Raw genomic sequence first — 461,373 nt, forward strand, 5'->3', positions numbered from 1 at the left:
GCCTTTCAGCCTAGAAAAATATAAAAATGCTTTAAATATTGCCGATGTTTACGGTGAAAAAGGATATGTAACCAACGAAAGAAACTCAATTCGTCCGACTTTAGACGTAAACGGAATCTGGGGCGGTTACACTGGCGAAGGTGCTAAAACAGTTATTGCGAGCAAAGCTTTCGCTAAAATCTCAATGCGTTTAGTTCCAAATCAGGAATGGGAAGAAATTACAGAACTTTTCACGAAACATTTTATAAGTCTTGCTCCAGCCGGAGTTACGGTAAAAGTAACGCCTCACCACGGTGGTCAAGGTTATGTAACGCCAATTGACAGCATCGGATATCAGGCAGCAAATAAAGCATATACAGAAACGTTTGGAGTTCCTGCAATTCCAGTTCGTTCAGGAGGAAGTATTCCGATTGTGGCTTTGTTCGAAAAAGAATTAAAAAGTAAAACAATCTTAATGGGATTTGGTTTGGATAGCGATGCTATTCACTCGCCAAATGAGCACTTCGGAATCTTTAATTACTTGAAAGGAATTGAGACTATTCCGTTGTTTTACAAGTATTTTGTGGAATTAAGTAAATAAGTTTTTTAACCGCAAAGAGCGCAAAGGTTTACGCAAAGTTCGCAAAGTTTAATCATATAGCTTTGCGAACTTTGCGTTTATAAGTGTAACCTTGAAATAAAATCCTTGCGTTCTTTGCGGTTAGGCTTTTTTTAACCGCAAAGAGCGCAAAGGTTTACGCAATCCCGATAGCTATCGGGAGCTAAGATTTTTAAGTAAGATTTATAAAAGTTCGCAAAACTTAATCATATAGCTTTGCGAACTTTGCGTTTATAAGCGTAACCTTGAAATAAAATCCTTGCGCTCTTTGCGGTTAAATTTTTCAGCAGCATTTTAAGATATAAATCCGTTCAGAAATGAGCGGATTTTTTTGTTTCCCATGTTTTAAGATTCAAAAGAAAAACCTTTATCACTTTGCACCTCTGAACCTTTGCTTCTAAAAAAGAAACTTTTTTCTTGCATATTTAAAATTTAACTCTACATTTGTAGAAACGAATCTATAATTGTAGAGCAATGATAAATTTGAAAAATATCTTTTTAGTATTTCTTTTGGGTTCAATGCTTTTGAGCTGTAAAAGCCAGCCGATTAATCAGAAAATTGACAAGAAAAAAGAAGGTGTTTGGATAGATAATTATACTCAAGATGGTACAAATTATAAATCGTATGAATATTATAAAAATGATCTTCCGGTAAAAAAGTGGAAATCATATATTAACGGAAAAATCTACAAAACAGAGAAATATAAAAACGGAATCTGTGTCGTGAAAAGTTATTACGAAAACGGAAAATTGGAATCGAAAGGGAAAACTAAATTTGAGACTGATTCGGTTCAGTCGCATTGGTTTTATTTTGGAGAATGGAAGTTTTATTCGGATAAAGGAAAATTAAAAGGAATCAAAAATTACGATAAAGGAGAATTGATTTCAGAACAAAATATTAAATAAACCAACTAACCTCTAAACCATGAAAAAAATAATCACGCTTTCTTTTCTTTTAATGAACTGCTTTTTACTACAAGCCCAAACGTATAAAGAATGGACTCAAAAAGCAGATTCTTGCTACCGAGCACAAAACTATAAATTGTCTGTTGATTTTTACGAAAAAGCCTTTAAAGTAGAAAACAAAGATTCTGGTGATTTTTACAATGCGGGATGTTCTGCTGCTTTGGCTCAGGAAAATAAAAAAGCATTGAATTGGCTGAATTTAGCAATTGATAATGGATTTGAAGATATTGCTCGTATGAAAAAAGATAACGATTTAAAATCTTTGCATGAAGATAAGGACTGGAAAAAAATGATCGCTAGATTTCAAAAGAAAAGAGATATTATTGAAGTTAACTACGATAAAGCTTTGCAAAAAGAACTTTTGGATATTTATGCAGAAGATCAAGATATTCGCGGTGTAGCCATGAAAATTTATAGAACAGCTGGTCCGGGAAGCAAAGCTTTGGATAGTATTGGTGAAATCATGAATTATAAAGACAGTATAACTTTAATTAGGGTTATCAAAATATTAGATGAAAAGGGTTGGGTAGGAAAAGACGTTGTTGGATCTCAGGCTAATAAGGCCTTGTTTTTAGTGATACAGCATGCCGATTTAAAATATCAGCAAAAGTATTTGCCCATGATGAGAGATGCCGTTAAAAAAGGCAATGCAAAAGCAAGTTCTTTGGCTTTATTAGAAGACAGAGTTGCTTTGCGTGAAGGAGGAAAACAAATTTATGGAAGCCAGGTAATGAATCATCCGATTACGAAGAAACCCTTTGTTTCTCCGCTTGAAGATCCCGATAATGTAGATAAAAGAAGAGCATCAGTAGGACTAGGAACTTTATCAGATTATCTTAAATATTGGAATGCAACTTGGGATGTTGAAGCTTATAAAAAAGAACTTCCTGAACTAGAGGAAATAATTCGTCAAAAAAAAGGTTAAGTAAGAATGGTTATTATAAATGAGTTGCTGAGAAACGAGATAATGAAAATAAATTCGTGACAAAAGAAAATTAATTTGAGAACATATTAATTTAATAAAAGGCTAAATTTAACCTATGAAAAAATCGATTGTTTTTATTTTACTTGTAATCAATTTTGGCTTTTTAAATGCTCAAACGTATAAAAACTGGGTTCATAAGGCAGATTCGTGCTATACGGCAAAAAACTATGAGTTGTCTGTTTCGTACTACGAAAAAGCTTTTAAAATAGAGCAGAAATCATGGTCAGATTTATACAACGCGGGCTGTTCTGCTTCTATGGCAAGACAACATAAAAAAGCATTTAAATGGCTAAATCTTTCGATCGATAACGGATACGAGAATATGGCGCATATTAAAATTGACAATGATTTAAAACCTTTGCACTCGGAAAAAGAATGGAGTAAAACAATTGATAAACTGCAGAAGAAGCTAGATATTATTGGAGCTAATTACGATAAAGTGCTAGAAAAACAACTTGCAGAAATTTATACCGAAGATCAGGAAATTCGCGGGGAATTTATGAATGTTTATAGAGCCGCCAAACCTGATAAAAAGAAAATTGACAGCATTGGTAAAATCATGCAGAGAAAAGACAGTATTAATCTCATTAAGGTGACGAAAATACTGGACGAAAAAGGCTGGTTAGGAAAAAATGTGGTGGGGACGCAGGGAAATCAGACTTTATTTCTGGTGATTCAACATGCCGATTTAAAATACCAGCAAAAATATCTGCCTATGATGAGAGAGGCGGTTAAAAACGGAAATGCCAATCCAGGAAATCTAGCGTATTTAGAAGATAGAGTGGCTTTGAGAGAAGGAAAAAAACAAATTTATGGCAGTCAGAGTTCAAAGAATAAAAAGACTGGTAAAATTTGTATTGCACCAATGATAGATCCTGATAATGTTGATAAAAGGCGTGCAGAAGTCGGACTTGGAACTATGGCCGAATATGCAACGAAATTGAATATTGACTGGAATTTGGAGGAATATAAAAAGGAATTGGCTGAAACAGAAAAACTTGAAAATACAAAACCATGATACAATTATCAAATGCAGAAGAACAGTTAATGGAGCATTTATGGAAGCTTGAAAAGGCTTTTATGAAAGATTTGCTCGAAGCGTATCCGGAACCAAAACCGGCAACAACAACCGTAGCGACGCTTTTAAAACGAATGATCGATAAGAAGTTTGTGGCGTATAATGAATTTGGGAATTCTCGGGAATATTATCCCCTGGTAAAGAAAACAGACTATTTTGCAAAACACGTAAAAGGACTGATTAGTAATTTCTTTAATAATTCGGCTTCACAATTTGCTTCGTTTTTTACAACCGAAACCAATTTATCGTCTTCAGAATTGGAAGATCTTAAAAAAATAATCGATTCAGAAATTCAAAAAAAGAAAAAATGATAACGTATCTTTTAAAATCGGGTTTACTGCTTGCTGTTTTTTATGCAGTGTATAAATTGTTGTTAGAAAACGAAAGGATGTTTCGTTTTAATCGTGCTTATCTTCTCGGAAGTTTGATTTTTAGCCTAGTTATTCCGCTGCAATTGTTTTCGATTGCATCATTTTTTCCGTCAAAAATTAAAACAATTCAGCTGGACGAAATAATGATTGTGGCTAATAAATCAATCTTAAATGAAGTTTCGTACAATCAAATCGTATATTTCTTTTTAGGTGCAATTTATGTTCTAATTGCAGCAATTTTATTGATTCGATTTGCTGTAAATGTGTCTTCCTTTTTCTTCAAAATGAAAAAGAATTCGGTACAATTTATAGACAATCAGAAACTTGTTTTAATGAAAGAATCGATTTTGCCGCACTCTTTCTGGAATGCTATTTTTATTAGTAAAGAAGATTTTGCAAATGGAAAAATTCCATCAGAATTAATCGCTCATGAAAAAGCACATTTAGAGCAAAAACATACATTGGATATTCTTTTTGTTGAGGTTTTACAAATCGTATTTTGGTTTAATCCGATGTTTGTTTTGTTTGAAAAAGCCATAAAGCTCAATCATGAATTTTTGGCCGATGAAGCCGTAAATAGACAATTTGGTGAGATAAAAAATTACCAGAATCTGCTGTTAGATTTTGCTTCAAATAAACAGACTGTTGCTTTGGCTAGTACTATCAATTATTTAATAACTAAAAAACGCTTGCTTATGATGACCAAAAAAGAATCGGTAGTAAAAGAAATCGGCAAAGTATTTATTGTTGGAGTTGTTTGCAGTTTGTTATTGTTTGCTTTTAATGCAGAGGCAGCTGTACAGACCAGTTTTAATGGAAAAAATAATATTGATGTTAATGAAAAGGCAGATGTTGCTCAACCACAATTTCCTGGCGGAATAGAAAAGTTCTATATGTTTGTGGGACAAAACTTTAAAATGCCAGAAGAGTTTTCGAAACAAAAAAAGGATGGCAAGCTTTTTATTGAATTTATGGTTGAAAAAGACGGGAGTTTGTCTGAATTTAAAATTGTAAAAGATTTAGGATATGGAGCAGGAGAGGAAGCAATAAGAGTTTTGAAACTTTCGCCAAAATGGATTCCAGCAACTGAAAATGGTCAGGCCGTTCAAGTAAGTTACAGTCTGCCCATTACCCTTCAGTCAGCAAAATAGTTTTTTTCAAAGTGAAAAAAAGGAACATTAATTCTGGGATAAGAAATAAAATAAACAAATCAGAAATAATCGCAATTTTTTAATGTTTGAAAAGACTACATTTGAAATTGAAATATTAAAGTGTGTAAAACTTCAACATGATGTCAAAAAAAATAGTCAAAATTATTATATCGGGTTTATTCGTTTTAACTTTTTCTGTCACAGTTTATAGTCAGGAAAAAAAACAAACAAAAGAAATTGACCCTTCAGAATTGCAAAAAGACTTTGATACACAAGCTGAATTTCCAGGAGGAATGAATTTGTTTTATAAGTTTGTATATAATTCTATTAAAATTCCGAAAGAAGCGTCTGAAAATAAAGTTTCAGGAACGCTCTTTTTGCGATTTTATATTGAAGCGGACGGTTCATTATCTGATATTAAAATAATAAAAGATTTAGGATACGGACTTGGAGAAGAGATTACTCGTGTTTTAAATCGTTCTGTAAAATGGAAACCTGCTACTTTGAATGGAGCTCCGGTTCGTGCCATGTATGCTTTGCCATTTAAGATTTCTACTGTTTATTAAATAAAAAAATCCGCTTCTTGATGGGAGAAGCGGATAAAATTAAAAACTAATTAAAAAAAAATTCTAAAAATAAACATGCAATCTAGACTAAAACAAGTCTGGATTGTATCCAAAATAAGGTACATTTTGTTCGTTAAAAATGACCCCGTATTCTTCTAACTCCTTTAAAATAGGTTCGTAAACTTCTTTTTTAATTGGAAGCTGAACGCCTGGAGTTGTAATTTTTCCGTTTAAAATCAATAATGTAGCAATAGCAACCGGAAGTCCGACTGTTTTTGCCATTGCGGTATAAGTTTGGTCATCGCCAATACAAACCATTTTAGAATCGATTTGTTTCTTTTCTCCATTTAGTTCATAACCAAATTTGTGATACATCACAATCATATCTTTATCTTCTGGTTCAAGAGCCCAGCTGTCGGTTAAGATTTTTTCTAAAATCTGAGCTGGAGTGGCTTTAGGAAGATTTACTTTTTTGTTTGGGTTAAATAAATCCAATTCCAGAAGTTTATCCCACATAATATCGTCTTGATCGATTTTTAAGATCAGACGTGTTTTAATTTCAGCTGAATCTGTTGGATGATAAGGTAGAAAAGAATTGATAAACTGACGATAGCTCATGTTTTCAGAATCTTCTATAATATAGCTGTCATCTGTCATGCCGAGCTGTACAAACATGTTCCAAGCTCTAGAAAAACCAACTCTTCTAATAGTTCCTCTATATAAGGTAAGAATATCATCTAAACCATAAACCGAACGGTATTTAAGCGAATCGCGATTAGAATAAGCTTCAAATTTCCCGTAGCCTTCTACTTCCAGAAATTCAGTTCTTCTAAACAAAGCGCTGTACGGAATGTATTTATAAGTGCCTTCCTGAATAAACTTCGCTGCACCGCCCTGACCAGCCAAAACTACATTTCTTGGTGCCCAAGTAAATTTGTAGTTCCATAAATTATTGTCAGATTCTGGAGCTACTAAACCTCCGCAGAAAGATTCAAACAAAATCATTTTACCGCCTTTAGATCTGATTTCGTCAATGACTTTCATGGCGCTCATATGATCGATGCCTGGATCGAGGCCGATTTCGTTCATAAAAATCAGATTGTTTTTGATGGCTTCTTCATTTAAAGCCTGCATGGCATCGCTTATGTAGGAAGCTGTAACAAGATGTTTTTTGAATTCAAGGCAGTCTTTTGCAATTTCGATATGCAGATGTGCAGGAAGCATTGAAATTACGATTGACGCATTTGCAATAGCTTTCTTTCTTTCGTCGGCATTAAAAATATCTAAGGCAAGCGGAGTGGCATTTGGGTGATTTTGTGTTTTTGCTTTGGCAAGATTCAATGAAAGGTCAGCTACCGTTAAATGCAGCTTTTCTTCATTAGATTTTGATAGTAAATATCGAATCAAAGAAGATGCAGATCTTCCCGCTCCAAATATTAAAATGTTTCTCATGTCTTAAATATTTAACACAAATATATTTAATTGTTATAAATATAACAATTAAAATTAAAGAAAATCAAATTATTTTTTTCGCAAAACCCCAAAAATAATTTGATTTTGTTCTAAATAATCTAGGAACAAAGGCGGTTTTTCAGTTCGTTTGAAGTATTTTTGTTTGAAATTTCAAAAGAGATATATTATGAAAAGAAGAATCATTTTAACTGGAGCTTTTATTGGTATGTTAGCTATTATTTTGGGCGCTTTTGGTGCTCATTTATTGAAAAAATATCTTTCGGTTGATCAGTTAAATACTTTTGAAGTTGGTGTTCGCTACCAAATGTATCATGCTCTTTTTCTTCTATTTTTATCTACCCAAAAAGATATCGCAGAGAAGACCTTAAAAACGATCTATAATTTAGTTGTGGCAGGCGTTTTGCTTTTTAGTGGTTCAATCTATTTATTGGCAACAAAAGACTACACTTTGTTCGAATCTAAAATTATCGTATTCGCAACACCTTTGGGTGGTTTCTTATTAATTATTGCTTGGGCGCTATTATTCTTTACGATTTTGAAGAGAAAATCATAAAATCCCGAAAAAAAAATTCTGTCTAAGAATTAATCTTTAATTTTGTCACATAAATAACATATAACTTTATTTGTGTGACTTTTTTGTATTTTCTGTTGTCAAACAAAAATAATATAACAAATTCACGTATAAGGTTGTAAATAAACAAATTAGAGGCGGTTATTTTTTTCTTTTTATAATTTTTAAAGTGAAATTTCTCTTTTTTCATATAAATTAAAGTGAAATTTAAGTATTTTAAAAGAAATAAAAATAAATCTGTAATTTTGCTTTAAACAAAAAATCACACACAACTTAAAAACTTATGGACACTAATACAGTTTTCGCGCAATCGATTTCGTTAAAAGAGTTAGGAATTGAAAATGCAAAAGTTCGTTATCAACTATCTGCAGATGAATTACATGCGATTACTTTGCAGTCAGGTCAAGGTGTTGAAAATTCTACTGGAGCGTTAGCAATTAATACAGGTGAATTTACAGGCCGTTCTCCACAAGATCGTTTTATCGTAAAAGATGATATCACTAAAGATCAAGTTTGGTGGGGAAATGTAAATATCCCTTTTGAGCCCCAAGCTTTTGAAAAGCTTTATAATAAGGTAACAGCATTTTTATCAGACAAAGAAGTTTTTGTTCGCGATTCTTATGTGTGTTCCGATCCAAATTATAGATTAAATGTTCGTGTTGTAACAGAAACTGCTTGGTCAAACTTGTTTTGCTACAATATGTTCTTAAGACCAGAAGATTCAGAACTGGCTAATTTTACTCCAGAATGGACAGTAGTTTGCGCTCCAAGTTTTATGGCAGATCCTGCTGTAGACGGAACACGCCAGTCTAATTTTGCTATTTTAGATTTTACTAAAAAAATTGCTTTAATTGGTGGAACAGGTTATACAGGAGAAATGAAGAAAGGAATTTTCTCTGCATTAAACTTTATTCTTCCAGTTTTCAAAAATACACTTCCAATGCACTGCAGCGCCAATGTTGGTGAGGCAGGAGATACAGCAATCTTCTTCGGATTGTCTGGTACTGGTAAAACAACTTTATCTGCAGATCCAGAGCGTAAATTAATTGGAGACGACGAGCACGGCTGGACAAACGAAAACACTGTTTTCAATTTTGAAGGTGGATGCTACGCAAAAGTGATTAATTTAACAGAAGAAAATGAACCAGACATTTTTAGAGCAATCAAAAAAGGAGCGCTTTTAGAAAATGTGGTTTTCAAAGCAGGAACAAACGTAGTTGATTTTGACGATGTTTCTATTACACAAAATACTCGTGTAAGTTACCCAATTACACATATTGATAATGTTCAGCCAGGTTTGGTTGGACACAATCCAAAAAATATATTTTTCTTAACAGCAGATTCTTTCGGAATTTTGCCTCCAATCTCAAGATTGACTCCAGGTCAGGCAGCGTACCACTTTATTTCTGGATATACAGCAAAAGTTGCTGGAACAGAAGCGGGTGTAACAGAGCCTCAGCCTAATTTCTCTGCTTGTTTTGGAGCGCCATTTATGCCTTTGCACCCAACGCGTTATGCTGAAATGTTGAGCAAAAAAATGAAAGATGCGGGCGTAAAAGTGTGGTTAATCAATACAGGATGGACTGGAGGAGCTTACGGAACAGGAAGCCGTATGAAGCTTAAATATACTCGTGCTATGATTACTGCTGCATTAAAAGGAGAATTAAACGATTTAGCGTTTAAAAATCATGAAGTATTTGGAATTGAAATTCCTCAAGATTGTCCAAATGTTCCAGTGGAAATTTTAAATCCTAGAAACACTTGGGAAGACAAAGATTTATACGATAAAAAAGCGTTGGAATTAGCACATAAATTCAAAGCTAATTTCGCCAAATTTGAAGAGTTTGCAAATGCTGAAATCTTAGCAGGTGCACCGATTACAGAATAAAAGGAATTATTTAATTCAAAATAAAAAAGCTGTTCAGAAATGAACAGCTTTTTTTTGTTTTTTGTGTCTGTCTGATACTGTTTGCTTGTCTCCTTGAGCGAAGTCGAAGGGCGTTCCAATTGGAAACTGGGCTTCGACTTCGCTCAGCCTGACAATGAGTACTTTTTAAAGACATTGAAACGCAGTTTTCAGCACAGTTTAAAGGAAAGTACTGAAAAACTGCAATTTCAAATCAACACTGAATCTTTATTTCTTCGTTTCGTCTATACGTTTTTGGATTAAATCCCAAGTATAATAGTGGAAAGTCATTCCGTTGCTCATCGCTACGAAAAGTCCGTTTTTGAATTTTGGCCCTAAGTTTACGTTTGTCACATCTGCACCATCACATTCAATCGTCGAAGTTGGAACTTCTGCCAATAATGGATGATTGTTTGGATTTCCGTTGGCACCTTCTCTCGGGTAAACCATAAAAGAGTTTGCCTGTTGGTTGGATACTAAAATATATCCTGTAGAATCTGTTTTTTTGTAAATCGCGATTCCTTCATGGTCTGCTTTGAAATCTTTCTGACCAAAGAAAGCCAATTCTTTATTATCGTTTAAAGCTGGATCTGCTTTGTATTTTCTTATTCCAGCCTGTTCATCGCAATAGTACACAAAGCCTAATTCGTTGTCTACTGCAATAGCCTCAATTTCTTTTTTACCGCTATATGTTCCGAATTTGCGAACCACTTTTGCTGTCGCGAATTTTCCGTTTCCAGAAAGTTCATATTGCCATAAATAACTTCCAGAAGGACCCGTTTTTCTTCCTACAATAGCAAAAATCTTCCCATCGCTTGGGCGAGTGTATAATGAAACTCCCATTGGATCGCGTTGTGCTTCTCCTTCAAAAACAGGAATTCCGCCGTTATCAATTGGCTCTAAATCAGGTAAACTAAAAATTCTGATTTTGTTTTCTTCACGTTCAGTTGTTACGGCAACATCTACTTTTTTTCCGTCAATAATTAATCCGTAAGCGATATCCACATTGTTAGGACGTTTTAGCGGAATTGATTTTTTAAGGATTTTTCCATTCAAATCAAAAGCATACAAACCTCCGTCTGTGTCTTTATCTGTTCCAACAATAATACTTTTTGAAGCATCTGTAGGGTTTATCCAAATAGAAGGATCGTCTGTATCGTGAGGTAGTGCTTCTGTAACGGCTGTTGGTTTTACAGCGTTTGGCTGAACTGGCGCTAATTTATCGTTTTTGCAAGCTGTAAAAGCTAAGCTTAAAAGTAAAAAAGCGACTAAAGATTTATTTTTCATTTGTATAGTATATTTTAATGCAATTAGACAGAGCATTAAACTCTGTCTAATTTAAGAATTTTATAAAAGTGCAGAATTACAAGTCTAATTTCAATCCGAAATTGTAACGTGGCTGGTAGTATTCTGCTTGTTTAGTATGAGCAGCAACTCCTTGGTAGTAACGTAACGGCTGGTTTGTTAAATTATTTGCCTCAGCAAAAACACGTAATTGCTTTGTGATCTTATAAGAAGCATTTGCATCTAAGAAAAACTGCTTGTCATAGTAACTGTCTTTGTAAGACTCAGAACCTAATTCATCTAAATAATCAGATGTAAAGTTGGTTGAGATTCTAGCAGAGAAACGTTTGTTTTCCCAAGATAAAGATCCGTTAAACATGTGAGGCGTTGTTCCAGGAAGACTAATGTCGTTTCTTTCGTTTCCATCTTCATCAGCAATTCCGCTTGCTTTAGATTTTGTATAAGTATAATTTAAATAGATACCAAAACCTTTTAAGAACTTACCAGGCAAGAAATCTAATTGACGCTGAATAGCAACTTCAAAACCGTAAACGTCAACATTTTCTCCGTTTCTTGATTGTAAAAATGACCAGTTTTCTCCTGCTGGAATTGGATTTGCCTGATTTGGAAAATCGGCAGCAAATTTTTCGGCAGTATATTGGTTGTCACTATAGTTGTAAATGAAATCATTTAATCTTTTGTAGAAAACACCTCCAGAAATTAAACCAACAGATTTGAAATAGTTCTCTGCCATAAAATCATAGTTGTATGAATATGTAGCATTAAGATCTGGATTTCCAGCTGTGATTTCTTTATCGGCCGCAATGTTATTTACATAAGGAGCCAATGCGTAATAGTTTGGTCTAGCTAATGCTGTTGTAGCAGCAGCTCTTAAAACTAGATCTTTTGTTGCGTTGTATTGTAATGAAATACTTGGCAATAAATTAGTGTAAGAGTTGGTATTGTTGATTTTGCTTTCTAATTCTTCTTCATCTAATACACGGTTTCCTGTATAATCGATATGCGTATTTTCAACACGGAAACCTAAAACCATAGAAAGTTTATCGTTAAAATCCTGATCCCATCTTACGTAAGCAGCAGTAATTCTTTCTTTAGCATTGTAGTTTACCGCTAAATATTCTGCTGGATCTGCTTCTTTTTCAAATAGAGAAGCATTGTTCAAATCTAAACTTCCTAAGAAAGAAGCCGAAGCGAAAGTTCCCGGCACATATTTATTTCCTGGATTAAAATCTTTTCCGTCATAATAACTTGTTGGAACTTGAGATAATAATTCCATATCGTCGTTTAGCGGAGTATAAGAATAGAACATATTGTTTCTTTCTTTTTCTTTTAAACGAAGTCTAAGACCAGTTCTCAATCTTCCTTTTTCTCCAGCAATTACAGAGAAAGGGAAACGGATATTTACTTTAGCACCAAACTCGCTTTCGCTAGTTTCGTCTGTGTTTTCAGTAACAGAATCAAATTTAAATTCGTCAACAGATTCGCCAACAGTTGTCATTAAAGGAAATCTGATATCAGATAAATCTTCGAACATTTCTAAACCTTTCTGACGGTATTCGATATAACGCTCACCTGGACGGTATTCTCTAGCTTTTGCATAGTTAGCAGACCAGTCTAAGTCTAATGCAGAATTGATTAAGTGCTCTCCACGAATAGAATAGTTTTGTACTCTTTGGTCTTCTAATCTTCTGTTTTTGTTTCTATTATTGTCTAAACCACCTTTTGTCTGACGTTTTACACGACCTTCAAAACCAACAATTTCTTCACCATTATAAAGTGGCTCAATATCATCGTAAGTAGTTCTAAAGCGGTTTTCTCTATCATCTCTCCAGTTGTAGATTGCATTTGCAAAAATGGTATTGTTGTCATTGAATTTATAATCTAAAGCAACAGATGCACTACGACGGATACGCTGTACATCATATTTTCTAATTTCAGATGCTTGTAAGTACTCATTTCCAAAATCATCTTTTACCCATTCGTTTTCGATGTTATCAGAACCGTAATCTACATTATTGTATGATCCGCTAAAAACGACTCCTAATTTATCGTTTGCAAAACGGTTACCATAAACTAAACCAGCAGTGTAAGAAGCGTGATCGCGAATTGGTAAATATCCTCCAGCTAGAGTTGCAGAAATTCTTTCTCCGTTTGGAGTTGCTCTTGTAATTAAGTTTACAGAACCTCCAATTGCGTCAGCATCCATATCAGATGTAAGCGTTTTGTTTACTTCGATTGTAGAAATCATATCAGACGGAATTAAGTCCATTTGTACGTTTCTATTATCTCCTTCAGCAGATGGAATTCTGTCGCCATTTAAAGTTACAGAGTTCAAAGACGGAGCCAAACCTCTAATAATAATGTTACGTGCTTCACCTTGGTCATTTTGCATGGTAATACCAGGAACGCGCTTTAAAGCGTCTCCCACGTTAGCATCTGGGAAACGACCCATTTGATCAGAAGAGATTACGTTTCCGATATTTTTATTGTTTTTCTGCTGATTAAGTGCTTTTGCCTGACCTTTTAAGATGTCTCCAACAACAACTTCTTTCAGCTCATTTTCGGAAGCTTTAAGTGCAAAGTCGATTACATTATTTCTTCCTTGCTCTACTTTTATTTCTTGTGTTAAAGTAGTGTATCCAATATATTTTACTTCAACTTTGTAAGTTCCTTCATTAATATTTAATAATTCGAAACGACCGTTATAATCAGAAACGGTGTATTTTTTCTCGCCTACAATTTGAACCATAGCTCCAGGAAGAGGCAGTTTGTCATCAGCATCCAATATCTTTCCAGAGATAATGGCCTTCTGTGCAAAACCTGTAAAGGCGAATAAAAAGAATGCGGTTAATAGATAAAATTTTTTCATTGTGTGTGTTTAGTTTGATTTTCGATTGCGAAACTAAGGCCTGCGTATTACTAAAGCCTTGAAAAAAAATTAACATAGTGTTATGATTCCTAGTCAACATTAGAAATAGATTAATGTTAAAATAACATTTAAGAAAAAAAGGAATTTTATAGAGTCAAGTAAAAACAAATCAACTATTTGCCTGAGAATTAAATTTTTGGCGTTAAATTTGCCGTATCAATCACAATCAAAAATCATCAATCATGTTAAAACAATTTTTTATCCTATGTTCAGGAGCCGACCGTGATCTCTTGAAAGACTGCTCAGAAGGCGAACAAACCAAATATGTTGGTATTGGCGCCACAGTATTCTTTACAGCAGTAATGGCTTTTCTAGCCAGTGCTTATGCGCTTTTTACTGTTTTCGATTCTATTTATCCTGCTTTAATTTTCGGATTTGTTTGGAGTTTACTGATCTTCAATTTAGACCGATTTATCGTTTCTACTATTAAAAAAAGAGATCGTTTCTTAGACGAATTTCTGCAGGCAACTCCGCGTATTGCTTTGGCTATTATTATTGCTATTGTAATTTCGAAACCTTTGGAGATTAAAATCTTCGAAAAAGAAATCAATACCGTTTTGTTGAAAGAGAAAAACGAAATGGAATTGGCCAACAAAAAACAAATCGGAACATATTTCAAAACAGACTTAGATAAGAATAAAGCAGAAATAGCTGCTTTAAAAGCTGATATTGTAAAGAAAGAAAAAGAAGTAAACGATTTGTATTCGGTTTATATTACCGAAGCCGAAGGAACTGCTGGAACTAAAAAGCTAGGCAAAGGGCCAGTTTATAAAGAGAAACGCGAAAAGCACGATGCTGCTTTAAAAGAATTCGAAACGCTGAAAAAGACCAACGAAGCTAAAATTGCCGAAAAAGAAAAAGCAGGCGTACAGCTTCAAGCCGATTTAGACAAAAAGGTTTCGCAAACACAGCCAATCATTGAAGGTTTCGACGGACTAATGGCGCGTATTAATGCATTGAACAAACTGCCTTGGCTGCCGTCATTTTTCATTATGCTGTTGTTTTTAGCTATTGAAACATCTCCGATTATCGCTAAATTATTAGCACCAAAAGGAGAATTCGATTTCAAGCAAGAAGAAGCCGAAACAGCCATGAAAGCGACTTTGGCACAAAACAAATACCAACGTGAATTATTAGTTAAAACTAGTGCCGAAATGCATGATAAAGTCTACGCTGATATTGCAGAAGATAAAGGTTTATTTGATCTGCAGCGAAAAAATGCAAAAGAGTTACTAGAACTGCAATCGCATAAATTTGTAGAAAAACAAAAAGCTACGCTTTAGTCTTAAAGTCAAAAGTCGAAAGTCTCAAAGTCGAATTGCAGATTTAAAAAGAACAAGCCAGAAATAGAAATTCTATTTCTGGCTTTTATTATTTAGACAAAGTCAAAAACTTTAAGACTTTCGACTTTTGACTTTAAGACTAACCTACATATAGCTTAATATCTCTTTTTTGTAAGCGTCATATTCTCCTTGCATGATTAAACCATTGTCAAGAAGTTTTTTATAATTCTGTAATTTATCAAAAAGTTCTTCTTTAGATAAATCGCTTAATTTGCGTTCTCCTGTTGGTTGAGCTGGCTGAGTTGGAAGCGGTTCGTAAGTTTCTGTAACAGCAGGAGCAGCTGGTAAAATTTCAGCAAAGCTTGTTACTTCTTCTGTTTCTACTTCTTCGATTTCTTCCTCTGCTTCTTCTTCAAAAGCAGGTTCAGCAGTTTCTTGAATTGGAGCTGTCGTTTGAACAGGATTTTTCAATAAATCCAATTGTTCTTTAGCGTAAGTATAAATTTTTCTAGCCTGAATTTTTGGAATATAATCAATAGAAACGGCTAAATCTGTTTTAGTGCCAAATGAAAATTCAGAACCTAAAATGTTTTCTTTTACAAAAGTACTTGCAATATCATCCCAAGTATAATCTGTAAAATCCATAGAAAGACCTAGATTTTTAGGCTTGCAGATAATGATACGTTTGTTTGTTAATACAATACTATCAGGAAAAACAGTGATTGCAGGTTTTTTTTGCACTGCAATGTATCCAACTTCTTCGCCTTTCATCAATAAATCTGTGAGTTTCGAAGTGATTTTTTCAATCGCTTTTGGATCTTGTTCTTCGTTTAGAAATTTTTTAAATTGTTCTTTCATGATGCTATAAAATGCTAATTTGCAAACTGATTCGGGTTGTTAAGTTTTGATCTCACCCTGCAAATGTAATGCCTAATTTTTTAATTAGATAATTTCGTTCTGAATTTTCTTTGTCAAACTTTTGAAAACCAAATCATACGAATGGTCTATCAATTCTTTGACGAATCTGTCTGGAAGATTTCCGTTTAAAGCGATCGTATTCCAATGGACTTTGCTCATATGATAACCTGGCTGAATTTCGTCATATTCGGCTCTGAGTTCTTGTGCTCGGTCTGGATCGCATTTTAAATTGACAGACGCTTCGTTTTTTTCCCACTGGGATAAAGAAGATAAAGCAAACATTTTTCCACCTACTTTAAAAACCAGCGTATCTTCATCAAAAGGAAAGTGCTCGCTTACACCTTTTTTCGACAAACAATATTCGTAAAACGTTTCTAAATTCATAATTGCTTATTTACCAATTTCACCTAAATGTGTGTATTTAAAACCTTTTTCATATTTCAGTCCATAACCAAAAACACGATCCATTGCTGAATGCGAAAATAGAATAATTCCTGTTAATTGAATGCTCTCAATACTTAAATAACATCCTAAACCATAAATTAAAAGCGCAATTCCTTTATGATGGAAAATATTGTATAGTAGTGCACCCGTTTTATTGCCAAAAGCATATCCAATCATAGATAAATCTGGACTTAAAATTAAAGCCAAAAACCACCACCATTCATAGTTTAAACGGTTAAAAAGGAAAATTCCGAGAATAAATAATGCGACTTCTTCTAGTTTTAAGACTGTTTTCATTTTACTATTTTTTCCATCATCTTTTCGGGATGATTCAGTTTTGTAAATCCGAATTTTTCATATAAAAAGTGAGCGTCAGTTGTTGCCAATCGCCAGATTTTAACTTCTTGCAATTGAGGTTCATTCATCATGGCATCAATTAAAATCGATGAATAGCCTTTTCCACGATGTGCTTCATCAATAAAAACATCCATTAAATAAGCAAAAACCACATAATCTGTTATTACGCGTGCAAAACCAATTTGCTTGTCATCTAAATAAATTCCAAAACAAACCGAAGCATCAATCGTGCGTTGCACTTCTTCCATTGTTCTTCCTGCTGCCCAATAAATATCTTTCAGGAAGTTTTGTATAAACGGAACGTCGAGTTTAGTTTTGTCAGTTGAAACACTAATCATTTTAATTTTAGATTTTAGATTTTTTTGCCACAGATTAAAAAGATTCACACAGATTTAATCATTTTAATCCTTTAATCTGTGACAAAAAATTAATTCGTGAAAATTCGTGTAATTAGTGGCGACCTTTTAAATTTTATATAAAATTGGTTTGCTTGGACTTGCATCATTTTCAAACGAAGCAATTTGAAGATTTAATATATAATTTCCATCTTCGATTTTGTCTGAAACATAAATCATTTCGGTAATTGTAGCATTAAATCTTGCGTCTGGATTTACATTATGCGTGTCTTTTACATTCCAAAACGCTTTATGGGCCAATAATTTTCCTTCATCATGTTCTTTGTCAACACTTGGTAAATCGATCAATAAATGCTGAATTTCGCTTTCGCGGATGTAAACTGCAGCATCTTCAGACAAATACGGCGGATTTGTATTGGAATATTTTCTTGATTTTTTTTCCTTTTGATTTGGAAGCGTTCTAATGATTAAAGCCTCATTTGTCACGCTGAGCGAAGTCGAAGCGCTCTCATGCGATGTCACATTGAGCGAAGTCGAAATGCTTTCTTTCGTAATCACAAAATCATCTCCAATCTTTTCAGGTTCAACTGTAATCAATTTAGCAGAAAAGAAAAACTGTTTTAAAGATTGATTAATGCTATAAAAATCATTCGTAATATGACCTAAACATTCCGTATGCGTTCCATGCCCATGCGGATTGAAGAAAATATTATTGAAATTGGTAGATGATTTTCCTTCTGAAACTTTCCCAATCCAGTCGCCAAAAACTACTGGTTCAATGACTGGTTTTTCAATATACCAAGCAATCGGATTTTCATCTGTATTGGTTAAAGGAATAGAAATATCAATGGGTTTTGATAAGTCGATTTCGAAGTTGTTGATTTTTGCTATCATGTTGATTTAACCGCAAGGTTCGCTAAGGTTTACGCAAAGGTCGCTAGGATTTTATTAAAGATTGTTTGCTATTCTTTTAATACCATGTTTTAGTAATGCAACATTAAAATTTATTAATAAGCCTAGTTTGCAATTTGTTAATTTTAAGTAAGTCAATAGTTGAGCAAAATGAACTTCATTTAAGCAATCTACAGACTTTATTTCCAAAATTAGTTTATTTTCTACTAAAATATCTAATCGATAACCAACATCTAATTTTACATCTTCGTAAATTAATGGTAGAGCCTTTTGTTTTTCAACTGTCAAGTTAAATTTTTTCAACTCATAAAATAGACATTCTTCATAAGCACTTTCTAAAAGTCCAGGTCCTAAAGTTTGATGAACCTTCAAAGCTGAATGAAATACAATTCGTGATAAATCATTTTCTGACATAAAATCAATATTTAAAGCTCAAATATAATACTTGCGTCTTGAAAATATAGATTTATTCCTACAAAAAAACAGATAGCGTTCTTTGCGTAACCCTTAGCGAACCTTGCGGTTAAACTTAGCTTTCAACATAAAACAAATCTGAAGCAATTCCATCCGTTAAAAATTTTCCTTTTGGAGTTGGTTTTAAAATGTTGTTTTCGACAGATAACAAATCGTCTTTTAAGAACTTTTGAGATTGTTCCAGTAAATAATTTAAATATTCTGACCCGAATTCCTTTTCAATTCTCTCTAAAGAAACGCCCCAAATTGTTCGCAATCCTGTCATAATATATTCATTATAACGATCTGAAATAGTCAGGATTTCTGTTTCTATTGGAAGTTCGTCGTTTTGAATCGCTTTTAAATACAAAGAATTATTCGCAATATTCCAGCCTCTTTTTTCGCCATCATAACTATGAGCCGAAGGACCGATTCCGATATATTTTTTACCCAGCCAATAAGCCGAATTGTTTTTGGAGAAATAATTCTCTTTCCCGAAATTGGATAATTCGTAATGAATAAAACCATTTTTTTGAAGCATTTCGACCAAAATCGCAAAATGATTAGACGCCACTTCGTCTTGAGGTTCAGCAATTTTTCCAGTTTGAATTAATTTGCTCAAAGCTGTTTTTGGCTCAACCGTCAAAGCATAGCTAGAAATATGTGGAATGCTGAAATCTAAAGCAGTCTGAATATTCTGTTTCCACATTTCGTCACTCATTCCTGGAATTCCGTAAATTAAATCCAATGAAATATTATCAAAGTATTTCGTTGCTTCTTCCAAACATTTTTTGGCTTCCGCCGAATTATGAGCGCGATTCATCATCTTCAAATCTTCTTCGTAAAAAGACTGAATTCCGATGCTTAAACGATTTATCGGACTTTTAGATAATTCCAGAATTCGTTGCGCTGACAAATCATCTGGATTGGCTTCAAGCGTAATTTCAGGGTTTTCTACAACTTTATAGTTTTTATAAACTTCAGAAATTAAAAAATTGATTTCATCATTCGATAAAACCGAAGGAGTTCCACCGCCAAAGTAAATAGTTTCAATTTCACCATCACTTTCGGTTTTGCGCATAGCAATTTCTTTAGCCAAAGCCAAAACCATATCGTCTTTCTTTTTCATCGAAGTCGAGAAATGAAAGTCGCAGTAATGGCAAGCCTGCTTGCAGAATGGTATGTGAATATAAATGCCGCTCATTTTTAATTAGATAATTAGAGAATGTGTCAATTAGATAATTTATGGTTGTCTATAGAATTATCTAATTATCAAATTGGCACATTGACTCATTTCTTAACTCGATCCTCGTTTTGTTTCACAAAAGCATCCCAACCAGAATAACTTTTTCCAGCCACAACTTTTCCCGAATTAAAATGATGGCAAACCGCTGCAGCCAAACCATCTGTTGAGTCAAGATTTTTTGGTAATTCTTTTAGACCCAAAAGCTGTTGCAGCATTTTGGCAACTTGTTCTTTGCTGGCATTTCCATTTCCGGTAATCGCCATTTTTATCTTTTTAGGTTCGTATTCTGTAATCGGAATTCCTCTCGAAAGCCCTGCTGCCATTGCAACACCTTGCGCGCGTCCTAGTTTCAGCATCGATTGCACGTTTTTGCCGAAGAAAGGCGCTTCAATTGCAATTTCGTCTGGACAATGCGTTTCAATTAATTCGATGGTTCGTTCAAAAATGATTCTTAGTTTTTGGTAATGATTGTCGTATTTGGAAAGTTGCAATTCGTTTAATTGCAGAAATTCCATTTTTTTATTGATTACTTTAATCAATCCAAAACCCATAATCGTGGTTCCAGGGTCAATACCTAATATGATGCGTTCTTGTATCAAGAGATTGTGGTTTCAAGTTTAAGGTTTCAAGTTTAGAAAATTGACTCATTTTCTCACTTCCTAATTGCCACATTTGATTACTTTTGCGGCATGATTTCAATTCCTCACAAAGCTAAGCAATTCCTAGTTCTTCTGGCCAAACTTTTAATTGTTGGCGGCGCATTTTATTTTATTTATAATCAGCTGGCTAACAATGACAAATTGGACTGGCAGAAGTTTATTGTTTTGTTCAAGAAAAACCAGTCGGTTTTAGGAATTTCGTTTATTTTGCTTTTGAGTGTATTGAACCGTTATTTTGAGATTTTGAAGTGGCAGAATCTTGCGCAAGTAATTCATAAAATATCGGTTTATGAAGCTACAAAACAGGTTTTAGCTGCTTTGACAGCAGGAATTTTTACGCCAAATGGAGTGGGAGAGTATGCTGGAAAAGCATTGTATTACCCAAAATCGGAAACCAAAAGAGTTGTTTTCTTAAACTTAATCTGCAACGGAATCCAGATGATTTTAACCATCATTTTTGGGATCTTCGGATTGTTGTATTTTAACGCTGAATTTAATGTAATAACAACTAAAACAGTTCTGATTCTTTTTGGCGGATTTGCACTAATTTTAATTCTATTATTCTCCATTAAAAAGATAAAAGTAAAAGGCTATTCGATTGAGAAACTGATTCATAAAATCAATGAAATTCCGAAATCTATTCACCAGAAAAATTTCTTTTTAGGAATCTGCCGTTACTTGGTTTTCTCGCATCAATATTACTTTTTGTTTTTAGGTTTTGATGTCGATCTGCCTTATTTAACTTTAATGGCGGCGATAACATCGGTTTACTTTTTGGCTTCTTCGCTACCGACATTTCAGTTTTTGGATTTTGCGGTAAAAGGAAGTGTTGCGATATATTTCTTCGGAATTTTAGGTGTAAACGAATGGATTGTAATTTTTATCAGTACTTTAATGTGGTTTCTGAATGTCGTTTTACCAGTTGTTTTAGGAAGTTATTTTGTGCTGAATTTTAAAACCAAAACAGCATCATGATTTTCGGATTGTTTGCCATATTAGCCATTTATATCGTTAGCATTTTTTTGCTGATTTATGGTTTTTTCAAAGTGCAGCAATATCAGAAAAGAGATTTAAAGCCGAAGACTAGTTTTACGATTATAGTTCCGTTTCGGAATGAAGAAGAAAACTTGCCAAATCTTTTAAACAGCATTTCGAACTTAAATTATCCGACAGATTTATTTGAAGTGATTTTAGTTGATGACGCTTCAATTGAAAAGTTTCAGGTTTCAATTTTCAGGTTCCAAGTTTCAATAATTGATAACATTAGAATTTCCAGTTCTCCCAAAAAGGACGCCATTACAACGGCAATGCAGCATGTAAAAACCGATTGGGTTATTACAACCGATGCCGATTGTATTGTTCCTGAAAACTGGCTTTTAACGTTTGATAATTATATTCAGGAAAAGAAAGTTTCTATGTTGGCAGGAGCAGTAACTTATCAATGCGAAAACTCATTTTTAGATCATTTCCAGCAATTAGATTTAACAAGTCTTCAAGGCGCGACTATTGGAAGTTTTGGGATAAAGAAAGGTTTTATGTGCAACGGAGCCAATTTTGCCTACACAAAATCATTGTTTGAAAGCTTAAACGGCTTTGATGGAAACGACAAAATTGCCAGCGGAGATGATGTGTTTTTACTTCAGAAAGCAATTGAAAAGTTCCCTGACGAAGTTCATTATTTAAAAGGCACAGATGCAATTGTGATTACTAAGCCAACAGAGAATTGGAAAGCTCTTTTTTATCAACGAGTGCGTTGGGCGGCTAAAACTAGTTCATATAGAAGCACTTTTGGTAAACTCTTGGGCTTGATTGTTTTCTTTGGAAATCTGAGTTTTGTTATTGGCTTTTTCTCTGTGATTTTAGGAATTTGGTCTTATGCCATTTTTGTGCTTTTTGCTTTTTCTAAGTTTGCAATCGATTATGTTTTGCTTTTTATAACGAATCAATTTTTGACAAAAACTAGAATAAAAAGCCTTTTATTGAGTAGTTTGCTGTATCCGTTTTTTAGTTCGATAGTGGCTTTGTATAGTTTGGTTGGTTCTTATGAATGGAAAGATCGCCAGTTTAAAAAATAGCTACTTATAAAACTACTTCTCATCTTTTGCTTTTATGATAACAGGCAGAATAAATTGCGTTTTTACAGGAATTCCACGTTTTATAGCTGGATTTACTTTCGGGAAATTGACTAGACGCGCATGCAAAATGCTGTCTATTTTTATGGTGTCGTAAGCTACAGAATCTTTAGGAAACTGAGGCTCAAACTTCATGGTAGAATTTGGAAAAACGGTTACTTTGACTTCGATTGTGTCCAACTCTGGATACATTATAGACAAAGTATCGATGTTTAGTTTTTCTTGAATAAGACCCGACATGACTTCAAAAAAACACTGTTGGCGTAGTTTTTTATCGGCAATTTTGTCGCAGTTAGGAACAGAAGGATATTCGTCTACTTCTTTCCAGTTGATCGATTTTAACTCTTTTTGAAGTAACTCTTTTTCAGAAGGAACCTGCTTCTCAAAATATTGACAAGAATTAAAAAGAATACATATAAAAAAAGGGAAAAACTGCCTCAAAGTTTTAAAATTGAATGAATGAACAAAAATACGGATTATTTTTTTGTGAAGCTTTTAGAAGCTTACGAAACTTCATATTTTAAAGATACATATTTTAACGTTTGTATGAAAAAAAATAAAGTAGTAATTTGTAAAAACAAATTTACAAAATGATATGGATTTACTTTTGGTATTGCTGGGACTTATATGTGTAATTGTTGGTGTTTTTGGGAGTTTTCTTCCTGTTTTGCCGGGATTATCAAGCTGTTGGGTAGGATTGTTATTGCTCTATCTGACCAAGGCGGTAGAAAACAATTATTGGGTTCTCGGGATTACTTTTCTTGTAATGGTAATTATCACAATTTTAGACTATGTAATTCCATCAAAAGGGACTAAAAAATTTGGTGGAAGTTCTTACGGAGTCTGGGGAACGAATATTGGTTTAATTGTTGGAATTCTTGCGCCAATTCCGTTTGGAGTTATTATTGGACCGTTTGCCGGGGCGTTAATTGGTGAGCTATTATACGATTCTCAAAATCACAAACGCGCTTTGAAAGCGGCTACTGGCTCTGTACTCGGATTCTTAGCTTCGAGTTTTGTTAACTTCTTTTTCTCAGTAATTTATCTAGGTATTTTTCTGACTATCCTTTGGCAAAATAGACACTTGATTTTCTAAATGGTAATTTTGACTTTAAGCTTTTTCTTATATTTTTGATTTTTTGAAAAAAACTCTTAAAATTTTGAATATAATTTTCGTATCTTATAACTACGCCAAGCTTTATATTTACTCATTTCCTTATTTTTTAGGGCTAAATGCTTGAAAATCGACTGTCTAAATTTTTAACTTAATTTTTGGAAATGTTAAAATATTTTATATTTTTATCACGATAATCGATGAAAAGCCTCACTTTATCGGTTATTTTAAATAAGTATAAATAATCATTTTTTTAAGTTATGAGTATGACCCCAAACCTACAAATTGAACTTAGACGCTTTATTTCTTCTAATGTTGTCTCCAAGTTAAACAAGTTTTATTTTGAGAATGATGCACTTTTAATCAAGGGAATAGACGTCTCGATCGGCACAATTTTGATGGGACTCTACAACAAAGCCGAAGAATCTGATTTTTACTCCGAAATTGTTTCTCTTATCCAAGAAGATTCCACTTTTTACCAAGAAGTAGATTTTAATGCAGGCAGAATTTTATCAGTCGACGACTGTTACCGTTTAGAAGGAAATGTATTGCTGAAAGAATTGTTTTCTAACAAAAAAGGCAGAATTTCAGAAATGGTTTCTAACGAAGTTGGCATCAAAAGCGAAACAGCCAGAGAAATACTTAACTTTTCGGCATTACTTGTAATGTCTTATTTAAGATACAATCTTCAATTAATAGAAAGTTTAAAACTCCTTTTAGAAGATCAAAAAAGAGATATTTTAAACAGCATTCCGCCCGGAATCAAAATCATCCTAGGTTTTTCAAATTACGAAACAGTAGAAGATAAAAACCAATCTATCGGAAGATCTATTTTTACCCTTTTCGGACATAATTTCTTTAGTTTTTAAAAATAAAAAATCCCATTTTCAATAAGAAAACAGGATTCATTTATGACTTAAATTTGAAAAATGCTTATACGTTTTTCAAATTGATAACTTCTTGATCGGTCAAAAAGCGCCAGTTTCCGCGAGGAAGATTCTTTTTGGTCAATCCAGCAAACGAAACACGGTCAATTCTTAAAACATTATATTCGAAAGATTCAAAAATAGAACGCACCACTTTTACGTTAGCCGTACGTAGTTTAAGACCAACTTCGCTTTTTGGTTCATTATCAATATAGCTTACTTCTTCAACAAAAACGCGGTGTCCGTCAAGAACTAAACCTTTGCTGATTTTTTCTAAATCTTCAAATTTTAAGTTTTTGTCTAAAGAAACCTGATATATTTTAGATGATTTCTGATTCGGCAATGTAAATTTACGAATCATATCGGTGTCGTTTGTAAACAAAAGCAAACCAGTTGTATTCTTGTCCATTCTTCCGACAGCAGCAATTTTTGCATTTGTAGCACCACGAACAAGTTCTAGAACGTTACGATATTCCTGGCCTTCATCAAAGGCAGTTGTAAAGTTTTTAGGTTTATTCAATAAAATATATTCTTTCTTTTCAGGAGTTAATGTCACACCGTCAAAGTTTACAACATCATTCAGTTTTACCAAATAACCCATTTCTGTAACTACAGTACCGTTCACTTTAACGTTTCCAGACTGAATATAAATGTCGGCGTCACGACGAGAACAAACACCAGAATTAGAGATGTATTTGTTCAGACGAATTTCATCTGAAGCTTTTTGTCTCTTCGCTGGCTGATTTTGTTTTCTAAATTTTTCAGCAGCAGCTTCCTGAGCAGCTTTAACTTCAGGTTTTACTTTTTTAGGCCCTTGCGCGCGCTTAGCCATAGGAGGTTTTGGCTTGTTAGAGTTTGGTCGTGAGCTATTTGGTCTCGATCCGCCTCTTTTATTGTTGCCTTCCTTGTTGTTCATAGAATCATTAATTTGTGCAAAGATAGTTTTTTCCTGCTAATAAATCTTAAGTTCAATGTTCTTAGATTAATAGCGTTTTATTTTAAGATGTTCAGAAGCAATGTAATTGGCTTTTTTGTAATAGATTATTACGCAAAGATTCACAAAGAATTTCATGGAGTTGCACAAAAATACTCTGCGAATCTCTGTGAAATTCTTTGTGTATCTCTGTGGAAGAAAAAACTTAGTAATTAGAAATCAATTCGCGACCATGCCATAAGACGCTTGGATTAATGAGAACAATGCAGCAAACGCCAGATACAATCAGGAACTTAAGAACATTATGAAGTTTTAGATATTGTTCTTTAGAATCAGATTTCCATAAATAAATTAGGAAGAAAAGCAAAACTCCAAAACAGACGTAAAAATAAATATCCATATAGCCCACGTCATAAATATTAACCAAAACATAAACAGGTAAGATGGTAGACAAAGTCAAAACTGTTATAATTTGCTTAGAAATTTTTTCTCCGTATAAAACCGGAATTGTTCTATACTCACTTACCAAGTCACCTTTCAGGTTTTCAAGATCTTTTATCATTTCGCGAATCAACAAAAGCAGAAACAGGAAAACCGCATGTGCCGAAATCACCACAAAATGACTCATGTGATTCTCAATTTCTTCAAACGAAATCTTATTATAGAAATAAAGTAAAATGGCAAAAAAAGGTGTCACAGCAAGCAATGCAGACATTAAATTCCCAATAATTGGATACTTTTTAATTTTATGCGAATAAAACCAAATCATAAAAATATAGCCTGAAAAGAACAAAAAAGCTCTCCACGAAACTATAAAAGCCATTAGAACCGCAAGAAAATTCAAACTGAAATAAACGTTTAATTTAGTTTTCTGACTTACCAAACGATCGAGCATTGATTTATTCGGACGATTAATCAGATCTTTCTGGCTATCGTAAAAATTATTGATAATATAACCAGAAGCAATTGTAATAGCTGAAGCAAAAACAATTAAAAACAAAGGAAAATCAAGCAAGATATCCAGTGCTCTAATTTCTGGTGCCAGTATAAAAATTGCCGATAAGTATTGTGCTAAAACAATAATAGGAATATTGTAACCTCGAACTACAGAGAACAGACTAACAATTTTCATTACTAAAAGTTTGTGTTGTCTGCTTAACATAAATGATATAGTGGGATTGATTTGATTTAGGGAAGTTAAAGTATATTTTTCGATTCTGAAAACTAGAGCTTGTTTTTTAACAATTCTTCAGATCCATAACCTAATTTTCGAATGCACGCCAAAGCTTGTTTTTGTGTAATGTCGATTTCTGTAATGTCTTTTTTGTCTACAAAAACTACTGATCCGCTCCACGGATTTGGAGCATCTGGTATAAAGACGGTGAATTTCTCATCACTGACTTGCTCTATTAAAAAAGCAAATTGCAAACCCGCATCTGTAGGGACTAAAATTACTTTTAAATCGTCTTTAGATTCTAAACCCAATATATTTTCATTCATGCTTTTCATAAATGAATAGCCAGGAACAAAACTTAAAATTCCGTCTTCTAATTTCTGAACTAATTTTTCTGCGGCTGCAGTTTTTGCCAATAATCCAGCAATAAAACAAATTAGAACTATGATTAATATTCCAACAAGCTCCTGAATTGCAAGACCTAAAACGCTTACTTTTGGTAAAGTGCTTACAAGTGGCAGTGTAGTCTTTTGTACAAGACCATATCCTTTTTCCAAAACGATTAATAGTACAACCAGCGGTACTAAGAACAGAATTCCTCCTAAAAAAGTTGCTTTGAGAATCTTTAAAATACTTTTCATAGGCAATAATTTTTTAAGATTAAATGTTTAGGAAATGGTATTCAATAGCAATATTTTAAGAGGTTTAACTTTAAAACTGATAAACTACTTCTAATTTATAGTCTTTCAAGGACGCTTTGGCTCTTTCTAAATCTTCCGTAAAACCTAGAATATAACCTCCACCACCAGAACCGCAAAGTTTTAGGTAATAATCGTTTGTATCAATTCCGTGTTGCCAGATTCCGTGAAATTGTTCTGGAATCATTGGTTTAAAATGATTTAAAACAACTTTAGAAAGCTTTTTAGTATTGGTAAACAAAGATTTCATGTCACCATGTAAAAAGTTTTCTACACAAGCATCGGTATATTTTACAAACTGGTTTTTAAGCATGGCACGGAAACCTTTATCTTTTAAGTTTTCCATAAAAATGCTAACCATTGGAGCAGTTTCGCCCACAATTCCTGAATCTAACAAAAAGACCGCACCTTTTCCGTCAAAACTTTGAGTCGGAATTCCAGTAGCTTCAATATTATCTTTAGAATTAATCAGGATTGGAATACTCAAATAGCTGTTTAAAGGGTCTAAACCAGAACTTTTTCCGTGGAAAAAGCTTTCCATTTGAGAAAATATATTTTTTAAGTGTAATAATTTTTCACGAGTCAGATTCTCCAGAACAGTGATTTTGTTGGTAGCATATTTATCATAAATAGCTGCAACAAGCGCACCGCTACTTCCAACGCCATATCCTTGCGGAATACTAGAATCGAAGTACATTCCAGTTTCAACATCATTTTTTAAAGTTTCTAAATCGAAAGTAACCAATTCTGGTTGCTGTGTATGCAACACTTCAAGATAAGAAGCAAAACTTCTTAAACTTCTGTTTGATGAAATTGCTTCTTCTGTAGGCTCTTCAGATTTTTTTAAAGCGCCATTGTAAAAGTTATAAGGAATAGAAAGTCCTTTAGAGTCGCGGATAATTCCGTATTCTCCAAAGAGTAATATTTTTGAGTAAAATAGTGGTCCTTTCATGATTTATTTTATGTCTTTCTAATAAAAAATTTAATTAAAGATACGGAAAATTATAATGCAATTGCACCGCTCCCAATTTTGTCGCAAATGTACTGACCATTCTGACAAAAAACAACTAATTCATCCTGAATAAATTGTAATACTTTTTCGCTAACGTTTTCAGGATAAAGTACATGAACATTTGCTCCAGCATCAAGCGTAAAACATACTGGAATCTTGGTTTCATTTCTGAATTTCCAGATTGCATTTATGATTTGTAATGTATTAGGTTTCATTAAAATAAAATACGGCATCGAAGTCATCATCATGGCATGCAAAGTCAAAGCTTCACTTTCTACAACTTTGATGAATTCGTCTAAGTTTCCACTTTCAAAAATGGCAATCAATTTATCTAGATTTTCGTGTGCTTGTGCAAAACGTCTTTCGGCATACGGATGATTGTGCATTAGATCGTGTCCAACGGTACTCGAAACTTGTTTTTCGCCTTTGTCAACCAATAAAATAGTATCTTGATAATTCTTGAAGTTCTGGTGAATTGTATATGGAAATTCAACTCCAAATAAGTCGGTGCTTCCTTCAATATTAGCCTGATTCCCCCAAACTACTACATTTCCTTTTACGCTTCGGCAAGCACTTCCAGAACCTAAACGAGCTAGAAATGAAGCTTTTTGAAAGAAATAATCATCCGCCATCTCAGGATTTAGTTTCCTTTCTAAACTCATAAAATTCATTGCCAATGCAGCCATTCCAGACGCTGAAGAAGCAATTCCTGAGCTGTGTGGAAAAGTGTTCTGAGTGTCAATCGTAAAATGATAGTCTTTCAAAAACGGCAAATAAACCTCAACTCTTTCTAAAAACTTCTGAATCTTTGGTTTAAAGTCTTCTTTTGGTTTTCCTTCAAAAAGCAAATCAAAAGAAAAACCATTTGTCTCGCTGAGCGGAGTCGAAGCGTCTTTTTTAGAGAACGCAAGTTTGGTGATCGTTTTACAATTATTCAAAGTAAAACTTACAGAAGGATTTGCAGGAATCTGGTTGTCTTTTTTCCCCCAGTATTTCACCAATGCAATGTTGCTTGGAGCGCTCCATTCAAAATTTCCGTTTTCGATTGTTGAAGTATATGGATTTGGTATAAAATCGGCTGCTGTAAACATGAAAGTATAAATTTTGGCAAAGATAACTTTTTCATTTTTCCACCATATAAGTTATATAAGAAATTATAAGCATGGTTTACTAAAAATGAACTGTGACATGATTGTCATCCTGAGCGGAGTCGAAGGCTTATGAATTGGAAAGGGCTTCGACTCCGCTCAGCCTGACACAGAATTAAATCCTTCAAATGAACTTATATAACTTATATGGTTTAAACTTTTCTTTTGACTATTTTTGAATTCAAAATTTGATACAATGAATAAGTTCGTAAAAATCGCTATAGCTTTAGTAATTTGTTTAACAGTAGGATATTCTGCCGGAGTAGTTACAAAACCCAGCATTGAAACTTGGTATGTCATGCTGGAAAAGCCAGTTTTTAATCCACCGAACTGGATTTTTATGCCAGTTTGGACTGTGATTTATATTTTAATGGCAATTGCAGCGGCGTTGGTTTGGGATAGAATAAAAGAAAATACAGAAGAGGTTAAAAAAGCATTGCTGTTCTTTATCATTCAATTGATTTTAAACTCAATTTGGTCTTATTTATTTTTTGGATTAAAAAATCCGATGTTGGCTTTAATCGAAATTGTTCTTTTATGGCTAATGATTTATGAAACGTATTTGAAATTCATCAAAATCAATAAAATTTCAGGTTATTTATTAATTCCATATTTGGCTTGGGTTGGATTTGCGACAGTTTTGAATGCTAGTATTTGGTGGTTGAATAAGTAAAATTTAGTTTCAAGTTTCAGGTTTTTCTTTGTTTCAAGTTTAATTAGTGCGTTAATACTTTATGAATAGATTTAAAATCTTCGTGGCTATTTTGGTTTTGATATCATTTAAAGCTTTTGCTTGTTTGAATGGTGAAACTAAAATTTTAAAAAATGGAGCTTATGCTTATCAAGATTATGATGGAATTAATCCTCAAGGGCATTATTTTTTCAAGGGAGATTTTCCAAGATTGATTATTGAACTTGACAGCTTATATAAGAAGACCAAAGATTTAGATTATCTATCTGATAAAGGATATCTTTTAATTGTTCTAGGAAAATATGATGAAGCTCTAAAATTATATCTGAACATTGAAAAAATTAAACCTAATAGATATTCCACGGCATCTAACTTAGGAACACTTTACGAATTAATGGGTGAAAACCAAAAAGCCTATGATTGGATTAAAAAGTCTATTGCTATAAATCCAAAATCTCATGAAGGATCAGAATGGCTTCACTTGAAAATATTAGAAGCAAAAATCAAGAATTTAAAGGATGTTTCAGGTCAGTTTTTAATAAATACAAATTTTGGAACTTCACGTGAGCCTAAAACAAAATTGTCTCAAAAAGAGATTGAGGAATTGGCACAATCAATTTATTTTCAGGTAAATGAAAGAATGTCTTTTATAGAACCAAAAGATAAAATTATTGCTATTCTACTCTTTGAACTTGGCAATCTTGCAGAATTGTTAGGAAAAAATAACAGTGCGCTTGAGACTTACAGAACTGCAAGAAATTATGGTTATGAGGGAGATTTGATTGTAGAAAGAATGATCAATAGCGCTCAAGGTGAAATTGATTACTATCGTGAAAGAGCAGTAAGTTATGGTTCTCAACTTCGTGAATTAAGAGAAAGCAAAGGGAATATATATTCAGATTATATATCTCAAATTGAAATAATTATTATTATCCTTTCGGGAATAATGCTAATTTTATTAATTGTTTTTGTTGTGTTTTTTTTAAAATGGAAGAAATTAAAAAAAACTACTTCAACTTCTTAAACTCTTCATTTTTAGAATATAGAAAGTCTATTAATTCTAAATCATTTGATTTTTCTAAAAGGGTTTTAGATTTTGGGTCTTCAATACAAAATTTTAAGAAAATTTCTTTCTCTTCGGGTTTTATCTTCAAATTTTTGATGAAAAAATCAGGAGAGCAAGAAGCAATGACAAGTTTCTTAAAACGGTCATCACGTGGCTCAATTTTTTTCTTCGGTTTATCAAAAATGGGGTAACTAAAATCTAGTCCATTTTTGATCCTCCCGTCATAAACATTCAATTTTGAAGCCACTTCGTCAAATTGTTTACGATTTTTAATCTCCTTTATTTTTTCCTTATTATTGGCGATTTTTTTAATTTCAGCTTTATTAAAAACGGATCTAGAAACCGTAACATTCTCCAATTCTTCAGCTTTTGGAGTCATTTCAACAATGAGATAGCTTTTTTCTAAATCTTTCGCGGTTAGTTTCAATCTTGTAAATAAGTAATTATTGGAAAAAAACAATATACTGTCTTGCTCTTTAACTAAAATTGAAAATTCTCCAAATTCATTTGTTCTCGTGCTGATTTTGGCTGTTTTATTAATGACTTCTACATTTTGAAGTGCACTTTCCTGAGAAACAACTTTTCCATGGAGTAATTTTTCGGTTTGAGAAATACTAAGCTGATAGGTTAAAAAAGAAATTGTAGTAAGTAATTTTACTTTCATGTAATGACTTTTAGTTTTTAATTCCTGAATTTAATTTTTGAAACTCTTTGTTTTTAGTATGCAGGAAATCCATTGTGTAAAGTAAATTTTTCTGCTGTACAAGAATTTTAGCCTGCGGATCAGCATCACAAAATTGTAAAAACAGTTCTTTTTCTTCTGGCTTTATTTTCAAATCATTTGTAAAGAAATCTAATGGAACAGTCGCTTCGGCTAATTTTTTAAAATCCAATTCCTTGAACTTAAATTGCTCTTTTTTTCTTTTTCCTCTAAACAAATTGAAAATAGCGACTAAATCCATTCCATTTGCTATAGTCCCGTTGTATACACCTGTAGATATTGGCCCCACTGGCACAACAGTAGAATTCTCGTCTGCTGGACCGACTTTTGGAAATTTTATGTTTGTAATTAAGACTTCATCTAGTTCTTCAGGCTTTAGAATCATATTTACAACCATGTTGTTTTGATCTATGTTTTCCTGAGAAATTTTAAATCTTTTAAAGAAATAGTCTTTGGAGTAAAAAAGCAGACTGTCTTGTGGACGGACTAAAATTGAAAACTCGCCTAGCTCATTTGTTCTCGTACTTGTTCGAGCTGTTTTATTAATCACCTCTACTTTATTAAGCGGAATGTTTTGCGCAAGAACTTTTCCGTTTAATAGTTTTTCTGTTTGAGAAACGCTGAGCTGATAAGTGAAAATAGAAATTGTGGTAAGTAATTTTACTCTCATATAGGATTAATTAGTTGAGAGTAAAATTATTAGAATAGTCTTAATGAAAACTTACGGAATATGTAAATTCTTGTTAATTAAACTAAATTGAGTTTTTGAACTTCTCCAATTCTCGATTGTTAAATAAAATAGGGCCGTGACCAAAACACAATATTTTGGGTTGTAATGAAGCTAATTTTTGTATCGATTTTCTATTGGTTTCTTTATCAGCGGTAAATAAATGGGGAGGTTCATGCAGACCAACTTTTGTAGTCAATAAATTCATATTAGTCATCACATCACCTACAATCAAAACGCCATCTTTTTCTCTAAAAAAGGACAAATGACCTCGTGAATGTCCAGGAGTTTCAATGACCCTAAATCCGCCAATTTGATCTCCTTCTTTTAAAGTTTGAGAAACCGGATGCCCTTTTCCTGCCCAAAAATTTTTCTGAAATTTCGAAATAATATGATTCGGATTTGGGTATTCTGTAATCACATTTCCGTTTTCTGCAAATGCTTTTTCAGGTTCGCTGCAAAAAAAAGGAATGTTCAAGGTTTCGCAGATTATTTTACTGCTTCCTTGATGATCGGCGTGGGCATGCGTCAAGGCGTGTTTGGCAATGGATTTGCCTTTTATCGACTTTAATATTTTATTTGAAGAAGTTCTAATTCCAGCGTCAATTAAAACATCCTCGATTAAATAACAATTGATAGCATTTCTTGGAAATAACGGAATTTGGTAAACATCTTTGGCAATATTCTTCATCTTTTTTCAAATTTTATTTTGACAAAGATTCGAATTCCGTTTTTCAATCCACTTGATAAATGTTAAGAAATGTCCTGACGGATTCTGCTCAACGATTCTGGCGTAATTCCGAGAAAAGAAGCGATGTAAATTAAAGGTGTTCGCTGCATTATTTTGGCTGGAGCCGAAGCTAAAAAAGTCTGGTATTTTTCTTTTGCCGGAATCATTTGCAGTTTTAAAACACGATCAGCCATACATAGGTAGTTCTGTTCGGCAAGAATTCTTCCGACACGTTCCCAATTTGGAATTTCGTTATACAAAAACTGCATTTTTTCGAAAGTAATCGAAAGCACTTCACAATCTTCAATAGATTGAATATTTTCAAAAGAAGGAGATTGATTTATGAAGCTAGAATATGAAGCAATAAAACCCTCATCACAGCTTAAATAAGTAGTAATTTCTTTTCCGTCTTTGAGGTAATAAACTCGTGCTAAACCTTCAACAATAAAGAAAATCTTGTTGCTGATTTTTCCCATTGATGAAAGATATTTTTTGGCTGTAAAATTTTCATATTCAAAACAAGAATCGATCTTTTCGATTTCATTTTCAGAAAACGAAGCGATCGATAGTATTTGTTTTTTTAATGAAGGATGCATTTATAAAATTTCGATTAATTCTGAAGCAGTATTAATAACCACTTTTGCCCCGCTAGATTTCAATTCATCTTCTGTTCTGTAACCCCAAGTTACACCAACAGGAAACATGTTAGCGTTTACAGCTGTTTTCATATCAATATCAGAATCGCCTACAAAAAGGATTTCTTCTGGTTTTAAATTCCATTTTTTACTGATTTCAATCGCTTCAAACGGATTTGGTTTTTTAAGTTCTTCTGTGCTTAAACCAATTGCAGTATCAAAATGATTTGGAAATATTTCTGTTGCTATTTTCTTGGTCAATTCATCGGCTTTGTTGGAGAAAACCGCCATTTTGATATTTTGTGAAGTCAGGTTTTCTAATAACTCTACAATTCCGTCATATGGTTTCGTTTTCAGCGTACAGATTTTAGTATATTCATCGACCATACATTCAAAACAACTTTCGATTTCATCATCAGAATTGTTTGTGGCTGGCAATGCTTTGCTTACCAAATTTCGTAAACCACTTCCGATAAAATATTGGTAAGTATCGTAATCATGCGTTGGGTAACTTAGAGCGGTAAGTACTTTGTTCATTGCATCTGAAATATCGTGTAATGAATCTACTAGCGTTCCGTCTAAATCAAAAATAATTCCTTTAAATTTCATTTTGTATTAAATATTTTGAGCCAGAATAAACCCGCTTGTCCAGGCATTCTGAAAATTAAATCCGCCTGTAATAGCGTCGATATTAACAATTTCGCCGGCAAAATAAAGGTTTTCGTGAATTTTGCTTTCCATGGTTTTGAAGTTGATTTCTTTTAAATCGATTCCGCCAGCGGTAACAAATTCTTCTTTAAAAGTACTTTTTCCGTTTACTTTAAATTCGGCTTTTGTTAATTGTGAAGTTAAATTCTGTAATTGAATTTTAGATAAATCTGCCCATTTCGTTTCAACTTCAATTCCCGAAGCGAGAACCAAACTTTCCCATAAACGGTTTGGAAAATCAAAAGGAGATTTTTTAGAAACGGCTTTTTTAGCGTGTTCTTGTTTTAAATCTTTTAAGATTTTTTCGGCATCTTCAAAATCAACATCATTTAGCCAATTCACGAAAATAGTAAATTGATAATTTTTGTCGTGCAAAATGCGTGCGCCCCAAGCTGAAAGCTTCAAAATTGCAGGTCCACTCATTCCCCAATGCGTGATTAATAAAGGGCCTGTAGATTCTAATTTCGTATCTTTTACATTTACAGTAACTTGTGCAGCAACGCCTGGTAGTTCTTTAATTCGAGAATCTTTGATGTTGAAAGTAAATAGGGAAGGAACGGGACTTACAACAGCATGTCCATGTTCCTGAAGCATTTCCCAGATTTTGGGATTACTTCCCGTTGCCATTACTAATTTTTCGGCAGCATAATTATCAGTTTGTGTATCAATTTTCCAATGATTTTCTTTTTTGAAAATAGATTGTACACTTTGTCCTGTCAAAACTTTTATACCTAATTTTTCGGTTGCTTTTAAGAAACAATCAATAATGGTTTGTGATGAATTCGAAACTGGAAACATTCTGCCATCTTCTTCAATTTTTAATTCGACACCATGTTTTTCAAACCATTCAATGGTATCGCCCGAACAAAATTGATGAAAAGGTCCTCGAAGTTCTTTTTCTCCTCGAGGATAAAATTTTACTAATTCGTTTGGTTCAAAACAAGCATGCGTAACATTGCATCGTCCACCTCCGGAAACACGGACTTTAGAAAGAACTTCTTTACCCCTTTCTAAAATGGCAATTTTCAGTTTCGGATTTTTCTCTGCAATATTAATTGCGGTAAAAAAACCTGCAGCGCCTCCGCCAACGATTATTATGTCGAAATTTTTGATCATATTTTTTTGGGTTGCCACGAATAACACCAATTGGCACTAATTTTTTTTCTGCCACAGATTAAAGTGATTAACACAGATTTCTCAAATTTAAATACGAATAAATTAATTCGTGGAAATTCGTGTTATTTGTAGCAAAAGAAAAAATCCTTTTAATCCTAATAATCTGTGGCTAAAAATTTTATACTTTATATTTTATCTGGATTATCAGAGATAATCCCGTTTACGTTGTAACTTTTTACTTTTTGAATGTCTTTTTCTGAGTTTACTGTCCATGGTAAAACTAAGAATCCTTTGTCTTGCATTTGATGAACATTTTCTTTATTCAATAAATTAAAATCAGGATTAATAGCTTTTGCTTTTATTTTTTCGGCGAAAGCCAAAGCTTTATCTAAATCTTCTTCTGTTAAGATACCTATTGGAATATTCGGATTTAGGTTTGATGTTTCTTCTAACATATTCCAATCAAAACTTGAAATGATGAAATGATCGTATTTCCAGTTTTTCTCTGAGATATATTTCTCAATTAATGCAACAGCTTTCGGTGCAGTTCCTAAGCCTTTTAATTCGATATTGATTAGACATTTTTTGTTAACCAAATCAAAAACCTCGTTTAAAGTTGGGATTTGGTATTTTCCATCAATTAAAAATGATTTTAATTCTGCTAAAGTAAAACTGCTTACTAAACCTTTTCCGTTAGTGGTTCGGTCGATGGTTTCGTCATGAATTACGATAATATGTTCATCGGAACTCAAGTGAACATCGAGTTCAATTCCGTCTGAATTTAAGTCTAGGGCTTTTTGAAAAGCTTGTAAAGTATTTTCAGGTTCGTAGGCTTTGGCGCCTCTGTGAGCTATTTTTAGCATTCTACAGTTTTTTTCTTAACCGCAAAGGTCGCAAAGTTTTACGCAAGGTTCGCAAAGTTTTTTATAATCTTTGCGAACCTTGCGATTTACCCTTGCGACCTTTGCGGTTAAACTTTTAGATCAGTTCGAGTAAAACTATATCAAAATCATTGTCGATAATCACTTTTCCATCTATTACTTCGACTTCTTGATTTGAATAAGCATCTTTTAGTTTTGTCCCGTTTGAGAAGATATCACCAACTGGAAGTTCTTTTCTGCCTTTTGGTAAATCTACTCCCATCACTACTTTATCTATAAAAGAGCCTCTTGTAAATGTTCTGGAAAAAGTATAAGGATACGGATTAATTAGTTTGTGAACCCCAGCTCCAACGGCAGGATGATTTCGTCTAAACTGGCCTAATTTCTGCCAGTGCAAAAGTGTTTTTTGTGTTTCAGGATTGTTCTGAATATCTTCCCAATTCATATTAGAACGTAATGTTGCATCGCCTTGAGTGCCTTCGACAACTAAAGATCTTGCCGATTCATCTCCATAATAAACCTGTGACATTCCAGGAGAAAGCAATAGTTTATTGGCGGTTTCGATGCTTTTGGTTCTGTTGGCATCAAAAGGCTGTCCATCGTCATGAGAAGACATATAATTAAGGACAGAATATCCTTTTAATTCATTGTTAAGTGCATTCGAATATTTAGAAAATAAACCTTCATAATCGTTTTGAGCAGCATTCCATTTAAATTCAAAATTGATCATGCTGTTGAAACCATTTTGAAAATAATTGACTTTTCGATCTCCAAAATCATAATCCTGACCTCCGCTGATTCCGTAACCGTAAACTTCAGCAATGGTGTAAAACGGATTTTGATCTAAAACTTGCATTGGATGATGTTTTTTCCAAGTTTCAAAAGCGTACTCACATTCTTTTTTGAAATCTGCCCAAACGTTTTCATCAGTATGTTTTACAGTATCTCCTCTGTAGCCGTCAATTCCGAATTCCAGAATGTAATCTGTAAGCCATTTTATGATGTAATACTTTGGACTTCTTGGATAACCTGTCCTTTTGAAGAATTCGTCTAATGAAGCGATTTCTTTTTCGTAACGACCTTCTTTTTTCCATTTTTCAATTAAAAAAGGAGGGAGCGCTACTTCCTGAGTACTTTCAGTTCTAATATCTGGAAGATTATCAACCAAAGTACACATCGTTGTATTTTCGAACGATTTGTAATCGCAGACAACGCCAGTTCTAACCCAGTCTGAAGGCCAAACAGGATCTTCTGGAGTTACAGGTCCAGTATGATTTATTACCCCGTCAAGAATTATTCTGATGCCTTTTTCGTGCGCTTTTTTTACCAAATTGGCCAAATCTTCTTTGGTTCCAAAGTTTGGATCAAGAGCTGTCCAATCTTTTGCCCAATAGCCATGGAAGCCGTAAGTAAGCCCAGTTCCTTCGTCAACACCATCGTGAATCTGCTCTACAATCGGCGTAAGCCAAATGGCACTAATTCCTAATTTCTCAAAATAACCTGATTCGATTTTTTTAGTGATTCCGATAATATCACCGCCTTCAAATCCGCGTAGTTTTCCGGGAGTTTTGGTTCGGTTAAAGTTGACGTCGTTTGAAGTGTCTCCGTTGTAAAAACGATCTGTAAGTAAAAAATAAACATTTGCTCCTTCCCAAACGAAAGGTGTTTTCGAAGTATTATTCATTGTAACTGATTTTGAGCCAGAACAACTCATTATTAAGAATACTAAAGGTAAAAAAAGGAAAGGGTATTTTTTCATTTATTTCAAATTTAACGAAGATTTATAATAAAAAAGTTCCGCCACGAATTCACGAATTTTATTCTCAAAGATTGTCAAAAATAATTCGTGAATTCGTGGCGGAAAAACTTTGCGTAGACGCACTGCTGTGCGCCTCTACGATACATACTGTGGCAAAAAAACATTGCGAACTTTGCGCTTGTCCTTGCGAACTTTGCGGTTAGGTCTATTCCAATTCTAAAACCAAAGCCGATTTTGGTTCTAAAGTAATTTCAGAAGCTAAATCGAATGTTTTTCCTGTAATAATATCTTTACCTGATTTAAAGTTTTTGATATTTTCTTTAAAACGATTTGTTTTTACAACCTGCTCTTTTGCATTGTTATTGAAAACAACCATAACCGTTTTAGCATCAGTATATCTGAAATATACATAAGTGTTATTCTCAGGAATATAATGCGTCATTTTCCCGAAATGAACCGCTTCGTTTGTTTTTCTCCAGTTGAATAATTTTGAAGAGAAATCAAAATAAGTAGCTTGTTCTGCGGTTCTTCCTTCTTTAATGAAAGCATTGTTTTTATCCCCAGCCCATCCGCCCGGGAAATCCTGACGAATATCGGCATCTCCGCCTTTGCCTTTGTCACCACCCATTCCGATCTCTGAACCGTAATAGATTTGCGGAATTCCGCGAACTGTTGCCAATAAAGTCATCGCCAGTTTGTATTTTGGTAAATCATATTTGAATTTTTCATTCATACGATCCGTGTCATGATTTTCGGCAAAAACTAAGATATTATTCGTGTTTGGATATAAAAAATCCATAGCAAAATTGTTGTAGAATTTAATCAATCCGCTGTCCCAGTTTGGTTCATCTTCACTGAAAGCAGAAGTAATCTGGCTTTGAAGCGTAAAATCCATTACACTTGGAAGGTTTGAATTGTAATTTTCAATAGCACCAATTTTACTGTCTTTTTGCCAAAAAGCTAAATTCGCCTGATTGTGCATCCAGATTTCACCCACAATATTAAAATTAGGATATTCATCTGTAATAGATTTTGCCCAATTTGCCATGGCAGTTTTATCTGAATAGTTATAAGTATCAACTCTAAATCCGTCAAGGTTTGCAAATTCAATCCACCAAATCGCATTTTGCGTTAAGTATTTTGCAACAAGAGGATTTCTTAAATTCAAATCCGGCATAGAAGGTACAAACCAGCCGTCAACACAAACTTCCTGATCTGTTTTTGAAGCGTGAATATCTGTAATTACTTCACGACGGTGATGCGTTTGTGTGAAAGTTTCAAATTGATTGAACCATGTTTTGGTTGGAATATCTTTCATCATCCAATGCATAATTCCCCAGTGATTGGTTACATAATCCATAACCAACTTCATGTTCTTTTTGTGCATTTCTGCCGATAAACGAGCATAATCGTCATTCGTTCCGTAACGTGGATCAATTTTGTAAACATCAGATTGTCCGTAAGTATGGTATGAATGCTGTTTGTCATTGTCTTCACATAAAGGCGTGCTCCAAATTGTAGTTGCACCAAGAGATGAAATATAATCTAAGTTTTTGATGATTCCTTCGATATCTCCGCCGTGACGTCCGCTTGGATCTTGACGGTTTCCTTTTTCAGTTAAAGAAGCATCGCTGTCGTTTTTCGGATTTCCATTAGCAAAACGATCTGGCATGATTAAGTAAATCAAATCCGATGCGTCGTAACTTTTTCTGTCGGCCGAATTTGCTCTTCTTTCTTTAAGAGCATATTTTTGTTTAAAAGCAACTTTTTTATTGTTTTTAAAAGAGAAAACTAATTCAGAAGATTTTACGTCTTTTGTATCGATTGTTACGAAAAGATAGTTTGGGTTTTCAGTTTTTTCTACATTTTTAATCACAACATTGTTTGAAACTGAAGCTTCATATTGTGCAATGTTTTTTCCGTAGAACATAATCTGCAGTTCCGAATTTTTCATTCCGGCGTACCAAAACGGCGGTTCTACTTTTTGGATTTGCGCTTTCGCGGAAGCGGAAAACAACAAAACCATTAAAACTATTTTATAGAATGTGTGGTTAATTTTTAGGTTATTCATAGTAAAGATGAATTTAAACCATATAAGAAATGTAAGAACATTTAAGACAAAAACTGGGGAGATTTCTATTTAAATGGACTTACATTTCTTATATGATTAATTAAAATTATTTTGTTTCAATAACGCTTATCGCATAACCTCCTCCAGGAGCAGAAAACTGAGATAATTTTGATTTATTAGTTACAGCAATTTTCTTGATTGTATAAGCTTGCGGATTCGTTTTGTAATGCGCATCTTTTGCATCAGCATAAATTGTTGCTGTATATTTTTTTCCTTTTTCAAGGAAACTGAAATCGATGTTTGAGGTACGTGGAGTTTCTCCGTTTACGTTTCCAACAAACCAGTTGTTTGTTCCTTTTGCTTTACGAGCTACTGTAATGAAATCTCCTGGTTCAGCCTCGATATATTTACTTTCTGACCAATCTACAGCTACATCTTTAATGAACTGGAAAGCATCCAGAAAACGGTTATAGTTTTCAGGAGTATCTGCCGCCATTTGTAGTGGACTGTACATCGTAACGTATAAAGCTAATTGATTACAAATAGTACTGTTTACGTGTGATTTGTTGTCCGGATTCATTTTACTGATATCCATTTCGAAGATTCCTGGAGTGTAATCCATTGGACCTCCAATTAAACGTGTAAATGGTAAAACGGTAACGTGATTTGGTTTAGAACCACCAAAAGCCTGGTATTCTGTTCCTCTTGCAGCTTCGTTTCCAATTAAGTTAGGATACGTTCTGCAAATTCCTGTTGGACGAACTGCTTCGTGAGCGTTCACCATAATTTTATATTCTGCTGCTTTTTCGATAGCATATTGATAATGGTTTACAATCCATTGATCGTAATGATTTTCGCCACGAGGCAAAATATCTCCAACATAACCACTTTTTACAGCATCGTATCCGTTGTCTTTCATGAATTTATAAGCAGCATCCATATGGCGCTCGTAATTACGAACAGAACCTGAAGTTTCGTGGTGCATGATAATTTTGATTCCTTTAGATTTTGCGTATTCGTGCAAACCTTTTACATCAAAATCCGGGTAAGGCGTCAGGAAATCAAAAACATAATCTTTTGAATGTCCAAACCAGTCTTCCCAGCCTTCGTTCCATCCTTCAACTAAAACAGCGTCGAAACCATTTGCAGCTGCAAAATCAATGTATTTTTTTACGTTTGCATTATTTGCACCGTGCGTTCCGCTTGGTTTTGCTTTTGAAAAATCAGAAACGCCCAATTGAACGGTTGGAAAATCATTTGTATATGACCACGAGCTTTTTCCTGTAATCATTTCCCACCAAACACCAACGTATTTTACTGGTTTGATCCAAGAAGTATCATCAATTTTTGATGGATCGTTTAAGTTTAAAGTCATTTTTGAAGCTAAGATTTCTCTAGCGTCATCACTAACCATAATCGTTCTCCAAGGCGAGTGGCTTGGTGCCTGAATGTAACCTTTATCACCTTTTGCATCTGGTGTTAACCAAGATTCGAAAACTAAGTTTTTATCATCTAAATTCAAGTGCATACAAGAATAGTTGATCAAAGCCGCCTCGTGTAAGTTGATGTAGATTCCGTCAGCCGTTTTTAACATCAAAGAAGTCTGAACTCCTGTTGGCGAAAAGTTTTTCTGAGAAACATTTGCTGTGTACGCTTTTTGAGATAAACCTCTAATTTCAGATAATTTCGATTTTGTATAATCGTATTCTTGCGTGTCATAATCTCCCGGAATCCAGAAAGCAGTGTGATCGCCAGTCATAGCAAATTGAGATCTTTCTTCTTTAATTACAAAATAAGTAAGATTCTTTTGCGCAGGGAATTCATATCTAAATCCAAGTCCGTCTTCAAACAAACGAAAACGGATAATGATTTGTCTGTCAGTTCCTTTTTGGTTTAAAGTTACCGCCAATTCATTATAATGATTTCTGATGTTGTCAACTTCTCCCCAAACTGGTTTCCAGGTTTCATCAAAAGTGGAAGTTTTAGTATCAACAACCGTAAAGTCATTCAATAAAGATTTTTTGTCATCTTTAAGTTCAAGACCTAATTTACTGGTTTTTACAACTTCTTTGTTTTTGTATTTTAAATTGTACGTTGGAGTTCCGTCGTTTTGAAGAGAAAATTCCATTACGAACTTGCCTTCGGGTGATTTTAATTGTTGTGCTTCAGCAATTGAGCTAAAAGCAAACAAGATTAAACTTGCGAAAAATAAGTTTTTCATGTTTTTAGTTTTATGTAATTTAATTTATTTGTACAAATTTACTTGCAATAATAGGATTTTCGTTAACAATAATTGTTAAATCCTGATCACCGTCTACGGTAAAAGTTGTTTCGTTATGATTTACAGCTACTTTTAAAATTTGGTTTCTGAAATTGATTTTAAAAGAATATCCTTTCCATTCTTTCGGAATTTTTGGAGAAAAATGAAGCTGATCATTTTTAACACGCATTCCGCCAAAACCTTCCACAATACTCATCCAGGTTCCAGCCATTGATGTGATATGACAACCTTCTTCCACTTCCTTATTGTAATCGTCTAAATCCAGACGAGAAGTTCTTAAGTAGAAAGTATACGCCATTTCCATTTTGTCTAAAGCGGCAGCCTGAATCGAGTGTACGCAAGGCGAAAGCGAACTTTCATGAACGGTAAATGATTCATAAAATTCGAAATTGCGTTTTAATTCTTCTTTAGAGAAATGATCTTCGAAGAAATAAAAGCCTTGTAAAACATCGGCTTGTTTTATATAAGGCGAACGTAATACGCGATCCCAAGACCATTTTTGGTTGATTGGACGCTGAGAACGATCTAAATCTTTTACCGGAACTAAATCTTTGTCTAAGAAACCGTCTTGCTGTAAATAAATGCCCAATTCCTTAGAGATAGGGAAGTACATATCATCAGCTACTTTTTTCCATTCCTGAATTTCATTCGCCGAAAGGCTTACTTTTTCTAAAATGCGTTTGTGATCCGAAGGATATTCTAAAGCGACTTTATTAATTTGTTCCGATGCAAAATCAATACACCATTTAGCAATATAATTGGTGTAGAAATTATTGTTGATGTTGTTTTCGTATTCATTCGGACCTGTAACTCCAAGAATTACATATTGATTTTTCTCTTTTGAAAAAGAAGCTCTCTGATGCCAGAAACGCGCAATTCCGATTAAAACTTCTAAACCTTTTTCAGGAATATAAGAGTAATCGCCAGTGTAACGGTAATAGTTATAAATCGCAAAAGCAATCGCACCATTTCTGTGAATTTCTTCGTGCGTGATTTCCCATTCGTTGTGACATTCTTCACCATTCATGGTCACCATTGGATACAAAGCTGCACCGTTTTTGAAACCTAAATTATCTTTAGCATTTTCAATCGCTTTGTCTAATTGATTGAAACGGTATGTCAATAAATTACGTGCAACCTGTTGGTCTTTTGTCGCCATGTAAAACGGAATACAATACGCCTCAGTGTCCCAATAAGTAGATCCGCCGTATTTTTCTCCTGTGAAACCTTTTGGTCCAATATTCAAACGAGAATCTTTTCCTAAATACGTTTGGTTTAATTGGAAGATGTTAAAACGAATTCCTTGTTGTGCTTTTACATCGCCTTCGATTGTAATATCTGACATTTCCCAGATTTTTGCCCAAGCGTCAATTTGATTTTGAAGCAAAGCATTATATCCTAAAGCAACAGCAGATTTTATTACTTTTTCGGCTCCAGCCAAAGTGTTTTCATGGTTTAGAGAAACCGTATAACCACCAATTTTTTGGATTGATGAGGTGTGTCCTTTTGCAATAATAGTTCCGTATGTGTACTGAACTTTATCTGTTGTTGAATCGATTGTTGATGGCGAAATATTGATGTTTTCTCCATTTGCCAAAATCGTATTGTGCATGAAAGTCGTAACTTTAAAATGCGTTTTAAAAGTTTGAGCCGTTACAAAAGCTTCATTTGTACCTTTTTTAACTTCAAGCGGTTCCCAGAATTTCTCTTCCCAGTTGGCATCTTCATTGGTTACACCAGCGTCAACGTAAGGTTTGTAAACAATTTTAGCATCTTTATTTAAAGGTGTAATATCGTATTTAATGATTCCGGCTTCGTCTAAATCTAATGAAAGAAAACGACGAACGTTTACGGCGATTTCTGTGCCGTTTTTCAGAATTGCTTCAAAAGAACGGTTGTACCATCCTTCTTTCATATTCAATTCTCTGCGGAAGTTTCTAACTTCGGTACACGTATTTAAATCAAGATTTTCTTCGTTGATTTCAACATCAATTCCAATCCAGTTTGGAGCGTTAAGTACTTTGGCAAAATATTTTGGGTAACCGTTTTTCCACCATCCCACTTTTGTTTTATCTGGATAATAAATTCCAGCAATATAACTTCCTTGAAAAGTTTCAGCTGAATACGTTTCTTCAAAATTGGCGCGTTGTCCCATAGCGCCGTTCCCGATACTAAAAAGACTTTCAGAAGATTTTACTCTCTCCGCATCAAATCCTTCTTCTATAATAGACCAATTGTCTGGTTTTATATAATCTTGGTTCATCTCTTTTTAATTAGATAATTCGGCAATTTGATAATTAGATAATTGCCTTGGTTTTTAATAACTTTTTACATTCATTTGAGTAATTGTAGCATTAGAAAATTTGTCGGTGAGATTAATTATCTCATTGACACATTTTCTAATTAACCAATTAATTTCTCAATAAAGCTTGTTTCGATTTGGGTAAAATCTTTAAAAATGTGATCAGCTTCATGTAAAATTGTTTCCTCACCAATTCCCACACTTACCATTTCTGCGATGTTTGCTGCCTGAATTCCGGCAACAGAATCTTCAAATACAATTGAATTTTTTGGATCAATGTTTAATAATTGAGCCGCTTTTAAGAATACTTCAGGATCTGGTTTTGCATTGCTGACATCGTTTCCGTCAACAATAACATCGAAGTAAGATAGAACTCCTGTTTTTTCTAAAATTGGTCTTGCATTTTTACTGGCAGAGCCTAATGCAATTCCTTGGTTTTTATCTTTTAATAGTTTTAGAATTTTTAAAACTCCTGGAAGAACCTCACTTTCATCCATGTCAACTAAATAAGATAAATAATCTTCGTTTTTTTGAATTAACCATTTGTCTTTTTGTTCTTGAGTGGCCTGAACATTCCCTAACCCAAGTATAATGTCTAGCGAGCGAACGCGACTAACACCTTTTAGAAGTTCGTTGTCTTCATGTGTAAAATTGATATTTAACGATTTGGCAATTTTTTGCCAAGCCAAAAAGTGGTATTTAGCGGTATCAACGATCACTCCGTCAAGATCGAATATGAATGCTTTTTTGCTCATTGTATGGAAAATTCTTTATTATGATTTTTGAGTAAAGTCGTCTACATCTTTTACTTTAGAAACTAAAGCAGCAGCAATTAGAAAACTAACTCCGCTTGTAACTAAGGCATAAATTGCATCTCCATTGTAAAGGTATTTTACAATTGGACCACCGATTAGAGCATTTACAATTTGTGGAATAACAACAAAGAAGTTGAAGATTCCCATGTAAACCCCCATTTTTTTAGGTGTAATTGAACCTGCAAGAATAGCGTATGGCATTGCTAGGATACTCGCCCAAGCAACTCCGATTAAGATCATTGGCAATACTACCCAGTCTTCGTTTGGCATGAAATAAATAGATATTAAACCTATTCCTCCAATTATAAGTGAAAGGGAGTGTGTTGCTTTTCGGCCAATTTTTTTAGCGATGTACGGAAGGAAAAACAATGCAACAATAGCAGAAACTAAGTTGTAAACACCAAATAGAATTCCGACCCAGTCTCCAGCATCTTGATATTGTTGGCTAGAAGTGTCTTCTAATGGCAGACCATAAATGTGGTGCGCAATCGCAGGAGTTGTAAAAACCCACATTCCGAATAATCCAAACCAAGAGAAAAACTGGACCCAGCTAAGCTGACGCATGGTAGTTGGCATTTTTGCAAAATCGGTAAAGATGTCTGTGATTTTTGATTTCTCTTCTGAATCAGAAATTGCATCATTTTGCGGATCCTCAAATTTTGCTAATTCTTCTGGCGAATATTCTTTGGTTGTAAATAAAGTTACTAAGATGGAACCGATTAAAACCGCCGCGCCAATGATGAATGACAAGGTTAAATTTAACGGTACACTTCCTGGAACTGTGCTATTTGGTACACCAAAATACTTGGTTAAAATGTATGGCAATGCAGAACCAATTACGGCTCCAAAACCAATTAAAGAAGTTTGAATGCTAAATCCAGCAGTACGCTGATCTGTTCTTAAATTGTCTCCAACAAGCGCTCTGAAAGGTTCCATTGCAATATTGAAAGAGGCATCCATAATCATTAGCATTCCTGCTCCAACCCATAAAGCGGGTAATACAGAAATGAAAATGTTAGCTTGTGGCATTAAAATTAATCCCACAGAAGCTAGAACGGCTCCCACTAAAAAGAAAGGTTTTCGTCTGCCGAATTTCCCCCAAGTTTTGTCGCTGTAGTGACCAATGATTGGCTGTACTATTAATCCCATTAGAGGAGCAATAATCCAGAACCACGAAAGTTCATGTACGTCGGCACCAAAGATTTGAAGAATTCTGCTGGCATTTGCATTTTGAAGTGCAAACCCCATTTGGATTCCTAAGAAACCGAAACTCATATTCCAGATTTCCCAGAAACTTAATTTACGCTTTTCCATTATCGTAATTTGTAAAAAATTATACGATAAGCGCTTTGCTTATCAAAACTTACTGTTTTTTCGAAGTAAAAGTAAAAGCCTTGACGGGCGTAAAATTATAAATTATTTTTTTATATATGCTAATAAAAAAGCCATAAATATTTTTTATGGCTTTAGAAAGTATTGATTTTAAGAAAATTAGTCAGTAGATTCTCGTTCTATTAGGTGGGTTTCGATAACTTCTGTGGTGTAATTTTCGGTATGTTCTTCGTCGTCATCTTCTTCGGCTTCAAGTCTTTCAATAAGCATTTTAGCTGCTTTATTGCCCATTTTTTCGCCGCTCTGGCTTACTGTTGTAATGGTTGGAGTAGAATATTTAGAAATAATTCCGTCAGTAAATGCAATAACAGCTAAATCTTCTGGGACTTTTAATCCCATTTTGTTTGCTGTTTTAATAATTGTCACGGCAAAAAGCTCATTTACAGCAAAAACAGCATCGAAAGCTCTGGCGTGTAGAAGCTCAGAAATAGTTATTTCGCAAGTATCTACATCTTCAATTTTTATGATTAAATCTTCATTAAACGGTAATCCGTTATCTAATAAAGCTTTTTCGTAGCCGTCTGTTCTCAGTTTTCCGACACTTACATAATCGACTGTAGTAACTAGAGCAATCTTTTTGCGGCCATTATCAATCAAGCTCTGAACAGCTTCATAAGCAGCCGCTTTATCATCAATAATTACTTTATCGCAAAGAATATCATTAGTTACGCGGTCAAACATAACTACAGGCATTCCTTGGTTGATCACTTCTGTAATATGATGGAAGTCACCTTTAAACTGAGTTTCTTTAGAAAGCGACATGATAAAGCCATCGATGCTACCGTTGGCTAACATTTCCATGTTTAATACCTCTTTGTCAAAAGAATCGTCAGATACACAGATTACTACGCTGTATCCGTATTCGTTTGCAACCTGTTCCACCCCGTTGATGACAGTGGAGAAAAAATAGTGTACGATTTCTGGAATAATGATGCCTATACTCTTGGTTTTTCGGTTTTTTAAACTAAGGGCAATATTGTTGGGTTTGTAGTTGTAAAACTTTGCAAAAGCCTGCACTTTTAGACGTGTTTCTTCTCCAATTTCGAGACTGTTTCTGAGTGATTTTGAGACAGTTGAAATCGATACGTCAAGTTCCTTTGCAATCTGTTTGAGGGTTATTTTGCGTTTCATGTAGTTAATCGAAAAAAATCTAATTAATAATAAAGGTGTATAATATTTTTGGTATTTGCAATTTTAACACTGAAAGATTACAAAAAATAGAAAGTTTTCAACACTACCACGTTTTCGTAAAGCAATAAAAAGTGCCTGCTGTCGAGCATGTTAATAAATTCATAATTTTGAAATTCGAAGTAAAATTAAAAACTTAACTAACGTTCAAAAACTCAAAACTAATTTAAACAAAAAGTATGAAAACAATTTACAAAAAGTTGTTATTTTTATTCCTATTGTTGCCTTTTACAGTGTTGGCTCAGAACACTTTAAAAGGAACTGTCGTTGATAAAACAACAGGGCAGCCAATACCAGGAGTAAATGTAAATGTACAAGGTGCTCCAAACGGTGCATCAACTGGATTTGATGGAAATTACCAGCTATCAAATGTTAAAAATGGTAACAAGATTGTTGTTTCTTTTATTGGCTACAAAACAGAAACAATTGAGTACACCGGTCAAAAAACACTTAACGTTACTTTAGAAGAAGACACTAATCAGCTTAAAGAAGTTGTGGTGCAAGTTGGTTACGGTACTGTGAAGAAAAAAGACGCAACAGGATCTGTTTCTCAAATTGCTGCAAAAGACTTTAATAAAGGAATTAACGTAACTCCTGAAACATTAATCAGCGGACGTATTGCTGGTGTAAATGTTGTTGGAGGCGGTGCTCCTGGAGCAAAGGCAGATATTAGAATTCGTGGAGGATCTTCTTTAAGTGCTTCTAATGAACCATTAATTGTTATTGACGGACTTCCAATGAGTAATTCAGTTCCTGATGGTGCAACTAGTATTTTGTCTACAATTGATCCTAATGACATTGAATCTTTTACTGTTCTTAAAGATGCTTCTGCAGCTGCAATTTATGGTTCTCGTGCTGCAAATGGTGTAATTGTTATTACAACTAAAAAAGGTACAAAAAGCGGTGTAAAAGTTAACTTTAGCTCTCAGGTTGGTATTAATACTGTTGCTAATACTGTTGACGTATTAAGTGCAGATCAATATCGTGCTTTAGTAAATGAAAAAGGTACTGCGGCTCAAAAAGCTTTATTAGGTACGGCAAATACTGATTGGCAAGATGAAATTTTCCATACTGCTTTAACAACAAACAATAATATTTCTGTAAGTGGTTCTTTATTCAATAAATTACCAGCACGTTTATCTATTGGAAATGTTGATAATCCTGGAATATTAAGAAACACTTCTTTTGAAAGAACTACGACATCGTTATCGTTGAATCCAGTTCTTTTTGACAATCACTTAAAAATTGACATTACTGGAAATTTAGCTTTTGGAAAGAATCAATTTCAAAATGAAGGAGCGGTAATTAGTAGTGCAATCATATTCGATCCAACACAGCCAGTTTATCAGGCAGGTTCTCGTTATGGAGGATACTTTGAATGGCTTGAGCCAAATGGAAATGTACCATTATTGCCAGCAAGAAACCCTGTGGCAAGATTAAATCAAGAAGACAGAAGAGCAACTTCTACAAGAAAATGGGGTAATATTAGATTAGATTATAAATTCCATTTCTTTGAAGATTTGAGAATCGTTGCAGAAGCAGGTATCGATGCATTTGATAGTGATGGTTATAATGCTATAAGTACTGAGAGTATTTTAGGATATCAGCCTACAACATTTGATAAAGGGAACTGGACTAATTTAGGAGGATATACGCATTATACAGATCACCGTCAGAATAAAAACTTAAATACTTACTTTAATTATACTAAAGATTTAGGAAAGTTTAAAATTGATGCTACTGCAGGATACAACTATCAGTTGTTCCAGCGTGAAGGATTTAATTCAGGAGATATTAAACAGCCAAATCCGCCTGCAGATGTTACTACAGATCCAGACGTTAACTTGCAATCGTATTTTGGACGTTTGAATTTAGGATACGATAGTAGATATTTATTAACTGTAAACTACAGAAGAGACGGAACTTCTCGTTTTTCTAAAGAAAACAGATGGGGTAATTTTGCGGGAGGAGCTTTTGCATGGAACGTTGCAGAAGAAGCTTTCTTAAAAGATAATGAGACTTTGTCTAGTTTGAAATTAAGAGTAGGTTATGGTACTACAGGACAACAAGATATTCCGCCTGCATACGATTACTTACGTCGTGTGACTTTAGGGACACTTAATACGCAATACGTTTTTAACGGAGTTATTTACAGAGCTGCGAGACCTGAAGGATATAATGAAGATATAAAATGGGAAGATCTTGCTGAGATGAACTTAGGAGTTGATTTTGGATTTTTTAATGAAAGATTGACTGGTTCGGTTAACTATTTTGATAAAAAATCAAGCGATTTATTAGCAAATATTCCTGTGCCAGATGGAGCAAATATTAGAAATCAAGGTTATAGTAACATTGGTAGTGTAAGAACAAAAGGGGTGGAATTCAGCCTTCAGTCTGATATTATTAAAAATGATAAATTAACATGGAATGTTGCAGTTAATGCAACTTACATTGACCAGAAAATCTCTGATTTAGGAAATACAATTCCTGGATTCCAAGGATATTTGACAGGAGATAATATTGCTGGAGGAACTGGAAACCAAATTTTAATACATTCAGAAGGATATGCGCCAAATTCATTCTTTGTATTTGAGCAATTATATGATGCAAACAAAAGACCAATTCAAGGTGCTTATGCAGATAGAAATGGTGACGGAGTTATTACAGATGCTGACCGTTACAAATTTCACAAGCCAACAGCAGATTATACTTTTGGATTGTACTCTACTTTGAATTACAAAAATTTCGATTTTTCAATGAACTGGAGAGCTAGTTTAGGAAATTATATTTTCGATAACGTAAGCTCTGATAAAGGATATTTAGAAGCAGGATTAAGAAGACAATCTGATTTAGCTAACATAACTACAGATTACTTTAATACTGGCTTTACTACTGAAAGTAACTCTAATGGAACACAGCGTAATTATTCAAATTACTTTATAAAAGACGCTTCTTTCATTAAGTTGGATAACATTGTATTAGGATATACTTTTAATAAAACGTTATTAAAAGCAGCGTCACTAAGATTTACAGCGGGAGTTCAAAATGTTTTTGTTCTTACAAAATACAATGGCTTGGATCCTGAAAAATTCAACGGAATAGACAATAACGTTTACCCAAGAGCTAGAACATTCTTGTTTGGAGTAAATGCAAATTTCTAATAGTACATTGAAAAATAAAATTTTAAAAATCAATAAAATGAAAATATCATTTAAATATATATCTTATTTTTTCCTATTAATTTTAGGATTAAATATGACGCTTACTTCGTGTACGAACGATTTAGATGTGAAGCCAACAGATGATGATGAGTTTCTTTCTGATGACTTTTTTAAAGATCCTGCATCTTACAAGCAAGTATTGGCAAAATTATATGCAGGTTTGTATGTAGGAGGAAATGATGGTGACGGGCAACCTGATATTTCAGGTCTTGGGGGTGATTTTAGCAGTTATTTGCGTTTGCTTTTTGTTACTCAGGAGTTTCCTACTGATGAAGCTATTGTTGCTTGGTCTGATGATGGTTTGCCAGCGATAAATGGACAAAAATGGAGTCCAAGTAACCAGTTTTTATATGGGATTTTCTCAAGAGCATTTTATGAAATTAGCGTTGCTAATGAGTTCTTGAGACAAACGACAGATGAAAAATTAACTGAGCGTGGTGTTGATACAGCAACAAAAGCAGAAGTTGAGAGATTTAGAGCAGAAGTTCGTTTTTTAAGAGCATTTTCGTATTATAATTTAATGGATTTGTTCGGGAATGTGCCAATTACTACTGAAAAAGACCCTGTTGGTTTCTTCTACCCAGAACAAAAAACCAGAGCAGAAGTTTTTGCTTTTATAGAATCTGAATTGAAGGATATCGATAATACTTTAGCGCCTTCTAAAGCAAATGAATATGGAAGAGTTGATAAAACTGCAGCTAAATTTTTGTTAGCACAAATTTATTTAAATGCTAAAGTTTATATTGGAACAGAAAGATATAGTGAAGCTGCTACAGTTTGTAATGAAATTATAACAGGTTCTTCGTACGCTTTTGCAAATGTACCATATAACTATTTGTTTGCTGCGGATAATGATAGAAATGGAGCTCAAAATGAAGTTATCTTCCCAGTAGTTGGAGATGGTAATGCTATTAGAGCAACAGGAGGAGGAATGAGTTTTATTCTTCACGCATCTATTGGAGGAAGCATGGTGGCAGCTGATCAAGGTATGGACGGAGGCTGGTCTGGTATAAGAACAAGACCTGAATTTGTTCGACTATTCCCTGATGTAAATGCAGCTTTGGATAAAAGAGGAACTTTTTATACCAATGGACAGACTTTAGATGTTACCGATTATGGAGTGTTTACAAATGGTTATGCAGTTACAAAATATTCAAACATAAATTCTGACGGATCTGCAGCACAAAGAAATAATATTCCTGATACAGATTTCCCTATGTTCAGATTGTCGGATGTGTATTTAATGTATGCTGAAGCAACTCTTAGAGGAGCATCTACAGGTAATATTGCATTAGCATTAGAATATGTAAATAAAATTAGATTAAGAGCTAGTGCAGGTATTATTACGACTACAGATTTAACTTTGGATTTTATTTTAGACGAGAGAGCTCGCGAATTATTTTGGGAGTGTCATAGAAGAACAGATTTGATTCGTTTTGGTAAATTCACGGGATCGTCTAAAATCTGGCAATGGAAAGGTGGCGTTAAAAATGGTAGTGGTACAGACTCATTCAGAGATTTGATGCCTATTCCGTCACGAGCTATTCAAGCTAACCCAACTTTAAAACAAAATCCAGGATACTAACTAACCTTTATAAAAAAATAGACAAAATGAAAAATATATATAAAATTTTAATCGCATTTATTGGTGTATTAGCGGTGTCATGTAATGCAGACGATGTAGAAGAAAGACCAGTAATTACACCAGAGTCAGCACCAGTTTTGCTTAGCCCTCAAAATGATTTCAACATTGTTCTTACAAAAGAAAATGAAAATGAGATTGCTACAACAGTAATTTGGGATTATGCAAAGTATGATGGTACAGCAACGGTTATCAATTATACTATCGAGATTGCAAAAGCGGGAACAAAATTTGCGACACCAGTTACTGTTACTACTACGACAGCGCGTTATAAAGCTTTAACTGTTGCAGAATTAAACTCTGCTTTGGTTAATGGAGGTTTTATTGAGAAAGAAGAAAACAATGTTGATATTCGTATCAAAGCTACAGTTGGTACTGGAGCAGAAGCGCAATATTCTAATTTCTATACTTTTAAAGCAACTCCTTATCACACACCATTAGCAACTTCTCACTGGTTAGTTGGTGCTGCTACTCCAGGAGGATGGTCTTGGGATGGTGATGCTGAAACTGAATTCCCATTAGTAGTTGGTAAAACAGATGTTTATCAAGTAACAGTTGTTCTTAAAAGCGGAGAAGCGTTTAGAGAATTCTTAGGAAATAACTTTACAAGTAATGGTAACTGGGATGCAAGCCACAACTATACTTACTACTCTGGATTAGGTTATACTATTGATGACGAATTAGTAAACGCTGGTGACGGTGACAGTAATTTTAAATATACTGGACCAACTGGACCAAGAGTTTTAACTATTGACAATGGTGCGAAAAAAATAACATTAGACTAGTTTTTAATGTGTTATACAAAAAGGGCTATCTTCAGATAGCCCTTTTTTAATCGACTAACTAGATAACCACGAGATTATGAAAAAAACTTTACTATCAATATTTTTATTGATGGCAGTGACCGTTTTTGCCCAGCCTCAAACAGTTACTTACTCAATAAATCCTTCTACTTTTGAAGATACGATGCCTATTACCATTACAATTAATGGCAATAGTGTTAATGAAACTTCATGGGGAATCAGTACCACTAATGCATTATATCTTTGGTCATGGTCTTTTGATGTAAATGATATTAATCAATCAGATAGTCCTTCTAATGGAACTTGGACTTCATCCAATGAAGCAAGTAAATTTACTTATAATGCAGTAACCGATACTTATACTAAAACAATTACCCCTTCTACTTATTTCGCAAGAAACGGAATAGGAAGAATTGGTTTTTTGGTTAAAACGAAAGACGGAACGGGCGATAAAAAGTCACAAGACATTATAGTTGAAGTCGGATCTTTTCAAGTAACATTAACTTCGCCAGCCGAAAACAGTACAACGATTATTAACTCTGGTTCAAGTTTTAATATTACAGCAACAAATACAGGTGGAGCTGGAAGCTACACTTTGAAATCCAACGGAGTAACAATCAATACAAACGCAAGTACTTCAAGTTATTCTTATACTCATACTAATGTTACAGGAAATCAGACTTATGAATTGATCGCAACTCAAGGAGCTACAGCCGTTTCTAAGAAATTTGCGGTGGTCGTAAATCCAAACACAGTTTCTGAAGCTATGCCAGCAGGTCTTGAGGACGGAATTAATTACAATTCTGTAGATCCTACAAAAGCAACTTTGGTTCTGGATGCACCATTAAAAGACTTTGTTTATGTTGCAGGAAGTTTCAATAATTGGCAGCCAACATCGGCATATGCAATGAAAAAGGATCCTACTTCGGGTAAGTTTTGGCTGGAATTAACTGGATTAGTTTCTGGTGTCAACAATACCTATCAATATTGGGTTTTAGACACTACGCCAATTGCCAATTCGCCATCAATGGTAAAAATTGCTGATCCATATTCTACATTAGTATTGTCTCCTTATGATGATTCTTCAATTCCTGCTTCAAAATATCCAAATATGCCCGTTTATCCAGCGGGACAAAATTTTGAAGTGACAGTTTTAAAAACAGGACAGACTCTATACAATTGGCAAGTAACCAATTTTGAAAAACCTGAAAAAGAGAAACTAGTAGTTTATGAAGTTTTGGTTCGTGATTTTGATGCGTCTAGAAGCTATCAAAGTTTAATTGATCGAATAGATTATTTTAAAAATCTAAAAATAAATGCAATCGAGTTAATGCCGGTAATGGAATTCGAAGGCAATGAAAGCTGGGGTTATAATACTTCATTCCATATGGCTTTGGATAAGTTCTACGGAACTTCGGATAAACTAAAAGAGTTTATTGATTTGTGCCATCAAAACGGAATTGCAGTAATTCTTGACGTTGCATTAAATCATGCCTTCGGAAGAAATCCGATGGTGAGAATGTGGATGAATGATCCTGATGGAGACGGTTTTGGATCGCCAACTGCCGAGAATCCTTATTTTAATACAGTAGCAAAACATAGTTATAGTGTAGGAGAAGATTTCAATCATCAATCACCAAAAACGCAGTATTATGTAAATCGAGTGATCAAACAATGGATTCAAGAGTATAAAATTGATGGTTTCCGTTGGGACTTAACAAAGGGATTTACACAATTATGTACAGCGGGCGATAATGCTTGCACCGATGCTTACAAACAAGATCGTGTTGATATTCTGAAAAAATATGCTGATTTTTCTTGGGCAATAGATCCAACGCATTATACCATTTTTGAACATTTAGGAACAGACACAGAAGAAAAAGAGTGGGCTAATTACAGAGTAACAGAAACACCAAGTAAAGGTGTTATGATGTGGGGAAAAATGACAAAAGAGTATAATCAATTGTCGATGGGATATGCTTCTGAAAGCAATATTTATAGAATGAATAGTGCAAATCGTGGTTTTGCTGCCAATCGTTTAATGGGTTATGCTGAAAGTCATGACGAAGAACGTTTGATGTATAAAAATGTACAGTATGGAGCTGTAAATGGTGCTTATAATGTAAAAACATTAAATACAGCTTTGTCTAGAATGTCGGCAATTGGTGCAGTTTCTTTATTGATTCCTGGCCCAAAAATGATCTGGCATTTTGGAGAATTGGGTATGGACGATTCTATATTTAGCTGTAATAACGGAACTGTAAATGATGAAACACCAACTATTTCTGGCGATTGTAAATTAGATACAAAACCACAACCGCAATGGACAGAAAACTGGTTAGGAGATTCTAATCGTAATAAAATTTATAACGATTGGGCTAAGATGATTACGCTTAAAAAAGCTGAGCCTGTTTTCTCTGGAACATCAACAATTCCAAATACTAATTCGTTAACAATAAATATCAAAATTACAAACAGCAATTTGACTTCTTCGCAACTAAAAGATGTTTTGATTTTAGCCAATTTTGATACTACAGCTCAAAATGTTGCAACTGGTTTTCCGTATGTAGGGACTTGGTATAATTTAATGGATAATACTACTATTACAGTAACAGATGTAAATGCTGGTATAAATCTTCCAGCAGGAGAATATAGAATTTACGGTAACAAAGTCGCAAATTTAGCTATAGAAGATTTTGAAAAGGGGAATTCTGTTAATCTCTATCCAAATCCAGTTGCAGATTATTTTACTTTAAATGCTGGTTTTGTAAAGGTTCAAATTTATTCTGTTTCAGGCCAGCTGGTCAAAAGTTTTAATTCTAAAGGCGTTCCAGATTCTCAATTTGGCGTAAGTGAATTGCAATCAGGATTGTACATTGTAAAAGCTTCTGACGAAAACAACAAAACTCAGGTGATGAAGTTTATTAAAAGATAAACTTAAAAATAAATCTTAACAGATTAAAAATTTGGTTAGGTTAGTAATGAGAAAGGGCTGTTCTGCACATTGCAGACAGCCCTTTTCGATTTTTTTTAAGATAGGTTTTATTTGTTTTTTCTTTTCGTATCGTTGTATTCTCCAATTAGAGAATAATATCCAAATGTTCCTAAACCCATAACAATAAGCGGTGTAAGTATAAATAAAATAATGGCACCAAATACCAGATCGTCTTGTTGGTCCGAAAGCAGTTTAGGCAAACCAAATTCAAAGACACAGAAATAAGCCGCTGCAGCCGCTAAAGCAATCCATAAAGCCCCTAAAACTTGTTTAATCGCATTCATTTTTTAAATTTTAAAGGTGAGTAGTTTTGTTTTTGTTGTCAATATAAATCATTCCAATTACAAAGCAGATTCCTGCAATAATAATCGGATACCATAATCCATCGAGATAAAAATCGGTTTTGCCAGCTGTTTTGGCGTGAGATACAAAATAAGTAGAAATAGCTGGAAGTAAACCTCCGAAAATTCCGTTTCCAACATGATAAGGCAATGACATAGAAGTATATCTAATTTTGGTTGGAAACATTTCGACTAAGAAAGCTGCAATAGGGCCATAAACCATTGTTACAAATAGTACTTGAATAAAAACTAAGAAGGTTAACGTCCATTTATCGCTTGAATTAATTGTTACTGAAATGCTAGTTTGAGCATCTTTTTTGTGCATGTACGTTTTTTTCTCCACCACGGATGTTCCGTCTGTATATTTTTTTTCTGTAATTGTGATCGAACTTCCATCGGCATTGTTTTCAGTTTTTATTCTTGGAGTTTCAAGAATCTCTGTTTTCTTGCTTACATCAGTAGTATCGTACATCATCTTGTAAATAGGTCTGTATGATAGTATAGCAATCAACATTCCGAACATCATTATATATTTACGGCCAATCTTATCGCTAAGCCATCCAAAAACAATAAAAAATGGGGTTCCAATTAAAAGAGCAATTCCTAGTAGTTCATCAACTTGCGAAGAATCGACATTCATTACTGTTTTCATAAAGCTCATCGCATAAAATTGTCCCGTATACCAGACAACACCTTGACCCATTGTGGCTCCAAACAATGCTAAAAGCACAAATTTTAAATTGTATCGGTTTCCAAAACTTTCCTTTAACGGATTAGCACTTGTAGTTCCCTCTTTTTTAGCCTTTGCAAAAACAGGAGATTCATCCATATTTTTTCTAATCAGATATGAAACTCCAACCATAGCAATTGAAACCCAAAAAGGAACGCGCCATCCCCAAAGATCAAAAGCTTCAGGAGAAAGTATATTTTTGGTAGCTAGAATAACCATCAGAGAAATAAATAAACCAACAGTAGCAGTAGTCTGAATCCATGAAGTCCAATATCCTTTTTCTCCCGGTGGAGCATGCTCGGCAACATACGTGGCGGCGCCGCCATATTCTCCTCCAAGAGCAAGACCTTGAAGTAAGCGTAAAATCAAAACCAATAAAGGAGCTAGAAAACCAATTGTTTCATAGCTTGGAATACAGCCTATTAAAAAGGTTGAACCGCCCATTAATAATAAGGTAGCCATAAAAGTATATTTTCGGCCAATAATATCTCCAAGCCTTCCAAAAAATAAAGCTCCAAATGGCCGAACTACAAATCCAGCGGCAAATGTGGCTAAAGTAGATAAAAATGCTGCGGTTGGATTGTCGCTAGGAAAAAATTTTGTTGAAATTACGACAGCCAAACTGCCAAAAATGTAAAAGTCGTACCATTCGATCATGGTGCCCATTGAAGAGGCCGAAATTACTTTCCAAATGCCTTTAGTAGAAGTTTTGCTCATAAAACTGCTTTGAGATCTTGTTAATGAATGAAAAAGAAAAATACAGTTTTACGAATATAGAAGATATTTTTTTATTCAGTCAATACTTTTTTAACAAAAACTATTAATTTGTTGACATTTTGGATTTAAGAACTAAAGTAAATTTGAAGAGGTTTTTAACCGCAAAGAGCGCAAAGATTTACGCAAAGGTTCGCAAAGTTATTTTTAAACTTTGCGAACCTTGCGCTTTTTTTCTTTGTGTACTTTGCGGTTAAATAAAACAGAAAAGTATAAAAAACAAAAAACCCGAATATTTCTATTCGGGTTTTGTGGTACCTCCAGGGATCGAACCAGGGACACATGGATTTTCAGTCCATTGCTCTACCATCTGAGCTAAGGTACCGTGCTTGTTGCGGGTGCAAATATATAATCATTTTTGGTTTGTGCAAAACATTTTTTAGAAAAAATCAATTCGTATCTTCGCAAAAGCAAAAAAGGAAATATGATTTTAACGGTTGATGTCGGAAATACTAGAATTAAAGCGTCTGTCTTTGAGGATAATACTGCACTCGAAAGTTTTGTTTTTGAAAAAAAAGAGCTTGAAAAAAAAATTGAAAAAATTTTAGAAAAATATCCAAAATGCTCCGATTTAGTTGTTGCTTCGGTAGGAAGTATCGAAAAACAATCATTTTTGTCTTTCGAAAATAGACTCAAAGTTCATTTTTTTACCCACGAAGATATTTTTCCTTTCCATAATAAGTATGCAACTCCAAAAACTTTAGGAATAGACCGAATGATTTTGGCTGCAGGAGCAACGCTTCAATTTCCAAAACAAAACCGTTTGGTTATAGATGCTGGAACGTGCATTACCTACGATTTTATCGACGAAAAAGACAATTATCTGGGAGGAGCCATTTCTCCAGGTCTTCGTTTACGATACGAATCATTGCATAATTTTACGGCCAGACTACCGTTATTAACCTTAGAAGAACCTGATTCTTATGTGGGAAACTCTACGGCACAAGCCATACATTCTGGTGTTGTCAACGGTTTCGTCTATGAGATTGACGGTTTTATCGATGAATATCGCAAAGAGTTTTCAAATTTTATCATAATTTTAACGGGAGGCGATGCAGATTTTTTGGCTAAACGATTAAAAAATACCATATTTGCCAATTCAAATTTCCTTTTAGAAAGTTTGAGCCAAACATATCAATATAAAATCGACAATGATTAAAAAAGTAATACTAAGCGCTTGTTTGCTTATATCGTTCGTTTCATTCGCTCAACAAGGTACTGCTTCGCCTTATTCTTTTTTCGGAATAGGAGATGTGAGATTCAAGGGAACTCTTGAAAACAGATCTATGGCAGGAGTTGCAGTAGAGCAGGATACGATTCACTTAAATTTAGAAAATCCGGCAAGTTATGCCAGCTTAATTCAGACAACTTTTACAGTTGGAGGAACATTTGCTACTTCAAATTTAAAAACGGATTCTGCATCAGAAAAAGCACAGCGTTCTACTTTTGATTATTTAGCATTAGGAATCCCGATGGGGAAATTTGGTGCTTCATTTGGTTTGATACCAGTAACTTCGGTAGGGTATAAAATCCGTAACGACAATTCTGCAACAGAAGGAGCAACAAGTTCACAGCTTGATGGAAAAGGTGGTGTAAACAAGGTGTATTTTGGTTTGTCATACAAAATAATGAAAAACTGGAATATTGGAGTAGATGCACAGTATAACTTTGGAAAAATTACTACAACAAGTGTCGAAGCTATTACAGGAGTTCAAAATGGAACAGCAGAAGTAAATACTTCTGAACTTTCAGGTATGGCATTTAGTTTCGGGACTATGTATCAGAAAAAGATCTATAAAAAGATGAGCATATTCTCTAGTTTGAGTTATTCTTTTGCAAGTAATTTAAATTCAGATAATACGCGAGTTATTTCAGTTCAAGGAGATCCAGAGGCTTATGGCGTTCCTACAGAATCAACAAAGCTAAAACTTCCAAACAAATTAAGTATCGGAGTAGGAGTTGGTGAAGCTAGAAAATGGCTTGTGGGAGCAAATATGACTTTTCAAGGAGATGGGCAGCTAGAGAATTATTACAATGCCGCAAACAATGTAAGATACGAAAGCTATTCTAAATATGCTGTTGGAGGATATTACCTTCCAAACTACGCATCTTTTACTAGCTATATGAGCAGAATTACCTATAGAGCTGGTTTGAAATACGAAAAAATCGGTTTGATTGTAAATAACGAATCAATTAAAGATATCGGAATGTCATTAGGTGTAGGAGTTCCAATTCCACAATCTTATTCAAATGTAAATTTCGGAATAGAGTTTGGTAAGCGTGGTACAACAGCTGCAGATTTAGTGCAGGAAAATTATGTGAATTTTAGCGTAAGTTTCTCTTTCAACGATAAATGGTTTGTGAAGAGCAAATACCAATAATCAAAACATATTATCTTTTCGAAGCTCATTACAATTTACTACATTTGGCAAATGAATTTACCAAAAAGATATAGTCTCATAGCTGTCACAGTTTTTGCTGTGACACTATTTTTTGGATGCGAAAGTAATTTTAAAGAAGTTCAGAAAATTAACTTCTCAGAATTTGTTCCTGCCAGCGATGCTGATACTGTAAATATTAAATATACAGATTCTGGACGCATTACGGGAGTTTTGATAAGTCCAAAAATGTTAGACTATTCAAATCTCGATTTTCCTTTTACAGAATTTCCTAAAGGAATCGATGTTACATTATATGATAAAAAGCAAAAACGTACCTTTATAAGAGGTAATTACGCGGTTTCTTATAAGAATACTGGAATTATTGATTTAATAGGAAAGGTAAAAATCACTTCAGAAGCGGGACAAGTTTTGGAAACAGAACAGTTGTATTTCGATCAGAAAAACGAATGGTTTTATACGGAAAGAAAATTTAAATTGACCGATACAAAAGGGGTTTCCTATGGTCAGGGAATAGATTTTAGCAAAGATTTTAAAGTGATCAATTCGCAGCGAATAAGCGGTGAAATTGAATCGAACGAAGAATTATAATATTATGGGTTATTTAAAATATACACAATACGTTTACATCCTTTTTGCAGTTTTCTTTACTTATGACGGTATTGTAAAACTAAATGAGGGTGATGAGAGCTATCCTTTCTATTTTGTGATTGCGGGGATGGCTATTTTTATGTTTTTCTTCAGAAGAAGATTTCTTAACAGGCACAACGACCGAAACAAAAAACAATAAAAAATGGAAATTAGTATTATAATAATATGTTTAATACTAGCTGCCTTTTTTTCTGGGATGGAAATTGCTTTTACATCCGCCAACAAAATTTATCTTGAAATCGAAAAGAAACAAGATGATTTCCTGTCTCGAATCTTAACCAAGCTAACCGAAAATCCATCCAAATTTATTGCTGCCATGCTTATTGGCAACAATGTAGCTTTGGTGATTTACGGCTTTTTTATGGGCGATCTTATTTTAAGCTGGATGGCTTATTTTGGATTGGTTTTTTCTGATTGGTGGAATATACTTATTCAGACACTTCTTGCCACATTTGTGGTTTTGCTTACTTCGGAGTTTTTTCCAAAGGTGTTTTTTCAAATTTATGCCAATTCTTTAATTAAAATTCTGGCGCTTCCAGCTTATCTGTTCTATCGATTATTCTATTATATCTCTACTTTCTTTATTTGGATTGCAGATTTTGTGTTAAGCAAATTCTTTAAAACAGAAGGAAATCAAATCCATTTGTTTAGCCGTATAGAGTTAGGGAATTATATAACAGAACAAATGAGTACTGTTGAAGAAGATGAAGAGGTAGATTCTGAAATTCAGATTTTTCAAAATGCATTAGAATTCTCGGGTGTAAAGGCGCGTGATATTATGACGCCTCGCACAGAAATTGTAGATATAGATCTTTTTGATACTGTTGATGATCTTAGAGCTTTGTTTATTGAAACGGGATATTCAAAGATTATTATAAGCCAGAATTCACTAGATGATATTGTTGGATATGTTCATTCGTTTGATTTGTTTAAAAAGCCAGCGACTATAAAATCGGTTTTAATGACCGTTGAATTTGTGCCGGAAACAATTCTGATTAAAGACGTCTTGAATCTATTGATCAAAAAACGAAAAAATATTGCTGTTGTTTTAGATGAATATGGAGGAACTTCTGGAATTATTACAATTGAAGATATTGTCGAGGAGCTTTTTGGAGAGATTGAAGATGAGCACGATTTGGATGAAGAATTAATCGAAGAAGAATTAGGAGAAGGAAAGTATTTGTTTTCTACCAGATTAGATGTTGAGTATTTGAATGAAACTTATAAATTATTGATTCCAGAAGAAGATTCTTATGGCACATTAGGAGGTTTTATTGTAAATCATACTAAAGAAATCCCACAAAAAGGAGACAAAATTGTAATAGATAAGTTTCATTTTTCTATTGAAGAGGCTTCAAATAAGAAAATAGAACTAGTCAAATTGACAATTAAAGAGTGATTTTTTAAATTAATGAAAAAAAATGTTGAAAATAAAACGCTAGTTGTATTGTTATTAACTAGATAATTGTATTTTCGCAAACTGAATATAAAATTAACGATAATAAAATGGCAGTTTTAGCAAAAATTAGACAGCGTTCCGCTTTATTGATAGGAGTTATTGCACTTGCATTATTTGCATTTATAATACAAGATCTATTTACAAGAGGAACATTCGGTCAAAGTTCAAAAGATGTAGGAAGCATCGATGGAAAAGATATTTCATTTGAAGACTTTAGAGTTAAAGTTAGTAATGTTGAAAAAAGTGGGCAAGGAATAACTTCCACTGAAGCTGCAAACAGAGTTTGGGATCAAGAAGTTTCAATCGCTTTATTATCATCACAGTTTGATAAATTAGGATTGAGAGTTGGTGAAAAACACATTTTAGAGGTTTTAAAATCAGATCCAAATATTGGTAAAAACCCAATGTTCTTAAACGCAGCAGGAATGTTTGATGTTGTTAAGTTCAAAGATTATTTTAAATCAAACCCAGAAGCGGCACAATACATTTCTCAAAAAGAGAAAGATGCTGAATTGAATGCAAAATTTCAAATCTATAATACTTTAATTAAATCAGGTCTTTACACAACTGCTAGTGAAGGAAAATTAAAGTATGAAATGGAAGCTAATAAAGTAAGTTTTGCTTTTGCAGCAGCTCCTTATTCTTCTATTAAAGATAGTGAAGTAAAAATCTCTGATGATGAGATCGTAGCTTACATGAAGAAAAACGAGAAAAAATTCAAAGCAGATGCAACTCGCGAAATTCAATACGTTTTAGTTGAAGATAAAGCATCTAAAGAAGATGAGGCTGAAATTAAAGCTAAATTAACTGCGCTATTATCAGGAAGTGTTGTATACAATGCAAAAACTGGTAAAAATGATACATTGCCAGGATTTAAAAATGCTACAAACATTGCTGAATTCGTAAACGCAAATTCTGATGTTCCTTACGATTCTACTTATGTTCCTAAAAATGCATTGCCAGCAGTTGATGCTGACAAATTATTCAGCTTACCTGCTGGAGCAATCTACGGACCATATGTTTACGGAAGATACTATGCAATTTCTAAATCTCAAGGATTTAAAGCTGGAGTTAATGCAAAAGCTAGTCATATCTTAATTGGTTACGAAGGATCTCAAACTCCAAACCAAAAAGAAAAAAGAACTAAAGAAGAAGCTAAAGCTAAAGCTGAAGAAATTTTAGCACAAGTTCAAGCTAATCCAGATAGTTTTATGATGTTAGCTTTTACAAGTTCTGATGATTCATCTGCACAGCAAGGTGGAGACTTAGGATATTTTGGGCCAAACCAAATGGTAAAACCTTTCAACGATTTTGTATTCAGCAACGGAATTGGCAAAGTTGGTTTAGTAGAAACTCCTTTCGGATTTCACGTAATCAAAATTACAGACAAACAAGACGGAATTCGTTTAGCTACAATTGCTCAAAAAATTGAGCCATCTGAAGCTACTTCTGATAAAGTATTCACATTAGCAACTAAATTTGAAATGGATGCTGCTGATAAAGACTTCAATGCTGCAGCAAAAGAATTAGGATTAAAAGTTGCTCCAGCTGTTAATGCAAAAGCTATGGATGAAGCGTTTGGACCATTAGGAAACCAACGTAACATTGTAAGATGGGCTTTTGATAAAGAAACAAGTAAAGGTGACGTAAAACGTTTCGAAATTGCAAACATCGGACACGTTATCGCACAATATAAAGGTGAAAACAAATCAGGTTTAGTTTCTGTTGATATGGCAAGACCTTATGTAGAGCCAATCTTGAAAAACAAGAAAAAAGCAGAATTGTTAAAAGCAAAAATGCAAGGTTCAAGTCTTGAAGCTATTGCTAAAGCTGCAGGAGTTGCTGTTCAACAAGCTGCAGATGTAACTCTTGATAATCCAGTTTTACCTGGTGGAGTTGGACAAGAGCCGAGAGTAGTAGGTAATGCATTTGCATTAGCAGCAAATAAAATCTCTGCTCCAATTGAAGGAAATACTGGTGTTTATGTAGTTAAAAACATTAAGACAGTAAAAGCTCCAGCAATTGCTAATCACGCAGCTTACGTAGAGAAAGTAAAAGCTCAAAGCGCATCTGATGCAAACAGAGTATTGCCAGCGTTAAAAAACAATGCTAAAATTGAAGATAACAGATTACAATTTAATTACTAATTAAAAGTAATTTATCATAAAAAGAGACCCGAAACATTAATATGTTTCGGGTTTCTTTTTTTTTATAAAATTAAGAAAATCTACTTTGTGTTAATTTTCTTAAAGTATATAGGGATTATCGAAATTTAATTTAAAAAACTTGTGATTTTCAAATTATTACAGTTAATTTGCTCGATTTTTACTTTAACATATTTTTAGCTTTTGCGAGGAAATAGAGTTAAGAAGAATAATGAGCTAATAAACAAATCGCCTATTTAATGTTTTTTACTTTTAAAATTTTTAAAAAGAAGCCGAGAGTATATACCAAAATAGAGAGCCACATCTATGGTATTATTACAGAGCTTTTAAAAGTGAGCAGCACCGACATCAATGTTGATGAATTGGGTGGAAAATATTATTTGAGTAATGAAGAGCAACATTTTAAAGTAACCATTTTAAGCAATGACTATGTGATCAGATTGACAAATACACATGATTCTGTTGCTGAAAAATATGATAAAGTTTTTGTCGAAGATGTTTTGAAAGCAGTAAAAGAAGAGAAACACCGACGGATGGAGGTTGTTTATGACTCTATTACAAATAGCATCGAAAAAATGGCGGAACGCTTGCACAATAGACTTATAGAGTCAAATGAACAAGACAAATCGGTTCGTCGTTTGGAGACAAAAGAAGTTAAAAACAATAAAAAAGCAAACTTATAGCTTTTTTGAAATGAATTATAAAATCATTTCTTCATAAGTTAAAATTGTCTCGTAGCCTTTATTGGAGAAATATTCTTTCGGATTTTCTTTAGAAACTACCAGAATAAAGTCGCCTCCCCAAGCTCCCAAACTTTTTATTACACCATTAAAATCAGGAAAAACAGCCTCTTTTATGGTCTGCATTTCCAAAACTTTACTTAAATGAATTTCGTGTTTCTGAATCGCCGACGCAAATTCTTTTAATGTTTTGGCGTGAAGAATTTCATTTGTGATTTTATTGTTTTCTGCAACACTAGCTGCTAAATGATTGCCTTTGTGGTTGTTGTAGGAGAATATGGCAGATTTGCTGTTTTGTTTTTTATTCAAATACACAAAATAAAGATGTTGTGTAAAATCTGGATTAAATTCAACTTGTTTTACGAAATTATCTTTTATGCGGTATAAAATAGGCGTGTTGTTTTGTGCGCATGCAATATCGTAACCACTTCCGCCGAAACTGTTTTTTAGTAGGGTGAAAGCATTAATTTCGGTCCACTGTGCAATATTATTGATAAGAGTTGAAGAAGTTCCTAGTCCCCAATTTTTTGGAAAACTCAAATGTGTGCTTACTTTATATCCGTTAGCATTATCGATAAATTTTGGATTTAAAATATAAGCTTCGTATAAAATATTGACTAAAGTTGATTTTACAGTGTCAATGTGAGAGTCTGAACCTTTTACAACTTCGTCAAATGAAATAGTTTCTTCAAACCACAAGTGTTTATCGTAATCGTAACTTTTCCATTCAATTTGTTTGTTTTCTGAGTCTTCAATTACTAAATCCTGACCAAATTTTGTTGGTAGCGCAAATGCATCTGCTCCATCCAAAACTAGATATTCTCCAGCAATAAAAAGTTTTCCGTTACTGTAAAAGGTATTCTTCATGCTTTATTTTTTAGCCCCGATAGCAGTGGAAATCCTTTTGCTTTTTTTCTTTAAAAAAGCAAAAGATTGAAACGGATAGCGGGATTAGCTTCTAATTATTTTCTTAAATTCTCAATAAATTCTACCACAGCACTGTGAGAAACGGCTGTTTTTTTGAAGTGCGCTTTAATTAAATGACGTTCTTCATCGGTAGCTTCAAATTGATTGATAATATTGTTAAGGTGCATTTTCATGTGGCCTTCCTGAATTCCTGTTGTGGTTAAGGAACGCAATGCAGCGAAATTTTGCGCTAAACCAGCAACAGCAACAATTTCCATTAATTCTGGAGCAGATGGTTTTTCTAAAATGTCTAAGCACAATTTCACTAAAGGATGCAAAGAGGTTAAACCGCCAACGGTACCAACTGCAAGCGGAATTTCAAGCCAAAAAGTAAAAATTCCATCTTCTATTTTCGCATGCGATAAACTTGCGTACTGGCCATTTTTAGCTGCATAAGCATGTACACCAGCTTCTACAGCTCTAAAATCATTTCCGGTTGCTAGAATGACAGCATCTACGCCATTCATGATACCTTTGTTATGTGTAACCGCTCTAAAAGGTTCTATTTCTGCAATTTGAACAGCTTGAACAAAACGTTCTGCAAATTCTTGCGGACTTGTAATATGTTTTTCTGCTAAATCTTGAATTGGGCAAGAAACTTCAGCCCTAACAAGACAATGTGGAACATAGTTAGAAAGAATGCTCATGATAACTTCTAACTTTTCTCCATTTTGGCATAAATCAGAATTTTGAGCTTCTTCTTTTAAAGTTGTAGCAAATTGCTCCAGACAAGAATTGATGAAATTGGCGCCCATACTATCTTTAGTTTCAAAAGTAGCATGAAGCTGGTAGTAATTTTCTAGTAAACTTCTTTTGTCTTTTAGTTTGATGTCTAAAATTCCTCCGCCACGTTGTTGCATATTTTTGGTAATGCTTTGCGTTTCTGAGAATAATTTTGGTTTTATCTGGTCAAAAAAGTTATTTAATTTTTCGGCATCTCCGTTGTAAGTAAAATGAACCTGTCCGATTTTTTCAGTATTAATAATTGTAGCTTTAAAACCGCCTCTTGTTGACCAGTATTTTGCTGCTTTTGAAGCTGCTGCTACTACAGAACTTTCTTCAATTGCCATCGGAATGGTTTTGTATTTTCCGTTGATCAAAAAGTTAGGTGCAACTCCAAGTGGGATATAAAGGTTTGTAATGGTGTTTTCTATAAATTCATCATGAAGCTGCTGAAGCTTTTCGTCTGAATTCCAGTAATTTCTTATAATATTTTGTGCCTCTTCAGGATTTGAAAAATATTCATTTGCAATCCAATTAATTTTTTCTTTTTTGGATAATTTAGAAAATCCGGCAACAGCGTTGTTCATTCTCAATGTATTAAATAATAATGTTGCGGCAAAGATACTATTTTAAGAGTTTTGATTGCAATCTATTTCAGACATGAAAGTACGCAATCGTTATTTTTTTTAACATTTAACACTTAAAATGTGTATTATGTTTATTTTTTTTACTAAAATTGGGCTCTTTTTATATTTAAAATAATTCTAATGAATACAAGCAAATTTACTGCAGTACTTTTATTCTTAACTGCGGTTGTTTTTGGACAGCAGAAAATAACTGTCGAAAATGTTTTTAGCGGTACTTTCCGGGCAAAAGGAATGGATGAACTACAATCGCTGAAAAATACAAATCAATATACTGTTTTAAATGTTGATCAGGCGAGCAGAAGTATGCAGATTGATTTATACGACTTTGCTACCCTGAAAAAAGTATCTAATCTTATCGATACTAAAAACTTCAAAGAACTTGCAGACGGAATTGATAGCTACACTTTTGATGCTGCTGAAAAAAAGATCTTAATTGCTTGTAATTCTTCTAAAATCTTCCGTCACTCTTTTACTGCTGATTATTTCCTTTATGATATTGCAGCAAAATCTCTGATTAAACTTGTTGATTTTCAAATTCAAGAACCAACATTTTCACCTGACGGAACAAAAATCGCTTACGCAAAAGAAAATAACTTATATGTGTACGACGTAGCATCAAAAAAATCTACGGCTATTACAACAGACGGGAAGAAAAATGCTGTTATAAATGGTATTACTGACTGGGTTTACGAAGAAGAGTTTGCATTTGTTCGTGCTTTCGACTGGAGTAAAGACAGTAAAAAAGTAGCTTACATTCGTTTTGACGAAAGCCAGGTTCCTGAGTTTTCAATGTCAATCTTCCATAAAGATCTATATCCTAAAATTGAGACTTTTAAATATCCTAAAGCTGGAGAAAAAAATTCTGAAGTTTCGTTACATATTTACGATGTAGCTGCAGGTGCAACAAAAAAAGTAGATTTAGGAAAATATAATGATTTCTATATTGCAAGAATGCAATGGACAAATGATGCAAATGTACTTTCGGCACAGGTTTTAAACCGTCACCAAGACAATTTAGATTTATTGTTTGTTGATGGTAATACGGCAACTGCAAAAGTAGTTTTAAATGAAAAAGATAAAGCGTATGTAGATATCAATGATAATTTGACGTTCTTAAAAGATAACAGTTTTATCTGGACAAGCGAAAAAGACGGGTTTAATCATATTTATGTATATGATAAAAACGGAAAACTTAAAAATCAAATTACAAAAGGAAACTGGGAAGTGGTTTCATACTACGGTTTCGACGAAAAAACTAAAACTATTTTCTATCAGTCTACAGAAAATGGCTCTATCAACAGAGATCTTTACAGAATTGGTTTAGACGGAAAAAATAAAGTGCGTTTGTCTTCAAAAACAGGAACAAGTGCAGCGACTTTTAGTCCAAACTTCCAATACTTTATTACAACTTTCTCAAGTAATACACAGCCTACAACGTATACTTTAAACGAGGCTAAAACTGGAAAAGAAATTCAGGTTATCGAAAATAATCAGGCTCTTGCAGATAAATTGAAAGCGTATAATCTTCCTTCAAAAGAGTATTTTGTTTTAAAAACAGCAAAAGGAAACGAATTAAATGCATGGATTTTAAAACCAAAAGATTTTGATCCTTCAAAAAAATATCCTGTTTTCATGTTCCAATATTCAGGGCCAGGATCTCAGCAGGTGGCAAATCAGTGGAATAATTCTAATGATTACTGGTTTCTTTCTTTAACACAACAAGGTTATATCGTAGCTTGTGTTGACGGACGAGGTACTGGTTTTAAAGGAGCTGATTTCAAAAAAGTTACACAAAAAGAATTAGGAAAATACGAGGTTGAAGACCAAATCGATGCAGCAAAAGTAATTGGTGCTTATCCTTACGTTGATGCTTCAAGAATTGGAATCTTCGGATGGAGCTACGGTGGATTTATGGCTTCTAACTGTATTTTCCAAGGAAATGATGTGTTTAAAATGGCAATTGCTGTTGCACCAGTTACAAACTGGAGATTTTATGACAGTGTTTATACAGAAAGATATATGCAGACTCCGCAAGAAAATGCAAGCGGATATGATCAAAACTCTCCTATAAATCATGTTGATAAATTGAAAGGGAAGTTCTTGTTGATTCATGGTTCTGGAGATGATAATGTTCATGTTCAAAACACAATGCAGATGATGGAAGCTTTAATTCAGGCTAATAAACAATTTGATTCTCAAATTTATCCAGATAAAGATCATGGTATTTATGGCGGAAAAACAAGAGTTCAGCTTTATACTAAAATGACCAACTTTATTAAAGAAAATTTATAATCTAAAAATAATTTAACCTAATTAAATAAACGAATAATATGGGAGAAAATCAAGTGAAAACTGCGCATCCAAAAGGACTTTGGGTATTGTTTGGAACTGAGATGTGGGAGCGGTTCAATTTTTATGGAATGCGAGCTTTATTGACTTTATTTCTTGTGAATTCATTATTGATGAAAGAAGAGGAAGCGTCATTAATTTATGGAGGTTTTCTTGGACTTTGTTATTTGACACCAATGTTAGGTGGTTTTGTTGCTGACCGATATTTAGGAAACAGAAATTGTATCTTATTAGGAGGATTATTGATGGCAATAGGACAATTGCTTTTGTTTACGAGCGGGAGCGTTTTTGGATCTAATTTAGGTTTAGCAAAAATCATCATGTACTCTGCGTTAGGAGTAATTGTTTTTGGTAATGGATTCTTCAAACCAAACATTTCTAGTATGGTTGGAAGTTTATATCCAAAACAAGAAAAAACCAAATTAGATAGTGCTTTTACTATTTTCTATATGGGAATTAACATCGGAGCATTTTTAGGCCAGTCTATCTGTCCTTTATTAGGAGATGTTAAAGACGCAGGAGGAATTAGAGATATTCATGCTTTTAGATGGGGATTCTTGGCAGCTTCTGTTGCAATGTTGTTAGGGACAGTTCTTTTCTATTTCCTGAAAAATAAATATGTAGTTTCTCCAGAAGGAAAACCATTAGGAGGACTTCCTTCTAAAAATGATGCTTCAGATTTTGAAGAAGGAGAAGCGCAAAAAGCAAACTTTTCTAATAAGGCTTTGGCAGTTGCAGGAATTGCGTTTATCGCTTTAGGATTCTTTTTTCATTATGTTGTAGGTCAGAACTTAATTTATACTTTAATTTATTCAAGTGGTTTAGCTTTGGCAGGATTAATTATATCTGATACTTCTTTGACTAAAGTTGAAAGAGATAGAATTATTGTAATTTACATCGTGTCGTTCTTTATTATTTTCTTCTGGGCGGCGTTTGAGCAAGCAGGTTCATCTTTAACTTTTATTGCAGATAACCAAACAGACAGGCATTTCTTTGGTTGGGCAATGCCTCCATCGATGGTTCAGATTTTTAACGGAATGTTTGTTGTGGTTTTAGCAGTTCCTTTTAGTATTCTTTGGGATACTTTAAGAGCTAAAGGAAAAGAGCCGATCTCTCCTGTAAAATTAGCAGCTGGTTTAGTGATAATTTCTGTGAGTTTCTTTATGATTGCAACTCAAGTTTCTTATATCGGAACTTCTGGTTTATTGCTAGTTAAATGGTTAATCTTATTGTATTTCTTAAATACATGTGCTGAATTGTGTTTATCTCCAATTGGTTTGTCTTTGGTTGGTAAATTATCTCCAAAACGTTTTGCATCATTATTATACGGAGTATTCTTTTTATCTAATGCATCAGGATATGCTTTAGGAGGAACTTTGGGTTCTATCTTGCCTGCAACTGGTGATAAATTTGCAAAAGCAAAAGAATTAGGAATCGATCTTCAAGCGGTTTTAGATAAAAAAGTAACATTATCGGCAGAGCAAATATCTTTATTGGATCACCATCAAATTAGTGCACAAAATCCAATTTTTGCAGGATTTGAAATCCATAATTTATATGAATTCTTTATGGTATTTGTTGTACTTACAGGTATTGCTGCAATCTTATTATTTGCTTTAACACCACTATTGAAAAAATTAATGCACGGTGTTAGATAAAAAAATGGAAAACAATATTACTTTAGAAGAAATTCAAAATTTTAAAGGCAAGTACCCAAAACAATTGTGGTACTTGTTTTTGGTTGAAATGTGGGAACGTTTTTGTTTCTACGGAATGCGTGGGGTTCTGGCTTTTTTTATGGTAGACCAATTAGGTCTAGTGGAAGGAAAAGCAAATTTGCAATATGGAGCAATTCAGGCTTTTGTATATGCATTTACTTTTATTGGTGGAATTTTTGCTGATAAAATTTTAGGGTTTAAGAAATCACTTCTTTTTGGAGGAATTGTCATGATTCTTGGAAACTTGCTTATTGCGGCTTCTCCCCATGATTTCTTTTATTACGGAATAACACTTTCTATTATTGGAACAGGTTTTTTTAAACCAAACGTTTCTTCGATGGTAGGAGAGTTGTATCATGAAAACGACGGCCGTCGTGATGCTGGTTACGGATTGTTTTATGCAGGAATTAATATAGGTGGAATGCTTGGTGGAGCAATTCCTATTTATTTAGGAAAGAACTATTCTTGGAGTCTTTGCTTTCTTTCTGCAGCAATTGTTATGGTAATTGGAGTTATTACTTTTCTTTTAACGAAAAAACATTTAGCGCCAATTGGAAATTCTCCATTAGAAAATCAAGCGCCGAAAAAACGTAATCTTTATGAAATAGCGGTTTATGTTGGTTCTTTTGTTGTAATACCATTAGTTTATATAATGGTTATCAATTCTGATTTTACAGAGTACTTTATGTATACTATGGGAATAGTGGCATTAGGGTACTTTGCATATGAATTGATAATGCTAAAGGATGGAAAACAACAACGAAAACTTTTAGCTGCATTTGTGTTTATTTTTGGATACTTTATGTTTATGGCAATTTCGGAGCAATCTGGAGGGTCATTGTCTTTGTTTGCAAAAGATAATTTATCTAACAAGTTATTGTTTTTTAATATTGATCCAAACGTAGTAAATAATAGTATCAACTCATTGTATGTTGTTATTTTTAGTCCGTTGGTAGGATTGTTATGGATATTTATGGCTAAACGAAAAATTGAACCTAATACTGTTATTAAGTTCGGTTTATCATTTGTTTTGCTTGCGGCAGGTTTCTTCATTTTTTACTCTGCTAGATTTTTTGTTGATGCAGACGGATTAAGTTCTCTAGATGTTTTTGCTTTAGGATATCTTGTGTATACGCTTGGAGAGTTGTGTATTGGTCCAATCGGAATGTCGGTAATTACAAAATTATCGCCTAAAAGATTGTTTGGAATGATGATGGGATTATGGTTCCTGTCAAGTGCATTTGGTCAGTTTGCTGCTGGGAAATTGGGAGCTGAAATATCTGATGCCAACACTGGAACTACATTAATGTCTAAACTTATTGCTTATACAGACGGATATTATCAATTAGCGCTATATTCTTTAATTGCTGGAGTTGTTTTAATTGTTTTTACCCCGTTAATTAGAAAATTAATGCAAGAAGTTAAATAATTATGTTGTAATAACTTTTTGCATAAATTTGTGAAAAATTTCCCATTATGAAAAAAATAGTACTTATTGCTTTGTTTTTAATCGGTGCTGCTAATCTACAGGCACAAGAATTAAAATGGTATACAGATGTTAGAGAAGCAATTACTGTTAGTAACAAAGAACAGAAGCCTATGCTGATGTTTTTTACAGGCAGTGATTGGTGCGGATGGTGTATTCGTTTACAAAATGAAGTTTTAAAGACTGCTGAGTTTAAAAAATGGGCAACAGATAATGTGGTTTTAGTTGAGTTAGATTATCCTAGATCCGTTCCTCAGACACCAGAGCTTAAAAGTCAGAATAACGAATTGCAGCAAGCTTTTGGAATTCAAGGGTTTCCGACGGTTTTCTTTACTAGTGCAGAAACAAAAGATGGTAGGGTAAACTTTAAAGGTCTTGGTAAAACAGGATATGTTGCCGGCGGGCCGTCAGCATGGTTAACTGTTGCGGAAGAAATTGTGCATCCGAAGAAATTGTAGTTTTTAATTAAAAAAGATAAATGAAAAAGCCTCTTACTCAGTAAGAGGCTTTTTTTGTTTAGTAAGAAAAACTCTTTGCAAATTTGTGGTTGATTGAGTATTTTTTATTTTATTATATTTAAAAAAACACATAATGTATTTTTTGTGCTAATAAAATTTGGATAACTAAAATATAATGTTAATTTCGTCTTGCTAATCTAACCAAAACCAATTTATATGACTAAAAAATTACTTATCCTACTGTTTTTTTTAGGTTCATTTATGATGCAAGCACAAAACTTAGCATGGAGAACAAACATGACAGATGCTATTGCTATAAGTAATGACCAGAAAAAACCAATGTTGATTTTATTCACTGCCTCAGGTGTACCAGAAAATCTTCAAAATGAAATCTTTAAAACACCCGATTTTGCCGTATGGTCGCGTGACAACGTGGTCTTGGTAAAATTAGATTTATCTGATATGAATGCTTCAGATAGTGATCGCGAGCAAAACGTAAAATTGAAAAATGCATTTGGAGTTCAAGATCTTCCAGAAGTATGTTTTGCAATGGCATCAGTACGAAAAAACAAAACTACATTTAGTGCTTTAGGAAAAATAGCCTACAAACCTGGAGGAGCAAAAGCGTGGATTGCAGAATCAAATGCAATTTTGCACCCAGCAGAATAGTAAACGATTTCATTCGACTTTTATTTTAATTTTTTTTAGTCCCTTTCTGTTTCATGCAGAGAGGGATTTTTTTTGATCTAAAAATAAGAGGTAAAGAATTTGATTATTTCGAAGAGTGTTTATTTTACATTTGTTAAAAAACAGCTTATTTATTATCAATTTCATTTTAATGCTTAAAGGTTGATTTTTAATAGCTTAAATTTTTTATTGGATTGTGTTTTTGTATTAATTTAGTTGTATTAACCTACCAAAACCCAAATTATATGCCTAAAAAATTACTTATCCTATTGCTGTTTTTAAGTCCGTTTTACATGAATTCTCAAAATGTAATATGGAAAACAGACATTAATGATGCTGTGGCTGTGAGCGCTGAGAAAAGAAAACCTCTATTGATTTTTTTTACTGCTCAAGGTGTTAATCCTCAGTTGCAGAATGAAATATTTTCTACTCGAGATTTTGAAGAATGGGCACGTAAAAACGTTATTTTGTTAAAACTTGACCTTTCTGATCCTACCGCATCTGAAACGGTTAAAGAGCAAAATTTAAGATTAAAGAATGCTTTTGGTATAGAAGATATTCCGCAAGTATGTTTTTCTGAAGTCGCGGTCAGGAAAGGAAAAACCAATTTTAATAAACTAGGGCTTATTGCTTATAAAGCTTCTGGAGTTAAGAATTGGATTTCTGAATCTAATTCGATTTTAAATCCGGAATAAAAAATTATAGTTGATAATATCCCTTTTCTTTTGTTGAATGAAAAGGGATGTTTTTTTTAAGACAGCTTTTTTTCCAGTATTTCTGAATCGAATTAGAATTTGAACCATCTGCAATAACAACTTTTGGATGAATATCTTCCAGCACTCGATCTAGATTTATTTTTGAAGTTTGAGTAAGGATTAAAATGTCTGGGTGAATTTTTTCTGGAACAACTTTAGCGCTGTCAATTATTAGAATTTTGTTGTGTTTAAAGTAAAGCACGTTTTTAATCTCTTTGATTTTAGACAGAGCGATTGAATTTCCAATGAGATAAGAATTTATAGTTCTTGTATTGATGTTCTTCTGAATTGTATCTCGGGTATAAAGTGTAATGTTTCTTCCTAAACGTTCAGAAATAATTGTATTGCTTTTTTCATTATAAACAATTAATTCGTTTTTGTTTTCGGTTTCGATTTTAGTCAGAATAAAAGAAATTTGAATCAAAATAATTGTGGTAAATACTAATGTCAATTTATTAAAGCTGGGTTTTTTAATCCAGATTATTGAGCCAATTGTAAAGAGGGAGAATGTCCATAAATGATAGAGGTTGAAACGGATATCTCTAATGACAAATGAATCGACAGATGCTACAGCATGAATCATTAAGTTTAAAAGATAAATGCTTTTTTCAAAAATCAATGTTATGAATAATGGTGGACTTGTAAAAATGGCGATAATCATAATTACTATTCCTGCAATCATAATAAAAGATAAAACAGGTAGGATAATGATGTTTGTGACAAAAAACAGACCTGGAAATTGGTGAAAATAGTAAAGGCATAAAGGCAAAGTACCAATTTGTGCAGCAAAAGAAACGGTCAAAGCTTCCCAAATATAAACGGTCAATTTGTTCTTTGGTTTATAAAGGTTCTTTAAAATAGGATGTAACCAAAGAATAAAGAATAAGGCGATATAACTTAATTGAAAACCAACATCAAATAAAAAAAAGGGTTCAAAAAGTAATATCAATAAAATAGAAACTAATAAAGTGTGATAGATATTACCATTTCTGCGTAAATGACTTCCGATTGCAACAAATGAGAACATAACTACAGATCTTAAAACCGAAGGAGATAAACCAGAAATTATAGCAAAACCGACCAATGAAATTAAGATTGATGCCAATTTAAAGAGAGAACCTTTTCTTGTGTTTGGAATTGGTTTAAGGATAAAAGTGATAAAAAGCATTATAAAGCCTACATGCAGCCCTGAAACAGATAATATATGCGTTGCTCCAGAATATTGATAATCTTGAATTATATCTTGTGAAATCTCCTGTTGCTGTCCTAAAATTAGAGCCAAAGCAACATTCATTTCAGCTTTATTGAATTTTGATTTTTCGAGATTGGAAATTATTCTGGAATGCAATTTTGCACAGTAATACCAAATGTCTTTTTGAATCGTTTTGCTAACCAGAATTTCTTTCTTCTGGCAATAAATCTGCGCGTAGATTTGTTTGTCTGCCAAATACCTGCTATAATCAAACTGGTTTGGATTTTTGTTTGGTTTATTTTGCTGAAGTACAGTTTCAAGTTTAATGCTATTTCCTATCAATAAAGTATTTTGACTGCTATCTTTTTGAACATTTACAATTACTTTTCCTGAATACGCTTTTCCTGAGATTGTTTTTATGAGGCCAATGTATCGATCGCTAAAATCGTTGCTTTTTAATTTTTCTCTTAAGATTAATGTTATGGCTTGAGAATTTTTGAAAGCGGTCTGACAATTTATATAATTATTTTTCTGAAGACTTTGTGTATGGCATAAAAGTGTTAATGCTCCAATGTAGAAAGATAAAATGTAACTCAAAATTCCGAATAATGTCGATTTCTTATTGCGTTTTAAATTCCAAAAGAAAACTCCGGAAAATGCTATAAAACTAATCGAGACGAAAATGGAAACTACCGAGATGGAAAAATGAAGATAATACGAAGCAATTATGCCAATTATAAAGGCTGACGTAATTTTTACTAACGGAAAATCTAATACTTTCATGGCATAAAAGTATTAAATATTTGTAAGAAAAATAATAAAAAAAAATACTCTTTTTAAGGAATTACTCTGTTAACCTGTTCAAAAGAGTTTTTGTAATAAGGTTCTTTAGTGGAGGAAATAATTACTCCTTTTGAAGTCGAGGAATGAACAAATTTTATTTCATCAGAATTGACTTCTGTAATTAATCCAACATGATTAATTTGTCTGCTTTTGTTGGTTTTAAAGAAAATTAGATCACCTTTTTTGGCATCATTTAACGGAATCACTTTTCCAATTTTTGCCTGCTCATAAGAACTTCTCGGAAGATTGATGCTTTCGCTTTCAAAAGTAGTGTAAACCAATCCAGAACAATCAAATCCGCTTTTTGTGGTTCCTCCTGCTTTATATCGAACACCAATATTGTCAGTAGCTTTTTCAACTAGATTATTTACTAAAGTTCTGTTTTCTCTTTTAGATTCGTTTTTGTTTGCAACAGAAGAAGTCGATTTACAAGAAGTAAAAGCAACTGCCAAAAGCAGAAAAAGGAGTATTCTTTTCAAAATAGATTAATAAGTTTGTTTTAAATCGGCAACAATGAGTCTTGCTGTGTTTTTACTCGCTCCAACTCCGCCAAGTTTTTGTTCTAATATATCGTAATTTTGTAGCACTTTATTGCGATAGCTAGGCTCTAATAATTTTTGAAGCTCTTCTTTAATTCGTTTTTTGTTGCAATCTCCTTGAATCAATTCTGTTACCACTTCTTGATCCATAATTAAATTGACAAGAGAAATATATTTTAAGGTGATAATACGTTTTGCAATCTGATAAGAAACTTCACTTCCTTTATAGCAAACCACTTCTGGCACTTTAAAAAGCGCTGTTTCAAGAGTTGCAGTTCCAGAAGTTACTAAAGCTGCGGTTGAAGAGCGAAGCAAATCGTACGTTTTATTTGAAACAAACGCGATGTTTTTGTTTTTTAAGAATTGCTGATAGAACTCATATTCTTGACTTGGAGCACCTGCAATAACAAATTCGTAATCCTGAAAATCATCTACAACGCTCAGCATCACACTTAGCATTTTGGTGATTTCCTGTTTACGACTTCCTGGTAGGACAGCAATGATTGGTTTTTCGCCTAGATTATTTTCTTTTCTAAATAAAGCTTCATCAAAAGCAGGCTGATTCTGAATGGCGTCAATAAGCGGATGTCCAACAAAATCTACAGGAAAATGATGTTTGTCTTCGTAAAAACTTTTCTCAAAAGGCAAAATCACAAACATCTTATCGACATCTTGTTTGATGGCTTTAATTCTGTTTTCTTTCCAAGCCCAAATTTGAGGAGAAATATAATAGTGTGTTTTATAGCCTAATTCTTTTGCCCATTTTGCAATTCGCATATTAAAACCAGGATAATCAATAAAAATAATCACGTCTGGTTTAAATTCTGTGATGTCTTTTTTACAGATTTTGATATTGTTTAAAATAGTTTTTAAATTGAAAACCACTTCAATAAAGCCCATAAATGCTAGGTCGCGATAGTGTTTTACCAGAGTTCCGCCTGCTTTCTGCATTAAGTCTCCGCCCCAAAATCTAATTTCTGCTTCTGGATCTTCAACATATAATGCTTTCATTAAATTTGAACCGTGTAAATCTCCAGAGGCTTCTCCTGCAATTATGTAATATTTCATGTTGGTTTTTTTGTAAATGTGCTAAAGTTGTAACCGTTAAAGGGAACTTAGCAAAGATAAGATTTAAATAACTAATGTAGAAATTGCCAATAGAATCACGGCTAAAATTACGCCTCGAGCCATATATTCTTTGTTCCTCTTTAAAAGAATAGCAAATACGCCAAGATCTAAAAGTGTTCCTATGGTAATTATTTTTCCAAGATATCCGTATTCTCGTATCATTTGAAATCCTTGTGAAATGTCAAATGTGGTAAAAAAAGTGATGAAGAGATAACTTCCTAAAAGAGCCGTAAAAATTCCGATTATAAAACCGATCAGTATTTCTTTAGTCATTTAATTTCCAAGTATTAAGTTGCTGAATAGAGTGGTGAGCGGTCAAGTCAAATTGTACAGGAACAACCGAAATGTATCCGTTTGCCAAAGCCCATTCATCGGTATCTTCGCCTTTATCTTCGTTTACAAATTTGCCCGCAAGCCAGTAATAATCTTTCCCAAATGGAGTTTGTCTTTTGTCAAACTTTTGTGCGTAATACGCTTTCGCTTGACGGCAAACTTTAATGCCTTTAATTTCAGATTCTTTTAGTTTTGGAAAGTTGACGTTTAAAACTACTCCAGGAGGAAGTTTATTGGCCAAAGTTTCTAAAGTGATTTTTTTCACAAAAGACTTGATCGGTTCAAAATCAGCATTCCAATCAAAATCTAAAAGAGAAAAACCGATTGCCTGAATACCTTCAATTCCAGCTTCAACGGCCGCGCTCATGGTTCCAGAATAAATAACATTGATAGAAGAATTCGATCCGTGGTTGATTCCCGAAACGCATAAGTCAGGTTTGCGTTTCAAGATTTCATTTACTGCCAATTTTACACAATCTACAGGGGTTCCAGAGCAGCTGTACTCTGCAATTGTGTCATCGTCTTTTGAAATTTTATCTATAAATAAAGTATTGTTGACTGTGATTGCGTGTCCCATGGCGCTTTGAGGTTTGTCTGGTGCAACAACAATGACATCGCCTATCGTTTCCATAATGCTAATAAGGGCTCTAATTCCAGGAGCCAAAATACCATCATCGTTAGTTACTAATATAAGTGGTTTCTCAGCTTTCATTTAATAAATATTTATGTGTAGTTTTAACAATTGTAAGATTTTAAGAACAAAATTAATCACAATTATTTGCGATAAGTCACAAATACTGTAAAATTTGTCAACTAAGGTAAAGAACTTTTTTACGAATTAAACATTTTTATATCTTTAACAAAAAATTATCGAAGCGTTAGCTCTCGTGGCATAGTTTTTAACGTAACTTAGATAAAAAAATTGATGAATGCTATTATAAAGTTTATGAAAAGAAATTATAAGATACTCATAGCCGTATTGTGCTTATCGCTTACATTATTTGCATTTAAGATGAATGCCGATAGGACAATCGACCCAGATCCGAACAGAGACAAGACACTTTTAGAATTATTAGCATTTGTTATTGAAAAAGGACATTATAGTCCAGCAGAAATAAATGATGAGTTTTCAAAAGGTATTTTTAAGGATTATATTGATGCTTTAGACCCTTCAAAAAGGTTCTTTCTTCAGTCTGATATTGATGAGTTCAAACAGTATGAATTAATGTTGGATGATCAGTTTTTGAATAAAGATATTACGTTTTTTAACCTTACTTATACAAGGTTAATGAAGCGTATGGAAGAAAGTAAAAAACGTTACAAAACGATTTTAAGTCAGCCATTTAACTATAATGTAGATGAGACTTTTGATGCGGATTATGAGAAAATCCCGTATGCAAAGAACTTAAATGAGATTAATGAAAGATGGAGAAAACAGATTAAATTATCTACTCTTTCTTCTTTAGTTACAAAACAAAAAATTGAAGAAGAAAAGAAGAAAAAAGATCCAGCTTACAAAGAAAAATCTTTTGAAACTTTAGAAAAAGAAACTCGTGAAAGTTCTTTAAAATCTCTAGATGATAATTTTAGCGTAATTAAAGATTTGAATAGAGACTACTGGTTTTCTGTGTATTTGAACTCTATCATGGCTCGTTTTGATCCACACACAAGTTATTTTGCACCAGAAGAAAAAGATCGTTTTGATGTAAATATCAGTGGAAAACTTGAAGGTATCGGAGCTCGTTTGACTAAGAAAAACGATTTTACTCAAATTGATGAATTAATTTCTGGAGGTCCAGCTTGGAAAGGAAAACAGCTTGAAGCTGGAGATTTAATCTTAAAAGTAGCTCAAGGAAACGAAGAGCCGGTTGATGTTGTTGGAATGCGCTTGGATGATGTTGTGAAAAAAATTAAAGGTCACAAAGGAACCGAAGTAAAACTGACAGTTAAAAAAGTAGATGGTTCTATCAAAGTAATTTCTATCATTCGTGATGTTGTAGAAATTGAAGAAACATACGCTAAATCTAGTGTTGTTGAGAAAAATGGCTTGAAATACGGAGTAATTTATCTTCCTAAGTTCTATATCGATTTTGAAAATAAAGACGGACGTGATGCAGGAAAAGATATTGCTCGCGAAGTAGAAAGATTGAAACAAGCAAACGTTAACGGTATTGTTTTGGACGTTCGTGATGATGGTGGAGGATCTCTTTCTACAGTGGTTGATATTGCAGGTTTATTTATCGAAGACGGACCAATCGTTCAGGTAAAATCTGCTGGTAAAAAGAAAGAAGTTTTATACGATAAAGACAAAAAAATCGAGTGGGATGGTCCATTGGTTATTATGGTAAACAGTTTTTCTGCTTCGGCATCTGAGATTTTAGCAGCGGCAATTCAGGATTACAAACGTGGTGTAATTATCGGAAGTAAACAGACTTACGGAAAAGGAACTGTTCAAAATGTATTAGATTTAAATCAATTTGTGCGTAACGCAAATTATGGAGATCTTGGTGCATTGAAAATTACAGGACAGAAGTTTTACAGAATAAACGGTGGTTCTACTCAGCTTGAAGGAGTTCATAGTGATGTTGTAATGCCAGATCGTTATGCTTACCTTAAAATGGGCGAGAGAGATATTGATAATGCAATGCCTTGGGATAAAATTGATCCAGCCGATTACAGCACATGGACGTCTAATGAAAATTTTTCTAAAGCAATCAATAACAGTAGAAACAGAATTGCACAAAATCCTCAGTTTAAATTAATTGATGATAATGCAAAATGGATTGATGTTAAAAATAAAGAAAACGTTTATAGCTTGAATATTAAGAGTTTCAAAGAGACTCAGGAACAAGTTGAAAACGAAGGAAAAAAATATAAGCCAATTTCTGATTACAAAAACGATCTGATTTTTACATCACTTCCTTATGAAGAAGAAGAAATGAAAGCTGATGCTTCTTTAAAAGAAAAAAGAGACGCATGGCACCAAGCATTATCTAAAGATGTTTATGTAGAAGAAGCTTTAAATGTATTAGATGATTTGCAAACAAAAAGTTTGGTAAAAACTACAGTTAATCCTAAAATGAAAAAGGATAAACTAGTGAAGTCTTAAGTTCGAGAAGAATTTAATTTGTTAAAAACGCTCTATAAATTTTGAATTTATGGAGCGTTTTTTTGTAAGTTCGCTTTTAAAAATAGAAATATGAAAGGTTGTGTAGGTTTGATTTTGCTAAGTTTTGCATTGTTATCATGTAAAAAAGAAAATACGCAAATTAAGGAAGAGATAAATGGTAATGAAGTGGTTTCTTTTAAAGGAAATTCTACTCACAAAGATTCTTTGTACACAGTTGCTTATCTCCCGATTTCGACAACCAAACAGATTGTAAAGCACCAATATTACACGCTTTCTTATAATGAAAAATTTGAACAGGCAGAATGGGTGGCTTACGAATTGAAAAAGGAGTATTTAAAAAACAGTGATTACAAAAGACCTTATTTTATAGAAGATCCAAAAGTAACAACAGGTTCGGCTGATTGGAGAAATTATAAAAAATCAGGCTACGATAAAGGCCATCTTTGTCCTGCTGGTGATATGGAGTTCAATAAAGATGCATATAATGATACTTTTTATACGTCGAATATTTCTCCACAGAAAAAAGAATTTAATGCAGGAATTTGGAATAGAATCGAGCAGAAAACTCGCTATTGGGCAGGAAAATATGATGATATTTATGTCGTAACTGGCGGAATTGCTAAAGATTCGGATAAAAAAATTGGAACAGAGAAAGTTGCGGTTCCTAAATATTTTTATAAAATTGTTTTAGCTAAATCAGGAAAAGACCATAAGGCAATTGCTTTCTTAGTGCCAAATGAAAAAAGTGATAAATCCATTTATGATTTTGTTGTTCCAATCGAAACTTTAGAAAAAATGACTGGAATTGATTTCTTTCCAAATCTTAAAAACTTAAAAAGCAGTATAGATTTTTAATTAAATACTGTTTACCTATAATTAATCTAGAATAGAAATAAGAATGCCTTTTTTTAAAATGAACAAGCAATTGATTTTTGCTGGTTTAATGATTGCTTTTATCATAAACCACGGCTATAGCCAAACAATACTGAATAAACAAAATATAGAAAATACGCTTAACGACGCCTTTAATAAATTTAAAGATTTAAAAGAAGGAAAAAATGCTGATTATATTAAAGAATTAGCTAATGTTGATCCTAATATTTTTGGTATTGCAATTGTTACTGCAGAGGGAGTCGTATATACAAAAGGGGATATAACATCGATGGTTTCAATTCAAAGTATATCGAAAGTATTTACGATGGCAAAAGTAATTGAACAAGAAGGTCCACAGTTTTTGCAAGACAAAGTAGGCGTAAATGCCACTGGATTGCCATTTAATTCTATTGTTGCAGTAGAAATGCATAAAGGCGATAAAATAAATCCTCTCGTAAATCCTGGAGCGATTGCAACTACAAGTCTTATTCGAGGTAATGATTCTGTAGCAAAATGGAAAGAAATCCAGAAAGTTCAGAGCGACTTTGCTGGAAGGCAGCTTTCTATGAATCGTCCTGTTTATATAAGTGAAGCTGGTGATAATTTGAGAAATCAAGCTATTGCACATTTGTTATTGGCTTATAATAGAATGTATTTTGATCCAGTACAAGCAACAGACATTTATACTAAACAATGTGCATTGAATGTAAATGTAAAAGATCTTGCTACAATGGCGGCCACATTGGCAAATGGAGGCGTTAATCCTGTTACAAAGAATAAGGTGGTTAGTCAGGCAACTGTAATGTATACTTTACCTGTAATGGCAACTGCAGGTCTTTATGATAATTCTGGAATTTGGCTTTTTAATTCGGGACTTCCAGCAAAAAGTGGTGTAGGAGGAGGAATGCTGGCGATATGTCCTGGTAAATTTGGAATTGCTGTTATTTCGCCGCCATTAGATGAATCTGGAAATAGTTTGAAAGCTCAGAAAGTGATCCAATATGTTGTGGAAAAACTTAAAGTGAATCCTTATTGGATTGAACCTAAGTAGGTTTTATATAATAAAAAAAAGTCCAAAAATTATTTTGGACTTTTTTTTGCTTTATAAAATTTAAAAAGTAGTAAGGCTTTTTAAATCTGCTATGGTTTCTGTTGGATTTTCAGCTTTAAAAACAAAACTTCCAGCAACTAAAACATCTGCTCCAGCTTCGACTAATTGTTTTGCATTTTTGCTGGTTACACCGCCGTCAATTTCGATTAATGTTGAAGCGTTTTTACGAGTAATAAGTGCTTTTAGTTTCTTTACCTTATCATAAGTGTTTTCGATGAACGATTGTCCTCCAAATCCTGGATTTACGCTCATTATGCAAACCACATCGATGTCGTTGATGATATCCTCTAATAAGTCAACATTTGTATGCGGATTCATAGCTACACCTGCTTTCATTCCTTCAGCTTTAATTGCTTGTAGTGTTCTGTGTAAGTGCGTGCATGCTTCATAATGTACAGTCAATCCATTTGCTCCTAAATCAGCAAAAGTTTTAATGTATCGGTCTGGATCGACAATCATTAAATGTACATCGATATATTTTTTGGCATGTTTTGAAATTGCTTCTAAAACTGGCATTCCGAATGAGATGTTTGGAACGAAAACGCCATCCATAATATCGATATGAAACCAATCTGCCTGACTGTTGTTAAGCATTTCTGAATCGCGCTGTAAATTACCAAAATCGGCAGCAAGAACTGAAGGAGCAATAAGTGTATTTTTCATTGTGTGTTGTTTTATTGCAAAGATAAAGTTTTTTATACTGTTGATTATAATTTAACCGCAAAGCACGCTAAGAATTACGCAAAGTGCACTAAGTTTTTTTGCCACAGATGAAAGGGATTAAAATGATTTTATAATCTGTGTAAATCCTTTAATCTGTGGCTATTTCTTTTTTTCTTTGTGAACTTTGCGTAATTCTTAGCGTGCTTTGCGGTAAAAAAACTTTAAAAATAAAAAACTCCGGTAATCAGCCGGAGTTTCAATCATCAATCAAAAAACGAACAGTCAATCAAACTGTTGTTTGCGGTACAAAGGTTTCAAGTTTTATGTTTCAAGTTACAAAAGCAACCTGAAACTTTAAACCTGAAACAAATATTGTCTTATCCTAAGTAAGTTTTAAGGATTTTACTTCTAGAAGTGTGTTTCAATCTACGGATTGCTTTTTCTTTAATCTGACGAACACGCTCACGAGTAAGGTCGAAAGTTTCTCCAATTTCTTCAAGAGTCATTGGGTGCTGATCGCCAAGTCCAAAATACAAACGAACAACATCTGCCTCTCTTGGAGTTAATGTTTCTAAAGAACGTTCGATTTCAGTACGAAGAGATTCGTGAATTAATTCTCTATCAGGATTTGGAGATTCACCAGAACGTAATACGTCATAAAGGTTAGAATCTTCTCCTTCAACAAGAGGAGCATCCATAGATAGGTGACGTCCAGAGTTTTTCATAGACTCTTTTACGTCGTTTACAGTCATGTCAAGTTCTTTTGCAATTTCTTCAGCAGAAGGTGGACGCTCGTTAGATTGCTCTAATAAAGCATACATTTTGTTGATTTTATTGATAGAACCAATTTTATTTAATGGCAAACGTACAATACGAGACTGTTCAGCTAGAGCTTGAAGAATCGATTGACGAATCCACCATACAGCGTAAGAAATGAATTTGAAACCACGAGTTTCATCAAAACGTTGAGCCGCTTTAATTAAACCTAAGTTTCCCTCATTAATTAAGTCAGGAAGAGTTAATCCTTGGTTTTGATATTGTTTAGCCACAGATACTACGAAACGTAGGTTGGCTTTTGTTAGTTTTTCTAAAGCTCTTTGATCACCAGCCTTTATTCTTTGTGCTAATTCTACCTCTTCATCAGCGGTAATTAGGTCAACTTTTCCAATTTCTTGTAGATATTTATCTAACGATGCAGTTTCACGATTAGTTACCTGCTTGGTGATTTTAAGTTGTCTCATGTTGTTGTCTCCCTATTTTTTAAGTGTACAAATGGTTATACGTAAGGAGTATCGAAAAAGTTACAAAAAAATTATCTTATTTTTTTTAAAATTAAAAATTTTAATTGTCTGAAATTACAAAAGCCTTGATTTACAATGCAATCAAGGCTTTTATTTATTTGTTTTTTTACGGTAATTATTTTACTGTAATATTTTTAGAAACGTAAACTGGGTGTCCATTTTCAGTAAAACCTTCTAGAACGACCTCAAAATTTCCTTTAATATCAGAAGTGTAAAATGACAAATTTTCTTCTTTTGTATTTAGATTAATATCTGGCTTCCATAATAATTGATATCTGTAATCAGGAATTCTCTGTAATTTATTTCCTGATGAATAGTCAGGATTATTATAAACTTTTTCAGGATTAGGACGCTGAAGTTCCATTGTTTTTAGATACTTCTTCGCATAATTCTCTGAAAATTCATTGTTTTTGGTTTCGAAACTAATTAATCCGCCATATAAATTTGGACCATATACATAAGGTTCTGTAATTAAACTAACCTTATTGACATTTGCCATGTTGTACTCAAAAAGATCACTTGGATCTTGAATTAAAAGCCCGTCAACAAGTACCAATGGTGGTCCAAAAATTTGTAAATCTTTTTGATTGTTTCTTATAAAGAGCTGATATTTTCCGTTGTTTTTTCTATAATAAAGTTCTACAATAATCTCTACTATGTTTTCTTTTAAAGTTGGAAATCGGGTATAATCATCTAAAACATATGATTTTTCGATTGTAGTAAAAAAAGGATTCATAACAGCCTCTGTAACCAAACTGTCTTTCTTGATTTGATAATAGGCATTTTGAATTTGACTTGCTGTTGATCTTTCTTCAATGTCATTTTTTAATTCTGGCGATAAATTTAGTTTTGATGAAAACTGTAATGAAGAAGCGTCAAATTTTGGAAACGGATCTAGATTGATAGTATAATCGTTTCGGTTTTCATCAAGTACCTGTAAAATTGCATTTGGAAAATTAGGAAATTGATCCAGTAAAAATGCAAATTTTCCCTGAGCATTTGTTTTTACAATTTTTAAAACATATTCCTTACCTGGCAGCGATAACGCAATCGATTTGTTGGCTACGTTTTGATTAGTACTTGAAGTTAGATTTCCAGTAATTAATTCTGATCTAATTTCTGGAATATAATTAAAACTGTTTGGAGTATTAACATAGTTTTCAGCAGTTTTTTTTGCAAACTCTGATGGACTTAATTGTTTTAATGTCGGAATTTGGTCTGTTTTTCTTATCGAAACAGAATAATTCCCTTTTTCAATTGTTTCAGTTAGATGCTTTAATTTTAAGTCTACCTTTTCTCTTGTATAATAGCTTTCTTTGTCAAATAATAAATCGATTCTTTTATCATTTTCAGAGTTTGAATTTGTGGTTTGGATTACTGTATTCGATTTTCCAGGATTGGCTATGTCAAATGTAATATTGTCATTTGGTTCTTGAGTTTGAAATGGGTTAATAATAAAAATATCAATTTCATATTTTTGAGAATTAACATTATTGAGCATCCATTTTGTATATGCTACAATTTTATAATTCCCTGTTTTTAAGGTTGTAGGTATAAAATAATCTCCAGTTCCAATTCCTTTATCAAGGTATATTTTGTTTTTTTGGAGTGGTTTTTTTTCACTGTCAATCAATTCAACATAAGCAATTTTGCTTATTTGGCTAGTTTTATTATTTAATGGATTTAGACAGTATAACTTGAAATATAATGTCTCGCCAGTCAAAAAAGTTGTTGTATTTGAATGGATAAAAATAGTTTCCTGATCGGTAATATTTGGTAATGAATTTTTGTTTTGCAAACTCTGGGCGCAAGCAAATTCGATTTGAATAAACAAAAACATCAAAAACAGTAATTGTTTGATTCTAATTGAAAAATTATTCGGGTTATGTATAGAAAAGTGTTTCATGAGATTTTAAAATTGTATTAATCTACCCAAAAAGGAGGAATGATATTAGAAGAAAATGAAGTACAGTCTCCACATGGAGTATTTACCATAAAATAAAGATTTTCAGCTTCGCTTGAAGAAAAGTATGCTAGTGTGAAAGTATTAATTCGTGAGCGTAAGATAGCACCGTTACATTCAGGGTTCGTTGCATCATCACAATTTTTAAATTTCTGCATTAGACAATTGCTTTCATAATATGGCGGTAATGGCTCTTTAGGAAATAAATCAGCATAATTAAAATAAATTCTTTCAGACGAAACTGCAGAAACTTCAAAAAAACCAATAACTTTCTCATCCGAATTTTCATCTGATTTTATATTTCCATAAAAGAAGCCTGGTTGTTTTGGGGAAAGGATATTTCCTGAAGTTGAGGATATATCCCTCATCGTTTTGTAAAAACTATAAGAGGCTAAAGTTTGGATATATTGCTTTACGAAAATTGTATATCGATGTGATATAATATAGTTTTGGTCACTAATGAAACGAACAGGGAAATGAACTCTGTCTTCACTGAGATTATTTGTACTATTCAAGATAATTTCTTCAGATTTTTTACTAGAATAGCATGTTCTTGTTTCTTTTGTTCTCGGACTTATGATGATAGAAGTTCCCTCTGTTGTTGCTTTCCGAGAATCCCACATCGGAGCTATAATTTTATAAGTTTCTGTGTATTCGTACCTATAATATTTTGAGGTGTTAGTAGGGTCATAACTATTTACATTTATTTGAACACCTCTTTGTCCGTTAACCGTTTCTACGGTTGCGGTTACATTATCAATTTTTGTTTCTGTCGTTAAAGTTTGTTGATCCGAAGAATAATTTTTGGCTTCTTTTGTTCTAATTTTTAATTGATATTTTCTTCCTGGTTCTGCTTTGAATGGAGTTATAGATGCATAAACAGTGTCTTTTTCTTCAAATTGATATTCTGTCCCCTGATCATCTAAGATATAGACGTTTGCGCCAGTTTCAAATTTCGGCCCTGTTTCTTCCAGTTGATAAACTTTAGAAATTTTAATGGTTTGATTTTTAAGCTCATTCGTAATTGTGCCTTCAACGACTAATGCACTTTCAAAATCACCATTCTTAAAAGCATATTGTTCTGTGCAGCTATTAAAAATAAGTGACAGAAAAAATAGGACTAATATTTTATATTTAATATAATATTTCATGTTTTTTGAAATTTATTCTACCCAAAAAGGAGGAACAATATTAGATGAAAACGTTGTACAATCGCCACATGGAGCTTTAACCATAGAATAATCAAGTCCAGTAGAAGATAAATAGGATAGATAGCGACTGCTTATACCAGAACGTAATTGAGCACCGCTACATGGCGGGTCTCCTATACAATCTCTGAATTCTCTAACTGCACAATCACTTTCGTAGTAAGGAGGAAGTGGTTCTCTTGGAAATAAATCCGCGTAATTAAAGAAAATCCTCTCTGAAGACACAGATGACACTTCAAAAAAGCCAATTACTTTTTCAGATGGATTCTCTACAGACTTAATATTTCCATAGAAAAATCCAGGTTGTTTTGGAGAAAGGATACCTCCTGAACTCGATAAATTTTTTAAAGTTTCATAGTAAGTGTACGCTGCTAAATTTTGAACATATTGTTTTACGAAAATACTGTAGCGATAGGTGATTATGTAGTTTTGATTGCTAATAAATCGTACAGGGAAATTGACTCTGTCTTCACCAAGATTATTTGTGCTATTCAAAATGATCTCATTAGATTTTTTTGTAGAATAACAAGTTCTGGTTTCTTTTTTTCTAAGGCTTATTACAATGTCTTCTCTTGCTGGGGAACCAGGAAAATCTTCAGCAGGGTTTGCAGGAACTGCAGGAACATTTAGTATAGATGTTTCAAAAGGGCTCCATAATGGGGCTTCTATTTTGTACGTTTCAGCATATTCGTATCTGTAGTATTTTGAAGTATTGCTCGGATCGTAACTTTTTACATTAATCTGTGCACCTCTTTGTCCATTCACAGTTGTTGCAATTGCAGTGACATTGTCAATTTTGGTTTCGGTAGTTAGAACCTGTTCGTCAGAGGTATAGTTTTTACCCGCACTTGTTCTAATTTTTAATTGGTATTTTCTTCCCGGTTCTGCTTTAAAAGGAGTTATAGATACGTATATAGTATCTTTTTCTTCAAACTGATATTCATTACCCTGATCATCAGAAATAAAAACATTTGCCCCTTTTTCCATTTTTGGGCCACTTTCTTCAAGTTGATACACTTGAGAAAGTCTTATAGTTTGATTTTTAACTTCATTTGTAATAGTTCCTTCGACAACAAGAGCACTTTCAAAATCATTGTTCTGAAAAACATACTGTTCTGTACAACTGCTGGCCACAAGTACAAGAAGGAATAAAAGACTAATTTTATATATGAAACTTTTCATGATTTTAGAACTTGAAATTGTAAGTAATACTAGGAATTGGAATAGAAAAAATAGATGTTTTGTAAGCTTTAATCTGTCCTTTATCAGTAACAAAAAATACCGAGTAAGGATTGTTTCTTCCTAAAACATTATACACTGAAATATTCCAAAAACTATGAGCTAACTTTTTAATTTTATGGTTTCCTTCGATATTTAGACCAACGTCAAGTCTGAAATAATCTGGGATTCTAAATTTGTTGCGATCACTATATAAGGTGTATTGCTCATTACCATAATCATATTTTCCAATAGGATATGTAATTGGTCTTCCGGTTTGATATGTAAAATTACTTGAAAAACTATAACGTTTAGTAATTTTATAGTTTAAAACGGCACTGAAATCGTGCGGTTTATCAAAGTTTGAAGGAAAGTATTTTCCGTTGTTTACCTTTTCCTGCTGAAATTGACTGTCAAGTTTTATCAATGATCTTGAATACGTATAGCCAAGCCATCCATTTAACTTTCCAACTTGTTTCTTTAACAAAACTTCGACACCATAAGCTTTTCCTTCACCTTGTAAAAGTTCAGTTTCAATATTTTCATTCAATAATAATTCAGCTCCAACCTTGTAATCCAAGATGTTTTTAGATCTTTTATAATATCCTTCTAAACTAAGTTCAACATCACCGTCTTTTAAATTTTTGTAGAAACCTAAAGAAACTTGCTGTGCACTTTCTGGTTTAACGTTTAAATCTGAAAGCTTCCAAATATCAGTTGGCGATTGTGTGGTGTTGTTAGATAGTAAATGAATATATTGATATGTTTTGTCATAACTTGCTCTTACAGAAAAATCATCTGTAATAAAATATCTTGCAGCGACTCTCGGTTCAAGTCCGCCATACCTTTTAATCACTTCATTGTTGCCATAAGTTTTGGTGTCAATTACAGTAGCATCGCTTATAGGCTGATTATCCTCGTAAATTCTCTGAGTAGATTTTCCTAAAGCAGCAAAAGTGGAATAGCGCAAACCGAAATCAAGAAGAAATTTATCGCTTATTTTGAAATTATCACCAATATATGCGGCAGATTCTAAGCCTTTTTCTGTTTCTACATCAATAGGAACCAAAATACTTTCAGGATTTTTCGGATTTAAATATCCAGGATCAACAGAATATAATTTTGTTGAAATACCATAACTAAATTTGTGCTTTTGGTTGTACAAATAGTTCATTTTGATCATTGCCTGAGTTTCGTTGATTTTATAGCCAAAATCAAAATTGTTTACTCCTTCAGACTCATAATCAATATTGAATTTATATTCACTATTAGTAACAATCAGAGAGCCTTTATTTTTTTCATTAAAAGTATGATTCCATTTTAAAGACGCTAATCTGTTGCTGTATTTGTATAAAGAATCTGAAGAAACGCTAAATTTATCGTGACTGTAATATAAGGTAGACTCAATATCGTTACTTGCATTTATTTTATGATTGTATTTTAGAATTAAATCATAAAATGAAGCTTGGCTGTTTTTTAAATTTTCATCGTCAAGACTTTTTAAAATATAATCTGAATAAGTTGCTCTTCCTCCCGCAACTAGGCTTGATTTTCCTTTTACAATTGGGGTTGAAACCATTAAATTGCTGGTCACAGGTCCAATACCGCCTTCACCTTGAAATTCGTTGACATTGCCACTTTTGGATGAAATATCAAAAACAGATGATAATCTTCCTCCAAATTCCGCAGGAATACTTCCTTTATAAATGTCTACTTTTTTAGTTGTATAAGGATTTAGCGCTGTAAAAAAGCCAAAGAAATGTGACGGATTATATAAAGTAGCGTGGTCTAATAAGAATAGATTTTGATCTTCTTTACCACCTCTAACGTTAAATCCTGCTGAACCTTCGCCAGCAGTTTTTATTCCAGGCATAGTTAAAGCAACTTTAAGGATATCACGCTCTCCAAGCACCAAAGGAACGTTTTTAATTCCTTCAGAATCAATTGTTGTTACTCCTGTTATAGCAGATTTTGCGCTTTTACTTTTATTGGTTTTAATAAGTACTTCATCCAGTTGGTTTATATTGTCCGTTAAAGAAAAACTTAATGAACCATCATTATAAACCATTATATTTTTAGTGACCTTATTATAGGAGAAACTTTCGGTTTCTACTACATTTAATCCTCCTGGGACTTGCAAGCTGTAGAACCCTTTTTTGTCTGTTACAGCAGAAAATTCGGAATTTGGTACTTTTACTACAATATTGGCAAGGCCAGAATTGTTTTTTCCGCCTTTTATAAATCCAGATAGTGTATAAGTAGATTTCTTTTTTTGATTTTTTACTTCTTTACCAATAAGAACAAGATCTCGAATGTTTTTATTAGGATTTCGAGAGTTTGTCTTTTTTATCGAGTCGTATTGCTGATAAAATATTGGAGTTATTTGTCCGTTTTCATCTCTTTCTAGCGGAATTCCAAAATAATCATCTGGCAATTGACTGTAGATAATACTGTTATTAGTTACTATAACCTTGTTTTCAGAAATATAAAAATTAAAGCTCGTATTTTGAAAAACGTCTTCAAGAACTTCACCAATTTTAACCTCTTTATATTGTTTGGTTATCGATGTGCTATCATTTTGAAACCATTTTTCATCAAAATAAAATTTATAATAAGACACTTTTTCAATGTCTTGAATAGCAGTTTTTATATTGGCATTTTTAAAATCAACAGATATTTTGTCACTGATTACTTGAGAATATATGATTTGTTGAAAGGCAATTAGAAATAGAATAAGAGTAATTTTTTTCATTTAATTAGAACTTTTTTTTAAAAGACCATTGATTTGTTTCGTTAGATTTTCCATGAATTGGGGCTTGTTGGAACGTTCTAAATTTTTATCGGTATTATAAATATTGTTTATTTCTTTCTTAAAATTTGGAAAAATTTTCTTGAAATCCTTTTCTGTTTCGACCTTATAGAAATAGTTGTTGTATTTTAAGATATAGCCTATTTTATAAATGAAATTATAGTAGATGATATCTGCTTGAAAAGACTTTACTTTTTCTTTGGTATGCTTGATATAAAGAGAGACATTGTCTCCAATGTATGTCTCCTCATAAATACCTTTTATTATAGAAGGAAATTTTACCGATTCTTCTTTTAGGTTGACAAATTTTTTGTTTTTAATAAAGAAGTAATCGACCTTATCGGTAATTAGGTTAATAGGTACATTTTCTGAAGAGCCATTCTGTTTGTAAATGACTTGATCGACAAGAATATCGTATTTAAGATTAACATTTGAATAAATCTGACCTTCGAAACTTATGTCTCCAAGATTGAACTCATCAATGTAATATCTGTTTTTACCTTCTAAGGGGCGGAAAGATTCACTATGAATGATTCCGTTATTGATGTTTAGATTGTCTTTTCCAACCGCCTCATCGAAGTAATCGTAAAGTGAGGATTTTTCAGTGGTTTGGGAGTGTGCGTACGATATGTTTAACAGGCTTGCAAATATCGAAAGATAAATGATTTTTTTCTTGTAATTTTTCAAAGGAAACGTAATTTTTGTTTTTGGATTGGTGAATTTCAAAAGTATTAAAAAAATGTTATAAAAATCACGTAATATTGTTAAAATGTAATAAAAATTTTATGAATTGATTTGAAAGTATATTTATAGTATATTTTAGAAGAAAAGTTAGGAATTGGGTTGAAAAGCCGACAACAGTGATCTTTAATTTTCGAATCAACTTAAATTTAAAAAATAATGTTTTCTTCTATAAGCTGAAACCCCCAATTCTTTGCCGAATTGGGGGTTTCTATAATAGACCTTCAGCACAGTGAGATCTGAGAACTTATTCAGTTTTGAATGTTTTATAAAAATGAACATACTTCCCTGTTTCGGTAATTCCTTCTAAACTGATCTGATAATCTCCAGAAATATCAGATGTATAAAAAGGAATTGTCATGTCGCTATTTTTAAAAACAATATTGGGTTTCCAAACTAATTGATATCTATAATCAGGAATTCGGCTAAGATTACTTGATGTATCGTATTTTGGTTCAAAATATACTTTTGCAGGTTCGGGTCTTAAAATCGTTGTTTTAAAGACATTTTTGTCGTTATAAATAGTGGCAAAATCCTTGTTTTTTGTAATGACACTGACTATTCCATTAAATATTTTAGGCCCATAACAATATGGTCTATCTACAACGCTAATACTTTCAATTTGATAAGTGTTGTAATTTAATAGTGCATTTATATCCTGAATTTGTAGTCCGTCAACCAAAACAAGACATGGTTCGGGAGATTGTGTGATATTGTATCTGATGTCTCTTAAATACAGCGAAGGCACTTGATTATAATCTTTAAAGTTAAGTTCGATAACAATTTCTATTATTGTTTCTTTAAACGTTCTAAATCTTTCAAAATCATCAAGATTATATTTTTTTTCGGTAGGTTGAAAAAAGAAATCGGTATTATCAGTTTCAATAAGACTGTCTTTTTTCTGTGAAAAATAAACGTTTTCGACCTGCGTTGCTAGAGAACGCTCCTGAATCGCTTTTAAATATTTAGCTGAAATAAAGGTCTTTTTGGAGAAAACTAAATTTGATAAATCTGGACTTGGATTTTTATCTATTATAATAGTGTAATTTTCTTTATCAAGTTCTGATAACTGCACATAACAGTCCGATGTATTGGTTTGTTTATCTATTAAAAAAATGAATTTTCCGTTGCGATCTGTTTTGCTTGTTTTGAAAATGAAATTTTTTCCAGATACAGATAATGTAACTATTTTAGAATCTAAATTAGAATTTGCAGCTTTTGCAATTATATATCCAGTTATAACTTCGCCTCTTGTTTCTGGAAGTACCTTTATTTCTTGGTTTAAATTTATATTAGCACTACTTGTTTCGCCATTTGTGTCTGTAGACATATGATCTATTTTCCTAATATTTAGAAAGTAATTTCCTCGATCTAATGTTTTTGGTATTATAAGAGAAGCTTTTTCTCTTTTAGAATATTTTTCTTTATCAAGACTTAAAACAATATTTTCAGATGTGTTTTTGGCTACATCTTGAGAAACATCAACTTTGTTATAAGAACTATCAATGACCATATTAATGTTTTCTTGAAATGGATTTATAATGGTAAAATCTTTTTCAAAAAAGTTATTTGTACTATTGTTTAGCATCCAGTTTGTATAAGCAATAAGTTTATAGTTTCCGGTTTTTAATATGGTTGGAATAAAATAATCGCCAGATCCGATTCCGTTTTTCAGGCTAATTTTATTTTTAAAGACACTTTCTTTCTTGTCATTAATTACTTCTACATATGCAATTTCACTAATGTCAGAAAAAACATTCTTCTTACTTAAACAGTATAATTGGTAATATAGAGTTTCACCGGTTAGAATTACTGAGGTATTCGTTTTAACTAATAATGATTCTGCACGCAAAACAGTATTGTTTTGTGCACTGCTTTTAAAAGTAAAATTTACTAGTAGCAGTAGAAAAGCTAATTTGATGTTTAATTTTCCCAAAATGAAGGTATTACGTTAGACGAAAATGTTGTGCAATCGCCACACTTTTTTTCAACCATTATGAAACTGGTGGGAATAATTCCTCCAGGACCATCTGCTATATAAACATGTGTGCTAAGTAAGAGATAATTTTGTCGTTCTATTTCAGCAAAACCATATGGTCTGGCATCGCAAGTTTGAAAATATTTAACAGGCTTTTCTAAGGGGAAAATGTCGTTGAAATTAAAAAAGATTCTTTTTTTAGAGACAGATGCAACTTCAAAATAGCCCACAACTTTTTCATGTAAATCTGTTGTTGATTTTATATTTCCAGTAACATATCCTGGCTGATTTGGAGATAGTAATTCTCCAGAATCAATCATTTTTTTTGATTTGTAATAATAATCATAAGCAGATTGATTTTGCGTGTATTGAGAAACCATTATGCTATAACGATTTGTTAGCATATAATCTGTGTTGTTAATAAAACGGACAGGATATTTTACACGATCTTCAGTTAAATTCACGGTATTGGTTTGCCTTATTCCTGTAGAGTGCTTAGTTGTATAGCAAATTTGAGTGTTTGGCTCAGCAGGAACTTTTTCGAAGCTATAAGAATAGTCGCTTTTTTGGACTAATTTGAGACGTGTTTGAATATTATAAGGAGTTATTATTTTGTACGTCTCTTCATATTCATATCGATAATATTTGGAAGTATTGGTGGGATCAAAACTTTTAACGTTAACCTGAACCCCTCGAGCTCCATCTTTGTCTGCAATCTCTGTTTCTAGATCAATACTATTTTCTGTAGGCAAAATTTCTGTTGAAGAGACATACGATTTTCCAGAACTGGTTGTTATTTTTAATTGATAGTTTTTATTTGGTTCTGCTTTAAATTCATTTACAGAAATATATTTTCCATCTTTTTCGTCAAAATTAAATACATTTCCATCGCTATCAACAACAATAACGTTAGCTCCAGATTCTGGTTTTTTTATTGTATCGTTAACCAGTCTTGTTCGTGAAATGTTTATTTCCTGATGTTTTAATTCGTTTGTTAATGTGGCTTCAACACTCATTGCATCTTCAAAATCTTGATTTTGATATACATATTGTTCTGTGCAACTTGATAAAAAAGCAAATGCAAAAATGGCCAACGATTTTTTTTTGATTATTGATAAATTCATATGCATGAGATAAATGAATTAAAACTTGATATTGTAAGTGATTGTTGGAATTGGAACAGAAAAAATAGAGGTTTTATAAGCCTTGATTTTTTTATCTTCAGTAACAAAATAAACATTGTAAGGGTTGTTTCGCCCAAGAACATTATAAACTGAAAGGTTCCAAAAGCTATGAGCGAGTTTTTTTATTTTGTGATTTCCTTCAAAATTAAGACCTATATCTAGCCTATAATAATCTGGAATTCTATATTGGTTGCGATTGCTGTATAAAGTAAATTGCTCTCCTGTTAAGTCATAAGATCCAATAGGGAAGGTGACAGGCCTGCCGGTTTGGTAAACAAAATTAGTTGACAAACTATACCTTTTTGTGAATTTGTAGTTTAGAATAGCGCTAAAATCATGTGGTTTATCATAATTCGTAGGAAAATAATCTCCATTGTTTATTTTTTCAGCGTCAAATCTGCTATCCAGTTTTATTAAAGCTCTCGAATAAGTATAGCTTAACCATCCGTTAAAATTTCCTTTTTCTTTTTTGATTAAAAATTCAACTCCATAAGCTTTTCCTTCTCCTTGCAGAAGTTCAGTTTCTATGTTTTGGTTCAAAAATAATTCAGCACCGACTTTGTAATCCAGAATGTTTTTAGAACGTTTATAATAACCTTCGACGCTTAGTTCTAATGATTTTTCAATTATATTTTTGAAAACTCCTAATGAGAATTGATTAGAAGATTGTGGCTCAGTATTTAAATCTGAAAGTTTCCACACATCCATTGGAGATTGAGTAGTGTTTGTAGACAGTAAATGCATATATTGATATGTTCTGTCAAAACTCGCTTTTATAGATAGATCTGGAAGTATAAAATATCGAGCTGAAACTCTAGGTTCAAAGCCTCCATAAGTTTTTACGGACTCATTATTAGAATAGGTCTTGGTATCAACAACGGTTCTGTCAGATTTAGGCTGGTCATCTTGGTAGATGTTTTGAGTGGCAGGGCCAAGTGCAGAATAAAAAGAATAACGTAAACCTAAATTAATTAAAAACTTATCGCTGACTTTATAATTTTCTGTAAAGAATAAAGCCGACTCTAACGCTTTTTCTTTTTCAAGTGTGATATCTTTAATTAGAGAGTTGTCTGTTGTTGGTTTAAGAAAGCCAGGCTCAATATTGTATAATTTACTGCTAATGCCATAATTAAATAAGTGTTTTTCATTAAGATTGGACTTCATTTTAAAAACAAACTGAGTTTCATTGACTTTATAGCCGTAATCAAATGATTTTTCTGGTTGAGAATCGTAATTGATGTTGAATTTATATTGGCTATTTGTAACAATTAATGAAGATTTGTTTTTTAGATTGAAATCATGATCCCATTTTACTGTTGCTAATAAATTGCTGTATTTGTAGATAGAATCTGAATTAATACTGTATTTGTCATGACTATAATATAAGGAAGTTTCCAGATCATCTTTTTTTGAGATTTGGTGATTGTATTTTAAAAGCAAATCATAAAATGAAGCTTGACTATTGTCTAATTCAGGTTCTTTAATGGTTTTTAGAATCCAATCAGAATAACTCGCTCTGCCGCCAAATAACAAGCTTGATTTTCCTTTTACTATCGGAAGTTCGAGTGTTACATTACTCATTACAGGGCCAATTCCCGCTTCACCAGAAACTTTTTCGGTATTTCCGCTTTTAGATTTGATATCAAAAACAGAAGAAAGGCGTCCTCCAAATTCAGCAGGAATACTTCCTTTGTAGATATCGGCTGTTTTGGTTGTAAATGGATTTACAGAAGAAAAGAAACCCAAAAAGTGAGATGGATTGTAGAGAGAAGCGTTGTCAAGTAAAAACAAGTTTTGATCATCTTTTCCTCCACGCACATTAAATCCTGCAGAACCTTCTCCTGCCGTTTTTATCCCTGGAAGTGTTGTCGCAACTTTAAAAATATCTCTTTCACCCAGAATTAAAGGTACATTTTTGATGTTTTCAACATTAATGCTTGTAAGACCAGCAACTGCCGAAGCTGTATTTTTTGTTCTTTTATTTTCAATAACAACTTCTTTAAGTGCATTTACATTTTCATCTAAATTAAAATCAACCTTTCCATTATTATAAAGCACAATCTTTTTGGTCTTTGATTGATGATTTAATGATTGTGTCTCAATTATATTGATTCCTGCAGGAACTCTAAAGCTATAATAGCCATTTGCATCAGTTGTGGTGCTTATGTCTTTATCTTTTACTTTGATGGTGATATTGTATTCTGGTTTTCCTGAAATTCTGTCTTTAATGTAGCCTGATAAGGTATAAGTTTGAGATGTGTTTATTAAAGACTGTTTTCCTAAAGAAATTATAGAGTCTGAATCTTTCTTAGAATCATTTAGATACTGTTTATTATAAATTGGAACAACTTGCAAAGCACTTATTTTGCTAACAGTTTTATTTTCAGTGTTTTTGAAATAATTTTCAGTAATCGGGTTTGATATTAAAAGGCCATTGCTCAGAATTATATTATTGTTGTCAATAATATAATTTATGGTTGTGTTATTAAAAACAGCATCTAGAATTACTGTAATAGATGTATTCTTAAATTCGCCCGAAATAAGTTCATCTTTAGATAGCCATTGGTCTTCGAAATAGAAATGAAAAGATGTGTTTTTTTCAATTATTTCGATAGCTTTTTTTCGTGTTACATTTGAATATGCTACAGAAACATTTTTTTCCTGAGAAAAAAGAAAGAGTGGCAGTAACAAAAATAAACAGAAGAGAAAGTGTTTTTTCATTTAGATTTAGAAATAGAGCTTATAAATTGTTATCAATAAATTTTAGTAAATCTGCTTTAAATAGGTTTGGGGCTGTCTCTTCTAAAAGTTTATTTTTTTTGTAATAATCTTTTATTTCTTTTTTTAGGTCAGGAAATATTGCGAGGATTTCTTTTTTGTGTATTTACAGGCGTAAATTTTGAATTATAAAGAAGCTGATAATCGCTCACTTCTTTGAATTCTGTATACAAAGTAGTTTCAACTATAATTTCTTTTGCAGTTTTAAAGTGCTTAATGTATAAGGAGATTTTTTTGCCTAAATACTTTTCTTCAAAAAATCCAGTGATGACTTTGGGGAATTTATATTTAGTGTCAATATTGATAAACTTTTTATCTTCAATGAAAAAGTAATCTGTTTTTTCATTTATCAGAGTTATGCCGAATGCGGTATTATTTGCAAACGATTTAACAAGTTGATCCTTGTATATGTCATACTTTATGAGGACATTTTCATAAAACTGGTTGTCATAAAAAACAGAACCTTTAACAAAGTTTTTATTTAAATAATAATTATGGCTGTTTTTTAAATTATAAGGATCAATATGAATTTTGCCATTATTGATGTTTAAAATCTCTTCGCCAGCAATTTTGTCAAAATAATTGGAGACTTCTTTTTTTTCATTGGTTTGAGAAAAACCGTTGATTGAAAGCAATAAAAGGATGAAAACTATTGTTGAGTGGTTTATGATTTTAGATGATTGGTTTTTACAATATAGTTTGAATTTAAAAGAGATAGTAATAAATAATGTTGGGTTATTAATTCTTGACCTTGCAATACCTTTTTTCATCAAAATTTTAGTTTTTGTGTAGCTATTTTCTATATAAAACTATGTTAATGACAATCCTTTAAAAAATAAATTAAACCAACAACATTGATTTTTAAACCAACAACATTATTTAATCTATAATGTGTTTCCTGAAAACGTTGTAGTTTAGTGTTTTAACCTTGTGATTTTAGATTGGAAAATAGCTGTAAAACTTAAAAACCCCAATTCAAATAAATGAATTGGGGTTTTTTATAAATAAACCTTTAGTAAACTAAGATCTGATTACTCTTTTTTCTCCTCGCGCGGAGGTCTTGGAACAAGTGCTTTTTTAGACACTTTCTCTTTTTTAGTTTTAGGGTCAACTCCTAAGTATTTCACTTGGAAAACATCTCCCATTTTAACTACGTCAGCAACGTTTTCAGTACGTTCCCAAGCAAGCTCAGATACGTGAAGCAATACTTCGTTTCCTGGTGCAGCAGTATATTCAACTACAGCTCCAAAATCTAGCATTTTGATAACTTTCACTTCGTAAGCTTCTCCTAATACTGGTTTGAAAGTGATAGAAGCAATTTTTGCTAATACTGCTTCAATTCCAGCAGGATCTGTACCTAAAATTTCGATAACACCTTGCTCATCAACTTCGTTAATTACAATAGTTGTTCCAGTAGCTTTTTGTAATTCTTGAATTACTTTTCCACCAGGGCCAATTAATGCTCCAATAAAGTTTCCAGGAATAGTTCTGGTAATGATTTTTGGTGCATGAGCTTTTACGTCAGCTCTTGGTGCAGCGATAGTTTCAGTTAATTTTCCTAAAATGTGTAAACGTCCATCACGAGCTTGAGCCAAAGCTTGCTCCATAATGTCATAACGTAAACCATCAATTTTGATGTCCATTTGACAAGCTGTAATACCGTCAGCAGTTCCAGTTACTTTAAAGTCCATATCTCCTAAGTGATCTTCGTCTCCTAAGATATCAGACAATACAGCAAATTTCTCTCCGTCAGTAATCAATCCCATAGCAATTCCAGAAACTGGTTTTACCATTTGAACTCCAGCATCCATCAAAGCCATTGTACCAGCACATACTGTTGCCATAGAAGAAGAACCGTTAGATTCTAAAACCTCAGAAACAACACGAATTGTATAAGGACAATCTGCAGGAATCATATTTTTTAAAGCTCTTTGAGCTAAGTTACCGTGACCAACTTCTCTTCTTGAAGTTCCTCTTAATGGTTTTGCTTCACCAGTAGAGAAAGGAGGGAAGTTATAGTGTAAGTAGAATTTCTCTTCACCTTGTTCAGATGGAGAATCGATTTGGTTTGCTTCTCTAGAAGTTCCTAAAGTTACAGTTGCCAAAGCTTGAGTTTCTCCACGTGTAAATAAAGAAGAACCGTGTACTCTTGGTAAATAATCAGTTTCACACCAGATTGGTCTGATATCTGTAGTTTTTCTACCATCTAAACGAACACCTAATTCTAAAACTACATTACGAACAGCTTCTTTGTTTGTTTTGTAGAAATATTTTGAAACTAAATCACCGTCAGCAGCTAATTCTTCTTCAGTAAACAAAGCTTTTACTTCTTCTTTTACTTCAGCAAATGCAGCGCCTCTTTCGTGTTTAGCTGAACCAACTTTTGCAATAGCATAGATTTTATCGTATGCTGCAGCTTTTACTTTTTTGTAAATTTCTTCGTTTTCTTTCTCACCTTCGTAAGTACGGATTTCTTTTTTACCAAAAGCTTCCTGTAAACGATATTGAGCCTGAATTTGAACTTTGATAGCTTCGTGAGCAAACTTAATTGCTTCGATCATTTCAGCTTCTGAGATTTCTTTCATCTCACCTTCAACCATTGCTACAGAATCCATAGAAGCTCCAATCATCATATCGATGTCTGATTTTTCTAATTCTTCTCTGCTTGGGTTGATTACTAATTTTCCGTCGATACGTGCTACACGAACTTCAGAAATTAAGTTGTAAAATGGAATATCTGAAACTGCTAATGCTGCAGAAGCTGCTAAACCAGCTAATGCATCTGGCATAACTTCTTCGTCGTGAGACATTAACTGAATCATAACTTGTGTTTCAGCATGGTAATCGTCTGGGAAAAGCGGACGCAATACACGGTCAACTAATCTCATTGTCAATACTTCGCTGTCGCTTGGGCGTGCTTCTCTTTTAAAGAAACCTCCTGGGAAACGACCTGCTGCTGCAAATTTTTCGCGGTAATCTACCGTTAACGGTAAAAAATCAACGCCTGGGTTTGATGTGCGAGCTGAAACTGCAGTTGCAAGAATCATAGTGTCGCCCATTCTAACTACTACAGAACCATCAGCTTGTTTAGCTAAACGTCCTGTCTCGATTGTGATGCTTCTGCCATCACCTAAATCGATCTTTTCTACAAATAATTGTGGAATCATAAATTTTTTCCTTATTGATTATACAATGGGTTTTAGTTGTGTTGTAGTTGTTGTTGTGAGTAGTTGTTGTTATCTAAAACCCAATGAAAAACCAAACTTTTTTTCTTGTAATATGCTTATTATAAACAGCAGTAATGTAAAAACAAAAAGAGGCACTTTCGCACCTCTTTTCTATATTGATTATTTTCTGATATTCAATACTTTGATAATCTCACGATATCTGTTAATTTCTTTCTTTTTCAAGTAATCAAGTAACGCTCTTCTTTTACCTACTAATAGTACAAGAGAACGCTCAGTGTTGTAATCGTGACGATTTTTTTTCAAGTGTTCAGTTAAGTGAGAAATTCTGTAAGTGAACAATGCGATTTGACCTTCTGCGCTTCCTGTGTTTGTTGCACCACCGTGTTGTGCGAAGATTTCTTCTTTCTTTTCTTTAGTTAAATACATTCCAATATTATTTAATGATTTTTATGTATGTCATACAACTTTTGTAAGACGGGTGCAAAATTAGATTAAAAAATCAAAAGAATCAAACAAAAATAAAAGAATCTTAAAATAATGGGTAATAAATTCTTTTTTAAGGATATAGATGCTTTCAAATCTACATTATTTACCTCTTATTGTTATAGGTATAGAGAAAAGGGTGGATCTTTTTATTCCCCTAATTTTTCCAGGGATCCAGTTTCCAGCAGAATATAAAGCTTTTACAGCTTCTTCACCTGTTCCGTAGCCTAAATCTTTTATTATTATTGGTTTTGTAATTTTCCCCATTACGTCAACAACAAAAGTAACATAGATTTGACCTTGCACCTTATTTTTAAAGGCTTCATCTGGAGTTTTGTAGTAAACAGAAATGTTTTTGTAGAAATTATCCATGCCTACTTCAGGAGTTGGTTTTTCAAATATTTTTGAATAGGAATATTTTAAGCTGTCTTTGTCAGTGCTTATTCCAGAAACCAGATTTCCTTTGTTGTAAGTCTCAGTATATCTAACTTTGTTTTTTAAATCCTTGCCATACCAAACGTCTTGTTTTAATCCGTCTTTTATTTTTCCTTTTTCCTGAAAATCTTCATCATTATCATCACATTCTCCGTTTCCATCAATTACAGTGAGTTGATTTTCTTTATTCCAAAATCTTATAAGGAGTGTTTTTAAAGTTTTGGCTTTAGGGTCATAAATGTTTTCCTTTTCAAATTTAGAATTCCCATTGTCATACCATTTATACTCTTTGCCCGTTTTCCAGCCATCAGAATAAGTTATAATAGCTTCTTTAGTGCCATTTTCGTAAAAGTAAACAAAGGTGCCATCTTTTTTAATGATATCTTTATTTAAGGTTGTTCCTACCATTTTTTTTGCCCCAGACTTGTATAGTTCTATTACCTTATAGCTGTCTTTGTTTAAAAAATAATCCTCTATTACTCTTTTATATTTATGATTTTCTTCTAATGTTTCACGATACAAAGAGTCTAGATAAACAGCTCTTGATGAATTTTTCTGTGCAGAAATAGTAAGCGAGGTTAAAGAAATAAGAATTAAGAAGAAGTTTTTTTTCATCAGCTTTTTTGTAGTAAAAATAATATTTGATAATTCATGAGCAACTATTATTATTTTATTTTCTGAACTTTTTTACCTGCTTGTTTTTCGCTTAAAGAAGAATAAGAAAATTTGATATTGCTTTCATCTATACTTACGCCAGAAATTAGAACTCCACGATCATAATTATCAACAAATGTAATTTTTCGCAGACTATCGCTTCCTTCCCAAATGCCTTGTTTCAATCCATCTTTGATATTGCCTTTTTGTGTGATAAATTTATCAGTTTCTTCAAACTCACCATTTCCGTCCGTTACAATCTGATTTTTATTTTGATCCCAACAGTTCAGAACTAAGGTTTGCTGTTTTTTTGTTTTAGAATCCCAGATATTTTGTTTTTCGCACTTTTTGCTTTGATTTTCATACCAACTAATCTCTTTGCCATTTTTATGATCATCAGTATAATTTACAACAGTTTCTTTGGTTCCGTTTTTATAATAATAGATAAACTCTCCGTCTTTTTTTAAAACATCACGATCCAGAGTATTGCCGGTCATTTTCTTTCTTCCATTTTTATAGAAATCTGTTACCACGTAGCGAATGCTTTTTTGAGAATAATTTGTAATTACTCTTGTGTAACTATAATTGTCGGGCGTGCATTCCTGATTTAACGAGTCTAAAAAGATTTTTTTAGAAACCATGTTAATTTGCGCAGAAAGTTGAACTGAAATAATCAGAAGCAAAAAGAGTAAGCTGTTTCCTTTCATTCAGTTCTATTTTTTATTCTTAAAGATAATTTTTTTAGAATAATTTAGCAACCTCTTGATTTACAAATTCTAAAAATCTTTCGTCGGCTTCTGTAAACGGATCAATAACATGACTGTCAATATCAATTTGGCCAATATTTACTCCATTTACAAAAAGCGGAACTACGATTTCAGATTTAACTGTTAAACTGCAGGCAATATAATTGTCTTGTGCTTTAACGTCAGGGACTACAAAATTGGCATTGCTTTCGGCAACTTGACCGCAGATTCCTTTACCAAACGGAATAACTGTATGATCTGTTTCTGCACCAACATATGGGCCTAGATGCAAAGTTTTAGTATCGTGATTGGCAAAATAAAAGCCAACCCAATTGTAATATTCTATATTCTCGTTTAATAGCTTGCAAACTGCTAATAATTTTTCGTCTCTATTTGTTTCATTGTCAGCGACAATTGCACTTATTTTTGGTTGTAATTCTTGAAATGTCATGATATTAAATTTTATACAAAAGTATTTAAAGCTAAACTCAAAAAATATATAAATTTGAAAAAAAAATCTCTTGAAAAAATATTTAGTCCAGTTTAGGCCATTTCTAATTTTTATAAGCATCTTTTTTCTGACTTATATTGTTTTTACACTGCTTTATAAATTTTATTTAAACAGCTATCAAGCAGAAGATCTTGATGCTATAACGATGATTTCTGGCAAAAACTCAGAACAATTGCTAAAGCTTTTTGGTTACGATGTATTAATTCAGAAAAATTCACAAAATCCTTGGCAAGACATTATTTTAAATGGCAGATTTATAGCGCACATAACCGAAGGCTGTAATGCTGTAAGCGTGATGATACTTTTTGTGTCGTTTGTAGCCGCTTTTTCAGGAAATTTAAAAAAGACGCTATTATTTATAATCTTTGGACTTATATCTATTTATATTTTAAATATTGTTAGAATTTCACTTCTAATTGTACTTGTGTACCACTTTTCGCAATATACCAGTTTTCTGCATGGAACTTTTTTTCCTTTGATGATTTACGGATATGTTTTTATTTTATGGATTTTCTGGATCAATAGATTTTCAAAGTATGCTAAATAATTTAAAAGAGAATAGATTTAAAATCTTTACTGCAATTGTTGTTGTAATAGGTTTGGCTTTAATTAGAACATTTGAAAGGAAATTGTTTTATGATCCATTTCTGATATATTTTAATGCCGATTTTCATTCCATTCCACATCCTCCAGTAGAAGACCTAAAACTTTTCGCGGGACTTTTTTTTCGTTATTGTTTAAATTCGGCTCTATCTCTTTGGCTAATTTTTGCCTTATTTCAAGATCGTGATATTTTTAAGTTTAGTCTATTGGTGTACGGTTTATTTTTAGCCTTGTTTTTAATCGCATTTTATATTATTCTCGAATATTTTCCAGACTGCAATTGGCTTCTTTTTTATGTGCGTCGATTTTTAATTCAGCCCATTTTAGTGCTATTATTTATTCCTGGATTTTACTATCAGCTTCAAAAAACTAAAAAATAACATTTGTTTAGGTTTTTTTTATGCGGTTTTTAAATAGCTTTGCAGTATGAATTTGAAAAAGTGTACAGGTCTGTTTTTAGCGCTCCTTTTATTGGTTTCCAATATTGGGTTTGCTTTTGATGTGCACTATTGTGGCGGAGAAATTGCTTCAGTTTCTTTAAAAACTACGGCAGAACCAGTTGTTGAAAAGAAATGTTGCGGTTCTAAAGAAAAAGAAAATTCTTGCTGTAAAGATAAAGTTGTTCATTTCGAAAAGAAATCAGACAACGCGACCATTAAATTCTTCTTTTTTCAATTTGCTTTTCCGGCTGTTGTACAAGATTATAAACCTCTAGTCTTTTTAGAAATTCCAACTTTTAAAAAGAAAGAAGTTCTCTCGTATTATGCTGATGCAAATGCACCCCCCTTATTTAAATTATACCATCAGTATATTTTCTATTCCTGATTTTAATGTTAAGATGAAATGCAGGTCTTGATTAAGACTTTGTGTTTTACATTTTGATTGTTTTTGTTCTTGTAAAAACATCAAAAATGTAATTCTATTTAAACATTAAAATCATTTTTTATGCAAAAAAATATAATGCTTTTTGCAGCGTTTTTACTTTCTATTTCTGCCTTTTCACAAGAAGATCTGCAAGAAGTAAAAATTACTAAAAAGCAAAAAGGGATTAAAAAATCCTTTACAGTAACAGCCAATACATCTGTAATTACCAGTAAGGAACTGCTTAAGGCAGCTTGCTGTAATTTGGCAGAAAGTTTTGAGACTAATCCGTCAATCGATGTTAATTTTTCTGATGCTTTAACAGGAACCAAGCAAATCAAAATGCTTGGATTAACGAGTCCATACTTAATGATTACAGAAGAAAATATTCCTTCTGTTCGCGGAGCTTCTCAAGCTTACGGTTTATCATTTACACCAGGAACATGGATTGAAAGTGTTCAAATTACAAAAGGTGCGGGGAGTGTTATAAATGGTTATGAGAGTATTTCAGGGCAGATTAATACAGAACTTTTAAAACCGTTAAATGATATTCCTTTCTTTCTGAACGCTTATGGTTCAACCGATTCTCGTTTTGAATTAAATACTCATTTTAATAAAAAATTATCAGATAAATGGGCTACTAGTTTGTTTGTTCATGGAAATGCCCGTGTAGCAAAAAACGATATGAACAAAGATGGTTTTCTAGATAATCCGTTAGGGAAACAAATTAATGTTTTAAATCGTTATCAATATTATAATCCAGAAAGTGGTTTGGTAAGTTTTATCAATTTCAGATATATGAATGATAAAAAGCAAACTGGAGAAGTTAATTTTGATAAAGATCGTGATCGCGGCACAACTAATTATTGGGGTTCAGAAATCAATACAGAGCGTTTTGATGTTTCTACAAAAATCGGATATGTATTTAAAGACATGCCATTCCAAAGTATTGGTTTTCAAAATGCATTTAATAGTCATAAACAGGATTCTTATTATGGTTTGAATCAATATGATATCAAGCAAAATAGTTTTTATTCTAATTTGATTTTCAATTCGATCATCAATAATACGATGCATAAGTTTTCAACGGGTCTGAATTTTACTTACGACCAATATCAGGAATTTGTAAACGTAACCGATGTAAGCAGAATTGATAACTCTGTTGGGGCTTTCTTTGAATATACTTACGATAATACAGACAATTTCAGTTTGATTTTAGGAGGAAGAGTTGACAATCATAACCGATTGGGACTTTTTGTTACGCCAAGATTGCACATGAGATATAATCCTTGGAAGAATGGAGTAGTTCGCTTTTCTGCAGGAAGAGGAAAACGTTCTGCTAATATCTTTGCCGAGAATCAGCAGCTTTTCGCTAGTTCAAGAACTTTTTCGATTTTAGATTCTAGTGGAAAAGTGTACGGATTAAATCCAGAAATTGCATGGAATTATGGTGTGAGTTTTTCGCAGAAATTCCGTCTTTTCAACAGAAATGCCGACGCAGGTTTTGATCTTTATAGAACCGATTTTCAAAATCAGGCAGTTGTAGATGTGATGCAAAGTCCGCAACAAGTATTGTTTTACGATTTGAAAGGAAGTTCTTTTGCAAACAGTCTTCAACTCGAGTTTAATTACGAATTGATTCGTAACTTAAATTTAAGAACAGCTTACAAATATTACGATATTCAGACCGATTATTTGAGAGGAACATTTCAGCGTCCGTTACAGGCAAAACATCGTTTCTTAGGAAATCTAGAATACGAAACTACGATGAATAACGACAAACAATGGAGATTTGATTTTACCTATAATTGGTCAGGAAAACAGCAGTTGCCTTATACTGCCACAAATCCTGCGGGAGATCAGTTTCCTGATTTTTCACCATCGTATGCGGTAATGAATGCGCAAGTTACCCGCGTATTTTCGCCAGTTTTTGAAGTATATATAGGAGGAGAAAATATTGGAAATTACAAACAAGAAAAAGCAATTTTAGGAGCAAATGATCCTTTTGGGCCTAATTTTGATGCATCGATTGCATACGCGCCAATTTTTGGACAAATGTATTATGCAGGACTTAGATTTAAAATTAAATAACAATATCAAAAATCAATTTCAATAACAATAAAATTAAATACAATGAATAAAATAGTTTTAATCGCAATGATGGTTTTTCTGGGTTTTTCAGCTCAGGCTCAAACTAAAAAAAATAAGAATTTAAAATACACTACAGAAGTAAACGGAAACTGTGAACAATGCAAGAAGCGAATTGAAAAAGCAGCTTACGGCGTTCCGGGAGTAAAAACGGCAACTTGGGATGTTGGTTCGCACCAGCTTTCGGTTATTTTAAACGAAGAGAAATGTTCTCCTTCAGATTTAAATAAAGCAATAGCAAAGGCAGGTCATGATACTAAGGAAGTTAAATCGACTACTGAAGATTATGACAACTTACACAGCTGTTGCAAGTATGTAAGAGAATAATAATTAGAGAAGCCCGAGCAACTAGTTTGGGCTTTTTTTAATAGTTAATTTATGTTTAAAATACTGCATTTTATTGTGGTTAAGGTAAATTATTGTTACTTTCACGAACTATAAAAAATAACCAATCACATTTATGAATAATTTTGAATGGACTCAGTTACTAAACCCTGAATTTTATATTACTTTAAGCGTCGGAGGTTTTCAGATTGGGTTGTTTATTGTTCTGTTTATAGTTTTTGCTGAGACAGGACTTTTTGCAGGTTTTTTTCTGCCTGGAGATAGTTTGCTTTTCTTAGCGGGTATTTACAGTCGTGATCTAATTGAAAATGTTGCCTATATTCCGAATGACTTTCTAAATGTATTTCTGCTTGCAACTGCTGTTGCTATAATGGGTGTTTTAGGTAATATGACTGGTTATTGGTTTGGTGCAAAAAGCGGTTATTATTTGTTTAAAAAAGAAGATACTTTCTGGTTTAAGAAAAAGTACCTGCTTCAATCAAAAGACTTTTTTGAAAAATATGGAGGAAAAGCAATCATTTATGCGCGTTTCCTACCAATTTTTAGAACTTTTGCTCCAATCGTTGCTGGAATCGTTTCGATGGACAAAAAGAAGTTTATGTTTTATAATGTTTTGAGTTCTTTCCTTTGGTCGTTTATATTGATCTTCGCAGGACATTATTTATACGGCGTATTCTTAAAACAAGGAATAGATTTAAAGAAACATATTGAATATATTATTATCATTATCATCATTATTTCAACGTTTCCTGTTCTATTAAAATTACTTAAAAAGACACCAAACGAACAGATATAATCAATAAAAAGAATAATAAAAATCCGAAGCTACAACTTCGGATTTTTTTATGCTTGTTGTTTAGTTATTATTGAGATTTCCATTATATGATACATATCTTACTTGGCAAATAAAATGGAAGTTAATGAAGTAAGTGTAAAATCAAAAAAGCTGTAATTAGTTTTTAAAACGTAATTACAGCTTTAGGTTAAATTATTTAGTTGTATAAAAGTAATTTCTAATTGAAATTTGCGATTTAGAAATTGAATATTTTAAACATTACCATTCATTCACTTTATTGGCATCCATTTTAAGGAAAATAAACAGCAAAATAGTAAATCCCCAGAGTCCAGAACCTCCATACGAAAAGAAGGGCAGAGGAACCCCGATTGTTGGGAAAATTCCAATTACCATGGCGATGTTTACAAAGAAATGTATAAAGAGAATTGCGGCAACACAATATCCGTAAACTCGGCTGAATTTTGTCTTCTGTCTTTCTGCTAAGTAAATTACTCTAAGTAATAAACTAACAAAAAGTAGAATAACAACAAAAGAACCTGCAAAACCCCATTCTTCACCAACAGTTGTAAAAATATAATCGGTATGTTGCTCAGGAACAAATCCTCCTTTGGTTTGTGTACCTTCAAGAAAGCCTTTTCCGATCCATCCTCCGGATCCAATGGCAATTTCAGATTGGTTGGTATTGTATCCAATCCCTTTCATATCTACAGTTTTACCTAGTAAAATATTGAAACGATCTCTGTGGTGTTGTTTAAAAACATTGTCAAATACGTAATCAACAGAGAAAACAAATCCAGAAATTAAGACCAATAAAATACCGCTTAAAATAATATTTCTGTCAACTACTCTGCCTTTAAAATGTATAATGGCCAACACGATAAAAGCCATTCCAATAACAGCATATGGTTCTAAAATTAAAGTAAGAACGAAAAGAACAATAGTTATAAATGCTGTCCAAACATACCAAGAAGGCAAACCTTCTCTATATAAAACAAGGATGAACGCGCTATAAATTAAAGCACTTCCAGGGTCTGGCTGTGGTAAAATCAATATTACAGGCAAAAGCATAATAGCCAAAGCTTGGATTTGTCTATTGGTTTCTTTTAAGTTGATTTGTGTATCACTTAAGTATTTTGCCAACGCCAAAGAAGTTGCTGCTTTTGCAAACTCAGATGGCTGTAAAGTGAAGCTTCCTATGGCATACCAGCATCGCTGTCCTGCAATGGTTTTTCCAAAGAGAAATAATCCAGCGAGAGACAATAAGGAAACTCCAAATATAATACTGGCATATTTTTCATAAAATTTACCATCAACAAAAAGCACAACAAATATCAATGGAATAGTACAGCAGATAAAAATCAGCTGTTTTTGATAGGTTCCATCGGTTGATAATAAAGAAGACGAATAAATATTAAGCCAACCTAAAGTTACCAGCGCAATGTAGATAAAGACACTTATCCAATCAATATTATTTTTTACACTTTGATTTTTCATTTGAAATAATCTTTCTTAGTTTTTCTTAGTTGTGTCTACCGCTGTTTTTTTAACTTCAGTTTTTGGTGCCGTTGTAGCTGGTGCTTTTGGCTTTATAATTTTAGCTTGTAATACAGAATCTTTTGGCACAGATTCAATTTTAAGAGCATCACTTATTCCGCCTACTTTAGCATATTCCGAAAGTAAGCTTTTATTTAATACTCTTACTTCTAGATCTGTTCTTGTGATTTTTTTTCTTAGATATTTTTCAATCATTAAACTCGCAATCGGACCTGCTACTGTTGCTCCAAAACCTCCGTTTTCAATCATAACTGCAATAGCAATTTTCGGATTGTCTTTTGGGGCAAAAGCAACAAATATAGAGTGGTCTTTAAGTTTTTCTCTCTTGCCGTTTATTTTAGCATAATTTTCTGCTGTTCCTGTTTTTCCGCAAATATCGATTCCTTCTACTCTAAGAGCATAAGCGGTACCTTTGTTGTAAACATCAAATAATCCGCTAATAACAGGCGGGAAATATTTTTGATCAATCGTGGTGACGTGTTTTTTCGTAAACTTTTCGTCTATTTTTTCCCCCTCAATTTTTCTAATGATATGAGGAGTGTAATAGTAGCCTTGATTTGCGACAGTGGCCATCATGTTGGCCAATTGAATAGGTGTCATCAAAACCTCTCCCTGACCAATTGCATTAGATACAATAGTTGAGCTTCTCCATCCTCCATTAGGATAAATTCTTTTATAGGTTTTAGAAGTGGGAATATTTCCTCGTCTTCCAGTAGGCAAATCATATCCCATGAATTGGCCTAATCCAAAACTTTTTACGTGATTGCTCCAAACATCTACAGCTTTTCCAGGATCCTTGTACTTATTGATTGTCAGCATGTAGGCTTGGCCAAAATAAGTGTTGCAAGAATTGTAAATTCCGTTATGCAATTGATGCGGACCAAAACCGTGGCATTTCATGAATCGGCCTCCACCATAACTAAATCCATGATGACACATAAAAGTAGTTTGTTCATTTACAACACCTTCTTGAAGTGCAACCAAACCAGTTAGGATTTTGAATGGAGAGCCTGGAGGGTACTCTGCTAAAAGCCCTCTGTCATATAAAGGTTTTGCAATAGAATCGTGATATAAAAGTGTATAATTTTTAGATCTCTGGCGCCCTACTAAAATACCTGGATCATAAGAAGGGGCAGTAACCAATGCTAGAATTTCTCCAGATTTAGGTTCAATGGCAACAATTCCTCCTCGCTTATTAATCATCAATTCCTCGCCATATTTTTGAAGTTCAGCATCAATAGTTAAATTGATGTCTTCTCCAGCTACAGCGATGGTGTCGTATTTTCCTTCTTTATAAGCGCCAATTTCTCGATTATATTTGTCTTTTTGAATGTATTTTACACCTTTTATTCCGCGTAAAATTTCTTCGTAGCTTTCTTCTACACCTTGTTTTCCAATTAAATCACCACTATTGTAGTAGGGATTTTTTTCGATCTGTTTTTCGTTCACCTGTGTAATAAAACCAAATATATTGGCTCCGTAATCTACTTCGTAATCGCGAAGTGATCTTTTCTGGAAGTAAAAACCATCATATTTTCTGATTTTTTCCTGAAAAGCGGCAAATTCATTTTTATTCAGCTGTGATAAAAATACAGAAGGAAGTCTTGGGCTGTAGACTTTTGCTTTTTCAATACGTTTATGATATTCTTCTTCAGTGATATTTAAAAGGGCGCAAAATTCGGCAATATTTAAGTCCTTTTTTATATCTCTTGGAATAACCATGATGTCATAAGAAGCCTGATTCGCAACAAGAAGTTTTCCGTTACGATCATAAATATAACCTCTTTCAGGATAGTCATATACTTTTTTTATCGCATTATTTTCCGATTTCAGTTTAAAAGAATCATCAATAATCTGCAAGTAAAAAATCCTAATCACTAGCAAAGACGCTGCAATAATAATTATAGTGGGCAGCAAGACTTTTCTCATCGTTTATTGGGCTTAATAAGATAAATTATTATTATTGAGGTGATTATAGTAAAGATAGAACTAAATAATGTTCGGAGCAAAATGTCCCAGATGAATTTGAACTGAAATGCTTCCAAAACAAATAATACAATATGGTGCATTAAAACCGAGACCAGTATAAATGAAAATCGTTCAGGTGTTAGAGAATCATTCAGTTTAATGGTTTGATACTCGTAACTTAAACCAAAAGAAAATTTAAAAATGTAAGGCCTGTAATAGGCTAAAATAACACAGGCAGTTGCATGTATTCCGCCAGAATTACAGAACATATCCATTATTAGTCCCAAGAAAAAGCTAGAAATAATTAATCCTGCTTTATTGCTGTTTACAGGGTAAAGAATGATATACAAGATATACGGAAAGGGACTTATATATCCTAAGAAATTCATATTGTTGAAAATAACAATCTGAATTGCCAGTAACATAATAAATCGAAAAATATTGACTAACAGAGCGCTATTCATTTTTTTCTTTGTTTTCTAAATTAATAAGTTCCTCTCTGTCCTTACTCTTGATAATATAGACGTGTCCTAAGTTTGTCATATCGTTAAATAGCTTAACTTTTATAACATAAAAACTTGTTTGGGTTTCTTTGTAAATTGTTTCAACAGTTCCGATATTAATCCCTTCAGGGAAAATTACAGACTGTCCTCCTGTTACAATTGTATCTCCTTTTCTAACTGAAGCTAATCTTGGAACGTCTCTTAGCTGTACAAATCCTGTACTTTTTCCATCCCATGTCAAAGAACCAAAATGATTTGATTTTTTCAACTTGGCATTAATCTGAGATTTCATGTTCAAAATACTCACAACGGTAGAATATCTTGGTGATGTGTCATCTACGATACCAACAATTCCTAAACTGTTTATTACTCCCATGTCTGGTTTTACGCCATCATTGGATCCAGAATTTAAAGTAAGAAAGTTTTCGTGTGTGCTGTACGTGTTATGAATTACTTTTGATACAATAATATCAGCAGGTTTTACACCTTTAATGGTATCTGGTAAAGGTAATTTGGATGTGTCTTCTTTATTAAATAAAAGACTTTTTAATCTTGCGTTCTCAAGTACAAGTTCGTCGTTTTCGGCTCTTAAATTCATGTACTCATTAACACGATTGATTTTTTCATAAACACCTCCGCTTAAGAAATTTGCCGAGCTGATTATTTTGCTTCTGTGATAAGAATGAGATTGAATCGTGAGTCCTAACGATATACCTAAAAGCAGCAAAAACAGCAATCGATTACTGTTTCTTATAATGAAATTAAATATTTGCTGCATTTCTTGTCTGGTTATTTTGTTTCAGGATATGCTTAAAAGTTTCAGTTTTTACAAGGGTCAAAAAGTATAAATTTGACCCTTATAAAAGTAAATTGATTGTTATTTTTTGATCTTATTTAATTAAGATGCTTTTAAATTTAGCAATGTTTTTAAGGGCCATTCCTGTACCACGAACAACAGCTCTTAAAGGATCTTCGGCAATGTAAACAGGTAAATCTGTTTTTTGAGAAATACGTTTGTCAAGACCTCTCAACATAGATCCACCACCAGCTAAATAGATACCAGTATTGTAGATATCTGCTGCTAATTCAGGCGGAGTCTGAGATAATGTTTCCATTACCGCATCTTCAATACGCTGAATAGATTTGTCTAAAGCTTTTGCAATTTCACGGTAAGAAACATCTACTTGTTTTGGTTTACCAGTAAGCAAATCTCTACCTTGAACTGACATATCTTCTGGTGGGCCATCTAAATCTTCGATTGCCGCTCCAATTTGAATTTTAATTTTTTCAGCAGTACTTTCTCCAACAAATAAGTTGTGTTGTGTACGCATATAATAAACGATATCGTTTGTGAAAACGTCACCTGCAATTTTTACAGATTTGTCACATACAATTCCGCCTAATGCGATAACAGCAATTTCTGTTGTACCACCTCCAATATCCACAATCATGTTTCCTTTTGGTTGCATAATGTCAATACCAATACCAATTGCCGCTGCCATTGGCTCATGAATCAAGTAAACTTCTTTTCCATTTACTCTCTCACAAGATTCCTTCACCGCTCTCATCTCCACTTCAGTAATACCAGAAGGAATACATACAACCATACGTAAAGCTGGGGTAAACATTCTTTTTTTCAATGCAGGAATACTTTTAATGAACATATTGATCATTTTTTCCGAAGCATCAAAATCGGCGATTACACCATCTTTCAAAGGCCTTATAGTTTTGATGTTTTCATGTGTTTTACCTTGCATCATATTGGCTTCCTTACCAACAGCAATGATTTTGCCTGATACTCTATCACGTGCAACGATAGATGGACTATCAATGACAACTTTATCATTATGAATGATTAAAGTGTTTGCGGTTCCAAGGTCTATCGCAATATCCTCGGTCATGAAATCAAAAAATCCCATAAGTTTTTTAGGGGTTTAAAATGTTATAAATTATTTATCGAACAAAGTTAAACAAATTAATGTTTAAAATGACGAGTTCCTGTAAATACCATTGCAAGATTATTTTCATTGCAATAATTTATACTTAATTCGTCTTTAATCGAACCTCCTGGCTGAATTACAGCAGTTATTCCTGCTTTTTTAGCTAATTCTACACAATCCGGAAATGGGAAAAATGCATCACTTGCCATCGAAGCTCCATTTAAATCAAATCCAAAAGCTTTTGCTTTGTCAACAGCTTGAATTAAAGCGTCAACTCTTGAAGTCTGACCTGTACCTGATGAAATCAATGTTCCGTTTTTAGCAAATACAATAGTGTTTGATTTTGTATTCTTGCAGATTTTAGAAGCAAAGATCAAATCTTCGATTTCTTGAGCAGTAGGTTCTGTAATTGTAACGGTTTTTAAATGCTCTTTATTATCCGTAATATTATTTCTGTCCTGAATTAACAAACCATTAAGACAAGTTCTTACTTGACGCGCTGGTAATTCAACTTCATTTTGAACTAATATAATTCTGTTTTTCTTCTCTTGTAACACCGTAACAGCCTCGTCATCATACGCTGGAGCAATTACAACTTCGCAGAATAGTTTGTTGATTTCCTGTGCAGTTTCTAAATCAATTTTAGTGTTAGAAATTAACACTCCTCCAAAAGCTGAAGTAGGATCACAAGCTAAAGCAGCTAAATAAGCCTCGCTAATTGTTTTTCTTGAAGCCAATCCGCAAGCATTGTTGTGTTTTAAAATCGCGAATGTTGGTCCGTCAGTTTTAAACTCAGCAATTAAATTAACCGCGGCATCAACATCTAGTAAATTGTTGTATGATAATTCTTTTCCGTGAAGTTTTTTGAACATTGCATCAAAATCTCCAAAGAAGAATCCTTTTTGGTGAGGGTTTTCACCGTATCTTAAAACTTGACCATTTGCAATACTTTCTTTGTAAATAGTCTCGTCTGTATTGAAATAATTAAAAATAGCTCCATCGTAGTGAGATGAAACGTGGAATGCTTTAGTAGCCAACAATCTTCTGTTCTCTAAAGTTGTTGCTCCATCTTGCTCTGTAATCAAATCTAAAAGTAAACTGTACTCGTTTACAGAAGCCACAATTACAGTGTCTTTGAAATTCTTCGCACCAGCACGAATTAATGAAATTCCGCCAATATCGATTTTTTCAATAATATCTTGTTCGCTTGCTCCAGAAGCAACTGTTTTTTCAAAAGGATATAAATCAACAATTACCAAATCAATCTGAGGAATGTCAAATTCCTTCATTTGCTGAACATCGCTTTCATTATCCTGACGATTTAAAATACCTCCAAAAATTTTCGGGTGTAAAGTTTTTACTCTTCCTCCAAGAATTTCAGGGAAAGAAGTAATATCTTCAACAGGAACTACTGGAATACCAAGGTTTTTGATGAAATCTTCAGTTCCGCCAGTTGAATAAAGTGTTACATTTTGTTCGTGTAATTTTCTAACAATTGGTTCTAATCCATCTTTAGAAAAAACAGAAATTAATGCCGATTGTATTTTTTTTGTTGTGCTCATTGTGTAGTTATGATTTTGAGACTGCAAAAGTAGTTTTTTTATATATTATATTAAAAAAAATTAGTGTAACAAAATGCTAAAAAAATCTACTGATGAGTAAGTTAACTTTTATTAGGTTTTTGAATTTAAATTATTGAATTTTACTTTATTGAAAAATACAAAAATATGATCGTTTATCTGAGATTATTAAAGGAAAGTCTGAGCTTTGCCATCAATGCTTTGCGAAATAATAAATTACGCACATTATTATCGCTATTAGGTGTGACAATCGGTATTTTTTCGATTATCGCTGTTTTGGCTGCTGTTGACTCTTTAGACAAAAAAATCTCAAAAGATTTGAGCAGTTTAGATAAAAATACGATTTATTTAATGAAATACTGCTTTGGACCGTCTGAAATTCCACAATGGAAGAGAGAACAGTTTCCAAATGTGAAATACGACGAGTATATCGGATTGAAGAACTCAATGAATAATACCGATCAAGTAGCATATCAGCTTTTTGTAAATAGAGAAAGTTTAAAATACGATTCTAAAACAGTCAGCGATGTAAATATTATTCCATCGTCAAGCGAAATGGTCGATATTGACGGATTGAGTTTTGATAAAGGAAGATTTTACAATGAATCTGAGTCAAATTCGGGAACTCCCGTTATTGTTTTAGGATATGATATAGCCGAAGGGCTTTTTGGTTCAAGCGATCCAATCGGAAAAAATATTCGTTTGTACGGACAACGATTTACTGTTATTGGCGTAATGGCAAAACAAGGAGCCGGTTTTTTTGGAGATAGTAATGATACTTCGGTTTATCTTCCAGCAAATTTCTTAAGAAGAATGTATGGAGACAGTGATTCGATGACTCCAGTTATAGTTTTAAAGCCAGAAAAAGGAGTAGACATGGATGCATACAAAGCAGAAATTGCCCAAAAGCTGCGAGCAATCCGTGGAATGAAAGCGGGAGAAATGGATAATTTCTTTATTAATGTACTTTCTGGATTTACTGATTTTATTGATGGAATTTTAGGTCAGATGAATTTTGTGGGCTGGATCATCAGTGGATTTTCTCTTCTTGTTGGTGGTTTCGGAATTGCGAATATTATGTTTGTTTCTGTTAAAGAAAGAACCAATCTTATCGGAATTCAGAAATCTTTAGGTGCAAAAAATAAATTTATCTTATTCCAATTTTTGTTTGAAGCCGTTATTTTGTCTGTTATTGGTGGAATAATTGGTCTTTTGATGGTTTGGGGAATTGCTTTAGCTTTGACAAAACTGCTAGATTTTGAATTTGTTTTAAGTTTAGGAAATATTCTTTTAGGAACCGGTTTGGCTGCTTTTATTGGTCTGGTTTCTGGAATTCTTCCTGCGATTTCGGCAGCAAATCTAGATCCTGTCGAAGCTATTCGAACAGGAATGTAAAACGTTGTTTTTGTGTTATTTAATTGTAAATTTTGTTGAGTGGAAATAATTAGATACATTTGATAGACAACAAATTAAAACGCCACATAAATGAGCTTTAATCTTAAATCTGTTGATACTGTTGAGTCGATTTCCAAGGAAGATTTTAAAAAGAATTACCTAGATAAAAGAAAACCTTTAATCATAAAGGGACTTACAAAAGATTGGCCAGCAAGAGAAAAATGGTCAACAGAGTATTTCAAGCAGATTGCTGGAGATATAGAGGTTAAACTTGTGGATAATTCAAAGGCAGATCCAAAAAAAGTGATCAATGCTTCAATTGCGAGTATGAAATTTGGGGAATATCTGGATTTGATAAAACGCGAACCAACCCAATTGCGTATTTTTTTCTTCAATCTTTTCAAACACAGACCCGAATTAATTGATGATGTAAAAGTTCCGAAAGAATTAATGGGCGGTTTTATAGAAAGTATGCCAGCCATGTTTTTTGGTGGTTCTAAGGCAATTACTTTTCTTCATTATGATATCGATTTGCCGCATCTTTTTCATACTCATTTCGGCGGAAGAAAACACATTATACTATTTGATAACAAATGGAAGAAAAGACTTTACTGTCTTCCAAATACGACTTATGCATTAGAAGATTATGACGTTGCCAATCCTGATTTTGAAAAATTTCCAGCTTTGAAAGGAGTAGAAGGCTATGAAGTTTTTCTGGAACACGGAGATACTTTATTCATGCCAACCGGAATGTGGCATTGGATGCGTTATATAGACGGTTCTTTTTCTTTAACACTTCGTGCTTGGGATTCATCGATTTCCCGTAAAGTGGCTAGTGTATGGAGTTTATTTATGCACGGTGCAGTTGACAGCGGCATAAAAGTAATTTTTAGGGAGCGTTATGCTGTATGGCGAGAAAAACTAGCTTATAAAATTGCTGAGAAAGAATTAAAGAAGGATTTGAGAAAGGCAAGTTAAGCGTTATGCAATTGAGAAAAATTCCGCAGGAATTAAATATCGGTATCAACGGAATTTATTCCGTTGATCGTCCGTAAAGTTTGTCATTTCGACGAAGGAGAAATCTCCACGAGTAGCTCCGTACGGAATGTCGCCAATCTTTGCAGAGTTGCTTACGAAGATTTCTCCTTCGTCGAAATGACAATTGTGTGTAATATGACTTTCAGTTCTTTATTAAATCTATCAAATATCTATATAGAGGCTTTGCTGAAAAACTTATAGGGTTTAAAACAAAAAATCCCAAGAAGCAATTTCTTGAGATTTTGTATTGAATTTGTATGTTTTTAGAAAGATTATTTCTCTTTCATTAATTTTTCCAAATATTCATTTTTTTCTTTTTCTGCCAAAACCAAACGTTCGTAAAGTTCAACTACTTTATCTAACGGATTAAATGTGCAATGAGTTGGATTGAACATTCCATTTATTCCAGTACTTGTGCTATTATCGTAAAAATTATTGAAATAATTTATCATGTTTTCTTCTGTAAAGTTTTTAATTGCTTCGGCACTTACTCCAAGAGCTTTTGCTACTTCTGCAAGTTTTGCGTCGTCAATAGTTTCGCTATTTTCTATTGCTGATACAGATTGTTGAGATATTCCTAAAGCTTGTGCCAACGCTTCTTGTTTCATATCTTTAAGTTCGCGAATACGGCTTATTTGACGTCCTATGTGTTTTGGTTTTGTTGCTGTGCTCATAATTCAAAGATATTTATATTACTTTAGAAAAAATAGATTTCCGTAAAAAACAGGTTTGCATTAGTATGATACGCTATTATCATTTATGCAAAAACAAAAATACAATTTTTCAGACAAGTTATTAATTGAACTTATAAAACTTATATGGTTTAAAAACAAAAAATCCCAAGAAGCAATTTTCTTGGGATTTCTATTTTAAGTAGTTTTAAAACTATCTAATATCATTGTTTTGAATCAAATCGATATATAAGTTAATCTTATCTTTCAATTCTTTTCTTGGCGTGATAAAGTCTAAGAAACCGTGCTCTAATAAGAACTCAGCAGTTTGGAAACCTTCTGGTAAATCTTTTCCTGTAGTATCGCGAACAACACGAGGACCAGCAAAACCAATCAAAGCACCTGGCTCAGAGATGTTGATATCTCCTAACATTGCGTAAGATGCAGTCGTTCCTCCAGTTGTTGGATCTGTACAAAGAGAGATATAAGGTAATTTAGCTTCAGCTAATTGAGCTAGTTTTACAGAAGTTTTTGCTAATTGCATTAAAGAATAAGCAGCTTCCATCATACGAGCTCCACCAGATTTAGAAATCATTACAAAAGGAAGTTTGTTTTTGATAGCGTGATCAATACCTCTTGCGATTTTCTCACCAACAACCGCTCCCATAGATCCACCGATAAAAGCAAAATCCATACAGCAGATTACAAGTTCTTTTCCTTTAGATTTTCCTACTCCCGTACGTACAGCGTCTTTAAGATGAGTTTTCTCCATTACATCTTTCAATCTGTCTGCATATTTCTTTGTGTCAACAAAGTGCAAAGGATCTTTAGAAGTCATGTTTTTGTCTAACTCAACAAATTCGTTGTTGTCGAATAAAATTTCAAAATAGGTTGCGCTTCCAATTCGAACGTGAAAATCATCTTCAGGGCTTACGAATAAATTTCTCGCTAATTCGTCAGCATCAATAATTTTTCCAGTAGGAGATTTGTACCACAATCCTTTCGGAACGTCCATCTTATCTTCTGTCGCGGTCGTAATCCCTTTTTCTTGTCTTTTAAACCAAGCCATTTTTCTAGTATTCAGTGTTCAGTAATAAAAATTTCAGTGTTCAGTGGTATTCAGTTTTAAGTACTCAGATACTGAATACTTAAAACTGTAAACTGAATACTTTTTTATAACGTGTTTACGTTATTTAAATCAGCAAAAGCTTGTTCAAGTCTTGCATTGAATGTTACTTCGCTTTCACGAACCCATCTTCTTGGATCGTAATATTTTTTGTTTGGAGCATCTGGACCTTCTGGGTTTCCAATTTGAGATTTCAAATAATCAAGGTTTTTAACCATATAATCACGGATTCCTTCAGTGTATGCAAACTGTAAATCAGTATCAATGTTCATTTTGATCACTCCGTAGCTAATTCCTTCTCTGATTTCTTCAAGTGTAGAACCTGAACCTCCGTGGAAAACGAAATCAACTGGGTTGTGTCCTGTGTTGAATTTGTTTTGTACGAAATCTTGAGAATTTTTTAAGATTTTTGGAGTTAATTTTACGTTTCCTGGTTTGTAAACACCGTGAACGTTTCCGAAAGCAGCAGCAATAGTAAATTTAGGACTTACTTTAGATAATTCTTCGTAAGCGTAAGCTACTTCTTCTGGCTGAGTGTATAATTTTGAGCTGTCAACATCAGAGTTATCAACACCATCTTCTTCACCACCTGTAATACCAAGCTCGATTTCTAATGTCATACCCATTTTGCTCATTCTAGCTAAGTATTCTTTGCAGATCTCAATGTTTTCTTCGATTGGCTCCTCAGACAAATCGATCATGTGAGAACTGAATAATGGTTTTCCTGTTTCTGCAAAATGTTTTTCAGAAGCATCTAATAAACCATCAATCCAAGGTAAAAGTTTTTTTGCACAGTGGTCAGTGTGTAAGATTACAGTTGCACCGTAAGCTTCTGCCAAAGTATGAATATGTTTTGCTCCTGCGATTCCTCCCGCGATTGCTGCTTTTTCACCTGCATTAGATAATCCTTTTCCAGCGTTGAATTGAGCTCCTCCGTTAGAAAATTGAATGATAACTGGCGCGTTAAGTTTCGCTGCAGTTTCAAGAACTCCATTAATTGTGCTTGATCCAGTAACGTTTACTGCTGGAAGAGCAAAACCCTTCTCTTTCGCATAATTAAAGATCTCTTGTACTTGATCTCCTGTAGCTACTCCTGGTTTAATGTTGTGTGCCATTTTAATTTTTTTTATAGTTGTTTTTAGTTTTTAGGTTGCAAAAATAAGAATTAATTAGCATTAGAAAGGATAATTTATACCAAAATTTAAAACCGAGTGTCCAAAATTGTATTCTTTAAACCATCGGTCTCCCTTCTCATGTGCTGGATTATAAGTCTTAAAGCCTAAATCTAAACGAATCACAAAAAAGCTTAAATCGTATCTTAAACCGAATCCTGTACCTAAAGCAATTTCAGCTAAATCGTTTAAGTTGTCGAATCTTGCTTTCGGATCTATGACATTATCGAGCACATTCCAGATATTTCCGGCGTCTGCAAAGAATGCTCCTTTAACATCTCCGAAAATTTTGAATCGAAATTCGGCACTCGCTGCAATTTTCATATTTGCCTCATTAAAGTCGTTTACGGCATTAGTGCTTCCTGGTCCTAAAGCGTAAGGCTGCCAAGCACGGTTGTCATTGGAACCTCCGCCATAATAACTTCGTGAAAACGGAATGTAATTTGAATTTCCAAACGGAATTGCAATTCCAAAGAAGCTTCTAACTGCTAAAACTTTCTCTTTTCCAAAATCCCAGTGTTTAATATAGTCAAATTCAGTTTTTATATACTCTGAATATTCCAGATTAAAAATCTCGTAATTTCCTTTTGCGTTTTTTTGAAGATTTCCAACTTCAGAAATTAATGATAATAATGTTCCAGCAGACTCAATTTTGGTTCTAAATTGATAGAAATTATTGTCTGCTAGATCTTTTTTGGTTGTTTTGGTAAAAGAAAAACTTGTTGCAAGAATAAAATCATTCTCGGTCAAACGAACTCTTCTTTCCTCAATGCTTTCAACTTCTTGATATTGCGAGTTGTCTGGAGTTAAAGCTGTTTTTCCTGTCAACACATCATTTGTAAAACCTGTAGTCCCTTTTGGAATCGTAAGGTCTTTTCTAGCTTGTTCCTCAGGTGTAGTTCCCCAGTTATTGACATCAGTATTATAATCTTTACCAATAAAATTCAGATCATCGTAAGAAGAAGTATATACATTAAAGTAATTGTCAGGATTTAAATTACGAACAAACTGTGCGTTTAGCAATTCAAATTTTGCTGTGTTATGACGTTTTGGTGTCCAGTTATACGAAATACCTCCTGTAAAATTTTCTTTGTCCAAACCAATATTTCGCTGCTTCGAAAAACCAGACGTTATAGAGGTGTAGGGGATCATACTTTTTGGGATAATCTTTTCTGTTCCAAACGGGAGAAGAATTCTCGGAAAATTCAATTTCATATCCAAACCATATTCAGAGACATTAAAGAAATTATTGTTCGGATTTGCCATATCTCTGGATGATCCAACGTTTAAACGCGCTGAAATTTCTAAAGTTTCTGCACGGTTAAATACATTTCGAATAGTTTCAGAAACACTGGCTCCAATCCCGAAATCCTGAATGTTAGAATGCGTTACGTCAAGAGTGGCTCCAAAACTGTATTTTTTTCTCGGAGTCAAATAAACATTGGCAATAAGAGATTGCGCTGTAGAATCTCTTTTGTCTACTTCGTATTGAATTGATGGATAGTTGAAAATCCTTAAATTATTTAAATATCGAGAAGAAAGGGTAGTTCTGAAATCGGCAAAAGTACTTCCTTTCGTAATGAAAATAGCATCGGTAATAGCGCGTGGTTTGTATTTTAAAGTCTTGTAACTGTATAAATTAAAATTATTATACGTTACACTATCTGTTGGTTTTTTCTTGGCATTTGCAGCAGAATAATCTGTGTAAATGTTTACGTCGCTAATTTTATACAATTTAAAAGGTTCTGTGCGGCTAGAATCTCTTTCTTGAATTGTATTGTTATTTATAATCAAAGTTACATCGGCTTTGGCTTTTTTACCAATCGTGTCAATATCAAATGTTACATAAGTAGGCTGAAAATAGTAGGCGCCGTGATTTCTAAAGTATGTTGTAATACGATTTTTTTCTTCTTCAAAATCTGTGGTTTTGTATTGATTGCCAGATTTTAATAGCGAAGGCTCATTATTAGTTCTGTATAATGAGTCCAGTGCGGGAGTCATTATTTTAGTTGTAATAGTGTCTAATTTGTAAGCTGGTCCTGTAGTGATATTATAATTAATTGTGGCTCTCTTTATTCCCACTGTATCAATAGTGTAATCTGTTTTAACATTAAAATAACCACTATTAAAATAATAGTATTTTAAGCGCAGTAATGATTTTTTAGTTTTTGAAGTGTCAATTATTACTGGTGGTTCTCCAGTGTTTTTTAGAAATTCATGAATTCCTTTATAATAGAAAGATTGTCCAAGGCGATCTACTTGTTTTGCTGAGAATATTTTTGACATACGCTCATACTTTCCAGGATTGTTTTTAAATTTGGCCTGATAAGTAGAATCTGGATTTAAATTGGCTAAATTGTACAGGTTTAATCGAAGCTTGTAACCTAATAATTTACCATTTGGTTTTTGGTACATCTGATTAGAAGCTGTCTCATCGTTTGTCGATTTTCCGTTAACTAGAATATTATTTTTTACAAGAAGGTTTTTTCCATCGGGAACTCTTTTTACGGCATTACAAGCGCAAATTAATATTGCAATTAGAAGAAATGCTATTATTTTTGTGGAATTCTTTTTCAAGTGTTTTTTAATATTTAATTCAAAAGTACATTATTTTATGGTTAGTAAAAACCAAATAAAGCTTATCTCAGGCTTACATCAAAAAAAGCAGCGTTTTGCCAATCAATTATTCTTTGCTGAAGGAGTAAAAGTAATTCAAGAATTGCTGCAATCCAATTTTGAATTAGAACATTTATACACCACATTGAATGATTTTGAAACAGTTCACGCTTCAAAACGTACTCTTATTAATGATCAAGAACTGAAAAAAATAAGTGCTTTGTCGACTCCAAATTCTTGTTTGGCGGTTTTTAAAATTCCAGCCGAAAAGAAAATAGTCGATTCGGGTTTAATTTTAGCCTTAGACGATATTAGGGACCCTGGAAATCTAGGGACTATTTTACGTCTTTGTGATTGGTTTGGTATTAAGCAGATTGTCTGTTCTAAAGAAACAGTAGATATTTATAATCCGAAAGTTGTACAAGCTACAATGGGATCTATTACTAGAGTAAATGTAAGCTATGTTGATTTAAAACTTTTTCTTGCTCAAACTAAACTGCCAGTTTTTGGAACTTTTATGGACGGAGAAAATATTTATCAATCCAAATTACCTCAGAGTGGCATCATTATTATGGGTAATGAAGCTAATGGTATTTCAGAAGAAATTGAAAAAATCATAACCAACCGTCTCACAATTCCTAGATTTGGAGAGCTTCAAAAAACCGAAAGTTTAAATGTAGCTACTGCAACCGCAATTATTCTTAGTGAATTTAAACGAAATAGTTGATATTTTGTTTTAATGAAAAGTGAAATTTATTAAAATCGCTCTAGATTTCATTGAATCAATGTTTCCTGTCCAAGGACTGTCTGGAGTATTGTCTCTAATAAGTTCGTCGGTTATGCCAAACATTCCTCTAACAGAAGGAGAGAAGATAAAGTATTCAGTGAAAATATCAATTCCTAAACCTAATTCATAAGCCGCTGTCCATTGTTTTACTCTAAATTTCTGCTCAAAGTTATCGTCTTGAGATTTTGCGTTACTTGATAAATTTAAAGTTGTAGACATACCGCCAACTAAGTACGGGCGTATGTTTCCTGTACGTTTTGCAGAAAACTTCAATAATAACGGGAAGTGAATGTATGTACTATTCACTTCTCTTAAATAATCACTTTCGGTGTTTCCAATACCAGGAAAAAAAAGATCACGTTTAGTATAGTACAAACCTGGTTCAAAACGAAGATTGATATATTCCTGAAGTCTTAAATCGGCTACAACGCCCACATTAAACCCAGTAGTTTTTTTAACCTGAATATAGTTTTCTCCCGGAGGAGTTTTGTAATCAAATTTAAAGTCAAAACTATTAAAGCCTAAATAATAGCCAAAGTAAATACGCTGTTTCTGCCAGTTTTCAAGATTAATGATAGGATCTTTGCTAAACATATTTTTAGCAAATTGCGAATGTCCTTTTGTCGTTAAGACCAATAAAAATAAGATTACAATTTTTTTCATACTATTTTTTAGATGCAGAATAAATTGTTGCGACACCAAAAGTTTGAGGCATTGCCACAACATCTATAAACCCAGTTTTTCTCAAAATATTGTTTAAGGCTTCTCCATAAGGAAAAGCGGCGGCCGATTCAGATAAATAGCCATACGCATCATTATCTTTAGAGAATAATTTTCCGATTAACGGAAGTATATTTTTGCTGTAAAAATTGTATCCTTGTTTATAAGGAAATTTATCTGGAACAGAAGTTTCTAAAATAACAAAAATTCCGTTTGGTTTTAAAACTCTTAAGATTTCTCCAAAACCTTTTTCTAGGTTTTCAAAATTTCTTACACCAAAACCAACTGTAATAGCATCAAAATAATTGTCTTCAAAAGGCATGTTTTCAGAATCTCCTAAAACGAGTTCAATAACATTCGAAAGTTTTTTTTCTTCTACTTTCTTTTTTCCTACTTCCAGCATTCCGGCAGAAATATCAAGACCAATAATTTTTTCGGCATTAGTTTGTGAAAGTAAAATGGCTAAATCACCAGTTCCTGTTGCAATATCAAGAATAACTTTTGGTTTTTTGTCTGATACTAATTTTAATACTTTTTTACGCCATTTAATGTCAATTCCAAAAGAGATTACGCGATTCAAATTATCGTAATTCCCAGAAATGGTGTCGAACATTTGGGTTACTTGCTCTTTTTTACCTAAAGAAGAGTCTTTATACGGAGTTATTTTTTCAGACATTTTTTTTATTTAGGCAAATATAAACAATCTAGTTTAACTGTAATTGAGTTTTTTAATTTGTAAAATAAATGTTTAGCCAGATTTATTTTAAAGCAGATTTTGCCATCCCTAAATCTAGGTATTTTGGTAAAATCCCTAAATCTTGGTATTGTCTAATAGCGCTATTATGAGCAACTTTGTTTAAGTAAAAATGATTAAAGTTTTAATGATTGATAATGTCGCTATGACTTAAACAAATGATTGCTTTTTTTGCGCTGGCAACTCATTTGTTCATGAAAGAGTCTTGTAAAGTATTGTTCTTGGGGGGAAATACTAATATTAAGTGCAAAATACGTTCTTAGGATTAAATTTGTTTTTGGAAATTTTAATTTTCTGCCTTTAATATCTTAGTGGTATTTGTTATTAAAGGCGTTTGAGATTTAGGTCTCAAATAACATTAAATGTTATTCAGTTCTACAAATGTTTCTCGACATTTGTTATTTTTTAAACAAAATTCTTCTTGAGCGAGTTAGGCTTCAAAAATCAATTATTTAAAAACATCCTCCCTAAAAAGAGGATGTTTTTTATTTATTTTCTAATGTAAGTTTCATAAGTATAGTCATAAAGATGTTTCTCATCTTTGTGATTTTCTTCAGATTCTACCAAAATCCACTCGTTTTTATTGATTTTAGGAAAAAAAGCATCTGCTTCAAAAGAATGATGAACTTTGGTTAATTCTATAATATCAGTAAATGGAAGGGCAAGATTGTAAATTTCGCCACCGCCAATAACATAACTATCATCGTTTTCTGGGCATAAGGCAATTGCTTTTTCAATGCTATCTACCACAATGCATCCTTCTGGTTTATAATTTTCTTGGCGAGAAATTACAATATGGACACGATCTGGCAACGGTTTTGGAAAGCTTTCAAAAGTTTTCCTTCCCATAATAATATGATGACCAGTTGTAAGCGATTTAAATCTTTTAAAATCATTTGGAAGATGCCAAACTAATTCGTTGTTTTTTCCAAGCGCATTATTTTCGGCCGCAGCCGCTATCATTATAATCATGGTATGCTTAACTAAATTTTATTTTCATTTTCTTCATTAATAGAAGATTCAAGCTGACTGATTCTTTTTTGCTGTAAAGCAACTAATCGGTCAATTTGCTCTCTTTCCCATTTTTTATTCATAAAACGGTCAGTTATGTACACTTTTATAAAATGTAGAATAAAAAGGAAAAGCCAGATTGTAATTCCCCAAATGCACCAGTTTTGGGTTGTGCCCTCGCCAAAACCAAAAAACTTGTTAGCAATAAATAAAAATAAACTTCCTAGCAGGAAAAGAACAAAATGAAAATATAGGATTTTTTTTTGTCTTAATCGTCGTCTAGCGTATTCGTATTGTTCGTGCACTTCTTTTTCCATAAGATAAAAATGAGATTATAAAGTTAAAATTTATTTTGGAAAGACAATATTTTGGTTGTGGAATATTTGTTTTTTAATGATCTAAGAATTTGAATAACAAAATTTTAACCGCTTTAAATTGCCGATAAAGCGAAAAAAATATACTGTTTTTAATATTATCATAAATCGGTTCTGGTAGTAGTAAGTGTTTCGTTGAATTTAATTAATTTTAGATGTATAAATCTAAAAACGAAATAGTTATGTCTTTGAAAAAACAATTTATCAAAACGAAGCCGGTTGTTAAAGTTACATTTTCAATAGATGCCAAAGATGCTGATTCGGCAGCGGTGGTTGGTGATTTTAATAACTGGAATGCCTCAGAAGGAGCTTTGAGCAAGTTGAAAAACGGAACGTTTAAAGCAACTTACGATTTGGTGAAAGATGCGATTTACGAATTTAAGTATGTAATTGACGGAATTTATGTTAACGATCCTGAAGCTGATTTTTACAAATGGAATGACTATGCTGGAAGTGAAAATGGAGTTTTAGTTGTATAAAAAAATCCGCTTAAATTTTTAAGCGGATTTTTTTATAATTATACAGCAACACTTCCTTTTATGGCTGGATGTGGATCGTAATCTACTAGTGTAAAATCATTAAAATCAAAATCAAAAATGTTTTTAATCTCCGGATTTAAAATCATTTTTGGTAATGGTTTTGGTTCACGTGTCAATTGCAATTCTAATTGCTCAAAATGATTATTGTAAATATGTGCGTCGCCAAAAGTGTGAATAAATTCGCCTGGTTCTAAGTCGCATACTTGTGCGATCATCATGGTCAGTAAAGCATAAGAAGCGATGTTAAAAGGAACTCCTAAAAAGATATCGGCACTTCGCTGATACAATTGGCAAGAAAGTTTTCCTTTTGTTTCTCCTTTTTCAGGATCTGGACTTGCTACATAAAATTGGAAAAAAGCGTGGCAAGGAGGTAATGCTGCTTTGTTATTAGCCACATTTTCCTCAAAAGACTTTTTAGTATCTGGCAAAACCGATGGGTTCCATGCAGAAACAAGCATTCTTCGGCTATTTGGATTTGTTTTTAATTCTTTAATTAATTCAGAAATTTGATCAATTTCTTCACTATTCCAATTCCTCCATTGGTGGCCATAAACAGGTCCTAAATCGCCATTAGAATCTGCCCATTCATCCCAAATTTTAACTCCATTTTCTTGAAGGTATTGTACGTTTGTATCTCCTTTTAAAAACCAAAGCAATTCGTAAATGATCGATTTCAAATGAAGTTTTTTTGTTGTAACCATTGGGAAGCCCTCACTTAAATCAAAACGCATTTGGTAACCAAAAACACTTTTTGTTCCAGTTCCAGTTCGGTCTCCTTTTTGATTTCCGTTTTCTAAAACGTGTTTTACTAAGTCTAAGTATTGCTTCATCTTTGTTTAATCGTTTAATCGTGGATCTGTTTAATTGTAAATTTGTTTAATCGATTTAACGAATAAACGGTTTAACGATTAAACATCAAAATTTATCTTCTAGAGATTTCGTCTCTAATTTTTGCTGCTTTTTCGTAATCTTCCTGAGAAACGGCTTGATCTAAAAGCTCATTTAGTTCTTGTAAACTATGTTTTGCGTAAACATCTCCAGATTGGTTGCTTTCTTCTTCATGTCCAAAAGTTTCAGGATTAGAAAGAACATCATCAATTTCTTGAGCGCCAGAATCTGTTTCTGCAGTATTCGATTTTAGATAAATTCCTGCTTTGTCTAAAATGTTTTTGTAAGTAAAAATAGGAGCATTGAAACGTAATGCTAAGGCAATAGCATCAGAAGTTCTAGCATCTATAATCTCTTCGATTTTATCTCTTTCGCAGATTAAGCTAGAATAAAAAACACCATCAACTAATTTGTGGATAATGACTTGTTTTACCACAATGTCAAATCTTTCAGCAAAATTTTTGAATAAATCATGTGTTAACGGACGTGGCGGTTTTATTTCTTTCTCTAAAGCAATAGCGATTGACTGGGCTTCAAAAGCACCAATAACAATAGGTAATTTTCTTTCGCCATCCACTTCATTCAAAATTAAGGCATAGGCGCCATTTTGAGTTTGACTGTATGAAATTCCTTTTATGGATAATTTTACTAGACTCATATATGTTTGTAAAAAAGGCACTTAGCACCTTATTTTAATACTGTTTTGGTTTAAAAAATAAAGCTGCAATTTTAATCAAAAAATATGGAACAAAAAAGCTGCCTATAAACAAAGATACAACATCTTGTTTTTAGGCAGCAATATTTTTAAAGAGAATTCTTTGTGTTAAGAGTGCTGAGCTTTAAAAGCTTTTAATTTCTCTGTTAATTGTGGTACGATTTCAAAAGCATCCCCAACTACACCATAATCAGCCACTTTAAAGAAAGGAGCTTCAGGATCGTTATTGATCACTACTTTTACTTTAGAAGAGTTAATACCTGCAATGTGTTGGATAGCTCCAGAAATACCGATAGCAATATATAAGTTTGTTGCAACTGGTTTTCCTGTTTGTCCAACGTGCTCGCTATGAGGTCTCCATCCTAAATCTGAAACTGGTTTAGAACAAGCCGTTGCAGCACCAAGAACAGCAGCAAGATCTTCTACTAATCCCCAATTTTCTGGACCTTTTAGTCCGCGTCCGCCAGAAACTACAATATCAGCGTCAGCGATAGAAACTTTTCCAGATACTTTTTCTACAGATTCTACTTTTACACCAAAATCATTGTCTCCAATTGTTGGATTGAAATCTTCTGCTGCAGCCGCTCCTGCGCTTTCAAAAAGACCATAAGAGTTTTTAGCCAAACCAAGAACTTTTACGTCTGTGCTGATTTCTGTAATATTGAAAGCTTTGTTTGAGAAAGCATTTCTTTTTACTTGGAAAGGAGAAGTGCTAACTGGCAACCCAACTACATTTGAAGCGAAACCAGCATTTAAAGCTACCGCAACTAGTGGAGAAAGGTAAATACTGTCTGTTGTAGAAGAAAGCAATACTACTTTTGTTCCTTCTTTCTCAGCAGCTTGTTTGATAATATCAGCGTAAGCTTTTGCATTAAAACCAGCTAATTTATCATTGCTTACTTTTAAAACTTTATCAACTCCGTATTTGCCTAATTCGCTCACATCGCTGATGTTTACAGTTAAAGCTGTAACAGTTGTTCCTAATGATTCAGCTACTTTTTTAGCATAAGAAGCTAATTCGAAAGCAACTTTTTTAAATTTTCCTTCTGCAGATTCTGCATATATTAATATTGACATAATAATTTTTTGTTTAAAAGTTTAAAGTGTCAGGTTTCAAGTTCATAAACTGAGACTGAAAACCGAGACTGAATACTTGATTACTAGATTACCTTCGCTTCGTTGTGTAATAAATTGATTAACTCATCTAAATTATCTGCAGAAACTAATTTCACTGCTGATTTTGGAGCTGGTTTTTCAAATTTCACTGCTTTTGTATTTACAGCTGCATCAACTGGCTCAAGGATAGTTAAAGCTTTTGTTCTTGCAGTCATAATTCCTCTCATGTTCGGGATACGTAAATCTTTTTCCTCAACAAGACCTTTTTGACCTCCAATGATTAATGGAAGAGTAGTGCTTACAGTCTCTTTTCCACCGTCAATTTCACGTACTGCTTTTACATTGTTTCCATCAACTGTTAAAGCTGTACAAGAGTTTAAGAAGTTAGAACCTAAAATTCCTGCGATCATTCCAGGAACCATTCCTCCGTTATAATCCAAAGATTCTTTTCCAGCTATTACAAGATCATAACCTCCGTTTTTAATAACTTCCGCTAATTGCTTAGCAACAAAAAATCCATCAGTTGGATTTGCATTCACACGAATTGCTTCGTTTGCACCAATTGCTAATGCTTTACGCAAAGTTGGTTCAGTATCAGGACCTCCAACGTTTACAACCGTTACATTTGCACCTTGCTGCTCTTGAAACCAGATAGCGCGTGTAAGACCGAATTCGTCATTAGGGTTAATTACATATTGTACTCCATTAGTGTCAAATTCTGAGTCACCGTTGGTAAAGTTAATTTTTGAAGTAGTATCAGGCACATGGCTGATGCAAACTAGTATTTTCATAAGTATATATTTTGAATTTATAATATGCTTTTACAAATTTAGAATTTAATTTGGAATAATTATACTATGCATGCATAATATTTTTTAAAACTATTACGATTTCGCAGATTGTTCAGTTTTGAATGATTTTCATCGGAATCTAAAAATAAAATAATACTCATTTTGTCTGATTGTTAGGAATTTTGCAATAACGGACAGTTGATGAGCAGATTAATTTTTGTCTGAGAAATACTAATTTTTGGTTTTTTCCGTTATGATGGATGAATTTGAAGAAAATAAGAATTAAACAAATGAATAAAAGTTTGTCTAAAAAAATCTGGAATAGATTAAGTGTGAATTGTACGTTATTATATCGATTTCGTTAATATCACAATAAAGTTTAAAAAGTTAAAACCAGAGAACAGATAGAAGTTCATGCGATTTTAAATTCAATTTTTGCATTTAAGTTATTTAAAATATTTATTTTTGCTTTTCAGAAAATTCAACATACAATATAAAATATGAGAACAATACAATTTAGAGAGGCCATTTGTGAAGCAATGAGCGAAGAAATGCGTCGCGATGAATCCATATATTTAATGGGAGAAGAGGTTGCAGAATACAATGGAGCTTACAAAGCTTCTAAAGGAATGCTTGCTGAGTTTGGTGAAAAAAGAGTAATCGATACTCCAATTGCTGAGCTTGGATTTTCAGGAATTGCAGTAGGTTCTGCAATGAACGGAAACCGCCCTATTGTAGAATATATGACATTCAACTTCTGTTTAGTTGGTATTGATCAAATTATAAATAACGCTGCTAAAATGCGTCAAATGACAGGAGGACAATTTAATGTGCCTATCGTTTTCCGCGGACCAACAGCTTCTGCTGGTCAATTAGGAGCTACTCACTCACAAGCTTTAGAAAACTGGTTTGCTAATACTCCAGGTCTTAAAGTTGTTGTTCCTTCAACTCCTTACGATGCAAAAGGATTATTAAAATCTGCTATTCGTGATAACGATCCAGTTATTTTCATGGAATCTGAGCAAATGTACGGAGACAAAGGTGAAGTGCCAGACGGAGAATACACAATTCCTCTAGGTGTTGCTGATGTTAAACGTGAAGGAACAGATGTAACTATCGTTTCATTCGGAAAAATCATCAAAGAAGCTTTTATCGCTGCTGATGAATTAGCAAAAGAAGGTATTTCTTGTGAGATCATCGATTTAAGAACAGTTCGTCCAATGGACAAAGATGCGATCTTAAAATCGGTTAAAAAAACAAACCGTTTAGTAATTCTTGAAGAAGCTTGGCCAGTTGCCAGCCTTTCTTCTGAAATCTCTTATATCGTTCAAGAACAAGCATTCGACTTCCTTGATGCGCCAATTCAACGTATTACAACTGCAGATACTCCTGCACCGTATTCTCCAGTACTGCTTAAAGACTGGTTGCCAAATGCAGGTGATGTAGTAAAAGCAGTTAAAAAAGTATTATATAAATAATACAAATACAAAATACTCATAAAACTTCATCAGACAAACATGGATTGGTGAAGTTTTTTTTTACTTTATAATGAACAAATTAACTCTACTTCTCTTATATATTGTATTTGCATTTGCGAATGTTGTTACTGCACAAACCAAAGTGAGTGGAGTTGTTTTGGACAAATCGAATCAGCCAATACCTTTTGCAAATGTAGTTTTTAAAGGTTCTAATATTGGGATTGTTTCAAATGAAGACGGTCGTTTTTATTTAGAATCACCAAATACTTATACCGCACTTTTGGTTACTTCAGCAGGTTTTTCAGATAAAGAAGTTCCTTTAGATAAAGCAGTTAATTATAATTTCAAAATTGTTTTGTTCGAAGAGCAAGTGCTTAACGAAGTTGTAATTTATACTGGAAAAACTTCTAAGAAGAATAATCCGGCATTGGATATTTTGAGAAAAATCTGGGAAAGAAAACGTAAAAACGGATTATACCTGTTTAATCAATATCAAATGCAGAAGTATGAAAAAGTGGAATTTGACATGAATACTATTGATAGTGCCTTCATGAAGAATAAGCTTTTTAAAGGAATGGAGTTTATCTTTAATCACATTGATACTTCCGATGTTACTGGAAAAACCTATTTGCCGATTTTTATCAACGAATCGGTTTATGATGTTTACGGAGATAATAAATTAAAAAAGGTAAAAGAAAATCTTACTGGAAATAAAATGTCTGGTTTCAATGGAAATCAGCAGATTTTATCTTTCGTTAAAGACCTTTATTCTGACTATAATATTTACGACAATCACCTGAAATTCTTTGATAAGAGTTTTACGAGTCCGCTTTCAAGAACAGGAATCGATGTTTACAATTATGTTTTAAAAGACAGTGCTTATATCGATAAGAAATGGTGTTATAATATTGTTTTTTATCCTAGACGTAAAAACGAGTTGACTTTTAAAGGAGACTTTTGGGTAAATGATACCACTTTTGCGATCAAGAAAATTAATATGGGTGTGACGAAAAGCGCCAATATTAACTGGGTAAAAGATATTTATATTGAACAGGAATTTGAAGTAGAAAACGACTCAGTTTTCCTTTTGACACGTGATTATATGATGTCTGATTTTGCTTTAAATAAAAAAGAAAAATCAAAAGGAGTTTATGGTAAAAGAACCACTTTATACCGTAATCATAAATTCAACATTCAGAAACCAGAGAAGTTTTATAAAGAAGAAGTAAATTTTATTGATAATGCCGTTTACGAACGACCGCCTGAGTTTTGGGAAGAAAATCGTTTTGAAAAACTAAATAAAGATGAGCAGGGTATTTATAAAATGCTTGATACACTGCAGACGGTCAAGCGATTTAAGCAGCTGTATAATCTGGTCTCTATCTTAGGAAGTGGTTACATCGAATTTAAAAACTTCGATTACGGACCAATATTTTCAACTTTTGGATATAACGAAGTCGAAGGTTTGAGATTGAGAGTAGGAGGAAGAACCTATTTTGGACCGAATGATCCATGGCGTATTCAGGCCTATACAGCTTACGGATTTGATGATAATAAATTCAAATACGGGGTTTCTGGAAAATGGATGGTTGACAAGAAAAACCGAGTTATTATTTCTGGAGGAAACAGGCGTGACATCGAGCAAATTGGTGCCAGTTTAACCACTACAAATGACGTTCTAGGACGAAGTTTTGCCTCTTCGGCCTTATTTACTACTGGAAGTAATGGGAAATTGACCAATATTAATTTGAGTAACATTTCTGTAGAAATGGAGCCTAAAAAGAATTTTATTGTCTCGGCAGGACTTTCATATCGAACATTAGAATCGGCATCGAAGACCTTTAGTTTGGATTATTATACAACTTTACCAACTGCAGCAAATCCAGCAGGAGTTGTCGAAAGCATGGTAAAACAATCTGAGGCTAATATTCAGTTTGAGTTTATGCCAAACAGAAAAACGATCGGTTATGGTGTAGAAAGGAGTCTGGTTGATAGTCCTTTTAGCCATTTCTTCGTGAATTTCAGTTACGGATTAAAAGGAGTTTTTGATAGTGATTTTGCGTATGAAAAAATTCAAGTTTTCTATAGACAACCAATTATTATCGGGCCTTTAGGAAGAACAAATATCACAATTGAAACAGGAAAAACGTTTGGTACAATTCCGTTAGGTTTGATGAGCGTAATTCCGGGTAACCAGACTTATTTTACAATCGAAAATACATTCAGTAATTTGAATTTCTATGAATTCGTTACAGATCAATATACAACCCTGCAGTGGAATCATGATTTTGGTGGAAGATTGTTTGCTAGAATTCCATTCATGAGAAAACTGAACTGGAGAGAGTTTATAGGAATTAGAGCTGTTCACGGAACTATTTCTGATGCCAATCGTGCCATCAATGCTTCAGGATTGCCTTATAACGCTCCTGAAAAAGTATACTGGGAATATAATGCAGGAATTGGAAATATTTTTAAAGTATTCCGTCTCGATTTTTCTTGGAGAGGAAATTATCTAGATATGCCAGACGCGCACAAATTTGCAATTAAAGGATCTTTCGGGTTTTATTTCTAGTTTTGTAAAGGTGCAAAGGCTCAAAGTTACAAAGTCGCAAAGGTTTAAAATCTTTGCGACTTTTTTGTGTTTAAATATTTTGTCTCGCGCAGATAAGGCAGACTTAATATTCTTTAAAAATTTTAATTTATCTGTTAGATCTACGTGAAAAAAACTTAGCGACTTCGCGTCTTTGCGAGAACTAATTTCATTTTCTTATTTTTGATTTACTTTCGAAATCCAAAACCATGCAAGAAGCCATCGATTTTTTAACCAATAAAAATCCAATATTTCTAGAAATTATTGAAAAATACGGATTGCCTCCAATTCCGAGACGTCCTCCTGGATTTGAAACTTTAGTTTTATTAATACTTGAACAGCAAGTTTCTATCGATTCGGCGAAAGCCACATTTTTAAAAATCAAAGCTTACAAAACTTGCAATCCCGAAAATATGGCTGTTTTGACTGATGAGGAATTTAGAAATTTGGGGGTAAGTCGCCAGAAAACAAAATACATTAAGATTTTAGCGGAAGCGATTTTAAACAAAGAATTAGATATTGAAAGTTTAGCTTCAAAACCAGCAAAACAAGTTCGTGAAGAACTCATTAAACTAAAAGGAATCGGCAATTGGACAATTGATATTTATCTGATGTTTTGTTTGGAAGAACCCGATTTAATTCCGCTTGGCGATATAGCAGTGATAAATACGATCAAAGAATTGCTGGATATTCATGACAAACAAGAAATGGAAATTCACGCAGAACAGTGGAGTCCGTATCGATCTTATGCGACCTATTTGCTATGGCATTATTACCTGAAGAAAAGAAATCGAACAATTACCTATTAAATGCTTGTTTTTTAAACTTTAATGCACATAATTTAACCTTGTTTTTTATTGTAAAACTAGATTCTTTAGTTATTTTTGCAACCGAAATTATAGAAACAATAAAAAACGAAAATGACCGCAGACAAATTAACGACTTTCGATGTGTTAATCGAAATACCACGAGGAAGCAGAAATAAATACGAGTACGATTTTGAAATTAAAAGAATGCGTTTTGACAGAATGTTATTCTCTTCAATGATGTACCCAGCAGATTACGGATTTATTCCAGAAACTTTAGCTTTAGATGGTGATCCTCTTGACGTATTAGTTTTGGTAAACGAACCAACTTTCCCTGGATGTGTTATGGAAGTGAAGCCAATTGGTGTATTCCACATGGCAGATGATAAAGGACCAGACGAGAAAATTATTTGCGTACCAGTTTCAGATCCAATCTGGAATTCATTAAACGATCTTTCTGATATTAATCCTCACTTAGTAAAAGAAATCGAGCACTTTTTCCAAGTTTACAAAGATCTTGAAAACAAAAAAGTAGATGTAGAAGGATGGGGAGACGTAAAAGAGGCTTACGACATTATCGCTGAGTGTACAAAACGTTTTGATGACATTGAAAATAAACCAGAGGGATTATTTAGCATTAAATAATTTTAACCTTATTCTATTATAAAAAAAGCAATACTACCGTCAGGAGTATTGCTTTTTTGTTTAAATTCGTTTCAGTTAGATTGTTGACTATTAACCAAAACCATTAATATATTATGAATGCATTTATGATTTACCTGCCAATTATAATGGCAGTTTTAGGATTACTTTTCATGGGAATAAAAAGGACTTGGGTTTTAAAACAAGACGCTGGAGACGGTAAGATGAAAGAGATTTCAGATTACATCTACGAAGGGGCCTTAGCCTTTCTAAAAGCCGAATATAAACTATTAACCATCTTTGTAATTATTGCCAGTTTAGCTTTGGCAGGAATTACTTTTATTCCAGGAGTAAAGACACATTTATTAATCGTAATAGCATTTATTTTTGGTGCATTCTTTTCTGCTTTAGCAGGAAATATGGGAATGAAAATCGCAACAAAAACAAACGTTAGAACTACACAGGCGGCTCGTACAAGTTTACCGCAAGCTCTAAAAGTTTCTTTTGGCGGTGGAACTGTAATGGGATTAGGCGTTGCCGGATTAGCCGTTTTAGGGTTAACATCATTTTTTATAATTTTCTTTCATTTATTCTCTGGCGGAGTTTGGAAAGATACCGATACAATGACAGTTGTTTTAGAGACATTAGCGGGATTTTCACTTGGTGCAGAATCAATCGCTTTGTTTGCTAGAGTTGGAGGTGGAATCTACACAAAAGCAGCCGATGTTGGAGCTGATTTAGTTGGTAAAGTTGAAGCTGGAATTCCAGAAGATGATCCACGTAATCCTGCTACAATTGCAGATAACGTAGGAGATAACGTAGGAGACGTTGCAGGTATGGGTGCCGATTTATTTGGTTCTTATGTAGCAACTGTGTTGGCTGCGATGGTTCTTGGAAACTATGTAATAAAAGATATGGGGGGAAGTATCAATGACGCTTTTGGCGGAATTGGACCAATTTTACTTCCAATGGCAATTGCCGGATTTGGAATCTTATTTTCTATCATCGGAACAACTTTAGTAAAAATATCAGATGACAATGCTAAAGAAGCACAAGTGCAGAAAGCATTAAATATAGGGAACTGGGTTTCTATTGTTTTAACAGCTGTGGCTTGTTTCTTCTTAGTACAGCACATGCTTCCAGAAACAATGCAAATGACTTTCTTTGGAGAAGGTTCTAAAGCGATTTCATCAATGCGTGTTTTCTATGCTACATTGGTCGGATTAGTTGTAGGTGGTGCTATTTCATCAGTAACAGAATATTACACAGGATTAGGAACAAAACCAGTTATGGCAATTGTTCAAAAATCATCTACAGGAGCGGGAACAAACGTAATTGCAGGTTTGGCAACCGGAATGATTTCCACTTTTCCAACCGTATTATTGTTCGCGGTTGCAATTTGGATTTCGTATGCTTTAGCAGGATTTTATGGAGTAGCTTTAGCAGCTTCTGCAATGATGGCTACAACAGCAATGCAATTGGCAATTGACGCTTTTGGACCTATCTCTGATAACGCTGGTGGAATCGCCGAAATGAGCGAATTGCCAAAAGAAGTTCGTACTAGAACTGATATTTTAGATTCAGTTGGAAATACAACTGCTGCAACTGGAAAAGGATTTGCAATTGCTTCTGCAGCCTTAACTTCATTGGCTTTATTTGCTGCGTATGTAACTTTTACAGGAATCGACGGAATTAATATTTTTAAAGCGCCAGTTTTAGCGATGTTATTTGTCGGCGGAATGATTCCGGTAGTTTTCTCTGCTTTGGCAATGAATTCTGTTGGAAAAGCAGCAATGGATATGGTATACGAAGTTCGTCGTCAGTTCAAAGAAATTCCTGGAATTATGGAAGGAACAGGAAAACCAGAATACGGAAAATGTGTTGAGATCTCTACAAAAGCTGCCTTAAGAGAAATGATGCTTCCAGGGATTTTAACGATTGGTTTTCCAATTTTAATTGTTCTTTTAGGAAAACTAGTTTACTCAGACAACAATCAGTTAATTGCTGAAATGTTAGGTGGATATATGGCAGGAGTTACTGTTTCTGGAGTTCTTTGGGCAGTTTTTCAAAACAATGCTGGAGGTGCTTGGGATAATGCTAAGAAATCTTTTGAGGCAGGAGTTATGATCAATGGAGAAATGACTTATAAAGGTTCTGATGCGCACAAAGCAGCAGTTACTGGAGATACAGTTGGAGATCCGTTTAAAGATACTTCTGGACCATCAATGAATATTTTAATCAAATTAACTTGCTTGATTGGATTGGTAATCGCGCCAATTTTAGGAGAAGGTCACGCGCCATCAGACATTGCAGGAAAAGCTTCTTGCTGTGCTAAAACAGAAATGCATGCAGGAATGTCTAAATGTGGCGATATGTCTGGAATGACAAAAGAAGAATGTATTAAAATGTGTAAAGAAAAAGGTTGTTCTGAGGAAGAAACGGCAAAATGTTTAGCGCACTTTGATAAAACTGGAAAATATCAAAAAACAGATTGTTTTGATACTAGCAAATATGAGAAACAATCGGTTCGTGTTGAAGTAAAAAATATAAACGGTAAAACCACTGGAACTGTTACTAAAACAGTAGATGGAAAAACAACAACCGAAGTTTTTGAAGGAACTGAAGAAGAAGTTCTGGCAAAAGTTGAAGCTGCGAAATAACAACTTTGACAAGTTTCTTAAAATAGAAAAAGCCTCTAAAAATATTTTTAGAGGCTTTTTTATATTCTGTAACAATTTGTTTTTAGAACAATCCGTTCAATTCTGCATCAATTCTATTAATGATGTCTCCTAAATCTTCAGGATTATCAACAAAATTAATATTGTCAACATCGATAATTAGTAACTTTCCTTTTGTGTAAGTCTGAATCCAAGCTTCGTATCTTTCGTTCAAACGGCTCAAATAATCTATAGAAATAGAATTTTCATACTCGCGTCCGCGTTTGTGGATTTGACCAACAAGATTAGGAATTGAACTTCTCAAATAAATCAACAAATCGGGAGCTTTAACCAAAGATTCCATCAATTCGAACAAAGATGTGTAATTTTCAAAATCACGACTTGTCATTAATCCCATTGCGTATAAGTTGGGAGCAAAAATATGTGCATCTTCGTAAATCGTTCTGTCCTGAATAATCTTTTTTCCGCTTTCGCGAATTTGCTGCACTTGACGAAAACGGCTATTAAGGAAATAAATCTGAAGATTAAATGACCAACGTTCCATCTGATGGTAAAAATCATCCAGATACGGATTGTCGACTACATCTTCATAATGAGGTTCCCATTTGAAATGTTTTGCCAATAATTTGGTCAGAGTAGTCTTTCCTGCGCCTATGTTTCCTGCTATTGCTATGTGCATTACGGTATTACGATTTTATAATTTGATATATCTGTAGCTGTAAAAATAGATAAAATTTGGTCTTTGTAATAAAAATTGTCAAAGGTTTTTTCCAAAACTTTGATTTCTGAAATTACTTCGGGATTCAATTTATTCATTCCTTTAAAATACAATAAATTATCTTTACAGAAAAGATATTGCGAAGAATTGACAATAGTGATTCTATCAAAATCAGTTATCTTTCCTAGCGATGTGATCTTCCCAAAAATATCAGAAGAATACCAGTTGTTTTTCTTATCAATCCAATAGAAAGTATTAAAATCAGTTTGGTAATACTGAATTGATTCAGTAAGTGGAATTGAAACCGTTTTGTATTCATTTTTTAAATAATCAAAAAGACCAATCTGTTGGTTTAAAGTGTTATAAATCCATAACTGATTTTGCGTAGACATTCCGATGGCGCTTACTACAATTGGAGTTGCGTTTTGAGAAAAATTAATTTCTGTCATTTTATTTAGTTGATTGTCTAATAAAACAACACTATTGAAGTCTTCATAAAAAAGTACAATTTTTAACGGATTTTGAAGATCGACTTTCGTGATTTTTCCCAAAGAAACATTCTTATACTCGAAGATTTCTTTGCCTTTCGTTTTACTAAAAACATTATTCGTAATCTGATAAGAATATCCAAACGAATCATATCCTAAAAATATATCAGAAGTATTTTTATACTGTGAAATTAAAGTTGGAGTTATGATCAAATCCTGAGCTGAAAGCGCCTGAAAAGTGCAGAAAAGAAATAAGAAGAATAAAGTTTTTTGCACCGTTTTACACATTAGCGTTTATTTTACAAGAGTACCAAATTACAAAAAACTCTCCTTAGAAATTCAATTTTAAGTTTTAAACCTTTTTAAAATCTAATAGTCTAAAAAATAAGCGGTTCTGTCTATGCCTTAATACCATTAATATATTTAGTTTTTCGAATTTTAAAATAAATAATACATTTGAATGTAAGTTTTATCGGATTTGCTCACTTTAAAGAAAATGAAATGAAAAAGATATTTTTTTATGCGATTGTAATGCTTGTTTCTACTCAAATTCAGGCGCAAAAAGATTTTCAGGGAATGGCCGTTTACGAGTCAAAAACACAAACGCCAAAGTTTGAAGGAATGCGTGGAAATAGAGATATTACGCCAGAAATGCAGAAAAACATGGAGGAACGTATGAAAAAAATGCTCGAAAAAACATTCATTTTGAATTTCGATAAAGCAGCATCAATTTACAAAGAAGAAGAAAAACTAGAAACACCAGGCCAGCAAGGTGGTTTTCGCATGATGTTTGGCTCGCTTACAGGCGGAGGAGGCACATTTTATAAAGATGTAAAAGCAAAAACGTATACTGTTGATAAAGAATTTATGGGCAAAGAATTTCTTGTTGTCGATTCGCTGCCAAAGCTAAACTGGAAATTAGAACAAGAAACCAAACAAATTGGCGGGTACAATTGTTATAAGGCGACAGCAGTAAAACAAGCAAGTAAAACCGATTTTAGAAACTTTAGGCCTAAAAACAACGGCGAAAAGAAAGAAGAAGTTAAAAAGACTTCGGACGGTACGAAAACCAATTTTGCCGATAATTTTGAAATACCAAAAGAAATTGTCGTAACAGCTTGGTATACAACAGAAATTCCAATAAATCAAGGGCCAGAAAACTATTGGGGACTTCCAGGATTAATCTTGGAAATCAATGATGGAACTACGACAATTTTATGTTCAAAAATTGTTTTGAACTCAAAAGATAAAGTAGAAATTAAACCTTCTAAAAAAGGAAAAGTAATTTCTCAGAAAGAATATGATGAAACGGTAATAAAAAAAATGGAAGAATTTAGAGAGATGAATCGTGGCAGAGCTGGCGGACCACCACCTCCAATGGGAAGGTAATGTTTGTAAAACACCAATTCTTTAAAATCCAAAACACAAACTTTCAATATTCTTATCATGAATAAGATCCTTTTTGTATTCGCCTTGCTTTTTACTTCTATTTCCTTTTCGCAAAGTATCCGTTTTGATGGTTTGATTCAGGATGAAAAAAAGAACCCGTTAGAAATGGCCAATATTATGGCTATTAATAATGGCACAAAAGCAATGGATTCTTACGGAATAACCAATGATAAAGGAAAGTTTCAGCTGACGTTAAAACCAAATACGGCTTATACTATAAAAGTGAGTTATTTGGGAATGAAATCTAAAGAAATTGCAGTATCGACTAAAACTGAAAATATGAGTCAGAATATTGTTTTAGATGGTGCTGGAATAGAATTGGAAGGTGTCGAAATTGTTCGCGAAATGCCCGTTTCCATAAAGGGAGACACAATTGTTTACAATGCAGATTCTTTTAAATCGGGAACAGAAAAAAAGCTTGAAGATGTCTTAAAGAAGCTGCCAGGAGTTGAGGTAAATGCTGACGGAGAAATTGAAGTAGAAGGAAAAAAAGTCAGCAAATTGATGGTGGAAGGAAAAGATTTTTTTGACGGAGATACCAAATTAGGCGTTAAAAATATTCCAGCCGATGCTATCGATAAGGTTCAGGTTTTAAGAAATTACAATGAAGTAAGCGCACTTAAAGGTCTAGAAAACGATCAAGATAATGTGGCGATGAATATCAAATTAAAAGAAGGAAAAAAGAACTTTTGGTTTGGAGATGTTACCGCAGGAATTGGCGTCGCAGAATTGGATAGTCGCTATATTATTAATCCGAAACTATTTTATTACAGTCCAAAATACAGTATTAATTTAATCACCAATTTTAATAATATTGGAGAATTACCACTTACTGCACAAGATTATTTTAAGTTCACGGGCGGATTTAAAAATATGATGAAAAAAGGCGGAAGCAATTTTAATGTTTCTTCAAATGATTTAGGAATTTCACTGCTTCGAAATAATCGCGCTAAAGAAATCGAAACCAAATTTGGGGCAACAAACTTCGCTTATTCTGTAAATAAAGCTTGGAACTTAAGTGGTTTCGGAATTCTTTCAACTTCAAAAACAGATTTAGAGACTAAATCTCAAACTACGATTTTGGATTCTGGAGATCAGCAGAAACGCGATGAAATGACGCATCAAAAGAATAATTTGGGACTTTTTAAATTAAGTTCAACTTACAAACCAAATGATAAATTTCAGTTTGATTATGATATCTTAACCAAATTATCAAAACAGAATGAAGATACAGATTTGCTTCGTGAATCTATTGTTAGTGATGTTTCTGCGGTAGAAACTATTTTAACTCAAAAAAAGCAAGATCCAACTTCTATAAATCAGAATCTAAGTTTATATTATACACAGAGCAGTAAAAATATTTTTGCTTTTGAAATGCAGCATCTATATCAAGATGAAAATCCGTTTTATAATGCCAATTTAAGAACACAGCCGTTTGATTTATCGGGTTATATTTCAGGACAAAATCGTAATGATTTAAATCAGGATCGTTTTGTAAAAACCAATAAAATCGATGCAAAACTGGATTACTATTATATGGTAACACCAAAAAGCAATATTAATGTTACTTTTGGAAATACCTATTCGTATCAGAATTTCAATTCTCACATTTTCCAAATGCTAGATAATGGGGATCGAAATGATCTTAATGATACGGAAAACAATAATGATGTAGATTATAGATTTAATGATGCCTTTTTAGGTTTTCATTATAAAATTCTAACAGGAAAATTTACGTTTACGCCAGGAGTAAGCCTTCATACGTATCAAATGACAAATGGGCAATTGGGGAGCGATTATTCTCAGAATTTTGTAAAGGTGCTTCCAGATTTCTTTGCTTTATATCAAATCAAAAAATCAGAAACTTTGACTTATAATTTCTCTCTGACTAATGATTTTACCGATATCAATCAGCTGGCAGCGGGTTATGTTTTGTCAGATTACAGTAGTTTATTCCGCGGAAACCGTTTTTTAGAAAATGCTACTTCACAAGTGCATTCGTTGCGCTACTTTAAGTATAATATGTTCAATTTTGAGAATATATTTGCCAACGCAACATACACGAAAAAGGTAGACGCCATTAAAACAAAAGCCGATTTTGACGGAATTAATCAGTCTTCGGTTCCTTATAATTCCAATTTGGCAGACGAAACTTTTTCGGGAATGGGAACTTATGGACGTTCTTTCTTGAAAAACTACAAAGCATCAGCAAGTGCAAGTCTTAATTGGTCAAAATTCAACAACATTCAAAACGAAAAATTAGCAACTACAGAGAGTTTTGTGCAAAGCTATACGGTTAAAGCTTCAACAAATTATAAAAAACTGCCTAATATAGAGTTTGGCTATAATCTCTTGGTTAACAAGTATAGCGGCTCTACTTTTTATACCGATAAACCATTTGCAAGATTAGACTATTATTTCTTAGACAGTTTTTCTTTTGTTTCAGAGTACGAATTCTATCATTATTATAATGGAAACAAAACAGTAGACAACGAATATGATTTTTTGAACGCCAGTTTAATTTATCAAAAAAAGAACAGTAAATGGGAATATAAAGTCTCGGCAACCAATTTGTTAAATACTAAATATCTTAACGATGACAGTTTTTCGCAATTCTCTACAAGAGTTTCCCAGTACACCGTACAGCCTCGTTACATTATATTTTCGATGAAATATAATTTGTAGTATTTTAACTGCAAAATTATGATTTTTTATGATTTGTTTAAAGATGAATCAGATATCTTTGCGCAATATTACTAACAACAAAACATGTAGTTATGCGCAATTTTATTTGGAGCTTATCACTCCTTTTTGCTGGAATTTCTACCTCTTTCGGCCAAACAAATGGGATAGAAAAAGGAACTTATTTATCTACAAATAAGGGAGGGAAAATCAAATTAAATTTATTGGATAATAATAAGTACGAATTGGTTTTTTATTCAGGAGATTACAAAATTGAAGGTGATTCTCTTATCTTCTTAAAAAATACTAAAACAGTCAATAGATTTGATCTTTCTTTTGCTAAAGATAAAAAAGCAAAAAAGATTAAAATTAAGTTTTTGAATCCTTCTTATTACTCATTTTTTATAGGAACTCAAAATGGTTCTGAAGCAGTTCAGTATCAAAGAGTAGCCGATATTAAAACAAAAGTAGATCCAGATTGGAAAACTACAGATTTAGATTTTGAAATAGAAAAAACTGATTTTCTGTACTTGGTTTATGAAGATTACAACGGTAAAAGTGACGTAAGCAAATATGCCTTACCGAAAGATGTTTCGGAGGTAACAATAAACTATGATCTGGCGGTTTTGAATGATTTAAATCTTGGCGGATTTTTTGATAAAAAAACAAATGAATTACGAATTTCTGAATCATACGGGAAAGATCCTTTGGTATTTGTAAATGAAAAAGATGAAAAGCCAGCTAAGACTCCAGCAGTCGTTCCAATACAAACTGAAAGTATTTCAAACTGGACGTATCCAGGGAAAGACTCTTATTATGGAGAGAGTTACGGAGGAGCTGTAGTCGATAGCATATATAATAGTCTGCCAGTTGATACTACTGCAGTACCAGCAGCAGATTATCCTCTTGATCCTCCTTCTTCCTATACTAAATACGATTTTAAACTAAAAATAGAAGACAATCTAAAAAAGGCAATAGAATCTACCAAAACAGCTAGTAACAAATTTTTGGTAGTTGTGGTTGATGACAAGAATAAAAAGGCAAAAGAAGATTTTGATGCTTTTATAAAAAATCAGGAAACACAAGCTGGATATAGTATGTATGATTCCTATAATGCTCAATATGATATTTATAACTATTATCTGGCTGGAATCAATGATAAAAAATGGCTGAAAAGCAATAAAATTACAAACGATCCAATTGTTATTGTTTTAAACGATAATGGGGATATATTAGCAACAGCAAAAGCTAATTTGTCAAATAAGGAGGAAGCGTTTAATTATTATGGAAATTTTTATCCCAAATTATTGCGTACAAATGCTCTTGTTTCTTTAGGAAAAAATCTGAAAAACCAAAAAGCGTCAGATGATGATCTGATTCAAGCTTTTAATAAAGCGGCATTACTTGCAATATCATACAGTTACGATTCAGATTACATTTCATCAGATCCTACAGAATTAGTTTTTGCAAAAACAGTATTGGATCAAAAAGAAGTGGCACAAAGTTGGAAAAAATTGATTGAGGCTCATCAAAAAGATAAAACAGTAAATATGTATTTGGTGGAAACAATTTTGAAAGAAATCAAAAATGAAGGATTTACAAAACAGCTCTTTAACGAAGATAGAATTCTTAACGACACAGATTTCTTAGCAATTGATTATATATTAAAGCATTCTGACGAAATTGAAAAAGAACTAGGTACATTCAACAATTTGAAAAGAAATGACATGTATGGACAAGTGCCTTTAATGAATAACCCGATTTCTGAAGTTACGAATGCATTACAGCAAAATCTTTACGCTTCTCAGGACGGACTTACAGGCGAAATGAACAAAGAGAAAATAAATTCTGTCTATAAAAAAATTATCACATCTGGAAAAGGCAATTTTGATGCCTACAGAAATTATTTTTATTATTTAAGTCAGCTTGTAGATCGGGATGATTCTAATACAACTTACTTAAGAGAGTTTAATACCTATTTTGATGCAACATTGGCAGGAACAAGTCCAATAGAAAAATTAGATGCTATATTTTCTGGATTAGATTCAAGTTCAAGTTATTCTTATGATGGATGGAACTCATTTAAAGAGTACCATTCAGACATTTCCAATAATGCGGCTTGGGCAGTGGTGACAAATCCTCAGAATTCTAACTTTATTAAAGATGCGATAAAGTGGTCTGAATACAGTTTAGTGTTAACTAAAAACAATCCATATTATTTAGATACTTTGGCGCAGTTGTATTATAAAGATGGACAGAAAGATAAAGCTATTGCAACTCAGACTTTGGCGGTAAAATATTTAAGTGATACTGTTGAAGAAGAAACTGCAAGCGAAATAAAAGAAGTATTAGCTAAAATGCAGAATGGAACTTATTAATAAAACTATCGTATAAAATAAAAGCCGATTTCTAATTTTTAGAAATCGGCTTTTTTATGTTTACCAACTAAGATGTCTAACAATCTAAGCTAGTCTATAAATCTAGATTTACAATCCAAATGCAGCTTTTACTTGGTCAACAAAATCAAGTTTTTCCCATGTAAACAACTCAACAGTAACTGTTTTTTCTTGTCCTCCTGGAGCAGAGAAAGTTTTAGTAACCGTTTCTGGTTTACGTCCCATGTGTCCGTAAGCAGCAGTTTCGCTATAAATTGGGTTTCTTAATTTTAATCTTTGCTCAATAAAGTAAGGACGCATATCAAAGATAGCTTCTACTTTTTTAGCGATTTCACCGTTAGTTAAGTTTACTTTAGAAGTTCCGTAAGTTTCAATGAAGATTCCCATTGGCTCAGCAACTCCAATTGCGTAAGAAACTTGAACTAAGATTTCGTCAGCAACACCGGCAGCAACTAAGTTTTTAGCGATATGACGTGTGGCATAAGCAGCACTTCTGTCTACTTTACTTGGATCTTTTCCAGAGAATGCACCACCACCGTGAGCACCTTTTCCACCGTAAGTATCCACGATAATTTTTCTTCCTGTTAAACCAGTATCTCCGTGAGGTCCTCCAATAACGAATTTTCCTGTTGGGTTAATATGGTAGTTGATTTTATCGTTGAATAAATGAGCGTGCTCTGGGTTTTTAGCGATAATTCTTGGAATCAAGATTTCGATAATATCTTTTTTGATTTTAGCCAACATTGCAGCTTCTTCATCAAAATCATCATGCTGAGTTGAGATAACAATCGCATCAATACGAGTTGGTTTGTTATCGTCGCTATATTCTAAAGTAACTTGAGATTTAGCATCTGGACGTAAATACGTGATTGCTGCGTTCTCACGTCTTAAAATAGCTAATTCTTGCAATAATTTATGAGATAAATCTAATGCCAATGGCATGTAGTTTTCAGTTTCGTTTGTAGCGTAACCAAACATCATTCCTTGGTCACCTGCACCTTGTTCTTCTGGCTTAGCTCTGTCAACACCTTGATTAATGTCTGCAGACTGCTCGTGAATAGCTGATAAAATTCCACAAGAATTTGCTTCAAACATATATTCACTTTTAGTATATCCAATTTTACGGATTACCTCACGTGCAATTTGCTGAACATCAAGATAAGTATTCGATTTTACTTCACCTGCTAAAATAACCTGACCAGTTGTAACTAAAGTTTCGCAAGCTACTTTTGAGTCAGCGTCAAATGCCAAAAAGTTGTCAATTAATGCATCCGAAATTTGATCTGCAACTTTGTCTGGATGCCCTTCACTAACAGATTCTGACGTAAATAAATAAGCCATAATAATGTAATAAAAATGTATTAGTTTTAAATTTAAGCGAGGAAAATAATTGCTAAAAAGGGCTAAAGGAGAGTTTCTGCTTTAGCATTTTTTACTGCTGAAATGAATCTTTCAGCATTCACAATGAAACCATTTCATTATGAAGAGGTTGCAATCAGTTCAAATTTTTCCTCTGTTTCGGGTGCAAAGGTATGAAACCATTTTGATTTGCAAATTAAAGTTCAACTTTTTTTATTTTTTCTAGCAGAAATTTAACAATAACATACTATTTTGATAGGGTAATAGAAAATATTTTGCTTTTTGTTTGGCTGATTAAAAAATAGTTTGCAACTTTGCCCCGTTAAAACAAAAGAAACAAATGAAATTTACAGTTTGCAATATGATGTCTTGTAAGATGCCGGAGTTATCCGCAGAGACACTATTGTAGTTATTTTTCAATAAAATATAAATAGAACCTCTGCCGAATCGCAGAGGTTTTTTTTATGTCAAAAATAAATCTGTAAGATTTTTTTTAAGCCAAATACAATAATTAATCAGTAAAAAAAAGAAATGAAGAAAAATGTACTAATCGTTTTAGGTCTTGTGACTTTTTCAGGACTTTATGCTCAAGACAATAAAAAAGAGCAGGATAGTTTAAAAAACAACGAACTGTCTGAAGTTACTATTATTGGATCAAGAAGTAAAAACAGAGTTAAAACAGATGTGCCTGTTCCAGTTGATGTTTTCAATGTGTCAGAAATAACAAAAGGAGCACCTCAAACCAGTGTAACTCAAATTTTAAATTATGTTGCTCCTTCGTTTACGAGTAACCCAACATCTACGGCAGATGCAACAGACCACGTCGACCCTGCGCAATTAAGAGGATTAGGACCAGATCAGGTTCTGATTTTAGTAAACGGAAAAAGAAGACATACAAGTGCTTTGGTAAACATTAACGGATCGCCAGGAAGAGGATCTGTTGGAACAGACCTAAATGCCATTCCGTCTTTTGCCATAGAAAGAATAGAAGTTTTAAGAGATGGAGCTGCCGCACAATACGGTTCTGATGCGATTGCGGGAGTTATTAATATTGTTCTAAAGAAAAACGCTAATTATCTAACAGGAGGAATTCAATATGGAGCAAATTTATCTTCGGGGTCAAATAATTTTGAAGGAGGAGCAGACGGACAAACTGCCCAAATCGATTTAAATTACGGAACTTCATTGGGCAAACCTGGAAGTTTCTTAAATATCACAGGAACTGCGGTAACGAGACAAGCAACAAGCAGAGCAGGAATTAGAAGCAATGCTATTTTTAATGCTTACAATGCAGTAGAAAATAGAGCGGCACAAGATGGTGTAGAAATTAACTCTTTGTTTAGCAACATTAATACGACTACAAATTCAGCTCAGATTTTGTCTTCTTTAAAACAATATGCGCCGCAAGTAAGTTATTTTACAACAGCACAGCAAAACGCCATAGCATCAGCTTCAACAATTGCGCAGATGCAGACCGCTTTAAATTTTGATGTTACTAATAATGAATTGGCTTATAGAGGACAGCAGAGAAGTGATTATAATATGAGTGTTGGTCAGTCAGAATTGGCTTCTGGACAAGCATATTACAATGCAAAATATCCATTAACAGAAATAACTTCTTTGTATTCTTTTGGTGGAATATCGTACAGAAGCGGAAAATCGTATGCATTTAATAGATTGCCAAATGGTTCTGGAACTTTCACGCAAGTGTATCAAAACGGATTCTTGCCAGAAATTGAATCAAAAATTTTAGATGCTTCTGCAGCAGTTGGTGTAACTACAGAATTGTTCGGATTTGATACCGATTTGAGTACCACTTTAGGAACAAACTCTTTTAATTATGATGTAAATAATTCCATCAATGCAACTTTAGGAACAAATTCTCCTTTTAGTTTTGATGCAGGAAAAGTTTCGTTTTTACAAAGCACAACTAATTTGGATTTTAGTAAAAAACTAGATGTTCTTTCTGGACTGAATGTTGCTTTTGGAGGTGAATTCAGATATGAAAACTACGAAATTAAAGCAGGAGAAGAAGCTTCTTACGGATTGTATGATGTAAACGGAAATTTAGTTTCAGGAATTCTGCCAAGCAATTCACCATTGATTGTAACTGACTTCTTTGGAAACAAACGTGGAGCAGGAGCTCAAGGATTTTCAGGATTTCAGCCTTCGGATGCTAAAGAAAAAAACAGAAAAAGTGGCGCCGCTTACATAGATTTAGAATTGAATGCCACTGAGAAATGGCTCATAAATGGAGCTGCACGTTATGAAAACTATTCAGATTTTGGAAATACGGTTACGTTTAAACTGGCTTCTCTTTTAAAATTAAATGATAATATCAATTGGAGAATTTCTGGACAGACTGGTTTTAGAGCGCCTTCTTTACAGCAAAGATATTTTGAGTCAAGTTCTACTCAATTTATAAACGGTTCTCCATATCAAGTTGGTTATTTTACAAACGATTCGCAAGCAGCAAAAAGCATTGGAATTGAAAGTTTAAAACCAGAAAAATCAAAAAGCATCAGTACAGGATTTACATTTAAAATTCCTGAAGCTAACATAACCATTGCTACTGATGCTTATTTTACAAGAATCAATGACAGAATTGTACTGTCTGGACAATATTCTAGACCAACAGATGCGCAGATTGCAGCGGCAACTTCGCCAGAACAGGCAGAGGCGTTGACTTTATTTCAGCAGGCATTTGATTTGAAAGGTGTAGAAAGAGCTTCATTCTGGACAAACGGAATCGATTCTGAAACAAAAGGTATTGATTTGGTAATTTCTCAGAAATATGATGTAATTCAGGATTTCACAATTAGAAACGATTTTGCATTAAGTTTCAACGAAACCAAAAGAGTAGGAGATCTGCATATTCCGCAGTCTATCGTTAATGCTGGAGGAGAACCTTACATCTATTCTTTCTTTCCAGAATCAAGCCGAGTATATTTGGAAGAAGCGATTCCAAAATTGAAAGCCAATTTCATGACTACTTTCAATATTAAAAAACTGGATATTTATTTAAGAAATAGCTATTTCGGAAAAGTTACAGACCCAGGAGCAACAGATGTGAATTTAGACGGATTTTCTTCTGTGTATGAACACCCGGAATACAGCGCAAAATTGGTTACCGATTTATCTTTAGGATATCAGATCAACGAGCATTTGAGAGCAACAATTGGGGTTAATAATATAGGAGATGTTTATCCAGACCGAAATAATCCTGCAACTCCAGCCTTTACAAACACAACGCCAACTTTGTCGCCTGCACCAAGTACAGATTTGACAAATGCGAATCAGTTTGCGTATTCAAGAGCAGTTTCTCAATTCGGATTAAACGGAAGATTTGGTTTTGCCCGTTTGAGCTTTAAATTTTAATTAAATAAATTTCTTTCAAGTCTTTATTTGAAAGGCTTGAAAGAAATTTCAAAAAAAAATAGTACAAAATTTCAATTTTAATTTGGTCGTTAAAAAAATACTTATTACATTTACTCTATCGAATTAGTCGAATTTAAAAATTAGTCGAATTCAAATTTTAAATAAAAATGAAAACAATAGCAAAAGGAAATATGATGTGTTGTAAAATGATGCAAATGTGCATCCAAATTTGCTGTTGCCAAAAGTGAAAGAGACAATCTTTGTTATAGTTAAACTATAAGCCCTTTTGGTCGCCATCCGAAAGGGCTTTTTTATTTCCAACATTTTAAATTTTAAATCATGAATACACTAGATATAAATACAATCGCATTTCAATACTTATTAAGAAATAATAATTCGGAAGAGACATCAACTGAAACGCTAAAGTATGATCCTGCACAGCAGACAAAAACACAAAAATCATTACTATTTCATTTATATGATCTTGAAGAAGAAGCCGAAGATATTTTAGCTTAAATCAATTTTAAAAATCAATATCAATTACAATATAAAACGTATTAACAATACCTAAAAACTTAAAAATCATGAGCACACAAAAATTTGCAACAAACGCATTACACGCAGGACACGACGTAGCTAAAAACGCAGGAACTAGAGCCGTGCCTATTTACCAGACATCATCATATGTGTTTAATAACGCCGATCATGCAGCCAATTTATTTGGTCTTGCCGAAGCCGGATTTATTTATACCAGATTAAATAATCCAACAAATGACATTTTAGAACAGCGTCTGGCAGCACTCGAAGGCGGGATTGGAGCTGTTGTTACGGCTTCTGGAGCATCGGCGATTTCTACAACTTTGTTGACTTTGCTAAAAGCGGGAGATCATATCGTAGCTTCAAACAGTTTATACGGAGGGACTTATAATCTTCTAAAAGTTACCTTGCCAAGATTAGGAATTACTACCACATTTGTAGATCCTTCAAAACCTGAAAACTTTACAAAAGCAGCAAAAGAAAATACAAGAGCTTTCTTTGTTGAGTCTCTAGGAAATCCAAAATTAGATGTATTAGACTTAAAAGCAATTTCGGCAGAAGCCAAAGCATTCAAAGTACCATTTATAGTAGACAATACAGTTGCGACACCTTATTTATTAAACCCAATTAAATATGGTGCCGATATTGTAATTCATTCCTTAACAAAATATATCGCAGGAAACGGAACTTCATTAGGAGGCGTTATCATTGATGCTGGAAACTTTGATTGGGCAAACGGAAAATTCCCAGAATTTACCGAGCCATCTGCAGGATACCACGGATTAGTATATCATGAAGCCTTAGGAAATGCAGCTTTTATTGCAAAAGCTCGAATTGAAGGACTGCGTGATTTTGGTTCTGCTTTGAGTCCATTTAATGCTTTTCAGATTATTCAAGGATTAGAAACGCTTCCAATCCGAATCAAGAAACATAGTGAAAATGCTTTGGCGCTAGCCGAATGGTTAGAGAAACAAGATGAGGTAGTTTGGGTAAATTATCCAGGTTTAAAATCTAACAAATATCATGATCTGGCTAAAGAATATTTGCCAGAAGGCCAAAGCGGCATTATCACTTTCGGATTAAAAGGTGGTTTTGATGCGGCCAAAAAAGTGGTAGATGATACAAAACTATTCTCTCTGCTGGCTAATATTGGTGACACAAAATCACTGATTATTCACCCTGCAAGTACGACACACCAGCAATTAACAGAATCAGAGCAAATAGAAACTGGAGTTTCTAAAGATTTGATTCGTCTGTCTGTCGGAATTGAAGATATTGAAGATTTAATTGCTGATTTGCAAACTGTTTTTGAGAGCGTTTCGCTTTCTCAATTCAGCATCAATAAAAATTAGGTTTTTTTGTTTTTTGTTTGAAAAATTGCCTTTAGCGAGTGGTTTTGCTAAAGGTGATTTTTTATGAAAAACACCATTATAAAATTTAAATCATATAAGGAATATAAGTGCATTTTAGAAGAAGCGTAATGTAAAGACGCACCACAGTGCATCTAGTTTTGTGATGCAAAAAATATTAAATGAACTTACATCACTTATATGGTTTTAAAAAATTAAAAATGTTAGAAATTATGTCAAAGCTTAAAATAAACATTATCCTTTTCGGAATTGGTAATATCGGAAGCACTTTGATTAATCAAATTGTAGAAAGTCAGGAGTTTTTTCTGGAAAGTAAAAATGTCGATTTTCATTTTCCAATTATAACCAATTCTACGGTTGCTTTTTTTGAGAAAGAAGGCGTTGGATATGCTTGGGAAACCAATTTTAGACAATTGGCTGTTCCTTTTAAAGTAGAAGATATTGTCGAATTTGCACAAGAAAATGAATTCGAAAACTTGATTGCTGTAGACGCAACAGCCAGCGATGAATTGGTGAAGCATTACAATACGTTAATCAAAAATGGATTTAATATTGTAGCGGTAAACAAAAAAGCCAATACGCTCCCGATTGACTTATATAAAGAGCTACGAGCAGATCTTAAAAAGTATGACAAGGAGTTTTTTTATGAAACATCTGTTGAGGCTGGAATTCCTGTTTTGCAAACCTTAAGAGATTTGTATTACTCGGGAGAAAAAATCACTAAGATTCGAGGGGTTTTCTCTGATAATTTGAGTTATGTCTTTAATCGATTTTCATCGGAAGATGTTTCGTTTTCGTCTGTTTTAAAAGATGCAAGCCTTTTAGGTTTAATGAAATCAAACTTCAAAGAAGATTTATCAGGAAATGATACAGCAAGAAAGCTTCTGATATTGGCTAGAGAAATTGGAAAAGATTTTGAGCTTTCAGATATTAAAATTAAGCCGTTTATAACCGAAGAACATTTGGAAAAAAATGGTGTGTTAAATAAAGACGCAGTCGATAAATCTTTTAAGATTGCCAAAATTACTCAGGCAGAAAATCATGTGCTTCGATATGTAGGAGAATTTGATGTTGAAAAAGGCACTTTGGAAGCCAAATTAATTTCTGAACCAGTCGATTCTCCAATCGGACAATTAAAAGGTTCTGATGCCATTTTTGAAATTTATACCAAATCGTACGCCGATATTCCAATCGTAATTCAGAGTGCTCCGCCATGTAAACAGGCAATTTCAAGAGGAATTATAACGGATATTCTGAAAATTGCAGAACGAATTAGGATTAAAGAAGCCGTTTGGCTATAAATTTTTAGAAAAAAAGAAAAAAAGTTCTTTGATAAATTGATTTGTCAAATGGAATTGTTAAGGAAAATATGTTGTTTTTGTAAGTTTTTTACCTTTATTATTTCGTTTTCGTTTTTGTAAGATGTTTTTTGTCGTTAAAAAACTGATTTTTAACGATTTTTGTAATTAAATTCTTGAATTTAATTTGTGTAATAAAAAAAATATTTGCATATTTGTTATACCCAAAAACTACTAGAAATCAAATGAACTTAAAAGTCAACAAAATGTTTTGTGCCATTTCGGTTAAGACCGAGGCTGGGGTGTCTATTGCTTAAAAAAATTGTAAGAATACAATAATAATATAGTAAAAGCCTCCCAAGAAATTTTGGGAGGCTTTTTAATTTACAACAAATGCAGAATTTAAATAAAATACAATATAAATCACAGATGAATAAATCCTTACAGATGAACAAGATGTTTACTGTCGCGCTTATTTGCGCATACGTCTGTTGATACTAAAAGTATAAATGAGTTTAAAAACTTAAACCCTTTTGGTATCTAGAAAATCCAAAAGGGTTTTTTTATTCCCGAAAGGGGCTTAACACAAACATAAAAGAGAAATAAAGATTATAAAACGCAACTTAACTAAAACTTAATATCATGAGCACATTGAACTACTTAGCAGAAAAAATTTCAGATTTGAAAAACAGAAGGACTAGAAAAAACAATCCGCCACCACCAATAAACGAATTGGCTCACCCAAGATTCGGAATAACAGAGGCTGAAATCACAGAGGGAGGTAAAGCAGCTGAGAAAAAAGCACCTAACTCTTTATTGTTTTTGATGTATTCAAAAGAAAATGAAACGCTTTTTATCTAAACGTAAAAGCATCATAAACTAGGGTAAAACCTGCTTAATTTTACTGGGCATTTTTGTTCGGTAAATTTTTGCGTATAATAGTTTTTGCTAAAATAAGTCTCAGAAATTTAACAAACACTTTTAGATAAAATTTGTTTGTTAGAGAAAATAGTAGTTAATTTGCACCGTTAAGTTCAAAAACGTATTGAAATGTTATAAAGAAAGGACGAGGGATTAGACCCGATGAAGCCTTAGCAACCCTTCGGTAAAACGAAGAAGGTGCTACATTCTACCACGCCAAACGTGGAAAGATAACAACAAGATTTTTTCTAGTTAAACCTAGTTTTTCTTTTTAATATTTCCATATACAAATCAATAATACAACAGATTTGAAATTGGAAAATATACCAAATCCCATTATAATTCAAGATTTCATCACAGAAAGTGGTGCAACTTATCATTCTATACCATTAAGTTTTACGCTGGCAGGACAACCTTTGCACAGCGCACCGATTGTTTTAGTAAACCATGCTTTAACTGGAAATTCGCAAGTTACTGGCGAAAATGGCTGGTGGAATGACTTGATTGGTGAAGGTAAAACCATCGATACTGCTGTTTATACCATTTTGTCTTTTGATGTTCCAGGAAACGGAAACGATTCTTTCTTAATCGATAACTATTTAGATTTTACAGCAAGAGACATTGCAAGAATTTTTATCGAAGGCGTAAAAACTTTACATATCGAAAAGCTTTTTGCGGTTATTGGAGGTTCTGTTGGTGGCGGAATTGCTTGGGAAATCTTAGCATTAGCGCCAAATATCACAGAAAACCTTATTCCGATTGCGAGCGACTGGAAATCGACAGATTGGCTTATCGCAAATTGCTTTTTACAAGAGCAAATTCTCAATAATTCGTCGAAACCAATTGAAGACGCCAGAATACATGCCATGCTTTGTTACCGATCGCCAGAATCATTCAAAGAAAAATTTCAGCGCACAATCAATCAAGATCTTTTGATTTTTAATATAGAAAGCTGGTTGGCACATCATGGAAAAAAATTGCAGAAAAGATTCCAATTGTCTTCTTATAAATTGATGAATCAGTTGCTTAAAACAATTGATATTACTAGAAATAGTGAAAGTTTTGAAAACTTATTGGCTAAAACAAAAGCTTCAATTCATATCATCGGGATCAATTCAGATTTGTTTTTTACAGCAAAAGAAAATGTTGAAACCTATGAGGAATTGAAGAAGTTTAAAGACAATGTTTTCTATAGCGAAATTGATTCGGTTCACGGACATGACGCTTTTTTAATCGAGTACAAACAATTAGATCATTTACTTGCCGACATTTTTAAGGCAGAAACAATAAAGAAATAAAATGAAAGTATTAAAATTTGGAGGTAAATCGTTAGCAAACGGAGAAGGGCTTAACAAAGTTGTTTCAATCATTTCTGATAAAGTAAGTCAAGGTGAAAAAATTGCCGTTGTGGTTTCTGCACGCGGAAACGCTACTGACGAATTAGAGTTTATCTTAAGCATTGCAGCTAAAAATGGCAGTTACAAAGAATTATTAGAAAATTTCAAAAAATATCAAATATCAGATTATCCACAGGTTGATTTATCTGAAGAATTTAATGTCTTAGACAAACTTTTTGAAGGAGTAAGCTTGATTGGTGATTACAGCAAAAAAATCAAAGATCAGATTTTGTCTAAAGGTGAATTGCTTTCGGCTAAATTGTTGACAGCAATTTTATTGGAAAAAGGAATTCCTGCCAATTTTGTAGATACAAGAGATTTGCTGAAAACAGATTCTAAATTTGGCGATGCGCAGCCTTTAGAACAGCTTTCAAAGAAAAACGTAGTAAATTATTTTAAAGAACATAACGGCGAAACGGTTAATATAGTTACAGGCTTCATTGGCTCAAACAACAACAACGACACAACTACTTTAGGTAGAAATGGCAGTAACTATACCGCTTCGTTAATCGCAAATTATTTAAATGCAGAAGAATTACAAAACTTCACGCATGTAGACGGAATCTATACGGCAAACCCAGATTTGGTTGCCGATGCCAAGAAAATTGAATATTTATCTTTCAATGAAGCAAATGAGCTGGCAAATTTTGGTGCAACAATTCTTCATGCTAAGACGATTATTCCTTTGTTGGAAAAGAATATTCCGTTACGAATTTTAAATACTTTCAATCATGAAAATCGCGGAACTTTAATTACATCGGATTCTTCTAAAGAAGGAATTAAAACACTTTCTGTTTTAGAAAATGTCTCTCTTGTAAATCTTGAAGGACGTGGATTACTTGGAAAAGCGGGAGTAGATGCCCGAATTTTTAAAGTGATGGGTGATCACAATATCAGTGTGAGCATCATTTCGCAAGGTTCTTCAGAAAGAGGAATCGGATTGGTTGTAGCAACTGAAAAAGCTACTCTTGCGATGGTTGAATTAGAAAAAGAGTTTGAAAATGACTTTTATTCTAAAGATGTAAATCAGATTACAGTAACAGATAATGTATCTGTAATTTCGATTATTGGTCAAGATTTAAGTACTTTCCATAAACCATACACCGCTTTAATCAAAAATAAAATTGTTCCGATTTTATTCAACAACACAGTAACAGGTAAAAACGTGAGTTTGGTTGTTAAGAAAGAGGAATTAAATAAAGCTTTAAACGTAATTCACGGAGAGATTTTTGGAGTTTCAAAGAAAATCAACATTGCGATTTTTGGTCACGGATTAGTTGGTGGAACTTTAATCAATCAGATTTTAGAATCGGCTGCGGCAATTGAAAAACGTAAAGACATTAAGCTGAATGTTTTCGCTATAGCAAATTCTAAAAAACTGCTTTTAAATAAATACGGTGTTAACAGCAATTGGAAAAGCGAAATTGAAACCAAAGGCGAAGCTTACACCATAAAAGATATTATTGCTTACGCGAATGAACATCACTTAGAGAACTTAATTGCGATTGATAACACCGCAAGCGCAACTTTTGTTGAGAATTATATTCCGCTTGTAGAAAGCAGTTTCGATTTGATTTCTTCAAATAAAGTAGCTAATACTTTGAGTTATGGTTTCTACAAGGAATTGCGTAAAGCATTGGCAGAAAGCCAAAAGAATTATTTATATGAAACCAATGTTGGTGCAGGATTGCCATTAATTGATACGATTAAATTATTGCATCTTTCAGGAGAAAATATCACGAAAATTAAAGGAGTTTTCTCTGGAACATTAAGTTATTTATTTAATAATTTCTCTGCTAAAGATGCGCCTTTCAGCGAAATCTTGCAAGAAGCAATAGATAACGGATATACTGAACCAGATCCGCGTGAGGATTTATGCGGAAATGATGTTGGTAGAAAATTATTAATTTTAGCTAGAGAATTAGATTTGCAAAATGAGTTTGAAGAAATTTCAATTCAGAATTTAATTCCAGAGCACTTACGTGAAGGAAGCGCTACCGATTTCTTGACGAAATTAAAAGAATTCGATCCAATTTATGCTAAAATAAAAGCAGAACAACAGCCAAACCATGTTTTAAGATACATTGGTGAATTGTCTGGAGATTTGCAGAATGACAAAGGAAATCTAGAAGTAAAATTAGTTTCGGTGCCAAAAGATACTGCACTAGGCGGATTAAAAGGTTCTGATTCTTTCTTCGAAATTTACACAGAATCTTATGGAGATCGTCCAATAGTTATTCAGGGAGCCGGTGCGGGTTCTGCGGTAACAGCAAGAGGAGTTTTCGGAGATATTTTGAGATTGTCTGATAAAGGATAATAATGCAATAGCAATAAAAGAAAGAAAAATCTTAAATTCGGGACTTAATTAAATAGTTTTAAAAGTATGAAAAAGATTTTTATCTTATTGTTGATTTCAAATAGTATCATGGCTCAGGTTTCTAATGTTATTAGGAACAAAGACAGTTATACTCAGGATGTTTTTCCGTACAAAGGAGTAAGAATAATTCAGGTTGATGAGGTAAGCTCTCCAGGGAATGAAGAAAATGTTTTTATTTTTTCTAAGATTGAAAAAAATGTTATTCCTGACAAAATGTATTTCCAAAGGTTTACGAAAGTAAATGATAAATGGGTTTTAAAATCGATTTTGGAAGTAAACCACAACGGAATTATTTCATCTTGGGGAAGCCGAAAAGCATTTGGAGATTATAATAAAGACAAAAGTGTAGATGCTCTTTTTATTTACGGATTATACAATACTGATTTTAAGCAACAGTCAGTTCATCTTGTATTTTCCCAAAAAGATAAATTTTACAGCATAGAGTCAAGTGTTTCAGATAATTTTGGAACAGACAAGTTTTCAGATAATTTTAAATCTTTAGATGCAGAATCTAAAAAACAGGTTTTAGAGTATTGGAATAAATTAGATAAAAAAGACAAATAACTTAGGAATAAATACCATGAAAGTAACTTTAAACAGAGTAAATGATGCATTTCATTTCAAAGTGAAAAATGAACGCGGTCACATAGTTGACGTTGACAGCAGAGCCGAATTTGGCGGAAGCGATTTAGGTGCAAGCCCAATGGAATTGGTATTAATGGGAGTTGCAGGATGCAGTGCTATTGATATGATTTCGATCTTAAAAAAACAACGTCAGGAAATCACTTCTTTCAACGCTGAGGTTGAAGGAACTAGAGTTCAAATCGAAGAAGCAAAACCTTTTAAAGAAATCGATGTGGTTTTTTATTTAGAAGGAGAAATCAATCCTGATAAAGCAAAAAAAGCGGCTCAACTTTCTTTTGAGAAATACTGTTCGGTAGCTAAAACGGTTGAACCAACAGCGACAATTAAATACAAAGTTGTCTTGAACAACGAAGCTTTATAAATTAGATAATTTGTCAATTAGATAATTAGAAAACGCTCAGATTGCGCATAAATAATTGACTTGTTTTTGGTTTAGATTTCAGTATTAAAACGTAAAACGTGAAACCTGAAACTTGAAACAAAAAAAACAAAAAAACAAAAAACAACACACAATGAATACAGAAGAATTTGGTTTTGAAACACAAGCCATTAGAACACAATTAGAAAGATCTCAATATTTAGAACATTCGGTGCCTTTGTACCTTTCATCAAGCTTTGTTTTTGAAGATGCTGAAGATATGAGAGCTTCTTTTACAGAAGAAAAAGAAAGAAATATTTACAGCCGTTTTAGCAATCCAAACACATCAGAATTTGTAGACAAGATCTGCAAAATGGAAGGAGCCGATTCTGGTTATGCATTTGCAACAGGAATGGCAGCAGTATATTCTACTTTTGCCGCTTTGTTAAACTCTGGAGATCATATTGTTTCTGCGAGCAGTGTTTTTGGTTCAACTCACGCTTTGTTCATGACTTATTTCCCAAAATGGAATATCGAAACTTCTTATTTCGAAATCAATAAGCCGGAAACAATCGAAAGTTTCATTAAGCCAAATACCAAAATATTATACGCCGAATCTCCAACAAACCCTGGAGTTGATGTAATCGATTTAGAATTGTTAGGAAATATTGCTAAAAAGCACAACTTGATTTTAATAATCGACAACTGTTTTGCAACGCCTTATTTACAGCAACCAATTAAATTTGGAGCGCATTTGGTTATCCATTCAGCTACTAAATTGATTGATGGTCAAGGACGCGTTTTAGGCGGAGTAACAGTTGGAGATGCAGAATTAATCAGACAGATTTATTTGTTTTCTAGAAATACAGGACCAGCTTTATCACCGTTTAATGCTTGGGTTCTTTCAAAAAGTTTAGAGACTTTAGCTGTTCGTGTAGACAGACATTGCGAAAATGCATTAAAAGTTGCTGAGTTTTTAGAAAGTCACCCGAATGTAAACAGCGTAAAATATCCGTTCTTGAAATCGCATCCGCAATACGAAATTGCTAAAAAACAGATGAAAGCTGGTGGAAATATCATTGCATTTGAAATCAAAGGAGGAATCGAAGCGGGAAGAAAATTCTTGAATTCAATTCAACTTTGCTCATTATCTGCAAATATTGGAGATACAAGAACGATCGTTACGCATCCAGCTTCTACAACACACAGCAAATTATCTGAAGAAGATCAATTAGCAGTTGGAATCACACAAGGTCTTGTTCGTGTTTCTGTTGGTTTAGAAACTGTTGAAGATGTAATTACAGATTTGAAGCAAGCATTGGCTTAAACATAAAATATAATAACTTGAGGGGCTATTTTTTAAATAGCCCTTTTTTGTATATTGAAATTTCTAATTCACAAAATAGCATTTTAAGAGGAAAATATGAAATCAAGATTACTGATTTTGTCAGATTTGTTTGGAGGCAATCCTGAATGGATTCAGACTTATATCGAAACTTTAGGACTTAGATTTGATGTTCAATATTATGATGTTTTAAAATTAGCTCAGATTGATTCTTCAAGTGATGAAAAGGAAATCCATAATCAATTTTTGAATGGCGGAATTGAAAAAGCAGTAAATAACTTATTGGATTTGGAGAGCGGAAATGCTTCAGTTTTAGGTTTTAGCATTGGTGGAACAATTGCTTGGAAAGCTTGTTTAAGAGGTTTAAAAGTTACAGAGTTAGTAGCTGTCTCTTCGACAAGATTGCGTTTTGAAAATGAAGTTCCCAATTGTAAAATCAAACTTTATTTTGGAAAGAGGGATTCAAATATCCCAAAATATGAATGGTTTTCAGAGCTCGGAATTTCAAATTTAATTTTTGAAAATCAGGATCATCTTTTGTATCAAGAAAAAGAAAATGCATTTCTAATTTGTGATGATTTTTTGTAGTTTTTTGCTTGAAAATTATATTTTTGTTGCAACTAAAATTATAGCCAAAAGTTTAACTAACAATTAATTGCACATGAGTAATTCTACTTACGTTTTAGATGGCAAATTATTAGTGTCTGCTGGGGCACGTTTTTTAAATTACATAATTGATCTTTTTATATTTTTTATAATCCTGATTGCAATTGGTGCAATGATAGGTATTCTTTCTGCATTATTTGGGCTTACAGGATTAGCAGCGTGGATGGATGGTTTAGGCGATTTAGGGTGGAATGTCATTGCTATTATAGTTTCTCTGGTTTATTATATTACTATGGAAGCTTTATTTGGAAGAACGGTAGGGAAATTTGTTACAGGTTGTATTGTTGTAGATGAAAACGGTAAGAAACCAGATTTTGGAACAATTGTTAAAAGAAGCTTATGCCGTTGTATTCCTTTTGACGCTCTAACTTTTTTGGGAGGCTCTAGAGGTTGGCATGATTCGATATCAGAGACCTATGTTGTAAGTAAGAAGGCTTTGGATGAAGAAATAAAAACGTTTCATGAATTCAATTTAATAGGTGTAGAAGAGGCAAATTAATTAAACTATACTAATTTAGTAGAATATAAGTTTGGATCTGTTATATTCTCATTTAAAAAGATTATTTTTGTTGCAGAAAATATACGTATTGTTTGTTTTAGTTCATTTTGGTAATTATCGGAACTAGAATTTGCAGTTACAATCTAAAACTTAAAAATGCTTTCAAAAAAGACAAAATACGGAATTAAAGCTCTTACATATTTAGCCAGAAGAGAAAATAATGAACCTGTGCAAATTGCCGAAATTGCTAAAAGCGAGCATATTTCGATAAAATTTCTGGAAAGTATTTTGTTGTTGCTTAGAAATTCAGGTTTTCTTGGTGCAAAAAAAGGAAAAGGTGGGGGGTATTATCTGATAAAAGATCCCAAAGATATTAGTATGGCTAAAGTATACAGAATTCTTGAGGGACCCATAGCATTATTGCCTTGCGCGAGTCATAATTTTTATGAAAGATGTGATGATTGCGATGATGAATCAACTTGTGCAGCACGACGTTTAATGACCGAAGTTCGTGATAATACACTTAAGATATTAGAAAGTAATTCTCTGGCAGATATTGCATTTTAAGAAATACTATTATTTATAAAACAAAAGACCATTTCTGAATTTGAAATGGTCTTTTTCTATATATGATGTATTAGAAAATCAATTTATACCCAGCTAAGAAAAGCATTACTGCGATTGCATTTCTAAGAAACTGATCAGGCACTTTTCCGCTTAGCATACTTCCCATATAGATTCCAGGAAGCGATCCCATTAATAATTGACCCAATAAACCTAAATCTAAATTTCCCATAGAAGCATGCCCAAGACCTGCAACTAGAGTTAATGGGACAGCGTGCGCAATTTCAGTTCCTACTAAACGAGGAGTTGGTAAAAGCGGATAAAGGAAAAATAAAGTTACTGTTCCTAAAGCTCCTGCTCCAATGGAGGTTAGAGTTACAGTTGCGCCTAGTAAAACTCCAATTGCAATCGTAAGCATATTTTGAGTGGTACTTTCGCTATGAAATTTATCTCCAGCATGTTTTTGAGAAAAAACTAAAAGTTTCTTTTTGAATATAATCGCTACCGAAGTAAACAATAAAGCCCAGCCTAAACTATATTTAATAACGCCATTTATAGTTTCAATATCAGTTTTAATACTGTTTAAAATCCATAATGTGATTAAAGAAGCGGGAACACTGCCAAGAGTGAGCCAGCCCGTAATTTTCCAGTTGATATTGCCTTTTTTATTGTGAACAAAAACACCACCTGCTTTAGTAAACGCAGCGTACAATAAATCGGTTCCTACTGCGGTTGTTGGCGGAATATTAAAATATAATAAAATAGGAGTCATTAATGAGCCTCCACCAACACCTGTTAATCCGACAATAAAACCAACTGCTAAACCTGCAATTACAAGACCGATCTGAAAATCCATGAAAAAATATTTGCCGCTAAAATAATAACAATTTTATAATTATCCTATAGATTTTGTAGAGATTAAATATGTATTTTTGCGGATCACAAAATTGAAGCGTGTTGTTAAAATAACAAGAGACGGCATTTAATTTGTTAAAATAATCACTAATTCCTTTTTAAATCTCTTTTAACTTGGTTTATAAGACTATAGCTAATGTAAAAAAGTAAATATATTGTTTTGATATTTCGAAATATATAGTACTTTTGCAAAGTAATCTACTAAGCCGATAGGGTAATGGATTTTTAAGAGTAAAAAAACAATTCTTAAAATATGGAAAATGAACTTAAGTTAAACAACGCTATAGTAAAGTCTGATTCTTTATTAAAGGAAAAATTGTGGGTTGTAATACCTGTTGTTTTGTTGTTAGGTTTGGCAGTTACATTAATTTATAATCATCACGCCGAATTTTCGTGGGATGGTTTTGTTCAGGGATTTGATGAAAATCTTTTAGCGTTTTTCTTAATTGGTATTTTTGCACAATTAGTAGATGGCGCTTTAGGAATGGGGTATGGAGCTACTTCTACATCATTTTTATTGGCTTATGGAGTTTCGCCAGTTTTGAGCAGTACGGCAGTTCACGTTTCAGAGATGTTTACCACAGGAGCATCGGCGCTTTCGCACCACCGCTTTGGAAACATCAATAAAAAATTGGTTAAACATTTATTGATTCCAGGAGTTTTAGGATCAATTACAGGAGCTTATTTATTATCAGATGTTATTGACGGAGATATTATTAAACCATTTATTGCGGTTTACATGATTGTTCTGGCAGTTGTAATTATCAGAAAGGCTCTTAGAAAAAGTGTTGTAAAAAAGAAAACTAAGAAATTAGGAGTTTTGGCAGTGTTTGGTGGTTTTATGGATTCTGTTGGAGGAGGCGGTTGGGGGCCAATTGTGACTTCAACGTTATTAGGAAGAGGAAGAAACCCGAAATATACCATTGGGTCTGTAAATGCGGCTGAGTTTGCGATTTCATTTGCAAGCGGAATTACTTTCATGCTTTTTGGTGGAATTCACGGCTGGCAGATAATTATCGGATTGATTTTAGGAGGAGTTATTTCAGCGCCAATAGCAGCTTATTTGGTAAATAGAATCAAAAGAAAACCAATGATGGTTGCGGTTGGTGTTCTAATTATAATATTGAGTTTAAAAACATTATCTAAATTATTGTAAAAGATAATTTTAGAAAGGAGAGATTATGAGTGCGATTATTGTACAAGAATTATTAGAGAAAACTAAAGATTTTTCGCTTGACGAAACCTTAGTTTTTTTAGCAAAAGAGTTTCCAGGAAAAGTAATTTTCTCAACATCTTTTGGTCAGGAAGATCAGGTAATTACCGATTTTATTGCAAAAAGTGACACAGATATTACGGTGTTTACTTTAGATACAGGAAGATTGTTTCAGGAAACGTATGATGTTTTTCACAAAACATTAAAAAAATATAAAAGACCAATCGAAGTGTATTTTCCTGAAGCAACAGCGGTAGAAAATCTTCTGAAAACAAAAGGACCAAACAGCTTTTACGATTCGGTTGAAAATAGAAAAGAATGCTGTTTTATTCGAAAAGTAGTTCCGTTACGAAAAGCTTTGGCAGGAAATTCGGTTTGGATAACAGGTTTAAGAGCTGAACAATCGGAGAACAGACATGATTTAAGTTTGTTTGAATACGACGGAAATTTCGAAATCATCAAATTCAATCCGTTACTAAAATGGACTTTAGAAGAAGTTGAAACGTATCTTTCGGAAAATAATGTTCCTCAAAATGTTTTACACAAACAAGGTTTCGTAAGTATTGGATGCGCGCCGTGTACGAGAGCGATTTTTCCAGGTGAAGATATCAGAGCCGGAAGATGGTGGTGGGAATCAAGCCATAAAGAGTGTGGGCTTCACAGTGCTAAGAAAGAGTAGACTTTTTAGAAGAAAGAAGCAAAAGGCAAGACTTTTTTAGAGGATAGAAAATAGATTATAGAATAAAGAGTGGAGATTTTTAGATCAGGGAACTTGAAACTTTAAACCTGAAACAAAATTTTCACAACAAAAATATCAAACAAAAAAACAATGAGTTCAGTATTAAAAACAAACGCTTTAGAGAGTGAAGCGATATACATTTTCAGAGAAGTAATTTCACAGTTTGACAAACCGGTTTTACTTTTCTCAGGAGGAAAAGATTCTATTACATTAGTGCGTTTGGCGCAAAAAGCATTTTTCCCTGCTAAGATTCCGTTTCCTCTTTTGCACGTTGATACGGGACACAATTTCCCTGAGACGATTGCTTTCAGAGATAAATTGGTAGAAGAATTAGGTTTAGAGCTAATCGTACGTAATGTTCAGGATGCTATTGATGAAGGAAAAGTGGTGGAAGAAACTGGGAAATATTCTAGTAGAAACAGCTTGCAGACTACAACACTTTTAGATGCAATTGAAGAATTTAAGTTTGATGCTTGTATTGGTGGTGCACGTCGTGATGAAGAAAAAGCAAGAGCTAAAGAACGTATTTTCTCTGTTCGTGATGATTTCGGACAATGGGATGAAAAAAATCAGAGACCTGAATTGTTTGATATCTTGAATGGAAAAATAGAAAACGGACAAAACGTTCGTGTTTTCCCAATTTCAAACTGGACAGAATTAGATGTTTGGAGCTATATCGAGAAAGAAAAAATCGAGATTCCGTCAATCTATTTCTCACATAAAAGAAAAGTTTTTTTGAGAGACGGTTTAATCTGGTCGCATTCTCCTTTTGTGTACCAAGAAGAAGACGAACAAATCGAAGAACGAATTGTTCGCTTCAGAACCGTTGGAGATATGAGTTGTACAGCAGCTGTTGAATCTTATGCAGCAACAATCGAAGAAGTTGTAGGCGAAATCAGATCATCAACTATTTCTGAAAGAGGAGCCAGAATCGATGACAAACGTTCTGAAGCTGCAATGGAGAAAAGAAAACAACAAGGTTATTTTTAATTGATAATTAATAATTAACAATTGATAATTAAAAAGTAGAATCAAAAAAACAAAAACATACAGATTTATAAGTTTCGAAAGAACGTGAAACCTGAAACTTTAAACCTGAAACAATATATAAGATGGACGTTTTAAAAATAGCAACAGCAGGAAGTGTAGATGACGGAAAAAGTACTTTGATCGGGAGATTGTTGTACGATACAAAATCATTGACGACTGACAAAATAGAAGCAATCGAAAAAAGCAGTAAACAAAAAGGATACGATTACCTTGATTTTTCTTTGGCAACTGATGGTTTAGTGGCAGAAAGAGAACAAGGAATCACGATTGATGTTGCACACATTTATTTTTCGACTGCAAAGAAAAGTTACATTATTGCCGATACTCCTGGTCACGTAGAATATACAAGAAACATGGTTACAGGAGCTTCGACTTCTCAGGTTTCTATCATTTTGATTGATGCCAGAAAAGGAGTTATCGAGCAGACTTACCGTCACTTTTTCATCAATAATTTATTGAGAGTAAAAGAAGTAATCGTTGCCATCAACAAAATGGACTTAGTAGATTACTCAGAAGAAGTTTTCAATAAAATCAAAGCCGATTTTGAAGCTTTGAATGCAAAAAGTACTTTCAAAGAACAAAACGTAAGCTACATTCCGTTAAGCGCAATCAACGGCGGAAACGTTGTTGACAAATCAGAAAACATGCCTTGGTACGATGGACAAACGGTTTTGGAACATTTAGAAGGATTACATGCTTCTGATGTTTACGAAGCAGGAAAAGCACGTTTCCCAGTTCAGACAGTTATTCGTCCGAAAACAGAAGAATACCACGATTTTAGAGGTTATGCTGGAAAATTATACGGAAACTCAATTAAAGTTGGAGATGCTGTAACAGTTCTTCCTTCTTTAACAGAATCAAAAGTATCAAAAATTCATTTTTTCGATAAAACATTTGACGAAGCTACAGCTGGTTCTTCAATTACAATCGAATTAGAAAATGATATCAATGTAACAAGAGGCGATATGATTGTAAAATCAGATGAGCTTCCAAAAATTGAAAAAGACATTACGACAACAGTTTGCTGGATGGACAGTAAAAAACTGGTTCCAGGAACTAAATATTTGGTACAGCACAATACAAACAGAGTTTTAGCAAAAGTAGAAAGCATTAAAAACACAATTGCTACAGATTACTCTGGAACGACAGAAGCTTCACAATTAGCTATTAACGAAATTGGAGAAGTAACGATCAAATTAAGCAAACCGTTATATTTTGATTCATACAACGAAAACAAATCAAACGGAGCTTTCATCTTAATTGATACAGCAACAAACACAACAGCAGGAGTAGGATTCATTCGCTAGTTGATAGTTGATGGTTTTTGGTTGATAGTTATCTGCCAGCAAACCAACAACCAACAACTGACAACCAACAACTAAAGAGAAATGGAAAGTTTTAGAACAGAAATAGAAAATCCGGTAGTTCAGAAGGAGATTATCGAATTAGAAAAAAAGATTCACTTATTCCGTGGAGGAAAAATTGATGATGAGCGTTTTCGTAGTCTTCGTTTAGCGCGTGGAATCTACGGTCAGCGTCAGGAAGGAGTTCAGATGATTCGTATCAAATTGCCTTATGGTAAAGTAACCAGCGAGCAATTAGTGCGTATCACACAAGTTTCTGATGAATATTCTACAGGACGTCTGCATATTACAACGCGTCAGGATATCCAGATTCACTACGTGAGTTTAGACAGAACGCCAGAACTTTGGGCAGATTTGGCTAAAGACGATATCACACTTCGTGAAGCTTGTGGAAACACCGTTAGAAATATTACAGGAAGCGAATTGGCTGGAGTTGATGTAAACGAACCATTTGATGTTTCGCCTTATGCACACGGACTTTTTCAATATTTGTTGAGAAACCCAATCTGTCAGGAAATGGGACGTAAATTCAAAATTTCGTTCTCGTCTTCAGACGAAGATACAGCTTTGAGTTACTTACACGATTTAGGATTTATTCCGAAAATTAAAGACGGACAACGCGGATTCAAAATCATGTTTGGAGGAGGTTTAGGATCTCAGCCAGCACATGCAGAATTGCTTTCAGAGTTTGTTCCAGTAAACGAAATCATTCCAACAGCAGAAGGGATCATCCGTATTTTTGATAGATACGGAGAACGTGCTAAAAGAATGAAAGCTCGTATGAAATTCTTAATCAAAGAAATGGGGAAAGATGTTTTCCTTGATTTGGTTGAAAAAGAGAAAAAAGCGATCGCTTTTGAAACATACGAAATTGATACAACCGCTTTTGATGGTCCAATTCCAGAACCAGTATTAGAAGTTCCGCAAGTTACAATCGAAGATACAGAAGCTTATGAAGCATGGAAAAAATCGAATGTTATCAAACAGAAACAAGACGGTTATTATGCTATTGGAATTAAAGTTCTATTAGGAGATTTTTATACTGATAAAGCAAGATTATTGGCCGCTTTAATTAAAAATTACGGAGCAAATGAATTACGTTTTTCATTGCGTCAAAATATTGTAATACGTCACATAAAAGAAGAGAATCTTCCTTTCTTTTATCAAGAATTAGCCAAACTTGACTTTGTTCAATTAGGATATAATTCAGTTGGAGATATTACGGCATGTCCGGGTACTGATACTTGCAACTTGGGGATTGCAAGTAGTACCGGTATTGCAGAAGAATTAGAAAGAGTTTTAAGTGCTGAATATCCTCAGTATTTAAACAACCGCGAAATCGAAATTAAAATTTCAGGCTGTATGAATGCCTGCGGACAACACAATATGTCTGCAATTGGATTCCAAGGAATGTCTATCAACTCAGGAAAATTGGTTGCTCCGGCTTTACAAGTTTTATTGGGTGGAGGAAGATTAGGTAATGGAGCAGGACGTTTTGCTGATAAAGTAATCAAAGTACCGAGTCGTAGAGGTCCAGATGCGTTGCGTACCATTTTAAATGATTTTGATGCTAACGGAAGCGGACAAAAATTCCTTGATTATTATGATACAAAAGGAGAAAAATATTTCTACGAAATCTTAAAACCTTTCGCAGATGTAACCAATTTAACAGAAGCCGATTTCGTGGATTGGGGTAATGCAGACAATTACGTAAAAGCAGTTGGAGTTGGAGAATGTGCCGGAGTGGTGATCGATTTAGTAGCGACATTATTGTTTGAAGCTAAAGAAAAATTGATTTTGGCTCAGGAGTCTTTCGACGAGAAAAAATGGTCAGATGCAATTTACCATGCATATGCAGGATTTGTAAACGGTGCAAAAGCATTGTTATTGGCAGAAAACCAAAAAACAAACCACCACGCAGGAATTGTAGATTTGTTTGACACTGTTTTTATCGACACTAATAAAATAGAATTAAACTCAACTTTTAAAGATTTGGTTTACCAAATCAATAAAAATGAACCATCTGAAGCTTTTGCTAAAGATTACATTGCACAAGCGACTGTTTTCTTTGATAAAATCGAAACTTTCAGAGCACAGGAATTAGCAAATGCATAATATAAAACCCAAAATAACTTTAGTCGGTGCAGGTCCGGGCGATCCCGATTTACTGACGCTGAAAGCTGTAAAAGCATTGGCTGAAGCTAATGTGGTTTTATACGACGCTTTGGCTAATGAAGAAATTCTGGATTACGCACCAAAAAATGCTATTAGGATTTTTGTTGGAAAAAGAATCGGAAATCATGCTTACACTCAGGATCAAATCAATCAGCTGATTGTAGATAATGCTTTGACTTACGGAAATGTAGTTCGATTAAAAGGAGGAGATCCTTTTATTTTCGGAAGAGGTGGAGAAGAAGTAGAATTCGCAGAGAGTTTCGGAATAGAAACCATCGTAGTTCCCGGAATTTCATCGGTAGTTGCCGTTCCTGCAAGTCAGGGGATTTCAATTACTAAAAGAGGCGTTTCGGAAAGCTTTTGGGCGATTACCGGAACAACTTCTGACAGAAAATTATCTTCAGATGTAGCTTTGGCAGCACAATCTTCTGCAACTGTTGTGATTTTGATGGGAATGCACAAATTGCCTCAAATCATCGATTTGTTTCAAAAAGAAGACAAAGGAAATTTACCCGTTGCAATCATCCAAAACGGAACAACAGCAGAAGAAAAAGTAGGCGTAGGAACTGTTGATTCGATTTTAGAAGTTGTAAAAGAAAAGAAATTAGGTTCACCAGCAATTATCGTTTTAGGCGAAGTTGTCCGAGAAAGCAACAAATTAAAAGGTTTTTACGAAGAATTTCTATCAAAAGAAACCATTCATTAGAATTATATGTTCCGTTTGGAACAATTCGTTGGTAAATCATCTAATTTTGTTTAGATGAAATTAAATTAAAATGGAACAAAACGAATTATATCCAATATTTCTAAAGCTTCACAATTTAAATGTCTTGATTGTAGGTGGAGGAAATGTAGGTCTGGAAAAGCTTTCTTTCTTGCTAAAATCAAGTCCGAATGCTAATGTTGAGGTAGTTGCACCTGATTTTCATTTAGAAATTAAGGTTTTAGCAGAAAAACATCCTTCAATTAAATTGACGGAAAAAAAGTTCAAAAAGAAAATGCTCAAAAAACGTCACATGGTAATTGCCTGTACAGACGATTTGAAAGTAAATAAAAAGGTTTACGATTTAGCAAGAAAACGTTATCTGATTTGCAATATTGCTGATACGCCAGATTTATGTGATTATTATTTAGGTGGAATCGTAACAAAAGGAAATGTAAAAATTGCCATTTCAACAAACGGAAAATCACCAACAACGGCTAAAAGGTTAAGGGAGTTTTTTGAAGAAGTAATTCCGGAAGATATTAACCAAATGGTTGAAAATCTGAATGAATATCGAAAAACGCTAAAAGGCAATTTTGAAGAAAAGGTTAAAAGAATGAATGAGATTACCTCTTCATTAAAAAATAAAGAGTAAAAAGGTTTCGGAAAGAAATTAATGATAAAAATCATTGAAAGTACAAGGATTTATTCGTTTCTTTGCGTTATTAAGAATGATTATAAACAACAACATAATGATTAAAACAGATATACTTATAATTGGAGCAGGCCCAACAGGTTTATTTGCCGTATTTGAGGCAGGATTGTTAAAATTAAAATGCCACATTTTAGATGCTCTTCCACAACCAGGAGGACAGCTATCAGAGTTATATCCAAAAAAACCAATTTATGATATTCCTGGATTCCCAGAAGTATTAGCTGGAGATTTAGTTGACGGACTAATGGAGCAAATCAAACAATTTGAGCCAGGATTTACTTTAGGAGAACGTGCTGAAACAGTTGAAAAGCAAGAAGACGGAACTTTCATTGTAACATCAAACAAAGGAACTAAATTTCATGCACCAGTTATTGCAATCGCAGGAGGTTTAGGAAGTTTTGAGCCTCGTAAACCACTTATCGAAGATATCGAGTTTTATGAAGATAAAGGAGTAAAATACTTCATTAAAAATCCTGAGAAATTCAGAGATAAAAGAGTTGTTATTGCAGGAGGAGGAGATTCAGCTTTGGACTGGAGCATCTTCTTAGCAAATGTAGCTTCAGAAGTAACTTTAATCCACAGAAGAAACGAATTCAGAGGAGCTTTAGATTCTGTAGAAAAAGTACAGGAATTAAAATCAGCTGGAAAAATCAAATTAATCACTCCGGCAGAAGTTATCGGAATCAATGGTGCTGAACACGTAGAATCTTTGGATATTGAAGAAAACGGAGCACACCGTAAAATCGAATGTGACTATTTCATCCCACTTTTCGGATTAACACCAAAATTAGGTCCAATTGGAGACTGGGGATTAGAAATCGAGAAAAATGCAATTAAAGTAAACAACGCATTAGATTACCAAACTAACATTCCGGGAATCTTCGCAATTGGAGACGTAAATACATACCCAGGAAAATTAAAGTTGATCCTTTGCGGTTTCCACGAAGCAACTTTAATGTGCCAAGCTGCGTATTCAATCATCAACCCAGGTAAAAAATATGTATTAAAATATACAACAGTTTCAGGTGTAGATGGTTTTGATGGAACTCGTAAAGAAGCACCAAAAGCAGTTGTAAAAGCGATTGTTTAATCTGAGGTGCCGAGGTTCTAAGGGACTAAGGCGTTAAGGTTTTTAAATATTGTAAAGCCCAAACTTTTTAAAGTTTGGGCTTTTTTAATTACTATGAATAATTCCAGAGGGATGACATATTTATAGAAAATAAATTATTCGTTTGCAAAAGCTCCAGCGGAGCGAAATATATGTCGCTCCGCTGGAGCTGTTGCGTTGTGTAAATTGTTTTCTATAAATATTATGCTCCTCCGGAGCTAAATCAAGCAAAAGATAAAACCTAAGAACCTTAGCACCTAAGTACCTCAGAACCTTAGAAAAAAAACATTTGCAAATCGAAACCCTATTTCATACCTTTGCACTGTTCTTAAAATTATTGTCAGTTATCACGAAAGGCGGAGGGATAGACCCGATGAAACCTTAGCAACCCTTTATCATAAAGAAGGTGCTAAATTCTACTTTTTACTAATTTTCCAGTATTAAAGATAGATAACACAAATACATACTCGTATTTCTCAAAACTTTTCCAGACAACATACAATATTTACTGAAACAGATTCTGTATCAGGAGCGAATCATTGGGGCATTTTTGCAGTCAATAGTTCCCGCTTTTCGTTGCAATCATTTTGTTTTTTAAAGAAAAAAGCAAAATGATTTCCACTTCAATCGGGGCTAATGAGCCAGCAATAGTGCACTTTTGGAATTAATGTGAAAAAATATCCGAAGTAAAAACCGATAGGTTTAAACTTCACAATCATAATAAAAAAACTTAGCATCTTAGAACCTTAGCGTCTTAGCAGCTAAAACAAAAAAACATGGCAATAACAATTCAAGAAGCAATAAAAAAAAATATCCTAATCCTTGATGGAGCAATGGGAACGATGTTGCAACGCTATAATTTCTCGGAAGAAGATTTTAGAGGAGAGCGTTTCAAAGATTTTCCGCATCCGTTAAAAGGAAACAACGATTTACTATCCCTAACACAACCACAAGCGATTCGCGATGTACACGCCGCGTATTATGAAGCTGGTGCTGACATCGTAGAAACCAACACTTTTTCAGGAACGACAATCGGTATGGCTGATTATCACATGGAAGATTTGGTTTATGAATTAAACTACGAATCGGCAAAACTCGCACGCGAGGTTGCCGATGAGTTTACCGCAAAAAATCCGGAAAAACCACGTTTCGTAGCGGGGTCAATTGGACCGACAAACCGTACAGCAAGTATGTCGCCAGACGTAAACGATCCAGGTTACAGAGCCGTAACGTTTGACGATTTACGAATTGCATACAAACAGCAAGCTGAGGCGTTAATAGATGGTGGATGTGATTTGCTTTTAGTAGAAACAATTTTCGATACATTAAATGCAAAAGCAGCACTTTTTGCAATCGAAGAAGTAAAAGAAGAACGCAATCTTGATATTCCAATCATGGTTTCAGGAACAATTACCGATGCTTCAGGAAGAACACTTTCTGGACAAACTGTAGAGGCATTTTTGATTTCAGTTTCGCATATTCCGTTATTGAGTGTAGGTTTCAATTGCGCCCTTGGAGCCGATTTGCTGAAACCGTATTTAAAGACATTAGCGCACAACACAAGTTTTAATGTTTCTGCACATCCAAATGCAGGACTGCCAAATGCTTTCGGACAATATGATGAAACGCCAGAACAGACACAGGCCTTCATCAAAGAATATTTAGAGGATAATTTAATTAATATCATCGGAGGTTGTTGCGGAACAACTCCAGATCATATTCGATTAATGGCTGAGGTTGCAAAGGATTATAAACCGAGAGTTGCACCGGTAACAGTATAGTTTAATTTTTTGAAATATTATATGAAATTTAAATATCTGGTTTTATTAGTTCTTCTTTCAACTTTACTTGCACAATGCGCTTCGTCAGCGACCATTGAAGGAATGACAGTTAAAGATTATAAAGCGGAAAAGAAAATTGGAGATAAGATTTTCATTAGATCTGTTACAGGTGGAAAAAAAACAAATCCATTATGGACGTCTAAGATTTCTAATGAAAATTTTGGAGAGGCATTTAAAAAATCTGTTATTGAGTCGGAAGTGTTTTCTAAAATAGATTCTATTACAAATAATGAGGATTGGGTTCTTGAAATTAATTTAATTTCTGTTGATCAGCCTTTTTTTGGTGCGACTTTTACAGTCAAAACTGCAATAGAATATAAGTTGTATAACAAAAATGAATTAAAATTTAGTAAGAACATTAAACAATCGGGTAGCGCTAAAATATCAGATGCTCTTATTGGGACAAAGAGACTCCGATTAGCTAATGAAGTTTCAGCAAAAAATAATATAAAAGAGTTACTTCGATCATTAAACGAAATTTCTCTATAGTAAGTAATTGAGATAAAAATATTACTGTTTAACATTATAAAAATGCAACCTTACTCGCGTGAGGGATAGAAGTGAAAAGCCCGCAGAACAATGCAGTGAAACGGAATTGGTCGAGGACTTGTAACGGATAGCCCGGCCGAAGGACACGCCCAAAATAATAAACATAAATGCCTACAAGGTTTTAAAAACCTCGCAGGAAAGAAAATAGAATAAAAAACTTAGAACCTTAGAATCTCAGGATCTTAGTAACTTAAAAAGAAATGACAGAAAAAAGAAGAGACCTTGTATTATCAGGATTAGAACCGTTGATTATTACGCCCGAAAGTGTTTTCGTGAATGTTGGTGAGCGTACAAACGTAACAGGTTCAAGAAAATTCTTGAGATTAATCAAGGAAGAGAAATATGACGAGGCGCTTGATATTGCAAGACAGCAGGTAGAAGGTGGAGCACAAATCATCGATATTAATATGGATGAAGGAATGCTTGACGGTGTTACTGCGATGACTAAATTTTTGAATTTAATTGCGGCAGAACCAGATATTTCGAGAGTGCCAATTATGATCGACAGTTCGAAATGGGAAATCATCGAAGCCGGTCTGAAAGTAGTACAAGGAAAAAGCGTTGTTAACTCGATTTCGTTAAAAGAAGGCGAAGAAGCTTTTATTCACCATGCTAAATTAATTAAACGTTACGGAGCAGCGGCAATTATTATGGCTTTTGACGAAGTTGGTCAAGCTGATAATTACGATCGTCGTGTGGAGATTTGTCAGCGTTCGTATGATATTTTGGTGAACAAAGTAGGATTTCCTCCGCAGGATATTATTTTCGATTTGAATATTTTCCCGGTTGCAACGGGAATGGAAGAGCATAGATTAAACGCTTTGGACTTCTTTAGAGGAACAAAATGGGTTCGCGAGAATCTTCCTCATGCACATATAAGCGGTGGTGTGAGCAACGTTTCGTTTTCTTTTAGAGGAAACGATACGGTTCGTGAAGCGATGCACTCGGTATTTTTATACCACGCAATTAAAAACGGAATGACGATGGGAATCGTAAATCCGGAAATGTTGACGATTTACGATGATATTCCGAAAGATTTATTAGAACACGTTGAAGACGTAATTTTAGATAGACGCGACGATGCGACAGAACGACTTTTGGATTTTGCAGAAAATGTAAAGGGCGAAGCAAAGAGCGATGAAAAAGTGGTTCAGGAATGGCGTTTTGGAACGGTTCAGGAGCGTATTACACATTCATTGGTAAAAGGAATTGACGCTTTTATTGAAGAAGATGTTGAAGAAGCACGTTTGGCAGCAACAAAACCAATTGAGGTTATCGAAATTAATTTGATGACGGGAATGAATGTGGTTGGAGATTTATTCGGAAGCGGAAAAATGTTCTTGCCTCAGGTTGTAAAATCGGCTCGTGTAATGAAAAAAGCCGTTGCTTATTTATTGCCTTTTATTGAAGCGAGCAAACAAGCGGGAGACAAACAAGGAAACGGAAAAATCCTAATGGCAACTGTAAAAGGTGATGTTCACGACATTGGTAAAAATATCGTTTCAGTGGTTTTGGCTTGTAACAATTACGAGATTGTCGATCTTGGTGTTATGGTGCCTCCGGAAAAAATCATTGCAGCGGCGATTGAACATGAAGTTGATATTATTGGATTAAGCGGATTGATCACGCCTTCGCTTGATGAAATGGTTTATTTAGCCAAAGAATTAGACAAACAAGATATTAAAATCCCGATTATGATTGGTGGGGCAACGACTTCGCGTGCGCATACAGCCGTGAAAATTGCGCCTCAATACAGAGAAACTGTAATTCACGTTAACGATGCTTCAAGAGCTGTTACCGTTGCAGGAAATCTGTTAGATCATAACCGAAAAATATATGCGGCAGATATTCGTGCAGAATATGATTCGTTTAGAGAAACGTTTTTAAATCGTTCGAGAGACAAGAATTTCTTAACGATTGAAGATGCTCGCAAAAATAAATTACCATTGGATTGGTCGGAATATACTCCGACGAAACCAAAAGTAATTGGTGCACAAACCATTGAAATAGAATTAGATGTTTTGGTTCCGTATATCGACTGGACGCCGTTTTTCCAGACTTGGGAATTGTACGGGAAATATCCTGCAATTTTAACGGATGAGGTTGTGGGTGAACAAGCGACATCTGTTTTTAACGATGCTCAGGCAATGCTGAAAGTGATTTTGGAAGAGAAAAAACTAAAAGCAAAAGGTATTTACGGAATTTTTCCTGCGAATCAGGTTAATGACGATGATATTGAATTGCGTGATGAAAACGGAAAAGTTTTGGAGAAATTCTTAACGCTTCGTCAGCAGTCGCAAAAAACAAAAGGTGCTCCAAATATCGCTTTAGCCGATTTTATTCTGCCAAAAGAAAGCGGAATAGAAGATTACATTGGAGCTTTTTGCGTAACAACAGGTTTTGGTGTAGACGAATGGGCTGCGGAATATGAAAAGAATTTAGACGATTACAATTCGATTATGGTGAAAGCACTTGCCGATCGTTTTGCTGAGGCTTTTGCCGAATATCTTCACGAGAGAGTGCGTAAAGATTTCTGGGGTTATGATAGCGAAGAATCTTTAACCAACGAAGAATTGATTAAAGAAAATTATAAAGGAATTCGTCCAGCTCCTGGTTATCCGGCTTGTCCAGATCACTTAGAAAAACCAACAATCTGGAAGCTTTTAGATGTTGAAAAACAAATTGGAGTGAAGCTAACAGAAAGTATGGCAATGTGGCCAGCTTCATCGGTTTCAGGATATTATTTCGGAAATCCAAAAAGCCGTTATTTCGGCCTCGGAAAAATAAAAGAAGATCAGGTCACAGATTACGCCAAACGCCGAAATGTACCGCTTGATTACGCAATGAAATGGTTAAACCCTAATATAGCAGATTAACGAAAAGTTATTTTTGTTTCAGGTTTCAAGTTTCAAGTTCTTACAGCAACTTGAAACTTGAAACCTGAAACTTGAAACAAAAAATAAAAAATGAAAGTAACAGAACATATAGAAAACGCCAAAGGAAAAACATTATTCTCATTTGAAATTATTCCGCCTCAAAAGGGTAAAAGCATTCAGGAATTATACGATAATATTGATCCGTTGATGGAGTTTAATCCGCCGTTTATTGATGTAACGACTTCACGTGAGGAGTATATTTACATTGATAAAGGTAACGGACTTTTGGATAAAAAATTGACTCGTATGCGTCCGGGAACGCTTGGAATTTGCGCTTCTATAAAACATAAATACAATGTTGACACTGTTCCGCATTTGCTTTGTGGTGGTTTCACTAAAGAAGAAACTGAGTATATGCTGGTTGACTGTCATTATTTGGGAATCAATAATGTAATGGCGCTTCGAGGTGACGCAATGAAAGACGAACAATCTTTTGTGCCTAAAGCAGGTGGTAATCATTATGCAATTGATTTGGTAAAACAAATCAACGATTTGAACTGCGGAAAATATCTTCACGAAGTTATGGATGCTGATAATAAAGCCGATTTCTGCATTGGAGTTGCGGGTTATCCAGAAAAACATTTAGAATCACCATCTTTACAATCAGATTTAAAAAGATTAAAAGAAAAAGTTGATGCAGGAGCAGATTATGTGGTAACACAAATGTTTTTTGACAACTCAAAATATTTTGCCTTTGTAGAAAAAGCAAGAGAAATGGGAATCACAATTCCGATTATTCCTGGAATTAAACCAATCGCTGTTCAAAGACATTTACAAGTTTTACCACAGATTTTCAGAATCGATTTGCCAGAAGATTTAATTGATGCTGTGGACAAATGCAAAAATAACGCTGAAATCAAACAAGTCGGAATCGAATGGGCGATTCAGCAATCATTAGAATTAAAAGCCGCTGGAGTTCCGTTTTTACACTATTATTCAATGGGTAAATCTGAGAATATCCGCCAGATTGCAAGTCAGGTTTTTTAAGATCTTTGCGAGGAACTTTGTCAAAGTTTTAAACTTTGACAAAGTTTTTTCGAGTCATGTTTGTCATTCCGAGGAGCGAGGACACGAGCGATAGTTGGGATGCGAGCCTAGTAATAACAAATTGCTGAAGGATTTTGTTTAATTTAGAAGTTTAAATTTTCGAGTCATGAAACAAGAAGAACTACAAGCCATAGCATCTCAATTAAAACATCCAACAGGAGAAAAAGGAATCGAAATGGCCAATATGATGAACGAAACGAACATCAATATGACCAAACATTCGATTCAAAATCTGAATATTTCCAAAGAAAATAGAATTCTAGAATTAGGTCACGGAAACGCTGGGCACGTAGAATTTCTATTCGAACAAGCAGAAAAAATTAAATACTACGGACTGGAAATGTCGGAACTGATGTTTCAGGAAGCGCGCCAGATCAACCGAAATTTTGTTTCTCAAAAACAAGCTTTCTTTTCTCTTTATGATGGGAATACAATTCCGTTTGAGGATGGATTATTCGATAAAATATTTACTGTAAATACAATCTATTTTTGGCAGAAACCCGAAGAATTGCTTTCAGAGATTTACAGAGTTTTAAAACCAAATGGAAATTTCTGTTTGACATTTGCAGAAGAAGATTTTATGAAAAAACTGCCATTTACGCAATTCGATTTTGAATTGTATAGTACGGAAAAAGCGCAGGAGTTGATCAAAAAATCAGATTTTAAGATTGTCTATACAGAAACACAAACTGAAAAAGTAAAAAGCAAAACCGGCGAGTTGGTTGATAGAGCTTTTACAACTATTGTTCTGGAGAAGTAGTTGAAATTTTAAACACATAGAAACATAGATTTTTCTTAATTTTAGTTGAGAAGAATTAAAAGAAAAATACATTTTTCACACATAGCTATGTTTGTTTAAATAATTGAAACGCCTTTATAGACAAAGAGAACTATGTTTCTATGTGTTAAAAAATAAAGGTTGCTGAATTCTAAACCCTAGTATCATTATGGAAGTTAAGAAAATCAATTTTTTACAGAGTTACAGCAGCATTTTATGGCTTCTTGGCGGAATTATAATTGGAAGTATTTTTGGATTGGTTTTCGGAGAGAAAGTTTTGATCATAAAGCCTCTTGGTGATATATTCCTGAATTTACTTTTTACAGCCATTATTCCGCTTATCTTTTTTACGATCGGTTCTTCGGTAGCCAATCTGGAAAGAACAGAAAAATTGGGAAAACTTTTTGTCATAATGTTATTGGTTTTTCTGGCTACAATTTTGATTTCGGCAATTGTAATGATTTGCGCCGTTTATCTTTTTCCAATTCATGAAGATATCGCTATTGCTAAAGTTCCGTTTGAAGAAGTAGCATCAGGATCAGCAGGAGATCAGATTGCAAAACTGCTTACAGCAAATGATTTCTTTGAATTATTATCTCGAAAAAGCATGCTGGCCTTGATTATTTTCTCCTTTTTAGTCGGTTTTGCCACTTTACAGTCAGGAGAAAAAGGAAATGCTTTCAAAAGTTTTCTAGATTCAGGAAACGAGGTAATGAAACAGCTTTTGAACATTATAATGAAATTTGCACCAATTGGTTTAGGAGCTTATTTTGCTTACCAAGTTGGAGTTTTTGGACCGCAATTGTTGGGAGTTTATGCAAAACCGATGGCAGTTTATTATGCAGCTTGTGTTTTCTATTTCTTTGTGTTCTTTAGCTTATATGCTTTTGTCTCTGGTGAGAAAAGAGCTTTTAAAGTTTTCTGGAGTAATAATATAGCACCGTCATTAACAGCAGTAGGAACTTGCAGCAGTATTGCGACTATTCCAGCCAATTTAGCAGCAGCAGAAAAAATGGGAATTCCGGCTCACGTCCGGAATTTGGTAATTCCGCTTGGAGCACCTTTGCATAAAGATGGATCGAGTATGTCATCGATTTTAAAAATAACTTTTTTGTTTGCCATGTTTGGTAAAGATTTTTCAGATCCGATGACGATTCTTTTAGCACTCGGGATTACAGTGGTAGTTTCAATTGTCGAAGGAGGAATTCCAAACGGAGGTTATATTGGAGAAATCTTAGCCATTACCGTTTATGGTTTTCCAATGGAACAAGCTTTGCCAGTCGCCATGATCTTAGGGACATTGGTTGACCCAATTGCTACTTTATTAAATGCAAACGGAGATGTAATCTGTTCGATGATGGTTTCGAGATTCTCTGAAAAGACGAAGTGGTAGCTATTCTTTAAAACAATCAAAATTTTTATTAATCTTCCTTATCCGCGCAATCTGCGCGACATAACTAATACAACAAACTTATGAATTCAAAATTACAGCATGATCTCAATAATTTTGAGAATATCTTAGAAAAAACAAAACAGCACGGAATTGATTTTCTGAATAATATCGAAAATATTCCAACGTCTAATACCTACTCAATAGATCCTAAAACGGAGCTAAACGAATTAGGTTTAGGATCTATCGAAGCTTTAAAGGAATTTAATGAAAGATTGGCTCCATTGATGGTTTCTTCGCCAGGGCCGAGATATTGGGGATTTGTTACTGGCGGCTCAACACCTGCGTCTATTGTAGGCGATTGGCTAGCGACTGTGTATGATCAGAATACTCAAGCTGTAAAGGCACAAGGAGGAGCATCGGCATTAATAGAGTTTGAAACCATCAATTTATTATTGCAATTATTAGAACTCCCTGATTCGTTTTTAGGCGGATTCGTTACTGGTGCTACAATGTCAAATTTTACTTCTCTTGGCGTTGCTAGACAATGGTTTGGGAAGCAGTTTGGAAAAGATTTTGCTAAAAACGGAATTTCAGAACCAATTAATATTCTAACAGCAACACCACATTCTTCTACTATAAAATGTCTATCGCTTTTAGGAATTGGAAGTCAAAATTATACAGCAATAAAAGCTGTCGAGGGAAATCGCGAAGCTCTTGATATTGTTGATTTGGAAGAAAATATAAAGAAATTAGATGGAAAACCATTTATCTTGATTTCTAGTGCAGGAACAGTAAATACAGCCGATTTTGATGATTTTGAAGTAATTTCAAAACTAAAAGAAAAATACAATTTCTGGTGGCACATTGATGCCGCTTTTGGTGGTTTTGCTGCAGTTTCTGAGAAATACAACCATCTTGTAAAAGGTTGGGAAGGAGCAGACAGTATTACTATCGATTGTCATAAATGGCTGAACGTACCTTATGAAAGTGCTTTTTATTTAGTTAAAAAAGACCATATAAATCTGCAGATTGAAACATTCCAAAATTCTAATGCACCATATTTAGCTAATCCGCTGGAGAATTTTAATTATTTGAATGTTCTTCCTGAAAATTCACGTCGTTTGCGTGCGTTGCCTGTATGGTTTTCGCTTAAAGCTTATGGGAAAGAAGGCTTTAGAGATATTATCGAAAATAGTACAGCATTGGCTTTGCATTTTGGAAATGCTCTAATAGAAAATGATTTTGAGCTGTTGGCACCAATTCGTTTAAATAATGTCTGCTTTACGCTGAAAGGAGAACACAATCAAGAAAAAGTAAGTCAGTTTTTATCTGCTTTAAATGATACAGGAAAAGTCTTTATGACACCAACGATTTATCAAGGTAAAAAAGGAATTAGGGCTTCTTTTGTGAATTGGAGAACTACAGAAGATGATGTTAAACTTGTAATTGAGGAAATGCGAGAAGTCCTTTCAGAATTATAAACTTTATAAAAGTAGAAGAGCCTGTTTGAAGGAACAGGCTCTTGACTAACACAAAAAAAAACAAAAAACAAGGTATTTAAAGAACGAAATTTTAAATTCGGTATGTAAATGCAATTGTCGCAATACGATTATCTAACTCATATCTTTTATCAATAGTAGTTTGAGCAACTGGAGATTTAATAGTAAAATTGTTGGTATTGAAAACATCGGTAAAATTGAGTTTGATGTTTCCTTTTTTGGCTAATATTTGTTTTGAAATCCCAATGCTGAAATCAAAGAAGCCATCTCTCTGATAAATTCCAAGATTTGATTTGGACTGATATTGTGCATTTCCTTCCGCTTTCAGGGTTTCAGTTATAGCAAAAGAATTTTGCACGCTTACATTCAAAGTCGTAATAGGATCGATTGTATTGCTGTTTAAAATGTCTCCCATAAATTTATTTTCAAAAACATTGAATAAAGTGTTTACAGACCACCATTTGTTTAGCTCAGAGGTATTGGTAATATTGATTCCATAATTGTATGATTTATCAACATTTATTTGCGTTGTAACGGTGGTGTTAGTGTCAGGATTGTAATTGTACACTTCCGTGAAAACGTCTTTGGTGCTATTAAAATAAAGAGAAGCCATAAAATTGCTTTTCCAGGCATAACCAATTTCCATGGCATGAGTAATCTCTGGAATCAAATTCGGATTTCCTTGTGAATAGTTGAACGAGTCATCGTAAAAACGAAATGGATTCAAATCAAATTGGCTTGGTCTATTGATTCTTTTGCTATATGATGCATGTGCAGAATGATTACTCGTGAATTCATACTTCAAGGAAAGACTAGGGAACCATTTCAAATAATCATCTTTGTGTTCTTCATTCAATGTTTTCTGATCAATATTGATTGCGGTGTATTCACTTCTTAAACCCGCTTGAATGTTTAATTTTTCTAACTGATATTTGTAGTTGACGTATGCGGCGTAAATTTGTTCATTATATTCAAAATGATTGGTTGAATTAAAATCGATAAGCCATTCCTTATTTTCATAATATTCGTAAACAGATGGATTATCATTATTTTTAATGCTGGCTTTGAAGCCCCATTCAATAGATTGTTTTTCCTTGAATGGATTTACAAAATCAACTTTTCCAGTAAAAACTTTTAACTGAGAAGGAATGTAACCGCGACGATCATTTACAACAGTCGCATTTGCGGTATTATCTGCGCTTTGAAATTGATTGGATCTAAACTTTGATGTTTCGTATTCAAAGTCAAAAGACATGTTTTTTCCTTCTGTATTAAATTTATGAACTCCAGAAAAAGCATACGTATAATCATTCCATTTTTCTTTGCTGTCGTTATAAGTCAAAGCATCAAAAATGGGCTGGTTTGAAGTATTAAATACCGTATTTGTACCATCAGCCATATTTTCATATCGACCGATTTTGGCATCTACATAAAATTCCAAATTTGTTTTAGGAGAAACCTCATATTGTGTTCCAATCTTGAAATTATTAGAAGTTAAAGGTTCATCTGTAATTGATGTTTGGTGGTTTTTAGATATAATTTCCTGATGCGTAAGATCTGTATATTGAGTCTGATCGAATTTTTTATGTTCTTCTTCGCCTCTAAAAGTATAGCTGTAATTTCCGAAAACGCCCCATTTGTCCTTATTATAATTTAAGTTGAAGCCAGAATTGGTTCTGTTTTTTCGCCCTCTTCCATAACTCGCAAAGGCCGTGCCTTTTAAGCCCGAAGCATTTGGTTTTTTGAGGATAATATTAATGATGCCTGCTTTTCCTGCTGCATCATATTTAGAAGAAGGATTGGTAATTACTTCAATTTGTTTGATGTTGGAAGAGGTTGTAGCCTTTAGATAATTCGCCAATTCTTTTTGAGAAAGCTGTGTCAGTTTACCGTTTATCATTACAGCAACACCTTGCTGTCCGCGAATAGACAAATCGCCATCCTGAGACACGACAACGCCTGGCGCACGAGATAAGACGTCAAGCGCGGTCCCGCCTTCAGAAACGATGCTGTTTTCTACATTGAAAACAAGACGATCAGATTTTTGAGTATAAAGCACCTTCTTTTTAGTAATCACAATTTCATCTAAAGCATTTATAGCTGTTTCAACAATACTATCTGTTTCTTTTTCTTCTGTTTGTGAATATCCATATACCGAAAAAGCAAGCATCATGGAGGTTATAATTTTTTTCATGCTGTTTTAATTTGACCGATTCTAATCTTGTTTTTTTATCAGATTTATTGAAGAACAATTCGTTCCAATTCTTCTGAAAACTTTTTTTGAAGATTTAACGCTTGATTTAAAACAACTGAAATACGTTTTTTAAGGGTATGGAGTATATGTAACATATTGTGGCATTTAAAATTTGATATGCCAAATATATAACTATTTATAATAAGTCTAAATAAAAATACAATTAATTTTTCTAATTTTAACGTAATTTCTTGATTATAAGAAGTGCATAAATAAAAAAAGCGGTTTGTTTTTAAATAAAACAAACCGCTTTTCTAACTGAAAACCGTGACTGCGACTGAAAACTTACTTAGTAATTTCTCTAAAAACAGCTTCTAGATTTTTATTTTTCTGATTCAATTGTAATGTTTTTAATCCATTTTCGTTGGCAAAGTCAAAAATAGCTGGGCGCATATCTTTATCTGTAACAAAAGTCAACTCCCATGTCATGTCATGCGTATTAATGTAAGAAGAGATGTTTTCAAGTCTAGCCAAAAGCTGTTCTTCAACTTTGTAATCAAACTCTACTTCAATAATTTGCTCTTTATCTGCAGTAACTAAATGATCTAATTTATTGTCTGCAACAATTTGTCCTTTATCAATAATTATGACACGATCGCAAATTGCTTCAACTTCCTGCATAATATGTGTAGATAAAAAAACAGTTTTATTTTTCCCCGCATTTTTAATCACGTTACGAATTTCCATTAACTGATTCGGATCCAGTCCGGTAGTTGGTTCATCTAAAATTAACACTTCTGGATCATGAAGTAGAGCGTTTGCCAAACCAACGCGTTGGCGATATCCTTTAGAAAGCTGCCCAATCTTTTTATGGCTTTCTGGTGTCAGTCCTGTCAGTTGAATAACCTCTTCGATTCTTGATTTTGGCACGTTATAAACATCAGCATTAAATGCCAAATATTCACGAACATACAAATCCAAATACAAAGGATTATGCTCTGGCAAGTACCCAATTGAGCGTTGCACCTCTTTTGTGTTTGTCATGACATCGTGACCATTTACAAGGGCTGAGCCACTATCGGCAAGTAAATAAGTGGTCAAAATTTTCATCAAAGTAGATTTTCCAGCTCCGTTAGGACCAAGAAATCCCACGATTTCCCCTTTTTCAATTTTAAAAGAAATTTCATTTAAAGCTTTTTGCTCTCCGTAACTTTTTGATATACTGTTTACTTCTATCGACATGACTTTTTATTTGTTACAAAAGTAAACAGAAATAGTCTCTATTGCTAAAAATTTATCTCCTAAAGTGATTATAAAAAAATCAGCAGCACCAGTATTCACGGCATCGTTATTGTTAAAGGAATGCTAAAATTAAAATAAAACCCAAATCATGAAAAAATTTTTAGTGATGGCTGCTTTAGCTATCTGCAGTTTTGCAAACGCACAAAAAGGAACAGTATTAGTTGGTGGAAACATCTCTTATTCTTCTGAAACAAGAGATTACGGTAATGCTGAAAGAAAATCAAACGAATTTGCTTTTTCTCCAAAAGTAGGTTACCAATTTCACGAAAACTGGACAGTTGGAGGTGAGTTTACAGTTGCATCTTCAAAAGATGATCAAGGTGTAAATGAATACAAAACTAATACATCTAGATTTGGTGCATTTGTTCGTTACACTATGCCATTAAGCCAAACTTTCTCAGTATTCGCAGATTTAGGAGCTGGTTTCCAAAATCAAACTGAAAAAGATTACATTGGATCAAACTACACAAAATATAAAGGAGATGGAATGTATATTGGTGTAGTTCCAGCTCTTTTCATTAACATGAAAAAAGGTTTTGGTCTTAACTTTAGCATTGGAGGTTTAGGATACGAAACATTAAATTATGACAACAACGGTCCAGATGTAAGCAAATTTAATTTCAACTTTGGTAAAACAGCAAGTATTGGAATTTCTAAAAACTTCTAATCTTTAGTTTTATATTCAATTTCAGAGAGCGCTCCAAACGGAGCGCTTTTTTTATAACCATTTCTTGTTGTTATTTTAATTTCTAAGCTATTTAAATTGAGTTGTTTTTAATTAATCGTTAAGAAAATAACTACAGTTATGTATTGGTATTTTAATTGTTTGTTGTATGTGAAATCTTAATAAATATCACAAATGAAAAAAATGCTACTTATTCTTGCATTAGCTATGTTTAGCTTTGCAAATGCCCAAAAGGGAACAATTTTAGTTGGAGGAAATATTGGTTATACTTCTTCAAATAGAGATTTTCTAACATCAAATGAAAAATACCGTGATTTTGGTCTTTCTCCTAAAGTAGGTTATCAGTTTCATGATAATTGGACTGTCGGAGGAGAATTCTCGATTGGTTCTTCGAGAACTGAAATTGAAGGTAAAATGACTGGAAAAGCAAATAATTTTAAAGCGGGTGCTTTTTTACGTTATTCTGTTCCTTTGACTGAAACTTTTTCGGTATTTGCTGATTTAGGTGCTGGTTTTCAAAATCAAAAAAGAACTGTTACTTCAGTAGACGCAGAGAACGAATTCAAAGGAGATGGTTTTTACACAGCTATTACTCCGGCTCTTTTTATTAATATGAAAAAAGGTTTTGGATTAAATTTTAGTATTGGAGGTATTGGTTATCAAACTTGGAGTTTTGATAATGAAGGACAAAAAAATAAGGAGTTTAATTTCAATTTTGGAAAAACAGTAAACATCGGAATTTCTAAAAACTTCTAGGTTTAAGTTTTAGCTAAACATGAAAAAGCGCTCCAATTGGGGCGCTTTTTTTGCTAAAGTTCTTCTGAAAATTAAACTTGAGGTTTAGCCCCGATAGAAGCTGTTTTGAAAACTAAATTTTTCTGCTTCTAAAAAATAATACCAGCAAAATGAAGCCGAACCGAATCATAACTAATATTCGGCCTCATTTGCTGGCATAAAAAACAAAAATATATTCTAGGTAAAACTATTAAGTAACAGGATTTTCTACTGCAGCTCTCATTTCCTGAGCTGCATTTACCATTTCGATTAAAGCTTTTTTAGTTTCATCCCAATGACGGGTTTTTAAACCGCAATCTGGATTTACCCAAAGCTGGTCAACAGGAATTACAGCAGAAGCTTTTTCTAATAAACGAACCATTTCTGCGCTTGATGGAACACGTGGTGAGTGAATGTCATAAACTCCAGGACCAATTTCGTTTGGATATTTAAAGTTTGCAAAAGCGTCTAAAAGTTCCATTTGCGAACGAGAACATTCAATCGTAATAACGTCGGCATCCATATCGGCGATGTTCTGGATAATATCGTTAAATTCGCTATAACACATATGGGTATGAATTTGAGTATCGTCGTTTACGCCACTTGCAGAAATTCGGAATGCTTTTACAGCCCAATCTAAATATTTTGCCCATTCTTCTTTTCTTAACGGAAGACCTTCACGAATGGCTGGTTCATCGATTTGAATGATTTTGATTCCTGCTTTTTCTAAATCGACAACTTCATCGCGAATTGCCAAAGCGATTTGCGTACAAGTTTCAGAACGAGGCTGATCATTTCTCACGAATGACCATTGTAAAATTGTTACAGGACCCGTCAGCATTCCTTTTACCCATTTAGAGGTTAAAGATTGTGCATATTGAGACCATTTTACAGTCATAGGGTTTGGTCTTGAAACATCGCCGTAAATAACAGGAGGTTTCACGCAACGGCTTCCGTAGCTCTGAACCCAACCGTTTTTTGTAAAAGTGAATCCGTCCAATTGCTCACCGAAATACTCAACCATATCGTTACGCTCAAACTCACCATGGACTAAAACGTCGATTCCAGTCTCTTCCTGAAAACGAATAGTTGCTTCGGTTTCCTTTTCGATTAAATCATTGTATTCTTGAGCTGTTAATTCTCCTTTTTTGAATCTCGCTCTCCAGCTTCTTACTTCTGCTGTTTGAGGGAAAGATCCAATTGTTGTAGTTGGAAATAATGGCAGTTTTAAGGCCTCAATCTGACTTTTTCTTCTAATAGCAAACGCGCTATTGCGTTTGTCGTCTGAAGCTGTGATTCCGGCTACTCGAGCTTTAACTTCATTATTATGAATTAATTTTGAAGTTTTACGGTTTTCGTTTGCCTGAACATTTTCTTTATAATCGACTGAGTTTTCTAGGTTCACTTCGTTTGAAGCAAATTGTTTTAAAAGTACAATTTCGTTGATTTTCTGCTTAGCAAAAGCCAGCCATTGTTTGATTTCGGGAGTTAAGGTCTTATCGTTTGTTTCTAAATCTAAATCGCACGGGCTATGAATTAAAGAACAAGATGGCGCAACCAAGATTCGGCTTTCGCCCAAAGCATCAGTTGCTCTTTTGATTAATTCTAAAGATTTTTTAAAATCATTTTTCCAGATGTTTCTTCCGTCAACAACTCCTAAAGAAAGATTTACGTTTGGAGCCAGTTTTCCTGATTCTAAAATATCATCTAACTGAAGCGGACAGCGAACTAAATCTAAATGCAAAGTATCAACTGGCAGAGCCAGAGCTGTTTCTAGATTTTCTCCAAAACAATCAAAATAGTTTGCTAAAATGATTTTAAGTTTTGGGAAACGAGTATTAATTTCGTTATACACTTTCGTGAAAGCACTTCTTTCCTTATCGGTTAAATTTAAAGCTAAGAAAGGTTCGTCAATCTGAACGTATTCTGCCTTTTCTGCTTGTAATTTTTCAAGAATTTCAAAGTATACAGGAAGTAAATTATCAAGAAGATCAATTCGGTTAAAGCCTTCTTCTTTTTCTTTTCCTAACAAAAGATAAGAAACGGGCCCAATTAAAACAGGTTTTGTCTTAATTCCTAGAGCATTTGCTTCTTTAAACTCGTTGATTATCTTTTCTGAAAACAATTCGAACTTTTGGTTTTTTGTGAATTCAGGAACTATATAATGGTAATTGGTATCAAACCATTTTGTCATTTCCATCGCCACAACATCTTGTCCGTTCTTTTGAGATCCTCTTGCCATCGCAAAATACAAATCCAGAGCCGAATTGTTTTTTGCTAATTCGTGATAACGAGCAGGAATTGCTCCAAGAGTCAACGTAAGGTCTAAAACCTGATCATAAAAAGAAAAATCATTAGACGGAATTAAATCTACTCCTGCTTCAGCTTGTAATTTCCAGTTTTTAAGACGGATTTCTTTTCCTGTTTCAATAAGTTCGTCAGCAGAAATTTTTTCCGCCCAATACAATTCAGATGCTTTTTTGAGCTCTCTGTTGCTTCCAATTCGTGGATAACCTAAGTTGTTTGTTTTCATTTTTGATTCAGTATTTTTTACTGAACAAATTTACGTTCTTGGTTTTTATAACTTATATTTGGCTTTTATTTTAGTAAAATGCGTTTTTAAAATACCATTTTAAAGATTATTTTTCTGTATAGATGTCTGAAATTAACTTTTGGCAGTAAAAAAAACTATGGAAAATCTAGACAAAACCGATTTGCTGATCTTGAAATACCTTCAAGAAGACTGCAATATCAATACAAAAGACCTTGCGAGTAAATTATTTCTAACCGTTACGCCCGTTTATGAGAGAATTAAAAGATTAGAAAGAGACGGTTATATTACTAAATATGTTGCTCTTTTGGACAAGCAGAAAATGAACCGAGGTATGACGGTTTTCTGTAATGTGAGATTAAAAGAACACGCCAAAAATGTTGGAAGCAATTTTGTGAAAGATATTGTGGCACTTCCAGAAATTATAGAATGTTATAACATAGCTGGAGATTACGATTTTATGCTCAAGATTTTGGTGCAAGATATGGCTAGTTATCAGGATTTTGTAATGAATAAATTGTCAACGATTGAGAATATCGGGAATACAAACAGTATTTTTGTGATGGGAGAAATCAAGCACAGTACTGCTTTAGAATTTTAAAGGAGAAGAAAATCCTAAAATAAAATGTATTTTTGAAGTCTTAAATCAAGATTTAGATCATCAATCTAAAATCTTTAATCATCAATCTAAAATCAAATGAACTGGGAACAGCTATTATCATTAAAACGTCAAGGCGATACAAGCAAAAGATTACGTGTAGAACAAGATGATACTCGTTTGGGATTTGAAGTAGATTATGATCGAATTATTTTTTCTGCTGCTTTTAGAAGTTTACAAGATAAAACACAGGTTATTCCGCTTTCTAAGACAGATTTCGTTCATACACGCTTAACGCACAGTTTGGAAGTTTCGGTTGTTGGGCGCTCGCTAGGGCGTTTGGTTGGAAAAAAAATCATTGAAAAATATCCTTACCTGAAAGAAGTTCACGGTTATCACATGAACGATTTTGGAGCTATTGTAGCCGCGGCTTCGTTGGCGCATGATATTGGAAATCCGCCTTTTGGGCATTCTGGTGAAAAAGCAATTGGAGAATATTTTTCTATCGGAAATGGACAAAAATATAGAAATCAGCTTACAGATAAACAATGGCAGGATTTGATAGATTTTGAAGGAAATGCCAACGGATTTTCAGTTCTTACAGCAAGCCGTCCGGGAATTGAAGGTGGACTTCGTATTTCGTATGCAACCTTGGGAGCTTTTATGAAATACCCAAAAGAAAGTCTTCCGAAAAAGCCAACCAATAATATTTCTGATAAAAAATATGGATTCTTTCAGTCTGATAAATTATTCTTTGAGGAAGTAGCCAAAGACATGGGAATGATAGCCAATAAATCTGGTGAAGATATTGGTTTCGAAAGACATCCTTTGGCTTATTTAGTCGAGGCTGCAGATGATATTTGCTACACCATTATCGACTTTGAAGACGGAATTAATTTAGGTTTAGTTTCTGAAGATTTTGCTTTAGAATATTTGATTAATCTCGTAAAAGACAATATTGGGGTTTCTAAATACAAATCATTAACCACAAAAGAAGACCGTATTAGTTATTTACGAGCTTTGGCTATCGGAACTTTAATTAATGATGCTGTAAATGTCTTTGTTGAAAATGAAGAAGCAATTCTTGCAGGAAACTTTCCGTATGCTTTAACAGACAAAAGCAAATACAAAGCACAGATGAATGATATCATTAAACTAAGTGTTGAGAAAATCTACCAAAGCCGTGAAGTGATAGAAAAAGAAATTGTAGGTTATCAAATCATTCAAACATTATTGGATAAGTTCATCACAGCATTCAATAATAAATATGAAGGAACGGCTTCAAATTATGACAAATTGATTTTGAAAATGCTGCCAGAGAAACACCATTTAGATAAAACTAATTTATACGAACGTTTATTGCATATTTGTCACTACGTTTCGCTTCTAACAGACGGAAACGCACTTGAATTATACGAAACAATTCAAGGACAGAAAAAGCGTTAAATCTATTCTTCTGCAATAAAAAATGCCTCTTTCAAAATTAACGAAAGAGGCATTTTTTATTATTCTTATTTTATTTATTTGAAAGCATAAACCAGACCAACTCCTAGAACTTGTCTTAATTGCATTCTTGGGCCGTCATTTACCTGAGTTGTTGTTCCTGTAGTTGGATCAACAACATCTTTTTTGGTTTTAATATCATCATCATAAATTAGGTGAACACCGATATTAGCCTTTACGTAAGCATTAACAACAAGATCAAGACGCGTATCATAATCAATATCGACATTTCCGAATTTGTTTAAGTAATCGGTATATAAACTTAATCTGTTTTCGTAAAAAACGTTTTTATAGATTTCGTTTTTCATATAAGCTGTAAAAAGAATACCAAATTCGGCTTTTACCTTTTGGCCATTTTCAATCAATATTTGCTGAGTAGGGTCTAACGGGTCTGGTGCGTAAACCGCTTTTTTAACCCCGAAAGAACCTTGGTCTGCAAGATATTGATCAAGTACTAAAGTGGTTTTTAATGTAATAGGAGAGAAGTAAAATACTCTGTTTTTTTCTTTGTTTGAATTCTCTGCTCCGGCTCCTAGAAAGATATATGCTGGTGCGAAAGGTTTAGAAATGGCAACATCACGGTTTGGATAATTATAACCATCTGTAAATTGTGTGTTGAAATTTAATTTAGAAGAGTAGTACCAGTCTGAAGCAGTATCTTTTCTGAAACCATAAGTAGAGTTAAACTGAAAGGCGTCGTCTGTTTTTCTTAACTCAATTCCGTCTTGTTTATTTAAGCCATATTTTACAATAAGCTCGTTTACCCATTTATGGTTTTTCTTGGTGTAGGTTCTTCCAAATTCACCTTTAAATAATCCTGAAATAGAACTTGTTCCCCCCGCGCTCCAGTTTACAAAAGCAATTTCGGAAATGTCAAAACCAACCTGATTCTTTCTGCTCCAGTTGGATGGCGGTTTAGGTGCTTGATTCGGGCTTAAAGTGGTTTGTATAATCTGGGCAAAGTTATTAGAAGTACACAAAAGCAATAATAGCAAAAGGGTAGAACGCAATAATTTCATTAGGTAATTTTTTTTTGGTGTCGCAAAATAATTATTTTGAACCGTTAGAAAAAAGATTTATTAAACTTTTAACGTCAATTTTACACAATTGTTGCAGTTGGTTTACCGTTCCATGTTCGATAAACTCGTCTGGAACACCCATAATTTCAATAGAATTTCTAAAATTATTTGATGCTGCAAACTCCAAAATTGCACTTCCAAAACCGCCATTTTTAACCCCTTCTTCGATTGTAATAATACGTTCAAAAGTTGAAAAAACAGAATTTAATGTGTTGTAATCTAGTGGTTTAATAAAACTAAAGTTATAATGCGCAATCTCTTCAGAATTTATTGATTCTTTAAGTGCTTCTATAACATTATTTCCAATTGTTCCGGCCGATAGCACAGCAACTTTCGTACCATCTTTCAGGCATTTTGCCTCGCCCCAGTTTATTTTTTCGTAATGTCCGAAATTTTCTATTTCCCAATTTGGCAAAACTCCGCGACCTCTTGGATATCGAATTGCGATGGGATGATCAATCCCTAATTGAACGGTATACAAAATATTTTGAAGTTCAATTTCGTTCAGTGGAGCATAGATAACCATATTCGGAATCGAACGCAGATACGCGATATCAAAAACACCATGATGCGTTGCGCCATCTTCGCCAACTAAACCTGCGCGGTCCAAACAAAAAATTACAGGTAAATTTTGCAATGCCACATCATGAATCACCTGATCGTAGGCACGTTGTAAAAATGTGGAGTAAATGTTGCAATACACAATCATGCCCTGAGTTGCCATTCCTGCTGCCAGCGTTACGGCGTGTTGCTCAGCAATTCCAACATCAAAAGCGCGTTTTGGGAATTCATCCATCATAAATTTTAAGGAACTTCCAGATGGCATGGCAGGAGTGATTCCGATTATTTTTTCATTCTTTTTGGCTAAATCTAAAATAGTCAAGCCAAAAACATCCTGATATTTAGGCGGAAGATTTTCTTCCGATTTTAAATGAATTTCTCCAGTTGAAGCGTCAAATTTTCCAGGCGCATGATATTTTACCTGATTTTCCTCAGCCTGCTGCAATCCTTTTCCTTTTGTAGTTACAATATGAAGGAATTTTGGACCTTTTATCTTTTTAAGACGATTTAATTCTTTGATTAATTTAGGAAGGTCATGACCGTCTATTGGCCCTGAGTAATCAAAATTCAAAGATTTAATGATATTATTCTGGCGCGGATTTTTGCCGTTTTTAACCGAAGTAAGGTATTTTTTTAAAGCACCAACGCTCGGATCAATTCCGATGGCATTATCGTTTAGAATCACCAAAATATTGGCATCAGTTACTCCGGCATGATTTAAACCTTCAAAAGCCATTCCGCTGGCAATAGAGGCGTCTCCAATAACTGCAATATGTTCTTTGTCGAAATTACCTTGTAGTTTGGAAGCAATCGCCATTCCAAGTGCGGCAGAAATAGAAGTGGAAGAATGCCCAACGCCAAAAGTATCGTAAATACTTTCGCTTCTTTTCGGAAATCCGGAAATTCCTCCGATCTGTCTGTTGGTATGAAAAATTTCTCTTCTTTCGGTCAATATTTTATGGCCGTATGCCTGATGCCCAACATCCCAAACCAATAAATCATCTGGAGTATTAAAAACGTAGTGTAAAGCAATGGTGAGTTCTACAACGCCCAAACTTGCGCCTAAATGACCTTCCTTTACAGAAACGATATCAATAATAAACTGACGAAGTTCTTGAGCAACTTGAGTAAGCTGTTCTTCTTTTAAAAGACGCAAATCGGCAGGATTGTATATGTTGGAAAGTAAATCGCTTTTCATTGTAAGGTAAAAAGCAAATTTACGGTTTTAAATTTAATTTTCTTGCGGAGTCTTATTTCAATAAAATAGGTACAGAATATTGCATTCTAACTTTTTTTCCATTTGACTCTCCAGGTTGCCATTTCGGACATAAACTTAAGACTCTGATAATTTCTTTTTGCAGTGGCTCTTCAACGGCTGGAGAACATTCAAGAAAAGATACCGAACCGTTTTTTTCTACTGCGAATGCGAGAGTGAAATTGAGTTTCCAATAGCTTACGTCTTCTGGTTTTTTATATTCTTTCATGAAGAAGTTATGAAATTGTTCAATACCACCAGGGAACTCAGCATTTGTATTTGAGATGGGTTTTAGAGTTGATGAAGAATCATCTTTTTTTACTGTATTCTGTTCAGAGATTTTATCCTTAGTAGATTCTCCAGATACTGTTGGTATAGTTTTCTTTAATTCAACTTGTTCAACTTTTAGCGCAGACGATTGTGTTTGTTCTAATGTCTTTCTGCTTATAGTCGTATCTAAAGAATGTGATTTTGCTGCTGTCGTATCAGTGACAACTTCAAAATTGTCAATTTTCGATTTTTTATCTTCTTTGTTTTGGCAGCCGAAAAAAAGTACAGTTATAACCGCAAACAGCATTGGCAGAATCAATTTGTAGTTTGTTTGAACAGTTATTCTATGTTTTCTTTCCATATTCTATTATCACGATTTAAAAGTAATAAAAAATAAGTTCTAAAATCCTATTTTTGCAAGTATGATAAATCCTTTCACCGACGAGTATTTTATGAAAAAAGCTTTGCAGGAAGCAGAAATCGCTTACGAAAAAGGCGAAATTCCTGTTGGAGCTATAATTGTTGTGGCTGATAAAGTAATTGCAAGAAGTCATAACTTGACAGAATTATTAAATGATGTTACAGCTCATGCCGAAATGCAGTCTATAACCGCAGCGGCAAACTTTCTGGGTGGGAAATATTTAAAAGACTGTACACTTTATGTAACGCTTGAGCCTTGCCAAATGTGTGCGGGTGCTTTATATTGGAGCCAGATTTCCAAAATTGTTTTCGGTGCACGCGACGAACAGCGCGGATTTTTGAATATGGGAACAAAATTGCATCCAAAAACTACGGTTGTTTCTGGTGTAATGGCAAATGAAGCTGCAGATTTAATGAAACGTTTTTTCTTGGAAAGACGTAAATAATCGTTGAGTATCTCTACAGTAGTCTGTATCCTTCAACAAAAGTTAAATATTTTTATTTCGGAATTTTCTTCTTAAAATAAGAGGAAAATAATTTACTTTTATCGTAATTTAATTTGTATTTTGGTGTTAAGGCTTTTAGCGCTAAATCGCATTAAATTCTCAATTTGTTAACCATTAACTCTAGATAAAAGTGAAGGCAAAAGGATTATTTCTCGTATTTTTTGTGTTTTTTATTTTTCAATCCTGCGGGCGCAAATCAGCGGCCGATTTTAATTCCGATTTTTCATTATTCAAAGACTACATTACTAGTTTTACTGGCGGTATCGTTTCTGCAGATTCTGATATTCGAGTGGTTTTGGCATTCGATAAAAACGATTGGAAACCTAATCAAGAATTGGACGACGATTTGTTTGATATTTCGCCGAGTGTTCACGGAAAAGTCATAGCACTTTCGACAAATACCTTAGCTTTTATTCCAGAGAAAAAACTCAAAATGGGAACAGAATATCAAGTTACTTTAAACTTAGATAAGCTGACAGCCATTCCTAAAGAGAAAGAAAAAGAACTTTCTAAATTCAACTTTACAGTTAAAACCGTTAAGCAGGATTTTACCATCAATACAGGTGACATTCAATCATACAGTAAAGAATACCAATATTTAAATTGTGTTTTAAAAACAGCAGATAATATTGATCTTGAAACAGCTCAAAAACTTGTTGAAGCCAAACATAATGGAAATAACCTTAAACTTAAATTTGAGAAAACAAACGGCCCTGCTAAAGAATTTCGTTTTATAATTGACAGCATTCAGCGTCAATCAGAAGCTTCTAATTTGGAAATTATTTACGACGGAAATGATTTTGATATTGATCAAAAAGGACAAATCGATTTTCCGATTACGAGTATCAACGAATTTAAAGTTATAAAAGTTGAAGTTCCAGACGGAAATAATCAGCAGGTTTTGATTAATTTCTCTGAACCATTAGAAAAAGGTCAGGATTTTGCAGGATTGGTTTCGATTCAGAATACCAATAATTTGAAATTTTCCACACAAGGTAATTTACTTAAAGTATATTTTACAAACCAAAATACCTCTAAAAAGCAAGAACCTGTAGCAGTAGCTGTGCAAGAGCCAGTTGCAGTAACTGTAGATTCCGCAGCAGTTGTAGTCGATTCTGCTGCAGTAGCAGTTGATTCTGCCGCCGCAGTTGTAGAAGATGCTGTTGAATATGTGCCAGACGAAGAACCAGAACAAGTTGTTACGGGCGAATTATTATTGGAAGTTTTTCAAGGGATAGAAAGCCAATATGGCAAAAAACTAGAAAACAATTATTCTGAGAAAATTTCTTTTGATCAGATAAAACCAAATGTTCGTTTTATTAAAAACGGAACAATTCTTCCAAGTTCTAACAACTTAAAACTGAATTTTGAAGCTGTAAATCTAAGTGCAGTCGATGTAAAGGTTTATAAAATCTATAAAAACAATATTCTGCAATTTCTTCAATACAATGAATTAAACGGCGGACAAAATCTCAAGAAAGTCGCCCAGCCAATTGCCAAAACAACCCTGAATTTAAAAGAAAGCACGCTCGTAAATCTGGCAAAATGGAATACGTACGCTTTAGATTTATCTAAAATTATCAAACCAGAACCAGGAGCGATTTACAGAGTTGAATTTGTTTATAAAAAGAAATACTCGCTTTACAAATGTGAAACTTCGGAAGGAAATGACGACGAAACCGAGGAAGAAGAAGTAGATGAAAATGACGTGAACTATAGTGGCAACTCTTACGACGATTATTATTACGATGATTACGATTGGAGAGAAAGCCAAGATCCTTGTACAGGATCTTATTATTACAATGCCAGAATTGCGACTAATATTTTAGCATCAGATTTAGGAGTTATTGCCAAAAGAGGCGAAAACAAATCGTACTTATTTGCTGTAAATAATATTGTTACAACAGAACCAGTTTCGAATGCAAGAGTAGATTTGTATAATTTCCAACAGCAAAAAATAGCGACCGAAGCAACAAGCAGTGAAGGTATTGCTTCTTTCCAGCTGGACAAATTCGCTTATTTTGCTATTGTAACTTTAGGAGACCAGTCTACTTATGTAAAGTTGGACGATGGGCTTTCATTGTCTGTAAGTAATTTTGATGTTGCTGGAGAGACTTTACAAAAAGGCTTAAAAGGATTTATTTACGGAGAAAGAGGTGTTTGGCGTCCTGGAGATAATTTGTATCTGTCATTTATTTTAAATGATGCAGCAAATAAACTTCCGAAATCACATCCAATTAAATTCAGATTAAACGACCCGAATGGTAAAACAGTTTATCAGACCGTTCAAAAAACAAATGATCTAAACCATTACGCTTTTATAGTGCCAACAAATCAAGATGCTCCAACAGGGAATTGGGAAGCAATGGTGAGCGTTGGTGGAGCTAAATTCTATAAGAGCATTAAGATTGAAACCATCAAACCAAATCGTTTAAAAATAAAAAATACCTTTAGCAGAAAAACACTTTCGGCTTCTTATCCAAATACGGATAATCTTGAAGTAACGTGGCTTCACGGTGCAATTGCTAAGAATTTGAATGTAGAGATGCAGGCTAAATTCTCTCAACAAAGCACAACATTTAAAGGTTATGAAAAATATACTTTTGATGATTTGGCTCGTCAATTCAGCACAGAAGAAATCAATATTTTCTCTGGGAAATTGAATGAAAATGGAAAAGCTTCAGTAAACATCCAGCCAAGATTGCAAGGTCAAGCACCAGGAATGCTTCGTGCTTCATTCATTACAAAAGTGTATGAAGAAGGAGGAGATTTTAGTACCGATGTGATGTCGATAACTTATTCTCCGTACAAAACGTATGTTGGACTTAAAACGCCAGAATTGAATAAGTATAGCATGCTTGAAACGAGAACAAACAATCGTTTTGAAGTGGCTACGGTTGATGAAAACGGAAGACCAAAATCAGTTCGCAATCTCGAAGTAAGAGTTTACAAAGTAGACTGGAGATGGTGGTGGGATTCTTCAAGCGATAATTTATCAAATTACAACTCTTCAAATGCAACGACTTCATACAAGACTTTTGTCATCAATACGGATTTTAACGGAAAAGGAAGTTTCCAATTTGCTTTGACTGACGAAGAATGGGGACGTTATTTAATTCGTGTGGAAGATGGAGAAAGTGGCCATGCAACTTCTTTGACCGTAAATATCGACTGGCCAATCTGGTCTGGAAAAACAAGAAATAGAGATGCATCTACAGCTAATATGTTAGTTTTTTCTACCGATAAGAAAAATTATGCAGTGGGAGAAAAAGCACAGATTTCTTTCCCTTCAAGTGAAGGCGGACGTGCTTTAATTTCGATCGAAAATGGTTCAAGAGTTGTACAGACTATTTGGGCTGAAACGAAAAACGGAGAAACAAAAGTTGAAGTTCCGATTACAGGAGCAATGGCACCCAATGTATATTTTAATATTACATTATTACAGCCACATGCTTCAACCAAAAATGATTCGCCAATTCGTATGTATGGAATTGTGCCGATTGAAGTGGTAGATAAAAACACCATTTTGGCACCGACTCTTAATATGCCAGACGTATTAAGACCAGAACAGCCATTCACGGTAAAAGTAGGCGAGAAATCGGGTAAAGAAATGACGTATACAATTGCAGTTGTAGATGAAGGTCTTTTGGATTTAACTCGTTTTAAAACGCCAAATGCGTGGGATAGTTTCTATGTTCGTGAAGCTTTAGGTGTAAAAACGTGGGACATTTACGATGATGTAATTGGAGCTTACGGGGGAAAAATAAATCAGATTTTCAGTATTGGTGGTGACCAGGATTTAGGAGGCGGAAAAGCTAAAAAAGCCAATCGTTTTAAACCTGTAGTATTATATTACGGACCATTTAAATTAGGAAAAGGAGAAACAAAATCGCACGAATTAAAACTGCCAAAATATATTGGTTCAGTTCGAACAATGGTTGTAGCGGGAGATGCAAATACAAGCGCTTACGGAAGTGTTGAAAAAGCAACTCAGGTTAAGAGTCCGTTGATGGTGTTGGCCTCGTTGCCAAGAAAAATTTCACCTTCTGAAAAAGTAACGTTGCCAGTAACTGTTTTTGCAACTGAAAATAAAATCAAAAATGTTTCAATTCAGGTAAAAACCAGCAACGGATTGAAAGTAATGGGAAGCGCGGTTCAAAAACTAAGTTTTGCACAGCCAGATGAGAAAATGGCTTATTTTAATTTGGTTGTAGGTTCTGCGACTGGAATTGCAAAAGTTCAGGTAATTGCGACATCTGGAAGCGAAAAATCAACTTATGATGTCGAAATCGATATGACGAATCCAAATCCGGTTACGAGCACTTTTACAGATGTTGTTTTAACGCCAAACAGTACAAAAACTATTTCTTGGAAAACATTTGGAATCGCTGGAAGCAATAAAGCAAGATTGGAAGTTTCGTCAATGCCGTCAATGAATTTGAATGGAAGATTACAATTCTTAATTCAATATCCGCATGGTTGCGTGGAACAGACAACTTCGTCAGTATTCCCGCAATTATATTTAGGCGATGTTGCTGATATTGATGCGAAACGTAAAGATTTAATTCAAAAAAATATTGCAGCCGGAATTCAGAGATTAGGTAATTTCCAATTATCAAATGGAGGAATGCCTTACTGGCAAGGAAATGCAATTGCAGACGATTGGGGAACTTCATACGCTGGACATTTCTTAATTGAAGCAGAGAAAAAAGGGTATGTATTGCCAATAAACTTCAAATCAAAATGGTTAGGTTATCAGCAGAAAGAAGCGAAACAATGGCGATTTGAGCCTAAATATGGAAATGATCTAGCTCAGGCGTATCGTTTATACACTTTAGCTTTAGCTGGAAATGCCGATTTATCATCAATGAACAGATTGCGTGAAACAAAAGGTATTTCGAATGAAAGTATGCTTCGTTTGGCAGCGGCTTATGTTTTAGCAGGTCAGAAATCAGCAGGACAAAGTTTGTTCTTAAGAACTAGTATTGATGGAAGTTCAGATGAATACAGTTATTACTATTATGGTTCAAACGAAAGAAACAGAGCAATGGCTCTTGAAACGATGCTTCTTTTAGACCAGAAACAAAAAGCATTCGTAACTGCGACAAAATTAGCCAAAGAAATGTCAGCCAATCAATGGATGAGTACGCAAACAACGGCTTACTGTTTATACGCAATGTCGAAATTTGCAGTAAGCAATGGTCCAAAAGGAATCAACATTCAGTTTAGTAAAAACGGTAAAGGCGAGACCATAAACACAGGTAAATCAGTTGCAGATCGCAGTTTATCTGTTGCTTCAGGTTCAAACAGTATTACGTTGAAAAACAATAAAGCCAATACGGTTTATGTTCGTGTGTTAAACACAGGAATTTTGCCAATCGGACAAGAAAATGCGGTTCAAAGTGATGTTATCGCTTCTATAGTTTTCAAAAACAGAAAAGGAAGCGTAATCAATGTTTCAAGAATTAATCAAGGAACTGAATTTGTGGCTGAGGTTACAATTAAAAACCAAAGAGGAGAAAGTGTTCAAAACGTGGCATTATCACAAATTCTGCCTTCAGGATTCGAAATTGTAAATACTCGTTTTACAGATTACGGAGATGCTGTAAACAACATTGCAGATTATATTGACATTCGTGATGACAGAACTAATTTCTATTTTGGAATGAAGGCCAGAGAAACCAAAGTTTTCAGAATTCTGCTAAATGCATCGTATTTAGGAAACTATTATTTACCTGGATTGCAATGCGAAGCAATGTATGATAATACTTTCCTAGCCCGAACAAAAGGATTTTGGGTTGAGGTTGTGAAGTAATTTTTTTTTGCCACAGATTATACAGATTAGCACAGATTTTAAAATCTTTTTTAATTCTTTAATCTGTGGCAAAAAACTTTGAGAACTTAGCAAAAAAAAGTCTCCCGCAGATTTTGCAGATCAAGTAGATAATATAAGATTTCCTGAATCTGCGAGAAAAAACTTTGTGTCCCGATAGCTATCGGGATTGCGTAAATCTTAGCGTCTTTGCGGTTAAAAAAATAAGGATTGAAAAATAAATTAAAAGCGTTTTTCCAGCGCATAATAAATTGGATAAAAAGAAACAAAATAAAATCAGCAATTGCATTTCTGCTCTTGCTGATTTACTATTTTTCAATACCTCGAACTTTGTTCAAAGAACCATATTCTACCGTTATAGAAAGCAAAGAAGGAGAACTTCTCGGGGCTAAAATTGCCCGAGATGGACAATGGCGTTTCCCTGCGCAAGACAGCGTTCCTGATAAATTCAAGAAATGTATTGTTTATTTTGAAGACGAATATTTTTATAAACATCCCGGTTTTAATCCCGGTGCAATGATTAATGCTTTTAAACAAAACAGAAAAGCAGGAAAAGTTGTCAGAGGCGGAAGTACGCTGACTCAGCAAGTCATTCGATTATCCCGAAAAGGAAAAAACAGAACCTATTTCGAAAAAATAATAGAAATTATTCTAGCAACTAGATTGGAGTTAGGATATTCTAAAAATGAAATTCTCGAAATGTATGCAGCGCATGCGCCATTTGGAGGAAATGTCGTAGGATTAGAAATGGCTTCATGGCGTTATTTCGGAGTGCAGTCTAATCAGTTGTCTTGGGCAGAAAATGCAGTTTTAGCAGTTTTGCCGAATGCACCAAGTCTAATTTATCCTGGAAAAAATCAAATCAAATTATTCAACAAACGAAACCGACTTTTATTAAAACTGTATCAGGAAGGTATTATCGATAAACAGACGTACGAACTTTCGATAGAAGAACCTTTGCCTCAAAAGCCATATGATCTTCCTCAAATTGCACCTCATTTGTTGCAAAGAGTAGCTAAAAACGAAGAGGGAACGAGAGTAAAAACGACGATTGATTATGCTTTGCAAAATAGGGTCAATCAAATCGCGAGATATTATTACAATCAGTACAAGCAGAATGAAGTTCATAATTTAGCTATTTTAGTAATCGATGTTCATAATAGAAACGTAATGAGCTATGTTGGGAATTCTCCGGCAGATTCGAATCATCAAAAAGATGTTGATATTATTGATGCGCCAAGAAGTACTGGAAGTATCTTAAAACCGCTTTTATATGGCGCAATGCTCGATGATGGCGAATTGTTGCCGAATACTTTAGTTGCTGACATTCCAACACAAATTTCAGGATATACACCTCAGAATTTTAATTTAACTTTTGATGGAGCTGTGCCTGCACATCGCGCTTTATCACGTTCGTTGAATATTCCTGCGGTTTTGATGCTTCAGGAATTTACTGTAAACAAGTTTTATGAAGAATTACAGAAATTCAAATTAAAAAACATCAATAAAACTCCTGATCATTATGGTTTGTCGCTGATTTTGGGAGGTGCTGAAAGTAATTTGTGGGATTTATGTCGAACATATGCAAATCTTTCATCAACGATCAATTATTATACTAAAAATAAGAACAAGTATCGAACTAATGAATTTACCAAACTTAACTATAAAAACGATTTTAAGCCCGATTTTGGATCAGAAACCTATCAGAAGAATATTTTGGGCGCTGGATCAATTTGGTTAACGTATAATGCAATGGAAGAAGTCAATAGACCAGAAGGAGATGAAGCTTGGAAGTTTTATGACAGTTCTCTTAAAATTGCATGGAAAACAGGAACGAGCTTTGGGAATCGTGACGCTTGGGCTATTGGAACCAATTCAAAATATGTGGTCGGAATTTGGGTGGGAAATGCGACGGGAGAAGGAAGACCAACCTTAACAGGAGTAACCAGCGCAGCACCAATTTTATTTGACGTTTTTAATTTACTGCCAAGACAACGATGGTTTGATACGCCGTATAATGATTTAGCTGAAGTTGAGGTTTGCCGTCTAAGCGGTTATTTGGCAAAAGACAACTGTCCGAAAATCAAACAATGGGTTACTAAAAAAGGTAAATCGACCAAGGTCTGCCCATATCACAGAACAATTCATTTAGATAAAACAGAGCAGTTTCAGGTAAATAGCAGCTGCGAGAGTATCGATAATATTGTAACTAAAAACTGGTTTGTACTGCCTCCTGTTATGGCTTGGTATTATAAAAGCCAGCATATTGAATATTTGTCGTTACCGCCATTTAAAGAAGGATGCGAAGGAACACAAGCCACTACAATGGACTTTATTTATCCGAAAGCGAATAGTAAAATCTATTTGACAAAGGACTTTAACAGCAACGTACAGCCCGTAATTTTGAAAGTAGCGTATTCTGAAAGGGATAAAGAATTGTTTTGGTATGTTGATGATGTTTATAAAGCCACAACCAAAACATTTCACGAATTGCCTATTACACCCACAACAGGAACGCATTACATTACGGTTGTGGATGCTTCTGGGAATGAAATAAGAAGGAGAATTGAAATTGTGAGGGAGTAGAATTTATTACATGATTTTGAATTTGCCATATACATTTTTATTGTTTGTAAATCGGAACGTAATTGAAGTGGTAAATCCCTGATAAGTTGGAATTTTTTCTTTGTTATAGGGAAGTGAATAACCTAAGCCTAAATCTATCATCTTTAAAAAGGTTACGCCTCCCATTGCATATGCATATTTAGTAGAGCTCCCAGCTTTTAAAAATAGAAAATATTCTGTATTAAATGATAAATGAAGATCTGGAAGGCCATAATATTTGTCATTGTAGCTATTTGTAATTCCGTACCCAGCACCTATGAAGAGTTTGTTGTCAGTATGGCAATCTAAACAAAATTCCATACCCGCAGTTAAAAGACTTTTGTTGGCAATTGAATAATTTAAATAAAGTATAGGCCAATCTGGGATCCTAAATTTTGGTGTAGTATTGTTTTCTCTGTAGTTAAATTCTTTTGTTTCAATTGTGTCGTCGTTTTCATTATACCATTTTGCTTTCCCAACTAAATAGTTGCCATTGTAATCTTTAGAATAGCCTTGAAATTGTATTTTATTACTATTTAAATAGTAGTCTTTAATTGTAAAAAGAGAGTCAGTATTCTTTATTTTATATCCTACAGCATCTTTTGTTTTTATTTTTAAAGGCTTAATTCTGTAATAAAAAGCGACTTCTTTGGTAGATATTTTCCATTGTTTATCAAAAAAGAGAGTATCGTTTTGCGCAGTCACTTTCGAAGAAAGCAAAAAAAAGATTGTTATAAGAGGGTAAATGGCATATTTTTTTTTCTCATAACTATAAGTCGTAACAATTTTCATTTATTATCTTTTAAAGATTATATAAACTTACTTTAAATATAAATATTTTGTAAACGCATAAGCTTTTTTTATGTTAGTATACGACATAAAAGATGTTATAAAAAAGCACAAAAAAACCGCCAATCTCACGAAAGGCGGTTTTTGATTTATTCTGAAATAACATTTCCTTTTTTATCATAGAAATGGTATTCTAAGTACGTGTAAGCGTCACGAGGTATGATTTTCACCCATTTCTTATGTTCAAAAAACCATTTTGAACGTAATGATGGAAAACCTTTGCTGAGGTATGCAGCCACAAACGGATGTGTATTTAACACAACTTTATTGTGGGTTTTTAAAAGTCTTTCTAAATCAGCGGTGATCTTATCAATGATTAAAATTGGAGCTTCAATTTCACCATTATGTTTGTTAGGATCTTCCTCTCTGGTTTTGATATTCACTTCTGGTCTTACGCGCTGTCTTGTAATCTGGACCAAACCAAATTTACTCGGCGGTAATATTTTATGTTTTGCTTTATCGTCGCTCATTTCTTCTCGCAAGAAGTCGAACAAAACTTTCCTATTTTCAGGATTAGACATATCGATAAAATCAACTACGATTATACCACCCATATCACGAAGACGAAGTTGTCTTGCGATTTCTGCAGCGGCAATCATATTAACTTCCATGGCTGTGTCTTCTTGGTTGGTTGCTTTGTTGGAACGGTTTCCGCTATTTACGTCTATAACGTGAAGAGCTTCAGTGTGTTCTATAATAAGATAAGCACCTTTACTCATGGAAACAGTTCGCCCAAAAGAAGTTTTGATTTGTCTCTCTATATTGTATTTCTCGAAAATTGGAGTGTCATTTGATTGATAAAACTTAACAATCGATTGTTTTGAAGGTGCAATTTCTTGCAGATATTCCTTCGTTTGATGGTACAACTCTTCATCATCTATTTGAATACCGCTGAAGGTATCATTGAATACATCTCTTAATATCGAAGAAGCTCTGTTAAGCTCTCCTAATACTTTTGATGGATGATGAGCAGTTGGTAATTTTTTACACATTGCAGACCATCTGCCTAGCAGGTTCTGCAAATCTTTTTCTAATTCGGCTACGTTTTTGCCTTCGGCTACTGTGCGAACAATAACACCAAATCCTTTAGGTTTGATCGATAGAACAAGTTTTTTTAGACGATCCTTTTCTTTTTTGTCTTCTATTTTTTGAGAAATAGAAACACGATCAGAAAAAGGAACTAGAACGATAAATCTTCCGGCAAGAGAAAGCTCAGCACTTATCCTTGGACCTTTGGTCGATATCGGCTCTTTAACTACTTGAACTAAGACAGATTGATTGGCACTTAAAATATCAGTAATGATGCCATCTTTGTCAATCTCTTTTTCAAACTGAAAGGTTTTTAGGGAGAAATCTTTTAATTTACCTGCGCTTACAAGTTTTATGAATTTCAGTTGAGAAGCTAGATTTGGACCCAAATCATGATAATGTAAAAAGGCATCTTTTTCGAAACCTACATTTACAAAAGCAGCATTAAGTCCAGCAACTGGTTTTCTGATTTTGGCAATAAAAATATCACCAACCTGAAAGTTGCTTTTTTCTTCTTCTTTGTGTAATTCAATTAGTTTTCCATCTTTTAATAAGGCAAAATCTACTGCATCAGAACTAGATCTAATGATTAATTCTTTATTCACACTGTAAATTTTTATCTGTTTTTTCAGAAAATAGAGAAAAGAGAAAAGAATATAGACTTAGTAAAAAATCTAAAATCTGAAATCTAAAATCTAAAATCTTATCTACAGATGGATTAAACAATATTTTTAACAGGTATTGAACCCGGGGAAAATCAGCAGGCAGTTTGCAGTTCTAAGTAATCAGTAAACTGAATACTAAAATCTGATGACTGAACACTAATCTTCAATTTCAATGAACGTTTAAAAAGAAAAAAGTAGTTTAAAACTACTTTTTCTTTTTGTGGCGGTTAGCTCTCGCTCTTTTTTTACGTTTGTGAGTAGCTACCTTATGTCTCTTTCTTTTTTTACCACTTGGCATATTGTGTCGATTTATGTTAATTAATATTATTTTGCTTCGTTGTTTGTTTTAACCCCTTCTACAAAAACTTTTGCAGGTTTAAACGCAGGAATGTTGTGTGCTGGAATTTTAATAGTAGTGTTTTTAGAAATGTTTCTTCCAGTTTTTTCAGCTCTAGTTTTAACGATAAAACTACCGAAACCTCTAAGGTATACATTGTCTCCAGTTTCTAAAGAAGTCTTAACTTCTTCCATAAAAGTTTCTACTGTTGCTTGAACGTCTCCTTTTTCAAGACCTAGTTTCTCTGAAATCTTCGCTACGATATCTGCTTTCGTCATTTTCTTTCCTATTTTATTTTATAAATGGTGTACTATTTTTTTGAGTTTGCAAATATAGGAATTAAAAAAATAATTAATCAAGCTAATTCGTTAAATTTTAATTACATAAACATTTACTTTTGCAATCTAAGTATTTTGCAATGGATTTTCATAACATATTGATAAAATGGTATTTACAGAACAAGCGTGATTTACCGTGGCGAAAAACGGTCGATCCGTACCAAATTTGGCTCTCAGAAATTATGCTTCAGCAGACACGAGTTGCGCAAGGAATGCCCTATTTTTTTTCGTTTACTAAAGAATTTCCTACAGTAAAAGATTTAGCAGATGCTTCAGAAGAGAAAGTTTTGAAGCTTTGGCAAGGTTTGGGATATTATTCTCGTGCTCGAAATCTTCATAAAACGGCTCAATATATAAGTGATGAGTTAAATGGTATTTTTCCTGATTCTTATAAAGAACTTTTAAAACTAAAAGGAGTTGGAGAATACACAGCAGCAGCAATTGCTTCTTTTTCTTATAACGAATCGGTTCCTGTGGTAGATGGAAATGTGTTTCGAGTATTGTCGCGTTATTTTGATATTGAGTCTGATATAGCGCTTCCGGCAACCAAAAAAGAGTTTGCTGCCTTGGCTGAGGAATTAATGCCTAAAGATAATCCTGCAATTTTTAATCAGGCGATAATGGAGTTTGGTGCGTTGCAATGCGTGCCCAAAAGTCCTGATTGTTCTATTTGTGTTTTTAACGAAAGCTGCGCCGCATTGCAAAAAGGAAAAGTAAATATGCTTCCTGTAAAATCTAAAAAACTTAAAGTAACCAATCGTTACTTTAATTATTTGATTTTAGAAGATGTTTTAGGAAATACGCTAATTCAAAAAAGAACGGCAAAAGGAATCTGGCATAATTTATATGAGTTTCCTTTGTTAGAAACAGAAGCTATTGCCGATTTTGATTTGGTTTCTAAAAAAGCTAAGAGCGAAATTTTTTCAGGTTATACCATTATAAGTATAGAGGATTACAGCGAATCGACCTTGATACATAAACTTTCGCATCAGCACCTGCACATACAATTCTGGAAAATTAAAGTAAAAGAGGAAATTAAAAACGGAGTGGATTCTCAAAAATTGAAAACTTTTCCTTTTCCTATTGCGATATATAATTTTATAGAAAAGCAATAATTTCATTTAAAAAAGTATCCGTTTCTTGTCTCATATGCGTATAGAAGCATCTTTAAAAATATAAAAAAGAAAAAACCACCAATAGCCATTTCGCAAGCCGAGGACGCTGCTTTATGTTGTGCATTTCTTTTTTTTAAATAAATTAAAATGCCTAATAAGGGAATTAAAAATGATAGTATTTTTAAAATAGGATGTAGATCTTTTTCGGATTGATGGCTGTTAAATTCGTAATTCATAAATAAAATTTTAATAAAAATATAGTCCTGTAAAAGTAAGAAAAATACTAAAATATAATTAATTGAATTTGATAAGTTTTAGAAGATTTGTACATAAATGGACGGAATAATTTATCAAAAGTAAATTATTAGTTAATTAGGCCAGGAAATATAGAGTATATAGTAAAATAAAAATCTGGATATATAAATTAAGAAAAGCAAGAAATAAATTGCTAAAAAAATGTATCTTTGGGAGAAATACCACCAAAAACTATGAACGGAACATTAAATAAAGTGATGCTTATTGGCCATTTAGGCGATGATGTAAAGATGCATTATTTTGATGGAGGAAACTGCATCGGACGTTTTCAATTGGCTACCAATGAGGTGTATATCAATAAAACGACCAATGAAAAGATTACTTCGACAGAATGGCATAATTTGGTTGTGCGTAATAAAGCCGCAGAAATTTGCGAAAAATATCTTTCTAAAGGAGATAAAATTTATGTCGAAGGAAGAATAAAATCTCGTCAGTGGCAGACGGAAGATGGAACGACAAAATATACTACAGAAATTCAGGTTACAGAGTTTACTTTTCTGACTACCAAAAAAGAAACTGCATATACAAAACAAAACCAAGATGTGGAGTCAGCAAAAAATACTAACTTTGATGCTGCTAATGAAGGGCTTCCGATTAATGATCTGCCTTTCTAATAGATGTCTAACTAATTTTATGCAATTTGGACCCAGAGCCCAGTTTACTTTTTTCTACCAATCTTGACGCCAATCTAATTATTGGTTTCGTCGGAATTTTTATATTGTTATTTCTTTCAGCAATTGTTTCAGGAGCTGAAGTTGCTCTTTTTTCGTTATCACAGCAAGACATCGATGAGACTTTAAACGATAATCTTGCAAAAGGAAAAATTATTTCAAATTTATTAGAAAAGCCTAAAAAGCTTCTCGCGACTTTATTGGTAGCCAATAACTTCTTTAATATTGGTGTAGTAATTCTATTTGCTTATTTAGGACAGAATATTTTTTCCAATGTTAGTTCTCCAGCTTTTAAATTTACGCTCGAAGTAATCTTGGTCACTTTCCTTATTTTACTATTTGGCGAAGTGCTTCCTAAAGTTTATGCAAGCAGAAATAGTGTTCGTTTTGCCAAACGTGTTGCTTATCCATTGGCTTTTTTAGATAAAGTGCTTACTCCGATCAGTTTGCCAATGCGTGCTGTTACAATATATTTTCAAAATAAATTAGGAAAGCAAAAAAGCAATTTTTCTGTCAATCAACTTTCTCAGGCATTGGAGCTTACAGATTCGGAAGGAACTTCAACAGAAGAGCAAAAGATTTTGGAAGGAATTGTTTCTTTTGGAAATACAGATACAAAGCAGGTAATGAGTCCAAGAATTGATATTTTTGCATTGGAAATATCAGAAACATTTCAAGAAATTTATCCTAAAATAATAGAAACAGGTTTTTCGAGAATTCCGGTTTATCGAGATAATATTGATCAGATTGAAGGTGTGCTTTTCGTAAAAGATTTATTGCCTTATATTGATAAAGAAGAATTTGATTGGACTTCTTTAATTAGAGAAGCTTTCTTTGTTCCTGAGAATAAAAAGTTAGATAATCTATTAAAGGATTTTCAAAGTTTAAAAAGCCATTTAGCAATTGTGGTTGATGAATACGGAGGAACTTCTGGATTGGTTTCTTTAGAAGATGTTATCGAGGAAATCGTTGGTGATATTAGTGATGAATTTGATGATGAAAATCTGAACTTCTCGCAAATAGATGAAAATAATTTTCTTTTTGAAGGAAAAATAAACTTGAAAGATTTCTACAGAATTGTAGATGTTGACGAAGATGTTTTTGAAGCCCACAAAGGTGAAGCCGAAACATTAGCTGGATTTATTCTGGAGATTTTAGGTAATTTCCCTAAAAAAGATCAAAAAATACCTTTCGAAAACTGTATTTTCACCGTAGAAACAGTTGATAAAAAGCGTGTAAAACAAATAAAAGTAACCATAAATTAAAATGCTTAATAAAATACTTTCAATATCAGCAATTTTGCTTGCGCTAACGGTTATAAGCTGTAAAAATGATGTTTTGCCAAAACCAGCAAGTTATCTGCGATTAGATTATCCAGAAGCAAAATATGTGAATTTTGAAAACACTTGTCCGTTTACTTTTCAAATGAATGAGGATGCTATTATAAAAGGAGAAAAAGAATGTGGTTTTGCAATTACCTATCCAAAGATGAAAGCGACCATTTATTTGACTTATAAGCCTGTAAATGGCAATATTGATAAATTGCTACGTGACGCTCAAAAACTCACTTACGAGCACGTTATTAAAGCCGATGATATCTTGGAACAGCCGTACTTAAATCCACAAAAAAAAGTATATGGAATGTTTTACCAAGTAGACGGAAATGCAGCGACAAATTCTCAGTTCTACGTTACAGACAGTACAAAACACTTTTTAATTGGTTCGGTGTATTTTTATGCAAAACCAAATTTTGATTCGATTATGCCTGCGGCGAGTTATGTTAAAAACGATATGCAGCGTTTGATGGAAACATTAAAATGGAAATAAAAATATAGAAGGATTCAATTTGAATCCTTTTTTTGTTTTAAATGTAAGAAAAATTATATTTTTGTTTAAAGTTGATAGGCTGGATCTGTAACATACCAAAATAAGGATGTTTTTTACGGATTGCTTTATTTTTTATTCCTAATCATTACCTTTGAATTATGAGCACATTAACGAAACCAAGTCATATAGGGCGAAAAATAAGCCGTATTCGTGAACTGAAAGATATGAAGCAGGAAGCATTGGCTCAGGCTTTAGGAACTAATCAACAAGCAATATCTGCTATGGAAAACAGTGAAACTATTGATGATGATAAACTCAAAGAAGTAGCAAAAGCGCTTGGCGTAACTGTGGAAGCAATTAAGAATTTTTCTGAAGAAAATATGATAAATTACTTTAATACTTTTACTGATCAAAGTGCAGGAACTTTCAATAATCATTGTACTTTCAATCCGCTAGATAAAATGATAGAGCTTGTAGATGAAAATAGAAAACTATATGAGCGTCTGTTAGAATCGGAAAAAGAGAAAAATGCTTATTTAGAAAAAGTACTTAAAGAGAAGTAATCTATAAGTTGAAATATTAAATGAATTAAAAAAGGCGCTCAAATTTGAACGCCTTTTTAAGTTTATTAATTTCGAATTTAAGATTTAAAATTCGAAACTTTATATGTTTTTCCGTCTCCAGTTTCTTGAACTACTTTTGTTAAAGATTCTGAATTTTGGATTGTTTTATCAAAACTTACCTTTGCTGTTTTTTTGTCAAAATCAACCGTTGCTTTTTCAACTCCATCAAGGTTTGCTAATTCTTCTTCGATAGTTTTAGCGCATCCAACAGCGCAAGTCATTCCGTCAATTGTAAAGCTTGCCGTTTGAAGGTTTTCAGCTGCGATTGGTTTGTGTTCTTTTGGAGCACTTTTTTCTTTATTTACCACTTCAAGACTTTTGTCTTCTGCTTTTTTACAGCCAACAAATACTAAACCAGCGATTGCTGCAGCGAATAAGATTTTTGAAATTTTCATTATATATAAATTTAAAAATTGCGAATAAGATTCTTGCAAAATTAATAAAAAGAGAATGCTTAGTTCGTAAAATAATTACAAATTTGCAGTAAAATGCAATTTATGGAAACAAAACAGTTAAAGTGGATTTACTTGACTATTCTTTCTCTTATTTGGGGAAGCTCTTTTATTCTGATAAAAAAAGGATTGATAGGTTTAAGCGCTGTTCAGGTGGGATCGTTCCGAATTATTTTTGCTGCTTTTTTTTTGCTGATTGTAGGTTTTAATAGTCTAAAGAAGATTTCGCGCCGTCAATGGAAATTTGTTGCCATAACTTCGCTTTTTGGGACTTTTATGCCGGCCTATCTTTTTGCTATTGCAGAAACTCAGGTAAATAGCTCAATTGTAGCAATTTTAAATTCGCTTACACCTTTAAATACTTTAGTTTTAGGAATTATAGCTTTTAGAATTCAGTTTCAAAAACGACAAGTTTTAGGGGTTTTTGTCGGACTTGTAGGCTGTCTGCTTTTAGTTTTAAGCGGCGATTCTGCAAGCGGAACTCAAAATTATCTTTATGTTTTATTGGTGGTTATAGCAACACTTAGTTATGCGATCAACGTAAATCTGATTAAAAAATATCTTCACGATTTAAATTCTGTAAGTATCACAACAGGAAATTTTGCGGTTTTGCTTTTGCCAGCATTAATCATTTTAAGTACAACCGATATTAGTCAGAAAATACATTTTGCAGAAACGCAACATTCTATACTTTTTGTTGCTATTCTAGGAATTTTAGGAACCGGAATAGCCAATATTCTTTTCTTTAAACTGATTCAAATGTCGTCACCAGTTTTTGCAACATCAGTAACATATTTAATTCCGATCGTAGCATTTTTCTGGGGATTGTTAGATAACGAATTCCTGACACCAATTCAATCTGTGGGCGCTTTTATTATTTTGATTGGGGTTTATTTGTCGGCGAAGAAGTAGTTTCTTAAATGTAAAATGTTGCTTGTAATAAGATGAAATGTAATTTGATGCGTATGTCTCCCTGAGCGGAGTCGAAGGGTGCGCTAATTGGAACAGGGCTTCGACTTCGCTCAGCCTGACAAAAGAGAGGCTTTTTCCTTAATAGTACCAAATCATTGAGTCTAACAAAACTTAGTAAATAAAAAAAGCTTTGTCAAAGTTTTGAACTTTGACAAAGCCTTAAAATTTTAAATCCTTAGCAACTTAGAAGCTTAGTATCTCAGAACCTTAGCATCTTAAAGAAAATCTTTCTCAGAAACTCCTTCGTTAATTTTAATATCAGACATTTTAATATCCAATTCAAAACCAACATTCTGTACTAAGTTAAAAGGAACTTTAACACCTTTTACTTCTTTGTAATCATTGAAATTAGTGATTTGCTCCACTGATTTTCCGCCTTGCTCGCGAACTTTAGATTCGGCAGTTTTTAGGCCTGATTTAACATCGTAATAATATTTTGTTTTACCATCTTTAATTACATAAGCATCGTTTCCATTGATTGGTTCGATTCCTTCTACTTTAAGATCAGTTCTTTTTACAAGTTGCAGTTCTTCAAATGGAGCTGCGTTAGCTTTCATTTCGGCTAAATCTTCGCCTTCAAGGTTTTTTCTCTGACCTTGTTGTTCAACATATGCGCCTTTTTCATTAACTACCTGTTTCATTAAATTCATTGTTCCCATAGAAAGTGAAACCATCATTTTTCCTTTTGAATCTAATTTAGAAGTAAAAGTTAATGGAGTAGGAGCCTGCGGAATTGTTGTTGAGCCATTCATGTATAATGTTTTTACGGCTGAAACTGCTTTTTCTCCGCCAATGGCATTGATGTAGTTTTCGAAAACTGTTTTTGCACTAATATCTTTTGGTGCTTCTTTTTTTGTAGAAGGTTTTTCAACTGGATTTCCATATTTGTCGAAATATGAAATCGGAATCTGCAGTTTTTCTAATCCAGGAAGTACATCAGAACCTTTTCCGACAATTACAATACGCATATTGTCCAATAAAAAGTATTTGTTGGCAACGCGATAAATATCGTCAGCAGTAACATTATTGATGGTTTGAATGTATTTTTCGTAGAAATCTGCAGGAAGTTTTTCTGTTTCAATGTTTAGTGCATAACGTGCAACAGCTTGAGGTTTTTCAACCTGCATTACAAATCTTCCTATATAACCTGCTTTTACGTTTCTTAAGACTTCTGGATCAACTCTTTCGGTTCTAATTCGTTTAATTTCTTTTACAAACTGAACAACTGCACTATCAGTAACTGTATTTCTAACAGCCGAAGAAGCTTTAAATTTAGTTACATATTTACCGCTTCCAATACTCGAGTTAGCTCCGTATGTCCATGCGTGCTGCTCACGAAGATTCATGTTTAAATAACTGTTGAAATCACCTCCAAGAATTTGATTAGCAATAACCGCTGGAAAAAAATCTGGATCGCTCATTTTTAAATTTAAAGTATTTACCAATGAGATTTCAGATTGAACCGCGTTTGGAACATCTACAAAATCAATCTGCAAATTTGAAGGATTTGTAGGGTTCGGATAAGTGTTTTTTGGAGCACTTTGTTTTTTCCATCCGCTGAAAAGTTTTTCAACAGCCGTTTTTACGTCTTTAAATTTGACGTCGCCAATAACTACCAAATAGGCATTTTCTGGAACAAAATAAGTGTTGTAATTGTTTTGAACATCAGTTAGCGTAACATTTTTTACAGTCTCTTCAGAAAGATATTCGCCGTTAGGATGGTTTTTTCCAAATGCTAAAACATCAACCACTCTGTTTGAAATGGCAGGAACGCTTTTTTCATCGGCTTTTAAACCTTCTAAAAGTTTTGCTTTTTCTTTATCGAATTCTGTTTGAGTGAAATTTGGCTGTAAAGCACCTTCTGCCAAAAGTTCTAAAACACGTCCAGAATATTTTGATAATGTACTAGCATAAGCACCTTGAGAAGTAAAATTGATATTAGCTCCGTAAAAATCAATTTCTTCGTTAAAAGCTTCTTTAGTTGTTTTTTTTGTTCCATTTCCAATCAGACTGCTGGTCAATTCGTCAACCCCTTTTTTATTGCCTTCAGTAAATGGAGCATTATCCAAAGTAAGTGTGTAGCTCACTCTAGGCAATTTGTGGTTTTCAACAACCAAAACTTTCATTCCGTTTGATAAAACAAAGGTCTGCGGTTTTTTGATGTTGACTACTGGGGCATTTCCTGGTTTGGGTTGTGGACGATCTTGTGCTTGCATAATTCCAGTTAGGAAAATAAGGATTAAAAAAGTATATATTTTTTTCATGATTCGATATTCTTAGTTTTGAGATTTGGCTGTCGGAATATAATCTAAAATCAAACGCTGATTCGGGTTCAAATACTTCTTAGCAACTTCTCTGATTTCTTCTCTTGTAATAGAATGATAGATGTCAATTTCAGTATTGATTAAATTGACATCGCCATATAGAAGGTAATATGAAGCCAGATTTTCTGCAATTCCCTCTACGCTTGCATTGGCATTTACGTAATTGTTATCGAATTTGTTTTGTAATTTTTCATAATCTTTTTCAGAAATAAGATCAGTTTGAATTTTTACAATTTCTTCATCTATTTCTTTTAAAATATCATCAATGGTGTATGGAGCCATTGGCAGACCGTAAAGAATATACGTTCCGTAATCTTCTTGGCTAAATCCTACAGCGCCAATTTGTAGCGCCATTTTTTTGTCGTCAACTATTTTTTTGTAAAGCTTAGAGCTTTTTCCATCACTTAAATAAGATGAAATTAGGTCTAAAACTCTGGCGTCTCTAGTTTTCATTGAAGGTGTTCTGTATGAAGCAACGATCATTGGAATCTGAATGTTCGGATCTTCATAAGTAGCTTTAATGGTTTGTGTGATTGGCTCTTCTGTAAAAGTTTGTTTTTTAACTTCTTCACCTTTTGGAATTGGTCCAAAATATTTCTGAATCCATTCTTTTGTTTTTGCTTTTTCGAAATCCCCAGCAACAACCAGAACAGCATTGTTTGGTGTATAGAATTTTTTATTGAATGCCTGAAATTCTTCAAGAGTTGCGGCGTCCAAATCTTTCATAGAACCAATAGTTGTCCATCTGTAAGGGTGGTTTTTGAACATGTTTTTCTTAACCTCTGCCAGAATATTTCCGTACGGCTGATTATCGTAACGCATTCTTTTCTCTTCTTTTACAACTTCGTTTTGTGTGTCGACACCCACCTTATTAATAATAGGATGCATTAATCTTTCAGATTCCATCCATAAACCAAGCTCTAGACTGTTAGAAGGAAAAACTTCATAATAATACGTTCTGTCATCAGATGTGTTTGCATTGTTAACTCCTCCATTTGCAGTAACGATTTTCATCCATTCCCCACGTTTTATATTTTGGGTTCCTTCAAATAATAAATGCTCAAAGAAGTGTGCAAAACCTGTTCGGTCGGGGCGTTCATCTTTTGATCCAACATGGTACATTACTGAAGTGATAACAACTGGAGCAGATGGATCATTGTGTAAAATGACATGCAGTCCGTTGTCTAAATCGTATTCTTCAAAAGCTACTTTTTGGGCATGAGCCACTCCGCCAAGCATTAATGCAGCACTTAACATCATTATTGATTTTTTCATAAAGATTAATAATTTTAAAATATCAACAAGAGTAGGTCGACAAGAGTTGATTTTGGTTACATCAAAAATAGTTTTTTTTAGTTATGTATTACAGAATTGTTTTTAAATAAACACTATTTTAACAATCTTTTACTTTAAATTAATTTTGTTTTATATGCAGAACTGCTTGAAAAACAACGTTTTTTCAGGTAGAAATATTTTTGCTTTTATAGGTTGCATAGTAAATTATTAGTTGTATATTTGCAACCTTAAAATTCAATAAATCAATTTGATATGTATGCAATCGTAGAGATAGCAGGGCAACAATTTAAAGTAAGCAAAGACTTAAAGGTTTATGTTCACCGTTTAGCTAATGAAGAAGGTTCAAAAGTTTCTTTTGACAAAGTTCTTTTATTAGATGATAATGGAAATGTAACTTTAGGCGCCCCAGCTATAGAAGGTGCTTCAGTAGAAGCTAAAGTGTTACAACACTTAAAAGGAGATAAAGTTATCGTTTTCAAAAAGAAAAGAAGAAAAGGATACAAAAAAAGAAATGGTCACAGACAATATCTTACTCAAATTGTAATTGAAGGTATTACTGCAGCAGGAGGAACAAAAAAAGCAGCAGCTAAAAAAGCGGTTGTAGCAGAAGATGCAGCAGCTACTGAAGAAGTAGAAGCAGCTCCAAAAGCAAAAAAAGCAGCTCCAAAAGCAAAAAAAGAGACTACTAAAGAATAATAACAATATTTAAACTCATACGTCATGGCTCACAAGAAAGGTGTCGGTAGTTCGAAGAATGGTAGAGAATCAGAATCAAAACGTTTAGGCGTTAAGATTTATGGTGGTCAAGCTGCTATTGCTGGAAACATCATCGTTAGACAAAGAGGTTCAAAACACAATCCAGGTGAAAACGTTTACATTAGTAAAGATCACACTCTTCACGCAAGAGTTGCTGGAGTTGTTAAGTTCCAAAAGAAAAGAGATAACAAATCTTATGTATCTATTATTCCATTCGAGGCATAATAATCATAGATTACTTTTTATAAAAAACCCGTTCTGAAAAGATCGGGTTTTTTGTTTTTAGCTTAAGACGGTTTAGTTAAAATTTGTATTTGCAAGACTGAGGATAATTAGATATCTTCAATTCTTTAAATCTTATAAGTTGAAAAAAATAGTCTTATTTGCCCTTTTGTTCTGTATAAGCACTTATGGTAAAGTTGTGTCAGATAGTATTGCCATTCATTTGAGTGTACTAAATGGTAAGCAGAAAAATGTTTTGTATGAATTTGAAGTTATAAAAAATAATGGTTTCAATACAGATCAGTTTTGGAATGCGCATAATAATGAATTTCCTAGTTTAAGTGATAATCTGAGAGACGAATTAGCAAAGGAAGTTTTTCTAAATTCAGATATTGTATATGCACCGCAAAAAGATTCTACGGTGCAATTGTGGATGCAAACAAAATTGCTGACCAATTGGATGTTTTATCTTTCTGCATTTATAGCTATATGTGCTATTGTTGCTCTGTTTAAAAGGTATTGGAGTCTGCTCATTCAGTTTTTAATTCGTCATATTGCTCCGGTATTAAAGATTTTGTTTTCGCCAGTTTTACTGACTATTGAATTGCTTTTAGTTGGAATAGCTTGTGTAATTTGTGGCTGTATTATTGAGGAATTTGTGCTACGAACTGTAGTAATACATTTAGGCTTGTTTTTATTATGGAGCCAGTCTACGGCTTTATTTACAAAAGAATATTGGATTAAGAGATATGTTTATGAAATAGAAAATAACTTTTGGGGTAAAGATTCTTGGGAAACCGTAAAAACAATTTGTTTTCCAGCTTTTGTAGTTACGATTGCTATTTTATATGTATTGTATAAAGTTCCTACCGATGCTTTTTATAACTACGAAGTGGTTTTGTCAGGAATCGCAGCGGTTTATGCTTTGCCTTTCTGGCGTTCATTAGAAAAGTATATTTATCCTGTTTTATTTCCTTTTTATAAAGAAAATAATAGAGAGAGAAGCGTTAATTCTCTGGCTGCATGCACTGTTGTTGCGATTGTTGTCACAATACTATTTGTACTGCAAGAAAATCTTATTTTTAGTAATATTATCTCGGCCCTACTAAGTTTATTGATTCTGTCATTTTTAATTTTGTCATTAAAAATGAATCATAAACACAGTTTAAGAAACTATTATTTTATACAATTTGTAACGTTTCTTTTTCTTAGCGCAGTTTTTATGTATGGGTTTTATTTTCAGTTAAACGAAGTTATTTGGTTTGCGATTATAGGATCAACCTTATTTGTAATAGTAAAGTATATGGAAGCTTTTTCTTTTTTCTCAGATTGGAAAAGAGGAAAAGGCTGGGCTTGGAAATTGCTCGGTTTAGCCTTGCTGTTATGGATTATGGGTAAAGGAATTTTATATGTTTCGAAACAAATATTTATGCTTTAATTTTCTGTAAAGGAAAAAACCTTTGTCAAAGTTTAAATCTTTAACAAAGGCCTATAGTGAAAATTGGAATTTGGAATTTCCAGAATTAGAGTTTTATTTATTCGGTATCTTTGGTTTCTTCCAAATCTTCCGTTTTCTTGCCTACTTTAACTTTAGGGTTATCTTGTGTTCCCGTAACAGTTAATGGAATTCCGAAAATACCAAAAGGAGGAAGTCCTAAACGCATTTTTAGGTTTAATTTTCCATCTAGGCTTGTTGTTCCTTCAATTCTTGGTCTAAAGCCTGCAAACTTAAATTTAAAGCGCTCTACAGTTATGATATTGTTTTTAACGGTTGTTTTAATGTCTACTTTCGAAAGATCTGGGTTTTTCATCGATTCAGAATTGGTTTGTTTGCTTACAGCATTAAACATTTTCAGACCTCTCACTTTTACATCTTTTACAGAAAGTGTTCCGCCTCCAATAAGCGAAGGATAAACAGGATCCATATTTCCGTTTAAACGGCCTTTTAATTGATAATCTAAAGAAACAATTCCTTGTGCTTTCTCTGCGGCGCTTGCCATTTTTCTGAAAACTTCAATCTCATTATAAGCTCTCTTAATGTCAAAATCTGTAGCTTTTATAGTGTAATCAAAATTAGCTTTTTGTGGCGTTACAGCTTGGTAATTGGCATTCATGGAAACGTTGCATCCAATTAAATTAAAACCAGTATTTTGCATGGTTAATTTGCCATTTTTCATAGATAAATTTCCAGTTGCATTTTGAAGATTTAATTTGTCAAAATATACTTTTTGAGCGTTGGCAAATAATTGTAAATTTAAATTGGTTGGAATAATTATAACACCAGTCTGAGTGTTTTCAGATGGTTTCGTTTCGGTTTTAGGAGCAGAACTCTGCGTTACTGGTGTGTTTGGATCAACGCTTGACATGAATTCGTCTACATTGATATATCGAGAAGTAACTTTAAAAGAGCCTTTTAAAACGCCTGTATTTGTGGTAACATAATTGATGACATTCTGTAAATATCCATTCATTTTAAAATCAGACTGTCCGTATGCGGCTAGGAAATTATTGAAAGACATTTTATCCTGATTGATTTTAAAAATTCCTTCCTTAATGATGAATTTTTTCGGAAGATATTCAGAAGCTATTCCAATATTTCTTAACTCAAGCGTTCCTTTGTTATTTAGTTTGCTGTAATTTCCTTTTTCGGCATCACTTTGTTTTCCTTTTAAGACTAAATCGGCTTTTACAAAACCATCTAAATCAAGACCTTTTTGTGAAAAGACTTTATAAATTCTGCTAATATCCAATTCGCCTTTAGCCTTTACGTCATAACTCAAATCGTCAAAATTGCTTAAATCGGCTTGTACAAAAACAGGTTTTCCTTCAAAAGTAAATTGCGTTGGCTGTAAATTTACTTTCAGGTCAGCAAATGTTCCTTTCTGGTTTTCGATTTTCGATTTAATCGTAATGTCAGTAATCGGATTTGGATAATATGGAGTTTTTAAATATCCATTTTCCAAATTAAGAACTCCGTTTGTAACAGGAAAACGCTTGTTCTTTTGGTCAAATATTCCGTTTGTTTTTACGTCGCCAGTCAAAGTTCCTTTCAGTTCAATATCCGGAATTCCAAGCGCTTTAAGTAGTTTCTCAAGATCGATTTTGGCCTTGAAATCAGCATTAATATCTGGTGTGTTTACACCTTTGACCAAAAATTTCGATTTTAAATAATCCTGATTGATATTTAGCGATAAGTTTTTTGCGTCAACAATTACCAAATCTGGGTTTAGAGAAGGAACAGTTGTTTTAACATCTAAATTTAAGTTTGAAACCGGAAATGCGCTTTTGTTATAATTGACAAAACCATCAGTTACTTTTACATCCAAATCTAGATCGGGTGCTATATTTTCAGAAGTAATATACTTTCCTTTTAAAGTCAGCAGCAGATTTGTGTTTCCTTTTAATTCGGTTTTAGAGAGCCAAGTAATATATTTTGGAGGTAACGCTGTAAAAACATCATACAGCTTACTGTTTTCAGATTTAATGACAAAATCCATATTATAGCCATCTTTCAAAAAATCAAATTTCCCTTTAAAATCGACTAGTAGCTGGTTGATTTTTAGATTGTTCTGCTGGAAAAAGAAAGAAAGTGAATTGATGTTTACTTTTGTAATTAAATCTGCATCAACCTTTTTATTCATTAAATAAGGTTCATCTTCATAAACAATATTTAATTTTTCGATGTTTGCTTTAGAATATAAATCAAAAACGGCTTTGTTTAAATCTCCTTTTCCTAAATAGTTAAATCCGTATGCGTCAAAATGGACTTTAGTAGACTTATCATCATAAACAATTTTGCTGTTTAAAATTTCAATTCGTTCCAGTTTAAGCGCGGTATCACTGCTGTCTTTGGCTTTAGAAGCTTGTTCTTGCGATTTGTAAATGTTGTAATTCGCTTCTCCGTTTGCATTAACTTTTACATTTATAAAAGAATCCGATAAATAAATCTGATCAATTTTTACCGATTTGCTGAAAATTAGACTCGCCACATTTATTCCAAAAGAAACCTCTTTTGCGGTTATGAATTTTTCTTTTGTATATGGAGCTGAGCCATTAAGGCTTAAGTTGTCTAAGGTTAAAGTGAGTGAGGGGAAATGGTGGAAGAATGATACCGAAACATCAGAATAATTCAGTTCTGCGCTTAATCTTTCGTTGGCTGTTTTCTTTATTTGTTCTTTAATCTGGTCCTCAAAGACGATAGGCGTTAAAAATAGTAATGCTATAATAACTGTGAAAGTTATTCCGGTATACTTCGCAATTTTAAAAACGATTGATCTCGATTTACTTTTTTGCATAACGAATTTTGGTTTTTTAAATAAAAAAAATAGAGTTGAAAAAAGAGCGTAATTTATCCGTGAACGGTTTCATTTTTACCATAATTGGTAATAATAGAACCTTCATATTCAATCCATTCTTTCCAGCGTTTATCAATGTCGATGTTATCTTGATATTTTCTGGCAAATCCTAAAAAAGTAGTATAATGTCCTGCTTCAGAAATCATTAAATCTCGGTAGAATTTAGCTAATTCTTCATCTTTAATATTCTCCGAAAGCACTTTAAAACGTTCGCAGCTTCTGGCCTCAATCATTGCAGAGAATAATAATCGGTCGCACAGAGCATCTCTTCGGCTTCCGTCTTTTTTCATGAATTTAAAAAGCTCATTTACATAATGATCTTTTCGTTCACGTCCTAAAGTAAGTCCGCGCTGCTTTATAATGTTGTGAACCATCTGAAAATGTTCCAGTTCTTCTCTGGCAATTTCTAGCATTTCGGTTACCAATTCTTCAATTTCAGAATTGTAAGTAACGATACTAATCGCATTTGAAGCCGCTTTTTGTTCGCACCAAGCGTGATCCGTTAAAATTTCTTCGATATTTGACTCAACGATATTTACCCAGCGAGGGTCTGTAGCTAATTTTAATCCCAACATAATTTCCCAGCATTTAGATTTTGCAAAATTAGTGATTTTTTACGTCCGAATATCTGGAAGTTGGGTGCAAATCCGCGGAAAAAAACATTATTTTGTAATATGAAACAAAGATTATGAATCAAATCAAAAAACTTTTAATTATTGGGTTTGTTTGGCCCGAGCCAAAGTCTTCTGCAGCAGGCGGAAGAATGATGCAATTGATTTCTATTTTCAAAGAAAATGGATTTGAAATTACATTTGCAAGTGCGGCTCAGGACAGCAATTTTATGGTTGATTTGTCTGAATTTGGAGTAATGAAAAAAAGCGTCGAACTTAATTCTTCAAGTTTTGATGATTTTGTAGCCGAACTAAATCCAGATGTTGTCTTGTTTGATCGCTTTATGGTCGAAGAACAATTTGGATGGAGAGTAATTGAAAAGTGTCCGCAAGCAATTAGGATTCTAGATACTGAAGATTTGCATTGCTTGAGAACTGCAAGACAAAAAGCCTTTAAAGAAAAACGAAATTTTGAAATTCATGATTTGTTGTCTGAGGAAGTGGCAAAACGTGAAATTGCCAGTATTTTAAGATGTGATTTATCTTTGATTATTTCAGAGTTTGAAATGAATATTCTGAAAGATATTTTTAAAATTAATCAAGATTTACTTTTTTATCTTCCCTTTTTGGTTGATGAAATGAAAGAAGAAGATTTGTTAGAATTGCCTTCTTTTGAAAACCGAAGTGATTTTGTTTTTATTGGAAATTTTCTTCATGAACCAAATTGGAATACCGTTCAATATTTGAAAGAAGCAATTTGGCCTTCTATAAAAAAAGATTTTCCAGAAGCGGTTTTGAAGGTTTATGGTGCTTATCCTTCGCAGAAAGTATTGCAGTTGCATCAGCCTAAAAATGGTTTTTACATTATGGGAAGGGCAGAAGATGCCAACGAAATAGTAAAAAATACAAAAGTGGTTTTAGCGCCAATTCGGTTTGGAGCAGGATTAAAAGGAAAATTATTAGAAGCTATGCAGTGCGGAACGCCAAGTATAACCACTTCAATAGGTTCCGAAGCCATGCATGAAAATTTGCCTTGGAATGGTTTTATTGAAGATGATCCAGCTGAATTTGCTAAACAAGCGATTGAGCTTTACCAGAATGAAAATCTTTGGAAACAATCACAAAAAAACGGAATCGAGATCATTAATAAATGTTATCAAAAAAGTGATTATTCAGATAAATTGATTTCATTGATAAATTCACTTTTGGTTGATTCAAAAAGCCATCGTCTTCATAATTTTATGGGGAATTTGTTGCAGCATCATGCTTTTAAAAGCACAATGTACATGTCAAAATGGATTGAAGCGAAGAATAAAAATTAAGCTTCCGCTTTACCGAATCCCACAGTTTCGCGATAAATTTGGGGTGAAACATCAGCATTAGTTTTAAAGAAACGGCTGAAATAATGTTCGTCGTCATAACCTAACTCGTAGGCAATTTCTTTTACAGTTTTGTTGGTCAGGTACAATTCTCTTTTAGCTTCAATAATGATTCTTTCCGAAATTAAATCGGTTAAGGTTTTGTTGAAATAATTCTTAGACAATTTTGCCAATGCTTTCGGAGAAATATTTAATAATTCGGCATAATTTCCAGCTGAGTGTTTAGTTTTAAAATTCAATTCAATCGCATCTTTCAAATTTTGTAGAATTATAGGTTCTTTTGAATCTGGAACTGATTTCATTTCTTCTAATTGTTCTGTTTTTAATCTTGAAGCGGTAATCAGAAATATTTTCAAATACGAAATTAGCAATTCAAATTGTGCCAATTCAGCATTTTGAATTTCTGCTTTCATCTGATCAATAACCATATTAAAAGTTTGCGAAGCTTGTTCCGTAACCTGAACATACGGAGGCTGGTAAATATTATTGAATAAAACGCCATTGCAGGAGACTTCTTTTTGATGCATGTGAATGCAGTAAAAGTCAGGATGAAAATGAATGGCTATTCCTTCAATTGGTTCGTTTACGCAAAGCATGAAAGGCTGATACGGAGAAAAGGCGAGTAGTGAGTTTTCTTCAAAATGATGTTCAGCAAAATCTGCTTTTACTTTGCCTTTTCCTTTGTTTACCCAAATTAAAGAGTAATAATTGTTTCGCTGCAAATGATCAAAATGGCTGTTGTCGCTAAATGGAAGAATTTTAAAAGCCAAATTCCCATTCTGCGGATTGATTAAAGTAAAAACATTTTGAGAACTCATAAATTGTTTTGTTTTTTGAAAGTATAAAGATAGCCATGAAATAAATCCGCAGCTATCTTTATAAATTGTTTTTTGTTATAGTGAATATGTAGATTTTGATTAAACTGTAGGGAAGTCAATTTCCGTATTTGCTACATTATTAAAGTAGTTTGTTAAAACGTTTAATGCTACATGACCAATAGTTTCTGCAATTTCAGCGTCAGATACTCCCGCATTTTTGGCTTTATTTACATCTTCATCATTTACCAATCCGCCTTTGCTGATTAATGTTTTTGCCAATTGTAAAATCGCTTCTGTTTTCGCGTCAGCAGAATTTCCTGATCTTGCTGCTTTTAAAACTGTTGGATCTGCTTTTACTAATTTCTCTCCAATAAAAGTATGCGCTGCTAAACAGTAATCGCAAGAGTTGCTTTCTGAAACTGCTAAAGCAATTAATTCGCCTGTTTTTGCGCTTAATTTTCCATGGCTCAAAGCTCCGCTTAAGTTTAAATATCCTTCAAGAACTGCTGGAGAATTTCCCATTGTTCTCATCATGTTTGGTACAACGCCTAATTTTGCCTGAACTGCGTTGAATAAATCTTTAGTTTTTCCTGTTACTTCTTCTGGGTTTAAAGCTGTTAATCGTGTCATTTTATTTAATTTTTAAAGTTGTTATTTGTTGTTGTCTTTTGACATTACAAAGTTGCGACGATTGCGGATTTTAAAACATGGAGAATGTACGCTATGTGATGGATAATTTTCCCCGCTGTTTTTTTTAGGAGCTATTTCCCGCTATCCGTTCCAATCTTTTGTGCCGAACCCCGGCACAAAAGGATTTCCACTTCTATCGGGGCTAGGGCTCTCGTTTTTATAAGATTGTTTTTCAATAGTTTGCCATCCTGGCGAAGGAAGGATCGCACTTAGAAATTCTGGAAACAATTAACACAATCTTGTCATTTCGACGAAGGAGAAATCTTCGCAAGTAACTCCGCAATGAGAATCCGATCTTTGTCGAGCTTCTTGTGAAGATTTCTCCTTCGTAGAAATGACAAATAAGGCGTAAAAAAAAGAGGCTGTTCCAAAAGAACAGCCTCTTTTTAGAGTTATAATCTTGAAAAAACTATTTCAAAACACTTGCAGCATCTTGAATAGTTGTTGCGTGATAACCAGATTTTGCTTTATCAAAAACTTTTTTAGCCCAAACTTTTCCTTCTGGAGTTTTGACCATTTCTTTATAAAGCATCATGATAGAGCCAGTTCTGCTACTTCCAATTAAAAATTGTTCAATTGCAGGATCAGCAGCTTTATATTGATGACGAATTGCCTGAACAAACCATTGGCGTTTAATGATGAAATTACCGCCCTTAGTAAAGTTGAATTCTTTATCGATCGCTTCCATTTCTTTTACAGTAATATCAGCAGGAAGATGGTCAATAAAATGCTGTTTTTCTGCAGTAGTTGTGATTTTTTTGCTTAAACCTGCAACGCCAGTTTCTCTCCAGCTTTTTTGGATTGCGTCAATAGCGTCAAATTCTGCTGAGCTAACAGGAACAATGTTTGATGGAATTCCTGGTTTGTAAATCCAGTTGTCTAATTGGATTTTATCTGCTAAAGCTTTATCTCCTTTAATAAGATTTTCGTTTAAATACTTTACAAAATCTTCTGTTGTGATAGATTGGAAAGCATGAGAATCGAAATAATTTTTAATAAACGGATCGAATTTATCGCGTCCAACTGCATTTTCAATAACTCTTAAAAAAGAATATCCTTTTACATAAGGAATCATGCTGATTCCGTCATCAGGATTTCTTCCTGTCAAACTAACTTTTAATCTTGTGTCTGGATTTGTATCTCCATATTCAGCAACATTATCAACCAATTCTTTGTTGGTAATAACGTTTTGCATATCAAATTCTTTTTTGCCAAAAATTGCTTCTCCAATTCTGTGCTCAACGTAAGTAGTAAAACCTTCGTTTAGCCAAATATCATCCCAAGTAGCATTTGTAACTAAGTTTCCGCTCCAGCTATGGCCTAATTCGTGTGCTAGCAAACTTGTAAGCGAACGATCCCCAGCAAGTACTCCTGGAGTTAAAAAAGTCAAGTTTGGATTCTCCATTCCGCCATAAGGGAAACTTGGAGGTAAGACCAAAACATCATAACGTCCCCATCTGTATGGTCCGTATAATTTTTCAGCAGCATTTACCATTTTTCCTAATTCAGCAAATTCATAAGCGGCGCTTTTTAGAACAGATGGTTCTGCATAAACTCCGGTTCTATTGTCGATTGCTTTAAATTCGATATCCCCAACTGCGATTGCCATTAAGTAAGAAGGGATTGCTTTGTCTTGTTTGAAAGTATATACTCCGGTATCATTTTTCTTCTGCGGATTTACAGCACTCATAACTGCCAATAAATCTTTAGGAACAGTAACTTTTGCATTATAAGTAAAACGAATTCCAGGTGAATCCTGGCATGGGATCCAAGTTCTAGACCAAACACTTTCGCCTTGAGAGAAAACAAAAGGTTTCTTTTTGTCTGCAGTTTGCTCTGGTTTAAGCCATTGTAACGCAACGCCATCTTTAGTTGTGTTGTAGTAAATGTTTACTTTAGTTGTGTTTGGCTCGATTGTAATGTGAAGTGGTTTTCCGTGAAACTCAGTGGATGCTCCAAGCTCGAATTTGGTTTCTTTTTCATCGTCACCTAAAGTGACTTTTGTAATATCTAAAGTGTTTTCGTCGAAAATAATTTCGTTTCCTTTACTGATGTTGTCAATTGTCCAAGATGCTTTTCCTGAAATAGTTTGCGTGTCAAAATCAACTTTGATATCAAGATCAAGATGTTTTGCAACAGCAAGTTCTGGTTTAGAGTAACTGTGTTCGTCTGTAACAGTAGCTGTTTTTTCTGTTTGCTCTTTTTTCTGGCAAGCAATTGCTGTCAGAAATAAAGCGACAAGAATTAGTTTCTTCATTTTATGAGGTTTTGAATTTGAGGATGAAAATTAAACAAAAAATCCCGTTTTGAATAAACAAAACGGGATTTAATTATAAAATTAACAACGATTACGCCAACATTGTAACTGGGCTTTCGATGTATTGTTTTAATGTTTGTAAGAACTGAGCTCCAGTTGCACCGTCAATTGTTCTGTGGTCGCAAGCTAATGATAACATCATTGTGTTTCCAACTACGATTTGACCGTTTTTAACTACTGGTTTCTCAACAATTGCACCTACAGAAAGGATAGCAGAGTTTGGCTGGTTGATAATTGAATTGAATTCAGTGATACCAAACATACCAAGGTTAGATACTGTAAAAGTACTTCCTTCCATTTCTTGTGGCCCTAATTTTTTGTTTTTAGCTCTTCCGGCAAGATCTCTTACTGAACCGCCAATTTGAGATAAACTCATAGCGTCAGTAAATTTCAACACAGGAACTACTAATCCGTCTTCAACAGCTACAGCAACACCAATGTTTACGTGGTGGTTGATGATAATTGCATCTTCTTTCCAAGTAGAGTTGATTTTTGGGTGTTTTTTCAATGCTAAAGCACAAGCTTTGATCACCATATCGTTGAAAGATACTTTTGTATCAGGAACGCTGTTGATAGCAGCTCTAGCTTGCATTGCTTCGTCCATGCTTACCTCGATCACTAAGTTGTAGTGAGGAGCAGTAAATAAAGATTCTGCCAAACGTTTAGCGATGATTTTACGCATTTGAGAATTTTTGATCTCTTCTGTGTAAACTTCTCCAGCAGGAACAAAAACTTTTGGTGCAGCAGGAGCAGACGCTTCTTGTTTAGCAGCTGGTGCAGAAGCAGTAGTTTGAGCTTGAGCGGATGGAGTGAAGTTTTCGATGTCGCTTTTCACGATACGTCCGTTTTCTCCAGATCCTTTAACTTGGCTTAATTGGATTCCTTTGTCAGAAGCGATTTTTTTAGCTAAAGGTGAAGCTAAAATTCGTCCTCCGTTTGAAGTTTCAACAGCAGCTTCTGATGCTTTTTCAGCAGCAGGAGCAGCTTTTTCTTCAGCAGCAGGAGCACTTGCAGTTGCAGCGCCTCCAGCAGTAAAGTTATCAGCAACTCCAGAAATATCAGTTCCTGCAGGTCCGATGATAGCTAATAAGCTGTCAACAGGAGCAGTGCTTCCTTCTTGAATTCCGATGTATAATAAAGTTCCAGCATTGAAAGACTCAAACTCCATAGTAGCTTTGTCTGTTTCAATTTCTGCTAAAATATCTCCTTCAGCTACAGTATCGCCAACTTTTTTCAACCAAGTTGCTACAGTACCTTCAGTCATTGTATCACTCAAACGAGGCATAGTTACAACTATAACACCTTTTGGTAATTCAGCAGCAGCTTTTGCAGGAGCAGCAGTTTCCGTTTTTGCTTCAGCAGCAGGAGCATCCGCTTTTGGAGCTTCGGCAGCAGGAGCATCACCACCAGCTAAAAGAGCAGAAATGTCTTCTCCTTCTTTACCAATGATAGCTAATAATGAATCAACAGGAGCAGTTTCTCCTTCTTGAATTCCGATATGTAAAAGAGTTCCTTCGTTAAAAGATTCGAACTCCATTGTTGCTTTGTCTGTTTCGATTTCAGCTAAGATATCACCTTCGCTTACTTTGTCGCCTACTTTTTTAAGCCAAGTTGCTACCGTTCCTTCAGTCATAGTATCGCTCAAACGAGGCATTGTTACTTTAATCGCCATGATATTATAATTTATGAGGTGTAAATGGATAGTCTTCTTGTGCGTATACTACATCGTATAATTGTTGTAAGTCTGGGTATGGAGATTCTTCAGCGAATTTCGCACACTCTTCAACTAAGTCTTTAACTCTTTGGTCAATTACTTCGATTTCTGCTTCTGTAGCATATTTTTGATCCAAGATTACGTCAAGAACTTGCGTAATTGGGTCGATTTTTTTGTACTCTTCAACCTCTTCTTTAGAACGGTATAATTGTGCATCAGACATAGAGTGTCCTCTGTAACGGTACGTTTTCATTTCAAGGAAAGTTGGTCCGTCTCCACGACGCGCTCTTTCGATAGCTTCGTGCATTGCTTCAGCAACTTTTACAGGGTTCATTCCGTCAACAGGCCCACAAGGCATTTCGTAACCTAAACCTAATTTCCAGATGTCAGTGTGGTTTGCAGTTCTTTCTACAGAAGTACCCATTGCATAACCATTGTTTTCAACGATAAATACAACTGGAAGTTTCCATAACATAGCCATGTTGAAAGCTTCGTGAAGAGAACCTTGTCTAGCAGCACCATCACCAAAGTAAGTCATAGTAACACCGCCAGTGTTGAAATATTTGTCTGCAAAAGCAATACCAGCTCCTACAGGAATTTGAGCACCTACAATTCCGTGTCCACCGTAAAAACCGTGTTCTTTAGAGAAAATGTGCATAGAACCTCCCATACCTTTAGAAGTTCCGGTTGCTTTTCCTAAAAGTTCTGCCATTACGTTTCTAGGATCAACTCCCATACCAATTGGCTGAACGTGGTTTCTGTAAGCAGTAATCATTTTATCTTTGGTCAAATCCATAGCGTGCAGTGCGCCAGCTAATACAGCTTCTTGACCATTATATAGGTGTAGAAAACCTCTAACTTTTTGTTGAATGTATAATGCTGCAAGTTTGTCTTCAAACTTTCTCCAAAGTAGCATGTCCTCATACCACTTTAAATATACCTCTTTTGTAACTTCTTTCATCTGAATTCTTTCTTTTGCTAAAGTTGTTTGTGTTATCGATTATTGTGCCTGTAACGCAAAATAGTTTCCTCCCACAAATTTGCGCCCGAAAGGTCGGGATGCAAAAATAAGACATTACATTTAAGAACTAAAATTAAAACGATACTTTTTGGCTTTTTTTTACAAGAACTTTTTGTCGAACATCAATGGGAGCAAATTTTTTAGGGATGATGATTTGTAAATTTCACCAATTTCTCCCATAAAATAGATTTCAATAGGGGTGTCTTGTTTTATCTCGTATTCGGCTATTGATTGTCGGCACGATCCACATGGCGGAATAGGGGCAGTAGTTTGATTGGTGTCTGACGCAGCTGTAATTGCCATTTTTAAGATTTTAGCTTCTGGATATGCACTTCCAGCATAAAAAATTGCAGTTCGTTCAGCACAAAGTCCAGACGGATAAGCGGCATTTTCTTGGTTAGAGCCTAAGATCACTTTTCCATTATCTAAAAGTAAAGCAGCGCCAACTTTAAACTTTGAATAAGGTGCGTAAGCTTTTTTTCTGATTTCGACAGCTTGATTCATTAAGTCCTGAATTTCGGCTGGAAGTTCATTTAAATTATCAAATATTGTAAATGAAGCGGTTATATTGATTTCTTTCATTTGTTTATAAGGGAAAAAAAATCCAAATTCCTAAAATGCCGGAATTTGGATTGAATTATTTTTATTTTAAACGTTCTCTTTAATAAGTTTCGTATTTGTCTCCAAAGTTAAACGTTAAAGAGAAACGAAGCGTGTTTTCTAAAGGATTTTTTATTTTAGAAGCTGAGAATAGGTACGAAACATCAATTTTCATGATATTGTATTTAAATCCTGCTCCTAAAGAGAAAAATTGTTTAGCACCTTTTTCTGGACTTTCATGATAATATCCTAAACGGAACGCAAAGGCATCTTGGTACATGTATTCTCCGGCAATGCTATAAGTTACCTCTTTCATTTCTTCTTTAAATCCGCCTGGAGCGTCTCCAAAAGATTTAAAGATTCCCTGAAACCATCCGATATCATTATAGTTTCTGTACGCGGCGTCTGTAGCTTGTTGTTGTGTAATATCTTCAGGGTCATCATAATCTCCGTCACCATTTGCATCAACAGGAGCTTGAACGCCTGGAGGAGTAGGGACTAAAAGTTTAGTAAGCTCTGCGCTTAAAGTAAGTTTGTTGTAATCGTCAAAGATAAAATCAAATCCTCCACCTAATCTTAAATTGGCAGGCAGGAAGTTTGAGCTTATATCGTCATTATCGTAACTAATTTTTGGCCCCATGTTCTGAAAGTTGACACCTGCTCTCCATCTACCATTGAAATCTTGATAAGCAATTTCTTCTGATTGATAAAAAGCAGCCACATCAACAGCAAAAGATCTTGCAGATGTAGCATCAATTTCTTCTGAAGCGACTTTTAAGTTTGAGCTGATAAAACGACCAGCAACAGCCATAGAGAACTTTTCGCTTAATTTAAGGGAATAAGAACCATCTAGGGCAAATTCATTTGGTGAAACTGTTCTTGTGGCTTCAGTTGGGTCTCCTGTAGTTCTTAATTCGATATCTCCGAAACCAAAATAACGAAAACTTCCTGCAAAAGCACTTTTTTCGTTGATTTTGTTGTAATACGTAATCTGTCCTAATGAAATATCATTGGCTAGATCTGTTAAATAAGGGGTGTAACTGATGGAAAGGCCTTGTGCATCTTCAGAAAATGCATACTTAGCAGGATTCCATTGTTGTGAGAAAACGTCGGCAGAAGTAGCGACACCTTGGTCTGCCAAACCAGCTGCTCTAGCATCGGCAGCGACTAATAAAAAAGGTACTCCGGTAACAATAGGTCTTGATTCCTGAGCCCTAGAATTGTAAATACTAAAAATACAAATTAATAAAAGTGATAGTTTTTTCATTTATGGGACTAGTGTTTTGGTAGTGCAAATATATATAATATTATAGGATGACAAGCTTTTCGTATTTTTCTGCTTTTTTATTTGTTAAATTAGATTTTACAGTCAGTTTGTAAATGTACACTCCTTTTCCGATTCTGTCACCAAAATCATCTCTTCCGTCCCATGTTATTTCTCTAGATAAAAAGCCTTCTGTTGTAACGGTTTGGTTTTTTGTCCAGACAACTTTTCCTGTAATAGTCATTACCTGTACTTGTACATCTAGTGGTTCGTATGGTCTGTTGTGCGAAAACCAAAATTGTGTATAAGTCGAAAAAGGATTTGGATAATTAAGAACGTGTGATAGTGTCAGAGAATCGTCTCCTACAACTGTAAACTGAATTTCGCTTGTAACAGGATTGTTGTAAACATCCCAAGCGGTAAAACTTATGGTGTGCAGTCCAGGAGCTAAATTTCGAAAAGGAAAACGTAGATTTCCGTTGGTGTAATCGTCCAATTTTGTTTGATAATAATCATTCAAAATGTAAGGATTGCTTACGTCTCCATCTAAAATAGCGACAATATCGTGTCCGATTCCGCTTGCTGTATTAATTCCATTTTCATCTTCTAAGAAAGCCAAAAGAAATGGCGATTCATTAGTAATTCCTCCCGATACAAAAGTTTCATCGTTCATATATAACTTCACTTTTGGACTAATATTGTCCTGAGGTGCATTTTCGTTAATTCCTCCAATTTTAATGGTGTTATTGTATCCGGTTTGGTTTTCTGCAACCTCATTTTTTTTCGAATAGAAACTAATTCTACCGTAGTCAACAGGAATTCGGATGTCTCTAGGGACTACAAAACTGAATTCAAATTGTCCATTGGTAACCGAGGCATTTCCTCTAAAAATAGTTTCTCCTAAAGTTTTAAATTGCATTGGAGGGCTAAAACCATCATTGTTTAAGGTCGTGTTTGTAATTAATTTGTCGAAAATGGCTGTAGCTAATTCTCCGTTATAATTGCTTAAAAGCGTATTGTTTTCGTCTGTGATTTCACCGGAAATTTTAATTTTTGATAATGATTTTAAATCAGGAATTGTCTGGGAAATCACAATGTCATTTACTTTTGTTAAATTAATTCGCGGTTTCGGAATAGCTAGCATTAAAGCTGGATCTCCAATACAAAAAACAACATTGCTGGAAGAACTTGGGTTTTCGTTTTTAGATATTCTTAATGACTCTGCAATAGTGTTGTATTGATTTGAGCCATAAGAAAGAAGGTTTTTGCTGATTGTTTTGTTGAACTCTTCTGCATTTGTTTGTCCAATTTCACGAACTGTAGTCAGCATTGAAATTGCGCCGCCTTTAGGGTTCCAATACACATATTCTCCAGCTGTAGGTCTTGTTGGGTCGTCAAAACGAGAAAATTCGCATGTAATGGTAATGAATAGCGGATATTTATATTGATTAGTAAGATTTTGCCCATCTGATTTTTCCCAGATTCTTTCGCTGGCTAATCCGTCCTCACCGCCGTGTCCTAAATAATTAAATATTAGAGCACCTTTTTCAAAAGCATTAAAAAAATCGGCTCTTGCTTTTGGATATCGCGATCCGCCTGCTGAAGCTTCTTGTGTGTAAGCATCTAGAAAAATTTTGTCAATATTAAAAAAAGGTTTTTCGGTTGCTATAAGATCTGCAAGCGCATTTTGATTTGCTTGTAAGGTCTGGTCGCCAGCTTTGTCAGAATCATCACTAATTAAAACAACATTGTTTCTCCAGTTTCCGTACGATTTTGTGTCATAGTATTCAAAAACTTTGTTGACCATTTCCTGTGCTTGAGAGTTGTCTGAAACCAACATTCTTCCAACTGCAATATCAATTCCGGCAAGTGATGGAATAATAACGCCTTCGTTGGCATCCATAAGTCCGTAAAAATCATCTGAAGCAAATGAAGCTTCGCCGACAGTATTACTTATTAGAGATTGATATATAGGTACAATATTAGTGTTGTTTGAAATTAGATCTTTATAGTCAAAAGAAGCATCTCCAAATAAGTTTAAGTAACGTACTCTTTTTTCTGATGATGATGCGTTGTCATAAATATATTTAACGCAATTTCTAATAGCGGCAATATCTTGTTTGCCAGAAGAAAATTCTTGATAGATATTCTCTAATGCAATTACTTTTACATTTAAATTGGATTTTGTTCGATGAAAACTCGCCAATCTTTCGGCTTGAGAGACTAATGTTTTTGGAGTTACAATAACATAATCGATATCCTGAAAAGCATTTTGACTGTTTCTGAAAAGTATTCCTTTTAAATTTTGATTGGCAATTTTTGACTGATTCTCTTTTAATGGAACATAATAATCGGAAGGGTCAAGGGTAATGTATTTTCTAACTTCGCCAAGATTAGCTTTAAAGCTAAAAGCATTCTGATTGGCATTCTCTATTTTAGATATATTATATAGGTCTGTAATATCCCAAATTTGAGTTATTGCCGATGCGTTTCCAATATTATAATTTACAATTCCGACTGTTGAACCAGCGGCGTTGTATTGAAACTGAAATTGTTTACCTGTTCCCAAAAGTTTTCGTTTTGCAGTTAGATTGATATAATCTAAGTAGCCTTTCGAGCCAGGAACACCGCTATTATTATAGATAAGTTTTATTTTGATATTGTCTGCTCCAGTAAATCCAGTATTTGAAAGTTTTCCTGTTGTGTATTTAGTGTCAGAATTCGCGATTAAAGAAGGGAAATTTATAGTTCCTATATTTTGTCCGTTTGCTGCTATTGCAAAAGAAGTAGTGGTGAACGATGCTGCCGCTGCACTTATCTCTATCTTTACGGGAACAGAAGTGTCTAGGTTTGGAAAACTAAAGGAGAATTCTTGCTCTTGATTAATGTCAAAAGATTCTCCAAGCCATTGACGACCTAGATGAACTATGTTGGTTTGGTCGATTTCGTGATATTGATAGTCATCAAACGTGTTCAACTCTAAAGTACTGTTTCCTGTTGGTTGATTTAAGTTTTGAATCCTCTTTCCGTCGCCTCCAGATGTTGTAATATAATAATAGGATTTGGTGTCGTATAAATTTAAATTGGTCTGGCTTTCTGAGTTCCAATTATCGGTGCCTTCAGCATAAAAAAGAATGTAGTCTTCGTTGTTGAAAACGCCGTCGTTTTCTCCGCTTATTTGTATTGCATTTTCTGTTAAATCGTCAGGATAATAAGTGCTGTTGGCCAAAGGAAGCATTCTTCCGCCATTTCCGTAGATTTTTATTCTTCGAGGATCAGATTTAGAAGCATCGAAACCTAAGCTTTGTAAAAAAGACCTATCTATTTTGTAAACACCTGATTTTTGGATGTAAAAGCGATACCAGTCTCCAGAAGCTAAAACAGAATTTACAATTGCTGCCGATTTTTGAAATGAAGAAGTAGATGCAGTTCGAGCTGTAGTATTGCTGATAAAGTAAGAAAAAGATTTTATGCGTTTGTAGCTGTTTCCTTCCTTAATTATAGGAGACAAAGACAAGAAAGAATATCTCAGATCCCTTGCATTTGTCACTATTATCGATTCATTAAGCTTTTCGGGGATATTTTCGGGTGTTAAATCTCCTAAATCAGCTCTGGAAATAGGTTCGTAAGAGATATTGTTAATTTGTACAGCGCTTCCGTTTGAGACGCTAGGAAGGTTAAGATTTTGCAGTAATGTTATGCTTTTTTTTGTAATGTCGAAGCGAAAACTGTTTCCTGAGAAGTATGGAATTGTGATTTTATTTTCGCCATAATTTACCTCTTTTTTGTTTTGCCAATCTATCGTTATCGTCCCATTTGACTGGGAAAACAGGAGAATTGGAACTAAAAAAATGCAGGTAAGAAATGCTTGTTTCATCGTTTAAAAAGGCGAAATTTAATTAAAAAATAATTAGTAAGTAAAAATATAGTATTTCATGTTATAGTAATAATAAAAAGTATATTTTTGCGTTCGTAACTAAAGGTTATTTTCTGGTAAAAAACAGCTAAATAAAATTATTAGAACAGATGTTGCCAATTAAATGTTAATTATTATATTGCAGCACCTAAATTTATCACCTAAGAATGAGTATGAAAGTAAACAAAATTGTAGTCTTGCAGTTAATGATGTCAATGGTATTGATGTTGGGCACGGCTAGTTGTAGCAAAAAATCGAGTTCCACTCACGCTTCTAGAGCTACTGGCTGGGATGTAGATAGTCAGAATGGAACTGCTGCCAGAAATGCAGGAAAAAAACAACAGGCTGGTCCTGGTTTAGTTTTTGTTGAAGGAGGTACGTTTACTATGGGTAAAGTACAGGATGATGTTATGCACGATTGGAATAACACACCAACTCAACAACACGTTCAATCATTCTATATGGATGAAACCGAAGTTACGAACGGTATGTACTTAGAATACCTAGAGTGGTTAAAGAAAGTTTTCCCACCAACAGAAGAAAATTACAAAAATATTTACGAAGGAGCATCTCCTGATACATTAGTTTGGAGAAATCGTTTAGGATACAACGAAACGATGACTAACAACTATTTAAGACATCCTTCTTATGCTAATTACCCTGTAGTTGGTGTTAACTGGATTCAAGCAGTTGAATTTAGTAAATGGAGAACAGATCGTGTAAATGAGGCTGTTTTAGAGAAAAACGGATATCTTAAAAAAGGAGCTAAAACAAACGATGTTAATGCTGAAAATGCATTTAATACTGAAGGATATTTAATGTCTCCAAGCACATCACGTGGTGCAAGCGAAGAAATTGTAATAAAGAAAAATCCTGACGGAAGAAGACCTAAAGCAGGTAAAGATGGTGTAGTGCCAGAAGAAAAAAATGTTTACGCACAACGTTCTTCAGGAATTATCTTGCCAGAATATAGACTTCCTACTGAAGCAGAATGGGAATATGCAGCTGCTGCTGATGTTGGACAAAGAGAATATAACATCTACAAAGGACAAAAGAAATATCCTTGGTCTGGAGATTACACTCGTTCTAACAAACGTAAAAACAGAGGTGATCAATTGGCTAACTTTAAACAAGGAAACGGTGATTACGGTGGAATTGCAGGTTGGTCAGATGACGGAGCAGATATTACAAATGCTGTGAAAAGTTATGCACCAAACGATTTCGGTCTTTATGATATGGCAGGAAACGTTGCAGAATGGGTTGCCGATGTTTACAGACCTATTATCGATAACGAAGCAAATGATTTCAACTACTACAGAGGAAACCAATATGCTAAGAACAAAATTGGTAAAGATGGTAAAGTTGAAATCGTTACAACTGCTACTATTAAGTATGATACTTTAAGTAATGGTAAAGTGATTGCAAGAAACCTTCCTGGAGAAATTGCTCAAGTGCCAGTTGATGAACAAGAAACTTATTTGAGACAAAACTTTAGCACAAGCGACAATATCAACTACAGAGATGGTGATAAACAATCTTCAAGATATTTTGATTTTGGTGATTCAGAGTCTGGATCTAAAGCAGATCAGGCAATGTACAACTCTCCTAAACACAATGTTACAACTGACAGTTTAGGAAAAATGATCAGAAAGTATGATAACTCTAGTAAACGTACTACTTTAATCGATGATAAAGTAAGAGTTTACAAAGGAGGTTCTTGGAGAGACAGAGCTTACTGGTTAGACCCAGCTCAAAGAAGATATTTCCCTCAAGATATGGCAACTGATTACATTGGTTTCAGATGTGCAATGTCTAGAGTAGGATCAAAATCTGAAAAAAGAAAATCTCCTAGAAACTAAGATTTAGGAATTCTAATAATAAAAATTCCAAATTCCAAAAGCTGAATATTCAGTCTGGAATTTGGAATTTTTTTATTGTTTTTTTTTCTACTTTTATGACTTATTAAAAAATATATAAATGAATATTAAAGACATTCATAACTTGTTTTTACAGTGTAGTTCTCTATCTATAGATACCAGAAAAATCGAGAAGAATTCGATGTTTTTTGCCATTAAAGGAGAGAATTTTGACGCTAATACATTTGCCAAAGAAGCCTTAGATTTGGGAGCTTTATTTGTTGTTATAGACAATGAATCTTATTTTATTGATGACAGGACTATTTTGGTAGAAAACAGCTTGCAAACGCTTCAGGAATTGGCAAAATTTCATAGAAGTTATTTAGGACTTCCAATTGTTGCTTTAACAGGAAGTAACGGAAAAACGACGACAAAAGAATTGATTAATGTTGTGCTTTCTAAAAAGTTCAAAACAAAAGCGACCATTGGTAATTTAAATAATCATATTGGTGTACCGTTGACTTTGCTTTCTTTTACAAAAGAAACAGAAATCGGAATTGTTGAAATGGGTGCCAATCATCAAAAAGAAATCGAGTTTTTGTGTCAGATTGCACAGCCTGATTTTGGATATATAACCAATTTCGGGAAGGCGCATTTGGAAGGTTTTGGAGGAGTTGAAGGTGTGATTGCTGGTAAAAGTGAAATGTACCAGTATCTTTCAGCAAATCAGAAAACAGTTTTTGTAAATCTAGAAGATCCTATTCAAATAGAAAAATCAAAAGGAATTAAGGCATTTACTTTTGGAGTTAAAAAAGAAAATGCAGATTTAAATATTCAAAATATTACAGCAAATCCATTTGTTGCTATTGAATATAATGATTTTGCAATAGAATCTCATTTAATTGGACTTTACAACGCCAACAATATAAATGCAGCTGTAGCCATTGGAAAATATTTTGATGTAAAAGAAAGCGATATAAAAGACGCTATTGAAAACTATATTCCGGCAAACAATAGATCTCAAATGATGCAAAAAGGTTCAAATGAGATTATTCTAGATGCTTACAATGCCAATCCGAGTAGTATGGCGGTAGCTATTGCTAATTTTCTTCAATTAGATAACAAAAATAAAATCATGATTTTGGGAGATATGTTCGAACTTGGAGATGAAAGTCTTTACGAGCATAAGGTTATTATTGACTCTTTAGCAGATCAGAAAGAGGCTCAATGTTTCTTACTAGGAAAATCTTTTTATGCTAATAAGATTTCGAATGAAAATATTCAGTTTTTTGAAACATTTGATGCTTTTGCTGAATTTCTAAAAACATTTACATTTGATTCTAATTCAATATTAATAAAAGGTTCACGAGGCATGGCCTTAGAACGAACATTAGATTATATTTAAAAAGAAAGCCACTCAAAATATAGATTGCCTACAAAAGTTTAGACAAATTTATAGTTAAGTTTTATAATAATGAGTTCGATATTTGTCGGACTCATTTTGTTTAAATTTGAAAATTACTAGTTTATTGCCTGCGTAGCTTAAAAGTTTTTTTTAACTTTTTTCTTACAAAACAAAATGATTTTTCGCTACATTTGCGGTGAACTTCATTTTTGAGAGGCGAGTTTGCTCGTCAATTTCGTTTCGGGCATTTTTTATGTTCGTGAGTATAGATACGCGGTTTTGGTACCTCCGTGTGGTGCGTTAATGCGCCCACTGCCTCTCAAGGGTGAAGTTCAACGGGAAAGGCTAAAACCGTATTTTTTTGGCCTACTTAATTTTTCTTCAAATGAACTTCAAAGAAAAAACAAGCAGTAAAGAGGTAAAGATTAAACGCTCTACAATCAAAAAACCTTCAAAAGTATTATCAATTCGGAGAATGAAAGCTTATGCATTTTACAGGCTTTCGCGCTCTATAGGTATGTATAAAAATCAGCCCATAATCGTACCGCAAATACGATTGTGCGGTAATTGGCTCAAAGATGCTGGATTTTTAATCGATGAACCTGTTGCCGTAACGGTAATGAAAGGAAAGCTTATTATACAGCCTGTACAAAAAGGATAATTTAAAAAAGAAATCCATTCAGTTACGAATGGATTTCTTTTTTTAAATACTCATTAAAAACCCGATTAGATTTTCTTTCTTATTTAGGCCTAATTTCTTTCTTAGACGATAACGTGCCAATTCGACTCCTCCTGTCGAAATGTTCATAATTTCAGCTATTTCTTTCGTTGACATATTCATTAACAAATAAGTAGACAAATCTAATTCTCTAGGAGAAATGGTAGGATATTGCCCTTTTAATCGCTTTAAAAACTCAAAATGTACGTTTTTAATGTGTTTTTCTAAGTCTTTCCAGCTCTTGTCTGTATTTACTTCTTTTACAATGCTTTTATGCAATTTGCTAAATTCTGCTTTAGTAGTATCATCTAATATGGCGGTATCTATATCTTTCAGTTTGTGAATAATTCCGTTTAAGACTTTATTCTTTTTAACAACCTGCAAAGAGTTGTTTACTAGTTCTTTATCTTTTGCTAGGATTTTAATTTGAAGCTTATCATTTTTCAGCTTTTCAATTTCTTTTTCCAAATCATGCTGTTCATGTCTAATTTTGGATTCTTTTTCAAGATACAATCTTCTTTGTTCGATAGTTTCATAATACCTGTTTTTTCTAATCTTAAGTTTGATTCTAACAGAGATTAGATACGCGCCGAGCAAAATGAGTATCAGGTAAAATAAATAAGCCAAAAAGTGTCTGTACCAAGGTGGAGATACTGTAAATTCAACTTCAGTAATGTTTGATTCTATGCCATAACTATTTCTGGCTTTTAATTTCATTACATAGTTGCCCTCTCTTAAATTGGTGTATTCTTTTATTGCGGTTGATGACCAGCCACGCCAGTTCTCTTCAAAAGGCTCTAGTTTATAAGAGTACATTACATTTTCCTGATTTTCATATGTTGGTGATGCAAAAGTAAATTTGACACGATTGTATTTATAAGGTATGCTGTATGATTCTAGCTTACTCGTCAGATTTCCAGTTAAAATGGTATCTCCAGGATTTGTAAAACTTTCAATAAAAGCTTTCGGTTTTGTCATAAACGTGTTCGGAATAGTCGAGTTGTAATGCGCCAAACGATCTGTTAATCCGATAAAAATGTTTTGAGGATCTATCGCGTTTACCGAGATATAATTGTTTACCAAATTCCCGGTTAAATTGGAAAATATGGCTTGTTTCTTAGTGAAAGTTCCGTTTTTATTTTTAACTAATACACCAAGGGACTCGTTGAATGCGTACCATAAGTTTCCTGTAGAATCTTCAATTAAGGTATTAATAGTTGGTATTCCGTTGAATAGATTTGTGATTTTTTTATCCTCAAAAAATGTTTCTTGCTCTACAGAATATCTGTAAAAATGATTTTTTACTTGAAAATAGACTTTGTTATTTATGCTTTGAAGGCTATTTATTCCTTTGAATTTATCTGAAATGTTTACGTGTTTTTTAATGAAGTCAAACCTTTGTAAATCTTCTGATAACTTTACTTGATATAAGAAAGGGTTTTTCTTTAGCCATAAATAATTGGCATCTATTTCTATAGAAAAATTATTGGTGGTTTCATCAAATCCTTTTACTTGATGCAGATAATCATATCCACTGGCAGATCGTTTAAAAACTGAGAATCCGTTGTAACTTTCACCTATTATATAGTTTTCATGGTCAGGTATTTTTTTGAATCCAAAATACCCTTTGTTATCTAGGATTTTTGATACTCTATTGTTTTCAATAATCAATGCGCCGCTGTTACTGGCACAAATTAATACGTTACTTATAACTTGAATATTCCAAACTTGCGAGATCGTCCCTTCGACTCTTGTAAACGGACTGTCTTTAAAGGAACTTCCCCACGGATGATAAAATAATCCCTGATTTGTAGCTACATAAAGATTTCCATTATGAGTTGTCGAAGCATAGACCGTTCCTATATTGTAGCTGTAGTCAAAATAAGAGAAAGGCGAATTTTCATTAATAAAAGTTATACCGTTATCCAGTCCAAGCCAGATATTGTTTTTTTTGTCAACAAATGAAGCTAAGATTGTATTGTTCTGAATCCCTTTTTGTCGGTTCAGATGTTGGATTATTTTTCCGTTTAAATCACAGATAATTGCTCCATCTAATACAGAATTAAGTATTATAAATTTGTTTTTGATGATTGACCCACCTAGAGATGTGTTTTTCTTGATAAATTCATTGGCTTCTGTTGCCCATGGTTTGATAATATCATTTTCAGAGACAAAAAGACCCTTTTCTAAAGTGGCATACAATAATCTGTTGTTAGATAATGGAAAAAGGGACCAGATTTCCTTGTCATTAAAGACAGTAGTACCTTTTATTGCTGTAAGTTTTCTGTTTTTGTATTCAAGAAGACCAAGAGTTTTGTCCTGAAAATACAAGCGGTTATTTACCAAAAATGAAAACTGAAATTTATGAGGAGCAGTAAGAGTTGTAACTTTTTCATTTTTTAGAAAAAATACTTTGCTGAAAGATTGAAATATAACCTCTCCTTTAAAAATATGGATTCTCCAAATAAGATTGATGTTTTCTTTATCTATTGGGCTTAATAGATTGTAGAGAGAATGATATTTTAAAATTCCTTTTTCATCATTTTTGAAATACCCAAATTCATTATTTCCGCCTACAAATATTCTTCCTAAAGCATCAATTTTTAAGCTTCTAATCTCAGATTTGTTTGGTAATGAATATTTATGCCAGTTTGAACCGTCAAATTGAATTAAACCACTATTGTTTGCAAAATAAATGTTTCCATTTTTATCTTGATCAATACTCCAGTTTTGAGTTCCACCTTTATACTCTGATCTTTTGTAATTTTTTATATCTGGAATTCCAATATTTTTTACCTGCGAAAAACTTTTAAATTGTAAGAAAAATAATAAAATTAGTACAAAAGGTCTAACTATGGATTTCATAAAATTTTAAATATATTTTTAATATAAATGGGTTATTTTGATTTTCTATTGTTGATTTATCAATCAGGATATATCCAGTTTTTTAAATTATTTCTAATTTATAACGCAATAGTTGCTGTTAAACTAATGTAATATACGTTTTTTTTAATTAACATTTTTGTAACATTTTTTTTTCAAAACTAAATCGCTGAAAATTAATTAATTGTAAAATAAATGTTATGTTTTTGTAGTGTGTTAATATTTAGTTTGAGGTGTTTTTGTAAAGAAATTTAATATAATACTTATTAAAATTTAACATTATAATTGCATCAAATTACTAATTAATTAACCAAAATTTTTAGAAAAATGAAATTAACAAAATTATTTATTTTTTGTGTTTCGTCTTTACTGTTTTCTGTAGTCGCATTTGCTCAGGATGTGACCATAAATGGAATCATTAATGACGAAAGTGGATTACCCGTCCCAGGTGCGACGGTTTTAGTAAAGGGAACGAATAAGGCAACTGCATCTGACTTTGATGGGAAATTTCAGATCAGTGCTCCCTCTAACGGAACGTTGATAATCAGTTTCGTTGGTTTTGAAACTGTAAATGAGGTAATTGGTGGCAAAACTAAGCTCACGATTGTACTTAAGGCAGTGTCTCAAAGTTTAAATGAAGTTGTGGTAATCGGGTACGGTACACAAAAGAAAGCTTTGATTACCGGTGCTTCTACAAACTTAAAAGGAGAAACGTTACAAGAATTGAACACTGGATCTGCGATGGAAGCACTTCAAGGTATTGCGCCAGGTATTAGTATCACAAGAAATAGTGGTTCACCAGGAGCTGGTACTAAAGTTGTCATCCGTGGTATCGGTACAATCGGAAATTCTAATCCATTGTATATTGTAGATGGAGTTGCTGTAGGAGATATAGATTACTTGAGCCCTTCAGATATCGAATCTATAGACGTTCTTAAAGATGCGGCTTCTGCAGCAATCTATGGTTCTAGAGCAGCAAATGGAGTTGTTTTGGTAACTACAGTGAAAGGACGTAAAGGAAAACCAGCTAGAATTTCGTATGATTCTTATTTCGGAATTCAAAACATCTACAAAAATCTGGATCCTTTAAACGCACAAGAGTATATGTATATCCAAGACGAAGGAAGGGTTAACGACGGACTTGCGCCAAATGACTGGAAAGCAATGTTAACTAGTAACGATTGGCTGGAGCGAAATTATCCTGGAGCAGGAACTCAACTTGGAAACGAGATATGGGATAAATTGCAAAAAGGATGGACAGGTACTAATTGGATCAACGAAATGTCTAAAAAGGATGCTCCTGTTGTAAATCATTCTATTAATATTACAGGAGGAAGTGAAGATATTACCTATTCATTGGGGGTTTCGTACTTTGATCAAGATGGTATATTGGGAGGTAATATTGTAGACGCAGGATTTAAAAGATTAACTACAAGGTTGAATACGCAAATGGTTTTGAAAAAGAATGAAAGCCACAATATTATTACTGTTGGAGAAAATGTAACATATACCAATATTCAAAAACGTGACGTTTCTAATGGAAATATTTATGGTAATGATCTACACAATGCGCTAACTCAAAACCCATTACAGCCTGCATATTGGCAGACAGCAATTGATAGAAATATTAATGAATACGGATTTACACCTACATTAGACGGTTTAAATACAAATCAGACAAATCCTTTGGCGGTAATGTACTATAGAAGTAATTATAATTACCCGAAAGACCATAAAATCATAGGTAATGTATTTTTAGAAGTTGAGCCAATTTCGAATCTAAGATTTAAAACGGTATACGGAATTGATTCATGGTTTGGATATAACAGAACAATGAATCCAACATACCATTTAGGAGTGCTTTATGATGATGCAGTTGATGGAGCTACGCAATCTCAATATTTTGGTGCAAACTCAACTTGGACAAATACTCTTGCATATCAAAAACAAATTGGAAATCATAATATTAACGCTGTAATTGGTACAGAGCTATGGAAAAGAATTGTTGAAAATAATATTTACGGTTCAAGAAATGGTTTGTCGTTCCCTAATGATCCAAAATATGCTTATTTAGACAATACGAAAAGCCCAAGTTCTATAGCAGATATTAATACCACAGGTTTTGATAAAGCTGCTGGTGGAGGTGCAATTATGTCTTATTTTGCACGTGCACAGTATGATTATAAAGAAAAGTATCTTCTTTCAGCCGTTATACGTCGTGACGGATCTTCCAATTTTGCAAAAGGCTATCAGTATGGTAACTTCCCATCAGTGGCTGCTGGATGGGTTTTAACTAAGGAAGATTTTATGGCAGGTACTTCAAAATACCTTGATTTCTTGAAGTTGAGAGCAAGCTGGGGACAAAATGGTAACCAATATACAGATTATGCTTTCTATTATACATCTAGTATTAAATATGCTTTCCCTGGTTACTTCTTTGGAGATACCAAACCGGTTTCTGGCCAGACTGCATATCCTGCGTCAGTACCTAATCCAACAGTTAGCTGGGAAACATCTGAGCAATTAGATTTAGGATTAGATGCAAGTTTTTTCAGATCAAGATTAGGGGTAACATTTGATTGGTATAAGAAAACAACTAGAGACTGGTTGGTTAAAGCGCAGTTGCCAGGAACTGCTGGTGCCGATGATCCTTATAAAAATGGAGGGGATATTGAAAACAAAGGTTATGAACTTTCTTTATCTTGGAAAGATAAAGCAGGAGATTTTAAATATGGTATAACTGTAAGCGGTGCTTTTAACAAAAATGAAGTTACAAGGATTGACAATGGAAACGGTATAATTAATGGTTTGGCTCACGTTTTATCACAAGGGACATCAGAAATTTCTAGAGCGCAAGTAGGTTATCCAATTGGGTCTTTCTACGGTTTTAAAACAGCAGGAATTTTACAGAACCAAAAAGAAGTAGATGCTTATGTAGGACCTACAGGTCAGCCGTATTTTAGTGACCAACGTCCTGGAGATGTTCGTTTTGTTGATCAGAATAATGATGGTGTTATTGATGAAAAAGATAAAGTAATTCTTGGAGATCCAAATGCAAATTTCCAATTAGGAATCCAATTAAACTTTGAGTATAAAAATATTTATTTGAACACTACAATGGCTGGGAAATATGGTATGCAAGTAATGCAGTCGTATAGATCATTTGCTGATAGTCCAAAACAAAACTATACTTCAGATGTATTTGATCGTTGGCATGGAGAGGGAACTTCAAACAAAATGCCTCGTTTAAGTTCTGTGTCAAATAGAAATACAAATTACATTTCGGATATCTACATGCACAATGCTGATTATTTAAGAATTAACAATTTAACAGTGGGTTATAATTTTAATGAGTTATTGAAAGACATTAAATTTATTTCAAATCTTAAATTCTACGTTGCTGTAAATAACTTATACACATTTACAAAGTATGATGGTATGGATCCAGAAGTGCGTTGGGGAGGAGATAATACAAACTATTCATGGGCTTCTGGAGTGGATTTAGGTTTATATCCACAATCTAGAACAGTAATGTTTGGATTAAGTGCAGATTTCTAATAATTAAAACATTGAAAATGAAAAAACTAAGATATATAGTGGCAATTTCAGCAATTTTTGCAGTGTATGGCTGTAATGATGAACTGGATACGGAGAACCTTTCAGAAAAGAGTTTAACTAGTTTTTATAAATCTCCTACTGATATAGACGAAGCAATGGCAGGTATTTACAATGCTATCTATACAGCAAATGTGCATAGTGAAGAACAAGTAGCTGCAAACTTGATGGATAATATGATGCTTGGTGGGGGAGGTCCTGATGATAAATCGGCAAAATGGGTAGATAATTTTGAAGATCCTGCTGAAGATACCTATCGCGATATGTGGAGACAATCATATAACGGAATTTCGAGAGCAAATGCCATTATTGAAAAAGTTCCAGATGCAGATTTTTCTAAGTATTTTGATACGCCACAACTAGCAGAGGAATTTAAAAAGCAAGCTCTTGGGGAAGCTTTGTTTATGCGAGCTTTCTTTTACTTCAGATTAGCAAAATTCTTTGGAGGAGTGCCATTGGTTATAAAATATGATGGAGATAGATTAGTTGCTAGATCGACTTATAGTGAGACATTCGCACAAATTGCGTCTGATTTAAAACTAGCTATTGAAACCATGCCTTCTACACCGTTTCCAAGCATTCCGACTGCAAGATACGGTCATGCTAATAAATGGGTTGCAGAAGCATATATGGGACGTGTGTTTTTGTTTTATACAGGTTATATGAGTAATATCGAAAAGCAAGCAACAGCAGATTTACCTCTTGCTGAAGGCGGTGCTTTAACAGCAACACAAGTTGCAGCTTATTTAGACGATTGTATCAATAATAGTGGTTACAAGTTAGCGTCTGATTTTAGAAATCTTTGGCCTTATTCTTATGTAAATAAAAGTGCAAAAAATGACAATGTACTGCCTTGGGCTGCAGCAGAAGGTTTGTCATGGGTAGGTCAAGATGGTGCTGCACCAACATTTGGAACAGGAAACTTTGAAACGATGTTTATGCAAAGATATTCTTTTGGTAACTGGGATTGGACAAATGGTCAGAGTTATACCAATAGACTTGCCCTATTTAATTCATTGCGTGGTAATTCATTAGTGCCTTTTGGAGAAGGTTGGGGATGGTGTACTGTAAATCCAAAATTATTTGCAGGATGGGATGATGCCGACCCAAGAAAAAGAGGATCTATACTTGAAGTGGGTAAAGCAGAACAAGGAACGGGTAATTATGCGGCAGATAAAGGAGATCATGAAACAGGTTATTTTAATAAAAAATATGTTTCATTACAGCACGATAATGGTAAAGGATCAAATGTTGGTATGTTTGTTCAAATGTATGATTGGAAAATTACAGATATGCAGTTAATGCATGCTCAAGACTTTATTTTTATGCGTTTTGCAGACGTATTATTAATGCATTCTGAAATTACCAAAACGCCAGAGGGTATGAATGCGGTAAGGTTGAGAGCGCATTTAGGACCACTTGGATATTCTCTTGATAATATCAAAGCAGAGCGTTTGCACGAATTAGCTTTCGAAGGATTGCATTGGTTTGACTTAGTTCGTTGGGGAGATGTTGACACAGCATTTAATGATGTGATTCAGGTTAGAAACTCTGGAGTTACAGCTAATTATAGTGTAAAATACAGATCTGAAACCAAAGGTTTAGTTCCGATTCCTGAAACTGAAATAAGACTACTAAATGGAGTTTATAATCAGAACCCGGGTTGGTAATATTTAATAACTATTAATACTTAGAAAGATGAAAATTCATAATATAAAATATTTACTAATTGCTGCCTTTACGCTGGTCTTTTCGGCGTGCGACCCAATTGTAGATGAACAGCATTTACAGAATTCGACAGACGTTGCTGGAGTTGAATTAACTTCTTCGCAAAATTCTGTAAAAGGTAATACAATTACCTTAAGTATGAATACACCTGGTGTTACGGGGTACTGGGATTATAATTTAGGAAAAGCTCTTACAAATGAAACAACTATTGTGTATCCGATTCCTGGTAAATCAACTTTTACATTCGTAGGAACTTTAGGAGGCGAATTTTTTACAAAAACGATAGATGTGCAAGTTGATAAACTTGATACCCCATTAGATCAAGATTGGTATGACCTAGTTAGTACCAACACTGTAGCAGGTAAGACATGGATATTTGATGGTGTTGCAGGTACAGGTGATCAGTACTGGTTTATGTCTCCTCCAGATAATCCAGATTCAGCTATGAGCGCGTGGTGGAATGCGGGCGACTGCTGTCCTCCGTTGGATGTAAGTGGTAAAATGCACTTCGACTTAAATGGTGCAGCAAACTATAATCACTATGAAACGGCTTCTGCAACCGCTGAAAAGGGAAGTTTTGTTATGGATATTTCTAATAAAAAGTTATTCATCAATAATTCGAAAATTTTAGGATACGAAGCTGGAAATGCGGCTAATGAGTATACTATTATTACACTTACAGAAGACAAATTAATATTGTATGTACCAAGAAGTTTAAAAGACAAAACAACAGGTTGGACTTTTGTTTATAAACCTGAATAATATTTTTTGTGTTAGTTATTTCGAAAAAGGAAGACTAAAAGATTCCTTTTTCGAATTTCAAACCTCCTATGCTTCGTTATAAATAAACGCAAGCGTATTTTAAGATTTAAACTATGGTTAGTTTAAGTTAAGTTTATTGCCTGGGTAGCCCATAATTTCGATTATGGGCTATTTTTTTGCTATTACAGAGCAGTTCATTTCCTATAACTAATATGTTATTAAATAGGCTTAAAAAACATTAAGAAGTTCGATGTTGGTTAATTTTTCAGCTAGTTTTCTGTAAATTCTTTTTTAGTTTCAATTATAGCGTTTTTTTTGGAGTTTTAAAACTTGAAATCAAACTCTTTGGCTGGTTTTAAGATTCTCTTTGATTCTGTCTTAATAATCCTTTTGTTAATTTTAGAAGTACTTCCTGTGATAAAACCACGTTTCAAGTTTTGAATGTTTCACTCTAAAATGGGTTAATTCGCCAATTTTCATAAAAAGGCACCTTTTTTTCAATTTTACAAGGTAAAATGTAGGCTTTAATATGCTTAATAACACATTGGTTTGTAAGTTATTTCTTGTAACAATATAAAAAATAAGATTTTTCTTCTGTTAAAAATTATTGTTAATAATGTAAAAAAAGTAGGGTAAAAATATCATATTCTCTATTTTCCAGATTTTGTATAAAAAGGAGTTTTTTAGCTTGTAATTATTTGTAAAATAGCTGTTTATATGATGTTTGTTGCTACTACCACGTTGTAGTTTTAATAATTTTTAATAAGATATCGAGGCAAAACAATAGTGTAGTGTTATTTTTTAATATTAACTTTTCTTTAGTACTATTTTTTATTTTTTTAAAACATTGTTAATTAATGTTTTATATAATTTTTGATGTGTTTTTATAATATTAATTTTTTCTTTTTGATGTGTTTTTGTAATGATTTTTAGATATGAAAAGTGAAAATTTAGTTTTAGTATTGCATCAAATTACTAATTAATTAACCAAAATTTTTAGAAAAATGAAATTAACAAAATTACTTGTTTTTTGTATTTCATCTTTATTATTCTCGGTTATAGCTGTGGCTCAGGATGTCACAGTAAATGGAATAATCAATGATGAAAATGGTTTGCCTGTTCCAGGTGCAACAGTTTTATTAAAAGGTACTACTAAATCTACTGCGTCAGACTTTGACGGAAAATTCCAGATTCAGGCACCTTCAAACGGATCATTAACAATTACTTTTATTGGTTACTCTACAGTAACAGAAGCAGTAAACGGAAGAACAAAAATTACAATTCAATTAAAACCAGAATCACAATCTTTAAATGAGGTTGTAGTTGTTGGATATGGAACTCAAAAGAAATCTGTTGTAACAGGTGCAATCTCAAGTGTCAAATCAGCTGATCTTGAAAAAGTACCAAACGGAAGAGTTGAGCAAGCTTTACAGGGTAGAGTAGCAGGGGTTTCTGTTGCTGCAACTTCTGGAAGTCCTGGTGCAGCGTCTAAAGTTCGTATTAGAGGTATAACTACTTTTAGAGAAGGGGGAAATGATCCTTTATGGGTAGTTGATGGAATTGCTGTAGATGCTGGTGCAGTTGGTTTTATTAATCAATCTGACATTGAGTCTATCGAGGTGCTTAAAGATGCTGCTTCTGCGGCAATCTATGGTACTCGTGCTGCAACTGGGGTTATTTTAGTAACTACTAAAAAAGGAAAATCAGGAAAAATTTCTGTAAACTATAATGGTTTTGCAGGTATTTCAGCTCCAGCTAAAAAATTAGATATGTTGAATGCGACTCAGTATGCAACTCTTATGAATGAAAAATCTTTGAATGATGGTGGTGCTATTAAATATCCAAATCCAGCTGCTTTCGGTAAAGGAACAAATTGGCAAGATGCAATTTTTAACGATTCTGCATTCAGATACACTCATGAATTAAGCATTAGCGGTGGTGGCGAAAAATCTACTTTCTATGCTTCTTTTGGAATTCAAGATCAGCAAGGTATTGTTGTGACAGATATTTCTAACTATACAAAGAAGAATTTCCGATTAAACTCAACACACAAAATTTCTGATTACTTTACTTTCGGACAGACTTTTGGATATACACACCAAAAAACAAAAGGAATTGGTAACGTAAATAATGAGTTTGGTGGACCTTTAAGCTCTGCAATTAACTTAGATCCGCTTACTCCACTTGTAGTTACTGATCCTGCTGTAGCAAACTCAGGTTATTACACAAACCCAAATGTTGTTAGAGATGCAAATGGAAATCCTTACGGAATCTCTTCTCTAGTACAACAAGAGATGACAAATCCTCTAGCTTATACTCAAACTAGATTAGGAGGATTTGACTGGTCAGACGATTTTGTTGGTAATGCTTATTTAGAGGCTAACATCACTAGTCATTTAAAATTTAGAACAACACTTGGTGGTAAGTTAGCTTATTGGGGGAATGAAATGTTTACTCCGGTTAACTTCTTAAATCCAAACATGAAAGCTGACAGAAACAACTACAACCAAAATAATGAGAAAGCACTTTCTTGGACTTTGGAAAATACGTTGTCTTATGCTAACAAATTTGGAGATCATAATGTAAGTGTTTTAGCTGGACAAGGTGCTTATGTAGAAAATATTGGTAGTACTATCGGAACAACAATGTTTGGTCTTCCAATTACAAGCTACAAAGATGCTTCTTGGAATTTTGATATTCCTCAAACTGATAGAACAACAAGAACAAGCGATAAAGTAGAACACAAATTAGCTTCATTGTTCTTACGTGCCAACTACGATTACATGGAGAAATATCTTTTTACTGGTATCGTTCGTCGTGATGGATCAACTCGTTTTGGTGAAAACAATAAATTTGGAGTTTTCCCTTCATTCTCTTTAGGATGGGTAGTTTCTAAAGAAGGTTTTTGGAAAGAAAACAATGTGGTAAACACTTTGAAATTCCGTGGAGGTTACGGAGTGGTAGGTAATGATAACATTGAAGAATTTAAATATAGAGCTACGGTTGTAGGAGGTTACAATTATGCTATTGGAAATTCAGGAAGTATTACAACTGGATACGGAAACTCTACTTTGCCAAATGCAAACTTAGGATGGGAAGAAACATCTCAAACTACTGTAGGCCTTGACGCAAAATTATTCAATGATTTTTCTCTTACACTTGATTATTACAAAAAATCAACAAAAGGAATCTTAAGAAACGTTGTAATTCCTGGATATGTTGGAGCAACTGATGCACCTTCTGCTAACATTGCAGATATGGACAATAGCGGTTTGGAGGTTGAATTAGGGTACAAGAAAAGACTTGGAGACTTTAATTTAGGAGTTAATGCAAACTTTGCTTACTTGAAAAACGAAATTACTTATGTAGGATCATCTACTAATTTCATTGTTGGAGATGCTACATTCCAATCTATGGGACCTGTAACAAGAACACAAGTTGGACATTCATTTAACGAATTCTACGGATTTAAAACAGCTGGAATTTTCCAAAATGAAGCTGAAGTTGCAGCATACAAAAATGCAAGTGGAGGTTTAATTCAGCCAAATGCTAGACCTGGAGATTTCCGTTGGGTAGATTCTAATGGGGATGGAGCTATTACTGAAGATGATAAACAATTCTTAGGAACAAATATTCCTAAATATACTTTTGGTTTCACAGTAAACTTAGACTACAAAAACTTCGATTTTATGGCATTTACTCAAGGAGCTGCGGGAAGCAAAATTTTCCAAGGTTTAAGAAGATTAGATGTACTTAATGCAAACTACCAAACTAAAGCTTTAGAGCGTTGGGTTGGAGAAGGAACTTCTAACGATTACCCAAGATTGACAAACAATGACCCAAATAAAAACTACACAAACATGTCTGATTTTTACTTGGAAAATGGAAACTACTTACGTTTAAAAGTGGTAACTCTTGGATACACAATGCCAGTTAGTTTATCATCTAAAATTGGAGCAGATAAATTACGTTTTTACCTAACAGGAGAGAACTTAATCACTTTTACAAAATATACTGGATTTGATCCAGAAATTGGAGGCCAAGTTTTTGGTATAGATAAAGGAGTTTATCCGCAAGCAAGATCTATTCTGTTTGGAGCTAACGTTCAATTTTAAAAAAATTAAAGAATCATGAAAACGATAAAATTTAAATATATTTATATAGCTGTGGCACTGGCAGTTCTAGGATCTTGTTCTGAAGATTTTGTGACCACTAATCCGGAAGGAAAATTTGATACAAGTACTTATTTTTCTAACGAGCAGCAATGTTATGCTGCTTTAGTGGGGGTTTACGATCCATTGAGAAAAAATACAGGTGGTTTCGAAAACTTAGTAGCAATGCTAAATGCTGGCTCTGATGATTTTTATGCTGGTGGAGGTAGTTCTACAGATGGAACTGGGATTCAAAATTTCTCTACACACTCACTTTCTTCAATTACTATTCCAGCAAGTTACTGGAACGATCATTACCAAGGTATTTCTAGAGCAAATCTTTTGTTATTTAAATTGCCAGCAGCTAATATGAACGATGGAGTTAGAAAGAGATTTGCTGCAGAAGCTAAAACATTACGTGCGTTTTACTATTTTAATTTAGTAAGAATGTTCAAAAACCTTGCTTTAGTTTTAGAGCCGTTAACTACAGAAACGATCTATAATCCAGAGCAAGTTGCACCAGAAGTAATTTATGCTCAAATCGAAAAAGATTTAACAGAAGCTATTGCAGATTTACCAAATACTGTAGTGGCAGATACTGAATCAGGAAGATTTAACAAAGGAGCAGCTCAGGCGCTTTTAGGAAAAGTGCTTTTGTTTGAAGGTAAAAAACCTCAAGCAGCAGCAATTTTAGCAGAAGTAAATGGTACTCCAGGAGGGACAAACCAATATGGTAATAAATTACTAGATAAGTTTAGCGATTTATGGGTAACATCAAACAAATTTAATGCTGAGTCATTAATCGAAGTATCTCACAGTAGTGCAGGAAACTCTGATTGGACTTTCTGGGGGAATGGTAGAGACGAAGGGAACTCTTTAAACATTATGGTTGGACCTAGAGGATATTCTAGACCAAAAGGCTCAGATGCACCAGATCTTCCAGCAGGATGGGCTTTTAACGTTGCAACTCAAAAATTATATGATGCAATGCAAGGCGATCCACGTAAGGATGCTACAATTCTTGACTTAAAAGCATTAAAAGCAGCAGGAAAAGCAGATTATATTCCAGCTTATCAAGACACAGGATATTTCTTGAACAAATATCTTCCAAGACAATCAGATGTTAGTACAGGTGGTGGTAACTCAGAGTTGAACTACAAACAAAACTCTTATGTAATCAGACTTGCAGATACTTATTTGATGGAAGCAGAAGCTTTAGGATCAGGCCCAAGAGCTCAAGCATTACTTGACGCAGTTAGAGAAAGAGTTGGATTACCTTCAGTTCCTGTAACATTAGCTGCTATCAAGAATGAAAGAAGAATGGAATTAGCAGGTGAAGGACACAGATTCTTTGATTTAGTAAGATGGGGAGATGCAGCGGCTGCATTATCTGATAGAGGTTTTGATGCTGGAACAGATGAGATTTTCCCAATTCCGTACACAGAACTTAATGGTACTAAATTGAAACAAAATCCTAACTATCAATAGTCTTACTAATTAACCAAAACAAAGAGAAATGAACCTAAATATATATTTAAGAAAAAGTGTATACCTAATGCTAGCTTTAGCATTAGGAACACTAAACAGCTGTAGCGAAGAAGTTAATGAAAACCCTCTTGTAGCTACAAATGTAGATCCTTCGTTTACAATTACACCAGTTGCAGGTGCTATGAATACTTATCTTCTTACGGCACAGCCTAAAGGAGTAATTCTTTCGCAATGGGATCTAGGCGATGGTGCGAGTAATGGAAAAATGAATCAAGTGATTTCTTTGCCTGATGCAGGAACATATACTATTACACACACAGCCGTAGGAGCAGGAGCTGCAATGGCATCTTCTTCTCAACAGATTGTTGTTGCACAAACAGATCCAGCAAAAGGAAACTTGGTGCAAGGTGGAAATTTTGCAACAGCTGCTGATGTAGCTAAATGGACTAGTGCACAATTAAGCCCATCAGGCGCAGCTTTTTGGTCTTATGGTACTAATGGTGCTACCATTCATTTACCAGGCGGAGGAGCTCAAGAAGGTATTTATCAAGCAATCGACGTTGTAAAAGACAGAGAGTATACTATTGATATGACAATTTCTTGCCCTAGCGGTTTAGATGAGACTTGGTTTGAAGTATATGCTGGTACATCAGCGCCAAAACCAGGTGTTGAATACAATGATAACGTAGTAATGGGAATAAGTACTTGGGATGGCTGTGGGACATCTAAATTTGCGGGAAGATTGTCTGCAATCGGCTGTAAGAAAAATAAAGTAACAGGAACAGTTACCAATGTTGTCAAATTCTCTGAAAGCGGAAAAATATATCTTTTAATTAGATCAGGAAGTAATAAAAGCACTAATGAGCCAATTACAATCAAAAAAGTTGAGTTCAGAGGAAAATAAAAAGTTAAGTTAAGTTTAAGTTTAAGTTTAAGTTTGGTTGTAAATAGCCCATAATCATTATGAGTATGGGCTATTTTTTAAATCCTTCAATGGTAGAACTCGATTTTGATTTCTTCTAAACTTCAATTTAAAATCATAATAATTGGAAGCGAATGAAAAAAAATAGCCTAAAAATTTTATGCCTTTTGTTTTCAGCTGCTGCTTTTGCACAACAGCCAAAAACAAAAAAAGAGTTTACAACCAACGGAAAAAAAATAACCGTTTATACTACTGCAGAAAACTCTAAATTGCGATTAACCACTACAGATAATTTGACTTTTTCTGCCGCAAAGCAGCCTTTAGAAACAGAAACTTCTGTTTTTGTACAGCCAGCTAAAAAATTTCAGACTTTTATGGGAATCGGCGGAGCTATTACAGATGCGAGTGCCGAAATATTTGCAAAACTTTCAAAAGAAAAACAAGCAGAATTCTTAGACGCTTACTACGATCAGCAAAAAGGAATTGGCTATTCTTTGCTAAGAACAACAATTCAAAGTTCTGATTTTAGCAGTGGAAGCTATTCTTATATCGAAGAAGGAGATAAAGATCTGAAGACTTTTTCTATTGATCATGATAGACAATATCGTATTCCTTTAATAAAGCAAGCGATACAGAAAGCTGGAGGGAAATTGACAACATACGTTGCTCCTTGGTCTCCAAATGCTTTTATGAAAAGCAATAAAAATGTATTAAAAGGCGGTACGCTGCTTCCTGAATACTATCAGACTTGGGCAAATTTTTATGTAAAGTTTATTAAAGCTTATGAAAAAGAAGGTATTCCAATTTGGGGAACTTCTACGCAAAATGAGCCAATGGCAGTACAGACTTGGGAATCTTGTATTTACACAGCTGAAGCTGAAAGAGATTTCATCAAAAATTATCTTGGACCAACGTTGAAAAAAGAAAACCTTGGCAATAAAAAAATTATTGTTTGGGATCACAACCGTGATTTGATGAATTATCGTGCCAACGTAATTTATTCTGATCCTGAAGCATCAAAATATGTTTGGGGAATGGGATTTCACTGGTACGAAACTTGGTCGGGCGGTGCACCAATGTTTGATAATGTTGGAAAAGTAAATGAAGCTTATCCAGATAAAAAATTGATGTTTACCGAAGGCTGCATCGAAAAATTTGACGCATCAAAGTATCAGTTTTGGGGTAATGCAGAACGTTACGGAACGAACATGATTCATGATTTTAATAACGGAACAGTTGCTTGGACAGACTGGAATATTCTTTTAGACCAGTTCGGAGGACCTAATCATGTTGGAAATTTCTGTTTTGCACCAATTCATGCAGATACGACGACAGGAGAATTAATCTACACACCATCTTATTATTACATCGGGCACTTTTCAAAGTTTATCCGTTTAGATGCTGTGCGAGTAAGTACTGCTGTAAGCAAAAGCGCTTTATTGAGCACCTCTTTTTTAAATGCTGACGGAACCATGGCAACTATTGTCATGAACCAATCAGCAAACGATCTTACTTATAATTTGATTATTGGAGATCAAAAGGCAGAAGTAAAAATTCCGCCGCACGCTATACAAACACTTGTTTATTAATATTTTGTAGTAAAGTAATGAAGAGGACTAATTTGAATCATCCATCTTAGTCTTCTCTTGCTTTTAATTTTAAAACGATTATTTAAGCAACATGAAAGTTACCTCTCAAATATTTTTATCAGCCTTTATCTTAATGCAATTAAGCTGTTTTACCTCAAAAATGACAGCTCAAAAAAATAATAAAATAAAGGTTTATACTACTGCCGAAAATACCAATTTGAAATTGTCTCTATCAAATGATTTAATTTCAAAGAACAACACTACACAACAAAAAACATCAACAGTATCTATTTTAGTAAATACTGAAAAAACAGACCAAACTTTCCTCGGAATTGGAGGCGCAATTACAGATGCAAGCGCAGAAGTTTTTGCAAAATTATCGCCTAAAAAACAGCAGGAATTCTTAACTGCTTATTACGATAAAAATAAAGGTATTGGTTATACTTTGGCAAGAACAAACATTCACAGCTGTGATTTCAGCAGTGACAGCTATACTTATGTTTCTGAAGGAGACAAAGACCTAAAGACTTTCAATATTGACCACGATCGTAAATATAGAATTCCATTAATCAAAAAAGCAATTAAAACAGCCGGCGGGAAACTAACTTTATTTGTCAGCCCTTGGAGTCCCCCAGCTTTCATGAAAGACAATAACGATATTTTGCACGGCGGCGTTTTGTTGCCTGAATTTGCTCCTGCTTGGGCATTGTATTATACCAAATTCATAAAAGAATACGAAAAAGAAGGAATTCCAATCTGGGGATTAACGGTTCAGAACGAACCAATGGCAAAACAAAGATGGGAATCTTGTATTTATACCCCAGAGGCAGAAAGAGATTTTCTTAAAAATCATCTTGGACCAACTTTAGAAAAAGAGGGACTGGGTTCTAAAAATGTAATTATTTGGGATCATAATAGAGGTGATATGTTGGAAAAGAGAGCAAATCTTGTTTTCTCAGATCCTGAAGTTTCAAAATATGCTTGGGGAATTGGATTTCACTGGTATGAAACTTGGAATGGTGGGCCACCTCAATTCGAGTCTGTGGCAAAAGTTCACGAAGCATTTCCAAATAAAAATCTGCTTTTTACAGAAGGCTGCATCGAAAAATTTGATGCTTCAAAATATCAGTTTTGGGGAAATGCAGAACGTTACGGAATCAATATGATTCATGATTTTAATAACGGAACTGTCGGCTGGACAGACTGGAATATTCTTTTAGACCAAAATGGAGGACCTAATCATGTGGGTAATTTCTGTTTTGCTCCAATTCATGCCGATACTAGAAAAGATGAATTAATCTATACTCCAATGTATTATTATATTGGGCATTTCTCAAAATTCATCAGACCAAATGCAAAAAGAGTACTAGAAACCGTAAACGGAGAATCTTTATTAAGTACTTCTTTTAAAAATTCTGACGGACAATTGATTACAATCGTAATGAATCAATCTGAAAATGCAGTTGTTTATTCTTTAGAAAATCAGAAAGAAAAAACAACCATTACAATTCCGGCACATGCTATACAAACCATTGTATATTAATTGCCATACTAACTAAAAAACCACATAAAATGAAATTTAATCTAAAGAATACCATAAAAGCGTTTTTCTTTTTGGCAGCTGTATTGGCTCAAGTAAAATGCTCTTCTTCAAGTGATCCGGTAGAAAACCCACCCGTAGATCCACCCGTGGTAAATCCGCCAGTAGTGGTTACAAACGATGTTGATTTCTGGTTGACCAAAGGAAATCAGAGCGTTTTATTGGCAAAACAATCGGGAACTTTAGGATTTGGCACAACGACAAATGCCTATGCTAATATTGAAGTTAATGCTACTCAAAAATATCAGACTATTGATGGTTTTGGATATACCTTAACAGGAGGAAGTGTAGACGTTATAAACCAATTAAACCCAACAAAAAGAACTGCTCTTTTACAGGAATTATTTGGAAATGGAGACAACTCAATTGGAGTAAGTTATATTAGAATCAGTATCGGTGCTTCAGATTTAAATGCAACTCCTTTTACTTATAATGATCTTGCGGCTGGAGAAACAGATTTAAATCTAGATAAATTTAGTTTAGAAAAAGATAAAAATCTAATTGCTATGCTAAAAGAAATTCTAGCAATTAATCCTAAAATTTTAATCTTGGCAACTCCTTGGTCTGCGCCTATTTGGATGAAAGATGTCGCTAGCTTTAAAGGAGGAAAACTGAAAACAGAGTATTACGATGTTTACGCTAAATATTTTGTAAAATATATTCAGAAGATGAAAGCTGAAGGAATTACAATCGATGCAGTAACTCCTCAAAACGAGCCTTTGCATGACGGAAACAACCCGAGTATGTATATGTCTGCAACAGATCAGGCCAATTTTATTAAAAGTAGTTTAGGACCTGCATTTAAAAATGCAAATCTAAGTGTAAAGATTATTGCTTACGATCACAATTGCGATAATCCAAATTATCCAAAAGCAATCTTGGCAGATGCAGATGCTTTTTCTTTTGTAGACGGATCGGCGTTCCATTTATATGCTGGAGATATTAGTGCGCTAACCAACGTTTTCAATTCTTACCCAACCAAAAATGTATATTTTACAGAGCAATGGACTTCTTCTGATGGGAAATTTGAAGGCGATCTAAAATGGCATCTTCGAAATGTAATTATCGGATCGATGAGAAATTACAGCAAAAATGCCTTAGAATGGAATGTCGCAAACAATGCAAATTTTGGACCTCACACAGATGGAGGCTGCAACATGTGTAAAGGGGCTATTACTATAACGTCGGGTGATAGTTTTGAGCGTAATGTAGCATATTACATTATTGCACATGCTTCAAAATTTGTTCCGATGGGATCTATAAGAATTGAAAGCAATTCTGGTGGTAGTTTGCAAAACGTGGCGTTTATTACACCTTCAGGTTCTAAAGTGTTGATTGTTGAAAATGATGGTTCTGCAACAGAAACTTTCAATATTAAATTTAACGGGAAATGGGTAACAACTTCGCTAGAAGCGGGATCAGTTGGAACTTATACTTGGAAATAAATTTAGAGACAATTCGATATGAAAAAAATAATTTTAACACTACAGCTTCTAGTTTCGATAGCTTCTTTTGGACAAGGTTTCTTGCACAGAGATGGACAAAAAATTGTTGATGGTAATGGCAAAAATGTTCTTTTAAGAGGTTTAGGCCTTGGCGGATGGATGGTGCAGGAAGGTTATATGTTAAAGACACAGCCATTTGCAAGTCCGCAATATCAAATTAAACAGAAAATTCAAGATGTAATTGGCGAAGAAGGAACAAAAGAATTCTACGCAGCCTATAAAGCAAACGGAATTACAAAACGAGATATAGATTCTCTAGCAAAATGGGGATTTAATTCTATTCGTCTTCCAATGCATTATAATCTTTATACGCCGCCAATCGAGCAGGAAAAAAATGGTGAAATCACTTGGATAGAAGAAGGTTTTACCATGACCGATAATCTACTGAAATGGTGTGCAGAAAATAAAATATATCTGATTTTAGATTTGCACGCAGCCCCAGGCGGACAAGGAAATGATGCTGCAATTTCGGATTTTGACACAACAAAACCAGCACTTTGGCAGAGCGAAGCCAATCAGAAAAAAATGATTGCGTTGTGGAAAAAACTGGCTTCGCGTTACCGTGATAATCCATGGATTGGGGCTTATGATATTATCAATGAACCGAATTGGAATTTTACAGGATCAAACAAAAATGGTTGTGATGAAAACTCAAACGGACCTTTAAGAGATTTAATGGTTGCTGTTACAAAAGCCATTCGTGAAGTCGATACCAATCATTTAATTTTTATAGAAGGAAACTGCTGGGGAAATAACTACAACGGAATTTTTCCTTTATGGGATGATAATCTGGCTTTAAGTTTTCATAAATATTGGAACTATAATGACAAGGCTTCTATCGAAAAGATGCTTGAGTACAGAGAAAAATACAATGTGCCAATCTGGATGGGAGAAAGCGGAGAGAATTCTAATGTCTGGTTTAAGGATGTTTTAACTTTGGTTGAAAGCCATAATATTGGTTGGGCATTTTGGCCAATGAAAAAAATAGACAATATCGCAGGAGTAGCTTCTGTTGCCAAAATTCCTGAATATGATGTTCTGTTGAAATATTGGAAAGACGGCGGACAGAAACCATCTCCAGAATTTGCAAAAAAGACCTTGATGAAAATGGCAGACAATTACAAAATGGAAAACGTAACTGTTAAGCCAGATGTGGTAGATGCCATGTTCAGACAAGTACAGACAGATGATACAAAACCTTATAAGAAGAATGCAGTTCCTGGTAAAATTGCGGCAACTCATTACGATTTAGGAACCAACGGAAAAGCATATTCAGATACTGATTTTGTAAATTATAGATCGGTAACTGGAAAAGACGATCAATGGAATCGTGGCAACAGCATGAGAAATGATGGAGTTGATATTTTGCCATGCAAAGACAAAGATTCAAATGGTTACCAAGTTTCATTTATCGAAGATGGAGAATGGACTCAATATACTGTTGATGCAAAAGAAGGAACTTACAATGTTGCGATTCGTTATTCTAGCGAAAAAGCAGGAGGGAAATTACACTTAGAAATAGATGGAGTAAAATCAAAAGAAATTACTCTTCCTGCTACGGGAGGAAATGATAAGTGGAAAACAATTGTTTTATCGAATGTTGCATTGAAATCAGGTTCAAATAAAGTGAAAGCTGTATTTGAAAAAGGAGGTTTTAATTTGAACTATTTTGACTTTGTTTTGAACAAAACAAAAAAATAGCAGAAAATAATATTTATCTTGATATTCAATTTATTAACTAAACCATTTAAATAATAAAAAGATGAAAATAATCAATCTCGCAAATAGAGCAGGAGTATTTACTTTATTACTATTATTTGTATTTCAGTCTTGCAGTAGCAATAATGATAGAGGAGAAACTCCTGTAGAGGTAACTCCCGATAAAATTTCTGTTCAAGTTGATGTAGTTGGAAAAACTGCCGAAATGCCAAATGGAGACGGAAGCGGAAAAATTAATTTAAAGATCGACGCTCTTAATGCAAAGTCATATAAAGTTGTGGTAAACAATGAAACAAAAGAGCTTACAACCAACAATTTTTCATATGAGTTTACACAGCCAGGAACAAAAAGCTATACGATTGATGTTACGGCATTTAATGGAATAAAATACACTAATACTTCTACAACCGTAAATATTTTCGTAGCCAGAAAATTAATCTGGTCAGACGAATTTAATACAGATGGAGCGCCAGATACTTCAAAATGGGGTTATGATTTAGGAAATGGAAACGGTTTTGGGAATAACGAATTACAGTATTACACAAACCGCTCTGAAAATGTAAAAATCGAAAATGGACTTTTAAAGATTACAGCAATCAAAGAAAGTTATCAAGGAAGCCAATATACTTCTACAAGAATGCTGACAAAAGGAAAATTTTCTTTTAAGTATGGAAGAGCAGAAGTTCGTGCAAAACTGCCGGTTGGCGGTGGGACATGGCCAGCTTTCTGGTTATTGGGAGATAATATAGAAACAGCAGGATGGCCTTTGTGTGGAGAAATTGATATTTTAGAATCAGTTGGAAATAATCCAAATGTGATTCACTCATCATTGCATTCTCCGGGACGTTCAGGTAATACGCCAGACACCAAAACAACAACAGCTCCAAACTCAACAACCGAGTTTCATATTTATGCTGCCGAATGGGATGCCGAAAGCATCAAATTTTTTGTAGACGATAATTTATTTTACACTTATATAAACTCAAGTACAACTCCATTTAATGCCAAATTCTTTGTGATTCTAAATTTAGCAATGGGAGGAAATTTTGGAGGAACAGTAGATCCAAATTTCAAAAATGCAACCTATGAAATTGATTATGTAAGAGTATATAATTAACATAACTTTTTAATAGATTTTTTTCTTTAAAGTCATGTAAACACTAGCTTTACAAGATTAAAATTTTTTAACATGAAAAAGATAAACAAACTTGTTTTTGCAGTAATGCTGCTTTTAACCGTGAACTCATTTTTTGGTCAAAATTTAAAAATAATGACCTATAACATTCGTCTGGATGTTGCCTCAGATGGAGAAAATGCATGGCCAAAACGAAAGGACTATTTTACATCTCAAATCGGGTTTTATAGTCCAGATATTTTTGGAGTTCAGGAAGCAACACCAAACCAAGTTTTAGATATTGCATCGGCTCTGCCAAATTATAACAGATTTGGAGTAGGAAGAGACGCAGGAGGACTAGGAGAGGCTTGTACGATTTACTATAAAAAAGATCGTTTTAAAGTAGAACAGTCTAATACGTTCTGGTTATCTGAAACTCCAAACGTAGTTTCAAAAGGATGGGATGCAGCCTATAACAGGGTTTGCACTTACGGACTTTTTAAAGATTTAAAAACTAAAAAATTATTCTGGGTTTTCAATCTGCACTTAGATCATATTGGTGAAGAAGCAAGAGTAAAAGGCGTACAGCTTGTGCTTTCTAAAATAGCGGCACTTAATACTAAAAATTATCCAGCTTTTTTAATGGGTGATTTTAACTCAGAACCAGATACAAAACAGATTGCCGAAATCAAAAAAGTAATGAATGATACTAGAGATGTTTCAAAAGAAAAACCTTTCGGGCCTTCAGGAACTTTCAACGATTTCAAACATAACGAACCCGTAACATTATTATTAGACTACATTTTTATCTCAAAAAATAGTGGTTTAACTGTTCAAAAACACGCAGTGTTAAGTGATTCTAAAGATTTAAAATATCCGTCGGATCATTTGCCTGTCTTAATAGAAATAGATTAAAAATGAAAAACATCAACAAAAAACTTCAAATCCTAGTTTTACTGCCTTTAATTGCGATGCAGTTCAATTGCGGATCTTCAAAAAGTGTTACTTCCAATTCTGGAAAAGTAGAATCTTGGATTACTACTACAGATGAAACTTCAAAACTTAAAAAACAAACTGATTTAGTTTTTGGTTCAGAAACAAATTCAAATCAGACAATCGAGATTAATCCAGCTGAGAAATTTCAAACCATCGAAGGTTTCGGATTTTCATTAACGGGCGGAAGTGCTCAGGCCATTAAAAAACTGGATAAATCAAAAAGAGAGGCCTTGCTTCAGGAATTGTTTTCTAGAAAAAATGACGCAATCGGTTTAAGTTATTTAAGAATCAGCATTGGAGCATCAGATTTGAATGAAAAAGTTTTTTCGTATGATGATATGCCAGAAGGACAAACAGATATGAATTTGGAGCACTTTAATCTTGGCCCAGATTTAGACGATGTAATTCCGGTTTTAAAAGAGATTTTAGCCATAAATCCTAAAATTAAAATAATGGGTTCTCCATGGTCTCCTCCAGTTTGGATGAAAGATAACGGAAGCTCAAAAGGCGGAAGCTTACAGCCAAAATACTATGGAGTTTATGCACAGTATTTTGTAAAATACATTCAAGCAATGAAATCTCACGGAATTGTTATTGATGCCATTACGCCTCAAAACGAACCATTGCACCCAGGAAACAATCCAAGTTTGTTAATGTTGGCAGAACAGCAAGCTGACTTTATTGGAAATCATTTAGGTCCCGCTTTCGCGAAAGCAGGAATCAAAACCAAAATTATTGTTTACGATCACAACTGTAACAAACCAGAATATCCTTTGACGATTTTAAGAGATCCAAAAGCAAATCCGTTTGTGGCAGGATCAGCTTTTCACTTATACGAAGGAGATATTAGCGCTTTGACTACTGTTCATAATGAATTTCCAAATAAAGATTTGTATTTTACAGAACAATATACAGGATCGGGAACTAATTTTGAAACAGACTTAAAATGGAGTGTGAAAAATGTAGTAATTGGTTCTATGAGAAACTGGAGTAAAAATGCACTTTCTTGGGGATTGGCAAATGATGAATTCTATAAGCCTTTTACGCCAGGAGGATGTTCAACTTGCAAAGGAGCTTTGATGATCGATCAGAACCAAAATATCAAAAGAGAAGTAGGATATTATATTATCGGACATGCTTCTAAATTTGTTCCAGAAGGGTCGGTAAGAATTGCAAGTAATATTGCAGGAAACTTATACAATGTAGCTTTCAAAACTCCATCTGGACAGACCGTTTTAATTGTAGAAAATGACGGAGCTTCGGCTGCAACATTTAATATTAAATACAACCAAAAACAAACCACAACCACTTTAAACGCGGGTGCAGTAGCAACTTACGTTTGGTAAACAACTTAAACACATGAAAAAAACAACAACAATTATGCTGTTTATGCTTTCGCTTTTAGCGTCGGCACAACAGCAGACAATAGATCAGAAAGTCAATGATCTGTTGAAGAAAATGACAATCGAAGAAAAAATTGGTCAGTTAAATCAATATACTGGCGATAATCAGGCAACGGGTCCAATTACAATAAACCCAAACAAACAAGCTGAAATAAAAGCAGGTTTAATTGGTTCGATGCTAAACGTAATCGGAACAAAATATACCAGAGGATATCAGGAATTGGCGATGCAGTCAAGACTTAAAATTCCGTTGTTATTTGGTCAGGATGTTATTCATGGTTACAAAACTACTTTTCCACTTCCGTTAGCTGAAGCGGCAAGTTGGGATTTGCAAGCAATTGAATTAGCAGCAAGAGTTGCAGCAACAGAAGCTGCGGCAAGCGGAATTCACTGGACATTTGCACCAATGGTCGATATTAGCCGCGATCCTCGTTGGGGACGTGTAATGGAAGGAGCAGGAGAAGATACTTATCTAGGTTCTAAAATTGCTTATGCAAGAGTAAAAGGTTTTCAAGGAAATAAACTAGGCGATTTAAACTCAGTTATGGCCTGCGTTAAACACTTTGCAGCTTATGGAGCCGGAGTTGGAGGAAGAGATTATAACTCTGTAGATATGAGCGAAAGAATGTTATGGGAAACCTATTTGCCACCATTTAAAGCGGCTTTAGACGCTGGTGCAGCAACATTTATGAATTCATTTAATGATATTAACGGAATTCCAGCAACTGGAAATGCGCATTTGCAGAGAGATATCTTAAAAGGAAAATGGAACTTTCAAGGTTTCGTAGTTTCAGACTGGGGATCAATTGGAGAAATGGTGGCACACGGTTACTCTAAAGATCTTAAAGAAGCTGCTTATTCGGCCATTACTGCAGGAAGCGATATGGATATGGAAAGTAATGCATACCGTAAGAATTTAGCAGAGTTAGTAAAAGAAGGCAGAGTTTCTATTGATTTGGTTGATGATGCCGTAAGACGTATTCTTCGCAAGAAATTCGAATTAGGATTATTTGATGATCCTTACAGATATTCTGATGAAAAACGTGCAGAAAAAGCATTAAACAATCCTGAACATAGAAAAGCGGCTCTTGAAGTTGCGGAGAAAAGTATTGTTTTATTAAAGAATGAAAATCAGACTTTGCCAATTTCTAAAAATGTAAAAACAATTGCATTTATTGGACCAATGGTTAAAGAATACAAAGAAAATATGGGCTTTTGGTCTGTAGAACTTCCAGAAGTTGATTACAATAAATGGATCGTTTCGCAATGGGATGGTTTACAAAATAAAGTGGGTAAAAACACTAAATTATTGTACGCAAAAGGTTGTGAGATCGAAGGGACAAACAAAGATGGTTTTGCAGAAGCTGTTGCAACAGCGAAACAAGCAGATGTTGTAATCTTGAGTATTGGAGAAAGACGCGACATGAGTGGTGAAGCAAAAAGTAGAAGCGACTTGCATTTGCCAGGTGTTCAAGAAGATTTAGTAAAAGCAATTCAAGCAACAGGAAAACCAGTTGTAGTTTTAATAAATGCTGGAAGACCTTTAGTTTTTAACTGGACAGCAGATAACGTTCCTGCAATTGTTTACACTTGGTGGTTAGGAACTGAAGCTGGAAATGCAATTGCAAATGTTTTATTTGGAGATTACAATCCATCAGGAAAACTGCCAATGACTTTCCCTAGAGAAGTAGGACAGGTGCCAATCTATTACAATCATTTTAGTACAGGAAGACCAGCTAAAGATGAAAACTCAACAAACTATGTTTCAGCTTACATCGATTTGAAAAACTCTCCAAAATATCCTTTTGGATATGGTTTAAGCTATACAACGTTTGATTATTCTGGTTTGAAATTATCTTCGACTAAAATAAAAAGCAATGAAACAATTAAAGTTTCTTTCCAATTGAAAAACAACGGAAAAGTAGCTGGAGAAGAAGTGGTGCAATTGTATTTGAAAGATAAATTTGGTTCTGTAGTAAGACCAGTTTTAGAATTGAAAGATTTCCAAAAAGTGAAATTAAATGCAGGAGAATCTAAAACAATCGAATTCACAATCGATAAGGAAAAGCTTTCTTTCTATAATGATAAAGTAGAATGGGTTGCTGAACCAGGAGATTTCGAAGTTATGATTGGAGCTTCATCAGCAGATATTAAATTAAAATCTGATTTTGAATTAGTAAATTAAATTAAAAACGGGGCTTCTTTTTGAGCCCCGTTTTTTTTATCAAAATTATTTTAGTCGTTTCTTAAAACTATATTTTAGCATATTCATTAAACCTTGTTCGATAATATCGATTCCAATTCCATAATTGCTGTCGGCGATTTCATGATGTGCATTTCTAAAATCTTCAAAATCTTCACTTGGTATTTCTAAATTGATCAATGGTTTAAAATCGACATAAATAGACGCGCCATTTTTGTTTACTTTTTTGCGGCTTGTATAATCAAAATAAGGATTTGCAATAGTACTTTCTTGAATAGTATATTTTTCTTGAGTATCTATTTTCTGATCTGTCGATAAGTTGATTTCGTATTTTTCGTTGTCAAAATTATGCCAGAACGAAAGATCGCTGTGTATAAAATCGCGTGCCGAGTTTTTAACCACATTTCGATCAAAATACATTAAGAAACGGTTCTTCTCAGCATCAGTAAAATATGGATTTTCAATTGACGTGTTGTACATAATCGTAAATTCATTTAGCTTTTTATCATCGCTTACAATTTCAATAGACGCATCTTTAAAAATAGTTCTGACATCAGTTCCGTTTCTGTCGTTAGAATAATTTAAGGCATAGAACAAGAAATTATTCCAGCTGTCAATGATTTCTCTTTTATTCGTGTTTTTAAAATATTTGCGCATATAATTGGCACGATTTCCTTTGTAGGTCGAAACCAATTTTAACTGACCTATATTATTTTGAGCACTGAAATCTGCTTTTTCAGTTATTCCATAATAAGGAAATTTATACGGTTCTTTAATCGCTAATTCCTGATTTGGTTTTACTTCCAAATAATGCAGAAAGTAGATATAACCGCGGTTTTCAATAAATCCAAATTCATCTCTAGAAGTAGCATCAACAAAATAAGTTTGGCCTTTGTAATTGATTTTTACAATAACGTGATTAAAAGTCAATAATGAAGGAAGATAATATTTAATGTAATGATCCGAATTAAAGTTTACCAATACTACAGAAGAATCAACATTAATATAATCCAAAACCACTTTCAGTAAAACCGATTTTGCCTTACAGTCACCCTGTTTATTTTCATAAGTTACTGATGGTTCTTGCGGTTTGTGGCCGTTCATTTCATCAGCATTAAAAACATAATACACATGATTTTGTACATAATCAATCGCAAATTGTAACTTCTCGTCTTGATCTGCAATAGCATCGAGTTTTTCAACAAGGTTTGGAGCAAATTCTTTTAAAGAGGCTTTACTGTATATTTCTTCATAAAGCGGAGAAATGTAATTAGACAAATCAATCCAGTTACGATCTGTCGCAAAATCTATAAAAGGAGCAATTTCTCTATTAACGTCAAACGAGTTAATGTAATTTACTTTGTCAATAACAAAACGCTCTCCTTTTTTCAGGTGATTGATTTCGGGTTCCAAAACATTTCCTTCTTCATCTCTATAGAATGTCTTTTTGTAGGCGATTGTTTCTTTTCTATCATTGATAAAAGAAAATTTATACTTTCCGTAAGCCCAATAAGTACTTGGCGTTACATACACATACTTAAGAAATTCTTTTCGCATAAAATCACGATCTGTAAAAACCTTTGTACGAGAATCTTCGGTAATTAAAACATCATAAAGACGTAAATCTTTAATCGTAATATTTACTTTTTTGTTACTGCTCAAAATACCGCCTTCACTTTGATTTTCGCTGTCCAAAACTTTAATTTTGGTATCTGCAATTTTATCAATCAAAACACCATCTCTCAAAACACTGATTCTGTGTATAACATAAGTTTCGTTTTCTTCTACAACAACATCTCTTACTGATGCACTTTCAAGATTTCCTGGTTCGTTAAGTGTATAGGCTACGCAGGCATACTCGCTGTTTTCAGTATCGCTTGTATAATAAACTTTGTCTAAAAAATAGCAGAAATCACGTCCTTCGTCAACTTGTTTATTTGAGAAATCGGATTCTTTTATATATTCAATAAGCTGATCGTCATTAATTGTGGGAGCCCAGTTTTCTGGTTTTTGGATTTTGTAACTTTCTGATTCAATGATATTTTCCATGATTCTTTTTATAGGGGATATTCTTACTTTTAAAAAAGGCTAAAATAACTAATAAATAACCATTTTTATTATAATCGTGTGAAATTTATGATAAAAAAAAGCCTCACTAAAAGTGAGGCCGCATTATAAATTATAAACAGGGACAAGGTTATTTTATAACAGTATTTACAAAATCCATGGCGCCAATTCCTTTATAAGAAGCATACAAAGCTTTGTCAAATGCTTCTTGTTTTGCTTTTTTATTTTTTGCATCAGTTTCAACAATCATCTCGTTGAAAATTCTTTCTTGTTCTGCACTATATTTTAACGAAGCTTCTAAAAGATATGTTTTAGAAACAAATCCAAAAGAATTTAGAATTTTACTTCTAATCTTTTGATTAAAATTTTTTAAAGGACTGGCATTCATAATTTTCTACATTTAATTTCTACACTCACTTTGAAGATAAATGGTAGTTTTTGTATTATTTTTCTTTGTTTTTTGTATGAATTATAACAGTTAAAATCATTAATGTGTTATTATGACGCAATGTACTTATTTTTTTTAAATTTGATTTTAAATTTTCGTTAAAATTGTGGTTTGAACACTTCTATTTTGATTGAAAATCATCTCTTTAGAAAAACACTTGAGTTTTATAAAAATGAAGTAAATTGCAGCGTTATTAAAAAGAAAGAATTTATAAAGATTTTTGATGTTAAAAGACATTATAGATAATAACGAAAACTACCAGCCTGGGCTTTCTATAGATTGTGTCATTTTTGGTTTTCATGATAATCAGTTAAAAGTTTTATTGATTAAAGTGGAAAGAGTCAATAAATGGGCGTTACCCGGCGGATTTATTCCTGTTGATCAGGATATAGATACGGCTGCCATCACGGTATTGAATAACAGAACTGGTGTTGATGGAGTTTTTTTAAGACAATTTGCAACTTTTGGAAAGGTAGATCGCAACAAACAGCACTTTGATAAAAAAACGTTGAAATACTTGAAAATTGAAGAAGCAAAAGGGAAATGGCTCATGCGTCGTTTTGTTACGATTGGATATTATGCTTTGGTCGATTTTTCGAAAATTCTTCCAAATCCAGCAAACAGACACGAAATTGTAGAATGGATTGACCATAAAGAAGTTCCTGAACTTATTTTAGATCATCGTGAAATTCTAGATAAAGCCCTAAATACTCTAAGAATCGAATTGAATTTAATGCCAATAGGTTATAATTTATTGCCAGAGAAATTTACAATTCCAGAATTACAAAAATTATACGAAACGATTTTGGATAAAAAACTCGACCGCCGAAATTTTTTACGAAAAATAACCAATATCGGAATCCTTACGAAACTCGATGAAAAGAAAAGCAATGTAGCGCATAAAGCCCCAAACTTATATTCTTTTGATAAAGAAAAATACGATGAGGTTCTTAAAAACGGACTGAATCAAGGCTGGTAAGAAATAATAATTTAAAATGCACGGTTATGATTTCAATTGAAACCTTTAGAAAATTAGCGTTATCATTTCCAAATGCAACAGAGGAACCTCATTTTGAGAAGACTTCTTTTCGAATCAAAAAGAAGATTTTTGCCACTTTTGACGAAAAAAATAATCATGCCGTTTTAAAATTAACCGAAATAGACCAGTCGGTTTTTTGTGCGTCAAGCGAAAAGATTTTCTATCCAATTCCAAATAAATGGGGAAAACAAGGTTGGACAATCGTCGAACTTTCAAGAGTAAGGCCCGAAATGTTTGAAGATGCCTTGATACGATCTTATGAAACTGTGGCTTCACAAAAGAGATAAAATTGCTATCTCACAATCGTTCTAAAAGTCAAATTAACCCTCGGTTTTTGTGTAGTTTTTGTTGGAGGAAGTCTGTGAAGCCAATACGTTTGCGTTTCATCTTTCATGACCAATAAACTTCCGTGTTCCAGAATCATAGAAACCGTTTCTTTTGACTCTTTATGTTTGAAAGCAAATTTACGTTCGGCACCAAAACTGACAGATCCGATTGCGCCATTTTTCTTTAAATCTTTTTCGGCATCGCTGTGCCAAGCCATTCCTTCTTCTCCAGAATGATAAAGATTAAGCAAGCAAGAATTGAAAGTTTCTCCTGTTTTTTCTTCAATGATTTTTTTTAGTTTCAAAAGCTCGGGCGTCCAAGGCAAAGCTTTTTTTGTTGTATTCGAATACGTATATTCAAATTCCTGATCGCCGTACCATGCCACTTTTCTTTTGGTCAAAATTAATTTTCCAAAGATTATCGCTTCATCATTTTTCCATTCAATTGTATTTAATAAAATATCACGGTAGAAGTCGGCTTCTGTTCTCGAAAATAATTTTCCATAATAATTCACCGTTCCATCTTTTGGAAGCAGATTCGTTGTTTCGTCTGTTTGAGGATTAAATAAGTCCATTTTTCCATTTTTGATATTCTGATTTCATGCAGTGACCGCAAGGTCTGAAACCATTTTGGATGGCATCTTTTTCAGAAGAAAAGAAAACCCGATTCTCCCGTTTCATTCTTTTTCCCGAAGAACATTTTAGTGTTCCGTAGATCTTTAATTTCTGGTTGCCACCGAAACAAATTTCGCCTTTTTTAATTTTATTTCGAAGGTCTGAATCTGAAATTTTACTATGCTTGATCATAATTAAATTGTTAAAGATTTATTTCTCGCAAAGTCGCAGAATCGCAAAATTTTTTCTCATTTTATGTCATTTCGACGAAGGAGAAATCTTCGCAAATAACTCCGCAACAATAGTCCAATCTTTGTAGAGCTTCTCGCGAAGATTTCTCCTTCGTCGAAATGACAAACTCTTTAGGAACTTTGTCAAAAAACTTTGCGACTTCGCGACTTCGCGAGCAAAAATCACGAAAGCGCATCATGAAAAATAATTCCCAACGTATATCTTTCACCCGAATGTACTTCGCTTACACCATGTTTCATATTTACACGATAATACCCTTTTGTACCTTTTACAGGCCTGAAATTGGTTGTAAAAACCAGAATATCTCCTTTTTTAGGTTTCAAAACAATCGCTTTAGATTGTGCTCTTGGAGTTTGCTGCGTTAGAATAAATTCACCGCCAGTAAAATCTTCATCAGGTTCATTTAGAAAAAGTACAATTTGAATGGGGAAATAAACATCGCCATACAAATCCTGGTGTAAAGTATTAAAGCCGCTTTTGCCGTATTTTAAAATTAAAACTGTAGCCTTCAGCTGATTATTGTCATGACATTGTTTTAACAAATCTTCATGTTTTGCTGGAAAAACAGTATCAATATTTAAAGCTTTCATCCAAGCATTTGCAATTGGAGCTAATTTTGGATAAATCGAAGAACGTATATTTTGAATTAAATCGGGTAGTGGATAATTGAAATATTTGTATTCACCTAAACCAAACCGATAGCGTTCCATTATAACTGTTTTTCGATATATGGATGGATTGTCATAATCGAATTTTAGATCTTCGCATTGTTCGTTATTAAGCACTTTTGGAATAATTGCAAATCCATTTTCGTGCATAGATTCGGTAATGCTTTCCCAGTCTTGAGAAGCAATTTTGGATTGTATATTTTGCATAAAGAAGTTTTAGATTGAGGTTTTTTTCGCCACGAATTCACGAATTTTCTTTTTTAAATATTTTATCTAATATTATTTGAATTAATTCGAATAAATAATCGCAAAGATTTTAAAAAGAAAATTCGTGAACTGCTTCGCCTGTTCGCTATCGCTCGAGTCGTGGCAGAAAAACTTATAGATTTATTTGCGCACCTTCCCAGCCAATAATAGCTGTTTTTCGGGTTTTTCCCCACATATAGCCACCAAATGTTCCCGAAGATTGGATAACACGATGACACGGAATAAGAAACGCAACAGGATTACTGCCAATTGCTGTTCCAACTGCTCTCGATGCATTTGGTTTGTGAATCTGTTGGGCAATAGAACCGTAAGTAGAAAGTTGTCCCATTGGAATTTTTAGTAAAGTTTCCCATACTTTCAGCTGAAAATCGGTTCCTTTTAAATGCAGTTTGATTTCTGATAATTTGCTCCAATCATTCTGAAAAATAAATAGCGCATTTTGCTGTGCTAAGTCTAGTTTTTGGGTAAAAGAAGCATTTGGAAATTTATCTTTTAAGGCAGCAAGTCCTGTGATTTCATCTTCGGCGAAAGCCATAAAACAAACGCCTTTTGAGGTCGATGCAACAATGATATTCCCAAACGGACTTTCGGCAAAACTGTAGTTAATAGCCAGATTTTTTCCGCCATTTTTATATTCTGCAGGCGTCATTCCTTCAATATTAACAAATAGATCATGCAGTCGGCTAGTGCCAGAGAGTCCAGTTTCGTAAGCCGTTTCAGAAATTGTTGCCTGATTTTCTTTGAGTAATTTTTTGGCGTGTTCGATACTTGTAAATTGCAAAAATTTCTTCGGACTCGTTCCTGCCCATTCACTAAAAAGTCTCTGAAAGTGAAACGGACTTAAATGTACTTTTTCTGCAACTTCATCAAGATTGGGCTGATCTTTAAAATTTGCTTTGATGTAATCGATCGCTTCTGCAATGCGGTTATAATTAATGGTTTCTTGTGTGTTCATTTTTCTTCCATTTTATAAGGCAAAGATCGATTGGTTTTGGCAGGTATAAAATCCGAAACTTGCTTTGTTTTTTTGTTTCGGGTTTCAAGTTTCAGGTTCCAACTTAACTTGGAACCTGAAACTTGAAACAAAATTTTACAGTTCTTTTTCCATCTTAAAGTTAATTAATTCAACGCCCAAGCGAATATTTTTCTGTTCGGCTTTTACAACAAATCCTTTCTTTTCAAAAAATGGTTTTGCTGTTATGCTGATATCTGAAGTTATTATTTTTGAATGATGTTTTCTAGCTTCGGTTTCTAATTCGTTTAGAATTTTGTCTGCAATTCCTTGTCGCTGAAAATCTTTATGAATGTAGAAGAAATCAATATAATTATCGTCTTTTAAGGTTCCAAAACCCGCAATTTTGTTTTCAATAATGGCTAATAAAACAAATTGTTTTTCAATAACTTCAATCCAGCGTTCTTTATTTTTTACGCCAGAAATCCAGGCTTCTATTTGAGCTGTATTATAATCGTTTTTGCAGACAGATTGTATGGTTTCGATATACAATTGCTGCATTTCTTCTAAATCTGAAATTACTGCTTGCCTGAAAGTCATTTTCTGAAATTTAAAAATTAGTGTGCTGTAGTTTTAGAAAAAACATTGATTACAATTACGCCAATTATAATTAAACTCAATCCAATTATAGCGGGTAAATCTGGGATTTCTTTGAAGAAAATGGCGCCAATTGCTGTAATTAATACAATTCCGACTCCAGACCAGATGGCATAAGCAAATCCGACGGGAATGGTTCTGATGGCAAAACTCAAACAATAAAAGGCACCACAATAGCCAATAATTGTTATGATACTTGGAATAAGTTTGGTAAATTCTTCAGACTTTTTTAATGCCGATGTTGCAATGATTTCAAAAACTATAGCGATAAATAAAAATAAAAAATTCATCATGATTGTCGTTTTTTACAAAGTTAAGCTTTGTTTGAAACGGACAGGAATTTATTTATCGAATATGAATTTCTGTTTCATTATTTTTTACTTCGTCAAAACAATCAATGCATAGCATTTTAAAATCTGCTCTGGCTTGAAAAACTTCTGTCCATTCTTCGCCATTATCAAGAAGCCATTGTTCACAATCTCCGCACCAAGCAATTTGAGGAAGATCTTCCTTGGCTTCTGAATAGTAGAAACCAATTTTTTCTTTAGAGTCTGTTGCCATTGCAATATGAATGCAGCCAAAAGTCATTTCTTTTGTGCCATGTATTTCGCATAAAACTTTTTCGATCATAATTTTTTTGCTTTATTATGAGTTCTGGAGCTTCAAAATTAAACTTTAAATTTTAGAGTTGTGAATAGTATGGTAATATTTATGGTTCTTGGTTTACGTTTGCGTGAGGGATAGGAGCTAGCTACCAAAGTAGCGCGGATAGCCCGACATAATTTAAGAAAAGGCCCAATGTACGCAAAGCATATTGGGCCTTTTTTAAAATTATGGCACGCCCTGATTAATTTTAGATTTTAGATATCTCTTTTAAGGATTGAATGATAATCCTACGCTGAAAAATAATCTTACTTTGTCGATATTGTTTATCCATGAAGTATCAAAATGAATTGGGCCTAAAATGGATTGATAGGAAATCGCTGCACCTCCTGATATTACTAGGCTGGTATCGATGTTGTTATCCCAATTTCCTTTTGGATTGAAGGCATGCTTTATATAATCGTTGAAGGTGTCAAAACCAACAGAAGCGATATTGAAGTGGGGAGTCAGGTAAATTTTTCCGATTAAGTTTATTTGAGACCCAAGTTTGAGGCCCATATATTGTGTAACATTAAGTTCGTCTTCATGAAGTCCTGCAAACGAGAAGCGATTGCTTCCTGAACTTGGAATAATACCGCCTATGAAATATTTTGCCGCGTAACCAAATCCTGAAAACGGAATATCATCATGTTTGAGTTTATCCTGAAAAATAAAATAAGAGTCAAATCCTATGATTCCTGTAATTTTCTTTTTTATAGCTAATCTCTTCTCGTAAGTTAAACCAAATTTGGTGTAGCCATTTGTTGAGCCAGAAACGCGTGTTTGGTCTGGATCAGAAAAAGCAGCGTCGATATCGGTAAGAAATGATCGTGCTACATTCGATTTTATAATTGTCCCTTCTGTGGCAAAGAAAACTCGATCCATGTCATTATAAGAATAATGCAGGTTGAATTCTATATTATTGAAGTTGTAATTGTTGATGCTTACAGAGTTTGGATTGTATTCTCGATCATATTTAGGTTTTAGATTGGTGTAGCTATAATTTAAACCAAAGCCTAAATAACTTTTTAAAGAATTTATATTTCTGTTTACCTCATTGTTGAGTTCAAAAGCGTTGTAAAGTATGTTGTCTGATGCTTTTCCGTTTATATAGATTTCTTGGCGAAGAAAGGCTCCGTAAGCTTCAGATATCCACCACCATTCTCTATGCTTTCCAAAATTTTTCTGATAATTGATTCTTGCTTTTGGCTGTTCGGCAATATCTACCGTTAAAAGAAGACGAGAGGCATCGGCAAGAACATTTCTTCCTGTGTAGTTAAAAATTATTCCGACACCTCTGTAAGTGTCATAATGCACTGATGTGTTTAGCTGGTTTTTTGCACGTTCAAATCCGAACAATGTAATGCCTAGTTTATCTTCGTCTTTAATGAAATAACTATACGTAATCTCGTCAAAAAGATTGGTTCCCATTGCTCTGTTGATGCCCGCTATTAAATCTTTGGTAGTGTATTTTACATGGGTTTTTAGATTTGCCCTTCCGACAACCAACGGCATATTTTCGGGACTTATTTTTTTGTAAACAATTGTGTCTAGAATAAACTCATTTGGCATATCGGGCAATTTATGAGTTCGCTGCTGAAATCCTTTTAGCTTTTCTGACAGAGCAATTAAGGCCGGAAGATTTTGATTTGTGGCAATTTTTCCATCTTTGTAGATTTCATTGCTATCTGCAAAATCTGCAGTAGAGAAACGAAGATTGGGTAGGTGATCAACCAATATGTTGCATAAATCGCGGTTTGCAGGATTTTTAATGTTGCTCGGGAACATACTGGTCTGCATTAATATGGTCATAAGATTATTTAGCTTATCGGCAGGTTCCATTCCGCCTCCGACATCACTTCCAATAATAATATCGGCACCCATTTGTTTGGCAACATCAGTAGGGAAATTATTTAATACTCCACCGTCTACCAAAACCGTTTTTCCGTAAGGCATTGGTTTGAAGATAGCAGGTAACGACATACTGGCTCGCATAGCATAAGATAAACTTCCTTTGCTTAAAATAACTTCTTTTCCTTCAACCAAGTCTGTGGCCATAGCTCTGAAAGGAATCGGGAGACTGTCAAAATCTTTGACATTGTATACAGGGAAAGTTAATTCAGAAAGGTATTCTCTTAGATTTTGATCATTTAACAGAGAACCAATGCTGTTAAGTTTTCCGTCTTTAACACCTATTCCGACTAAATATCGTTGAAATTCTCTTTTTTCTTCGGCACTTACAGCTCGTAATGATTGACCTCCGCCTAAGAGTTTATCCCAATAAATATCTTTCGTGATTTTTTCTATGCTATCACCCGAATATCCCATTGCATATAACCCACCAATAATGCTTCCCATACTGTTTCCAACAATAAGATCTGGAACGATGTGAAGTGAATCTAATTTTTGCAAAAGCGGAATATGTGCAATTCCTTTTGCACCGCCACCGCTTAGTACTAACACAACTTTAGGCTTTTTTTCCTGAGAAAAAATAATTTGCGGGAGACTTAGTAAAAATAAGAAGACGAGTAAATAAGATGTTTTTTTCAATTTTTTACTATTTAAGTATTTGATAAATAGATTCTTATTCTGGTTGTTAAAAGTAAGCAGATATTTATAAAAGTACAATTTTTTGATAGAAATGTTTTACCTGAAACATAAAAACAGAAAACCCGACAGATTTTTAAAACCTGTCGGGTTTGAATATATACATAAAGAAATCTAATCCCGATAGCTATCGGGACTAAAATCAATTAATATCTGTAGTACTCTGGTTTGAATGGACCTTGAACTTCAACACCAATGTAAGCAGCTTGATCTTCTCTTAAAACTTCAAGTTCAACGCCTAATTTAGCTAAGTGTAAAGCAGCAACTTTTTCATCTAAATGTTTTGGTAACATGTAAACTTCATTTTTGTAAGCTGCGCTGTTGTTCCATAATTCGATTTGAGCTAAAGTTTGGTTTGTAAATGAGTTACTCATTACAAAACTTGGGTGACCTGTAGCACAACCAAGGTTTACTAAACGACCTTCAGCCAAGATAATGATATCTTTACCGTTGATGTTGTATTTGTCAACCTGAGGTTTGATTTCGATTTTAGATGCACCGTGGTTTTTGTTTAACCAAGCCATGTCAATTTCGTTATCGAAGTGACCAATGTTACAAACAACAGTTTTGTCTTTCATTTGCTCGAAGTGCTCTCCAAGAACGATATCTTTATTTCCTGTAGTTGTAATGATGATATCAGCATTAGCAATTACAGTGTTTAATTTTTTAACTTCATAACCGTCCATTGCAGCTTGTAAAGCACAAATTGGATCGATTTCAGTAACAGTTACAATAGAACCAGCACCTCTGAAAGAAGCAGCAGTTCCTTTTCCAACGTCACCATATCCACAAACAACAACTCTTTTTCCAGCTAACATTAAGTCGGTTGCACGACGTACAGCATCTACAGCAGATTCTTTACATCCGTATTTGTTATCAAATTTAGATTTAGTAACAGAATCGTTAATGTTGATTGCAGGCATTGGAAGAGTTCCAGCTTTTACTCTTTCGTAAAGTCTGTGAACACCAGTTGTAGTTTCTTCAGAAAGACCTTTAATTCCAGCAACTAATTCTGGGTAACGATCGATAACCATATTAGTTAAATCTCCACCATCATCTAAGATCATGTTCAATGGTTTTCTGTCTTCACCAAAGAATAAAGTTTGCTCAATACACCAGTCAAATGATTCTTCGTCAAGACCTTTCCAAGCGTAAACTGAAATTCCTGCAGCAGCAATCGCAGCAGCAGCCTGATCCTGAGTAGAGAAAATGTTACAAGAAGACCAAGTAACTTCTGCACCAAGAGCAATTAAAGTTTCGATCAAAACAGCAGTTTGAATCGTCATGTGTAAACATCCAGCAATACGAGCTCCTTTTAATGGTTGTTCGTCTTTATATTCAGCGCGAAGTGCCATTAAACCTGGCATTTCAGCTTCAGCTAGTTCAATTTCTTTTCTTCCCCAAGCCGCTAGAGAAATGTCTTTTACTTTGAAAGCCACATAAGGCGTAGTCGATGTACTCATTTATATTATATTTGTATAATTGTAAAATTTTTGCAAATTTAAGGAATAGCTTTTGAATTTTACTAATTTCTGTCAGATTTGTGAAATCTTTAATTTCTTAATCTTTAGAACATTAGTTTATAAAACGATTTAAACCATATAAGTGATATAAGTTCATTTAAAAAAGATTCTGAAACTATTACCTTTGTCGCGAATTGCTTATATTTACTAATGCATTCTTTAAACCAACAGTTATGTTTTCTTAAATGACTTATATGGTTTAAAATTTACCACCAAAAATTTATAATTAATCATTTACAATTTATAATTAAAAAGTAATGCCTTTATTTCAGACCATACAATTCAATGAAACGACTAAAATTTTAATTTGGGAAATAACCGAATCTTTTGATGAATTGTACAGCAGAGTAACGTTGAAAGAAAAAACACAGCGCAGACTGGAGGGAATGAAATCACAAATGCATCAGCGTGCTTTTTTAAGTGTTCGAATGCTGATTCAGGAAATGGGTTTTACAGATAAAGATCTGCATTATGATGAATTTGGAAAACCATATTTTGATTGTGATCATCATATCTCAATTACACATTCTTACCATTTTGCAGCCATCATTATAAGCAAAGAAAAGGTTGGAATTGACATGGAATTGCAACGTGAGAAAATTCAAAGAATAGCAGATAAATTTACCGATTATGAATGCAGGTATTTAGAACCGAATTCTATAGAAGAATACATAAAAAAACTTACCGTTATTTGGGGAGCCAAAGAGGCGATCTTTAAAATAAGAAATGAAAAAGGTATAAGTTTTAAAGATCATATTAATGTAAACAACTTCTCTTTAGGAGAAACCCAAACGCAGGCAAGTCTTCATTTTGATGATCTCATAAAGGATTTTGATGTGCACTACGAAGAAATCAAATCAGATAATTTTGAGGGAACCTTTACTTTGGTTTATGCTTTTGAGAAATAAAATGTCAATTTAAAAATTCTAAGATTTAGATATTTAAACTTCGCTTTCTTTTTGTCTATGCTGAAATATACTCATATATAAAAAAGTACTCATTTTTCGGGCGCGTCTTTTTAATGTTTCGGCGTTTTCGCCTTCAAAATGTTCATCAATGGTTTGAGACCAATGATTGAGCCAGATTCCGAATTCGTTTATAGTGATTTTTTCATCAAAATGGGCATCAACTTCATTGTGTACAGCGTGAGGATTTCCTTTGTATTTGCGAACGCCAAATAGGTTTGTTTCCCAAAAATCAGTCAGCTTTTCGAGGTGTGCATCCCAATCAGAAATCATTTCATTAAAATAAAAGCCGATTTCTCGATCGGCTCTTATTTTAACATAAAATTGATGTACTAAAAATGATACATCAGCTCTATTTTCTATTTGTTTTTTCATAGAATAAAACTATTCAAGAATATAAAAAATACGCTTAAAAGTGTGCTTACCATAATCAGGTTGAAAACTACTTTATGTTTCATTTGTGCTAAGATAGATGTATTTGCGAAAACACAAGCTAAAACAATAATTCCTAGCTGAATCATCTGTGGAATTGAAGTTCCGTTTGATAAAACGTACATAGCTGCAGCGCCTCCTAAACAGCTTTGTCCAATTACTGCCATTGCAGCAGAACCCATATAGTTTCTATTGAAAATGTCGAATGTTGTTTGATATAGTGTCATGGTATTCAGTTTTTTATATCAACAAAATTACATCCACAATGGCGCTCAATTTTATGATTAAAATCATAAAACGAGATTTTTTTTATCTGTATACTTTTCGGTTGATAATCTTCAATTCACCTTTTTTTTCCAATGCTTTTATTGTTCTAATTACAGTTTCTACCCGTAAACCAGTTAAATCTCCAATCTGCTGTCTGGTAAAATTAATGAGATAACCGTTTTTATCTTTCTGAAAATTGAAATAAGCAATTCCGTGATCTATTAATTTCAACACACGATGTTCTGGTTCATGTGTAGAAATTTCGGCAGCCATAACCGATTTGTAATACAATCTCTGCGCTAGATTTTCGATTATTTGAATACTCACTTTTGGATTTTCTTCTAAAAGCCTCATGAAGTTTTCTTTTGGAAGAGTAAAAAGCTCGGTATTTTCTACAGCAATAGCATTTGCTGGATATTTTTGGTTTAAAAATAGTGGTGGTTCGCCAAAAGATTGTCCGTTATAAAAAATACCTTGAATAAATTCACGGCCATCATCATTATAATTGCTCATCTTTACTTCACCAGAAATAATCTGATAATAGTGTGATGGCAGATTTCCTTCTTCAAAAATAATATCATTTTTATCAAATGATTTTTTTACGACACCGTACTTTTCTAGTAATTCTACTGTAATCATAATGTATTGTTTACGTTACCAAAAGACATTGAACAAATATAATTTATTCAAAATAGTTCTTCTACATTAAAAATCTTTTACTTTTACACCCCGTATGCAAGAACAAATACTTACTATTAAACAACAGATTTTAGAAGCTAAAAGCAATGGCCAAAAATTACTGGCAGTGCTTTTGGATCCTGATAAAATTGTATTGGAAAATGTCAATCATTTAATTGAAAAAATTAATGGTTCGCCTGCAACTCACATTTTTGTAGGAGGAAGTATTGTTCAGAATAACATTTTGGAAGAATTGATTTCGGAGTTAAAGCAAAAAACAAATTTACCTGTTATTTTGTTTCCTGGCGATCCTTCGCAGATTTCGCCGCAAGCCGATGCAATTCTGTTCCTATCGTTATTGTCTGGCCGAAATCCCGATTATTTGATAGAATATCAAGTTCAGGCTGCTCCAATTCTTAAAAAAACAAATTTAGAAGTTATTTCTACAGGATATATTTTAATTGAAAGCGGTAATGAAACTGCCGTTGCTCGTGTAAGTAAAACAAAACCTCTAAGCCGCGAAAATCTTGATTTGGTTTTGGCGACGGCTCAAGCAGGTGAAATGTTAGGAAATCAACTTATTTATTTAGAAGCGGGAAGTGGTGCTAAACAACCTGTTCCAGCAGAAATGATTGAACTGATTTCTCAAAATATTGAAATTCCTGTTATTGTTGGCGGAGGAATTGTAGATTTGCACGGAATTCAAAAAGCCTATCAAGCTGGTGCAGATTTGGTTGTTATTGGAACTGCCTTTGAAAATAACAGTCGTTTTTTTGAATTATAAATGTCAAATACCACATTTTCATGATAGATTTTTTTTTAGAAAGTTATAAAAATGCACCGCTTTGGCACATTGCTTTGGAGTTTCTGGTATTTGTCTGCGGAATTTTAAGTGTGTGGTTTGCTAAAAAAGAAAACATCTGGGTATATCCAACAGGATTAATCGCTACTGCAATATCGGTTTACCTGCTTTATATTGCGGGTTATATGGGAGATATGATCATAAATGCTTATTTTTCAGTTATGAGTATTTATGGATGGTACGTCTGGGCAAAAGGAGGAACTGCAGAAGATAATCTGCCAATTACCCGTACAAGTTTTAATGAAAAAATAATCGGAATCTTACTGTTTATTGTGACTGTTTTTGTAGTTTTCGGGATTTATAAATATTTTGGATACGAAATTCATAAAGACAATTATGTCGATATGATTTCGTCTGGAATATTTTTCGCAGGAATGTGGTATATGGCCAGAAAAAAAATAGAAAACTGGACACTTTGGATTATTGGTGATATTATTGTTGTGCCTCTCTATGCTTATCGTGGCTTAGGAATGTTGTCGCTTCAATACATAATTTTTACAATTTTGGCTATTTCAGCTTATTTAGAATGGAGAAAGATCTTAAACAGCAAAAAACAAATATCATAAAAATTGCTTTGTTTGGACCTGAAAGTACAGGAAAAACAACCTTAGCAAAACAGCTTGCAGATTACTATGAAACCGAATGGGTTCCTGAATTTGCACGTGATTATTTGCAAGAAAAATGGGAAGAGAATAAGCATATTTGTGTAGCTGATGATATGATGCCAATTGCTTATGGTCAGACTGCATTGGAAAATGAAAAATTGGCTAGTGCAAATAAATACTTGTTTTGCGATACCAATTTGATGGTAACCAAAGTGTTTTCTGAAATGTATTATGGTTTTTGTGATCCGCTTTTAAACGAAGCGGCGCTAAAACATGAATACGATTTGTTTTTCCTGACCGATATTGATGTTCCTTGGGAAAAGGACGATATTCGTGATACTCCAGAAGGAAGAGAAACGGTATTTTCTGTTTTTAAGCAGACATTAATAGATACAAAAAAGCCTTTTATAACATTATCAGGAGACAAAGAAACACGTTTGGCAAAAGCAACAGGTATTATTCATGATTTGACTTTGGCTAAAGAAAATGATTTTTCGTCTAATGATTTTGTGCAGATATATAATAGAGGAATTTCTTTTGAAACTATTTTAAAACAATTAAAAAGCTTTAAAAAAGGAATCGCAAAAAGTAATTTAATTAGACCCGCTACAATCAATGATGGGATTTTAAATTTATCAGAAAACGAATTTCACCAAAAAGCTTTGTTTTTTGACCAAGAGAAGGATAAATTTAAAATTAAAAAGTTTGTTCCAGCATCTGGTGCGGCGACAAGAATGTACAAATTCTTAATAGCATTTCTGAATGATTTTGATATTGAAAAGGAAACGATAAATGCCTATATCAACAGGAAAAACGATAAAGAACTGGCTATTTTTATTGTTGGTATGGAGAAGTTTCCCTTCTTTGAAACTGTCGATAAAAAGTTAAGAGAAATTTATCCTGAATTTGAGTCTTTAGAAAGAGATTATAAAAATTATTATTTTATAAAATTACTGTTGTCTCCAGACTATTTTAATTCAGCAAACAAACCAAAAGCTGTTTTACCATTTCATCAATATGATACGCATATTGCCAATCCGATTGAAGAACATTTGAATGAATGTGTACATTATGCGTCATCAAAAAATGTATCTAATTTGCATTTTACAGTTTCAGAAATACACCAAAATTTATTTGAAATAGCGGTTGATGAAATTAAAGGGAAGATTGAAAAACCTTCAGGTATTAAGATTGATATTGGATATTCCTATCAAAGCAAACGTACTGATTCGATTACATTAGATGGAAAAAATAAGCTGGTAAAAGATAAAGATGATAATTTAATTTTCAGACCAGGCGGACATGGGGCTTTGATTGAAAATTTAAATAATCTGGATGCAGATGTAATTTTTATTAAAAATATAGACAATGTAATTCAGAATCATATTGATCAAATTACATTATATAAAAAAGCTTTAGCAGGTATTTTAGTGGAGATGCAGCAGAAAGTTTTTGAATATTTAAGACTAATTGACCAAGAGAAAATAAAAGAAGATAATATTAAAGAAATCCTTCTTTTTTTAGAGAATGGCTTTAATGTTGAAATGACTGCTGATTTCAATAAATTTACTTTTGAAAATAAAATAAGTAAGCTTAAAGAACTTTTAGATAGACCAACTCGTGTTTGCGGAATGGTTAAGAATGAAGGAGAACCAGGAGGCGGACCTTTTTGGGTTATGAACAAAAAAGGAATAAAATCACTTCAAATTGTAGAAACTTCGCAAGTTGATTTAGAAGACAAAAAACAAGAAAGAATTTTAGCTGAGGCAACACATTTTAATCCAGTAGATTTAGTTTGCGGTATAAAAAACTATAAAAACGAAAAGTTTGATCTGTTGCAATATGTAGATCAAAAAGCGGGATTTATTGTAGAAAAAAGCGTTGAAGGAAAATCGGTTAAAAATTACGAATTGCCAGGTTTATGGAATGGATCAATGGCCAATTGGCTAACTGTTTTTGTTGCTGTTCCTTTGATTACTTTTAATCCAGTAAAAACAGTAAACGATTTGTTGAAAGCGGCTCATCAGCCACAATAATATGGATGCAGACAAAATCATATCAGAGTTAAATTTCAAAGCTGTTCGAAGCAGTGGAGCAGGTGGACAAAACGTGAATAAAGTTTCATCTAAAGTAGTTTTGAGTTTTGATCTGAATACTTCGCAAGCTTTATCTGAAGACGAAAAATTACTTTTACAGGAAAATATAGCAGCAAGATTAACTTCTGAAAACATCTTGATTTTAAATTGCGATGAAGACCGAAGTCAGCTTAAAAACAAAGAAATTGTAACCAAACGATTTTTGGAAATTATTAAAAAAGGACTTTATGTTCCTAAAATTAGAAAAGCTACGAAAGTTCCAAAAGCAGTAATTAAGAAAAGAATCAAAGACAAAAAGAATATTTCTGATCTAAAACAATCTAGAAGAAAACCTAACTTAGATTAAATATCAATTTTTAAAGTTCCAAATTCCAGTAAACTAATTAAAAATAAGTTTTTGGAATTTGGAATTTCTTTTTTGGAGTTTTAAATATTTTAACACTAAATTTGCACTGTCTCAAAGGGGTGCTCCAAATAACGAGCTGAGATCATACCCAAAGAACCTGAGCGAGTAATGTTGCTAAGGGAAAACGACACTATCGAGCGTGCACACTTTATTTTGTCGTGAAACACATTTATTAATTTAACAAAAGAATAATTCCCCCTTTTATTCGTAATTCTTTACGAATGAAAACTATTTTTGAAGGTACTAAGGTGCTAAGATACAAAGGTTCTGAGGTTCAAAAAATGAGCAGAACCAAATCTATTTTCTTTCTTCTATTTTCTTTCTTCTATTCTCTAATTTCTTTTGCACAACAGCAAGATTCTTCCAAAGTGAATCAGCTTGATGATGTATTGGTTTCAGCGGTTCGTGTTACTTCAAAAACTCCCGTGAGTTTCAGTAATATGGATAAAAAGGAAATTAAGTATAGAAATCTAGGTCAGGACATTCCTGTTTTAATGAATTATCTTCCTTCGGTTGTAACAACTTCAGATGCAGGAAATGGTGTTGGTTACACTGGAATTCGAGTTCGTGGAAGTGACGCAACACGTGTTAACGTAACCATAAACGGAATTCCGTACAATGATGCTGAAAGCCAAGGAACGTTTTGGGTTAATATGCCCGATTTTGCTTCTTCTGTAGAAAGTCTTCAATTACAGCGCGGAGTTGGAACATCAACAAATGGAGCAGGTGCTTTTGGTGCCAGTTTAAATATGCTTACAGATAGTTATGCAAGAAAAGCGACAGGTGAGATTTCAAGTTCTGCAGGATCATTCAATACAATTAAAAATACTGTTAAGTTTAGTACAGGTTTATTAAATGATCATTTTGAAATTGCTGGACGTTTGTCTACAATAAAAACACACGGATATATTGATCGCGGAAGCGCCGATTTAAAATCATATTTCTTGCAAGGGACTTATGTTGGCAAAACAACTTTGATTAAAGCATTAGTTTTTGGAGGAACTCAAAAAACATATCAATCTTGGAACGGAATCGATGCAGAAACTCTTAATACAGATCGTACTTTTAATTCTGCCGGAATGTATACAGACGATGCTGGAAATGTACACTTCTATGATAACGAAACCGATAATTACAATCAGGATCATTATCAATTGCATTGGAGTGAATCGATTTCTGATAAATGGAGCACAAATCTGGCATTTCATTATACAAAAGGAAAGGGGTATTACGAAAATTATAAAGAAGATGAACCTGTTGAAGGCTATGGACCAATTAAGCCAACAAAAACAGTTGAAGACGACAATGGAAATTTAGTTCCAGTAACCGATTTGATTCGTCAAAAATGGTTGGATAATGATTTCTACGGAACTACTTTTTCTGCTAAATATGTAACAGAAAAACTAAATGTTATTTTAGGTGGCGGTTGGAATAAATACGAAGGTGACCATTTTGGAAAAGTAATCTGGGCGCAATATTCAGATCAGTCAGCGTTAGGAGCTCATTATTACGATGATTATTCGTCAAAAACGGATGGTAATGTTTTCGCGAAAGCAAATTATCAATTCACAGAAAAATTAAGTTTCTACGGAGATTTGCAATACAGAAATGTGAAATATAAAGCAAATAGTAAAGAAACTGGTTTGGTAGATGATAATTTTAATTTCTTTAATCCGAAAGCTGGTTTGAACTATGCTTTTAATGAAAAAAACACTTTGTATTTTTCTTATGCTCGAGCAAATCGTGAGCCAAATAGAACAGATTACGAAGGCGGAAATGTAAAACCGGAAAAACTGAATGATTTTGAGTTAGGATGGAGATTCAATTCAGAGAAATTTCAATTGAATTCGAATCTTTATTATATGGGATATAGAGATCAATTGATTTTAACGGGAAGATTAGACGATGTTGGAAACCCGATTCGTGCCAATACAGAGAAAAGCTACCGTTTAGGATTTGAGTTCGATGCCACAATTGCACTTTCTGAAAAATTTACTTTAAGACCAAACTTTACGTTGAGCAGCAATAAAAACGTAGATTTGGCTGTTGATGGTGAATTTTACGGAACAACAAAAATTGCCTATTCTCCAGAAGTAATTGCAGGAAACGTTATTGTGTATAAACCTATGGAGAGATTGTATCTTTCGTTACTGCAAAAATATGTTGGAGAACAATACATGAACAATATTGAACTTCCAGCAGCTAAACTGGCAGATTACTTCGTAAACGATTTTAATGCATCTTACGAAATAAAGCCAAAAACGATTTTCCAATCGATAACGATTACAGCTTTGGTAAATAATATTTTCGACAAGAAATATGTTTCAAACGGAGCAATGTGGGACGTTTACCCATACTATTATCCGCAAGCGGGAACAAACTTCTTAATTGGTTTGAGTTTGAAATTCTAATGAAGTTAAGACACAAAAAAAGCCTGAAAATATTTTCAGGCTTTTTTGTTTTTAATTGTATACGTGAATTACAGTCCCAGAAGATTCGACACGATATTGTTTCATCGGATATTCTTTTCCGCCAAGTCCTGTAAATAAATTATATTGAGTTTTATCGCAAGAACATACAGCATAAATTCCGTCAATTGTCATTGCAGTGCACGAAGTTAAGGCTTGATTCGGACAAGCTGCATCAAAAGCGGTGTAAGTTCCTTCTCCAGTTTTCATTACAATGATACCTTTTGCACCAAAATTGGCAACGTAAACTGGATTACTCGGATATATTAATTTATTATAAGTTGGAAGATTAGTGTCCAGATACGCGTTTATCGAATAGTTAGGAATGTACGGATTGTTATTACTTCTATTATTGTCACTGCAAGAGAATAAAACAGCTGTAAACGCTATAAAGAACCAGATTTTTTTCATTATTTGAATAAGAATTAGTTAAAACAAAAATAATTTATTTAGATTTGAAATCTATATGATTAACATATAATTATGTACTATTAAAAATTATAGTATATTTGTGGTAAGAAAATCCCGTCGCGATGGGATTTTTTGTATTTATATAAACGATGAAGTTATGAGTAAAGTATCTTATTATACAGCAGAAGGATTAAAAAAATTAAAAGATGAATTGGAGCATTTAAAAAGTGTAATGCGTCCAAAAGCATCTCAAGATATTGCAGATGCAAGAGATAAAGGTGACTTGTCTGAAAATGCAGAATATGATGCAGCAAAAGAAGCGCAAGGTTTATTAGAAATGAGAATTTCTAAACTTGAAGAAGTTTATGCAAATGCAAGATTAATAGACGAATCTCAATTAGATGTTTCTAAAGTTTTGGTTTTATCGAATGTAAAAATCAAAAACCAAAGTAACGGAATGGAGATGAAATATACTCTTGTTGCAGAAAGTGAGGCAGATTTAAAAACAGGAAAAATCTCTGTAACTTCTCCTATCGGAAAAGGATTGTTAGGGAAATCTGTTGGAGAAGTAGCTGAAATTACAGTTCCTAATGGGGTTTTAAAATTTGAAATTCTAGAAATCTCAAGAGACTAAATCTTAGTTTAACTGGTTAATCGTTTATTCGTTTAACCGATTACACAAATAAACAATGGCATCAATATTCACTAAAATAGTAAACGGAGAAATTCCGGCATACAAAATCGCTGAAGACGAAAACTATTTAGCATTTTTGGATGTAAATCCTAATGCTAAAGGACACACGCTTTGTATTCCGAAACAAGAAATCGATAAGATTTTTGATATGGACGAAGAACTGTATTTAGGTTTAATGAAATTTTCTAAAAAAGTGGCAGCAGCTTTAGAAAAAACAGTTCCATGCAAAAGAATCGGAATAGCAGTTGTTGGACTTGAAGTGCCTCATGCACACGTACATTTGATTCCGTTAAAACACATGGACGAAATGCGTTTTATTGATAAAGTTTCACTTTCAAAAGAAGAATTTGAAGCTTTGGCAAAAGATATTCAATCAAATTTATAAGACTTCGACTTCGATCAGTCTAACAAAAAAGATGACTAAAGTGCAGTAAAAATTATTATTGCACTTTTTTATTTAATGAAATCTGAAAAGTAGTTCCTTTCCCAATTTCAGAATTCAGTACTTTTATTTTTCCGTTGTGATATTCCTCGACAATTCTTTTAGTTAAAGAAAGTCCAAGTCCCCAACCGCGTTTTTTAGTCGTAAAACCAGTTTCAAAAATGGTTTTAAATTGTTTTTTTGGAATTCCAGTTCCAGAATCTTTAATGTTAATCTTTACATGATTTGCATCCTGTTCGATATAAAGATCTAAGGTTCCTTTTCCTTTCATGGCATCAATGGCATTTTTAACTAAATTTTCGATAGTCCAGCTATGCAGCGTTGGATTTATCATAGCTAGAATAGGTTCGTTTGGAGCTTGAAACGAAAACGCGACCTGCTTGGAAAAACGAGATTGCAAATACTCATAAGCCGTTTTTGTTTCTTCTACAATATCATGAAGTTCTAAAACGGGTACAGAACCAATTTTAGAAAAACGATCAGTAATAGTTTGCAAACGTTCAATATCTTTTTCGATTTCAGTACTAATTGATGGATCAATATCTTCGGTTTTTAATATTTCGACCCAGCCAATTAATGAAGATAGCGGTGTTCCAATCTGATGTGCTGTTTCTTTTGCCATTCCTGCCCAAAGTTTGTTTTGGGTTGCCATTTTGGTACTTTTATAGAAGTTGTAAATTAAAGCAATGCATAAAAATATAATCAGAAGCAGCGCAATCGGGTAGTATTTAAGTTTGTTTAGTAATGAAGAGTTTCCGTAATATAACGTCTGATATTTCCCTGGAGCATATTCAAAAGTAATAGGCTCGTTTTCATTTTTTAACTTATTCAAGAAAGCAGTTAGTTTTTTCTTATCATTAAGAATTTCATCAGGAACATTTACTGCACTTACTACTTTATCATACAACATTATTATACCTGGAATCGAAGTATTATTGTTGAAAATCTGGAGAGGAAGTTCTACATCAGTATTCTCATCGGCGTTAACGATTGTAATTTGTGCCTTCACAAAAAGGTTCATTTTCAAACGTTCCTCGTTTTTAAAAATTTGGAAGAAAGTGTAAGTGTTCCAAAGAATTAGAGAAATGATTATAAAACATACCGAAATAATAATCCAGCGGGTTGTATTTGTTCTTTCAGAAAAAGACATATCAGTTTTTTTTGAGGTATAAATATAACGAAATATACACATTTTATATTTTGCCGATATAGAAAGATTTTTTCGTTTTTATCTGCAAAACTATTTCTTCGAATTAAACCATTTCAATACTTTTGTAGCTGCTAAAATGAGATTCTGTCTAAATTTTAAAGTATGATCAGCGTTAACCCAAAAGAGATTCCAACAGCCAAATTGCAAGGCTATCTGCAGAGTTCAATCGGACCTAGACCTATTGCTTTTGCAAGCACAATTAGCGAAGCTGGAGTTCCAAATTTATCTCCGTTTAGTTTCTTTAATGTGTTTAGTGCCAATCCGCCAATTTTGGTTTTTTCGCCATCAAGGCGTGTTCGTGATAATACCATTAAACATACTTTAATCAACGCTGAAGCAACACGAGAAGTGGTAATAAATGTCGTTAACTACGATATTGTGCAGCAAACTTCTTTAGCAAGTACAGAATATGGAGACGGAGTAAACGAATTTATTAAAGCTGGATTAACTCAAATTCCTTCTGATTTAGTAAAACCATATCGCGTAAAAGAATCTCCAGTTCAGTTTGAATGCAAGATTACGCAGATTATTCCGTTAGGAACAGAAGGAGGAGCAGGAAATTTGATTTTATGTGAAGTTGTCAAAATTCATATTGACGAATCGATTTTAGATGAAAATGGAGCGATTGATCAGCATAAAATTGACTTGGTTTCAAGACTTGGAAATAATTGGTATTCAAGATCTAATCAAGGGCTTTTTGAAGTAGCAAAACCCCTGACAACATTGGGAGTAGGCGTAGATGCGATACCAGATTTTGTAAAAGAAAGCCCTGTTTTTGATGGGAATGATTTAGGAAAATTAGGAAATGTTGAAACCTTGCCTACAAAAGAAGAAGTTAGTATATTTGTGAAAGCAAATTTTGCAGTCAAAGGAGTTTTAAGCTCAGACGACCAGAAAAAAGTACATTTAGAAGCCAAAAAATACTTGGATAGTGGCGATGTAGAATCGGCTTGGAAAGTGCTTTTAGCTAAAAAATAAAAAAATAGAAACAATAATTAATATAGACGAAGATGGAAGTTACAGGAAAAGTAAAAGTGGTTAACCCAGAGCAGCAAGTTAGTGCCTCATTCAAAAAAAGAGAGTTAGTTGTTACTACTGAGGAGCAGTATCCACAACATATTTTAATCGAATTTACACAAGATAAATGCGATTTGTTGAGTAGCTATAAACAAGGAGATGCAGTAAAAGTTTCTATCAATTTAAGAGGAAGAGAATGGGTTAATCCGCAAGGAGAAACTAGATATTTCAATAGTATTCAAGGTTGGAGAATCGAAAGATTAGCAGCAGAAGGACCTGCACAAGGAGCTCCAATGCCAGCAGCAGAAACTTTTGCTCCAGCAACAAATTTAAACGAAGACGAACCAGACGATTTACCGTTCTAAGCGTTTAAAATTCAATTTACTAAATTCCAAATTCCAATTCATTCTCGTGAATTTGGAATTTGGAATTTTATTTTTGATTAAAGAATAAAAAAAACTTACTCATAGTTTTGTCATTTCGACGAAGGAGAAATCTTCGCAAGTAACTCCACAAAGATTTGTTTTTCATACGGAAATAATAAGATTATGAAACATTGGTATTTGGAATTTTATTATTGGAATTCAAAAATTGATTATTTTTAAAAATGTACTATTTATTCAACGATTTATTTTTTCCGCCAGTTACAGAAGCAGATGAAGAAGGTGTTTTGGCAATTGGAGGCGATCTGAGTTCAGAACGTTTGCTATTAGCTTACAAAAGCGGTATTTTTCCTTGGTTTAATGAGGGAGAACCAATTCTTTGGTGGGCACCAGATCCTAGAATGGTATTGTTTTTTGATGAATTGGTGATATCCAAAAGCATGAAAAAGATTCTCAACAAAAAAATGTTTAAGGTCACTTATAACAAAAATTTCAGAGAAGTAATTTCAAATTGCCAGCAGATAAAACGTGAAGGCCAAAATGGGACTTGGATTTCTGATGAAATGATAAATGCGTACTGCAAATTGAATGAGGAAGGAGTCGCTAAATCTGTTGAGGTCTGGCAAGATGATGTTTTGGTTGGCGGTTTGTATGGAATTGATTTGGGAGATGTTTTTTGTGGAGAAAGTATGTTCTCTAAAGTTTCAAATGCTTCAAAAACAGCTTTTATTGCTTTAGCTTTATATTTGAAGAAAGAAAATTATAAATTATTGGATTGCCAGGTTTACAATCCGCATTTGGAGAGCTTAGGCTGCCGAGAAATTGATCGTGAAGAGTTTATGTCTATTTTAAAAAGTAAATAGAAAATGAGTGCAATTTACAGTGTAAAAGAAATTTATATTTATCCGATAAAAAGTTTGGCAGGAATTAGTCTTGAATCTGCAAAAGCTGAAGAAATGGGATTTGAAAACGATCGCCGCTGGATGCTCATTGATGCAGAAAATCAAATGCTTACACAAAGAGAACATCGCATTATGAGTCAGTTTTATCCGCAGATCTCACAAGGAAGAATTAGCATTACTTTTCAGGATCAAAGGCATGAATTTTCTGTTGCTGAGCATTTAGAAAATGTAATAGAAGTTAATGTTTGGGATGATAAAAGTGAAGTGGTTGAGGTGAATCTTGAAACTTCAAAATGGTTTAGTCAGCATTTAGGTTTTGATTGTAAATTGGTTAAAATACTTAAAAATGGAGCTCGTAAACATGAAAGTTCCAAATTAAAAGAAACATTCAATGTGAGCTTGGCAGATGGTTATCCATACTTATTAATTGGATCCAAAAGTTTGGATTTTTTGAATGACAAATTGGATGAAAAAATTACCATCAAAAGATTTCGCCCAAACATTGTCGTAAGTACCGAAAATCCTCATGAAGAAGATGATTTTAAGACTTTTGCGATAGGAGATGTTCAATTTAAAAACATAAAACCCTGCGGAAGATGTGTTATGGTAAACAATGATCCGGAGAATGGACGTTTGAAAAAAGAACCTTTAAAAACTTTAAGCAAATACAGAAATGTAGATAATTCTGTTTTATTTGGAACCAATATTGTGAGTTTGAATTCTGGAATTATCAGAGTAGGCGATGAGGTTGTTTTCTAGAAATTCAGTTTTATAAAGTTCCAGTTTAAGGTATTAAAAATAACCAATTCATTTTTTAAAGTTGGTAATTCTAAAATCAATTTTAAGGTTTCGTGCGCCATCATGTTGCCTATAATTCCTGGCAGAGTTCCCAAAACACCATTCAAATTGCAGTTCGGAACATCTTTTGGATCGGGCATTTCAGGAAATAAATCTCTAAGATTTTTACTTCCGTTATGATTAAAAACTGCAATCTGACCTTCAAATTTTAAAATGCTTCCGTAAACTAAAGGTTTATTAAGCTGAACACAAGTATCATTGACTAAATAACGAGTAGAAAAATTATCGGAACCATCGACAACAATATCATATTGCTGAATGATTTCCGATGCATTTTCAGCAGTTAATTTTTCATTAATCGCAACAGCTTCAATAAGCGGATTTAGTTTTGAAACCACATCTTTTGCGACAATTGATTTGTGCTGACCAATTTCATTTTCGGTATACAAAATCTGTCTGTGAAGATTGTGAATTTCAATCGTATCAAAATCCATGATTCCGATAAAACCAACTCCTGCAGTTGCAATATATTGTAAAATTGGACAGCCCAAACCGCCTGCGCCAATTACTAAAACTCTAGCTTTTTTTAATTTTTCTTGCCCTTCATCGCCAATTTCAGGCAGAATAGTTTGTCTGTTGTAACGTAAAAATTCTTGTATAACACTCATTTTTTTAATTGTGAATTGTGAATTGTAAAATGTTAAATTTTCAAACTTGAAACTTGAAACTTGAAACATTTCAACTATAAGCCTTGTTCCAATCTTTCCAAACTGGTTCATAACCTGCATTTTTTATAATTTTTGAAATTTCTTCTGCAGAACGTTCATCGCTGATTTCGAATTGTTCCAAAGATTGCGGATCGACAACATAACCACCAGGATTTGTTTTAGAACCAGCACTCATACTTGTAACGCCAATCGGAATAATATGGTTTCTAAATTTTTCATTTTCGCGAGTAGAAATCGAAATTTCTAAATCTTCATTCCATAAACGATAAGCGCAGATTAATTGTGTCAAATCCTTATCATCCATAATAAAATTTGGTTCGATAATACCTTCAGCAGGACGCAGACGCGGAAAGGAAACAGAATATTTTGTCTGCCAATATTTCTTCTGAAGATAATCTAAATGCAGAGCATTAAAAAAACTATCTGTTCGCCAGTCTTCCAAACCTAATAAAACGCCTAAACCAATTTTATGAATACCCGCAGTTCCAATTCTATCAGGAGTTTCCAGTCGATAATCGAAGTTTGACTTTTTACCTTTGGTATGATACTTTTTATAAACTTCCTGATGATATGTTTCCTGATAAACTAAAACCGAATAGACTCCCGCATCATGCAAACGCTGATAATCTTCTGTAGAAAGTGGCTGTACTTCGACAGAAATAATAGAAAAATCTTTTCTAATTAAATCAATTGCATTTAGAAAATAATTAATGTTTACCGTATAATTTGCTTCGCCTGTAACCAATAAAACATGATCAAAACCAGTTTTTTTTAAGGCTTCAACTTCTAGTTTTATTTCAGCATCAGAAAGGGTTTTTCTTTTGATTTTATTGTCTAAGCTAAATCCGCAATAGGTGCAAATATTTTGGCATTCGTTGCTTAGATATAATGGAGCGTACATTTGGATCGTTTTTCCGAAACGTTTCTTGGTAATTTCATGGCATTTTTGGGCCATTTGCTCTAAATAATTTTGAGCAATAGGAGAAATTAGAATCAAAAAATCATCGAGGTTGTATTTGGTTTTTGCCAAAGTGCGTTCGACATCTTTTGATGTAGTTTTATATATTCTAGATTGGATTTTATCCCAATTGTATTGCTCAAAAATAGATTTAAATGTTTTCATGGTTATTAACCGCAAAGTGCGCGGAGATTTACGCAAGGTTCGCAAAGCTTTGCGTTCTTAGCGCTTTTCTTTGCGAACTTTGCGGTTAAATTTTTATTCATAAAGAAAAGAAGTCAAAGGACTAGAAGCCGAAGCATAATTCTGCTGATTAGCAATCTTCGCCTCAAAAGCTTTTCTTCCTGCAATTACAGCTTCTCTAAAAGCCTCAGCCATTAATTTCGGATTTCCAGCAACGGCAATTGCGGTATTCACCAAAACTGCATCAGCACCAATTTCCATTGCTTTTGCAGCATCAGAAGGTGCTCCAATTCCAGCATCTACAATAACAGGAACAGTACTTTGTTCAATGATAATTTCTAGGAAATCTATTGTTTTTAGACCTTTATTGCTTCCAATTGGTGAACCCAAAGGCATTACTGCAGCAGTTCCCACGCTTTCTAAATGTTTGCACAAAACAGGATCGGCGTGAATGTACGGAAGTACAATAAAACCGAGTTTAGCCAATTCTTCTGTTGCTTTTAAAGTTTCAATCGGATCTGGCATTAAATATTTCGGATCAGGATGAATTTCTAGTTTTACCCAATTGGTTTCTAGAGCTTCACGTGCCAGTTGTGCAGCGAAAACAGCTTCTTTGGCATTTCTTGCTCCCGAAGTATTGGGTAACAAATTGATATTTGAATGATTTAAATGTGATAAAATAGCATCTGTGTCGGTTTCAAGATCGATACGTTTTAATGCTACAGTAACCAATTCGCTTTCTGAAGCTAAAACAGCATCTTCCATTTCCTCATTAGAACCAAATTTCCCAGTTCCGAGGAACAAGCGGGATTTAAAGGTTTTATCTCCTATATTAAACAATGATGTCTGCATATAATTTTTCGTTTAATTGTTGAATTAATTTTTCCTTTTCATCACTTTCAGTAATGATTCCAGACACGGCAATTCCGAAAATTCCAGTTTCCATTAACGGATTTACATCACGTAGTGTAATGCCCCCAATGGCATAAACAGGAATATCGATTTTATTTTTTTTTAGTTTTTGAAGAATCTCATAGTAACCTGATAAACCCAAAATCGGACTCAGTTTTTCTTTTGTTGCGGTAAATCTAAAAGGCCCCAATCCAATATAATCACAACCGTTTTTTACATGATTTTCAATATCTTCAAAAGTATTGGCAGTTCCTCCGATAATTTTGGTTGAACCTAAAATTGCTCTTGCTTCGTCGATTTTTGTATCGGTTAATCCTAAGTGGACTCCGTCAGCGGCAATTTGTTTTGCGAGATGCAAATCGTCGTTTACAATAAAATTCGCAAGATATTCTTCGCACAAAGGTTTTACCGCTTCCGCTAAAGTGAAAACATCTTTTTGGTTTTGGTTTTTAAATCGCATTTGTACCCATCTGCAACCAGTGTCAAGTGCTTGCTGAATGTTGTACAATTGTTTTTCGACTGTTTCGCCTTGAGAGATATATTGTAATTTGTTATACATAATGATATCCAATTAAAGTTGTAGTTGAGCTTAGATAGTTTTCAATATAGATTTTAGCGTTTTTGCAGGCTTCAAATAAGGGTTGATTTAGAGCTAAGTTTGATGCAATTGCAGATGAAAGAACACAGCCTGAACCATGTTTTTCGAAGCAATTTTTATTTGACGGAGTTAATTCTAAGATTTCATTTTCTAGAAATAAAAGATCAGTTCCCAATGCTGTTTTGTTGTGACCTCCTTTAAGTAGAATACGAGTTGGGATTTGGTTTTCTTTCCAATAACTTTTCAAATCAGTATAAGGGAATAATATTGCCATTTCATCATAATTTGGTGTGATCAAATCGATTTTTGAAAGTATGTTATGTAAATTCATATGGCTTTCGATATTCATAAATTCAAATTTAGTAGTCGATTTTAAAACTGGATCCCAAACGATTTTTGTTGAAGGAGAAAGCTTTTTTATTGTCGAAAGAATCTGATTTAAGTCAAACAAAGAAGCAACAATTCCTATTTTTACCGCACTGATTTTATAGTTTGCAAATAGTGTTTCAATTGAACGAATTACAAAACTCAGATCGGTCCATTGAATTTCATAAAACTGATTTTCAGTCTGAATTGTATTGGCTGTCGAAATAGCGAAACCAGTCACTTTATGCTGTTCAAATGTCTTGATATCAGCCAAAATTCCAGCACCTCCAGATGGATCTAAACCTGCGATTGTGAGTACGAAAGGGCGATCTGCTGACATAATTTAAATTGTTTTAACGGATTTTTGTTATTCCAAATGCTTCCTAAAAGTGCCACATCGTCAAAACCATTTTCTAGGGTTTTTTGAATGTTTTCTGCATCAATTCCGCCTAAAGCAATGATTTTTGTATGTTGATTTCTGCGTGATTTTAATTCTTCAAAAAGATCTTTTTCAGGATAATAATTTTCTTTAGAAATACTTTTGAAAACGGGACTTAAAAACGCGTAATCAAAATTTTCAAGAGAATTAAAATCTTCAATTGAATGTGTTGAAGTTGAAAATGATTCTGATTTAATCCTGCAAGGTTTTGGAAACTTTGCAGGAAATTCTTTTCTCTCTTTCTCAGAAAAATGAAATCGGTCAATACCAAGATCTTCGGCTAACCGATGGTGATTGTGCAAAATAAGATTCGACCGAAATTCTAATTTTATCTGATCAATAAACTGAGCCATTTCTAATTCTGAAAAATCAGGTTTTCGAATATGAAGCAAAGACAATCCTTCTTCCAATAAAGAATTCAGCATTTGAATTTCATCTTCAATAAAAAAAGGATTTGTGATCACAATCATCTCTTTCTTCTTGATTCTATTATCTTTTCACTTAAATATAAATCTCTTTCCCTTGCTCAATAAATTCCTCTGATTTCTCCTGCATTCCTTTTTCTGCAGCAGCGACATCCCTAATTTCCTGAGATATTTTCATAGAACAGAATTTCGGTCCGCACATCGAACAGAAGTGTGCGACTTTTGCACCATCAGCAGGAAGTGTTTCATCGTGAAATTCTCGTGCTGTATCTGGATCAAGTGCCAAATTAAATTGATCTTCCCAACGGAATTCAAAACGAGCTTTACTTAAAGCATTGTCTCTATATTGCGCTCCTGGATGACCTTTTGCCAAATCGGCAGCATGAGCAGAAATTTTATAGGTAATCACACCATCTTTTACGTCTTTTTTATTCGGTAACCCTAAATGCTCTTTTGGTGTTACATAACACAACATTGCACAGCCATACCAGCCAATCATAGCAGCTCCAATTGCCGATGTGATGTGATCGTAACCTGGCGCAATATCAGTTGTTAAAGGGCCTAAAGTGTAAAATGGCGCTTCATGACAGTGCTCCAATTGCTTGTCCATGTTTTCTTTAATCATGTGCATTGGTACGTGTCCTGGCCCTTCAATAAAAACCTGAACATCGTGTTTCCAAGCAATTTTTGTCAGTTCGCCTAAAGTTTCTAATTCAGCAAATTGAGCTGCGTCATTGGCATCTGCAATCGAGCCAGGACGTAAACCATCTCCAAGAGAAAATGCAACATCATATTGTTTCATGATTTCGCAGATTTCTTCAAAATGCGTGTACAAGAAGTTTTCTTTATGATGAAATAAGCACCATTTTGCCATAATTGATCCCCCTCGAGATACAATTCCTGTAACGCGATTGGCTGTTAAATGAATATAGCGAAGCAAAACTCCAGCATGAATTGTGAAGTATGAAACACCTTGCTCTGCTTGTTCAATTAAAGTATCGCGGAAAATTTCCCAAGTCAAATCTTCTGCAATTCCTTTTACTTTTTCTAATGCCTGATAAATCGGAACGGTTCCGATTGGAACAGGAGAATTACGGATAATCCATTCTCTGGTTTCATGAATATTTTTTCCCGTTGATAAATCCATAATCGTATCAGCCCCCCAACGACAAGCCCAAACGGCTTTTTCAACTTCTTCTTCAATGCTTGAAGTCACAGCACTGTTTCCAATATTAGCATTAATTTTCACCAAGAAATTACGGCCTACAATCATAGGTTCGCTTTCTGGATGATTGATATTGTTTGGAATAATAGCTCTTCCGCAAGCAACTTCAGAGCGCACAAATTCTGGAGTGATTTTATTTTTTGGAGTATTGGCGCCAAAACTATGACCACTGTGTTGGCATTGCATGGCTTTAGTTTGTTCGTTTAAAAGTTCAATACGTTGATTTTCGCGAATAGCGATATATTCCATTTCTGGAGTAATAATGCCTTGTTTAGCGTAGTATAACTGTGTTACATTTGCGCCTTGTTTAGCACGTTTTGGCTGATGCAAATATTCAAAACGAAGGTGATTCAGACTTTCATCTTTTAATCGGCTTAAGCCATAATCTGAGGTGATTTCATTTAAAACTTCGACATCATTTCGGTCAAGGATCCAACTTTCGCGTAAGCGTGGTAATCCTTTTCTAATATCAATTTCGATATTTGGATCTGTATAAGCTCCAGAAGTGTCATAAACCGTTACAGGAGGATTTTTTTCTATTCCGCCATTCGAAAGTTTAGTGTCGCTTAAAGTTATCTCACGCATTGCTACTTTTATAGGATGAATTTCTCCATCGATATAAACTTTTTTAGAATTCGGAAATGGGGTTCTTGATATTTGTTCTTCGTTTGTCATAGCTTGTATATTGTAAAATGTAAGATGTGAATTGTAGAGACGCACTGCAGTGCGTCTACGCCCGGTATATAATTGGAATTTTATTCTATCCTCCCTGCGTAGCAGAAATAATCAGAATTTCGTCAGTTTCTTGTACGAAGAATTCGTTCCATTTGAGTTTTGGAACAACGGTATTGTTAACAGCAACAGCAATTCCGTTTTGTTTGTGCGGAATTTCGAGATCGAGCAATGATTGAACGCTTAGCGATTCAGCATTGAATTGTTTGGTTTGTTGATTGATTTTTAGTTCCATTCCTTTTGAGTTTAGTGTATAGATACACCTTAGGAATGGCTACAATGACGCATAGAAATGCGTTCAAGAAGTCATCTTACTTTTCCCTACGCTAGTATGAACTAGATCAGGTTCAGAGGGTAAAATCTCAGCCTGCGCGATGCAGACACCCCTAAAGTGTGAAGCAAATGTAATAAAATTTTGTTTGAAAGTTCCAAGTTTCAGGTTTCAAGTTCAAAAAAACTGAAAACTGTGACTGAAAACTGCTGTTATTTGCCTTTTCGAGTAAAGCAATCTTCTACATGATCATTGACCATTCCGGTTGCTTGCATGTGAGCATAAATAACAGTTGAGCCAACAAATTTGAATCCGCGTTTTTTTAAATCTTTGCTAATGGCGTCAGAAATTGGAGTGGTTGCTGGAACGTCTTTCAAAGTCTTTGGATTATTGTCAATTGGTTTTCCGTCGGTAAATTTCCAGATATAATCAGAAAATGTTCCAAATTCTTCCTGGATTTTCATAAAAGCCTGAGCGTTTGTGACAGCAGAGTTGATTTTAAGTTTATTGCGAATAATTCCTGTATCCTGCATTAATTCTTCGATTTTATCCTCAGAATAATTGGCAATCTTTTTATAATCAAAATTATCAAAAGCTGTTTTAAAGTTTTCTCTTTTGTTTAAAATGGTAATCCAGCTTAATCCAGCTTGAAAAGTTTCTAGAATTAAAAATTCAAAAATAGTTGGGTCGTCGTAAACAGGAGTTCCCCATTCTTCATCATGATATTTTTTATATAAATCGCTGGCAGAACACCAGCCGCATCTTATTGGTTCCATTTTTTGTAATTCTAATTTATCTTCCAATTTGCCAGCTATATCCTTTTACACTCGGAATGTAAGCCGAACGTCCAATTATAACTAGGTTGTTGTACACTTTTTTGTTGTATTTAATACCAATTGCATTGCCAGAAGTGTACATTTTATTGGCCTTAAAAACCACTCTCATTTTACCGTCTTCAAGTTCTGCGTCAGATACTTTTTCGACAAACCAAGTAGACTGCCATTTTACGGCCAATTCGTTTTCGGCTGTTCTTGTGACGCTTTTTACGAGTTTAACAGCTTCTTTCGGGATTTCAAAATTTTCGGTCAATTGCTTTTGGCTTAAGGTTTGGCCTAGTTTGCATTTGTCGAATATCTTGCGAAGGTTAACAAAATTAACTAGTTTATCATTTGCCTCTTTTTTTATATCAACAGGTTTTTCTGTTTTGTTTAATAATTCTGGTGAAGCAGTTTTAATTTCAATTTTGTTTTTCACAGCAAAAGTATTTTGTAAACTGTTTTTTTGAGATTCAATCTCTCTTGAAGCAGTAATGCTTTTGGATGAAATTTTAGGATTCTTTTTTATAGGTGCAGGTGTTAATTTATTAACAGATTGAATGGCTTTTTTAGGCTGTTTTTTTTCGTCATTACCACAGCTTAAAAAGAAATAGGTAACAGAGAATAAAATAAGCAAGTAATTTTTTTTCATGACCTAAATATGTTATTGTTTTTTATCCTTTGTGTGCAGGATCTTCGTCCAAATATTTTTTAATCAGATGATGTCCTAAATAAATTGCTGGAGTTAATAAAATAGCAATTGCTAATTTAAAAGTATATCCTATTAATCCCGAAGATATAAATGTGTCAAAATCAATTTTTCCTGGAAGCCAAAAAGCAATTCCTAGAACAATAAACGAATCAAACAATTGCGAAATAACAGTAGAACCAGTAGTTCTTAGCCATATTTTTTTCTCGCCAGTTCTGTTTTTAAAAAACCAAAAAATCCATACATCAATCAGCTGAGAAGCCATGAAGGCAATTAAACTTCCGATGATAATCCACATACTTTGGCCAAAAACAGCTTCAAACTGACTGTCGTTTACTGGGCTGATTCCTTTTGCGGCGGGAATAACAATTGCCATAAAAAGTATCAGAAAAGCATAAGCAATCAAACAAGCTGTAATGAAAGAAAGTTTTTTTACACCTTTTTCGCCAAAATATTCATTAATCAAATCGGTAGTTAGAAATACAACTGGCCAAGGCAAAATTCCGATACTCATTACAAAAGGACCAATTTGAATTAGCTTTCCTCCAATTAACTCAGCCACAACGGCATTGGTAATAAATATTCCTGCTAAAATTACAAAAACAATTTCTTTTCTGGTTTTAAACATGTTATTTTTAAATTGGTATTTCAAAAATAAACTATTTCTTTTTAAATCTTAGAAGCAGATTAATTTTTATAATCTATTGGCGTATGAAGTTTGCTTTCGATTGGTTAATTTTGAGATTCTGTTGCTCTTTTTCTGATTGAAATTTTGCACAAATTTAATTAATGTATTTTTTATGAAAACACCAATAGAGTTAGATAATTCATTGCTAAAAGATTGGTCTGGTCCATATGGAGGTATTCCAGATTTTACGGCATATAAAATTTCAGATTTTAAACCCGCAATAGAATTTGCGATCAAAGAAAAATTAGAAGAGATTGATGCAATTGCGAATAATCCACAAAAGCCTACATTTGAAAACACCATTGAAGCTTTAGAGCTTTCGGGTACAAAATTAGATCGAATTCATGCGGTTTATGGTATTTATAGATCTAATCTAAGTACTTCAGAATTTAATGTTGTTGATACTGAAATGTCGCCAAAATTGGCAGAGATTAATGATAAACTATATCAAAATAACAAACTATTTTCTAGAATTGAAGCCTTGTATAAATCGGATGAAAAGAAGGATTTAACTAAGGAACAGCAACGCGTGCTTTGGCTTTATTACAGGGACTTTGTTAGAGAAGGAGCGGAGCTAGAAGAAAAGGATAAAGATAAAGTGGCTAAGATCAATCAGGAATTAGCAACGCTTTTTACCGCTTTTAGTCAAAAGTTATTGGCAGAAGAAAACGATCAATATATAGAGTTAGAGACAGAAGCTGATTTTGATGGTTTGCCGGAGGAATTTAAGAATGCAGCAATTGCAGAAGCGAAAGAAAGAAATCTAAAGATTTTAGGATGTATTGGAAATACAAGATCTTCAATTGAGCCTTTTCTGACTTTCTCGAACAGAAGAAATTTAAGAGAAAAAGCTTTTGATATTTTCGTAAAACGTGGCGATAATAAGAACGAAAATGACACCAATGAAACACTTGTGTCGATTCTGAGATTAAGATCCGAAAAAGCGAAGATTTTAGGCTTTAAAAACTTTGCTGAGTGGAGTTTGTCAAACAAAATGGCTAAAGATCCTCAGAAAACATTAGATCTGATGCATTCGGTATGGAAGCCTGCAGTAGAGAAAGTAAAAAACGATGTTTCGGATATGCAGGAAATGGCGAATAGAGAAGGGGGGAATTTTAAAATTCAGCCTTGGGATTACCGCTATTATGCAGAAAAAGTACGAAAAGCAAAATATGATTTAGATCAAAATGAAATCAAGCAATATTTGCAACTGGAAAATTTACGAGAAGGAATGTTCTGGACAGCTAGCGAATTGTTCGATTTAGGTTTTAAACAATTATTTGACCTTCCTGTTTATCATCCAGATGTTCGTGTTTGGGAAGTGAATAATAAAAATACGGAAGAACCAATTGGCTTATGGTATTTTGATCCTTATGCTCGTACTGGAAAACGTTCAGGGGCGTGGATGAATTCGCATAGAGACCAGCAGAAAATAAAAGGTAACGTGCTTCCTATTGTGTCAAACAATTGCAATTTTATTAGAGGAAACAGTGATGAACCCGTTTTAATCTCGTGGGATGATGCAACTACTTTATTTCATGAATTTGGACATGCTTTACACGGATTATGTTCGAATGTAACTTATCCGAGCCTTTCTGGGACTTCAGTTGCGAGAGATTATGTAGAGTTTCCTTCGCAATTATTAGAACATTGGTTAGCAACGCCTGAGGTTTTGAATAAATTTGCGCTTCATTATAAAACTAAAGAGCCTTTATCGCAATCATTGGTAGAAAGAATAGGAAAGGCGGCCAATTTTAACGAAGGTTTCGCAACAGTTGAGACAATTTCAAGTTCGTTTGTGGACATGGAACTGCATTTAACAACCGAAACAGTCGATCCGCATGCTTTTGAGAAGAAAATCTTAAGTGAAATTAGTATGCCGTCAGAAATTGTAATGAGGCACAGAATTCCGCAGTTTGCTCATATTTTTTCGAGCGATGGGTATGCAGCGGGATATTACAGTTATTTATGGGCAGATGTGATTAATGCAGATGCATATGAGGCATTTTTGGAAGGAAACGGTCCTTTTGACAAAGTGATTTCTAAACGTCTTTACAAAACCGTTTTAAGCGTTGGAAATACTATTGATAATGAAGAAATGTATGAAAATTTCAGGGGTCATGCGCCACAATCTGATGCATTGATGAGAGCAAGGAATTTTCCAATTGAAAGCTAAAAATAAAAAAGCCCGAATAAATAGATATTCGGGCTTTTTAATATTGAAAATAATATATTAACCTAAAGTAACTCTTTTGAAACCTGTAATTTCAACATTGAATCCTTTTACGTAATCACCAACTTTTTTACTGTCATCTTTGATGAAGTTTTGATCTAAAAGAGCTTTCTCTTGATCTAAAGTAGTGTTGTCAGAGATAAAACGTTGAACTTTACCTGGAAGAATTTTATCCCAGATTTGCTCTGGTTTACCTTCAGCTTTTAATTCAGCTTTTGCATCTTCTTCAGCTTGTTTGATAACCTCAGGAGTTAATTGAGAGAAAGAGATGTATTTAGGAACATTTTTTAAAGTTTTTCCTAAACGTGCAGCTTCTTCATTGTCCTTTTCGATTACAGCAATACGAGCAGCAAGTTCAGATTCAACGAAAGCAGGATCAAAATCTTTGTAAGATAATGTATCAGCTCCCATAGAAGCAACTTGCATAGAAACGTCTTTTGTTAAAGCTTCAGCGTTAGCAACTGGAGCAGAAATTGCAGTTAAAGCAGCAATTTTATTAACGTGAACATAAGATCCAACGTAAGCACCTTCTAAAATTTCGAAACCACCGATTTCGATTTTCTCACCGATAACACCAGTTTGCTCGATTAATTTTTCAGCAACAGTGATTCCGTTGAAATCAGAAGCTAAAAATTCTTCTTTATTAGAGAAGTTGATAGCTCTTTCAACTAAATCTTTAGCTAAAGTTACGAAAGCTTCATTTTTACCTACGAAGTCAGTTTCGCAGTTTAAAGTGATGATAGCTCCTTTAGTTTGGTCAGCATTGATAAAAGAAACAGCAGCTCCTTCAGAAGACTCACGGTCAGAACGGTTAGCAGCAACTTTTTGTCCTTTTTCTCTAAGGATTTGGATAGCTTTATCGAAATCACCTTCAGCTTCAACTAAAGCCTTTTTACAGTCCATCATTCCGGCACCTGTAGATTGTCTTAATTTATTTACGTCTGCAGCAGTAATTGTTGCCATAATATTTTAAGTTTTAATATGTTTTTAAAAGTAAAAAATTCCAGCTTTTAAATCCCAAACTCCAATTTTAATAAATTATCAACATAACGTTTTTAATTCTGGTTGGATTTTGGAATTTAAAATTTGGAATTTAAATTTTGATTTATTCTTCAGTTGCAGGAGCAGCAGCTTCAGCCTCAACAGCAGGAGCTTCTTCAGTAGCTTCAACTTCTTTTTCAGCACCTCTGTCAGAAAGACCTTCGATTACTGCAGTAGTTACTAAAGATAAAATTTTGTCAATTGATTTAGAAGCATCATCATTTGCAGGAATCACGTAATCAACCTCTCTTGGGTCAGAATTCGTATCAACCATTGCGAAAACTGGAATGTTTAATTTTTGAGCTTCTTTTATTGCGATGTGTTCAGCTTTGATATCTACTACGAACAATGCTGCAGGTAATCTAGACATATCAGCAATTGAACCTAAGTTTTTCTCTAATTTAGCACGTAGACGATCAACTTGTAAACGCTCTTTTTTAGATAAAGTGTTGAAAGTACCATCTTTCTTCATTTTATCAATAGAAGACATTTTTTTAACTGCCTTTCTGATAGTTACGAAGTTAGTCAACATTCCACCTGGCCATCTTTCAGTGATGTAAGGCATGTTTGCAGCTTTTGCTTTATCAGCAACGATGTCTTTTGCTTGTTTTTTGGTAGCTACGAATAAGATTTTTCTACCTGATGCAGCGATTTTTTTCAAAGCTTCGTTAGCCTCTTCAATTTTAGCTGCAGTTTTATATAGATTGATAATGTGAATACCATTACGCTCCATATAAATGTAAGGAGCCATATTTGGATCCCATTTTCTAGTCATGTGTCCGAAGTGAACACCTGCTTCTAGTAATTCTTTTACTTCTATTTTGTTTGCCATTTTTGTACTAGTTTACGTTCTGTTGATTAGCAATGTATAAATGGCGATTTCTCTGGCTTTATACATTTAGATGCTAAACTATATCCTACCTCGATAGGAGAGCAACAATAACTGTGTTTTTTAATTTCAATAAATAATTGATAATGTCTTGTCCCATTTGAACAAGACAGGTAATATTAACGTTTAGAGAACTGGAATCTCTTACGAGCTTTCTTCTGACCGAATTTCTTACGTTCAACCATTCTTGGGTCTCTTGTTAATAAACCTTCTGGTTTAAGGATTCCTCTGTTTTCAGCGTTAACTTCACACATTACGCGTGCTAATGCCATTCTTACAGCTTCTGCCTGACCAGTTGTACCACCTCCGTAAACGTTTACTTTAACGTCAAAGTTACCAGCGTTTTCTGTCATAGAAAGCGGCTGTAAAACTTTGTATTGTAAAGTTGCAGTTGGAAAGTAAGTTGCGAATTCTTTTTTGTTTACAGTGATGTTTCCAGTTCCTTCAGAAACATATACACGTGCAACAGCGGTTTTTCTTCTACCGATTTTGTGAATAACTCCCATTACTTAAGATCATTTAGGTTAACAGTTCTAGGTTTTTGAGCTCCATGTTTGTGCTCAGCTCCTACAACAACATTTAGATTTCTAAAAAGTTCAGCTCCTAATTTGTTCTTAGGTAACATACCTTTTACAGCTTTTTCTACTAATGCAGCTGGATTTTTAGCTTGCAATACTTTAGCAGTTAAAGTTCTTTGTCCTCCTGGGTAACCTGTATGACGCATGTAAATTTTGTCATTCATTTTTGTACCTGTAAGGTTAATTTTTTCTGAGTTGATAACAATTACGTTATCTCCACAGTCAACGTGCGGTGTGTAACTAGGCTTGTACTTACCTCTTAAAATCATTGCAACTTTAGAAGCAAGACGTCCTAAGTTATGACCTTCAGCGTCAACAACAATCCACTCTTTAGTTACAGTGGCTTTGCTAGCTGAAACTGTTTTGTAGCTTAATGCGTCCATAATATTATTTTAATTAAACATTCCATCCCCAATAAAGGGGATGCAAAAGTACAATTAATTATTTTAAAACCAAATACCTGAAAAGAATATTTTATATCCTGAAAATCAGGGGTTCAGTTTTTTAATTAATTAATGAATAAAAAAACCGTCTCTACAATAATGTCAAGACGGTTAAATATTTAGAGAAAAAAGTAATTATACGATAAATATATTAGCGATGTCTACAACCTGCTGAGTTGTAAGTGGCTCATCATAAGCTTCTGAGCCTGCTGCAGGTCCAAAAGCAGTTGCTGTATTAAATCCTGCTTGCATGGTTACGCCTTCGCCATCATAAACTGCTTGTGTTGCTGCAGGCATGCCAGCACCTCGTTCGGCATTAGAGATCCATCCTTTTAAACCTCTTAGTCGTCTAACTTCAGAAGCATGACGTGCTTCAACAGAATGAATCTGCAATGCTGCAGTCAATAAATCGGGTGTAGTAATTAAGTTAGCAGCTTGTCCTTTGTAGGCTCGAACTCCAGTATCTTCAAATGCTTGTGCTAAAGCCAAAAATGTTGGGTAATCATGAAAAGGATCAAAAGCACCGCCAACCGTAAAGTCAAAAGTAGGTTTAGGAACGAAATTGGCACTTGCTGTACCGCCTAAACCTGCAATTAAAAATTTAACATGATCAGATTCGTGTGCCGCTATTTGCTGAAATACTTTTAAATCACGCCCGCCATTTTCAGAAGCCGGAATTACGCCAGAATCTAAAGCCATGGCGTAAAATTCGTTTTCAAGATATTCTAAGGTCAGCGCAAATTGCAAAGCTCCAATAGGTGTTGCCGGTGTTGCTGTAATGTCTTTTGCGAAAGCTTTATTGGTGAGAGCTGACAATCCGAATGGAATTGATGCTAAAGCTAAATTTTTTCCAATATTCCCAAACTGTGTAAAACTGTCTCTTCGAGAACCAGTGCTATTCATCAAATTATCATCAGTAAAGGATTCTATAAATTTTAAAATGTTCATAATTTCTAAGTTTTAGCGGTTAAGATTAAGGCAAGTATTTAGCTGTAAATTTTGTGGTAATAAAACCAGCAGCAATCGGTAGGATTTTAGATGGATCTTTTGCGTCATCTAAACCTGTTGACATATTTACAATATCGTCTCCGGCAAAATCTTTCGAATTCGGATTGATTAAACTTCTTATTGCGGCCGCGTGTCTGGCTTCAACTGAAACAATTTTTCCGGCTAATAATAAGTAGTCTGCTGTTTTAATTAATCTTCCTGCTCCGTTATAAGCAGCAACGCCAGTATCTTCTAGTGCTTTTGCAGTAGCTAGAACTTCGGTGCGGCTGTTGAAATTTAAAGAACCATAATTAAAGGCTAAAGAAGGAAGTAATTGTGAACTTGGATCGGGAAGTGCTCCATTTAATGCAGCTTTGAAGAAATCTCTGTGAACCACTTCGTGATGGTATAAATCAGTCAAAACTTCGCGTTCAAGACTGCTAAATACAGTGTTAAAACTACTTGCATTAACAACTTTAGTATAAAAGTCGGCTTCTAATTGTTCTAGAGCATAAGCATACGATAATACTCCAAAATCTCCGGAGCCTAAATCAAAAACACCATTTCTTACTCCTGGCAAAGAAGTGTCTGGCATATCATTGTTGTTATCATTATCGCTACAGCCAGCCAAAACCAGACCTGTGGTCATTAATGTTAATCCGCTGAGCTTAAGAAAGCTCCTTCTGCTATTCAGTGAAGGGTTAACTTTATGAATTTTAACTTCGTTTTTCATAATCAAGTTTTTTATTAGGTTAACAACATTGGTTTTTCAGTTAACTGGTATTTAGTTATTAACGAAATTTTAGTAAGAGCGGTTTTAAAATCTCGGTTTAATTAAATATTATTTCGAAATGACTTATATTTTTAAATACTAATAGCTTGTTTTTGTTTTATTTTAGGTAATTCTACTATATTTGTATTAATTACATAAAATTCAATTGGATGAAAGCTAAAGCAACTCTAAAACAAATTGCGAAAGAACTTGGTGTTTCTGTTTCGACTGTATCTAAAGCGTTGAATGACAGTCCAGAAATTAGTGAACAAACGAAGGTGAAGATTAAGGAGTATGCCAAACTCAAAAACTATAAGCCGAATGTCATTGGTTTGAATCTAAAGAATCGTAAAACAAAAACGATTGGAGTAATTATTCCAAATATTCTAAATTCTTTCTTTGCGAAAGTTTTTAGCGGTATTGAGAAAGTTGCCGATAAAAAAGGATATAATGTAATTACCTGTATCTCTAACGAATCTTTAGAAAAAGAAATCCACACGCTTGAAATGTTAAGCAACGGAACTATTGACGGATTTATTCTTTCGGTTTCTGAAGAAGCTCAAAAGCTTCAGGATTACAATCACTTTTCGGAAATTATTAATGATGGGACGCCAATTGTGATGTTTGACCGTATTGCTGATGAAGTAGACTGTGATAAGGTTGTTGTAGATGATTTCGATTCAGCATTAAATTCGACACAGCATTTAATTAATCTTGGATGTAAAAATATCGCTTTAATATCTTCTGTAGATAATTTAAGTGTTGGAAAATTAAGAGCCGACGGATATTTGAAAGCTTTAAAAGACAATAATATTCCGGTTAATGAAAAAATCATTCTTCGTACCGATTCTGAAGATGATATGAAAAGTAAAATTGATGCAATTTTTGACAATAAAATTGACGGAATTTTTGCCTTGGATGAAAATGATTCAGTTGCAGCTTTGCGAGTAAGTTTGAAAAAAGGATATAGAGTTCCAGAAGATATTTCGATTATTGGTTTTGCAGATGGTATTTTGGCTTCAAGACGTTTATCGCCAAGTTTGACTACGGTAAGTCAGCATGGTGTTGAAATTGGAGAAGTTGCCGCAAAAAGATTAATTGAAAGATTGGAAGAGCCGGAAGGAACAGTTTCTGAATATGAAACGATTGTCATCAAAACAAAATTGAAAGAAAGAGAATCTACAAGAAAAGTATAAAATAATAAAAGCCATCCGCAACGGATGGCTTTTTTATTATAATGAATAAGGAAATTTTGGGTTCTTATACTTTTTTAATTTCTCAAAAGGAACTAAAAAAGATTCTTCACAAGATCTTGCTGCTCTATAAAAAATAGGAGTAAATTCAATTCCTTTTTCTGTGTAATTCCAAGAAGGAAAATCCCAATATTCTTCGTTGGTATAATCACAATAATCATCTTCATTTTTTGGTTTTTCAAAATGTTCCTGAGAATTAATTACAGCAAGTAATTTCGGTGCAAAATAATCATTTCGATATTTTGAAAAAGCATCAAAATTATTCTCTTTGTCGCCAGTTACGCTTTTGTCAAAAGCTAGAATATCATCAATTCCATATTGTTTTCCGTTGTTTAAATCAATAAGATAACCGCTACTTCCAAAATCGGGATGAGCGCCTCCGCAGTCCCAAAACATCGAAACTTGGAAACCTAATAAATCATTATTCAGAAAGTTGATTGTCGTATTTCCTTCAATGCCTTTTCCTTGGCTGTATTCAAAACTAGAAGCGCAATTAAGCTGAGATAATGTATTTTCAATATGTATGCTTTCTAAGATCGGATTAATCAAAGCCTTGTTTTTCTCCGAAAAATTAGCTCCTAATCTAAAAAAATCAGAATCACAATGTTTTTCAGTATACCAGACAAATTCTTTATTGTTGTAAGTTGTGGTTTTCTGTTTTTTAAATTCAAGAAATTTATATTTCACGAGATTAAGACGTTCGTCGTCAAACCTAATTTTGAGATTTGATTTGTAATTATCAAAATTTACTGGTTCAAGATGAACAGCCAATTGTTTTTCTTTAGCATCATACCAGAATCCATCAAAATTATTACCCGATTTTTTTAGGTAGAATTTTTCAGTAACATTATCGCCAGGTTTAAAATAGAACGTAAAATTATTATTGTCCTTTAATTTTCCTTCGAGCTTAATATCTTTTAATGAACTTTTATAGAAATATACAGCATTGAGATTATTCTCGTTATCTGAGTTGTAGACTTGAACAGTCATGAAAATAGTGCTTTTGCCTAAAGTTCCTTCTAGATAATAAATTTTGCTCTGACAAATTGCAATTGTTGAATAAAGCAGAAATAGGTATAAGAAATATTTCTTCATTTTACTTTCTTTTAAATCTTTAAAGGTTGTTATAAAAGTTGTAAATGTAGTAAAAGTAAAATTCTTACAATGTTGTTTTTAATGAATAAAAAAACCGTTCAATTTTGAACGGTTTTTTAAGTATGAAGAATAATTTTTTTAGTGCGCTTCTAGCCAATCTTTACCCATTCCGAGTTCAACTTCTAAAGGGACTGACAATTTGAAAGCATTTTCCATTTCGTGTTTAATCATAGGCTGAATTTTTTCGAGTTCGTCGTTGTGAACATCGAACACAAGCTCATCATGTACTTGTAGTAACATTTTTGATTTCCAGTTTTCGTCACGAAGTTTTTTGTGAATATTAATCATTGCAATTTTAATCACATCGGCTGCGCTTCCTTGAATTGGTGCATTTACAGCATTTCGTTCTGCAGCGCTTCTTACAACGGCGTTGGCCGAATTAATATCTTTTAAATAACGGCGACGACCTAAAATGGTTTGTACATAACCTTTTTCACGTGCAAATTCGACTTGTTCTGAGATATAAGATTTAAGACGAGGATATGTTTTATAATAAGCATCAATCAATGCAGCGCTTTCGCTTCTTGATAGCGAAGTTTGATTACTCAAACCAAAAGCAGAAACACCATAAATAATTCCGAAGTTTACGGTTTTGGCATTGCTTCTTTGTTCGCGAGAAACTTCTTCAAGAGCAACATCAAAAACTTTTGCTGCGGTAGCTCTGTGAATGTCTTCTCCGTTTTGGAAAGCTTTAATCATATTTTCTTCACCACTCAAAGCGGCAATAATTCTCAATTCGATTTGAGAGTAATCGGCAGAGATTAAAGTATGGTTTTCATCGCGTGCCACGAAAGCTTTACGAATCTGACGGCCTCTTTCGGTACGAATCGGAATATTTTGCAAGTTCGGATTATTAGAGCTCAAACGTCCAGTTGCCGCAACAGTCTGCATATAATCGGTATGAACGCGTAACGTTTTTTTGTCTACCTGTTCTGGTAAAGCTAGAATGTATGTACTCTGTAATTTTACCATTTGACGCCAATCCAAAATTTGTTTTACAATTGGGTTGTCATTGGCCAAATCAGTCAAAACTTCTTCGCCAGTTGCATACTGTCCCGTTTTGGTTTTCTTTTGCTTAGCGCCGCCAATTTTTAGTTTGTCAAACAAAATATCTCCTAATTGTTTTGGAGAAGCCAAGTTGAATTTTTCACCAGCGGTTTCATATATTTTTTCTTCTAAAGCTTTGATTTCAACTTCCATTTCAGAAGACATTGCTTTTAAGAAATCTACATCCAAACGAATTCCTTCCGTTTCCATATCGGCCAATACGCTTACTAATGGAATTTCGATTTCGTCAAATAACTTTTTAGTTTCTGTTTTATCTAATTCTGTTGTAAAGATTTCTTTTAATTGTAATGTAATATCGGCATCTTCTGCAGCATATTCTTTAATGTCTTCTAAAGGAACATCGCGCATGTTAAGCTGATTTTTCCCTTTTTTTCCAATTAAAGTTTCAATAGATTTTGGAGAATATTTTAAATATGTTTCGGCTAAAATATCCATATTATGACGCATATCTGGATTAATCAAATAATGCGCAATCATGGTGTCAAAAAGTTTTCCTTTTACAGTAACGCCGTAATTAGCAAGAATTTTTAAATCGTATTTTAAGTTTTGTCCAATTTTCTCGATGTTTTCATTTTCAAAAAACGGAACAAATTTATCTACCAAAGTTTTTGCTTCTTCCTGACTTTCTGGAAACGGCACATAAAATGCTTTTCCTTTTTCGTAAGAGAAAGACATTCCAACCAATTCTGCATGTAAAGCATCGATTCCTGTGGTTTCAGTATCAAAACAAACTGAAGTCTGTTTTTGTAAATTCTGCAAAAGCATTTTAATGCCTAAATCGCCTTGAATGGTTTGGTAAAAATGCTCTGTGTTTTCTAAAGTATTATAAAACGAAGTTCTTTCGATTTCAGCATTTTCCCCATTCGTATTTCCGCCTCCAAAAAGATCAAATTGGTCTTCGTTTTTAGGTTGTGCTTTTTTGTACAATTTGGCATCAGGAGCTGGAGCAGCAGTTTGCGCGCCATCAGTTTTAAACAAATTGTCAAACTGCTCTGCCATTCTTCTAAACTCTAATTCTTGAAAAATAGCATCTGTTTTTTCGATATCTGGGCGAGAAAGTTCGTAATCTTCTTCATTAAAAGCCACATCACAATCTGTGATAATTGCGGCCAGTTTTTTAGAAAGAATACCTTTTTCTTTATTCGCTTCGATATTTTCTTTCATTTTACCTTTTAGTAAATGTGTATTTTCTAAAAGGTTTTCCATTGTTCCAAATTCTTTTAGGAACTTTTTAGCCGTCACTTCTCCAACACCTGGTAATCCTGGAATGTTATCAATTGCATCACCCATCATTCCAAGAAAATCGATTACCTGTTCAGGCCTTTCGATTTCAAATTTTGCCAAAACTTCAGGAACTCCCCAAATTTCGATTCCGTTACCCATACGGGCAGGTTTATACATAAAAATGTTTTCAGAAACTAATTGGGCAAAATCCTTATCTGGAGTTACCATGTAGACTTTGTAGTTTTGTTTTTCTGCCTGTTTCGCAATTGTTCCAATTAAATCATCGGCTTCACAACCTTCAAGTTCAATAATTGGAATGTGCATAGCTTTTAATAATTCCTGAATATATGGAACAGCAATTTTAATTGCTTCTGGAGTTGCATCTCGATTGGCTTTGTAATCAACAAACATTTCAGTTCTTACATGACTTCCGCCTTTATCAAAAGCAACAGCCAAGTGATCTGGTTTTTCTCTTTTAATAACATCCAAAAGTGAGTTCATAAAACCCATAATTGCAGATGTATCCATTCCTTTTGAGTTGATTCTCGGGTTTTTAATAAAAGCGTAATAACCACGAAAAATTAGTGCATAAGCATCTAGAAGAAAAAGGCGTTTTTGAGTTGACATATTAAAAATATTAGTCTGTAAAAATAAACAATTGGGTTTTAAAAAACGATTCAGTTCTTGAAAATTAATTTTGTTTCACCATATAAGTAATATAAGTCTATTTTAGTAGAGACGCACCGCAGTGCGTCTCCTCGGTGACTTGAATAAAGCTGAAAACGATTATTTAAATGACCCCATATGGCTCATGGAAAAAAAAAAGTTACCAAGCGTTAATATCAAGTTAAATTTTTTTATTCAGTGATTTCTTCATTTTCTCTTCATGTTGCGAAAGTAATTTTGATCTGTAAAATAAAAGGTTATTAATTCTTAAATCTTAGAAATCATGAGAAATTTATTAATGTTACTAGTAGCAGTTTTAGGAACAAGTGCAATGGTTCACGCATTTCCTGCAAAAGATGGAAAAGAAGCTCCGGCGAAAGAAGTAAAAGCAACAAAACATCCTAAAAAAAGCAAATCAGATCAAAAAACAAAATCAGTGAAAAGTGAAGCACCAAAAACAGAGGCGGCTAAACCAGAAACTGCAAAAATGAAAAAATAACAAATAATTAAAAAAATAGAAATCATGAAAAATTTATTTATTGTATTGGCAGCAGTTTTAGGAACAAGTGTAATGGTAAGCGCTCAAACAACTCCATCTCAAGCAGCACCAACGAAAGAGGTAAAAGCTACAAAACATCATCACAAAGGAAATAAAAAAGCAAAAGCTGAAGCTCCAAAAGAAGAAGTAACGCCTGCAAAATAAGAATTGCTCTCGTTTTGTTTTCGAAGCATTGTAATGAACGAAGGCAAAACAGGAATAATGATTATGAGAATGCGATTGAAGAAGCTGATGAAGAAATTTATCAGCTTTTTTCATTAGTTAATTTTTTAATAATGTGTAGCTGAACTTTTGAGAATTGATTAATTTTAGTAATGCTTAAATGCCATGTGTATGAATATTTTAATTGTTGAAGATAATAAAGAACTTGCTGTAGAAGTTTACGATTTTTTGTGCAATGCAGGTTATATCTGTAAAATTGCAAATAACTGTGCTGAAGCTTTGGAAGAATTTGGAAGCAATGATTACGATGCCATGCTATTGGATTTGGGTTTGCCTGATGGAGACGGTTTTGAGGTTTTACAGACGATTCGAAAAACAAAATCAAAGATTGCGGTAATTGTACTTACAGCACGCGGAGAATTGGATGACAGGATTAATGGACTTCATCTTGGAGCCGACGATTATTTGACAAAACCTTTTGCTTTGACAGAATTGGCTGCAAGGCTGTTTGCTGTAATTCGCAGGATTCATGGTTTTACTTTAAACAATTTAAGCATTCATGGTTTTCTGCTGCAGCTTCAGGATTATAAAGTGAGCTTTAATGAAACTCCGTTAAGTCTTACCAAAAAAGAATTTGATATTTTTCAGTATCTAGTTCTCAATAAAAATCGAGTTATTACAAGGTTACAATTGACCGAACATATTTGGGGCGATATTCTGGAAGTGAATTCAGATTCTAATTTTATAGATGTTCATGTTCGAAATCTGAGAAAGAAATTAGATAAACATACGACTATAGATTGGTTTGAGACCGTTCGTAATGTGGGTTATCGTATAAACGAATAAAATTATTCTTGTGAAAATAAAACATCAATTAGCCATTTTTAATGCTATGACCAGGTTGCTGGTCATTTTGATTTTATGGCTGATGCTTCCTATTTTGGTAGAAAATGTGGTGTATCATCATATTAATAATAGTCTGCTGGAGAAAAAGAAAAAGTTTATTGAGCATCTTAATCAAGAGGAAATCAATGATTTTATAGAGAATCCAGATGATACGACAGAGACCTTTTCTGAATTTTCGACACTTCATAGCGAGTTTTTAGTGCTTTCCAGAATGCCGATAAAACAGCATCAGAAGAAAACAACTTTTACCAATGAATATCGCAAGATTGAAAATGAAGAAAGCGAATACAGAATATTACAGCATCATTTTACATACGAAGGGCAAGATTATCAGCTTGAAATTGGAAGTAGTTTAAGCGAGGTAAACGATTTGACTTTTGTAATAAAGCTTTTTATTATCATTGTTTTTGTTATCATTCTATTTATTACTTTTTTGGCTGATACTTTTTACATTGAATATCTTTTAAAACCATTCTATAAAATTATTGATACCAAGATTAGGCGTGTAAACGAACCTGAAATGTTTGATCATACTCCGATAAAAGCGGCTTCAAGAGACTTTAGGGAATTGGATTTTGTTTTGAATCAAATGATGGATCGTATTGCCGAAGTTTTTAAAAAAGAAAAGCAGTTTATTTCGAATGTTTCGCACGAGCTTTTAACTCCGATCGCATTGCTTAAAAATAAACTTGAAAACTTGCTACAGAATGAATCTTTAGATGATAATGCGGTTGATAAAATTGCGGGATCTCTAAAGACGCTGGATATGCTGAAAAAAATTATCAATAATTTATTGCTGATTTCCAGAATAGATAATAACCAATATGAGTTGAATGAAGAGATTAATCTTCGCGAAATCGTTTCTGATTTACAGGAAGACCTTCAAGATCGTATCGATTATAAAGAAATTCAGTTTCAAAATAGGATGCAAAACACTTTTGTTTTCATTGGAAACAAAACTTTAATTCATATTCTGATTTATAATTTAGTAACCAATGCCATAAAATATAATAAACCACAAGGAAAGATTGTCATTGAAGACGGTTATGATGATAATCACTATTTTATTTTGGTAAAAGATTCTGGCATTGGAATGGATGAATCGCAACTAGAAAAAATATTCAGCCGTTTTACCAGAATAAGTTATGATCAGGAAGGGCAGGGCTTAGGTCTTGCAATTGCTAAGAGTATTGCCTCTTTTCATCATATAGAAGTTACTGTAGAATCTCAATTGGAGCAGGGTACTTCTTTTAAATTATGGTTTCAAAAACACAATTAAAAGTTAAAATTCTCTATAAGACTTTTTCTTCATTTTTTCTTCATTTTGTGGTTATACCTTTGACTTATAAATAATGAAAATAACAATCAAAAAATTTAAAGTCATGAAAAAATTAGCAATTTTAGCAGTAGCAGTTTTAGGAACAGTTGCAATGGCAAGTGCACAAACAACTCCAGCACCAGCAAAAACAAAAGAGGTGAAAACTGAAAAGCAAGATAAAAAAGCAAACAAAAAAGCTAAAGGAGAGAAAAAAGCAGAAGCTGCAAAAACAGAAACTCCAAAAGCAAAATAATATAAGATTCTTAAGTCTTAAGATTAAATAGTTTTAAAGGTTGGTAGGTTAAAGCTGGAAGAGACATCTTTCAGCTTTTTTATGTTTTGCAGCGTTAAATTTTTTATAATAAAAAGAAATAGAATTTTCATTCTTTGTTACTTTGTTTAAAACTATATATTAAATGATCTTTCGTTTTGTAATTCTATGCGCTCTTTTATTATTTATTGAGTTCTATTCATATCAGGCTTTTCGAACTTTAATCAAAACACGTTGGATTTTGATTAGCTATCAAGTTATAAGTTTACTGGTCTTAGTCTTTATTATCTATTCTTTTTCACAAGTTGATCGCTCTGTTGGTCAGACTAGGCAATTTATGTTTACCACAGGTTTGATGCTGACGGTATATGTGCCTAAAATTGTGCTTACATTAATAATGTTTGGTGAGGATATTTTTAGGATAGGAGCAAGCATCTTAAATTATTTTGTTTATAATACTCCTCGAAAAGAAATGATGCCCGACAGGCGAAAGTTTGTTAGCCAGATTGCATTAGGGTTGGCTGCAATTCCGTTTCTATCTATTATTTACGGAATTTTTGAAGGGAAGTACAATTTCAAAGTAATCAAACAAACTGTGTTTTTTCCTGATCTTCCAGATGCTTTTGACGGTTTTAAAATCACACAGATTTCTGATGTTCACAGCGGAAGTTTTGATAATCCAGAGAAAATAAATTATGCCATTGATCTGATCAATGCACAAGAATCAGACTTGATTTTGTTTACTGGAGATATTGTCAATACGCATGCTAAAGAAATGCACCCTTGGCTGGAAACTTTTAGCCGTATTAAAGATTATAAATATGGGAAGTTTGCAGTTTTAGGAAATCACGATTACGGCGAATATGTGACTTGGCCTTCTGAAAAAGAAAAAGACGAAAATTTTAAGGCAATTAAAAATTTATATGGCCAAATTGGTTTTAAATTAATGCTGAACGAACATACTTATATTCAAAAAGGCGATGATAAAATCGCTTTGATTGGAGTAGAAAATTGGGGAGTGAATTTTAAGAAAGCAGGTGATTTAAATAAAGCTTCAAAAGATGTGCATCAGGACGATTTTAAAGTTTTAATGAGCCATGATCCAAGCCATTGGGATGCCGAAATTAAAGATCATCCAAAGAATTTTCATTTGACTTTCGCAGGCCACACGCACGGTATGCAATTTGGAATTGAGATTCCAGGCTATTTTAAATGGAGTCTAGCGCAATACATTTATAAACAATGGGCGGGATTGTACGAAAACGTCGGAAGATACGTTTATGTTAACCGTGGATTTGGTTTTCACGCCTATCCAGGACGAGTTGGAATTATGCCTGAAATAACAGTAATTGAACTAAAAAAAGGCCGTAATGTCGGTTAATTCGTTAAAAATGCTACATTTGTATAATATTTATTTCTTTTAAGAGATTTAAAAAACTTAATTTTTTGGTTTTATGTCAAAATTTGGAGAACTAATAAATGCTCAAGTTCCAGTGTTAATTGATTTTTACACAGATTGGAATGAATCTTCAGTTTCTATGCATCCTGTTATTAAGGACGTAGCCGCTGCGCTTGGCGATAAGGCCAAAGTAATCAAAATTGATGTAGATAAAAATCAGGAACTAGCAGAAGCACTTCGTATTAAAGGGCTTCCAACTTTAATGATTTACAAAGAAGGGCAAATGATCTGGAGGCAATCTGGAGAACTTGATGCCAATACTATAATTGGAATTGTTCAGGAACAATTTAACGTCTAAATAACTTCTCTTTTTTGATGTTATTTAGTGAATAATGTCAAACTTATATCCATTTTCTTTTAAAAAATGCAGTGTTCGAGGCAAAGCAAATCTTAGATTTGGAGAAGCTTTAATACTGTCATGAAAAACAATTACGCTGCCAGATTTTACATTTTTAGTTACATTTTCAAGGCATTTTTCTGGGGTGATGCTTTGATCAAAGTCTGCGCTTAAAACATCCCACATTACTATTTTATAGCCTAAACTTCTTAGGATTTTAGATTGTGCTTTTTTGATCTTTCCATAAGGTGGACGGAACAATAAGCGATGAGGAGCTTTCTCTTGCTCATCTAAAACAGCAGCACAGTTTTTTACATTTTCAATATAATCATTCGTATGGATTTTCCATCCATTCACATGATTCATGGTGTGATTGCCAATTGAATGTCCGTCGGTAATTAACTTTTCAAATAAAGCCAGATTCGCTTTAATATTTTTTCCGATGCAGAAAAAGGTAGCTTTTGCATCAAATTTTCTTAATTCAGATAAAACCCAGTCTGTAATTTCTGGAGTTGGGCCATCATCAAAAGTGAGGTATATTTTCTTTTCGTTGTTAGGAATGTCCCAGCAATATTTAGAAAACACCTTTTTTATAAATGCGTTAGTTTTTACCCAATAGAAGCTCATTTTGAATTAAAATTGTATTAGTATGTATAAAATTAAAAAATGCAGCGCTATTTATCAAACAGCGCTGCATTTTTTTAATAAGTAAGATTTTCGTATATTATTTATTCTTTTTCACGTCCAAAGCGCTCAAAAACATTTACGTAAGTGTTAAATGTAGTTTTGTGTTGGTTGTAAAAAGCAGTGTCTTTATTATTATCCATTACATGCAGCAAGCTTCTGTAACGCTCAATATCTGTAATAATATCTACAGCTAAATCAGTTTGGTCAGAAGGAGTCAATGTACTGTAATAGTTTAGATTCTCTTTGTATTTCTGAACTAATTTATTTAAAAGATCTTGTGCTTTGACTTTTTCTCCAACTTTGTAATAGCCATCAGCAAAAGCTTCAACTAATGAATAATACCCATATTTGTCCAAAGGCATTTTAGTCATCGCTAAATTGATTACATTTTTAGCCTTGTCAATTTTGCCTTCTTCAATAAGCTGATTCATTAATCTCGAAAGATTAGTACGGTAAGTAATACTGTTTCTTCTAGTTTCAGGATCATGATAAATGTTTCCATTGCTATTTCCCCAATCCCATTTCATTACAATATCGTACATTTTATCTGCATCAATTTGTCCCATATCTAATGGTCCGCCATCTTTAGAAGGAGTATTTTTTACTGGAACTAATTTATAAACCATTCCGTCCAATTGCAGATAATCTTTTAACCATAAATAATCTTCATCATCAAAAGCTCCACCACTAAAGTAAATAGGTCTCTTCCAGTTGTTATTTGCTAAAATATCAAACATCATTAAACGGTTTTTGTATAATGCGCTTCCTTTGATATCAATGTCTAAGTAAGGAACAATAGAATCGTAATATTTAGGATTAACTACTTTGTTCTGAATAATAGTGTTTTTATCCACATTAACTCTAATCTTATTTGTTGGATAGAAATGGATAGTTTGTCCATTTTGTAAACCAACAGTCGATTTAGGGTTTTTGATGAAATCGATAAAATCTTTAATGTTCCAACGTGTATCAATTTTCTGGATATACGCCGTGTAATCTAAATTATCCCCTACATATTGACTATGTACAAAAGAAATTGGCAACGGATTTGATTCATAAGACTTCGCTTTCATTTGATCAATGTACCAGTCTGTCATAAATAAACTCGTGTTTACAATTTTAACATCGGTTCTAAAATGCTCGATTTCTTGAGCATACCAAAGTGGGAAAGTGTCGTTATCTCCAATCGTAAATAAAATAGCATCTTTATCGCAAGAACTTAAATAAGCTTTTGCCATTGCAACTGCTGTATATCTTCCAGATCTATCGTGATCATCCCAGTTTTGAGAAGCCATTAAAATTGGTGCAGCCAATAAACTTCCGGCAATGACTACTGGTCCAGCAATTTTTGGAGCCAGATATTTGTATAAGCTTTCATAAAGCGAATAAACACCAAATCCGATCCAGATGGCAAAGACATAGAAGGAGCCTACAAGAGCATAATCTCTTTCACGAGGCTCAAATGGTCTTTCATTTAAATATATTTTTAGTGCAATTCCTGTGAATAAAAACAAAGCTAAAAGAACGTAGAAGCTCTTTAAATCTTTGTTAGCATGGTACATGATACCAATTAAACCTAAGATAAACGGAAGGAAATAATAAGCATTACGTCCTTTGTTGTTTAAAACATCTGTTGGCAGATTGTCTTGAGAACCTAAATGAACAGAGTCTAAAGCTTTGATTCCGCTGATCCAGTTTCCATCCAAATTATCATATTTACCTTGCTGATCATTTTGGCGCCCAACGAAATTCCACATTAAATACCTCCAATACATGTATCCAAATTGATACTCAAACATAAAACTGAAGTTGTCTGCTGTAGATGGTTTTTCGATAAGTAAATATTCGCCGTAGCTTCTTAAGAATTTTACGTAACCTTCGTTATCAATTTGTTTTTGAGCGTAAGCTTTTCTAAACTCAGAAACTGTTTTTTCAACTTCATTACGCAATTGAGCTGTAGCCTTATTGTATTCGTCTTCGCTTAATTGGCTTGCATCGATTCCATATTTTGCCAAATCTTCATCATAATTATAATTAGGATTGATTCGGAACTTTGGAGGATTTGTAAAGTTGATATAATTTTGAATATGACCTGTTTCTGTACTCCACATTCTAGGCAGAATTGCTTTCTGATTGTCATCAGAATTTTGTTCAGCATTTTTATAATTATTGGTAATAATGTATTTACCTGTTTTATAATCTCTTTCGTAGTTTGGTTTTTTATCTAAATAAGGGGTTTTAGCATCAAGACCAGCGAAAAGTTCAGTGTATTGAGGTCCGTAAAACAAAGGATTCACTCCATATTGCTCACGATTATAATAAGCTAAAACCTCAGTAGCATCAGATGGTTTATTTTCGTTAATAACTGTGTTAGCGTTTGCACGAACAGGCAACATCAACCAAGTTGAGAAACCAATTAGGATGAATAAAACACACAATATAATAGTGTTGTAGAATATTAAGCCTTTTTGTCTGGTGTATTTTAATCCAAAATAGAAAAACGCAATAAATACTAATGCAACAAAGATAGTTCCTGAATTGAATGGAAGTCCCATACTATTTACCATGAAGATTTCGGTTTTTCCGAAAAATGCCATAGTCAATGGAAGCAATAACTTGAAAATGAATAATAAAATTCCAATAACAACTACATTGGCAATAAGGAAATTCTTAATCGTAACTTTTTCGTAGTGTTTGAAATAGTATAAGAATCCAATAGAAGGAATAGTTAAAAGTGCCATAAAGTGAACTCCAAATGAAAGACCAATAACCAACGAAATAATTAAAAGCCATTTGTTTCCTTTTGGTTTGTCCATGTCTTGCTCCCAACGTAAACCAAGCCAGAAAAGCAATGCAATTAATAAAGAAGCCATTGCGTAAACTTCGGCTTCTACAGCATTAAACCAAAAACTGTCAGAAAATGTATATGCTAAGGCGCCTACAAAAGAACTTCCTAAAATAACAATCGAATTGTTTTGGTCAATCTCAGCAAAACGAGCTACAATCTTTTTCAAAATCATAGACGATGACCAGAACATAAATAATATGGTAAATGCACTAGAGAAAACAGACATCATGTTAACCATAAGAGCCACATGCTGAGCATCTATTGCAAACATGGCAAAAAATGCACCCATCATCTGGAAAAGCGGAGCTCCCGGCGGGTGACCTACTTCAAGTTTAGCTGCGGTAGCAATATATTCTCCGCAATCCCAAAAGCTCATTGTAGGTTCTACTGTTAAGGTGTAAGTTATTAAAGCGATTGCAAATGCAAACCAACCAATAATTGTATTCCATTTATTGAAATTGAATTGTGCCATATTTAGGTGTTAAAAATTTGAATGTTTTTCTATCCTACAAAGAAAATGTTTTTTTACTTAAAGAAACGAGCATTAACAAAAAATTCTATAATTCTATAAGTGTAAAGTAATATGTTGGCTGTGAGGAGTTTTTGAAGTTGAAGCGTTTTTTAATGTAAAAAAAATCAAAAAAAATGATTTTTTTTGATCAAAAAGTTTGCACAAACTAAATAAAGACTTAAATTTGCACTCGCTTTACAGCACTGCTGGTCTATGGTGTAATGGTAACACTACGGTTTTTGGTGCCGTCTTTCTAGGTTCGAGTCCTAGTAGACCAACAGAAAAGTCTCTCAGAAATGAGAGACTTTTTTTTATTTAAAAAAGTTTGCTTTAAAATTTGCATAAATTAAATAAAGTTTTAATTTTGCACCCGCTTAACCGCACTGCTGGTCTATGGTGTAATGGTAACACTACGGTTTTTGGTGCCGTCTTTCTAGGTTCGAGTCCTAGTAGACCAACAGAAAAGCCTCTCAGAAATGAGAGGCTTTTTTTATGCTTTAAATTCTGGCTGTTTTTTAACCGCAAAGTGCGCTAAGATATACGCAAAGTATACAAAGATGTTTTTAGGGTATGCAAAATCCGTAAAGCGTTATAATTTGTAAAGCCTTCTTTTGTTTTAAATATAGCCCGTGGTTTTAACCACGGGAGATTTATTGCGAAAGATGTATTCTGGGAGGTCTATTGTGGAAGGGTCTATTTATGATTTAAAGAAGAAGGAACGATTCCGAATTTCTTTTTAAATGAAAAAGAAAAATGCGAGAGATCTTCAAAGCCAACGCCAATATAGACTTCAGATGGTGGATTTCCTTGGCTGATTAAATAATAAGCTTCTTGAAGTCTTTTGTTTAAAAGCCATTTTCCAGGAGTTTGCTGAAAAACTTTTTGAAAATCTCTTTTAAATGTGGCTAAACTTCTTCCTGTGAGATAGGCAAACCGCTGCATTTGAACATTAAAGTGGAAGTTTTTATTCATAAAGGCTTCTAGGTCAATTTTTCCAGGCTCGTTAAAATCAAATAATATGTCTTTTAATTCAGGATTTACTTTTAATAAAAGATGAATAGCTTCTTTGATTTTTAAATTGAATAAAGCTTCGTTGTTTTCTTCCTCGACTTCTAGATAGGATATCAGTGATTCCATAAAAGATTTGTAGAGTGGGTTAGGGGCTAATGAAAACATGGCATCTGTTTCTGCTTTTTTATCCGCTTTTAAATTATATTCTTTGCTGATCTCTCTTAAAATTTCTTGATCGAGAAAAAGAGAAATCGTTTTGAATTCTCCTCCTGCTGGTGGAATTTTAGTAAACTTAGCCAAGTGGTTTCGTCTGCTGAAACGGAAGTCTCCAGGTTTTGAATGAAAAGTATTTTGATTGTCTATAACAATCATTTCGCCAGAAATCTGATAGCTAAAAACATGTTCGGGTATAAAATGTTCGCCCTCTCGACTGCGAGAGTAATAGCAGGAGTAGAGTATTTTTGGCTTTGTATGCGGTTTTGTGCTCATATTGTAAAAATACTAAAATCTGGAAATCTTTAGATGTAAAGACTTCCAGATTGATGAAGATTATTTTGACTGAATTAGTGCTCTTGGTTCTAAGTAGGCTTCTAGGCCAAGCGTTCCGAATTCACGTCCAATTCCAGATTGTTTAAATCCGCCAAAAGGAGCCATTGGATCGTGACCGATTCCGTTGATCTGAACACGTCCTGCATTAATTTGAGAAGCAACTCGATGGGCTCTTTCGGTATTTGAAGAGCTTACGTAAGCTTGCAAGCCGTATGTTGTATCATTGGCAATTTCGACGGCTTCTTCTTCTGTTTTATAGGTAATGATAGATAAAACAGGGCCAAATATTTCTTCTCTTGCAATTCGCATTTGATTAGTTACATTGATAAAGACTGTTGGTTTAACAAAATTTCCGTTTTCTAATCCTTCTGGTTTTCCTAATCCACCTATCAGTATTTCTGCGCCTTCGTTGATTCCAATTTGAATATAGTCTTGAACGCGGTTAAACTGTTTTTTGCTAACCATTGGCCCGACTGCGGTATTTGGATTTTTAGGATTGCCAACAATGAAGTTTGGGATTGTTTCTTTTATAAGAGATTTTACTTCGTCTAATTTGTCTTCTGGAATTAATAATCTAGTTCCGGCAATACAAGCCTGTCCGCTATTCATAAATGCTGCTCCAAGTGCAAGCGGAATGGCTTTTGAGAAATCGGCGTCATCTAGAATGATATTTGGAGATTTTCCGCCAAGTTCTAGAGTTACTCTTTTCATGGTGTTGACAGCTTCCTTTGCTATTATTTTTCCAACATTGGTTGATCCTGTAAAAGATATTTTAGCAATATTTGGGTTTCTGCTTATTTCGGCACCAACAACTTCGCCCAATCCATTTACGATATTAAATACGCCTTTCGGAAGATTTGCTTCGTGAAGGCACTCGGTAATTAATTGTGTTTGTTGGGCGCTCATTTCGCTTGGTTTGATTACGGTTGTGCATCCCGCTGCAATTGCTGTAGATAATTTGCTGCTGATAAAGCCATTGCTTGAGTTCCAGGGAATTATGATTCCCACAACGCCGATAGGTGCCATTTGAACCTCGGATTCTCCCATTGTTTTAATAAAATCGTATGAATTAAGGAGGTTTATTGATGAATCAAAGCCTTTTAGCATGTAATCGTAGCTTACGCTTGCGAATTGAAATGTACCACCGTATTCTTCTATCATTACATTGATAAAATCGTCTTTTCTTTTTTCGATAGAAGATTTAATGTTTTTGAGGTATAGAATTCTTTCTGAAACTGTTGTTTTTGAGAAAGTTTTGAAGGCGTTTTTTGCTGCTTCAATTGCTTTTTGGGTGTCTTCTATGTTGCCTAAAAGGACTTTTCCTAATTTTTCGTTTGTTGTCGGGCTGATAAGGTCAAAATATTCTGTTCCTTGTGGAGTAACAAATTCTCCATTAATGTAAATTTTGTCTATTGTTTTCATTTTGTTCTTTTTTTAATGAATTTTTATTTGACAAAGTTCTGTATTAAATGTACTTATGGTTTTGTTGTGAGGCTCAGATGAACTTTGTTGAAAAGCTCATTTTTTTTGTATTTTTATAAAAAAAAAGCTTCCCGTTTGAGAAGCTTTGAAAAGTAAGGTGAATTATGTTAGATTAGATTTTTAATGTTATAATAGGTTTGATGGCATGATTAACCAAGCCTTCGCTTATGCTTCCATTAAAGAAGTGTGCGAAACCAGTTCTTCCATGTGTGCACATTCCGATAACATCGGCATTTATTCTATTGGAGAAATTTATAATTCCTTTTTCAATATTGGTGTCGTTGTAGATTTGAGTGGTGTAATTAGTGATGTCAAATTCTGCAACAAAATCATTCATTGCTTTTTCGCTTACGTGAGTTGGCTTGAAGCTGTTGGGTGTGCAAATGGTAACTAAGTGTAATTTTGAATCAAATAGCTTGGTGAAATTTAAAAGTTTTTCAAATGGTTTTTTAGCTTCTTCAGAGAAATCAGAGGCAAAAACAATATTAGAAGCATTAAAATTTGGAATGTTTTTCTTGATGACTAAAACAGGAATTTCGGAATTTCTTACTACTTTTTCGGTATTAGAACCTATTAATAATTCTTCGACTCCAGAAGAGCCATGAGATCCCATGATAATTAGGTCAATATTATAATCTTTGCTTATTTGTGTAATGCCATGTATAGGTTTGTCTATTTTTACAATCTCGGTTACAGGAATTCCTTTTAGGTATTCTCTAGAAGCAACTTCATCGAGAGTTTCGTTTGCTTTCTTCATAAAAAGCATCGTTTCAGGAATGCTTGTTCCGCCTACTATCGCATCGTTTGATTGCTGTGGCAATTCAAGCATGTGAAGAAGAATGATTTCGGAATTGTTCTTTTTTGCGATTTGAGAGGCGACTCTTAAGGCGTCTTCTGCGTGTTCGGAGAAGTCGGTAGGTACTAAAATTCGTTTCATGATTTTGAGGGTTAAAATGGGAATAATTCTGTGTTTTTAATACTCTTATAAAGATATGGAATTATTTTAGAGCAATCAATTTATTTGATTTATAAAAAAAACACTATATTTGCACTGTTATTTATTAAAATCTAAATAATGAGGGGACTAAGTGTCCCCTCTTTTTATAAAATTATGACATTTAAAGAAAAAGTAAACGGATTAATTACAGAAGCTCTTCTGGAAAAACCATCAGTCTTTTTGGTTGATTTGGCAGTTTCGGATTCTTTTAAAATTAGTGTTGGTTTAGACGGAGATAATGGAGTGGCGCTGCAAGACTGTATTGATATTAGTCGTGCAATCGAGAATAATCTGGATCGTGAAGAACAGGATTTTTCGCTTGAAGTAGCATCGGTTGGAGTAGGAACTCCTTTGAAAATGATAAGACAATACAAAAAAAATGTTGGTAGAACGTTGATTGTTACCACAAATACAGAAAAAATTGAAGCAGAATTAGTAGAAGCTAATGATGTTTTTATAATTTTGTCTTGGAAAGCAAGAGAACCGAAAAAAGTAGGAAAAGGAAAAGAAACAGTTCAAAAAGAGCAACAAATACCTTATACAGAAATTAAAGAGGCAGTTGTTACGGTAACATTTTAATTTTAATTAAAAAATTCGCATGGAAAATTTAGCATTAATCGATTCATTCTCAGAGTTTAAAGATAATAAACTTATTGATCGTGTAACGCTTATGGCAATTTTAGAGGACGTATTTAGAAATGCATTAAAGAAAAAATACGGTTCAGATGAAAATTTCGATATCATTATTAATCCTGATAAAGGGGATATGGAAATTTGGAGAAGAAGAGTAATTGTTGCCGATGAGGATCTTGATTTTGAAAATGAGGAAATTACATTGACTGAAGCAAGAAAGATTGAAGCGGATTTTGAAATTGGTGAAGAGGTTTCTGAAGAAGTAAAGTTGATTGATTTAGGAAGAAGAGCTATCTTAGCGCTTCGTCAGAATCTTATATCTAAAATTCACGAACACGATAATACAAATTTATACAAACAGTTTAAAGATATTATCGGGGATATTTATACAGCAGAAGTACATCACGTGCGTCCAAGAGTAGTTATCTTGGTTGATGATGAAGGAAATGAAATTGTGCTTCCAAAAGAAAAACAAATTCCATCTGACTTTTTCCGTAAAGGAGATAATGTTCGTGGAATCATTGAAAGCGTTGAGTTAAAAGGGAATAAACCTCAAATTATTATGTCTAGAACTTCAGAAAAGTTCTTAGAAAAATTATTTGAGCAAGAAATTCCAGAAGTTTTTGACGGATTAATTACTGTGAAAAACGTAGTTCGTATTCCAGGTGAAAAAGCAAAAGTAGCTGTTGATTCTTATGATGATAGAATTGATCCAGTTGGAGCTTGTGTGGGAATGAAAGGTTCTCGTATTCATGGAATTGTTCGCGAATTAGGAAATGAAAATATTGATGTAATCAATTATACAAACAATATTCAATTATTTATAACAAGAGCTTTAAGTCCTGCTAAAGTTTCTTCTATCAAAATTGATGAAGATAACAAAAGAGCTGAAGTGTTCTTGAAATTAGAAGAGGTTTCTAAAGCAATTGGTAGAGGTGGTCACAATATCAAATTAGCTGGTCAATTGACAGGTTACGAGCTAGATGTTATTCGTGAAGGAGATGTTGCCGGTACTGTTGCAGATGAAGACGATGTTGAATTAACAGAGTTCTCAGATGAGATCGAAGAGTGGGTAATTGAAGAGTTTGCAAAAATCGGTTTGGATACTGCAAAAAGTATCTTGAAACACGACGTAGAAGATTTAGTAAGAAGAACAGACTTAGAAGAGGAAACTATTCTAGATGTTATGAAGATACTAAAAGAAGAGTTTGATAATTAAGCAATAGCTTACATCTGCTCTAACAACACAACGAAAAAGGTAATAATAAAAAGGTTATATGTCTGAAGAGAGAGTAATAAGAATAAACAAGGTTTTAAGGGAATTAAATATTTCGTTAGAAAGAGCTGTAGATTATCTAAAAGATAAGGGAATTGCTATTGATGCAAATCCAAATGCAAAAATTTCTGACAGTGAATTTAATATCCTTCAAAGCCAATTTGCGGGCGATAAGGGGAACAAGGAGGCTTCTAAAGAGGTTGGAGAAGAAAAAAGAAAGGAAAAAGAAGCATTGCGTGTAGAGCGTGAGAAAGAAATTGAAGACAAACGCAGACAAGAAGAAGAGCGTCAAAAACAGCAAGAAATAATCAAAGCAAGAGCAGTTGTTTCTGGTCCTGTACAAGTTGGTAAAATTGACTTGAATCCAAAAAAACCTGCGATTACTCCTTCTGAGGAAACAGCTAAGGCCGAAGAGCCTAAAGTTGTTGCTGCGCCTGTGCAGCCAGAAAAACCTGTTCAAAATGAAACAGTGAAATCTGAACCAGTTGTTTCAACTCCTGTTTCTGAAACAAAAAAAGAAGAACCTATTATTACTGAGAAAAAAGAAGTTAAAGCAGAATCTAAAGTTGCTCAGGAGCCAATCGTGTCTACTGATCCAACAACTTCAGAGGAGACTATTACAACTCAATATCAAAAGCTTACAGGAACAACTCTTACAGGGCAGACAATTGATTTATCTCAATTTAATAAGCCTAAGAAGAAGAAAGAAGATCCTAAAGCGGCTCAGAATAAACCTGGGACTCCTGGAGTTGGTAATAATAACAACGCAAATAAAAATAAGCGTAAAAGAATTGGTCCAAAACCGGGTACACCTGGTGCGCCAAAGCCTGCTACAGGTAATGCGCCTGGTACTCCAAATCAAAATAAGCCGGGTCAAAATAACAATGGTGGAGGTTTTAATGCTAATAGAAGCCAAAGACCAGGTTTTGTAAAAGGAAACCGTCCTGCAATTGTAGCTAAAGTTGAGCCTACAGAAGAAGAAGTAAAAAACCAAATTAGAGAAACTCTTGAAAAACTTCAAGGTAAAGGAGGAAAATCTAAAGCGGCAAAATATAGAAGAGATAAAAGAGAAACGCACCGTCAGAAATCTGATGATGAGCAAAGAGCGCTTGACGAAGGAAGTAAAACAATCAAAGTTACTGAGTTTGTTACTGTAGGTGAAATTGCAATTATGATGGATGTGCCGATTACTAAAGTAATTGGAACTTGTATGTCTCTTGGAATCATGGTTACCATGAACCAGCGTCTAGATGCTGAAACATTAACTATTGTAGCAGATGAATTTGGTTACGATGTTGAATTTATTACAGTTGATATTGAGGAAGCAATAGAAGTTGTAGAAGATAGAGAAGAAGATTTAGTAACAAGAGCGCCAATTGTGACAGTAATGGGTCACGTTGACCACGGTAAAACATCTTTACTGGATTATATCCGTAAAGAAAATGTAATTGCTGGTGAATCAGGAGGTATTACACAGCACATTGGAGCGTATGGAGTTACTTTAGATAATGGTCAAAAAATCGCATTCTTAGATACTCCAGGTCACGAGGCGTTTACTGCAATGCGTGCACGTGGAGCTCAGGTTACCGATATCGCTATTATCGTGGTGGCAGCAGATGATGATATCATGCCACAGACAAAAGAAGCAATTTCTCACGCACAAGCTGCGGGAGTGCCAATTATATTTGCAATTAATAAAATTGATAAACCAAACGCGAATGTTGATAAAATTAAAGAGCGTTTGGCTGGTATGAATTTACTTGTTGAAGATTGGGGTGGAAAAATTCAGTCACATGATATTTCTGCAAAAGTTGGAACAGGAGTAAAAGAATTATTAGAGAAAGTTTTATTGGAAGCTGAAATTTTAGATCTAAAAGCAAATCCAAATAAGGCAGCTCAAGGAACTGTTGTTGAGGCTTATTTAGATAAAGGAAAAGGATATGTATCTACGATTTTAGTGCAACAAGGTACTTTGAAAATTGGAGATTATATGCTTGCTGGTAAGCATCATGGTAAAGTTAAAGCAATGCATGATGAAAGAGGACATACGATATTAAGTGCTGGTCCTTCAACTCCTGTATCTGTTTTAGGTTTGGATGGAGCAGCAACTGCAGGTGATAAGTTCAATGTTTTTGAAGATGAAAAAGAAGCAAAACAAATTGCATCTAAGCGTTCTCAATTAATGCGTGAACAATCTGTACGTACTCAAAGACATATCACGCTTGATGAAATTGGACGTCGTATTGCTCTTGGTCAGTTTAAAGAATTGAATGTTATTCTTAAAGGAGACGTTGATGGATCTGTTGAAGCTTTATCAGACTCGTTCTCTAAACTTTCTACAGAAGAAGTTCAAATCAACATTATTCATAAAGGAGTTGGAGCAATTACAGAAACCGATGTTAACTTGGCTTCTGCATCAGATGCAATCATTATCGGATTTAATGTTCGTCCTGCTGGAAATGCTAGACAGCTTGCTGATAAAGAAGAAATCGACATTCGTTACTATTCTATCATTTATGCTGCTATCGATGACTTGAAAGATGCGATGGAAGGAATGTTGGCGCCAGAAATGAAAGAAGAAGTTTTAGGAACAGCTGAAATTCGTGAGATTTTCAAAATTTCTAAAGTTGGATCAATTGCCGGCTGTATGGTAACTGATGGTAAAATCTTGAGAGCTGCTAAAATTAGAGTTATTAGAGATGGAGTTGTAGTTCATACAGGTGAGTTAGTCGCTTTAAAACGTTTCAAAGACGACGTGAAAGAAGTAACTAAAGGTTATGATTGTGGTATCCAGATAAAAGGATTTAATGATATCGAAATTAATGATGTTATTGAGTCTTATCATGAAGTAGCAATCAAAAAGAAATTGAAATAAGATTCAATTAATATATTTAAAAGTCCCAATGTGAATTGGGACTTTTTTTTTGTGTTTATAAATTTGAGTTGTGATGCTTTAGAATGTTTTGAGGCAAGTGTGTATTTTTAGTTTGTGTGAATTTTAGTAAGTTGAATAAAAATTAACATAATATGAAAAATAGATTCTACTAGATAATTGTGTTTATTTGCTTTTCTGCTTTGTTTTTTGCTCAAGAAGCTATAGAAAAAAAGCAGTTTCGCCTGCTGTTAATACCTTAGTAAAGGATTGTTGCGGAGAAGAGGTTTCAAGTGCTTTTGTTAATAGTGTGATTACTGTAGCAGAATCAGAAAAGATTTAAAAGCTACAAATAAAATGGAAAAAGTTGTTGTTAGGGGAGGTAATAGATGTTTGTCCTAAAAAAGGATGCTGGATAAGTATAAAGGTGGCAGACGGAGTGTCTTTCTTTGTTAAATGAAGTGTTATTCGTTTTTTGTTTCTACTGCATTAAAGGGTAAAAATTTGGTTTTAGAGGCTGGTGCAGAACGAAAAATAACATCTGTTGAAGAGTTGAAGCATTATGCAAAAGATGCTAAAAAATAAAGCAGGAATAAATGCTGTTAAAACTCCTAGAGAAGAAAATCGTTTTTTGGCGAGCGGAATTAAAGTTGTAGATTAGGTTAGGAGATTGTAGTGTGAAGTTTTTAGAATTCTTGAAATCTATAGCGGATTGATCTTTGATTGATATGTGGAGATGTGGTATTTTAAAGGCAATAAAAAAGCGAGAAATAAATCTCGCTTTTTTTATTTTTCTACGTTTTACTTTCCGGGCTTAAGTAGGAAAACGCTTTTGTATCTTTTTTTAATTTCTGCCAAATTTCTCTCGGCTTCTATTCTGGTTTTAAAATTTCCAACAATTACTTTGTAATTGGGTGTGCTGAAAATAATCGTTCCGTCAATATTTGAATTTTCTCTTTTAAAATCAGATAACGTTTTTTTTGCCTCGTCGCTTTTACCGCTAAATATTTGAATTCTATAAGTATCGTTTGTATTTATTGACGTGTTAATTTTGCGCTTCTCGTTAAGTAACTGCTCAAATTTAGGATCTTGGTTCAGTGTTAAATTTTGGTCTTGAGCATTAATATTGTGTGCGAAAGCAATCGTTGTAATTGTTAATAAAAGGTTTTTTGAAGGACTTAAAATTCTCATAATGTGATGGTTTTTATGCAAAAATACTATTTAAAGTTTGAGTGTGAAATTTTAATATTATTTAGAATTGATATAAATTGATAATTAAGACTATTTTAAGGTTTTGAGAATAGTTCATAAGTCGTATTTTTGTGCAAGTTTTAAAAGAGGGTATACGTTTTTACTGGATTTAGTACAGAAAAAATCATACCAAAAATTAGTAGACAATTATTTATACTATATGAAAAAGGTGGGTAACCATAATTCGATCTCAAGAAAATTGCTGTTTGGCTTATCGCTAACGTTAATTTTCTCCCTAACTTCATTTGCTCAAGATGCTGCTGCTCCGGCGGCGCCTGAGGCTGCTGCGGCTGCTCCAGCTGCAGGAGGCGGTGATCCAGTAAAAGGGAAGGAACTTTTTAATGCAAATTGCGCTGCATGTCACAAATTAGATGCTAAATCAACTGGTCCTGCTTTAAGGGGAGTTGCTGCTAAGCATGATATGGCTTGGATTTACAAGTGGGTGCATAACAGTTCTGACATGATTAAGTCAGGTGATGCTGTTGCTGTTAAACTTTTTGAGGAAAATAACAAAGCTGTTATGACTTCGTTTCCTCAATTGTCTGAAGGAGATATTGATAATATTATAGCTTATACTTCTGAGCCTAAGGCTGAGCCAGCTGCGGCTGCGGGAGGTGCTGCAACTCCTCCTGGTACAAATGTTCAGGACGGTGCTATTTCAAATAACATTATTTTAGGGGCTCTTGCTCTTGTAATGGCTATTTTAGTTGTGATGTTGTTTATGGTAAACAAGGTTTTAACTAAAGTTGCAAATAAAAATGGTATTGAGGTTGCTCCAAAAGAAGCAAGGCTTCCAATTTGGAAAGCTTTCGCTAAAAATCAATTCTTGGTTTTAGTAACTTCAATCTTTTTGCTTTTGGCTAGTGGTTATTTTGTTTATGGCTACTTAATGCAAGTAGGTGTAGATCAGAATTATGAGCCAATTCAGCCAATTCACTACTCTCACAAAATTCACGCTGGTGATAATGAAATCAATTGTAAGTATTGCCACTCTGCTGCTCGTGTAAGTAAAACAGCTGGTATTCCTTCTTTAAATGTTTGTATGAACTGTCATAAAAACATTTCAGAGGTTGCGGAATCAACTGCTACTCCAGAGTACAGCAAAGCTTTCTACGATGCTCAGATTCAAAAATTATATGATGCTGTTGGATGGGATAAGACGAAACAAGCTTATACTGGAAAAACACAGCCTGTAAAATGGGTTCGTATTCACAACTTGCCTGACTTTGTTTACTTCAACCACTCTCAACACGTTTCTGTTGCAGGTATTGAATGTCAAACTTGTCACGGACCAGTGCAAGAATTTGAAATCATGAAGCAGTACTCTAAATTAACAATGGGATGGTGTGTTGATTGCCATAGAAAAACTGATGTTAAGATGGAAGGTAACGCTTACTATGACAAAATTCATGCTGAACTTTCTAAAAAATACGGTGTAGAGAAATTAACTGCAGCGCAAATGGGAGGTTTAGAGTGTGGTAAATGCCACTATTAATCGATTTATTAAGATTTTAATATATATATACAATGTCATCAAACAAAAAATACTGGAAAAGTGTTGAAGAGCTAGAAAATAGCTCTATTGTTGAGGCGCTTAGAAATAACGAATTTGTTGAAGAGATTCCTACTGATGAGTTTTTAGGTAATGCAGAAGCTTTAGCTACATCAGGAACTTCACGTCGTGACTTTTTAAAGTACGTAGGGTTTAGTACAGCGGCTGTAACATTAGCTGCTTGCGAAGGTCCTGTTCACAAGTCTATCCCTTATGTATTACAACCAGAACAAATCATTCCTGGTGTTGCAGATTATTATGCAACTACAGTTTTTGATGGATTTGATTTTGCTAATCTTTTGGTGAAAACTCGTGAGGGTCGTCCAATTAAAATTGAAAACAATACAATTGCAGGAGCTAAGTTTTCTGCAAATGCTAGAATTCATGCCTCTATCTTAGGTTTGTATGATAGTACTCGTTTAAAAGAGCCAAAGGTAGATGGTCAAAATTCTTCTTGGTCAGCTGTTGATTTGAAAATCAAATCTAGTTTAGCAGATGCAAAAGCTAAAGGCGGACAAGTAGTGTTATTAACTAATACTTTAGCAAGTCCATCTACAGAAAAATTAATTGCTGAGTTTATTGCAAAAAATCCAAACGCTAAGCACGTTGTATATGATGCAGTTTCATCATCTGAGGCTTTAGATGCTTTTGAATCTGTTTATGGTCAAAGAGCTTTAGTTGATTACGATTTTTCAAAAGCTTCTTTAATTGTATCTGTTGGAGCTGATTTCTTAGGAGATTGGCAAGGTGGAGGATATGATACTGGATATGCACAAGGACGTATTCCTCAAAACGGAAAAATGTCTCGTCACTTTCAGTTTGAGTCAAACATGACATTATCTGGAGCTGCTGCTGATAAGCGTGTTCCAATGACTGTAGCTGCTCAAAAGCAAGCTTTAGTTCAAATTTATAATATTGTTGTAGGTGCTTCTGTTCCTGTAGCTTTAGAAGGAAACTTTAAAGCTGAAGTAGTAAAAGCTGCACAACAGCTTAAAGCTGCTGGTTCAAAAGGAGTTTTAGTATCTGGAATTGAAGATAAAAATGCTCAATTATTAGTTTTAGCTATCAATCAAGTATTGGCTAGTGAAGCTTTTAGCACTGCTGGAGCTAGACAAATTAGAAAAGGTTCTAATGCTGTAGTTGCACAGTTAATTAAAGATTTGAATGCAGGCAGTGTTCATACTTTAATTATGAGTGGAATTAATCCTGTTTACACTTTAGCTGATTCAGCTTCTTTTGTATCTGGATTGAAAAAAGTTAAAACGTCAGTTGCTTTTTCATTAAAAGAAGACGAAACTGCATCAATTGTTTCAGTTGCTGCGCCAGCTCCTCACTACTTAGAATCATGGGGAGATCTTGAACTTACAAGCGGAACATATAGCTTAACTCAGCCTACAATCCGTCCTATTTTCAACACAAAACAATTTCAAGATGTTTTATTGTCAGTAAACGGTGCTGCTGGTACTTATTATGACTATTTAAAAGCAAATTCTGGGGCTTATACTGCAGGTGCTTCTTGGAATAAAGTATTACATGATGGTGTAGCTGTTCTTGGAGCTACAGCATTATCTGGAGGCGCTATTGATGCTGCTACAGCTGCAAATGCTGTTGCAAAATCTAAATCTGCTGGTGAGTTTGAATTAGTATTATATACTAAAACAGGACTAGGAGATGGACAACACGCTAACAACCCTTGGTTACAAGAGTTTCCAGATCCAATTACAAGAGTTTCTTGGGATAACTACGTTACAGTTTCTAATGCAGATGCTAAAAAACTAGGTTTATCAAACGAAATTGTTGCAAATGGAGGTTTGAACGGTAGTTATGCTACAATTACTGTTGATGGAGCTAAATTGGAGAATGTTCCAGTTATCGTTCAGCCAGGTCAAGCAGTTGGAACTATCGGTCTTGCTCTTGGTTATGGACGTAAAGCGGCTCTAAAAGAAGAAATGCAAGTAGGTTTAAATGCTTACGCTTTATATAAAGGTTTCAATAATGTTCAATCTGTATCTATTGCTAAAGCTGGTGGTGTACATGAGTTTGCTTGTGTTCAAGGTCAGAAAACTTTAATGGGTAGAGGAGATATTATTAAAGAAACTACTTTAGAAATATTCAATACTAAAGATGCTGAACATTGGAATGAAAAACCAATGGTATCTTTAGATCACCAAGAAGTTGAGGCTACTACTGTAGATCTTTGGGAATCATTCGATCGTACAACAGGGCACCACTTCAATCTTTCAATTGACTTAAATGCTTGTACTGGATGTGGGGCTTGTGTTATTGCTTGTCACGCAGAAAACAACGTTCCAGTTGTTGGTAAAGCAGAGGTAAGAAGAAGCCGTGATATGCACTGGTTGCGTATCGATAGATATTATTCTTCTGAAAGCACTTTTGAAGGTGATAACGAAAGAAAAGAGGGAATCGCAGGTTTATCTAGTTCATTATCTACATTTAATGAAATGGAAAAAGCTGGAGATAATCCACAAGTTGCATTCCAACCTGTAATGTGTCAACACTGTAACCACGCACCTTGTGAAACAGTTTGTCCTGTTGCAGCGACTTCTCACGGTCGTGAAGGTCAAAACCATATGGCTTACAACAGATGTGTTGGTACTCGTTACTGTGCAAACAACTGTCCATATAAAGTACGTCGTTTTAACTGGTTCTTATACAACAAAAACAGCGAGTTCGATTATCATATGAACGATGATTTAGGCCGTATGGTGTTAAATCCTGACGTTAACGTACGTTCTCGTGGTGTTATGGAGAAATGTTCTATGTGTATCCAAATGACACAAGCAACTAAATTGAAAGCTAAAAACGAAGGTCGTCCAGTTAGAGATGGTGAATTCCAAACAGCTTGTTCTAGTGCTTGTTCTTCAGGAGCGATGATATTTGGTGATGTAAATGATAAAGAAAGTAAAGTTGCTAAATTAGCGGCTGACGAAAGATCATACCACTTATTAGAGCATGTAGGTACAAAACCTAATGTGGTTTACCATGTTAAAGTTAGAAATACTTAGTAAAATTATTAATTAAGAAACAATATAAAGGATTATGTCGTCTCACTACGAAGCACCCATTAGAAAACCTTTAGTTATAGGTGATAAATCTTATCACGATGTAACTGTAGATGTAGCAGCACCTGTTGAGGGACCTGCAAACAAGCAATGGTGGATTGTATTTTCAATCGCATTAATAGCCTTCCTTTGGGGGTTAGGTTGTATAATTTACACCGTATCTACCGGTATCGGAACATGGGGATTAAATAAAACAGTTGGCTGGGCTTGGGATATTACTAACTTCGTTTGGTGGGTTGGTATTGGTCACGCCGGAACATTAATTTCTGCGGTATTATTACTTTTCCGTCAACGTTGGAGAATGGCCATCAACCGTTCTGCTGAAGCAATGACTATTTTCTCAGTAGTACAAGCGGGTCTTTTCCCAATCATTCACATGGGACGTCCATGGTTAGCATATTGGGTATTGCCTATTCCAAACCAATTTGGATCTTTATGGGTAAACTTTAACTCACCTTTACTTTGGGACGTATTCGCGATTTCAACGTATCTTTCAGTATCATTAGTTTTCTGGTGGACTGGTTTGTTACCTGACTTTGCAATGCTTCGTGATAGAGCTATTACTCCTTTTAACAAAAGAGTTTATTCTATCTTAAGTTTTGGATGGAGCGGTAGAGCAAAAGACTGGCAGCGTTTTGAAGAAGTATCTTTAGTATTAGCTGGTTTAGCTACTCCACTTGTACTTTCTGTACACACGATTGTATCTATGGACTTTGCTACTTCTGTAATTCCTGGATGGCATACAACAATTTTCCCTCCATACTTTGTTGCTGGAGCGGTTTTCTCTGGATTCGCGATGGTAAACACATTGTTGATCGTTATGAGAAAAGTATCTAACCTTGAGGCATACATCACATTACAGCATATCGAGTTAATGAACATCATTATTATGATTACTGGATCTATTGTAGGTGTAGCTTACATCACTGAGTTATTTGTAGCTTGGTATTCAGGTGTAGAATATGAGCAATATGCATTCTTAAACAGAGCTACTGGACCTTACTGGTGGGCATATTGGTCAATGATGACATGTAACGTGTTCTCTCCTCAGTTTATGTGGTTCAAAAAATTAAGAACTAGTATCATGTTCTCATTCATTATTTCGATTGTAGTTAACATCGGTATGTGGTTTGAAAGATTCGTAATTATTGTTACTTCTTTACATAGAGATTACCTTCCATCTTCTTGGACAATGTTTTCACCAACATTTGTTGATATTGGAATTTTCATTGGAACAATTGGTTTCTTCTTCGTATTGTTTTTATTATACTCTAGAACATTCCCTGTAATTGCTCAGGCAGAGGTTAAAACAATTTTGAAAGGAACAGGAGATAATTACATTAGAGAAAGAGCAAACAGTAAAGATTCACATCATGAGTAATAAAGTTATATACGCCATTTATAATGACGATGACGTTTTGATGAGTGCAGTAAAGAAAACTAGAGCTGCTCATCATCATATTGAAGAGGTTTTTACCCCATTCCCGGTTCACGGTTTGGATAAAGCCATGGGATTAGCACCAACAAGATTAGCAATATGTGCTTTTTTATATGGATGTGTTGGTATTTCTGTTGCAACAACTATGATGGGGTACATCATGATTCATGACTGGCCACAGGATATTGGAGGTAAGCCAAGTTTTAGCTTCATCCAGAATATGCCATCTTTTGTGCCAATTATGTTTGAGATGACTGTGTTCTTTGCAGCTCACTTAATGGTAATTACTTTTTATATGAGAAGTAGATTATGGCCTTTTAAAGAAGCTGAAAATCCAGATGTAAGAACAACTGATGACCACTTTTTAATGGAGGTTGCTGTAAATGATAACGAAGCTGAATTGGTTTCTTTCTTTGAAGGAACTGGAGCTGTGGAAGTTAAAGTAATAGAAAAGAATTAATTGTAGCTATGAAAAGGATATATAAAATAACACTTTTAGTTGGTATAACTATTTTAGTTTCATCTTGCCACAATAATTCGGCACCGAACTATCAGTATTTCCCAAATATGTATGAGTCTGTTGCTTACGAGCCATATTCAGAAGCAAAAATATTTAAGGGAGGAAAAGAAGGACAGCTTCCTGTTGCAGGAACTATCAATAGAGGTTTTGAACCTTATGAATATGAAAATTCAACTGCTGGTTATGAATTAGCAAAAGCTAATTTAAAATCACCTTTGACAGAAGAAGAGAGAAACTCTGGAAAAGGGAAAGAACTTTTCGAAATTTACTGTATTAGCTGCCATGGTGCTGCTGGTAACGGTAAAGGTAAATTGGTTGAAAGAGAGAAATTTCTTGGAGTACCTAGCTATAAAGACAGAGAGATCACTGAAGGAAGTATCTTTCATGTTGAGACTTATGGTTTAAATGCAATGGGTTCACATGCAAATCAATTAAGTGCTCACGAACGTTGGTTAGTTGCTGACTATGTTCTGAAACTAAAAAGCCAATTATAATTGTTGAACAAACTGATCGTAATAGATATGTATACATTTTCAAGTAAATTAAAAACTTTTTCTATCATCTTAATGGCTGTTGGTCTATTAGGAATTGGGTATGGTTTTTTAAGTGCACCAAAGGATATTCAAGAAGTTGAAAAAATACTTGCGGCAGATGAACATGGTTCTCATGGCGCTGCGCATGAAGAAAAAGCGGAGGCATCTCATAAAGAAGCAGGTCATCATGAGGCTGCTGAAGTTGCACATGACTCTCACAAAGGAGCTGAGCATGCAGAAGTTTCTGGTGCAAATGAGCACGAAAAACATTTAGAACACGTATTGCACCAATTGCAAAATAAGCCTTGGTCTGCTGTATATGTAGCTTGTATTTTCTTTTTACTGCTTTCAATGGGAGTTTTAGCTTTCTATGCTATTCAACAAGTTGCGCAAGCAGGTTGGTCTCCAGTTTTATTTAGAGTTATGCAAGGTATAACAGCTTATTTGCCAGCTGGTTCTATAATCTTCTTTATACTTTTAGTATTATGTGGATTGCATTTTAATCACATCTTCGTATGGTTAGGAGAAGGCGTAACTGATCCTAAAAGCCCAAACTATGATGCTATCATTGCTGGGAAATCTGGATATTTAAACTTTCCTTTCTGGATCGCTAGAGCTTTTATCTTTTTATTAGGATGGAATATCTACCGTCATTTTTCTAGAAAAAACTGTTTGGCACAAGATGAAGCTAATGATGATCTTTACTACAAAAAGAACTTCAAAGCATCTGCAGGATTTTTAGTATTCTTTATCGTTTCTGAGTCTATTATGTCTTGGGATTGGATTATGTCTTTTGATCCACACTGGTTTAGTACTTTATTTGGATGGTATGTATTTGCTTCTTTCTTTGTAAGCGGTATTACATCTATTGCATTAGTAACAATTTATTTAAAGTCAAAAGGATATTTGGAGTATGTAAATACAAGCCATATCCATGATTTAGCTAAGTTCATGTTTGGTATTAGTGTATTCTGGACTTATTTATGGTTCTCTCAATTTATGTTGATTTGGTACGCTAACATTCCAGAAGAGGTAACTTATTTTGTGACAAGAATTCAATTATATAACCTTCCTTTCTTTGGAGCGGTTGTTATGAACTTTGTTTTCCCATTATTAATATTAATCAATACTGACTTCAAACGTCTTAACTGGGTTGTTGTTATGGCTGGTATTGTAATATTATTAGGTCATTATGTTGATTTCTTTAATATGATTATGCCTGGTACTGTAGGAGACAAATGGTTTATTGGAGTTCCTGAAATTGCATCGATTCTTTTCTTCTTAGGTCTATTTATATTTGTTGTATTTACTGCATTAACTAAATCTCCTTTGCTTGCAAAAAGAAATCCTTTCATCGAGGAAAGTAAACATTTTCATTATTAATATTTAAAGAAGTAAACAGATGACAAGTTTGTTGGTAATTATAGTTTTAGTTTTATTAGCAGTTGCACTATGGCAATTGACGAAGATATTTGATCTTACTCAGGTAGGAACTTCTTCGGATGATTCACAAGTTGCATCTGATAATGATAATAATATTCAGGGATATATTATGTTTGGCTTTTTGGCTTTCATTTATATATTTACTATTTATGGTTTACTAAAATGGGGTAATTTGGCACTTCATACTCCTGCTTCTGAGCATGGACTTTTAGTAGATAATTTAATGAATATTACTTGGGTTTTAATCTTTATAGTTCAAGTTATTACACAAGGTTTGCTTTACTGGTTTTCTTTTAAAAATAGAGGAAATAAAGATAAAAAAGCATTATTTTTTGCAGATAGTAATAAATTAGAAGCAATCTGGAGTATCATTCCATCTGTGGTTTTAGCTTGTTTAATTCTTTATGGATTATATGCTTGGAATAACATTATGTTCGTTGATAAAGATGAAGATGTAATCGAGATTGAATTATATGCTCAACAGTTTAAATGGACAGCAAGATACGCTGGGCAAGATAATGTATTAGGGAAAGCAAACGTACGTTTAATTGAAGGAGTAAATACATTAGGAGTTGATATGTCAGATCCAAATGCTCAAGATGATATCGTAGTTTCAGAATTGCATATTCCTAAAGGTAAAAAAGTTCACTTTAAAATGCGTTCTCAGGATGTATTGCACTCTGCTTACTTTCCTCACTTTAGAGCACAAATGAACTGTGTTCCTGGTATGGTTACTGAATTTGCTTTCGTTCCAACTTATACAACTTCAGAGTACAGAGAGTTACCATTTATGGTAGAGAAAGTAGCGCACATCAATAAACTTAGAGCTGAAAAAAGTGCTGAGTTAGTTGCAAAAGGAGGTACAGCTTTAGATCCTTATACATTTGATTATTTATTATTATGTAATAAAATCTGTGGAGCTTCTCACTATAACATGCAGATGAAAGTTGTAGTTGATACACCAGAGGATTACAAAAAATGGTTAAGTGAAAAAACTACTTTAGCTCAGGATATTAAAGCTGCAAAGGCTGCTGAAAAACCAGCTGAAGGAGCTGCACCAACTACAGATACTGCTGCAAAAGTAATTGACACTGTTAAAACTGTTGTTGATACTGTTAAAGCGGCTGTAGCTAAAGTTGCGATGAAATAATATTATTAAGAAAATTTAAAGTACAAATATATGTCAGCAGAAGCGCACGGTCACGATCACGGACACGATCACGAGCACGAACATCATCATAAAGACACGTTCATTACTAAATATATTTTTAGTATTGATCACAAAATGATTGCTAAACAATACTTGATTACTGGTATTGTTATGGGAGTAATTGGGATTGCAATGTCCTTGCTTTTTAGAATGCAATTAGCGTGGCCAGAAGAGTCTTTCAAAATATTTAATGTTTTATTAGGAGATAAATTTGCACCTGATGGTGTAATGGCAAATGATATTTATCTGGCTTTAGTTACAATTCACGGTACCATCATGGTATTCTTTGTACTGACGGCAGGTTTAAGTGGAACGTTTAGTAACTTATTGATTCCGCTTCAAATTGGAGCACGAGATATGGCATCTGGATTTATGAATATGATTTCATACTGGTTGTTTTTCTTATCTGCAGTTGTAATGTTATGTTCATTATTTGTTGAGGCTGGACCAGCATCTGCAGGATGGACGATTTACCCTCCTTTAAGTGCATTGCCGCAAGCAATTCCAGGATCAGGAACAGGTATGACATTATGGTTAGTGTCTATGGCGATTTTCATCGCATCTTCTTTGATGGGATCTTTAAATTACATTGTTACTGTACTTAACTTAAGAACTAAAGGAATGTCTATGACTAGACTTCCTCTTACAATCTGGACATTTTTTGTAACAGCTATCATTGGTGTTATTTCGTTTCCAGTTTTATTATCTGCAGCGTTATTATTGATTTTTGATAGAAGTTTTGGTACTTCATTCTTCTTATCTGATATCTATATTGCAGGAGAGGTTTTACACTACCAAGGAGGTTCTCCAGTATTGTTTGAGCACTTATTCTGGTTCTTAGGTCACCCTGAGGTTTACATCGTAATCTTACCAGCGATGGGTCTTGTTTCAGAAATTATGGCTACAAATGCTCGTAAACCAATTTTTGGTTATAGAGCGATGATTATGTCAGTTCTTGCAATTGCATTTTTATCTACAATTGTTTGGGGTCACCACATGTTTATTTCAGGTATGAATCCTTTCTTAGGATCTGTATTTACTTTTACAACTTTATTGATTGCAATTCCTTCTGCTGTAAAAGCATTCAACTGGATTACGACTTTATGGAAAGGTAACTTACAATTTAATCCTGCAATGTTATTCTCTATCGGAATGGTTTCTACTTTCATCACTGGAGGTTTAACAGGGATCATTTTAGGAGATAGTACTCTAGATATTAACGTTCACGATACATACTTTGTTATTGCTCACTTTCACTTAGTAATGGGTATCTCTGCACTTTACGGAATGTTTGCTGGTATTTACCACTGGTTCCCTAAAATGTACGGAAGAATGTTAAATAAAAACTTAGGTTATATCCACTTCTGGGTAACTGCGGTTTGTGCTTATGGGGTTTTCTTCCCAATGCACTTTATCGGATTAGCTGGTTTACCAAGACGTTACTATACAAATACTAACTTCCCATTATTTGATGATTTGCAAAATGTGAATGTTTTAATTACAACATTTGCTCTTGTAGGAGGTGCATTCCAGTTAGTATTCTTATATAACTTCTTTAGCAGTATTTTCTACGGTAAAAAAGCAGTTCAGAACCCTTGGAAATCTACAACTTTAGAGTGGACAACTCCAGTTGAGCATATCCACGGAAACTGGCCAGGAGAAATTCCTCACGTATATCGTTGGCCATATGACTATAGTAACCCAAATCATGATGTAGATTTTGTTCCTCAAAATGTACCAATGAAAGAAGGTGAAGAAGTTTTACACCACTAAAAATAATCAAAGGCTGTCAGAAATGACAGCCTTTTTTGTTTAGTTAAAGTTTTAATCGTTCAGTATTGCTATTTTACAAACTGATTAGTTTATATATCTTTGTAGGATGAATGAAAATCTAGATCCTACTACCAAAGGATATAACTCAGAAGAGTTAGATCTTGAAAAAAGATTGCGTCCGCTGTCATTTGATGATTTTGCCGGACAAGATCAAGTTTTGGAAAATTTAAAAGTCTTTGTTGCCGCTGCTAATCAGCGTGGTGAGGCGCTTGATCATGCGCTTTTTCATGGACCTCCTGGTTTAGGAAAAACTACTTTGGCAAATATATTGGCCAACGAACTGCAAGTTGGCATTAAAATTACTTCTGGTCCAGTATTGGACAAGCCTGGTGATTTGGCTGGTTTGCTAACAAACTTAGACGAAAGAGATGTTTTGTTCATTGATGAGATCCATCGCTTAAGTCCTGTTGTTGAAGAATATTTATACTCAGCAATGGAAGATTTCAAGATTGATATTATGATTGAATCGGGACCAAATGCTAGAACGGTGCAAATCAATTTGAATCCTTTTACTTTGATCGGAGCAACAACACGATCAGGATTGTTAACCGCTCCAATGCGTGCCCGCTTTGGAATATCTTCACGATTACAATATTATACTACTGAACTTTTAACCACTATTGTTGAGAGAAGTGCTTCTATCTTAAAAACGCCTATTGATCTAGAAGCTGCAATTGAAATTGCGGGCAGAAGCCGTGGTACTCCTCGTATTGCAAACGCGTTACTAAGACGAGTTCGTGATTTTGCTCAAATTAAAGGAAATGGAAGGATAGATATAGAAATTTCGAGATATGCCTTAAAAGCACTTAACGTAGATGCTCATGGCCTTGATGAAATGGATAATAAAATATTACTTACTATAATAAATAAGTTTAAAGGCGGTCCTGTTGGGCTTTCGACTTTGGCAACTGCGGTTAGTGAAAGCAGTGAAACTATTGAAGAAGTTTATGAGCCTTTCTTAATTCAGGAAGGATTTATCATGAGAACACCTCGAGGGAGGGAAGTTACAGATAAAGCCTATAAACATCTTGGAAAAATAAACACAAATATACAAGGAGGTTTATTTTAGTTTTATGTCCGATAAGTTAAAATATACTTACCCTCAGAATTTATCTTTACTAAGATTTTTCAAAGATGCCGAAGGTGTTCGTAGAAATCCGATTCCTTTTCATAGAAGATATTTTGAAAAATTCGGAGATTCTTTTTCTATTAGAATTGGTCTTTCTAAGTATATAATCTTGTCGCGAGATAATGAAATCGCGCAGCATATTTTGGTTAAGAACCAAAAGAATTATAATAAATCTAAATTTCAGTCGGTTTATCTTTCCAAATATTTAGGTAAAGGACTTTTAACCAGTGATGGTGATTTTTGGTTAAAACAGAGACGGCTTATTCAACCAGCTTTTCATAAACAAAAAATGAATCAGCTTGTTGATAATATGAATCTGACCATAGCTTCAGAATTAAATAATTTAGTTGAAGAAAGACCTATAGATCTTTTTCCGGTTATGAGTAATCTTGCATTTAATGTTGTCGCAAAATCTTTATTTCAGCTTTCGAATGCCGAGAATAAATTTAATCGCATTAAATTTATTATAGAAGAAGTGCAAAACTTCTTGATTAAAGAAATTAGACTTCCACATAAAGCTTGGTGGTTTTCAGTGAGTGGACAGGTCAAGAAACACCTTAAGTTGGCGGAGGAAAATAATACTATTATTAAGGAAATCATCGAAGAAAGAAAAGCTTCGAATGAAGAAATTAATGATTTATTGAACATGCTCCTAGAAACCCGATATGAAGATACGGGTGAAAGTATGTCTATTGAACAATTGATTGATGAAATTAAAGTGCTCTTTATTGCAGGTCATGAAACTACAGCAAACGCATTAACTTTTACACTTTATCTTTTGGGGAGAAATCCTGAAGTTCAACAAAAGGTGTTCGAGGAAATTATTGAGGTTGAATCGCAAACAAGTAATAGTATTGAACAGCTTCAAAAAATGGTCTATACAAATGCCGTTTTGAACGAGTCTATGCGTTTATATCCGCCAGCTTGGATTACTGACAGACAAAATCTAGAGGATGATTCTTTGGCTCAATTTAAAATTAAAAAAGATACTTTGATTGGAGTTTCTTTTTATGAATTGCACCGTAATCCAAAATATTGGAATAATCCTGATGAATTCATTCCAGAACGATTTCTTGGGGAACAAAAAAAGGTATCAATGCAATATTTTTATCCTTTTGGGGCAGGTCCAAGAATGTGCATTGGAACCGGATTTGCCATTTATGAAATGTGTTTAACGATATCTCAGATTGTTAAAAAGTATAGTATTAAATCTGATAATGATACCGTTCAGTTTAACCCATTAATCACTTTAAAACCTATTAACGTTGAAGTTTCATTTTTTAAACGATGAGTATCAATTCAAAAGAAACATATTCAAAATTTATAAAAGAAGAAGCCAAAAGACTTGGGTTTATTTCTTGCGGAATTTCTAAGGCTGGTTTTCTGGAACAGGAAGCGCCAAGACTTGAAAAGTGGTTGAACAATAATCATAATGGCCAAATGGCCTATATGGAAAACCATTTTGATAAACGTTTAGATCCAACATTATTGGTTGATGATGGTAAAAGTGTTGTATCACTTTTACTTAATTATTATCCAGATTCAATACAAAATGACGAAAGTTTTAAGATATCGAAATATGCTTATGGACAAGATTACCATTTTGTAATTAAAGATAAACTAAAAGAGTTTCTACATTCTATTCAAGAAAACATCGGTGAAGTTTCCGGTCGAGCATTTGTCGATTCAGCACCAGTTTTAGATAAAGCCTGGGCAGCGAAAAGCGGGTTGGGCTGGATTGGAAAAAATAGTAATTTGATTACTCAAAAAGTTGGCTCTTTTTACTTTATTGCCGAACTTATCATTGATTTAGAACTAGAATATGACCATGCTGTTACAGATCATTGCGGTTCTTGTACTGCCTGTATTGATGCCTGTCCCACACAGGCAATTGTAGCTCCCTACATTGTTGATGGGAGTAAATGCATTTCTTATTACACTATCGAACTAAAAGAAAATCTTCCAGAAGAAATGAAAGGAAAATTTGATGAATGGATGTTTGGCTGTGACACTTGCCAAGATGTTTGCCCATGGAATCGATTTTCTAAACCTCACTCTGAACCTTTGTTTAATCCTAATCAAGATCTGCTTTCCTTTACTAAAAAGGACTGGATTGAAATAACAGAGGAAACCTTTCGGACAGTCTTTAAAAACTCACCTATCAAAAGAACAAAATTCGACGGCTTAAAACGTAATATTAATTTTTTAAAATAGAAATATTGTGTCTGGAGTGCTTGTTGTAATCATCTTATTTTTAGATTGTTATAATTTTTTGTGTAAATAAAAACTTATTTTTAATAGTTGTGGTTTCTTACAATTTTATCAGTATTTTTTGTAAGAATTAGATTTATTCGTAAAATTTTAAGATTTTTTTAGTACTTCATAATCAAATTGTTACAATTTTAGCATATTTAGCGAGTTGAACATTTGTTAAAAATTGTTGTTTAACGACTTTATACGCATTTTGTCGGTATAATGATGCTCGATTTCATTCCGCGATATACTTTCGCGCTTTCCAAATCTACTTAATTTAAAACCAGAGAGACTTTTATAGTCTTTATTTTACTATATGGCAATGGTCTACATAATGTCTTTTTTATGTGTAAGTCTTGAAAAAACTGTTTTAAGTTTTTTTAAATCCATTTTATATTTTTTCACGTATCTCAACAATATGCTAAAAATGATCATCCGTTTTTTAGCATCCAAAATTTCTGTTCCACAAACACAAGTCGTCTATGCGTAACTTTACTTTTAAAAAGTTTAATTTATTTAAACAGCTTTTTATTTTAGTATTATTTTTTGTCTCATCTGAAATTAGAGCTCAATTTCCTTATTCACAATCATTTAAAAATTCAACAGCCCCAGGAGTCTTATTTGGAGGTTCACCAAAAGCTTTTTTAACAGGAGGAGCTGGTTCAAAAGATGGCTATAATGATGCAAATGGTTCGGGCTATCTGAGATTAACTAACAAAGAAGGGAATCAAAAAGGAATCGTTTATTCTGATATGTATTCATTTCCATCTGCTTATGGAATGACAATTAGCTTTGAATACTACACTCATAGTGGAAATGGTGCTGATGGTATAGCTTTTATTCTGTTTGATGCAACGGCTTCTCCTGTAGCCGCAGGAGCTTTTGGAGGTTCTTTAGGTTACGCCCAAAGAAACTCTGAAACAGGTTTTTCTAAAGGTTATTTAGGTGTTGGAATTGATGAGTTTGGAAATTTTTCTGCTGCTAATGAGGGGAAAAATGGTGGAGTAGGATTTTTAGAGAGTAATGTTACTTTAAGGGGGGCAGGAAGCGAATTAAGTGGTTACCCACATTTAATTTCTGTACAAACTACTTCTTTAGCAAGTAATTTTACGATTGCAGGTGGTAGCCGAACAGCAACAGATAATTCTAAATCTGGTTTTAGAAAGATGGAAGTTGTTTTAAAACCACGCTCTGGAGGAGGTTTTTTTATTGATGTTTATTTGACTCATGGTAGTTTAAGAGAGTTAATAATTAATAATTATGAATATAAAACTGTAGCACCTTCTAACTTGAAGTTTGCAATTTCTTCTTCAACAGGAGGTTCAAACAATTTTCACGAAATTCGTAATTTGAATATTACAGTTGATAAATCAACATTGCTGACTCCAATAGCTAATCCAGATACATTTACTGGATGTATTGGATTAAGCGCAACTTCTGGCGATATAACGGCAAATGATAATGGAGCTGTAAATACTTTAGGCTCAATTAATAAGTCAACAGTTGATTTGGATCCAATTGAAGCAGGAATTCAAACGACAAAAACTATTTCTGACAAAGGAACGTTTACTTATAACTCTTCTACAGGGGCAGTAACTTTTGTTCCCCTAAATAATGCAATTGTCGGTCCAGTGCAAATAAATTATACTTTTAATGACAATTATGATAAAACATCTAGCACATCTACAATAACGTATAATACTTATACTGCTATTTCCAATAATACAATTACAGCACCAACAGAATCTACTTTCTGTACAGCTCCAAAAAATCCTGATTTGATAACGGGGCTTGCAGCTACAGGAGGATCAACTAGTACAGGCAGTGCTTCTGCATTAACTTATCAATGGGAAAGTAGTACAAATAATATTGATTTTTACCCTATTTCTAAGGCCACAGACCAAAATTATGATCCACCTAGTACAAGCACTACAACTTATTACAGAAGAGTGGTTTCTTCAGCAACTTGTAAAGATCTAAGTAATGTAGTGGCTATTGTTTTTGGCGGGGCAAGTGCGCCAACACCAACAGCAACAACCAATATTACATGTAATAGTTTTACAGCAAATTGGAATACTGTTCCAAATGCTACATCTTATGGCTTAGAAATTTCTAAAAAAAGTGATTTTTCTGAACATTTACTTAATTATGATGGACGTAGTTTAACTGCTTCTAATTCATATAATGTTACAGATTTAATTTCAGGAGAGACTTATTATTTTAAAGTTTGGTCCCACAATTCCTGTGGAGCTGGTGCAACTTCTTCGAATGTAATTACAGTAAAGGTTGGTAATGGCTCAGTGGCAGGAACAATTTCTTCATCTCAAACAATTTGTTCTGGTACATCTCCTGCAGATTTAACTTTATCTGGGTATACAGGAACAATTCAATGGCAATCATCAATAAATAATAGTGCCTTTTCTGATATTACTGGTGCAACGGGTGATGTTTTAACAAGTGCTCAGATGGGGACGCTTACTACAAATACATATTATAGAGCAGTTGTAAAAAGTGGATTATGTACCTCAGCTAATACAGCTTCAGTTTTAATTACAATTAGCTCTATTCCTCGTTTAACATCAGTTTCGCAATTTGCAACAACTTGTACGGGATCTACGGTAAGAATGAACTTAAAAGGATTGTTGCCTAACACGACCTCTACTATTGCATATACGATAGATGGTGTTGCGCAAAATCCTGTAACAGGTGTCATTGCAGACACATCAGGAGATGGATTCTTTGAATCTGCTGTTTTAACGACAGCAAATAATGGTAAAACATTAAGAGTAACAACTGTCACAACAACCAGTGCTACACCAAGTTGTACAGCGATTGTTAATATAGATACTACTTTAAATGTAAATGCTGCTTCAGTTGGGGGGGCAATTGCATCAGCACAAACAATTTGTTCAGGAACCTCGCCAGCTAATTTGATATTAAGCGGAAATGTTGGTTCGGTTTTAAAATGGCAAAAATCTACAGATTCAGGTTTTTCAAGTCGTAATGATATCAATGTTGCTTCAACAACATTGGCAAGTTCTGATATAGGAAATTTAACAACAAATACTTATTTTAGAGCTGTGGTTCAAAATGGGGTTTGTTCTGCTGTTTTTTCAGATGTTATTTTAATAACAGTAAATAATACATTGCCAGCTGCTTTATCTATAACTGGAAGTACAATTTGTGCTTTACCAGGAGGAAATGGGACTATTTCTTCTTCATCTTCTGTAAGCGGAGTTAGCTATCAATTATACAATTCAAGTAATGTTGCTATTCAGTCTTCAAAGACAGGAACTGGTTCGGCTTTAAGCTGGTCAGGACTTAATGCGGGGACAGGATATTATGTTGTTTCATCGGCAGGAACATCTTCAACATGTACAGCGACAAGTAGCACAGTAAGCATAACAACTACTCCTAATCCAGTTGCTCTTGTTTTGAATGGAAGTACAATTTGTGTTTCACCAGGAGGGAACGGAACAATTTCTTCTTCAACTTCGGTAAGCGGGGTTAATTATCAGTTGTATGATTCTAGTAATACAGCGATTCAATCAGTAAAAGCTGGAAATGGATCTGCATTAGAATGGACCGATCTATCTGCTGGAAATGGATATTATGTGATTGCTACCAATGCATCGAACTGTACTTCAAAAAGTAATATAGTTAACATAACAACTAACCCTAACCCAACTATTTCAATTGGAGGTACATTAACAGCCTGTTTGACGACTACATTAACTGCAACAACTGATGCAATTTCACCAACTTTTGTATGGTATCAAGGTGATGTTGCAATTTCTGGTCAAACTTCTTCTACGTTAGTTGTAAATTCTAATGGAGATTATAAAGTAAAAGTTAGGAATTCTTCTGGATGTGAATCAACTTCTGCTACTTCTACAGTAAAAGTTAGTGATACAGAAAAACCTATAAAACCTGTTTTAGCGGATATTAAAGGAGAATGTTCTGCAACAGTAACTGTTCCTACAACGACGGACAACTGTGCAGGAACAGTTACAGGAACAACCGCAGATCCGTTGACATATAATGGTGAGGGTACATATACGATTAATTGGAGTTTTAGCGATGGAAACGGAAACGTAGAAATTGCGACTCAAAAAGTAATTATTCATGACACCCAAAAACCGTCAATCACATGCCCATCGGCAGTTTCAGTTTCGGCAGATGCGGATTCATGCGCTGCTACCGGAGTTGCTTTAGGCACTCCAACGGTATCGGACAACTGCACGGGAGCTGTAACGGTGACGAATGATGCTCCGCCAAGTTTCCCAATCGGAAACACGACAGTAACTTGGACGGCAAAAGATGCGGCAGGAAATACGAAGACCTGCACTCAGATAGTGACGGTTAATGACACCCAAAAACCTTCAATCACATGCCCAACGGCAGTTTCAGTTTCGGCAGATGCGGATTCATGTGCTGCTACCGGAGTTGCTTTAGGCACTCCAACGGTATCGGACAACTGCACGGGAACTGTAACGGTGACGAATGATGCTCCGCCAAGTTTCCCAATCGGAAACACGACAGTAACTTGGACGGCAAAAGATGCGGCAGGAAATACGAAGACCTGCACTCAGATAGTGACGGTTAATGACACCCAAAAACCTTCAATCACATGCCCAACGGCAGTTTCAGTTTCGGCAGATGCGGATTCATGCGCTGCTACCGGAGTTGCTTTAGGCACTCCAACGGTATGGGACAACTGCACGGGAACTGTAACGGTGACGAATGATGCTCCGCCAAGTTTCCCAATCGGAAACACGACAGTAACTTGGACGGCAAAAGATGCGGCAGGAAATACGCAGACCTGCACTCAGATAGTGACGGTTAATGACACCCAAAAACCGTCAATCACATGTCCAACGGCAGTTTCAGTTTCTGCAGACGCGAATTCATGCGCTGCTACCGGAGTTGCTTTAGGCACTCCAACGGTATCGGACAACTGCACGGGAGCTGTAACGGTGACGAATGATGCGCCATCAAGTTTCCCAATCGGAAACACGACAGTAACTTGGACGGCAAAAGATGCGGCAGGAAATACGAAGACCTGCACTCAGATAGTGACGGTTAATGACACCCAAAAACCGTCAATCACATGCCCATCGGCAGTTTCAGTTTCGGCAGATGCGGATTCATGCGCTGCTACCGGAGTTGCTTTAGGCACTCCAACGGTATCGGACAACTGCACGGGAGCTGTAACGGTGACGAATGATGCGCCATCAAGTTTCCCAATCGGAAACACGACAGTAACTTGGACGGCAAAAGATGCGGCAGGAAATACGAAGACCTGCACTCAGATAGTGACGGTTAATGACACCCAAAAACCTTCAATCACATGCCCAACGGCAGTTTCAGTTTCGGCAGATGCGGATTCATGCGCTGCTACCGGAGTTGCTTTAGGCACTCCAACGGTATCGGACAACTGCACGGGAACTGTAACGGTGACGAATGATGCTCCGCCAAGTTTCCCAATCGGAAACACGACAGTAACTTGGACGGCAAAAGATGCGGCAGGAAATACGAAGACCTGCACTCAGATAGTGACGGTTAATGACACCCAAAAACCTTCAATCACATGCCCAACGGCAGTTTCAGTTTCGGCAGATGCGGATTCATGTACTGCTACCGGAGTTGCTTTAGGCACTCCAACGGTATCGGACAACTGCACGGGAGCTGTAACGGTGACGAATGATGCTCCGCCAAGTTTCCCAATCGGAAACACGACAGTAACTTGGACGGCAAAAGATGCAGCAGGAAATACGCAGACCTGCACACAAATTGTTAAAGTAATTGGTGCCATTGTTGCAAATGATGATAGTATTTCTTCGTCAAATGGAGTAACTGGAGGAGTCGTTATTATTAATGTTTTTGATAATGATATTTTAAATTGTAATAAAGTAAATATAGAAGATGTTGATGTTACGGTAAATGGTACTGTACCGTCAGAGTTAATTTTCAATACTGTAAATGGTGCTGTTTCAGTAAAACCGAATACACCAACAGGTATTTATACTTTTGATTATTCGATTTGTGAAATTGCTAATAGTGGAAATTGCAATACAGCTACAGTTAAAGTTGAAATTGTAAATGATTTAATCGCCGTTAAAGATGATTTCGGAACAAAATCTTCAGGATCAACGTCAGCAATTGTCGGAAATGTAAAATCAAACGATACTTTAGACGGAGCATTTGTTACGTCTGGAAATACAGTGGTTACAATTGACAGCAATGGACCATTAAGCGTTGACGCAAACGGAGACGTAACTCTAGCGGCAAACACGCCAAGCGGAACTTACAGCATTACATACGAAATCTGTGAGAAAAATGCGAATCCATTAAACTGCAAGACAGCAGTTGCAGAGGTTAAAGTTGTAAATGATTTAATTGCGGTTAAAGATGATTTCGGAACAAAAACTTCAGGATCAACGTCAGCAGCTATCGGAAATGTGAAATCAAACGATACTCTTGACGGAGCATTTGTTACATCTGGAAATATAGTTGTTACAATTGACAGCAATGGGCCACTGAGCGTTGATGCAAACGGAGACGTAACTCTAGCTGCAAACACTGCAAGCGGAACTTATAGCATTACGTATGAAATCTGTGAGAAAGGCGCAAATCCTGTAAACTGCAAAACAGCAACAGCAGAGGTTAAAGTTGTAAATGATTTAATTGCGGTTAAAGATGATTTCGGAACAAAATCTTCAGGATCAGCATCGGCAACTATCGGAAATGTAAAAACAAACGATACTTTAGACGGAGCATTTGTTACGTCTGGCAATACAGTGGTTACAATTGACAGCAATGGGCCACTGAGCGTTGATGCAAACGGAGACGTAATTCTAGCTGCAAACACTGCAAGCGGAACTTATAGCATTACGTATGAAATCTGTGAGAAAGGCGCAAATCCTGTAAACTGCAAAACAGCAACAGCAGAGGTTAAAGTTGTAAATGATTTAATTGCGGTTAAAGATGATTTCGGAACAAAATCTTCAGGATCAGCATCGGCAACTATCGGAAATGTAAAAACAAACGACACTTTAGACGGAGCATTTGTTACGTCTGGAAATACAGTGGTTACAGCAGATTCATCTGGACCATTAAGCGTTGACGCAAACGGAGACGTAACTCTAGCGGCAAACACGCCAAGCGGAACTTACAGCATTACATACGAAATCTGTGAGAAAAATGCGAATCCATCAAACTGCAAGACAGCAGTTGCAGAAGTTAAAGTTGCAAATACAATAGACGCAGTAATAGATACTATTACTCCAATTAATGGAAACATTGGCGGAACAACAGTATCTCTAATAGAAAACGATACACTAAACGGTGATAAGGTAGTAATTGGAAGTAATTCAGGGGAAGTGACCCTAAATATTGTTGGCACTTTACCATCTGGATTAACATTAAATGCAAATGGAACTATTACGGTAGCTCCAAATACTCCTAAAGGAAACTATAATGTAGAATATATAATATGTGAAGTAGGTGCAGTTCCTGCAAACTGCGACTCAGTTACTATTACTGTACCGGTTACAGCAGGAAACCTTGTGGCAAACGAAGATGTTATCCCTTCGGTTTTAGGATCGAATGCTCCTCAGACATTGGGCAAAAACGTTTTTGACAATGACACAAAAAACACGCAGCCGTTAAATCCTTCAGATGTTACGCTAAAAACTACAGCGGCAGATCCAAAAGGATATCTGACTGTGGATACTGATGGTAATATTGTTTTAGGCGCAAATCCTCCAGCGGGAGATTACGAGCTGACTTATGAAATCTGCGAGAAATTAAATCCAGACAACTGCAGTTCAAATACCGTGAAAGTGACAGTTGGAACTCCAGTAATTGATGCAGTTGAAGATTTGATAGCTTCAATAAACGGAAATATCGGCGTAACAACAATTGCACTGACAGCAAATGATAAATTAAACGGAAGCCCAATCGTGGTTGGAACAGCAGCGGGAGAAGTTAAGTTTGAAATCGTGGGAACGCTTCCAGCAGGACTTACGTTAAATTCAGATCATACGATTACAGTTGCGCCAAATACTCCAAAAGGAAATTATAAGGTAGAATATAAAATCTGTGAAAACACGAATACTACAAACTGCGATTCGGTAATTATTACCGTACCTGTTACAGCAGGAAACCTTGTGGCAAACGAAGATCTTATCCCTTCAGTTTTAGGATCGAATGCTCCTCAAACATTAGGCAAAAACGTTTTTGACAATGACACAAAAAACACGCAACCGTTAAATCCTTCAGATGTTACGCTTAAAACTACAGCGACAGATCCAAAAGGATATCTGACTGTGGATGCAGATGGGAATATTGTTTTAGGCGCAAATCCTCCAGCGGGAGATTACGAGCTGACTTATGAAATCTGCGAGAAATTAAATCCGGACAACTGCAGTTCAAATACTGTGAAGGTAACAGTAGGAACTCCAGTAATCGATGCAGTTGAAGATGTGATAGCTTCAATAAACGGAAATATCGGAGGGACAACAATTGCACTTACAGCAAATGATAAATTAAACGTAAGCCCAATCGTGGTTGGAACAGCAGCAGGAGAAGTTAAGTTTGAAATTATCGGAACGCTCCCAGCGGGACTTACATTAAATTCAGACTATACGATTACAGTTGCGCCAAATACTCCAAAAGGAAATTATAAGGTAGAATATAAAATCTGTGAAAACACGAATCCTACAAACTGCGATTCGGTAACTATAACCGTACCTGTTACAGCAGGAAATCTTGTGGCAAACGAAGATGTAATTCCGTCAGTTTTAGGATCGAATGCTCCTCAGACATTAGGCAAAAACGTTTTTGATAATGACACTAAAAACTCGCAGCCGTTAGATCCTTCAGATGTTACCCTTAAAACTACAGCGGCAGATCCAAAAGGATATCTGACTGTGGATACGGATGGAAACATTGTTTTAGGCGCAAATCCTCCAGCGGGAGATTACGAGCTGACTTATGAAATCTGCGAGAAATTAAACCCGGACAACTGCAGTTCAAATACTGTGAAAGTAACAGTAGGAACTCCAGTAATAGATGCAGTTGAAGATGTGATAGCTTCAATAAATGGAAATATCGGCGGAACAACAATTGCACTGACGGCAAATGATAAATTAAACGGAAGCCCAATCGTAGTTGGAACAGGAGCTGGAGAAGTTAAGTTCGAAATTATCGGAACGCTTCCAACGGGGCTTACATTAAATTCAGACTATACGATTACAGTTTTACCAAATACGCCAGCAGCAGATTATAATGTAGAATATAAAATCTGTGAGAATACGAATCCAACAAACTGCGACTCGGTAACTATAATCGTACCGGTAACAGCAGGAAATCTTGTGGCAAACGAAGATCTTGTGCCATCTGCAGTTGGAGTAAATATTCCACAAACAGTAATCAATGTTTTTGAGAATGATACTAAAGATGGAAATAAATTAGTGCCATCAGATGTTGATTTGAAAGTAACTCAAGCAGATCCAAAAGGATATTTAACTGTAGATACAGACGGAAATGTTGTACTAGCACCTAATGCACCTGCGGGAGAATATGAATTGACATACACAATCTGCGAAAAGTTAAATCCAAATAACTGTGACTCAAATGTTGTAAAAGTTAGCGTAACTGAACCAAAAATGAATGTAACAGCAAATAGTTATTGTTCAAACAATGTTCCTTATGTTAATTATGCAGTTGCACCAGAAAATTTCACAGCACATAATTTATTAACTGTTAGATGGATTGATAGCAACAATAATGTTGTGGCAACTCAGACCAATCTGCCATTAAGTGGAAATATTTTATGGCCAGGAGCAGAGATTGACAGTAACCAAAATGGAACAGATTGGCCAGGATGGATTTTAAATAACGGAATATGGGCAGAGGGAGCAGACGGATTTGAAGCTACTAGAAATGGAGTAAAAATCGAATTTTCATTAAATCCAACCGTTACAGTTTCGGTTGCTTATCCGCCAGCTACGCCAGATTGTAATGCACGTCCAACATTTAGCATAAAAGCAAATAATGATGAGGCAGGACCAGTAAATGTAAAGAAAGGAGCAAATGCTAACATTAATATTTTTGAAAATGATTTATTAAACGGAGCAAAATTGAAGGCTTCAGATGTTATTTTATCAGTTCCGGTTGTACATCCAAATATTACGTTGAATGCAGACGGTTCAGTAAACATTGCGACAAATACGCCAGATGGAGTTTACGAATTGATGTATCAGATTTGTGAAGCTGCAAATGCATCAAATTGCAGTCAGGCAGTAATTAAGATTACAGTTGACAATGTTGTAGACCCAGCTCCGCCAACAGAAAATAAAATTACTTTAAACAATGATAATGATGTTAGTGCTGACGGAATTAATGGCTCATTAGAAGTTGTAAATGTTTTAGATAATGATTTGATAAACGGACAGCCAATAAATCCTACGGATGTTATAATTAAGCCTGTAACAGATAGTCCATATTTTGAGTGGAATGCTGACGGAACGGTAAGTGTTAAGCCAAACACACCAGGAGGAAATTATCCGTTGACTTATCAGGTTTGCGAAAAAGCTAATGATACAAATTGTTCTACAGCAGTGTTAAATGTTTTTGTTGAAGTTCCAGCTATTTCGGTTATCAAAACAGCAGTTTTCAATGACGAAAATAAGAGCGGTTTTGCAAATGCAGGAGAAACAATTACGTACAAGTTTACTGTAACCAATACTGGAAATGTACCTCTTGTTGGAATCACAATAAACGATCCATTGCCAGGAGTAGTAGTTTCAGGACAAGCAATTAATTTAGGAGTTAACGAATCTAACGAAACGAATTTTACAGCAGTTTACAAAATCACTCAAGAAGATATTAATCGAGGCAGTGTGAGCAATCAGGCAACTGTAAAAGGAAGCAGTGCAAGAGGAGTTGTTGTCGAAGATCAGTCAGATGATTCAAGCAATAGCGGAGATAGTCCAACAGTTTTAGACTTAAACGGATGTTCGATTAAAGTAATGAATGCTTTCTCTCCAAATGGAGACAGCAAGAATGCAAGATTCTACATTAGAGGAATTGAATGTTATCCAGACAATACAGTTGAAATTTATAACCGTTGGGGAGTTCTGGTTTTCAGTATAGATCAGTACAACAATAACGATCGAGTTTTTGAAGGATATTCTAACGGACGTTCTACAATCAAACAAACAGATGGTCTTCCGGTTGGAACGTATTTCTATGTCTTAAAATACAAAGACAGTGCTCAGAAGTCTCACCAAGAATCTGGTTACTTATACCTTAATAAATAAAATGGAATACGGCTTAGTTAACCCTAAGCCGTTCTAAAGCTTAATAAATGAAAAAATTAATTTTAGTTTTTATGTTTTTTTCGATTGTGTCTAATGCGCAGCAAGATGCACAGTACACGCAATATATGTACAACACAATCGAAGTCAATCCAGCGTATGCAGGTTCAAGAGGAGCATTAAGCGTTTTTGGTTTATATCGTACACAATGGGTTGGATTAGATGGAGCACCCGAAACAAGCACGTTCTCGGTTAATACGCCTTTAAGAAATAGTGATTTAGGACTTGGAGTTTCTTTGGTGAATGATAAAATCGGGCCAACTGTAGAAAATACATTATCGGCAGATTTGTCTTATACTATTCCGACTTCAGAATCATGGAATTTATCTTTTGGTATAAAAGGTACTGCCAATCTTTTTAATATCGACATTAATAAGTTGAGTTATGAAGATCAGGACGATCCACAGTTTCAGAATCTTAAAAATAAGTTTTCGCCAAACGTTGGAGCAGGAATTTATTATCATTCAGACAGAGCTTACATCGGATTATCTGTTCCTAATTTTATAGAAACAAATCGTTATGATGCAGACGATGTGGCTATTTTCAAAGATAAAATCAATTATTATTTAATAGCAGGTTATGTATTTAATCTAGATCGTTTAGAATACATAAAATTCAAACCAGCATTAATGGCTAAAATGGTCGAAGGAGCACCATTACAAGTTGATGTCTCAGGAAATTTTATGTTTAATGACAAATTTGTTTTAGGGCTTGCTTATCGTTGGAGTGCATCTGTTAGTGCAATGGCAGGATTTCAAGTGACAAAAGGAATGTACATCGGTTATGGTTATGATCATGAAACTACACAATTAAGAAAATACAATTCTGGATCTCATGAGATTTTCTTAAGATTCGAATTCTTTAATAATTATAATAAAATGATATCCCCAAGATTCTTTTAATACAACCTATGAAAGCTATAAAATTAATTTTGATCTTTTTACTGTCTAGTTTTATTTCAAATGTGAATGCGCAAAACCCATTCACAAGCATGAACGTAAAATATGCAGATAAAAAATACGAAGAGTACGCTTACGCAGATGCAATAAAAGTTTACGAGACTTTGGTAAATGATCAGACTACCGACCAAGGAATAATTCAGCGTTTAGCAAATTCATATTATTTTAATGGAGAATTAAAAAGCGCATTAAAATGGTACGAGCAATTATTTGTAATAAACGAAAATCAAGAAGCTGAGTATTTATATCGATATGCGCAATCTTTAAAATCAGCGGGAGATTATCGCAAGTCTGATGAGATTTTACAGAAATTCAATCAAAAGGCAACGGCAGAAAAAAGAGCAGATTTAATCAGAAGTGAGAAAAATTATTTAGAAGAAATAAAAGAAAACTCAGGCCGATTTCAAATAGGTGATGCTGGAGTTAACTCAAGATATTCAGATTACGGAAGCGTTGTTTACAACAACAAAATTGTTTTTACTTCTGCACGCGATACGGGCGGAGTTGTTAAGGCCAATTTTCAATGGACAAACAGATCGTTTTCTAGACTTTACGCAGCCGATTTAATGCCAGATGGAAGTGTTGGAAAGCCAGAACTTTTAGTAAAAAGAAAAAAAGACAATTTTAATGAGTCAAGTCCGATTTTTACAAAAGACGGAAGAACCATGTATTTTACCCGAAATAATTTTACTGATGGTAAAAGAAGAAGTAACGACAAAAACGTAACACTTTTAAAACTATACAAAGCTGAGCTTATCGATAACACATGGCAAAATGTAAAAGAACTTCCGTTCAACAGCGACCAATATAGTACGGCGCATCCAGCTTTAAGTGTAGACGAAAAAACATTGTACTTTGCATCAGATATGCCAGGAACGTTAGGTCAGTCAGATATTTTTAAAGTTGCAATTAATGAAGATGGAACTTTTGGGACACCAGAAAATTTAGGATCAGCAATTAATACAGAAGCAAGAGAAACGTTTCCGTTCATTTCTGGAGATAACGAATTGTATTTTGCAACTGATGGCCGTCCAGGTCTTGGCGGATTAGATATTTTTGCTTCTAAAATAAAAACCAATGGAACTTTTGATGAAGTTTTAAATGTTGGCGAACCAGTAAATAGTAAGCAAGATGATTTTGCTTTTAGTATTGACAGCAAAACCAGAAGTGGTTACTTTTCTTCAAACAGAGAAAGCGGACTTGGTTTGGATGATATTTACAGATTTACAGAAACAAGAAGATTAATCTGCGAGCAAAATTTATCGGGAACAGTTACAGATGCAGAAACAAATGAGATATTAGCCAATACTTCTTTGACTTTGTTTAACGAGAAATTTGATCCAGTTGGAACAATTACTACAGACGAGAAAGGAAACTACATTTTTCCTGATTTAAGATGTGGAAAAAAATACACGATTAGAACTGCTAAAAACGATTACAATGCCAAAGAAGTTGCAGTAACAATTCTAAGAGAAAAAGGAGAAACGACTCAAATGATTGCATTAAACAAAGTTTTTAAACCTCTTGTTGCAAAAACTGTAGCCATTAAAAAAACGACAATCAGTCCAGTAAAAGTGGGTTCTATAAAAGTAGGAGTAGATATTGCAAAACTGTTAAATCTGCCTATGAATTTCTTTGATTTAGGTAAAGCAACAATCAAGAAAACATCAGAACCGCAATTAATGAAAGTGGTTAATCTTTTAAATGAATATCCAACAATGAAATTAGATATTCGTTCACATACCGATAGCCGTTCTTCTTCAGAAAGCAATCAGATTCTTTCAGAAAAAAGAGCACAATCAACCAAAAACTGGTTAGTTCAAAAAGGAATCAACGAAGATCGATTAAGCGCAAAAGGTTATGGAGAAACGCAACTAGTAAACAAATGTGCTGACGGAGTAAAATGTACAGAAAAACAGCACATGCAAAATAGACGAAGCGAGTTTATTATTGTTGCGATGTAAAAATCATTTCTTTATAAATTACAAAAACCCCTTTTCTAAAATTGTAGAAAAGGGGTTTTTGTTTATTCTGTAATTATATTAGAATTTCTATTAAGTAAATAGTCAATTTCACTTAAAAAATCAAATTCATCTTGAGGTATTAATTGAAGAACAGTTTCCAGAATTAAACCTATATTGATAGATTGACTTTTGTCAGTTTCAGAAATTTTATGGGCATCTTGTTCCAAAGCCAAAATACATAATTTCAGCATATCAGTAATGACACAACCAAGTTCTAAATAATTTTGAAACTTAATCTCAGCAACATTGGTTTCGTTATTTGCAGGTTTTAAAGTATGAAAATATAAAGAGGCTAATTTTCTAAGATCTAAATTTTTGATTTCGTTTGATTCCATATAATGAGGTGTTTATTTGAAAAAATATATGTTTTATTATTCTAAATTATTTCATGCAAGATGCTTTTTCTTTTTATTATTTCTAACATACGATCGTATGTTGTTTAAAATAAATCTTACAAATAGAATTGAAGGCAAATCTATTAAAATGAAAAAAAAGATAAAACGACATATATGTCGGTTAATATCTTTCTGAAATTTTACAATCTCTACGGGGTAATGTGGGTTTATATTTCGCTCCTCTGGAGCTCTTTTCTTTTGGTATAATTTTTCAGCTATAAATATTATGCTCCACTGGAGCATTACTTTAATTATCATAAAAAAGAAAACTCCTTTAGGAGTTGTTGGTTGGTAGTCCCAGCGGGACGAAATATTTATAGAATATTATTAAATCCATCTAAGAGCCCCAGCGGGGTGACATATTTTTTTTACCGTAATCGGCTATAAACATTATGTTTCGCTGGAGCATCGTTAATGGTCAAAAAAATGAAAAAACCCCGCTAGGAGTTTCTGGTCGGGAAACGTTAAAAAATCTAAATTTCTTCAAAAAACAATTCTAAACAAATTCATTCTTTACACTATAAATTTGAAAATCTTAATTTTTGTGTATTATATTTAAAATGAATTAGTTATGATTTTAAAAAATCGATTTCGCTGCAAATTGTGTTGGTTTTTATTATAACTTTATAAAATCAAAAATTTTTCATTATGACTGTAGATCAAATACTTAAAGCAAAAGGAAGAAATGTTTATTCGATTTTCTCCAATTTAACGGTTTATGATGCGTTAAAAGTGATGGGAGAAAAAAACATTGGAGCAATTTTAGTTATGGACGATAATATTCTAAAAGGAATATTGTCTGAAAGAGATTATGCTAGGAAAATTGTACTGAAAGATAAATCTTCTAAAGAAACTTTTGTTCATGAGATTATGGAAAGTCATGTTTTTACAGTAAAACTTTCAGATAATCTTGAAGATTGTATGGAACTTATGAGCGAAAAAAGAATAAGACACCTGCCTGTTTTAGAAGATGGAACAGTGGTTGGAGTAATTTCAATCAGCGATGTAGTGAAGGCAATTATAGAAATTCAGAAAGATACAATCAACCATTTGAATTCTTATATTTCTCAATAAAGCACACCTAAAAACGATAAAAATTCAAACGAGTCCAATTTCTATTGGACTTTTTCTATTTATTCGAATAAATTTTAGGAAAAGAAAACGCTAAAAAGACGCCATTTTAAAACAAGACTTATATCTTTGTAAGCTAGAATAAAAGCTAAAAACAATGAACAAAGAGAGTAAAAGAAGAGAAGCGTTACTGTACCACGCAGAACCAACTCCAGGAAAAATTCAGGTAGTTCCAACAAAAAAATATGCAACCCAGAGAGATTTATCATTGGCCTATTCGCCGGGAGTTGCAGAACCATGTTTAGAAATCGCAGCAAACAAAGAAGACGTTTATAAATATACAGCAAAAGGAAATTTAGTAGCCGTAATTTCAAACGGTACAGCTGTTTTAGGACTTGGAAATATTGGTCCAGAGGCAGGAAAACCTGTAATGGAAGGAAAAGGTTTATTGTTTAAAATTTTCTCAGACATTGATGTTTTTGATATCGAAATTGATACCGAAAATGTTGAAGAATTTATTCAGACTGTAAAAAATATTGCTCCAACTTTTGGAGGTATTAATCTTGAAGATATCAAAGCTCCAGAATCTTTTGAAATCGAAAGAAGATTGATCGAAGAATTGGATATTCCTGTAATGCACGACGACCAGCACGGAACAGCAATTATCTCTTCTGCAGCTTTAATCAATGCACTTGAATTGGCAGGAAAAAAAGCAGAAGATGTAAAAGTAGTAGTATCTGGAGCAGGATCGGCAGCAATTGCTTGTACAGATTTATACGTTTTACTTGGAGTAAAAGTTGAAAACGTTTTAATGTACAACAGTAAAGGACTTTTAACTAAAGATAATCCTGCACTTTCAGATTTACAATTAAAATATGCTATTGACGGAGCTAAAATTCCTTTAGAAGAAGCAGTAAAAGGTGCTGACGTTTTCATTGGATTATCTTCTGGAGATATTCTTTCGCCAGAAATGTTATTAACAATGGCAAAAAATCCGATCGTTTTTGCAATGGCAAATCCGAACCCGGAAATCGATTATAATTTGGCTGTACAAACTCGTAAAGATGTTATTATGGCTACTGGGCGTTCAGATTTTCCTAATCAGGTAAATAACGTATTAGGTTTCCCTTATATTTTTAGAGGAGCATTAGACGTTAGAGCGACAAAAATCAACGAAGAAATGAAAATGGCGGCTGTAAAAGCTTTAGCTATTTTGGCAAAAGAACCAGTTCCAGAGCAGGTAAACGTAGCTTACGGTGCAATGAAACTTGGATTTGGACAAGAATATATCATTCCTAAACCTTTCGATCCTAGATTGATCACTGTTGTAGCTCCTGCAGTTGCAAAAGCAGCAATGGAATCTGGAGTAGCAAAAAATCCTATTACAGACTGGGCAGCTTATGAAGATCACCTTCGTGAGCGTATGGGTAATGATAACAAAATGGTGCGTTTGATTACAAACCGTGCAAAATTAGATCCAAAGAAAATTGTTTTTGCTGAAGCAGATCAATTAAACGTTTTAAAAGCAGCTCAAATTGTTTATGAAGACGGAATTGGATTCCCAGTTTTATTAGGAAACAAAGAAGTGATTTTAGAATTAAAAGCAGAACTTGGTTTTGATGCTGATCTTGAAATCATTGATCCTAAAACAGATGAAGAAACTGAAAGACGTAACAGATTTGCTAAATCATTTTGGGAAGCAAGAGGAAGAAGAGGAGTTTCTAAACTAGATGCAGAAAAATTCATGCGCGAAAGAAACTATTTTGCAGCAATGATGGTTAATGAAGGTGAGGCTGATGCAGTAGTTACAGGACATTCTAGAAGTTATCCTTCTGTTGTAAAACCAATGATGCAGTTAATTCCAAAAGCACAAAATGCTTCGCTTATTGCAACTGCAAATATGATGCTTACATCTCGCGGACCAATGTTTTTATCAGATACTGCAATAAACATTAATCCATCTGCTCAAGATTTGATTAATATTGCGATTATGACTTCTAAAACAGCTAAAATGTTCGGAATTGAGCCTGTTATTGCAATGGTTTCGTTCTCAAACTTTGGTTCTTCTACTAGCGAAAGCGCTTCAAAAGTTAGAGAAGCTGTAGCTTATCTGCATAAAAATCACCCAGAATTAATTGTTGATGGAGAAATTCAAGCAGATTTTGCTTTAAATCCAGAAATGCTTCAAGAAAAATTCCCTTTCTCTAAATTGGCTGGAAAGAAAGTAAACACCTTGATTTTCCCTAATTTAGAATCGGCAAACATCACTTATAAATTATTAAAAGAATTGTATAAAGTGAATTCTATTGGACCAATTATGATGGGTATGGGCAAACCAGTTCACATTTTCCAATTAGGTGCAAGCGTAGAAGAAATGGTAAACATGGCTGCAATCGCTGTTATTGACGCACAAGAAAAAGAAAGTAAAAAGAATAAAATAGCACAATAAATCTTCTAAGAGGGATTCAACAAATTTGTCGTAGTTTTACGGCATTTTTGTTATATTTGATACTGATAAATTATATTTATGATAGCACATTTGCAAGGTAGATTAGTAGAAAAGAATCCTACAGAGGTTGTAATTGATTGTGGCGGAGTTGGTTATCAGGTAAATATATCGCTGCATACCTTCTCTTTAATTCCAAATTCTGAAAATATAAAATTGTATACGCATCTTCAAATTAAAGAAGATGCGCATACTTTATATGGTTTTGCCGAAAAATCGGAAAGAGAAATTTTTAGAATGCTGCTTTCTGTTTCAGGAATTGGAGCAGGAATTGCAAGAACAATGCTTTCGTCAATAGAACCAAAGCAAATTATAAACGCCATAGCATCTGGCGATGTGGGCGTAATCCAGTCTATAAAAGGGATTGGAAACAAAACGGCACAAAGAGTTATACTTGATTTAAAGGAAAAAGTTGTTAAATTGTATGATATTGACGAAGTTTTTGCTGTTCAAAACAATAGAAATCGAGATGAAGCGTTATCTGCTCTAGAAGTTCTAGGTTTTGTGCGAAAAGCTTCTGAAAAAGTGGTAGAAAAGATTGTGAAAGAAGATCCTGAAGCTACCGCAGAAACAATTATCAAAAAGGCTTTAAAAAGTTTATAAATTTCATTTTATATAAAAGAATTCTATGCGTAAAATTTGTATTTTGTTGCTGGTATTACTCTGCGGTAATGTTTTGCGTGCACAGGTTACACCGATAGCTCAAGATACAACAAAAACTCAATTTTCAGTAGGTAAGATAGATATCGAAGATCCGCCAAGCGTACTTTCGGCATATAGATACGATCCTATTACAGATCGTTATATTTACACCACTTCAGTAGATGGTTTCTCTATTAATTACCCTTTAATTTTAACTCCAAAAGAATACGAAGATTTAGTTCTAAAAGAATCGAGGCGAAATTATTTTAGAAAAAAATCAGACGCCATTGACGGTAAAAAAGCTGGAGCCGAAGCAGCTAAAAAAGATTTATTACCAAGATATTACATCAACTCGAGTTTATTCGAAAGCATCTTTGGAAGTAATACCATAGATGTAAAGCCCACAGGTTCAGTAGAAATGGACTTGGGTATGCGTTACACAAAACAAGATAATCCTTCATTTTCGCCAAGAAACAGATCTTCCCTAACTTTTGATTTTGACCAAAGAATCAGTATGAGTTTAATGGGGAAAATTGGAACTCGTCTTGAAGTAAATGCCAACTACGACACTCAATCAACATTTGCTTTTCAAAACTTATTTAAACTAGCTTATACTCCTTCAGAAGATGATATTGTTCAGAAAGTTGAGGTGGGTAATGTGAGCATGCCTCTTAATAGTACGCTTATTCGAGGTGCTCAAAGTTTATTTGGGGTCAAAGCGCAACTGCAATTTGGCAAGACAACTGTTACAGGGGTTTTCTCAGAACAGAAGTCACAAACCAAAAGTATAGTCGCAGAGGGTGGCGGAACCGTACAAAACTTTGATTTATTTGCATTAGATTATGATAATGACCGACATTTCTTCTTATCACAATATTTTAGAAATAAATATGATGCTTCGTTAAAGAATTATCCATTAATTGATAGCCGTGTTCAAGTTACAAGGATAGAAGTTTGGGTAACTAATAAACAGAATAGAATAACAACAGGAAATAATAACTTAAGAAATATTATTGCGCTTCAGGATTTGGGAGAAGGCCAGGTTACAGGTGTGCCAGATAACGAAGTTGTTGTTATTACAAATCCAACAGGTTTCTTTAATAATCCTATAGATTCTCCAACAGATAATACAAATAATAAATACGATCCTGGAGCAATCGGAAAAGCAGGAAGTTATTTAAATTCTAATATTAGAGAAATTGTCACAGCAAAATCAGGATTCAATAATACCAATGTAAATGAAGGTACAGATTACTCTGTCCTTGAAAATGCAAGAAAATTAACAACACAAGAATATACTTTTAATGCACAGTTAGGTTATATCTCATTACAACAGCGTTTGGCCAATGACGAAATTTTAGCAGTTGCGTTTGAATATACTGTTGGAGGAAAAGTGTATCAAGTTGGGGAATTTGGAAGTGATGGTGTAGATGCAACTGTGGTTACAGGAAACAACAATGCCAATCAGGCAATTGTTACACAAAGTTTGGTTTTGAAAATGCTGAAAAGCAGTTTGACAAACGTACAGAATCCAGTTTGGAACTTGATGATGAAAAACGTGTATCAAATTCCACAGGCATACCAAATCAAACAAGAAGATTTTAGACTTAACATTCTCTATACAGATCCTTCGCCAATCAATTATATTACGCCGGTTGCGGGAAGCACTTTTCCACCAAATCCTGCGCCAGATGATAAATTAGACCAAACGCCATTATTGAATGTCTTTAATCTTGACCGTTTAAATTACAACAACGATCCGCAGACAGGAGGAGACGGATTCTTCGATTATGTTCCTGGAGTTACGGTTGACGTTCAGAATGCACGAATTATTTTTACGACTAAAGAACCATTTGGAGAACTTTTGTTTAGAAAATTAAACACAGGCACTGGGGAAAGTTATAACGATCCAACTACATATAATCCGAATCAGAGGAAATATGTATTTAGAAATATGTATAAGAATACTCAGGCGGGTGCTTTGCAGGATAGTGACAAAAACAAATTCTTATTAAGAGGAAAATACAAATCTTCGGGTAGTAACGGTATTCCTATTGGTGCTTTCAACGTGCCGCAGGGATCTGTAGTGGTAACAGCTGCCGGAAGAGTTTTAGTAGAAGGTATTGATTATAGTGTAGATTATCAATTAGGAAGAGTGCAGATATTAGATCCATCACTTCAGGCTTCTAATACTCCGATTGAAGTTTCGTTAGAAAACAATTCAATCTTTGGACAGCAAACCAGAAGATTTATGGGATTCAATATTGAACATAAAATTTCTGAAAAATTTGTTGTTGGTGGAACATTCTTAAAAATGACAGAACGTCCTTTCACGCAAAAATCAAGTTATGGGCAAGAATCTGTAAATAATACTATTTTTGGTTTCAACGGAAATTATGCAACAGAAGTTCCATTTTTAACAAGATTGGCTAACAAACTGCCAAATATAGATACAGATGTTCCTTCTAATCTTTCGATTCGCGGAGAAGTAGCATTTTTGAAACCAGATGCTCCAAAAGCAAGTGATTTTGAAGGTGAAGCAACTATTTATATCGATGATTTTGAAGGTACTCAGACTACAATCGATATGAGGTCTGCATATGCTTGGAGTTTGGCTTCAACACCATTTATTACTTCAGCCATAGACAATACTTTTAATGCCAGCTCAAATACTTTAGAGTATGGTTATAAACGTGCTAAGCTGTCTTGGTATACTATTGATCCGATTTTCTATACTTCAAAACCTTCAGGAGTTTCAAATGATGATTTGTCTTTAAACTCAACAAGAAGAATTTACAGTAAAGAACTTTATCCAAATACAGATATTGCACAGGGACAAATTCAGGTAGTTAATACGCTCGATTTAACGTATTATCCTTCAGACAGAGGACCATATAACAATAACCCAAATTTTGCTTCAAGCAATCCAGCTGGTAATTTTGGAGGAATTATGCGTTCGCTTAACTCTACTAACTTTGAGCAAGGAAATGTCGAGTACATCCAGTTTTGGGTGTTGGATCCTTATGTTGGTACAGGACAAGCTCAGTCAACTAACAACGGAAAAATCTATTTCAATTTAGGTGAAGTTTCTGAAGACGTTTTAAAAGACGGAAGAAAACAGTATGAGAATGGTTTGGGGCCAGATCAGATTATGGTAAACCCGCAACCGATTTGGGGAGACGTTCCAGCATCTCAATCATTGATTTACGCATTTGATACTAATCCAGACAATCGTAAAAATCAGGATGTCGGTTTAGATGGTCTGCCAGATGCAAAAGAAGGATCGATTTATAACAATTATGCAGGAGAACCAGATCCCGCTGCCGATAACTATAAATACTTTTTAAATGAAGAAGGAGGCGTTTTACAGCGTTATAAAAGATACAACGGAACAGAAGGAAATTCTGCTGTAAGCGTTGATGATCCAAACCGTGGTTCTACAACCCTTCCAGATGTTGAAGATATCAATCGTGATAATACCATGAGTACAATCAATGCTTATTATGAGTATAGTATTGATGTAAAGCCAGGCATGCAGGTTGGTGAAAATTATATCACAGATATTAGAGAGGTTCAAAACGTAGAGCTTCCAAATGGAGGTTCAACCAATGCAAGATGGATTCAATTTAAAATTCCTGTTTCAAAACCTCAAAATACTATTGGGAATATTACCGACTTTAGATCGATTCGTTTCATGCGTATGTTCATGACTGGATTTAATGATCAAATGACAGTTCGTTTTGGAGCTTTAGATTTAGTTCGTGGAGAGTGGAGAAAGTATACAGGAACACTAGATGCAAATGATACAAATCCTGATGATGACGGAACCCAGTTTGATGTTGCGGCAGTAAACATTCAAGAAAACGGTACCAAATGTCCAGTTAACTATGTTATTCCACCAGGAGTTCAAAGAGAACAATTGTATAATAATAATACGATTATCAACCAGAATGAACAGTCTTTAGCAGTTCGAATTGCAGGTACAGGATTAGAATATCAAGATTCTAGAGCAGTTTTCAAAAATGTAAGCGTTGACATGCGTCAGTACAAAAAATTGAAAATGTTCCTTCATGCTGAATCGCTTCCAAATGAAAATCAGCTTTTAGATGATGAGATGATCGGATTTATCCGTTTTGGTAACGATTTTACACAGAACTTTTACCAAGTTGAGATTCCATTAAAAGTAACAAGAACAGGTGGATCTTGTACTATTAGTCCAGATCAGGTTTGGCTTGAAGAGAATAATATTGATTTGGTTCTATCTCTATTGACAAGAATGAAGATTTTGGGAATGAATATCGATATTAATTCGTCAAAGAGAGATATAAATGGTATTTATTATCCAGACCGAGATCCAGATGTACAGGGTGGTGACCAAGACGCTAAGTTAACTTTGGGGATTAAAGGAAATCCGAATTTTGGATTGGTTCGAAATTTAATGGTAGGAGTAAAAAGTGCGGCAAACCATAAAGATATTATGGGAGAAGTTTGGTTTAACGAACTTCGTATGTCTGATCTAGAAAACAAAGGAGGTATGGCTGCATTACTGAATCTAGATACCAATATGGCCGATTTGATGACATTGTCTGCTTCTGGTAAAAAGAGTACAATTGGTTTTGGTTCTCTTGAGCAGGGAGCAAACGAAAGAGATCGTGAAGATATTCAGCAGTACAACATTGTAACCAATATAAATTTAGGAAAACTGTTGCCTCCAAAATGGGGTATTAATCTTCCATTCAATTATGCAATCGGAGAGGAAGTTATTACGCCAGAATACGATCCGTTTAATCAGGATATTAAGTTAGATCAATTAATAGCAGAAACTACAGATCCAGCAGAAAAAGAAAATATTAGAACACGTGCAGTTGATTACACTAAGCGTAAAAGCATCAATTTTATTGGAGTAAGAAAAGATAGAGCGCCAGAACAGAAACCACATGTTTATGATGTAGAAAACTTTACTTTTTCTCAATCTTACAATCAGGTAGAAAGACACGATTATGAAGTTGAAAATTACAACGACGAACAATCGAATACTGCAGTAAATTATGCTTATACATTCCAGCCAAAAGAGGTGGTTCCGTTTAAGCAGACCCAATTCATGAAAAAAAGTGATTATTGGAAAATGTTGAGCGATTTTAATTTTAATTATCTTCCTTCAAATATTTCGTTTAATACTAATATTTTAAGACAAAGCAACCGTCAGCAGTATAGACAAGTTGAAGATGTTCAAGGTATTGGACTTGATCCTCTTTACAGAAGAAATTTTGCTTTTAATTATCAATATGGTTTCGGATTTAATTTGACAAAATCATTAAAATTAAACTATACAGCAGCGTCTAATAATATTGTTAGAAACTTCTTGAATGACGATAATACACCAAAAGAAGATTTTAATATCTGGGATGATTATTTTGATATTGGTATACCAAATCAGCATTTACAGCAATTGGTTCTGAATTATGATATTCCAATTAATAAAATTCCAATATTTAGTTTTGTAAAAGCGACTTACTCTTATACTGCCGATTATAACTGGCAACGTTCTTCGACAGCAATGTCTCAGTACGTTGATGACAGTGGAGTGTCTTGGGATTTAGGAAATACGGTTCAAAATGCCAATTCTAATACTTTTTCGACGACATTAAATATGAATACATTGTATAAGTATTTAGGTCTAACACCAGGGGCAAAACCTGCAAAAACAGCAAAACCTGCTGCGCCGCCAAAACCAGGTGAGAAAATTGTAAATACAGCTAAACCTGTTACAAGTAGCAATCCTTTTTATGATGGTTTAATTGGAGTATTGACTAGTGTTAAAAACGTTCAAATTAATTATACAAAAAATAGCGGAACAGTTTTACCAGGTTATATTCCAGGTGTAGGTTTCTTTGGTACTTCTAAGCCTTCGTTAGGATTCGTATTTGGTAGTCAGGATGATGTGCGTTTTGAAGCTGCTAAAAATGGATGGCTGACCAGTTATCAGAATTTCAACCAGAACTTCACGCAGGTTAGCAATAAATTGTTGAAAGTAACAGCAAACGTAGATTTATTGCCAGATTTGAAAATTGATTTAGCAATGGATCGTGCTTATTCTGAGAATTCATCAGAACAATATACAGTTAGAGATTCTATTGGAGGATTATATTATAAGCCATTATCACCATATACTTATGGAATGTTTTCTATTTCAACGGTATTAATTAAAACGTCTTTCTCTACAAGTACAGAAACTGTGTCGTCTGCATTTGATGATTTTAGAAGCAATCGTTTGGTTATTGCAAATCGTTTAGCAGAGGAACACTATGGAGGAGGAGTAATTCCAAGATATGGAGATGCTAATAATCCAATTCCAGCTGAAACAGATCCTAATTATAAAATATATGTTGCCAATGAAGGGTATCCAATTGGTTTCTCAAAAAGTAATCAAGCAGTTTTGCTTCCTTCATTTATGGCTGCCTATACAGGAGCAGATGCTTCAAAGAGTTCGACAGGTATTTTTAGAAGTTTCCCTATTCCAAACTGGAATATTAAATATAATGGTTTAATGCGTTATAAGTATTTCAAAGATCATTTTAGACGTTTTTCATTGCAGCACAATTATAGAGCATCGTATACAATTAGCCAGTTTAGATCTAACTTTGATTATTTAGAGAATCCAACAGGACAGGATGTAAATACTAACTTCTTTAATAAAACGATTATGTCTAATGTTAACTTAGTAGAGCAGTTTAGTCCATTGATGAGAATTGATTTTGAATTGAAAAATTCATTCCGTTTATTGACAGAAGTTAAAAAAGATCGCGCTTTGTCTATGAGTTTCGATAATAATTTATTGACAGAGGTTAGAGGAGTAGAATACGTAGTAGGAGTAGGATATCGTTTTAAAGATGTAATTATCTCATCAAGATTAGCAGATAATCCGACAGGAATTATTAAAAGTGATATCAATATAAAAGCTGATTTCTCATATAGAAATAACGAAACTCTAGTTCGCTATTTAGATTACGATAATAATCAGCTGGCAGCAGGACAGAATATATGGACGTTGAAATTGACGGCAGATTATGCTTTCAGTAAAAACTTAACGGCAATATTCTATTATGACCATTCGTTCTCGAAAGCAGTTATTTCAACTTCTTTCCCTTTAACGAATATCAGATCAGGTTTCACACTTCGTTATAATTTCGGAAATTAAATTTGAGTTTCTAAACTAGATTTTATTAGAAGATTATTACATTTGTGGCTTAAATTTTAAACAATCAATTTTCAAACACAACTATTATGAGCATACCAGCAAATTTAAAGTACACAAAAGATCACGAATGGGTTAGCATTGAAGGAGATGTTGCAACAGTAGGAATTACTCATTTTGCACAAAAGGAGTTAGGAGATATCGTGTATGTTGAAGTAGAAACTTTAGACCAGACATTAGATAAAGATGAGGTTTTTGGAACAGTTGAAGCTGTAAAAACAGTTTCTGATTTATTCTTACCATTAACAGGTGAAATCATTGCTTTTAATGAAGAATTAGAAAGTGCTCCTGAAACAGTAAATTCAGATCCTTATGGAGCTGGATGGATGATTAAAATAAAAATTGCTGATGCATCAGAAATTGACTCTCTATTATCTGATCAAGCTTATAAAGATTTAATCGGTGCCTAAACAACTATTATTAATTTGGGCAATTATCTGCTCAGGAATTATTACTTATTTTTGTTTGACAGATTCAAGTAATATACCAGCGGTTAATTTTCCGAGTATTGATAAAATTGTCCACTTCTGTTTCCATTTTGGATTTACAATCTCGTGGATTTTATTTTTCAAAAAAGAATTAAAAGGTAAAGATGCAGATGACTATAAAGCATATTTGATTTCTTTCATATTTTCTGTCTTTTTTGGAATCACAATCGAAATTCTTCAAAGTGCTCTTACGGTAACAAGATCGTCTGATGTTACAGATATATTAGCAAATGCGCTAGGAGCTGTTGTGGCAGTTTTTTCAGCAATAGCTTTTAAAAGGCAAATCGATAAAATATAATTTTAGAAACCCACTTCGGTGGGTTTTTTATTACAAGAAAATCAAGCACTTAAAAGCTATGTTTTTTCAATATAAAATGTACTTTTGTGCTGGTTTTGTGCAACTTCTATCAAAATGAATGTAAAGCAATATTTGGACTCCACGTATTTAAAAACTGCATCGCAAGCTGGTCTTTCGGAAGCAGAAAATACTATTGTGGTCAAAAATGCAATTGCGGAAGCAATTCATGAAGGTTTCAAACTAATTATGATTCGTCCAGAATATGTTGCTCTGGCAAAAAAAATGATTATAGAAGCCAATTCTGTTCTATTAGTCGGAACCGTAATTGATTTTCCAGAAGGGAAATCAAGTCTTGAAGACAAAATTAAAGAAGCTAATGAAGCTATTGCTAATGGAGCTGACGATTTAGATTTTGTATGCAACTACGAAGCATTTAAAAATGGTGATCTCGATTTAGTGAAAAAAGAAATCTTAATCGGAACACAGATAGGTTTAGCAAACGATAAAACCGTAAAGTGGATTATTGAAGTTGCTGCCTTAACAGATAAAGAAATTATTCAGCTATCGTCCTTGATAAAACATGTTGTAGTATCTAGTTTTAAAGAAGACGATTTTGAATCTGTTTTTGTAAAATCTTCTACTGGTTTTTACAAAACAGACGATGGTGCTCCAAATGGAGCGACAGTCCCAAGTATAATTATGATGCTTGAAAATGCTTCGCCACTTTCCATAAAAGCAGCAGGCGGAGTCCGTTCATTTGAAGAAGCGGCAGAAATGATTCGTTTAGGAGTAAAACGAATTGGAGCTTCGGCTGCAAAAGCAATTGCTAATGGGGAAATTTCCCCAAACCAATATTAAATAAATACCCAGATTTTAAGTGAATAAGTTTTTTTTGTCCCTTGTTTTAATTTTTTCTTTTTTTATTCTTTCCGCTCAGCAAAATGGTAATTCTTCAATTCAGTCGGGTTTCACTGCAGAAATGTTTCCGGTTTTTCCTAACTGCGAAAATTTGGAGGCCAAAAAATTAGAAACCTGTTTTTATAAAGAAGTGCAGGATTTTGTATTTAACAATTTTCAAGTTCCTCAAAAATTAAAACAGACCAATTATAAAGGAGCAGTAAAATTGCTTTTTGAAGTAAATGCAGAAGGAGAATTTAAAGTGATTTATGTTTCTGCAGAAACGGAAGAATTGTCTGAAGAAGCGAAAAGAGTATTCGGGACATTTCCAAAAATAAAACCTTCGACTTATAACGGAAAGCCGACGTATTCTAAATATACGATTTCTATTGATATACCGCTAAAAAGTGCAGCACAGCTTGCCGCAGAAGCTCAGGCAGCAGCAGAAATTTTAAAACCAGCCGAAAAACCAATGACAGAGTTGGATAGTATTGTCTATAAAAAATACAATAATCCAGAATTCGATAGCCATTTAAATATTCCTTTTTCGCACAGCTATTATGCGCAGTTTGATGCTGCAATGAACGAGGTTGGAAGTAATAATCACACAGCTTCTAAGCCTTATACTTATGCTGAGGTTTCAAAATATTATAATTTAAGAGCCGTAAATGAATCGTTACAGAAAAAAACATCAACTTGGCTGGGACGAAAGTGGTGGAATGAAAATTTAGTGCAGATTCAGGGAGAAGATTATTGGTTTGCCTTAAATCCAATTGTGGATTTACAAATGGGTAAAGCTTCAGATCTTGATGCCTCTTACACTTACGTGAATACGAGAGCATTAAACTTTAGAGGAGGTTTAGGGAAGCAAATTAACTTTACAACTACATTTTTTGAGAGCCAGGGAAGATTTGCAGGATATTTTAACGATTATGCGGAATCGATTAAGCCTTCAGGAGGAAATCCAGCAATAATTCCAGGAGTTGGAATTGCAAAAAGATTCAAAACAGATGCTTACGATTTTCCTTTGGCGGAAGCGAATATTACCTTTGCGCCAGGAAAAATATTTGATTTTCAGTTAGGTTACGGCCGAAATTTTATAGGAGATGGTTATCGTTCTTTATTAGAGAGCGATGGAGCAAGTCCATACCCATATTTTAAATTGAATACTAAATTCTGGAAAATTAAATACACCAATACGTATATGTGGATGAAAGACGTTCGTCCAGAAGTAACGGCTGAAAAAACATATGCGACCAAATTTATGGCAAATCACTATTTGAGTTGGAATGTTTCTAATAGAGTAAATTTAGGTTTTTTTGAATCTGTAGTTTGGACGAATTCTAACAATAGAGGTTTTGATGCTAATTTTGTTAATCCGATTATTTTTTACCGTGCAGTAGAATTTGGTTCTTCATCTAAAAGCGGAAATGCGCTTTTAGGAATTACTGGAAAATACAAATGGAATAATAGTATAAATCTGTATTCGCAATTCTTGATCGATGAATTTTCTGTTTCTGATGTTGGAGCGGGAAATCAAAGTTGGAAAAACAAATTTGGGTTTCAGTTTGGAGCAAAATATTTCAATGCGTTTAATGTAAAAGATTTACTAGTGCAGGTGGAATTTAATAGAGTGCGTCCTTATGTTTACTCGCACAGTGCTGTTATTACAAATTATGGGCATAATAATCAGAGTGTTGGGCATCAGTGGGGTGGAAATTTTAATGAGCTTATTGCAATTGCTAGATATCATAAAGGCCGTTGGCTTGCCGATGCAAAATTGACAGTTGGAACAAGAGGTTTGGATTTCGATACTGCGGAAGACTCTTATAATTATGGAGGAAATATTTATAAAAGTTATGATGAGAAACGTCCGTATGATACAGGCGTAAAAATTGGACAGGGAAATAAAACGAATGTTTTTATTGCAGATATTCAAGGTGGTTATTTGATTAATCCGATGACAAATTTGAAGCTGTTTGGCAGTTTGATCTATAGAAATTTTGACCCTACTCAAGAAACAGCGACAACTTTTAAGCAAAGTACCACTTGGTTTAGTATTGGTTTACGTTCGGATATTTTTAATTGGTATTTTGATTACTAGTATTTTTAATAAGATTTTTCGAAATAATAGTGTTAAAGAATGCTGAGATCTTAATTTGCAAAGGTTTTATTGAAAAAAATCTATTTTTATAGGCTTAAATTCTACAATCTAATTTGTACATTTGCACCACTCAAAAAAAATACACAAAAACAACGGTATTGAACGCTGCAAAAAATACATTATCAATCAAATCAATATTTCTAGATTTTAAAGAGATCACTAAAGCTGGTTTAGCTATTAGTGTATTATTCTCTTCTATCGCTGGATATTTATTAGGAGTAGATTCTGAGCATCCTTTCAAATGGAGTGTTTTGGCTGTTTTGGCAGTTGGGGGCTATTGTATGGTAGGAGCTTCAAACGCTTTTAATCAAGTAATCGAGAAAGATATCGATTCTTTGATGGATCGTACTAAAAATCGTCCAGTTCCATCAGGTCGTATGTCTCCAAAAGTAGCTTTGCTAGTAGCAAGTCTTTTGACAATTTTAGGAATTGCACTTCTTTATACTATAAACGCAAAGTCAGCAATGTTTGCTGCAATTTCTATATTTCTTTATACAAGTGTTTATACACCATTAAAAACAGTAACTTCGTTGTCTGTTTTTGTTGGAGCATTTCCTGGAGCAATTCCGTTTATGCTGGGTTGGGTAGCAGCAACTGGCGAATTTGGTATAGAAGCAGGAACTTTATTTTTAATTCAATTTTTTTGGCAGTTTCCTCATTTCTGGTCTATTGGGTGGTTTTTGTATGAAGACTATGAGAAAGCGGGAATTTTTATGCTTCCGACAGGTAAAAAAGATAAAGGAACTGCATTGCAAATAATATTGTATACAATTTGGCTTATAATAGCATCGTTATTGCCTGTGTTAGGTTTTACAGGGCAATTGTTTATTTCTCCAATTGCAGCGGTTTTAGTCTTTCTATTAGGGATTTGGATGCTTTTCTATGCAGTTCGTTTGTATCGATTAAGAACTGCGAAAGCAGCGAGAACATTAATGCTAGTAAGCGTTTCTTATATTTCGCTGTTGCAAATTGTATTTATAATAGATAAATTTTTAAGATAGTTATGGAAATGACATTAAAAACAAATGAAGAACAAGTAAGGAAATCAAAATCAGCAAAACTGATTCTGCTTTTCGCAATGGTTAGTATGACCATGATGTTTGCTGGTCTGACAAGTGCATTTGTAGTAAGTAAATCAAGAGCAGACTGGTTGAAGAATTTTGAACTTCCTTCGGCGTTCTATTGGAGTACAGCAGTAATCATTGCATGTAGTGTTACTTTTCACCTGGCAAAAAAAGCCATTCAAAAAGACAATAGAAGTGCAGTTACAGGATTGCTTCTTGGAACTTTGGCTTTAGGAATTTTATTTGTGGTATTACAATTCAAAGGATTTGGACAAATCGTTGCTGAAGGGTATTACTTTACTGGAGAAGGTAGTTCAATTACTACAACTTTTCTTTATGTGGTAACAGTTACACACCTGTTGCACTTAGCTGGCGGATTAATTTCACTTTTAATTATAATTTATAATCATTTTAAACAAAAATACAATTCGACTCAAACTCTTGGGATAGAGCTAGGTGCGATGTATTGGCACTTTTTGGATTTATTATGGGTATATTTATTTTTATTTTTATATTTCTTTAAATAAGAAAAAAACGTAAATTTGGGAACTTTTTAACGAATATCTTTTATGGGAGCGACAGTTACTACTGCAAACAACGACGAAAAAACTTGGGGAGGCGGTCACAATGAGCCTTTAGGAGCAAGTTATGGTAAAATGATGATGTGGTTTTTTATCGTATCAGATGCCTTAACATTCTCTGGATTTCTAGGAGCTTATGGTTTTTCTAGATTTAAATTTATTGAAACTTGGCCTTTGGCTGATGAAGTGTTCACTCACTTCCCATTTATGCATGGTGTTGCGGCTCCAATGTATTATGTAGCATTAATGACTTTTATTTTGATCTTTTCTTCTGTAACAATGGTATTAGCTGTTGATGCAGGACACCAATTGAAAAAGACAAAAGTTGCAATCTATATGTTCTTAACTATTATTGGAGGTTTAATTTTCGTTGGTTCTCAAGCTTGGGAATGGAAAAACTTCATTAAAGGAGAATATGGTGCAGTTGAAACAGTTGGAGGAAGTTTACTTCAATTCGTGGATAAAGATGGTAAAAGAGTAGCTTTGGCTGATTTTGCTGTTAAATTGCCAGAACAAAGAGAAGCTTTAACAAGAAGCCACTCAACTTGGTTTATGGAAGATGCTCAGTCTCTTCCAACTTATACGGTTGCTGAAGTGCAAGCTGGATTTAAAGCACATCCAGAAATCTTAATCAGAACAGAAAAACTTACAGATAAAAAGCAAAAGACAGTTTTGTCAAGAGAAGAATCTGAAAAACATTTGGCTAGTGCTAAATATGTAGTAGAAGGTGCTAACTTGATCAGAAACGAGTACGGTAATAAATTATTTGCTGATTTCTTCTTCTTTATTACAGGTTTCCACGGATTCCACGTATTCTCTGGAGTTATCATCAACATCATTATTTTCTTTAATGTATTGTTAGGTACTTACGAGAAAAGAAGAAGCTACGAAATGGTAGAGAAAGTTGGTTTATACTGGCACTTCGTAGATTTAGTTTGGGTATTTGTATTTACAGTTTTCTACCTAGTTTAATTTTTAGAATTTAATTATTATGTCACACGAGCACGTATCAAATACAAAAAGAATCTGGTTTGTTTTCGGATTACTTTCAGTAGTAACTACAGTAGAGGTTATTTTAGGTATCTACAAACCTGGAGTATTGGAATTTAATCATTTTGTTGGATTGAATCTATTAAACTGGATTTTCTATATCTTAACAATTTTCAAAGCATATTATATTGTATGGGCATTTATGCACATGGAAGGTGAAAAAAGCAACCTTAGATGGTCTGTAGTTTCTCCTGTTATCTTCCTAGTTTTATATTTATTGTTTATTCTGTTAACAGAAGGACATTATATTTATGGGGTTTTTAAAGATTCTACTATTAAATGGAATTTTTAACATGATATTAATTCGAAAAGAAGCTCCGATTTACGGAGCTTTTTTTATTTTTGTACCTCAATAATTCCCCGTTAATACAATGAAAAAAAATATAGTTCTCTTTGTACTTTTTGTATTGCCAATTGTAGCGTATTTATTTTTCGCTTCTGGTGTAAATAGTTTTACAACACTTCCTGTAATAACACCAAAAGTGGCCGACTTTGGAAACTGGAATTCATTAAACGGAAAAAAAATCTCCCTTGATAAGAAGATTACTGTACTAGGCTTTGCGGGTACAAATATTTTAGAAAATAGAGGTAATTATTTTAATCTAAATGAAAAGATCTATAAACGTTATAACGGTTTTGAAGATCTTCAGTTTGTAGTGTTGTGTCCAACAGGAACTGAAAAAGAAGCTCAAAAAATTGTTGATGCTTTATCTCCTTTTACAGATGTTAAGAATTGGAATTTTGTTTTTGCTTCAAAAGAAGAAATCCAGAAGTTTTATGACGGATTGCATTTAAAAGAAAAGCTGAATGAAAACCTTGGAACTTCTAATGTTTATATTATCGATAAAGAACGTAATCTAAGAGGTAGAAAAGATAAAGAGGAATATAAAGAGGGGTATGATACTTTTCATCCATCTGAATTAAGCAATGAGATGCTTGATGATTTCAAGATTATTCTTTACGAATACCGCGCAGCTTTAAAGAAAAATCATAACGCTACAAAGCAACTTTAAAATCATTTATAATGTTTAAGAACAAATCATATATCGGAATCTCTTTTGTCATTTTGATTTTTGGGATTTACGCCATTCCTAAAATTGTTGATCGAGTTAAAAACGGTGACGTTGTAAAAGGAAATCGTTTGGATAATGTTGGAGTTAAATCTTCAAAGGAAGCTAAACTTTTAACAATTGGCCCAGCTCCAAAATTCGAGTTGACGAATCAGGACAATATTAAAGTTTCTAATGAAACGTATAAGGGAAAAGTATATGTTTTGGAATTCTTCTTTACAACTTGTCCGTCTATTTGTCCAAAGATGAATATGAGTATGCTAGAGATTGAAAAGACCTTTTTCGGAAACCCGAACTTTGGAATTGTTTCTATTACAATCGACCCTAAACATGATACGCCACAAGTTTTAAGAGATCACGCTAAATTGTTAGGTGTAAAATCTTCAAACTGGAATTTCTTAACAGGAGACAGAAACGTAATCATGGATTTGTCTAATAAAGGTTTTAATCTTTATGCTGGAGAGAATGATAAAGTAAGCGGTGGATTTGAGCATTCTGGTTTATTTGCTTTAATAGACAAAGATGGAAACATTCGTTGCAGAAAAGATGAATACGGAAACCCAAATATTTATTACGACGGTTTAGATAAAAAAGGAGTGAGAGATATTCAAGAAGATATTAAAATTTTATTAGCAGAATAAAAATGGAAGATAATACTTTAGAGAAAAAATATAGCAAGTTCATTATTGCAGTTTCAATTGTAATCCCAGTTGTTGTGGCCATTTTGTTCGGAGTTAAATTGAAAGATTTTGGTTTTAATGTAGAGCCTTTATCGTTCTTGCCTCCAATTTATGCAACTACAAATGGTATTACAGCAATTGTTTTGGTTTGGGCTGTTTTGGCAATTAAAAAAGGAAACCAAAAACTACACGAAAGATTAATGACTTTTGCTATTGCATTGTCAGTTGCTTTTTTGGTTATGTATGTAGCATATCATATGACTTCAGATTCTACAAAATATGGAGGAGAGGGAGCATTGCGTTATGTTTATTTCTTTATTCTTGTAACGCATATTTTATTATCAATTGCAATTATTCCACTTGTTTTAATCACCTATGTTAGAGCGCTTGCAAAACGTTTTGATAGACATAGAAAAATTGCTAAAATCACATTTCCTCTTTGGTTGTATGTTGCGGTAACTGGAGTGGTAGTTTATTTAATGATTTCGCCATATTATGTACACTAAAAATAAAATCCAAAAATCAAGTTCCAAATTACAAAGTTTCATGTTTGGGATTTGTATTTTTTTAATTGGAATTTCAGCAAATGCTCAATGCGCCATGTGCCGTGCAGCACTATCAGGAGATTCTAATACTAAAAAAGCTGAAGCAGTAAATGATGGAATTGTTTATTTAATGGTTATTCCGTATTTACTAGTATTAATAATAGGATATTTGATTTATCGAATGTATTCTAAAAAGAAAAAAGCAGTGTAATAATTACACTGCTTTTTTTTTATTATTTAAGTCCGTTAACCGAGACATTTACCGTACCGTTTATTTTGATGAATGCTATAATGGCCTGATTGGTTAACTGTATTTTGTCAAACTGAATATCTTCCATTTTCCCATTAACGAATACACCTGGCATTGGTGAGTAATTCTTTAGATATCCTGCCATGCTCTTTTTGCCTTCTTCCAAATTTGGCTGAATCGAATAGCGACAGCTTTCTTCCATTTTTCTTAGAATGAATCCTTGCGCTAGCCAGTTAGCTGTTCGCATCAATTTACTTTTGGTATCTAAAACGTAATCTAGTTTTTCAAAATAAATTTCTTTTGTCTGCACATTGTATGACGGAAAACCATTTAAATAAAGTGTTCCATTTATATATCCTAGAACATCTAATGCAATAATCATTTTGCCATCTTTATGCCAGATTGATACATTTTTCACAGTTACTTTTTTGCTGCCAGAACCAAATTCCTGACCGGCAAAATTCTTGGTCATAATTTTTGAGGCATCTACGTAGCTTGAAATTGCTGCGATATTAGCAGAAATCTGATTTGGGATTTTAGCAACTGGTTTTAACGCGATTTTGTTTGCATTGTATTTTGAGTCTGGCTGTTTGCCAACAATTGTTTCCATATTGCATTTCATACCCATGTCAAGCAAAAATGAATCGTTTTTAAGTTTGGCATTTGTAGAATAAATTTCAATGGGAACAATTCGAAGCCAGCTTTCATAAGTGTCACTCATTTGAAAAGGAGTGCAGATTTTTTCGACAGCTTGGAGAACATTTGGTTTAAAGTCCATTGATTTTTCAATTGCTGCATCAATTTCCTTTTCCAGTTTGCTTTTGAAAATAGAAATAGCAGGATTTATCAAATATGTAATTGGCATGTTTTTGCCAAATATTGACATGGTTGGACTTTCGTTCCAGTTTAGTGATTTAAATTCTGTTTTTGTGGAAAGCTTCCAATTGGTTAGGGCAGTTTCGCTTGAAAGTGTGATAACTCCGTTTAAGTTAAATTCTCTTACGTCATACAATTCAACTCCAAGCTTTTTTGTTCCAATTCGATATTTGATCGTCGCTTTAAGCGGTAAAATTGTTCTAATTCTTTTATCAAGATTCGATGGATCATTTTGAATTTTAATTGGAGCTTGTTTCCAGATTTTCATTTCAATATCGTCATCTTCGATATTATTGTCTTCATAAATTAAACCGTTAAGCAAAGAGTTGGTCTGATTTTCAATATCGCTTAATTTGATGGTAATAGGAAGGTTTATAAAGGAGGGACTGCTGTCATAAATCAGCGGACTAGCATCGTCCGGTTCGGGTTTTAATGTTTCTAATTTTTGAGCCGATGAACAGCTTGATAGCACTGCAAGTACTGTAAACATTGAAATAATAGAACTAAGCTTCATTTAAGATGATTTTTATTACGAAGTAAAATTACGAAAACAATCATATTTTATTAAAAAAGTGTAACAATAACTAAATTATGCAGTCTTATACAAAATAGGTAACAAAATTATTAACTTTTTATTATCATAAATTACTTAATAAAAACGTTATTATTGTCTAAAAAAATTAACAATACCATGATTGAAATTAAAGATTTACATAAATCCTATAAGATGGGAAGTTCAGAATTACATGTATTAAAAGGTATTAATTTTAATATTGAAGAGGGTGAATTAGTTGCAATCATGGGGTCATCTGGTTCAGGTAAATCTACACTTCTTAACATTTTGGGAATTCTGGATGAAGCTGATTCTGGAAGTTATATTTTAGATAAAACACCTATAAAAAAATTAAACGAAACAATTGCCTCAAAATACCGTAATAAGTTTTTAGGTTTTGTTTTTCAGTCTTTTAACTTAATCAATTACAAAACAGCATTAGACAATGTTGCGATGCCTTTGTATTATCAAGGTGTTAAAAGAAAGGAACGTTACGATATAGCAATGAAGTATTTGGAAAAAGTTGGTTTAGGTTCTCACGTTCACCACTTGCCAAATGAACTTTCTGGAGGTCAGAAACAACGTGTGGCTATTGCAAGAGCATTGGCTTCAAATCCGAAGGTTTTGCTTGCCGATGAGCCGACAGGAGCTTTGGATACTAAAACTTCTTATGAAGTGATGGAACTTATTCAAGGAATTAACGATGAGGGAAAAACGATTTTAATTGTTACACACGAACCTGATATTGCTGCAATGTGCAAAAGAAATGTTGTCCTGAAAGATGGATTAATTATCGATGATAAAAAAGTAGAACAAGTTAGAGCTTCGTCTTATGTTTAATATTGAACGCTGGCAGGAAATATTTGAAGCCATTTCGAAAAACCGCTTAAGAACATTCTTAACAGGGGTTTCTGTGGCTTCTGGAATTTTTATTTTGGTAATCCTACTTGGTGCAGGTAAAGGTTTACAGAACGGAATTGAAAAACAATTCGAACGTGATGCGGCTGGAATTATCGAGGTTTGGTCTGGAACAACTACCAAAGAATACAAAGGGCTAAATCCAGGAAGACAGATTCAGTTTCGCAATAGCGATTATAATCAATCGGTACAGAAATTTGAAGATAAATTAGATCTAAGAGCTTCAACAAATAATTACTGGGGGCAGGCTTTTGCTTATGGTAAAGAATCGGGAAGTTATCAGTTTAGAGGTGTAGATCCAGATTATGGAGGAATAGAAAATTTGACCATTGTTCAAGGACGTTATATCAATGCAAAGGATTTAGAAAGTAACGCAAAAGTGGCTGTTATCGGGATGAAGTTGAAAACCGATTTGCTTAAAGATAAAGAAGCAATAGGTGAAGAAATCTTAATCAACAACATTAACTTCAAAGTGGTCGGAGTTTTTACAGATCCAGGAGGAGAGAGAGAAGAAACACGTGCTTATTTACCTTTAACTACAGTTCAGAAAACATTTGGCGGTGGCGATAAAATTAGCAACTTGTTTTTTACCCTTAAAAAGACAAACGATTATGATGAAGCATTGGCTCAGTCTGAAAAATTTACACAAGATTTAAAAGATTTATTAAAGAGTAAAAATGTAGTGGCGCCTGAGGATGACGGTGGTGTCGGAGTTTATAATTCGGTTAAAGATGCTAAACAATTTTACGATTTAAACTTATATATCAGACTCTTTTTCTGGTGGGTTGGTATCTGTACGATTATCGCTGGTGTAGTTGGAGTAAGTAATATCATGCTAATCATTGTAAAAGAACGTACAAAAGAAATCGGAATTAGAAAAGCGCTGGGAGCATCGCCTTTTTCTATTATAACGATGATTCTTCATGAGTCAATTTTTATTACAACTATTGCAGGTTTTGTTGGATTATTGGCCAGTCTTGCACTATTGGAATTTGTAGGACCGATGGTTCAGAGCGAATATTTTAGAAATCCTGAAGTAGATTTTAGTGTTGCTTTAACTACTTTGGTATTACTTGTTTTTGCTGGGGCAATGGCAGGATTTTTCCCAGCTTACAGAGCAGCCAAAATTAAACCTATTGTAGCACTTAGAGACGAATAATTATGTTTAAAAAAGATAATTGGGACGAGATTTTACAGGCCTTAACCGCCAATCCTTTCAGGACTATCCTGACAGCTTTTGGTGTTTTTTGGGGAATTTTTATCTTGGTAATTTTACTTGCTGCAGGTAATGGTTTGGAAAATGGTATCAAAAAAGGTTTTGATGGCATCGCGACCAATACCATGTTTATGTGGAGTCAAACCACCTCTAAGGCTTATAAAGGTTTGCCAAAAACAAGACGTTATGATTTTAGAAATAGCGATGTAACTGCTTTAAAAGCGGCGTTGCCAGATTTATTATATGTTTCACCAAGAAATCAGTTAGGTGATTTTAACGGAACAAATAATGTTGTAAGAGGTACAAAAACTTCTGCATTTACAATTTACGGAGATTATCCAGAGCTTATTAAACAACAGCCAATGGATATCATTAAAGGAAGATTTGTAAACCAGCAAGATATTGAACAAAGAAGAAAAGTCTGTGTAATTGGTAAAGGTGTTATCAGCGAACTTTATGGTAAAGAAGAAGAGGCCGTTGGAACCTATATCAAAATTAACAGTATCAATTTTATGGTTGTTGGGGTTTATAAATCAAAACAACAGGGAGGAAATGCAGAACAAGAACAGAAGAATATTTTCATTCCTTTTACAACTTTTCAGCAGGCCTTTAATTATGGGGATAAAGTGGGATGGATGGCACTTACAGCAAAAGACGAAACTTCTATAACCGATTTAAAGCCTAAAATTTTAGAAATTATAAAAGCATTGCATTCTATAAATCCGACAGATGAGAGGGCGGTTGGAAATTTTGATTTGTACGAGCAATTTAATAAAGTGCAAAGCTTATTTAATATTTTAAAAGTAATTGCGTATTTCGTAGGAACATTAGTTTTGATTTCGGGTGTAATCGGAATTTCGAATATTATGCTGATTGTGGTTAAAGAACGTACAAAAGAAATCGGAATTAGAAGAGCTTTAGGAGCGACTCCTGGAGCAATTAGAGGGCAGATATTATCTGAGTCAATATTTTTAACCATTATTTCAGGTATGCTTGGAATTGCTGTTGCAACAGGAGTTATAGCACTTTTAAATATGGTGTTAGATTCGATGCCTCCTGATCAAAATACTATGTTTGCCAATCCAACTGTAGATTTAGGAGTTGTATTTGTAGCATTAATTATATTAGTAGGATCTGGTTTGCTCGCTGGATTTATCCCAGCACAGACCGCAATCAATGTGAAACCTGTAGATGCATTAAGAACAGAATAAATTATCAATCAAAATAAATCGATTAAACCAAAAACAAATGAAAAAAGGAGTAACGGTAACCATTTTAATATTTATTGCAATTGTTTTTTTTGGCGCACTTTATTATTTGTATGCTAAAAACCAAGAGTCGCCGATTGTATTTAAAACGGAAAAAGCAGAAATAAAAACCATCGTAAAAAATACTATTGCGACAGGTAATATTCAGCCTGATGAAGAGGTTCTAATCAAACCAAATATTTCAGGTATCATTGAAGAAGTGTACATCAAAGCTGGTGAAAAAATCAAAGCTGGTGATATGATTGCTAAGATTAGAGTTGTAGCGAATGTTTCGAACGTGAGCAATTCTCAGAATCAAGTGCAGACGGCTAAAATAGCATTAGATAATCAGGAAAAAATTTACAAAAGACAGAAAACATTATTCGAAAAAGATGTTATTTCTGCAAATGATTATGATGCAGCTTTACTTGCTTATAATCAAGCAAAACAAAACTATTTAGCGGCAAAACAAGGTTTGGATATCGTTAAAACAGGGACAACTTCTTCTTTAGGTAGCTATGCCAATACCTTAATTCGCTCTACGGTGAACGGAATGGTATTAGATGTTCCAGTAAAAGTAGGTAACCAAGTTATCGAAAGTAATAACTTCAACGAAGGAACTACAATTGCAAGTGTTGCCGATGTTGGAAGAATGATCTTTATTGGAAAAATCGATGAATCTGAGGTTGGAAAGATCAAAGAAAAAATGCCAATTGAGATTACAATTGGTGCTATCGAAAATAAAAAGTTTGACGCGGTTTTAAATTATATTGCTCCAAAAGGAGTTACAGAAAATGGGGCAATCCAATTTGAGATTAAAGCACAAATGGTTAACAGAGACGATACTTTTATTAGAGCTGGTTTAAGTGCAAACGCTTCTATTATTTTAGAAAAAGCAGAGAAAGTTCTAGCAATAAAAGAATCTTTGGTTCAATTTGACAAAAAAACACAAAAGCCTTATGTAGAAGTTGAAACTGCTCCACAAAAATTTCAAAGAAGAGATTTGGTTCTTGGAGTTAGTGACGGAATCTATGTTCAAGTTAAAAGTGGTGTAAATGATACAGACAAAATTAAAATCTGGAACCAGGGCTTGATTAACGAAGGAGACAAAGAAAAAAAATAAGCTAATTTGAAAGGTTAGGGATCTTTTGGTTTTAAAAATGTTAAATTTGCGTAGTTCGGTTTACTGCGCCTTCATTAAAAGTATATGAAAATAAATAAATATAATAGTCTTATTTTTGCAGTGTTATTCGGATTCGGATTAACTGGACAGGCACAAACTAAGAAATGGACTTTAGAAGAGTGTGTGAGATACGCACTCGAAAACAATATCACGATTAAGCAATCGGAACTGGATTTAAAAAATGCTGATATTGATAAAAAAGCTGCATTAGGAAATTATCTTCCATCTGTAAACGGAAATGCTTCTCATTCTTGGAATATCGGTTTGAACCAAGATGTAACAACGGGTATTTTACGTAATCAAACTACACAATATTCTTCTGTTGGTTTGAGTGCTGGTGTAGATATTTACAAAGGTCTGCAGAATCAAAATACGATGAGAAAAGCGAAGTTAACAATCATTTCTTCGCAATATCAGTTGTTAAAAATGCAAGAAGATATTTCTCTGAATGTGGCAAGCGCATTTTTGCAGATTTTATCTAACAAAGAAGATTTGAAAGTTAAAAAAGAACAGTTAACAATCGACGAGAAGAGATATGCGCGTTCTGAAGAAATGGTAAATGCAGGGACTATTCCTCGTGGGGATTTGTTCGATTTGAAAGCAACTGTAGCAACAGACAAACAAAATATCGCCGTTTCTGAAAATAATTTATTGATCTCGAAATTGAGTTTGGCGCAGCTTTTACAATTAAAAGAATTTGCAGATTTTGATGTTGTTGATGATACCAATGCAATGGACGAAAACAATATTCTAGCTCAGAGTCCAATTGAAATCTACAATAAAGCTAAAGAAACTAGAACAGAGTTAAAATTAGCACAGACCAATCTTGAAATTGCTGAGAAAAATGTTGCTATCGCAAAAGGAGCCTTTCAGCCAACTTTAAGTGCTTTCTATAACTTTAATACTAGAGCAAGTTACAGTGATGTTATAAGAGGTACTACACCAAATCTAGCAAACCCAACTTCACAGATTGGATATGTTCAGGGAACCAATCAGCCAGTTCTTCAGGATAATTATACGCCAGTTTTGGGTAAAGCAGATCCAATATTAGACCAGTTTAGTGATAACAAAGGACAATCTTTTGGATTTCAGCTTTCCGTTCCTATCTTTAATGGATTCTCAGTTAGAAATAATGTAGAGCGTAATAAAGTAAGTTTAGAAAAATCTAAAATAGATTTAGAGCAAAAAAGTTTAGATTTGCAGCGTAACGTTTATACTGCGTTTACTGATGCAAGAGGAGCTCTGAATACATACGAATCTTCTACTGTAACTTTAGAAGCAAGACAGCAGGCTTACAATTATGCAAAAGAAAAATATGATGTTGGTTTAATGAATTCATTTGATTTCACACAAGCTCAAACATTATTGACCAATGCGCAGTCTGATGTTATCAGAACAAAATACGATTACATGTTCAAAATTAAAATATTAGAGTTTTATTTCGGAATTCCAATTGTTCCAATTATTACAAAATAATTTATTATGTCAAAAAAAACAGTTTATTTCTTATTAGGCGGTGCAATAGTTTTAATTGCGGCTTTGGTTGGTCTTTCTAAGGCTGGAGTAATAGGAAATAAGGACGAAGGAAAAGAAGTAGAAACTGCAAAAGTGATGGCTTCAACGATTGTTGAAACAGTGTCTGCAACAGGTAAAATTCAGCCCGAAATTGAGGTTAAAATTGCGTCGATGGTTTCGGGCGAGATAATTTCATTAAATGTAAAAGAAGGGCAGGTAGTAAAAAAAGGTGATTTATTAGTAAAGATAAATCCCGATTTATATACCTCTGGATTAGATAGATCTGTTGCAAATCTAGCTGGAACAAAAGCAAGTCTTACTCAATCTGACGCTAGTTTTAAAGAAGCAAAAGCAAATTATGAGCGTAATAAAATATTATATGATAAGGGTGTAATCTCAAAATCAGATTGGGATAAAGTTATATCTACTTTTGAAGTTGCCAAAGCAACAAAACAAAGTGCGTATTATAATGTTCAAAGTGCTTCGGCGTCAGTTACCGAAGCTCGAGACAACTTAGGCCGTACAACGATTTATTCTCCAGCAGATGGAACTATTTCTGTATTAAATGTAGAATTGGGAGAAAGAGTTTTAGGAACGCAACAAATGGCTGGAACTGAGCTTTTGCGTGTAGCCAATTTAAACAATATGGAAGTTGAAGTTGATGTAAACGAAAATGACATTGTAAAAATTAAAATTGGTGACGAAGCAAATGTTGAAGTTGACGCCTATCTAAAAAAGAAATTTAAGGGAGTAGTAACGAGTATTTCAAACTCAGCAAGTACAACTTTGACTTCAGATCAGGTAACGAATTTTAAAGTTAAAGTTCGTATTCTGAAAGATTCTTATCAAGATTTGTTAGAAGGAAAGCCAAGTACATATTCTCCTTTTAGACCTGGAATGACGGCTACGGTTGATATAATTACAACAACAAAAACAAATGTTTTGGCTGTGCCAATTAGTTCTGTTGTAGTAAAGTCGGATACTACTGCCGTAAAAGATTTTAAGGTTGAAGATCCAAATGAAGATAAAAAAGCAGCTCCTAAAAGTGATAAAAAATTCGAATGTGTTTTTGTGAAAGTTGGAGATAAAGCTAAGATTAGAGTCATTAAAACTGGAATTCAGGACGATACTAATATTGAAGTGATGTCTGGTATAAAATCGGGTGATGTTGTTATTACAGGTCCATATACAACAGTTTCTAAAGATCTTAATTCTGGAGACAAGGTAAAACTTAAGAAAGCCGAAACTCCAAAGAAATAAATATTTAAGCATATTGTCATCCTGAGCGAAGTCGAAGGCTTTAAAGTAAGAAAGACTTCAATTTCGTTCAGGCTGATATAAAATAACTAATTTTTAAAATATAATACTTTGTCTTTTATTCTCAATATCGAAACGGCTACTAAAAATTGTTCTGTATCTATAGCAAAAGATGGTCAGACCATTGTTTGCAGTGAATTGGCTGATGAAGGATATTCGCATGCCGAAAAACTGCATGTTTTTATTGAAGAAGTAATCGCAAAAGCGGGAATTTCGGTACATGAATTAAAGGCTGTTGCTGTTAGCCAAGGGCCAGGATCATATACAGGTTTAAGAATTGGTGTTTCGGCAGCAAAAGGCTTGTGTTATGCTTTAAATATTCCGTTGATTGCTGTTGATACGATGCAGACTTTGGCATCGCAAGCAGGAGTTGCAGACGGAAAAATTGTACCTATGTTAGATGCACGCCGTATGGAAGTGTACAGCGCTGTTTTTAATTCAGATTTGACGTTGGAAAGAGCTATAAAGGCCGAAATTATTGACGAAAATTCATTTCAGGAATATACCGACAAACTTTATTTTGTTGGTGATTGTGCTGATAAATGCAAACCTGTTTTGACTAAAGACAATTTTGTATTTTTAGAAAATATTAAATATCCTTCTGCACAAGCAATGAGCAAAATCAGTTTTGATAAGTATCAAAAAAGCGACACTGTAGATGTCGCTTATTTTGAACCTTATTATTTAAAAGATTTTATAATTACAGCTCCTTCAAAAAAGGAATAATACTTTTTATTTCTGTATTGTGTAGGGCTGAATTGCAATTCCAGCCTCATCCAATGCTATTTTGCAATTCTCTAAAGTTTCAGAAAATACAGCTCCGTAATTGGCATTTTTAGCCCAAGGACGAACAGCAAAATCAATAGAACTTGCTGATAGATTTTTTACAAAAACCTCTGGAGCAGGTTTCTTCAATACTTTAGGGTTTTTATTCAAAACATCTAAAAGAATTTCTTTTGCTTTTTTGATATCTGAATCGTAAGAAATGGCAAAAGTTAGATCTGCTCTTCTTTCTCCTTGCATGGAATAATTAATGATATTTCCATTAGACAAAGAGCCGTTAGGAACAAATACAGTCTGATTATTTGCTGTAAGCATTTTGGTTACAAAAATCTGGATTTCGAGAACCGTTGCAACAACGCCTTGTGCTTCTATTGTATCTCCAACTTTAAATGGCTTAAAAACAATAATAAGCATTCCTCCGGCAAAATTAGAAAGCGATCCTTGCAATGATAAACCAACAGCAAGACCCATTGCTCCTAAAATAGCGACGAACGACGAAGTTTCAATTCCTAATTTAGAAATAAAGGTTACGAATAATAATATTCGAAGCGCCCACAATAAAATATCGGATAAGAATTTTGTTAATGTTGGATCTAGATTTCGCTGAATCATTATTTTTCTAATAATTCGATTAATCAGTCTGATGGCGTATAAACCAATAAATAAGATTAAAAAAGCAGAAATCAGTTTTGGTGAATAATCAACTAAAATGTCAATAAAACGGCTTATGTATTTACTGACTTGTTCTGGACTAAGATTCATAGATTTTAAAATAAAAAAACCTTCTCATAAGAGAAGGTATATTAGTGGTGCAAATATAAGAATATTTACATTATTCGAAAAGTGTGTTTATGCTTTCTCAGCAGCGTCATCAGCGATTTCTTCTACTTCCGCTACTGTTTTCTCGCTTTCGTCAACCACAGTTTCAGAAATAGTTTCTGGCGTATCGCTGGTTGCTAAAGAAGCTGTTTTTTCTTTAACAGAATCAACCACGTCATTTACGACTTTAGCTGCTTTATCAGCATATTCGCTTACAGTGTCTTTTGCTTTTTCAGCATAATCTGATGCATTGTCAATAATTGGTTCCGAAACTTCTTTTACTTTTTCAATTGTTTCTTCCGCAAAAGCTTCTGCTTTCTCAATATAAGGTGCTGCGGCTTCCTTTGCTTGCTCAAAAGTCTCTTCGGCATTATTTGCCAATTCAGTTACAGACTCTTTCGTTGAGCCAAACAAATTTTTAAAAAATGAAGATAATCCCATGGTTTTTAATTAATTGGTTAAGAATACAATATTAATTAATTTTATAGAATTACTCGTTTTTTTAATGGTAAATAATTGAAAGCTAGTAACTAATAATAAAAAAAGCGCCTCAATGAGACGCTTTGTATAATAATTTTGTCAAATTAAATTACGCATTTGATGCCTCTACTTTAATAGCATCATCGTTTAGCATGCTTTTCAACATATTTTCGATACCGCTTTTTAAAGTAAATGTAGATGAAGGGCAACCGCTGCAAGCACCTTGCAATAATACTTTTACCGTTTTATCATCTTCATTGTAAGATTCAAAAGCAATATTTCCACCATCGGCAGCTACTGCTGGTTTTACGTATTCTTCTAAGATGTTTATAATTTGCTGTGATGTAACATCTAGTTTATCAAAAGCCTCATCTTTTGTTGCTTCAGTTTTGGCTTTAGTTTCAATTAAGCTTTCGTCTAAAACAGTTCCTCCGTTTTCTATAAATTGTTTAATGAAAGTTCTTAATTCTAAAGTGATTTCATCCCAGTTATTGATTTCATATTTTGTAACCGAAATATAATTTTCATCAATAAAAATTTCTTTCACATAAGGGAATTTGAATAATTCCTGAGCTAATGGAGAAGAAGCTGTCTGATCAATATTTTTGTACTCTATTGCATTACGAGTAAGCATTCTGCTCACAACAAATTTTAATGCAGAAGGATTTGGAGTTGTTTCTCCGTAAACTGTAATAGGCTGTTTTTTTGGTTTTGTTTCATCAATTTTAATGATAACGCCACCTTTATCAACAAAAGCACTGATTTGTTCAGCAACAGCATCTTTAACATCATCCCAATCTACAATACTATATCTTTCGATAGCAATAAAGTTTCCTGAAATATAAACTGTTTTAACAAACGGTAAATAGAATAATTGCTGAGCTAGAGGAGAAGCTTGTGCTTCGTCAATATTTTTAAACTCAAAGTTCTGGTTTTGAGTAATGAAATCCTCAAATTCAAACTTTAAAATAGTTGGATTTTGGGTTTCTTTTATAGTGATTTTAGTCATGGTAATATATTTTTCGCAAATTTACTAAAGTTATTTTCTACTAATGGCTATATTTGATTTTTTAATAAAATAATTAAGACTCTTTTCAAATAAATCGTGTTAAATTGCAAGAGTGAAAATTATATAGAAACAATATTGTCTTTATGAAATTAAAAATCAAGGTTTTATTAATTTTTCTCATTACTGCTTTTCATTCCTATTCCCAAGAGGGAATTCCTGTTTATTCAGATTATTTGTCTGATAATTATTATCTTATTCACCCCTCAATGGCTGGTGCGGCAAACTGTGCCAAGATTAGATTAACTGCTAGAAAACAATGGTTTGGGCAAGACGATGCGCCATCTTTGCAAACACTAAGTTTTAACGGAAGAATAGACGAACGTTCGGGAGCTGGTGTTATTCTTTTTAACGATAAAAATGGATATCATTCTCAAAAAGGGTTAAAAGCAACCTATGCGCATCATATTATGTTTTCGAGAGATGAGATAGATTTAAATCAGTTGTCTTTTGGTATAAGCGGAGGAGTAATGCAGAATCAGTTGGATGAGACTAAATTTGGTCCTACACTTGATCCTTTGATTACTAATTCAGTGCTTAACGATACTTATTTTACAATGGATGTTGGAGCTTCATATAATTTTATGGATTTTTACGCTCATGCGACTGTTCAGGGTCTAATACAAACTAGAAGAGATCTTTATTCAGATTATGAAAATAACAATTTAAGAAAGTTTTTATTTAGCGCGGGTTATGTGTTTGGCAAGAATGATAATTGGACATGGGAACCTTCTATCCTTTTTCAGTTTTTTGATCAGACCAAAGAAAAAACAATCGATCTGAACATGAAAGCTTATAAAAACATGGATTTTGGAAGTCTATGGGCGGCTTTGTCTTATCGAAGAGGTTTTGAGGGTACAAATTATTTGTCGGGAACTAGTGTTTCTTCTCAAAAACTACAATATTTCACTCCTATTGTTGGGGTTAATTTTAAGAACTTTATGTTTGCTTATACTTATACTCAAGTCTTAGGCGATGTAAAGTTTGATACAGGCGGTTATCATCAAATTACATTAGGAATTAACTTGTTCTGTAAAAAAGAACGTTACGATTGTAATTGTCCTGCAATTAATTAAAATTTATTTTTATGCTGATTAAATCTGTAAACGGAAAATCGCCTCTTATTCCAGAGGATTGTTATGTAGCCGAAAATGCTACTATTGTTGGAGATGTTACTTTTGGAGAATCTTGCAGTGTTTGGTTTAATGCTGTTGTGAGGGGAGATGTTCATTTTATTAAAATCGGAAATAAAGTAAACATTCAGGATGGTGCAGTAATTCATTGTACATATCAAAAACACCCTACGATTATAGGAAATAACGTTTCAATAGGTCATAATGCAATTGTGCACGGATGCACGATTCATGATAACGTTTTAATCGGAATGGGAGCAATCGTAATGGATAATTGCGTAGTAGAAAGCAATGCCATAATTGCTGCAGGTGCCGTAGTAACTCAAAATACGGTTGTAACTTCAGGAAGTATTTATGCTGGTGTTCCGGCAAAAAAGGTGAAAGATATTGACCAATCTGATTTTGCTGGCGAAATTGGACGTATATCAAATAATTATGTGATGTACTCGAGTTGGTTCAAAGAAGAAAAATAAAAATATAAAAATTCCAAAACAGAAAATTCCAAATTCCAAAGGTTAAGTCTTGGAATTTGGAATTTTCTGTTTTGGAATTTCATGAACTAAAGGTTGATTTTTTCGAAGAAAGTATTTTTATAGCTTTCGCTGATTGGAACTCTTTTATCGCTTATTAATACCTTGTTTTTCTGAATCGATTTAACATGTTTGATATTGATAATATACGACCTGTGAATTCTAGCAAAACCTTTGCTCGAAAGTAAATTTTCAAGTTTGATTAAACTGATTAGCGTCAGCGTAAATTTATTGTCTGTAGTGTAAATTTTGACATAATCTTTAAGGCCTTCAATAAAAAGAATATCAGCAAAATTCAATTTTACATTTTCATATTCAGCTCGAACAAACATAAAATCCTGTTCAATTTCTGGAGTGTTGTTGTTTTCGGCAAGTGTTTGAGTCGTTACCGGCTGTAAAACCTGCTGTGCTCTAACCACTGCTTTTAGAAATCGATGAAACGGAATAGGTTTTACTAAATAATCTACTGCACCAAGATTAAAACCTTCTACAGCATAATCAGAATAAGCCGTCGTAAAAATTACTAGAGGTTTTTTTTCTATGGTATTTAAAAAATCAATTCCTGAAAAATGAGGCATCTGAATATCAAGAAAAACCAAATCAACATTATTTTGGTTGATAAATGAAACGGCATCAATAGCATTGTTGAAAGTGCTTACCAACTCAAGAGTATCAACTTTTTTGACAAAATCCTGTAAAAGTTCTACAGCCAAAGGTTCGTCATCAATAATTACACATTTCATCTTTTCAGAATTAGTTTTTTAAAATTTATTTCGCAGTCAAAAGTAGTTTGAAACCAGTAAATTAAGTTTTAAAATTTTCATAAAATACTGGTTCTTACAAATCAAAATTATGCGTTAACGGTTATTGTTTTTGTAAGCGTATAACCATCTGTAATGTTACCCGTAATTGTAGCAAGTTCCTCAGATAAGCTGTCGGCAAATACATTGTCTTTTGCATTCGCAGTATCTGCTTGTCCGTGTGCCACATAATTGGTGCTGGAGTAAACTTGACTCGAAATAGTTTCTGGAAATGCGATCTGAGTTACAAGTAAAGAAGTTCCCGCACTCGATAAAACTTCAACATGCACATGCGGGGCTCTTCCTTGATACCAGCCTGGATAAATAGAGATAAAAGAAACTTCTCCGTTTGTGTTTGAAGTCTGTCTACCTCTCAAGAAATGAACAGAAGTATAATCGGTCTGTTGCATTTGCGTTCCTCCATATTCAGAATAATTTCCGTCTTTGTCGCAATGCCAGACATCTACTAAAACTCCCGAAAGAGGTTCGCAATTATTCTTTTTATTTTCAATTTTTAAATTAATCAATAGCGCAATTCCAACACGGTCAGACTTGATGTTTTCTAAAATTAGCTGACTTGGCGTTTTAATCGGGAACGGACCCTTTGTTTCTGCTGGAGAAACAGTACAGCTTTCGTCTCCAGAATTGCTTGTATCAGTTTCGTCATTATCGCTTTTAGAACAAGATTCTAAAAATTTTGAAGCAGTTGCCAATGATGCAATGCCCAAAATACCATTTCGGATGAATTTTTTTCTGTCCATAATCGGTTTTTTTAATGTATTGCGGTTTTAATTTCGTCTAACTTTAAATTTAAATGAACTCGGTAATATTCATTATCCTGAGTAATGGTCAGTTCGTGTGCGTTTGGATAAAGAAGGTCAAGGCGGCTTTGAATGTTTACCAATCCAATTCCTGAGTTTTCAGGGTCTTTTACATAGTTTTCAATCGTATTTTCGATCCAAAAGTCAAGATTATGATCTGTTATAAGAATCTTGATTTTTACGTGAGCGGCGCCTTTATAATCAGTTCCATATTTAAAGGCATTTTCAACAAAAGAAATCAACAATAAAGGTTCGATAAATTTGTTTTTTGTATCGCCATGAACGTTGATTACAATGTCTTCGATATTGTTTAATCGCAGTTTTTGCAATTCAATATAATTCTGGATATAATTGACCTCTTTTTCTAAAGCCACCGTTTTGTTGTCTGTCTCGTAGAGCATATAGCGCATAAGCTCAGACAAGGTCACGATGGCATCAGGGACCAAATCAGATTTTTTGTGTGCCAGCGAATAAATACTGTTTAAGGAATTAAATAAAAAATGCGGATTGGTTTGTTTGCGCAAATAGATCAATTCAGTATTTGTTCGGTGTGTTTCGGCAATCAGTTTGTTTTGCTGATTGTTATAAAATTCAGTTAATGTTCTAATAATTGCAGAAACCGTAATAATTAAGATGTAGAAAAATGATGGGGCAATTTTAAAAAAAAACGGCTGTCTCATTTCTATTCTGTGATGCATTCTGTCGCCTTTTGGAAAAAAATGGGGGTCACGAATAATGGTTTCAGAATGCATCATTTTTTCGGGCCTTAAATGTCTAAATTCAGGAATAAAATAATTTAGCCTTATTGCCATAAATAGGACTATCAGACCAATAGCAAATGTGCCATAGACCCAATATTTTTTTTGCAGTAGATAATTTGGAACCAAATAAAAATAGTTCAGATAAAACAATAAAATTCCAGAAAGCCATTGGGCATAAAAATCGTTGTCGAGTTTAAATGGACTTTCGTAAAATTGAATTAGAGAAGTCAAAATAAAGAAAATCCATATCATAAAATGAAATAGTATTTTGTTGTAGCCTGTATTTTTAATGGTATCGATCTGCATTTACAATTTTATTTTTAATAAAATTAATTCATTTTTGGTTACCGTAGGAGATAAGTTTTCTTTGAGTTTCTGCTTTACAAGATCAGCAACTTTTAGGGCATCGTTTTCTGTTTTAAAGCTTTTAGTGTCGCTTATTACCGGAATGATAGACTGTTTAATTAAAATTTTTTCTTTGTAGGCTATTGTGTAGCCCCATCCCGAATTTGTTTTAAAAGATGCTGTTGTTAAAGCTTCTTTTTTTGTGCAAGCAGTAAAAAGTGAAAGAAGTGCAAAAACGATTAAAATCTTCTGGATAGTGCTCCAGAAGACTTTTTTAATATTAGTTATCATCGTCACTTTGTTCGTCTAACGGCTTAAATTCCCAAGCATCGTCAAAGTAAGTAGAGCCAATTCGTCCTAACATATAGAATCCGCGATTATTGATGGCAAAACCAACTGCATCGGTTCTTGTAGCTCCTTCCATTGGAGTTCTTTCTGTCCATAAGTCGGTTGTTGGGTTGTATTCCCAAACTGTTTTTACGTTTTCGCCTCCTACAACATACCCTAAACCATTCATAGAAAAGCTTGATGCATTAGAACGTACAATAGCATAATCATCGTTGTAGCTGTAATCGTCGTCTGTATCTTTATCGATATCTCTTTTTCTTGTCCAAACATCTGTTGCTGGATCAAATTCCCAGAAATCTTCCTGATATACGCCATTGTTTACACCAGTCACCAAGTACGCTTTGTCTGCAATTGTAAAAACAGTCGCGTTACGTCTTTTATTTCCGCTGAAACCATTTACTAGAGTCCAAGTATTTGCTTGGTCATCATACTGATAAAAATCTTTCAAATAATTTCCGTCATAACCTGTTCCAAAATAGGCTTTACCACCAACCTGAAAACCTACTGCGGCATAACGCGCTGTTCCAGCAAAATCTGTTTTTTGTGTCCAGCTATTTGCAGACGGGTCATATTGATAAAAATCTTTCAGTTTGTTTGTTCCGTCATAACCAAGACCTACATAACCTTTGTCGTTTAATGCAAAACTGGAAGCAGAACTTCTTCCAACACCGCCAAAATCAGCTTTCTGTTCCCAATAATCTCCAGTTGAATTGTAAACCCACAAATCTTTCAAATAAACATCGCCTGTATATCCGCCTACTACATAAGCATAATCTCCGATAACAAAACTTGTGGCACTAGATCTTGCAGGGCCATCAAAGGCTGATTTTTTAATCCAGTTTCCTACCAAATCATCGTCATCATTATCATTGCTGCAGCTTATAAAAAAGAGGCTCGAAAAAAGCGCTGTGAATAAAATTCCTTTTTTTAGATTAATCATAGTGTATTTAAAATTTATTGTTTGTATTTGATCCCTATTCCTAAAACGTAACCATTTCCGGTATTGTAGTCGTATATTTTATGGTCACTGTTGTCTAGTAAATTGTATTTTTTATTGAAATCGTAACCTGCTTTAAAATTTAAAAACCAATTGCCTGCAACATTTCTTTCATATTCCAATGCCGAAGTCATTTGCGATAAAGTGGCTTTTTTTGCCTTATTATCTGCATCGGCAGTTTCGTCCAAATGATAAAAGTTTCCATTAAAACTATTTGTCAGACTAAATTTGTTTCGATCATTATTTGAATAAGAAATTTTCGAATCTGGAAATCCGATTCTAAAATCGATTTTCTCATTCATTTTATAATCAAAAGCAACAATCGGTGTAATTTTCGGAGCTCCGAAAATAGAGGTACGTCCCGCTCCAATTATTACATTTACTTTTGAACTTAGCCGCTGGCTTATTTCTAAATTTCCTAAAACAGTAATAACAGAAAAATCTAGTTTGCTCTGAAAATTCGCTGTTGGAATTATAGAAAGCCTCCATTTTGTTTTTTCTACTATTTCAGATGAATACTCAAATTTGTTTTGAACTTGGTTGAATTTATCCTCATCTGCATAAAAGTTATAGGGATTTAATTCGTAATTCACCTTCAAATTAGAATATTCTAGCGTGTTTGCTATTTTGCTTTTTGCGTCTAATTTTTTCTGATAAAAAATAGCAATGTTTGTTTCATTAAAATTTATCTTTTCTGTCGGCTCGGTTTTAAAATTTATAGCAGCGCTAAAATTCTCCTGAGCTTTTAAACCTAAAAATGAAATCAAAAAAAGAGAACAAACCAAAAACCTTACTTTCATTATTTATTTTATTGGCTCAAAATTAGACGGATGACGCTCTTAAAAAAAAGAAGATATATATATGACGTGTTTTGATAGACAAAATCACTTTTTTTAAGGTCGAATTAAAATTTTAGAATAGAATTTAGATTATAGATTGTTTTGTACAGTTTGTAGCTTAAAAAAGCGCGGTAGTATATGTTATAGTGTGTTGCCAAGGAGCACAATTTATATTTGCCCAAAAATTAAATTATGCGCAAGTTTATATTGATGCTGCTTTTTGTACTAACCTTATTTTCATGTGGTACAGATACAGATACTGGAGAATTTACTGTTGGGTCTGATTATTTGGCTTTGAGTAATAAAGTGATTTTGATTGATACGATGACAGTCAATATGTCAACGATTAATTTTGATTCATTAGCAACTTCTAGCCGAGGTAGAATCCTGATAGGGAATTATGATGATCCCATTTTCGGAAAAGTAAAATCGGATAGCTATTTTCAGGTTTCTACTGATATTTATGCATTAAACAGTATTGGATCAGATACAGAATCTACAAATTATGTTTTTGATTCTATTTCTATGATTCTTAAGTATGATAGGTACTTTTATGGAGATACGACAAAAGTTCAGACGTTTAATATTCACAGATTAACTCAAAAAGTTAAGCCAAATAAAGAGGATAATAATTTCTATAATAATTCGACACTGACTTATAGCTCGGAAAGTTTGGGTACAATCTCATTTAGACCAAGACCAAAGGAAAAAGATTCTATCAATATTCAAATGAGTAAAGAATTTGGAGAAGCTCTTTTTCAAAAAATAAAGAAAAGAGAAGTTACAGATTTTGGCAGTTTTACAGAATATCTCAAAGGATTTGTATTGGTTCCAGAAAATTCAAGTTCTTCCAATGTTATCGGATTTAGTGTTTCGAATAGTAAGGTTCGGTTGTATTATTCGAAGTATCAGACAGATAGTGAAACTCCATATATAATCGATTTTTCGATTTTAGACACTTCTAAACAGTTTAATTCTATTTCGCTCGACAAAACAGGAACGATCCTGCAAAATCTCCCCGTATCTACTGGTACATTATCAAGTACACTAGTCAGCAACCAAGGATTTATACAATCTGGAACAGGTGTTGCTTGTCGGGTCGATTTTCCAAATATAAAGCAGTTTAAGAATATTTCGGCAAACGGCGCTATTGTCGATGCAGAATTAATTCTTAAACCAGTTAATAATACTTATTCAGAAAAATATCCTTTAGCTGATTCGCTAACTGTTTATGTGGGAGATAATTTAAATAGAATAAGCGGAACTCTTGTCAATGCTGCTGGCGCTTCGGTTTATGGAAGGCTGAGTAAAAGCAGCGATGAATTTAACGAAAATGTAGCATATTCAATTTCGGTCGGAGCTTTTCTTCAAAAGGAAATGCTAAAACAATCTGATTCAAGATCATCGCTTATTTTGACACTGCCTGGAATTGCACAATCTGTAAACAGAATCGTTCTGGGTGATCAAAAACATTTCAACAATAAAATTCAGCTGAAAATTTATTACATCTCTTATTAAATGAAAAATAAAATTGTTTTATGGAGCTGCTTCCTTTTAATGTCGCTGACTTCGTTTTCTCAAAGTATTTCAAGTTCTCCATATTCGCTTTATGGATTAGGAAGTCTGTATGATTCAGATTTTGGCTATCTGCCTTCAATTGGTGGTTCTGGAATTGCTTTGCCTTCAGATACTTTTATCAATAATTTAAATCCAGCTTCTTTAGGATTTATGTATCAAAATCATTTTCTTTTTGATCTTGGAGGAAAAGCGATTGCGACAACATATCAAGGCAGTAATCGTACAGAAAAGCGAAATAATTTTCAGTTTTCTCATTTGGCTTTTGCTTTTCCAGTCACAAAAAACTCTGGCTTTAGTTTGGCGCTTCGCCCATATTCAAGTTCGGTATTTAAAATCTCAAATTTAAAACTTCCAATTGCCGATAGTCAGGAATATTATTACGTTACGGCACAAGGATCTGGAGGTTTAAACAATCTAGATTTTTCATACGGATATCGATTTGGAAAAAAATTAACAGTAGGGGCAACTGGAACGGTACTTTTTGGGAACACCGTTGATGATCGAGCCTTTTTGATTTCAAATGCTATTACTACCGTCCATAAGCAAACAGATTATAGAGGCGTTCGTGCAACATTAGGGGCTCAGTTTAAAATAGATTCTACATTTACAATTGGAACAACATTTAAAGTCCCTACAAGAATAAATGCTTCTAAAGTACAATCTGTAACAAGTATTGCAGATGAAGTAGAATCTTCTATTGAAACTGATAAAGCTTCAGATACAGACGATTATTATATGCCGCTAGAAATTGGTTTTGGAGCAAGTAAACGATTTAAAAATAATTTGAGTGTAACTTTAGATTATGAAAAAAGCTTCTGGAGTAATACAAACCAATCCGATCTTTATGGTGAATTTGTAAATCAAGATCGTTTTGCATTAGGAGTTACCTATAGCACTAAAAAGAATGTTAGGAAATATTGGGATAGGGTAGGTTATGCTGCAGGTATAAACTTTGATAATGGCTATCTGGAAATTGACAAACAGCATGTCAATAGCGCATCTATTTCTGTTGGACTAAATCTTCCAATCGAAAATACATTTTCATCACTTAATATTTCTTATTCTTACGGACAGAAAGGCAGAATTGCAAATGATCTAATAAAAGAAAACTACCACAAAATATCACTTAATCTATCGTTGGACGGAATTTGGTTCGTCAAGCGAAAGTTTGAATAATACTTTAAAAGTCTTTTTTGATTACCGGATATTTATACTCTAAAATTGACTCTAAAACTTTTGGGTCAGAATTGACATAAAATACTGGGTCAATATCTGTACTTTCAGAAAAGCCAACTTTGTCTTTAAGTAGATTTTTTGTTTGGCGTGCAACAGCTTCTCCTGAGTCTATTATTTTAATATGATCTGGGAGAATTTTTTTTATCTGAGGAATTAGATAAGGGTAGTGGCTGCATCCTAATACCAAGTAGTCAATATTAGCTTCAATCATCGGCTGAAGATATGACTCTAACAATTGGGTCATTTCTGGTGAGTGCAAATTGCCATCTTCAATCAGCTGTACAAGTCCGTGACCAACTTGCTCTATGATTTTGGTGTTATGAAACATCTCGGCAGTTTTATTAAATAACTCACTGTTTAGTGTTCCTTTTGTAGCCAGAATTCCAATAACCTGAGTTTGGGAATTGTTTGCGGCAGGTTTAATGGCAGGTTCAATTCCAACAAATGGAATATCATAATCTGCACGTAGTTCTACTATAGCATTTGTGGTTGCAGTATTGCAGGCAACAACAATTAGTTTGCATTTATTCTCTAGTAAAAACTCTACATTTTTTTTGCTTAATGCAACAATTTCATCTTTGCTTCTTTGACCATATGGTGCATTTTTACTGTCGGCCAGATAAATGGTTTTTTCATTTGGAAGAAGGTCATGGATGGCGCTCCAAATGGAAGTTCCGCCAATACCAGAATCAAAAACGCCTATAGGATTATTGTTTGTCATAAAGCAAATTTACTGTTTTTTAATAAAAATTCGATATTCTAAGTTAAGTGAAATCTTGAAATAATACCAAAGATTAGCTTTAATTTTTTGTAAAAAAAAACTGCTCAAATTATATAAATTGAGCAGTTTAAATTATGAGATTTAATTTCTTAGAATCCTAAATCTTTTTTAACATCAGCAGTGATGTTTGGACCATCAGCTAATAATAAAGTAGAACCGTCTAAAACGTATTGGAAACCTTTAGCTTTTCCAACTTTTTGGATAGAAGCTCTAACTTTTTCCATTAATGGTTTTACGATATCTGTTTCTTTTTGTTGTAATTCTTTTTGAGCATTGTCTCTGTAATCAACAATTCTCTTTTGCATATCTTGAACTTCTTTAGAACGCTCACCGTTTACAGCATCTGTTACAGTTGCAGCTTCAGCCTCGTACTTTTTAATTTTTACTTGATATTCGTCAACCATTTTTTTGTATTCAGCATCATATGTACCACTTAATTTTTGCAGTTGATTTTGAGCATCTAGCATAGCAGGCATTTTAGACATGATCTCGCTTACATCAACATGAGCTACCTTCGCTTGCGCGTTCATTGTGTTACTTGCTCCTAAAATAAGAATTGCAGCAATTAGTAAAGTTTTGATTTGTTTCATCATTTTTAAAATATTAATTAATTATTGGTCGTATTTGTTTTTTGTGTTTCGGCTTCTTTTGCTTTTTTAGCCGCTTCTCTTTCTTCTAAAATTTTCTTTCTTCTTTCTTCCAATTCTTTTTTACGCTGTTCGTAAAGTAATTGTCTTTCCTCTGCTTTCGTCATTGCCGGCTGCTCAGTAGCTGGAGTTTCTCCAGTTGATGTTGGCGCTGCAGTTTTAGCAGTCGAGCTTGTTTTAGCCGCATCCGTTGCAGCAGCAGGAGCTACTGTTGCTGGTGAGGCTGTTCCAGAAACCGTGCCATTTTTTTTAGCGTCTCTTTCTTCTTGTAGAGCTTTTCTTCTGTCTTCGTATTCTTTCCTCTTAGCATCTTGCTCTAGCTTTCGGTCTTGGATCAGTTTTTCTCTAGCAGCTCTTTTTTCATCTAGTGCTTTTTGGCGATCGGCCATTGCTGGATTTTCGTCAATTGCGTTCTCAATGTTTTCTTTAGCTTCCTGTTCTTTCAGTTGTTTTTTACTTAACTGCTCACGTTTTTCAGTACGGTTTAAAATTCTTAAAACCTGATCGCTGATATCAAATCTTTTATTGCTGAAAAGCATGGTAAGATCTGATGATTTATCAAAAACAAAATCATAATTTTTTGCTTCTGCGATATCTTGCACAGCTGTAAAAACCTGGTCTTGTATAGGTTTTGCCAAAGCTGCTTTCTGTCTCATTAGATTTCCATCAGAACCAAATTGTTTCTGCTGATAATCCATCATTTCTTGTTCAAGAAACTTAATTTCTGTTTCTCTTTCTTCTATTAATTCCTTTGTAAGTAAAGCTTTTTCTGTTTTTAAGCTTTCTTTTAAATTATTTATATTTAATTTTTTGGCCTCAACTTCTTGTTTCCACTTTTGAGCTTTTTGCTCTAATTGTGATTTAGCTTCTTTATAGTCGGAAACATTTTCTAAAATATATTCCATGTCGATGTAGCCAATTCGAGTAGTCTTACCTTGCGCCTGACTTGTATTTGCTACAATCAAGGCTAAAAATATAAATAAAAATTGTTTTCTCATAACATAACTTTATTTGATGATTTTTAACCAAACGTTATTTCACTAAAATTGTTGTCCAATAATAAAGTGTGTTTCCCATCCATTAGCTTTTGTTTGCCCTGGAAGAGCATCAAATCCGTAACCAAAGTCAATACCCAATAATCCAAATGCAGGCATGAATACACGTAAACCAGCTCCAGCAGAACGATTTAAATCAAATGGGTTGTAATCTTTGAACGTTGGATAAGATGAACCTGCTTCTAAGAACGTTAAGGCAAAAATAGAAGCCGATGCTTTTAATGTAATTGGGTAACGTAATTCCATAGAGAATTTGTTGTAAATCGTTGCTCCAATTGCATCACCATTTGCGTTTACAGGAGTCAAAGAGTTGTTAGGATAACCTCTCAACTGAATTGTCTCTCTACCATCCATTGAGTATTGTGCCATACCATCACCTCCTAAGTAAAAACGCTCAAACGGAATAACACCTCTTTCTTGGTTATAAGCCCCTAAGAAACCAAATTCGGTAAGTGTTCTTAATACTAATTTTCCATAAACTTTAGTATACCAATCTCCTTTAAATTTAATTTTATAGTATTCTAACCAGTTGTATTTTTTCTGATCGACTTTTGCTACATCTGTATCAGCACTTGAATAATCAGATCCAACACTTACGTAGCCAGTTTGCCCATTTACAGTCTCTGTTTTTACATAGTCACCATTGTTAAGTGGTTTTCCATCTACACCACTTCCAGATGTTCCTGTGTATTGTGTTTTATAATCTTTTTGGTTATGTAAATCACCATAATCAATTCCATTAAATAATGAATATGGAGGTGTAACTTTTGCGGTAATACTAAATTCAGAACCGTACGTCGGGAATATTGGGTTTACCCCTTTATTGCTTCTTGAAAGTCCGATAGTATAAGCTAAGTTTCTTGATGCACCATCACCAAAAGTAAACAAACCTGTATTATAATTGTTCAAGTCGTAGTGCTGATAACTTACAGACTGAGATAATACGAAGTAGTCATCTGGCACGGTTAATCTTTTTGCTAAACCAACTTGGATTGTAAAAATATTAAAACTTTTGCTTTTATCAACAGTTCTAGTGATGTAATTGTTAAGAAATTGCTTACTGTATGAAATAGATGAACTAAACTGTACAGGTTTCTTTCCTCCAAACCATGGCTCTGAGAAAGATAAACTATAGGTTTGGAAATAAGTACTACCCTGCAGACGAAGCGAGACTTTTTGTCCGTCTCCCATTGGTAAAGGCTTATAAGCTTCTTTATCAAATATTTTACGTGCCGAGAAGTTATTAAATGAAAGTCCCAATGTTCCAATGAAACCACCACCGCCATAACCTCCTTGAAGTTCGACCTGGCTAGATCCTTTTTCTACTACATTGTATTCAATATCAACTGTTCCTGCTCCAGCATCAACATTTTTAAATTTAGGATCGATTGCCTCAGGATCAAAGAAACCTAATTGGCCAATCTCACGAATCGTTCTAACTAATTGTTCTTTGCTATATTTTTCTCCTGGTTTTGTTCTTAACTCTCGGTAAATAACATGGTCGTTTGTTTTATCGTTTCCAACAACCGTAATTTTGTTGAAATAAGCGATAGGACCTTCTGTAACTCTAATTTCAAAATCGATAGTGTCATTGACCGTTTTTACCTCTACAGCATTAATGTTTGAGAACAAATAACCGTTGTTTTGGTATAGGTTGGTAATATCTTCTGCGTCTGGTTTAGACTTATCGGCAATTCTTTTTTCAAGTAAAACTCCGTTATAAGTTTCTCCTTTTTTGATTCCTAAATAACGGCTTAAAAGCTGATCTGAATAGACAGTATTTCCTAAGAATTTAATATTTCCGAAGTAATATTTGTTCCCTTCTTCTACATCAATTTTAATGGCAAGTGTATTTTTCTTCTTATTATATTGTACAGAATCGTAAATAATACGAGCGTCACGGTATCCTTTTTCCTTATAGGCTGCGATTACTTTTTCTAAGTCTGTTTTATATTTTTCTGGAATAAATTTAGATGCCTTAAATACGCGAATGAAGTTTTTCTGTTTTGTATCTTTCATTGCGCCTCGCAACTGAGTGTCTGTAAGTTGTTTGTTTCCAGTGAAATCAATACTGCTGATTTTTACTTTGTCTCCTTTGTCTATCCTGACAAGCATATTAACTTGATGCCCGTTTATAGTATCAGGAGTATTGGTGATTGTAACTTTAGTGTTATAAAAACCTTCTTTTTTGTATTTGTTTTCGATGTAATTCTTAGTAGTAGTAATTAAGTTTTCGTTGACAATTTTATTCTTTGTCAAGTTGTTATCCTTAATTAAAGCTTCAACTTTGCTTTTCTTAACACCAACAATTTTAACCTCGTTTAATTTAGGAAGTTCAACGATATCTAAGTCCAAATAGATACTGTCGTTTTCTACTTTATTAACATAGAAAGCGATCTCATCAAAAAGTCCTAGTTTACCTAATTTTTTAATTGCGCTACTGATTTCTTCTCCAGGAACCGTGATTTCCTGTCCTTTCTGAAGTCCTGAAAAGGTTACAACAGTTTGCTCATTGAAGCTTATTTTACCAACAACAGAAACTTTAGCTAGAATATATTTTTTCCCTTGATCAAAAGGAACTCTTTCTTGTGCTTTAATTTGTGAAAAACTACCCAAAAGTAAAAGGGTAAAGACTATTTGTATTTTTTTTTGCAACACTAAAAAATTATTTAATTTGTTCACTGGTTTTTCCAAATCTACGTTCTCTTTTTTGATAACTAATAATAGCCTCATATAAATCTTGGTCTTTAAAGTCTGGCCACAAGACATTAGTAAAATACAATTCTGCATAGGCAATCTGCCACAGCAAAAAATTACTTATTCTATGTTCTCCACTTGTTCGTATTAATAAATCTACGTCTGGTAAATTTTGCGTGTAAAGATGCTCATTTATAATTGAATCGTCAATAGTGTCTATTGAAATTATATTATTTTTAACTTTATCACTAATTGCCTTTACGGCATTTACCAATTCCTCTCTGGAGCCATAACTTAAAGCGAGGGTAAGAGTTAAACGAGTATTGTTTTTGGTTTTTTCCATAACATCCAAAAGTTCTTTTTGGGCTGTTTTTGGTAATTTATCAAGATTTCCAATTGCGTTAAGTCTGATATTGTTTTCTTCAAGGGTTACAAGTTCTTTTTTTAATGAATTAATCAATATTTTCATTAAGGCTTGCACCTCCAGTTTAGGACGATTCCAGTTTTCTGTAGAAAAAGCGTATAAAGTTAAATACTCAATTCCAAGTTTAGCCGAGGTTTTGATTATTTCTTTTACAGATTTTGTTCCATTTTCATGGCCAAATGCACGCAGGAAGCCTTGTTGTTTTGCCCAGCGTCCGTTGCCGTCCATGATAATGGCAAGGTGTTTAGGTAAGTTTTTGTGATCTATTGATTCTATTAAATTCATTTTATTCTGGGCAATAGCAAGGTTTTTGTCCAAAGGTATACGTTAAAGTAAGACCTGAGAAAACATACCAGTCATTATTATTTAAATTGCCAAATTTTAGGATTTGTGTATAGCTTGTATTAGGATTACTTCCGTCAATGTTATCTGTAAAGGTATAACGTGCTCCAACTTCGGCCCCTAAAACAAAACGAGGCGAGATATTTGATTTTATACCTAATATAATTGGTATTGCTGCAGAACTACGGTTTTTTTGAGCGTATATTACGTTTGGGTTTGAAGTATATCTGTACAAGTTGTCAAAAATAAAGTAATTTAAACCGGTAAAGACATAAGGGGTTATCTTAGTATGGTAATCATGCAGATTAAAATCGAAAAAATTGAATTCCAGTCCAGCAGAAAATTCTTTAATATCATTGTCAAAACGATAACCTCTCTGATTTCTTCCTGTTTCATCTGATTTAAAATCATTTCCGCTAATGTTTGATTGCATGTAAGAAAATCTCCAAGCATGTCTTGGGCTTCTATTCCACTTGTAAAGAACACCAAAAGCTGGTTTTTCTGGGGAGATGTAAGTTGTTTTTCCAACATCGCCTACAAAGTTACTTCCTCCAAAAAAGACACCAATCTCATTGATTTGAGCATTTAGTGTAATAAGGGGGAAAAAACATAACAATAAATTAAAAATTTTCTTCATTTAATTCAAAATTGCGTGCAAATATAATAATTATCAATACGAATCAAAGTTCCTTTAGTTAAATGTGCTTTTTTTTCAATTTACGTTATGATTTTGAGCCATTTAATGATGATTCACTACATGCAGAACGAGAAAATGTGGTATTATCGTATAGTGAAGAATCAGAAAAGAGTTTAATTTCTTTTATCTTCTCCCCATAGCAGTTTGTTTCTTAACGTCTTTAAGAAAGTTTCGCCTGGTATTTCGACCATTTTAATTTTGTAATCTGTTTTTTTAATTTTTAAAATAGACTCGTTTTTTACCGAAGAAATTCTTGAGTCTAAAGAAACCAAATACTGGTCTTCTCTTCCTGATACGCGCAATGTAATTTCTGTGTCGTCTGGAATAACTAGAGGTCTGGCGGTTAAATTATGTGGTGCAATTGGTGTAATAACTAGACTTTTGACATCTGGTGTTAAAATTGGCCCACCGCAACTTAAAGAATATCCTGTGGAACCCGTTGGTGTTGAAATGATTAAGCCGTCTGCCCAATAAGAATTTAGATATTCATTATTTAAATACGTTTCGACAGTAATCATCGAAGTGGTATCTTTTCTACTCACAGTAACTTCGTTCATTGCAAAATTAAGTTCTTCAAAAGCTTTGTTATAAGGTTCGCAAGTTAAGCCTAATAAGGTTCTTTCAGAAGTTGTATAATTTTGGCTAATAACATATTGAAGTAAAATATCAATATTTTCTTTCTGAACTTTAGCCAAGAAACCTAATCTTCCAGCATTAATTCCTAATAAAGGAACGCCGGAATTTCGAACAAATGCAGCGGCTCTAAGAATCGTACCGTCACCTCCAATACTTATCAGCATTTCGAAACTATTGTCTAAAGCAGTACTCGGCGAAAAAGTTTTGTATTCTTTTTTTACAAGCTGTTTTTCATAAAGCATGTTCAAGAAGTTTTCTTCAATTACCATTTCGACGTTGTTGGCATTGAAGAAATTGAATATGTCTTTTATGATAGGTTCGGTACTGTTCTGATAATATTGTCCGTAAATGGCTATTTTCATTCGTTGTAAATTAGATAATTTGTCAATGTGTCAATTAGATAATTTGGAAATGCGAAAATTATCTAATTAACTAATTCTCCCATTGGCACATTCATAATTTATATGTTGAGATATTTGTCTAAATAATCTGATCGCTCTTTTAGACTGTTAATATAGTTGTCTTCCTGATGTTCTGAAATAATTTCATACCCATATCTTCTATAAGTCTGAATGATTTCATTGATTGCTCCTAAACCAATTTTTACGGTAATTTGAACATTTTCTGTATCAGCTTCAGAGACAAAACATCCTAAAACTTTTCCATTATTACTTTCTACAATTTGGGTCACCTCGCTCATAGAATAATCCAAAAGACCTTTTTGCACAATTATAATAGCGCCAGGTTCTTTTAAAAATGGAGTTTCTTGAAAAAATTTCATGATATCTTCCATTTCATAATAACCTACGTAATTATTATTCTCATCAAGAATTGGGAGAAGATTGGTGTGGTTTTTTGCGAAAACTTCTAGAACATCTAGCCAGATCATCGATTTTCTGGCAAAAAAACGTTCTAAAGTATATTTATAATCAACTGCTTTTTTTTCAGTGTCAAATGTTTCAACATCGTCAGAAGAGATGTTTCCAATAAAAACACCGTCTTCCAAAATCGGAAAATGAGAAAAATTTACATCGATAAAAAAGTCCTGAATCGAGGCTATCGTTTCCTGACTGTCAATCGCTCTGAAATCGTTTGTGATATAGTTTGTAATTTCTGTCATAAATCAATTGAAGATATTTGATGCAAAATAATCAAAAAATACGGAAAACCGCTCTGTTTTACTTTGTATTTTTGTCGTAACAAATATAATGTTACTAGAATTAATATCTATTTATATGACAAAATTAAGTGTAAATATCAATAAAATAGCAACGCTTCGAAATGCCCGTGGCGGAAATGTTCCAGATTTATTAAAAGTAGCTGCAGATATTCAGCAATTTGGAGGGCAGGGAATTACCATTCATCCACGTCCAGACGAACGTCATATTCGTTATCAGGATGCGCGCGATTTGAAAGCGGTTGTTACAACAGAATATAATATTGAAGGAAATCCGCAGCATAATTTTATTGATTTGGTTTTAGAATGCAAACCAGATCAGGTAACCTTAGTTCCAGATGCAATTGGAGCAATAACTTCTTCTGCAGGTTGGGATACGATTAAAAATCAAGAATATTTAACTGAGGTTATCCAAGAGTTTCAAAAAAACGGAATCAGAACATCGATTTTTGTTGATCCGATTTTAGAAATGATTGAAGGAGCAAAAAAAACAGGAACAGATAGAATCGAATTGTATACGGAATCTTTTGCGCACCAATATAGTTTAGGAAACGAAAAAGGAATTGAGCCCTACACTAAAGCTGCAGAATTGGCAAACGAATTAGGTTTAGGAATCAATGCCGGACACGATTTAAGTTTAGATAATATTAAATTTTTCAAGCAAAATATTCCTGGTTTACTGGAAGTTTCTATTGGTCATGCCTTGATTTCAGAGGCACTTTACCTTGGGTTAGATAATACGGTAAACATGTATCTGAATAAATTGAAATAATTTTTCAAAGTAAAACTAAAAAGTAAATGTTATACTCAAAAATAGAAGGCGAAGGAAAACCACTTGTCATCATGCACGGATTTCTTGGGATGTCTGATAATTGGAAAACCTTAGCTGGGCAATATGTAGAAGCTGGATTTCAAGTTCATATTTTAGATTTAAGAAACCACGGTCGCAGTTTTCATTCAGATGAATGGAGTTATGAAGCCATGGTTCAAGATGTTTATGAATATTGTCAGGCAAATAATCTAACGCGAATTGATATTCTCGGACATTCAATGGGAGGGAAAGTAGCAATGCTTTTTGCAACTACGCATCCAGAGATTGTAGACAAATTAATTGTGGCAGATATTGGCCCGAGATTCTACAAACAACATCATCAGGAGATTTTGGCAGGATTAAATGCTGTCGATTTTTCGGTAAAACCAAGCCGAAATGATGTAGAAGAAATAGTATCTCAATACGTTCCAGATTTTGGAACACGTCAGTTTTTGCTGAAAAACTTATACTGGAAGGAACCTGGACAATTGGCTTTTAGATTTAATCTTGAAGCTTTTAATAATAATCTTGATGCAATTGGAAAACCTCTGCCAGAACATTTAGTTTTTGATAAGCCAACATTATTTATTAGAGGTGGCAATTCTGGGTATATTCAAGATGCTGATCTTGATGGAATTCGCAAACATTTTCCAAATCTAAAATTAGAAACCATTCCAAATGCAGGGCATTGGCTTCACGCAGAAAATCCGAAAATGTTTTTCGAATTGACCGCTACGTTTTTAAAAGAGTAGTTATTTTTGATTAAAATTAGTACTTTTAAATAAATTTTAAACCAGAATGACTATGAAATTATTACTTAGACTCCTTGTTACTGCTGCCTTGGTTTTATTATTATCTAATATTTTGACTGGGGTTCATGTTGCTAGTTTTGGTACGGCTGTAATTGTTGCAGTAGTTTTAGGATTGCTGAACGTTTTTATAAAACCAATTTTAGTGATTTTAACTTTGCCGGTTACTTTTGTTACTTTAGGTTTGTTTTTACTGGTAATCAACGCGATAATTATTTTACTGTGCACTAATATTGTGGGCGGTTTTGCAGTAAATTCATTTTGGACAGCATTACTATTCAGTATTATTTTGTCTATACTTCAATCTATTACTTATAAAATACTTGGAGATGATAAATAAAACAAATGTAGCAGATTAAAACTGCTTCAAATACAATAGATTAAAAACTTGGTTGGGTTGCAAAAATTTTATAATTTTGCAACCCAATTTTATTATGTAAATTAAAGAAGAAGATGGATATTAAAAGAGTAGCAATAGACGCTGTAAACGAGACAATCGTTATGAACGTTGTTCATATGGATTATAAAGGTCAAGTAGCAAAAAGAATTAACGAAAAAATGCCTTTAGCGCAAGTAAAAGGATTTAGAAAAGGGGCAGTGCCTAAAGATCTTGTTGAAAAACAATACGGAAAAGCTATTAAGCAAGAAGAGATCAAAAAAGTAGTTGATTTGGCTTTAGAGCGTTATATTCAATCTGAAAGATTAAATCTTTTAGGAACTCCTCTTGCTAAAGTAAACGAAAATTTTAACTGGGATGCTGAAGAATTAACTTTCGAATACGAAATTGGTTTAGTGCCAAATTTTGAAATTGATCTTGAAGCTAAAAATAATATCGTAAAATATATCGTTACTGCTGACGATAAATTAATCGATGGACAAGTTGAGCGTATCCAAAAACAATTTGGAAAAGCAGTTCCTCAAGAAGTTTCTGATGCTAAATCTGATTTAACTGGAACTTTCTCAAACGAAGCAAACGGAATCAACAATACGACTACAATTTCTGTAGATACATTCAGCAAAAAAGCTCAAAAACAATTCACAGGTAAAAAAGTTGGAGATGTTGTTACAGTAAGCACAAAAGGTTTATTTGAAGACGATCACCAATTAATGGATTACTTAAAAGTAGGTCACGAAGGTGTTCACGGTTTAGATGTCGAAGTAGACTTTACTATCGAAGCTATCAACGGTTCTGAGCCAGCTGAATTAAACCAAGAATTATTTGACAAACTTTTTGGTGAAGGAAAAGTAGCTTCTTTAGAAGATTTAAAAGCTAAAATTAAAGAAGATGCTGAATCTCAATTCGCACAGCAAGCTGACCAAAAATTATTATTGGATGTTCAGGATTTCTTGATCGAAAACACAAAATTCGATTTGCCAGCTGAATTCTTGAAAAAATGGTTGCAAACTGTTGGAGAGAAAAAATTAACTGCAGAAGAAGCTGAAGTTGAATACGCAAGATCTGAAAAAGGTTTACGTTTTCAATTAATCGAAGGAAAAGCTTTAGCTCAAAGCAATATTCAAATTACATTTGATGACCTGAAAGAGTTTACATCAAACGCAATCAGACAGCAAATGGCTCAATTTGGTCAAACAAACCCAACTGACGAAGAAGTTCAAGGAATCGTGGCTAGAGTTTTATCTAACCAAGATGAAGTGAAAAGACTTTCTGAGCAAGTTGTAGCAGCTAAAATGTTAGATATCTTCAAAGAAAAAGCTAACCCAACAACTAAAGAGGTTACTTACGAAGAATTTATTGCAGCTTCTTACGGAGAATAAATTTAAGTCTGAAAGTCAAAAGTTCTAAAGTCGAAAGTTAAGAGATATACTTTTTAAAAATTAAGATTTTATTACAGAAACTGAAAGATAAAAATAATTATATTTGAACGTCAATGGAATTTTTTATTCTGTTGACGTTCTTTTTTTGTTTCAAGTTTAAGGTTTCAGGTTTCACGTTTTCTTCAGTTAACTTGAAACCTTGAACTTGAAACAAAAGAAACGTTTCAGACAAATTGGCATCTCTTATAAAAAGGTATGAACTTTGTTTAATTCGTTTAAGTCACATGCTGACTTTAGACTTTTCAACTTTAAACTAAAAATATGAACTACGGTAAAGAATTCAAAAAATTTGCTACAAAGCACCAAGGAGTAAACGCAATGTATTACGATAAAATCGTAGCAGCGATGACACCAACAAACATGACTCCATATATTATCGAAGAGCGCCAATTGAATATTTCTCAATTAGACGTTTTCTCAAGATTAATGATGGACAGAATTATCTTTTTAGGAACAGGTATTGACGATCAGATTGCTAATATCGTTCAGGCTCAGTTGTTATTTTTAGAAAGCGCTGATGCTTCAAAAGATATTCAAATTTACTTAAACTCTCCAGGAGGAAGTGTTTATGCAGGTTTAGGAATTTACGATACCATGCAGTACATCAAGCCTGATGTAGCAACAATCTGTACAGGAATGGCAGCTTCAATGGGAGCAGTTCTATTATGCGCAGGAGCAGCAGGAAAACGTTCTGCATTGCCTCACTCAAGAGTAATGATTCACCAGCCATCTGGAGGAGCACAAGGAGTTGCAACAGATATGGAAATCAACTTACGTGAGATGTTGAAATTAAAAGATGAATTGTATAACATCATTTCTCAACATTCAGGACAAACTTTTGACAAAGTGCACAAAGACAGTGAGCGTGATTACTGGATGAAAGCTGACGAGGCAAAAGAATACGGAATGATTGATGAAGTATTAAGAAGAGGATAATTTTTTTAGGGTTCAAAGTTACAAAGGAACTAAGGTTCTAAGATTAACTTGAAACTTGAAACAAATTAAACATTGAAACAAAAAATAAATATTAAGCTGTAAGGGGCTAAGTTTTTAAGTTTTAGGTTAAAAAGCTTAGAAACTTAGTATCTTTGCAGCTTAGTAACTAAATATAGAATGGCAAAAGTAGTATTAGAATGTTCGTTTTGTGGAAGAAAGAAGCCAGAAACTAATTTATTAATTGCAGGTATCAATGCACATATTTGTGATAAGTGTATTGAACAGGCACACGGAATTGTTTTAGAAGAATTAAAATCTAGCGGAAGCGCGAAACTAGTTGGTGACTTAATTTTAAAGAAACCAAAAGAAATTAGAGCTTTCCTAGATCAATATGTTATTGGTCAAGATCAGACTAAAAAAGTGATGTCAGTTGCGGTTTACAATCACTACAAGCGTTTAATGCAACAGCAATTAGACGATGAAGTAGAGATCGAAAAAAGTAACATCATCATGGTGGGTCAGACAGGAACAGGAAAAACATTGGTTGCAAAAACAATTGCTAAAATGTTAGATGTTCCGTTGGCTATTGTTGACGCGACAGTATTGACAGAAGCTGGATATGTTGGAGAAGATGTTGAAAGTATTTTAACTCGTTTGCTTCAGGCTGCAGATTATGATGTAGCAAAAGCAGAAAGAGGAATTGTATTTATTGATGAGATTGATAAAATTGCCCGTAAGAGCGATAATCCATCAATTACTCGTGATGTTTCTGGAGAAGGTGTTCAGCAGGCATTATTGAAGTTATTGGAAGGAACAGTGGTAAACGTACCGCCAAAAGGTGGACGTAAACATCCTGACCAGAAATTTGTTGAGGTAAATACTCAAAATATCTTATTTATTGCTGGTGGAGCTTTTGATGGAGTAGAGCGTATTATTTCAAAACGTCTAAACCGTCAGGCAGTTGGTTACTCAACTTCTAAAAATGTAGATAATATAGATAAAGATAATTTATTGCAATATATCATTCCAAAAGACATTAAAGACTTTGGTTTGATTCCTGAGATTATTGGACGTTTACCAGTTTTAACGCACATGGATCCTTTGGATAAAGCAACGCTTCGTGCAATTTTGACACAGCCTAAAAATGCGTTGATCAAACAATATCAGAAATTATTCTTAATGGATGATGTTGAGTTTACAATTACCGATGAAGCTTTAGATTTTATTGTAGATAAAGCTTTAGAGTACAAATTGGGTGCGCGTGGATTACGTTCTTTATGTGAAGCTATCTTAACAGATGCCATGTACGAACTGCCAACATCTGACGATATCAGTTTGACAATCGACAAAGAATATGCAGAACATACGTTAAGTAAAAACTTATTGAAGCGTATGGAGATTGCTTCTTAACTTTAAAAATAGCTTTATCAAAATTTAAAACTTTGATAAAGTTCAATTATAGAACCTGCTCATTTGTTTGAGCAGGTTTTTTTATACACTTTTTTAGCCTTATTTTCGTTTGTGCTTTTGAGTAAATATTTGATATGAAGAATACGCTTTTTATAATTTGTTTGGCTTTTGCTTTTTCTTGCAATAAAGAAAGCAAAAGAATAGTTGTTTCTGAAAATAAGCATAAAAGTGAAGTAGCTTCATTAGAAAAACCTCGTGTTGAAGTTGATTACAGCAATTATTATAAAGAAGCAGCATACTATTGTAAAGTCAATAATTTAAATCAAGATAAATTTATTTTGATTGACCTCGGATTGCATTCTGGTTATAAACGATTTTTTGTTTACGATTTTGAAAAGAAAGAAGTTTCAAAATCATATATGGTGAGTCATGGTTGTGGAGATAATCAATGGGGAGGAACTTATTCTAAAGATAACGCAAAGACGAGTAACGAATTTGATTCGCATTGTTCTTCGGTTGGAAAATATGTTGTTTTGGATCGTGGTGTAAGTCAGTGGGGAATAAAGGTAAATTATGTTTTGCAAGGAAAAGAAAAAAGCAATTTTAATGCACGAAAACGTGCCATTGTTTTACATTCTTGGGAAGAGGTGTCAGATAATGAAGTTTATCCAAAAGGAACACCAGAGGGTTGGGGTTGTCCTGCGGTTTCAAACGAGAGCATGAGAGAAATCGATGAACTTTTGAAAGCCAATAAAAAAGTACTCCTTTGGATTGTTAAGTCTTAAAGTAATGCTGAAAAACAAAAGTTCTATTTTAGCCCTGATCGAAACGGCATCTCCCGATTTAGAAAAACAAGGCTTTTTAGCCGTAGTTTTTGTTTATCGGGAATACAGTATAGAGCAGGACAAAACGTTCTGATGAAAACGAATTGATCTGCTTCTAAAAATTACTGCACTCTAAATTTTTCTCGATATTCAATTGGTTTCATGCCGACCATTTTATAAAACACTTTTCTAAATGCTTTTGGGTCATTGTAGCCAGTTTTTTCTATAATTTCTGAAATAGAAAGCTGCGTTTGCTCTAGATATTTCTTCGAACTTTCGACTCTAATATTCTGTAAATATTCGATAGGAGGAATTCCTGTCACTTGTTTGAAACGACGTGTCATGTTTCGGGCACTTGTTGGGATATCTTTTGTGATCTCTTCCAGTTTTTCGATAGAATGATACTGATTTTCTATTTTTTGCTGCAATAGGGCAACTAGAGAATCATTGTGTAAATGATTGGGTCTGAAGGTGCTGAAATAACTTTGTTTGTATCGGTTCAAATCGATTGAGAAGATTTTAGCAATTTTAACTGCCATTTCGTTTCCGCAGAATTTCTGAACCAAAAGAATCAATAGATGGAAAGTTGAAGTCGATCCTCCACTGGTATATAAACTTCCGTCTGCAGTCAAAGTTTCCTCAGGTTTTAATTTTACCATCGGAAAAGCTTTGGTAAAGGCGCTGCAGGCATCAACATGTGTTGTGGCTAACTTTTCGTTTAATAAACCAGAAGCGGCAAACAAAAAAGCTCCTGTGCAAAAACTGGCTAATTCGGCTCCAGCCTTATGCTGTTTTTGAAGCCATGGTATAAAGCTTTTATTCTTTTTAATCATCTCGCTCATATTATCAGTTGTAAAAGCGGGAATTAAAATTAAGTCTAGAATAATTTCTGAAGTTTCAATAGCGTTACTTTTATATCCAAATAAATTTCCCTGATCGTTTTGTTCTTGCGATTGAAAAATCATAATTTCAAATGGTTTTTCAGTTTCAGGAGTAAGTTTATTGGCAGTTTCGAATACCTCTAATATAGCTGCGATGCTTAGTAATTTATAATCGTGAGGTATGATTAATCCTAGTTTCGTGCTCATGATATTTTGGTTTTTTGGAATTTCAGTAAGGTGCAAAAATAAGCAAATTGTCTCAAATGCCCCTAAAAATGACTTTTATTGGTATTTTTAAGTAATCTTAAAAAATTAAATTTGTTTTAATTAATTCGTAATTTTATAAAGATGAAAACAAAAATCTTCTTAAATCTTGCTGTAAAAGATTTAAACAGGGCAGTGTCTTTTTATAATGGACTTGGTTTTTCGACCAATCCAAAATTCTCAAATGAAAAAGGAGCTTGTTTGGTTATTGATGAAAATATATTTGTGATGATTTTGGTAGAAGAGTTTTATCAAACATTTACCAAAAAACAAATTTGTGATTCAACAACAACTAGTGAAGCTCTTATTGCTATTTCTGTAGACACTAGAGAGCAGGTCGATGAAATGATGGACAAAGCGATTAAATCGGGTGGAACAGATTATCATCAGACAAATGATTATGGTTGGATGTATCAAAGAACTTTTCTAGATGTAGATGGTCATCACTGGGAAGTTTTCTTTATGGATGAAAGTCAGATTCCAGAGAACATGTAGTAATTAAGTAAGAACAAATCAAACAAAAAATAAAAAATGATAACAATAAAAAATACTGTAAATGCATCTTTAGATAAAGTTTGGAATTTTTGGAATACTCCAGAACATATTACAAAATGGAGCTTTGCCTCTCCTGATTGGCATACGCCTTATGCAGAGGCTGATTTGAGAGAAGGAGGAAAATTCAAATCGACTATGGCTGCAAAAGACGGAAGCATGAGTTTTGATTTTGGAGGTGAATTTACTTTAGTAAAGCCAAACGAAGCGTTATCTTATGTTTTGGGAGACGGAAGAAAGGTTGAAATCACTTTTACAGAAACGGCAGATGGTGTTGAAATTATTGAGAGTTTTGACCCAGAAACACAAAATCCTGAAGAAATGCAGCGTGCTGGCTGGCAGGCAATTTTAGATAATTTTAAAAATTACGCTGAAGCTAATTAATTTTAGATTCACAGACTCAAAATAACAAGGTTCAAAGATTACAAACTTAAAATTAGCTTACATCACTTATATGGTTTAAAAAAGAAATAAATATCTAACCCAACAAAAAAAAAACAAAAAATGACAAAACAAATATGGTTGAATCTTCCTGTAAAGGATGTGGCAAAAGCGAAAGATTTTTTCTGGAAAATAGGTTTTTCGTTTAATGAACAGCATGATACGCCAAGTTCGACGTGCATGGTTGTAGGTGAAGGACATTTTGTGATAATGCTTTTTGAAGAAATGCTTTTTTCAAGTTTTTCTAAAAACAGCGTTACAGATACGAATTCAAGCTCTGAAGTCTTGATTTCTATTGACGCAGAAAGCAGAGAAGAAGTTGATGAATTAGCCGATAAAGTCAAAGAAGCTGGAGGAAACGTTTTTGCTCCTCCTGCAGAAAGTCAGGGCTGGATGTACGGCTGCGGTTTTACCGATTTGGACGGTCATCGTTGGAATGTTTTATTTATGGATTTTAGTAAATTACCAGATTAAGATGGAAAAATTAGTGTTTAATATTGAGATAAAGGCTTCTAAAGAAAAGATATGGAAAGTCTTATGGGACGATGAAACGTACAGGAAATGGACAAGTGTTTTTGCCGAAGGAAGTTACGCCGAATCGACTTGGAATGAAGGGGACAAAATTTATTTTTTAGGGTCTGGCGGAGCAGATGGAATGAATAGTTTGATTGAAACTAAAATTCCGAATGAATTTATGGCTTTTAAGCATCTTGGCGAAATCAAAGATCATAAAGAAGTGCCACCAAATGCAGAAACAGAAAAATGGAGTGGTGCAATGGAAACTTACAAGTTAACTCAAAAAGGTGATATTGTAAATCTTCATGTTGAGGTAGACGTAATTGAAAAACATATTGATTATTTCAAAGATGCGTTTCCTAAAGCGGTGGAATTGATTAAAGAATTGTCTGAGAAGTAAATGAGAAGAAAAACAGATAATTAATAATTTATAATTAACAATTAAAAAAATAATATCATGGCAACAGCAGTCAACCCATATTTAATGTTTAACGGAACTTGCGAAGCGGCATTTCTGTTTTACAAATCAGTTTTTGGCGGAGATTTTCCGTATATCGGAAAATTTAAAGATGCTCCGGCAGAAGAAGGCGAAGTGCTTTCGGAAGAAGCTTTAAATCGAATCATGCACGTATCTCTTCCAATCGGAAGTAGTATTTTAATGGGAAGCGACACCCACCCACGATACGGAGATGTCGGTTTTGGCGATAACTTTTCCGTTTCTGTTAATGCAGAAAGCAGAGAAGAGGCAGATAAAATCTTTAACGGACTTTCAGCTGGAGGAAAAGTAGAAATGCCAATTAATGACACTTTCTGGGGATCTTACTTTGGAATGTTTAAAGATAAATTTGGCATCAACTGGATGGTGAGTTTTGATAAAAATGAACCAATGAAATAATGTAAAAGTTACGTTATTTTAATAGTAGAGCATAATTGTTAAATTACTCGAAAAAGCACATGAAAATGTGCTTTTTCGTTTTAAAAAAACAAGGATTATTCTTTTTTATCAACGAGAGATTGCCGATTTTTGTCGCTTCATAATCAAGAAAGAAAAATGGCAGCAGAAGACAAAGAAATAATTTTATTAAAAGTTTCTGGACACGATAAAATTGGAGTTACAGCAGGATTAACAGCTGTATTGGCAGCATACGACGCCAATATTTTAGATATCGGGCAGGCAGATATTCATGATACGCTTTCTTTAGGAATTTTGTTCGAAATTGCTGCAGGTTCTTCTTCAGCGCCTGTTTTAAAAGATCTTTTGTTCAAAGCATATGAATTGGAAATTAAAGTAAAATTTATTCCAATTTCTATCGAAGATTATGAAACTTGGGTAAAATCGCAATCAAAACAACGTTATATCATCAATATTTTGGGTGAGAAACTCGCAGCTTCACAATTGTCTGCAGTTACTCAAATATTGTCAGATCAAAATTTAAATATTGACTCTATTATCCGATTAACAGGAAGAACTTCTGTTGTAGAAAAGGAAGAATATCCGCGTTCTTGTATTCAATTATCTGTTACAGGCGAAATTGTCAACAAGATCATCATGACGGCAAGTTTTATGGAAATTTCCAGAACGCTAAACGTTGATATCTCTTTCCAAGAAGATAATATTTATAGAAGAAACCGCCGTTTGGTTTGCTTCGATATGGATTCGACTTTAATTCAAACCGAAGTAATCGATGAGCTTGCTGAATTGAATGGAGTTGGAGATCAAGTGCGAGCTATTACAGAATCGGCTATGAACGGTGAAATTGATTTCAACGAAAGCTTCAAAAAGCGCATGGCTCTTCTAGAAGGTTTAAGTGAAGAAGTTTTGCAAAATGTTGCTGTCAATTTGCCGATTACACAAGGAGCACATCGTTTGATGAAAGCCTTAAAATACTACGGCTATAAAACAGCAATTCTTTCTGGAGGATTTACTTATTTTGGAGAATATCTTCAAAAAGAATTAGGAATAGATTACGTTCACGCCAATCAATTAGAAATAAAAGATGGTAAATTGACAGGTAAATATTTAGGTGATATTGTAGATGGTCAGAAAAAAGCAGAATTATTAAAAGCAATTGCAGAGAAAGAAGGAATTCATATCAATCAGACAATTGCGGTTGGAGATGGAGCAAACGATTTGCCAATGCTAAACTTGGCTGGTCTAGGAATTGCTTTCCATGCTAAGCCAAAAGTTAAAGAAAGTGCTTCGACGTCAATTTCAAGTTTAGGTCTTGACGGTGTTTTGTACTTATTAGGATATCACGATAGATATATCGATATGATGTAATTTACAAGTTGTCACCCTGAGCGAAGTCGAAGGGCTTTCATGTAGAAAAGGGCTTCGACTCCGCTCAGCCTGTCAACCGAAATAAAGAGAAAATTCACCTCATTTTTGTCATTTCGACGTAAGGAGAAATCTTCGCAAGTAGCTTCGTAAAGAGAATCCAATCTTTGTCGAATTTCTCACGAAGATTTCTCCTTACGTCGAAATGACAATATTGAGAAAATCTTAGCAACTTAGAATCTCAGAATCTTAATAATGGCATGTCCCTCCGGGTCGGGCTATCCGTTTCAATCTTTTATGCCGAACCCCGGCATAAAAGGATTTCCACTTCTATCCCTCATGCGGGTTTAGTGGAATTAACGTTTTATTTTCTTGATTCCAATTCCTTTTTCATTTCCTTTAAATTCTTCAGATTCAAGAAAAGAATAGGCAATAACGCAACAGGAATAACATTCATAGCGCTAAAGCCTTTCATAAAAACAATGAAGGTATTAAGAACGAATAGCATAAAAAGAACAACGCAAAAAATAGTATTCACAGTTTTTAGTGTCTTCTGATTTTTAATCAGTTCTTCGTTGCTCATTTCGCTGAATTTTGTGTCTTTCATTTTTATAAGTTGTTATTAGCACATTTCTTTCAATTGTTCCAAATAATCTCTCTGATTCGAAAGCCTCGGAATCTTATGCTGGCCTCCTAATTTGTCTCTTTCTTTCAGCCAATCATAAAATAAATTCTCTCGAGCAACATTAATCACCAAAGGATTTAAAGTCATATTATTGTAGCGTTTCGCTTCGTAATCTGAGTTTAGAGTTTGCAGAGTTTCATCTAGTACTTTTTGGAAAAGACCAACATCAGCAGGATGTTTCTTAAATTCAATCATCCATTCGTGAGCGCCTTTTTCTTTATCATGCATAAAAATAGGAGCAACCGTATAATCGATAACTTCAGTTTGTGTTACTTGACAAGCTTTTGCAATCGCCTGATCGGTATTTTCTACCATTAATTCTTCGCCAAAAACATTGATATGATGTTTAGTTCGTCCCGTTACTCTAATTCTGTATGGATTTAAAGAAGTAAAACGAACCGTGTCGCCAATTAAATAGCGCCACAAACCAGAATTTGTAGTAATAACAATAGCGTAATTTTTATTCAATTCAACATCGGCCAAGCGAACTACTTTTTGGTTTGGAGATCCAAAAGTGTCCATCGGAATAAATTCGTAGAAAATTCCGTAATCCAGCATCAATAATAAGTCACTTGAGTTATTCAAGTCTTGAATTGCAAAAAAGCCTTCAGAGGCATTGTATATTTCGTAATATCTAAAATCCTTGCTTGGTAAAAGTTTTTTATACTGTTCTCTATAAGGAGAAAAACTTACACCTCCGTGAAAGTAAACTTCCAGATTTGGCCAAAGTTCCAGTAGACTCTGTTTTCCTGTATTCTCTAAAACTTTATTCATTAAAACTAGCATCCAAGAAGGAACTCCTGCAAAACTGGTTACGTTTTCGTTTTTAGTTTCATTGATAATAGCGGCAATTTTCGTTTCCCATTCGCTCATTAGGGAGGTTTTGCTGCTTGGCGTACTGCTGAATTCAGCCCAAATAGGCATGTTTTCAATTAAAATAGCCGATAGATCACCGAAGAAAGTATTGTTGTTTTCGTAAATCTGAGAGCTTCCTCCTAAACGGAGACTTTTTCCTAAAAACAATTCAGAATCTTCATTATTATTTAAATATAGACACAAAAGATCTTTACTGCCTTTGTAATGGCAATCCTCCAAAGCCTCATTACTTACAGGAATAAATTTACTTTTTGCATTTGTAGTTCCGCTCGATTTGGCAAACCATTTAATAGGGCTTTCCCAAAAAACATTTTGTTCTCCCAAACGAGTACGTTCAATAAGTGGCTGTAATTCCTCGTAAGTTGCAATCGGAACTCTTTCAGCAAAGGTTTGATAGGAACTAATGGTAGAAAATTCATATTTTTTTCCAATAACTGTATTTTCAGATGCCGTCAATAAGTTATGCAATAATTCTTCCTGAACTTCATTTGGGTATTTTAAAAAAAGCTCTATTTGGTGAATCCTTTGTTTGAGGACCCAAGATGCAAACGAATTGATAATAGATAAAGGCATGAATCTGTTTTTTAGTTAACTAATTTTAGGTTTTAAATCTTACAATCTGTGCAAAACAAAAAACTTAAAATTTGAATATCGACAGACAAATAGTAACTTTGTCTTCATATCAAAAATAATATTTTTTTGTAATAAACAATTCAATTTACGGTAAAGATTCTACCGAAAAAGTCGAATTTAACACAAAAAACTTTAAATCTTTTGAGAAGTCTAAATCAGCAATTATAAATAAAAAATACAAATGCAATATCAAGGTGTACTGACAAAAATGCAAACTGAACTTGGGAGTCCAATTCAATATTATTTGGTTTTCGAGGATAGTTTCTTAAACATGAATCAATTATTAGATAAAGAAATTGAAATCAATTTTGTGGGTTGCCAATGTTTGAATTGCGGTAAAAAGAAAAAAATATACCGACAAGGTTTTTGTTATGAATGTTTTTATTCAAGTCCAGCAGTTGGAGATTGGATTATGAGGCCAGAATTGAGTACGGCACATTTGGGAATTGCAGACAGGGATTTGGAATATGAATCTAAAGTTCAGCTACAACCGCACATTGTATATTTGGCTTCGGCATGCGAGATAAAAGTAGGTGTTACCCGTAAAACTCAAGTTCCTACCAGATGGATAGATCAAGGCGCTTCTCAAGCGATTGCCATTGTTGAGGTTCCAAACCGTTATTTGGCTGGAATTACAGAGGTGGCATTAAAAGATCATTATACAGATAAAACCAATTGGAGAAAAATGCTTCAGAACTCTGTTGAGACTTTTGATCTGATTGCAGAAAAAGCCAAAATCGAAAGTTTAATTCCTGCAGAAGTCAAAGACTATTTTTACGCTCAAAAAAATGATGTTTACGAACTTCAATATCCAGTTTTAAGTTATCCTGCAAAAGTGAATAGTTTGAACTTGGATAAGACTCCTTCATTCACTGGAAAATTGACCGGAATTAAAGGTCAGTACCTATTATTTGAAAACGGAACAGTTTTTAATGTGCGTGGTTCCGAAGGTTATGTTGTCACAATAAACGTCTAGGTTTATCGGGAAGTTGTCGATATTTTTCAGCTAACTGTCTATAAATTTGTTGATTACGTAATAATTTATTGTAAATTTATCTCGCTTCCAAAAGCAAAAAATGTGAATATTGATACATTTCGTTACAATTTTGTAACAAATGCTTATTGGAAGAATTTATTTTTAGAAGATAAAAGAAATTAGATTTGAGACCTGCTCTTAATGCTAGTTTTCTAAAATTAAATTGAGATTTATAATCCGTAAATTATTCCATAAATGAGTGTTTTAAACAAAATAAACGTACACAGGCGCAGCATAATGCGGAACCTAACGAAGAATGTTGGAAAAGCAAATATGCAGGACGATTTTATTTTGGTCGATAAGAGCGAAATCAAGAAAGTTTTAATCTGTAGGCCAAACGGAAGATTAGGGAATCTTTTATTGATTACCCCACTTGTACAAGAAGTGTCAGAAATGTTTCCAAATTGTAAAATTGATTTGTTTGTGAAAGGGACAGTAGCTCCTATTATTTTTGAAAATTACGATGTCGTTGATAAAATAATTCACTTGCCTAAAAAACCATTTAAAAGTTTAGTAGAATACTCAAAGGTTTGGATTTCATTAAAAAAAGCGCATTATGATTTAGCAATTAATGTGGACCAAAACTCTTCTTCCGGCCGACTGGCGGTTCAATTTTCAAATGCTAAATACAAGTTTTTCGGAGACTCAAATGAAGAACAAACAGAACAGAAGAAAGATTTTGACCACATTGCAAAGTATCCAGTATATAATTTTCGAAATTATTTATCAAAACTGAGATTACCAACAAACAGTAATAAAATAGTTGCTCCAATAGACCTTAAATTATCGGCTTCTGAAATTGCAGAAGGAAGAAAGAAACTAAGAGAAGTAACAAACAACGATAAAAAAACGATTTGCATTTTTACCTACGCAACTGGAACAAAATGTCTTTCGGAAGAGTGGTGGGAAAAGTTTTATGCTCAACTTACTGCCGAATATAAAGACTACAATATTATTGAAATTCTGCCTGTAGAAAACGTTTCTCAAATCGGATTTAAAGCGCCATCATTTTATAGTAAAGATATACGAGAAATAGGATCTGTCATTGCAAATGCTGATTTGTTTATTGGTGCCGACAGCGGAATTATGCATTTATCAAGCGCTGTACATACACCAACAATTGGACTGTTTTCTGTTTCAAATTTGAAAAAATACGAGCCTTATGATAATTGTAGTATTGGTATAGACGTAAATCTCTACACGAAAAAGGAATATATAAAAACAATAAATTCTATTTTGAATAACGGTCGATTAAGTAGCTATTCAAAAGCAATATAAAAACAAAAAATCCTGTTCATTCGAACAGGATTTTTTGTTTTTTAAGATGCTAAGGTTCTAAGGTGCTGAGGTTCTAAGTTTTTCTTTTTTAACTTTAGAAAAGCTCAGCACCTTAGCATCTCAGGACCTTTTTAAGGATTCTTTTTCTTAAACAATCCGTTCAATAAATCACTTGCTTTTTTAGTTACTTCTTGAGTTTTCTGCTCTTTTTCAGTTTTAGCAGCTTGAGTTGTATCTTTTGCTTTAGTGTTTTTATTTATCAAATCAGTAAGTGCTGAGGTTCCTTTTTGAGTCAGTTTTTCTTTCTGCTGATTTACCAATTGTGTTGTCAAATTGCTCACAGCAGTTTTCATATCGGTACTGATTTTAGGATTTGAGAAATTACCTGTCAAAGAAGCATTGATTGGAATATTATCTAGTTTTGCAGCATCTGCAGGAGACATTTTTGCAATTAAGTTGTTAGCTTCGGTTCCCAAATATTTAGCAGGAACATCAAATTTTAGAGTATAATTCATAGTTTGATCGAAACCATGAGTTCCTCCAACCGTTACTTTAATATCTTGATATTTAATATCAAAAGGTTTAACATTTACTTTTCCGTTATCAAAAGTTAAAGCAGCTTTAATATCATTCAGGTTCACTTTATTTAAATCAAGAAACTTAACATTAGAACTTAATGCAGTAAGTAAAGTAGAGTTACTCGAGTTTACTGTAGTAGACAGTAATTGGCCAATTAAATCTCCTGAAATTGATTTAAGATCTGGAGTCAATTCTTTTGCATCCAAATTACCATTCAGTTTGATTGTTGAATTCAGTTTCCCGTTAATGATTCCAGCAATAGGCGCAATTTTTTTCATCATATCCAACTGCGTAAATGTCTGTGCAATATCAACTTGATTAAAACCTAAATTCATATCAAAAGTTGGCACTTTTTCTTTTGTAGAAACTGCTCCGTTAAGACCAATTGATCCTCCGAAAATATTTGTTTTAAAGTTTTCAAGAGTTGCTTTTTCATCTTTAATAAGCAGTCTTCCAGAAACATCTTTAAGTTTTAGATTATCATATAAAACCGTAGTCGCTTTTGCATTCAATGTACAATTCAAGAAAGCAGGAATCTTCATTGCATCGGCTGGTTTTGCAGGAGTTTTTGTTTCTTCTTTTGCAGGTTCGCCAGCAGTCATGAAATCGTCAACAGCCAATTGGTTTGAGCTCATATTGAAGTTTCCTTTCAGCTCTTGTTTCTTAAACATAAAGCCATAGAAATTCTCTAAAACTCCGTTAATGCTAATATCACTTTTTCCAGTCGTAGCATCAAATTGTTTTAAGTTAATTTTGCTCGGATTAAATTCAACCATCGCTGTGCTAATGTTCATCGATTTGTTGTTTTCGTCAGTATATTTAAATCCTGACAAGCTCATTGTACCAGCATTTTTGATATTTTGGTATTGGCTTTTTTCTACAGAAGCCATATCAAAATTGGTAGTAACATCAGCTTTTAAAATACCAGCCAAAGGTTTATCCATTTTGATTGGATATGCTTTTGAAAGATTAGCCAAGTTGATCGTTCCTTTTAAAGCCGCATCGATAATAGGATTTACCGTTATGTCTTTAATATTCGCTTTAGCGTTAAAAACATCCTGATCAATTCTAAAAGATAACTTATCTAGGTTGACATAAGTATCATTTAAAATTCCAGTTTCGTTAATGATTTTTGTATCAATTACAATATTTTGAACCGATTTTGGAAGGTTAGGATATTGGAAAGAGGCATTGTTAGATGCAATTTCAACATTAAATTTCGGAACTGTTGTATCTGTAAGTTCTCCTTTTGCAAAACCGTTTACTGTAAAATCTCCAGTAGTTTTTACTCCGTCTAAACCTGCAGCATAAGCCGAAGGAATTAAACCTAAGAAATTGGTAAAAGAAGAAGTTGGAGTTTTAAACTTTAAATCGTAAATCTGCGCTTTCTCTGCCATTTGAATGAATCCATCAAACTCTAAAGGCAATTGATTGATTAAAGCTTTATTCTCTTTAAAAGTATATTTGCTTTTCTCTAAATCAATTCCAAGAACAGCGTCAAGAGTTAGTTTCACATTTTTCATGTAATTTATTTTATCCATGTCTAATGAAACTTTTGCAGTAGATTTTGTAGTTAAATCTAGCTTCGAATTGGTGAAATCTCCAGTTCCTTCGTGGTTTAAACTGTCAATTACCATTTTAATTTTAGAACCTTGATCGATGTATCTAAAAGTAAAATTTTCGATTTTATAGTTTTGAATTTTCAATGCAAGAGGTTTGCTTGCTTCGTCTTTCTTATCTTCTTTTTTGTCTTTTAAAGCAATATCGAAGTTTCCAACACCATCTTTATTAAAAATAATGTTTACTAATCCGTTGGTAGAACTAATTCCCTGAATGCTTAAAGGCTCTTCTTTTCCTTTGAAAAGTTCTTTAATACTCATTTTTAAATTCAATTCTCCAAGAGAAACCAAAGTGTCACCTTCAAAAGGAGCTTTGTTAATGATAACTAATTTCTCGATTCCAACTGTTGCGTTTGGAAAATTCTTAAATAAACTTAAATCGGCATCTGTAAAACTTACTTTGGCATCAACACTTTCGTTGATGGCTTCGACGATTTTTGACTTGATCTGGTCTTTAAACAAAAATGGAATGGCAAATAATGCAGCAACAAATACCACAAGAACTATGGCACTTATTTTTAAAACTTTTTTTAGCATATAAATAGATTTGAGGGTTTACATCTTAAAATCGACTCCTGCAAAAATAGCTTTTTTTACTAGAGTTTGAAGATAAAGTTTTCTTAATTATGTAAGAAAATTATTAAAATTGTTAAATAAAAAAATCCGTTGAGAACTATTTTCAAAACGGATTTTTTAGGGTGTTTATTTTATTATTTCTGAATAAATGAAACTATTTTTTCAACTAGGACTTCAGAAATAGGAAGTGTTTCATTATTGTAACTGGCTAAATTATCTTCCTGATTGCCATCAATAATCTTCATAATATGATTCATCTTATCAATAATCTGCAAATCTGCATTTTTATTGGTTTGCTTTAAATTTTCGGCATCTTTTACAGCAATCTGAATGTCATTATTTCCTTGTACAATTAAAATAGGAATTGTAAGTTTTTGTATTTCGGTCTGCGGATTGTATTTGAACCACGAAATCAGATAAGGCTGAACGCTTGGCCTGAAAAGAGAATTCAGCATTGGGTCGACTTTTTTCACCTCAAATCCGTTTTTTAAACTATCAATAATTGGAAAAGTCATATCATTAAGCTGTTTCATTGACTTTGCACCAATTTGTGTCTTTAAAATCTGATCTGCCGGTTCGCCTGCGCCTGCGATCGAAATAAATTTGTCTGCTTTTCCACTGGCAACCATTCCAATTAAAGAACCTTCACTATGGCCGATTATAATTATTTTAGAAAAACGTTTGTCTTGTTTTAAATAATTAATCCAGCTTTTTGCATCTTGAATGTAGTTTTCAAATACCAGACTGCTTTCAGATCCACCGGCAGCTTTACTTTCTCCGATTGCTCTTTTGTCGTATCGTAAAGATGCAATTCCGTTTTTTGCTAAAGCTTCTGCCAGCATTTTTAAAGAATTGTTTTTCATCATCGGATTATTCCCGTTTCGGTCAGTTGGGCCAGAACCGGCAATGATTAAAGCAACTGGAAATTTTTTGGTCAAATCTGGTGTTGTTAGCGTACCAAAAATCTGATCATTATTTATCTTTAAGATCGCTGGTGTTTCCTTAAACGTGATTTCTTTTTTGGTTTGGGCGTTTAGGAAACTCCAAAACAAAACGGTTAGAAAAAGAATTACTTTGTTCATCTGTTAATTCAATTAATAAATGTTGATTCCGTAAGGTAATATCGCTTGCACTCCTTTTTGTTTTTGGAATTTCTTTACCTGTTCAATAAGAAGATAGTTTTCTTCTCCGATTTCTTCTTTAATGAAAGCTTCTTTCGATTTTGCAAAAGGAAGATTGCCCAATAGATCGTTTAACGTTTTCTCGTATTCAGGATAATTCTGAGTACTGTATTTTTTTACTTTAGCGATTTTGGCAGCTTCAGCAATCGCATCATTTAGTCCTCCAATTTTATCCACTAAGCCAATTTTTAAAGCTTCAGTTCCAGACCAAACCCTTCCTTGAGCAATAGAATCTACTTGTGCAAAAGTCATTTTACGGCCTTCAGCAACATGGGTTACAAAAGTGTTATAGATTTTTTCAACGCCTTCTAAGGTAAAAGCCTTAAACTTTTCATCAACTGGTAAAAACGGACTGTAATTTGCAGAATTCTCGTGTGTTTTAACCTGCTCAGAATTGATTCCTAATTTATTAGCCAATGGACTAAAATTTGGCAGCATTCCGAAAACCCCAATAGATCCTGTAATCGTATTGTTTTCGGCAAATATTTTATTAGCGTTACAGGCAATATAATAACCGCCAGAAGCAGCATAATTACCCATAGAAACGACAACTGGTTTAACTTTTTTGGTGATTTCGATTTCTCTCCAAATTAGATCCGAAGTCAAAGCGCTTCCGCCAGGACTGTCAATTCTAAGTACGATAGCTTTAACATCATCATTTTTTCTAGCTTCCTGAAGAGAACGTCTCATAGAACCTTCTCCAATAGTATTTACATCACCTTCGCCGCTTCCAATTTCGCCTTGAGCGTAAATAATAGCAATTTGATATGTTGCTGTATTTGATAATGCTGTCGTTACGTGATTTTGAGTATAATCTGAGATCGAAATTTTATTGTAATCTTCGTCTTTGTCTACTTTCAGGGCTTTTCTAATAGCATCATGATAAACATCTTCATAAGCAATAATATCAACCAAATGCTGTTGTTTCGCCATTTCTGGAGTTCTTGCCAAAAGTCCGTTTGCAATTTCGTTTAATTTAGGCAACGGAATATTTCTGCTTTTTGAAATATCAGCAGAAACGGTAGACCAAATAGAATTTAAAAGTGCAGTGATTTGTTCTCTATTGGCATCGCTCATTTTATTTTCTAAGAAAGGTTCAACGGCACTTTTATATTTTCCGTGGCGAATGACTTCCATGTGAATTCCTGATTTATCCTGAAAATCTTTAAAAAACATAATTTCAGAAGAAAGACCTTTAAAATCGAGATCTCCCGCTGGATTTATATAAATAGTGTTGGCAACAGAATTTAAATAATATTCTTTTTGCGAATAAGTATTAGCATATGCCCAAACAAACTTCCCTGATTTTTTAAAACTTTCTAATGCATTTCTTAAGTCTTTGTATTGTGCAAGACCAAGAGAAGATTCATCGTTTAAAATCGAAATACCTTTAATATTGTCGTCTGTTTTTGCAGCTTCAATTGCATTGATAACATCGGTCAAGCCAATGCCTTTTTTGTCCGAAAAGACAGTTACCCAAGGATCTTTATATTTTCCTGCGTAATCGTTTTTAATTTCTTTTAGATTGAATTCAATAACAGAATCTGACTTGACAGAAACGGAGTCGTCTCCACCAAAAATGGCTCCAATAAAGATCACTCCAAAAAAGAAGAGCATAATAAATACAAAAATGCCAATAACTGTGGCAATTACATTTCCTAAAAACTTCATATGTATATTTTTTTAATAAGTAGCGAAAAAGAGTAAAATGTTACAAATTAGACTTCTAAATTATGAATAAGATTTGAGACGTCGTTTCACAAATATATTGGTTAATTCTAAAATAGTTTTAGTTAATTTGCATTAATTATGAAATTACAGCATCAAGTCGTTTTATCGATAGGCAGCAACCAAGGCAGCAGACTAGAAAACATTCAAAAATGTATTGATTTAATACACGAAAATGTAGGGACTGTTATTCAGGTTTCAAAACTTTATGAGACTCCTGCATGGGGTTTTGAGAGTGATGCTTTTTATAATTGTGCGCTGTTGCTTCACACCAATTCATCAGCCCAAAAAATACTCAATCAAGTTTTAAAAGTTGAAAAAGAACTTGGAAGAATTCGGTTGAACCAAGAAGGTTACCAATCAAGAATTATAGATGTTGATTTAATCGCTTTTGATAATGAAATAATTAATACGGAAAAACTTCAGGTTCCGCATCCGTTAATGCAGAATAGAAATTTCGTTTTGCTGCCAATGCAGGACTTAATGCTAAATTGGAAACACCCGATTTTGCAGAAAACAATTTCTGAACTGATCGCGGTTACCCCAGATGAGAGTGTATGCGCGGTTGTTCAGGATTTGAAAAGTCCGATTAGTGAAATTCCAATCAATCAATTCAATTATGTTGCTTTTGAGGGAAATATTGGAGCAGGAAAAACGACTTTGGTGCACAAAATTGCAGAAGATTTTAACGGAAAAACAGTTTTAGAAAGATTTGCTGATAATCCGTTTTTGCCAAAGTTTTATAAAGATCAGAATCGATATGCATTTCCTTTAGAAATGTCTTTTCTGGCTGATCGTTATCAGCAATTAGCAGATGATTTGGCACAGTTTGATTTGTTTAAAGATTTTATAGTTGCAGATTATCATATTTTTAAATCATTGATTTTTGCGAAGATAACGCTTGCTGAAGATGAATATCGTTTGTATAGAAACTTATTCGATATCATTTACAAAGAAATGCCAAAACCAGATTTGTATATTTATTTGTATCAAAACACGGATCGTCTTTTGCAAAACATCAAAAAACGCGGACGGGTTTATGAACAGAATATTGAAGCTGCGTATTTAGAAAAAATCAATAACGGTTACTTGGAATATATAAAATCCCAAACTGATTTGAATGTTTTAATCATTGATGTTTCAGATCGTGATTTTGTGAAAAAACACGAAGACTACCTTTATATATTAAATGAAATAAAAAAGAAAACGGCTTCTTAAACTTTAGATTATTCCGAGCTGTTTTTTAAGTTTTGCTGATAGTTTTTCCTGAACAAGACGATAAGACTGCTGAATGTATGTTTCCCATTCTGATTTTTTCATTCGAGTAATATCATCAATTAAAACCCATTTGTATTTAGCCACATAGGGCGCTGGTTTAAATCCAGTCTTGTTGCTTATTTCTTCAAATTCTTCATCTGAAACTTTAAACGAAGCCGATGTGGGATTTTGGTCAAGTCCAACCACGCAATACATTTTAGTACCTACTGAAAATACAAGATCATGTTCCCACTTTATATCTTCAGTTGTGCCAGTTAGTTTTTGACAGATTTCTCGAATGGTTTCTATATTCATATTATCTTTTTAATGTAAAATGTCCTCTTAAAACGGGCATTGAATCATCGACTTTTAGAGCATACCAATAATCAGAAGAAGGAAGCGGAACTTGATTTAAAGTGCCATCCCAACTCATTTTGAATCGGCTTAATTGTGCTACTAGTTTTCCGTAGCGATCAAAAATAGTAACTACAGCTTGCGGATAATTTTCCATTCCGGTTACTTCCCAAACATCGTTGTAAGTATCATTGTTAGGTGTAAAAAACGGAGGAAAAACAAGCACTACAAATTGTTTAATAGTTCCGCCACAACCGTTTTTTTCACGAGCATAAGCAGTTTGCAATCCGCCAGGGACATCGTAAAAAACAGTTGAATCTTGATAATTAACACCATCAACGGAATACTCAAAATAATCTTCTTCTTTTACAGGGTAAATAATGACTCTTGTTCCTTCTACATCAACACGAGCAATTTGAGGAATCATATGTTCTTCAACCACAATTGTTTTTGTGCTCGAACAGTTTTCAGGACTTGTAACTACGACGGTGTATTTGCCCCCTTTACTAATCGAAATTTGTTGAGAAGTTTCATTGTTATTTGACCATAAATAACTCATTCCAGAAACTCCTGCATCTAATGTTATAGATTGAAACTGGCATAAAGTCAAAGTCTCATCTGTAACAACTGGAGGTGTATATATTACAATGTTTACTGGAGTTCTAGTTGTATTTATGCATCCATTATTTGATGCTTCGGCATAATAAGTTGTATTGGATGAAATTGTTGGAGTTGTAAAAGTGGTTCCTTGAAAAACACTTGTTCCACCAGTTGGTGAAGTAAACCAGATTATAGTTCCAATATTTGAAGTGGCTTTAATCGTTACAGTTCCTGGTCCACAATTAGTATAAGTGTCTTTTTCTGCTATTGGAGCTGCAGGAGTTGCATATACATTTGCTTTTACTGATTTGCGGTTGGATTCACAACCAGCATCAACGTAATAATTTGTAGTTACAGTTATTGTTGGAGTAGTATAAGTCGGACCTGTTGCCAATAAATTCCCTCCAACAAGAGCATCAAACCATCTAATTGTTGCTCCAGCAGTTGCAGTTGCATTAAAGGTAAAACTTCCAGAATCGCAAACAGGAGTTGGGTCGATGGCAGGAGTTGCCACAGGAATAGTTATTTTGGTGCTTGCTGCAATTTGTAAAGTAGGTTCTCCTGGCATTCCACCATATTCTACGACATATCCTTTTGGCTGATAGTTTCCAGAGGTGTCTCCTGTATTCGATAAGTCATTCCAAGAGCCTCTTATTCCTACACCGGGTTGTGTGATGTGCGCATAGTCTTCATCGCCTTGCTGGTTGGGTTCGCCAGTATTCCAAAAAGCATAATTTGGAGTCGAACCGTTTGCATTTCCTCTCCAAAAAATAGTTCCTGTTTCTGGGCCCGTAACCCATTTCCAGACCCCCTCTGTTTCGGCATCACTTCCTCCAATCCATCCAGTTCCAGAAGCTTGCTCGCCAATTAATTTAGCTTCATCAGCAGATAATATTGTCGCTAGGTAGCCTTGAAGGCCATAGTAGGTGCTTGAAGCAGCTAAATCTCGCGCTTTTGTCCAAGTCACTCCTATATTTGGAACGTATTCGTAATAATGCTGTGTAGAGGGTAAATAATTTGCTTTACCCATTGTTATAGAGAATGTCCTAATTCCAGAAGCTGCAGCAGACGAATTTGTAAAGACAACATCTTTGATTGCATTCACAAAATCTGAATATAAAACATCGGCTCCCGTTGGACTAGATAATGTAAGTTTTCCTGCTGTTGCATCCCAACTAGTCGTAATAGTTGGGTGTAAGGTGGGATTTGAAAGTTCTAGTTTGTCAAGGCCACTCGAATATCCTGAAGAAATCTGGATATAAAGTGCCTGTGTCCCGTTTTCGGCAATATCATGATCAATTCTAAAGTCGGTTACAATATTGATAGATGTCTGTGGACAGTAATTTTGATTTCCTTCGGCAGTAAGTTTTGGAGGATCTATTACGAAACTGCTTTTCTTTTGTTTTTCTATTTTTAAATTTTTGCTGTGTATTGAGAAGTGTGTATTCTTTTTGTTAAAAGTTTTTATATTTTCGTTTGCATGTGAAAAATTAAAACTTAAAACGGAAAATAAAAATAAAAAGATTGCTAATTTGATATTCTTCATTTGTTAAAAATATCAATTAATTGAGAATAAAAAAATAAATTTTTATTCAGGCCAATTTATTTTTTGAAACAAATCCCAAACCACAATTCCGGCACTTACAGAAATATTAAGAGAGTGTTTTGTTCCCAGCTGAGGAATTTCAATACATCCGTCACAGATTGCAACAGCTTCTTGTGATACGCCATAAACCTCATTACCAAAAACCAAAGCATATTTCTGATTTTTTTCAACTTTAAAATCCTGAAGAAAAATCGCACTTTCAACTTGTTCAATAGCCATAGTCAAAACATTTTCGTTCTTTAAGTTTTCAATAACTTCCAAAACATTTTCATGGTGTTCCCAAGCGACAGTTTCAGTTGCGCCAAGAGCGGTTTTATGAATTTCTTTATTTGGAGGAGTTGCAGTAATACCGCAAAGAATTATTTTTTCAATCAAAAACGCATCAGCAGTTCTAAAAACAGAACCAATATTATGCAGACTTCTAATATCGTCTAAAACTAATATTAAAGGTGTTTTCTCCGATTTTTTAAAATCTTCAATTGATTTACGTTCCAGTTCGCTGTTTTCGAGTTTTCTCATTGGTTTTAAATTCTAGTCATAAAAAAAGCTTCCAAAGATAAGGAAGCTTTTTGATTATTTTAAATGTTTCTCAGATTAGCTTTTTACTGGATCTGGTAAAACAGTACCTTTAATTGTAAGGATTTTTGTTGGTTGTCCTTCAGCGTTAGAAGTTACAGTTACAGTTTTTGTAAAAGCACCAACTCTGTCAGTAGCATATTTTACACCAATAACACCTTTAGCTCCTGGAGCGATTGGTTCTTTTGGAGTAGTTGGAACTGTACATCCGCAAGATCCTTGAGTGTTTGTAATGATTAATGGTTTTGTACCATTGTTAACAAAAACGAACTCACGTTTTCCATCTGCATTGTGAGCGATAGTTCCGTAATCGATAGTTTCAGTTTCGAAAAGCATTCCTGCTCCTTCAACTTTTGCAACTTTAGCAGCTTTAGCTTTTTTAGTTGTTTGTGCATTAGTAACTGTGATACCAGCAACAGCTAACATAGCGAATAAAATTATTTTTTTCATCTTTAAGGGTCTTTTTTTAAATGATAAACAAAGCTATATAAAAAACTTAAACCGCAACCTAAAAATGTCTTAAAAATATTTTAATTTTTGAAGCTTTCGATTTGCCGCCAAAAAATCATAAATTCGCTGTCTTAATTTTTTCATTTAAAATATAATAATTTGGCAGCTAAAGAGAAAGTGGTGAAAGAAACACCTTTAATGAAACAGTACAAAGAAATCAAGGCTAAATATCCTGATGCATGTCTGCTTTTCAGAGTAGGAGATTTTTATGAAACCTTTGGAGAAGACGCCATTAGAGCTTCTAAAATTTTAGGGATAACCTTAACTAAAAGAGGAGCAGGTTCTGATACTGAAACAGCATTAGCTGGGTTTCCGCATCATTCTGTAAATACTTATTTGCCAAAATTGGTAAAAGCTGGGCTTCGTGTTGCAATCTGCGATCAGTTGGAAGATCCAAAAATGACAAAAACCATTGTGAAAAGAGGGGTGACAGAACTTGTAACTCCTGGAGTTTCTTTGAACGATGAGGTTTTGCAATCAAAATCGAATAACTTCTTAGCATCTGTTTATTTTGCGAATAAAAATATCGGAATTTCTTTTTTAGATGTTTCAACAGGAGAGTTTTTAACAGCTCAAGGGAATGCTGAATATATTGATAAATTACTGCAGAATTTTAACCCAAGCGAGGTTTTAGTGCCAAAGAATAATAAAGGCGATTTTAAAGCCGCTTTTGGAGAAGATTTTCATAGTTTCTATTTAGAAGATTGGATCTATAAAGAAGATTATGCATTAGAAACCTTAACAAAGCATTTTCAGACAAATTCCCTAAAAGGATTTGGAATTGAAGAATTGAAAGAAGGAATTATTGCTTCTGGTGCCATTTTGTATTATTTATCAGAAACGCAGCATAATCGTGTACAGCATATTACGGCAATTCAGCGTATTGCTGAAGATGCTTACGTTTGGATGGATCGCTTTACGATTCGAAACTTAGAATTATATCACAGCTATAATCCTAATGCAGTTACGCTTTTGGATGTTATTGATAAAACACTTTCTCCAATGGGAGGACGTTTGCTGAAACGTTGGCTGGCTTTACCATTGAAAGATGCTAATAAGGTAAAAGGGAGACATGAAGTTGTGGCTTATTTGAAATCTAATCCTGAAATCCTTCATAATATTCAATATCAAATCAAGCAGATTTCAGATTTGGAACGTTTAATTTCTAAAATTGCTGCAGGAAAAGTTTCTCCTCGTGAAATCGTGTATTTAAAGGAGTCTTTGGATGCCATTATTCCAATTAAAACTCTTGCGTTGGAAAGTCCACAGGAAGCGGTGAAAGTTATTGGAGACAGTTTGCATGCTTGCGATTTACTCCGTGAAAAAATTAAGACTACACTAAATCAAGATGCTCCAGTTGCCATTTCAAAAGGAAATGCTATTGCGAGCGGAATAAATGAAGAGCTGGATGAACTTCGTGCGATTTCGACTTCGGGAAAAGAGTTTTTAGAAGGAATTGAAAAAAGAGAATCTGAAAGAACTGGAATTTCGTCATTGAAAATTTCTTTTAATAATGTTTTCGGATATTATATCGAAGTTAGAAACACGCATAAAGATAAAGTGCCAGAAGAATGGATTCGTAAACAGACTTTGGTAAATGCGGAACGTTATATTACCGAAGAATTAAAAGAATACGAAACTAAGATCTTAGGGGCTGAAGAAAAAATCTATAAAATCGAAAGCGAACTTTTTGAGCAATTGGTAGCTTGGATTTCTACTTATATCAAACCAGTTCAAATGAACGCGTATTTGGTTGCGCAATTGGATTGTTTGTGTTCGTTTACGCAAATGGCTGTCGAAAATCAATATGTGCAACCTGAAATCGATGATACATTCGAATTGGATATCAAAAACGGAAGACACCCTGTAATTGAAAAACAATTGCCAGTTGGAACGCCTTATATTGCCAATGATGTTTTCTTAGACAGAGAAACACAGCAGATTATTATGATTACCGGACCTAATATGTCGGGTAAGTCGGCGATTTTGAGACAAACGGCTTTGATTGTGCTTTTGGCTCAAATGGGAAGTTTTGTTCCTGCTGATAGTGTTAGAATGGGAATCGTAGATAAGATTTTTACCAGAGTAGGAGCTTCAGATAATATTTCGATGGGAGAATCTACTTTTATGGTAGAAATGAACGAAACAGCTTCTATTTTGAATAATCTATCAGATAGAAGTTTGGTATTGTTAGATGAGATTGGAAGAGGAACAAGTACTTATGACGGAATCTCGATTGCTTGGGCAATTGCCGAATTCTTGCACGAACATCCAGGAAGAGCTAAAACGCTTTTTGCAACGCATTATCATGAGCTGAATGAAATGACAGAATCGATGCCGAGAATCCAGAATTTCAATGTGGCCGTAAAAGAGCTTAAGGATACTGTTTTATTTGTTAGAAAGCTGGTAAAAGGAGGAAGCGCGCATAGTTTTGGAATTCATGTGGCTAAAATGGCCGGAATGCCTCAATTGGTTATTTCGAAAGCGCAAAAGCTTTTAAAGAAATTAGAAAAGAATCATTCAAGCGATGCTTTAAACGGAATAAAATCGGCAAATGAAGAAATGCAGATGAGTTTCTTTAATCTAGATGATCCTTTGTTGGAAGAGATAAAAGAAGAAATTTTAAATCTCGATATTAATGCAATTACACCAGTAGAAGCGTTAATGAAACTGAATGAGATTAAAAGAATGCTGGTTAAAAAATAAAATTTAAAAATTTTTCAAATTTAAACTTTAGGTTATCAGAAAGTTATAAAATAAGTGGATTTTTTTTTGAAAAAACGCTTGTGTAATTGAATAAAAGTCCTAAATTTGCACTCGCAATACGAAACAAAACAAGTGTTGCAGTTCTTAATAAATTTGAAAATGCGAAAATAGCTCAGTTGGTAGAGCGCGACCTTGCCAAGGTCGAGGTCGCGGGTTCGAGCCCCGTTTTTCGCTCTAAAACCATACAATGCTCGGATGGTGAAATTGGTAGACACGCTGGACTTAAAATCCAGTGAACAGCAATGTTCGTGCGGGTTCAAGTCCCGCTCTGAGTACTAAAGCCTCTTCTTTTGAAGAGGCTTTTTTTATTTGCAGACTTGCAGAAAATAAATTTACGCAGTAAATTTATTAGAATCTCAGAATCTCAGAATCTCAGAATCTCAGAATCTCAGAATCTCAGAATCTCAGAATCTCAGAATCTCAGAATCTCAGAATCTCAGAATCTCAGAATCTCAGAATCTCAGAATCTCAGAATCTCAGAATCTCAGAATCTCAGAATCTCAGAATCTCAGAATCTCAGAATCTCAGAATCTCAGAATCTCAGAATCTCAGAATCTCAGAATCTCAGAATCTCAGAATCTCAGAATCTCAGAATCTCAGAATCTCAGAATCTCAGAATCTCAGAATCTCAGAATCTCAGAATCTCAGAATCTCAGAATCTCAGAATCTCAGAATCTCAGAATCTTAAAAAAAAATCAATAATCTAAAATCTAAAATTTATAAATGGGTGCTTTTGTAATTAGCAAGCGATTTAATGATGAATATAAGTTTACGTTTACTTCTCGAAAAGGGAAGGTTATTTTTACGAGTTTGAGTTATGAGTTGAGGTTTGAATGTGAAGAGGATATTGAGAAGTTTAAGGCAAATGTAGAGCTTGCGAAATTCTTGAAGTTTAAAGGCTCTGGGGGGAAGTATTTTTTTAAATTGATGTTGGGCGAAGTTCATTTTGCTACAAGTCGAAAATACAGCACGGAATTGCTTTTGCAAAAAGGGATAAAAGAAATTGTAACATATTCTTCTAGGTCGGAAATTTTGGATTTCTCTTCGAGTGAGTCGATTTTTGGAGATGATGAGATTGAAGAAGAAATGGAAGAGGTGGTTGAATAAATAAAAAAAAAGCGTTCATAAATTATGAACGCTTTTTTTTATTGCTTGTGGATTAATGGAAAAATTAATCACAAAAAAAACCATCTAAAAGATGGTTTTAAAATCTTTAGAACTTAGGTTCTAATTATTTTTTTACTTCTTCTACTTTAGCAGCAGCAGAATCAACTTTAGCAGCAGCAGAATCAACAGTTGCAGCAGCAGAATCAACAACAGCAGCAGCTGAATCAACAGCAACAGCAGTAGAATCTACAGCAGGAGCTTCAGCAGCAGCGTCAGCTTTTTTACAAGATACAACAGTTAATACAGCAACAACAGCTAAACTTAAAAATACTTTTTTCATCTTACTTTATTATAAAAGGTTAATTATTAATTCGTGGCAAAGATATAAATTTTTTAATATGTAAAATATTTTTTCACTTTTTTTTTAAAATATTTTCCTTACTCACGTTTATCTTATTTATCAAAGAATATGCCAAAATTATAAATTTTTCTTAAATTATCTAATTTCTAGTCTAAATTATTTTTTGTTGAATAATCTTTATGAAAATCAGCTATTTAGTTTCTCAGATTTAGGGTTTGTTTCGTTTTTTAAGAGTATTTAAGCAGAATCACTTTTGCTTATTTCTTCAAATTTAACACCTTTGTCAAATCAAAAGGTTATGAGATGCGCTTCATAATCGTTTCAGTGGCTCCTTTGTTGTCTTGAATAAACGATTTGCAGATTTTGCTTTTTTCTTCTAGAAAGTTTTTATCATTCAATAATTGGTTAAAAACTGCTTTAAGTTCTACGTTGGTCGATATTGTTAAGCAGCCGCCAATTTCAACTAATGCGACAGCTTCTGAAAAATTCGAATAGTTTGGGCCAATTACAATTGGAATTCCAAAAGTTGCAGGTTCTAATATATTATGTATTCCTGGGTTTCCAAATCCGCCTCCTACGTATGCGATTGTTCCATAGCTGTAAATCTTGGTCAAAATGCCAATTGTATCTATTATAAGAACATTATAATTAGATAAATCTTTATTTTCTTTTTCTGAGAATAAAATGGTTGATTTTGTGATCTTTGATAAAAGATCTGAAATTTGATCTGGCTTAATATTATGTGGAGCAATAATGAATTTTACATTTTCAGGAGCTTGATTGATATACTCAGCAATTAATACTTCGTCTTTTGGCCATGAGCTACCAACGACAATTGTTGGTTGATTGTTTTTAAAATTCTCTACAAAATCTAAGCGATTGTCTCTTTCTAAAATAGCATTTACACGATCAAAACGGGTGTCGCCAGAAACAATTACATTTTTAAAACCAAGTGATTCTATTTTTTGTTTAGAGCTTTCATTCTGAACAAAAAAATAGGTGAATGCATTTAATGCTTTTCGATAAAAACCGCCATACCATTTAAAAAACATTTGATTGTCTCTGAAAATTCCTGAAATTAAATAAGTTGGTGTTTTGCTTTTTTCTAATTCCTGTAAATAGTTTAGCCAGAATTCGTATTTGATAAAAAAAGCAAATTCAGGATGAACTAGTTTTAAAAATCTTTTTGCATTGCTTTTAGTGTCAAGCGGTAAATAAATGGTCACATCGGCAACTGTGTTATTTTTACGCACTTCGTATCCAGATGGTGAAAAAAAGGTTACAATAATTTTATGAGAAGGGTATTTTTCTTTGATTTTTTCGATTACCGGAAGACCTTGTTCGTACTCGCCCAATGACGCAGAATGAAACCAGATGGTTTTGTCGTTTGCTTTTATTTTTTCTTCTAAAGTTGAAAATACATTTTTTCGGCCTTCAACAAAAAGCTTAATTTTCGGACTAAATAGCGCTACGATTTTTAAGAAAAATCCTGCTATGTAAATGGTTAGATTGTATAAAAAAAGCATGTAATTTTTTTTGCAGCTAAATTACATTTCTTTCGACTATTTTCATTGGTTTGAAGCTATTAATAACTATTTTTGTTCTTCCTTTTAGAGATTTCTGTCCGAAAACAGTGTCTTTAATTTTTTTTAAATACATTCAAAATGAAAAAAATACAAATGGTTGACTTAAAGAGTCAATACGAAAAAATAAAATCTACTGTAGATGCTTCAATTCAAGAAGTTTTAGATACAAATACTTATATCAACGGACCTTTAGTTCATCAATTTCAAAAGAATCTTGAAGATTATTTAGGGGCAAAACACGTTATTCCTTGTGCTAACGGTACAGATGCGTTGCAGATTGCAATGATGGGATTAGATCTGAAGCCAGGAGACGAAGTTATTACTGCCGATTTTACTTTTGCAGCAACTGTTGAGGTTATTGCATTGTTGCAATTAACTCCAGTTTTAGTTGATGTTGATTTGCATAATATGAACATCGATATCGAAGCAGTTAAAAAAGCAATTACACCAAAAACAAAAGCAATTGTTCCGGTTCATTTATTTGGACGTGCAGCTAATATGGATGCAATTATGGAAATTGCTAAAGAGCATAATTTATATGTAATTGAAGATAACGCTCAAGCAATTGGTGCAGATTATATTTCTAAATCTGGATCAAAAGTGAAAGTAGGAACAATTGGCCACGTTGCGGCAACTTCATTCTTTCCTTCTAAAAACCTTGGATGTTATGGAGATGGAGGAGCAATTTTTACAAATGATGATAAACTAGCACACATCATCCGCGGAATTGTAAATCACGGAATGTATGAGCGTTACCACCACGATGTTGTGGGAGTGAATTCTCGTTTGGATAGTATTCAAGCTGGAGTTTTAAATGCTAAATTACCGTTGTTAGATGAATATAATGCAGCGCGTCGTTTGGCGGCAACAAAATACAATGCGGCTTTTGCTGGAAATGCAAAAATTATTACTCCAGATTTTGATGCAAACCAGAATAATCACGTTTTTCATCAATACGTTTTAAGAATTTTAGACGCAGACAGAAATGCTTTAATGCAACATTTATTAGATAAAGGAATTCCATGTGCAATTTATTATCCAATTCCATTGCATTCTCAAAAAGCATATTTAGATCCTCGTTATAAAGAAGAACAATTTCCAGTTACAAATAAATTAGTGCAGGAAGTAATAGCTTTGCCAATGCACACAGAACTTGACGACGAACAAATTAAATTTATTACCGATTCTGTTTTAGAATTTTTGAATAAATAAAGATGAGAAAAGGTAGTCTTTTAATTTTAATGATTTTTCTTCAGTTTTCGGTTTTGGCTCAAAAAACGAATTCTAAAGAAGAGAATGCGGTTATCAGTCAAGTCGAAATTTTGCGTCAGGCAATGATTGATGCTAATGGAGCGAAATTGAAAGCGCTAACTTCGGACAAATTAAATTATGTCCACTCAAATGGTAATTTTCAAAACCAAGCTGAATTTATAGAAGGAATCGTAAGTGGAAAATCTGATTTTGTTTCGATCGATTTTCAGAACCAAACTATAACTATTCAGAATGATGTTGCCATAGTTCGACATGTTTTATCGGCTCATACCAAAGACGATGGAATAGATCGAGATATTAAAATAGGAATAATGCTCGTTTGGCAGAAACAAAAAGGCAAATGGGTTTTAATTGCTAGACAAGCTTATAAATTAACTACATAAAACAACCACAAAAAAATGAAAGTATTAGTAACAGGAGGATTAGGATTTATCGGTTCTCACACTGTAGTCGAATTGCAAAATGAAGGCTTCGAAGTTGTGATCATTGATAATCTTTCTAATTCTTCAGAAGATGTTTTAAAAGGAATTACCGCGATTACAGGAAAAACGCCTTTATTCGAGAAAATTGATCTAAGAGAGAAAAGTACCGTTCGGGATTTTTTTAAAAAACATAATGATGTTACTGGTGTCATTCATTTTGCTGCTTCAAAAGCTGTTGGAGAAAGTGTTGAGCAGCCTTTACTGTATTATGAAAACAACATTAGTAGTTTAGTTTACCTTTTACAAGAATTACAGCAAAAACCTGAAGCAAGTTTTATTTTTAGTTCTTCTTGTACGGTTTACGGTCAAGCCGAAAAAATGCCAATTACAGAAGATGCTCCGGTTCAAGCAGCGATGTCTCCGTACGGAAACACAAAACAGATTGGAGAAGAAATTATTACAGATACAGCTAAAGTTACCAATATCAGCGCTATTTTATTGCGTTATTTTAATCCGGTTGGAGCACACGAATCTGTTGAAATTGGAGAATTACCATTAGGAGTTCCGCAAAATTTAGTTCCGTTTATTACACAAACTGGAGTAGGATTGCGTCAGGAATTATCGGTTTTTGGAAATGATTATCCAACACCAGACGGAACTGCTGTTCGCGATTACATTCACGTCGTAGATTTAGCGAAAGCACACGTAATTGCTTTACAGCGCTTGTTAAACAAAAAGAACTTGGCAAAAGTAGAAACTTTCAATTTAGGAACAGGAAAAGGAAGTTCTGTTCTTGAAGTCATTCATAGTTTTGAAAAAGTCAGCGGTAAAAAATTGCCTTACAAGATGATGCCTCGTCGTGAAGGTGATATTACTGAAGCTTATGCAAATACAGATATGGCAAATAATGTCTTAGGATGGAAGGCTGAACTAAGTTTAGACGAAGCAATGGCAAGTGCTTGGAAATGGGAACAAAAAGTGAGGAATAAATAGTTTTTTAAATAAAATTATAAATTTTAAGATCCCAGATTATAGCAATATAGTTTGGGATTTTTTTTTAGCGTATTAATTATCATGAAACAAAGCTTAGATTATAAATTGATATTTGCCTTAGGGGCTGTTGGAATTATTTGGGGAACTACCTTTTTGGGTATTAGAGTTGCGGTTGAAACTATTCCGCCATGGTTTGTAACCTCAATTCGTCAGGGATTGGCAGGAATAATCATGATGATGATTTTATTGTTTAAAAAAGAATTGAAATGGATTGGGTGGGAAAATTTAAAACACCAGCTTGTTCCGTCTATTTTGATGATTGTAATTGCAAATGGCTTTACAACTGTTGCGGAACAGACTGTACCAAGCGGACTGGCTTCGGTAATCAGTGCTATGGCTCCGATACTTATTTTTCTGGGCAGTATTTTATTTAAATTACAAAAACCAAGTTTAAGAGGATTTATTGGAGTCATAATAGGATTTTCGGGAGTGGTTTTTATATTTAAAGACGGACTCGGGTCTTTTTTAGATGCCGATTACAGAATTGGAATGATGTTTATGGGATTTGCGATTACTGCTTGGGCTGGTGGAACAATTTATACCAAAATTCATGGGAATAAATCTAAAAATATAGTTCTTAATTTATTTTACCAGTTTACAATGGCTTCATGCATTCAGGTTGTTTTGGCATTCATTTTTTCGCCCACTATTGATGTGAATTTATGGAGTTCTAAAAGTGTTTTTGCAGCATTATATTTGTCGATTTTCGGATCTGTAATTGCTTTTTTCAGCTATAATTATGCTCTGAAACATGTTACTCCGGTTCAGGTTTCTATTTTGGCGTATATCAACACCATAATTGCGGTGTTTTTTGGTTGGCTTATTTTGGATGAAAAAATTACCATAGATTTTATAATTGCAACAATCCTGATCATTTTGGGAGTTTTTATTATTAATTATAAAAAGAAGGAAAAGAAAACTTTGTAAATTTTGATTTAGTTTATTTTGTAAATTTGTAAGATTAAAATGTAGGAATAATGAGTTCGGATAAAGAAAGTAAAAAGAAAGATAAGGTAGAAGAATCAAGAGTAGAATACGAAATCCAAAAACCAAGGCGACAAGGTATAGATCTCGAAACTTTTGATTTTGATGCTGAGTTTGCAAAAGGGTTAACTCTGGAGGAAGCTAAAGCAGAATCTATTAGAAGAATTCGAGAATGGTGGGGGAAATAGAAGTTATATTTACCCCAAAAGTATTAGAGTTTTTAGATGATTTAATACTTTTATTATATAAAAAAGAATATTTTGGATTTCTTAGATCTGCGGAAAATTATGTTTTAACAATGTATGATGCAATTCCAGGTAGGTTAAAGAAAGCAAGGCATTGTCAAACTCCTAGTTCAATTAAATATTTAGGGGCAAATTATATTTTTTATAAAGTAAACAATAGAACAACTTGGTATATTTTCTTCGAAAAAAGAGAAGGAAATTATTTGGTAACAGCGATTATAAATAACAACTCTGTCGAAGTTGGATATCTTTAAAAACAAAACCCTCATAAACCGATTAAAGTCTATGAGGATTTTTTATGTGTATAGTTTTTTAACTGAAAACTGAGACCGCGACTGAAAACTAATTAAGCATTAGCAACAGCAGCTTCTTTATCAATTTTATTAATCAATCCAGTTAATACTTTTCCTGGACCAACTTCAGTAAACAAAGTCGCACCGTCAGCAATCATTTGTTGTACAGATTGTGTCCATCTTACTGGAGCAGTCAATTGAATGATTAAGTTCTTTTTAATTTCATTAGCATCAGAAACTGCGCTTGCAGTTACGTTTTGATACACTGGGCAAATAGGAGCAGAGAAAGTAGTTGCTTCAATTGCAGCAGCCAATTCTTCTCTCGCTGGTTCCATCATTGGAGAATGGAAAGCTCCTCCAACAGGTAAAATTAAAGCACGTTTTGCTCCGGCAGCTTTCATTGCTTCGCAAGCTTTTTCAACAGCAGTAGTTTCACCAGAAATTACCAATTGACCTGGGCAGTTATAGTTAGCAGCAACTACAACACCATCGATAGAAGCACATACTTCTTCTACAACATTATCAGCTAAACCTAAAACAGCAGCCATTGTAGAAGGAGTAATTTCGCAAGCTTTTTGCATTGCAAGAGCACGTTGAGAAACTAATTTTAAACCATCTTCAAAAGATAAAGTTCCGTTAGCAACCAAAGCTGAAAATTCTCCTAATGAGTGTCCTGCAACCATTTCCGGTTTGAAATCTTCTAAAGTTTTCGCTAAAATAACAGAATGTAAAAATACTGCAGGCTGTGTAACTTTAGTTTCTTTTAGTTCTTCGGCAGTGCCTTCAAACATGATATCTGTAATTCTGAAACCTAATATTTCATTAGCTTTTTCGAATAATTCTTTGGCTAAAGCCGAATTTTCATAAAGGTCTTTACCCATTCCTGTGAATTGTGCACCTTGACCCGGAAATACGTATGCTTTCATTTGTCTAATTTGTTTTTTATTTTTTTTAGAATTGAAAATTAGCTTCAATTGAAAGGCAAAAATAATACTTTTTTATTTCGTATAATCCTTAAACATGTAAATCCATGCTAATCGTGAAAATCGTAGATTGAAAGAAGTGAGCAAAGTGATCACAACAGCAATAATAGGAATGATTCGTAAATCGAAATTTTTCTCAAAGAAAAACTGTGCAATACAATAAGTGGCAATTCCTTGAGCGACTGTTAAACCGTAGTTTACATACATGGCGCCAAAGAAATAACCAGGTTCTTTTTGGAATTTATAATTGCAATGACTGCAGTATTCATTCATTTTTGGAAGACCAAAAGTCAGAAAAATATTTTTGTCTGTAAAGACTTTTCCTTTATGACAAACAGGACATTCGTTGCTTAAAATATGAGTTAGTGCATTTGACATGACTTTGATGTTTTTTATTTGCACAAAGGTAATTCGGAGCAGAATAAAAGTCTTTTTAGTATCTTCGCTTATTATAGCACAATAAAGACATTTTTTATGAAACGATATCCGATTTATAGTGTTCAGAATTTTAGCTGTAACGATATTCACCGTGATTTTTATGTCAATACTTTTACAGAACATTTAAAGAATCACAGTTTTGTCGAAGAACCGCATCGTCATGACTCGTATTTAATGGTTTTTTTTACAAAAGGTTCAGGATTGCATGAAGTTGATTTTGACCAGTTCGAAATCAAAAGAGGAAGCCTTTTTGTGCTACAGCCTGGACAAATGCATCATTGGAATTTATCTAAAGACGTTCAAGGTTTTGTAATTATCTTTTCACAGGAATTGTACAATCTGTATTTCGGACAGAAAAAAATCAACGACTATAATTTTTATCATTCCATTCATAATCGACCGGAAATGGTTTTTGAAGAAAATGAAATCCCCAAAATCCTTCCATATTTCGATTTGCTGATTCAGGAGAACAGTCAAAATGTTAAATATCAATTAGATAAATTACTGAACTTGTTAGATTGTATTCATATTGAAGTTGCTCGAAAATACAATGAAACTTATTCACATCAAGCGCATTCCTACAATATCAAAATCAATGCATTTGAATCCATTTTAGAAGAATACTTCAGAACCCAAAAGTTGCCATCGTTTTATGCAGATAAGCTAAATATAACGTTGAAACATTTAAACAGAATCTGCAATGAAATACTTCAAAAAACTGCTACAGACGTAATCACTGACAGAGTAATTCTGGAAATAAAAAGAATGTTGATCGATAAACAATTAGCAGTAAATGAAGTTGCCTTTAAAGTAGGCTACGAAGATTATTCCTATTTCTCTCGTTTCTTCAAAAAACAAACTGGAATGTCTCCGACTGAATTTAGAAACACGGTGCGATGATTTTTTTTAGCCACGAATTCACGAATTATTTTTTTCTTTTGCCACAGATTAAAGGATTTTCACAGATTTAATCCAAATAATCATTTTAATCTGTGGCAAATAAAATTCGTGAATTCGTGGCTAAAAAAAACAAAACCCTGCGTCATTACGCAGGGTTTCAATAACCAACCAATCAAATCCGAGAATGCTTAATTAGGCTTGTTTTACAAATTGTAATTCAATGTTTAAACGTACTTCTTCGCCTACCAAAACACCACCTGTTTCAAGAGCTGAGTTCCAGTTTAAACCCCAATCTTTACGATTAATTTTTCCTTCTATGCTTAAACCTACTTTTGTATTTCCCCAAGGATCAGTCATGATTCCGCTAAATTCAACTGGGAATTTTACTGTTTTAGAAACACCTTTAATATCTAAATCTCCAGTTAATTCGAATTCACCATCATTAATTTTTTTGAAAGCAGAAGATTTGAAAGTTAATTTTGGATGATTTTCAGCATCAAAGAAATCACCGCTTCTTAAATGTCCATCACGATCTGCATTTGCAGTGTCTACTGAAGCAATATCAGCAGAAAAACTGAAA

At 33.8% G+C, this 461,373-nt stretch carries 385 protein-coding genes, 5 tRNA genes and 3 riboswitches (2 of these 393 running past the window's edge); of the genes, 213 read left to right on the forward strand and 177 right to left on the reverse strand.

Annotated elements, in window-relative coordinates; all coding sequences use genetic code 11:
• The 7 genes from OZP10_RS10680 to OZP10_RS10710 form a co-directional block, all read left to right on the forward strand.
• Window positions 1-580: the end of a dipeptidase gene (locus OZP10_RS10680; protein ID WP_281634608.1), read on the forward strand. It extends 809 nt beyond the left edge of the window; 580 of the gene's 1,389 nt are visible here — the last part of the coding sequence; its start codon lies off the left edge, out of view; it ends in the stop codon at window positions 578-580.
• A gap of 492 nt (window positions 581-1,072) precedes the next feature.
• On the forward strand, window positions 1,073-1,504 hold the full coding sequence (locus OZP10_RS10685; RefSeq protein ID WP_281634609.1) for a toxin-antitoxin system YwqK family antitoxin: 432 nt from the start codon (window positions 1,073-1,075) through the stop codon (window positions 1,502-1,504).
• Window positions 1,505-1,523: 19 nt separating this feature from the next.
• Complete coding sequence (locus tag OZP10_RS10690) at window positions 1,524-2,489, forward strand: DUF6624 domain-containing protein (RefSeq protein ID WP_281634610.1); 966 nt, start codon at window positions 1,524-1,526, stop codon at window positions 2,487-2,489.
• Between the two features lie 115 nt (window positions 2,490-2,604).
• Window positions 2,605-3,567 carry a DUF6624 domain-containing protein gene (locus OZP10_RS10695; RefSeq protein ID WP_281634611.1) on the forward strand — a complete coding sequence of 321 codons (963 nt, stop codon included), beginning with the start codon at window positions 2,605-2,607 and terminating at the stop codon, window positions 3,565-3,567.
• The gene (locus OZP10_RS10700) at window positions 3,564-3,938 is read left to right on the forward strand and encodes a BlaI/MecI/CopY family transcriptional regulator (protein ID WP_111425991.1); all 375 of its coding nucleotides are present in this window, start codon (window positions 3,564-3,566) and stop codon (window positions 3,936-3,938) included. The genes OZP10_RS10695 and OZP10_RS10700 overlap by 4 nt, the downstream gene beginning before the upstream one ends.
• Complete coding sequence (locus OZP10_RS10705) at window positions 3,935-5,149, forward strand: M56 family metallopeptidase (protein WP_281634612.1); 1,215 nt, start codon at window positions 3,935-3,937, stop codon at window positions 5,147-5,149. Before OZP10_RS10700 ends, OZP10_RS10705 begins: the two co-directional genes overlap by 4 nt.
• Window positions 5,150-5,289: 140 nt before the next feature.
• Complete coding sequence (locus OZP10_RS10710; protein ID WP_281634613.1) at window positions 5,290-5,715, forward strand: energy transducer TonB; 426 nt, start codon at window positions 5,290-5,292, stop codon at window positions 5,713-5,715.
• Between the two features lie 87 nt (window positions 5,716-5,802).
• Here the strand turns inward: OZP10_RS10710 and OZP10_RS10715 are convergent, their stop codons facing one another.
• Window positions 5,803-7,167 carry a saccharopine dehydrogenase family protein gene (locus OZP10_RS10715; protein WP_281634614.1) on the reverse strand — a complete coding sequence of 455 codons (1,365 nt, stop codon included), beginning with the start codon at window positions 7,165-7,167 and terminating at the stop codon, window positions 5,803-5,805.
• A 187-nt stretch (window positions 7,168-7,354) separates the two neighbouring features.
• Between OZP10_RS10715 and OZP10_RS10720 the strand changes: the two genes are divergently transcribed.
• Window positions 7,355-7,741, forward strand: coding sequence for a DUF423 domain-containing protein (locus tag OZP10_RS10720; protein WP_111425994.1), 387 nt, complete (start codon window positions 7,355-7,357; stop codon window positions 7,739-7,741).
• Window positions 7,742-8,042: 301 nt separating this feature from the next.
• On the forward strand, window positions 8,043-9,647 hold the full coding sequence (gene pckA / locus OZP10_RS10725; RefSeq protein WP_281634615.1) for a phosphoenolpyruvate carboxykinase (ATP): 1,605 nt from the start codon (window positions 8,043-8,045) through the stop codon (window positions 9,645-9,647).
• Window positions 9,648-9,893: 246 nt separating this feature from the next.
• Here the strand turns inward: pckA and OZP10_RS10730 are convergent, their stop codons facing one another.
• Complete coding sequence (locus tag OZP10_RS10730) at window positions 9,894-10,952, reverse strand: phytase (protein ID WP_281634616.1); 1,059 nt, start codon at window positions 10,950-10,952, stop codon at window positions 9,894-9,896.
• Window positions 10,953-11,028: 76 nt separating this feature from the next.
• Window positions 11,029-13,839 carry a TonB-dependent receptor gene (locus OZP10_RS10735; protein ID WP_281634617.1) on the reverse strand — a complete coding sequence of 937 codons (2,811 nt, stop codon included), beginning with the start codon at window positions 13,837-13,839 and terminating at the stop codon, window positions 11,029-11,031.
• 242 nt (window positions 13,840-14,081) lie between these two features.
• On the opposite strand from OZP10_RS10735, the gene OZP10_RS10740 reads away from it, so the two are divergent.
• A complete protein-coding gene (locus OZP10_RS10740) occupies window positions 14,082-15,182 on the forward strand; it encodes a DUF4407 domain-containing protein (protein ID WP_177211209.1) in 1,101 nt (366 codons plus the stop codon).
• 144 nt (window positions 15,183-15,326) lie between these two features.
• On the opposite strand, the gene OZP10_RS10745 is transcribed toward OZP10_RS10740, so the two are convergent.
• From OZP10_RS10745 to ruvC, 8 genes are all read right to left on the reverse strand, one after another.
• A complete protein-coding gene (locus tag OZP10_RS10745) occupies window positions 15,327-16,040 on the reverse strand; it encodes a PH domain-containing protein (protein ID WP_281634618.1) in 714 nt (237 codons plus the stop codon).
• An 84-nt stretch (window positions 16,041-16,124) separates the two neighbouring features.
• The gene (locus OZP10_RS10750) at window positions 16,125-16,484 is read right to left on the reverse strand and encodes an MmcQ/YjbR family DNA-binding protein (protein WP_281634619.1); all 360 of its coding nucleotides are present in this window, start codon (window positions 16,482-16,484) and stop codon (window positions 16,125-16,127) included.
• Between the two features lie 6 nt (window positions 16,485-16,490).
• Complete coding sequence (locus OZP10_RS10755) at window positions 16,491-16,841, reverse strand: DUF4260 domain-containing protein (RefSeq protein WP_281634620.1); 351 nt, start codon at window positions 16,839-16,841, stop codon at window positions 16,491-16,493.
• Entirely contained in the window at window positions 16,838-17,239 is a 402-nt protein-coding gene (locus tag OZP10_RS10760; RefSeq protein ID WP_281634621.1) for a GNAT family N-acetyltransferase, read from the reverse strand. Before OZP10_RS10760 ends, OZP10_RS10755 begins: the two co-directional genes overlap by 4 nt.
• A gap of 126 nt (window positions 17,240-17,365) precedes the next feature.
• Window positions 17,366-18,151, reverse strand: a complete 786-nt coding sequence (locus OZP10_RS10765) for a cyclase family protein (RefSeq protein ID WP_281634622.1) — start codon at window positions 18,149-18,151, stop codon at window positions 17,366-17,368.
• Between the two features lie 54 nt (window positions 18,152-18,205).
• Window positions 18,206-18,583: a GxxExxY protein gene (locus tag OZP10_RS10770; RefSeq protein ID WP_281634623.1), complete on the reverse strand. Its 378-nt coding sequence runs from the start codon at window positions 18,581-18,583 to the stop codon at window positions 18,206-18,208.
• 115 nt (window positions 18,584-18,698) lie between these two features.
• Window positions 18,699-19,826 (reverse strand): radical SAM family heme chaperone HemW, encoded by a 1,128-nt coding sequence (hemW, locus tag OZP10_RS10775; protein WP_281634624.1) that lies wholly within the window; start codon window positions 19,824-19,826, stop codon window positions 18,699-18,701.
• Window positions 19,827-19,912: 86 nt separating this feature from the next.
• The gene (gene ruvC / locus OZP10_RS10780) at window positions 19,913-20,467 is read right to left on the reverse strand and encodes a crossover junction endodeoxyribonuclease RuvC (protein ID WP_281634625.1); all 555 of its coding nucleotides are present in this window, start codon (window positions 20,465-20,467) and stop codon (window positions 19,913-19,915) included.
• A gap of 90 nt (window positions 20,468-20,557) precedes the next feature.
• Between ruvC and OZP10_RS10785 the strand changes: the two genes are divergently transcribed.
• Together OZP10_RS10785 and OZP10_RS10790 are read left to right on the forward strand one after the other, a co-directional pair.
• Complete coding sequence (locus OZP10_RS10785) at window positions 20,558-21,502, forward strand: lysylphosphatidylglycerol synthase transmembrane domain-containing protein (RefSeq protein ID WP_281634626.1); 945 nt, start codon at window positions 20,558-20,560, stop codon at window positions 21,500-21,502.
• Complete coding sequence (locus OZP10_RS10790; RefSeq protein ID WP_281634627.1) at window positions 21,499-22,602, forward strand: glycosyltransferase family 2 protein; 1,104 nt, start codon at window positions 21,499-21,501, stop codon at window positions 22,600-22,602. Before OZP10_RS10785 ends, OZP10_RS10790 begins: the two co-directional genes overlap by 4 nt.
• Before the next feature lie 12 nt (window positions 22,603-22,614).
• Here OZP10_RS10790 and OZP10_RS10795 read toward each other — a convergent pair whose 3' ends face one another.
• The gene (locus OZP10_RS10795) at window positions 22,615-23,100 is read right to left on the reverse strand and encodes a hypothetical protein (protein WP_281634628.1); all 486 of its coding nucleotides are present in this window, start codon (window positions 23,098-23,100) and stop codon (window positions 22,615-22,617) included.
• Window positions 23,101-23,254: 154 nt separating this feature from the next.
• On the opposite strand from OZP10_RS10795, the gene OZP10_RS10800 reads away from it, so the two are divergent.
• Both OZP10_RS10800 and OZP10_RS10805 read left to right on the forward strand, forming a co-directional pair.
• Complete coding sequence (locus tag OZP10_RS10800) at window positions 23,255-23,755, forward strand: DUF456 domain-containing protein (protein ID WP_281634629.1); 501 nt, start codon at window positions 23,255-23,257, stop codon at window positions 23,753-23,755.
• Between the two features lie 284 nt (window positions 23,756-24,039).
• Entirely contained in the window at window positions 24,040-24,642 is a 603-nt protein-coding gene (locus OZP10_RS10805; protein ID WP_008466405.1) for a DUF937 domain-containing protein, read from the forward strand.
• Window positions 24,643-24,706: 64 nt separating this feature from the next.
• On the opposite strand, the gene OZP10_RS10810 is transcribed toward OZP10_RS10805, so the two are convergent.
• The 5 genes from OZP10_RS10810 to OZP10_RS10830 form a co-directional block, all read right to left on the reverse strand.
• Entirely contained in the window at window positions 24,707-25,615 is a 909-nt protein-coding gene (locus OZP10_RS10810; RefSeq protein WP_177211197.1) for a pseudouridine synthase, read from the reverse strand.
• A 223-nt stretch (window positions 25,616-25,838) separates the two neighbouring features.
• A complete protein-coding gene (locus tag OZP10_RS10815) occupies window positions 25,839-26,795 on the reverse strand; it encodes a geranylgeranylglycerol-phosphate geranylgeranyltransferase (RefSeq protein ID WP_281634630.1) in 957 nt (318 codons plus the stop codon).
• A gap of 62 nt (window positions 26,796-26,857) precedes the next feature.
• A complete protein-coding gene (locus tag OZP10_RS10820; RefSeq protein WP_281634631.1) occupies window positions 26,858-27,448 on the reverse strand; it encodes a DUF502 domain-containing protein in 591 nt (196 codons plus the stop codon).
• 70 nt (window positions 27,449-27,518) lie between these two features.
• Window positions 27,519-28,457: a mevalonate kinase family protein gene (locus OZP10_RS10825; protein WP_177211194.1), complete on the reverse strand. Its 939-nt coding sequence runs from the start codon at window positions 28,455-28,457 to the stop codon at window positions 27,519-27,521.
• 50 nt (window positions 28,458-28,507) lie between these two features.
• On the reverse strand, window positions 28,508-29,608 hold the full coding sequence (locus tag OZP10_RS10830; protein WP_281634632.1) for a diphosphomevalonate decarboxylase: 1,101 nt from the start codon (window positions 29,606-29,608) through the stop codon (window positions 28,508-28,510).
• Window positions 29,609-29,861: 253 nt separating this feature from the next.
• Between OZP10_RS10830 and OZP10_RS10835 the strand changes: the two genes are divergently transcribed.
• Window positions 29,862-30,338 carry a TspO/MBR family protein gene (locus OZP10_RS10835; RefSeq protein WP_177211192.1) on the forward strand — a complete coding sequence of 159 codons (477 nt, stop codon included), beginning with the start codon at window positions 29,862-29,864 and terminating at the stop codon, window positions 30,336-30,338.
• Window positions 30,339-30,399: 61 nt separating this feature from the next.
• Window positions 30,400-31,380, forward strand: a complete 981-nt coding sequence (locus tag OZP10_RS10840) for a tetratricopeptide repeat protein (protein ID WP_281634633.1) — start codon at window positions 30,400-30,402, stop codon at window positions 31,378-31,380.
• Here the strand turns inward: OZP10_RS10840 and OZP10_RS10845 are convergent.
• The 14 genes from OZP10_RS10845 to OZP10_RS10910 form a co-directional block, all read right to left on the reverse strand.
• Window positions 31,364-32,086, reverse strand: a complete 723-nt coding sequence (locus OZP10_RS10845) for a hypothetical protein (protein WP_281634634.1) — start codon at window positions 32,084-32,086, stop codon at window positions 31,364-31,366. The genes OZP10_RS10840 and OZP10_RS10845 overlap by 17 nt on opposite strands.
• A 10-nt stretch (window positions 32,087-32,096) precedes the next feature.
• The gene (locus tag OZP10_RS10850) at window positions 32,097-32,813 is read right to left on the reverse strand and encodes a hypothetical protein (protein ID WP_281634635.1); all 717 of its coding nucleotides are present in this window, start codon (window positions 32,811-32,813) and stop codon (window positions 32,097-32,099) included.
• An 82-nt stretch (window positions 32,814-32,895) separates the two neighbouring features.
• On the reverse strand, window positions 32,896-33,561 hold the full coding sequence (locus tag OZP10_RS10855) for an MBL fold metallo-hydrolase (RefSeq protein WP_281634636.1): 666 nt from the start codon (window positions 33,559-33,561) through the stop codon (window positions 32,896-32,898).
• Window positions 33,562-33,623: 62 nt separating this feature from the next.
• Complete coding sequence (locus tag OZP10_RS10860) at window positions 33,624-34,196, reverse strand: Crp/Fnr family transcriptional regulator (protein ID WP_281634637.1); 573 nt, start codon at window positions 34,194-34,196, stop codon at window positions 33,624-33,626.
• Window positions 34,197-34,844 (reverse strand): HAD family hydrolase, encoded by a 648-nt coding sequence (locus tag OZP10_RS10865; RefSeq protein WP_281634638.1) that lies wholly within the window; start codon window positions 34,842-34,844, stop codon window positions 34,197-34,199.
• A 6-nt stretch (window positions 34,845-34,850) separates the two neighbouring features.
• A complete protein-coding gene (locus tag OZP10_RS10870; protein ID WP_281634639.1) occupies window positions 34,851-36,059 on the reverse strand; it encodes a BaiN/RdsA family NAD(P)/FAD-dependent oxidoreductase in 1,209 nt (402 codons plus the stop codon).
• A 185-nt stretch (window positions 36,060-36,244) separates the two neighbouring features.
• Window positions 36,245-36,922, reverse strand: a complete 678-nt coding sequence (locus OZP10_RS10875) for a glycerophosphodiester phosphodiesterase (protein WP_281634640.1) — start codon at window positions 36,920-36,922, stop codon at window positions 36,245-36,247.
• Between the two features lie 115 nt (window positions 36,923-37,037).
• Window positions 37,038-38,699 carry an alpha-amylase family glycosyl hydrolase gene (locus OZP10_RS10880; RefSeq protein ID WP_281634641.1) on the reverse strand — a complete coding sequence of 554 codons (1,662 nt, stop codon included), beginning with the start codon at window positions 38,697-38,699 and terminating at the stop codon, window positions 37,038-37,040.
• A 205-nt stretch (window positions 38,700-38,904) separates the two neighbouring features.
• A complete protein-coding gene (locus OZP10_RS10885) occupies window positions 38,905-40,770 on the reverse strand; it encodes a glycoside hydrolase family 13 protein (RefSeq protein ID WP_281634642.1) in 1,866 nt (621 codons plus the stop codon).
• A 106-nt stretch (window positions 40,771-40,876) separates the two neighbouring features.
• Complete coding sequence (locus OZP10_RS10890; protein ID WP_281634643.1) at window positions 40,877-42,991, reverse strand: glycoside hydrolase family 97 protein; 2,115 nt, start codon at window positions 42,989-42,991, stop codon at window positions 40,877-40,879.
• Window positions 42,992-43,010: 19 nt separating this feature from the next.
• On the reverse strand, window positions 43,011-45,314 hold the full coding sequence (locus OZP10_RS10895; protein WP_281634644.1) for a glycoside hydrolase family 65 protein: 2,304 nt from the start codon (window positions 45,312-45,314) through the stop codon (window positions 43,011-43,013).
• A 140-nt stretch (window positions 45,315-45,454) separates the two neighbouring features.
• Window positions 45,455-46,108 (reverse strand): beta-phosphoglucomutase, encoded by a 654-nt coding sequence (pgmB, locus tag OZP10_RS10900; RefSeq protein ID WP_281634645.1) that lies wholly within the window; start codon window positions 46,106-46,108, stop codon window positions 45,455-45,457.
• 18 nt (window positions 46,109-46,126) lie between these two features.
• On the reverse strand, window positions 46,127-47,482 hold the full coding sequence (locus tag OZP10_RS10905; RefSeq protein WP_281634646.1) for an MFS transporter: 1,356 nt from the start codon (window positions 47,480-47,482) through the stop codon (window positions 46,127-46,129).
• A gap of 177 nt (window positions 47,483-47,659) precedes the next feature.
• Window positions 47,660-48,691, reverse strand: coding sequence for a LacI family DNA-binding transcriptional regulator (locus OZP10_RS10910; RefSeq protein ID WP_281634647.1), 1,032 nt, complete (start codon window positions 48,689-48,691; stop codon window positions 47,660-47,662).
• Window positions 48,692-48,927: 236 nt separating this feature from the next.
• Between OZP10_RS10910 and OZP10_RS10915 the strand changes: the two genes are divergently transcribed.
• The 4 genes from OZP10_RS10915 (at window position 48,928) to OZP10_RS10930 (ending at window position 57,349) form a co-directional block, all read left to right on the forward strand.
• Window positions 48,928-51,909, forward strand: coding sequence for a SusC/RagA family TonB-linked outer membrane protein (locus OZP10_RS10915; protein ID WP_281634648.1), 2,982 nt, complete (start codon window positions 48,928-48,930; stop codon window positions 51,907-51,909).
• Window positions 51,910-51,946: 37 nt separating this feature from the next.
• On the forward strand, window positions 51,947-53,554 hold the full coding sequence (locus OZP10_RS10920) for a RagB/SusD family nutrient uptake outer membrane protein (RefSeq protein ID WP_281634649.1): 1,608 nt from the start codon (window positions 51,947-51,949) through the stop codon (window positions 53,552-53,554).
• A gap of 26 nt (window positions 53,555-53,580) precedes the next feature.
• Window positions 53,581-54,396, forward strand: a complete 816-nt coding sequence (locus tag OZP10_RS10925; RefSeq protein WP_281634650.1) for a SusE domain-containing protein — start codon at window positions 53,581-53,583, stop codon at window positions 54,394-54,396.
• A 76-nt stretch (window positions 54,397-54,472) separates the two neighbouring features.
• Complete coding sequence (locus OZP10_RS10930; RefSeq protein WP_281634651.1) at window positions 54,473-57,349, forward strand: alpha-amylase family glycosyl hydrolase; 2,877 nt, start codon at window positions 54,473-54,475, stop codon at window positions 57,347-57,349.
• Between the two features lie 107 nt (window positions 57,350-57,456).
• Here OZP10_RS10930 and OZP10_RS10935 read toward each other — a convergent pair whose 3' ends face one another.
• The 3 genes from OZP10_RS10935 to OZP10_RS10945 all read right to left on the reverse strand — a co-directional run bounded on the left by OZP10_RS10935 (window position 57,457) and on the right by OZP10_RS10945 (window position 59,579).
• Window positions 57,457-57,693 carry a DUF6814 family protein gene (locus OZP10_RS10935; RefSeq protein ID WP_177211167.1) on the reverse strand — a complete coding sequence of 79 codons (237 nt, stop codon included), beginning with the start codon at window positions 57,691-57,693 and terminating at the stop codon, window positions 57,457-57,459.
• 10 nt (window positions 57,694-57,703) lie between these two features.
• Window positions 57,704-59,197, reverse strand: a complete 1,494-nt coding sequence (locus OZP10_RS10940; RefSeq protein WP_281634652.1) for an MFS transporter — start codon at window positions 59,195-59,197, stop codon at window positions 57,704-57,706.
• 309 nt (window positions 59,198-59,506) lie between these two features.
• Window positions 59,507-59,579, reverse strand: a tRNA-Phe gene (locus OZP10_RS10945).
• Window positions 59,580-59,678: 99 nt separating this feature from the next.
• Between OZP10_RS10945 and OZP10_RS10950 the strand changes: the two genes are divergently transcribed.
• The 6 genes from OZP10_RS10950 (at window position 59,679) to OZP10_RS10975 (ending at window position 66,611) form a co-directional block, all read left to right on the forward strand.
• The gene (locus OZP10_RS10950) at window positions 59,679-60,413 is read left to right on the forward strand and encodes a type III pantothenate kinase (protein ID WP_281634653.1); all 735 of its coding nucleotides are present in this window, start codon (window positions 59,679-59,681) and stop codon (window positions 60,411-60,413) included.
• The gene (gene bamG / locus OZP10_RS10955; RefSeq protein ID WP_281634654.1) at window positions 60,406-61,635 is read left to right on the forward strand and encodes a BamG family beta-barrel-assembly machinery protein; all 1,230 of its coding nucleotides are present in this window, start codon (window positions 60,406-60,408) and stop codon (window positions 61,633-61,635) included. The genes OZP10_RS10950 and bamG (OZP10_RS10955) overlap by 8 nt, the downstream gene beginning before the upstream one ends.
• Before the next feature lie 51 nt (window positions 61,636-61,686).
• Window positions 61,687-62,244, forward strand: coding sequence for an LPS export ABC transporter periplasmic protein LptC (gene lptC, locus OZP10_RS10960; protein WP_281634655.1), 558 nt, complete (start codon window positions 61,687-61,689; stop codon window positions 62,242-62,244).
• Window positions 62,245-62,446: 202 nt separating this feature from the next.
• Complete coding sequence (locus OZP10_RS10965; protein WP_281634656.1) at window positions 62,447-63,703, forward strand: hemolysin family protein; 1,257 nt, start codon at window positions 62,447-62,449, stop codon at window positions 63,701-63,703.
• A 107-nt stretch (window positions 63,704-63,810) separates the two neighbouring features.
• Window positions 63,811-65,910 carry a peptidylprolyl isomerase gene (locus OZP10_RS10970; protein WP_281634657.1) on the forward strand — a complete coding sequence of 700 codons (2,100 nt, stop codon included), beginning with the start codon at window positions 63,811-63,813 and terminating at the stop codon, window positions 65,908-65,910.
• A 257-nt stretch (window positions 65,911-66,167) separates the two neighbouring features.
• Entirely contained in the window at window positions 66,168-66,611 is a 444-nt protein-coding gene (locus tag OZP10_RS10975) for a hypothetical protein (protein WP_281634658.1), read from the forward strand.
• Window positions 66,612-66,626: 15 nt separating this feature from the next.
• Here the strand turns inward: OZP10_RS10975 and OZP10_RS10980 are convergent, their stop codons facing one another.
• Together OZP10_RS10980 and OZP10_RS10985 are read right to left on the reverse strand one after the other, a co-directional pair.
• Entirely contained in the window at window positions 66,627-67,535 is a 909-nt protein-coding gene (locus OZP10_RS10980) for a GYDIA family GHMP kinase (protein WP_281634659.1), read from the reverse strand.
• 95 nt (window positions 67,536-67,630) lie between these two features.
• Window positions 67,631-68,944, reverse strand: coding sequence for a hydroxymethylglutaryl-CoA reductase, degradative (locus tag OZP10_RS10985; RefSeq protein ID WP_281634660.1), 1,314 nt, complete (start codon window positions 68,942-68,944; stop codon window positions 67,631-67,633).
• Window positions 68,945-69,124: 180 nt separating this feature from the next.
• Between OZP10_RS10985 and OZP10_RS10990 the strand changes: the two genes are divergently transcribed.
• From OZP10_RS10990 to OZP10_RS11015, 6 genes are all read left to right on the forward strand, one after another.
• Complete coding sequence (locus OZP10_RS10990) at window positions 69,125-71,296, forward strand: S9 family peptidase (protein WP_281634661.1); 2,172 nt, start codon at window positions 69,125-69,127, stop codon at window positions 71,294-71,296.
• A gap of 38 nt (window positions 71,297-71,334) precedes the next feature.
• Complete coding sequence (locus tag OZP10_RS10995) at window positions 71,335-73,011, forward strand: peptide MFS transporter (RefSeq protein ID WP_281634662.1); 1,677 nt, start codon at window positions 71,335-71,337, stop codon at window positions 73,009-73,011.
• A gap of 4 nt (window positions 73,012-73,015) precedes the next feature.
• The gene (locus tag OZP10_RS11000; RefSeq protein WP_281634663.1) at window positions 73,016-74,500 is read left to right on the forward strand and encodes a peptide MFS transporter; all 1,485 of its coding nucleotides are present in this window, start codon (window positions 73,016-73,018) and stop codon (window positions 74,498-74,500) included.
• A gap of 47 nt (window positions 74,501-74,547) precedes the next feature.
• Window positions 74,548-75,015 carry a thioredoxin family protein gene (locus OZP10_RS11005; protein WP_177211154.1) on the forward strand — a complete coding sequence of 156 codons (468 nt, stop codon included), beginning with the start codon at window positions 74,548-74,550 and terminating at the stop codon, window positions 75,013-75,015.
• Between the two features lie 216 nt (window positions 75,016-75,231).
• Window positions 75,232-75,684, forward strand: a complete 453-nt coding sequence (locus tag OZP10_RS11010; RefSeq protein ID WP_281634664.1) for a thioredoxin domain-containing protein — start codon at window positions 75,232-75,234, stop codon at window positions 75,682-75,684.
• Between the two features lie 263 nt (window positions 75,685-75,947).
• Entirely contained in the window at window positions 75,948-76,397 is a 450-nt protein-coding gene (locus OZP10_RS11015; protein ID WP_281634665.1) for a thioredoxin domain-containing protein, read from the forward strand.
• A 4-nt stretch (window positions 76,398-76,401) separates the two neighbouring features.
• Here the strand turns inward: OZP10_RS11015 and OZP10_RS11020 are convergent, their stop codons facing one another.
• The 5 genes from OZP10_RS11020 to surE form a co-directional block, all read right to left on the reverse strand.
• Window positions 76,402-78,432 carry a ComEC/Rec2 family competence protein gene (locus tag OZP10_RS11020; protein ID WP_281634666.1) on the reverse strand — a complete coding sequence of 677 codons (2,031 nt, stop codon included), beginning with the start codon at window positions 78,430-78,432 and terminating at the stop codon, window positions 76,402-76,404.
• Between the two features lie 53 nt (window positions 78,433-78,485).
• A complete protein-coding gene (locus OZP10_RS11025) occupies window positions 78,486-78,971 on the reverse strand; it encodes a C40 family peptidase (protein ID WP_281634667.1) in 486 nt (161 codons plus the stop codon).
• A 6-nt stretch (window positions 78,972-78,977) separates the two neighbouring features.
• Window positions 78,978-80,099, reverse strand: coding sequence for a lipid-A-disaccharide synthase (gene lpxB, locus OZP10_RS11030; protein ID WP_281634668.1), 1,122 nt, complete (start codon window positions 80,097-80,099; stop codon window positions 78,978-78,980).
• Window positions 80,100-80,162: 63 nt separating this feature from the next.
• Window positions 80,163-80,432 (reverse strand): hypothetical protein, encoded by a 270-nt coding sequence (locus tag OZP10_RS11035; RefSeq protein ID WP_281634669.1) that lies wholly within the window; start codon window positions 80,430-80,432, stop codon window positions 80,163-80,165.
• Window positions 80,425-81,204: a 5'/3'-nucleotidase SurE gene (surE, locus tag OZP10_RS11040; protein WP_281634670.1), complete on the reverse strand. Its 780-nt coding sequence runs from the start codon at window positions 81,202-81,204 to the stop codon at window positions 80,425-80,427. The genes OZP10_RS11035 and surE overlap by 8 nt, the downstream gene beginning before the upstream one ends.
• A 213-nt stretch (window positions 81,205-81,417) precedes the next feature.
• Here surE and OZP10_RS11045 point away from each other — a divergent pair, with 213 nt between their 5' ends.
• The 3 genes from OZP10_RS11045 (at window position 81,418) to glsA (ending at window position 85,546) form a co-directional block, all read left to right on the forward strand.
• Window positions 81,418-83,601 (forward strand): carboxy terminal-processing peptidase, encoded by a 2,184-nt coding sequence (locus OZP10_RS11045; RefSeq protein WP_177211147.1) that lies wholly within the window; start codon window positions 81,418-81,420, stop codon window positions 83,599-83,601.
• A gap of 90 nt (window positions 83,602-83,691) precedes the next feature.
• Window positions 83,692-84,477: a DNA/RNA non-specific endonuclease gene (locus tag OZP10_RS11050; protein ID WP_281634671.1), complete on the forward strand. Its 786-nt coding sequence runs from the start codon at window positions 83,692-83,694 to the stop codon at window positions 84,475-84,477.
• A 43-nt stretch (window positions 84,478-84,520) separates the two neighbouring features.
• Window positions 84,521-85,546, forward strand: a complete 1,026-nt coding sequence (gene glsA, locus OZP10_RS11055; RefSeq protein WP_281634672.1) for a glutaminase A — start codon at window positions 84,521-84,523, stop codon at window positions 85,544-85,546.
• A gap of 60 nt (window positions 85,547-85,606) precedes the next feature.
• On the opposite strand, the gene rpe is transcribed toward glsA, so the two are convergent.
• From rpe to OZP10_RS11135, 16 genes are all read right to left on the reverse strand, one after another.
• Window positions 85,607-86,269, reverse strand: coding sequence for a ribulose-phosphate 3-epimerase (gene rpe, locus OZP10_RS11060; protein ID WP_177211144.1), 663 nt, complete (start codon window positions 86,267-86,269; stop codon window positions 85,607-85,609).
• A gap of 377 nt (window positions 86,270-86,646) precedes the next feature.
• Window positions 86,647-87,510, reverse strand: coding sequence for a sigma-70 family RNA polymerase sigma factor (locus tag OZP10_RS11065; protein ID WP_007804760.1), 864 nt, complete (start codon window positions 87,508-87,510; stop codon window positions 86,647-86,649).
• 175 nt (window positions 87,511-87,685) lie between these two features.
• Entirely contained in the window at window positions 87,686-89,476 is a 1,791-nt protein-coding gene (locus tag OZP10_RS11070; RefSeq protein ID WP_281634673.1) for a hypothetical protein, read from the reverse strand.
• Between the two features lie 17 nt (window positions 89,477-89,493).
• The gene (locus tag OZP10_RS11075; protein ID WP_281634674.1) at window positions 89,494-90,684 is read right to left on the reverse strand and encodes a DUF4249 domain-containing protein; all 1,191 of its coding nucleotides are present in this window, start codon (window positions 90,682-90,684) and stop codon (window positions 89,494-89,496) included.
• Between the two features lie 12 nt (window positions 90,685-90,696).
• Entirely contained in the window at window positions 90,697-91,923 is a 1,227-nt protein-coding gene (locus OZP10_RS11080; protein WP_281634675.1) for a DUF4249 domain-containing protein, read from the reverse strand.
• Window positions 91,924-91,927: 4 nt separating this feature from the next.
• The gene (locus OZP10_RS11085; RefSeq protein WP_281634676.1) at window positions 91,928-94,711 is read right to left on the reverse strand and encodes a TonB-dependent receptor; all 2,784 of its coding nucleotides are present in this window, start codon (window positions 94,709-94,711) and stop codon (window positions 91,928-91,930) included.
• Window positions 94,712-95,455 (reverse strand): hypothetical protein, encoded by a 744-nt coding sequence (locus OZP10_RS11090; RefSeq protein WP_281634677.1) that lies wholly within the window; start codon window positions 95,453-95,455, stop codon window positions 94,712-94,714.
• 301 nt (window positions 95,456-95,756) lie between these two features.
• Window positions 95,757-97,445, reverse strand: coding sequence for a hypothetical protein (locus tag OZP10_RS11095; RefSeq protein WP_281634678.1), 1,689 nt, complete (start codon window positions 97,443-97,445; stop codon window positions 95,757-95,759).
• Window positions 97,433-98,611, reverse strand: a complete 1,179-nt coding sequence (locus OZP10_RS11100; RefSeq protein WP_281634679.1) for a DUF4249 domain-containing protein — start codon at window positions 98,609-98,611, stop codon at window positions 97,433-97,435. Before OZP10_RS11100 ends, OZP10_RS11095 begins: the two co-directional genes overlap by 13 nt.
• A gap of 18 nt (window positions 98,612-98,629) precedes the next feature.
• The gene (locus OZP10_RS11105) at window positions 98,630-101,392 is read right to left on the reverse strand and encodes a TonB-dependent receptor (protein ID WP_281634680.1); all 2,763 of its coding nucleotides are present in this window, start codon (window positions 101,390-101,392) and stop codon (window positions 98,630-98,632) included.
• A gap of 128 nt (window positions 101,393-101,520) precedes the next feature.
• Window positions 101,521-102,219 carry a hypothetical protein gene (locus OZP10_RS11110; protein WP_281634681.1) on the reverse strand — a complete coding sequence of 233 codons (699 nt, stop codon included), beginning with the start codon at window positions 102,217-102,219 and terminating at the stop codon, window positions 101,521-101,523.
• 261 nt (window positions 102,220-102,480) lie between these two features.
• Window positions 102,481-104,616, reverse strand: coding sequence for a polyribonucleotide nucleotidyltransferase (locus OZP10_RS11115; protein ID WP_281634682.1), 2,136 nt, complete (start codon window positions 104,614-104,616; stop codon window positions 102,481-102,483).
• A 180-nt stretch (window positions 104,617-104,796) separates the two neighbouring features.
• Complete coding sequence (gene rpsO / locus OZP10_RS11120) at window positions 104,797-105,063, reverse strand: 30S ribosomal protein S15 (protein WP_007804772.1); 267 nt, start codon at window positions 105,061-105,063, stop codon at window positions 104,797-104,799.
• 159 nt (window positions 105,064-105,222) lie between these two features.
• The gene (locus OZP10_RS11125) at window positions 105,223-106,170 is read right to left on the reverse strand and encodes an energy transducer TonB (protein ID WP_281634683.1); all 948 of its coding nucleotides are present in this window, start codon (window positions 106,168-106,170) and stop codon (window positions 105,223-105,225) included.
• Window positions 106,171-106,220: 50 nt separating this feature from the next.
• On the reverse strand, window positions 106,221-106,916 hold the full coding sequence (locus OZP10_RS11130; RefSeq protein ID WP_281634684.1) for a toxin-antitoxin system YwqK family antitoxin: 696 nt from the start codon (window positions 106,914-106,916) through the stop codon (window positions 106,221-106,223).
• 34 nt (window positions 106,917-106,950) lie between these two features.
• Window positions 106,951-107,406 (reverse strand): GAF domain-containing protein, encoded by a 456-nt coding sequence (locus OZP10_RS11135; RefSeq protein ID WP_281634685.1) that lies wholly within the window; start codon window positions 107,404-107,406, stop codon window positions 106,951-106,953.
• Window positions 107,407-107,476: 70 nt separating this feature from the next.
• On the opposite strand from OZP10_RS11135, the gene xrtF reads away from it, so the two are divergent.
• The 6 genes from xrtF (at window position 107,477) to OZP10_RS11165 (ending at window position 112,219) form a co-directional block, all read left to right on the forward strand.
• Window positions 107,477-108,013 (forward strand): exosortase family protein XrtF, encoded by a 537-nt coding sequence (gene xrtF / locus OZP10_RS11140; protein ID WP_281634686.1) that lies wholly within the window; start codon window positions 107,477-107,479, stop codon window positions 108,011-108,013.
• A complete protein-coding gene (locus tag OZP10_RS11145; protein ID WP_281634687.1) occupies window positions 108,003-108,449 on the forward strand; it encodes an exosortase F system-associated membrane protein in 447 nt (148 codons plus the stop codon). Before xrtF ends, OZP10_RS11145 begins: the two co-directional genes overlap by 11 nt.
• Window positions 108,450-108,495: 46 nt before the next feature.
• Entirely contained in the window at window positions 108,496-108,894 is a 399-nt protein-coding gene (locus OZP10_RS11150; RefSeq protein ID WP_177211125.1) for an HYC_CC_PP family protein, read from the forward strand.
• Window positions 108,895-109,014: 120 nt separating this feature from the next.
• On the forward strand, window positions 109,015-111,021 hold the full coding sequence (locus OZP10_RS11155) for a TonB-dependent receptor plug domain-containing protein (RefSeq protein WP_281634688.1): 2,007 nt from the start codon (window positions 109,015-109,017) through the stop codon (window positions 111,019-111,021).
• Window positions 111,022-111,063: 42 nt separating this feature from the next.
• Window positions 111,064-111,405 (forward strand): heavy-metal-associated domain-containing protein, encoded by a 342-nt coding sequence (locus tag OZP10_RS11160; RefSeq protein ID WP_281634689.1) that lies wholly within the window; start codon window positions 111,064-111,066, stop codon window positions 111,403-111,405.
• Between the two features lie 133 nt (window positions 111,406-111,538).
• A complete protein-coding gene (locus tag OZP10_RS11165; protein WP_281634690.1) occupies window positions 111,539-112,219 on the forward strand; it encodes a DedA family protein in 681 nt (226 codons plus the stop codon).
• A 258-nt stretch (window positions 112,220-112,477) separates the two neighbouring features.
• Here the strand turns inward: OZP10_RS11165 and rodA are convergent, their stop codons facing one another.
• The 6 genes from rodA to purH form a co-directional block, all read right to left on the reverse strand.
• Entirely contained in the window at window positions 112,478-113,713 is a 1,236-nt protein-coding gene (rodA, locus tag OZP10_RS11170; RefSeq protein WP_281634691.1) for a rod shape-determining protein RodA, read from the reverse strand.
• A gap of 15 nt (window positions 113,714-113,728) precedes the next feature.
• Window positions 113,729-115,702, reverse strand: a complete 1,974-nt coding sequence (gene mrdA, locus OZP10_RS11175) for a penicillin-binding protein 2 (RefSeq protein ID WP_281634692.1) — start codon at window positions 115,700-115,702, stop codon at window positions 113,729-113,731.
• Window positions 115,699-116,205, reverse strand: a complete 507-nt coding sequence (locus tag OZP10_RS11180; RefSeq protein ID WP_111379478.1) for a rod shape-determining protein MreD — start codon at window positions 116,203-116,205, stop codon at window positions 115,699-115,701. Before OZP10_RS11180 ends, mrdA begins: the two co-directional genes overlap by 4 nt.
• The gene (mreC, locus tag OZP10_RS11185) at window positions 116,198-117,022 is read right to left on the reverse strand and encodes a rod shape-determining protein MreC (protein ID WP_281634693.1); all 825 of its coding nucleotides are present in this window, start codon (window positions 117,020-117,022) and stop codon (window positions 116,198-116,200) included. Before mreC ends, OZP10_RS11180 begins: the two co-directional genes overlap by 8 nt.
• A 112-nt stretch (window positions 117,023-117,134) precedes the next feature.
• A complete protein-coding gene (locus tag OZP10_RS11190; protein WP_008466528.1) occupies window positions 117,135-118,163 on the reverse strand; it encodes a rod shape-determining protein in 1,029 nt (342 codons plus the stop codon).
• Between the two features lie 56 nt (window positions 118,164-118,219).
• Window positions 118,220-119,746: a bifunctional phosphoribosylaminoimidazolecarboxamide formyltransferase/IMP cyclohydrolase gene (gene purH, locus OZP10_RS11195; RefSeq protein ID WP_281634694.1), complete on the reverse strand. Its 1,527-nt coding sequence runs from the start codon at window positions 119,744-119,746 to the stop codon at window positions 118,220-118,222.
• A 165-nt stretch (window positions 119,747-119,911) separates the two neighbouring features.
• Between purH and OZP10_RS11200 the strand changes: the two genes are divergently transcribed.
• Both OZP10_RS11200 and OZP10_RS11205 read left to right on the forward strand, forming a co-directional pair.
• The gene (locus OZP10_RS11200; protein WP_281634695.1) at window positions 119,912-121,159 is read left to right on the forward strand and encodes an ABC transporter permease; all 1,248 of its coding nucleotides are present in this window, start codon (window positions 119,912-119,914) and stop codon (window positions 121,157-121,159) included.
• Between the two features lie 90 nt (window positions 121,160-121,249).
• Complete coding sequence (locus tag OZP10_RS11205) at window positions 121,250-122,137, forward strand: cupin-like domain-containing protein (RefSeq protein ID WP_177211116.1); 888 nt, start codon at window positions 121,250-121,252, stop codon at window positions 122,135-122,137.
• 332 nt (window positions 122,138-122,469) lie between these two features.
• Here OZP10_RS11205 and OZP10_RS11210 read toward each other — a convergent pair whose 3' ends face one another.
• The 4 genes from OZP10_RS11210 to tamL all read right to left on the reverse strand — a co-directional run bounded on the left by OZP10_RS11210 (window position 122,470) and on the right by tamL (window position 127,743).
• Window positions 122,470-122,871 (reverse strand): helix-turn-helix domain-containing protein, encoded by a 402-nt coding sequence (locus OZP10_RS11210; protein WP_198854656.1) that lies wholly within the window; start codon window positions 122,869-122,871, stop codon window positions 122,470-122,472.
• Between the two features lie 211 nt (window positions 122,872-123,082).
• The gene (gene accD / locus OZP10_RS11215; protein WP_111379468.1) at window positions 123,083-123,937 is read right to left on the reverse strand and encodes an acetyl-CoA carboxylase, carboxyltransferase subunit beta; all 855 of its coding nucleotides are present in this window, start codon (window positions 123,935-123,937) and stop codon (window positions 123,083-123,085) included.
• Window positions 123,938-124,041: 104 nt separating this feature from the next.
• Entirely contained in the window at window positions 124,042-125,109 is a 1,068-nt protein-coding gene (fbaA, locus tag OZP10_RS11220) for a class II fructose-bisphosphate aldolase (protein WP_012023542.1), read from the reverse strand.
• 60 nt (window positions 125,110-125,169) lie between these two features.
• Complete coding sequence (gene tamL, locus OZP10_RS11225) at window positions 125,170-127,743, reverse strand: translocation and assembly module lipoprotein TamL (protein WP_281634696.1); 2,574 nt, start codon at window positions 127,741-127,743, stop codon at window positions 125,170-125,172.
• Window positions 127,744-127,780: 37 nt separating this feature from the next.
• On the opposite strand from tamL, the gene OZP10_RS11230 reads away from it, so the two are divergent.
• Window positions 127,781-128,509, forward strand: a complete 729-nt coding sequence (locus OZP10_RS11230; RefSeq protein WP_281634697.1) for an RNA methyltransferase — start codon at window positions 127,781-127,783, stop codon at window positions 128,507-128,509.
• 9 nt (window positions 128,510-128,518) lie between these two features.
• Here OZP10_RS11230 and porT read toward each other — a convergent pair whose 3' ends face one another.
• From porT to OZP10_RS11250, 4 genes are all read right to left on the reverse strand, one after another.
• A complete protein-coding gene (gene porT / locus OZP10_RS11235) occupies window positions 128,519-129,232 on the reverse strand; it encodes a type IX secretion/gliding motility protein PorT/SprT (RefSeq protein WP_281634698.1) in 714 nt (237 codons plus the stop codon).
• A gap of 1 nt (window position 129,233) precedes the next feature.
• Window positions 129,234-129,965: a bifunctional demethylmenaquinone methyltransferase/2-methoxy-6-polyprenyl-1,4-benzoquinol methylase UbiE gene (gene ubiE / locus OZP10_RS11240; RefSeq protein ID WP_281634699.1), complete on the reverse strand. Its 732-nt coding sequence runs from the start codon at window positions 129,963-129,965 to the stop codon at window positions 129,234-129,236.
• A gap of 567 nt (window positions 129,966-130,532) precedes the next feature.
• Window positions 130,533-131,015, reverse strand: a complete 483-nt coding sequence (locus OZP10_RS11245) for a dihydrofolate reductase (RefSeq protein ID WP_281634700.1) — start codon at window positions 131,013-131,015, stop codon at window positions 130,533-130,535.
• Window positions 131,016-131,026: 11 nt separating this feature from the next.
• Window positions 131,027-131,371 carry a 2TM domain-containing protein gene (locus tag OZP10_RS11250; RefSeq protein WP_281634701.1) on the reverse strand — a complete coding sequence of 115 codons (345 nt, stop codon included), beginning with the start codon at window positions 131,369-131,371 and terminating at the stop codon, window positions 131,027-131,029.
• Between the two features lie 239 nt (window positions 131,372-131,610).
• Between OZP10_RS11250 and OZP10_RS11255 the strand changes: the two genes are divergently transcribed.
• On the forward strand, window positions 131,611-131,907 hold the full coding sequence (locus OZP10_RS11255; RefSeq protein WP_177211108.1) for an isoamylase early set domain-containing protein: 297 nt from the start codon (window positions 131,611-131,613) through the stop codon (window positions 131,905-131,907).
• Window positions 131,908-131,945: 38 nt separating this feature from the next.
• Here OZP10_RS11255 and OZP10_RS11260 read toward each other — a convergent pair whose 3' ends face one another.
• The 4 genes from OZP10_RS11260 to OZP10_RS11275 form a co-directional block, all read right to left on the reverse strand.
• Window positions 131,946-132,797 (reverse strand): thymidylate synthase, encoded by an 852-nt coding sequence (locus OZP10_RS11260; RefSeq protein ID WP_281634702.1) that lies wholly within the window; start codon window positions 132,795-132,797, stop codon window positions 131,946-131,948.
• 92 nt (window positions 132,798-132,889) lie between these two features.
• Complete coding sequence (locus OZP10_RS11265; protein WP_008466556.1) at window positions 132,890-133,513, reverse strand: bifunctional nuclease family protein; 624 nt, start codon at window positions 133,511-133,513, stop codon at window positions 132,890-132,892.
• 165 nt (window positions 133,514-133,678) lie between these two features.
• Entirely contained in the window at window positions 133,679-134,647 is a 969-nt protein-coding gene (locus tag OZP10_RS11270) for an electron transfer flavoprotein subunit alpha/FixB family protein (RefSeq protein ID WP_281634703.1), read from the reverse strand.
• A gap of 83 nt (window positions 134,648-134,730) precedes the next feature.
• Window positions 134,731-135,477: an electron transfer flavoprotein subunit beta/FixA family protein gene (locus OZP10_RS11275; RefSeq protein WP_281634704.1), complete on the reverse strand. Its 747-nt coding sequence runs from the start codon at window positions 135,475-135,477 to the stop codon at window positions 134,731-134,733.
• A 500-nt stretch (window positions 135,478-135,977) separates the two neighbouring features.
• Between OZP10_RS11275 and OZP10_RS11280 the strand changes: the two genes are divergently transcribed.
• The 5 genes from OZP10_RS11280 (at window position 135,978) to OZP10_RS11300 (ending at window position 143,653) form a co-directional block, all read left to right on the forward strand.
• Complete coding sequence (locus OZP10_RS11280) at window positions 135,978-136,955, forward strand: pyruvate dehydrogenase complex E1 component subunit beta (protein ID WP_008466560.1); 978 nt, start codon at window positions 135,978-135,980, stop codon at window positions 136,953-136,955.
• 70 nt (window positions 136,956-137,025) lie between these two features.
• Window positions 137,026-139,527, forward strand: a complete 2,502-nt coding sequence (locus tag OZP10_RS11285) for a DUF5686 and carboxypeptidase-like regulatory domain-containing protein (RefSeq protein WP_281634705.1) — start codon at window positions 137,026-137,028, stop codon at window positions 139,525-139,527.
• A 227-nt stretch (window positions 139,528-139,754) separates the two neighbouring features.
• Entirely contained in the window at window positions 139,755-140,354 is a 600-nt protein-coding gene (locus OZP10_RS11290; protein WP_281634706.1) for a DNA-3-methyladenine glycosylase family protein, read from the forward strand.
• A 111-nt stretch (window positions 140,355-140,465) separates the two neighbouring features.
• Window positions 140,466-140,996 carry an inorganic diphosphatase gene (locus tag OZP10_RS11295; RefSeq protein WP_281634707.1) on the forward strand — a complete coding sequence of 177 codons (531 nt, stop codon included), beginning with the start codon at window positions 140,466-140,468 and terminating at the stop codon, window positions 140,994-140,996.
• 113 nt (window positions 140,997-141,109) lie between these two features.
• Window positions 141,110-143,653, forward strand: a complete 2,544-nt coding sequence (locus OZP10_RS11300; RefSeq protein WP_281634708.1) for a sodium-translocating pyrophosphatase — start codon at window positions 141,110-141,112, stop codon at window positions 143,651-143,653.
• A gap of 82 nt (window positions 143,654-143,735) precedes the next feature.
• On the opposite strand, the gene OZP10_RS11305 is transcribed toward OZP10_RS11300, so the two are convergent.
• On the reverse strand, window positions 143,736-144,350 hold the full coding sequence (locus tag OZP10_RS11305) for a deoxynucleoside kinase (RefSeq protein ID WP_129746158.1): 615 nt from the start codon (window positions 144,348-144,350) through the stop codon (window positions 143,736-143,738).
• Window positions 144,350-145,165, reverse strand: coding sequence for a hypothetical protein (locus OZP10_RS11310; RefSeq protein ID WP_281634709.1), 816 nt, complete (start codon window positions 145,163-145,165; stop codon window positions 144,350-144,352). Before OZP10_RS11310 ends, OZP10_RS11305 begins: the two co-directional genes overlap by 1 nt.
• Before the next feature lie 213 nt (window positions 145,166-145,378).
• Between OZP10_RS11310 and OZP10_RS11315 the strand changes: the two genes are divergently transcribed.
• From OZP10_RS11315 to OZP10_RS11325, 3 genes are all read left to right on the forward strand, one after another.
• Window positions 145,379-146,266 carry a GLPGLI family protein gene (locus tag OZP10_RS11315; protein WP_281634710.1) on the forward strand — a complete coding sequence of 296 codons (888 nt, stop codon included), beginning with the start codon at window positions 145,379-145,381 and terminating at the stop codon, window positions 146,264-146,266.
• A 57-nt stretch (window positions 146,267-146,323) separates the two neighbouring features.
• Complete coding sequence (locus tag OZP10_RS11320) at window positions 146,324-149,011, forward strand: carboxypeptidase-like regulatory domain-containing protein (RefSeq protein ID WP_281634711.1); 2,688 nt, start codon at window positions 146,324-146,326, stop codon at window positions 149,009-149,011.
• 92 nt (window positions 149,012-149,103) lie between these two features.
• The gene (locus tag OZP10_RS11325; protein ID WP_281634712.1) at window positions 149,104-151,386 is read left to right on the forward strand and encodes a hypothetical protein; all 2,283 of its coding nucleotides are present in this window, start codon (window positions 149,104-149,106) and stop codon (window positions 151,384-151,386) included.
• A gap of 108 nt (window positions 151,387-151,494) precedes the next feature.
• On the opposite strand, the gene metK is transcribed toward OZP10_RS11325, so the two are convergent.
• Window positions 151,495-152,745 carry a methionine adenosyltransferase gene (metK, locus tag OZP10_RS11330; RefSeq protein WP_281634713.1) on the reverse strand — a complete coding sequence of 417 codons (1,251 nt, stop codon included), beginning with the start codon at window positions 152,743-152,745 and terminating at the stop codon, window positions 151,495-151,497.
• 549 nt (window positions 152,746-153,294) lie between these two features.
• Here metK and OZP10_RS11335 point away from each other — a divergent pair.
• The 13 genes from OZP10_RS11335 (at window position 153,295) to OZP10_RS11395 (ending at window position 168,121) form a co-directional block, all read left to right on the forward strand.
• Window positions 153,295-156,141, forward strand: coding sequence for a TonB-dependent receptor plug domain-containing protein (locus OZP10_RS11335; protein ID WP_281634714.1), 2,847 nt, complete (start codon window positions 153,295-153,297; stop codon window positions 156,139-156,141).
• Window positions 156,142-156,480: 339 nt separating this feature from the next.
• Window positions 156,481-156,657: a hypothetical protein gene (locus OZP10_RS11340; RefSeq protein ID WP_177211093.1), complete on the forward strand. Its 177-nt coding sequence runs from the start codon at window positions 156,481-156,483 to the stop codon at window positions 156,655-156,657.
• A gap of 68 nt (window positions 156,658-156,725) precedes the next feature.
• Entirely contained in the window at window positions 156,726-158,030 is a 1,305-nt protein-coding gene (locus OZP10_RS11345) for an O-acetylhomoserine aminocarboxypropyltransferase/cysteine synthase family protein (protein WP_281634715.1), read from the forward strand.
• A 230-nt stretch (window positions 158,031-158,260) separates the two neighbouring features.
• Window positions 158,261-159,349, forward strand: coding sequence for a homoserine dehydrogenase family protein (locus OZP10_RS11350; protein WP_281634716.1), 1,089 nt, complete (start codon window positions 158,261-158,263; stop codon window positions 159,347-159,349).
• A gap of 639 nt (window positions 159,350-159,988) precedes the next feature.
• Window positions 159,989-160,207, forward strand: coding sequence for a hypothetical protein (locus tag OZP10_RS11355; protein ID WP_281634717.1), 219 nt, complete (start codon window positions 159,989-159,991; stop codon window positions 160,205-160,207).
• Window positions 160,208-160,396: 189 nt separating this feature from the next.
• Window positions 160,397-160,504, forward strand: a riboswitch (SAM riboswitch).
• Window positions 160,505-160,581: 77 nt separating this feature from the next.
• Window positions 160,582-161,565: an alpha/beta fold hydrolase gene (locus OZP10_RS11360; protein ID WP_281634718.1), complete on the forward strand. Its 984-nt coding sequence runs from the start codon at window positions 160,582-160,584 to the stop codon at window positions 161,563-161,565.
• A 1-nt stretch (window position 161,566) separates the two neighbouring features.
• Window positions 161,567-163,981, forward strand: coding sequence for a bifunctional aspartate kinase/homoserine dehydrogenase I (gene thrA, locus OZP10_RS11365; protein ID WP_281634719.1), 2,415 nt, complete (start codon window positions 161,567-161,569; stop codon window positions 163,979-163,981).
• A gap of 66 nt (window positions 163,982-164,047) precedes the next feature.
• Window positions 164,048-164,605: a hypothetical protein gene (locus tag OZP10_RS11370; protein ID WP_281634720.1), complete on the forward strand. Its 558-nt coding sequence runs from the start codon at window positions 164,048-164,050 to the stop codon at window positions 164,603-164,605.
• A 16-nt stretch (window positions 164,606-164,621) separates the two neighbouring features.
• On the forward strand, window positions 164,622-165,047 hold the full coding sequence (locus OZP10_RS11375) for an OsmC family protein (protein WP_281634721.1): 426 nt from the start codon (window positions 164,622-164,624) through the stop codon (window positions 165,045-165,047).
• Between the two features lie 151 nt (window positions 165,048-165,198).
• A complete protein-coding gene (locus tag OZP10_RS11380; protein ID WP_281634722.1) occupies window positions 165,199-166,371 on the forward strand; it encodes a trans-sulfuration enzyme family protein in 1,173 nt (390 codons plus the stop codon).
• Window positions 166,372-166,467: 96 nt separating this feature from the next.
• Window positions 166,468-166,977, forward strand: coding sequence for an alpha/beta hydrolase (locus tag OZP10_RS11385; protein ID WP_281634723.1), 510 nt, complete (start codon window positions 166,468-166,470; stop codon window positions 166,975-166,977).
• A gap of 73 nt (window positions 166,978-167,050) precedes the next feature.
• Window positions 167,051-167,554 carry an RDD family protein gene (locus OZP10_RS11390; protein ID WP_281634724.1) on the forward strand — a complete coding sequence of 168 codons (504 nt, stop codon included), beginning with the start codon at window positions 167,051-167,053 and terminating at the stop codon, window positions 167,552-167,554.
• Between the two features lie 156 nt (window positions 167,555-167,710).
• Entirely contained in the window at window positions 167,711-168,121 is a 411-nt protein-coding gene (locus tag OZP10_RS11395; RefSeq protein WP_008466594.1) for an RrF2 family transcriptional regulator, read from the forward strand.
• 70 nt (window positions 168,122-168,191) lie between these two features.
• On the opposite strand, the gene OZP10_RS11400 is transcribed toward OZP10_RS11395, so the two are convergent.
• Window positions 168,192-168,974: a sulfite exporter TauE/SafE family protein gene (locus OZP10_RS11400; RefSeq protein WP_281634725.1), complete on the reverse strand. Its 783-nt coding sequence runs from the start codon at window positions 168,972-168,974 to the stop codon at window positions 168,192-168,194.
• A 312-nt stretch (window positions 168,975-169,286) separates the two neighbouring features.
• On the opposite strand from OZP10_RS11400, the gene OZP10_RS11405 reads away from it, so the two are divergent.
• From OZP10_RS11405 to OZP10_RS11475, 15 genes are all read left to right on the forward strand, one after another.
• Window positions 169,287-170,189 carry a sulfite exporter TauE/SafE family protein gene (locus tag OZP10_RS11405; RefSeq protein ID WP_281634726.1) on the forward strand — a complete coding sequence of 301 codons (903 nt, stop codon included), beginning with the start codon at window positions 169,287-169,289 and terminating at the stop codon, window positions 170,187-170,189.
• 25 nt (window positions 170,190-170,214) lie between these two features.
• Window positions 170,215-170,925 carry a phosphoadenylyl-sulfate reductase gene (locus tag OZP10_RS11410; RefSeq protein ID WP_281634727.1) on the forward strand — a complete coding sequence of 237 codons (711 nt, stop codon included), beginning with the start codon at window positions 170,215-170,217 and terminating at the stop codon, window positions 170,923-170,925.
• Window positions 170,926-171,075: 150 nt separating this feature from the next.
• Window positions 171,076-171,975 (forward strand): sulfate adenylyltransferase subunit CysD, encoded by a 900-nt coding sequence (gene cysD, locus OZP10_RS11415; RefSeq protein ID WP_008466601.1) that lies wholly within the window; start codon window positions 171,076-171,078, stop codon window positions 171,973-171,975.
• Between the two features lie 122 nt (window positions 171,976-172,097).
• On the forward strand, window positions 172,098-173,342 hold the full coding sequence (locus OZP10_RS11420) for a sulfate adenylyltransferase subunit 1 (RefSeq protein ID WP_281634728.1): 1,245 nt from the start codon (window positions 172,098-172,100) through the stop codon (window positions 173,340-173,342).
• Between the two features lie 81 nt (window positions 173,343-173,423).
• The gene (locus OZP10_RS11425) at window positions 173,424-175,514 is read left to right on the forward strand and encodes a HEPN domain-containing protein (RefSeq protein ID WP_281634729.1); all 2,091 of its coding nucleotides are present in this window, start codon (window positions 173,424-173,426) and stop codon (window positions 175,512-175,514) included.
• Window positions 175,507-176,280: a uroporphyrinogen-III C-methyltransferase gene (gene cobA / locus OZP10_RS11430; RefSeq protein ID WP_281634730.1), complete on the forward strand. Its 774-nt coding sequence runs from the start codon at window positions 175,507-175,509 to the stop codon at window positions 176,278-176,280. The genes OZP10_RS11425 and cobA overlap by 8 nt, the downstream gene beginning before the upstream one ends.
• 70 nt (window positions 176,281-176,350) lie before the next feature.
• On the forward strand, window positions 176,351-176,932 hold the full coding sequence (locus OZP10_RS11435; RefSeq protein WP_091493804.1) for a precorrin-2 dehydrogenase/sirohydrochlorin ferrochelatase family protein: 582 nt from the start codon (window positions 176,351-176,353) through the stop codon (window positions 176,930-176,932).
• 97 nt (window positions 176,933-177,029) lie between these two features.
• Complete coding sequence (locus OZP10_RS11440) at window positions 177,030-178,082, forward strand: NAD(P)/FAD-dependent oxidoreductase (protein ID WP_073412897.1); 1,053 nt, start codon at window positions 177,030-177,032, stop codon at window positions 178,080-178,082.
• Between the two features lie 359 nt (window positions 178,083-178,441).
• Window positions 178,442-178,557, forward strand: a riboswitch (SAM riboswitch).
• Between the two features lie 319 nt (window positions 178,558-178,876).
• A complete protein-coding gene (locus OZP10_RS11445; protein WP_281634731.1) occupies window positions 178,877-179,881 on the forward strand; it encodes a homocysteine S-methyltransferase family protein in 1,005 nt (334 codons plus the stop codon).
• 21 nt (window positions 179,882-179,902) lie between these two features.
• A complete protein-coding gene (locus tag OZP10_RS11450) occupies window positions 179,903-180,430 on the forward strand; it encodes a hypothetical protein (RefSeq protein WP_281634732.1) in 528 nt (175 codons plus the stop codon).
• 260 nt (window positions 180,431-180,690) lie between these two features.
• The gene (metH, locus tag OZP10_RS11455) at window positions 180,691-183,366 is read left to right on the forward strand and encodes a methionine synthase (RefSeq protein WP_281634733.1); all 2,676 of its coding nucleotides are present in this window, start codon (window positions 180,691-180,693) and stop codon (window positions 183,364-183,366) included.
• A gap of 90 nt (window positions 183,367-183,456) precedes the next feature.
• On the forward strand, window positions 183,457-184,413 hold the full coding sequence (gene metF / locus OZP10_RS11460; RefSeq protein ID WP_281634734.1) for a methylenetetrahydrofolate reductase [NAD(P)H]: 957 nt from the start codon (window positions 183,457-183,459) through the stop codon (window positions 184,411-184,413).
• 166 nt (window positions 184,414-184,579) lie between these two features.
• Complete coding sequence (locus OZP10_RS11465) at window positions 184,580-185,233, forward strand: class I SAM-dependent methyltransferase (protein WP_281634735.1); 654 nt, start codon at window positions 184,580-184,582, stop codon at window positions 185,231-185,233.
• A 187-nt stretch (window positions 185,234-185,420) separates the two neighbouring features.
• Window positions 185,421-186,644, forward strand: a complete 1,224-nt coding sequence (locus OZP10_RS11470) for a dicarboxylate/amino acid:cation symporter (protein WP_281634736.1) — start codon at window positions 185,421-185,423, stop codon at window positions 186,642-186,644.
• An 80-nt stretch (window positions 186,645-186,724) separates the two neighbouring features.
• Entirely contained in the window at window positions 186,725-188,125 is a 1,401-nt protein-coding gene (locus OZP10_RS11475; RefSeq protein WP_281634737.1) for a pyridoxal phosphate-dependent decarboxylase family protein, read from the forward strand.
• 91 nt (window positions 188,126-188,216) lie between these two features.
• On the opposite strand, the gene OZP10_RS11480 is transcribed toward OZP10_RS11475, so the two are convergent.
• Both OZP10_RS11480 and gldA read right to left on the reverse strand, forming a co-directional pair.
• Complete coding sequence (locus OZP10_RS11480; RefSeq protein WP_281634738.1) at window positions 188,217-190,337, reverse strand: outer membrane beta-barrel family protein; 2,121 nt, start codon at window positions 190,335-190,337, stop codon at window positions 188,217-188,219.
• Window positions 190,338-190,682: 345 nt separating this feature from the next.
• On the reverse strand, window positions 190,683-191,579 hold the full coding sequence (gldA, locus tag OZP10_RS11485; RefSeq protein WP_281634739.1) for a gliding motility-associated ABC transporter ATP-binding subunit GldA: 897 nt from the start codon (window positions 191,577-191,579) through the stop codon (window positions 190,683-190,685).
• A 148-nt stretch (window positions 191,580-191,727) separates the two neighbouring features.
• Between gldA and OZP10_RS11490 the strand changes: the two genes are divergently transcribed.
• On the forward strand, window positions 191,728-192,306 hold the full coding sequence (locus OZP10_RS11490; protein WP_281634740.1) for an outer membrane beta-barrel protein: 579 nt from the start codon (window positions 191,728-191,730) through the stop codon (window positions 192,304-192,306).
• A 192-nt stretch (window positions 192,307-192,498) separates the two neighbouring features.
• A complete protein-coding gene (locus OZP10_RS11495) occupies window positions 192,499-193,080 on the forward strand; it encodes an outer membrane beta-barrel protein (protein WP_281634741.1) in 582 nt (193 codons plus the stop codon).
• Between the two features lie 229 nt (window positions 193,081-193,309).
• Here OZP10_RS11495 and metE read toward each other — a convergent pair whose 3' ends face one another.
• On the reverse strand, window positions 193,310-195,631 hold the full coding sequence (metE, locus tag OZP10_RS11500) for a 5-methyltetrahydropteroyltriglutamate--homocysteine S-methyltransferase (protein ID WP_281634742.1): 2,322 nt from the start codon (window positions 195,629-195,631) through the stop codon (window positions 193,310-193,312).
• 157 nt (window positions 195,632-195,788) lie between these two features.
• Between metE and OZP10_RS11505 the strand changes: the two genes are divergently transcribed.
• Together OZP10_RS11505 and OZP10_RS11510 are read left to right on the forward strand one after the other, a co-directional pair.
• The gene (locus OZP10_RS11505) at window positions 195,789-196,250 is read left to right on the forward strand and encodes an Lrp/AsnC family transcriptional regulator (protein WP_201998764.1); all 462 of its coding nucleotides are present in this window, start codon (window positions 195,789-195,791) and stop codon (window positions 196,248-196,250) included.
• 96 nt (window positions 196,251-196,346) lie between these two features.
• Window positions 196,347-197,693, forward strand: coding sequence for a deoxyguanosinetriphosphate triphosphohydrolase (locus tag OZP10_RS11510; protein WP_177211060.1), 1,347 nt, complete (start codon window positions 196,347-196,349; stop codon window positions 197,691-197,693).
• A 74-nt stretch (window positions 197,694-197,767) separates the two neighbouring features.
• Here the strand turns inward: OZP10_RS11510 and OZP10_RS11515 are convergent, their stop codons facing one another.
• The 3 genes from OZP10_RS11515 to OZP10_RS11525 are packed head-to-tail and all read right to left on the reverse strand — an operon-like array spanning window position 197,768 to window position 201,276.
• Window positions 197,768-198,769 carry a DUF3078 domain-containing protein gene (locus tag OZP10_RS11515; protein WP_281634743.1) on the reverse strand — a complete coding sequence of 334 codons (1,002 nt, stop codon included), beginning with the start codon at window positions 198,767-198,769 and terminating at the stop codon, window positions 197,768-197,770.
• A 31-nt stretch (window positions 198,770-198,800) separates the two neighbouring features.
• Complete coding sequence (locus OZP10_RS11520) at window positions 198,801-200,588, reverse strand: 1-deoxy-D-xylulose-5-phosphate synthase (RefSeq protein ID WP_281631047.1); 1,788 nt, start codon at window positions 200,586-200,588, stop codon at window positions 198,801-198,803.
• A 52-nt stretch (window positions 200,589-200,640) separates the two neighbouring features.
• Window positions 200,641-201,276: a hypothetical protein gene (locus OZP10_RS11525; RefSeq protein ID WP_281631048.1), complete on the reverse strand. Its 636-nt coding sequence runs from the start codon at window positions 201,274-201,276 to the stop codon at window positions 200,641-200,643.
• Window positions 201,277-201,337: 61 nt separating this feature from the next.
• Between OZP10_RS11525 and OZP10_RS11530 the strand changes: the two genes are divergently transcribed.
• The 3 genes from OZP10_RS11530 (at window position 201,338) to pbpC (ending at window position 210,260) form a co-directional block, all read left to right on the forward strand.
• Window positions 201,338-201,781 carry a nucleoside deaminase gene (locus tag OZP10_RS11530; protein WP_198854603.1) on the forward strand — a complete coding sequence of 148 codons (444 nt, stop codon included), beginning with the start codon at window positions 201,338-201,340 and terminating at the stop codon, window positions 201,779-201,781.
• Window positions 201,782-201,971: 190 nt separating this feature from the next.
• The gene (locus OZP10_RS11535) at window positions 201,972-207,656 is read left to right on the forward strand and encodes an alpha-2-macroglobulin family protein (RefSeq protein WP_281631049.1); all 5,685 of its coding nucleotides are present in this window, start codon (window positions 201,972-201,974) and stop codon (window positions 207,654-207,656) included.
• A gap of 228 nt (window positions 207,657-207,884) precedes the next feature.
• Window positions 207,885-210,260, forward strand: coding sequence for a penicillin-binding protein 1C (gene pbpC, locus OZP10_RS11540; protein WP_281631050.1), 2,376 nt, complete (start codon window positions 207,885-207,887; stop codon window positions 210,258-210,260).
• Window positions 210,261-210,266: 6 nt separating this feature from the next.
• Here the strand turns inward: pbpC and OZP10_RS11545 are convergent, their stop codons facing one another.
• The 3 genes from OZP10_RS11545 to OZP10_RS11555 all read right to left on the reverse strand — a co-directional run bounded on the left by OZP10_RS11545 (window position 210,267) and on the right by OZP10_RS11555 (window position 213,436).
• Window positions 210,267-211,070 carry a hypothetical protein gene (locus tag OZP10_RS11545; RefSeq protein ID WP_281631051.1) on the reverse strand — a complete coding sequence of 268 codons (804 nt, stop codon included), beginning with the start codon at window positions 211,068-211,070 and terminating at the stop codon, window positions 210,267-210,269.
• Window positions 211,071-211,216: 146 nt separating this feature from the next.
• A complete protein-coding gene (locus tag OZP10_RS11550; RefSeq protein ID WP_281631052.1) occupies window positions 211,217-212,761 on the reverse strand; it encodes an Rne/Rng family ribonuclease in 1,545 nt (514 codons plus the stop codon).
• A gap of 384 nt (window positions 212,762-213,145) precedes the next feature.
• Window positions 213,146-213,436: an HU family DNA-binding protein gene (locus OZP10_RS11555; protein ID WP_007805026.1), complete on the reverse strand. Its 291-nt coding sequence runs from the start codon at window positions 213,434-213,436 to the stop codon at window positions 213,146-213,148.
• A 140-nt stretch (window positions 213,437-213,576) separates the two neighbouring features.
• Here OZP10_RS11555 and mutY point away from each other — a divergent pair, with 140 nt between their 5' ends.
• The 5 genes from mutY to OZP10_RS11580 all read left to right on the forward strand — a co-directional run bounded on the left by mutY (window position 213,577) and on the right by OZP10_RS11580 (window position 217,987).
• The gene (mutY, locus tag OZP10_RS11560; RefSeq protein ID WP_281631053.1) at window positions 213,577-214,611 is read left to right on the forward strand and encodes an A/G-specific adenine glycosylase; all 1,035 of its coding nucleotides are present in this window, start codon (window positions 213,577-213,579) and stop codon (window positions 214,609-214,611) included.
• A gap of 488 nt (window positions 214,612-215,099) precedes the next feature.
• Window positions 215,100-215,540, forward strand: a complete 441-nt coding sequence (locus OZP10_RS11565) for a single-stranded DNA-binding protein (protein ID WP_008466647.1) — start codon at window positions 215,100-215,102, stop codon at window positions 215,538-215,540.
• A 26-nt stretch (window positions 215,541-215,566) separates the two neighbouring features.
• Window positions 215,567-216,862, forward strand: a complete 1,296-nt coding sequence (locus OZP10_RS11570; RefSeq protein WP_281631054.1) for a gliding motility-associated protein GldE — start codon at window positions 215,567-215,569, stop codon at window positions 216,860-216,862.
• Window position 216,863: 1 nt separating this feature from the next.
• Window positions 216,864-217,424, forward strand: a complete 561-nt coding sequence (gene gldD / locus OZP10_RS11575) for a gliding motility lipoprotein GldD (RefSeq protein WP_281631055.1) — start codon at window positions 216,864-216,866, stop codon at window positions 217,422-217,424.
• A 158-nt stretch (window positions 217,425-217,582) separates the two neighbouring features.
• Entirely contained in the window at window positions 217,583-217,987 is a 405-nt protein-coding gene (locus OZP10_RS11580) for a helix-turn-helix domain-containing protein (RefSeq protein WP_281631056.1), read from the forward strand.
• A gap of 77 nt (window positions 217,988-218,064) precedes the next feature.
• Here the strand turns inward: OZP10_RS11580 and OZP10_RS11585 are convergent, their stop codons facing one another.
• On the reverse strand, window positions 218,065-218,442 hold the full coding sequence (locus OZP10_RS11585) for a heavy-metal-associated domain-containing protein (RefSeq protein WP_281631057.1): 378 nt from the start codon (window positions 218,440-218,442) through the stop codon (window positions 218,065-218,067).
• 102 nt (window positions 218,443-218,544) lie between these two features.
• Between OZP10_RS11585 and OZP10_RS11590 the strand changes: the two genes are divergently transcribed.
• On the forward strand, window positions 218,545-219,411 hold the full coding sequence (locus OZP10_RS11590; RefSeq protein ID WP_281631058.1) for a DMT family transporter: 867 nt from the start codon (window positions 218,545-218,547) through the stop codon (window positions 219,409-219,411).
• A 275-nt stretch (window positions 219,412-219,686) separates the two neighbouring features.
• Here the strand turns inward: OZP10_RS11590 and OZP10_RS11595 are convergent, their stop codons facing one another.
• Entirely contained in the window at window positions 219,687-221,735 is a 2,049-nt protein-coding gene (locus OZP10_RS11595) for a M16 family metallopeptidase (protein WP_281631059.1), read from the reverse strand.
• Between the two features lie 12 nt (window positions 221,736-221,747).
• Window positions 221,748-223,070 carry a M16 family metallopeptidase gene (locus tag OZP10_RS11600; RefSeq protein ID WP_177211040.1) on the reverse strand — a complete coding sequence of 441 codons (1,323 nt, stop codon included), beginning with the start codon at window positions 223,068-223,070 and terminating at the stop codon, window positions 221,748-221,750.
• 273 nt (window positions 223,071-223,343) lie between these two features.
• Between OZP10_RS11600 and rplU the strand changes: the two genes are divergently transcribed.
• From rplU to OZP10_RS11615, 3 genes are all read left to right on the forward strand, one after another.
• Window positions 223,344-223,787, forward strand: a complete 444-nt coding sequence (gene rplU, locus OZP10_RS11605) for a 50S ribosomal protein L21 (protein ID WP_008466656.1) — start codon at window positions 223,344-223,346, stop codon at window positions 223,785-223,787.
• Window positions 223,788-223,811: 24 nt separating this feature from the next.
• Window positions 223,812-224,072 carry a 50S ribosomal protein L27 gene (gene rpmA / locus OZP10_RS11610; protein WP_012023622.1) on the forward strand — a complete coding sequence of 87 codons (261 nt, stop codon included), beginning with the start codon at window positions 223,812-223,814 and terminating at the stop codon, window positions 224,070-224,072.
• 139 nt (window positions 224,073-224,211) lie between these two features.
• Window positions 224,212-225,507 (forward strand): hypothetical protein, encoded by a 1,296-nt coding sequence (locus tag OZP10_RS11615; RefSeq protein ID WP_281631060.1) that lies wholly within the window; start codon window positions 224,212-224,214, stop codon window positions 225,505-225,507.
• Window positions 225,508-225,604: 97 nt separating this feature from the next.
• On the opposite strand, the gene OZP10_RS11620 is transcribed toward OZP10_RS11615, so the two are convergent.
• Window positions 225,605-228,364 carry an AsmA family protein gene (locus OZP10_RS11620; protein WP_281631061.1) on the reverse strand — a complete coding sequence of 920 codons (2,760 nt, stop codon included), beginning with the start codon at window positions 228,362-228,364 and terminating at the stop codon, window positions 225,605-225,607.
• Between the two features lie 53 nt (window positions 228,365-228,417).
• On the reverse strand, window positions 228,418-228,999 hold the full coding sequence (locus OZP10_RS11625) for a MiaE family protein (protein WP_132990767.1): 582 nt from the start codon (window positions 228,997-228,999) through the stop codon (window positions 228,418-228,420).
• Between the two features lie 113 nt (window positions 229,000-229,112).
• On the opposite strand from OZP10_RS11625, the gene OZP10_RS11630 reads away from it, so the two are divergent.
• The gene (locus OZP10_RS11630; protein ID WP_281631062.1) at window positions 229,113-230,357 is read left to right on the forward strand and encodes a glycosyltransferase family 4 protein; all 1,245 of its coding nucleotides are present in this window, start codon (window positions 229,113-229,115) and stop codon (window positions 230,355-230,357) included.
• Here OZP10_RS11630 and OZP10_RS11635 read toward each other — a convergent pair.
• The 8 genes from OZP10_RS11635 to porU form a co-directional block, all read right to left on the reverse strand.
• Window positions 230,354-231,232 (reverse strand): helix-turn-helix domain-containing protein, encoded by an 879-nt coding sequence (locus tag OZP10_RS11635; protein ID WP_281631063.1) that lies wholly within the window; start codon window positions 231,230-231,232, stop codon window positions 230,354-230,356. The two genes, OZP10_RS11630 and OZP10_RS11635, sit on opposite strands and share 4 nt — an antisense overlap.
• A 99-nt stretch (window positions 231,233-231,331) precedes the next feature.
• The gene (locus tag OZP10_RS11640) at window positions 231,332-231,862 is read right to left on the reverse strand and encodes a carboxymuconolactone decarboxylase family protein (protein ID WP_281631064.1); all 531 of its coding nucleotides are present in this window, start codon (window positions 231,860-231,862) and stop codon (window positions 231,332-231,334) included.
• Window positions 231,863-232,331: 469 nt separating this feature from the next.
• Window positions 232,332-234,179 (reverse strand): hydrolase/aminopeptidase, encoded by a 1,848-nt coding sequence (locus tag OZP10_RS11645; protein ID WP_281631065.1) that lies wholly within the window; start codon window positions 234,177-234,179, stop codon window positions 232,332-232,334.
• Between the two features lie 91 nt (window positions 234,180-234,270).
• On the reverse strand, window positions 234,271-235,911 hold the full coding sequence (locus tag OZP10_RS11650) for a dihydrolipoamide acetyltransferase family protein (RefSeq protein ID WP_281631066.1): 1,641 nt from the start codon (window positions 235,909-235,911) through the stop codon (window positions 234,271-234,273).
• Window positions 235,912-235,915: 4 nt separating this feature from the next.
• On the reverse strand, window positions 235,916-236,914 hold the full coding sequence (gene pdhA / locus OZP10_RS11655; RefSeq protein WP_281631067.1) for a pyruvate dehydrogenase (acetyl-transferring) E1 component subunit alpha: 999 nt from the start codon (window positions 236,912-236,914) through the stop codon (window positions 235,916-235,918).
• A 159-nt stretch (window positions 236,915-237,073) separates the two neighbouring features.
• Window positions 237,074-237,556, reverse strand: a complete 483-nt coding sequence (cdd, locus tag OZP10_RS11660; protein WP_281631068.1) for a cytidine deaminase — start codon at window positions 237,554-237,556, stop codon at window positions 237,074-237,076.
• A 79-nt stretch (window positions 237,557-237,635) separates the two neighbouring features.
• Window positions 237,636-238,841, reverse strand: coding sequence for a type IX secretion system outer membrane channel protein PorV (gene porV / locus OZP10_RS11665; RefSeq protein WP_281631069.1), 1,206 nt, complete (start codon window positions 238,839-238,841; stop codon window positions 237,636-237,638).
• A 40-nt stretch (window positions 238,842-238,881) separates the two neighbouring features.
• Window positions 238,882-242,715: a type IX secretion system sortase PorU gene (gene porU / locus OZP10_RS11670; protein ID WP_281631070.1), complete on the reverse strand. Its 3,834-nt coding sequence runs from the start codon at window positions 242,713-242,715 to the stop codon at window positions 238,882-238,884.
• Window positions 242,716-242,927: 212 nt separating this feature from the next.
• On the opposite strand from porU, the gene gldJ reads away from it, so the two are divergent.
• The 3 genes from gldJ (at window position 242,928) to OZP10_RS11685 (ending at window position 246,676) form a co-directional block, all read left to right on the forward strand.
• Window positions 242,928-244,613, forward strand: a complete 1,686-nt coding sequence (gene gldJ / locus OZP10_RS11675) for a gliding motility lipoprotein GldJ (protein ID WP_281631071.1) — start codon at window positions 242,928-242,930, stop codon at window positions 244,611-244,613.
• 118 nt (window positions 244,614-244,731) lie between these two features.
• Complete coding sequence (locus OZP10_RS11680) at window positions 244,732-246,015, forward strand: UDP-N-acetylmuramoyl-tripeptide--D-alanyl-D-alanine ligase (RefSeq protein WP_281631072.1); 1,284 nt, start codon at window positions 244,732-244,734, stop codon at window positions 246,013-246,015.
• A 385-nt stretch (window positions 246,016-246,400) separates the two neighbouring features.
• Window positions 246,401-246,676, forward strand: coding sequence for a SymE family type I addiction module toxin (locus OZP10_RS11685; RefSeq protein ID WP_281631073.1), 276 nt, complete (start codon window positions 246,401-246,403; stop codon window positions 246,674-246,676).
• 42 nt (window positions 246,677-246,718) lie between these two features.
• Here OZP10_RS11685 and OZP10_RS11690 read toward each other — a convergent pair whose 3' ends face one another.
• Window positions 246,719-249,598, reverse strand: coding sequence for a helix-turn-helix and ligand-binding sensor domain-containing protein (locus OZP10_RS11690; RefSeq protein WP_281631074.1), 2,880 nt, complete (start codon window positions 249,596-249,598; stop codon window positions 246,719-246,721).
• Window positions 249,599-249,943: 345 nt separating this feature from the next.
• On the opposite strand from OZP10_RS11690, the gene OZP10_RS11695 reads away from it, so the two are divergent.
• The 14 genes from OZP10_RS11695 (at window position 249,944) to OZP10_RS11760 (ending at window position 274,393) form a co-directional block, all read left to right on the forward strand.
• The gene (locus OZP10_RS11695) at window positions 249,944-253,174 is read left to right on the forward strand and encodes a SusC/RagA family TonB-linked outer membrane protein (RefSeq protein ID WP_281631075.1); all 3,231 of its coding nucleotides are present in this window, start codon (window positions 249,944-249,946) and stop codon (window positions 253,172-253,174) included.
• 17 nt (window positions 253,175-253,191) lie between these two features.
• Complete coding sequence (locus OZP10_RS11700; RefSeq protein ID WP_281631076.1) at window positions 253,192-254,901, forward strand: RagB/SusD family nutrient uptake outer membrane protein; 1,710 nt, start codon at window positions 253,192-253,194, stop codon at window positions 254,899-254,901.
• 28 nt (window positions 254,902-254,929) lie between these two features.
• Window positions 254,930-255,721: a hypothetical protein gene (locus OZP10_RS11705; protein ID WP_281631077.1), complete on the forward strand. Its 792-nt coding sequence runs from the start codon at window positions 254,930-254,932 to the stop codon at window positions 255,719-255,721.
• A 1,004-nt stretch (window positions 255,722-256,725) separates the two neighbouring features.
• Window positions 256,726-259,836 (forward strand): SusC/RagA family TonB-linked outer membrane protein, encoded by a 3,111-nt coding sequence (locus OZP10_RS11710; protein ID WP_281631078.1) that lies wholly within the window; start codon window positions 256,726-256,728, stop codon window positions 259,834-259,836.
• Window positions 259,837-259,851: 15 nt separating this feature from the next.
• The gene (locus tag OZP10_RS11715; protein WP_281631079.1) at window positions 259,852-261,360 is read left to right on the forward strand and encodes a RagB/SusD family nutrient uptake outer membrane protein; all 1,509 of its coding nucleotides are present in this window, start codon (window positions 259,852-259,854) and stop codon (window positions 261,358-261,360) included.
• A gap of 28 nt (window positions 261,361-261,388) precedes the next feature.
• Window positions 261,389-262,264, forward strand: a complete 876-nt coding sequence (locus tag OZP10_RS11720) for a hypothetical protein (protein WP_281631080.1) — start codon at window positions 261,389-261,391, stop codon at window positions 262,262-262,264.
• A 152-nt stretch (window positions 262,265-262,416) separates the two neighbouring features.
• Window positions 262,417-263,871, forward strand: coding sequence for a glycoside hydrolase family 30 protein (locus OZP10_RS11725; RefSeq protein ID WP_281631081.1), 1,455 nt, complete (start codon window positions 262,417-262,419; stop codon window positions 263,869-263,871).
• 160 nt (window positions 263,872-264,031) lie between these two features.
• Complete coding sequence (locus OZP10_RS11730; RefSeq protein WP_432419400.1) at window positions 264,032-265,414, forward strand: glycoside hydrolase family 30 protein; 1,383 nt, start codon at window positions 264,032-264,034, stop codon at window positions 265,412-265,414.
• Window positions 265,415-265,443: 29 nt separating this feature from the next.
• The gene (locus tag OZP10_RS11735; protein ID WP_281631083.1) at window positions 265,444-266,916 is read left to right on the forward strand and encodes a glycoside hydrolase family 30 protein; all 1,473 of its coding nucleotides are present in this window, start codon (window positions 265,444-265,446) and stop codon (window positions 266,914-266,916) included.
• Window positions 266,917-266,934: 18 nt separating this feature from the next.
• Window positions 266,935-268,677, forward strand: a complete 1,743-nt coding sequence (locus OZP10_RS11740) for a cellulase family glycosylhydrolase (protein ID WP_281631084.1) — start codon at window positions 266,935-266,937, stop codon at window positions 268,675-268,677.
• Between the two features lie 61 nt (window positions 268,678-268,738).
• Window positions 268,739-269,812 carry a glycoside hydrolase family 16 protein gene (locus tag OZP10_RS11745; RefSeq protein ID WP_281631085.1) on the forward strand — a complete coding sequence of 358 codons (1,074 nt, stop codon included), beginning with the start codon at window positions 268,739-268,741 and terminating at the stop codon, window positions 269,810-269,812.
• Between the two features lie 72 nt (window positions 269,813-269,884).
• Window positions 269,885-270,724 (forward strand): endonuclease/exonuclease/phosphatase family protein, encoded by an 840-nt coding sequence (locus tag OZP10_RS11750; RefSeq protein WP_281631086.1) that lies wholly within the window; start codon window positions 269,885-269,887, stop codon window positions 270,722-270,724.
• A 2-nt stretch (window positions 270,725-270,726) separates the two neighbouring features.
• Window positions 270,727-272,151 carry a glycoside hydrolase family 30 protein gene (locus tag OZP10_RS11755; RefSeq protein WP_281631087.1) on the forward strand — a complete coding sequence of 475 codons (1,425 nt, stop codon included), beginning with the start codon at window positions 270,727-270,729 and terminating at the stop codon, window positions 272,149-272,151.
• A 13-nt stretch (window positions 272,152-272,164) separates the two neighbouring features.
• Window positions 272,165-274,393 (forward strand): glycoside hydrolase family 3 N-terminal domain-containing protein, encoded by a 2,229-nt coding sequence (locus OZP10_RS11760; protein WP_281631088.1) that lies wholly within the window; start codon window positions 272,165-272,167, stop codon window positions 274,391-274,393.
• A 45-nt stretch (window positions 274,394-274,438) separates the two neighbouring features.
• On the opposite strand, the gene OZP10_RS11765 is transcribed toward OZP10_RS11760, so the two are convergent.
• Window positions 274,439-276,460, reverse strand: a complete 2,022-nt coding sequence (locus OZP10_RS11765) for a hypothetical protein (protein WP_281631089.1) — start codon at window positions 276,458-276,460, stop codon at window positions 274,439-274,441.
• Between the two features lie 148 nt (window positions 276,461-276,608).
• Entirely contained in the window at window positions 276,609-276,866 is a 258-nt protein-coding gene (locus OZP10_RS11770) for a hypothetical protein (RefSeq protein ID WP_281631090.1), read from the reverse strand.
• A gap of 283 nt (window positions 276,867-277,149) precedes the next feature.
• On the opposite strand from OZP10_RS11770, the gene OZP10_RS11775 reads away from it, so the two are divergent.
• Complete coding sequence (locus OZP10_RS11775) at window positions 277,150-277,905, forward strand: NUDIX hydrolase (protein ID WP_281631091.1); 756 nt, start codon at window positions 277,150-277,152, stop codon at window positions 277,903-277,905.
• A gap of 26 nt (window positions 277,906-277,931) precedes the next feature.
• Complete coding sequence (locus OZP10_RS11780; RefSeq protein ID WP_281631092.1) at window positions 277,932-278,252, forward strand: MmcQ/YjbR family DNA-binding protein; 321 nt, start codon at window positions 277,932-277,934, stop codon at window positions 278,250-278,252.
• Window positions 278,253-278,257: 5 nt separating this feature from the next.
• Here OZP10_RS11780 and OZP10_RS11785 read toward each other — a convergent pair whose 3' ends face one another.
• From OZP10_RS11785 to ahcY, 9 genes are all read right to left on the reverse strand, one after another.
• Window positions 278,258-278,866 (reverse strand): alpha-ketoglutarate-dependent dioxygenase AlkB family protein, encoded by a 609-nt coding sequence (locus tag OZP10_RS11785; protein ID WP_281631093.1) that lies wholly within the window; start codon window positions 278,864-278,866, stop codon window positions 278,258-278,260.
• Window positions 278,853-279,098 carry an Ada metal-binding domain-containing protein gene (locus OZP10_RS11790; RefSeq protein WP_281631094.1) on the reverse strand — a complete coding sequence of 82 codons (246 nt, stop codon included), beginning with the start codon at window positions 279,096-279,098 and terminating at the stop codon, window positions 278,853-278,855. The genes OZP10_RS11785 and OZP10_RS11790 overlap by 14 nt, the downstream gene beginning before the upstream one ends.
• 221 nt (window positions 279,099-279,319) lie before the next feature.
• Complete coding sequence (locus tag OZP10_RS11795) at window positions 279,320-280,033, reverse strand: 2OG-Fe(II) oxygenase (protein WP_281631095.1); 714 nt, start codon at window positions 280,031-280,033, stop codon at window positions 279,320-279,322.
• Between the two features lie 172 nt (window positions 280,034-280,205).
• The gene (locus OZP10_RS11800; protein WP_281631096.1) at window positions 280,206-281,048 is read right to left on the reverse strand and encodes a bifunctional helix-turn-helix domain-containing protein/methylated-DNA--[protein]-cysteine S-methyltransferase; all 843 of its coding nucleotides are present in this window, start codon (window positions 281,046-281,048) and stop codon (window positions 280,206-280,208) included.
• A gap of 135 nt (window positions 281,049-281,183) precedes the next feature.
• Window positions 281,184-281,645: a GNAT family N-acetyltransferase gene (locus OZP10_RS11805; protein WP_281631097.1), complete on the reverse strand. Its 462-nt coding sequence runs from the start codon at window positions 281,643-281,645 to the stop codon at window positions 281,184-281,186.
• Window positions 281,646-281,662: 17 nt separating this feature from the next.
• On the reverse strand, window positions 281,663-281,995 hold the full coding sequence (locus tag OZP10_RS11810) for a DMT family transporter (protein WP_281631098.1): 333 nt from the start codon (window positions 281,993-281,995) through the stop codon (window positions 281,663-281,665).
• Between the two features lie 52 nt (window positions 281,996-282,047).
• Window positions 282,048-282,332 carry a hypothetical protein gene (locus OZP10_RS11815; protein ID WP_281631099.1) on the reverse strand — a complete coding sequence of 95 codons (285 nt, stop codon included), beginning with the start codon at window positions 282,330-282,332 and terminating at the stop codon, window positions 282,048-282,050.
• A gap of 243 nt (window positions 282,333-282,575) precedes the next feature.
• Window positions 282,576-284,807 (reverse strand): patatin-like phospholipase family protein, encoded by a 2,232-nt coding sequence (locus OZP10_RS11820; protein ID WP_281631100.1) that lies wholly within the window; start codon window positions 284,805-284,807, stop codon window positions 282,576-282,578.
• Between the two features lie 290 nt (window positions 284,808-285,097).
• A complete protein-coding gene (gene ahcY / locus OZP10_RS11825) occupies window positions 285,098-286,414 on the reverse strand; it encodes an adenosylhomocysteinase (protein ID WP_281631101.1) in 1,317 nt (438 codons plus the stop codon).
• 317 nt (window positions 286,415-286,731) lie between these two features.
• Between ahcY and OZP10_RS11830 the strand changes: the two genes are divergently transcribed.
• Window positions 286,732-287,382, forward strand: a complete 651-nt coding sequence (locus OZP10_RS11830) for a 4'-phosphopantetheinyl transferase family protein (protein ID WP_281631102.1) — start codon at window positions 286,732-286,734, stop codon at window positions 287,380-287,382.
• A 33-nt stretch (window positions 287,383-287,415) separates the two neighbouring features.
• On the opposite strand, the gene OZP10_RS11835 is transcribed toward OZP10_RS11830, so the two are convergent.
• From OZP10_RS11835 to OZP10_RS11845, 3 genes are all read right to left on the reverse strand, one after another.
• Window positions 287,416-287,814, reverse strand: a complete 399-nt coding sequence (locus OZP10_RS11835; protein ID WP_281631103.1) for a group III truncated hemoglobin — start codon at window positions 287,812-287,814, stop codon at window positions 287,416-287,418.
• On the reverse strand, window positions 287,811-288,098 hold the full coding sequence (locus OZP10_RS11840; protein ID WP_281631104.1) for a hypothetical protein: 288 nt from the start codon (window positions 288,096-288,098) through the stop codon (window positions 287,811-287,813). Before OZP10_RS11840 ends, OZP10_RS11835 begins: the two co-directional genes overlap by 4 nt.
• An 82-nt stretch (window positions 288,099-288,180) precedes the next feature.
• Entirely contained in the window at window positions 288,181-288,777 is a 597-nt protein-coding gene (locus OZP10_RS11845; protein WP_281631105.1) for a Crp/Fnr family transcriptional regulator, read from the reverse strand.
• Window positions 288,778-288,871: 94 nt separating this feature from the next.
• Here OZP10_RS11845 and OZP10_RS11850 point away from each other — a divergent pair, with 94 nt between their 5' ends.
• The 5 genes from OZP10_RS11850 (at window position 288,872) to OZP10_RS11870 (ending at window position 295,196) form a co-directional block, all read left to right on the forward strand.
• Complete coding sequence (locus OZP10_RS11850) at window positions 288,872-289,600, forward strand: phosphoglycerol geranylgeranyltransferase (protein WP_281631106.1); 729 nt, start codon at window positions 288,872-288,874, stop codon at window positions 289,598-289,600.
• Window positions 289,601-289,620: 20 nt separating this feature from the next.
• Window positions 289,621-290,244 carry a nicotinamide riboside transporter PnuC gene (gene pnuC, locus OZP10_RS11855; RefSeq protein WP_281631107.1) on the forward strand — a complete coding sequence of 208 codons (624 nt, stop codon included), beginning with the start codon at window positions 289,621-289,623 and terminating at the stop codon, window positions 290,242-290,244.
• Window positions 290,205-292,319 carry a DUF4301 family protein gene (locus OZP10_RS11860; protein ID WP_281631108.1) on the forward strand — a complete coding sequence of 705 codons (2,115 nt, stop codon included), beginning with the start codon at window positions 290,205-290,207 and terminating at the stop codon, window positions 292,317-292,319. Before pnuC ends, OZP10_RS11860 begins: the two co-directional genes overlap by 40 nt.
• Window position 292,320: 1 nt before the next feature.
• Window positions 292,321-292,725, forward strand: a complete 405-nt coding sequence (gene arfB, locus OZP10_RS11865; RefSeq protein ID WP_281631109.1) for an alternative ribosome rescue aminoacyl-tRNA hydrolase ArfB — start codon at window positions 292,321-292,323, stop codon at window positions 292,723-292,725.
• Window positions 292,726-293,006: 281 nt separating this feature from the next.
• Window positions 293,007-295,196, forward strand: coding sequence for a TonB-dependent receptor (locus OZP10_RS11870; protein ID WP_281631110.1), 2,190 nt, complete (start codon window positions 293,007-293,009; stop codon window positions 295,194-295,196).
• A gap of 51 nt (window positions 295,197-295,247) precedes the next feature.
• On the opposite strand, the gene OZP10_RS11875 is transcribed toward OZP10_RS11870, so the two are convergent.
• On the reverse strand, window positions 295,248-295,664 hold the full coding sequence (locus OZP10_RS11875; protein WP_281631111.1) for a Rieske (2Fe-2S) protein: 417 nt from the start codon (window positions 295,662-295,664) through the stop codon (window positions 295,248-295,250).
• 157 nt (window positions 295,665-295,821) lie between these two features.
• On the opposite strand from OZP10_RS11875, the gene greA reads away from it, so the two are divergent.
• Both greA and OZP10_RS11885 read left to right on the forward strand, forming a co-directional pair.
• Complete coding sequence (greA, locus tag OZP10_RS11880; RefSeq protein ID WP_111288069.1) at window positions 295,822-296,298, forward strand: transcription elongation factor GreA; 477 nt, start codon at window positions 295,822-295,824, stop codon at window positions 296,296-296,298.
• A 55-nt stretch (window positions 296,299-296,353) separates the two neighbouring features.
• Entirely contained in the window at window positions 296,354-296,743 is a 390-nt protein-coding gene (locus OZP10_RS11885; RefSeq protein ID WP_281631112.1) for an HIT family protein, read from the forward strand.
• Window positions 296,744-296,798: 55 nt separating this feature from the next.
• Here the strand turns inward: OZP10_RS11885 and OZP10_RS11890 are convergent, their stop codons facing one another.
• Window positions 296,799-297,950, reverse strand: coding sequence for a sensor histidine kinase (locus OZP10_RS11890; RefSeq protein ID WP_281631113.1), 1,152 nt, complete (start codon window positions 297,948-297,950; stop codon window positions 296,799-296,801).
• A gap of 162 nt (window positions 297,951-298,112) precedes the next feature.
• Between OZP10_RS11890 and OZP10_RS11895 the strand changes: the two genes are divergently transcribed.
• The 4 genes from OZP10_RS11895 (at window position 298,113) to OZP10_RS11910 (ending at window position 301,071) form a co-directional block, all read left to right on the forward strand.
• Window positions 298,113-298,988: a flavin reductase family protein gene (locus tag OZP10_RS11895; protein WP_281631114.1), complete on the forward strand. Its 876-nt coding sequence runs from the start codon at window positions 298,113-298,115 to the stop codon at window positions 298,986-298,988.
• Window positions 298,989-299,020: 32 nt separating this feature from the next.
• Complete coding sequence (locus tag OZP10_RS11900) at window positions 299,021-299,392, forward strand: DUF3127 domain-containing protein (RefSeq protein WP_111367968.1); 372 nt, start codon at window positions 299,021-299,023, stop codon at window positions 299,390-299,392.
• Window positions 299,393-299,634: 242 nt separating this feature from the next.
• Entirely contained in the window at window positions 299,635-300,273 is a 639-nt protein-coding gene (aat, locus tag OZP10_RS11905; protein WP_177210989.1) for a leucyl/phenylalanyl-tRNA--protein transferase, read from the forward strand.
• A 3-nt stretch (window positions 300,274-300,276) separates the two neighbouring features.
• Entirely contained in the window at window positions 300,277-301,071 is a 795-nt protein-coding gene (locus OZP10_RS11910; RefSeq protein WP_281631115.1) for an MOSC domain-containing protein, read from the forward strand.
• On the opposite strand, the gene OZP10_RS11915 is transcribed toward OZP10_RS11910, so the two are convergent.
• From OZP10_RS11915 to OZP10_RS11965, 11 genes are all read right to left on the reverse strand, one after another.
• Complete coding sequence (locus OZP10_RS11915; protein ID WP_177210987.1) at window positions 301,068-301,778, reverse strand: HesA/MoeB/ThiF family protein; 711 nt, start codon at window positions 301,776-301,778, stop codon at window positions 301,068-301,070. The genes OZP10_RS11910 and OZP10_RS11915 overlap by 4 nt on opposite strands.
• Before the next feature lie 70 nt (window positions 301,779-301,848).
• Window positions 301,849-302,961 (reverse strand): 2-iminoacetate synthase ThiH, encoded by a 1,113-nt coding sequence (gene thiH / locus OZP10_RS11920; protein ID WP_281631116.1) that lies wholly within the window; start codon window positions 302,959-302,961, stop codon window positions 301,849-301,851.
• 93 nt (window positions 302,962-303,054) lie between these two features.
• Window positions 303,055-303,831, reverse strand: a complete 777-nt coding sequence (locus OZP10_RS11925) for a thiazole synthase (protein ID WP_281631117.1) — start codon at window positions 303,829-303,831, stop codon at window positions 303,055-303,057.
• On the reverse strand, window positions 303,812-304,450 hold the full coding sequence (locus OZP10_RS11930; protein WP_281631118.1) for a thiamine phosphate synthase: 639 nt from the start codon (window positions 304,448-304,450) through the stop codon (window positions 303,812-303,814). The genes OZP10_RS11925 and OZP10_RS11930 overlap by 20 nt, the downstream gene beginning before the upstream one ends.
• Window positions 304,443-305,195 (reverse strand): hydroxymethylpyrimidine/phosphomethylpyrimidine kinase, encoded by a 753-nt coding sequence (locus OZP10_RS11935; RefSeq protein WP_281631119.1) that lies wholly within the window; start codon window positions 305,193-305,195, stop codon window positions 304,443-304,445. The genes OZP10_RS11930 and OZP10_RS11935 overlap by 8 nt, the downstream gene beginning before the upstream one ends.
• Window positions 305,153-305,764, reverse strand: coding sequence for a thiamine phosphate synthase (locus tag OZP10_RS11940; RefSeq protein ID WP_281631120.1), 612 nt, complete (start codon window positions 305,762-305,764; stop codon window positions 305,153-305,155). Before OZP10_RS11940 ends, OZP10_RS11935 begins: the two co-directional genes overlap by 43 nt.
• 31 nt (window positions 305,765-305,795) lie before the next feature.
• A complete protein-coding gene (gene thiC, locus OZP10_RS11945) occupies window positions 305,796-307,619 on the reverse strand; it encodes a phosphomethylpyrimidine synthase ThiC (RefSeq protein WP_281631121.1) in 1,824 nt (607 codons plus the stop codon).
• Between the two features lie 85 nt (window positions 307,620-307,704).
• Window positions 307,705-307,911, reverse strand: coding sequence for a sulfur carrier protein ThiS (gene thiS, locus OZP10_RS11950; RefSeq protein ID WP_111379268.1), 207 nt, complete (start codon window positions 307,909-307,911; stop codon window positions 307,705-307,707).
• Window positions 307,912-307,977: 66 nt separating this feature from the next.
• Window positions 307,978-308,074, reverse strand: a riboswitch (TPP riboswitch).
• An 85-nt stretch (window positions 308,075-308,159) separates the two neighbouring features.
• Complete coding sequence (locus OZP10_RS11955; protein WP_281631122.1) at window positions 308,160-308,723, reverse strand: DNA-3-methyladenine glycosylase I; 564 nt, start codon at window positions 308,721-308,723, stop codon at window positions 308,160-308,162.
• A gap of 16 nt (window positions 308,724-308,739) precedes the next feature.
• A complete protein-coding gene (locus OZP10_RS11960; RefSeq protein WP_281631123.1) occupies window positions 308,740-309,414 on the reverse strand; it encodes a hypothetical protein in 675 nt (224 codons plus the stop codon).
• Between the two features lie 22 nt (window positions 309,415-309,436).
• On the reverse strand, window positions 309,437-310,099 hold the full coding sequence (locus OZP10_RS11965; protein ID WP_281631124.1) for a queuosine precursor transporter: 663 nt from the start codon (window positions 310,097-310,099) through the stop codon (window positions 309,437-309,439).
• 172 nt (window positions 310,100-310,271) lie between these two features.
• On the opposite strand from OZP10_RS11965, the gene OZP10_RS11970 reads away from it, so the two are divergent.
• Window positions 310,272-312,335, forward strand: a complete 2,064-nt coding sequence (locus OZP10_RS11970; RefSeq protein WP_281631125.1) for a M3 family metallopeptidase — start codon at window positions 310,272-310,274, stop codon at window positions 312,333-312,335.
• A gap of 57 nt (window positions 312,336-312,392) precedes the next feature.
• Here the strand turns inward: OZP10_RS11970 and tsf are convergent, their stop codons facing one another.
• The 6 genes from tsf to OZP10_RS12000 all read right to left on the reverse strand — a co-directional run bounded on the left by tsf (window position 312,393) and on the right by OZP10_RS12000 (window position 317,063).
• Window positions 312,393-313,355, reverse strand: coding sequence for a translation elongation factor Ts (gene tsf / locus OZP10_RS11975; RefSeq protein ID WP_281631126.1), 963 nt, complete (start codon window positions 313,353-313,355; stop codon window positions 312,393-312,395).
• A 142-nt stretch (window positions 313,356-313,497) separates the two neighbouring features.
• Entirely contained in the window at window positions 313,498-314,265 is a 768-nt protein-coding gene (rpsB, locus tag OZP10_RS11980) for a 30S ribosomal protein S2 (RefSeq protein WP_281631127.1), read from the reverse strand.
• A 176-nt stretch (window positions 314,266-314,441) separates the two neighbouring features.
• Window positions 314,442-314,828 (reverse strand): 30S ribosomal protein S9, encoded by a 387-nt coding sequence (rpsI, locus tag OZP10_RS11985; protein ID WP_035645327.1) that lies wholly within the window; start codon window positions 314,826-314,828, stop codon window positions 314,442-314,444.
• Complete coding sequence (gene rplM, locus OZP10_RS11990) at window positions 314,828-315,283, reverse strand: 50S ribosomal protein L13 (RefSeq protein ID WP_111379262.1); 456 nt, start codon at window positions 315,281-315,283, stop codon at window positions 314,828-314,830. The genes rpsI and rplM overlap by 1 nt, the downstream gene beginning before the upstream one ends.
• A 195-nt stretch (window positions 315,284-315,478) precedes the next feature.
• A complete protein-coding gene (locus OZP10_RS11995; RefSeq protein ID WP_177210974.1) occupies window positions 315,479-316,291 on the reverse strand; it encodes a ferritin-like domain-containing protein in 813 nt (270 codons plus the stop codon).
• Window positions 316,292-316,316: 25 nt separating this feature from the next.
• The gene (locus tag OZP10_RS12000) at window positions 316,317-317,063 is read right to left on the reverse strand and encodes a ferritin-like domain-containing protein (protein ID WP_281631128.1); all 747 of its coding nucleotides are present in this window, start codon (window positions 317,061-317,063) and stop codon (window positions 316,317-316,319) included.
• Between the two features lie 209 nt (window positions 317,064-317,272).
• Here OZP10_RS12000 and OZP10_RS12005 point away from each other — a divergent pair, with 209 nt between their 5' ends.
• Entirely contained in the window at window positions 317,273-318,298 is a 1,026-nt protein-coding gene (locus tag OZP10_RS12005) for a LacI family DNA-binding transcriptional regulator (RefSeq protein WP_177210972.1), read from the forward strand.
• Window positions 318,299-318,334: 36 nt separating this feature from the next.
• On the opposite strand, the gene OZP10_RS12010 is transcribed toward OZP10_RS12005, so the two are convergent.
• Together OZP10_RS12010 and polA are read right to left on the reverse strand one after the other, a co-directional pair.
• Complete coding sequence (locus OZP10_RS12010) at window positions 318,335-319,450, reverse strand: hypothetical protein (RefSeq protein ID WP_281631129.1); 1,116 nt, start codon at window positions 319,448-319,450, stop codon at window positions 318,335-318,337.
• 138 nt (window positions 319,451-319,588) lie between these two features.
• Window positions 319,589-322,429 (reverse strand): DNA polymerase I, encoded by a 2,841-nt coding sequence (polA, locus tag OZP10_RS12015; RefSeq protein WP_281631130.1) that lies wholly within the window; start codon window positions 322,427-322,429, stop codon window positions 319,589-319,591.
• Between the two features lie 322 nt (window positions 322,430-322,751).
• On the opposite strand from polA, the gene OZP10_RS12020 reads away from it, so the two are divergent.
• The 7 genes from OZP10_RS12020 (at window position 322,752) to OZP10_RS12050 (ending at window position 327,441) form a co-directional block, all read left to right on the forward strand.
• The gene (locus OZP10_RS12020; RefSeq protein ID WP_281631131.1) at window positions 322,752-322,967 is read left to right on the forward strand and encodes a hypothetical protein; all 216 of its coding nucleotides are present in this window, start codon (window positions 322,752-322,754) and stop codon (window positions 322,965-322,967) included.
• A gap of 24 nt (window positions 322,968-322,991) precedes the next feature.
• Window positions 322,992-323,171, forward strand: coding sequence for a hypothetical protein (locus OZP10_RS12025; protein WP_281631132.1), 180 nt, complete (start codon window positions 322,992-322,994; stop codon window positions 323,169-323,171).
• 189 nt (window positions 323,172-323,360) lie between these two features.
• A complete protein-coding gene (locus OZP10_RS12030; RefSeq protein ID WP_281631133.1) occupies window positions 323,361-324,035 on the forward strand; it encodes a response regulator transcription factor in 675 nt (224 codons plus the stop codon).
• 10 nt (window positions 324,036-324,045) lie between these two features.
• Entirely contained in the window at window positions 324,046-325,374 is a 1,329-nt protein-coding gene (locus OZP10_RS12035) for a sensor histidine kinase (protein ID WP_281631134.1), read from the forward strand.
• Window positions 325,375-325,477: 103 nt separating this feature from the next.
• Window positions 325,478-325,666 (forward strand): hypothetical protein, encoded by a 189-nt coding sequence (locus tag OZP10_RS12040; protein WP_177210966.1) that lies wholly within the window; start codon window positions 325,478-325,480, stop codon window positions 325,664-325,666.
• 163 nt (window positions 325,667-325,829) lie between these two features.
• Complete coding sequence (locus OZP10_RS12045) at window positions 325,830-327,065, forward strand: metallophosphoesterase (protein WP_281631135.1); 1,236 nt, start codon at window positions 325,830-325,832, stop codon at window positions 327,063-327,065.
• A gap of 73 nt (window positions 327,066-327,138) precedes the next feature.
• Window positions 327,139-327,441 carry a thioredoxin family protein gene (locus OZP10_RS12050; protein ID WP_008466807.1) on the forward strand — a complete coding sequence of 101 codons (303 nt, stop codon included), beginning with the start codon at window positions 327,139-327,141 and terminating at the stop codon, window positions 327,439-327,441.
• A gap of 24 nt (window positions 327,442-327,465) precedes the next feature.
• Here the strand turns inward: OZP10_RS12050 and OZP10_RS12055 are convergent, their stop codons facing one another.
• Entirely contained in the window at window positions 327,466-328,107 is a 642-nt protein-coding gene (locus OZP10_RS12055) for a polysaccharide deacetylase family protein (protein WP_281631136.1), read from the reverse strand.
• Between the two features lie 101 nt (window positions 328,108-328,208).
• Window positions 328,209-331,487 (reverse strand): glycosyltransferase family 117 protein, encoded by a 3,279-nt coding sequence (locus OZP10_RS12060; protein WP_281631137.1) that lies wholly within the window; start codon window positions 331,485-331,487, stop codon window positions 328,209-328,211.
• Between the two features lie 246 nt (window positions 331,488-331,733).
• On the opposite strand from OZP10_RS12060, the gene OZP10_RS12065 reads away from it, so the two are divergent.
• Window positions 331,734-331,804 (forward strand) — tRNA-Gln (locus tag OZP10_RS12065).
• Window positions 331,805-331,913: 109 nt separating this feature from the next.
• Window positions 331,914-331,984 (forward strand) — tRNA-Gln (locus OZP10_RS12070).
• 235 nt (window positions 331,985-332,219) lie between these two features.
• On the opposite strand, the gene OZP10_RS12075 is transcribed toward OZP10_RS12070, so the two are convergent.
• The 3 genes from OZP10_RS12075 to OZP10_RS12085 all read right to left on the reverse strand — a co-directional run bounded on the left by OZP10_RS12075 (window position 332,220) and on the right by OZP10_RS12085 (window position 335,505).
• Window positions 332,220-333,026: an AraC family transcriptional regulator gene (locus OZP10_RS12075; protein WP_281631138.1), complete on the reverse strand. Its 807-nt coding sequence runs from the start codon at window positions 333,024-333,026 to the stop codon at window positions 332,220-332,222.
• A gap of 60 nt (window positions 333,027-333,086) precedes the next feature.
• Window positions 333,087-334,508: an aldehyde dehydrogenase family protein gene (locus OZP10_RS12080; protein WP_281631139.1), complete on the reverse strand. Its 1,422-nt coding sequence runs from the start codon at window positions 334,506-334,508 to the stop codon at window positions 333,087-333,089.
• A 172-nt stretch (window positions 334,509-334,680) separates the two neighbouring features.
• Window positions 334,681-335,505 carry a universal stress protein gene (locus OZP10_RS12085; protein ID WP_281631140.1) on the reverse strand — a complete coding sequence of 275 codons (825 nt, stop codon included), beginning with the start codon at window positions 335,503-335,505 and terminating at the stop codon, window positions 334,681-334,683.
• 174 nt (window positions 335,506-335,679) lie between these two features.
• Here OZP10_RS12085 and rimP point away from each other — a divergent pair, with 174 nt between their 5' ends.
• The 5 genes from rimP (at window position 335,680) to OZP10_RS12110 (ending at window position 340,931) form a co-directional block, all read left to right on the forward strand.
• Window positions 335,680-336,144, forward strand: coding sequence for a ribosome assembly cofactor RimP (rimP, locus tag OZP10_RS12090; RefSeq protein WP_162536295.1), 465 nt, complete (start codon window positions 335,680-335,682; stop codon window positions 336,142-336,144).
• 19 nt (window positions 336,145-336,163) lie between these two features.
• Window positions 336,164-337,417, forward strand: coding sequence for a transcription termination factor NusA (gene nusA / locus OZP10_RS12095; protein WP_095927936.1), 1,254 nt, complete (start codon window positions 336,164-336,166; stop codon window positions 337,415-337,417).
• A gap of 58 nt (window positions 337,418-337,475) precedes the next feature.
• A complete protein-coding gene (gene infB / locus OZP10_RS12100; RefSeq protein WP_281631141.1) occupies window positions 337,476-340,349 on the forward strand; it encodes a translation initiation factor IF-2 in 2,874 nt (957 codons plus the stop codon).
• Between the two features lie 367 nt (window positions 340,350-340,716).
• A complete protein-coding gene (locus OZP10_RS12105; protein WP_281631142.1) occupies window positions 340,717-340,806 on the forward strand; it encodes a DUF4920 domain-containing protein in 90 nt (29 codons plus the stop codon).
• Window positions 340,803-340,931 carry a DUF4920 domain-containing protein gene (locus OZP10_RS12110; protein ID WP_281631143.1) on the forward strand — a complete coding sequence of 43 codons (129 nt, stop codon included), beginning with the start codon at window positions 340,803-340,805 and terminating at the stop codon, window positions 340,929-340,931. Before OZP10_RS12105 ends, OZP10_RS12110 begins: the two co-directional genes overlap by 4 nt.
• A 216-nt stretch (window positions 340,932-341,147) precedes the next feature.
• Here OZP10_RS12110 and OZP10_RS12115 read toward each other — a convergent pair whose 3' ends face one another.
• The gene (locus OZP10_RS12115) at window positions 341,148-341,537 is read right to left on the reverse strand and encodes an SPOR domain-containing protein (protein WP_281631144.1); all 390 of its coding nucleotides are present in this window, start codon (window positions 341,535-341,537) and stop codon (window positions 341,148-341,150) included.
• 220 nt (window positions 341,538-341,757) lie between these two features.
• Here OZP10_RS12115 and OZP10_RS12120 point away from each other — a divergent pair, with 220 nt between their 5' ends.
• The 14 genes from OZP10_RS12120 (at window position 341,758) to OZP10_RS12185 (ending at window position 370,898) form a co-directional block, all read left to right on the forward strand.
• Window positions 341,758-343,092, forward strand: coding sequence for a c-type cytochrome (locus tag OZP10_RS12120; protein ID WP_177210957.1), 1,335 nt, complete (start codon window positions 341,758-341,760; stop codon window positions 343,090-343,092).
• A gap of 32 nt (window positions 343,093-343,124) precedes the next feature.
• A complete protein-coding gene (locus OZP10_RS12125) occupies window positions 343,125-346,175 on the forward strand; it encodes a TAT-variant-translocated molybdopterin oxidoreductase (protein WP_281631145.1) in 3,051 nt (1,016 codons plus the stop codon).
• Window positions 346,176-346,209: 34 nt separating this feature from the next.
• Entirely contained in the window at window positions 346,210-347,613 is a 1,404-nt protein-coding gene (gene nrfD / locus OZP10_RS12130) for an NrfD/PsrC family molybdoenzyme membrane anchor subunit (protein ID WP_008466839.1), read from the forward strand.
• The gene (locus OZP10_RS12135; protein WP_111379238.1) at window positions 347,606-348,130 is read left to right on the forward strand and encodes a DUF3341 domain-containing protein; all 525 of its coding nucleotides are present in this window, start codon (window positions 347,606-347,608) and stop codon (window positions 348,128-348,130) included. Before nrfD ends, OZP10_RS12135 begins: the two co-directional genes overlap by 8 nt.
• Before the next feature lie 8 nt (window positions 348,131-348,138).
• Window positions 348,139-348,684 (forward strand): c-type cytochrome, encoded by a 546-nt coding sequence (locus tag OZP10_RS12140; protein WP_177210955.1) that lies wholly within the window; start codon window positions 348,139-348,141, stop codon window positions 348,682-348,684.
• Window positions 348,685-348,711: 27 nt separating this feature from the next.
• Window positions 348,712-350,106 carry a quinol:cytochrome C oxidoreductase gene (locus OZP10_RS12145; protein ID WP_248729363.1) on the forward strand — a complete coding sequence of 465 codons (1,395 nt, stop codon included), beginning with the start codon at window positions 348,712-348,714 and terminating at the stop codon, window positions 350,104-350,106.
• 19 nt (window positions 350,107-350,125) lie between these two features.
• A complete protein-coding gene (locus tag OZP10_RS12150; protein WP_281631146.1) occupies window positions 350,126-351,316 on the forward strand; it encodes a cytochrome c oxidase subunit II in 1,191 nt (396 codons plus the stop codon).
• A gap of 30 nt (window positions 351,317-351,346) precedes the next feature.
• Window positions 351,347-353,149 (forward strand): cytochrome c oxidase subunit I, encoded by a 1,803-nt coding sequence (locus OZP10_RS12155; protein ID WP_111368034.1) that lies wholly within the window; start codon window positions 351,347-351,349, stop codon window positions 353,147-353,149.
• 106 nt (window positions 353,150-353,255) lie between these two features.
• Window positions 353,256-354,278, forward strand: coding sequence for a Holliday junction branch migration DNA helicase RuvB (ruvB, locus tag OZP10_RS12160; RefSeq protein WP_281631147.1), 1,023 nt, complete (start codon window positions 353,256-353,258; stop codon window positions 354,276-354,278).
• Between the two features lie 4 nt (window positions 354,279-354,282).
• A complete protein-coding gene (locus OZP10_RS12165; RefSeq protein ID WP_281631148.1) occupies window positions 354,283-355,629 on the forward strand; it encodes a cytochrome P450 in 1,347 nt (448 codons plus the stop codon).
• A complete protein-coding gene (gene queG / locus OZP10_RS12170) occupies window positions 355,626-356,552 on the forward strand; it encodes a tRNA epoxyqueuosine(34) reductase QueG (protein WP_281631149.1) in 927 nt (308 codons plus the stop codon). The genes OZP10_RS12165 and queG overlap by 4 nt, the downstream gene beginning before the upstream one ends.
• A 521-nt stretch (window positions 356,553-357,073) precedes the next feature.
• Window positions 357,074-367,918: an HYR domain-containing protein gene (locus tag OZP10_RS12175; protein WP_281631150.1), complete on the forward strand. Its 10,845-nt coding sequence runs from the start codon at window positions 357,074-357,076 to the stop codon at window positions 367,916-367,918.
• Window positions 367,919-367,965: 47 nt separating this feature from the next.
• On the forward strand, window positions 367,966-368,877 hold the full coding sequence (locus OZP10_RS12180; protein WP_281631151.1) for a PorP/SprF family type IX secretion system membrane protein: 912 nt from the start codon (window positions 367,966-367,968) through the stop codon (window positions 368,875-368,877).
• A gap of 8 nt (window positions 368,878-368,885) precedes the next feature.
• Window positions 368,886-370,898, forward strand: a complete 2,013-nt coding sequence (locus OZP10_RS12185) for an OmpA family protein (RefSeq protein WP_281631152.1) — start codon at window positions 368,886-368,888, stop codon at window positions 370,896-370,898.
• 62 nt (window positions 370,899-370,960) lie between these two features.
• On the opposite strand, the gene OZP10_RS12190 is transcribed toward OZP10_RS12185, so the two are convergent.
• Window positions 370,961-371,293 (reverse strand): hypothetical protein, encoded by a 333-nt coding sequence (locus OZP10_RS12190; protein WP_281631153.1) that lies wholly within the window; start codon window positions 371,291-371,293, stop codon window positions 370,961-370,963.
• Between the two features lie 708 nt (window positions 371,294-372,001).
• Between OZP10_RS12190 and OZP10_RS12195 the strand changes: the two genes are divergently transcribed.
• The 16 genes from OZP10_RS12195 (at window position 372,002) to OZP10_RS12270 (ending at window position 391,875) form a co-directional block, all read left to right on the forward strand.
• Window positions 372,002-372,427: a CBS domain-containing protein gene (locus OZP10_RS12195; protein ID WP_177210944.1), complete on the forward strand. Its 426-nt coding sequence runs from the start codon at window positions 372,002-372,004 to the stop codon at window positions 372,425-372,427.
• Window positions 372,428-372,581: 154 nt separating this feature from the next.
• Window positions 372,582-374,873, forward strand: coding sequence for an NADP-dependent malic enzyme (locus OZP10_RS12200; protein WP_281631154.1), 2,292 nt, complete (start codon window positions 372,582-372,584; stop codon window positions 374,871-374,873).
• 78 nt (window positions 374,874-374,951) lie between these two features.
• Window positions 374,952-375,533 carry a Holliday junction branch migration protein RuvA gene (gene ruvA, locus OZP10_RS12205; RefSeq protein ID WP_177210942.1) on the forward strand — a complete coding sequence of 194 codons (582 nt, stop codon included), beginning with the start codon at window positions 374,952-374,954 and terminating at the stop codon, window positions 375,531-375,533.
• Between the two features lie 25 nt (window positions 375,534-375,558).
• Entirely contained in the window at window positions 375,559-382,770 is a 7,212-nt protein-coding gene (gene sov, locus OZP10_RS12210) for a T9SS outer membrane translocon Sov/SprA (RefSeq protein WP_281631155.1), read from the forward strand.
• 86 nt (window positions 382,771-382,856) lie between these two features.
• Window positions 382,857-383,237 (forward strand): glycine cleavage system protein GcvH, encoded by a 381-nt coding sequence (gene gcvH / locus OZP10_RS12215; protein ID WP_177210940.1) that lies wholly within the window; start codon window positions 382,857-382,859, stop codon window positions 383,235-383,237.
• Window positions 383,230-383,613: a VanZ family protein gene (locus OZP10_RS12220; protein ID WP_281631156.1), complete on the forward strand. Its 384-nt coding sequence runs from the start codon at window positions 383,230-383,232 to the stop codon at window positions 383,611-383,613. Before gcvH ends, OZP10_RS12220 begins: the two co-directional genes overlap by 8 nt.
• A 114-nt stretch (window positions 383,614-383,727) precedes the next feature.
• Entirely contained in the window at window positions 383,728-384,471 is a 744-nt protein-coding gene (gene deoC, locus OZP10_RS12225; protein WP_281631157.1) for a deoxyribose-phosphate aldolase, read from the forward strand.
• Between the two features lie 19 nt (window positions 384,472-384,490).
• The gene (locus OZP10_RS12230) at window positions 384,491-386,614 is read left to right on the forward strand and encodes an energy transducer TonB (protein ID WP_281631158.1); all 2,124 of its coding nucleotides are present in this window, start codon (window positions 384,491-384,493) and stop codon (window positions 386,612-386,614) included.
• Between the two features lie 158 nt (window positions 386,615-386,772).
• Entirely contained in the window at window positions 386,773-387,675 is a 903-nt protein-coding gene (cyoE, locus tag OZP10_RS12235) for a heme o synthase (RefSeq protein WP_281631159.1), read from the forward strand.
• 2 nt (window positions 387,676-387,677) lie between these two features.
• Window positions 387,678-388,265 carry a cytochrome c oxidase subunit 3 gene (locus OZP10_RS12240; RefSeq protein ID WP_177210935.1) on the forward strand — a complete coding sequence of 196 codons (588 nt, stop codon included), beginning with the start codon at window positions 387,678-387,680 and terminating at the stop codon, window positions 388,263-388,265.
• Between the two features lie 42 nt (window positions 388,266-388,307).
• Window positions 388,308-389,291: a cytochrome c oxidase subunit 3 gene (locus tag OZP10_RS12245; RefSeq protein ID WP_177210934.1), complete on the forward strand. Its 984-nt coding sequence runs from the start codon at window positions 388,308-388,310 to the stop codon at window positions 389,289-389,291.
• 19 nt (window positions 389,292-389,310) lie between these two features.
• Window positions 389,311-389,661: a cytochrome C oxidase subunit IV family protein gene (locus OZP10_RS12250; RefSeq protein WP_177210933.1), complete on the forward strand. Its 351-nt coding sequence runs from the start codon at window positions 389,311-389,313 to the stop codon at window positions 389,659-389,661.
• 79 nt (window positions 389,662-389,740) lie between these two features.
• Window positions 389,741-390,382, forward strand: a complete 642-nt coding sequence (locus OZP10_RS12255; RefSeq protein ID WP_281631160.1) for a hypothetical protein — start codon at window positions 389,741-389,743, stop codon at window positions 390,380-390,382.
• An 11-nt stretch (window positions 390,383-390,393) separates the two neighbouring features.
• On the forward strand, window positions 390,394-391,080 hold the full coding sequence (locus OZP10_RS12260; protein WP_281631161.1) for an SCO family protein: 687 nt from the start codon (window positions 390,394-390,396) through the stop codon (window positions 391,078-391,080).
• A 2-nt stretch (window positions 391,081-391,082) separates the two neighbouring features.
• A complete protein-coding gene (locus OZP10_RS12265) occupies window positions 391,083-391,625 on the forward strand; it encodes a DUF420 domain-containing protein (protein ID WP_281631162.1) in 543 nt (180 codons plus the stop codon).
• Between the two features lie 40 nt (window positions 391,626-391,665).
• A complete protein-coding gene (locus tag OZP10_RS12270) occupies window positions 391,666-391,875 on the forward strand; it encodes a hypothetical protein (RefSeq protein WP_255463047.1) in 210 nt (69 codons plus the stop codon).
• 22 nt (window positions 391,876-391,897) lie between these two features.
• Here OZP10_RS12270 and OZP10_RS12275 read toward each other — a convergent pair whose 3' ends face one another.
• A complete protein-coding gene (locus tag OZP10_RS12275) occupies window positions 391,898-393,304 on the reverse strand; it encodes a DUF4403 family protein (RefSeq protein WP_281631163.1) in 1,407 nt (468 codons plus the stop codon).
• Between the two features lie 177 nt (window positions 393,305-393,481).
• Here OZP10_RS12275 and OZP10_RS12280 point away from each other — a divergent pair, with 177 nt between their 5' ends.
• The 7 genes from OZP10_RS12280 to tsaB all read left to right on the forward strand — a co-directional run bounded on the left by OZP10_RS12280 (window position 393,482) and on the right by tsaB (window position 401,465).
• Complete coding sequence (locus OZP10_RS12280) at window positions 393,482-394,183, forward strand: ABC transporter ATP-binding protein (protein ID WP_177210927.1); 702 nt, start codon at window positions 393,482-393,484, stop codon at window positions 394,181-394,183.
• Complete coding sequence (locus OZP10_RS12285) at window positions 394,176-395,420, forward strand: ABC transporter permease (RefSeq protein ID WP_281631164.1); 1,245 nt, start codon at window positions 394,176-394,178, stop codon at window positions 395,418-395,420. Before OZP10_RS12280 ends, OZP10_RS12285 begins: the two co-directional genes overlap by 8 nt.
• A 2-nt stretch (window positions 395,421-395,422) precedes the next feature.
• Window positions 395,423-396,688, forward strand: a complete 1,266-nt coding sequence (locus OZP10_RS12290; protein WP_177210925.1) for an ABC transporter permease — start codon at window positions 395,423-395,425, stop codon at window positions 396,686-396,688.
• Between the two features lie 37 nt (window positions 396,689-396,725).
• On the forward strand, window positions 396,726-397,847 hold the full coding sequence (locus OZP10_RS12295; RefSeq protein WP_066032780.1) for an efflux RND transporter periplasmic adaptor subunit: 1,122 nt from the start codon (window positions 396,726-396,728) through the stop codon (window positions 397,845-397,847).
• An 84-nt stretch (window positions 397,848-397,931) separates the two neighbouring features.
• Window positions 397,932-399,383: a TolC family protein gene (locus OZP10_RS12300; protein WP_281631165.1), complete on the forward strand. Its 1,452-nt coding sequence runs from the start codon at window positions 397,932-397,934 to the stop codon at window positions 399,381-399,383.
• A gap of 6 nt (window positions 399,384-399,389) precedes the next feature.
• Complete coding sequence (locus tag OZP10_RS12305) at window positions 399,390-400,682, forward strand: efflux RND transporter periplasmic adaptor subunit (protein WP_281631166.1); 1,293 nt, start codon at window positions 399,390-399,392, stop codon at window positions 400,680-400,682.
• A gap of 108 nt (window positions 400,683-400,790) precedes the next feature.
• Complete coding sequence (tsaB, locus tag OZP10_RS12310; RefSeq protein ID WP_281631167.1) at window positions 400,791-401,465, forward strand: tRNA (adenosine(37)-N6)-threonylcarbamoyltransferase complex dimerization subunit type 1 TsaB; 675 nt, start codon at window positions 400,791-400,793, stop codon at window positions 401,463-401,465.
• 6 nt (window positions 401,466-401,471) lie between these two features.
• On the opposite strand, the gene OZP10_RS12315 is transcribed toward tsaB, so the two are convergent.
• From OZP10_RS12315 to OZP10_RS12325, 3 genes are all read right to left on the reverse strand, one after another.
• Window positions 401,472-402,284: a mechanosensitive ion channel family protein gene (locus tag OZP10_RS12315; protein WP_281631168.1), complete on the reverse strand. Its 813-nt coding sequence runs from the start codon at window positions 402,282-402,284 to the stop codon at window positions 401,472-401,474.
• Window positions 402,285-402,371: 87 nt separating this feature from the next.
• A complete protein-coding gene (locus tag OZP10_RS12320) occupies window positions 402,372-402,782 on the reverse strand; it encodes a YtxH domain-containing protein (protein ID WP_177210920.1) in 411 nt (136 codons plus the stop codon).
• A 148-nt stretch (window positions 402,783-402,930) separates the two neighbouring features.
• Window positions 402,931-403,830: a NifU family protein gene (locus OZP10_RS12325; protein ID WP_281631169.1), complete on the reverse strand. Its 900-nt coding sequence runs from the start codon at window positions 403,828-403,830 to the stop codon at window positions 402,931-402,933.
• Window positions 403,831-403,973: 143 nt separating this feature from the next.
• On the opposite strand from OZP10_RS12325, the gene OZP10_RS12330 reads away from it, so the two are divergent.
• Together OZP10_RS12330 and OZP10_RS12335 are read left to right on the forward strand one after the other, a co-directional pair.
• Window positions 403,974-404,963 (forward strand): PorP/SprF family type IX secretion system membrane protein, encoded by a 990-nt coding sequence (locus OZP10_RS12330; RefSeq protein WP_281631170.1) that lies wholly within the window; start codon window positions 403,974-403,976, stop codon window positions 404,961-404,963.
• Window positions 404,964-404,974: 11 nt separating this feature from the next.
• Window positions 404,975-405,493: a gamma carbonic anhydrase family protein gene (locus tag OZP10_RS12335; RefSeq protein ID WP_111422435.1), complete on the forward strand. Its 519-nt coding sequence runs from the start codon at window positions 404,975-404,977 to the stop codon at window positions 405,491-405,493.
• An 86-nt stretch (window positions 405,494-405,579) separates the two neighbouring features.
• Here the strand turns inward: OZP10_RS12335 and OZP10_RS12340 are convergent, their stop codons facing one another.
• The 6 genes from OZP10_RS12340 to OZP10_RS12365 all read right to left on the reverse strand — a co-directional run bounded on the left by OZP10_RS12340 (window position 405,580) and on the right by OZP10_RS12365 (window position 410,422).
• Window positions 405,580-406,293, reverse strand: coding sequence for a LytR/AlgR family response regulator transcription factor (locus tag OZP10_RS12340; RefSeq protein WP_177210912.1), 714 nt, complete (start codon window positions 406,291-406,293; stop codon window positions 405,580-405,582).
• Between the two features lie 107 nt (window positions 406,294-406,400).
• Window positions 406,401-407,111 (reverse strand): dioxygenase family protein, encoded by a 711-nt coding sequence (locus tag OZP10_RS12345; RefSeq protein ID WP_281631171.1) that lies wholly within the window; start codon window positions 407,109-407,111, stop codon window positions 406,401-406,403.
• 11 nt (window positions 407,112-407,122) lie between these two features.
• Window positions 407,123-408,238, reverse strand: coding sequence for a sensor histidine kinase (locus OZP10_RS12350; RefSeq protein ID WP_281631172.1), 1,116 nt, complete (start codon window positions 408,236-408,238; stop codon window positions 407,123-407,125).
• Entirely contained in the window at window positions 408,239-408,568 is a 330-nt protein-coding gene (locus tag OZP10_RS12355; RefSeq protein WP_281631173.1) for a DUF4907 domain-containing protein, read from the reverse strand.
• The gene (locus tag OZP10_RS12360; protein ID WP_281631174.1) at window positions 408,558-409,565 is read right to left on the reverse strand and encodes a Kelch repeat-containing protein; all 1,008 of its coding nucleotides are present in this window, start codon (window positions 409,563-409,565) and stop codon (window positions 408,558-408,560) included. Before OZP10_RS12360 ends, OZP10_RS12355 begins: the two co-directional genes overlap by 11 nt.
• A gap of 14 nt (window positions 409,566-409,579) precedes the next feature.
• Window positions 409,580-410,422, reverse strand: a complete 843-nt coding sequence (locus tag OZP10_RS12365; RefSeq protein ID WP_281631175.1) for a DUF6268 family outer membrane beta-barrel protein — start codon at window positions 410,420-410,422, stop codon at window positions 409,580-409,582.
• 231 nt (window positions 410,423-410,653) lie between these two features.
• Between OZP10_RS12365 and OZP10_RS12370 the strand changes: the two genes are divergently transcribed.
• Window positions 410,654-411,979, forward strand: a complete 1,326-nt coding sequence (locus tag OZP10_RS12370) for a DUF4270 family protein (RefSeq protein ID WP_281631176.1) — start codon at window positions 410,654-410,656, stop codon at window positions 411,977-411,979.
• Window positions 411,980-413,215: a BamG family beta-barrel-assembly machinery protein gene (gene bamG, locus OZP10_RS12375; protein WP_281631177.1), complete on the forward strand. Its 1,236-nt coding sequence runs from the start codon at window positions 411,980-411,982 to the stop codon at window positions 413,213-413,215.
• A 4-nt stretch (window positions 413,216-413,219) separates the two neighbouring features.
• Here the strand turns inward: bamG (OZP10_RS12375) and murI are convergent, their stop codons facing one another.
• From murI to OZP10_RS12415, 8 genes are all read right to left on the reverse strand, one after another.
• Complete coding sequence (gene murI, locus OZP10_RS12380; protein WP_281631178.1) at window positions 413,220-413,996, reverse strand: glutamate racemase; 777 nt, start codon at window positions 413,994-413,996, stop codon at window positions 413,220-413,222.
• A 149-nt stretch (window positions 413,997-414,145) separates the two neighbouring features.
• Window positions 414,146-414,649, reverse strand: coding sequence for an OmpH/Skp family outer membrane protein (locus OZP10_RS12385; RefSeq protein ID WP_170830271.1), 504 nt, complete (start codon window positions 414,647-414,649; stop codon window positions 414,146-414,148).
• A gap of 14 nt (window positions 414,650-414,663) precedes the next feature.
• Window positions 414,664-415,701: an OmpH/Skp family outer membrane protein gene (locus OZP10_RS12390; protein ID WP_281631179.1), complete on the reverse strand. Its 1,038-nt coding sequence runs from the start codon at window positions 415,699-415,701 to the stop codon at window positions 414,664-414,666.
• Window positions 415,702-415,743: 42 nt separating this feature from the next.
• A complete protein-coding gene (locus OZP10_RS12395) occupies window positions 415,744-418,491 on the reverse strand; it encodes a BamA/OMP85 family outer membrane protein (protein ID WP_281631180.1) in 2,748 nt (915 codons plus the stop codon).
• Window positions 418,424-419,164 carry an undecaprenyl pyrophosphate synthase gene (uppS, locus tag OZP10_RS12400; RefSeq protein ID WP_177210901.1) on the reverse strand — a complete coding sequence of 247 codons (741 nt, stop codon included), beginning with the start codon at window positions 419,162-419,164 and terminating at the stop codon, window positions 418,424-418,426. The genes OZP10_RS12395 and uppS overlap by 68 nt, the downstream gene beginning before the upstream one ends.
• A 1-nt stretch (window position 419,165) precedes the next feature.
• On the reverse strand, window positions 419,166-419,858 hold the full coding sequence (gene porG, locus OZP10_RS12405) for a type IX secretion system protein PorG (protein ID WP_281631181.1): 693 nt from the start codon (window positions 419,856-419,858) through the stop codon (window positions 419,166-419,168).
• Window positions 419,859-420,031: 173 nt separating this feature from the next.
• Window positions 420,032-420,916, reverse strand: a complete 885-nt coding sequence (locus OZP10_RS12410; protein ID WP_281631182.1) for an NAD kinase — start codon at window positions 420,914-420,916, stop codon at window positions 420,032-420,034.
• A 98-nt stretch (window positions 420,917-421,014) separates the two neighbouring features.
• The gene (locus OZP10_RS12415; RefSeq protein WP_281631183.1) at window positions 421,015-421,674 is read right to left on the reverse strand and encodes a CBS domain-containing protein; all 660 of its coding nucleotides are present in this window, start codon (window positions 421,672-421,674) and stop codon (window positions 421,015-421,017) included.
• Between the two features lie 115 nt (window positions 421,675-421,789).
• On the opposite strand from OZP10_RS12415, the gene OZP10_RS12420 reads away from it, so the two are divergent.
• The 7 genes from OZP10_RS12420 (at window position 421,790) to OZP10_RS12450 (ending at window position 428,318) form a co-directional block, all read left to right on the forward strand.
• Window positions 421,790-422,503 (forward strand): pyridoxine 5'-phosphate synthase, encoded by a 714-nt coding sequence (locus tag OZP10_RS12420; RefSeq protein ID WP_281631184.1) that lies wholly within the window; start codon window positions 421,790-421,792, stop codon window positions 422,501-422,503.
• 26 nt (window positions 422,504-422,529) lie between these two features.
• A complete protein-coding gene (locus tag OZP10_RS12425; protein WP_177210896.1) occupies window positions 422,530-423,294 on the forward strand; it encodes an alpha/beta fold hydrolase in 765 nt (254 codons plus the stop codon).
• Between the two features lie 52 nt (window positions 423,295-423,346).
• Window positions 423,347-423,691: a phage holin family protein gene (locus OZP10_RS12430; RefSeq protein ID WP_177210895.1), complete on the forward strand. Its 345-nt coding sequence runs from the start codon at window positions 423,347-423,349 to the stop codon at window positions 423,689-423,691.
• Window positions 423,692-423,804: 113 nt separating this feature from the next.
• Entirely contained in the window at window positions 423,805-425,127 is a 1,323-nt protein-coding gene (locus tag OZP10_RS12435) for a trigger factor (protein ID WP_281631185.1), read from the forward strand.
• A 321-nt stretch (window positions 425,128-425,448) separates the two neighbouring features.
• Entirely contained in the window at window positions 425,449-426,123 is a 675-nt protein-coding gene (gene clpP, locus OZP10_RS12440) for an ATP-dependent Clp endopeptidase proteolytic subunit ClpP (protein ID WP_201998525.1), read from the forward strand.
• 177 nt (window positions 426,124-426,300) lie between these two features.
• Window positions 426,301-427,533, forward strand: a complete 1,233-nt coding sequence (clpX, locus tag OZP10_RS12445) for an ATP-dependent Clp protease ATP-binding subunit ClpX (protein ID WP_177210893.1) — start codon at window positions 426,301-426,303, stop codon at window positions 427,531-427,533.
• Window positions 427,534-427,667: 134 nt separating this feature from the next.
• Window positions 427,668-428,318 carry a murein L,D-transpeptidase catalytic domain-containing protein gene (locus tag OZP10_RS12450; protein ID WP_281631186.1) on the forward strand — a complete coding sequence of 217 codons (651 nt, stop codon included), beginning with the start codon at window positions 427,668-427,670 and terminating at the stop codon, window positions 428,316-428,318.
• Between the two features lie 161 nt (window positions 428,319-428,479).
• On the opposite strand, the gene OZP10_RS12455 is transcribed toward OZP10_RS12450, so the two are convergent.
• Complete coding sequence (locus OZP10_RS12455) at window positions 428,480-429,445, reverse strand: GlxA family transcriptional regulator (protein ID WP_177210889.1); 966 nt, start codon at window positions 429,443-429,445, stop codon at window positions 428,480-428,482.
• A gap of 141 nt (window positions 429,446-429,586) precedes the next feature.
• Between OZP10_RS12455 and OZP10_RS12460 the strand changes: the two genes are divergently transcribed.
• The 6 genes from OZP10_RS12460 to serB all read left to right on the forward strand — a co-directional run bounded on the left by OZP10_RS12460 (window position 429,587) and on the right by serB (window position 433,292).
• Window positions 429,587-429,997, forward strand: coding sequence for a VOC family protein (locus OZP10_RS12460; protein WP_281631187.1), 411 nt, complete (start codon window positions 429,587-429,589; stop codon window positions 429,995-429,997).
• 36 nt (window positions 429,998-430,033) lie between these two features.
• Window positions 430,034-430,438 carry an SRPBCC family protein gene (locus tag OZP10_RS12465; RefSeq protein WP_281631188.1) on the forward strand — a complete coding sequence of 135 codons (405 nt, stop codon included), beginning with the start codon at window positions 430,034-430,036 and terminating at the stop codon, window positions 430,436-430,438.
• A 120-nt stretch (window positions 430,439-430,558) separates the two neighbouring features.
• Window positions 430,559-430,969 (forward strand): VOC family protein, encoded by a 411-nt coding sequence (locus OZP10_RS12470; RefSeq protein WP_281631189.1) that lies wholly within the window; start codon window positions 430,559-430,561, stop codon window positions 430,967-430,969.
• 1 nt (window position 430,970) lies between these two features.
• A complete protein-coding gene (locus OZP10_RS12475) occupies window positions 430,971-431,411 on the forward strand; it encodes an SRPBCC family protein (protein WP_281631190.1) in 441 nt (146 codons plus the stop codon).
• Window positions 431,412-431,468: 57 nt separating this feature from the next.
• Window positions 431,469-431,906 carry a VOC family protein gene (locus OZP10_RS12480; protein ID WP_281631191.1) on the forward strand — a complete coding sequence of 146 codons (438 nt, stop codon included), beginning with the start codon at window positions 431,469-431,471 and terminating at the stop codon, window positions 431,904-431,906.
• 156 nt (window positions 431,907-432,062) lie between these two features.
• The gene (gene serB / locus OZP10_RS12485; protein WP_281631192.1) at window positions 432,063-433,292 is read left to right on the forward strand and encodes a phosphoserine phosphatase SerB; all 1,230 of its coding nucleotides are present in this window, start codon (window positions 432,063-432,065) and stop codon (window positions 433,290-433,292) included.
• Between the two features lie 361 nt (window positions 433,293-433,653).
• Here serB and OZP10_RS12490 read toward each other — a convergent pair whose 3' ends face one another.
• Window positions 433,654-433,896 (reverse strand): redox-active disulfide protein 2, encoded by a 243-nt coding sequence (locus OZP10_RS12490; protein WP_281631193.1) that lies wholly within the window; start codon window positions 433,894-433,896, stop codon window positions 433,654-433,656.
• A 15-nt stretch (window positions 433,897-433,911) separates the two neighbouring features.
• Window positions 433,912-435,423, reverse strand: a complete 1,512-nt coding sequence (locus OZP10_RS12495; RefSeq protein WP_281631194.1) for a GH3 auxin-responsive promoter family protein — start codon at window positions 435,421-435,423, stop codon at window positions 433,912-433,914.
• A gap of 241 nt (window positions 435,424-435,664) precedes the next feature.
• On the opposite strand from OZP10_RS12495, the gene OZP10_RS12500 reads away from it, so the two are divergent.
• The gene (locus OZP10_RS12500; RefSeq protein ID WP_281631195.1) at window positions 435,665-436,459 is read left to right on the forward strand and encodes a DUF2797 domain-containing protein; all 795 of its coding nucleotides are present in this window, start codon (window positions 435,665-435,667) and stop codon (window positions 436,457-436,459) included.
• 255 nt (window positions 436,460-436,714) lie between these two features.
• Complete coding sequence (locus OZP10_RS12505; protein ID WP_281631196.1) at window positions 436,715-437,797, forward strand: glycosyltransferase family 9 protein; 1,083 nt, start codon at window positions 436,715-436,717, stop codon at window positions 437,795-437,797.
• Window positions 437,798-437,928: 131 nt separating this feature from the next.
• Here OZP10_RS12505 and OZP10_RS12510 read toward each other — a convergent pair whose 3' ends face one another.
• The 3 genes from OZP10_RS12510 to sppA form a co-directional block, all read right to left on the reverse strand.
• Window positions 437,929-440,532, reverse strand: a complete 2,604-nt coding sequence (locus OZP10_RS12510) for an AsmA family protein (RefSeq protein WP_281631197.1) — start codon at window positions 440,530-440,532, stop codon at window positions 437,929-437,931.
• Between the two features lie 173 nt (window positions 440,533-440,705).
• Entirely contained in the window at window positions 440,706-441,653 is a 948-nt protein-coding gene (locus tag OZP10_RS12515) for an alpha/beta hydrolase family protein (protein WP_281631198.1), read from the reverse strand.
• 12 nt (window positions 441,654-441,665) lie between these two features.
• Window positions 441,666-443,423, reverse strand: a complete 1,758-nt coding sequence (sppA, locus tag OZP10_RS12520; RefSeq protein WP_281631199.1) for a signal peptide peptidase SppA — start codon at window positions 443,421-443,423, stop codon at window positions 441,666-441,668.
• 138 nt (window positions 443,424-443,561) lie between these two features.
• Here sppA and folK point away from each other — a divergent pair, with 138 nt between their 5' ends.
• Window positions 443,562-444,698, forward strand: a complete 1,137-nt coding sequence (gene folK / locus OZP10_RS12525) for a 2-amino-4-hydroxy-6-hydroxymethyldihydropteridine diphosphokinase (RefSeq protein WP_281631200.1) — start codon at window positions 443,562-443,564, stop codon at window positions 444,696-444,698.
• A gap of 3 nt (window positions 444,699-444,701) precedes the next feature.
• Here folK and OZP10_RS12530 read toward each other — a convergent pair whose 3' ends face one another.
• The 4 genes from OZP10_RS12530 to OZP10_RS12545 form a co-directional block, all read right to left on the reverse strand.
• A complete protein-coding gene (locus OZP10_RS12530) occupies window positions 444,702-445,052 on the reverse strand; it encodes an MmcQ/YjbR family DNA-binding protein (protein WP_281631201.1) in 351 nt (116 codons plus the stop codon).
• A gap of 1 nt (window position 445,053) precedes the next feature.
• Window positions 445,054-447,237, reverse strand: coding sequence for an Ig-like domain-containing protein (locus OZP10_RS12535; protein ID WP_281631202.1), 2,184 nt, complete (start codon window positions 447,235-447,237; stop codon window positions 445,054-445,056).
• A 42-nt stretch (window positions 447,238-447,279) separates the two neighbouring features.
• Complete coding sequence (locus OZP10_RS12540; protein WP_281631203.1) at window positions 447,280-447,816, reverse strand: RNA methyltransferase; 537 nt, start codon at window positions 447,814-447,816, stop codon at window positions 447,280-447,282.
• 75 nt (window positions 447,817-447,891) lie between these two features.
• On the reverse strand, window positions 447,892-448,323 hold the full coding sequence (locus OZP10_RS12545; RefSeq protein ID WP_129748767.1) for a DUF1573 domain-containing protein: 432 nt from the start codon (window positions 448,321-448,323) through the stop codon (window positions 447,892-447,894).
• A gap of 159 nt (window positions 448,324-448,482) precedes the next feature.
• On the opposite strand from OZP10_RS12545, the gene mutS reads away from it, so the two are divergent.
• The 4 genes from mutS to OZP10_RS12565 all read left to right on the forward strand — a co-directional run bounded on the left by mutS (window position 448,483) and on the right by OZP10_RS12565 (window position 452,256).
• A complete protein-coding gene (gene mutS, locus OZP10_RS12550; protein ID WP_281631204.1) occupies window positions 448,483-451,089 on the forward strand; it encodes a DNA mismatch repair protein MutS in 2,607 nt (868 codons plus the stop codon).
• A 161-nt stretch (window positions 451,090-451,250) separates the two neighbouring features.
• Window positions 451,251-451,323, forward strand: a tRNA-Gly gene (locus OZP10_RS12555).
• A 15-nt stretch (window positions 451,324-451,338) separates the two neighbouring features.
• Window positions 451,339-451,424, forward strand: a tRNA-Leu gene (locus OZP10_RS12560).
• 448 nt (window positions 451,425-451,872) lie between these two features.
• The gene (locus OZP10_RS12565; protein ID WP_281631205.1) at window positions 451,873-452,256 is read left to right on the forward strand and encodes a DUF1508 domain-containing protein; all 384 of its coding nucleotides are present in this window, start codon (window positions 451,873-451,875) and stop codon (window positions 452,254-452,256) included.
• 124 nt (window positions 452,257-452,380) lie between these two features.
• Here the strand turns inward: OZP10_RS12565 and OZP10_RS12570 are convergent, their stop codons facing one another.
• Window positions 452,381-452,596, reverse strand: coding sequence for a PG1828 family lipoprotein (locus tag OZP10_RS12570; RefSeq protein ID WP_008467260.1), 216 nt, complete (start codon window positions 452,594-452,596; stop codon window positions 452,381-452,383).
• A gap of 317 nt (window positions 452,597-452,913) precedes the next feature.
• Window positions 452,914-454,143 carry a 3-deoxy-D-manno-octulosonic acid transferase gene (locus OZP10_RS12575; RefSeq protein WP_281631206.1) on the reverse strand — a complete coding sequence of 410 codons (1,230 nt, stop codon included), beginning with the start codon at window positions 454,141-454,143 and terminating at the stop codon, window positions 452,914-452,916.
• Window positions 454,144-454,281: 138 nt separating this feature from the next.
• Here OZP10_RS12575 and OZP10_RS12580 point away from each other — a divergent pair, with 138 nt between their 5' ends.
• From OZP10_RS12580 to OZP10_RS12605, 6 genes are all read left to right on the forward strand, one after another.
• Window positions 454,282-455,415, forward strand: a complete 1,134-nt coding sequence (locus tag OZP10_RS12580) for a DegT/DnrJ/EryC1/StrS family aminotransferase (protein WP_281631207.1) — start codon at window positions 454,282-454,284, stop codon at window positions 455,413-455,415.
• Between the two features lie 2 nt (window positions 455,416-455,417).
• Window positions 455,418-455,858: a nuclear transport factor 2 family protein gene (locus tag OZP10_RS12585; RefSeq protein ID WP_281631208.1), complete on the forward strand. Its 441-nt coding sequence runs from the start codon at window positions 455,418-455,420 to the stop codon at window positions 455,856-455,858.
• Window positions 455,859-455,873: 15 nt separating this feature from the next.
• Complete coding sequence (gene galE / locus OZP10_RS12590) at window positions 455,874-456,890, forward strand: UDP-glucose 4-epimerase GalE (protein WP_281631209.1); 1,017 nt, start codon at window positions 455,874-455,876, stop codon at window positions 456,888-456,890.
• 81 nt (window positions 456,891-456,971) lie between these two features.
• The gene (locus OZP10_RS12595) at window positions 456,972-457,877 is read left to right on the forward strand and encodes a DMT family transporter (RefSeq protein ID WP_281631210.1); all 906 of its coding nucleotides are present in this window, start codon (window positions 456,972-456,974) and stop codon (window positions 457,875-457,877) included.
• A gap of 50 nt (window positions 457,878-457,927) precedes the next feature.
• Window positions 457,928-458,122, forward strand: a complete 195-nt coding sequence (locus OZP10_RS12600; RefSeq protein ID WP_281631211.1) for a hypothetical protein — start codon at window positions 457,928-457,930, stop codon at window positions 458,120-458,122.
• Window positions 458,107-458,433 carry a hypothetical protein gene (locus tag OZP10_RS12605; RefSeq protein ID WP_281631212.1) on the forward strand — a complete coding sequence of 109 codons (327 nt, stop codon included), beginning with the start codon at window positions 458,107-458,109 and terminating at the stop codon, window positions 458,431-458,433. The genes OZP10_RS12600 and OZP10_RS12605 overlap by 16 nt, the downstream gene beginning before the upstream one ends.
• Window positions 458,434-458,525: 92 nt before the next feature.
• Here OZP10_RS12605 and fabD read toward each other — a convergent pair whose 3' ends face one another.
• Window positions 458,526-459,398: an ACP S-malonyltransferase gene (gene fabD / locus OZP10_RS12610; RefSeq protein WP_121362242.1), complete on the reverse strand. Its 873-nt coding sequence runs from the start codon at window positions 459,396-459,398 to the stop codon at window positions 458,526-458,528.
• Between the two features lie 72 nt (window positions 459,399-459,470).
• Entirely contained in the window at window positions 459,471-459,833 is a 363-nt protein-coding gene (locus OZP10_RS12615; RefSeq protein WP_281631213.1) for a DUF983 domain-containing protein, read from the reverse strand.
• Window positions 459,834-459,929: 96 nt separating this feature from the next.
• Here OZP10_RS12615 and OZP10_RS12620 point away from each other — a divergent pair, with 96 nt between their 5' ends.
• Entirely contained in the window at window positions 459,930-460,793 is an 864-nt protein-coding gene (locus tag OZP10_RS12620; protein WP_281631214.1) for a helix-turn-helix domain-containing protein, read from the forward strand.
• 192 nt (window positions 460,794-460,985) lie between these two features.
• Here OZP10_RS12620 and OZP10_RS12625 read toward each other — a convergent pair whose 3' ends face one another.
• On the reverse strand, window positions 460,986-461,373 hold the 3' portion of the coding sequence (locus tag OZP10_RS12625; RefSeq protein ID WP_281631215.1) for a YceI family protein. The gene runs 146 nt beyond the window's last position; the window shows 388 of its 534 coding nt (coding positions 147-534); its start codon lies beyond the right edge, outside the window; its stop codon occupies window positions 460,986-460,988.

Source organism: Flavobacterium luteolum (genome assembly GCF_027111275.1).
In the GTDB taxonomy this organism is placed as follows: domain Bacteria; phylum Bacteroidota; class Bacteroidia; order Flavobacteriales; family Flavobacteriaceae; genus Flavobacterium; species Flavobacterium luteolum.

Excerpts from the sequence above, each read along its gene's own strand:
- OZP10_RS10685 (WP_281634609.1), top strand. The coding sequence starts at position 1,073 with ATGATAAATTTGAAAAATATCTTTTTAGTATTTCTTTTGGGTTCAATG.
- OZP10_RS10690 (WP_281634610.1), top strand. The coding sequence starts at position 1,524 with ATGAAAAAAATAATCACGCTTTCTTTTCTTTTAATGAACTGCTTTTTA.
- OZP10_RS10695 (WP_281634611.1), top strand. The coding sequence starts at position 2,605 with ATGAAAAAATCGATTGTTTTTATTTTACTTGTAATCAATTTTGGCTTT.
- OZP10_RS10700 (WP_111425991.1), top strand. The coding sequence starts at position 3,564 with ATGATACAATTATCAAATGCAGAAGAACAGTTAATGGAGCATTTATGG.
- OZP10_RS10705 (WP_281634612.1), top strand. The coding sequence starts at position 3,935 with ATGATAACGTATCTTTTAAAATCGGGTTTACTGCTTGCTGTTTTTTAT.
- OZP10_RS10710 (WP_281634613.1), top strand. The coding sequence starts at position 5,290 with ATGTCAAAAAAAATAGTCAAAATTATTATATCGGGTTTATTCGTTTTA.
- OZP10_RS10715 (WP_281634614.1), bottom strand. The coding sequence starts at position 7,167 with ATGAGAAACATTTTAATATTTGGAGCGGGAAGATCTGCATCTTCTTTG.
- OZP10_RS10720 (WP_111425994.1), top strand. The coding sequence starts at position 7,355 with ATGAAAAGAAGAATCATTTTAACTGGAGCTTTTATTGGTATGTTAGCT.
- pckA (WP_281634615.1), top strand. The coding sequence starts at position 8,043 with ATGGACACTAATACAGTTTTCGCGCAATCGATTTCGTTAAAAGAGTTA.
- OZP10_RS10730 (WP_281634616.1), bottom strand. The coding sequence starts at position 10,952 with ATGAAAAATAAATCTTTAGTCGCTTTTTTACTTTTAAGCTTAGCTTTT.
- OZP10_RS10735 (WP_281634617.1), bottom strand. The coding sequence starts at position 13,839 with ATGAAAAAATTTTATCTATTAACCGCATTCTTTTTATTCGCCTTTACA.
- OZP10_RS10740 (WP_177211209.1), top strand. The coding sequence starts at position 14,082 with ATGTTAAAACAATTTTTTATCCTATGTTCAGGAGCCGACCGTGATCTC.
- OZP10_RS10745 (WP_281634618.1), bottom strand. The coding sequence starts at position 16,040 with ATGAAAGAACAATTTAAAAAATTTCTAAACGAAGAACAAGATCCAAAA.
- OZP10_RS10750 (WP_281634619.1), bottom strand. The coding sequence starts at position 16,484 with ATGAATTTAGAAACGTTTTACGAATATTGTTTGTCGAAAAAAGGTGTA.
- OZP10_RS10755 (WP_281634620.1), bottom strand. The coding sequence starts at position 16,841 with ATGAAAACAGTCTTAAAACTAGAAGAAGTCGCATTATTTATTCTCGGA.
- OZP10_RS10760 (WP_281634621.1), bottom strand. The coding sequence starts at position 17,239 with ATGATTAGTGTTTCAACTGACAAAACTAAACTCGACGTTCCGTTTATA.
- OZP10_RS10765 (WP_281634622.1), bottom strand. The coding sequence starts at position 18,151 with ATGATAGCAAAAATCAACAACTTCGAAATCGACTTATCAAAACCCATT.
- OZP10_RS10770 (WP_281634623.1), bottom strand. The coding sequence starts at position 18,583 with ATGTCAGAAAATGATTTATCACGAATTGTATTTCATTCAGCTTTGAAG.
- hemW (WP_281634624.1), bottom strand. The coding sequence starts at position 19,826 with ATGAGCGGCATTTATATTCACATACCATTCTGCAAGCAGGCTTGCCAT.
- OZP10_RS10785 (WP_281634626.1), top strand. The coding sequence starts at position 20,558 with ATGATTTCAATTCCTCACAAAGCTAAGCAATTCCTAGTTCTTCTGGCC.
- OZP10_RS10790 (WP_281634627.1), top strand. The coding sequence starts at position 21,499 with ATGATTTTCGGATTGTTTGCCATATTAGCCATTTATATCGTTAGCATT.
- OZP10_RS10800 (WP_281634629.1), top strand. The coding sequence starts at position 23,255 with ATGGATTTACTTTTGGTATTGCTGGGACTTATATGTGTAATTGTTGGT.
- OZP10_RS10805 (WP_008466405.1), top strand. The coding sequence starts at position 24,040 with ATGACCCCAAACCTACAAATTGAACTTAGACGCTTTATTTCTTCTAAT.
- OZP10_RS10810 (WP_177211197.1), bottom strand. The coding sequence starts at position 25,615 with ATGAACAACAAGGAAGGCAACAATAAAAGAGGCGGATCGAGACCAAAT.
- OZP10_RS10815 (WP_281634630.1), bottom strand. The coding sequence starts at position 26,795 with ATGTTAAGCAGACAACACAAACTTTTAGTAATGAAAATTGTTAGTCTG.
- OZP10_RS10820 (WP_281634631.1), bottom strand. The coding sequence starts at position 27,448 with ATGAAAAGTATTTTAAAGATTCTCAAAGCAACTTTTTTAGGAGGAATT.
- OZP10_RS10825 (WP_177211194.1), bottom strand. The coding sequence starts at position 28,457 with ATGAAAGGACCACTATTTTACTCAAAAATATTACTCTTTGGAGAATAC.
- OZP10_RS10830 (WP_281634632.1), bottom strand. The coding sequence starts at position 29,608 with ATGTTTACAGCAGCCGATTTTATACCAAATCCATATACTTCAACAATC.
- OZP10_RS10835 (WP_177211192.1), top strand. The coding sequence starts at position 29,862 with ATGAATAAGTTCGTAAAAATCGCTATAGCTTTAGTAATTTGTTTAACA.
- OZP10_RS10840 (WP_281634633.1), top strand. The coding sequence starts at position 30,400 with ATGAATAGATTTAAAATCTTCGTGGCTATTTTGGTTTTGATATCATTT.
- OZP10_RS10845 (WP_281634634.1), bottom strand. The coding sequence starts at position 32,086 with ATGAAAGTAAAATTACTTACTACAATTTCTTTTTTAACCTATCAGCTT.
- OZP10_RS10850 (WP_281634635.1), bottom strand. The coding sequence starts at position 32,813 with ATGAGAGTAAAATTACTTACCACAATTTCTATTTTCACTTATCAGCTC.
- OZP10_RS10855 (WP_281634636.1), bottom strand. The coding sequence starts at position 33,561 with ATGAAGAATATTGCCAAAGATGTTTACCAAATTCCGTTATTTCCAAGA.
- OZP10_RS10860 (WP_281634637.1), bottom strand. The coding sequence starts at position 34,196 with ATGCATCCTTCATTAAAAAAACAAATACTATCGATCGCTTCGTTTTCT.
- OZP10_RS10865 (WP_281634638.1), bottom strand. The coding sequence starts at position 34,844 with ATGAAATTTAAAGGAATTATTTTTGATTTAGACGGAACGCTAGTAGAT.
- OZP10_RS10870 (WP_281634639.1), bottom strand. The coding sequence starts at position 36,059 with ATGATCAAAAATTTCGACATAATAATCGTTGGCGGAGGCGCTGCAGGT.
- OZP10_RS10875 (WP_281634640.1), bottom strand. The coding sequence starts at position 36,922 with ATGCTAAAAATAGCTCACAGAGGCGCCAAAGCCTACGAACCTGAAAAT.
- OZP10_RS10880 (WP_281634641.1), bottom strand. The coding sequence starts at position 38,699 with ATGAAAAAATACCCTTTCCTTTTTTTACCTTTAGTATTCTTAATAATG.
- OZP10_RS10885 (WP_281634642.1), bottom strand. The coding sequence starts at position 40,770 with ATGAATAACCTAAAAATTAACCACACATTCTATAAAATAGTTTTAATG.
- OZP10_RS10890 (WP_281634643.1), bottom strand. The coding sequence starts at position 42,991 with ATGAAAAACTTATTTTTCGCAAGTTTAATCTTGTTTGCTTTTAGCTCA.
- OZP10_RS10895 (WP_281634644.1), bottom strand. The coding sequence starts at position 45,314 with ATGAACCAAGATTATATAAAACCAGACAATTGGTCTATTATAGAAGAA.
- pgmB (WP_281634645.1), bottom strand. The coding sequence starts at position 46,108 with ATGAGCAAAAAAGCATTCATATTCGATCTTGACGGAGTGATCGTTGAT.
- OZP10_RS10905 (WP_281634646.1), bottom strand. The coding sequence starts at position 47,482 with ATGGAAAAGCGTAAATTAAGTTTCTGGGAAATCTGGAATATGAGTTTC.
- OZP10_RS10910 (WP_281634647.1), bottom strand. The coding sequence starts at position 48,691 with ATGAAACGCAAAATAACCCTCAAACAGATTGCAAAGGAACTTGACGTA.
- OZP10_RS10915 (WP_281634648.1), top strand. The coding sequence starts at position 48,928 with ATGAAAACAATTTACAAAAAGTTGTTATTTTTATTCCTATTGTTGCCT.
- OZP10_RS10920 (WP_281634649.1), top strand. The coding sequence starts at position 51,947 with ATGAAAATATCATTTAAATATATATCTTATTTTTTCCTATTAATTTTA.
- OZP10_RS10925 (WP_281634650.1), top strand. The coding sequence starts at position 53,581 with ATGAAAAATATATATAAAATTTTAATCGCATTTATTGGTGTATTAGCG.
- OZP10_RS10930 (WP_281634651.1), top strand. The coding sequence starts at position 54,473 with ATGAAAAAAACTTTACTATCAATATTTTTATTGATGGCAGTGACCGTT.
- OZP10_RS10935 (WP_177211167.1), bottom strand. The coding sequence starts at position 57,693 with ATGAATGCGATTAAACAAGTTTTAGGGGCTTTATGGATTGCTTTAGCG.
- OZP10_RS10940 (WP_281634652.1), bottom strand. The coding sequence starts at position 59,197 with ATGAGCAAAACTTCTACTAAAGGCATTTGGAAAGTAATTTCGGCCTCT.
- OZP10_RS10950 (WP_281634653.1), top strand. The coding sequence starts at position 59,679 with ATGATTTTAACGGTTGATGTCGGAAATACTAGAATTAAAGCGTCTGTC.
- bamG (WP_281634654.1), top strand. The coding sequence starts at position 60,406 with ATGATTAAAAAAGTAATACTAAGCGCTTGTTTGCTTATATCGTTCGTT.
- lptC (WP_281634655.1), top strand. The coding sequence starts at position 61,687 with ATGAATTTACCAAAAAGATATAGTCTCATAGCTGTCACAGTTTTTGCT.
- OZP10_RS10965 (WP_281634656.1), top strand. The coding sequence starts at position 62,447 with ATGGAAATTAGTATTATAATAATATGTTTAATACTAGCTGCCTTTTTT.
- OZP10_RS10970 (WP_281634657.1), top strand. The coding sequence starts at position 63,811 with ATGGCAGTTTTAGCAAAAATTAGACAGCGTTCCGCTTTATTGATAGGA.
- OZP10_RS10975 (WP_281634658.1), top strand. The coding sequence starts at position 66,168 with ATGTTTTTTACTTTTAAAATTTTTAAAAAGAAGCCGAGAGTATATACC.
- OZP10_RS10980 (WP_281634659.1), bottom strand. The coding sequence starts at position 67,535 with ATGAAGAATACCTTTTACAGTAACGGAAAACTTTTTATTGCTGGAGAA.
- OZP10_RS10985 (WP_281634660.1), bottom strand. The coding sequence starts at position 68,944 with ATGAACAACGCTGTTGCCGGATTTTCTAAATTATCCAAAAAAGAAAAA.
- OZP10_RS10990 (WP_281634661.1), top strand. The coding sequence starts at position 69,125 with ATGAATACAAGCAAATTTACTGCAGTACTTTTATTCTTAACTGCGGTT.
- OZP10_RS10995 (WP_281634662.1), top strand. The coding sequence starts at position 71,335 with ATGGGAGAAAATCAAGTGAAAACTGCGCATCCAAAAGGACTTTGGGTA.
- OZP10_RS11000 (WP_281634663.1), top strand. The coding sequence starts at position 73,016 with ATGGAAAACAATATTACTTTAGAAGAAATTCAAAATTTTAAAGGCAAG.
- OZP10_RS11005 (WP_177211154.1), top strand. The coding sequence starts at position 74,548 with ATGAAAAAAATAGTACTTATTGCTTTGTTTTTAATCGGTGCTGCTAAT.
- OZP10_RS11010 (WP_281634664.1), top strand. The coding sequence starts at position 75,232 with ATGACTAAAAAATTACTTATCCTACTGTTTTTTTTAGGTTCATTTATG.
- OZP10_RS11015 (WP_281634665.1), top strand. The coding sequence starts at position 75,948 with ATGCCTAAAAAATTACTTATCCTATTGCTGTTTTTAAGTCCGTTTTAC.
- OZP10_RS11020 (WP_281634666.1), bottom strand. The coding sequence starts at position 78,432 with ATGAAAGTATTAGATTTTCCGTTAGTAAAAATTACGTCAGCCTTTATA.
- lpxB (WP_281634668.1), bottom strand. The coding sequence starts at position 80,099 with ATGAAATATTACATAATTGCAGGAGAAGCCTCTGGAGATTTACACGGT.
- OZP10_RS11035 (WP_281634669.1), bottom strand. The coding sequence starts at position 80,432 with ATGACTAAAGAAATACTGATCGGTTTTATAATCGGAATTTTTACGGCT.
- surE (WP_281634670.1), bottom strand. The coding sequence starts at position 81,204 with ATGAAAGCTGAGAAACCACTTATATTAGTAACTAACGATGATGGTATT.
- OZP10_RS11045 (WP_177211147.1), top strand. The coding sequence starts at position 81,418 with ATGAATGCTATTATAAAGTTTATGAAAAGAAATTATAAGATACTCATA.
- OZP10_RS11050 (WP_281634671.1), top strand. The coding sequence starts at position 83,692 with ATGAAAGGTTGTGTAGGTTTGATTTTGCTAAGTTTTGCATTGTTATCA.
- glsA (WP_281634672.1), top strand. The coding sequence starts at position 84,521 with ATGCCTTTTTTTAAAATGAACAAGCAATTGATTTTTGCTGGTTTAATG.
- rpe (WP_177211144.1), bottom strand. The coding sequence starts at position 86,269 with ATGAAAAATACACTTATTGCTCCTTCAGTTCTTGCTGCCGATTTTGGT.
- OZP10_RS11065 (WP_007804760.1), bottom strand. The coding sequence starts at position 87,510 with ATGAGACAACTTAAAATCACCAAGCAGGTAACTAATCGTGAAACTGCA.
- OZP10_RS11070 (WP_281634673.1), bottom strand. The coding sequence starts at position 89,476 with ATGAAACACTTTTCTATACATAACCCGAATAATTTTTCAATTAGAATC.
- OZP10_RS11075 (WP_281634674.1), bottom strand. The coding sequence starts at position 90,684 with ATGAAATATTATATTAAATATAAAATATTAGTCCTATTTTTTCTGTCA.
- OZP10_RS11080 (WP_281634675.1), bottom strand. The coding sequence starts at position 91,923 with ATGAAAAGTTTCATATATAAAATTAGTCTTTTATTCCTTCTTGTACTT.
- OZP10_RS11085 (WP_281634676.1), bottom strand. The coding sequence starts at position 94,711 with ATGAAAAAAATTACTCTTATTCTATTTCTAATTGCCTTTCAACAAATC.
- OZP10_RS11100 (WP_281634679.1), bottom strand. The coding sequence starts at position 98,611 with ATGAATTTATCAATAATCAAAAAAAAATCGTTGGCCATTTTTGCATTT.
- OZP10_RS11105 (WP_281634680.1), bottom strand. The coding sequence starts at position 101,392 with ATGAAAAAACACTTTCTCTTCTGTTTATTTTTGTTACTGCCACTCTTT.
- OZP10_RS11110 (WP_281634681.1), bottom strand. The coding sequence starts at position 102,219 with ATGAAAAAAGGTATTGCAAGGTCAAGAATTAATAACCCAACATTATTT.
- OZP10_RS11115 (WP_281634682.1), bottom strand. The coding sequence starts at position 104,616 with ATGATTCCACAATTATTTGTAGAAAAGATCGATTTAGGTGATGGCAGA.
- rpsO (WP_007804772.1), bottom strand. The coding sequence starts at position 105,063 with ATGTATTTAACTAAAGAAAAGAAAGAAGAAATCTTCGCACAACACGGT.
- OZP10_RS11125 (WP_281634683.1), bottom strand. The coding sequence starts at position 106,170 with ATGAAAAAAAACTTCTTCTTAATTCTTATTTCTTTAACCTCGCTTACT.
- OZP10_RS11130 (WP_281634684.1), bottom strand. The coding sequence starts at position 106,916 with ATGAAAGGAAACAGCTTACTCTTTTTGCTTCTGATTATTTCAGTTCAA.
- OZP10_RS11135 (WP_281634685.1), bottom strand. The coding sequence starts at position 107,406 with ATGACATTTCAAGAATTACAACCAAAAATAAGTGCAATTGTCGCTGAC.
- OZP10_RS11145 (WP_281634687.1), top strand. The coding sequence starts at position 108,003 with ATGCTAAATAATTTAAAAGAGAATAGATTTAAAATCTTTACTGCAATT.
- OZP10_RS11150 (WP_177211125.1), top strand. The coding sequence starts at position 108,496 with ATGAATTTGAAAAAGTGTACAGGTCTGTTTTTAGCGCTCCTTTTATTG.
- OZP10_RS11155 (WP_281634688.1), top strand. The coding sequence starts at position 109,015 with ATGCAAAAAAATATAATGCTTTTTGCAGCGTTTTTACTTTCTATTTCT.
- OZP10_RS11160 (WP_281634689.1), top strand. The coding sequence starts at position 111,064 with ATGAATAAAATAGTTTTAATCGCAATGATGGTTTTTCTGGGTTTTTCA.
- OZP10_RS11165 (WP_281634690.1), top strand. The coding sequence starts at position 111,539 with ATGAATAATTTTGAATGGACTCAGTTACTAAACCCTGAATTTTATATT.
- rodA (WP_281634691.1), bottom strand. The coding sequence starts at position 113,713 with ATGAAAAATCAAAGTGTAAAAAATAATATTGATTGGATAAGTGTCTTT.
- mrdA (WP_281634692.1), bottom strand. The coding sequence starts at position 115,702 with ATGAGAAAAGTCTTGCTGCCCACTATAATTATTATTGCAGCGTCTTTG.
- OZP10_RS11180 (WP_111379478.1), bottom strand. The coding sequence starts at position 116,205 with ATGAATAGCGCTCTGTTAGTCAATATTTTTCGATTTATTATGTTACTG.
- mreC (WP_281634693.1), bottom strand. The coding sequence starts at position 117,022 with ATGCAGCAAATATTTAATTTCATTATAAGAAACAGTAATCGATTGCTG.
- OZP10_RS11190 (WP_008466528.1), bottom strand. The coding sequence starts at position 118,163 with ATGGGATTTTTTGATTTCATGACCGAGGATATTGCGATAGACCTTGGA.
- purH (WP_281634694.1), bottom strand. The coding sequence starts at position 119,746 with ATGAGCACAACAAAAAAAATACAATCGGCATTAATTTCTGTTTTTTCT.
- OZP10_RS11200 (WP_281634695.1), top strand. The coding sequence starts at position 119,912 with ATGATCGTTTATCTGAGATTATTAAAGGAAAGTCTGAGCTTTGCCATC.
- OZP10_RS11205 (WP_177211116.1), top strand. The coding sequence starts at position 121,250 with ATGAGCTTTAATCTTAAATCTGTTGATACTGTTGAGTCGATTTCCAAG.
- OZP10_RS11210 (WP_198854656.1), bottom strand. The coding sequence starts at position 122,871 with ATGAGCACAGCAACAAAACCAAAACACATAGGACGTCAAATAAGCCGT.
- accD (WP_111379468.1), bottom strand. The coding sequence starts at position 123,937 with ATGGCTTGGTTTAAAAGACAAGAAAAAGGGATTACGACCGCGACAGAA.
- fbaA (WP_012023542.1), bottom strand. The coding sequence starts at position 125,109 with ATGGCACACAACATTAAACCAGGAGTAGCTACAGGAGATCAAGTACAA.
- OZP10_RS11230 (WP_281634697.1), top strand. The coding sequence starts at position 127,781 with ATGGTTAGTAAAAACCAAATAAAGCTTATCTCAGGCTTACATCAAAAA.
- porT (WP_281634698.1), bottom strand. The coding sequence starts at position 129,232 with ATGAAAAAAATTGTAATCTTATTTTTATTGGTCTTAACGACAAAAGGA.
- ubiE (WP_281634699.1), bottom strand. The coding sequence starts at position 129,965 with ATGTCTGAAAAAATAACTCCGTATAAAGACTCTTCTTTAGGTAAAAAA.
- OZP10_RS11245 (WP_281634700.1), bottom strand. The coding sequence starts at position 131,015 with ATGATTATAATGATAGCGGCTGCGGCCGAAAATAATGCGCTTGGAAAA.
- OZP10_RS11250 (WP_281634701.1), bottom strand. The coding sequence starts at position 131,371 with ATGGAAAAAGAAGTGCACGAACAATACGAATACGCTAGACGACGATTA.
- OZP10_RS11255 (WP_177211108.1), top strand. The coding sequence starts at position 131,611 with ATGTCTTTGAAAAAACAATTTATCAAAACGAAGCCGGTTGTTAAAGTT.
- OZP10_RS11260 (WP_281634702.1), bottom strand. The coding sequence starts at position 132,797 with ATGAAGCAATACTTAGACTTAGTAAAACACGTTTTAGAAAACGGAAAT.
- OZP10_RS11265 (WP_008466556.1), bottom strand. The coding sequence starts at position 133,513 with ATGAGTCTAGTAAAATTATCCATAAAAGGAATTTCATACAGTCAAACT.
- OZP10_RS11270 (WP_281634703.1), bottom strand. The coding sequence starts at position 134,647 with ATGTCAATATTAATATATGCAGAATCTGCAGAAGGAAAATTTAAAAAA.
- OZP10_RS11275 (WP_281634704.1), bottom strand. The coding sequence starts at position 135,477 with ATGAAAATACTAGTTTGCATCAGCCATGTGCCTGATACTACTTCAAAA.
- OZP10_RS11280 (WP_008466560.1), top strand. The coding sequence starts at position 135,978 with ATGAGAACAATACAATTTAGAGAGGCCATTTGTGAAGCAATGAGCGAA.
- OZP10_RS11285 (WP_281634705.1), top strand. The coding sequence starts at position 137,026 with ATGAACAAATTAACTCTACTTCTCTTATATATTGTATTTGCATTTGCG.
- OZP10_RS11290 (WP_281634706.1), top strand. The coding sequence starts at position 139,755 with ATGCAAGAAGCCATCGATTTTTTAACCAATAAAAATCCAATATTTCTA.
- OZP10_RS11295 (WP_281634707.1), top strand. The coding sequence starts at position 140,466 with ATGACCGCAGACAAATTAACGACTTTCGATGTGTTAATCGAAATACCA.
- OZP10_RS11300 (WP_281634708.1), top strand. The coding sequence starts at position 141,110 with ATGAATGCATTTATGATTTACCTGCCAATTATAATGGCAGTTTTAGGA.
- OZP10_RS11305 (WP_129746158.1), bottom strand. The coding sequence starts at position 144,350 with ATGCACATAGCAATAGCAGGAAACATAGGCGCAGGAAAGACTACTCTG.
- OZP10_RS11310 (WP_281634709.1), bottom strand. The coding sequence starts at position 145,165 with ATGTGTAAAACGGTGCAAAAAACTTTATTCTTCTTATTTCTTTTCTGC.
- OZP10_RS11315 (WP_281634710.1), top strand. The coding sequence starts at position 145,379 with ATGAAAAAGATATTTTTTTATGCGATTGTAATGCTTGTTTCTACTCAA.
- OZP10_RS11320 (WP_281634711.1), top strand. The coding sequence starts at position 146,324 with ATGAATAAGATCCTTTTTGTATTCGCCTTGCTTTTTACTTCTATTTCC.
- OZP10_RS11325 (WP_281634712.1), top strand. The coding sequence starts at position 149,104 with ATGCGCAATTTTATTTGGAGCTTATCACTCCTTTTTGCTGGAATTTCT.
- metK (WP_281634713.1), bottom strand. The coding sequence starts at position 152,745 with ATGGCTTATTTATTTACGTCAGAATCTGTTAGTGAAGGGCATCCAGAC.
- OZP10_RS11335 (WP_281634714.1), top strand. The coding sequence starts at position 153,295 with ATGAAGAAAAATGTACTAATCGTTTTAGGTCTTGTGACTTTTTCAGGA.
- OZP10_RS11340 (WP_177211093.1), top strand. The coding sequence starts at position 156,481 with ATGAATACACTAGATATAAATACAATCGCATTTCAATACTTATTAAGA.
- OZP10_RS11345 (WP_281634715.1), top strand. The coding sequence starts at position 156,726 with ATGAGCACACAAAAATTTGCAACAAACGCATTACACGCAGGACACGAC.
- OZP10_RS11350 (WP_281634716.1), top strand. The coding sequence starts at position 158,261 with ATGTCAAAGCTTAAAATAAACATTATCCTTTTCGGAATTGGTAATATC.
- OZP10_RS11355 (WP_281634717.1), top strand. The coding sequence starts at position 159,989 with ATGAGCACATTGAACTACTTAGCAGAAAAAATTTCAGATTTGAAAAAC.
- thrA (WP_281634719.1), top strand. The coding sequence starts at position 161,567 with ATGAAAGTATTAAAATTTGGAGGTAAATCGTTAGCAAACGGAGAAGGG.
- OZP10_RS11370 (WP_281634720.1), top strand. The coding sequence starts at position 164,048 with ATGAAAAAGATTTTTATCTTATTGTTGATTTCAAATAGTATCATGGCT.
- OZP10_RS11375 (WP_281634721.1), top strand. The coding sequence starts at position 164,622 with ATGAAAGTAACTTTAAACAGAGTAAATGATGCATTTCATTTCAAAGTG.
- OZP10_RS11380 (WP_281634722.1), top strand. The coding sequence starts at position 165,199 with ATGAATACAGAAGAATTTGGTTTTGAAACACAAGCCATTAGAACACAA.
- OZP10_RS11385 (WP_281634723.1), top strand. The coding sequence starts at position 166,468 with ATGAAATCAAGATTACTGATTTTGTCAGATTTGTTTGGAGGCAATCCT.
- OZP10_RS11390 (WP_281634724.1), top strand. The coding sequence starts at position 167,051 with ATGAGTAATTCTACTTACGTTTTAGATGGCAAATTATTAGTGTCTGCT.
- OZP10_RS11395 (WP_008466594.1), top strand. The coding sequence starts at position 167,711 with ATGCTTTCAAAAAAGACAAAATACGGAATTAAAGCTCTTACATATTTA.
- OZP10_RS11400 (WP_281634725.1), bottom strand. The coding sequence starts at position 168,974 with ATGGATTTTCAGATCGGTCTTGTAATTGCAGGTTTAGCAGTTGGTTTT.
- OZP10_RS11405 (WP_281634726.1), top strand. The coding sequence starts at position 169,287 with ATGGAAAATGAACTTAAGTTAAACAACGCTATAGTAAAGTCTGATTCT.
- OZP10_RS11410 (WP_281634727.1), top strand. The coding sequence starts at position 170,215 with ATGAGTGCGATTATTGTACAAGAATTATTAGAGAAAACTAAAGATTTT.
- cysD (WP_008466601.1), top strand. The coding sequence starts at position 171,076 with ATGAGTTCAGTATTAAAAACAAACGCTTTAGAGAGTGAAGCGATATAC.
- OZP10_RS11420 (WP_281634728.1), top strand. The coding sequence starts at position 172,098 with ATGGACGTTTTAAAAATAGCAACAGCAGGAAGTGTAGATGACGGAAAA.
- OZP10_RS11425 (WP_281634729.1), top strand. The coding sequence starts at position 173,424 with ATGGAAAGTTTTAGAACAGAAATAGAAAATCCGGTAGTTCAGAAGGAG.
- cobA (WP_281634730.1), top strand. The coding sequence starts at position 175,507 with ATGCATAATATAAAACCCAAAATAACTTTAGTCGGTGCAGGTCCGGGC.
- OZP10_RS11435 (WP_091493804.1), top strand. The coding sequence starts at position 176,351 with ATGGAACAAAACGAATTATATCCAATATTTCTAAAGCTTCACAATTTA.
- OZP10_RS11440 (WP_073412897.1), top strand. The coding sequence starts at position 177,030 with ATGATTAAAACAGATATACTTATAATTGGAGCAGGCCCAACAGGTTTA.
- OZP10_RS11445 (WP_281634731.1), top strand. The coding sequence starts at position 178,877 with ATGGCAATAACAATTCAAGAAGCAATAAAAAAAAATATCCTAATCCTT.
- OZP10_RS11450 (WP_281634732.1), top strand. The coding sequence starts at position 179,903 with ATGAAATTTAAATATCTGGTTTTATTAGTTCTTCTTTCAACTTTACTT.
- metH (WP_281634733.1), top strand. The coding sequence starts at position 180,691 with ATGACAGAAAAAAGAAGAGACCTTGTATTATCAGGATTAGAACCGTTG.
- metF (WP_281634734.1), top strand. The coding sequence starts at position 183,457 with ATGAAAGTAACAGAACATATAGAAAACGCCAAAGGAAAAACATTATTC.
- OZP10_RS11465 (WP_281634735.1), top strand. The coding sequence starts at position 184,580 with ATGAAACAAGAAGAACTACAAGCCATAGCATCTCAATTAAAACATCCA.
- OZP10_RS11470 (WP_281634736.1), top strand. The coding sequence starts at position 185,421 with ATGGAAGTTAAGAAAATCAATTTTTTACAGAGTTACAGCAGCATTTTA.
- OZP10_RS11475 (WP_281634737.1), top strand. The coding sequence starts at position 186,725 with ATGAATTCAAAATTACAGCATGATCTCAATAATTTTGAGAATATCTTA.
- OZP10_RS11480 (WP_281634738.1), bottom strand. The coding sequence starts at position 190,337 with ATGAAAAAAATTATAACCTCCATGATGCTTGCTTTTTCGGTATATGGA.
- gldA (WP_281634739.1), bottom strand. The coding sequence starts at position 191,579 with ATGTCGATAGAAGTAAACAGTATATCAAAAAGTTACGGAGAGCAAAAA.
- OZP10_RS11490 (WP_281634740.1), top strand. The coding sequence starts at position 191,728 with ATGAAAAAATTTTTAGTGATGGCTGCTTTAGCTATCTGCAGTTTTGCA.
- OZP10_RS11495 (WP_281634741.1), top strand. The coding sequence starts at position 192,499 with ATGAAAAAAATGCTACTTATTCTTGCATTAGCTATGTTTAGCTTTGCA.
- metE (WP_281634742.1), bottom strand. The coding sequence starts at position 195,631 with ATGAAAACAAACAACTTAGGTTATCCACGAATTGGAAGCAACAGAGAG.
- OZP10_RS11505 (WP_201998764.1), top strand. The coding sequence starts at position 195,789 with ATGGAAAATCTAGACAAAACCGATTTGCTGATCTTGAAATACCTTCAA.
- OZP10_RS11510 (WP_177211060.1), top strand. The coding sequence starts at position 196,347 with ATGAACTGGGAACAGCTATTATCATTAAAACGTCAAGGCGATACAAGC.
- OZP10_RS11515 (WP_281634743.1), bottom strand. The coding sequence starts at position 198,769 with ATGAAATTATTGCGTTCTACCCTTTTGCTATTATTGCTTTTGTGTACT.
- OZP10_RS11520 (WP_281631047.1), bottom strand. The coding sequence starts at position 200,588 with ATGAAAAGCGATTTACTTTCCAACATATACAATCCTGCCGATTTGCGT.
- OZP10_RS11525 (WP_281631048.1), bottom strand. The coding sequence starts at position 201,276 with ATGGAAAGAAAACATAGAATAACTGTTCAAACAAACTACAAATTGATT.
- OZP10_RS11530 (WP_198854603.1), top strand. The coding sequence starts at position 201,338 with ATGATAAATCCTTTCACCGACGAGTATTTTATGAAAAAAGCTTTGCAG.
- OZP10_RS11545 (WP_281631051.1), bottom strand. The coding sequence starts at position 211,070 with ATGAAAATTGTTACGACTTATAGTTATGAGAAAAAAAAATATGCCATT.
- OZP10_RS11555 (WP_007805026.1), bottom strand. The coding sequence starts at position 213,436 with ATGACGAAAGCAGATATCGTAGCGAAGATTTCAGAGAAACTAGGTCTT.
- mutY (WP_281631053.1), top strand. The coding sequence starts at position 213,577 with ATGGATTTTCATAACATATTGATAAAATGGTATTTACAGAACAAGCGT.
- OZP10_RS11565 (WP_008466647.1), top strand. The coding sequence starts at position 215,100 with ATGAACGGAACATTAAATAAAGTGATGCTTATTGGCCATTTAGGCGAT.
- gldD (WP_281631055.1), top strand. The coding sequence starts at position 216,864 with ATGCTTAATAAAATACTTTCAATATCAGCAATTTTGCTTGCGCTAACG.
- OZP10_RS11580 (WP_281631056.1), top strand. The coding sequence starts at position 217,583 with ATGAGCACATTAACGAAACCAAGTCATATAGGGCGAAAAATAAGCCGT.
- OZP10_RS11585 (WP_281631057.1), bottom strand. The coding sequence starts at position 218,442 with ATGAAAATTTCAAAAATCTTATTCGCTGCAGCAATCGCTGGTTTAGTA.
- OZP10_RS11590 (WP_281631058.1), top strand. The coding sequence starts at position 218,545 with ATGGAAACAAAACAGTTAAAGTGGATTTACTTGACTATTCTTTCTCTT.
- OZP10_RS11595 (WP_281631059.1), bottom strand. The coding sequence starts at position 221,735 with ATGAAAAAAATATATACTTTTTTAATCCTTATTTTCCTAACTGGAATT.
- OZP10_RS11600 (WP_177211040.1), bottom strand. The coding sequence starts at position 223,070 with ATGAAAAAATCAATAATGATGTTAAGTGCTGCATTAATGCTTGGCGGA.
- rplU (WP_008466656.1), top strand. The coding sequence starts at position 223,344 with ATGTATGCAATCGTAGAGATAGCAGGGCAACAATTTAAAGTAAGCAAA.
- rpmA (WP_012023622.1), top strand. The coding sequence starts at position 223,812 with ATGGCTCACAAGAAAGGTGTCGGTAGTTCGAAGAATGGTAGAGAATCA.
- OZP10_RS11620 (WP_281631061.1), bottom strand. The coding sequence starts at position 228,364 with ATGCAAAAAAGTAAATCGAGATCAATCGTTTTTAAAATTGCGAAGTAT.
- OZP10_RS11625 (WP_132990767.1), bottom strand. The coding sequence starts at position 228,999 with ATGTTGGGATTAAAATTAGCTACAGACCCTCGCTGGGTAAATATCGTT.
- OZP10_RS11630 (WP_281631062.1), top strand. The coding sequence starts at position 229,113 with ATGAATCAAATCAAAAAACTTTTAATTATTGGGTTTGTTTGGCCCGAG.
- OZP10_RS11635 (WP_281631063.1), bottom strand. The coding sequence starts at position 231,232 with ATGAGTTCTCAAAATGTTTTTACTTTAATCAATCCGCAGAATGGGAAT.
- OZP10_RS11640 (WP_281631064.1), bottom strand. The coding sequence starts at position 231,862 with ATGACACGATTAACAGCTTTAAACCCAGAAGAAGTAACAGGAAAAACT.
- OZP10_RS11645 (WP_281631065.1), bottom strand. The coding sequence starts at position 234,179 with ATGAAGAAACTAATTCTTGTCGCTTTATTTCTGACAGCAATTGCTTGC.
- OZP10_RS11650 (WP_281631066.1), bottom strand. The coding sequence starts at position 235,911 with ATGGCGATTAAAGTAACAATGCCTCGTTTGAGCGATACTATGACTGAA.
- pdhA (WP_281631067.1), bottom strand. The coding sequence starts at position 236,914 with ATGAAAGAAGTTACAAAAGAGGTATATTTAAAGTGGTATGAGGACATG.
- cdd (WP_281631068.1), bottom strand. The coding sequence starts at position 237,556 with ATGAAAGAAATCAATATAACCGCTTCATTTACAATATTTGATAATTTA.
- porV (WP_281631069.1), bottom strand. The coding sequence starts at position 238,841 with ATGAAAAAACTATCACTTTTATTAATTTGTATTTTTAGTATTTACAAT.
- porU (WP_281631070.1), bottom strand. The coding sequence starts at position 242,715 with ATGAAACAAGCATTTCTTACCTGCATTTTTTTAGTTCCAATTCTCCTG.
- gldJ (WP_281631071.1), top strand. The coding sequence starts at position 242,928 with ATGAAAGTAAACAAAATTGTAGTCTTGCAGTTAATGATGTCAATGGTA.
- OZP10_RS11680 (WP_281631072.1), top strand. The coding sequence starts at position 244,732 with ATGAATATTAAAGACATTCATAACTTGTTTTTACAGTGTAGTTCTCTA.
- OZP10_RS11685 (WP_281631073.1), top strand. The coding sequence starts at position 246,401 with ATGAACTTCAAAGAAAAAACAAGCAGTAAAGAGGTAAAGATTAAACGC.
- OZP10_RS11690 (WP_281631074.1), bottom strand. The coding sequence starts at position 249,598 with ATGAAATCCATAGTTAGACCTTTTGTACTAATTTTATTATTTTTCTTA.
- OZP10_RS11695 (WP_281631075.1), top strand. The coding sequence starts at position 249,944 with ATGAAATTAACAAAATTATTTATTTTTTGTGTTTCGTCTTTACTGTTT.
- OZP10_RS11700 (WP_281631076.1), top strand. The coding sequence starts at position 253,192 with ATGAAAAAACTAAGATATATAGTGGCAATTTCAGCAATTTTTGCAGTG.
- OZP10_RS11705 (WP_281631077.1), top strand. The coding sequence starts at position 254,930 with ATGAAAATTCATAATATAAAATATTTACTAATTGCTGCCTTTACGCTG.
- OZP10_RS11710 (WP_281631078.1), top strand. The coding sequence starts at position 256,726 with ATGAAATTAACAAAATTACTTGTTTTTTGTATTTCATCTTTATTATTC.
- OZP10_RS11715 (WP_281631079.1), top strand. The coding sequence starts at position 259,852 with ATGAAAACGATAAAATTTAAATATATTTATATAGCTGTGGCACTGGCA.
- OZP10_RS11720 (WP_281631080.1), top strand. The coding sequence starts at position 261,389 with ATGAACCTAAATATATATTTAAGAAAAAGTGTATACCTAATGCTAGCT.
- OZP10_RS11725 (WP_281631081.1), top strand. The coding sequence starts at position 262,417 with ATGAAAAAAAATAGCCTAAAAATTTTATGCCTTTTGTTTTCAGCTGCT.
- OZP10_RS11730 (WP_432419400.1), top strand. The coding sequence starts at position 264,032 with ATGACAGCTCAAAAAAATAATAAAATAAAGGTTTATACTACTGCCGAA.
- OZP10_RS11735 (WP_281631083.1), top strand. The coding sequence starts at position 265,444 with ATGAAATTTAATCTAAAGAATACCATAAAAGCGTTTTTCTTTTTGGCA.
- OZP10_RS11740 (WP_281631084.1), top strand. The coding sequence starts at position 266,935 with ATGAAAAAAATAATTTTAACACTACAGCTTCTAGTTTCGATAGCTTCT.
- OZP10_RS11745 (WP_281631085.1), top strand. The coding sequence starts at position 268,739 with ATGAAAATAATCAATCTCGCAAATAGAGCAGGAGTATTTACTTTATTA.
- OZP10_RS11750 (WP_281631086.1), top strand. The coding sequence starts at position 269,885 with ATGAAAAAGATAAACAAACTTGTTTTTGCAGTAATGCTGCTTTTAACC.
- OZP10_RS11755 (WP_281631087.1), top strand. The coding sequence starts at position 270,727 with ATGAAAAACATCAACAAAAAACTTCAAATCCTAGTTTTACTGCCTTTA.
- OZP10_RS11760 (WP_281631088.1), top strand. The coding sequence starts at position 272,165 with ATGAAAAAAACAACAACAATTATGCTGTTTATGCTTTCGCTTTTAGCG.
- OZP10_RS11765 (WP_281631089.1), bottom strand. The coding sequence starts at position 276,460 with ATGGAAAATATCATTGAATCAGAAAGTTACAAAATCCAAAAACCAGAA.
- OZP10_RS11770 (WP_281631090.1), bottom strand. The coding sequence starts at position 276,866 with ATGAATGCCAGTCCTTTAAAAAATTTTAATCAAAAGATTAGAAGTAAA.
- OZP10_RS11775 (WP_281631091.1), top strand. The coding sequence starts at position 277,150 with ATGTTAAAAGACATTATAGATAATAACGAAAACTACCAGCCTGGGCTT.
- OZP10_RS11780 (WP_281631092.1), top strand. The coding sequence starts at position 277,932 with ATGATTTCAATTGAAACCTTTAGAAAATTAGCGTTATCATTTCCAAAT.
- OZP10_RS11785 (WP_281631093.1), bottom strand. The coding sequence starts at position 278,866 with ATGGACTTATTTAATCCTCAAACAGACGAAACAACGAATCTGCTTCCA.
- OZP10_RS11790 (WP_281631094.1), bottom strand. The coding sequence starts at position 279,098 with ATGATCAAGCATAGTAAAATTTCAGATTCAGACCTTCGAAATAAAATT.
- OZP10_RS11795 (WP_281631095.1), bottom strand. The coding sequence starts at position 280,033 with ATGCAAAATATACAATCCAAAATTGCTTCTCAAGACTGGGAAAGCATT.
- OZP10_RS11800 (WP_281631096.1), bottom strand. The coding sequence starts at position 281,048 with ATGAACACACAAGAAACCATTAATTATAACCGCATTGCAGAAGCGATC.
- OZP10_RS11805 (WP_281631097.1), bottom strand. The coding sequence starts at position 281,645 with ATGACTTTCAGGCAAGCAGTAATTTCAGATTTAGAAGAAATGCAGCAA.
- OZP10_RS11810 (WP_281631098.1), bottom strand. The coding sequence starts at position 281,995 with ATGATGAATTTTTTATTTTTATTTATCGCTATAGTTTTTGAAATCATT.
- OZP10_RS11815 (WP_281631099.1), bottom strand. The coding sequence starts at position 282,332 with ATGATCGAAAAAGTTTTATGCGAAATACATGGCACAAAAGAAATGACT.
- ahcY (WP_281631101.1), bottom strand. The coding sequence starts at position 286,414 with ATGAGTACATCGACTACGCCTTATGTGGCTTTCAAAGTAAAAGACATT.
- OZP10_RS11830 (WP_281631102.1), top strand. The coding sequence starts at position 286,732 with ATGCCTTTATTTCAGACCATACAATTCAATGAAACGACTAAAATTTTA.
- OZP10_RS11835 (WP_281631103.1), bottom strand. The coding sequence starts at position 287,814 with ATGAAAAAACAAATAGAAAATAGAGCTGATGTATCATTTTTAGTACAT.
- OZP10_RS11840 (WP_281631104.1), bottom strand. The coding sequence starts at position 288,098 with ATGACACTATATCAAACAACATTCGACATTTTCAATAGAAACTATATG.
- OZP10_RS11845 (WP_281631105.1), bottom strand. The coding sequence starts at position 288,777 with ATGATTACAGTAGAATTACTAGAAAAGTACGGTGTCGTAAAAAAATCA.
- OZP10_RS11850 (WP_281631106.1), top strand. The coding sequence starts at position 288,872 with ATGCAAGAACAAATACTTACTATTAAACAACAGATTTTAGAAGCTAAA.
- pnuC (WP_281631107.1), top strand. The coding sequence starts at position 289,621 with ATGATAGATTTTTTTTTAGAAAGTTATAAAAATGCACCGCTTTGGCAC.
- OZP10_RS11860 (WP_281631108.1), top strand. The coding sequence starts at position 290,205 with ATGGAGAAAGATCTTAAACAGCAAAAAACAAATATCATAAAAATTGCT.
- arfB (WP_281631109.1), top strand. The coding sequence starts at position 292,321 with ATGGATGCAGACAAAATCATATCAGAGTTAAATTTCAAAGCTGTTCGA.
- OZP10_RS11870 (WP_281631110.1), top strand. The coding sequence starts at position 293,007 with ATGAAAACTATTTTTGAAGGTACTAAGGTGCTAAGATACAAAGGTTCT.
- OZP10_RS11875 (WP_281631111.1), bottom strand. The coding sequence starts at position 295,664 with ATGAAAAAAATCTGGTTCTTTATAGCGTTTACAGCTGTTTTATTCTCT.
- greA (WP_111288069.1), top strand. The coding sequence starts at position 295,822 with ATGAGTAAAGTATCTTATTATACAGCAGAAGGATTAAAAAAATTAAAA.
- OZP10_RS11885 (WP_281631112.1), top strand. The coding sequence starts at position 296,354 with ATGGCATCAATATTCACTAAAATAGTAAACGGAGAAATTCCGGCATAC.
- OZP10_RS11890 (WP_281631113.1), bottom strand. The coding sequence starts at position 297,950 with ATGTCTTTTTCTGAAAGAACAAATACAACCCGCTGGATTATTATTTCG.
- OZP10_RS11895 (WP_281631114.1), top strand. The coding sequence starts at position 298,113 with ATGATCAGCGTTAACCCAAAAGAGATTCCAACAGCCAAATTGCAAGGC.
- OZP10_RS11900 (WP_111367968.1), top strand. The coding sequence starts at position 299,021 with ATGGAAGTTACAGGAAAAGTAAAAGTGGTTAACCCAGAGCAGCAAGTT.
- aat (WP_177210989.1), top strand. The coding sequence starts at position 299,635 with ATGTACTATTTATTCAACGATTTATTTTTTCCGCCAGTTACAGAAGCA.
- OZP10_RS11910 (WP_281631115.1), top strand. The coding sequence starts at position 300,277 with ATGAGTGCAATTTACAGTGTAAAAGAAATTTATATTTATCCGATAAAA.
- OZP10_RS11915 (WP_177210987.1), bottom strand. The coding sequence starts at position 301,778 with ATGAGTGTTATACAAGAATTTTTACGTTACAACAGACAAACTATTCTG.
- thiH (WP_281631116.1), bottom strand. The coding sequence starts at position 302,961 with ATGAAAACATTTAAATCTATTTTTGAGCAATACAATTGGGATAAAATC.
- OZP10_RS11925 (WP_281631117.1), bottom strand. The coding sequence starts at position 303,831 with ATGCAGACATCATTGTTTAATATAGGAGATAAAACCTTTAAATCCCGC.
- OZP10_RS11930 (WP_281631118.1), bottom strand. The coding sequence starts at position 304,450 with ATGTATAACAAATTACAATATATCTCTCAAGGCGAAACAGTCGAAAAA.
- OZP10_RS11935 (WP_281631119.1), bottom strand. The coding sequence starts at position 305,195 with ATGTCAGCAGATCGCCCTTTCGTACTCACAATCGCAGGTTTAGATCCA.
- OZP10_RS11940 (WP_281631120.1), bottom strand. The coding sequence starts at position 305,764 with ATGATTGTGATCACAAATCCTTTTTTTATTGAAGATGAAATTCAAATG.
- thiC (WP_281631121.1), bottom strand. The coding sequence starts at position 307,619 with ATGACAAACGAAGAACAAATATCAAGAACCCCATTTCCGAATTCTAAA.
- thiS (WP_111379268.1), bottom strand. The coding sequence starts at position 307,911 with ATGGAACTAAAAATCAATCAACAAACCAAACAATTCAATGCTGAATCG.
- OZP10_RS11955 (WP_281631122.1), bottom strand. The coding sequence starts at position 308,723 with ATGGAACCAATAAGATGCGGCTGGTGTTCTGCCAGCGATTTATATAAA.
- OZP10_RS11960 (WP_281631123.1), bottom strand. The coding sequence starts at position 309,414 with ATGAAAAAAAATTACTTGCTTATTTTATTCTCTGTTACCTATTTCTTT.
- OZP10_RS11965 (WP_281631124.1), bottom strand. The coding sequence starts at position 310,099 with ATGTTTAAAACCAGAAAAGAAATTGTTTTTGTAATTTTAGCAGGAATA.
- OZP10_RS11970 (WP_281631125.1), top strand. The coding sequence starts at position 310,272 with ATGAAAACACCAATAGAGTTAGATAATTCATTGCTAAAAGATTGGTCT.
- tsf (WP_281631126.1), bottom strand. The coding sequence starts at position 313,355 with ATGGCAACAATTACTGCTGCAGACGTAAATAAATTAAGACAATCTACA.
- rpsB (WP_281631127.1), bottom strand. The coding sequence starts at position 314,265 with ATGGCAAACAAAATAGAAGTAAAAGAATTACTAGAAGCAGGTGTTCAC.
- rpsI (WP_035645327.1), bottom strand. The coding sequence starts at position 314,828 with ATGGGAGTTATTCACAAAATCGGTAGAAGAAAAACCGCTGTTGCACGT.
- rplM (WP_111379262.1), bottom strand. The coding sequence starts at position 315,283 with ATGGACGCATTAAGCTACAAAACAGTTTCAGCTAGCAAAGCCACTGTA.
- OZP10_RS11995 (WP_177210974.1), bottom strand. The coding sequence starts at position 316,291 with ATGAACATTTTAAAATTTATAGAATCCTTTACTGATGATAATTTGATG.
- OZP10_RS12000 (WP_281631128.1), bottom strand. The coding sequence starts at position 317,063 with ATGAAAAACGAAGTTAAAATTCATAAAGTTAACCCTTCACTGAATAGC.
- OZP10_RS12005 (WP_177210972.1), top strand. The coding sequence starts at position 317,273 with ATGAAAGCTAAAGCAACTCTAAAACAAATTGCGAAAGAACTTGGTGTT.
- OZP10_RS12010 (WP_281631129.1), bottom strand. The coding sequence starts at position 319,450 with ATGAAGAAATATTTCTTATACCTATTTCTGCTTTATTCAACAATTGCA.
- polA (WP_281631130.1), bottom strand. The coding sequence starts at position 322,429 with ATGTCAACTCAAAAACGCCTTTTTCTTCTAGATGCTTATGCACTAATT.
- OZP10_RS12020 (WP_281631131.1), top strand. The coding sequence starts at position 322,752 with ATGAGAAATTTATTAATGTTACTAGTAGCAGTTTTAGGAACAAGTGCA.
- OZP10_RS12025 (WP_281631132.1), top strand. The coding sequence starts at position 322,992 with ATGAAAAATTTATTTATTGTATTGGCAGCAGTTTTAGGAACAAGTGTA.
- OZP10_RS12030 (WP_281631133.1), top strand. The coding sequence starts at position 323,361 with ATGAATATTTTAATTGTTGAAGATAATAAAGAACTTGCTGTAGAAGTT.
- OZP10_RS12040 (WP_177210966.1), top strand. The coding sequence starts at position 325,478 with ATGAAAAAATTAGCAATTTTAGCAGTAGCAGTTTTAGGAACAGTTGCA.
- OZP10_RS12045 (WP_281631135.1), top strand. The coding sequence starts at position 325,830 with ATGATCTTTCGTTTTGTAATTCTATGCGCTCTTTTATTATTTATTGAG.
- OZP10_RS12050 (WP_008466807.1), top strand. The coding sequence starts at position 327,139 with ATGTCAAAATTTGGAGAACTAATAAATGCTCAAGTTCCAGTGTTAATT.
- OZP10_RS12055 (WP_281631136.1), bottom strand. The coding sequence starts at position 328,107 with ATGAGCTTCTATTGGGTAAAAACTAACGCATTTATAAAAAAGGTGTTT.
- OZP10_RS12060 (WP_281631137.1), bottom strand. The coding sequence starts at position 331,487 with ATGGCACAATTCAATTTCAATAAATGGAATACAATTATTGGTTGGTTT.
- OZP10_RS12075 (WP_281631138.1), bottom strand. The coding sequence starts at position 333,026 with ATGAGCACAAAACCGCATACAAAGCCAAAAATACTCTACTCCTGCTAT.
- OZP10_RS12080 (WP_281631139.1), bottom strand. The coding sequence starts at position 334,508 with ATGAAAACAATAGACAAAATTTACATTAATGGAGAATTTGTTACTCCA.
- OZP10_RS12085 (WP_281631140.1), bottom strand. The coding sequence starts at position 335,505 with ATGAAACGAATTTTAGTACCTACCGACTTCTCCGAACACGCAGAAGAC.
- rimP (WP_162536295.1), top strand. The coding sequence starts at position 335,680 with ATGACATTTAAAGAAAAAGTAAACGGATTAATTACAGAAGCTCTTCTG.
- nusA (WP_095927936.1), top strand. The coding sequence starts at position 336,164 with ATGGAAAATTTAGCATTAATCGATTCATTCTCAGAGTTTAAAGATAAT.
- infB (WP_281631141.1), top strand. The coding sequence starts at position 337,476 with ATGTCTGAAGAGAGAGTAATAAGAATAAACAAGGTTTTAAGGGAATTA.
- OZP10_RS12110 (WP_281631143.1), top strand. The coding sequence starts at position 340,803 with ATGAAGTGTTATTCGTTTTTTGTTTCTACTGCATTAAAGGGTAAAAAT.
- OZP10_RS12115 (WP_281631144.1), bottom strand. The coding sequence starts at position 341,537 with ATGAGAATTTTAAGTCCTTCAAAAAACCTTTTATTAACAATTACAACG.
- OZP10_RS12120 (WP_177210957.1), top strand. The coding sequence starts at position 341,758 with ATGAAAAAGGTGGGTAACCATAATTCGATCTCAAGAAAATTGCTGTTT.
- OZP10_RS12125 (WP_281631145.1), top strand. The coding sequence starts at position 343,125 with ATGTCATCAAACAAAAAATACTGGAAAAGTGTTGAAGAGCTAGAAAAT.
- nrfD (WP_008466839.1), top strand. The coding sequence starts at position 346,210 with ATGTCGTCTCACTACGAAGCACCCATTAGAAAACCTTTAGTTATAGGT.
- OZP10_RS12135 (WP_111379238.1), top strand. The coding sequence starts at position 347,606 with ATGAGTAATAAAGTTATATACGCCATTTATAATGACGATGACGTTTTG.
- OZP10_RS12140 (WP_177210955.1), top strand. The coding sequence starts at position 348,139 with ATGAAAAGGATATATAAAATAACACTTTTAGTTGGTATAACTATTTTA.
- OZP10_RS12145 (WP_248729363.1), top strand. The coding sequence starts at position 348,712 with ATGTATACATTTTCAAGTAAATTAAAAACTTTTTCTATCATCTTAATG.
- OZP10_RS12150 (WP_281631146.1), top strand. The coding sequence starts at position 350,126 with ATGACAAGTTTGTTGGTAATTATAGTTTTAGTTTTATTAGCAGTTGCA.
- OZP10_RS12155 (WP_111368034.1), top strand. The coding sequence starts at position 351,347 with ATGTCAGCAGAAGCGCACGGTCACGATCACGGACACGATCACGAGCAC.
- ruvB (WP_281631147.1), top strand. The coding sequence starts at position 353,256 with ATGAATGAAAATCTAGATCCTACTACCAAAGGATATAACTCAGAAGAG.
- OZP10_RS12165 (WP_281631148.1), top strand. The coding sequence starts at position 354,283 with ATGTCCGATAAGTTAAAATATACTTACCCTCAGAATTTATCTTTACTA.
- queG (WP_281631149.1), top strand. The coding sequence starts at position 355,626 with ATGAGTATCAATTCAAAAGAAACATATTCAAAATTTATAAAAGAAGAA.
- OZP10_RS12175 (WP_281631150.1), top strand. The coding sequence starts at position 357,074 with ATGCGTAACTTTACTTTTAAAAAGTTTAATTTATTTAAACAGCTTTTT.
- OZP10_RS12180 (WP_281631151.1), top strand. The coding sequence starts at position 367,966 with ATGAAAAAATTAATTTTAGTTTTTATGTTTTTTTCGATTGTGTCTAAT.
- OZP10_RS12185 (WP_281631152.1), top strand. The coding sequence starts at position 368,886 with ATGAAAGCTATAAAATTAATTTTGATCTTTTTACTGTCTAGTTTTATT.
- OZP10_RS12190 (WP_281631153.1), bottom strand. The coding sequence starts at position 371,293 with ATGGAATCAAACGAAATCAAAAATTTAGATCTTAGAAAATTAGCCTCT.
- OZP10_RS12195 (WP_177210944.1), top strand. The coding sequence starts at position 372,002 with ATGACTGTAGATCAAATACTTAAAGCAAAAGGAAGAAATGTTTATTCG.
- OZP10_RS12200 (WP_281631154.1), top strand. The coding sequence starts at position 372,582 with ATGAACAAAGAGAGTAAAAGAAGAGAAGCGTTACTGTACCACGCAGAA.
- ruvA (WP_177210942.1), top strand. The coding sequence starts at position 374,952 with ATGATAGCACATTTGCAAGGTAGATTAGTAGAAAAGAATCCTACAGAG.
- sov (WP_281631155.1), top strand. The coding sequence starts at position 375,559 with ATGCGTAAAATTTGTATTTTGTTGCTGGTATTACTCTGCGGTAATGTT.
- gcvH (WP_177210940.1), top strand. The coding sequence starts at position 382,857 with ATGAGCATACCAGCAAATTTAAAGTACACAAAAGATCACGAATGGGTT.
- deoC (WP_281631157.1), top strand. The coding sequence starts at position 383,728 with ATGAATGTAAAGCAATATTTGGACTCCACGTATTTAAAAACTGCATCG.
- OZP10_RS12240 (WP_177210935.1), top strand. The coding sequence starts at position 387,678 with ATGGAAATGACATTAAAAACAAATGAAGAACAAGTAAGGAAATCAAAA.
- OZP10_RS12245 (WP_177210934.1), top strand. The coding sequence starts at position 388,308 with ATGGGAGCGACAGTTACTACTGCAAACAACGACGAAAAAACTTGGGGA.
- OZP10_RS12250 (WP_177210933.1), top strand. The coding sequence starts at position 389,311 with ATGTCACACGAGCACGTATCAAATACAAAAAGAATCTGGTTTGTTTTC.
- OZP10_RS12255 (WP_281631160.1), top strand. The coding sequence starts at position 389,741 with ATGAAAAAAAATATAGTTCTCTTTGTACTTTTTGTATTGCCAATTGTA.
- OZP10_RS12260 (WP_281631161.1), top strand. The coding sequence starts at position 390,394 with ATGTTTAAGAACAAATCATATATCGGAATCTCTTTTGTCATTTTGATT.
- OZP10_RS12265 (WP_281631162.1), top strand. The coding sequence starts at position 391,083 with ATGGAAGATAATACTTTAGAGAAAAAATATAGCAAGTTCATTATTGCA.
- OZP10_RS12270 (WP_255463047.1), top strand. The coding sequence starts at position 391,666 with ATGTTTGGGATTTGTATTTTTTTAATTGGAATTTCAGCAAATGCTCAA.
- OZP10_RS12275 (WP_281631163.1), bottom strand. The coding sequence starts at position 393,304 with ATGAAGCTTAGTTCTATTATTTCAATGTTTACAGTACTTGCAGTGCTA.
- OZP10_RS12280 (WP_177210927.1), top strand. The coding sequence starts at position 393,482 with ATGATTGAAATTAAAGATTTACATAAATCCTATAAGATGGGAAGTTCA.
- OZP10_RS12285 (WP_281631164.1), top strand. The coding sequence starts at position 394,176 with ATGTTTAATATTGAACGCTGGCAGGAAATATTTGAAGCCATTTCGAAA.
- OZP10_RS12290 (WP_177210925.1), top strand. The coding sequence starts at position 395,423 with ATGTTTAAAAAAGATAATTGGGACGAGATTTTACAGGCCTTAACCGCC.
- OZP10_RS12295 (WP_066032780.1), top strand. The coding sequence starts at position 396,726 with ATGAAAAAAGGAGTAACGGTAACCATTTTAATATTTATTGCAATTGTT.
- OZP10_RS12300 (WP_281631165.1), top strand. The coding sequence starts at position 397,932 with ATGAAAATAAATAAATATAATAGTCTTATTTTTGCAGTGTTATTCGGA.
- OZP10_RS12305 (WP_281631166.1), top strand. The coding sequence starts at position 399,390 with ATGTCAAAAAAAACAGTTTATTTCTTATTAGGCGGTGCAATAGTTTTA.
- OZP10_RS12315 (WP_281631168.1), bottom strand. The coding sequence starts at position 402,284 with ATGAATCTTAGTCCAGAACAAGTCAGTAAATACATAAGCCGTTTTATT.
- OZP10_RS12320 (WP_177210920.1), bottom strand. The coding sequence starts at position 402,782 with ATGGGATTATCTTCATTTTTTAAAAATTTGTTTGGCTCAACGAAAGAG.
- OZP10_RS12325 (WP_281631169.1), bottom strand. The coding sequence starts at position 403,830 with ATGACTAAAATCACTATAAAAGAAACCCAAAATCCAACTATTTTAAAG.
- OZP10_RS12330 (WP_281631170.1), top strand. The coding sequence starts at position 403,974 with ATGAAATTAAAAATCAAGGTTTTATTAATTTTTCTCATTACTGCTTTT.
- OZP10_RS12335 (WP_111422435.1), top strand. The coding sequence starts at position 404,975 with ATGCTGATTAAATCTGTAAACGGAAAATCGCCTCTTATTCCAGAGGAT.
- OZP10_RS12340 (WP_177210912.1), bottom strand. The coding sequence starts at position 406,293 with ATGAAATGTGTAATTATTGATGACGAACCTTTGGCTGTAGAACTTTTA.
- OZP10_RS12345 (WP_281631171.1), bottom strand. The coding sequence starts at position 407,111 with ATGGACAGAAAAAAATTCATCCGAAATGGTATTTTGGGCATTGCATCA.
- OZP10_RS12350 (WP_281631172.1), bottom strand. The coding sequence starts at position 408,238 with ATGCAGATCGATACCATTAAAAATACAGGCTACAACAAAATACTATTT.
- OZP10_RS12355 (WP_281631173.1), bottom strand. The coding sequence starts at position 408,568 with ATGATAACTAATATTAAAAAAGTCTTCTGGAGCACTATCCAGAAGATT.
- OZP10_RS12360 (WP_281631174.1), bottom strand. The coding sequence starts at position 409,565 with ATGATTAATCTAAAAAAAGGAATTTTATTCACAGCGCTTTTTTCGAGC.
- OZP10_RS12365 (WP_281631175.1), bottom strand. The coding sequence starts at position 410,422 with ATGAAAGTAAGGTTTTTGGTTTGTTCTCTTTTTTTGATTTCATTTTTA.
- OZP10_RS12370 (WP_281631176.1), top strand. The coding sequence starts at position 410,654 with ATGCGCAAGTTTATATTGATGCTGCTTTTTGTACTAACCTTATTTTCA.
- bamG (WP_281631177.1), top strand. The coding sequence starts at position 411,980 with ATGAAAAATAAAATTGTTTTATGGAGCTGCTTCCTTTTAATGTCGCTG.
- murI (WP_281631178.1), bottom strand. The coding sequence starts at position 413,996 with ATGACAAACAATAATCCTATAGGCGTTTTTGATTCTGGTATTGGCGGA.
- OZP10_RS12385 (WP_170830271.1), bottom strand. The coding sequence starts at position 414,649 with ATGATGAAACAAATCAAAACTTTACTAATTGCTGCAATTCTTATTTTA.
- OZP10_RS12390 (WP_281631179.1), bottom strand. The coding sequence starts at position 415,701 with ATGAGAAAACAATTTTTATTTATATTTTTAGCCTTGATTGTAGCAAAT.
- OZP10_RS12395 (WP_281631180.1), bottom strand. The coding sequence starts at position 418,491 with ATGAGGCTATTATTAGTTATCAAAAAAGAGAACGTAGATTTGGAAAAA.
- uppS (WP_177210901.1), bottom strand. The coding sequence starts at position 419,164 with ATGAATTTAATAGAATCAATAGATCACAAAAACTTACCTAAACACCTT.
- porG (WP_281631181.1), bottom strand. The coding sequence starts at position 419,858 with ATGAAGAAAATTTTTAATTTATTGTTATGTTTTTTCCCCCTTATTACA.
- OZP10_RS12410 (WP_281631182.1), bottom strand. The coding sequence starts at position 420,916 with ATGAAAATAGCCATTTACGGACAATATTATCAGAACAGTACCGAACCT.
- OZP10_RS12415 (WP_281631183.1), bottom strand. The coding sequence starts at position 421,674 with ATGACAGAAATTACAAACTATATCACAAACGATTTCAGAGCGATTGAC.
- OZP10_RS12420 (WP_281631184.1), top strand. The coding sequence starts at position 421,790 with ATGACAAAATTAAGTGTAAATATCAATAAAATAGCAACGCTTCGAAAT.
- OZP10_RS12425 (WP_177210896.1), top strand. The coding sequence starts at position 422,530 with ATGTTATACTCAAAAATAGAAGGCGAAGGAAAACCACTTGTCATCATG.
- OZP10_RS12430 (WP_177210895.1), top strand. The coding sequence starts at position 423,347 with ATGAAATTATTACTTAGACTCCTTGTTACTGCTGCCTTGGTTTTATTA.
- OZP10_RS12435 (WP_281631185.1), top strand. The coding sequence starts at position 423,805 with ATGGATATTAAAAGAGTAGCAATAGACGCTGTAAACGAGACAATCGTT.
- clpP (WP_201998525.1), top strand. The coding sequence starts at position 425,449 with ATGAACTACGGTAAAGAATTCAAAAAATTTGCTACAAAGCACCAAGGA.
- clpX (WP_177210893.1), top strand. The coding sequence starts at position 426,301 with ATGGCAAAAGTAGTATTAGAATGTTCGTTTTGTGGAAGAAAGAAGCCA.
- OZP10_RS12450 (WP_281631186.1), top strand. The coding sequence starts at position 427,668 with ATGAAGAATACGCTTTTTATAATTTGTTTGGCTTTTGCTTTTTCTTGC.
- OZP10_RS12455 (WP_177210889.1), bottom strand. The coding sequence starts at position 429,445 with ATGAGCACGAAACTAGGATTAATCATACCTCACGATTATAAATTACTA.
- OZP10_RS12460 (WP_281631187.1), top strand. The coding sequence starts at position 429,587 with ATGAAAACAAAAATCTTCTTAAATCTTGCTGTAAAAGATTTAAACAGG.
- OZP10_RS12465 (WP_281631188.1), top strand. The coding sequence starts at position 430,034 with ATGATAACAATAAAAAATACTGTAAATGCATCTTTAGATAAAGTTTGG.
- OZP10_RS12470 (WP_281631189.1), top strand. The coding sequence starts at position 430,559 with ATGACAAAACAAATATGGTTGAATCTTCCTGTAAAGGATGTGGCAAAA.
- OZP10_RS12475 (WP_281631190.1), top strand. The coding sequence starts at position 430,971 with ATGGAAAAATTAGTGTTTAATATTGAGATAAAGGCTTCTAAAGAAAAG.
- OZP10_RS12480 (WP_281631191.1), top strand. The coding sequence starts at position 431,469 with ATGGCAACAGCAGTCAACCCATATTTAATGTTTAACGGAACTTGCGAA.
- serB (WP_281631192.1), top strand. The coding sequence starts at position 432,063 with ATGGCAGCAGAAGACAAAGAAATAATTTTATTAAAAGTTTCTGGACAC.
- OZP10_RS12490 (WP_281631193.1), bottom strand. The coding sequence starts at position 433,896 with ATGAAAGACACAAAATTCAGCGAAATGAGCAACGAAGAACTGATTAAA.
- OZP10_RS12495 (WP_281631194.1), bottom strand. The coding sequence starts at position 435,423 with ATGCCTTTATCTATTATCAATTCGTTTGCATCTTGGGTCCTCAAACAA.
- OZP10_RS12500 (WP_281631195.1), top strand. The coding sequence starts at position 435,665 with ATGCAATATCAAGGTGTACTGACAAAAATGCAAACTGAACTTGGGAGT.
- OZP10_RS12505 (WP_281631196.1), top strand. The coding sequence starts at position 436,715 with ATGAGTGTTTTAAACAAAATAAACGTACACAGGCGCAGCATAATGCGG.
- OZP10_RS12510 (WP_281631197.1), bottom strand. The coding sequence starts at position 440,532 with ATGCTAAAAAAAGTTTTAAAAATAAGTGCCATAGTTCTTGTGGTATTT.
- OZP10_RS12515 (WP_281631198.1), bottom strand. The coding sequence starts at position 441,653 with ATGAACAAAGTAATTCTTTTTCTAACCGTTTTGTTTTGGAGTTTCCTA.
- sppA (WP_281631199.1), bottom strand. The coding sequence starts at position 443,423 with ATGAAGTTTTTAGGAAATGTAATTGCCACAGTTATTGGCATTTTTGTA.
- folK (WP_281631200.1), top strand. The coding sequence starts at position 443,562 with ATGAAATTACAGCATCAAGTCGTTTTATCGATAGGCAGCAACCAAGGC.
- OZP10_RS12530 (WP_281631201.1), bottom strand. The coding sequence starts at position 445,052 with ATGAATATAGAAACCATTCGAGAAATCTGTCAAAAACTAACTGGCACA.
- OZP10_RS12535 (WP_281631202.1), bottom strand. The coding sequence starts at position 447,237 with ATGAAGAATATCAAATTAGCAATCTTTTTATTTTTATTTTCCGTTTTA.
- OZP10_RS12540 (WP_281631203.1), bottom strand. The coding sequence starts at position 447,816 with ATGAGAAAACTCGAAAACAGCGAACTGGAACGTAAATCAATTGAAGAT.
- OZP10_RS12545 (WP_129748767.1), bottom strand. The coding sequence starts at position 448,323 with ATGAAAAAAATAATTTTATTCGCTATGTTAGCTGTTGCTGGTATCACA.
- OZP10_RS12565 (WP_281631205.1), top strand. The coding sequence starts at position 451,873 with ATGGGTGCTTTTGTAATTAGCAAGCGATTTAATGATGAATATAAGTTT.
- OZP10_RS12570 (WP_008467260.1), bottom strand. The coding sequence starts at position 452,596 with ATGAAAAAAGTATTTTTAAGTTTAGCTGTTGTTGCTGTATTAACTGTT.
- OZP10_RS12575 (WP_281631206.1), bottom strand. The coding sequence starts at position 454,143 with ATGCTTTTTTTATACAATCTAACCATTTACATAGCAGGATTTTTCTTA.
- OZP10_RS12580 (WP_281631207.1), top strand. The coding sequence starts at position 454,282 with ATGAAAAAAATACAAATGGTTGACTTAAAGAGTCAATACGAAAAAATA.
- OZP10_RS12585 (WP_281631208.1), top strand. The coding sequence starts at position 455,418 with ATGAGAAAAGGTAGTCTTTTAATTTTAATGATTTTTCTTCAGTTTTCG.
- galE (WP_281631209.1), top strand. The coding sequence starts at position 455,874 with ATGAAAGTATTAGTAACAGGAGGATTAGGATTTATCGGTTCTCACACT.
- OZP10_RS12595 (WP_281631210.1), top strand. The coding sequence starts at position 456,972 with ATGAAACAAAGCTTAGATTATAAATTGATATTTGCCTTAGGGGCTGTT.
- OZP10_RS12600 (WP_281631211.1), top strand. The coding sequence starts at position 457,928 with ATGAGTTCGGATAAAGAAAGTAAAAAGAAAGATAAGGTAGAAGAATCA.
- OZP10_RS12605 (WP_281631212.1), top strand. The coding sequence starts at position 458,107 with ATGGTGGGGGAAATAGAAGTTATATTTACCCCAAAAGTATTAGAGTTT.
- fabD (WP_121362242.1), bottom strand. The coding sequence starts at position 459,398 with ATGAAAGCATACGTATTTCCGGGTCAAGGTGCACAATTCACAGGAATG.
- OZP10_RS12615 (WP_281631213.1), bottom strand. The coding sequence starts at position 459,833 with ATGTCAAATGCACTAACTCATATTTTAAGCAACGAATGTCCTGTTTGT.
- OZP10_RS12620 (WP_281631214.1), top strand. The coding sequence starts at position 459,930 with ATGAAACGATATCCGATTTATAGTGTTCAGAATTTTAGCTGTAACGAT.